385 protein-coding genes, 40 tRNA genes, 1 rRNA gene, 2 pseudogenes, 3 riboswitches and 5 other annotated features (2 of these 436 cut by a window edge) are annotated in these 461,373 nt (G+C 38.2%); of the genes and pseudogenes, 356 read left to right on the forward strand and 72 right to left on the reverse strand.

Annotated elements, in window-relative coordinates; genetic code table 11:
• The 37 genes from NAG76_12165 to NAG76_12345 form a co-directional block, all read left to right on the forward strand.
• A 23S ribosomal RNA gene (locus NAG76_12165) occupies positions 1–2,131 on the forward strand; it begins 800 nt to the left of the window's first position.
• Positions 2,132–2,322: 191 nt separating this feature from the next.
• Positions 2,323–2,398 (forward strand) — tRNA-Asn (locus NAG76_12170).
• Between the two features lie 4 nt (positions 2,399–2,402).
• Positions 2,403–2,493, forward strand: a tRNA-Ser gene (locus NAG76_12175).
• A 17-nt stretch (positions 2,494–2,510) separates the two neighbouring features.
• Positions 2,511–2,585 (forward strand) — tRNA-Glu (locus tag NAG76_12180).
• 5 nt (positions 2,586–2,590) lie between these two features.
• A tRNA-Val gene (locus NAG76_12185) sits at positions 2,591–2,666 on the forward strand.
• Between the two features lie 13 nt (positions 2,667–2,679).
• A tRNA-Met gene (locus tag NAG76_12190) sits at positions 2,680–2,755 on the forward strand.
• Positions 2,756–2,786: 31 nt separating this feature from the next.
• A tRNA-Asp gene (locus NAG76_12195) sits at positions 2,787–2,863 on the forward strand.
• A gap of 15 nt (positions 2,864–2,878) precedes the next feature.
• Positions 2,879–2,954, forward strand: a tRNA-Phe gene (locus tag NAG76_12200).
• Between the two features lie 12 nt (positions 2,955–2,966).
• Positions 2,967–3,042: transfer RNA gene (locus NAG76_12205), tRNA-Thr, on the forward strand.
• 8 nt (positions 3,043–3,050) lie between these two features.
• A tRNA-Tyr gene (locus NAG76_12210) sits at positions 3,051–3,135 on the forward strand.
• Between the two features lie 3 nt (positions 3,136–3,138).
• A tRNA-Trp gene (locus NAG76_12215) sits at positions 3,139–3,212 on the forward strand.
• A 25-nt stretch (positions 3,213–3,237) separates the two neighbouring features.
• Positions 3,238–3,313: transfer RNA gene (locus NAG76_12220), tRNA-His, on the forward strand.
• Positions 3,314–3,437: 124 nt separating this feature from the next.
• A tRNA-His gene (locus NAG76_12225) sits at positions 3,438–3,513 on the forward strand.
• Positions 3,514–3,545: 32 nt separating this feature from the next.
• Positions 3,546–3,619, forward strand: a tRNA-Gln gene (locus NAG76_12230).
• A gap of 10 nt (positions 3,620–3,629) precedes the next feature.
• A tRNA-Gly gene (locus NAG76_12235) sits at positions 3,630–3,704 on the forward strand.
• 6 nt (positions 3,705–3,710) lie between these two features.
• Positions 3,711–3,784: transfer RNA gene (locus tag NAG76_12240), tRNA-Cys, on the forward strand.
• Between the two features lie 18 nt (positions 3,785–3,802).
• Positions 3,803–3,879 (forward strand) — tRNA-Arg (locus tag NAG76_12245).
• A gap of 17 nt (positions 3,880–3,896) precedes the next feature.
• Positions 3,897–3,978, forward strand: a tRNA-Leu gene (locus tag NAG76_12250).
• Between the two features lie 236 nt (positions 3,979–4,214).
• Positions 4,215–4,958: a hypothetical protein gene (locus tag NAG76_12255; protein ID URN92646.1), complete on the forward strand. Its 744-nt coding sequence runs from the start codon at positions 4,215–4,217 to the stop codon at positions 4,956–4,958.
• A 168-nt stretch (positions 4,959–5,126) separates the two neighbouring features.
• Positions 5,127–5,202 (forward strand) — tRNA-Val (locus tag NAG76_12260).
• A 22-nt stretch (positions 5,203–5,224) separates the two neighbouring features.
• Positions 5,225–5,300 (forward strand) — tRNA-Met (locus NAG76_12265).
• Positions 5,301–5,328: 28 nt separating this feature from the next.
• Positions 5,329–5,405, forward strand: a tRNA-Asp gene (locus NAG76_12270).
• A gap of 29 nt (positions 5,406–5,434) precedes the next feature.
• Positions 5,435–5,510 (forward strand) — tRNA-Thr (locus NAG76_12275).
• An 8-nt stretch (positions 5,511–5,518) separates the two neighbouring features.
• A tRNA-Tyr gene (locus NAG76_12280) sits at positions 5,519–5,603 on the forward strand.
• A 10-nt stretch (positions 5,604–5,613) separates the two neighbouring features.
• Positions 5,614–5,688, forward strand: a tRNA-Gly gene (locus NAG76_12285).
• A gap of 7 nt (positions 5,689–5,695) precedes the next feature.
• Positions 5,696–5,769, forward strand: a tRNA-Cys gene (locus NAG76_12290).
• Positions 5,770–5,787: 18 nt separating this feature from the next.
• Positions 5,788–5,864, forward strand: a tRNA-Arg gene (locus tag NAG76_12295).
• An 18-nt stretch (positions 5,865–5,882) separates the two neighbouring features.
• Positions 5,883–5,964, forward strand: a tRNA-Leu gene (locus NAG76_12300).
• A 495-nt stretch (positions 5,965–6,459) separates the two neighbouring features.
• Entirely contained in the window at positions 6,460–7,239 is a 780-nt protein-coding gene (locus NAG76_12305) for an ABC transporter ATP-binding protein (GenBank protein URN92647.1), read from the forward strand.
• The gene (locus NAG76_12310) at positions 7,233–9,755 is read left to right on the forward strand and encodes an ABC transporter permease (GenBank protein ID URN92648.1); all 2,523 of its coding nucleotides are present in this window, start codon (positions 7,233–7,235) and stop codon (positions 9,753–9,755) included. Before NAG76_12305 ends, NAG76_12310 begins: the two co-directional genes overlap by 7 nt.
• A 575-nt stretch (positions 9,756–10,330) precedes the next feature.
• Entirely contained in the window at positions 10,331–11,686 is a 1,356-nt protein-coding gene (locus NAG76_12315) for an extracellular solute-binding protein (GenBank protein ID URN92649.1), read from the forward strand.
• A 141-nt stretch (positions 11,687–11,827) separates the two neighbouring features.
• Entirely contained in the window at positions 11,828–12,730 is a 903-nt protein-coding gene (locus NAG76_12320; GenBank protein URN92650.1) for a sugar ABC transporter permease, read from the forward strand.
• 3 nt (positions 12,731–12,733) lie between these two features.
• A complete protein-coding gene (locus NAG76_12325) occupies positions 12,734–13,585 on the forward strand; it encodes a carbohydrate ABC transporter permease (GenBank protein URN92651.1) in 852 nt (283 codons plus the stop codon).
• A 31-nt stretch (positions 13,586–13,616) separates the two neighbouring features.
• Positions 13,617–15,590: a glycoside hydrolase family 127 protein gene (locus NAG76_12330; protein URN92652.1), complete on the forward strand. Its 1,974-nt coding sequence runs from the start codon at positions 13,617–13,619 to the stop codon at positions 15,588–15,590.
• 133 nt (positions 15,591–15,723) lie between these two features.
• A complete protein-coding gene (locus tag NAG76_12335; GenBank protein ID URN92653.1) occupies positions 15,724–16,761 on the forward strand; it encodes a LacI family transcriptional regulator in 1,038 nt (345 codons plus the stop codon).
• A 212-nt stretch (positions 16,762–16,973) separates the two neighbouring features.
• A complete protein-coding gene (locus NAG76_12340) occupies positions 16,974–18,482 on the forward strand; it encodes an alpha-N-arabinofuranosidase (GenBank protein URN92654.1) in 1,509 nt (502 codons plus the stop codon).
• Between the two features lie 235 nt (positions 18,483–18,717).
• Positions 18,718–21,147: a hypothetical protein gene (locus NAG76_12345; GenBank protein URN92655.1), complete on the forward strand. Its 2,430-nt coding sequence runs from the start codon at positions 18,718–18,720 to the stop codon at positions 21,145–21,147.
• A 102-nt stretch (positions 21,148–21,249) separates the two neighbouring features.
• Here the strand turns inward: NAG76_12345 and NAG76_12350 are convergent, their stop codons facing one another.
• Positions 21,250–22,149, reverse strand: a complete 900-nt coding sequence (locus tag NAG76_12350) for a helix-turn-helix transcriptional regulator (GenBank protein ID URN92656.1) — start codon at positions 22,147–22,149, stop codon at positions 21,250–21,252.
• 482 nt (positions 22,150–22,631) lie between these two features.
• Here NAG76_12350 and NAG76_12355 point away from each other — a divergent pair, with 482 nt between their 5' ends.
• The 46 genes from NAG76_12355 to NAG76_12580 all read left to right on the forward strand — a co-directional run bounded on the left by NAG76_12355 (position 22,632) and on the right by NAG76_12580 (position 73,840).
• Entirely contained in the window at positions 22,632–24,029 is a 1,398-nt protein-coding gene (locus NAG76_12355) for a sugar ABC transporter substrate-binding protein (GenBank protein URN92657.1), read from the forward strand.
• Between the two features lie 130 nt (positions 24,030–24,159).
• A complete protein-coding gene (locus NAG76_12360) occupies positions 24,160–25,083 on the forward strand; it encodes a sugar ABC transporter permease (protein URN92658.1) in 924 nt (307 codons plus the stop codon).
• Positions 25,080–25,949, forward strand: a complete 870-nt coding sequence (locus NAG76_12365) for a carbohydrate ABC transporter permease (GenBank protein URN92659.1) — start codon at positions 25,080–25,082, stop codon at positions 25,947–25,949. The genes NAG76_12360 and NAG76_12365 overlap by 4 nt, the downstream gene beginning before the upstream one ends.
• Before the next feature lie 72 nt (positions 25,950–26,021).
• Positions 26,022–33,299 carry a DUF5695 domain-containing protein gene (locus NAG76_12370; GenBank protein URN92660.1) on the forward strand — a complete coding sequence of 2,426 codons (7,278 nt, stop codon included), beginning with the start codon at positions 26,022–26,024 and terminating at the stop codon, positions 33,297–33,299.
• 282 nt (positions 33,300–33,581) lie between these two features.
• Positions 33,582–33,657, forward strand: a tRNA-Val gene (locus NAG76_12375).
• A gap of 72 nt (positions 33,658–33,729) precedes the next feature.
• Positions 33,730–33,805, forward strand: a tRNA-Met gene (locus NAG76_12380).
• Positions 33,806–33,836: 31 nt separating this feature from the next.
• Positions 33,837–33,913, forward strand: a tRNA-Asp gene (locus tag NAG76_12385).
• Between the two features lie 15 nt (positions 33,914–33,928).
• A tRNA-Phe gene (locus NAG76_12390) sits at positions 33,929–34,004 on the forward strand.
• Between the two features lie 12 nt (positions 34,005–34,016).
• A tRNA-Thr gene (locus NAG76_12395) sits at positions 34,017–34,092 on the forward strand.
• A gap of 8 nt (positions 34,093–34,100) precedes the next feature.
• Positions 34,101–34,185 (forward strand) — tRNA-Tyr (locus NAG76_12400).
• Between the two features lie 3 nt (positions 34,186–34,188).
• Positions 34,189–34,262, forward strand: a tRNA-Trp gene (locus NAG76_12405).
• A gap of 24 nt (positions 34,263–34,286) precedes the next feature.
• Positions 34,287–34,362: transfer RNA gene (locus NAG76_12410), tRNA-His, on the forward strand.
• A gap of 32 nt (positions 34,363–34,394) precedes the next feature.
• Positions 34,395–34,468 (forward strand) — tRNA-Gln (locus tag NAG76_12415).
• 7 nt (positions 34,469–34,475) lie between these two features.
• Positions 34,476–34,550, forward strand: a tRNA-Gly gene (locus NAG76_12420).
• Positions 34,551–34,557: 7 nt separating this feature from the next.
• Positions 34,558–34,631 (forward strand) — tRNA-Cys (locus tag NAG76_12425).
• Between the two features lie 19 nt (positions 34,632–34,650).
• A tRNA-Arg gene (locus NAG76_12430) sits at positions 34,651–34,727 on the forward strand.
• Positions 34,728–34,734: 7 nt separating this feature from the next.
• Positions 34,735–34,816, forward strand: a tRNA-Leu gene (locus NAG76_12435).
• A gap of 208 nt (positions 34,817–35,024) precedes the next feature.
• Complete coding sequence (locus NAG76_12440) at positions 35,025–35,384, forward strand: GIY-YIG nuclease family protein (GenBank protein URN92661.1); 360 nt, start codon at positions 35,025–35,027, stop codon at positions 35,382–35,384.
• A gap of 224 nt (positions 35,385–35,608) precedes the next feature.
• Entirely contained in the window at positions 35,609–37,396 is a 1,788-nt protein-coding gene (locus tag NAG76_12445; GenBank protein URN92662.1) for a histidine kinase, read from the forward strand.
• Positions 37,371–38,984 (forward strand): response regulator, encoded by a 1,614-nt coding sequence (locus tag NAG76_12450; GenBank protein ID URN92663.1) that lies wholly within the window; start codon positions 37,371–37,373, stop codon positions 38,982–38,984. The genes NAG76_12445 and NAG76_12450 overlap by 26 nt, the downstream gene beginning before the upstream one ends.
• Before the next feature lie 105 nt (positions 38,985–39,089).
• Complete coding sequence (locus NAG76_12455) at positions 39,090–40,799, forward strand: extracellular solute-binding protein (protein URN92664.1); 1,710 nt, start codon at positions 39,090–39,092, stop codon at positions 40,797–40,799.
• A gap of 370 nt (positions 40,800–41,169) precedes the next feature.
• A complete protein-coding gene (locus tag NAG76_12460) occupies positions 41,170–42,063 on the forward strand; it encodes an ABC transporter permease subunit (GenBank protein ID URN92665.1) in 894 nt (297 codons plus the stop codon).
• 22 nt (positions 42,064–42,085) lie between these two features.
• Positions 42,086–42,964 carry a carbohydrate ABC transporter permease gene (locus tag NAG76_12465; protein ID URN92666.1) on the forward strand — a complete coding sequence of 293 codons (879 nt, stop codon included), beginning with the start codon at positions 42,086–42,088 and terminating at the stop codon, positions 42,962–42,964.
• Positions 42,965–43,227: 263 nt separating this feature from the next.
• Entirely contained in the window at positions 43,228–47,019 is a 3,792-nt protein-coding gene (locus tag NAG76_12470) for a glycosyl hydrolase 53 family protein (protein URN92667.1), read from the forward strand.
• A 170-nt stretch (positions 47,020–47,189) separates the two neighbouring features.
• Complete coding sequence (locus NAG76_12475; GenBank protein URN92668.1) at positions 47,190–48,905, forward strand: histidine kinase; 1,716 nt, start codon at positions 47,190–47,192, stop codon at positions 48,903–48,905.
• Position 48,906: 1 nt separating this feature from the next.
• Entirely contained in the window at positions 48,907–50,514 is a 1,608-nt protein-coding gene (locus NAG76_12480; GenBank protein URN92669.1) for a helix-turn-helix domain-containing protein, read from the forward strand.
• A 122-nt stretch (positions 50,515–50,636) separates the two neighbouring features.
• On the forward strand, positions 50,637–51,602 hold the full coding sequence (locus tag NAG76_12485) for an ABC transporter permease subunit (protein URN92670.1): 966 nt from the start codon (positions 50,637–50,639) through the stop codon (positions 51,600–51,602).
• Positions 51,603–51,614: 12 nt separating this feature from the next.
• Positions 51,615–52,550 (forward strand): carbohydrate ABC transporter permease, encoded by a 936-nt coding sequence (locus NAG76_12490; protein ID URN92671.1) that lies wholly within the window; start codon positions 51,615–51,617, stop codon positions 52,548–52,550.
• Positions 52,551–52,707: 157 nt separating this feature from the next.
• Positions 52,708–54,255 carry an ABC transporter substrate-binding protein gene (locus NAG76_12495; GenBank protein URN92672.1) on the forward strand — a complete coding sequence of 516 codons (1,548 nt, stop codon included), beginning with the start codon at positions 52,708–52,710 and terminating at the stop codon, positions 54,253–54,255.
• A gap of 152 nt (positions 54,256–54,407) precedes the next feature.
• Positions 54,408–55,994: an ABC transporter substrate-binding protein gene (locus NAG76_12500; GenBank protein ID URN92673.1), complete on the forward strand. Its 1,587-nt coding sequence runs from the start codon at positions 54,408–54,410 to the stop codon at positions 55,992–55,994.
• 243 nt (positions 55,995–56,237) lie between these two features.
• Positions 56,238–56,534, forward strand: coding sequence for a hypothetical protein (locus NAG76_12505; GenBank protein URN92674.1), 297 nt, complete (start codon positions 56,238–56,240; stop codon positions 56,532–56,534).
• A gap of 43 nt (positions 56,535–56,577) precedes the next feature.
• A complete protein-coding gene (locus tag NAG76_12510) occupies positions 56,578–57,261 on the forward strand; it encodes a PspA/IM30 family protein (GenBank protein URN92675.1) in 684 nt (227 codons plus the stop codon).
• Entirely contained in the window at positions 57,249–57,704 is a 456-nt protein-coding gene (locus NAG76_12515; GenBank protein ID URN92676.1) for a PspC domain-containing protein, read from the forward strand. Before NAG76_12510 ends, NAG76_12515 begins: the two co-directional genes overlap by 13 nt.
• Before the next feature lie 4 nt (positions 57,705–57,708).
• Positions 57,709–58,410 (forward strand): PspA/IM30 family protein, encoded by a 702-nt coding sequence (locus NAG76_12520; protein URN92677.1) that lies wholly within the window; start codon positions 57,709–57,711, stop codon positions 58,408–58,410.
• Positions 58,411–58,498: 88 nt separating this feature from the next.
• Complete coding sequence (locus NAG76_12525; protein ID URN92678.1) at positions 58,499–59,503, forward strand: sensor histidine kinase; 1,005 nt, start codon at positions 58,499–58,501, stop codon at positions 59,501–59,503.
• Between the two features lie 14 nt (positions 59,504–59,517).
• Entirely contained in the window at positions 59,518–60,168 is a 651-nt protein-coding gene (locus NAG76_12530) for a response regulator transcription factor (GenBank protein ID URN92679.1), read from the forward strand.
• A 621-nt stretch (positions 60,169–60,789) separates the two neighbouring features.
• Positions 60,790–61,590, forward strand: coding sequence for a YwmB family TATA-box binding protein (locus NAG76_12535; GenBank protein ID URN92680.1), 801 nt, complete (start codon positions 60,790–60,792; stop codon positions 61,588–61,590).
• A 128-nt stretch (positions 61,591–61,718) separates the two neighbouring features.
• Positions 61,719–63,272, forward strand: coding sequence for a glucose-6-phosphate dehydrogenase (gene zwf / locus NAG76_12540; GenBank protein URN92681.1), 1,554 nt, complete (start codon positions 61,719–61,721; stop codon positions 63,270–63,272).
• Positions 63,273–63,345: 73 nt separating this feature from the next.
• Complete coding sequence (locus NAG76_12545) at positions 63,346–64,926, forward strand: peptide chain release factor 3 (protein ID URN92682.1); 1,581 nt, start codon at positions 63,346–63,348, stop codon at positions 64,924–64,926.
• Positions 64,927–65,231: 305 nt separating this feature from the next.
• Complete coding sequence (locus tag NAG76_12550; protein URN92683.1) at positions 65,232–66,242, forward strand: LacI family transcriptional regulator; 1,011 nt, start codon at positions 65,232–65,234, stop codon at positions 66,240–66,242.
• Between the two features lie 30 nt (positions 66,243–66,272).
• On the forward strand, positions 66,273–67,436 hold the full coding sequence (locus NAG76_12555) for a Gfo/Idh/MocA family oxidoreductase (protein URN92684.1): 1,164 nt from the start codon (positions 66,273–66,275) through the stop codon (positions 67,434–67,436).
• 193 nt (positions 67,437–67,629) lie between these two features.
• The gene (locus NAG76_12560; GenBank protein URN92685.1) at positions 67,630–68,352 is read left to right on the forward strand and encodes a ThuA domain-containing protein; all 723 of its coding nucleotides are present in this window, start codon (positions 67,630–67,632) and stop codon (positions 68,350–68,352) included.
• A gap of 113 nt (positions 68,353–68,465) precedes the next feature.
• Complete coding sequence (locus NAG76_12565) at positions 68,466–69,566, forward strand: Gfo/Idh/MocA family oxidoreductase (GenBank protein URN92686.1); 1,101 nt, start codon at positions 68,466–68,468, stop codon at positions 69,564–69,566.
• Positions 69,567–69,898: 332 nt separating this feature from the next.
• Entirely contained in the window at positions 69,899–71,092 is a 1,194-nt protein-coding gene (locus tag NAG76_12570) for an amino acid deaminase/aldolase (protein ID URN92687.1), read from the forward strand.
• Complete coding sequence (locus NAG76_12575) at positions 71,089–72,402, forward strand: FAD-binding protein (GenBank protein ID URN92688.1); 1,314 nt, start codon at positions 71,089–71,091, stop codon at positions 72,400–72,402. Before NAG76_12570 ends, NAG76_12575 begins: the two co-directional genes overlap by 4 nt.
• A gap of 178 nt (positions 72,403–72,580) precedes the next feature.
• Positions 72,581–73,840: an alpha-D-ribose 1-methylphosphonate 5-triphosphate diphosphatase gene (locus NAG76_12580; protein URN92689.1), complete on the forward strand. Its 1,260-nt coding sequence runs from the start codon at positions 72,581–72,583 to the stop codon at positions 73,838–73,840.
• On the opposite strand, the gene sspI is transcribed toward NAG76_12580, so the two are convergent.
• Complete coding sequence (sspI, locus tag NAG76_12585) at positions 73,807–74,049, reverse strand: small acid-soluble spore protein SspI (protein ID URN92690.1); 243 nt, start codon at positions 74,047–74,049, stop codon at positions 73,807–73,809. The two genes, NAG76_12580 and sspI, sit on opposite strands and share 34 nt — an antisense overlap.
• 170 nt (positions 74,050–74,219) lie before the next feature.
• Here sspI and NAG76_12590 point away from each other — a divergent pair, with 170 nt between their 5' ends.
• The gene (locus NAG76_12590) at positions 74,220–75,026 is read left to right on the forward strand and encodes an RNA methyltransferase (protein URN92691.1); all 807 of its coding nucleotides are present in this window, start codon (positions 74,220–74,222) and stop codon (positions 75,024–75,026) included.
• Between the two features lie 364 nt (positions 75,027–75,390).
• Positions 75,391–76,410, forward strand: a complete 1,020-nt coding sequence (locus NAG76_12595) for an HD-GYP domain-containing protein (GenBank protein URN92692.1) — start codon at positions 75,391–75,393, stop codon at positions 76,408–76,410.
• 107 nt (positions 76,411–76,517) lie between these two features.
• Here the strand turns inward: NAG76_12595 and NAG76_12600 are convergent, their stop codons facing one another.
• Positions 76,518–77,315 carry an AraC family transcriptional regulator gene (locus NAG76_12600; GenBank protein URN92693.1) on the reverse strand — a complete coding sequence of 266 codons (798 nt, stop codon included), beginning with the start codon at positions 77,313–77,315 and terminating at the stop codon, positions 76,518–76,520.
• 119 nt (positions 77,316–77,434) lie between these two features.
• Here NAG76_12600 and bglX point away from each other — a divergent pair, with 119 nt between their 5' ends.
• Positions 77,435–79,609, forward strand: coding sequence for a beta-glucosidase BglX (gene bglX / locus NAG76_12605; GenBank protein ID URN92694.1), 2,175 nt, complete (start codon positions 77,435–77,437; stop codon positions 79,607–79,609).
• Positions 79,610–79,976: 367 nt separating this feature from the next.
• The gene (locus NAG76_12610) at positions 79,977–80,744 is read left to right on the forward strand and encodes a class I SAM-dependent methyltransferase (GenBank protein ID URN92695.1); all 768 of its coding nucleotides are present in this window, start codon (positions 79,977–79,979) and stop codon (positions 80,742–80,744) included.
• A 29-nt stretch (positions 80,745–80,773) separates the two neighbouring features.
• Here NAG76_12610 and NAG76_12615 read toward each other — a convergent pair whose 3' ends face one another.
• Positions 80,774–81,307 carry an AAA family ATPase gene (locus NAG76_12615; GenBank protein URN92696.1) on the reverse strand — a complete coding sequence of 178 codons (534 nt, stop codon included), beginning with the start codon at positions 81,305–81,307 and terminating at the stop codon, positions 80,774–80,776.
• A 169-nt stretch (positions 81,308–81,476) separates the two neighbouring features.
• On the opposite strand from NAG76_12615, the gene NAG76_12620 reads away from it, so the two are divergent.
• On the forward strand, positions 81,477–81,983 hold the full coding sequence (locus NAG76_12620; GenBank protein URN92697.1) for an RNA polymerase sigma factor: 507 nt from the start codon (positions 81,477–81,479) through the stop codon (positions 81,981–81,983).
• Between the two features lie 334 nt (positions 81,984–82,317).
• Positions 82,318–84,006, forward strand: coding sequence for a DNA cytosine methyltransferase (locus tag NAG76_12625; protein ID URN92698.1), 1,689 nt, complete (start codon positions 82,318–82,320; stop codon positions 84,004–84,006).
• 736 nt (positions 84,007–84,742) lie between these two features.
• Here the strand turns inward: NAG76_12625 and NAG76_12630 are convergent.
• The 4 genes from NAG76_12630 to NAG76_12645 form a co-directional block, all read right to left on the reverse strand.
• On the reverse strand, positions 84,743–85,786 hold the full coding sequence (locus NAG76_12630) for an HNH endonuclease (GenBank protein ID URN92699.1): 1,044 nt from the start codon (positions 85,784–85,786) through the stop codon (positions 84,743–84,745).
• 78 nt (positions 85,787–85,864) lie between these two features.
• Positions 85,865–87,073, reverse strand: coding sequence for a DNA cytosine methyltransferase (locus NAG76_12635; protein URN92700.1), 1,209 nt, complete (start codon positions 87,071–87,073; stop codon positions 85,865–85,867).
• Between the two features lie 13 nt (positions 87,074–87,086).
• Complete coding sequence (locus NAG76_12640) at positions 87,087–88,145, reverse strand: DNA cytosine methyltransferase (protein ID URN92701.1); 1,059 nt, start codon at positions 88,143–88,145, stop codon at positions 87,087–87,089.
• Positions 88,146–88,167: 22 nt separating this feature from the next.
• Positions 88,168–88,395, reverse strand: a complete 228-nt coding sequence (locus NAG76_12645; protein URN92702.1) for a single-stranded DNA-binding protein — start codon at positions 88,393–88,395, stop codon at positions 88,168–88,170.
• A 327-nt stretch (positions 88,396–88,722) separates the two neighbouring features.
• On the opposite strand from NAG76_12645, the gene NAG76_12650 reads away from it, so the two are divergent.
• The 8 genes from NAG76_12650 (at position 88,723) to NAG76_12685 (ending at position 103,122) form a co-directional block, all read left to right on the forward strand.
• The gene (locus NAG76_12650; protein ID URN92703.1) at positions 88,723–90,192 is read left to right on the forward strand and encodes an ATP-binding protein; all 1,470 of its coding nucleotides are present in this window, start codon (positions 88,723–88,725) and stop codon (positions 90,190–90,192) included.
• The gene (locus tag NAG76_12655; protein URN92704.1) at positions 90,185–93,031 is read left to right on the forward strand and encodes a Z1 domain-containing protein; all 2,847 of its coding nucleotides are present in this window, start codon (positions 90,185–90,187) and stop codon (positions 93,029–93,031) included. Before NAG76_12650 ends, NAG76_12655 begins: the two co-directional genes overlap by 8 nt.
• 14 nt (positions 93,032–93,045) lie before the next feature.
• On the forward strand, positions 93,046–93,942 hold the full coding sequence (locus tag NAG76_12660) for a PD-(D/E)XK motif protein (GenBank protein URN92705.1): 897 nt from the start codon (positions 93,046–93,048) through the stop codon (positions 93,940–93,942).
• Between the two features lie 3 nt (positions 93,943–93,945).
• The gene (locus tag NAG76_12665; GenBank protein ID URN92706.1) at positions 93,946–96,015 is read left to right on the forward strand and encodes an AIPR family protein; all 2,070 of its coding nucleotides are present in this window, start codon (positions 93,946–93,948) and stop codon (positions 96,013–96,015) included.
• A gap of 897 nt (positions 96,016–96,912) precedes the next feature.
• Positions 96,913–99,438, forward strand: a complete 2,526-nt coding sequence (locus tag NAG76_12670; protein ID URN92707.1) for an AAA family ATPase — start codon at positions 96,913–96,915, stop codon at positions 99,436–99,438.
• A 124-nt stretch (positions 99,439–99,562) separates the two neighbouring features.
• Positions 99,563–101,968, forward strand: a complete 2,406-nt coding sequence (gene nirB / locus NAG76_12675; GenBank protein URN92708.1) for a nitrite reductase large subunit NirB — start codon at positions 99,563–99,565, stop codon at positions 101,966–101,968.
• Between the two features lie 2 nt (positions 101,969–101,970).
• Complete coding sequence (gene nirD / locus NAG76_12680) at positions 101,971–102,288, forward strand: nitrite reductase small subunit NirD (GenBank protein URN92709.1); 318 nt, start codon at positions 101,971–101,973, stop codon at positions 102,286–102,288.
• Between the two features lie 54 nt (positions 102,289–102,342).
• Entirely contained in the window at positions 102,343–103,122 is a 780-nt protein-coding gene (locus tag NAG76_12685) for a formate/nitrite transporter family protein (protein ID URN92710.1), read from the forward strand.
• A gap of 81 nt (positions 103,123–103,203) precedes the next feature.
• On the opposite strand, the gene NAG76_12690 is transcribed toward NAG76_12685, so the two are convergent.
• Together NAG76_12690 and NAG76_12695 are read right to left on the reverse strand one after the other, a co-directional pair.
• On the reverse strand, positions 103,204–104,340 hold the full coding sequence (locus NAG76_12690; GenBank protein URN96827.1) for an ABC transporter permease: 1,137 nt from the start codon (positions 104,338–104,340) through the stop codon (positions 103,204–103,206).
• A 2-nt stretch (positions 104,341–104,342) separates the two neighbouring features.
• On the reverse strand, positions 104,343–105,086 hold the full coding sequence (locus tag NAG76_12695) for an ABC transporter ATP-binding protein (GenBank protein ID URN92711.1): 744 nt from the start codon (positions 105,084–105,086) through the stop codon (positions 104,343–104,345).
• A gap of 322 nt (positions 105,087–105,408) precedes the next feature.
• On the opposite strand from NAG76_12695, the gene metE reads away from it, so the two are divergent.
• Entirely contained in the window at positions 105,409–107,703 is a 2,295-nt protein-coding gene (metE, locus tag NAG76_12700) for a 5-methyltetrahydropteroyltriglutamate--homocysteine S-methyltransferase (protein ID URN92712.1), read from the forward strand.
• Positions 107,704–107,757: 54 nt separating this feature from the next.
• Here metE and NAG76_12705 read toward each other — a convergent pair whose 3' ends face one another.
• Complete coding sequence (locus NAG76_12705) at positions 107,758–109,353, reverse strand: PucR family transcriptional regulator ligand-binding domain-containing protein (protein URN92713.1); 1,596 nt, start codon at positions 109,351–109,353, stop codon at positions 107,758–107,760.
• Between the two features lie 364 nt (positions 109,354–109,717).
• Between NAG76_12705 and NAG76_12710 the strand changes: the two genes are divergently transcribed.
• From NAG76_12710 to NAG76_12720, 3 genes are read left to right on the forward strand one after another with little or no spacing between them, the layout of a single operon-like run.
• The gene (locus NAG76_12710; GenBank protein ID URN92714.1) at positions 109,718–110,200 is read left to right on the forward strand and encodes an Lrp/AsnC family transcriptional regulator; all 483 of its coding nucleotides are present in this window, start codon (positions 109,718–109,720) and stop codon (positions 110,198–110,200) included.
• 3 nt (positions 110,201–110,203) lie between these two features.
• Entirely contained in the window at positions 110,204–110,800 is a 597-nt protein-coding gene (locus tag NAG76_12715; GenBank protein ID URN92715.1) for a chromate transporter, read from the forward strand.
• Between the two features lies 1 nt (position 110,801).
• Positions 110,802–111,347 carry a chromate transporter gene (locus NAG76_12720; GenBank protein ID URN92716.1) on the forward strand — a complete coding sequence of 182 codons (546 nt, stop codon included), beginning with the start codon at positions 110,802–110,804 and terminating at the stop codon, positions 111,345–111,347.
• A 55-nt stretch (positions 111,348–111,402) separates the two neighbouring features.
• Here the strand turns inward: NAG76_12720 and NAG76_12725 are convergent, their stop codons facing one another.
• Positions 111,403–112,041, reverse strand: coding sequence for a hypothetical protein (locus NAG76_12725; GenBank protein ID URN92717.1), 639 nt, complete (start codon positions 112,039–112,041; stop codon positions 111,403–111,405).
• A gap of 226 nt (positions 112,042–112,267) precedes the next feature.
• On the opposite strand from NAG76_12725, the gene NAG76_12730 reads away from it, so the two are divergent.
• The 5 genes and pseudogenes from NAG76_12730 to fetB all read left to right on the forward strand — a co-directional run bounded on the left by NAG76_12730 (position 112,268) and on the right by fetB (position 117,464).
• A complete protein-coding gene (locus tag NAG76_12730; protein ID URN92718.1) occupies positions 112,268–112,759 on the forward strand; it encodes an N-acetyltransferase family protein in 492 nt (163 codons plus the stop codon).
• 93 nt (positions 112,760–112,852) lie between these two features.
• The gene (gene map, locus NAG76_12735; GenBank protein ID URN92719.1) at positions 112,853–113,605 is read left to right on the forward strand and encodes a type I methionyl aminopeptidase; all 753 of its coding nucleotides are present in this window, start codon (positions 112,853–112,855) and stop codon (positions 113,603–113,605) included.
• Positions 113,606–113,717: 112 nt separating this feature from the next.
• On the forward strand, positions 113,718–115,973 hold the full coding sequence (locus NAG76_12740; GenBank protein URN92720.1) for an ATP-dependent helicase: 2,256 nt from the start codon (positions 113,718–113,720) through the stop codon (positions 115,971–115,973).
• A 70-nt stretch (positions 115,974–116,043) separates the two neighbouring features.
• Positions 116,044–116,715 (forward strand): annotated as a pseudogene (locus tag NAG76_12745) (ATP-binding cassette domain-containing protein).
• On the forward strand, positions 116,712–117,464 hold the full coding sequence (gene fetB, locus NAG76_12750) for an iron export ABC transporter permease subunit FetB (GenBank protein URN92721.1): 753 nt from the start codon (positions 116,712–116,714) through the stop codon (positions 117,462–117,464). Before NAG76_12745 ends, fetB begins: the two are co-directional and overlap by 4 nt.
• Positions 117,465–117,855: 391 nt before the next feature.
• Here fetB and NAG76_12755 read toward each other — a convergent pair whose 3' ends face one another.
• Positions 117,856–118,074: a hypothetical protein gene (locus tag NAG76_12755; protein ID URN96828.1), complete on the reverse strand. Its 219-nt coding sequence runs from the start codon at positions 118,072–118,074 to the stop codon at positions 117,856–117,858.
• Between the two features lie 425 nt (positions 118,075–118,499).
• On the opposite strand from NAG76_12755, the gene NAG76_12760 reads away from it, so the two are divergent.
• Complete coding sequence (locus NAG76_12760; protein ID URN92722.1) at positions 118,500–119,348, forward strand: sugar phosphate isomerase/epimerase; 849 nt, start codon at positions 118,500–118,502, stop codon at positions 119,346–119,348.
• A gap of 133 nt (positions 119,349–119,481) precedes the next feature.
• The gene (yunB, locus tag NAG76_12765) at positions 119,482–120,480 is read left to right on the forward strand and encodes a sporulation protein YunB (GenBank protein ID URN92723.1); all 999 of its coding nucleotides are present in this window, start codon (positions 119,482–119,484) and stop codon (positions 120,478–120,480) included.
• A gap of 108 nt (positions 120,481–120,588) precedes the next feature.
• Here the strand turns inward: yunB and NAG76_12770 are convergent, their stop codons facing one another.
• Positions 120,589–121,548 carry a M23 family metallopeptidase gene (locus tag NAG76_12770; GenBank protein ID URN96829.1) on the reverse strand — a complete coding sequence of 320 codons (960 nt, stop codon included), beginning with the start codon at positions 121,546–121,548 and terminating at the stop codon, positions 120,589–120,591.
• A 228-nt stretch (positions 121,549–121,776) separates the two neighbouring features.
• Between NAG76_12770 and lipA the strand changes: the two genes are divergently transcribed.
• Together lipA and NAG76_12780 are read left to right on the forward strand one after the other, a co-directional pair.
• Entirely contained in the window at positions 121,777–122,742 is a 966-nt protein-coding gene (lipA, locus tag NAG76_12775) for a lipoyl synthase (protein URN92724.1), read from the forward strand.
• A 20-nt stretch (positions 122,743–122,762) separates the two neighbouring features.
• Positions 122,763–123,455 carry a YutD family protein gene (locus NAG76_12780; protein URN92725.1) on the forward strand — a complete coding sequence of 231 codons (693 nt, stop codon included), beginning with the start codon at positions 122,763–122,765 and terminating at the stop codon, positions 123,453–123,455.
• 188 nt (positions 123,456–123,643) lie between these two features.
• Here NAG76_12780 and NAG76_12785 read toward each other — a convergent pair whose 3' ends face one another.
• Complete coding sequence (locus tag NAG76_12785; protein ID URN92726.1) at positions 123,644–124,444, reverse strand: NAD kinase; 801 nt, start codon at positions 124,442–124,444, stop codon at positions 123,644–123,646.
• A 190-nt stretch (positions 124,445–124,634) separates the two neighbouring features.
• Positions 124,635–125,720 carry a sporulation integral membrane protein YlbJ gene (gene ylbJ / locus NAG76_12790; GenBank protein ID URN92727.1) on the reverse strand — a complete coding sequence of 362 codons (1,086 nt, stop codon included), beginning with the start codon at positions 125,718–125,720 and terminating at the stop codon, positions 124,635–124,637.
• Positions 125,721–126,111: 391 nt separating this feature from the next.
• Here ylbJ and NAG76_12795 point away from each other — a divergent pair, with 391 nt between their 5' ends.
• Together NAG76_12795 and NAG76_12800 are read left to right on the forward strand one after the other, a co-directional pair.
• A complete protein-coding gene (locus tag NAG76_12795; GenBank protein URN92728.1) occupies positions 126,112–126,489 on the forward strand; it encodes a globin in 378 nt (125 codons plus the stop codon).
• A 143-nt stretch (positions 126,490–126,632) separates the two neighbouring features.
• Complete coding sequence (locus NAG76_12800; protein URN92729.1) at positions 126,633–127,316, forward strand: DUF2225 domain-containing protein; 684 nt, start codon at positions 126,633–126,635, stop codon at positions 127,314–127,316.
• A gap of 105 nt (positions 127,317–127,421) precedes the next feature.
• Here NAG76_12800 and NAG76_12805 read toward each other — a convergent pair whose 3' ends face one another.
• Positions 127,422–127,661 carry a hypothetical protein gene (locus NAG76_12805; protein ID URN92730.1) on the reverse strand — a complete coding sequence of 80 codons (240 nt, stop codon included), beginning with the start codon at positions 127,659–127,661 and terminating at the stop codon, positions 127,422–127,424.
• Positions 127,661–127,831 (reverse strand): YycC family protein, encoded by a 171-nt coding sequence (locus NAG76_12810; GenBank protein URN92731.1) that lies wholly within the window; start codon positions 127,829–127,831, stop codon positions 127,661–127,663. The genes NAG76_12805 and NAG76_12810 overlap by 1 nt, the downstream gene beginning before the upstream one ends.
• A 158-nt stretch (positions 127,832–127,989) precedes the next feature.
• Between NAG76_12810 and NAG76_12815 the strand changes: the two genes are divergently transcribed.
• The 13 genes from NAG76_12815 (at position 127,990) to NAG76_12875 (ending at position 143,514) form a co-directional block, all read left to right on the forward strand.
• Positions 127,990–129,762 (forward strand): M3 family oligoendopeptidase, encoded by a 1,773-nt coding sequence (locus NAG76_12815; protein ID URN92732.1) that lies wholly within the window; start codon positions 127,990–127,992, stop codon positions 129,760–129,762.
• Between the two features lie 242 nt (positions 129,763–130,004).
• Complete coding sequence (gene ndk / locus NAG76_12820; protein ID URN92733.1) at positions 130,005–130,403, forward strand: nucleoside-diphosphate kinase; 399 nt, start codon at positions 130,005–130,007, stop codon at positions 130,401–130,403.
• 224 nt (positions 130,404–130,627) lie between these two features.
• Entirely contained in the window at positions 130,628–132,640 is a 2,013-nt protein-coding gene (locus NAG76_12825) for a stalk domain-containing protein (GenBank protein URN92734.1), read from the forward strand.
• A gap of 574 nt (positions 132,641–133,214) precedes the next feature.
• The gene (locus NAG76_12830; GenBank protein URN92735.1) at positions 133,215–134,375 is read left to right on the forward strand and encodes a hypothetical protein; all 1,161 of its coding nucleotides are present in this window, start codon (positions 133,215–133,217) and stop codon (positions 134,373–134,375) included.
• On the forward strand, positions 134,372–135,610 hold the full coding sequence (locus NAG76_12835; protein URN92736.1) for a CpaF family protein: 1,239 nt from the start codon (positions 134,372–134,374) through the stop codon (positions 135,608–135,610). The genes NAG76_12830 and NAG76_12835 overlap by 4 nt, the downstream gene beginning before the upstream one ends.
• Positions 135,594–136,361 carry a type II secretion system F family protein gene (locus tag NAG76_12840; protein ID URN92737.1) on the forward strand — a complete coding sequence of 256 codons (768 nt, stop codon included), beginning with the start codon at positions 135,594–135,596 and terminating at the stop codon, positions 136,359–136,361. Before NAG76_12835 ends, NAG76_12840 begins: the two co-directional genes overlap by 17 nt.
• Before the next feature lie 15 nt (positions 136,362–136,376).
• Positions 136,377–137,249, forward strand: a complete 873-nt coding sequence (locus NAG76_12845) for a type II secretion system F family protein (GenBank protein URN96830.1) — start codon at positions 136,377–136,379, stop codon at positions 137,247–137,249.
• 70 nt (positions 137,250–137,319) lie between these two features.
• Positions 137,320–137,523, forward strand: coding sequence for a multidrug transporter (locus NAG76_12850; GenBank protein URN92738.1), 204 nt, complete (start codon positions 137,320–137,322; stop codon positions 137,521–137,523).
• Positions 137,524–137,560: 37 nt separating this feature from the next.
• Positions 137,561–138,226 (forward strand): hypothetical protein, encoded by a 666-nt coding sequence (locus tag NAG76_12855; protein ID URN92739.1) that lies wholly within the window; start codon positions 137,561–137,563, stop codon positions 138,224–138,226.
• A 14-nt stretch (positions 138,227–138,240) separates the two neighbouring features.
• Complete coding sequence (locus tag NAG76_12860; GenBank protein URN92740.1) at positions 138,241–140,457, forward strand: hypothetical protein; 2,217 nt, start codon at positions 138,241–138,243, stop codon at positions 140,455–140,457.
• On the forward strand, positions 140,423–141,406 hold the full coding sequence (locus NAG76_12865; GenBank protein URN92741.1) for a hypothetical protein: 984 nt from the start codon (positions 140,423–140,425) through the stop codon (positions 141,404–141,406). The genes NAG76_12860 and NAG76_12865 overlap by 35 nt, the downstream gene beginning before the upstream one ends.
• A 21-nt stretch (positions 141,407–141,427) precedes the next feature.
• Positions 141,428–141,934, forward strand: a complete 507-nt coding sequence (locus NAG76_12870) for an A24 family peptidase (protein URN92742.1) — start codon at positions 141,428–141,430, stop codon at positions 141,932–141,934.
• A gap of 119 nt (positions 141,935–142,053) precedes the next feature.
• Positions 142,054–143,514, forward strand: a complete 1,461-nt coding sequence (locus NAG76_12875; protein ID URN92743.1) for an FHA domain-containing protein — start codon at positions 142,054–142,056, stop codon at positions 143,512–143,514.
• A 105-nt stretch (positions 143,515–143,619) separates the two neighbouring features.
• Here the strand turns inward: NAG76_12875 and NAG76_12880 are convergent, their stop codons facing one another.
• A complete protein-coding gene (locus tag NAG76_12880) occupies positions 143,620–144,144 on the reverse strand; it encodes a hypothetical protein (protein URN92744.1) in 525 nt (174 codons plus the stop codon).
• Between the two features lie 58 nt (positions 144,145–144,202).
• A complete protein-coding gene (locus tag NAG76_12885) occupies positions 144,203–144,631 on the reverse strand; it encodes a DUF2621 domain-containing protein (GenBank protein ID URN92745.1) in 429 nt (142 codons plus the stop codon).
• A gap of 291 nt (positions 144,632–144,922) precedes the next feature.
• Here NAG76_12885 and NAG76_12890 point away from each other — a divergent pair, with 291 nt between their 5' ends.
• The 7 genes from NAG76_12890 to NAG76_12920 all read left to right on the forward strand — a co-directional run bounded on the left by NAG76_12890 (position 144,923) and on the right by NAG76_12920 (position 151,430).
• Positions 144,923–146,044: a deoxyribonuclease IV gene (locus NAG76_12890; GenBank protein URN92746.1), complete on the forward strand. Its 1,122-nt coding sequence runs from the start codon at positions 144,923–144,925 to the stop codon at positions 146,042–146,044.
• Between the two features lie 214 nt (positions 146,045–146,258).
• Positions 146,259–147,146, forward strand: coding sequence for a formyltetrahydrofolate deformylase (gene purU, locus NAG76_12895; GenBank protein ID URN92747.1), 888 nt, complete (start codon positions 146,259–146,261; stop codon positions 147,144–147,146).
• 75 nt (positions 147,147–147,221) lie between these two features.
• The gene (gene tkt, locus NAG76_12900) at positions 147,222–149,240 is read left to right on the forward strand and encodes a transketolase (protein URN92748.1); all 2,019 of its coding nucleotides are present in this window, start codon (positions 147,222–147,224) and stop codon (positions 149,238–149,240) included.
• A gap of 247 nt (positions 149,241–149,487) precedes the next feature.
• Entirely contained in the window at positions 149,488–149,799 is a 312-nt protein-coding gene (locus tag NAG76_12905) for a pyrimidine/purine nucleoside phosphorylase (GenBank protein URN92749.1), read from the forward strand.
• A 248-nt stretch (positions 149,800–150,047) separates the two neighbouring features.
• On the forward strand, positions 150,048–150,254 hold the full coding sequence (locus NAG76_12910; GenBank protein ID URN92750.1) for a helix-turn-helix transcriptional regulator: 207 nt from the start codon (positions 150,048–150,050) through the stop codon (positions 150,252–150,254).
• Positions 150,254–150,502 carry a hypothetical protein gene (locus NAG76_12915; GenBank protein ID URN92751.1) on the forward strand — a complete coding sequence of 83 codons (249 nt, stop codon included), beginning with the start codon at positions 150,254–150,256 and terminating at the stop codon, positions 150,500–150,502. Before NAG76_12910 ends, NAG76_12915 begins: the two co-directional genes overlap by 1 nt.
• A 406-nt stretch (positions 150,503–150,908) precedes the next feature.
• The gene (locus NAG76_12920; protein ID URN92752.1) at positions 150,909–151,430 is read left to right on the forward strand and encodes a DUF420 domain-containing protein; all 522 of its coding nucleotides are present in this window, start codon (positions 150,909–150,911) and stop codon (positions 151,428–151,430) included.
• Positions 151,431–151,443: 13 nt separating this feature from the next.
• Here the strand turns inward: NAG76_12920 and NAG76_12925 are convergent, their stop codons facing one another.
• Complete coding sequence (locus NAG76_12925) at positions 151,444–151,734, reverse strand: hypothetical protein (protein URN92753.1); 291 nt, start codon at positions 151,732–151,734, stop codon at positions 151,444–151,446.
• Between the two features lie 344 nt (positions 151,735–152,078).
• Here NAG76_12925 and NAG76_12930 point away from each other — a divergent pair, with 344 nt between their 5' ends.
• The 7 genes from NAG76_12930 to NAG76_12960 all read left to right on the forward strand — a co-directional run bounded on the left by NAG76_12930 (position 152,079) and on the right by NAG76_12960 (position 159,523).
• Positions 152,079–153,428 carry a glucose-6-phosphate isomerase gene (locus NAG76_12930; protein ID URN92754.1) on the forward strand — a complete coding sequence of 450 codons (1,350 nt, stop codon included), beginning with the start codon at positions 152,079–152,081 and terminating at the stop codon, positions 153,426–153,428.
• 414 nt (positions 153,429–153,842) lie between these two features.
• On the forward strand, positions 153,843–154,475 hold the full coding sequence (locus NAG76_12935) for a YigZ family protein (GenBank protein URN92755.1): 633 nt from the start codon (positions 153,843–153,845) through the stop codon (positions 154,473–154,475).
• A 339-nt stretch (positions 154,476–154,814) separates the two neighbouring features.
• The gene (gene cysT, locus NAG76_12940; GenBank protein URN92756.1) at positions 154,815–155,621 is read left to right on the forward strand and encodes a sulfate ABC transporter permease subunit CysT; all 807 of its coding nucleotides are present in this window, start codon (positions 154,815–154,817) and stop codon (positions 155,619–155,621) included.
• Positions 155,618–156,415, forward strand: a complete 798-nt coding sequence (locus tag NAG76_12945) for a sulfate ABC transporter permease subunit (GenBank protein ID URN92757.1) — start codon at positions 155,618–155,620, stop codon at positions 156,413–156,415. Before cysT ends, NAG76_12945 begins: the two co-directional genes overlap by 4 nt.
• Before the next feature lie 3 nt (positions 156,416–156,418).
• Positions 156,419–157,483: an ABC transporter ATP-binding protein gene (locus NAG76_12950; GenBank protein URN92758.1), complete on the forward strand. Its 1,065-nt coding sequence runs from the start codon at positions 156,419–156,421 to the stop codon at positions 157,481–157,483.
• A 64-nt stretch (positions 157,484–157,547) separates the two neighbouring features.
• A complete protein-coding gene (locus NAG76_12955) occupies positions 157,548–158,615 on the forward strand; it encodes a sulfate ABC transporter substrate-binding protein (protein URN96831.1) in 1,068 nt (355 codons plus the stop codon).
• 446 nt (positions 158,616–159,061) lie between these two features.
• Complete coding sequence (locus NAG76_12960) at positions 159,062–159,523, forward strand: transcriptional repressor (protein ID URN96832.1); 462 nt, start codon at positions 159,062–159,064, stop codon at positions 159,521–159,523.
• 152 nt (positions 159,524–159,675) lie between these two features.
• On the opposite strand, the gene NAG76_12965 is transcribed toward NAG76_12960, so the two are convergent.
• Positions 159,676–160,473: a Cof-type HAD-IIB family hydrolase gene (locus tag NAG76_12965; protein ID URN92759.1), complete on the reverse strand. Its 798-nt coding sequence runs from the start codon at positions 160,471–160,473 to the stop codon at positions 159,676–159,678.
• Positions 160,474–160,559: 86 nt separating this feature from the next.
• Between NAG76_12965 and NAG76_12970 the strand changes: the two genes are divergently transcribed.
• The 5 genes from NAG76_12970 (at position 160,560) to NAG76_12990 (ending at position 165,489) form a co-directional block, all read left to right on the forward strand.
• Positions 160,560–161,963: a S41 family peptidase gene (locus tag NAG76_12970; GenBank protein URN92760.1), complete on the forward strand. Its 1,404-nt coding sequence runs from the start codon at positions 160,560–160,562 to the stop codon at positions 161,961–161,963.
• 181 nt (positions 161,964–162,144) lie between these two features.
• Positions 162,145–162,345, forward strand: coding sequence for a cold-shock protein (locus NAG76_12975; GenBank protein URN92761.1), 201 nt, complete (start codon positions 162,145–162,147; stop codon positions 162,343–162,345).
• A gap of 222 nt (positions 162,346–162,567) precedes the next feature.
• On the forward strand, positions 162,568–162,786 hold the full coding sequence (locus NAG76_12980) for a DUF1450 domain-containing protein (protein URN92762.1): 219 nt from the start codon (positions 162,568–162,570) through the stop codon (positions 162,784–162,786).
• A gap of 152 nt (positions 162,787–162,938) precedes the next feature.
• Positions 162,939–163,445, forward strand: a complete 507-nt coding sequence (locus NAG76_12985; protein URN92763.1) for a ferritin — start codon at positions 162,939–162,941, stop codon at positions 163,443–163,445.
• Between the two features lie 244 nt (positions 163,446–163,689).
• Positions 163,690–165,489 carry a B12-binding domain-containing radical SAM protein gene (locus NAG76_12990; GenBank protein ID URN92764.1) on the forward strand — a complete coding sequence of 600 codons (1,800 nt, stop codon included), beginning with the start codon at positions 163,690–163,692 and terminating at the stop codon, positions 165,487–165,489.
• Positions 165,490–165,664: 175 nt separating this feature from the next.
• Here NAG76_12990 and NAG76_12995 read toward each other — a convergent pair whose 3' ends face one another.
• The 4 genes and pseudogenes from NAG76_12995 to NAG76_13010 all read right to left on the reverse strand — a co-directional run bounded on the left by NAG76_12995 (position 165,665) and on the right by NAG76_13010 (position 168,608).
• On the reverse strand, positions 165,665–166,636 hold the full coding sequence (locus NAG76_12995) for a class I mannose-6-phosphate isomerase (GenBank protein URN96833.1): 972 nt from the start codon (positions 166,634–166,636) through the stop codon (positions 165,665–165,667).
• A 78-nt stretch (positions 166,637–166,714) separates the two neighbouring features.
• Positions 166,715–166,993 (reverse strand): annotated as a pseudogene (locus NAG76_13000) (VOC family protein).
• A 74-nt stretch (positions 166,994–167,067) separates the two neighbouring features.
• Positions 167,068–167,643: a 16S rRNA (cytosine(1402)-N(4))-methyltransferase gene (gene mraW, locus NAG76_13005; GenBank protein ID URN92765.1), complete on the reverse strand. Its 576-nt coding sequence runs from the start codon at positions 167,641–167,643 to the stop codon at positions 167,068–167,070.
• Positions 167,644–167,645: 2 nt separating this feature from the next.
• A complete protein-coding gene (locus tag NAG76_13010; GenBank protein ID URN92766.1) occupies positions 167,646–168,608 on the reverse strand; it encodes a TIGR01212 family radical SAM protein in 963 nt (320 codons plus the stop codon).
• Positions 168,609–168,873: 265 nt separating this feature from the next.
• Here NAG76_13010 and NAG76_13015 point away from each other — a divergent pair, with 265 nt between their 5' ends.
• Both NAG76_13015 and trmB read left to right on the forward strand, forming a co-directional pair.
• The gene (locus tag NAG76_13015) at positions 168,874–169,068 is read left to right on the forward strand and encodes a hypothetical protein (protein URN92767.1); all 195 of its coding nucleotides are present in this window, start codon (positions 168,874–168,876) and stop codon (positions 169,066–169,068) included.
• Positions 169,069–169,346: 278 nt separating this feature from the next.
• Positions 169,347–170,060, forward strand: coding sequence for a tRNA (guanosine(46)-N7)-methyltransferase TrmB (gene trmB, locus NAG76_13020; GenBank protein URN92768.1), 714 nt, complete (start codon positions 169,347–169,349; stop codon positions 170,058–170,060).
• A 200-nt stretch (positions 170,061–170,260) separates the two neighbouring features.
• Here trmB and NAG76_13025 read toward each other — a convergent pair whose 3' ends face one another.
• Positions 170,261–170,827, reverse strand: a complete 567-nt coding sequence (locus NAG76_13025; GenBank protein ID URN92769.1) for a phosphatase PAP2 family protein — start codon at positions 170,825–170,827, stop codon at positions 170,261–170,263.
• A 391-nt stretch (positions 170,828–171,218) separates the two neighbouring features.
• Between NAG76_13025 and NAG76_13030 the strand changes: the two genes are divergently transcribed.
• The 14 genes from NAG76_13030 to NAG76_13095 all read left to right on the forward strand — a co-directional run bounded on the left by NAG76_13030 (position 171,219) and on the right by NAG76_13095 (position 188,975).
• The gene (locus tag NAG76_13030; GenBank protein ID URN96834.1) at positions 171,219–172,448 is read left to right on the forward strand and encodes a glycosyltransferase; all 1,230 of its coding nucleotides are present in this window, start codon (positions 171,219–171,221) and stop codon (positions 172,446–172,448) included.
• Positions 172,449–172,535: 87 nt separating this feature from the next.
• Positions 172,536–172,694 (forward strand) — a sequence feature (ribosomal protein L20 leader region).
• A gap of 47 nt (positions 172,695–172,741) precedes the next feature.
• The gene (gene infC / locus NAG76_13035; GenBank protein ID URN96835.1) at positions 172,742–173,239 is read left to right on the forward strand and encodes a translation initiation factor IF-3; all 498 of its coding nucleotides are present in this window, start codon (positions 172,742–172,744) and stop codon (positions 173,237–173,239) included.
• A 33-nt stretch (positions 173,240–173,272) separates the two neighbouring features.
• Positions 173,273–173,473 (forward strand): 50S ribosomal protein L35, encoded by a 201-nt coding sequence (gene rpmI, locus NAG76_13040; protein ID URN92770.1) that lies wholly within the window; start codon positions 173,273–173,275, stop codon positions 173,471–173,473.
• Between the two features lie 44 nt (positions 173,474–173,517).
• Entirely contained in the window at positions 173,518–173,877 is a 360-nt protein-coding gene (gene rplT, locus NAG76_13045; GenBank protein ID URN92771.1) for a 50S ribosomal protein L20, read from the forward strand.
• 144 nt (positions 173,878–174,021) lie between these two features.
• Positions 174,022–174,372: a hypothetical protein gene (locus NAG76_13050; GenBank protein URN92772.1), complete on the forward strand. Its 351-nt coding sequence runs from the start codon at positions 174,022–174,024 to the stop codon at positions 174,370–174,372.
• A 122-nt stretch (positions 174,373–174,494) separates the two neighbouring features.
• Positions 174,495–174,773 (forward strand) — a binding site (T-box leader).
• Positions 174,774–174,839: 66 nt separating this feature from the next.
• Positions 174,840–176,585: a biosynthetic-type acetolactate synthase large subunit gene (gene ilvB, locus NAG76_13055; GenBank protein ID URN92773.1), complete on the forward strand. Its 1,746-nt coding sequence runs from the start codon at positions 174,840–174,842 to the stop codon at positions 176,583–176,585.
• Positions 176,582–177,073, forward strand: coding sequence for an acetolactate synthase small subunit (gene ilvN / locus NAG76_13060; protein ID URN92774.1), 492 nt, complete (start codon positions 176,582–176,584; stop codon positions 177,071–177,073). Before ilvB ends, ilvN begins: the two co-directional genes overlap by 4 nt.
• A 520-nt stretch (positions 177,074–177,593) precedes the next feature.
• Positions 177,594–178,586: a ketol-acid reductoisomerase gene (gene ilvC, locus NAG76_13065; protein URN92775.1), complete on the forward strand. Its 993-nt coding sequence runs from the start codon at positions 177,594–177,596 to the stop codon at positions 178,584–178,586.
• Between the two features lie 287 nt (positions 178,587–178,873).
• Positions 178,874–179,953, forward strand: a complete 1,080-nt coding sequence (gene leuB, locus NAG76_13070; GenBank protein ID URN92776.1) for a 3-isopropylmalate dehydrogenase — start codon at positions 178,874–178,876, stop codon at positions 179,951–179,953.
• Positions 179,954–180,596: 643 nt separating this feature from the next.
• Positions 180,597–181,142, forward strand: a complete 546-nt coding sequence (locus NAG76_13075; protein URN92777.1) for a peroxiredoxin — start codon at positions 180,597–180,599, stop codon at positions 181,140–181,142.
• A 226-nt stretch (positions 181,143–181,368) separates the two neighbouring features.
• Positions 181,369–182,874 (forward strand): leucyl aminopeptidase, encoded by a 1,506-nt coding sequence (locus tag NAG76_13080; GenBank protein ID URN92778.1) that lies wholly within the window; start codon positions 181,369–181,371, stop codon positions 182,872–182,874.
• A 217-nt stretch (positions 182,875–183,091) separates the two neighbouring features.
• Positions 183,092–186,001: a 2-oxoglutarate dehydrogenase E1 component gene (locus NAG76_13085; GenBank protein URN92779.1), complete on the forward strand. Its 2,910-nt coding sequence runs from the start codon at positions 183,092–183,094 to the stop codon at positions 185,999–186,001.
• 6 nt (positions 186,002–186,007) lie between these two features.
• Positions 186,008–187,255, forward strand: a complete 1,248-nt coding sequence (odhB, locus tag NAG76_13090; GenBank protein ID URN92780.1) for a 2-oxoglutarate dehydrogenase complex dihydrolipoyllysine-residue succinyltransferase — start codon at positions 186,008–186,010, stop codon at positions 187,253–187,255.
• Positions 187,256–187,361: 106 nt separating this feature from the next.
• Positions 187,362–188,975 carry a PAS domain S-box protein gene (locus NAG76_13095; GenBank protein ID URN92781.1) on the forward strand — a complete coding sequence of 538 codons (1,614 nt, stop codon included), beginning with the start codon at positions 187,362–187,364 and terminating at the stop codon, positions 188,973–188,975.
• A 468-nt stretch (positions 188,976–189,443) separates the two neighbouring features.
• On the opposite strand, the gene NAG76_13100 is transcribed toward NAG76_13095, so the two are convergent.
• A complete protein-coding gene (locus NAG76_13100; GenBank protein URN92782.1) occupies positions 189,444–190,301 on the reverse strand; it encodes an AraC family transcriptional regulator in 858 nt (285 codons plus the stop codon).
• Between the two features lie 310 nt (positions 190,302–190,611).
• Between NAG76_13100 and NAG76_13105 the strand changes: the two genes are divergently transcribed.
• Together NAG76_13105 and NAG76_13110 are read left to right on the forward strand one after the other, a co-directional pair.
• Positions 190,612–191,733, forward strand: coding sequence for a Gfo/Idh/MocA family oxidoreductase (locus NAG76_13105; protein URN92783.1), 1,122 nt, complete (start codon positions 190,612–190,614; stop codon positions 191,731–191,733).
• 16 nt (positions 191,734–191,749) lie between these two features.
• On the forward strand, positions 191,750–192,823 hold the full coding sequence (locus NAG76_13110) for a Gfo/Idh/MocA family oxidoreductase (protein URN92784.1): 1,074 nt from the start codon (positions 191,750–191,752) through the stop codon (positions 192,821–192,823).
• A 72-nt stretch (positions 192,824–192,895) separates the two neighbouring features.
• Here the strand turns inward: NAG76_13110 and NAG76_13115 are convergent, their stop codons facing one another.
• Positions 192,896–193,111: a hypothetical protein gene (locus NAG76_13115; protein URN92785.1), complete on the reverse strand. Its 216-nt coding sequence runs from the start codon at positions 193,109–193,111 to the stop codon at positions 192,896–192,898.
• A gap of 587 nt (positions 193,112–193,698) precedes the next feature.
• Here NAG76_13115 and NAG76_13120 point away from each other — a divergent pair.
• Genes NAG76_13120 through NAG76_13130 form a run of 3 tightly spaced genes read left to right on the forward strand, consistent with a single transcriptional unit; the run spans position 193,699 to position 196,273 of the window.
• Positions 193,699–194,688: an ATP-binding cassette domain-containing protein gene (locus tag NAG76_13120; protein ID URN92786.1), complete on the forward strand. Its 990-nt coding sequence runs from the start codon at positions 193,699–193,701 to the stop codon at positions 194,686–194,688.
• Positions 194,685–195,488, forward strand: coding sequence for an ABC transporter permease (locus NAG76_13125; protein ID URN92787.1), 804 nt, complete (start codon positions 194,685–194,687; stop codon positions 195,486–195,488). Before NAG76_13120 ends, NAG76_13125 begins: the two co-directional genes overlap by 4 nt.
• Before the next feature lie 2 nt (positions 195,489–195,490).
• Positions 195,491–196,273: an ABC-2 family transporter protein gene (locus NAG76_13130; protein URN92788.1), complete on the forward strand. Its 783-nt coding sequence runs from the start codon at positions 195,491–195,493 to the stop codon at positions 196,271–196,273.
• 92 nt (positions 196,274–196,365) lie between these two features.
• Here NAG76_13130 and NAG76_13135 read toward each other — a convergent pair whose 3' ends face one another.
• Positions 196,366–197,280, reverse strand: coding sequence for a LysR family transcriptional regulator (locus NAG76_13135; GenBank protein URN92789.1), 915 nt, complete (start codon positions 197,278–197,280; stop codon positions 196,366–196,368).
• A gap of 129 nt (positions 197,281–197,409) precedes the next feature.
• Between NAG76_13135 and NAG76_13140 the strand changes: the two genes are divergently transcribed.
• Positions 197,410–198,483: a branched-chain amino acid aminotransferase gene (locus tag NAG76_13140; protein URN92790.1), complete on the forward strand. Its 1,074-nt coding sequence runs from the start codon at positions 197,410–197,412 to the stop codon at positions 198,481–198,483.
• Between the two features lie 88 nt (positions 198,484–198,571).
• Here the strand turns inward: NAG76_13140 and NAG76_13145 are convergent, their stop codons facing one another.
• Positions 198,572–199,006, reverse strand: a complete 435-nt coding sequence (locus tag NAG76_13145) for a hypothetical protein (GenBank protein URN92791.1) — start codon at positions 199,004–199,006, stop codon at positions 198,572–198,574.
• Positions 199,007–199,010: 4 nt separating this feature from the next.
• Positions 199,011–199,171, reverse strand: a riboswitch (cyclic di-AMP (ydaO/yuaA leader).
• Positions 199,172–199,338: 167 nt separating this feature from the next.
• On the opposite strand from NAG76_13145, the gene NAG76_13150 reads away from it, so the two are divergent.
• Positions 199,339–200,298 (forward strand): aldolase catalytic domain-containing protein, encoded by a 960-nt coding sequence (locus NAG76_13150; GenBank protein ID URN92792.1) that lies wholly within the window; start codon positions 199,339–199,341, stop codon positions 200,296–200,298.
• Between the two features lie 486 nt (positions 200,299–200,784).
• Here the strand turns inward: NAG76_13150 and NAG76_13155 are convergent, their stop codons facing one another.
• Positions 200,785–202,164, reverse strand: a complete 1,380-nt coding sequence (locus tag NAG76_13155) for a Glu/Leu/Phe/Val dehydrogenase (GenBank protein URN92793.1) — start codon at positions 202,162–202,164, stop codon at positions 200,785–200,787.
• Between the two features lie 212 nt (positions 202,165–202,376).
• Between NAG76_13155 and NAG76_13160 the strand changes: the two genes are divergently transcribed.
• From NAG76_13160 to zapA, 5 genes are all read left to right on the forward strand, one after another.
• Positions 202,377–203,555: a CopD family protein gene (locus NAG76_13160; GenBank protein ID URN92794.1), complete on the forward strand. Its 1,179-nt coding sequence runs from the start codon at positions 202,377–202,379 to the stop codon at positions 203,553–203,555.
• A gap of 374 nt (positions 203,556–203,929) precedes the next feature.
• Positions 203,930–204,121, forward strand: a complete 192-nt coding sequence (locus tag NAG76_13165; GenBank protein URN92795.1) for a hypothetical protein — start codon at positions 203,930–203,932, stop codon at positions 204,119–204,121.
• 591 nt (positions 204,122–204,712) lie between these two features.
• Positions 204,713–205,747, forward strand: a complete 1,035-nt coding sequence (gene pheS / locus NAG76_13170; protein URN92796.1) for a phenylalanine--tRNA ligase subunit alpha — start codon at positions 204,713–204,715, stop codon at positions 205,745–205,747.
• Between the two features lie 81 nt (positions 205,748–205,828).
• On the forward strand, positions 205,829–208,270 hold the full coding sequence (gene pheT / locus NAG76_13175) for a phenylalanine--tRNA ligase subunit beta (GenBank protein URN92797.1): 2,442 nt from the start codon (positions 205,829–205,831) through the stop codon (positions 208,268–208,270).
• A 106-nt stretch (positions 208,271–208,376) separates the two neighbouring features.
• Positions 208,377–211,292 carry a cell division protein ZapA gene (gene zapA, locus NAG76_13180; protein ID URN92798.1) on the forward strand — a complete coding sequence of 972 codons (2,916 nt, stop codon included), beginning with the start codon at positions 208,377–208,379 and terminating at the stop codon, positions 211,290–211,292.
• Positions 211,293–211,425: 133 nt separating this feature from the next.
• On the opposite strand, the gene NAG76_13185 is transcribed toward zapA, so the two are convergent.
• On the reverse strand, positions 211,426–211,821 hold the full coding sequence (locus NAG76_13185; GenBank protein ID URN92799.1) for a cytochrome C oxidase subunit II: 396 nt from the start codon (positions 211,819–211,821) through the stop codon (positions 211,426–211,428).
• A 158-nt stretch (positions 211,822–211,979) separates the two neighbouring features.
• A complete protein-coding gene (locus NAG76_13190; GenBank protein ID URN92800.1) occupies positions 211,980–212,339 on the reverse strand; it encodes a phage holin family protein in 360 nt (119 codons plus the stop codon).
• A gap of 210 nt (positions 212,340–212,549) precedes the next feature.
• On the opposite strand from NAG76_13190, the gene NAG76_13195 reads away from it, so the two are divergent.
• From NAG76_13195 to NAG76_13285, 19 genes are all read left to right on the forward strand, one after another.
• Positions 212,550–214,910: an endonuclease MutS2 gene (locus tag NAG76_13195; protein ID URN92801.1), complete on the forward strand. Its 2,361-nt coding sequence runs from the start codon at positions 212,550–212,552 to the stop codon at positions 214,908–214,910.
• Between the two features lie 765 nt (positions 214,911–215,675).
• Positions 215,676–216,098: a DUF350 domain-containing protein gene (locus NAG76_13200; protein URN92802.1), complete on the forward strand. Its 423-nt coding sequence runs from the start codon at positions 215,676–215,678 to the stop codon at positions 216,096–216,098.
• Between the two features lie 128 nt (positions 216,099–216,226).
• A complete protein-coding gene (locus tag NAG76_13205; protein ID URN92803.1) occupies positions 216,227–216,724 on the forward strand; it encodes a hypothetical protein in 498 nt (165 codons plus the stop codon).
• Positions 216,725–216,821: 97 nt separating this feature from the next.
• Positions 216,822–218,039 carry an MFS transporter gene (locus NAG76_13210; GenBank protein ID URN92804.1) on the forward strand — a complete coding sequence of 406 codons (1,218 nt, stop codon included), beginning with the start codon at positions 216,822–216,824 and terminating at the stop codon, positions 218,037–218,039.
• Positions 218,040–218,115: 76 nt separating this feature from the next.
• Positions 218,116–219,033, forward strand: a complete 918-nt coding sequence (gene cysK / locus NAG76_13215) for a cysteine synthase A (GenBank protein URN92805.1) — start codon at positions 218,116–218,118, stop codon at positions 219,031–219,033.
• 803 nt (positions 219,034–219,836) lie between these two features.
• Positions 219,837–220,055, forward strand: a complete 219-nt coding sequence (locus NAG76_13220) for a hypothetical protein (protein URN92806.1) — start codon at positions 219,837–219,839, stop codon at positions 220,053–220,055.
• 40 nt (positions 220,056–220,095) lie between these two features.
• Positions 220,096–220,455: a spore coat protein gene (locus NAG76_13225; GenBank protein ID URN92807.1), complete on the forward strand. Its 360-nt coding sequence runs from the start codon at positions 220,096–220,098 to the stop codon at positions 220,453–220,455.
• A 157-nt stretch (positions 220,456–220,612) separates the two neighbouring features.
• Positions 220,613–221,104 (forward strand): Lrp/AsnC family transcriptional regulator, encoded by a 492-nt coding sequence (locus NAG76_13230; GenBank protein URN96836.1) that lies wholly within the window; start codon positions 220,613–220,615, stop codon positions 221,102–221,104.
• Positions 221,105–221,169: 65 nt separating this feature from the next.
• The gene (locus NAG76_13235) at positions 221,170–222,330 is read left to right on the forward strand and encodes an aminotransferase class I/II-fold pyridoxal phosphate-dependent enzyme (GenBank protein URN96837.1); all 1,161 of its coding nucleotides are present in this window, start codon (positions 221,170–221,172) and stop codon (positions 222,328–222,330) included.
• A 457-nt stretch (positions 222,331–222,787) separates the two neighbouring features.
• Positions 222,788–223,360, forward strand: coding sequence for a cob(I)yrinic acid a,c-diamide adenosyltransferase (locus tag NAG76_13240; protein ID URN92808.1), 573 nt, complete (start codon positions 222,788–222,790; stop codon positions 223,358–223,360).
• Positions 223,360–224,451 (forward strand): RluA family pseudouridine synthase, encoded by a 1,092-nt coding sequence (locus tag NAG76_13245; protein URN92809.1) that lies wholly within the window; start codon positions 223,360–223,362, stop codon positions 224,449–224,451. Before NAG76_13240 ends, NAG76_13245 begins: the two co-directional genes overlap by 1 nt.
• The gene (locus tag NAG76_13250; GenBank protein URN92810.1) at positions 224,448–224,816 is read left to right on the forward strand and encodes an arsenate reductase family protein; all 369 of its coding nucleotides are present in this window, start codon (positions 224,448–224,450) and stop codon (positions 224,814–224,816) included. Before NAG76_13245 ends, NAG76_13250 begins: the two co-directional genes overlap by 4 nt.
• Positions 224,816–226,036 (forward strand): aminotransferase class I/II-fold pyridoxal phosphate-dependent enzyme, encoded by a 1,221-nt coding sequence (locus tag NAG76_13255; protein ID URN92811.1) that lies wholly within the window; start codon positions 224,816–224,818, stop codon positions 226,034–226,036. The genes NAG76_13250 and NAG76_13255 overlap by 1 nt, the downstream gene beginning before the upstream one ends.
• Before the next feature lie 202 nt (positions 226,037–226,238).
• Entirely contained in the window at positions 226,239–227,132 is an 894-nt protein-coding gene (locus NAG76_13260; GenBank protein URN92812.1) for a 5'-3' exonuclease, read from the forward strand.
• Between the two features lie 545 nt (positions 227,133–227,677).
• Positions 227,678–228,136, forward strand: a complete 459-nt coding sequence (locus NAG76_13265; GenBank protein ID URN92813.1) for a chemotaxis protein CheX — start codon at positions 227,678–227,680, stop codon at positions 228,134–228,136.
• 161 nt (positions 228,137–228,297) lie between these two features.
• Positions 228,298–229,071, forward strand: a complete 774-nt coding sequence (locus NAG76_13270) for an SDR family oxidoreductase (GenBank protein URN92814.1) — start codon at positions 228,298–228,300, stop codon at positions 229,069–229,071.
• 238 nt (positions 229,072–229,309) lie between these two features.
• A complete protein-coding gene (locus NAG76_13275; protein URN92815.1) occupies positions 229,310–230,824 on the forward strand; it encodes a DEAD/DEAH box helicase in 1,515 nt (504 codons plus the stop codon).
• A gap of 141 nt (positions 230,825–230,965) precedes the next feature.
• Positions 230,966–231,718: an ABC transporter ATP-binding protein gene (locus NAG76_13280; GenBank protein ID URN92816.1), complete on the forward strand. Its 753-nt coding sequence runs from the start codon at positions 230,966–230,968 to the stop codon at positions 231,716–231,718.
• Positions 231,718–232,953, forward strand: coding sequence for an ABC transporter permease (locus NAG76_13285; GenBank protein ID URN92817.1), 1,236 nt, complete (start codon positions 231,718–231,720; stop codon positions 232,951–232,953). Before NAG76_13280 ends, NAG76_13285 begins: the two co-directional genes overlap by 1 nt.
• A 77-nt stretch (positions 232,954–233,030) precedes the next feature.
• Here the strand turns inward: NAG76_13285 and NAG76_13290 are convergent, their stop codons facing one another.
• Positions 233,031–234,338: an aminotransferase class I/II-fold pyridoxal phosphate-dependent enzyme gene (locus NAG76_13290; protein ID URN92818.1), complete on the reverse strand. Its 1,308-nt coding sequence runs from the start codon at positions 234,336–234,338 to the stop codon at positions 233,031–233,033.
• A gap of 258 nt (positions 234,339–234,596) precedes the next feature.
• Here NAG76_13290 and NAG76_13295 point away from each other — a divergent pair, with 258 nt between their 5' ends.
• Positions 234,597–235,382, forward strand: a complete 786-nt coding sequence (locus NAG76_13295; GenBank protein URN92819.1) for an AraC family transcriptional regulator — start codon at positions 234,597–234,599, stop codon at positions 235,380–235,382.
• Between the two features lie 67 nt (positions 235,383–235,449).
• Here NAG76_13295 and asd read toward each other — a convergent pair whose 3' ends face one another.
• The 7 genes from asd to NAG76_13330 all read right to left on the reverse strand — a co-directional run bounded on the left by asd (position 235,450) and on the right by NAG76_13330 (position 243,128).
• Positions 235,450–236,238 (reverse strand): archaetidylserine decarboxylase, encoded by a 789-nt coding sequence (asd, locus tag NAG76_13300; GenBank protein ID URN92820.1) that lies wholly within the window; start codon positions 236,236–236,238, stop codon positions 235,450–235,452.
• A gap of 196 nt (positions 236,239–236,434) precedes the next feature.
• Positions 236,435–237,535, reverse strand: a complete 1,101-nt coding sequence (locus tag NAG76_13305) for a YheC/YheD family protein (protein ID URN92821.1) — start codon at positions 237,533–237,535, stop codon at positions 236,435–236,437.
• Positions 237,492–237,989 (reverse strand): GNAT family N-acetyltransferase, encoded by a 498-nt coding sequence (locus tag NAG76_13310; GenBank protein URN92822.1) that lies wholly within the window; start codon positions 237,987–237,989, stop codon positions 237,492–237,494. The genes NAG76_13305 and NAG76_13310 overlap by 44 nt, the downstream gene beginning before the upstream one ends.
• A 24-nt stretch (positions 237,990–238,013) precedes the next feature.
• Entirely contained in the window at positions 238,014–239,141 is a 1,128-nt protein-coding gene (locus NAG76_13315; protein ID URN92823.1) for a YheC/YheD family protein, read from the reverse strand.
• Entirely contained in the window at positions 239,138–240,514 is a 1,377-nt protein-coding gene (locus NAG76_13320; GenBank protein URN92824.1) for a YheC/YheD family protein, read from the reverse strand. Before NAG76_13320 ends, NAG76_13315 begins: the two co-directional genes overlap by 4 nt.
• Before the next feature lie 69 nt (positions 240,515–240,583).
• Positions 240,584–241,726 (reverse strand): YheC/YheD family protein, encoded by a 1,143-nt coding sequence (locus tag NAG76_13325; GenBank protein URN92825.1) that lies wholly within the window; start codon positions 241,724–241,726, stop codon positions 240,584–240,586.
• Positions 241,686–243,128 (reverse strand): YheC/YheD family protein, encoded by a 1,443-nt coding sequence (locus NAG76_13330; GenBank protein URN92826.1) that lies wholly within the window; start codon positions 243,126–243,128, stop codon positions 241,686–241,688. Before NAG76_13330 ends, NAG76_13325 begins: the two co-directional genes overlap by 41 nt.
• A gap of 181 nt (positions 243,129–243,309) precedes the next feature.
• Between NAG76_13330 and NAG76_13335 the strand changes: the two genes are divergently transcribed.
• Both NAG76_13335 and NAG76_13340 read left to right on the forward strand, forming a co-directional pair.
• Positions 243,310–243,618 carry a hypothetical protein gene (locus NAG76_13335; GenBank protein ID URN92827.1) on the forward strand — a complete coding sequence of 103 codons (309 nt, stop codon included), beginning with the start codon at positions 243,310–243,312 and terminating at the stop codon, positions 243,616–243,618.
• Between the two features lie 261 nt (positions 243,619–243,879).
• On the forward strand, positions 243,880–245,256 hold the full coding sequence (locus NAG76_13340) for a DRTGG domain-containing protein (protein URN92828.1): 1,377 nt from the start codon (positions 243,880–243,882) through the stop codon (positions 245,254–245,256).
• 9 nt (positions 245,257–245,265) lie between these two features.
• On the opposite strand, the gene NAG76_13345 is transcribed toward NAG76_13340, so the two are convergent.
• The 3 genes from NAG76_13345 to NAG76_13355 all read right to left on the reverse strand — a co-directional run bounded on the left by NAG76_13345 (position 245,266) and on the right by NAG76_13355 (position 247,275).
• Entirely contained in the window at positions 245,266–245,565 is a 300-nt protein-coding gene (locus NAG76_13345; protein URN92829.1) for a YtpI family protein, read from the reverse strand.
• Positions 245,566–246,433: 868 nt separating this feature from the next.
• Entirely contained in the window at positions 246,434–246,946 is a 513-nt protein-coding gene (locus tag NAG76_13350) for a hypothetical protein (GenBank protein URN92830.1), read from the reverse strand.
• Positions 246,946–247,275 carry a YtrH family sporulation protein gene (locus NAG76_13355; protein ID URN92831.1) on the reverse strand — a complete coding sequence of 110 codons (330 nt, stop codon included), beginning with the start codon at positions 247,273–247,275 and terminating at the stop codon, positions 246,946–246,948. Before NAG76_13355 ends, NAG76_13350 begins: the two co-directional genes overlap by 1 nt.
• A gap of 249 nt (positions 247,276–247,524) precedes the next feature.
• Between NAG76_13355 and NAG76_13360 the strand changes: the two genes are divergently transcribed.
• From NAG76_13360 to ppk1, 9 genes are all read left to right on the forward strand, one after another.
• On the forward strand, positions 247,525–251,082 hold the full coding sequence (locus tag NAG76_13360; protein URN92832.1) for a DNA polymerase III subunit alpha: 3,558 nt from the start codon (positions 247,525–247,527) through the stop codon (positions 251,080–251,082).
• 109 nt (positions 251,083–251,191) lie between these two features.
• A complete protein-coding gene (locus tag NAG76_13365) occupies positions 251,192–251,680 on the forward strand; it encodes a phosphatidylglycerophosphatase A (GenBank protein ID URN92833.1) in 489 nt (162 codons plus the stop codon).
• A gap of 98 nt (positions 251,681–251,778) precedes the next feature.
• On the forward strand, positions 251,779–251,967 hold the full coding sequence (locus tag NAG76_13370) for a glutamate decarboxylase (GenBank protein URN92834.1): 189 nt from the start codon (positions 251,779–251,781) through the stop codon (positions 251,965–251,967).
• Positions 251,968–252,005: 38 nt separating this feature from the next.
• Positions 252,006–252,872, forward strand: a complete 867-nt coding sequence (accD, locus tag NAG76_13375) for an acetyl-CoA carboxylase, carboxyltransferase subunit beta (GenBank protein URN92835.1) — start codon at positions 252,006–252,008, stop codon at positions 252,870–252,872.
• Positions 252,862–253,845: an acetyl-CoA carboxylase carboxyltransferase subunit alpha gene (locus NAG76_13380; GenBank protein ID URN96838.1), complete on the forward strand. Its 984-nt coding sequence runs from the start codon at positions 252,862–252,864 to the stop codon at positions 253,843–253,845. Before accD ends, NAG76_13380 begins: the two co-directional genes overlap by 11 nt.
• Before the next feature lie 187 nt (positions 253,846–254,032).
• Positions 254,033–255,787: a pyruvate kinase gene (gene pyk / locus NAG76_13385; protein ID URN92836.1), complete on the forward strand. Its 1,755-nt coding sequence runs from the start codon at positions 254,033–254,035 to the stop codon at positions 255,785–255,787.
• Between the two features lie 331 nt (positions 255,788–256,118).
• Entirely contained in the window at positions 256,119–256,580 is a 462-nt protein-coding gene (locus tag NAG76_13390; GenBank protein URN92837.1) for an acyl-CoA thioesterase, read from the forward strand.
• 14 nt (positions 256,581–256,594) lie between these two features.
• Positions 256,595–256,987, forward strand: coding sequence for an FxsA family protein (locus NAG76_13395; GenBank protein ID URN92838.1), 393 nt, complete (start codon positions 256,595–256,597; stop codon positions 256,985–256,987).
• A gap of 117 nt (positions 256,988–257,104) precedes the next feature.
• Entirely contained in the window at positions 257,105–259,171 is a 2,067-nt protein-coding gene (gene ppk1 / locus NAG76_13400; protein URN92839.1) for a polyphosphate kinase 1, read from the forward strand.
• A gap of 97 nt (positions 259,172–259,268) precedes the next feature.
• Here the strand turns inward: ppk1 and NAG76_13405 are convergent, their stop codons facing one another.
• Positions 259,269–260,795 carry a Ppx/GppA family phosphatase gene (locus tag NAG76_13405; GenBank protein ID URN92840.1) on the reverse strand — a complete coding sequence of 509 codons (1,527 nt, stop codon included), beginning with the start codon at positions 260,793–260,795 and terminating at the stop codon, positions 259,269–259,271.
• 296 nt (positions 260,796–261,091) lie between these two features.
• On the opposite strand from NAG76_13405, the gene citZ reads away from it, so the two are divergent.
• The 8 genes from citZ (at position 261,092) to fni (ending at position 270,262) form a co-directional block, all read left to right on the forward strand.
• Positions 261,092–262,204 (forward strand): citrate synthase, encoded by a 1,113-nt coding sequence (citZ, locus tag NAG76_13410; GenBank protein URN92841.1) that lies wholly within the window; start codon positions 261,092–261,094, stop codon positions 262,202–262,204.
• Between the two features lie 236 nt (positions 262,205–262,440).
• Positions 262,441–263,736: an NADP-dependent isocitrate dehydrogenase gene (gene icd, locus NAG76_13415; protein URN92842.1), complete on the forward strand. Its 1,296-nt coding sequence runs from the start codon at positions 262,441–262,443 to the stop codon at positions 263,734–263,736.
• Positions 263,737–263,964: 228 nt separating this feature from the next.
• Positions 263,965–264,918, forward strand: a complete 954-nt coding sequence (mdh, locus tag NAG76_13420; GenBank protein ID URN92843.1) for a malate dehydrogenase — start codon at positions 263,965–263,967, stop codon at positions 264,916–264,918.
• Positions 264,919–265,049: 131 nt separating this feature from the next.
• Positions 265,050–267,191: a DNA helicase RecQ gene (gene recQ, locus NAG76_13425; GenBank protein URN92844.1), complete on the forward strand. Its 2,142-nt coding sequence runs from the start codon at positions 265,050–265,052 to the stop codon at positions 267,189–267,191.
• Between the two features lie 582 nt (positions 267,192–267,773).
• Positions 267,774–268,010 carry a hypothetical protein gene (locus NAG76_13430; protein URN92845.1) on the forward strand — a complete coding sequence of 79 codons (237 nt, stop codon included), beginning with the start codon at positions 267,774–267,776 and terminating at the stop codon, positions 268,008–268,010.
• Positions 268,007–268,162 carry a hypothetical protein gene (locus NAG76_13435; protein URN92846.1) on the forward strand — a complete coding sequence of 52 codons (156 nt, stop codon included), beginning with the start codon at positions 268,007–268,009 and terminating at the stop codon, positions 268,160–268,162. Before NAG76_13430 ends, NAG76_13435 begins: the two co-directional genes overlap by 4 nt.
• Before the next feature lie 384 nt (positions 268,163–268,546).
• Positions 268,547–269,059, forward strand: coding sequence for a hypothetical protein (locus NAG76_13440; protein ID URN92847.1), 513 nt, complete (start codon positions 268,547–268,549; stop codon positions 269,057–269,059).
• A gap of 120 nt (positions 269,060–269,179) precedes the next feature.
• Positions 269,180–270,262, forward strand: coding sequence for a type 2 isopentenyl-diphosphate Delta-isomerase (gene fni / locus NAG76_13445; protein URN92848.1), 1,083 nt, complete (start codon positions 269,180–269,182; stop codon positions 270,260–270,262).
• Between the two features lie 20 nt (positions 270,263–270,282).
• Here fni and NAG76_13450 read toward each other — a convergent pair whose 3' ends face one another.
• Genes NAG76_13450 through NAG76_13460 form a run of 3 tightly spaced genes read right to left on the reverse strand, consistent with a single transcriptional unit; the run spans position 270,283 to position 273,810 of the window.
• The gene (locus tag NAG76_13450) at positions 270,283–271,380 is read right to left on the reverse strand and encodes a Ger(x)C family spore germination protein (protein URN92849.1); all 1,098 of its coding nucleotides are present in this window, start codon (positions 271,378–271,380) and stop codon (positions 270,283–270,285) included.
• The gene (locus tag NAG76_13455; protein ID URN92850.1) at positions 271,358–272,476 is read right to left on the reverse strand and encodes a spore germination protein; all 1,119 of its coding nucleotides are present in this window, start codon (positions 272,474–272,476) and stop codon (positions 271,358–271,360) included. The genes NAG76_13450 and NAG76_13455 overlap by 23 nt, the downstream gene beginning before the upstream one ends.
• Complete coding sequence (locus tag NAG76_13460; GenBank protein ID URN92851.1) at positions 272,473–273,810, reverse strand: spore germination protein; 1,338 nt, start codon at positions 273,808–273,810, stop codon at positions 272,473–272,475. Before NAG76_13460 ends, NAG76_13455 begins: the two co-directional genes overlap by 4 nt.
• A gap of 120 nt (positions 273,811–273,930) precedes the next feature.
• Between NAG76_13460 and NAG76_13465 the strand changes: the two genes are divergently transcribed.
• Positions 273,931–274,932, forward strand: a complete 1,002-nt coding sequence (locus tag NAG76_13465; GenBank protein ID URN92852.1) for an MBL fold metallo-hydrolase — start codon at positions 273,931–273,933, stop codon at positions 274,930–274,932.
• A gap of 148 nt (positions 274,933–275,080) precedes the next feature.
• Here the strand turns inward: NAG76_13465 and NAG76_13470 are convergent, their stop codons facing one another.
• Positions 275,081–275,620 carry a phosphatidylglycerophosphatase A gene (locus NAG76_13470; protein URN92853.1) on the reverse strand — a complete coding sequence of 180 codons (540 nt, stop codon included), beginning with the start codon at positions 275,618–275,620 and terminating at the stop codon, positions 275,081–275,083.
• Between the two features lie 244 nt (positions 275,621–275,864).
• On the opposite strand from NAG76_13470, the gene NAG76_13475 reads away from it, so the two are divergent.
• The 5 genes from NAG76_13475 (at position 275,865) to NAG76_13495 (ending at position 279,469) form a co-directional block, all read left to right on the forward strand.
• The gene (locus NAG76_13475; GenBank protein ID URN92854.1) at positions 275,865–276,917 is read left to right on the forward strand and encodes a GerMN domain-containing protein; all 1,053 of its coding nucleotides are present in this window, start codon (positions 275,865–275,867) and stop codon (positions 276,915–276,917) included.
• Between the two features lie 183 nt (positions 276,918–277,100).
• A complete protein-coding gene (locus NAG76_13480; protein URN92855.1) occupies positions 277,101–277,286 on the forward strand; it encodes a hypothetical protein in 186 nt (61 codons plus the stop codon).
• A 14-nt stretch (positions 277,287–277,300) separates the two neighbouring features.
• Complete coding sequence (locus NAG76_13485; GenBank protein ID URN92856.1) at positions 277,301–277,573, forward strand: hypothetical protein; 273 nt, start codon at positions 277,301–277,303, stop codon at positions 277,571–277,573.
• 504 nt (positions 277,574–278,077) lie between these two features.
• Positions 278,078–278,818 carry a ribonuclease PH gene (gene rph / locus NAG76_13490; protein ID URN92857.1) on the forward strand — a complete coding sequence of 247 codons (741 nt, stop codon included), beginning with the start codon at positions 278,078–278,080 and terminating at the stop codon, positions 278,816–278,818.
• On the forward strand, positions 278,819–279,469 hold the full coding sequence (locus tag NAG76_13495; protein ID URN92858.1) for an XTP/dITP diphosphatase: 651 nt from the start codon (positions 278,819–278,821) through the stop codon (positions 279,467–279,469).
• 71 nt (positions 279,470–279,540) lie between these two features.
• Here NAG76_13495 and asnB read toward each other — a convergent pair whose 3' ends face one another.
• Positions 279,541–281,385: an asparagine synthase (glutamine-hydrolyzing) gene (asnB, locus tag NAG76_13500; GenBank protein URN96839.1), complete on the reverse strand. Its 1,845-nt coding sequence runs from the start codon at positions 281,383–281,385 to the stop codon at positions 279,541–279,543.
• A gap of 229 nt (positions 281,386–281,614) precedes the next feature.
• Positions 281,615–281,802, forward strand: a riboswitch (Lysine riboswitch).
• Between the two features lie 152 nt (positions 281,803–281,954).
• Here asnB and NAG76_13505 point away from each other — a divergent pair.
• Positions 281,955–283,406, forward strand: a complete 1,452-nt coding sequence (locus tag NAG76_13505) for an amino acid permease (GenBank protein URN92859.1) — start codon at positions 281,955–281,957, stop codon at positions 283,404–283,406.
• A gap of 345 nt (positions 283,407–283,751) precedes the next feature.
• Positions 283,752–285,356 carry an FGGY-family carbohydrate kinase gene (locus NAG76_13510; protein URN92860.1) on the forward strand — a complete coding sequence of 535 codons (1,605 nt, stop codon included), beginning with the start codon at positions 283,752–283,754 and terminating at the stop codon, positions 285,354–285,356.
• A 141-nt stretch (positions 285,357–285,497) separates the two neighbouring features.
• On the opposite strand, the gene NAG76_13515 is transcribed toward NAG76_13510, so the two are convergent.
• A complete protein-coding gene (locus NAG76_13515) occupies positions 285,498–285,803 on the reverse strand; it encodes a monooxygenase (GenBank protein URN92861.1) in 306 nt (101 codons plus the stop codon).
• Between the two features lie 5 nt (positions 285,804–285,808).
• On the reverse strand, positions 285,809–286,732 hold the full coding sequence (locus tag NAG76_13520; protein ID URN96840.1) for a DsbA family protein: 924 nt from the start codon (positions 286,730–286,732) through the stop codon (positions 285,809–285,811).
• A 202-nt stretch (positions 286,733–286,934) separates the two neighbouring features.
• Between NAG76_13520 and NAG76_13525 the strand changes: the two genes are divergently transcribed.
• The 3 genes from NAG76_13525 to NAG76_13535 all read left to right on the forward strand — a co-directional run bounded on the left by NAG76_13525 (position 286,935) and on the right by NAG76_13535 (position 288,692).
• Positions 286,935–287,495, forward strand: a complete 561-nt coding sequence (locus tag NAG76_13525; protein ID URN92862.1) for a TetR/AcrR family transcriptional regulator — start codon at positions 286,935–286,937, stop codon at positions 287,493–287,495.
• 92 nt (positions 287,496–287,587) lie between these two features.
• A complete protein-coding gene (locus tag NAG76_13530; GenBank protein URN92863.1) occupies positions 287,588–287,923 on the forward strand; it encodes a hypothetical protein in 336 nt (111 codons plus the stop codon).
• A gap of 178 nt (positions 287,924–288,101) precedes the next feature.
• Complete coding sequence (locus NAG76_13535; GenBank protein URN92864.1) at positions 288,102–288,692, forward strand: ATP-binding protein; 591 nt, start codon at positions 288,102–288,104, stop codon at positions 288,690–288,692.
• A 266-nt stretch (positions 288,693–288,958) separates the two neighbouring features.
• On the opposite strand, the gene NAG76_13540 is transcribed toward NAG76_13535, so the two are convergent.
• A complete protein-coding gene (locus tag NAG76_13540; GenBank protein URN92865.1) occupies positions 288,959–289,591 on the reverse strand; it encodes a pyridoxamine 5'-phosphate oxidase family protein in 633 nt (210 codons plus the stop codon).
• A 110-nt stretch (positions 289,592–289,701) separates the two neighbouring features.
• On the opposite strand from NAG76_13540, the gene NAG76_13545 reads away from it, so the two are divergent.
• On the forward strand, positions 289,702–291,174 hold the full coding sequence (locus tag NAG76_13545; GenBank protein URN92866.1) for a PLP-dependent aminotransferase family protein: 1,473 nt from the start codon (positions 289,702–289,704) through the stop codon (positions 291,172–291,174).
• A 101-nt stretch (positions 291,175–291,275) separates the two neighbouring features.
• Here NAG76_13545 and NAG76_13550 read toward each other — a convergent pair whose 3' ends face one another.
• Positions 291,276–292,073 (reverse strand): DUF2935 domain-containing protein, encoded by a 798-nt coding sequence (locus NAG76_13550; protein ID URN92867.1) that lies wholly within the window; start codon positions 292,071–292,073, stop codon positions 291,276–291,278.
• A gap of 669 nt (positions 292,074–292,742) precedes the next feature.
• On the opposite strand from NAG76_13550, the gene NAG76_13555 reads away from it, so the two are divergent.
• Positions 292,743–293,312 (forward strand): hypothetical protein, encoded by a 570-nt coding sequence (locus NAG76_13555; protein ID URN92868.1) that lies wholly within the window; start codon positions 292,743–292,745, stop codon positions 293,310–293,312.
• A gap of 79 nt (positions 293,313–293,391) precedes the next feature.
• Here NAG76_13555 and NAG76_13560 read toward each other — a convergent pair.
• Positions 293,392–293,468, reverse strand: a tRNA-Arg gene (locus tag NAG76_13560).
• A gap of 103 nt (positions 293,469–293,571) precedes the next feature.
• Between NAG76_13560 and NAG76_13565 the strand changes: the two genes are divergently transcribed.
• The 63 genes from NAG76_13565 (at position 293,572) to yajC (ending at position 368,744) form a co-directional block, all read left to right on the forward strand.
• Positions 293,572–294,546 carry a hypothetical protein gene (locus NAG76_13565; GenBank protein ID URN92869.1) on the forward strand — a complete coding sequence of 325 codons (975 nt, stop codon included), beginning with the start codon at positions 293,572–293,574 and terminating at the stop codon, positions 294,544–294,546.
• 99 nt (positions 294,547–294,645) lie between these two features.
• A complete protein-coding gene (gene tig / locus NAG76_13570; protein URN92870.1) occupies positions 294,646–295,935 on the forward strand; it encodes a trigger factor in 1,290 nt (429 codons plus the stop codon).
• A 256-nt stretch (positions 295,936–296,191) separates the two neighbouring features.
• Entirely contained in the window at positions 296,192–296,779 is a 588-nt protein-coding gene (clpP, locus tag NAG76_13575; GenBank protein URN92871.1) for an ATP-dependent Clp endopeptidase proteolytic subunit ClpP, read from the forward strand.
• 23 nt (positions 296,780–296,802) lie between these two features.
• The gene (gene clpX / locus NAG76_13580) at positions 296,803–298,065 is read left to right on the forward strand and encodes an ATP-dependent protease ATP-binding subunit ClpX (protein URN92872.1); all 1,263 of its coding nucleotides are present in this window, start codon (positions 296,803–296,805) and stop codon (positions 298,063–298,065) included.
• A gap of 91 nt (positions 298,066–298,156) precedes the next feature.
• Entirely contained in the window at positions 298,157–299,266 is a 1,110-nt protein-coding gene (ispG, locus tag NAG76_13585) for a flavodoxin-dependent (E)-4-hydroxy-3-methylbut-2-enyl-diphosphate synthase (protein ID URN92873.1), read from the forward strand.
• 154 nt (positions 299,267–299,420) lie between these two features.
• Complete coding sequence (locus tag NAG76_13590; protein ID URN92874.1) at positions 299,421–299,858, forward strand: hypothetical protein; 438 nt, start codon at positions 299,421–299,423, stop codon at positions 299,856–299,858.
• A gap of 412 nt (positions 299,859–300,270) precedes the next feature.
• The gene (gene lonB, locus NAG76_13595; protein ID URN92875.1) at positions 300,271–301,977 is read left to right on the forward strand and encodes an ATP-dependent protease LonB; all 1,707 of its coding nucleotides are present in this window, start codon (positions 300,271–300,273) and stop codon (positions 301,975–301,977) included.
• 37 nt (positions 301,978–302,014) lie between these two features.
• Complete coding sequence (lon, locus tag NAG76_13600) at positions 302,015–304,357, forward strand: endopeptidase La (GenBank protein URN92876.1); 2,343 nt, start codon at positions 302,015–302,017, stop codon at positions 304,355–304,357.
• 1 nt (position 304,358) lies between these two features.
• Entirely contained in the window at positions 304,359–305,048 is a 690-nt protein-coding gene (gene yihA / locus NAG76_13605) for a ribosome biogenesis GTP-binding protein YihA/YsxC (protein URN92877.1), read from the forward strand.
• Positions 305,049–305,333: 285 nt separating this feature from the next.
• Complete coding sequence (locus NAG76_13610) at positions 305,334–305,927, forward strand: non-ribosomal peptide synthetase module (GenBank protein URN92878.1); 594 nt, start codon at positions 305,334–305,336, stop codon at positions 305,925–305,927.
• Positions 305,928–306,348: 421 nt separating this feature from the next.
• On the forward strand, positions 306,349–306,747 hold the full coding sequence (gene speD, locus NAG76_13615) for an adenosylmethionine decarboxylase (GenBank protein ID URN92879.1): 399 nt from the start codon (positions 306,349–306,351) through the stop codon (positions 306,745–306,747).
• Positions 306,748–307,002: 255 nt separating this feature from the next.
• Positions 307,003–308,376, forward strand: a complete 1,374-nt coding sequence (gene hemA, locus NAG76_13620) for a glutamyl-tRNA reductase (GenBank protein URN92880.1) — start codon at positions 307,003–307,005, stop codon at positions 308,374–308,376.
• Between the two features lie 63 nt (positions 308,377–308,439).
• Complete coding sequence (ccsA, locus tag NAG76_13625; GenBank protein ID URN92881.1) at positions 308,440–309,258, forward strand: cytochrome c biogenesis protein CcsA; 819 nt, start codon at positions 308,440–308,442, stop codon at positions 309,256–309,258.
• Positions 309,259–309,278: 20 nt separating this feature from the next.
• On the forward strand, positions 309,279–309,920 hold the full coding sequence (locus NAG76_13630) for a bifunctional precorrin-2 dehydrogenase/sirohydrochlorin ferrochelatase (GenBank protein ID URN92882.1): 642 nt from the start codon (positions 309,279–309,281) through the stop codon (positions 309,918–309,920).
• A 27-nt stretch (positions 309,921–309,947) separates the two neighbouring features.
• Positions 309,948–310,895: a hydroxymethylbilane synthase gene (gene hemC, locus NAG76_13635; protein ID URN92883.1), complete on the forward strand. Its 948-nt coding sequence runs from the start codon at positions 309,948–309,950 to the stop codon at positions 310,893–310,895.
• Between the two features lie 4 nt (positions 310,896–310,899).
• Positions 310,900–312,459: a uroporphyrinogen-III C-methyltransferase gene (gene cobA / locus NAG76_13640; GenBank protein URN92884.1), complete on the forward strand. Its 1,560-nt coding sequence runs from the start codon at positions 310,900–310,902 to the stop codon at positions 312,457–312,459.
• A 1-nt stretch (position 312,460) separates the two neighbouring features.
• On the forward strand, positions 312,461–313,456 hold the full coding sequence (gene hemB / locus NAG76_13645; GenBank protein URN92885.1) for a porphobilinogen synthase: 996 nt from the start codon (positions 312,461–312,463) through the stop codon (positions 313,454–313,456).
• 5 nt (positions 313,457–313,461) lie between these two features.
• Positions 313,462–314,757: a glutamate-1-semialdehyde 2,1-aminomutase gene (gene hemL / locus NAG76_13650; protein URN92886.1), complete on the forward strand. Its 1,296-nt coding sequence runs from the start codon at positions 313,462–313,464 to the stop codon at positions 314,755–314,757.
• Between the two features lie 253 nt (positions 314,758–315,010).
• On the forward strand, positions 315,011–315,976 hold the full coding sequence (locus NAG76_13655; protein URN92887.1) for an RluA family pseudouridine synthase: 966 nt from the start codon (positions 315,011–315,013) through the stop codon (positions 315,974–315,976).
• 85 nt (positions 315,977–316,061) lie between these two features.
• The gene (locus NAG76_13660) at positions 316,062–317,468 is read left to right on the forward strand and encodes a LysM peptidoglycan-binding domain-containing protein (GenBank protein ID URN92888.1); all 1,407 of its coding nucleotides are present in this window, start codon (positions 316,062–316,064) and stop codon (positions 317,466–317,468) included.
• Between the two features lie 263 nt (positions 317,469–317,731).
• Positions 317,732–319,474 carry a methyl-accepting chemotaxis protein gene (locus NAG76_13665; protein ID URN92889.1) on the forward strand — a complete coding sequence of 581 codons (1,743 nt, stop codon included), beginning with the start codon at positions 317,732–317,734 and terminating at the stop codon, positions 319,472–319,474.
• A 59-nt stretch (positions 319,475–319,533) separates the two neighbouring features.
• Positions 319,534–319,769: a binding site (T-box leader), on the forward strand.
• 314 nt (positions 319,770–320,083) lie between these two features.
• Complete coding sequence (locus NAG76_13670) at positions 320,084–322,729, forward strand: valine--tRNA ligase (protein URN92890.1); 2,646 nt, start codon at positions 320,084–320,086, stop codon at positions 322,727–322,729.
• A gap of 348 nt (positions 322,730–323,077) precedes the next feature.
• A complete protein-coding gene (locus NAG76_13675; GenBank protein URN92891.1) occupies positions 323,078–324,460 on the forward strand; it encodes a bifunctional folylpolyglutamate synthase/dihydrofolate synthase in 1,383 nt (460 codons plus the stop codon).
• Positions 324,461–324,467: 7 nt separating this feature from the next.
• Positions 324,468–325,859, forward strand: coding sequence for a UDP-N-acetylmuramate--L-alanine ligase (gene murC, locus NAG76_13680; protein ID URN92892.1), 1,392 nt, complete (start codon positions 324,468–324,470; stop codon positions 325,857–325,859).
• 331 nt (positions 325,860–326,190) lie between these two features.
• Positions 326,191–327,543: a hypothetical protein gene (locus NAG76_13685; GenBank protein ID URN92893.1), complete on the forward strand. Its 1,353-nt coding sequence runs from the start codon at positions 326,191–326,193 to the stop codon at positions 327,541–327,543.
• A 59-nt stretch (positions 327,544–327,602) separates the two neighbouring features.
• Positions 327,603–327,845, forward strand: coding sequence for a DUF4321 domain-containing protein (locus NAG76_13690; GenBank protein ID URN92894.1), 243 nt, complete (start codon positions 327,603–327,605; stop codon positions 327,843–327,845).
• 74 nt (positions 327,846–327,919) lie between these two features.
• Positions 327,920–328,573, forward strand: coding sequence for a Maf family protein (locus NAG76_13695; protein ID URN92895.1), 654 nt, complete (start codon positions 327,920–327,922; stop codon positions 328,571–328,573).
• A gap of 31 nt (positions 328,574–328,604) precedes the next feature.
• Positions 328,605–329,294 (forward strand): DNA repair protein RadC, encoded by a 690-nt coding sequence (radC, locus tag NAG76_13700; GenBank protein URN92896.1) that lies wholly within the window; start codon positions 328,605–328,607, stop codon positions 329,292–329,294.
• A 41-nt stretch (positions 329,295–329,335) separates the two neighbouring features.
• The gene (locus NAG76_13705; protein ID URN92897.1) at positions 329,336–330,361 is read left to right on the forward strand and encodes a rod shape-determining protein; all 1,026 of its coding nucleotides are present in this window, start codon (positions 329,336–329,338) and stop codon (positions 330,359–330,361) included.
• 39 nt (positions 330,362–330,400) lie between these two features.
• On the forward strand, positions 330,401–331,285 hold the full coding sequence (gene mreC, locus NAG76_13710; protein URN92898.1) for a rod shape-determining protein MreC: 885 nt from the start codon (positions 330,401–330,403) through the stop codon (positions 331,283–331,285).
• A complete protein-coding gene (gene mreD / locus NAG76_13715; GenBank protein ID URN92899.1) occupies positions 331,282–331,812 on the forward strand; it encodes a rod shape-determining protein MreD in 531 nt (176 codons plus the stop codon). Before mreC ends, mreD begins: the two co-directional genes overlap by 4 nt.
• Positions 331,813–331,870: 58 nt before the next feature.
• The gene (locus tag NAG76_13720; protein ID URN92900.1) at positions 331,871–332,533 is read left to right on the forward strand and encodes a septum site-determining protein MinC; all 663 of its coding nucleotides are present in this window, start codon (positions 331,871–331,873) and stop codon (positions 332,531–332,533) included.
• A 4-nt stretch (positions 332,534–332,537) separates the two neighbouring features.
• Positions 332,538–333,329: a septum site-determining protein MinD gene (minD, locus tag NAG76_13725; GenBank protein ID URN92901.1), complete on the forward strand. Its 792-nt coding sequence runs from the start codon at positions 332,538–332,540 to the stop codon at positions 333,327–333,329.
• A 5-nt stretch (positions 333,330–333,334) separates the two neighbouring features.
• Positions 333,335–334,486: a rod shape-determining protein RodA gene (locus tag NAG76_13730; protein ID URN92902.1), complete on the forward strand. Its 1,152-nt coding sequence runs from the start codon at positions 333,335–333,337 to the stop codon at positions 334,484–334,486.
• Between the two features lie 383 nt (positions 334,487–334,869).
• Positions 334,870–335,616, forward strand: coding sequence for a M23 family metallopeptidase (locus tag NAG76_13735; GenBank protein URN92903.1), 747 nt, complete (start codon positions 334,870–334,872; stop codon positions 335,614–335,616).
• A complete protein-coding gene (locus NAG76_13740) occupies positions 335,609–336,490 on the forward strand; it encodes a site-2 protease family protein (GenBank protein URN92904.1) in 882 nt (293 codons plus the stop codon). The genes NAG76_13735 and NAG76_13740 overlap by 8 nt, the downstream gene beginning before the upstream one ends.
• Positions 336,491–336,523: 33 nt before the next feature.
• A complete protein-coding gene (locus NAG76_13745) occupies positions 336,524–337,735 on the forward strand; it encodes an Rne/Rng family ribonuclease (protein URN92905.1) in 1,212 nt (403 codons plus the stop codon).
• A 44-nt stretch (positions 337,736–337,779) separates the two neighbouring features.
• Positions 337,780–337,861, forward strand: a sequence feature (ribosomal protein L21 leader region).
• Positions 337,862–337,877: 16 nt separating this feature from the next.
• A complete protein-coding gene (gene rplU / locus NAG76_13750) occupies positions 337,878–338,189 on the forward strand; it encodes a 50S ribosomal protein L21 (GenBank protein ID URN92906.1) in 312 nt (103 codons plus the stop codon).
• An 11-nt stretch (positions 338,190–338,200) separates the two neighbouring features.
• A complete protein-coding gene (locus NAG76_13755) occupies positions 338,201–338,545 on the forward strand; it encodes a ribosomal-processing cysteine protease Prp (GenBank protein URN92907.1) in 345 nt (114 codons plus the stop codon).
• Between the two features lie 16 nt (positions 338,546–338,561).
• The gene (gene rpmA, locus NAG76_13760; GenBank protein ID URN92908.1) at positions 338,562–338,873 is read left to right on the forward strand and encodes a 50S ribosomal protein L27; all 312 of its coding nucleotides are present in this window, start codon (positions 338,562–338,564) and stop codon (positions 338,871–338,873) included.
• A 334-nt stretch (positions 338,874–339,207) separates the two neighbouring features.
• Positions 339,208–339,942: a Spo0B domain-containing protein gene (locus NAG76_13765; protein URN92909.1), complete on the forward strand. Its 735-nt coding sequence runs from the start codon at positions 339,208–339,210 to the stop codon at positions 339,940–339,942.
• Between the two features lie 13 nt (positions 339,943–339,955).
• Positions 339,956–341,296, forward strand: a complete 1,341-nt coding sequence (gene obgE, locus NAG76_13770) for a GTPase ObgE (protein ID URN92910.1) — start codon at positions 339,956–339,958, stop codon at positions 341,294–341,296.
• A gap of 115 nt (positions 341,297–341,411) precedes the next feature.
• Complete coding sequence (locus NAG76_13775; GenBank protein URN92911.1) at positions 341,412–341,849, forward strand: ACT domain-containing protein; 438 nt, start codon at positions 341,412–341,414, stop codon at positions 341,847–341,849.
• 250 nt (positions 341,850–342,099) lie between these two features.
• Complete coding sequence (locus tag NAG76_13780) at positions 342,100–343,386, forward strand: homoserine dehydrogenase (GenBank protein ID URN92912.1); 1,287 nt, start codon at positions 342,100–342,102, stop codon at positions 343,384–343,386.
• Between the two features lie 4 nt (positions 343,387–343,390).
• Positions 343,391–344,374 (forward strand): homoserine kinase, encoded by a 984-nt coding sequence (thrB, locus tag NAG76_13785; GenBank protein URN92913.1) that lies wholly within the window; start codon positions 343,391–343,393, stop codon positions 344,372–344,374.
• The gene (pheA, locus tag NAG76_13790; GenBank protein URN92914.1) at positions 344,374–345,246 is read left to right on the forward strand and encodes a prephenate dehydratase; all 873 of its coding nucleotides are present in this window, start codon (positions 344,374–344,376) and stop codon (positions 345,244–345,246) included. Before thrB ends, pheA begins: the two co-directional genes overlap by 1 nt.
• Before the next feature lie 580 nt (positions 345,247–345,826).
• Positions 345,827–347,101: an ABC transporter substrate-binding protein gene (locus tag NAG76_13795; GenBank protein URN92915.1), complete on the forward strand. Its 1,275-nt coding sequence runs from the start codon at positions 345,827–345,829 to the stop codon at positions 347,099–347,101.
• Positions 347,102–347,204: 103 nt separating this feature from the next.
• Positions 347,205–348,104, forward strand: a complete 900-nt coding sequence (locus tag NAG76_13800) for a sugar ABC transporter permease (protein URN92916.1) — start codon at positions 347,205–347,207, stop codon at positions 348,102–348,104.
• The gene (locus NAG76_13805) at positions 348,105–348,935 is read left to right on the forward strand and encodes a carbohydrate ABC transporter permease (GenBank protein ID URN92917.1); all 831 of its coding nucleotides are present in this window, start codon (positions 348,105–348,107) and stop codon (positions 348,933–348,935) included.
• Positions 348,936–348,965: 30 nt separating this feature from the next.
• Entirely contained in the window at positions 348,966–350,711 is a 1,746-nt protein-coding gene (locus NAG76_13810; protein ID URN92918.1) for a family 43 glycosylhydrolase, read from the forward strand.
• Positions 350,712–350,736: 25 nt separating this feature from the next.
• Positions 350,737–352,032 carry an ABC transporter substrate-binding protein gene (locus tag NAG76_13815; GenBank protein ID URN92919.1) on the forward strand — a complete coding sequence of 432 codons (1,296 nt, stop codon included), beginning with the start codon at positions 350,737–350,739 and terminating at the stop codon, positions 352,030–352,032.
• Between the two features lie 7 nt (positions 352,033–352,039).
• Positions 352,040–353,845 carry a sensor histidine kinase gene (locus tag NAG76_13820; GenBank protein ID URN92920.1) on the forward strand — a complete coding sequence of 602 codons (1,806 nt, stop codon included), beginning with the start codon at positions 352,040–352,042 and terminating at the stop codon, positions 353,843–353,845.
• 10 nt (positions 353,846–353,855) lie between these two features.
• On the forward strand, positions 353,856–355,472 hold the full coding sequence (locus NAG76_13825; GenBank protein URN92921.1) for a response regulator: 1,617 nt from the start codon (positions 353,856–353,858) through the stop codon (positions 355,470–355,472).
• Between the two features lie 2 nt (positions 355,473–355,474).
• Positions 355,475–357,226 (forward strand): glycoside hydrolase family 2, encoded by a 1,752-nt coding sequence (locus tag NAG76_13830; protein URN92922.1) that lies wholly within the window; start codon positions 355,475–355,477, stop codon positions 357,224–357,226.
• A gap of 283 nt (positions 357,227–357,509) precedes the next feature.
• The gene (locus NAG76_13835; GenBank protein ID URN92923.1) at positions 357,510–360,143 is read left to right on the forward strand and encodes a LysM peptidoglycan-binding domain-containing protein; all 2,634 of its coding nucleotides are present in this window, start codon (positions 357,510–357,512) and stop codon (positions 360,141–360,143) included.
• Between the two features lie 220 nt (positions 360,144–360,363).
• On the forward strand, positions 360,364–361,044 hold the full coding sequence (locus NAG76_13840; GenBank protein URN92924.1) for a BofC C-terminal domain-containing protein: 681 nt from the start codon (positions 360,364–360,366) through the stop codon (positions 361,042–361,044).
• Between the two features lie 391 nt (positions 361,045–361,435).
• The gene (gene ruvC / locus NAG76_13845) at positions 361,436–361,939 is read left to right on the forward strand and encodes a crossover junction endodeoxyribonuclease RuvC (protein URN92925.1); all 504 of its coding nucleotides are present in this window, start codon (positions 361,436–361,438) and stop codon (positions 361,937–361,939) included.
• Positions 361,936–362,571: a Holliday junction branch migration protein RuvA gene (gene ruvA / locus NAG76_13850; protein ID URN92926.1), complete on the forward strand. Its 636-nt coding sequence runs from the start codon at positions 361,936–361,938 to the stop codon at positions 362,569–362,571. The genes ruvC and ruvA overlap by 4 nt, the downstream gene beginning before the upstream one ends.
• Positions 362,572–362,591: 20 nt before the next feature.
• Positions 362,592–363,593: a Holliday junction branch migration DNA helicase RuvB gene (gene ruvB, locus NAG76_13855; GenBank protein URN92927.1), complete on the forward strand. Its 1,002-nt coding sequence runs from the start codon at positions 362,592–362,594 to the stop codon at positions 363,591–363,593.
• Positions 363,594–363,890: 297 nt separating this feature from the next.
• Positions 363,891–366,002, forward strand: a complete 2,112-nt coding sequence (locus NAG76_13860) for a SpoIID/LytB domain-containing protein (protein URN92928.1) — start codon at positions 363,891–363,893, stop codon at positions 366,000–366,002.
• Between the two features lie 184 nt (positions 366,003–366,186).
• Positions 366,187–367,233, forward strand: a complete 1,047-nt coding sequence (gene queA, locus NAG76_13865; protein URN92929.1) for a tRNA preQ1(34) S-adenosylmethionine ribosyltransferase-isomerase QueA — start codon at positions 366,187–366,189, stop codon at positions 367,231–367,233.
• 38 nt (positions 367,234–367,271) lie between these two features.
• Positions 367,272–368,408 (forward strand): tRNA guanosine(34) transglycosylase Tgt, encoded by a 1,137-nt coding sequence (tgt, locus tag NAG76_13870; protein URN92930.1) that lies wholly within the window; start codon positions 367,272–367,274, stop codon positions 368,406–368,408.
• 27 nt (positions 368,409–368,435) lie between these two features.
• Positions 368,436–368,744, forward strand: a complete 309-nt coding sequence (yajC, locus tag NAG76_13875) for a preprotein translocase subunit YajC (protein URN92931.1) — start codon at positions 368,436–368,438, stop codon at positions 368,742–368,744.
• Positions 368,745–368,847: 103 nt separating this feature from the next.
• Here yajC and NAG76_13880 read toward each other — a convergent pair whose 3' ends face one another.
• The gene (locus NAG76_13880; protein URN92932.1) at positions 368,848–369,228 is read right to left on the reverse strand and encodes a TIGR04086 family membrane protein; all 381 of its coding nucleotides are present in this window, start codon (positions 369,226–369,228) and stop codon (positions 368,848–368,850) included.
• Positions 369,229–369,483: 255 nt separating this feature from the next.
• Between NAG76_13880 and NAG76_13885 the strand changes: the two genes are divergently transcribed.
• Positions 369,484–370,269 (forward strand): DUF421 domain-containing protein, encoded by a 786-nt coding sequence (locus tag NAG76_13885; protein URN96841.1) that lies wholly within the window; start codon positions 369,484–369,486, stop codon positions 370,267–370,269.
• Between the two features lie 6 nt (positions 370,270–370,275).
• On the opposite strand, the gene NAG76_13890 is transcribed toward NAG76_13885, so the two are convergent.
• Positions 370,276–371,916, reverse strand: coding sequence for a polysaccharide biosynthesis protein (locus NAG76_13890; GenBank protein ID URN92933.1), 1,641 nt, complete (start codon positions 371,914–371,916; stop codon positions 370,276–370,278).
• Positions 371,917–372,144: 228 nt separating this feature from the next.
• Here NAG76_13890 and NAG76_13895 point away from each other — a divergent pair, with 228 nt between their 5' ends.
• From NAG76_13895 to NAG76_13960, 14 genes are all read left to right on the forward strand, one after another.
• Complete coding sequence (locus NAG76_13895; protein URN92934.1) at positions 372,145–372,387, forward strand: post-transcriptional regulator; 243 nt, start codon at positions 372,145–372,147, stop codon at positions 372,385–372,387.
• Between the two features lie 81 nt (positions 372,388–372,468).
• Positions 372,469–373,722 carry a protein translocase subunit SecD gene (gene secD / locus NAG76_13900; GenBank protein URN92935.1) on the forward strand — a complete coding sequence of 418 codons (1,254 nt, stop codon included), beginning with the start codon at positions 372,469–372,471 and terminating at the stop codon, positions 373,720–373,722.
• On the forward strand, positions 373,712–374,647 hold the full coding sequence (secF, locus tag NAG76_13905; GenBank protein ID URN92936.1) for a protein translocase subunit SecF: 936 nt from the start codon (positions 373,712–373,714) through the stop codon (positions 374,645–374,647). The genes secD and secF overlap by 11 nt, the downstream gene beginning before the upstream one ends.
• Positions 374,648–374,879: 232 nt before the next feature.
• A complete protein-coding gene (locus tag NAG76_13910; GenBank protein ID URN92937.1) occupies positions 374,880–375,272 on the forward strand; it encodes a hypothetical protein in 393 nt (130 codons plus the stop codon).
• Between the two features lie 29 nt (positions 375,273–375,301).
• Positions 375,302–377,305, forward strand: a complete 2,004-nt coding sequence (gene recJ / locus NAG76_13915; GenBank protein ID URN92938.1) for a single-stranded-DNA-specific exonuclease RecJ — start codon at positions 375,302–375,304, stop codon at positions 377,303–377,305.
• A 53-nt stretch (positions 377,306–377,358) separates the two neighbouring features.
• Positions 377,359–377,871, forward strand: a complete 513-nt coding sequence (locus NAG76_13920; GenBank protein URN96842.1) for an adenine phosphoribosyltransferase — start codon at positions 377,359–377,361, stop codon at positions 377,869–377,871.
• Between the two features lie 170 nt (positions 377,872–378,041).
• Positions 378,042–380,246: a bifunctional (p)ppGpp synthetase/guanosine-3',5'-bis(diphosphate) 3'-pyrophosphohydrolase gene (locus tag NAG76_13925; GenBank protein ID URN92939.1), complete on the forward strand. Its 2,205-nt coding sequence runs from the start codon at positions 378,042–378,044 to the stop codon at positions 380,244–380,246.
• A gap of 38 nt (positions 380,247–380,284) precedes the next feature.
• Positions 380,285–380,731 carry a D-aminoacyl-tRNA deacylase gene (gene dtd, locus NAG76_13930; GenBank protein URN92940.1) on the forward strand — a complete coding sequence of 149 codons (447 nt, stop codon included), beginning with the start codon at positions 380,285–380,287 and terminating at the stop codon, positions 380,729–380,731.
• Positions 380,732–381,091: 360 nt separating this feature from the next.
• Positions 381,092–381,369: a binding site (T-box leader), on the forward strand.
• Positions 381,370–381,524: 155 nt separating this feature from the next.
• On the forward strand, positions 381,525–382,787 hold the full coding sequence (hisS, locus tag NAG76_13935; GenBank protein ID URN92941.1) for a histidine--tRNA ligase: 1,263 nt from the start codon (positions 381,525–381,527) through the stop codon (positions 382,785–382,787).
• A gap of 359 nt (positions 382,788–383,146) precedes the next feature.
• The gene (aspS, locus tag NAG76_13940; GenBank protein URN96843.1) at positions 383,147–384,952 is read left to right on the forward strand and encodes an aspartate--tRNA ligase; all 1,806 of its coding nucleotides are present in this window, start codon (positions 383,147–383,149) and stop codon (positions 384,950–384,952) included.
• 29 nt (positions 384,953–384,981) lie between these two features.
• The gene (locus NAG76_13945; GenBank protein ID URN92942.1) at positions 384,982–385,719 is read left to right on the forward strand and encodes a tRNA threonylcarbamoyladenosine dehydratase; all 738 of its coding nucleotides are present in this window, start codon (positions 384,982–384,984) and stop codon (positions 385,717–385,719) included.
• A 260-nt stretch (positions 385,720–385,979) separates the two neighbouring features.
• On the forward strand, positions 385,980–386,762 hold the full coding sequence (locus tag NAG76_13950) for a methyltransferase domain-containing protein (protein ID URN92943.1): 783 nt from the start codon (positions 385,980–385,982) through the stop codon (positions 386,760–386,762).
• 35 nt (positions 386,763–386,797) lie between these two features.
• Positions 386,798–388,111 (forward strand): replication-associated recombination protein A, encoded by a 1,314-nt coding sequence (locus NAG76_13955; GenBank protein URN92944.1) that lies wholly within the window; start codon positions 386,798–386,800, stop codon positions 388,109–388,111.
• A 46-nt stretch (positions 388,112–388,157) separates the two neighbouring features.
• Entirely contained in the window at positions 388,158–388,823 is a 666-nt protein-coding gene (locus NAG76_13960; GenBank protein ID URN92945.1) for a VTT domain-containing protein, read from the forward strand.
• 95 nt (positions 388,824–388,918) lie between these two features.
• On the opposite strand, the gene NAG76_13965 is transcribed toward NAG76_13960, so the two are convergent.
• Positions 388,919–390,007: a CopD family protein gene (locus NAG76_13965; protein URN92946.1), complete on the reverse strand. Its 1,089-nt coding sequence runs from the start codon at positions 390,005–390,007 to the stop codon at positions 388,919–388,921.
• Position 390,008: 1 nt separating this feature from the next.
• Positions 390,009–390,575, reverse strand: a complete 567-nt coding sequence (locus tag NAG76_13970; GenBank protein URN92947.1) for a copper resistance protein CopC — start codon at positions 390,573–390,575, stop codon at positions 390,009–390,011.
• A gap of 456 nt (positions 390,576–391,031) precedes the next feature.
• On the opposite strand from NAG76_13970, the gene NAG76_13975 reads away from it, so the two are divergent.
• Positions 391,032–392,183 carry a hemolysin family protein gene (locus NAG76_13975; protein URN92948.1) on the forward strand — a complete coding sequence of 384 codons (1,152 nt, stop codon included), beginning with the start codon at positions 391,032–391,034 and terminating at the stop codon, positions 392,181–392,183.
• A gap of 150 nt (positions 392,184–392,333) precedes the next feature.
• Here NAG76_13975 and mnmA read toward each other — a convergent pair whose 3' ends face one another.
• Positions 392,334–393,437 carry a tRNA 2-thiouridine(34) synthase MnmA gene (mnmA, locus tag NAG76_13980; protein ID URN92949.1) on the reverse strand — a complete coding sequence of 368 codons (1,104 nt, stop codon included), beginning with the start codon at positions 393,435–393,437 and terminating at the stop codon, positions 392,334–392,336.
• 157 nt (positions 393,438–393,594) lie between these two features.
• Between mnmA and NAG76_13985 the strand changes: the two genes are divergently transcribed.
• From NAG76_13985 to NAG76_14060, 16 genes are all read left to right on the forward strand, one after another.
• A complete protein-coding gene (locus tag NAG76_13985) occupies positions 393,595–394,023 on the forward strand; it encodes an Rrf2 family transcriptional regulator (protein URN92950.1) in 429 nt (142 codons plus the stop codon).
• 85 nt (positions 394,024–394,108) lie between these two features.
• The gene (locus tag NAG76_13990) at positions 394,109–395,260 is read left to right on the forward strand and encodes a cysteine desulfurase (GenBank protein ID URN92951.1); all 1,152 of its coding nucleotides are present in this window, start codon (positions 394,109–394,111) and stop codon (positions 395,258–395,260) included.
• 71 nt (positions 395,261–395,331) lie between these two features.
• Complete coding sequence (locus NAG76_13995) at positions 395,332–395,868, forward strand: PRC-barrel domain-containing protein (GenBank protein ID URN92952.1); 537 nt, start codon at positions 395,332–395,334, stop codon at positions 395,866–395,868.
• Between the two features lie 12 nt (positions 395,869–395,880).
• Entirely contained in the window at positions 395,881–396,084 is a 204-nt protein-coding gene (locus NAG76_14000; GenBank protein ID URN92953.1) for a hypothetical protein, read from the forward strand.
• 230 nt (positions 396,085–396,314) lie between these two features.
• Complete coding sequence (locus NAG76_14005; GenBank protein URN92954.1) at positions 396,315–397,385, forward strand: AI-2E family transporter; 1,071 nt, start codon at positions 396,315–396,317, stop codon at positions 397,383–397,385.
• Between the two features lie 601 nt (positions 397,386–397,986).
• The gene (gene alaS, locus NAG76_14010; protein URN92955.1) at positions 397,987–400,620 is read left to right on the forward strand and encodes an alanine--tRNA ligase; all 2,634 of its coding nucleotides are present in this window, start codon (positions 397,987–397,989) and stop codon (positions 400,618–400,620) included.
• A 47-nt stretch (positions 400,621–400,667) separates the two neighbouring features.
• Positions 400,668–400,928, forward strand: coding sequence for an IreB family regulatory phosphoprotein (locus NAG76_14015; GenBank protein ID URN92956.1), 261 nt, complete (start codon positions 400,668–400,670; stop codon positions 400,926–400,928).
• Positions 400,929–400,946: 18 nt separating this feature from the next.
• The gene (gene ruvX / locus NAG76_14020; protein URN92957.1) at positions 400,947–401,354 is read left to right on the forward strand and encodes a Holliday junction resolvase RuvX; all 408 of its coding nucleotides are present in this window, start codon (positions 400,947–400,949) and stop codon (positions 401,352–401,354) included.
• 16 nt (positions 401,355–401,370) lie between these two features.
• On the forward strand, positions 401,371–401,661 hold the full coding sequence (locus tag NAG76_14025; protein URN92958.1) for a DUF1292 domain-containing protein: 291 nt from the start codon (positions 401,371–401,373) through the stop codon (positions 401,659–401,661).
• 5 nt (positions 401,662–401,666) lie between these two features.
• Positions 401,667–401,981 (forward strand): DUF1292 domain-containing protein, encoded by a 315-nt coding sequence (locus tag NAG76_14030; protein ID URN92959.1) that lies wholly within the window; start codon positions 401,667–401,669, stop codon positions 401,979–401,981.
• 109 nt (positions 401,982–402,090) lie between these two features.
• Complete coding sequence (gene mltG / locus NAG76_14035) at positions 402,091–403,233, forward strand: endolytic transglycosylase MltG (protein URN92960.1); 1,143 nt, start codon at positions 402,091–402,093, stop codon at positions 403,231–403,233.
• A gap of 31 nt (positions 403,234–403,264) precedes the next feature.
• Complete coding sequence (locus NAG76_14040; GenBank protein ID URN92961.1) at positions 403,265–404,197, forward strand: U32 family peptidase; 933 nt, start codon at positions 403,265–403,267, stop codon at positions 404,195–404,197.
• A 411-nt stretch (positions 404,198–404,608) separates the two neighbouring features.
• Entirely contained in the window at positions 404,609–405,865 is a 1,257-nt protein-coding gene (locus NAG76_14045) for a U32 family peptidase (GenBank protein URN92962.1), read from the forward strand.
• 182 nt (positions 405,866–406,047) lie between these two features.
• Positions 406,048–408,150, forward strand: a complete 2,103-nt coding sequence (locus NAG76_14050) for a methyl-accepting chemotaxis protein (GenBank protein ID URN92963.1) — start codon at positions 406,048–406,050, stop codon at positions 408,148–408,150.
• Positions 408,151–408,397: 247 nt separating this feature from the next.
• Complete coding sequence (locus NAG76_14055; GenBank protein URN92964.1) at positions 408,398–410,602, forward strand: methyl-accepting chemotaxis protein; 2,205 nt, start codon at positions 408,398–408,400, stop codon at positions 410,600–410,602.
• Positions 410,603–410,736: 134 nt separating this feature from the next.
• Positions 410,737–412,548: a penicillin-binding transpeptidase domain-containing protein gene (locus NAG76_14060; protein ID URN92965.1), complete on the forward strand. Its 1,812-nt coding sequence runs from the start codon at positions 410,737–410,739 to the stop codon at positions 412,546–412,548.
• 96 nt (positions 412,549–412,644) lie between these two features.
• Here NAG76_14060 and ytvI read toward each other — a convergent pair whose 3' ends face one another.
• A complete protein-coding gene (gene ytvI / locus NAG76_14065; protein URN92966.1) occupies positions 412,645–413,772 on the reverse strand; it encodes a sporulation integral membrane protein YtvI in 1,128 nt (375 codons plus the stop codon).
• 178 nt (positions 413,773–413,950) lie between these two features.
• Here ytvI and NAG76_14070 point away from each other — a divergent pair, with 178 nt between their 5' ends.
• From NAG76_14070 to NAG76_14095, 6 genes are all read left to right on the forward strand, one after another.
• Entirely contained in the window at positions 413,951–415,318 is a 1,368-nt protein-coding gene (locus tag NAG76_14070) for a polysaccharide deacetylase family protein (protein URN92967.1), read from the forward strand.
• Between the two features lie 157 nt (positions 415,319–415,475).
• The gene (locus tag NAG76_14075) at positions 415,476–415,976 is read left to right on the forward strand and encodes a hypothetical protein (GenBank protein URN92968.1); all 501 of its coding nucleotides are present in this window, start codon (positions 415,476–415,478) and stop codon (positions 415,974–415,976) included.
• Between the two features lie 458 nt (positions 415,977–416,434).
• Positions 416,435–417,274 carry a hypothetical protein gene (locus NAG76_14080; GenBank protein URN92969.1) on the forward strand — a complete coding sequence of 280 codons (840 nt, stop codon included), beginning with the start codon at positions 416,435–416,437 and terminating at the stop codon, positions 417,272–417,274.
• Positions 417,271–417,846 carry a hypothetical protein gene (locus tag NAG76_14085; protein ID URN92970.1) on the forward strand — a complete coding sequence of 192 codons (576 nt, stop codon included), beginning with the start codon at positions 417,271–417,273 and terminating at the stop codon, positions 417,844–417,846. Before NAG76_14080 ends, NAG76_14085 begins: the two co-directional genes overlap by 4 nt.
• A gap of 119 nt (positions 417,847–417,965) precedes the next feature.
• Complete coding sequence (locus NAG76_14090) at positions 417,966–418,484, forward strand: hypothetical protein (protein URN92971.1); 519 nt, start codon at positions 417,966–417,968, stop codon at positions 418,482–418,484.
• A gap of 242 nt (positions 418,485–418,726) precedes the next feature.
• Complete coding sequence (locus NAG76_14095; protein URN96844.1) at positions 418,727–419,173, forward strand: GNAT family N-acetyltransferase; 447 nt, start codon at positions 418,727–418,729, stop codon at positions 419,171–419,173.
• 169 nt (positions 419,174–419,342) lie between these two features.
• Here the strand turns inward: NAG76_14095 and ilvD are convergent, their stop codons facing one another.
• Entirely contained in the window at positions 419,343–421,028 is a 1,686-nt protein-coding gene (gene ilvD / locus NAG76_14100) for a dihydroxy-acid dehydratase (GenBank protein ID URN92972.1), read from the reverse strand.
• 247 nt (positions 421,029–421,275) lie between these two features.
• On the opposite strand from ilvD, the gene NAG76_14105 reads away from it, so the two are divergent.
• From NAG76_14105 to NAG76_14135, 7 genes are all read left to right on the forward strand, one after another.
• Positions 421,276–421,740 carry a MarR family transcriptional regulator gene (locus NAG76_14105; GenBank protein ID URN92973.1) on the forward strand — a complete coding sequence of 155 codons (465 nt, stop codon included), beginning with the start codon at positions 421,276–421,278 and terminating at the stop codon, positions 421,738–421,740.
• A gap of 204 nt (positions 421,741–421,944) precedes the next feature.
• On the forward strand, positions 421,945–422,994 hold the full coding sequence (locus tag NAG76_14110) for a BMP family protein (GenBank protein ID URN92974.1): 1,050 nt from the start codon (positions 421,945–421,947) through the stop codon (positions 422,992–422,994).
• Positions 422,995–423,064: 70 nt separating this feature from the next.
• A complete protein-coding gene (locus NAG76_14115) occupies positions 423,065–424,564 on the forward strand; it encodes an ABC transporter ATP-binding protein (protein URN92975.1) in 1,500 nt (499 codons plus the stop codon).
• The gene (locus NAG76_14120; GenBank protein URN92976.1) at positions 424,557–425,624 is read left to right on the forward strand and encodes an ABC transporter permease; all 1,068 of its coding nucleotides are present in this window, start codon (positions 424,557–424,559) and stop codon (positions 425,622–425,624) included. The genes NAG76_14115 and NAG76_14120 overlap by 8 nt, the downstream gene beginning before the upstream one ends.
• The gene (locus tag NAG76_14125) at positions 425,608–426,531 is read left to right on the forward strand and encodes an ABC transporter permease (GenBank protein URN92977.1); all 924 of its coding nucleotides are present in this window, start codon (positions 425,608–425,610) and stop codon (positions 426,529–426,531) included. Before NAG76_14120 ends, NAG76_14125 begins: the two co-directional genes overlap by 17 nt.
• 84 nt (positions 426,532–426,615) lie before the next feature.
• Positions 426,616–427,290, forward strand: coding sequence for a sulfite oxidase-like oxidoreductase (locus NAG76_14130; GenBank protein ID URN92978.1), 675 nt, complete (start codon positions 426,616–426,618; stop codon positions 427,288–427,290).
• Positions 427,291–428,010: a nucleoside phosphorylase gene (locus NAG76_14135; GenBank protein URN92979.1), complete on the forward strand. Its 720-nt coding sequence runs from the start codon at positions 427,291–427,293 to the stop codon at positions 428,008–428,010. It begins immediately after the preceding gene.
• 154 nt (positions 428,011–428,164) lie between these two features.
• Here the strand turns inward: NAG76_14135 and NAG76_14140 are convergent, their stop codons facing one another.
• Positions 428,165–428,704 (reverse strand): hypothetical protein, encoded by a 540-nt coding sequence (locus NAG76_14140; protein URN92980.1) that lies wholly within the window; start codon positions 428,702–428,704, stop codon positions 428,165–428,167.
• Positions 428,705–428,993: 289 nt separating this feature from the next.
• On the opposite strand from NAG76_14140, the gene rbsK (NAG76_14145) reads away from it, so the two are divergent.
• The 10 genes from rbsK (NAG76_14145) (at position 428,994) to NAG76_14190 (ending at position 441,790) form a co-directional block, all read left to right on the forward strand.
• Positions 428,994–430,970: a ribokinase gene (gene rbsK / locus NAG76_14145; GenBank protein URN92981.1), complete on the forward strand. Its 1,977-nt coding sequence runs from the start codon at positions 428,994–428,996 to the stop codon at positions 430,968–430,970.
• 15 nt (positions 430,971–430,985) lie between these two features.
• Entirely contained in the window at positions 430,986–432,353 is a 1,368-nt protein-coding gene (locus tag NAG76_14150) for a DUF1446 domain-containing protein (protein ID URN92982.1), read from the forward strand.
• A complete protein-coding gene (locus NAG76_14155; GenBank protein URN96845.1) occupies positions 432,353–432,667 on the forward strand; it encodes a DUF4387 domain-containing protein in 315 nt (104 codons plus the stop codon). Before NAG76_14150 ends, NAG76_14155 begins: the two co-directional genes overlap by 1 nt.
• 19 nt (positions 432,668–432,686) lie before the next feature.
• Positions 432,687–433,583: an ABC transporter permease subunit gene (locus tag NAG76_14160; protein URN92983.1), complete on the forward strand. Its 897-nt coding sequence runs from the start codon at positions 432,687–432,689 to the stop codon at positions 433,581–433,583.
• A gap of 12 nt (positions 433,584–433,595) precedes the next feature.
• Positions 433,596–434,480 carry a carbohydrate ABC transporter permease gene (locus NAG76_14165; GenBank protein ID URN92984.1) on the forward strand — a complete coding sequence of 295 codons (885 nt, stop codon included), beginning with the start codon at positions 433,596–433,598 and terminating at the stop codon, positions 434,478–434,480.
• A 31-nt stretch (positions 434,481–434,511) separates the two neighbouring features.
• Positions 434,512–436,026, forward strand: coding sequence for an extracellular solute-binding protein (locus NAG76_14170; protein ID URN92985.1), 1,515 nt, complete (start codon positions 434,512–434,514; stop codon positions 436,024–436,026).
• Positions 436,027–436,102: 76 nt separating this feature from the next.
• On the forward strand, positions 436,103–437,281 hold the full coding sequence (locus tag NAG76_14175; protein URN92986.1) for an ADP-ribosylglycohydrolase family protein: 1,179 nt from the start codon (positions 436,103–436,105) through the stop codon (positions 437,279–437,281).
• A complete protein-coding gene (locus tag NAG76_14180; protein URN92987.1) occupies positions 437,278–439,383 on the forward strand; it encodes an ADP-ribosylglycohydrolase family protein in 2,106 nt (701 codons plus the stop codon). Before NAG76_14175 ends, NAG76_14180 begins: the two co-directional genes overlap by 4 nt.
• 24 nt (positions 439,384–439,407) lie before the next feature.
• The gene (gene rbsK / locus NAG76_14185; GenBank protein URN92988.1) at positions 439,408–440,301 is read left to right on the forward strand and encodes a ribokinase; all 894 of its coding nucleotides are present in this window, start codon (positions 439,408–439,410) and stop codon (positions 440,299–440,301) included.
• A 214-nt stretch (positions 440,302–440,515) separates the two neighbouring features.
• Entirely contained in the window at positions 440,516–441,790 is a 1,275-nt protein-coding gene (locus tag NAG76_14190) for an MFS transporter (GenBank protein URN92989.1), read from the forward strand.
• A 50-nt stretch (positions 441,791–441,840) separates the two neighbouring features.
• On the opposite strand, the gene NAG76_14195 is transcribed toward NAG76_14190, so the two are convergent.
• The 3 genes from NAG76_14195 to NAG76_14205 are packed head-to-tail and all read right to left on the reverse strand — an operon-like array spanning position 441,841 to position 445,219.
• Entirely contained in the window at positions 441,841–443,763 is a 1,923-nt protein-coding gene (locus tag NAG76_14195; protein URN92990.1) for a CotH kinase family protein, read from the reverse strand.
• A 14-nt stretch (positions 443,764–443,777) separates the two neighbouring features.
• A complete protein-coding gene (locus NAG76_14200) occupies positions 443,778–444,506 on the reverse strand; it encodes a DUF4956 domain-containing protein (GenBank protein URN92991.1) in 729 nt (242 codons plus the stop codon).
• Complete coding sequence (locus NAG76_14205; protein ID URN92992.1) at positions 444,506–445,219, reverse strand: polyphosphate polymerase domain-containing protein; 714 nt, start codon at positions 445,217–445,219, stop codon at positions 444,506–444,508. Before NAG76_14205 ends, NAG76_14200 begins: the two co-directional genes overlap by 1 nt.
• A gap of 157 nt (positions 445,220–445,376) precedes the next feature.
• Between NAG76_14205 and NAG76_14210 the strand changes: the two genes are divergently transcribed.
• On the forward strand, positions 445,377–446,597 hold the full coding sequence (locus tag NAG76_14210; GenBank protein URN92993.1) for a metallophosphoesterase family protein: 1,221 nt from the start codon (positions 445,377–445,379) through the stop codon (positions 446,595–446,597).
• Positions 446,598–447,291: 694 nt separating this feature from the next.
• Positions 447,292–448,776, forward strand: a complete 1,485-nt coding sequence (locus NAG76_14215; protein ID URN92994.1) for an amidase family protein — start codon at positions 447,292–447,294, stop codon at positions 448,774–448,776.
• A 179-nt stretch (positions 448,777–448,955) separates the two neighbouring features.
• Here NAG76_14215 and NAG76_14220 read toward each other — a convergent pair whose 3' ends face one another.
• Positions 448,956–450,155, reverse strand: coding sequence for a winged helix DNA-binding domain-containing protein (locus NAG76_14220; GenBank protein ID URN92995.1), 1,200 nt, complete (start codon positions 450,153–450,155; stop codon positions 448,956–448,958).
• Positions 450,156–450,561: 406 nt separating this feature from the next.
• Positions 450,562–450,640, forward strand: a riboswitch (ZMP/ZTP riboswitch).
• A gap of 59 nt (positions 450,641–450,699) precedes the next feature.
• Between NAG76_14220 and NAG76_14225 the strand changes: the two genes are divergently transcribed.
• Both NAG76_14225 and NAG76_14230 read left to right on the forward strand, forming a co-directional pair.
• A complete protein-coding gene (locus tag NAG76_14225; protein URN92996.1) occupies positions 450,700–451,314 on the forward strand; it encodes a DJ-1/PfpI family protein in 615 nt (204 codons plus the stop codon).
• Between the two features lie 65 nt (positions 451,315–451,379).
• Positions 451,380–451,856: a GNAT family N-acetyltransferase gene (locus tag NAG76_14230; GenBank protein URN92997.1), complete on the forward strand. Its 477-nt coding sequence runs from the start codon at positions 451,380–451,382 to the stop codon at positions 451,854–451,856.
• 341 nt (positions 451,857–452,197) lie between these two features.
• Here the strand turns inward: NAG76_14230 and NAG76_14235 are convergent, their stop codons facing one another.
• Positions 452,198–452,527 carry a hypothetical protein gene (locus NAG76_14235; protein URN92998.1) on the reverse strand — a complete coding sequence of 110 codons (330 nt, stop codon included), beginning with the start codon at positions 452,525–452,527 and terminating at the stop codon, positions 452,198–452,200.
• Positions 452,528–453,033: 506 nt separating this feature from the next.
• Here NAG76_14235 and NAG76_14240 point away from each other — a divergent pair.
• The 8 genes from NAG76_14240 to NAG76_14275 all read left to right on the forward strand — a co-directional run bounded on the left by NAG76_14240 (position 453,034) and on the right by NAG76_14275 (position 458,375).
• The gene (locus tag NAG76_14240) at positions 453,034–453,837 is read left to right on the forward strand and encodes an HAD family hydrolase (protein ID URN92999.1); all 804 of its coding nucleotides are present in this window, start codon (positions 453,034–453,036) and stop codon (positions 453,835–453,837) included.
• A 99-nt stretch (positions 453,838–453,936) separates the two neighbouring features.
• Positions 453,937–454,932: a phosphotransferase gene (locus NAG76_14245; GenBank protein ID URN93000.1), complete on the forward strand. Its 996-nt coding sequence runs from the start codon at positions 453,937–453,939 to the stop codon at positions 454,930–454,932.
• Between the two features lie 243 nt (positions 454,933–455,175).
• Positions 455,176–455,604 (forward strand): SRPBCC domain-containing protein, encoded by a 429-nt coding sequence (locus NAG76_14250; protein ID URN93001.1) that lies wholly within the window; start codon positions 455,176–455,178, stop codon positions 455,602–455,604.
• 182 nt (positions 455,605–455,786) lie between these two features.
• Entirely contained in the window at positions 455,787–456,386 is a 600-nt protein-coding gene (locus NAG76_14255) for a hypothetical protein (GenBank protein ID URN93002.1), read from the forward strand.
• 147 nt (positions 456,387–456,533) lie between these two features.
• A complete protein-coding gene (locus NAG76_14260) occupies positions 456,534–456,893 on the forward strand; it encodes an HIT domain-containing protein (GenBank protein URN93003.1) in 360 nt (119 codons plus the stop codon).
• Between the two features lie 197 nt (positions 456,894–457,090).
• The gene (locus NAG76_14265; GenBank protein URN93004.1) at positions 457,091–457,300 is read left to right on the forward strand and encodes a hypothetical protein; all 210 of its coding nucleotides are present in this window, start codon (positions 457,091–457,093) and stop codon (positions 457,298–457,300) included.
• Positions 457,301–457,469: 169 nt separating this feature from the next.
• Entirely contained in the window at positions 457,470–457,700 is a 231-nt protein-coding gene (locus tag NAG76_14270) for a hypothetical protein (GenBank protein URN93005.1), read from the forward strand.
• Between the two features lie 222 nt (positions 457,701–457,922).
• Positions 457,923–458,375, forward strand: coding sequence for a VOC family protein (locus NAG76_14275; GenBank protein URN93006.1), 453 nt, complete (start codon positions 457,923–457,925; stop codon positions 458,373–458,375).
• A 231-nt stretch (positions 458,376–458,606) separates the two neighbouring features.
• On the opposite strand, the gene NAG76_14280 is transcribed toward NAG76_14275, so the two are convergent.
• Positions 458,607–458,852 carry a hypothetical protein gene (locus NAG76_14280; GenBank protein URN93007.1) on the reverse strand — a complete coding sequence of 82 codons (246 nt, stop codon included), beginning with the start codon at positions 458,850–458,852 and terminating at the stop codon, positions 458,607–458,609.
• A gap of 99 nt (positions 458,853–458,951) precedes the next feature.
• Here NAG76_14280 and NAG76_14285 point away from each other — a divergent pair, with 99 nt between their 5' ends.
• Positions 458,952–459,239 (forward strand): hypothetical protein, encoded by a 288-nt coding sequence (locus tag NAG76_14285; protein URN93008.1) that lies wholly within the window; start codon positions 458,952–458,954, stop codon positions 459,237–459,239.
• Between the two features lie 30 nt (positions 459,240–459,269).
• Positions 459,270–460,076, forward strand: coding sequence for a phosphotransferase (locus tag NAG76_14290; GenBank protein URN93009.1), 807 nt, complete (start codon positions 459,270–459,272; stop codon positions 460,074–460,076).
• A gap of 237 nt (positions 460,077–460,313) precedes the next feature.
• Here the strand turns inward: NAG76_14290 and NAG76_14295 are convergent, their stop codons facing one another.
• A complete protein-coding gene (locus NAG76_14295) occupies positions 460,314–461,060 on the reverse strand; it encodes an EcsC family protein (protein ID URN93010.1) in 747 nt (248 codons plus the stop codon).
• An 88-nt stretch (positions 461,061–461,148) separates the two neighbouring features.
• A protein-coding gene (locus NAG76_14300; protein URN93011.1) for a HAMP domain-containing histidine kinase crosses the window boundary here: on the reverse strand, positions 461,149–461,373 show its 3' end. Its footprint extends 1,266 nt past the window's final position; only the last 225 of its 1,491 coding nucleotides appear in the window; the start codon falls outside the window, past its right edge; it ends in the stop codon at positions 461,149–461,151.

Here is a 461,373-nt window from a genome sequence, read left to right on the forward strand (position 1 = left end):
AGTGCGGGGATGAGGTGGGGGTAGCGGAGAAATTCCAATCGAACTCGGAGATAGCTGGTTCTCCCCGAAATAGCTTTAGGGCTAGCCTCGGATTAGAGTGTCGTGGAGGTAGAGCACTGATTGGGTGCGGGGCCCGCCAAGGGTTACCAAGTCTAGTCAAACTCCGAATGCCACAGACATGTTATCCGGGAGTCAGACAGTGAGTGCTAAGATCCATTGTCAAGAGGGAAACAGCCCAGATCATCAGCTAAGGTCCCCAAGTGTGTGTTAAGTGGGAAAGGATGTGGAGTTGCACAGACAACCAGGATGTTGGCTTAGAAGCAGCCACCATTTAAAGAGTGCGTAATAGCTCACTGGTCGAGTGACTCTGCGCCGAAAATGTAACGGGGCTAAACACACCACCGAAGCTATGGCATGTACCATTTGGTACTTGGGTAGGGGAGCGTTGAATATAGGTTGAAGTCAGACCGTAAGGACTGGTGGACAGTATTCAAGTGAGAATGCCGGTATGAGTAACGAAAAGACAAGTGAGAATCTTGTCCGCCGTAAGCCTAAGGGTTCCTGAGGAAGGCTCGTCCTCTCAGGGTAAGTCGGGACCTAACGCGAGGCCGAAAGGCGTAGTGGAAGGACAACAGGTTGAAATTCCTGTACCACCGAAAACCGTTTGAGCAATGGGGTGACACAGAAGGGTAGTGACGCGGACTGATGGAATAGTCCGTCTAAGTAGTGAGGCTTGTCGATAGGAAAATCCGTCGGCTATAAGGCTGGGCTGCGATGGGGAGCGAAAATTATAGTAGCGAAGGTCATGAGCTCCGGCTGTCAAGAAAAGCCTCTAGTTAGGTATAGGTGCCCGTACCGCAAACCGACACAGGTAGGCGAGCAGAGCATGCTAAGGCGCGCGGAAGAACTCTCGTTAAGGAACTCGGCAAAATGACCCCGTAACTTAGGGAGAAGGGGTGCCCCGGTAGGGTTAATAGCCCGAGGGGGCCGCAGTGAAAAGGCCCAATCGACTGTTTAGCAAAAACACAGGTCTGTGCGAAGTCGTAAGACGAAGTATACGGGCTGACGCCTGCCCGGTGCTGGAAGGTTAAGGGGAGTGGTTAGGGGTAACCCGAAGCTATGAACCGAAGCCCCAGTAAACGGCGGCCGTAACTATAACGGTCCTAAGGTAGCGAAATTCCTTGTCAGGTAAATTCTGACCCGCACGAATGGCGTAACGAATTGGGCGCTGTCTCAACGAGAGATCCGGTGAAATTTTAATACCTGTGAAGATGCAGGTTACCCGCGACAAGACGGAAAGACCCCATGGAGCTTTACTGCAACTTGATATTGAACTTTGGTACGATCTGTACAGGATAGGTGGGAGCCTTTGAGTCATGAGCGCCAGCTTGTGAGGAGGCGACGTTGGGATACCACCCTGATCGTATCGGAGTTCTAACCTGCTACCCTGAATCGGGTAGAGGGACCGTGTCAGGTGGGCAGTTTGACTGGGGCGGTCGCCTCCTAAAGAGTAACGGAGGCGCCCAAAGGTTCCCTCAGAATGGTTGGAAATCATTCGAAGAGTGCAAAGGCAAAAGGGAGCTTGACTGCGAGACCTACAAGTCGAGCAGGGACGAAAGTCGGGCTTAGTGATCCGGTGGTACCGCATGGAAGGGCCATCGCTCAACGGATAAAAGCTACCCTGGGGATAACAGGCTTATCTCCCCCAAGAGTCCACATCGACGGGGAGGTTTGGCACCTCGATGTCGGCTCATCGCATCCTGGGGCTGAAGTAGGTCCCAAGGGTTGGGCTGTTCGCCCATTAAAGCGGTACGCGAGCTGGGTTCAGAACGTCGTGAGACAGTTCGGTCCCTATCTGTCGCGGGCGCAGGAAATTTGAGAAGAGCTGTCCTTAGTACGAGAGGACCGGGATGGACGTACCGCTGGTGTACCAGTTGTTTCGCCAGAAGCATAGCTGGGTAGCTAAGTACGGACGGGATAAACGCTGAAAGCATCTAAGCGTGAAGCCCCCTTCAAGATGAGATTTCCCAATTAGTAAGACCCCTTGAAGACGACGAGGTTGATAGGTTCGGGGTGTAAGTGTAGCAATACATGTAGCTGACGAATACTAATCGGTCGAGGGCTTATCCTAAAATCTTTTCTATGCGCAAGCAAGAAGAGTACATTGATACAAGCATCACTTTGGAGTTTTACCTTTCCTATCCAGTTTTGAGGGTGCAAACCCTATGATTGATATACAGTTCGAATCGACAGCAATGGAGAGAAGAATTAGCCAATATCAATCACATGTTCTGAATACATAAGTATTAGAACGTTCATTATTCCCTGATAGCTCAGTTGGTAGAGCACTCGACTGTTAATCGAGTTGTCACAGGTTCGAGTCCTGTTCGGGGAGCCATTATGGAGAGCTGTCCGAGTGGTCGAAGGAGCACGATTGGAAATCGTGTATACCCTTATCCGGTATCTAGGGTTCGAATCCCTAGCTCTCCGCCAGTTTCTTTACAAAGCAAGGCCCGTTGGTCAAGTGGTTAAGACACCTCCCTTTCACGGAGGTAACAGGGGTTCGAGTCCCCTACGGGTCACCATTTATGGAGGATTAGCTCAGCTGGGAGAGCATCTGCCTTACAAGCAGAGGGTCGGCGGTTCGATCCCGTCATCCTCCACCATAAATATCATTATCGCGGGGTGGAGCAGTTGGCAGCTCGTCGGGCTCATAACCCGAAGGTCACAGGTTCAAGTCCTGTCCCCGCAACCAAATTTACTAAATAGAATAATTTTATTAATACGGAGCTGTGGTGTAGAGGCCTAACATGCCTGCCTGTCACGCAGGAGACCGCGAGTTCGAATCTCGTCAGCTCCGCCATTTCTTCTTCTATTAGGCTCAGTAGCTCAGTCGGTAGAGCAAAGGACTGAAAATCCTTGTGTCGGCGGTTCGATTCCGTCCTGAGCCACCATTTTTATAATACGCCGTTGTAGCTCAACTGGTAGAGCAACTGACTTGTAATCAGTAGGTTGGGGGTTCAAGTCCTCTCGACGGCACCATGTTTTACGGGGGATTAGTGAAGTGGCTAAACACGGCAGACTGTAAATCTGCTCTCTTCGAGTTCGGTGGTTCGAATCCATCATCCCCCACCATATAGGGGCATAGTTTAAAGGTAGAACAAAGGTCTCCAAAACCTTTGGTGTGGGTTCAATTCCTGCTGCCCCTGCCAGATGAATTTTGTTGAATAACATATGGCGATCGTGGCGAAGGGGTTAACGCACCGGTTTGTGGATCCGGCATTCGTGGGTTCAAGTCCCATCGGTCGCCCCATTTATTCAATAATACATACTTAACTGTTGTAGTTCATCGAAACGTTAAGGAGATAGATCTTGATGTTATTTTTTTGATTTCATTTTCTAATATCCTAGCAAACGTAAGTTTTGAATAACATACGGCGATCGTGGCGAAGGGGTTAACGCACCGGTTTGTGGATCCGGCATTCGTGGGTTCAAGTCCCATCGGTCGCCCCATTTATTCAAAGACAACACACTCGGTTAATCGTTGGGGATTAGCCAAGCGGTAAGGCAACGGACTTTGACTCCGTCATCTCAGGTTCGAATCCTGAATCCCCAGCCATAATATATATGCGGAAGTGGCTCAGCGGTAGAGCATCGCCTTGCCAAGGCGAGGGTCGCGGGTTCGATTCCCGTCTTCCGCTCCATAAAGTGGCGCCATAGCCAAGTGGTAAGGCCAAGCTCTGCAAAAGCTTTATCCCCAGTTCAAATCTGGGTGGCGCCTCCATAATAATCTTATACATGTGCGGCCTTAGCTCAGCTGGATAGAGCGTTTGACTACGAATCAAAAGGCCAGGAGTTCGAATCTCTTAGGCCGCGCCATATTCTTTTTAAACTACGCCGGCGTGGCGGAATGGCAGACGCGCTCGACTCAAAATCGAGTGGGAAACCGTGGAGGTTCGAGTCCTCTCGCCGGTACCATAATTAATTATTCAAAGCACTTTAGAAGCTTACTTCTAAAGTGCTTTTTTGCATGTATAGATAACAGTTTATCAGTTTGAATGTATAGTTAACGTTCGGTGCAACGCCTAAGTAACGATTTGGTTTAAGAATGTTGCTATGCTATACTAAGAGCATTATTTTGTAATTTAACTAATGTATTAGAGGGAACTGTATTTTGCCTATACCTAGTTTCAAGTTAATAAGGAGCCATAGAAATGTCTTTCGTTGATGCGAACTATTTCAGCACACATTTAAAGGAGCTACCGATAAAATCAAGCTACAAAAAATCAGATTTACTGATTAATACCTTTAGATTGAAGTCAGACGGAGACATTGAAATATTTTACTCTCCACATAATGAATACATTAATGTATCTGCAAAAGTAATTCTGGTTGGAATTACTCCTGGATGGCAGCAGATGGAGATTGCTTATAGAACGGCAATTCACTCTTTACAGGAACATAAGTCGTATGAGGAAGCTTGTAAGCAGGCGAAGATGGCCGCGAGATTTGCAGGAACTACAAGGACCAACTTAATTGAAATGTTACAAGAGATAGGAATACACAGCCTGCTAGGAGTACAGAGTGCTAAACAATTATTTGATCCCCAATGTACGCTTCTACACACAACTTCCTTAATTCGATATCCCGTATTTGTCTCGAAGCAAAATTATAATGGGCATAAACCTTCTCTAATTAAAAATGCCTTTCTGAATGAAGCAGCAAAGAAATCTTTTCTTGCTGAATTTGCTATGTTAGAAAATCCGTTTATTATTCCTTTAGGTAAATCTGTAGAGAGTTATCTAATGGAACTAATAGAGAATGAAATGATCGAAAATTGCAACATTATGTGGGGGTTTCCTCATCCGTCAGGCGCTAATGGACATCGATTGCAGCAATTTGAATCAGCTAAAGATGGCATGAAACAAATAGTGTCCCGATTATTGAAGTTATACTGATGAATAATAAACGGAACCAATAATTAAATAAATTACCTAAAATAATTGGTTATAGATCAAATATTGTTATAATAAAAACATTATCCTTGAAGAACTTGAATAAAAACTTGACGGGACAGTTAATTATATGATATATTCATGTGGTTGCTTCGAAGGAAGTTTACATATGGAGGATTAGCTCAGCTGGGAGAGCATCTGCCTTACAAGCAGAGGGTCGGCGGTTCGATCCCGTCATCCTCCACCATACTATAGTTTCAAAACATTGCCGCGGGGTGGAGCAGTTGGCAGCTCGTCGGGCTCATAACCCGAAGGTCACAGGTTCAAGTCCTGTCCCCGCAACCAATTGTTTTCAAAACCGAATTGTTGTCACGGAGCTGTGGTGTAGAGGCCTAACATGCCTGCCTGTCACGCAGGAGACCGCGAGTTCGAATCTCGTCAGCTCCGCCATTACAACAATAATTCATCTAAACTAATATGCCGTTGTAGCTCAACTGGTAGAGCAACTGACTTGTAATCAGTAGGTTGGGGGTTCAAGTCCTCTCGACGGCACCATGTAACATGGAGGATTAGTGAAGTGGCTAAACACGGCAGACTGTAAATCTGCTCTCTTCGAGTTCGGTGGTTCGAATCCATCATCCTCCACCATAATAATTATGCGGAAGTGGCTCAGCGGTAGAGCATCGCCTTGCCAAGGCGAGGGTCGCGGGTTCGATTCCCGTCTTCCGCTCCATAAAGTTGGCGCCATAGCCAAGTGGTAAGGCAAAGCTCTGCAAAAGCTTTATCCCCAGTTCAAATCTGGGTGGCGCCTCCATAATAAATTCATACATGTGCGGCCTTAGCTCAGCTGGATAGAGCGTTTGACTACGAATCAAAAGGCCAGGAGTTCGAATCTCTTAGGCCGCGCCATATTCTTGCTTTACATACGCCGGCGTGGCGGAATGGCAGACGCGTTCGACTCAAAATCGAATGGGAGACCGTGGAGGTTCGAGTCCTCTCGCCGGTACCAAATTTAATACTCAAAGCTCATTAGGAGAAATCCTAATGAGCTTTTTTTGTATAATTACTTCTTTTATGCTGATTCCATTGCCTACTACTAGCGTAGCGAAACTATGTCGAAGCCGGTGAAAGCTAATACGTTAACGTAAATATAATGTATACAGTATCTACCATATGCATTCTAGCAGCTGACATTACAAACAAATATTTACTTAAATAAGGGATATATGGTAAAGTTTAATAAATTAATGATATATGTAACGAAAATTAGAACAACACTTATGATGAAAATCAGGATTTTCATCATAAGTGTTGTTCTTTTGCTTTTGCTATCAGTGGCTTCAGTTATAAATGCCTCCGATTCTATCAAAGCAATTTTATAACCAGCGACTTACGAGTTTATCGGTACCATAAAAGAATTAGAAAAAGGTACTCAGTATCGAGTGGGAAACCGTGGAGGTTCGAGTCCTCTCGCCGACATAACATAGAATAGGAGTTGGGATTAATGATCACGAATCTAATACTTAGGCTCATAGAAGTTGAAAAACGCTATAGGCAAGGTCAAAGTGAAGTGATAGCGCTTCACAAAAGCAAGCTTGAAATCGAAGAGGGAGAATTTGTTGTTATTATGGGAACCAGTGGTTCTGGTAAATCAACGTTGCTTAACATTATAGGAGGAATGATCGCTCCTACTGCTGGGGCTGTATATTTACGTGATAAGAAAATAAAGTATGATACCAAGCATAGTGAGCAGCTTTCCGAATATCGGAGGAAAGAAATTGGTGTTGTGTTTCAGGATTATAATTTGATTGAGGCGATGACCGTTAGTGAGAACGTTGCTATTCCATTGATTTTAGATGGAGAGGCTGCCTCTTTCATTATAGAAAAAACAGAATCGATGCTAAAGCAGGTAGGTCTTGAGAAAAGAGGCAGCTTTAGGCCATACGAGCTTTCTGGTGGGCAGCAGCAGAGAGTTGCTCTAGCTAGGGCACTAGTTAAACAGCCATCCATACTACTTGCAGATGAACCAACGGGTAATCTAGATTATAATACGTCTAAGGAAATATTAGAACTTCTTTTAGAAATAAAGAGCAATGCTAGGCAAACGATTGTTATGGTGACGCACGATCCAATGATAGCAGCATACGGTGAGCGCATTTTATTTATGCAAGATGGTCATGTTTATGAACAGCTGAAGTTATCTGAAGAAATGAGTTCAGAGCAAAAAATAGAGAAGATCGTAACTGCGTTTTATAGAATGAAGGGAATGTCATCGTCATGCTAACATCAATGCTTGGAATTGCATACCGTTTATCTGTCGCTAATCGATCTAGAATGATTGCTTCCATTGCAAGTGTTGCGGTTGCAATGAGTTTAATTGTTTCGATGTCTCTGCTCTTGTCAAATATGGAGAGATCTTATAAGCAGCAGCTAGCAGATGTCTTCGGGGACGTTGACATCATTGTTACACCTCCTAAGCATTCAGATAATCAAATCGTTTACTTTGATCAGCGGGAGCAACAACTCATAGCAGAAGCTAATGGGGTTAAGCAATCATCTTTCATATTGCTTAATCCGATTGAGGGAGAAGAATTGTTTCTTATTGGCTTGCAAAATGATGAGCTCGCCAAAGTAAGATATAAATATACAGAGGATTTGCTTGATGATGAGGTTGTGATAACAGATAGTTTGGCACAACGACTGGGCGCTGTACAAGGGGAAATTATTAATCTACCGCTTAATCATATTGAACGTAAGGAATGGAAGCTAAAAGAAATTATAGAAGATGTGAATGTTACATCATTTCCCGATCTTGTATATATGAATATAACGACATTACAGAAACTTAGCGGTCTTGGAAATTTTTCCTCCGGTGTCATGCTTGATATTGATGATAATGTAGAGGCTTTATCTTTAGTAAGGCTTTTAGAACGAACGATTCAAGCTCCTGTAGCCTATCAACTTGTTAAGGATAGTGATCTAGCTAAAAAAAATACGGAAAGCATGCGCTGGATTTCAAGTGTTGTAACGATAGCCACACTATTAGCTAGTTTGGCTATTGTGTTAAGTAATTTTCGTCTCATGTTACAAAGCATACTACATCCCCTTATTGTACTTCATACAAATGGAGCTAAAAAGAGAGGATTATTCTCGATTATTCTTTACCAGCTTGCAGGGGTAGTTGGACTTGGCACTATTCTAGGTGGATTGACTGCCGCAGTGTTCAGTGTATCAGGGGCAGCGTTATTGGAACGTATTTTTTCCATTCAGCATGCACAGGTTACATTCAGTTGGAGACATATTCTGCTCAGTATGTTTATATATGGGGTTGTTCTCTTTATTTTGCTTTTACCACTACTGGCAAGAGGCTTTTCTAAGTTGCCGTTAGAATTTCGTAATACGATAAAGTCTAAGGAAAGAGGCATATCTAAAGCGCGAAAGTATGTTGCATGCCTGTTGTTGTTTTTTTCGATAGCATTGATTATCCCTCCATTATATTTTTATGGCAGCGTCATTTTATATCCGGTTGCTGGTGTGATGTTCGCTTGTGCGATATGGCTGTCCATGCCCATAATGTTTCAACACTGGCTCAATTTTCGCATAAATCAAGGCTTGCGTAAAAAGCAAAAAGAAAAAATGATTGCAATGCAATATTTATCTATTTATTTTAAACAAAATGTGCTTATTATTTTGGCTATCTCTATTTCAATTAATGTACCTGTCATTGGCTTTACGGTACTACATTCGGCGAAAGAGGCAAATATACAAATATTTAATGAAGAGTTTGTGGCTGATATTCATATGTATAATAATAGTATCACGGTAGCTCTTCCAGAGAACGTTGTTTCAGAGGTGACAAACATTAAAGGTGTACAGGCTGTTATTCCGGTTAGTCAGGATGATTGGGCCACTGTAATTAATACTAAAGCTTTATCTGAAGATGAGCGTTATCATAATCTTTATTATAAAAAAAGTGACTTGCGGCAATTGGTTAATAAGGGACTCCTTCCAACATTGCCAAACGATTTGTCTAATGTTGTCGTACTAACTTCTGATTATGCCAAGGAGCTTGGGGTTACTGTCGGTGATGAGCTTTTATTGCGAGATCCTGAGCAGGAAGACTTGCCGCGTGGAAATCTTCTTATTGCTGCAATTGTAGATGGATATATGCCCGGTTCGATGAGCATAAATACGCTGGCTTATGTCGATGCAGAGCAATCCATCGTAGGAGCAGATAAAGAATCCTTAGTCGGTAGTAGGGCAAGAGAGTGGAATACGTTGTTGCTTTACATAGATGAAGAACAGAGAACAGCAATATACGAGGAACTTCATGCCTATGCATCATTCTACACAAGTATTCGGTATAGTGACAAGCAGCTTGCTCTGAGCTCGATGGAGGAGTTTGCACATCAACGTTTCATATTTTTATACGCTATTGTTGCGGTGACATTACTTGTCAGTGCGATTGGCATTTATTATACAATGCACGCGTTTGTTAATGGGCGACGCAGGGAATTTGCTGTTTTATTTAGTTTAGGTATGAATTTTAGGCAGCTGCGAACGATGCTTGTACTGCAACTATGCTGGTTTTGCTTAATAGCAGGGATAACGGGAATTACTACAAGTTTGGCTATTTCCAGCACGTTGCTGCTTGCAATGGAGAGTCCGCTGATTGCAGTGCCGTGGGCCTTCATTGGCAGCATTATATTTGGAATGCTCAGCTTTGGATATGGCCTAGCTCTAGTATTGGCTCAGACATTAAGGGATAAGAGTATACCTCAGTTAATGAAAGCAGATTAGAGGAGAATATTTCGATAAGCTTATAAAATTAGCTAAAAGTGTTCTATTTGCTAAGTGAGTACGGCATTCACTTTATACCACTATTTGCGGAACTGTTTAACATTTCAAAACCTTCTATATAATTAATGAGCATGCCAAATCGGGTGTGACATTAGGAATATAGGAGGTCTTTTATTTGTTTCCATACCAGAATCAATCCTTTCTGATTTGCTATTGTGATTACATTTGTTTGAGTCATTACATTTCTAGGGTTCGCTAACATTATCAAAAAAAGTGCTTGCACATAACTGTATTCATATGATATAAAATAATTAGATGACAATCTAAACGTTTAAATTTTGTATAGATTACATTGATTAGCCACTGAAACTAGTATGAATACTGACTCCTGAAAGTAAATAGCTCTAAATTTCGTGAAAGTATAAAGCGGGAATATAGTAACGATTTACATTTATGAATTTGAAAGCGTTATTTTAATGAGTAATATCTAAACGTTTAGATTTTGTTTTTATACTTAGCATTGGCTATTATCCGTCACAGGATTAAGCATATAAATTATATTGGGGGATGAATAAATGAGTAAGAAAGGGAATTTATTGTTATCGCTTATACTGGCAGTTTCTATGATTTTAACAGCTTGTGGCAGTAATAATGGAGGAGGAAATACACCTTCTACACCGACAGAAACATCAAATTCAAATACTGAGGGAGAAGGAAAAACAGAAGCAGAGCAAACAAACCTTACGCTATGGACATTTGTACAACAACATGCTGATTTTTACTTGTATATGGCGGATGAATGGAATCAGGCAAATCCTGATAAACCAATTAAACTAGTTACTGAAAATATTCCTTATGATGAAATGCATACTAGATTATTAATTGCGTTGCAAACAAAAGAAGGGGCACCGGATCTGGTAGATATTGAACAGAGTAAGTTCCCTAACTTCATGAAGGGGGAAGTTCAGTTAGTTGAGCTAAACGATGTAGTTGAACCTGAGCTATCGAACATTGTGAAATCTCGCGTTGATATTTATAGCCAGGATGGCAAGTATTATGGAGTTGACTTGCATGTCGGGGCAACAGTTATGTTTTACAACAAGGAAATTATGGATCAAGCAGGCGTAAATCCTGATGATATTAAGCTGTGGTCTGATGTTGAAAAGTACGGAAAGATCGTTGTTGAAAAGACAGGAAAACCGTTTATTACGTTTGAAGGCGCAGGCAATTGGAGCTGGTGGCCAGCTATAAACCAGCTGGAATCTGACCAGGTGAGCGTGGACGGAAAAGTGATGTTGGATGATGAGCGAAATATTCGTGCAATGACGTTCTTCAAAAAGCTAGTAGATGAAGGAATTGCAGCTATTGCTCCGGGCGCTGGTCATGATACGCCTGAATATAAGGCCTATATGAATGCTGAAGGTGCTGCATCGGTATTTATGCCATTCTGGTTTATGAATCGCTTTACAGACGAAATGCCGGATCTGAAAGGCAAAATTATTATTAAACCAATGCCAGCATGGGATGAAGGTGGCAATCGTTCAGCGGGTATGGGTGGAACAGGCTTATCAATTACTAATCAAACAAAGCATCTTGAACTGGCGAAGGAATTCCTCGCTTACTCTAAGCTATCTAAAGAAGGAAACATTCAAGTTTGGAAGCAGCTGGGCATGGATCCGATTCGCACAGAGGTTTGGACAGATCCTGCAATGTCAGAACCTAACAAGTTTACGGAGTACTTCGGAAACGATATTTTTGACACTTTACTTGAAGTAAAAGACGAAATTTATCCAGTCAATATTCGTGAAATATCTCCTCAAGTGTTCGATTCAGTACGTAACGAGATCATACCGAGAATATTCCAATTTGGTGAGGATCCGGAAACAGTGATAAAAGAAGAAGCAGATAAGCTACGTAAAAGTTTACCATAAGCTATCCAGCTTAAAAAATGCAAGATGAAATGTATTTGCAGTCACTAGCATAATCTACAGCAGCAGCTCAATTCTTGCACTGTGAACGGGCTATGCTAGTGACTCTGCTTAAATAGACAGAGTGGAGGAGGGAAGGATACTTTGCATCAGAAAAAATCACGATTTAGAATTGGTAATTCGCAGCTAATAGCACCATATATTTTTGTTGCACCATTTATTTTATCATTTATTATCTTTTTCTCTTATCCGCTGTTCCAAGCGATTTTAATGAGTTTCCAGTCTGTTTTACCAGATCAGGTTACATTTATCGGCTTAGATAATTTCAAAAAGTTGAACAATCCAAGTTTCTACAAAGCTTTATACAACAATTTTAGATATACGATCTATACGGTTATTGTGTTAATTCCTATTCCATTAATTTTGGCTGTTTTCTTAAATTCAAAAATGATGCGACTAAAAAATATGTTTCGCTCGGCATTATTTTTGCCGGCACTGACATCTGTTGCTGTTGCGGGAATTATATTCAAACTAGTATTCAGTGAGCTTGACGGTGCATTAATGAATACCTTTATTCAATGGCTAGGATTTGATAGTCAAAAGTGGCTTTATTATCCTGGGTTGAGTATGTTTGCTCTTGTTGTTATTGCAACATGGCGCTGGATTGGAATTAATATATTGTACTTTTTATCCGCGCTGCAAAACATTCCAAAGGAGCTATATGAGGCAGCTGATATTGATGGAGCAGGCTTGTTCAGTAAGTTTTACAAAATTACAGTTCCGCTGCTAAAACCGATTACGATATATGTGTTAACGATTACAATATATGGCGGATTTGCGATGTTCACAGAAAGCTATATGCTTTGGGGGAGCAGAGGATCACCGCAAGATATTGGTTTAACGATGGTTGGTTATATTTATCAACAGGGATTTCAATATTTTGATTTAGGATTTGGTTCAGCTATTGGTTTAGTGTTACTCGTAATTACACTTGGTGTCAGTATGATTCAATTGAAATTTATGGGCTTGTTCGGAAAGGAGGACTAGATCATGGCTGAAAAACAAAGATGGAACTTCTCAGCAGTTTTTCTGTTACTATTTTTTATCATCTTGGCGGTAATGGCACTTTTTCCATTGTATGCACTGTTTTTAGCATCGATAAAGCCTTCCTCCGAGCTATTTCGTTATGGTCTTAATGTGCGGCTTGATTTTGATGTAATGACGCTTGCGAATTACAAAGCAATCTTTGCTGGAAAAGGTGGATCAGCGCATTATTTTTCGTGGTATAAAAACTCGATTTTCATCACTTCTTTATTTACGGTGCTATGTTTATTTTTATCCTCGATGGTCGGTTACGGACTAGCGATGTACAATTTCAAAGGTCGAAATCTTATTTTTACTCTTGTGCTCGCTGTCATGATGATTCCTGTAGAAATTATATTGCTGCCATTGTATCGACTATCTATTGATCTTTCAATTATTAACAGCATTTGGGGAGTTATTTTACCATTTGTAGTTGCTCCTTTACCGATTTTCTTTTTCAGGCAATTCGCATCAGGTATCCCTAAAGATTTTATGGATGCTGGTAGAATAGACGGTTGTAGTGAAATGGGGATCTTTTTTAGAATTATGATTCCGATGCTCGTACCTGCTTTTGGGGCAATGACGATTTTACAAGCAATGTTTAGTTGGAACAATTTCTTATGGCCTGTAATTGTATTACGCTCAACAGAAAACTTTACGCTTCCAATCGGTCTTGCTTCTTTGTTATCTCCAGTTGGCAACAATTATGAGGTGCTGTTGTCAGGTGCAGTATTAAGTATACTGCCAATACTAGTGTTATTTTTAATGTTTCAACGATTTTTTATCGAAGGTCTTACAGTTGGCGGTGTAAAGGGATAGCTTAAAATAGGAGAGATAGGTGTGAAAAATCATGCATACAAACAAAGATTCATCTCATATACTGCCACTTAAAGAAGTTATCATTGAGGATGAGTTTTGGTCTGAATATATTAATCTTGTAAGAGAAGTTGTTGTTCCCTACCAATGGGAGGCACTTAATGATAGAATTCCGGAAGCAGAGCCAAGTTATGCGGTACAAAATTTTAAGATTGCCGCGGGACTTGAGCAAGGTGAGTTCGGAGGCATGGTATTTCAGGACAGCGATGTGGCGAAGTGGCTGGAAGCGGCAGGATATTTGCTACAAACAAAGCCTGATCAAGAACTAGAGAAAATTGCGGACGACATGATCGATATTATTGCCAAAGCACAGAGACCGGATGGTTACTTAAACACTTACTTTACATTAAAAGAACCTAATCATCGCTTTACTAATTTGGCAGAATGCCATGAGCTTTACTGTGCAGGGCATATGATTGAAGCGGCAGTTGCCTATTATGAAGCAACAGGGAAAAGAAAGATATTGGATGTTGTTTGCAAATTGGCTGATTATATCGAGACTGTGTTCGGCAATGAGCCGGGTAAACTTGCTGGATATGACGGGCATCAGGAAATTGAACTGGCACTTGTAAAACTGTATCGTACTACTAAAAATAAAAAGTATTTAAACCTCAGTCAATATTTTATTGATCAGCGTGGAGCAAAACCTCATTTCTATGATGCTGAGTTTAAAAAGCATGGGGGTCGGATTCATTTTTCAAATCTAGCTATGGCACATGATTTGTCCTACAGCCAAGCTCATCTCCCTGTGCGGGAGCAAGAGACTGCGGAAGGGCATGCTGTTCGTTTAGTGTATATGCTAGCGGCGATGGCTGATTTGGCAGCAGAAAATCATGATGAAGATCTGCTGGCTGCATGCCGCAAGCTATGGAATAACATTGTGCATAAGCGGATGTACATTACAGGTGCTATTGGCTCGATGGAGCAAGGGGAGTCTTTTACGGCTGATTTCGATTTGCCGAATGATACAGCATATGCCGAAACATGTGCATCAATTGGACTAATTTTCTTTGCTCATCGCATGCTACAGCTTGAAGCTGATAGCAAATATGCCGATGTACTGGAAAAAGCGCTTTACAATACGGTTGTAAGTGGGATGGCGCGAGATGGGAAAAGCTTCTTCTATGTAAATCCGCTAGAAGTAGAGCCGAATATTTACGGTAAAAATCATAATTATGACCACGTAAAGCCGGTGAGGCAAGGATGGTTTGGGTGTGCTTGCTGTCCACCTAATATTGCACGGCTTCTTGCGTCGCTAGGACAATATATTTATACCCGAAAAGATCAAACCATCTATACACATCTTTATATTGGAGGAAAAGCTGCTATCGAGTTTGAAGGACAGAAGATCTCTATTGAGCAGCACTCTCAATATACATGGAATGGTAAAGTACGCTTTGAACTTTCGTTAGAGCGCTCAGTTACTTTTACTTTAGCATTGCGTGTCCCTGAATGGAGCGGAAAGGCAACGGTTTCGTTAAACGGTAAGCTTTTGACTGAACGACAGCTTAAGCAGGAGAAGGGCTATTTGCTGCTAGAGCGTTCATGGCAGACGGGCGATATACTTGAACTTGTTTTTGACATGCCAATACGCCGCATGAAAGGGCATCCATCAATTCGTCATACCGCTGCCAAGACAGCTTTGCAGCGGGGCCCATTCATATATTGCTTGGAGGAAGCGGACAATAGTTCAGAGCTTTACCAGCTACTTCTTCCTCGTGAAAGTGAACTGCAAGCCAGCTTTGACTCTGGGCTGTTGGGAGGTATTACAGTTATTTGTGCGGATGGCAAAAGACTGGTTCCAGGTGATTGGCAGGACGAAGCATTGTACTATGATGAGAAAGAGGTTGGCTGGAATGAACAAATCACAAAGTTAACATTCATTCCTTACTTTGCATGGGCGAATCGCGGGCAAGGGGAAATGACAGTGTGGGTAAAAGAACGATAAGATACGAGACTATTCTAATTGACATTTAGACCGTCAGCAGGCTCGAATTCTTAAAGAGATCACTTGCACATTAATAGAGAAGTATGCTATAAACAACTTAAAATCTAAACGTTTATATTAGGATGTGTTTAATGTGTCTAGAATCGGAATTAAGGACATAGCCGAGAAAGCCAATGTTTCTACTGCAACGGTCTCATATGTAATAAATGGTACGAGAAATGTCAGTCCAAAAACAAAAGAACGTGTATTAAAGATAATTGAAGAGTTGAATTATACTCCCAATGACGTCGCTAAAAGTTTGAAATCTCAACGTACCAACATAATTGGTGTAATTGCTGAAGACGTAACAGTTTTCAATGTGCCAGAAATTATTGATGGTATCAATGAGTATGCTGATCGGCACGATATGCATATTCTGTTGACGAATTTAAGGTTGCATAAGCGAGTTGGCCATAATTTCGGAGATGTTGATGCATATAAGAAATATGCGTCAAATGCTGTATCGAATTTGCTGGCCAAACAAGTTGAAGGCATTATATATATTGGTGTGCATCCGCGTGATGTAACGGGGCTCATAGACACAAAAGGAAAACCGATTGTGTATACATACTGTTACACAGAATCGGATATTTCTATTCAATATAACGATGAGCAGGCTTCCTATGATGCGACAAAATATCTAATGGAGCATAGACATCAGCGAATTGCTATTATTAGTGGATTAATGGATTCCTTACCATCAAGACTTAGATTTAACGGTTACTATCGTGCTGTTACTGAATTTCAGTTGCCTTTTGATCCACAGTTGATCAAGGTTGGAGATTGGGGACTAGAATCTGGTTACCAAATGACGAAAGAGTTGCTGCAACTGCCACAGCGACCGACTGCAATATTAATTATGAACGATATCATGGTAATAGGAGCCATGAGAGCTTTGTATGAAGCGGGAGTCGCAATCCCCAAAGATATCTCTATTATTGGTTTTGACAATCGGGAGTTTAGCGATTATGTTAGTCCGCGAATTACTACAATGGATTTGCCATTGCATCAGATGGGTTATAGTGCGATGGAGGCCATCATATCTATCGTTAAAGAAGAGGCAGTGGAGTGTGAAAGCAGTCCAACCTGTACACTAATTGAAAGAGACTCTGTTGCCTTTCTAATGCCTTAACCTTGAAGTAATATTTAGCAGAAAAGCGTTCTACATAGCTGCGGCGCAATAGAACGCTTTTCATTTGTTTACAAAAGAGTGGATAGAAAATATATTAATTAATTTACAATAGCTATTATCTAAACGTTTAGACAATAGATCTATTACAATACTGTTCCTTCATAAAGAGAATGTTTTTCATAGCAGATAACTTATAAAAGGAGAGAGACATTATGGTATTGGCAGCAAAAATGATCGTTGATAAAGATTTTGTAATTAGTAAAATTGATGATCGAATTTACGGTTCTTTTATTGAGCATCTAGGAAGAGCGGTTTATGGCGGAATATTTGAGCCCGGCCATCCGACAGCTGATGCCAATGGAGTTCGTCACGATGTTTTAGAACTAATTAGAAAGCTGAATGTGCCAATTATTAGATATCCTGGAGGAAACTTTGTATCAGGTTATGACTGGAAGGATGGGGTTGGACCTGTAAGTGAGCGACCGCAAAGGTTGGATCTGGCTTGGCGCACAGTTGAGCCGAATTTATTTGGTATGAATGAGTTTGCTATGTGGGCTAAAGCAGCGGGATCAGAAGTGATGTGGGCGATTAATCTTGGAACGCAAGGGGTAGAGGACGCAAGACAAATTATCGAATATGCGAATCACCCTGGAGGTAGTTATTGGAGCGATCTTCGTATTAAGCATGGTTATGAGCAGCCTCATCGCATTAAAACATGGTGTTTGGGTAATGAAATGGATGGGCCGTGGCAAATCGGACAAAAAACTGCCGATGAATATGGTAGGGTTGCTAGTGAAGCTGCCAAGGCGATGCGCTTGGTAGATCCTGATATTGAATTAGTTGCCTGCGGTAGCTCATTCCTTGGGATGCCTACATTTGCACAATGGGAAGCAACCGTTTTAGATCATACCTATGAGCATGTTGATTACTTATCGCTTCATCAATACTATGGAAATGCAGAGCAGGATACCGCTACATTCCTTGCACGCTCCTTGCAAATGGATCAGTTTATTGATAGTGTTACTGCAATTTGCGATTATGTGAAGGCAAAAAAACGAAGCAAAAAAACAATGAAGCTTTCATTTGACGAATGGAATGTATGGTTTCACACCTTAAATTCGGATAAGCAGATTCAACCGTGGCAAACTGCGCCAGCACAGCTGGAGGATATTTATACAATGGAGGATGCACTTGTTGTTGGTTGCATGATTATTAGTCTGCTGAAGCATTCAGATCGTGTAGGCATGGCTTGCTTGGCTCAACTTGTTAACGTCATAGCTCCTATTATGACTGAAACAGGAGGAGCTGCATGGACTCAAACGATATTCTATCCGTTTATGCATGCCTCCTTGTATGGAAGAGGCAATGCACTGATTCCGCTTATTCAGTCGCCTAAATACGACACGAAAGAAATTACTGATGTTCCTTACTTAGAGGCGATTGCTGTTCATAATGAAACTAATAATGAAATTACAATATTTGCTGTAAATCGCAGTTTAACTGACAAATTATTGCTGCAAATGGATTTGCGGAGCTTTGGGGTGGTAGCTCTGATCGAGCATCTAGTGCTGGAGCATGATGATCTAAAGGCAGTTAATACAGCCAAGATGCAAGCTGTAACGCCGCATGCTGGAGGTAATGCACGAGTTGAAGATCGAAGTATTGCAGCAAGCTTAACAGCAGCTTCATGGAATGTCATTCGCTTAAAAGTATATTCATAAATTGGAGTCATTTATTAAACGAATTGTGAAATATCAAAGACTACCTATAGTGCACCAATGAAAAGACAATATTAAAAAGCAGACGGCACAACCATCAGGAGTATGTGATCGTGTCAAAATAAATGATGTTGAGAGAAGTGACTGTTTACTCTTATCAGACAGTCTCTTTTTTTCATACACTTTAATAGTCTAAATTCTTAGTTAAACGTTTAAATTATGATAAAGGAGTGAGAGCTTGAAACTGCTGCGAAATGATGCTTTTGAAATATACTTATCACCAGAAGGCACTGTTGAATCCTTAATATTGACAGACGATCCTGAAAAGATGAACTGGGTAATTGATTTACAGTATGTAAGGGAAGCGGGGTACTCTGATCAGGATAAACGATTTGGACAGTGGAGTGCTATTATTGATGATGAAGTAATTGAGAGTGTAAATCTGCAAACACAAATTGAAGTTGCGGATGAAAATGTAGCTATTGTTACTTTTTTACATGATAAATTTAATGTTAGATATGAATATCATCTAAATATTAGTGGTGAATGGACATGGAACATTCGTTGTTCAAATCTGACTAATTATCCTTTAACGGTAACCGGATTTCATAGCTGGTTTTCTCTAGCGTACATCATGTTTCGTGATACTGATGTATTGAGGAACATGAATCATTCATGTGCGGTATTCCCTCATGTGGGAGGGGACTTTGCCAAATTTGCTGCTATGCGTAGAAACAATGAGGCTCCTCATCTTGCCATATACAGTACTGGAGAGCCAGTTGCAGCCTTTGGTACGTATTGCAGTTATGTAAACCGTTTTTTGGAACAGGTCTCGCCATCATTGGATGGAATGCTTTACCATCGATTATCATTTGTTGAGGATGGAAGATCGATGGAGCAGTCAGCAGACAGTGATTGGATCTACGGCGGAGGGTACTCTTCTATTATCCTTGAACCTTCGGATGAAAGAGAATGGTCATTTGTTTTCACATCATTTAAAGAACAAGAAGAGTTTTATAAAAAGGCGCAAAAGTATGGACATCCACATTGGACATATTCGCCCGTTACTACTACTGAAGGGAAATTTTTTGCTGAAGTGAATTTGCCAGAAAAAGATACTTTGCATTCAGTTAAAATTTCAAGTGTAATAGATAAGATGGGTACTGTTAAGGAAACCGATATTTCAAATGAATTTAAGATTGTTTCTGATGAAAAATCTAAACGTTTACGTGCTGTCTTACCTCTGAGAACAGCTGGGGAAATTAAGCTAGTAGCTAAACTAAATAACGGAAAATGCGATGTATTAGTTGGTAATGTTCTTGAGCCCATTCATCATATACTCGAGGAAAGAGCCACATGGTTATGTGACAATAGTTTTAATACTACGCAAGAAGCTCGCCCATACGCATTTTTACCATTATCGAATCAAGGAGAATCGCTTGGTAAATTATCATTTATCTTGATGAAAAATCTTCTATCGACACCAGTGCCGACACAAATTAATAAAGTTGAAACATCTGCGGTTCTTGATATAAAACAGCATTGGTTTGAAGATGGAGATTTTATGACCCCCAAACCGCTATATGGTTCTTTTTACCGTATTTATGATTTTGATTATATTGGACACGTATATTATTTATTGTCTAAATTTGATAAAACTTATTTGAATTTTAACGATCCACAAGTCTATTTATCTTGGGCCGCTCAAGTGATGTGCATGAGGTTGGATCCAAATTGCCATCGAAATAAACGTGAGAAAGAAGAATCCCAGCTTGTAGGTGTATTTATTCTTTATATTAGTGACTTGTTAGAGGATCTTAAAAAGAATGAATCCGTTTATTGGTACGATAAGCTTAATAAGCTTTGGCTAGATTTCGTAAAAGGGTTAAAACAAGGTTCACAAGGGTACCAGGGAGCTATAACGGAACATTTTTATGATAATGCCGGATTTGGACTTACTTGTGAAGCATTAAGCCTCGCTAAGTTAACGGATGAGGCAAAATTGTATGCTCCGCTACTTATTGCGAATATAGGATTTAGTAATGATTATAGAGCTAATGCGCCGGATCGTTGGTGGGAAGCATTATCTTTTATGACACATTCGTTATGGGGGGGATTAGTAGCCGGTGCTGCACGATCCTCCTATGAAGCAATTGGAGACACACGGTTAATAGAAGCCGGTTATCGAGCAACAATGACTATGTTTAATTGTTATGATTGGAATGTCCAGTCGACAACTCGCAAACTAAAGCGAGGTGAGGCAGCTTCTACCTATAGTATCGCTGCTCCAAATTTAAATATGCCCGAACTTTCTAGAAACAGATTCGGACAATCTATTTTTAAGAAATCAAGCGACCCATTATTTAGCAGTCTCTTTTCTAATATCGAAGGTGACGATTGGGATATGGGAGAAGAGCTCGTTGCTTATATGCTTGGTTTTGGTTCAACAACATATCTGTATACAGATGACGTAGGGAATCTAAGATGTGTAAATGGTTTTATAGAGCCAATCGAAAAGGGTTGGGAGATTACTAGTTATGCTGCATATCCAACCAGATATGTAATGTTGGAAAGAGGAATCACATTCAAGGCGAAACCTGGAGAAAACGTCAAAAGTGTATGTTTTATAAATGGCAAATTTGAAAGTTCAGTATTGAAAATACAGTAATTAATATCTAAAAACAGTTATCTAGTATAAAAACACCCCCGTAAAAGTTAGTTGGATGTCTAACTTTTACGGGGCAGTTCAATTGCCAACTTTCGTTTTTTTCTAGCGTAGTTCAGGCTTTCGAAATTCTCTCTTTCGAAAGTTTGCTGGAGAAATACCTTGTTTATTGGTGAAGACCGAGGAGAAATATGCAGGAGTGCTAAATCCTAATTCATCAGCTATACGAGCAATCGACCAATCTGTTTGAATGAGTAGTTTTTTTGCTTGTTCGATCCGATATTGCAGTAAGTAATCCATTGGGGTCACAAGATAGACTTTTAACATGCATTTGGCTAAGTAGTTGGGATGATAGTTAAATTCGGCCTTTAGTACGGAATTCGTGATCTTTGAGGTATAGTTTTGACGAATAAACAACTCAATTTTTTCAGCAAGCTGAATTGCTGTTGAATTGATTGAAATCGCTGACTCATAGTTTATATTTTGCATAAAAGTCTGAAAAGCAGTTTGCTTCTTCCAATTGCGAAGTGAACGCGGATCATTATCCAAGGAATAAAATTCGGTAAGATCATTCATGGATTTGCTCGACAGCTTTAATTTCTTGGGGATAAAGATTGAGCTTACTTCACAATGGTTGAGATAAGCTTGCTGTTTATGTTTTTCAAATAAAGTAATTTGGTTTTCGTAGCACTCGTCGATGCTCTTCATTTCATCCCATGCTCCAAATGTTTGAAAATGGATCCATGTTATTTCCGTCTCTTCTTCACATGGGGTAGTACCATAATGATGTGCATCGGGTCTTAATATAATGGCTTCATTTTTGTGTAAAATCCACTCATTATCGTTTTCTCCTATGAACAACTTTCCTTTCGTGATGATAATAATATCAAATACATTAATAGAATAACGGCTTACATGTCGCTCTCCCGGCAAGAAAGTATGTTTCCCACTGTCAATAAAATAAGGAATAGGTGGAGTTACAAAGTGCATGATTAAATCAGACATTATTATCTCCTCACTTTGCGCTGTAATAGTCGCACATTCAATTTGGGTAGAGATCGTTTTCGATAGTACTAAAGTTAAAATGTCGAATGGTGAAAAAACATAAGATAGCAATAATATCTAAACGTTTCACTAAACTCAGTTCTTTATTTGTGAAATTATGTAACCTCAGGATGAATAAGAGACTTTGGTATCAAAATAACATATTTCAATATAACATTCAAACATAAAAATATAGGTTGAAATTACACAAATATAGGTTGGGATTTTAGTTTTTCAATGTAAAATAGAAGTGATACAATTAAGTAAGCGTTTCCACTTAGTTTTAAGTGAGTATTAATAATCCAATATACTTGGGCCAGAAGCTAAACGATTAACTTGACACTTGAATGCCCTAAAAGGGAGGAGTCAAACCAAATAATTTTTACTACATGCTTTAAGATTGGTTACAAACTAAAGCGAATTATGAAGGGAGATCGGGGTCAATGAAAAAAGGAAAGAAAATTGGGGTAGGCCTTATTTTAGCTACATTGTTAATGATTGCTGTTGGATGTGGAAACAACGGGGGGAACACAGTATCGCCAGAAGAAACTGTAAAACCATCTGAAACGTCTTCTTCCAAAACGGAAAAGGTGAAAATTATTTATTCGATGTGGGGTAGTGCTGAAGAAGGAAATACGACACAGACAGTTGCCGACAAGTTTAATGCTTCTCAAGATAGAATCGAAGTGGAAGTGCAAGCGATTCCTTGGGAGAACTATATGACAAAATTAAATACACTTGCAACAGCAGGTCAATTGCCAGATACAGGGATGATGCAGGAGGGCGGTGTCATTCAATGGTCGTCTGAAGGTATGTTGAATGATGTAAGCGCTATGTACGAGGGAAGCGATAGCAAGCCACTAGACAGCTTAGCCTACAAATATGAAGGCAACACCGTAGCATATGCTGCAGCCAATGAAATTCTGTTGCTCTATTATAACAAAGACATGTTCGATAAAGCTAACGTACCTTATCCTCCATCTTCACTTGATCAAGCATGGACATGGGACGAATTCGTAGCAACTGCAAAGAAACTGACGATCGACAAAAACGGTAAACATCCTGGTGAGGATGGCTTTGATTCACAGAGTATCGTTCAATTTGGTGCTTCTATTGAAAACCTTCCATGGCAGCTGGAAACATGGGCAGTAAGTAATGGCGGAGGTTTCTACAATGAGGAAGGTACAGAGGTTAGGGTAGGGGAAGAAGGTAGCATCGAGGCAATTCAGAAAGTCGCTGATCTATACTTGAAAGATCATGTTGCCCCGTTGTCCGTAGGACAGACTGATGACGGTATTCAGCGAACGATCATTGCAGGCACTGTCGCTATGGCAACGAACGGTCAATGGAACATAGGAACTAGCTTGAATACTGCAAAAGAAGAAGGGTTGAACTATGGCGTAGCCGTATTGCCTTATATGAAGGATAAAGTCACCCTCAATACAGGTGGAGCCAACGTCGTATTCTCTCAAACTAAGCATCCGGAAGAGGCGATGGAGTGGCTAAAATGGTACAATTCCGAAGAAAACAATTGGGCACTTATCTCATCTGGTATTTGGATGCCGACTCTAGATAAGTGGTATAAGGATGAGGAACTTACACGAAAATGGGTCGAAAATCCAAACTTCCCTCCATATGACGAATACAAGTCAGCAGTAGTCGACTACGCACAGTCCTCTGCCGCGAGACCTGCTTCGTGGTTCTTTACGAATAATACTACGGACTTTAACACTTTGCTCGGATCAATTTTGGGGGATGTATGGACAGGAAAAACTACCGCTAAGGACGCTATCACCAAAAATCTTGATGCTTTGAAAGCTGCTAACAAAGGCAACAAATAAAAGATAGGTTTAAGCTTCTGATGTAACTTTTCGTTACTAAGAAGCTATCAATAAACACAAGAAAAGTTTGAGGGATGACCGTTATTGTGAAGTAACGGTCATTCTTTACAAATGAGGTGGGGAGCGAAATATGGAAACCATTAATAAGCCACAGAAGCGCCGTTCCCGTATTTATTCCAGTGAGGCACGCGTTGCTTATATTTGTTTGATTCCTGCATTTTTAGGATTATTCTTACTGACGTATTTACCTCTTTTAGGGGTGTTAGGAATCAGTTTGACGAATTGGACTGGGTTGAAAAGTCCCGAGTTCGTAGGCTTAGATAATTATATTAAAATATTTACTACCGATCCTTATATTAAAGACTCTATTATCGCAACGATCTATTTTGCTATTTTATCCGTAGTCGGAAGCATGATATATTCGCTATTTATTGCGATGCTACTGAATCGTAAAATTCCCGCGAGAGGTTTTTTCAGAGCTGTATTTTATGTTCCTTATGTTTTACCATCCGTAGCGATCTACGTAGGATGGTCATGGCTCTACGAAGGGAATTTTGGGTTTTTTAACTATCTTCTCTCGGAAATGGGCTTGAAAAAAATTCTCTTTATAGCAGATTCCAGCTATGTCGTTCCTTCTCTTTCATTGATTTCTGTTTGGCTGGCGGGAAACTTGATCGTTATCTTTTTGGCTGGACTTCAGAACGTTCCGAGTGTATACCATGAAGCGGCCGAAATGGATGGTGCCAACGGATGGCAACGCTTCCGTCATATCACCTTGCCGTGCATGACACCAATCATTTTCTACAACTTATTATTGAGCTTAATTGCGAACCTTCAAGTTGTTACGCCGGCACTTGCATTAACAAATGGTGGCCCAGGTAATTCTACTAGATTCTTGACTTATCTGATGTATGATCAAGCATTTGTCAATTATAAGATAGGTTATGCTAGTGCAACTACTGTAATCATTTTTGCTATTCTAGCGGTCTTTGCTGTTGTGTTGTTTAAGACATCCAATCTATGGATTTACAATGAAGGAGGCGACGACAAATGAGTGTAGTCGTATACGGCAGATTAAGAAGCCAGAAACGCAAAAACATAACAATGAACATCATAACATTTGTCGCCGTCGTTATTTTTGCAATTCTAGCATTGTTCCCTATCTGGTGGATTTTTCGCACGTCTCTCATGAGTAACGCTGAGATTTACAGATATCCGCCATCTCTTATACCGGAAAATTGGTTGTTTTCAAATTATGAGAAAACGCTAGAGATATTCAAATTTTGGAAATACCTATGGAACACGATGTTGATTATCGTTCCCTCCTGTTTGGCAGGAACATTTACGGCTTCTTTATGTGGATATGCCTTTGCAAGATTACGTTTTCGGGGTAAAAATTTTATCTGGGCACTTTGCGTAGGTTCAATGCTTTTACCTGCTATGGTAACGCTTATACCGCTGTATATCGGTTGGACACGAGGCCTTGGATTCAATGATAGCTATTGGCCATTAATTCTACCGTATTTTTGCGGAGGGGGCGCATTTAATATCTTTTTGATTCGCCAGTTTATTATGTCCATTCCGAGAGAACTTGACCAAGCAGCAACGATCGATGGGGCTGGATACTTCCGCATTTTGTTCAGTATTATCATGCCAGCAATTCGTCCAGCGATGATCGTAGTAGCATTGTTTATTTTCATTGGATTATGGAATGATCTGCTCCAGCAGATGATTTACATTAACTCGAGCGATAAATATACAATTGCACTTGGATTAACGAACTTCAGAGGTCAATTAAAAAGTGACTGGTCGCTGACAATGGCAGCAACATGCTTATCTTTTGCTCCAGGAGTTATCTTTTACTTAATTGGTCAAAGGTATTTTGTAGAAGGAATTACTCTGACCGGATTAAAAAATTAGTTTAGTCGTCAGAGGAGAGTATTTAATTGATTTATAATAATAAACTTACGAATGTGTAAACAGGAGGTTATTATGAAAACGATTACAAAGAAATTGATTCCACTGATAATTGCACCATTGTTGCTTGTTCAAACGCTTCCACTAGGGATTGGTATAGCGTCTGTGGCAGCTGCGGCCAATGATGATATCTCTAATGCCAGTCTTTCTGCCAAGATTGGTGATTTAGGACAGATTGAAGAGCTGTATATCAATAATAATCCTACAAACAAAAAAGGTAATCCTATCAATTTTGTTCTACCTAACAATACGTCGCCGCAAAACAATGTCCAACATCAGTGGATGGGCGAAATGATTTTTTCTTACCGTACCGGTGACAATGAACAATTTCCTGACAACAGGGATGGTTTTGTAGAAGTTGATACCAATAAAACATTGGCTGCTGGAGGTTCAACTACCTATTCTAATATCAATCCTAATAACCCTTATATTGAGAAAACGACTTCAATGGACGGCAACAAAGTAGAGGTCAACTTTATCGGACAGGATCTGGACTCCACAACTCAGAGAGCGATGAAAGGTTTTGACGTGAATTCTGTGTTTGATATGGACACGGAAGATGGTTCGATGCTATGGGAAATTACCTTGAAAAACAAAAGTAGCAAATTTATTGAATTCGGTGATGTCGGCTTGCCGATGCCATGGAATAACAAATATTTAAATGTATCAGATACGTATGACAACCGTCTTACTGTACATAACTTTGCTGGTGCTGACAGCGGTTATTCTTATGCCATCCGGACGAGCGGTGAAGGAAACTTCATGATGTTCACCCCGGTGCCGGAAAGCGGCGCACGTATCGAATATGTTGATTATTGGTTGGGTGATACGGGTGAACTGCGTAATGGAAGTACTTACTCAAACTGGGTTGGTGACAGCGGCGGTTGGTTTCCGGGGCTAAATGTTCTATATATCCACTCCAAGGATATACAGAAGACCGGACGTGGATATTTTAGCGATGCCTCAAGCCTGATTTTGGGGCCAGAAGAGGAGAAAACGTATCAATTTAAATTTTCAGCGGTACGTGCAGGCGACAATGATCCGCAAATGAATGCTGCAAGTCCAAATAATGCTTCTAATTCTATGGAAGATCGTGAGGCAAACCTTCGCTCTATCCTATATAAATCAGGCATGATTGATGCAGTAGCACTTCCCGGTTTTCAGACTGCGATCAATATGCCTACCAAGCTGGCTCTGCACTATGATGATAGCAAAATTAATGTAAAAACGATAGACATTCAATCGGTTCACGAGAATGATCCTTTTGATGCAACACATATCCCAGTTATCAAGTCCGGCCAGACCAGAGAGAAAATGGTCAACAATACCCGTGGCGGTCGCGGACTTCCTGGTGGAAATCCGGGTTATTCAGAATCCGTACAGTTTGTAGAAACCAAAATCATAAATGGTGAACAGTATCATATCTATTCGCTTACTTTTGACAATATCGGAAATAACAGCGTTCGAGTGGAATATGAGCTAGACAACGGTAGCGAGATGATGGACAAATTTACCCAATTTGAATTCAATGTTCTGACTGAACTTGACGAAACGGTGCAAGCCCACTCCGAATTTATGGTGGACGTGACACAAGATAAGGACCCGAGTAGTCCTACCTTTGGCATCTACCGTGACCATTATCTTACAACCGGAATTGACATGGTCACTAGTCATTGGGGAGATGATTGGAGCCACGATAACATCAACTTCATGGCGATGAAGAATTATCTTGATCCAGATCCTGATGAAATTCGCTCAATTGAAAACTACCTGATCGACTTCATGTGGAATAATTACATGAAAAATACGCAGAAGACTTTTATGGTTGCGAACTACCTTAAAGATTCAGGTATTTACACAAATTCAGAAAAACCTTATGTACGGACTTTTTCTGAAGCGATGGAGGCAACTGGTTATTTCAACATGTATCGGGTCCAAAAAGCATATCCCAATCTGATAGAGTATCGCGAATCTCCGCAATACTATTTGGAAAAAGCCTATGGCATATACTATAACCGAGTCGATACTGGACCAACTGGATTCTACGGTGAACAGCAAATTCCGGATATGATTGAGGCACTGAAAGAAGAGGGAATGCTGACTGAGTATGAAAATCTGAAAAAGAAGTTTGCCAAAGACAAAGCAACGAGTGTGACCAACGCCTCGTATCCTTATGGATCAGAATTTGAATATGACAATACAGGAGAAGAAGGCGCCTATGCCGCAGCCAAGGCGATGCGCACATACTATCCTGAGGATCCAAAGGCAAGCGCTGCCTTGAAAAGTATGGAAATGGATGACTTGAAGACTCGTGCTATGCGGGGTATTCAGCCTACCTGGTACTTTTATTCCGTACCGGTATTCCGTGCCGGCGAAGGCTGGTGGAACTTCCAATATACGGCTTCCTTGGCAGGATCTATTATGGATGACTGGCTCCGTTACGATGGCAGCGATAGAACACCGGACCAGGCTGCTATCGCACAGCAGCGAAACTATGCAGCGAAAATTTCAAACTTTAACGCAGTCAATATGGGACAAATATCAGCACAGTCCATAGGAGGTATCGCTTGGAGATACAATGCTCAAAAGGGAGGAACTGGTACAAAAGACGTATACGATGGTGGTACGCGAGTTATGAACAACGGCTGGCAAGACTTTTCTGGCGAATCAGAGGAAGGGCTCTATGGCTCGCTATTGCGTATCAGTTCTGATATTGTCACCGATCCGGTATTTGGGCTTTTCGGGTATGGAGCTTTGGTCACTGATGAAAGTGGTGTTTACCATATTACACCAAAGGACGGTTTTGGTAAGCGTATCAACTTAATCGATGAAAAAATTTACCTAGTCTCGCAAAGCGATAAAATTGAACGCGCACAGATTCAAAAAGACGGCAGCGCATTTACGCTACAAATCTCGAATCTAGCTAAAAGTGAGCACGCTTCAAGGATTACTTTTGATGGAGCGGGAGTAGAAAATGGTTATTATACAATTAAGTTAGATGGTGTAGATGCAGGACAGTTCTATGCGCAGAACAATAAAGGTGTTGCTATGTTCCAAATGAGCAATGCGTTAACTGCTGAATTGACTATTGAGAAGTTAGATACGGGTGAAAACCAAGCCCCGCAGGTTACTGCAGAGGTGGCAACGGAAAACCCACAGGCAATGCTTCCATTTATGATAGACGGAATTGTGACCGACGACGGTGCACCGAATGGCGCGTTGACCTACCAATGGGAAGTTGTGAGCACTCCGGAAGGTGGTAGTCTGAGCATTACTAATCCTAAGTCAACTACTACAAAAGCAGTCGGTACTAAAGGAGGCTCATATACGGTCAAACTCATTGCGAATGATGGGCATTTGACTGGTTCTAACGAACTGACCTTTGTGTTAGCTGCACCGCCAGAAAAACAGCCGCCAGTCATTGGCGATTTGACTGTAGTTAGGGATGACTCGAATAATAGTATTCTTATGTTATCCGGCACAGCAACTCCGGATCCAATATACAGCGTGGTATTTGATCCCGAATTGACTTATAGTTGGACTGTCAAGCAACAACCGACTGGCTCTGGGGATATTACGATTATTAATAGCGACAAAGTAAATGCAGTCACCCGTATTAGTAAGGCCGGCACTTATGTGTTCACCTTTACAGCGGCTGATGAAGACAAGACAGCAAGCAAGGATATAACGATTGATATCGATGAAGATACGGATGGCTCATACCGGGCTATCAGCGTTGTGACGCAAAAGGGCACAGTCCCGACACTTCCTAGTCAGGTAGATGTTCTGACTGATGATGGATATGTGAAGAGTGAGATTGTATGGGATGCGGTTGATCCAGCTCAATATGCGAATGATGGGGTATTCGTAGTCCAGGGGAATATCACGGACAGTGAATTTAAGGTAAATGTCACTGTATATGTCGTGAAATCACAACCATTGAACAACGCACTGACTGCAACACCTTCTGCCATTATCAATACCGTTAATGACCTAGGTGGGGTAAAAGGTTTAAATGATGGATTCGATCCGATTAGATCGAGTGATACCAGCCACGGCGCTTGGCATAACTGGCAAGGAGATCAGGGTGGCCCTGCATGGATCAAGTATGAATGGAGTGAAGCCTTCTTAGCCACTTCGATGGATGTATATGTCTTCAGAGATGGCGGTGGAAGTTTCCAACCCACTGATATGAAGCTCCAGCTTCGTGATGAGAATGGAAAATGGTACACACCAAGAGCGATAAACGGACTTGGGAATGAATTGAATAAATACAACACAACTACTTTTGAGCCTGCCTATATAACAGGTGCTCGTATTGATATGAAACCTGTTACCGTGGGAAGCGGTATTCTAGAATGGAAGGTTAATGGATATACAGGGGGGACAGGGACAGACAAGACGGAGCTAGCAAAAATTTATAATTTTGCAAATTCATTAAAAGCTGCCAATTTTACTGGACAAGGTCTTACACCGATTGCTGATGCGAAGATGGCTGCTTCCGCTATGATAGCAAACAAGGATGCTACAGAAGAGGAAGTTGCACAGGTGATTGAAAAGCTGCTGACAGATATGCAGTTGCTCACTCCTCTCAATAATAATGCGGCGTTTTCAGCAATTGTCTCAGCAAGTTTCACTTCGACTTGGGAGAGTCTTCCCGCATTAAATGACGGGCTGAAAAATGCTTCAACCAACCCTCATTGGGGTACCTGGGGCAATGCAGGCTCTTCGGAATGGGTGCAATATGATTGGCCGCAAGGTGCAACAATCCAAAGCTCAAATTTGATGTTGTGGACTGATGGAGGCGGTATATCAGCGCCTACAAAGTTGGTGTATTCTTATATCCCGAAGGATAGCAGTACGAATGCATGGGTAACGTTAGATACCATTTCTACAGGCATTATAGCTTCAGCTACGCCAGTGGGTTCCTCAAATATATATGGAATTGACCCGGTTCTGGAAGTTAAAGCGCTACGAGTTACGATGACAAAGAAAGCAAATAATGGTGAGGGCGTTGGCTTATGGGAATGGGAAGTTATCCAACCGATGATCAAACAGGATCAGACGGCACCGACAACACCGACAGGAGTTGCACCGACAACTAGTATTGGAAATGACGGAAAGCTCATTGGTGTAACAGCGTTCATGGAGTATAAGAAGGAAGGTGCGGAACAATATTCTGCAATTACAGGAGTAGAGGTTACAAACCTTACTGCTGGCAAATATTTTGTCCGGTATATGAAAACTGATTCCCTGAATGCCAGCCCTGATAAGGAAGTTGTGATTCCAGAATGGCAGAAGCAAGATCAGGCAGCTCCAGATAAAAGCGGATGGACGATTACAAACGCTAATTCGGAGACCAATTCAAAAGGGAAGATAGAAGGCTTAAACAATACTATGGAATATCGACAGCTAGGCGAGGTAAGTTATTCGCCTGTAAGCGACACAAGCATAGAAAATCTGGAGCCAGGTAGCTATCAAATTCGCTATGCAGCGACAGAATTGTTAAATGCAAGTCAGTCAGTAACCGTGGTGATTCTTAATGAAGCTAAGGACGATAGGGATGCACCAAATGCGGATGATCTAGTCATTACGCCACCTACAATAGCGGGTGGAAACGATGGGAAGATTGAAAATGTAACTGTTGAGATGGAATACCGCAAGGTAGATGGTGGTGCCTACACGCCGATCAGCGGAAATAGTATCGAAAATTTGAAAGCAGGTAGCTATGAAATTAGATACGCAGAGACAGGCACGGAGAATCCAAGCTCAGCCATCGTAGTTGTAATACCTGATGGAGCAAAGCAGGAGCAAAATCCGCCGTCGAATGCAGAAGTCAGAGGTGTGAATGTTAGTGTGATCGGCGCTATGGATGGAAAGATAACAGGCGTAGTGTCCACGATGGAATACCAGAAACAAGGAGCTGATTCCGACGTTTGGATGGCTATCACAGGCGTAGAGATTGTAAATCTTGATATCGGAACCTATTATGTGAGATATAAGGAAACTGCAACTCACAAAGCGAGTGATTCTCTGACGGTCATCATAGGCAATTCGGATGTAGGCCCGACCAATCCACCAACGTTGCCACAGACACCAGATCCCGTGACCAACAAAGTTGAAGGAGATACGATTAAGGTTGTACAACCAAAGGTGGATAAAAAGACTGGTATAGCCACAGTGCCAATCAGTCAGGAAGACATCAATAAAGCTTTGAAAAATGCAAAAGAAAACAGCGACGGTGTACAGACTATAAGGGTGGAAATACCGCAAACAGAGGGAGCAAGTGCCTATTCTGTTGAACTTCCGCAACTTGTATTAACATCGAACCAAGCAAATATGAAGGTGGAAATTGTTACGGAATTCGGAACAATGGTTGTACCTGCAAATATGCTAAAAGCTGTAGAAACTGGTGAGAAAAGTGTTGAACTGACTATTAGTATGGCAGACACTTCAAAGCTTGATCCTAATCTAGTAGGTGTGATAGGTAACAGACCTGTAATAGAATTGGGTGTCAAAATAGAAGGAACGGCAGTAGCGGGGAACAGCTTGAAAACACCGATGGAGATAAAGATACCATATACGCCTACTTCTGAAGAACTGGCAAACTCTGAATATCTTGTTGTTTGGTATATTGATGAACACGGCAAGCATATTCAGATAAACAATGCTAAATACGACGCTGCTGAAAAAGCTATCGTATTTACAACGACTTATGTTGGTAAATATGCAGTTGCTTACACCAAGAAAAGTTTCAGTGACGTAACAAAGAATTCATGGTACGAAACAGCAGTTGAAACTATGGCATCTAAGGGCTTTATAGATGGAACAACGGATACAAGCTTCAGTCCTGACAACCAGATTACAAGAAGTGAATATCTGGCATGGCTTGTAAGGACATTGGGACTTACAGCCGAATTTAACACAAACTTCAGTGATGTGTTGGTAACCAACAAGTATTATGACGAAATAGGAATTGCCAAAGCACTTGGAATAACCGTAGGCTACAATGGAAAGTTCAATTATGAAGCGGAAATTACAAGGCAGGACATGGCTGTGATGACGATAAGAGCATTGCAGGCAGCAAATAAAGTATCAAAGATCGGTACTGCTGATGACCTTAACAAGTTTACCGATGCAGAAAAATTAGCAAAATACGCATCGGAAGATATGGCTACAATGATTAAGATGGGCTTTATAAACGGACAGGGCAATAACATTCTGAGTCCTACCGGTGCGACAACCAGAGCAGAAGCTGCACAGGTTCTGTACAATATTTATTTGCAGCAATGAAGATTAAATATAACTAAAGATGTAATGAGCTATTCAATAAGTCTCTAAAATGAAAATGGTATGGAAAACGCGATGTTGCGTTTTTCCATACCATTTTCTATAGTACTGCAGTCGATTCGAACATAGCGAAATGTCGCTATGTTGACTTATCTGCCGTCTGACGTGCTAGAACAATAGACCCTTATAGTAATAAATAATCAAAGATTATGAAGTGAATACTTGACATGATATATTTGGGCATGATACATTATTATGGTCACGCCAAAGAGAAGAGATACACATGGAGGATTAGCTCAGCTGGGAGAGCATCTGCCTTACAAGCAGAGGGTCGGCGGTTCGATCCCGTCATCCTCCACCATAATAATTTCCAAAAAAGCGAAGAAGAGTAAGGACAAAATTCTATTACTTTTATGGGATTACATAACAATGACGCGGGGTGGAGCAGTTGGCAGCTCGTCGGGCTCATAACCCGAAGGTCACAGGTTCAAGTCCTGTCCCCGCAACCAAATTTACTAAATAGAAGAATTTTATTAATACGGAGCTGTGGTGTAGAGGCCTAACATGCCTGCCTGTCACGCAGGAGACCGCGAGTTCGAATCTCGTCAGCTCCGCCATTTCTTCTTCTATTAGGCTCAGTAGCTCAGTCGGTAGAGCAAAGGACTGAAAATCCTTGTGTCGGCGGTTCGATTCCGTCCTGAGCCACCATTTTTATAATACGCCGTTGTAGCTCAACTGGTAGAGCAACTGACTTGTAATCAGTAGGTTGGGGGTTCAAGTCCTCTCGACGGCACCATGTTTTACGGGGGATTAGTGAAGTGGCTAAACACGGCAGACTGTAAATCTGCTCTCTTCGAGTTCGGTGGTTCGAATCCATCATCCCCCACCATATAGGGGCATAGTTTAAAGGTAGAACAAAGGTCTCCAAAACCTTTGGTGTGGGTTCAATTCCTGCTGCCCCTGCCAGATTAACTTTTTGAATAACATATGGCGGTCGTGGCGAAGGGGTTAACGCACCGGTTTGTGGATCCGGCATTCGTGGGTTCAAGTCCCATCGGTCGCCCCATTTATTCAATAATATTACACTCGGTTAATCGTTGGGGATTAGCCAAGCGGTAAGGCAACGGACTTTGACTCCGTCATCACAGGTTCGAATCCTGTATCCCCAGCCATCTATATGCGGAAGTGGCTCAGCGGTAGAGCATCGCCTTGCCAAGGCGAGGGTCGCGGGTTCGATTCCCGTCTTCCGCTCCATAAAGTTGGCGCCATAGCCAAGTGGTAAGGCAAAGCTCTGCAAAAGCTTTATCCCCAGTTCAAATCTGGGTGGCGCCTCCATATTACAATTTAAGCTGATGCGCCCTTAGCTCAGCTGGATAGAGCGTTTGACTACGAATCAAAAGGTCAGGAGTTCGAATCTCTTAGGGCGCGCCATATATATGCCGGCGTGGCGGAATGGCAGACGCGCTCGACTCAAAATCGAGTGGGAAACCGTGGAGGTTCGAGTCCTCTCGCCGGTACCACATTTAATACTCAAAGCTCATTAGGAGAAATCCTGATGAGCTTTTTTTGTTATTTTGATTATTGATACTACTGGGTTGACTTCTTATAAAAACCAAGATAATATGAACCAATGATTTCAGTAATTTAGTAAATTAGTAATTTACTAAATTACTGAAATATATTAAACTAATCATGATTCAAAATAACTAAAGATAAGGAGAATTAATTATGGATATGAGCAAACGCAAGGAGTTGCTTGAGGAATATAAGCTGATCAAGACTTATATGGGAGTCGCACAAATCAAAAACAAACAGAACGGAAAAATCTATATCGATAGCTATAACAACTTAAAAAATAAATGGCTCACCCTTCAGATGCAACTGGATGCAGGAAGATTTGCAAATGCCCAGTTGCAGAAGGATTGGAAAGAATTTGGATCCGATGCGTTCGAGTATGAGGTGTTGGAGCAGAAGGAAGCAGACAAGGTGACTGATATGCGATGGGAACTGAAAGTAATCTTGAAGCCTTGGCTTCAGAAGTTGCAGCCCTTTGAGGACAAAGGGTACAATAAGCCCCAAAAGAATTAATTGAATATATATTACAATAAGTTTAGAACCAGTGGATAAGTTCTCCGTTGGTTCTTTTATTTGTCTATATGTTTCATTTAATAATGTAAAGCCTATCATTTAGCTATCAAAATGCCATATATCTTGATAAAGTACCATATTTCTTGTGAAAATGTACTATTCATAGGCATAAGATTCATATAGCATGATTCTTGATAGCATTTTTAAAGTAGGAGCTGAACACTATGCCCAAGTTTAATTTATATAGAAAAATGCTTGGTGTTATTCTAATCATGTTAATCCCAATTATCGTGTTGTATGTATATTCTAACAAGACGAGTACGGAAGTATTACGTGCAGAGCTAGAGAAATCTAATCGAGATCAGCTAAAGTTTTTTCAACAACAGATGGATACTTCTATTCATTCGGTCAGTCAGTGGCCGAATCTCTTAATTAATGATCCTGATATATCTAATTTGAAAGATATCTTCGAAATGAAAAGTGATTATCTTGATTTGAATACGATCGAGTTAATTAAGAGAATACAGAAGAAACTGAGTATTCAAGAAAACTCAGTTAATTGGCAAAGTAAATTGAAGGTCTACTCGCCGGCATTAAAAAGGGTAATAACATCTAGTAACGTGTATACATATGACCCGCAAAATATGATCGATCAGATGGAAGCAGGTTGGAAAGTTAGCAGTCAACTTGATGAGAACAAAGAACAAGTTTATAGCTTTTCATTAATGATCGCTTCACCATATTCAAGTTTTTATGATCCTGGGCATGCTAATTTAATAATTGAAGTTGAATTTAATAGTAACAATATTGTTACTATGCTGAATGCATTTCGAGGTGATGGTAACCGAAGTCCATTCTATTATGTGAGAACTAACGAACTAATTTATCATAGTTATTCTGATCGTGCATTTATTGATGAACTATTACCCTACTTGAAATTAGATGAGATCGAGCAGTCTGATTATAAGGTCGTCGAATTGAATGGTGATTCCTATCTCGTTAATATGGAACGGTCTACGACAACAGGTTGGATATTAATTGATTACTTACCACTGTCAGAAATGCTTTCACCTATTAAGAAGACCAATATGCTTTTCTATGCATCGGTACTGACACTTTTATTGATGTCAATTGTAGTTGTCTACTTTCTGTATGTACAAGTTCAAGTTCCAATCAAACAGCTTGTAACAAGTTTTCAACGTCTGAAGAAAGAGGATTACTCTGTACGTTTACAGCCGAAAGGGAACACTGAATTCGCTTTTGTATTTACTCGATTTAATTCGATGGTTACACAAATTCAAGAATTATTCCAACGTTCATATTTAGAGCAGATTCATATCCGTGAAGCTAAGTTAAAGCAACTTCAAGCACAAATCAATCCGCATTTTTTCTATAATTGCTTCTCATTTATTTCAAGTATGGCGAAGTTACAAAACTATCAAGCGATTATTGCAATGTCACAAAATCTATCGGATTACTATCGATACACGACTAGACAAGAGAAAGAGTTTGTCCCTATGGGAGAAGAAGTTCATTTCGTGAAGAGTTATTTGGATATTTGTACAATGCGTATGAAGCGGCTTCAATATCAAATTCAAGTGCCGGCATGGTTACAGCAAGAACTTGTACCGCCACTTATCATTCAGCCGTTGGTAGAAAATGCAATTATACATGGAATCGAACCATCTATTGCAGCTAGTACGATAATAATAGAGGTAACGGAGCACAATGGAGAAATCATAATACGAGTAGAAGATGACGGAAAAGGGTTGAGCGATGAGGAGATGATCACTTTAGAACGCAGCTTAAATTATCCGATGACTGAGGAGATGGGCTGTGGGTTATGGAATGTGCATCAACGACTTTCCTTACGCTATGGTGAACATGCAGGAATTACATTATCTCGTTCGAAATTAGGCGGATTATGTGTGAGTATACGTTGGCAAACAGAGTTAAAACAACATGATGAATGGAGTGATCATGAAGATGATAGAAATTCTATTGGTGGATGATGAATCTTATGTTACAGAAAGTCTTGCACTAACGATACCTTGGATAGAAATAGGTGTTGAAGCTGTCTATCAAGCTTCATCTGCACTTGAAGCAATAGAAATAATGGAACGCCAACAAATTGATATTCTTGTTACTGATATTCGGATGCCAGAACAGACAGGCTTACAATTAATTGAACAAGTTCAATCTCGTTGGCCAAATATACGTGCAATTCTATTAACAGGATACTCAGACTTTGAATATGCGAAAAAAGCATTAAAGTTAAAAGCTGTAGATTATTTGTTGAAACCTGTGAACGATGAGCAGTTTATTACATGTATTACTGCACAAGTTGAATTACTAAGAAACGAATGGAAACGTGTTGAAGAAACTCTCCAGCAAATGTACTCTCGTAAAGGGGAACATTCTCTATTACAAAGACAATTTATGCATGATATTTTGTTGGGACGTACGTACAATGAACAAGCATTTGCCACGAAATTAGAACAATATGAAGTTAAATTACAATATGGACAGTCAGCAATACTGTTAACTGCACAATTAGCAGGAAGATTTATTAATATGGATCGTGATTCTTCACAATTGATTGAGTATGCTGTTGGTAACATAGCAGAGGAAATATTTCCAAGTCCATATCGCATATGGCATAGTAGTGCACCACATGAATGCGTAGTGATTGTAATAACACTACCAGAAGATGCAGACAGGAAATTATATGATAGAAGATATGTACAGCAATTATGTCTTGAATTTCAACAACAAGTATCGAAGCATTTGGATGGTGGCTTGTCAATTGTCATGTCGGATTGGTTCACTTTCCCAACGACGATTAGTCAATTATATAGAGAAGCACTTACTGCACTTTATCGCATTCAATTACATGAACCTGAGCTTGTACTACTTGATGCAGTAGCTAACAATATGCAACCGATGAATAATGCTCTTGAAGAGCTATACAAGCCGCCAACATTTATACATTTATTAGAATCTGCACAATGGCAGTCCGCTAAGCAGAAATTGGATGGTTTATTTCACAGTGACATTTTGCAAAATCAGACAAGAGAAAGCATATATGAGGCATTTATCGCGATTTCCAACGGAATTATTTATGTTGCTCACAAGAAAGGATTAGATATACGTAAAATTGACCCCCATGGTTTGAATTTGCTATTTGATCGAGGATTAATAAGTAGCGCAATGAATTTGAAAACATGGTCGTATGATCTTATCGATACACTTCAACTTCATTTCAGCGAAAGTGACAGTTATCAGAAAAAGCATATTATTAAGCAAGTACAAGAGTTAGTAAATCACGAGCTAGGTATCGATACATCTGTAAAGACGATAGCAGACCGTGTCTTTTTACATCCAGTGTATTTATCAAAATTATATAAGAGTGAGACAGGTGAAAGTTTAGGAGATTTCATAATTCGAATGAGAATGGAAAAGGCTGTATATATGCTGAAATATACTAATAAGAAGATTTATGAAATAACGACGGAGTTAGGTTATCAGAACCCGCAATATTTCAGTAAAATATTTAGAAAATACTATGGATGTACTCCGAATGAGTTTCGTGATCAGTAATACCTTTGCAAAGGTGCAGAAATGTTACGTTAATGTCATATGATGACAATCCTCCTCAATTTATAATTACGAAGTAGAGTACAAAATTTGTAAGGGGGAATAAAGATGAAGAAAAACATGAACAAAGGTATTTTTCTTGCTTTGGTAATCATCATGATAACTTCTGTTCTAGCTGCTTGTGGCAGTAATAATGGAAAAAACCCAGCTACAACTCCGAATAATAGTGGCAACACACCTAAGGATGGTAATTCAGCTACTGAAAATAAAGGTGCTTATCGTGATAAATATGATCCTCCAATTACGATATCTACTGCATGGGGCATTGACCCTGAATTAAAATTTAAAAACAACGAAACGATGGAAAATAACGTAGCTACAAAATGGGCGCTTGATACACTTGGAATCGAGATTAAATCATTATGGTCTGTAACGGACTCTAATAATGCATTCGAAACTAAAATGCGTCTATCGCTTAATTCAGCAAATGAAATTCCCGATGTTGTAACGATCGGTACTCCGCAACTAGCACATGAACTAATTGACTCTGGTCTATTTCGTGAAGCAGGTTCGTTGTTCGATGAGTATGCTAGCGATACATGGAAAAATGCAATGGCACTAGATGATAATGTATGGAATCCATATACTCGTGATGGTGATCGTATGGGTATTCCGGTTCTTGATTATGCTTATAATCACGACTATCTACTATGGATCAGACAGGATTGGTTGGATGCATTGAAACTGGAAGCTCCAAAAACAATTGCTGAGCTAGAAAATGTTATGGAACAATTCAAAAATAACAATCCAGATGGTCTTGCACCAGCTGACGTAACTCCTCTAAGTATGGGGACAAAAATGAAATTAAACACTTGGATGGGTGATCCATCATGGATCTTTGGTGCATTCGGTACGTTGCCTGAGCAATGGAATCAAGCTGAGGATGGTACATTAGCGTATGGTTCGATTCAACCAGGTATGAAGGAAGGTTTAGCTTTACTTCGTGATTGGCATTCAAAAGGTTATATTCCTAAAGAAATAGCACTATGGGATGAAAACCAAACTTCAGTGCCAGCTGTTGCTGGTACAGCCGGTATTATCGCTGGTCCTTATTGGATGAGTGGATGGCCATTATCTGACACAGCAGCTAACGCTCCAAATGCTGTATGGAAACCGCTTGGTATTCCTACAGGTGAAGACGGTACTGCGATGCGCCATGGTACACATTATACGAATGGTGTTACATTAATTAGTACGAAGATGAAAAACCCTGAAGCGTTCTTTACTTATCAGAACTATTTATTCGAAAACTTTGCTGATCCAAAAGTTGGTAGTGAGTTTGAGAATGGTCTATTCAAAAATTATGACTTCGATATTGCTGAGGATGGAACATTACTACGTTATGATGATATTCCAGGTGGTTATGTAAATTCTGTACGTTATCTATTAGTACGTGACGGAGCTCGTATTCCAGATGCGCAGATGAAGGCACTTATGAATCTAGCTAGTGGTGCTGAGCCTACAACACGTCTAGAGAAAGAAGTGAAAGCGGCTTATGGATTAGAAACTCCAGCTGCAGCAGTTGTTTTACTAGAACAAGAAGCTATTTCATTCAAAGATATGTTTACAGGTCCACCGACAGAAACAATGAATACTAAGCTTGATTATTTGAAAAAAATTGAGCTAACAACATTTAACGAAATTATTTATGGTAATAAAGACATCTCTGCTTTTGATGATTTTGTTGCACAATGGAAAGCTGAAGGTGGCGACCAAATTACGAAAGAAGTGAATGAATGGTACAATGGGATTAAATAACTTCATACATTAGAATAGCTCGATGGAAAGTAATTTATATTACTTTCCATCGAGTTTTTTTGTATAGCAATAATTAGTAATCAGTCAAATCTATTCACGAGCTAGAAATGTATATTCGGTACTATGAAGCATCTGTATAACATGTTGTAATCGTGCCATGAATATTGCTTTTGTAGGCTGTTGAGAGGATATGTATGCGGTCTATAATTTTAAGTATAGAGGTTATAGTTTAAGCTTCCGAGGCAACTTTTTGTTTTGCGCGGAAGAAACTCAAGGAGACACAAAAAGTTAGGTTTAAGCTTCCGATGCCACTTTTTGTTTTGCGCGGAAGAAACTCAAGAAGACACAAAATGTTTTAGGAGGGGTTGCTATGAGACGAATAAAAAATTGGCCGTTTCACCTTATGATTTTACCATCGTTATTATTTTTAATCGTATTCAATTATGTTCCAATGTTAGGAATTGTTATAGCTTTCCAAGATTTTAAGCCGTGGCTAGGTGTATTTGATTCCAAGTGGATCGGGCTAGATAACTTTAGATACTTGTTCTCGCGAGCAGATAGTGTTCAAGTTATTTGGAATACATTTATTATTGCCGGTTTGAAAGTCATATTTAACTTAATTGTTCCGTTCTTCTTTGCTATTTTGTTAAATGAAATTAGAAAAACATTTATTAGTCGTACGATTCAAACATTAGTATACCTACCACATTTCCTATCATGGGTTATTCTTGGAGGTATTCTAACAGATATCCTTTCAACAGATGGTGGGCTTATTAATAGGATGTTAGTTTCAGTCTTTAATATAGATCCGATTCCATTTCTATCTAGTGGTAATTGGTTCCGCTTTACGGTAGTCCTCTCTGAAGTTTGGAAGGAATTTGGTTACGGCACCATTGTCTTTATTGCTGCATTAGCTAATATTAACCCTTCATTGTATGAAGCGTCTGAGGTAGATGGAGCTTCTCGTTGGAAACAAACACTATATATAACAATTCCATCACTATTGCCAATGGCAGTTGTTGTCGGTACATTATCGCTTGGTAACATTTTGAATGCGGGCTTTGATCAAATATTTAATCTGTACAATTCCCTAGTTTATGCAAAGGGTGATATTATCGATACGTTTGTGTATCGAACAGCAATACTTGAAGGTAACTTTGGATTAGCAACTGCAGTTGGACTATTCAAATCTGTTGTTTCGATGATATTAATTGTCATCTCATATCGTCTTGCTTACAAGTTAGCTAATTATCGCGTTTTCTAATGAATACAAGGGAGTGATATAGATGTATCATAAAACATTGCCATATCGAATTTTCAATATAGGTAACACGATTTTCTTGCTTATTATAGCGCTATGCTGCATATTGCCAATATTTCATATATTAGCTGTATCATTCAGCGCGAAATCTGCTGCTGATGGCAACCTCGTTAGTTTCTGGCCGGTAGGTATTACGACGATTGCTTATGAGAAAACATTAAACAATCCGATATTTATAGGTTCAATATGGATAGCTGTAAAGCGAACGGTATTAGGAACAGTCTTAACGCTTGCATTAGCTTGCTTAGCTGCTTATCCATTATCGAAAGAAGTTCATGCTTTCAAAAGCCGTAATATCTATGCTTGGATATTTGTCTTTACGATGATATTTAACGGCGGATTAGTTCCATTCTATGTTGTAATTCAGAAGCTACAACTAATGAATTCATTCTGGGTACTTATAATACCAGGAGCAGTAAACGTTTGGCTAACTATTCTACTACTGAACTTTTTCCGTGGTGTGCCTAAAGAGTTAGAAGAAGCAGCATTAATTGATGGCGCAGGTCATTTCCGTACGTTGTTCAGCATCTACTTACCAGTTTCATTACCAGCACTAGCAACGTTAGGATTGTTCAGCATCGTGTTCCATTGGAACTCATGGTTTGATGGAATGCTATATTTGAATGATAAGACAGACTTTCCTCTTGCTACATTTCTTCAGACGGTCATCGTTCAGCGCGATATGAGTTCGATGAGTTTCAATCCGGTGGAAATGAAGATGTTGTCGCAAAAGACTGTAAGAGCATCTCAAATTTTTCTTGGAGCATTGCCTGTCATGATTATATACCCGTTATTGCAAAGGTTTTTTGTTAAAGGATTAGTAATAGGATCAGTGAAAGAATAACAAGAGAGCTTATTGTCTACTCCGAGTAAAAAGGAGGGGGGAATAAGCTTTTCTTTTTGAAGGGACAGTATTAGCAAGATATTTACAGTTACTAAGTGATACCTTGCGAAAAGTGCACATACCTTTCATTTCGGACATTGTGAGTACGATAGCCAATCCATATAATAAACTCAATAACATATCATATATGACTTTGATGCTATTTTGTAACTCTATAAGTACATCAATATGTCTATGTAAAATGACTAGGAGGTAGAAAGAATATGAAGAAACATTCTCTAATAAGCTTACTAATTGCGCTCTCATTAATAATAACGCTATGGCAGCCGGTAATTGGTACAGCTTCAGCTGAAACGCTGGACACAGTTACTTCGAGCACATTAACGATTAACGGTGAGGCAACGACTACTTGGGATGTTAAAGGTACACGACCAGCTACGTTAACAGATAAAGATAATCATCTTGATTTTTGGGATAAAAGTAGTTTAGATTTTGAAATCTCTAAGGAAATAACAGGCCTAACGCCAGGCAATTATAATTTATCCGTTCTTTTACATGGAGATAAACCATTAGATTCGGATTCCGTATTGTATGCCACCACTAGTGAGGGGATTTTTTCAACAGCGTTAATCTTTAATGGAAGTAGCTGGGGGAACCCAGTACCGTTAAATCTCAACAATATCGTCGTTGGTGCAGATGGTATAGTAACTATTGGTATTAAAGTGAAGTATAGCGGGGAGTTTTATGGACACTTCGAAAACGTACAATTTACACAAGGTACAGCGGTAACAAAAACAACGATTAAGCCTAATTCTGCTGAACTTCGTCCAAATGCTACTGTTCAATTAGCTACCGTACATAGTGCTGATGAAACGGTTGTATATAGCAGTAGCGATGAAGCAGTCGCTAATGTAGTGGCAACTGGTCTCGTAACGGCAATCGGAGATGGTACAGCTACGATTACTGCCGAAGTATTTAATTCCGGACAATTACTACGTAAAGGTACGAGTGCAATCTATGTATCTAGTACATTACAGGACTATACAGGAACACAAATATCAGTTGAGCCTATAGCGGAACTGGAAGGTAGCGCTCGTTCTGATTTTATGATGGGAGCAGATATATCTTCTTTATATGCTTTAGAGCAAGCAGGTCGTAAATATTATGATCTTGATGGTCAAGAGACATCCATGATTCAAGCTCTGAAAGATGGTGGAGTGAACTGGATTAGATTGCGGACATGGGTTGATCCGACCGATGGCAAAGGTAATTCATATGGAGCAGGTAATGTAGATGAATTAGTGATGATCGAAATGGCTCAAGATGCTAAAGCAGCAGATCTGAATGTATTGGTAGATTTACATTACAGCGATTTCTGGGCTGACCCAGGTCGTCAAAATACGCCAAAATCATGGGCTAATCTAACAGAAAGTGAACTAGAGCAAAAAGTATATGATTATACGTATGAAACTTTAGAAGCATTAAAAGCTAAAAATGTGTACCCAGATATGATTCAAATCGGGAATGAGATTAATGGTGGCTTATTATGGCCACTAGGAAATAGTGCAGCTAAAGCGAAAAAGTATATCAAGCAAGGAATTAAAGCGGTAAGAGATTTTGAATCAAATGTTGGTGATAACAAGCATATTGATATAGTTATTCATCGTGCAAATCCGAATGATGGCTTGGCAAAAGTTTCTAACTTTTATGCCACATATGATGATCTTGATTATGATGTAATAGGTTTGTCCTATTATCCATTCTGGCATGGTAGCTTGGATAATATTCAAGAAGTCATGGACGGATTAGCTTCACAATTCGGTCGAAAAGTTGCTATTGTAGAAACATCTTATGGCTATACACTTGAAGATCCGATTAACAACGGAGATACAGGTCATGTATTCGGCCTTGCTCAAGCAGATACAGCGGGTTACTTAGCCACTGTTCAAGGGCAGGCTTCAGCGATCCGTGATGTAATTAATGCAGTAGCGAAAGTTCCAAATGATCAAGGAGTTGGCGTATTCTATTGGGAGCCAGGTTGGTTACTAGGCACGGATACAGGCTGGGCAACGAAGTATGCAGCTTCTTATCAAGGGGAAAGTATTCCAACTGATGGTGGAGCAAGTTGGGCGAATCAAGCATTATTCAATTATTTTGGCGAAGCATTACCATCAATTGAAGTTTTCAATCTAGTTCGTCAAAGCTTAGAAGATTATGAGCAGCCGACATTGCTATCCGTAAAACATATCACAATAACAACTAGTCAAGGTGTATATGTTGAACTTCCTACAAAAGTTAAAGCATTATACTCTGACGATACGCACCGTGATGTTGCTGTTCATTCTTGGACACCCAGCGAATATGATGTCTCTCTTCCTGGAACTACACAATTAACAGGTACATTGATCACAGGGCAAGAGATTAAGGCAAACATTACCGTTACGCCATTCAATTACGTCATCAATCCCGGCATCGAAGATGCTGATATGTCAGCGTGGCAACTAACTGGTGCAGAACGTGGACAAGAGAATGCATTTTTGGGCAGTTACGCCATTCATTTCTGGAATCATGATGTCGTTAATGCTAAGCAACAAATATCGAATTTACCAGATGGAATTTATGAGTTATCTGTGCAATCACAAATTGGAATAGTTGGTGAGCCGATAGCAGCTCCAAGTCAGCTTTACGCAATTAGTGAAGCAGGTACATTCACTGAACCATTAGTTGTAACTGGTTGGGGAAATTGGCGGGAAATCGTAGTTAAAGACATCGTCGTTGAAAATGGAGAGTTAGAAATTGGCGTAACCGTCAACGATGCGATTGAGGATTATGGTGATTTTGATGACTGGCAGTTAATTCGTACAGGGGATTTGACTACAACACCAACACCAAGCCCAGAACCGACGTCAACTCCGATAACGACACCAAGTCCAGAAACGACACCAACACCGACACCAACAGAGATACAATTATCGCTTCAAACTGTAGGGGATGCTAATGTTTGGAAAGGCACGGTCAAAGCAGGTGCAACTTCTGCTAAGATCAAGCTTCCGACATCTAGCACAGTTGATCAAGTAATTATTCAATGGGGTGCAAATGAACTTCAATTCTCGCTAGCGGACTTAATTGAAGCAGGCATTGGAAATGAAAGTGGATTGTTTATTCAATGGAAAGATACAGCGCTCAATTCTGGGGCTCAGCTTATTGGTCAACAAGGCGCACATATCATTCCAATAGGTAAACCATTTCACATTACAGTGCAAGCAACTACTGCTTCAGGGACAGTATTAGCGCCGGTTATTAATCTACCATTGGCTTTAACATTTGCACTTGATGCAGACATCGATTTAGCTTCAGTTGCATTGTATCAGTTGAATGATAAAGGTCAATTAAGCTACGTTGGTGGAATAACGTCAGATGGTAGTACTCAAGCAATGATTAATGATGGAGCAACTTACGTTATTGCTAATGTAAGCAGAGCATATAGTGATGTAATGAATTCGAATGAACAACTCCGTAAATTAACGGCAATGGGTGTTATCGAGGGTGATCAACATGGTAGAGCTAATCTAGATCAATATGCATCAAGAGCTGAAATAAGCAAGATTATTACGAAACTATTTGGTTTAGATTCTGAGTTATTAGCAAGACAGTTGAATCAGCCATTACCTAGTGCGCCTAGCGATGCACAATCATTAACATTTACAGATGTACCGGTCAATCATTGGGCGAGTCCTTACATTGATTTACTTACTGAGCGTCAATGGCTAGTAGGAACAGGCCAAGATAAGTTTTCGCCAAACAAAGAGATGAGTTATGAAGAGATTTATACTTTAATAAGTCGTATCCTTCAGTTACCATTGTCTGAGCAGTCCACGGTATCAATTTATGAAGCAAGTAAATGGGCTCAACCTTATATTGAGAGTTTGATTCAAGCCGGTATGATCTCTACTGAACAAGCTTCCGCAATAGATTTCAAAGAGAAAGTAACGAGAGGTAGTATGATTGCAATTGCTTATGAATTACTACAATCGTTAGAAAAATTTAACAAATAATCTCTCTCGCCGCCTTCATTGTAGATAAATCTACTATGAAGGTGGCGTTTTTATGTGCACGATCAATAGATTGGCAAAGTTATTGCGAAATAGAAAAACTAGTAAAATTAAGTAAATAAGATATAATATTGATGACAGTCATTATAGAAGAGAATAGGTGAGGTTCATTTATGTTTCATCGTCAGTCTGTGAAATATAAGCTATTGGTAGGTTTTATATTAGTTATGATCCCTGTTGTAACCTATATGTTAATAAACAATTCGAATTCTCGCGATCTCGTACGAGTGAAAGTGTCTGAAACTTATAGTAATACGTTAACGATATTCACTGGTCAAATTGATCACTATTTACGACAAATTGATGATTATCTATATAAGATGGGTGTCTTAGACGCTGATATTGGATTGTTAACATCTTATCCTGTAAGTAGTAATGACTATACGCTAACAAAAGTTAGAATTGACGCCAAACTGAATCGAGATGTTGGAGTTTACAATCTTGTAGATACTGTATTTCTTTATCAAGAAGAAGATATTATTTTTGGCACTGAAAGCGTATACAACGATACTTATAAACTTATTACAGAACATATGGAAAAGTCACCATATAAAACTGAAATGTACCAATACGGTAAATCTAACTGGCAATTAGGAGAAAGCGATAGAATTGCAGGTAGATACTTTCTTATTAACTACATAAAAGTAACCGATGATCTGTTTTTTGGTGCAATCGTAACGATTCAAGATATTCATGACCTATTATTAATTCAGTGGAATGACGGGGATATTGGATTTACTGACATATTTAGTGTGGAAAATGATCAATTAACTGATGTGTTAACGGCTTATAGTAGTTTAGAAGGGGAATCAAGTTCTGAGATTATCGATGCGAATGCGAGCGAATATGTGTTACTTGAGCAACGGAGTGGTGTAGCCGATATGGCTTATCGCCTTGCTATACCGGAGAAAACCATCATGCGTGAGCTATTATTTTTCCGAAATGCAACGTTTGTTGCCCCAATCTTTTTCTTTGTAATATTAGCTCTCTATATTCTATATATGCAACGAATGTTATTCAAACCATTACATGAATTAATGCTTGGAATGAAGAAAGTTTCATTAGGAAATTTAGAGGTTCGCTTGCATCGAAATAACACTATTGAATTTGATTTTCTTGCCAACACATTTAACGATATGGCTGAGCAAGTGAAGAATTTAAAAATTGACGTATATGAGGAACAACTAAGAGTAAAACAAGGTGAGTTGAAACAACTGCAATCGCAGATCAATCCACATTTTTATATGAACTCTTTAAATATCATTTATAATTTTGCGGTACTTGAAGAAATGGATTCGGTGAAGAAGATGTCACTACATCTAGCAGATTATTTCCGGTTCATTATGACATCTAACAGAGATATGATTACTTTCAAAGAAGAATTGAAACATATTGAAAATTACATCACGATTCAACAACTACGATTTCCTAATCGATTGGAAATGACGATTGAAAATATTGATCCATTTTTGAACTACCCAATTGCTGCCTTAACGATACAACCATTTGTTGAAAATGCGATTATTCATGGATTCAAAAATCGTAAGCAAATTTTCAAAATTACAATTGCTGCACATCAAAAATCTGATCAAAGTTTTATTATTAAGATTTCAGATAATGGAACAGGATTCCCAGAAGATGTTCTTGCAAAGTTAAGAAGACATGAGTCGATTGAGGAAGGTCAGCGGACTAGTCTCGGGATCATGAATGTTAAAAATCGACTAGAACTACTTTATGGGAAGTTAGCTACGATACAATTCAGTAATCTTACTGAAGAGAGCGGTGCGGTTATTGAAATACATTTTCCTATTCAAGAGGAGTTGAAATAATGTGTCATACAATTTGTTAATTGTTGATGATGAAGAGATTGCAATACGAGGTATAATGAAAGGTATTCAGTGGGATAAGCTTCAATATAATGAGATATACACCGCTTTAGATGTAGAGGAAGCGCAAGAAATTTTACGGACACATCAAGTGCATGTCGTATTATCAGATATTGATATGCCCATTCAAAATGGGTTAGATTTATTGGAATGGATTAACGATAATGCAATGAATTGCGTAACATTATTTCTAACCGGTCATGCAGACTTCAAATACGCTCAACAAGCGGTACAATTATCTGGATTCAAATATTTATTAAAACCGATTGATCATAGTTTATTGCAAGAAGCATTGGAAGAAGCATATAAAAAAGCAGATGAGATTTCATCATTGGATTCTATTCGTTCGACGTATGATCAATTTTTTCAACAATGGCAACTAGAGAGGCCTTTATTAGTAGAGAGATTTTGGCATGATCTTATTCATTATAGGCAGTCACTTGCATCCGTATATTTGGATTCTGCGATGCGTAATTATAGTATTCCACTGCAGTCAGATAGTTTTATTCAAATTGTTTTCATAAGCATTGAGCAATGGAAAGAAGAATGGTCTGCACGAGATGAGGAAATAATGACGTACGCTATTAAAAATGTAGCAGAAGAATTTTACCTAGCAAATAGAAATGGGCATTGTATTCAGGATGGTCAAGGTGTGCTATATCTTATTTTATATGAACCCAATATCGACCAGCAATTGGAGCTTGAGAACATCTCGTATCAATTTATAGCGCATTGCCGAGAGCATTTACATTGTTATTTATCTTGTTATATTGGCGATATCATTCCATTAACGTCCATCCGTGAAGGCATTCGTAATTTGCTTTCTATTGAGAAGCAAAATGTTACCCAATCTTGCACTGTTAAAGTAGAAAAAAAGTTATCAATTAAACCCGAATCTAGCACTAAGGCTTCGGTTCATTTTCCAGACTGGATCTTATTAATTGAAACAGGCAAGATGACACAGTTAAACTATCAAATTGACGTCTATTTTGATAAGCTTCAACAAGATGAGGTTGGTTATCATGACCTAGCAACGTTTTATTTTGGATTTATGAATAGTTTGATGCAGTGGTTACAGATGAAAGGGATAAGCAGTCACGGTATATTAAGTCTTCAAGCATGGGAAATGAATGATGGTCTATTAAAATCATCAGCAAGGCTAAAGGCATGGACGATTCAAATTTGCCACCAAGTTAATGGAAGTGTTTTTGCTGAGGGGAAACAAGTTTCTAATGTAGTGGAAAAAGTGCAACAATATATGATCGCGCATATGGAAGAAGAGTTTAGTCGAGAACGATTAGCCGAACAAGTCTATTTGAACCCAGCTTACTTATCACGATTATTTCGTAGGGAGACTGGTCTATCGTTAACCGATTATCTTGTTAAATACCGAATAGCGAAGGCGAAAGAACAACTTGAGCATAGTAATCAAAGGGTAAGTGATATTGCGATGGAAGTTGGATATGCTAACTTCTCGCATTTTTCTAAATTATTTAAGAAAACAACAGGGCTGACGCCTCAAGAATATCGAAAAAAGCATCAAAAATTATAATAAATCAATCCAAGTAGTCATTATAGCGTTAATCAAGTCACGACACCGACAATGTTCGGTGTCTTTTTTTTATACAATTTGAATATAGCAACGAGACAATATAGAGATGAAAGGGTGGGGTTATGAGTACAGAAATCATAAATGTAAAAGTAAAAGCAGTGCCTAAGAAAAAGACACCTTTGTTAAAGACAATAAAAAAATACTGGATGTTCTACTTTATGATGCTTCCAGCAATTCTTATCTTACTGTTAAACAACTATATCCCAATGTTTGGGATTATCATTGCCTTCAAAAATATTAACTATGTAGATGGCATATTGGGAAGTCCTTGGAGCGGCTTTGAAAACTTTAAGTATTTGTTCATGACGAAGGATGCATTAATTATTACAAGGAACACTTTGTTATACAACAGTAGTTTCATTGTACTAAATCTAGTATTCCCGTTAATGTTTGCACTAATGTTGAATGAGATTAAAAACAGATTTTTGGCAAAACTTCATCAAACCGTAATGTTCTTACCTTACTTCTTATCCATGGTTGTTATAAGTTATCTTGCATACGCATTTCTAAGCGATACAAACGGATTTCTTAACAAATCATTATTACCAATGTTAGATATAGAAGGTGTTAAATGGTACTTTACGAAAGAGTTTTGGCCGTACATCTTATCGATGGTTAACACTTGGAAAAGTATGGGTTATTACACAGTAATCTACATGGCAGCGATCATTGGTATCGATGAAGAGTATTATGAAGCCGCTACAATAGATGGTGCTAGTAAGTTTAAGCAGATCTTTACAATTACAATCCCATTATTAACGCCAATTATTACAATTATGACATTGCTTCAAGTAGGTCGTATCTTCAATGCAGACTTCGGATTATTCTTCCAAGTACCAAGGGAATCAGGTGTGTTATTCCCTGTAACGAACGTAATTGATACGTATGTCTATCGAACCTTCTTAACGGTTGGTGATATCGGATTATCTTCTGCTGCTGGTCTAGTCCAATCCGTTGTAGGCTTCTCGCTTGTATTTTTAGCTAACTGGATTGTAAGACGAATTGATAGCGACAATGCATTATTCTAAGGAGGTGACAACATGAGTGCAGAAATAGAAAAAGCAAATAATTATTCGAATCCAAAAAATACATTACCGAAGTTAGCGACAGTTGGGATACATTCTTTGTTTAGTGTCTATTCACTTCTATGTATTATTCCTATTGTCCTCGTTGTTATGGTTTCCATATCCGATGAGAGTGCAATTGTTCGAGAGGGATATAGCTTCTGGCCTAGTGAATTTAGTTTTGCTGCTTACGATTTCCTATTCAAAGACGCAACATCCATTATCAATGCTTACACGGTCTCAATCATTGTAACCGTAATTGGAACAGCTTTAAGTATGATCATCATCGCATTGTATGCATATCCAATCTCACGTAAAGATTTCCCTCATGCCAAGTTCTTTACATTTTTCGTATTCTTCACAATGTTATTCAATGGTGGTCTAGTGCCTTGGTATTTAGTATATGTGCAAGTATTGGATATAAAAAATACAATGGCAGCACTTATCGTACCGCTCTTAGTAGCCGCATTTTTCGTATTAATTACACGAACGTTCTTCCAAACAACGATTCCAGCTGCAATCTTAGAATCAGCTAATATCGATGGTGCAGGTGAGATGAGAATATTTTTCAAAATTGTATTGCCATTGTCTTTGCCTGTACTAGCGACCGTAGCATTATTCCAAACGTTAACATATTGGAATGATTGGTTTCTAAGTCTGGTGTTCATAACGAAGGAAGACAATATATCGATACAATATTTGATGTATAAGACGATGTTGAATATTCAATATTTATCTACGAACAGTACGGCAGCTTCTGCAATTCAGGCTGCGGGTGGTACGTTCAAATTCCCAAGTGAAAGTGTTAGGATGGCAATGGTTATTATCGGAATAGGACCTATCATCTTTGCTTATCCGTTCTTCCAGAAATATTTCGTAAAAGGTTTAACGGTTGGCGCAGTTAAAGGTTAAGCAATCTAACGTAGATTGCTACAAGGTAGCTTAAACAGCAGACTTTAATAACGATGCTTTGCCTCGAATTTACTCGACGTTACTTTCATTACAATTATGATCAGCTATATCCAGCTTTGCTGGTTAGCATATAAAAAAATTTTGGGAGGTCGCAATAATGAGAAAAAGCAAAAAAACTGCTTCACTGTTAGTGGTTATGATTTTGGCAATATCCTTACTTGTTACAGCATGTGGTGGCAATAATAAGCCTGCACCATCGAATACTCCAGGTAACAACACTGACCCTACACCAACTCCGGTAGTTGATACTCCGAAAGAAGAAGATTTGAAACCAGTAAAATTAACTGTAGTATATCCTGGCCCTACTCAAAAGGATGAAAAGCTAATTGAGGAAGAATTAAACAAGTTGCTTACTGCAAAAATCAATGCAACAATTGATCTTACTCCAGTAGATTGGGGTCCATGGGATGATACAATCAACCTTATGATCGCTTCTCGTGAAAAAGTTGATGTTCTGTTTACTGCACAATGGAATGGTCATGCAAGTAACGTTGGTAAAGGTGCATTCCTTCCACTTAACGATCTAATTGCACAGTATGGTAAAGGTATAACTGATTCTCAAGATCCTGCATTCTTAGAAGGTGCAAAAATCGATGGTAAAAACTACGGTGTTCCTACAACGAAAGAGCTAGCAGGAGCAGGTGGTATTGTCTACAATAAAGAAGTTGCTGATGAGTTAGGAATCGATATGACAGCGGTAAAAACAATTCAAGACCTTGACGCTGTATATGCTGTAGTAAAAGAAAAAAGACCTGACCTAATTCCACTTTATATCTCTTCAACAGACAATACGTTTAACGCTCACTTCTTTGGTAACTATGATTTCCTAGGTGATGCTACGATTCCTGGTGCTATCTTCAAAGATGGTACTGATACTAAAGTAGCTCCAATCGAAGAATCAGCTCGTTATCTAGAAACAGTAAAAACTACTCGTGATTTCTTCAACAAAGGTTACATCAATGCTGACTCGGCAACAAGCAAAGTATCTTCAGCTGATGCTTGGAAAGCTGGACTTGTATTCTCATCCATCGAGTCATTAAAACCTGGTAAAGCTGAAGAAGTTGCAGGACCTGCTGGTCTTAGCGGTAAACTTGACCAAATTCAATTAACAAACAAAACAATTGCTACATCTGAAACTGCTGGTTCTATGTTAGGTATTCCAACAGCTTCAGAAAATCCAGAGCGTGCAATGATGTTCATTAACCTACTGCACTCTGACAAAGAGATTAATAACCTTATTAACTTTGGTATCAAAGATATTCACTACACGCTTAATGGAGAGATTATGTCAAAAACTGACCGTACTGGTGACTATAGTCCAGGTCATGGTTGGATGTTCGGTAACCAATTCTTGAATTACCTATGGGATTCTGAAGATCCAGAGAAATGGGCTAAATTCGAAGAATTCAATACAGGAGCAGTTGTATCACCAGGTCTAGGATTTGTATTTGATAGTTCGCCTGTTAAGAGCGAAGTTGGAGCTCTTGCGAATGTTATTAAACAATATCAAGTTGCTATCGATCGTGGTGCAGTAGATGTTGATACTGTCCTTCCAGAATATATTGCAGCACTTAAAGCAGCTGGTCTTGATACAGTTGTTGCTGAGAAACAAAAACAATTTGATGCATTCCTTGCTAACAAATAAAGAAATGAACGTAGCAGCTCCAATAGTGAAAACTATTGGAGCTGTTTTTTATGTACTTATAATAAAATGGTTAAAATTAAAACTATTGCGTTTTTATTCCAAAGATATAAAATGAATGTATATATTGGAGTGGGGAAGCGGGGAATGTCTTTATGTTACTTACGTTTCGTCGATTAGCAATTGTGAACATAATTATTACACTTTCTATTACTTTAGTAGGTTGTTCCCTATTTAATAAAAATGCTCCAGCTAATCATGAAAGCGATTTAATAGAGAGAGATTCAGTTGAGGATTTCATCGTAGATGGTAATGGTTATACATTGAAGCTTGTGTATATAGGTACTCCTCAAGTTGATGAGAAATTAATAGAAGATGAAATTAATAAGTATTTATTGAAAGTATTGAATGCAAATATTGATCTCATGGTACTGGATTGGGGATCATGGGATAACAAACAAAATATTATGATTGCATCACGTGAGGAACTTGATATCATATTTACTTCACAATGGAGCAAGCATTCTATGAATGTATCTCGAGGAGCATTCTTACCTTTGAATGACTTACTTAAACAGTATGGTCAAGGGATTATCGAAAACCTTAATCCAACTTTATTAAAAGGATCACAAATAGAAGGGATCAACTATGGTGTACCAACAAATAAAGAATTCGCTGCTCAAGGTGGAGTCATTTATCGTAAAGATATTGCCCATCAGCTTAGTTTAGATATGAGTAAAGTTCATAGTCTGCGAGATTTAGATGAGGTATACGCTATAATTAAAGAAAAGATGCCATCCGTAACTCCATTGTTTGTAAAGCACGGTGAAAATCTCAATTCACATTATATGGTGAATTACGATGGTTTAGGTGATACATCAATTCCAGGCTATATACTAAAAGATAGAAACTCTACGATAGTTAAGCCACTGTATGAGATTGATCGTTACATTGAAAACTTATATTTAGCTAGAGATTTTTTTCAGAAAGACTATACAAATAAGGATGCTGCGACTACACAGATGATGGTTAATGATGCACTATCATCCAATGAGTATTTCTCTATAGTGACGCCAATTAAACCAGGTAAAGCAGATGAATTAGGTGCGCAAACAGGATTATCAGGTAAGTTGGCCCAGATTGAGTTAAATCAAAAATCACTAGCAACTTCAGAGACGGCAGGTTCAATGCTTGCTATATCATCGACGACTAGCCATCCTGAACTGGCTATGGCCTTTATAAATTTATTACATACAGATGTATATTTGAACAACCTCATTAATTTTGGTATTGAAGGTGTTCATTATGAGAAGATTTCAGATAATGTTATACAACAGACTGAGTTAACTGCACGTTACAGTCCAGGATCTAACTGGATGTTAGGAAACCAATTTATCAATTATTTATGGGATACGGAAGACCCCGATAAATGGGAACAATTCAATGAATTTAATGAAGGGGCTGTGCAATCTCCAGGTCTTGGCTTTATATTTGATGGTGAGTCGGTTCGCTCTGAAGTGGCAGCAGTCGTTAATGTAGATAAGCAATATGTCGTGGCCTTAGAGTCTGGTTCAGTTGATCCTGCTGTTGTCTTGCCGGAGTATATTGAAAAGTTGAAAAGTGCAGGAATTGATAAAATCATTGCTGCAAAGCAAGAGCAGTTTGATGCTTTTTTAATGAAGCAGGGCAGATTAACCTCCGAAGACGGTGGTTCTGATACTACGGAAGTTATTGAACCTTAATTAGCTTTCATAATTAATGTAACCTAAGGGTTGAGTGAACATATAATTGTTCACTCAACCCTTTAATCATAGGCTAAAATAGCTACTCGGGCCTCAAGATGATAACTCTCCCCGTCTATAGTCTAGTATAAATACCGTCATAGGTCTGTTTTGAACTTTGCAGAAACCATCTATACTAAGTACATAAGCAAGAGAGCAACGCAAGACGCTGAACGAAAGAATAGAAAGAGGTGACTGTAAGGGATGAATAGCAAATCATTGCTAGGTATTATCTGTATCGTAATTGGTGGTATACTCGCACTAAAGTTTTTCAACATACTTCTAGGTCCGATCATCGCATTTTTGCTTCCATTCATTTTAATCGCATGTGGCGTTATTGGACTTAAGAATGGAAAGAAAATTATCGGTAGCTTGTTCTTAATAATCGGTTTTGTAATGTTACTTGGCGAACTAGGATCTATCCTTACCTTAGTATTAGCGATTGTATTAATCGTTGGTGGTATATCAGTTATTAAAGGGAAGTTTGGTTCACGTTACTAGAAGCTACATTATAATGACACAAAAAGTTTTAGGAGGTTAGAGGATGGGATTTGTTAAACGTATTCGCGACATTACAATGGCAACATTGAATGATCGACTTGAAAAAGCAGAAGATCCAGTGAAATTAATAGATCAGTTTCTATGGTCAACCCGCGATGAGATTATTCAGGCAGAACGTCTTCACCATCAATACTTAAATCACTCGCATCAATTGAAGTCACAATGGTTAAATGCAGAGCAACAAATTGAACGTAAAGAATATCAAGCGATGATAGCTTTGAAAGCTGGAGAGGAAATGATCGCAAGATCAGCGCTTTCCGAAAAAACAATGCTTGTTGAAAGTGCAAATTCCTACCGTGGACTATACGAGCAAAGTAGCGGTTCTTTACTTGAGCTAGAAGATCAACTTAGAGAGTTACGTCAAGAGTATCAGCTTGTATACGATAAACGCAGCTATTATGTATCACGTATGGAATCGCTTCGCTTACAACAAAGAATGAATGAGCGAATGAGCTTCAACAATAGTAATAACCCCGCTGAAGTGATGCGCAAAATGGATTCACGCTTGAATGAGATGGAAAATGAATCTCAAAGTTTGCGAGAAGTTCGTAAAAACAATGGCGGTATTTATGGAGATCCAACTGTTGCAAGCCGTCAAAGTCTCGCAGTTGACCGTGAGATGGAACAGCTTAAGAAAAAATTAAATGGGGAAGGATGGTCCTTGTGAAAAAACTATACCGCTCCAGAACGAATAAGATGCTTTCGGGAGTCTGTGGTGGACTATCTGAACTAACTAATATAGACGCAACCTTGTATCGTATTCTGCTAGTGGTACTTACGATATTAAGTAGTGGAATGCTAGTTCTAGTCTATATCATTGTAAGTATGATCGTCCCAAAAACACCGAATATTTATAATCCGTATGGTCCAACTAATGGTCACCATAACAATCCGTATGGATATCAAAATCCGATGAACGGTCATGATCCAATGAACCAACGTCCATCTTATAATCCGAATTGGAACTCAGCTAGACCAACAGACAACAATGCTTATCAAGCGCCTCCACAAAACAATGATCAGATGATGGCTGATCTTGAAAAAAAAGCATTACGTCGTGAAATAGAAGAATTGAAAACAAAATTATCTCGAATCGAGAAGGGAGAATAATATTATGAGTATTTTCAAAAGAATGAAAGATATGACAAAGGCAAATGTGAATGACTGGTTGGATAAATTAGAGGATCCTGTTGTAATGATTAATCAATATCTGCGTGACATGGAGGCTGAAATTCACCAAGCTGAGGTTACCGTAGCGAAACAAATGGCAGGCGAACGCAATATGCAACAACGTCTTGATGACAGCATTCGCAACTCTACTGATCGTGAATCTAAGGCAGAAGCTGCTCTTCGTGCAAATCAAGAAGAGTTAGCAAGAAAATTACTTGAAGAGAAAATCTATTTCGATCAAAAAATTGTAGAATATACTGAACTACATGCTAATGCGAAGCAACAAGCTGAAGCACTTATGCATCAATTGCACGAAATGAAAGATGAATTCTATCAATTGCGTAATAAACGTAATGAACTTGCATCAAGAGCACAGCTTGCAAAGGCTCAAAAAACAATGAGTTCAATTTCTTCAAATCATACGCTTGAAAATGGAACTGCTTCTCGTGGTTTCCAACGTATGGAAGAAAAAATTATGATGATGGAAGCAGAAGCTGATGTGCAACGTTCATCTTATGGCTACAGCTCAACAAGATCAGCAGCAACACCTACTCAAGCACCACTTACAGCTGCTGACATTGAGCGTCAAATGAAAGTGGAAGAGCAAATTCAAGCAATGAAGAATAAACTTAATCCTGTTGAGTAATCGTATATCACTATAGAATACAAGAAAAGCGGGCCGATTTTCGGTCTGCTCTTTCTTGCATAATGACGTTATGAGAGTGAGGAGCTTCGTGAAAAATTCGGAAGAGTTACCTAACGAAGAAAAAAAAATAAGGTCTAGAGTACTGCTTGAGACATTTATATGGTTATTGATCATTGGAAGCTTCTTGTTAATTATTATGCAAGGAGCAGGAATTCTTCATATTATGAGGTTACAAGGGACATGGTCGATTATCGGTTTAGGCCTACTAGGAGTAGGGCTTGCTGGTTCGGCTGCCTATCAATATTTTATTAATTCTCGATTAAAGGCTTCGATGCGGAAAATACTTGCACAACGCAAGAGCTATTCACCAATAACGTTGATTGGCAGCGAAGATCAAGATACTGGTGTTGAGCAGACAGAAGAAGATTCTCTAAGGGAAGAGCAGGTACGTTTCACTGCAGTCATTGAGGAACGTCAACGACTAGCTAGAGAGTTACATGATGCTGTAAGTCAGCAACTTTTCGCAATATCTATGACTGCTACAGCAGTTAGTAGAACAATTGAACGTGATTGGGAACGTGCAAAGCGACAAGTACAGCTTATTGAAGAGATGGCATCTGTGGCACAATCAGAGATGAGAGCGTTACTTCTTCATTTGCGTCCAGTCCATTTGGATGGTAAAAGTTTAGGGTTAGCATTGACAGCTTTAGTTAATGAGTTGCAACAAAAAATCCCTATGGAAATTGAATTAGTTGTCGATACAACTATCGTTATGCGTGTCGAGATCGAAGATCATCTATTTCGGATTGCTCAAGAAGCGTTATCGAACGCATTACGCCATTCTAAAGCAGAATATATGCTTGTGAAGCTGTATAAGCTTGATCATGATGTACATATGATTATTCAAGATAAAGGTGTAGGGTTCGAGATGGGAACTCGAAAACAAGGCTCCTACGGTCTGCTAACAATGGAAGAGAGAGTTATTGAGCTAGGCGGTCAATTCCGACTTTCTTCAGATGTTGGTGAAGGAACTACCGTATTTGTATCGATACCTTATGAGCCTCCGATCGTTACGAATGTAAGCAAAGGTTAGGAAGGGGTTAATGTATGGATAGACCGATTTCGGTATTATTAGTAGATGATCATGAAATGGTTAGAATAGGATTGGCTGCAGTATTAGATACAGAAGATGGAATTGAAGTCGTGGGTGAAGCTAGTAATGGCTACGATGGAATTCGAATGGCTACAAGCTATCGTCCTGATATTATATTAATGGATCTTGTGATGGAACCTATTGATGGGGTAGAGACGACAAGACAAATACTTGAAGTGCATCCCGATTGTAAAGTAATTGTGCTTACAAGCTTTATTGATGATAGTAAGCTATATCCGGTAATTGAAGCGGGAGCATTTAGTTATTTATTGAAAACATCGAGAGCAACGGAAATAGCAGATGCGATTCGTGCTGCAGCTAGAGGCCAATCGGTAATCGAGGCTCAAGTTGCAGCAAAAATGATGAATCGTCTACGTCAGCCAAAGAGTGAACAGAAGCAACAATTACATGATCTGTTGACTGAACGTGAGATGGATGTATTGAAAAGTGTAGCAAGAGGGTTGTCGAACCAAGAGATTGCTGACGAATTATTTATTGGGGTTAAGACAGTAAAGTTCCATATTACGAACATATTTAACAAATTAGAAGTAGAAGATCGCACTCAAGCAGCTATCTATGCTCATAAGCACGGAGTAGCTGAATAAATAATTGCTCTAATCGAATCACGCAATATTAATTATCGTAGAACGGTAGTTGATATTGCGTGATTTTTTGTGCTCTTATTCTGTCGAGGAACACGAAGAATTGTTACCTATTGGCATCATCGCTACAACGACAACATTAATGCTGTCGAATAGCTCCAAAGCCGCACGGTATAGCGGAATTTGCTTCAGAAATGTCGCACGAAAGTGGCCAAAGTTATGCAGGACATCGAAAGTTTTAAGCGTATTACTATAACTTACAAAGTTAAAAGAAAGTAAGACAGGACGCGAGCAAGCTTGCCTGTCAGTCCGAAGCAAAGCTCTAGAAGTAGGTTTAAAGGTAGTGAGGTTTTAAGGTAATAAGACAGGACGCGAGCAAGCTCGCCTGTCAGTCCGAAGCAAAGCTCAAGAAGAAGGTTTAAGGTAGTAAGGTTTTAAGGTAGTAAGGCAGCAGCGAGGGACTCGCCTGTCAGCACCCAGAAGATGACATGAAGCTAGTGCAATGAAGCGCAGAACGTACGTAGTTGGTACGTGAGCACTGGAATAAACGATGAATGCCATATTCGCAGTCGAATAAGCGACGAAGCAAGACATCGTGATCACAGGCGAGTCGGGGGGATAATGATGGTATATATGATGGCACCGAAGTCTAAACCACAAAAACAATCTCGGTGGAAGTTGATTTTAACAGTAACCATTGTAGTTGTATTAATGTTGTTTGCTTGGATGCAAGAAAAATCAACGGCTCAACAAACCAACCTACAGGCTGAGTTATCTGATTTATCGTTACTATGGAAATGGAGCGATGAGCTACTATTAGATGGTGCTACTGAAGGTGAATGGAATTTACGTTGGGATACATCATTATCTCAGGCAAGTTTTCAACAACTAACTGAGCAATTTTTCAAGGGGAATAAAGGTGAGCCTCTTCCAAAAAACATTAGACATAATGGAGCAACGATTGATGGACTTGGAGCATTACAAGGAAGTCATTTGCAATTAAGTCTAATTGAGCAGGCAAATGATATTAATACTTCAATAATTTTATTGCGAATTGAGCAAGGTAATATAGATAGATTAGAAAGCATGAAATCATATGTTCACCAATTGCATACTCTAATTACTGTTCAAGATCCTCAAGCACAATTAAGTATGAAAGTTTTTGGCACAGCTAAAAATGATGAGAGTTTAAAAACATTACAAAACCTGTCGATTAGTAAAATTGTGGAGCAGTATGAGGATACAGGAACAAAAAGTAGTACATTATTTACAAATAGTGTCCAAACATCTAGATGGGTTAATAATGGGAAAATGGCTAATTTACAATTATCAGAACACCACAGTAGTATAGACAATGAAGTAACAATTACTTTAGCAATTCCGCTTATTAGTGGGGAATTCGGTGAAATTATGGTCGAAAATTAAACTAATTAGAAGTACTTAACATGTTTATTAGTAATTTTTATGCAAACTTCATGGCGAATTGAGGATGAATATGCTAAACTACATTACATGTAAATATGTATAAATATTATAAAGAAAGAATGAGACAAATGACCTACAATACTTCAATTGAATCCGTTTCACCAGAAGGTGCTATCTACTATTTGTTTGGTGCAACTGGAGATTTGGCGCGACGTAAGCTATTCCCGGCATTGTTCAGTTTATATAAAGAAGGAAAATTGTCGGAAAACTTTGCAGTTGTTGGCTTAGCTCGTCGTCCACGTACTAATGAGCAGTTTCGCTCAGATCTATATGATTCCATCAATGAATTCTGTCGATATAAAGCTGATGATCTAAATATGTGGAATCGATTTGCAGAACATTTCGTATATATGTCTCTTGATATAAACGATGTGGAAGGCTTTAAAGCTTTAGATGCTCTTTCTTCTGAACTTGATGAACAATTCGATATACCTGGTAATCGTTTGTTCTATCTAGCATTAGCACCGTCGTTGTTTGGACCTGTGTCATTCAATATGCGTGATGGTGGTATGTTACAATCTAAAGGTTGGCATCGTCTAGTTATCGAAAAACCTTTTGGTTATGATCTACCGTCTGCACAAGAGTTGAACAAGCAATTGAACCAAGTGTTCAAGGAAGAAGAAATATTCCGTATTGACCACTATCTTGGTAAAGAAATGGTTCAAAATATTCAAGTGCTACGTTTCTCTAACTCATTCTTTGAGCCACTTTGGAATAATAAACATATTGCGAATGTACAGATAACTCTATCTGAAACGGTTGGAGTAGAAGATCGTGGTGGATACTATGATAAATCAGGTGCATTGCGTGATATGGGGCAAAACCATATGCTTCAAATGTTGTCCATGATTGCTATGGAACCGCCTAGTCGTCTTGTAGGTGAAGATGTTCGCGATGAGAAAGTAAAAGTACTACGCTCATTACGTAACTATACATCAAGCGATGATGTTCGTAATAATGTTATTCGTGGTCAATATTCAGCAGGTAAATTTGGTGACAAAGCGTTGCTAGGTTACCGTGAAGAGGATTCGGTTGATGATAGTTCTACAACTGAAACGTATTTCTCTGCAAAAGTAATGATCGATAACTTCCGTTGGGCAGGCGTTCCATTCTACATCCGTACAGGTAAACGTCTACCAGTTAAAACAACAGAAGTTGTAATTGAATTCAAACCCGTTGCAAATAACATACTATTTGGTACAAAGCATAATCTTGCACCAAACTTATTAGTTATTCGTGTTAACCCAATGGAAGGCATTTATATTAAACTAAATGCTAAGAAACCGGGGTCTGACAATGAAGTTCAGCCAGTAAATATGGAATTCTGCCAAAGCTGCTTAGTAGGTATTAATACACCAGAAGCGTACGAGCGTCTAATTAATGATGCTGCACATGGTGATTCTACGTACTTTACGCGCTGGGATGAAGTCTCACATGCATGGTCATTTGTTGATAAAATCGCTCAAGCTTGGCGTGAAGAATCTAGTGATCTACAATTCTATCCTGCAGGCTCTTGGGGTCCAACAGCTTCGGATGATTTGTTAGCCAAAGATAATTTCCACTGGTGGCCGGTAAATGGTCAAGATGAAGATAATGTTATTTGGATTACAAATAGCCGATAATAGAAGTTCGCCTTTATTGAAATAAGAAGAAGTCAGTTACTCCTGTACTACGAGTAATGAAGGGAAGGCAAGTATGAGTCTAAGTAAAGAAATAATACAAGAAGTTGACAAGCGACGCACATTTGCTATTATCGCCCATCCCGATGCAGGTAAGACAACATTAACAGAGAAGCTCCTCCTATTCGGAGGAGCCATTCGTCTTGCCGGGTCTGTTAAGGCTCGTAAGGCTAGTCGTCATGCTACATCAGACTGGATGGAAATTGAGAAGCAACGTGGTATCTCTGTTACATCTTCCGTTATGCAATTTGATTATTTGGGACATCGAGTTAACATATTGGATACACCTGGTCACCAAGATTTCTCTGAAGATACGTATCGTACGCTAACAGCTGCTGATAGTGCAGTAATGCTTATTGACGTAGCTAAAGGTGTCGAGGCACAGACTATTAAGTTGTTCCAAGTATGTCGTCAACGCGGTATTCCGATTTTTACGTTTATTAATAAATTAGACCGTGAAGGTAAATCTCCGTTCGATCTAATGGAAGAACTAGAGCAAGTGCTTGGTATTCGTTCCGTACCGATGAACTGGCCAATTGGTTCTGGTCGTGAGCTTTGTGGTGTGTATGATCGTATGAAAAACCAAGTTGAGCTATTCCAAGGGAAAGATCACAATACGATCGAAGTGAAAAAAGTCGATGATTATAACGATCCAATCATTCGCGAGATGGCTGGTGATTTTCTAACAGATCAATTGATATCTGATCTTGAACTATTAGATGTTGCTGGCGATGCTTTCGATTATGACAAAGTTCGTTCTGGTGAATTGACGCCAATCTTCTTCGGTAGTGCGGTTAATAATTTTGGTGTACAAACTTTCCTTGATAACTTCTTGGAACTTGCACCAAAACCAGGCCCGAAACTAAGTGAAGAAGGTCCAGTTGAACCCTCTGATGAGAAGTTCAGTGGATATGTGTTCAAAATTCAAGCGAATATGAATCCTGCTCACCGAGATCGTATTGCTTTCTTACGTATTTGTTCTGGTCGTTTCGAGCGTGGAATGTCAGTTAAACATGTACGTAATGGTAAGACGATTAAGCTTGCCCAACCACAGCAGTTTCTTGCTCAAGATCGTGATATTGTTGACGTTGCTTATCCAGGTGATATTATCGGTTTGTTCGATCCGGGTATTTTCCGTATTGGAGATTCTTTATCACAAGGTAAAGATATTGTATTTAATGAATTACCAACATTCTCACCAGAAATTTTTGCTAAAGTTACTGTGAAAAATGCCTTAAAACAAAAGCAGTATCAAAAAGGTATTGATCAATTAACTGAAGAGGGTACAATTCAAGTATTCTATTCCGTAGGTAGTTTTAGTGAAACGATTCTTGGGGTAGTTGGTCAATTGCAATTTGAAGTATTCCAACATCGAATGTTAGCTGAATATGGAGTCGAACTTCAACTTCATCGTATGACGTTCCAGTTTGCACGTTGGATTATTGATGAGAAAATTGATCCAAGTAAATTCCGTATCAATTCTACACTCGTTAAAGATAAGAAAGGCAATTATGTTGCTCTATTCGAAAATGAGTATGCGATGCGTACGGCTGTTGATAAAAATCCAAATACAAAATTTTTAGAGATCGCTCCTTAGAGCGATCTTTTTTTATAGCGAATATGTGGTAACTTGTAAAGATAAAAGACATTTTAATGTTATAGAAACGATTGACAAGAAAACGATTACATGAAATAATGAACGCGTGTACATTATGGATATTTTTTTATCATTCGCATAAATAGAAGTAATGAAAAGTTGTTGAGTATGCTTTCGAAGTACTTTTCATATGCGAGGTAGTAATAGTAAGAAGTGATGAAAAGTAGTAGTATATGCTTTCGAATTACTTTTCATTTCAGTGAAGTAGAATCAAGAAGTGATGAAAAGTTGGAGGAGGTTAATGAATGAGTAGGAAGGATGTTGCTAAGCTAGCAGGAGTATCGGAGGCGACCGTTTCACGCGTAATGAATAATGTAAGTCCAATTAAGCAAGAAACGCGTGATAAGGTCATGAAAGCAGCCGAACAGCTTGGCTATGAACTGAATGCGTTAGCTCAGCAACTAGCCCGTCAAAAAAGTGGGAATATTGGAGTGGTATTACCTTACGTTCCTAAAGTGCATTTGTTTTCCACTTACTACTTTTCTGAAATATTAAGTGGCATCGCCGAGGTAGCAAGGAGAGCGAATGTAGATCTTCTTATGCTATTCCAAGAGACATCGGATAAGAAGGATTATAGTAGATTGTTTCGCTCTAAAAAGATCGATAGTTGCATTATTTTAGGTGCAACTGACACAGAGGATGAACGAGATGCTTTACAAGATCTTGAAGATAATCATTTTCCCTTTGTGATTATTAATCAAAAATTCAATGAAAAACAATACGCATTTGTAGATGGGGATCATGAAAGAGGAAGTTATGAGGCTGTTAATCATCTTCTTGATCGTGGCAGTGAAAAAATAGCATTTTTGAATGGACCTACTCAATTTTCGAATAGTGTAGATAGGCACAATGGTTACATACGTGCACTGACTGAACGAGGTATAAGTATGGATCCTAGATGGCTATTTGAAGGTAATTATAGCCGGAAAAGTGGTATTGTTGCAGCGACTTCATTAGCTGTATTAATTAAAGAAGGTCATATAGATGGAATATTCGCGGCGAATGATCGAATGGCAATCGGCGTTATGGATGGATTAACGAACTACGGTCTTGAGGCAGGTAAAGATTATCGGATTATTGGTTATGATGATTCCGATGGATCGCGCATTGTTTCCCCAAAACTATCGTCTGTAGCAGTTCCTTTCTACGAGATGGGCGTTCAAGCTGCGAGTATGCTGCTAGAGCCAACTAATGATCAGGAACAATCAAATAGTCGCATTCTACCTGTAAAGCTAGTAGTTAGACAAAGCTCATAAAATAACTTGATATGAAGGGTGGACATCAATATGAAAAAAGTTCGCGTTGGTATGGTTGGTTATAAATTTATGGGGAAAGCACATAGTAATGCTTATCGTGTATTACCAATGTTCTTTCCACAATCCGTTGCACCTGAGATGAAAGCAATTTGTGGGCGCGATCCTGTAGCACTTGAGAAAGCAAGAGTACAATTTGGCTGGGAAGAGGCAGTGACAGATTGGAGAGAGTTATTACAACGAGATGAAATTGATGTAGTTGATATAAATGCACCTAGTGATGCTCACAAAGATATAGCGGTTGCTGCTGCCAGAGCGGGTAAGCATTTATTCTGCGAAAAACCACTTGCACTATCATTAGCAGATGCAAGAGAGATGCTAGAAGAAGCTGAGACAGCTGGCGTGAAACATATGGTAGGTTTCAATTATCGATTTGCTCCAGCTGTTCAGTTAGCTAAAAAGTTAATTGAAGAAGGTAGAATCGGTCAGATCTATCATTTCCGTGGTCAGTTTTTACAAGACTGGATTATGGATCCGCAATTCCCACTCGTATGGAGACTGCAAAAAGAAATTGCTGGATCAGGTTCATTGGGAGATCTTGGAGCTCATGTTATTGATACGGCTCGTTTCCTTGTTGGAGAATTCCAAGAAGTAATCGGTATGAGTGATACATTCATTAAGGAGCGTCCAATTGCTGAAGGTATGACCGGACTTAGTGCAACGGGGGGATCTAACTCTACTGAAATGGGACCAGTTACTGTTGACGATGCAACGCTTATAATGGCTCGTTTCGAAAATGGAGCATTAGGTAGCATTGAAGCTACTAGATTTGCAGGTGGACATCGTTGTACAAATGGTTTCGAGATTAATGGTAGTAAAGGAAGTATCCGCTTTGACTTTGAACGAATGAATGAGTTGGAAGTTTACTTTACCGATGATGCCGCTGATGTGCAAGGTTTCCGTCGTGTGTTAGCTACTGATTCTGTGCATGCTTATATGGATGCATGGTGGCCAGCAGGACATACGATCGGTTATGAGCATACGTTCACACACGAAGTCGTAGAGTTAATGAAAGCATTTGAGGAAGATAGACAACCAAGTCCAAACTTCGTAGACGGTGTAAAATGTCAAGAAGTTTTGGAAGCCGTCGAACGCTCGATAGAAGAACGCAGATGGGTAGCTATCAGTGAAGTTTAGATAATATTTTCGTTACAAGGAAGGTAAGAATATAACACTACGAAAAGTTTGGTATATGCTTTCGAAGTAACTTTTCGTTGCGAAGAAGCTATCAATATAATACTACGAAAAGTTTGGTATATGCTTTCGGAGTAACTTTTCGTTGCGAAGAAGCTATCAATATAATACTACGAAAAGTTTTAGGGGGATTTATATGCGGAAGGCTTTAATCGTTTGGGGTGGATGGGATGGTCATCAACCAGAGCAAGTAGCAGCACTATTCCAACAACAATTAGAAGAAGAAGGATTTCAGGTTGATGTTCAATCCTCATTAGAAGCATTTGCGGATGCTGAATATTTGAAAAGTTTGGATCTGATTGTACCGGTATGGACAATGGGTGAAATTGATCAGAAGCTAGTTGATAATGTTTCGCTAGCTGTGCAAAGTGGTGTTGGACTTGCAGGCTGTCATGGTGGTATGTGTGATTCTTTCCGCAAAAATGTTGATTGGCAGTTCATGACAGGTGGACAATGGGTTGCGCATCCTGGTAATGATGGTGTTCAATACACAGTGGAAATTAATAATAGCTCAAGCTCATTAGTCGATGGAATTAGAAATTTTGAAGTTTCTACTGAGCAATATTATATGCATGTTGATCCGGCAGTTGAGGTACTAGCAACGACTAGATTCCCAATTGTAGACGGTCCACATTCACTGAATAAAGCAGTAGATATGCCGGTTGCTTGGACAAAGCGTTGGGGTGTTGGTCGCGTATACTACAATTCTTTAGGTCATCAAGCGAACATTATGAAAATTGATGAAGTGAAAGAAATGATGCGCCGTGGATTCTTATGGTGTGCGGATGGGAAAACTTTAGCGCAATCTGTAGGGGCAGTGTCAGGTGCCTATACAGGGATGCAAGATAACCAACTTTAAGATGTAGTTCAAAAAGCGGATTTCGGTAACGAAGTGACGCAGGCAGGTTAATCGACATCGAATATGAACTCTAAAACATAAAATCGCATAAGAGGATAAAGGTGATTACGGGAATGGATAAAATTAAAGTTGGAATTATCGGAGCGGGAAACATAAGCGGCATTTATTTGGAAAATGGTAAAAAATTCGATTCTATGGAAGTTATCGCTGTTGCAGATTTAGATGTCGCGCGTGCAGTTGAAAAGGCAGAACAGCATGGAATTAAAGGTTATTCTGTAGATGAACTTATGGCAGATCCAGAAGTTCAAATGGTAATTAATCTAACAATTCCTCAAGCACACGCTAGTGTTAGTATTCGAGCTTTAGAAGCTGGTAAACATGTTTATGTAGAGAAGCCATTTACGGTAACCCGTGAAGAGGCAGAACAAGTAATTGCGATAGCAGAGCAAAAAGGACTTTATGTAGGTAGCGCACCGGATACGTTTTTAGGTGGTGGACTTCAAACTGCAATCAAAGTGATCGAGGATGGCTGGATTGGAACACCAATCGGTGCCACAGCATTTATGTTAACTGGTGGACATGAAAGCTGGCATCCAAATCCAGAATTCTTCTATCAAGTTGGCGGTGGACCAATGTTTGATATGGGACCTTACTACTTAACTGCGTTAGTTGCAATGCTTGGACCTATAACGAGAGTTACTGGTTCTGCTAACATTTCTTATCCTGAACGTACAATTACGAGTCAGCCTAAATATGGGGAGAAGATTAAAGTTGAAGTGCCTACACATATTGCTGGCGTATTGGATTTTGCTTGTGGAGCTATGGGGACGATACTTACAACATTTGATACACCTGGACACTCCACTTTACCGAGAATTGAAGTTTACGGTAGTCAAGGAACTTTACTTGTTCCAGATCCAAATACATTTGGTGGAGTAATAAAAATTAACCGAGCAGGTGCTTCAGAGTGGTCGACTATCCCACATTTATTCAAAAATACTGAAAATAGTCGTGGATTAGGAGCGGCTGATATGGCAGCGGCTATTCTTGAAGGACGTAATCATCGAGCGAGTGGTCAATTGGGTTATCACGTACTTGAGGTTATGCACGGTATTCACGATGCATCTGCTGAAGGAAAACATTACATGATGAAGAGTAGTTGTGAAAAGCCAGAATTACGTCCTCAAGGAAAAAGAGATTTTCAAATTATGTAACGATACTATTATAAATAAGTAATGCTAAATTATAACCTGCCTCACATATTTCTATGAAATATGTGAGGTAGGTTATTTTAATAAGAAGATATCTATTATTGAAGTAGTATATTTATACAGCAATATACATAGATACATACATATAAGAGACGAAAGGTATATCGTTGATTTCCTATCGTATTATTATTTAGTTAATGACTTATATTTGATTTTTTTCGATTATCATACTTTCGAATATTTAGCATTGAAAATGTAATATTAAAGGAAATTAGGGGATATCGAAGAATAATACAATATAAAGGAAAAGACATATATAGAAAGGGGGATGTTATATGCTTTCTCCTCAATATAAACAATATAAGCAGACGTTCAATAGTATTGAAATGCCGTTTGCTTATGTTAATCTTGATCTACTGGATGCAAATATGAAAGCGATTGCTTTAAAGGCAGCTAGTAAAAAAATACGTGTAGCAACAAAGTCTATTCGCTGTGTGGAAATACTAAAACGAATTATGAATGCTAATCAAATTTTCCAAGGACTGATGTGTTTTACAGTTAGAGAAGCTATATTTCTTTTGAAGCACGATTTTGATGATATATTACTTGGCTATCCGACGTGGAATGAGAAAGACATTTCTTCTTTAGTAATGCAAGCAGGTGATAAAAGATTAGTAACGTTCATGGTAGATTCTTTGTATCATGTAGAACAGTTGCAGAAAATTGCCGATCAATGTAAGTGTCAGGTTAGAATCTGTCTAGATATTGATATGTCTGTGACGTATCCTATTCTACATTTTGGAGTAAGACGCTCTCCGATTACATCTTGGGAGAAGACTAAGCCAATCGTTGAAAGAATTCTTCAATGTCAATCATTGACTTTAGTCGGAATTATGGGATATGAGGCACAAATTGCTGGTATAGGCGATCAGGTAGAAGGACAATGGATCAAAAATCAATTGATTAAAGGTCTAAAACGAAATGCTATTAGAGAAGTAGCTAGAAGACGTGCGGAAGTGCTTAAAGGAATTTCAGAATTAGGAGTGCAGCTTGAATTCGTCAATGCAGGTGGAACTGGTAGTATGGATAGCTCGAGTCTAGAAGAAGGGGTAACAGAGATTACGGTAGGATCGGGTTTCTTCTCACCAGCACTATTCGATAGTTACTCAAATTTCAAATACTTGCCTGCAGTAGGGTATGCTGTAGAAATTGTGAGAAAACCTACGGAACGTATAGTAACTTGCTTAGGTGGAGGTTATATAGGATCAGGAGCAGTGGGAATTGATAAGTTACCAACACCACATCTTCCATATGGATTAAAGTTACTTTCACAAGAAGGAGCAGGTGAAGTTCAAACCCCACTTCAATGCCCCGAGGACATAAGTCTAGAGATAGGTGATCCTATATTTTTCAGGCATGCTAAAGCAGGAGAATTATGTGAACGCTTTTCTAAGTTATATGCGGTAGAAGGTAATATCATTGTAGATGAATATTCAACCTACCGAGGAGAGGGAGAGTGTTTCTTATGAGTAACACTGCTGTCCATCTAAGAAAATGGAGAAACTGGTCAGGTACTGTAATTGCGGCCCCTGAGGAATTAGCCTATCCACGAACAATTGAAGAGGTAGCTTCTATTGTAGTGAAATGTTCAAAAGAAGGGAAATACATAAGAGTTGTTGGTTCAGGCCATTCATTTAGTGCTGTTGCAGCATCTGATCAGGTGCTAATGTCTTTAGATGAGATGCAAGGGATAGTTAATGTCAATAGGAGTGAAAATACAGCTACAGTGTGGGCAGGTACGAAGTTAAAACTGCTTGGGGAGCTTCTTCATGCTAAAGGACTTGCTCAAGTGAATTTGGGTGACATAGATGTACAATCTATTGCGGGTGCAATCAGTACAGGTACACATGGTACCGGTAAGCGGCTTGGTTCGATATCGACCCAAGTGATTGGACTAACTGTTGTAAACGGACTTGGAGAAATTATAGAGTGCACGGAAGAATCTCATCCTCAATTATTTAAAGCTTTGCAAATCTCTTTAGGGTCACTTGGTATTATTGTGCAAGTAAAACTAAAATTAAAAGCAACTTATTTATTGGGATATGAGAGCATGAGGATGCAACTTGATAAGTGCTTACCGCAAATGTCTCAATTGGCAGAGGAAAATCGACATTTTGAGATGTACTGGTTTCCTTATGCCAATACTTGCCAAGTGAAAATTATGAATGAAGTTAACTTTTCCACGCCTGAGACTCCTATAAGAGATTATTTTAATGAGCATATTATGGAAAACTCATTATTTGGTGCTATGTCGATGATTTGCAAAGCTATGCCATCGTTAACAAAGACGATAAGTCGTTTGAGTGCTTCTAATATCCCAGTAACGACGAAAGCAGCATATAGTCATAAAATATATGCAACAAAGCGAAAGGTTCGCTTCAATGAAATGGAATATAATGTGCCAGCAGAAACAATGGAAGATGTTATTCGTGATATGCGTAAAGCGATGGATAAACATAATTTTCGAGTTCATTTTCCAGTTGAATGTAGATATGTTGCAAGAGATAATATATGGCTTAGCCCATCATATGAACGAGATTCCGCATATATTGCAATTCATATGTACCGAGGCATGCCATATGAGCAATACTTTAATACGATGGAAGAGATTTTTTTGCATTACGATGGGAGACCACACTGGGGGAAAATGCACTCACTTAAAGGGGCTCAACTACAAAAACTATATAAGCGATGGGATGATTTCATCGCCATTCAATCTGAAATGGACCCGAAGAGGGTATTATTAAGTCCTTATATGCAACAACTATTGCATATATAGAGATACTGGACTATCCAAGTTATCGTGGGATAGTCTTTTTTGTGCTTTAAATCGAAATGTGAAACTTTATGTAGAATAAATTGTTAATTCAATGCAAATACTGGATAAAAATAATTTATTCCAATATAATAAAAATGTATATAAATTGTAAAAGTAGTAAATTAGTGCAGGAGGCTATATGAGAACACAATACACTGAGGAATCGACGATATCGCGAAATAATGACTATATCATTATTCATCAAGGCAGCGTAGTCACCGAGGTTGAGACTGTTCAAGCTTCTATAGTGATACATCAAGGATTAATCGAACAACTCATAACTAGTGAAGAACTTTTAGAAAAATGGTTATTAGAACATCCACAAGCTAGAATCATTGATGCTGCTGGACTCCATGTATTACCTGGCTTAATAGATATTCATTGTGATGCCATAGAAAAGGAAGTTCAACCAAGACCAAATACATTATTCCCATTAGAACTCTCGTTATTAGAATTTGAAAGAAAACTACCACTTCATGGTATTACGACGATGTATCATTCATTATCACTCGGAGTGGGACTGAGCTTACGAGGAGTCCATCTCATGACGGAGCTTGTCCAGCTTATTCACCGCTATAATACAGAGCGGGGGATTGTACGAAATCGTGTACATCTGCGGTTTGAAGTTTCCTATCATGCAGGGTTGCCTATTGTAGAACAGTATATTAAGGAAAACTATATTCACTATCTATCTTACATGGACCATTCACCTGGGCAAGGACAATACCGAGCACCGGGCTCATTTGAAAAATATGTAATGAAAAATCAAGGAGTAACTTCTGATGAAGTTAAAATGATCGTAGATGAATTAATGGAACGTAAAAACGAAGTAGATTGGAATTATCTAAAAGAACTTGCTTTACTAGCAAATATACGGAATATTGCTGTTGCTTCACATGATGATGATACGAATGAGAAAATCGATCAAGCGGTGCAAAGCGGAGTAAGTGTAAGTGAGTTTCCGATAACTTTAGAAGTAGCAAAGTATGCAACGAGTAGTGGAATGAAAGTGTGCGTAGGAGCTCCAAATGTCGTACGCGGAGCCTCGCATGATAATAATTTGAAGGCAGTAGAAGCAATACAACATGGAGCAGCTCATATTGTATGCTCTGATTATCACCCTTCATCCATCCTTCAAGCAATATTCAAATTAGCTAATGATCAAGTTCTACCACTTCATGAATCCACAAAACTAGCAACATTGTATCCTGCAGAGGCAATGAAAATATCACATCAATTTGGATCTATTGCAGTTGGCAAAGCGGCCGACATAATTATTGTCGACCACTTTCACCAGATTCCATTTGTACATACAACGCTTGTTAATGGCGTGACAGTATATCAATCAAAATCTTTTTTTGAGACTCAATATGATGGAGATGCAGTTGAAGAATTATGATCCGATTGCAGATGTTCAAATAGCGTATTCACCATAGAAGATTGTAGTGCTTCATTAGAATCTTTCCAGATAATTTCAAAAAGCACACCTAATCCTGGTAATGCTCGTTCATCAGCATTTACAGAGTCAGTAATCGTCTCATTTAATTCTGCTTTACTGTTGTCTTGAACACGTTGAATAATAGCTTGTCTTAGATCGAAATTTTGCATAAAATATTGCCTCCCATAAGTTTTTCATCATTTATCCGAGTCGAATTGATACCAACAAATACAAATTTGATGTTTATTGATAAATTTGACTGCAATAACTTTACTCTTCCCAGTTAAATGGGGTATCATTCAAGTTATTGATCAAATTTGTAGAAGGTATGTGACATTACATGACGAAAGAACATTTATTACTTTCATCCGTTGCGAATGAGCGAGTAAAACTATGGTCATCCTTGCTGGAGAAGAAGCATCGTGATCGCCAAAGTATGTTTATTATAGAGGGGATTCATCTCATTAAAGAAGCAGTGAAATCAGGCGTTGCAATAGAAGCCATTGTCTACGATGCTGATCGTGGATTACCTACAGAGATTTCCGCAATTACTGAACAAGTACCAAGCTATACGGAGTGGTATAAAGCTTCAAAGCAAGTGATGTCAAAATGCACGGGAACGGAGACTGCTCCGCCAATCTTTGCGGTATTAGGAAAATTCAAAATTTCGGAAGAAGCATTATACGATAAAAAAGGACTTGTCGTTGTATTAGATGGCGTGCGTGATCCGGGTAATGTAGGCACGATTATTCGTAGTAGCGATGCTATAGGGGCTAATGCTGTCATATTAGGCAAAGGTTGCGTTGATCTATATAATCCTAAGACAGTCCGTTCCACAATGGGGTCGTTATTCCATCTGCCAATTATTGAAGGTGATATAACATCGTATATTCAGAAGGCAAAGGAACAAGGTATTCACATTGTAGGGACAAGTCTTCAAGCAACAGATAATTGCTACAGTTATAACTGGCAAGATGGATCTTGGCTAGTTATGGGGAGTGAGGGAGATGGTCTTTCTAGCGAAGTAGAAGCGCTAGTGAATAAGACAATCATTATCCCGATGGAAGGTAATAGCGAATCGTTGAACGTAGCTATGGCAACAACAGTTTTATTATATGAGGCGTTAAGACAGCGTAAGTTTAGCTAACTAGTCGTTAGTATGATAAATCTGTAAATTGCTATCCACTAGCTTTGTTGTTGATTAAATAACTATATTAATAATATTACTGTAAGTAAATTCACTAAGACTAGAGCATGGTCGGGGGTAACCTCAACCATGCTCTAGTCTTTTTTTGTTTATAAAGCCCATCACAAGCTTATACAAGCCTTTCTTAGAATCTAGAACATAGGAATTATTATCTTATAGATTGAATTTAAACTTAACTTACCCCTCCTAATTACATAACTAATAATCATATTTGTGGAAATTATTAACGGTATTATGACATCTTTACAATAAAAATATGTTAATATAGTTAAATAATACTATTATAGTAGGGGGTAACGAGGCATTGGAACATCTTATAGGAAGAAAAGTAGAAAATGATATTATTAATTCTTTTGGGATTACAATTGTTCCTGCCGAAACTATTCTTAACCATGAAGCTATAAGGTTATTGAATAATCATAGAATAGACGTAAACTCTATTATCTTAGCAACTAAAGAATCTAACAAAAATAATAATGATAATGTTCAATTAAGTAATAGTTTTCAACAGACAGTTTCAAAATCGAAAGAGTTATTCGAATCCATATCAATATTTCGTAAAGTTCCTTTAATGGAAATTAGAAAAGAGATTCTTCCTAACATTCATGATATGACAAAACACCAAGATATTTTTGAGTTGTTTGAGGCAATCAAAGCGAAGGATGACTATACTTATCAACACAATATTGGGGTGGGTATATTATCAACGCTTATTGGTACTTGGATGAATTTAGACGAATCTGAACTTTCCATTTTATCACTAGCGGCGACGTTACATGATGTTGGGAAAGTTCATATCCCAATAGAGATTCTAAATAAGCCTGGGAAACTAACAGATAAAGAATTTAATATCGTGAAAAAGCACACGATCCTCGGATATGATTTGTTAAAAGCTACAACCGGATTAAATACTAAAGTTGCACGTGTTGCTTTACAACATCATGAGCGCGAAGATGGAAGGGGATATCCTCTAGGGTTGAAGAAAACAAATATCGAATTATTTAGCTCCATTGTCGCAGTAGCTGATGTTTTTCATGCGATGTCCTCTAAGCGTCCCTATCATGAACCGATACCTTTTCATGAAATTGTTAGTCAAATGGGACATGGGAGATTTGGCGAGCTGAATCCACAAATCGTATCGTTATTCCTTGAAAATATGATGAAAAGAACTGTAGGGAAACAAGTAGTGTTAACGGATGGAAGATTAGGAAAAGTAGTAATGTTAAACCCACATAGAATAGAAACGCCATTAATTAAAATAGATGATGTTTTCGTGGATTTAAGCCAGGAGGAAGGGTTACGTATTAGCTCCATTGTCGCATAGATCTAGTTATCGAGCCGAGCGATTTCAGGATTATCTCCTGATTATCTTTCGGCTCGTTTTTAATTTCTTGTATTCACTTATTCGTTACGCAAGTGTCGGCTCGATATCTAAACTTTATCTTCTTCTGCTCTTTGCTTGCGGTACGCACCAGGAGCTATTCCGTAATATCGCTGAAACACACGATGAAAGTAAGTATAGCTGCCGAACCCAGTTTCTTCTGCGATACGTTCGAGTGTAAGCGGACTTTTCCCCATTAACTCAAGAGCCATCGCAAGTCGCACCTTCTGCGCATACTGCATAATGGACATCCCGAACTCAGCTTTGAATAACTGAACTGATCGGGACACACTTAGCCCTGCATGTTTTGCCACATCGTCTAATGAGAAAGGAGTAGGTGCGTACTCCTCTATATAATGTTTGATTTTATAGGATAGTAGTTTCGGACCAGAAGTGTAAGATTTTGCTTCATCTAGTGCTCTATCTAGTAAATAACAGAGTGCTTTCATCAGAGTGTCTATTAGTGCTAGGTTTCCACCATCAAGTCTTCGTTGCTCGAGTATCAACTGTTGCCAAATAGCGGCTATTCTGCTATTCTCCCCAATTTTTGTTTTATGAGGTCTTCTCTGAAGTTTCCACCATTCATCTAGCCAATCTCCGCTGCAAACAACATAATAGTCCCCACTTGGACCAAGCTCGCCGATTTTAAGATCATATATATCACCCGGTCTGAATAGTAGAAGATCGCCAGGCTCTATAACCTCTGTTTGTCCCGAAATTAATGCATGGCAAAATCCTTCAGTCTGTAGTCGAATAATATAGGATTCAAGTCCAAATTTATAAGTGTTTCTAAAAGGGGTAGTATGGTACATATACGCACAGAACTTCAACTGTATTTGAGATTCCATATTATATTCTTCTCCTTTTCAGTAAGCAGATCGTATAGGTTTATCATTAGTTTGTTTCTACACTTACTCTCTCGTTTCCTTCATAATTATGTGTAAAAGATATAAAGGAGATGGTTCAGATGGTAGCAAAGAAAAATTTATTTTCGCTAGAAATCAAGGAGAAAGTACAATCGTTAATTTCTCAAATGACGATTGAAGAGAAAGTTGGTCAAATGTCGCAATTTGATTGGGGATTTCATGCAATAAATCCCGACGCCGGCGGTGAAATTAATGAAATCATGAAGGATCTTCTAAATAAAGGTATGTTAGGCTCTTTGTTTAATTTATCTGGCGTTGAACAATCCAATACAATACAACAGCAATCAATTGAAAGATCACGACTTGGAATTCCTATGATTGTCGGAAGAGACGTTATTCATGGTTATCGCAGCGTATTCCCAATTCCACTCGCTCAATCGGCAAGCTGGAATCCGGATCTAATAAGAAGAACTGCAGAAGTTGCTTCCAAGGAAGCGGCGTCAGATGGTATTTCATGGGTATTTGCTCCAATGATCGATATTACTAGAGATCCAAGATGGGGAAGAATCGCTGAAACCATGGGAGAAGATCCTCATCTAAGCGAGATTATGGCTGAAGCTTGGGTTGATGGTACCGAAGTGCAAGATTCCACAAATGAAAGCTTATCTGTTGCAAGCTGTCCGAAGCATTATGCTGGTTATGGCTTTGCTGAATCGGGTCGTGATTATAATACGGTAGACGTATCGGATAGAGTACTACGTGAAGTGATTCTGCCTCCTTTCCGTAAAGCTGTAGAAGCAGGAGCACTTAGTATTATGGCGTCCTTCAACGAGATGAATGGTATTCCTGCATGTGCTAATCGTTATTTGCTTACGACGATTTTACGTGAGGAGTGGGGTTTTGAAGGTGTTCTTGTTAGTGATTACAATGCACTAGGAGAGCTTATTACTCATGGAGTTGCCAAAGATGCCGAGGAAGCTTGTGAAATTGCAATTAAAGCGGGTACGGATATGGACATGCATTCAGGAATTTACTATAAATATTTACCGAAACTTGTCAAAGAAGGTCGTATTGAAGAAAGCTTGATCGACTCAGCTGTAGGACGAATATTGGCATTAAAAATGAAGCTTGGATTGTTCGACAACGCTCAAGTTAATCCGGCGCTGAACGAGAACATAATATTATCTGAGGAACATGTGTCATTAGCACGAGAAGCAGCAAGAGAGTCTATTGTATTGCTGAAAAATGATAATCGCACGCTTCCTTTGACGAAGCAATTAAAAACGCTAGCTGTTATTGGACCACTAGCAACGAATACGACAGATCCATTAGGTTGTTGGGCAGCTGATGGTAATCCAGACGATGTTGTTTCTCTACTTGACGGAATTAAAGCGAAAATATCTCCAGACACAGAGCTTCTATACGCGGAAGGTTGTGGTATAGAGAGTGAGGTTGAGAACGGCTTTGAACAGGCACTAGCTGCTGTTGCTAAAGCTGATGTAACTATCATTGCCGTAGGTGAAGGTAAAACGATGAGCGGTGAAGGGAATTCCAGATCTGAACTTGATTTGCCAGGAAAACAACGTAAACTAGTGGAAGAAGCTATTAAGCTTGGCAAGCCAGTTATCGTAGTATTATTTAACGGACGTCCGTTGACGACAGTTTGGCTAGATGAAACGGCTACAGCAATTGTAGAGGCTTGGCACTTAGGCATTCAAAGTGGAAATGCTATTGCAGACGTTCTGTTTGGAGATTATAATCCTAGCGGAAAACTGACAGCGACGTTCCCTCAAAGTGTAGGTCAAATCCCGCTTTACTATTATCGTAAAAATACTGGTCGTCCACCTGGTGGCGTGTATTCATCAAGATATATTGATGCTCCAGTACAGGCGCTATATCCATTCGGTTACGGTTTAAGTTATACAGATTTTGAATATAGCAATCTTGTTTTAAGCTCTACTCATATCAGTAACTCAGATTCTGTATCTGTTTCTGTAGATGTTAAGAATACTGGGAATTACTCTGGTGAAGAGGTTGTTCAGTTGTACATTCGGGATGTAGCTGCTAGCGTAACACAGCCTCTCAAGAAACTAAAAGGATTTACAAAAGTGAGTCTAGCTGTCGGAGAGATGAAGACTGTCACATTCACGGTATCACCTTCTGATCTTTCGATCATAGCGGCAGATAACAATCTAACTGTTGAAGCTGGTAGTTTCCAAGTTATAGTTGGACCAAATTCCGAAGCTGGATTGATCGGAGAAATCGTAGTTCAATAGGTATGGTCATGAAATACTAGATATTAACTGCATCTGTTAGTAACATACTGAAATATCTAAATATTAAACACTAAAATGGTCCCCCTATTAAATTCACTTTTTAAGTGTCTAATATAGGGGGACTGTTACTGTTCTATTATTTGTATAATGGTTTTGTCTTATTATGATCTTTTAGTTATTCATCCTATTAACGTTAGATCATTTATAGTTTATAACTATAAATAAGATAGGTATTATATATTTTACTTGCGGATCGAATTGTAACAAAATGTAATTAATAAACAAACGATTCGTTAGCTATAAACCTTAGTGGTAAGGATGCTTTAAAAACAGCTGTACATTATTAATTATAAGGAGCTGGTATGTTATGGATTCGAATCAAGTGTGGAAGTCGGACTTATATGACAAAAGATTAAGCTTTATTTCTGAATATGGTAAGGGCGTAGTTGAAATTCTTAACCCTCAGGAGGGTGAAAATATTCTTGATCTAGGTTGTGGAACGGGAGATTTGGCTTCTATTATTGCTAATTATGGAGTAAATGTAATTGGTATGGATTACTCCAAAGAGATGATTGAGAAAGCTCGCGAAAAGTATCCTCATATTAATTTTGAAATTGAAAACGGTGAAGATTTCACAGTTAAACAATCCTTCGATGCTGTCTTTTCTAACGCTGCTCTACATTGGATGAAAAATCCCGAGAAAGTGCTTGCTTGTGTATGGGATGCGTTATCCGATAGAGGAAGATTTGTTGCAGAATTCGGCGGATATGGTAATGTTGTAACAATTATTAAGTCGATTAATGAAGTTTTTACAGAAGAGTACGGAAAAGATGCTACAAAATATAATCCTTGGTACTTTCCAACGATAGGCGAGTATAGTACTTTGCTTGAAAAACAGGGTTTTCGGGTAACGTATGCGATCCATTTTGATCGACCAACCAAACTAGAAGATGGCGAGAATGGATTGACTGATTGGTTAACCTCATTTGCAGATAACTATTTCGCAGATTTTGAAGAAGAGGAGAAAAACATTATATTTGCCAAAGTAGCTAACAAAGCTAGAGCTGAGTTATTTCAAAATGGATCTTGGTATGCAGATTATAAACGGATAAGAGTTATGGCGGTTAAACAATAACTCCTTGTTATTCATCTATAAAAACTTACTCATTGCATTTTATTCATTATCTCCTTGTACAATTGTTCAACAGGTTGCGAGCTATCTAACTTGATAAAAGTACTTTTGGATAGCTCCATCTGGTACAATTGTTCTGCAAAAGTACCACCGATACTTTGATCTTCTTCCGTCCAGTATGTTTTACACCATTCTAAAAAATCATTCGTATATAAACCATTTTCATCAAGCCACATAGCATTCGAGCCGTTTCGCTTTATTTCTCTTGTGCGTAATCGTTCCAAACGATCCCTCTCATCAAGGGAAAGGAATACTAGTAGATCACGATCGACAAAACCTTCAGGACACCACGAAAAAACAGATCCAGAAACGATGTAGCTACTATTAGTTTCTATGTCCTCTTCATACATACTTCTACGTAATTCTATCGGGTTATTAACTGTAAAGGAATTGTCTTTCCACAGATAATAATCGGTATCTATCCACTTAATATTCTCTTGTTCACTAATGAATTTCGCTAAGGTGCTTTTGCCGGTGCCCGAGGCACCGATGATTTGTATTTTCACTCGAACTGACCTCCATTGTCTTAATAACATACTATCGAGTTATTCATTGTATCAAATTTCTATTGATGATTTCAAAAAAAATGAAATTTAGATCGTAATGAAATAAAGTGTCACATTTGCGAGACTTCAATTGTTACTTTAGTAGGTATACAAGAAAGGGGGGGAACAATTGACTAGTGAACAGATCGAACATCTTGTTAGTAAAGCACAGCATGGAGATCATCAAGCCTTTTCAGAACTAGTGAAGATGAGTCAACAAAAAGTATTTCGATACTGTTATCCGATGTTGACTAGTCGTCAGGATGGCGAGGATATTGTGCAGGAAACTTTTATTAACGCCTTTCAGCATTTGCACCAATATAAAGATGAAGGGAACTTTATTGGGTGGTTGATGACGATAGCTCACCGATTATGTCTCAATAAGTTGAAGAAGGACAAGCGGATGTTCGCCTTACTGCATAAGATGACAATTGAGCAACCAATAATCGAAACGCGTCAGGAAGAAGAAATCAATGAAGAGATCTTTAAGCTACTTAATCAACTTAAGCCCAAGTATCGAGCAATCGTCATACTTAAAGTACTTGAATCAACTGGTTGCGGTTTATTAGTATATAAGTTTTGTAATGGTTGTCGCAGATCTAATACTAAAGAATTCAGTAATTTATTAATTATTTAGTAACTCTAAAGATTGGTTACTGATCAATGTTATTTCGATTAGTAACCAGTCTTTTTCTTATTGAAGGAGCAGTTACTTTATATAAGAATAGTATTAGATTGATTGTTAATCCAAATGCGACATCTCTTCCATAATAGCTTTTTGAGAAGTTCTCCAATTCATACATATTTGTGGTCTATGATTGATCAGATATAATGAATCAACTATGTTTATATAGCTAGAAATAAAATTTTGTGATATCTTAATATCTTATATAAATTGCTTGAAAATCTTATTGAATAGTGATAAGTTGCTAGTATAAGGAACAATTGTTCGCATTTGAGGGGCGTAAATAATGAGTGAAAAAAAATTAAAAGCAGTAGATTTATTTTCTGGAGCTGGCGGTATGAGTCTTGGTTTTATGCAAACCGGTCTCATAGATGTCGTTGCTTCTGTGGAAAATAATGAGTCTGCTAAGAAAACTTATCAACATAATCATAAAACGTTTAATACAGATAATAAAATTAAATTATATTCGGATATTCGAAATTTGAATTTTAGACAAGAAATACTTGCTAGCTATCCTAAAATTGATATTGTATTTGGAGGACCTCCATGCCAAGGTTTTTCTAATGCTAATCGCCAAAAAACAAATTTAATCTCAATGAACAATCAATTAGTAAAAGAATACGTACGTGCGATAGAGGAACTTAATCCTAGTTCATTTGTAATGGAAAATGTGAAAGCCATGCAATCAAAAAAACATAAGTTCTTTTATTCTAAACAAGAACATAAAGAAATTGTAGAAATTTTAAAATTAGATCTATTTTCAGAAAAATTAATTTTAGGTAATAACTCGCTTGGAACATTCGAAATTATGGGATTCTTGCTTGAAAATCTGGAAGTTGAGTCATTAAGAGATTACATAATCAATGATAAATTATTGTATTCCAAATTAACTCAAATAGATAAAAAACCAAATGAAGCAAAAGAGTATATTAAAAGAAACGAGCGAATACTAACTCGAAGTATTAATAATTGGGAGGCAATGCACAACAAGTATTGGTCTATAACGTTTAAAAAACAGTGGTTGGAACTTGGCGATTTGCTGAATCAGAGTGATCGTAGTGATGAAACTCTTTTGAAAATAATTGATAAAATTAAAGAAATTGTTGAAATTGAAAAAATAATGATGCGTATGAATGAAATTCTTAATAATGGCATAGAAGTATCTGCAATAAGCATTAAAGATAGTTATCTAATTATTGATGTGAAATCTTATAACGTGATGGATTATTTGTTGGCAAAGTTCAATTATTTAGGGTATAGAATTAATAGTGAGTATATTCTTAATGCAGCTAGTTTTGGTGCACCTCAGATGCGAGAACGACTTGTACTAATAGGTGTAAAGATGAATATTATCGGAGATAGCCCTGTAGTCTTACCAACTCCTATTTTTAAAGAAAATCAATATTTTACTGTCAGGGATGCTATATATGATTTAGAACATATAACACCTTTTACATCGATTGAAGCGGAACGAGCTATTTCTAAAACAAAATATGTTAATGAGAATTTATTGTTACGGTATCTGAGTAGTGATACTAAAACAGTTAGAAATCATATGATGACGAATACTACAGATACTGCATTATCAAGGTTTAAAGCTTTACAACAAGGACAAAACTTTCATGACTTAGAAGAATCTTATAAATTATCTTATGCAGATCCAGATAGAACTCAAAATTCAGTGTATTTCAGACTGAGATATGATAGACCCTCTAATACTGTCATTAATGCTCGAAAATCAATGTGGATTCATCCGAGTAAAGATAGAGCAATTAGTATTCGAGAAGTGGCTCGGTTACAAACATTTCCTGATGATTTTGTTTTTGTTGGTTCAAAAGATTCTCAATATCAACAAATAGGAAATGCTGTTCCACCAATTCTAGGAAGAGCTATAGCAGAAAAAATATTATATTATTTAGGGATTAATGTAAGTCTAAAGTTAAGTGATATATTTAAAATGAAACACTTAATATAAAGAGGCTTTGACAAAACTAGCTTCTAAGAAACGAAAAATGATGAAATCTTTATCGATTTCATCATTTTTCATATATTATTCTTATTAAGCGTTGAAAACTTACGTTATTACTGCATATGTTTGTAAGTTTAAAGCCATTAAAGATAGACCGATGTCATGTTCCGCTTTAGATTTTCCTCGTAACGTAAAGTGAGTGAAACTTAAACTAGCCTTTAAGAAGGCATAACGGGCTCTACATCAATTTTACGTTGACGATAGATTTTGCTTGTTTTTTCTTCTGAAAGCATTGCTCTCACATATGCTTTTTGTTGTTCCTATGTTTCAGTTACCATGAGCGTACGGTTTGTACCCTTTTGTGCCTTCGTGCAGCTTGAGCGAAAAGAGAACCTTGTGTAACATTCACATTTATAGAGCTTACACTCACGTTTAAACCCAGAACGATCGTTGCGTGTAGTAAAACGTAAAAAAACAATTTACCATTTTCTTTCGTGTTTGACGTCGTAGCTACTTACGCTCCATGACATCCTCAAATTGCGAAATGAATGGCGTAATATCTTCTACCATTTCCCCCAGATTCTAAGCAATTTCATTCATTTCTTCTGTAGATAACTACTCATCATGTTCATGTGACATTTCTGTGATAATCTTGTTTTCAAGCAGTTCATTGTACAGTTGAGTGGATTTTTCGAAAAGAAGTGTTATTCATAATATTTTTCATATTATATTAATAAAGAAATCATATTCTCCCTCTATCTAAAAAACCTCCAAATATATTTTGTTGGTGATAATGCAAACTATTAATCGAAGGACTGAAAAATTCCTGTACAGGAACAAAAATTCTTTGACCATTTAAGTCCTGTAGCATTTCACTCCCTACATTTGGATGAACTCGAATAGTATAATTATCATTTATTGTAAAGCATCCCGTATCAAATGCCCAATGTAAATCTCTATTCATTAGAATCCCGTTATTAGGGTTAAAACTACCTCCATGACTACGAGGGTAAATATGAGCAGCTTGTAAGTTATTAAAGGTGCCACAATTGATTACTTGTCTGGTTATGGCACATAAGTTTTCATATCCGACAGAAACAAAATCTCGGAACATTACTTGATTTGAAAATAACGAATCAATATTAGTTTGACTAATATTGTTACGAGTTACGATATCATTTGATACTTGTATCAGACCTAGTTCATTAACTTCATTTCCATTAATGTAATCAGGTCTAGTCTGCATTATTTCTAAAATTCTGTCTTCTATAATTTCAATATCTTCATGTAATACTGCGTAATTTCCTCTAATTGAGGAATAATCTATTTCATTACTTAATCGATTGTATAAATGGCTAGTATGATCATTTTCCAAATATGCAAAATAGACAGTTTCATCAACTGTTTCTCCGTTATCATTTAGTTGTATTGTCTGAGGCTTTAAAACAATAATATCGTCTCTTCGGAATAACCATTCATTACCTTCTAGGAAGCGATTCGAATAGAGTCGGTATTCATCCCTTGGTTGCCCACCATTGCCACCCTCATGGTATCTATCGTTATTATAAACGAATGTGCAGTAATTTCGTTCAAAACGTTCTCTATACAAAGGGATTAAAGTAAGTATTCTGTAGTCGTTTAAAATTGTTTGTGAAAGGAATGGAAGAAATGATAAAAAATCTGAGTTTTTGGACATAAATAGATATCGCCCTCTAGAAGGATTATCATTGGGACCATTAACACTACCAAGTTCTTGATGCTGTAATCGTTTAATTAAATAAGTCATAAAATACCCCCAATGTAAACTTAAAATTTATTATACCAAAAACTACCTCTATTATGGAATGGTAGAGGTAGTTTTTGGTTAATTATTTATAAATTCTAATAGTGCAGATGCAAGCTTTTGAGCAAATAAAGGAGGAACAGCATTCCCTATCATTTTATAGTTAGCTCCCATACTTGAGATAAAATTATAATGATTTGGGAAAGTTTGTAGACGAGCTGCTTCTCGGACAGTTATACTTCTAGATTGTGATGAATCTGGATGAATATGTCTTAAACCATCTTTATAAAGATGTGCGGGGATTGTATTGCTTGGCTGATTCCAACGTAGTACATGATACTTATGAATATTTGAATTGCGTCCAGTCAATCGGGTATATAATTCCATTAAAGCATGACTTGTAATATACTGATATTTACCACTTTCGATATCTTCACACAAAATATTAAAAATATTAATATCTCTTCTGTTGTGAAGACGGGGGACATGGTTAGATATATTAATATCAAAAATATGAGAATACTTTCTCCCGTCTCTAATATAATCTAATTCAGCTGGTATAATAGGAGGCAAGTCACCAATTGCATCTCGAACTGTTCTTATGTTTTCACGATATTTTGGCAAAGTATCGAGATAAAATTGCTGTAAAGCGTGCTGAATGTTATTTATAAAACCATTTCTTACTCCGACTATTATGACTCGTTTTCTTTTTTGAGGTACACCATATTCAGATAAATCAAATTGAGCATATGTTTTTAAATCATCTACAATTTCGTAACCCGAGTTTTTAATTTCATTTCTAATTAAATCTGTTACCAAGGTTTCTCCATCAGGTTTAGCACTAAGAATACCTGGAACATTTTCAAAAACAAACAAATTAGGTTTGTAATGTCTAACCAATTGCATGTAACTTTCAAACAAGAAATTTCTATAGTCGTTTCGCATGCCATTTTCATCTCGTATACGTCCTGCAACTGAATATGCTTGGCAAGGGGGGCCACCAATAATTAAATCTACGTTTGAACCGCCTATTATGGCGTCTAGTCCAACATGAGAATCGTATTCTTCATCATTTTCCCAACCACTAATTAATTCTTCAGTACGTTGAATATCAAAGCGAATGACACGTTCATCTGAGTCAATCATATTATAGTTATTTTTCAAGTGATTTCTAAGATTCTCAACTTGAGGTTTTTCCCATTCTACAGCTGCTAGCATATTATAATTATGATTTTGTTTAAAACCTTCTGAAAAACCACCACAGCCTGCAAAAATATCAATAAAATTCATTATTGTATCTCCTTTATAAATAGTCTTTCAATTTGGTACCTAGGTGATAGCCTAATAAAGGAGGCACAGCATTTCCAACCTGTCTATATTGTTGAGTTTTATTTCCGGAAAATCGGAAGTCATCGGAAAACGATTGTAACCTAGCATTTTCACGTACAGTAGGTACACGATTAAACTCATAATGAAAGTGATTTCGATGCCCAGTATCAATTGTCTTTGAAGGTTTATTACGATGATAACGTGTCCACGCCTCATTAAATTTACGACTATCGCCTACACCAGAAGGTAAATCTTTATGGTTTCCTCCTTCGGGAACTTGCGAGATTACATCAATAACAAGATCAGAATGCTTTGTACCAACATGATTAAACAATTGAGTAGAATTTTTGCGCATCTTTTTTTGGTATTGACTTTTTGGAGGAAAATGATAATCGCTTACTTCTGTTCCAAGGTTAATTGTAAAGTCGTGTAAATCACTGATAGCATCTCCACATGTAATATATTTATCAGGACTTAAAATAGGTTTAGGAAACTCGAATTTTTCTTCACTTAAAAGACCGACGAAAAACAATCGCTTTCGAATTTGAGGTACGCCATAATCAGGTGCATATAGAATTTGATCATTTACTGTATAACCCAAATCGCTAAATTCTTTTATAATAGCTTCACGAGCTTTGCCATTATATAAAGTAGCGAGTCCGGGGACATTTTCTAAAACAAATGCCTTAGGTTGGAAGAATGCAACTGCATTTACCATAGCCTGAAATAGAGTGTTTCGTTTATCATCTTCTGCGCGTTTCCCAGTCAAAGAGAAGCCTTGGCAAGGAGGACCCCCAATAATCAAATCAATTTGTTTACCTTCGGTCAAACTAGCCATTTGTAAAATCGTGGAACTTTGGAATAAATCCCCGTCCATTGCAACTGCATTATCATGATTTGCTTTAAAGCTGATTAATGCATCATCATTGTTATCGACACCAAGCAGTACTTCAAAGCCAGCATCCATGAAACCTCGAGATAGACCTCCACAACCACAGAACATGTCAATGACTGTTGGTTTTTGTTTTTTCATAAATTCAACTCCAATTTTTCTCTTACAATTTAATATATATTTGCTGATTAGCACTACTTTTTTTTGCAACATTCACAATATCTTTTAAACGACCATTCTTTACTTCGTTAATAAATAATGAACCTAATATACGCCGCTCACCAATAGCGAGTCGATTCCACTCGTATCCTTTAAATAAATCTTTAATTAAAAATTCTTCACCTATTTGAAGGTTAGGAACTTCCTGAATAGCTTTTTTTAAACAATCCAATATTATTCCTCCATAACAATAAAGATAAGCATAAACATAAGCTTATATTATATTTTATTTAGAAAATAGTAAATTGTAAATAGTAGAAAGCGAATATTTGTTCTTATTAGGAGTGGGCTTTTATTTTTTTACGAAGATAATATATGTTTTCATATGTACAGTGTATTTTTATTAGGAAGGACTGTACATAATTATCTATTCCAATATTTTACTGATTCATAGTATACTAGAGAATAAGTTAAGACTTACAGGTCTTAGCTTATTCAATTTAATAAAATATACTTTTTAATGATAGATTAAAATGATAATAAACGGGATGGTAATGTAATGGATGATTTAATATTAATTCCTTTTGCGCCAAATTTAGTAGAGTCGACACGTTCAATTGGATACTCTTTTGAAACTGCAATGGCAGATATTATTGACAATTCAATCAGTAATTTTGCAAAGCGGGTGGACGTAAAGTTTTCAAATTCCGACATTCCCTATGTCGCAGTAATTGATAACGGAATTGGAATGGGAAATATTGAACTTGAAAAAGCAATGCGGTATGGAAGTAACAGTTCTTTAGTTGAACGAGGAGAAACTGATTTAGGACGATTCGGCTTAGGTTTGAAAATGGCTTCTATGTCGCAATGTAGGAAACTGACCGTAATCTCAAAACAACTAGGAAAACTTTCAGCTGTATGTTGGGATTTAGACTATATTCACAAAACACAAAATTGGTCTTTGATAAGATATACAGAAGAACAAATAGCTAATCTTAGATTTACATCTGATTTAGAAAGCTATGTTTCAGGAACAGTGGTGCTGTGGGAAAAAATAGATAGAATTTCTGAATCTCCTAATGAATTTGATAGAGAGTTCAATGAAAAGTTGAATTTCGCAGATAAACACATGTCACTTGTTTTTCATAGATTCTTAGATAATAAATTATCGAAACAATATTTTGAACTTTTTTTCAATAATAGAAAAGTTGAACCAATTGATCCATATATGTTGTCTAATCGGGCTACTCAGCAACTTGAAGAAGAAACTTTATTTATAGATAAGATACCGGTAAAAATAACTCCATTTATAACTCCATTTGTTAGTAAGTTATCTATAAAAGAGAGACAATTACTAAATGAATATAGAGAATTGAATTTAAAACAGGGGTTATATATTTATCGAAATAATCGACTAATTGTTTGGGGGAAATGGTACCGCTTATTAAGTGACGGGGAGCTTAAACGTCTTGCGAAAGTGCGTATTGATCTTCCAAACAATATTGATAATCATTGGAAAATAGATGTGAAAAAATCTTCTGCTCAAATACCTAGTATGATTAAAGAACAACTCAAACAAATTGTTCTTCGTGTGGTTGGAAGAAGTGAACGAGTTTATAGATATCGAGGAAGAAAAGTTTTTCAAGATAGTTACCAACACATTTGGAACAAAATCGAAAATCGCGAAAAAATGCAATACTTGGTAAATCGTGACATACCAATTTTTAAAGTACTGCAAGAATCTTTAAATGATGAGCAGTTTAAACTTTTGGACGGTTTTGTTAAGAGTATTGAAGATAGCTTTCCGTATTCAGCTGTCTATTACGACCTAGCCCAAGACGAACAGTTTGAGGATAAAATACTTGAAGTTCAACAAGTTTACGAATTAGCCAAAAATACAATTGACGGATTAGCTAGAAATAAGGATGAGCAAATTAAGTATTTAAAAAATTTGGCTTTAATTGATATGTTTCAGAAGTACCCTGAAGTTATTCGGATGTTGGAAAAGGAGTTTGAATATAATGAGTAATGAAATCGTTGTAACAATAGAAGATCTTGCGAGTATTATGTTGCCAAAAGACAATTTAGAAGAAATTACAGAGGAACAAATTAAGCAAACTGTACTGTCTATTATTCCAATAGCTCAAATGAAATTCGGTGGAATACATATAAGTCAAATGGATATTGATGCTGCTATAGTAAATTTAGAAGAAAGATACGCTATAACTATGGATACCGGGACTCTTCTTAAAGAAGATAATTATAAGAAATGGTATTACAATTCTAAAGCTGATCGAGGAACTGCATATTGGGATAGATATAGTCGATATCTTGTAAATGATGTGAACTTGCCACAAATAGTGATCAACAAGATTGATGAAGCTTCTGAAGATATTATGGATGTTCTTGGTGATCCGCTATCAGAAACAGGTTTTCAACGTAAGGGGCTAATTATTGGTTCTGTTCAATCTGGGAAAACTTCGAATTATACGGCGTTAATAAATAAAGCAGCTGATAGTGGATACAAAGTAATTATTTTGTTGACTGGTACAATCGAGAAATTACGAAAACAAACACAAGGACGTATAGATGAAGGTTTTGTAGGAATGCACAGTCGTAATTTGTACGAAATTAAGAAATTGAATAAGAGAAACGCTTATCTTGGCGCTGGGAAATACGACAATAAAATAAATGTGGCATCATTCACTACTACCGAGAAGGATTTTGACCTTAAAGGACTAAACATGAGACTGTCATCTGTAGCGGACCCAGTAATTTTTGTAATAAAGAAGAATAAGTCAATTTTAGAGAAACTTCATTATTGGCTAAAGGAAAAGAATGCAGACCAATCAACAGGTATGATCGATTTTCCAATGTTATTAATTGATGATGAGGCCGACAACGCATCAGTAAATACTAACGATCCCGATAAAGATCCGACAGCAATTAATAAAGAAATTCGTAATATGTTGAAATTGTTTAGAAAATATAGCTACGTGGGTTTTACAGCTACTCCATTTGCTAACATTTTTATTGATCCTCAGTTAGAGGATGAAACACATGACGATCTGTTTCCAAAAGATTTTATTTACTTACTAGAGCAACCTTCAAACTATATTGGTCCATTGGAAATGTATAGTGAGACTGGACAGTATCATTACATGATTCGCTACAATGATGACATGGAAAATATCTTGGAGTTGAAACACAAAAATGGTACTACAATCTCAACACTTCCGGAATCTCTTAAGACATCTATAAAGTTGTTCTTACTCGCAAATGCTATTCGAGATTTGCGTGGTCAAGAAAAGAAGCATCGTTCTATGCTAATTCATGTATCGAGATTTATTAGCGTTCAAAAAGTTGTTCAAGAGCAGGTAAAGAATTATTTCAACCTCGCAAAAGAACAGATTAAAAACTATGCGCTTTCTGAAACCGAAGAACCTTTCGTTAAAGAATTACACGCTCTTTTTGAAAAGGAGTATGGTCAAGAACGAAACGCTATTTACGGAGATGAGTCCTTTAATAAAATGGGGATTAATGAACAATGGGCTGACGTAAAACAAGTTCTTTATAAGGCCATTAGTCCAATCCAAGTTCATACGGTAAATAGTGGATCAGCATCTCAAAGAATGAATTATGACGAGTATGAAGAAGGACTGCGCTTAATTGCAATTGGTGGCTTAAGCCTTGCGCGTGGACTTACCCTTGAAGGGTTAACAATAAGTTATTTCTACCGAAATACAAAAATGTATGACACGTTAATGCAAATGGGAAGATGGTTCGGTTATCGCGATGGATATTCCGATTTGTGCAGACTTTGGACATCATGTGAGTCTGCTGGATGGTATGAGCATATTGCCGAAGCAACTGAAGAATTACGTCATGAAATTAAACGGATGTCAAGAGAAAATAAACGTCCAATAGAATTTGGACTACGTGTACGTTCTGCTGAAGATACTCCATTAATTGTAACTGCAAAAAATAAGTTGAGGCACTCTGAACAAATAAAACTTGTACGTCAATTGAATGGTCGAATGATTGAGACAGCGATTCTACCCTCGAAGAAAGAAGAAATAGAGGCGAATAACGATGTTATTGAGCGCTGGTTAGTCAATAATAAAAAATATTTTTATGAGGATGCATTAAAAATTGGTATTCAGAAACCAACGTTTAAAGATGTTCCGAAAGAAGCAATTATTGATTTGCTGACGTATATAGAATATCCATACATGAATGAATTTTCAAAAGACAGTATCCTTGTAAATGAAATTAAGAAGAGTACATCAAAAATCTTTGATAAATGGGACGTTGTAGTAGCTACTAATCTATCTAAAAAGGATGAAGAATCAAAAATGTTTGGAGAAATTACTATTTATCCAATTACTCGTTCGTTTGATTTCTTCGGAACTGGGGGCTACGTCAGAATATCTAAATCAAAGAAAAGATTAGGATCCACAGTTTACGCTTTGGGAGGCCTCATGAAAGAGGAAAAGGAGTTAATTGAAAATAGTGTGGATAATCTTTTGAATGGCCAAAAAAACAGGAGAGGTGGTCAAAAAGCTCCTACTCAAAATATGTATTTCAATACAGGAATTCCACGTAACCCACTTATAGTTATTTATCCTGTACAGTTATTGAGCTCAAAAGGTGTAGATTCTGAAGTAGATAGATATGTTAATTCATTGGACGATCAATTAATTACGGGGATAAGTATAGGTATCCCCGACATTCAAGGGATACAATCCGTAACCTACGAGTATGTGGTGAACAAGGTTTATCAAATGGAGCTTATAGAAGGTAGCTCTAATCAGTTCGATTGGGACGAGGGATATGACGAAGATGATGTTGATCTATTAGATGATTAGTGAGGAGTTTGAACATGAATGTCGAAGAAAATAAATATAAGCGAATACCTAAGACAGAGAACTTCGGGATATATCTAGGATTGGACAATGAAGGTAGGACGAGTATATTTGTTAAGCTGTCTAAAAAGCCAAATTTTAATATTAGTAGCAAGTATCTAATCTATTATTATAATAAAAGGCAGGACGGCTTGTGGGCATTGACAGTTTCGATTGCTGAACAACGGTACCTTGGAGTTTTTAATAAGCTTGTTTTTGACTTAGTTGATACTGTTAGTAACTCAAATATTACTATAGTTGCTGAAAGGATGTTTATCCAACGCTTTGTGGAATGGCAAACACTTTTTGAACAAGGTATTACGTCAAGTCTTGATTTTAGTAAATTAGTAGGCTTAGCAGGTGAATTATATTTTATTAGTACATTCATGATAAATAAATATGGAGTAAACGATAGTATAAATTCTTGGTGTGGTCCATTAGGGGCTAATAAGGATTTTAATGTACATAATACTTGGTTTGAGGTAAAGACGAAGTCTTTACATAAGGATACAATTCATATAAATAATATGTCGCAACTAGTTTCAAACAGTACTGGATATTTGACTGTTGTATCCTATGAAAAAAGCAGTTTAGCAAATTCAAAATCAACTAACATTTTAGAATTATATCAAAAAATTAGTAGCTTAATTGCAACCAAGAGTTTGCAAGCGGAGTTTGATAGAAAATTAGCTAATCTAGATTTTGTTCCTGATGAAAAGTATAAGGAGATAAATTTGGAGTTTCACGAAATTGTGTTCTATGAAGTTAATGGAACATTTCCTCAAATAACAAATATTGAATTTGGTGAGGTAATAACGAATATTGAGTATGATCTTTTTTTGCCTGGATTAATACAATATAAAGGTGATGTATAACCAATGGATTCTTATAGAGTAGAATTAGTACATGAATTAAAGGCAAAAGTTGCAACTGAAAACATGTCGGATCGAGAATCATTTTTTCAAATATATTGTGAGAAGCTTGAACAGTCTGAAATTATAGAGGATTTCCACTATCTTCAGTTTAAAGGTAAAGGAAGTCGCAACCGATCAATTCAGATTGATGGATATGTTTACAACGAGTTAGATAATAAATTAACACTCTTTATCATACCTTCATTGGCATACTATGAAGATAAGACATTAACTTTGAATGATGCCGATTCATTATTTAAACGGGCTAAATATTTTTATTTTGATGCGGATAAAATTATTTCAGAAGCGGAAGAGAGCTCAGAAGGTTATGGTTTGGCTTATGATATCTTAAACAAGAAAATTGAGATTAATGTTTTAGAAATAATCGTACTAACAGATTATATGAAATCAAATACAATTAATATCATTGATAGAACACTTGAAAATAACGTCCGAGTAAATTACTCAATTTATGATATTTCCCGAATGAAATTAATCGATGAATCTGAAAATGGTAAAGAACCATTAGTTATTGATCTTTGGGAGGATTTTCAAGCTGAGGGGATTCAGGTACTTCCAACTTCCAAAACTGATGATTACCAAGCGTATCTCTGTAATATTCCGGGAGAGTTATTGGCTAAAATGTATAATAAATATCAGTCAAGATTGCTAGAAGGAAATGTTCGTTCGTTCTTACAAACAAAAGGGAAAGTTAATAAAGGAATTAGGAATACTATTTTAAATAGTCCTGAAATGTTCTTTGCATATAACAATGGTATTGCTGCAACCGCAGAAGCAGTTGATATCTCGGAAAGAGCAGATGGGAAAGTTATTACAGGATTTAAATCATTACAGATCGTAAATGGTGGACAAACAACTGCTTCTCTTGCAAATGCATGGGAAAATGATAAAAGTTTGAATTCTCATAATCAGATAAAGAGGATTTTCGTTCCAATGAAAATCTCGGTTGTTTCTCAAAAATCAGCAGAAGAATTAATACCAAATATTTCAAGGTTTGCTAACAGCCAGAATAAAGTAAGTGACGCTGACCTAGCATCTAACCATCCATTCCATAGAAAAGTTGAAGAGCTTTCAAGAAGGATTCATGCGCCAGCGGTGGGAGGGAATCAATTTGGTAAATTTTGGTATTATGAACGTGCGAATGGTCAATACAGACAAGAAACTTATAAATCAACAGATTCCTTTAAAAAGAATTTTGAGTCGCGATATCCTAAGAGTCAACTGTTTAAAAAGGTTGATCTAGCAAAATACTATAACATATTTCTTCAAAAACCACATATCGCAAGTGCTGGAGCTCAAATGAGTTTTAACAAGTTCAGTGAGTGGATGATTAAACAGTGGGATAAGAATTCTGACTTTGTAAACGATGAATTCTATCGCAAAGTAATTGCATTAAGCATCCTGTTCAAAAAAGCAGATAATATCGTACGAAATCAAGATTGGTATGATAGCTATAAAGCAAATATTGTTGCTTATACACTATCAGTAATTATTCACAGAGTCGAAACGGACTTTTCTGAATCAACAATTGATTTTCAACAAATTTGGAAAGATCAAGATTTAACTCTTGGTTGGACGAAACAAATTCAAAAAGTTTCATATATAATGTATCAACACTTGACTCGTGAGGATCGAACAGTAGAAAATGTTACTGAATGGGCGAAACGTGAAACATCTTGGACGATGGCAAAAGAGATAGATTTTGAGTATGAAGAAGAATTTATTGCTCAGTTGATTAACAAAAAATACGTAATCACACAAGAATACAGTGCTATTAAGGAGCAAAAAAAAGCTAATGAAATGAATGGTTTACTTCAAGTTTATGAATATGGTTCTGCTTTTTGGAAGGAAGTTTACAATTGGGGTGACCAAGAAAAAATTTGGAATATTCAAGACGTTAGTTTCATGAAACTAGCAATGGGAATTGATGAAGGTAAAGTACCGTCAGATAGACAAGCGGCAAAAATTTTGCAGCTACTTGAAAAAGCCAGAATGGAAAGTTTTCCTAAGTAAGGAAAATTGGTGATAGATAAGTCATCCTTTTATATATTATATGAGATGAATTCGTCTTAGCGTAAATGAGACCACGTTGTATTGTGCAGAGAAGATTATTTATCTCGTGAACTCTCACAAAGATTTGTTCTAAACATTTACTACGATATTATTACCAGTTAGCTATAGTAGTTTCGTATGGCTTAAAAATCTAATTGATTTAGAAATGGCCATGATGTTCGTAATTAAGAGGTCGAAATAATACCTAATAAATCCCATAAGCTAGAGTGTTTCATGAGGGGTTAAATTTAGATGTTCTAGTACATGAAAAAAAATTGAATCTCAAAAAACAAATTAAATATCATTTGGGTTGTACCTGCTACTTACAATATTAACTAATCATGGGATACAAAAAGGATAAATTCCCCCACAACTTCTCAAAAGTACAGTGACATACATTCAGCACATATTGGGTCGGTAATATTGACGGTAAGAAAATAAAAGAATTAACCAAATATATTTGATTTACTGAGTTTAAACACCTTATTAGAATCAAAGTCGGAAAAACAACTTTGATTCTAATAAGGGAAGGGGAAATAAAGAGGGTTAAACCCTGCTATACTGACAATTAGAGTATCTTCCGCAAGCAGTTAATCATTTAACTATAAACTACAGCAAAACACTCACAAGAAGGTCTTTCAATAATTCAAAGAATTATTGAAAGACCTTCTGTGTATACGGCAGTGCATTCGACTAAGTAGAGAAAAACTCTAGTATAATACCGATCAAATGATTTTATTATTTCGGTCTAAGCGGTCTTCGTACGAATCACCTCCCCAAAATACAACTCCCCCTAGACATCCCCCACAAATTACCCGATAATTTACAAGGTAGTATAAGTTAAAGAAGGTGAACCTAATGTCATGGTCTGCGAGACCAAAGAAACAATCGCTTCCTGCATGGCTTGAAGAGTTGGAAGATAATCAGAAAATTAAGCGCAAGGTAACGATAGGCGGTGAAGTTTTCTTCGATGAAGAAACAAACTATGGAGCCTATATGTGCATCGAAGAGAAGAAAAAGACATTTACCATCTCAGGCGATATCCCTTTTGCTTTACAAGAAGGACAGTCTTATCTTATCGAAGGTAATGTTATCTTATATAAAAATAGTAAGCAAATAAAGATCCATTCTATTAAAATTGAAAAGCCAACAACTCCTGAAGGGATTATTGTTTTTCTACAAAGTCTCAAAGGATTGCAGAAGCGTGCACTACTTCTATATGAAACCTATGGAGTAGAGATCATTGATATTTTGGTGAACAATCCAGAGCGCATTGCCAACGAGGTTTCTGGTATAGGACAGAAACAGGTAGAGAGCTGGAGCAAGCAAATTAAAGTGCTAGATGGTGACTATGATTTACTAGCTAAGTTGATGAACTGGGGCATGACACTTAATCAAGCGAAGAAGCTGATCAAGGAGCTGGGGCATGAGGTAGATCAAGTTATTCAAAAAAATCCTTATATTCTCATTCGCTTAGTCAAGGGCTTTGGATTTCGCAAATGTGATCAGATCGCGAGAGAGCTAGGATTCGATCTTAAAGGTAACAGCCGTATGCTGGCAGCGATACGTTATGTACTTAGAGAAGCATCGCAAGAAGGTCATTGCTACTTAATACGGGATGAACTTTTACAACGAGTAAAAGTTACGTTAGATATTCGACTTACAGCATTAGAGATGGAGCAACTTCTTAAGCAATATGATGGGCAAGTTAATATCATTTATAAGTTAAGCTCATTATCGTATGAACTTAATTATAATGAGGTTGCTGCACATTATGCGAGCTATAAAGCTGGTGGATACCGCCTGATGAAGCTGGAACATCGATTCCCTGTGTTGTCATTTGAGATAGATCAGATTAATCAACATGTGCAACGATTAATTGATCGAATGAAGCTTGTCGAGTCTGATGGGCGAATTTACTTGCCAGAAGTGTATCAATCTGAACTGATCGTTGCAGCCAAAATATTAAGGATAATGCTTCATCCAACGATCAATTTTGACGGGGTAGAAGACGATATACAAACCTATCTTCTAGCTAATCAGTTACATCTGGAATCTAAGCAGGCAGAAGCGGTTAACCATTTTACGGAACAAACTGGCGGCATGTACATTTTGAATGGTAGTGCTGGTTGTGGTAAAACGTTTACGCTTAAAGTCATTCTCTCCTTAATCGAAAAGCAATATGAGAAGATGAATATGCCATTCAAAGTAAAGGTGTTTGCGCCTACTGGAAAGGCATCAAAAGTAGCAGCTAAGGCGACTGGGCGAGAATGTACGACGATTCATCGGGGTCTCAAATATAAACCAGATGGTGGATTTGAGCATAATGAGAAGCAACCACTTGATATTGATTGTTTAGTGTTAGATGAAAGCTCTATGCTCGATATCGTACTAGCAAAGCATCTATTCAGCGCCATTCCACCTCATTGTAAAGTGATCTTTATGGGAGATACGAAGCAATTACCGAGTGTGGGAGCGGGGAACGTGCTTCATGATCTCATTAGTAGCGATATGATCCCTGTCATTACTCTGGATGTAGTTAAGCGTCAAGCAGAGGATTCAGGAATAATTATTAATGCTAACAAAATCATTCAAGGTGAGATGATTGATACAAGTGCAGAAACATTAGATGCCTACGTTATCTACCAACATGAAGCTGAGCGAGTACAAGATACGATTATCCGTTCCATTAGTAGATTACTGCAAACTAGAGATCTATCATTAGAAGATATCCAGGTATTATGCCCGCAGCGTAAAGGCGAGGTAGGGACATATGTGATGAACTGGATGATTCAACAAGCTTTTAATGCAAGTGAGGAAACGTTGAAGGTTGAAAATAGAAGGATAGCAAAACAAGTAAGTGGCAGTGACGAGGTAGAAGAGATACCGTTGTATTTCAAGCCAGATGATAAAGTTATTCATATCGCTAACAACTATCAGATGAAATGGTATACAAAATCTGGTTCTAATAACTATGAGGAAAATAGTAAATTAGTTGGCATAACCAATGGTGAATGTGGAGTTATCGAAGAAATATATAAGATCAATCAGCAAAATGATGAAGAAGAATTTGTGATCGTCGTTCGGTATGAAGAAGGATATGTTAAGTATATGAACCAATTTGATGAACTCGATCATTGTTATGCTATGACCATTCATAAGTCTCAAGGCTCACAATGGCCTGCCGTCTTGATGGTAGTTATGATGGAAAACTACAATATGCTAGACAATAGTATATTCTATACTGGATACACTAGAGCAAAAGAATTCAGTTGTGTCATTGGTCAATCTAATGCCATCGCCCATGCGATAGCTACATTTCGTAATCAAAAACGTAATACAAGTCTTAATGAGAAATTTATCGTTAAGGAAGATGCGGAATAGATTTCAAAACGTATATTAGGGATTTCCCTAATATACGTTTTTTCTAATCGATGGTATTATCAACTTATAAAAGGTGAAACATTTCACAATATAAGTGAATTATTTCACAATTAGGAGGATCGCTATGGGGACTGAGAAATTGGTTTTAATCGGCAATGGTATGGCTGGCGTAAGAACGATTGAAGAAATCTTGGAACGCAACTCCACAAAATATGAAGTAACAATTATTGGCGAAGAGCCATATACGAACTACAATCGCATTATGTTATCCAATGTCTTACAGAAAAAGATGACGGTTGATGAAATTATTACTAACCCGATGCAGTGGTATATAGATAATGGCATCCGCCTTGTGCACCACGATCCTGCTGTGCGCCTTGATACAGAAAATAAACAAGTAACAACAGCAAGTGGAACATGTATAGCGTATGACAAATGTATTATTGCTACAGGTTCAAGAGCTTTTATTTTACCGATTGAGGGTGCACAGCTTCAAGGAGTAGTTGGCTTCCGAACCATTGATGATACGCTTCAAATGATCGAGCAAGCAAAAAATTGCAAACGAGCTGTAGTAATTGGCGGAGGATTGTTAGGGCTTGAAGCAGCGAAAGGTTTGATCGATCAAGGTATGGAAGTAACAGTCATTCATTTGGAAAAATGGTTGATGGAAACTCAGCTTAATGAGCAAGCAGGTCAATTGCTGAAGAAGGATTTGGAACAGCAAGGCATCAAATTTTTAATGGAGAAAAAAACAGCTAGAATACTAGGGACAACAAAAGTAGAAGCAATAGCATTTAGTGATGGTAGTATTCTTGAGGCAGATTTGGTTGTGATGTCTGTTGGTATTAGACCAGTAACGGGAATTGCCATAGAAGCTGGCCTTCATGTTGAACGTGGAATTGTTGTCGATGACTTTATGGCGACGAGTGCTGAGGGTGTCTACGCTGTAGGTGAATGCGCCCAGCATAATCATATGGTGTATGGACTTGTTGCACCTCTATATGAACAGGGTAAAGTACTGGCGGATGTTTTGACAGATGGTGAAACGGAGGGTTATAGAGGTAGCACTGTCTCTACCTCTCTAAAAGTATCAGGCTGTGATCTATTCTCTGCAGGGATTATTCATGAGCAAGATGATATTAAATCAATAGAAGCTTATAATGGCTTAGCTAACAGCTACAAGAAGTTATTTATACAAAACAATAAAGTCGTTGGAATCGTTCTATATGGCGATACTTCAGAGGAAAACCGATACTACAAAATGCTACGAGATGGTGTTGATATTACGACACTTAATGCTGTGACGCTGCTAGCTTCAGCAGGTGGTGAGGCAAGCATGAGTGTTGCAGAATGGGATGATGCTGATACAGTATGTGGCTGTAATGGAGTGACGAAGGGTACAATTGTTCAAGCCATTACAACTCAGAATTTAACATCTGTTGCGGAGGTTTCACGTTGCACTAAGGCAGGGAATTCTTGTGGCAAATGTAAATCAGACATTGGCGAGCTGTTGGCTCATGTAATCGGAGATAAGGTTACAACAGCACCTACTGGAATATGTGCTTGTACTCATTTATCAAGAGATGAAATCGTACTGCAAATTCATCAAAAAGGGTTAACGACAACGAAAGAGGTATTCCAGGAGCTCAACTTCCGTAACGCTGAGGGATGCTCTAAGTGTCGTCCAGCAATTAATTTCTACTTACATGTTACGTTCCCCAAAGAACATATTGATGAAAAAGAATCTCGCTTCGTTAATGAACGTATGCATGGCAATATTCAAAATGATGGTCGATTCTCTGTTATTCCAAGAATGCGAGGCGGAAAAACGACGCCTCAGCAATTACTGAAAATTGCACAAGTTGCTGACAAGTATCAAGTACCGCTTGTTAAAATAACAGGAAGTCAGCGTATTGGCTTATATGGAGTGAAGAAAGAAGATCTTCCTGATATTTGGGAGGAACTAGATATGACATCTGCTTCCGCATATGCTAAAGCCGTGCGCTCTGTCAAAACATGTGTAGGTGCCAATTTCTGTAGATTTGGTACACAAGATTCCATGGGACTCGGCATTAAGTTGGAGGAGCGTTTCGAGTATATTGACACACCGCATAAGTTCAAAATGGGCGTTTCTGCTTGTCCACGTAGTTGCGTAGAGAGTGGAGTGAAAGACTTTGGAGTCATTGGCCTAGAGAATGGCTTCCAAATTTATATCGGAGGAAATGGTGGAACTGAAGTAAAAGAGGCACAGCTACTAACTACCGTTGTGACAGAGCAAGAAGTTATTGACCTATGTGGTGCGATGCTACAATACTATCGCAAGACAGGAATCTATGCGGAACGTACTGCACCGTGGATTGAAAGACTTGGATTCGATCATGTGAAATCTGTCCTGTTAGACCCTGTACAGTGTAAATCTTTGCTAGAGGAACTAGATGAGGCAGTTGCTGGAAAACGCAATGATCCATGGACTGCTGTTCGCGTAAATGAAAACAAGGAAAAAGAGCTCTATACAGTGGGGAGAGGTTAACAATGACCCAAGTCAAAGAGAAAAGATTTGTAGCACATTTCGAAGATATGCCGCAACGAATTGGTCGTGAAATCGTTATAGATGGCAATAGAATTGCAGTTTTTCGCTTACTAGATGATCGTGTTAAGGCAATAGGCGGAGTTTGTCCTCATACGCATGGACCACTGGCTGAAGGTATTGTTTCTGGAGAGTTTGTGTACTGTCCACTTCATGAATTCAAGGTTTCCTTGCTAGATGGGAAGGTACAAGAACCCGATAATGGATGCGTAGCAACATATGACACTTTAGTTGAGGATGGCCAAGTATTCGTCATCGTGTAGTTATTACATTTGAGTAGATAGGTTATTTGCACCATTCGTGAAGGAGGGCTTCAATTGTACAAACAAAACGTTGAGACTATTGCTGAGGCAGGCGCAGTTAAGCGTGATTATATGAAGCAGCAGCCACTCGGATATTTTATTACAACCTTACTTGCTGGAGCATATGTAGGAATCGGAATTATTCTTATCTTTTCGCTTGGAGCACCGTTGGCACAAGCGGGGTCCCCTTACCAGTCGCTAATTATGGGAGCAACCTTTGGTATCGCGCTGACTTTAGTCATTATTGCTGGGGCAGAATTATTCACTGGAAACAATATGATTTTTACGATTAGTACTTTAGCTGGGAAAACAACGATAAAGGATACTTTGTCCAATTGGCTTATTGTATTTATCGGAAATTTACTAGGAGCGGTAATTCTTGCGTTACTTGTAAAAGCAACAGGACTATTTGATGCTGCACCTGCTGATCATTTGATTTTCAACTCTGCTAGCAAAAAGATGACAGCACCATTTAGTGAATTGTTTTTCCGAGGAATACTTTGTAATTGGCTAGTTTGTTTGGCGATTTGGATGAGTATGCGCTTGAAAAGTGAAGGGGCAAAAATGTTTGCGATATGGTGGTGCTTACTAGCTTTTATTGGTAGCGGATATGAGCACAGTGTTGCCAATATGACACTTCTAAGCGTTGCAATGTTACTGCCTAATCATCCTGAAGCAATTAATCTAGTAGGCTGGCTGCATAATATGATACCAGTCACTCTTGGAAATATGGTCGGAGGTATATTGTTTGTAGGTTTGGCTTATTGGAGAATTTCACCGGTACGAAAAATATAGATACTACTGCAAATGAACAAAAACACATGAGCTCCATCCCGCGGAGCACATGTGTTTTTGTTTTTCACCTGTTAATAACCCTTATAATAATTGCATACAAGTTGCTACGATCAACCATATAAGAATGAATAAAGTTATCAGCGGATTGCGTGCTGCACTTCTAGCTTTTAATGGCTGCTCTACAAGCTTCATATATAGAGATACGAAATCTTGTTTGCACCATAGTTCCCATTGAAGGTTGAAGAGATTGAATGCAATATAGGCAAGAAAGATAATGATAGCCAGTGGTGCATATCCCGGCACTTGTGTTACTGCAAAGCAGCTTACAGAAAGGAACATTAACCAAACTTTCAATTGATTAAAGTCTCTCATCAAAGATTTAATAAATATTTCTCCAATTATACTTCCAACGTCCTTACGTCTAGACAACCTTTGTGAATTTTTGAATAGTATAGGTTTTTTGCGTTTACTTGTTGATGTTAAATTCATTGATTGGCTTAGAATCGCCTGTGTGAACATAAGTTTACTCTCATTTGCAATAGTCAAATGCTGCTGAAAATTAAGTGGGGTCATTGCATAATTTCTAATCAGAATGAGGGCGATGATAAGAAAGCTAGTAATGCCGATCCAGTATGGCAACATATGTGCTAGATAAAGGAATATTGGTACGAATATGATGCAGCTATTTATTATGAAAATAAGCAGTTGTAGTAATAACTTCTTCCACCACGATGCTGCAATTGTTAAGCGATGATTCACGATCAGTGGAATGATACTGCTAATCGCAATGTAGGTTACAAGCATTAATATATGCTCTGCATTCCACTTGCTAACTTGAACCAGAAAAGGAAGTAGTACTAATGGTACAATCAAAGTAATAAGCTGAAGAACGAACCATGAATATGCTAAGCCAAAGCGCTTTAATGACAATAGCCATCGTGGTTTTTGGATCAATACGACTTGATCAGCATCTTCTACTAATATTTTGATTTGAACTATGCAGACGATAAATGTGATGCTAATTAAGCAAACAATATCCCACGGAATGTCTATTGCCCACTGAGGTAGTTCCATCCACCACTCACGATAAAATCCAATGAATATAACGATGGCAGGGATAATGATATAGAGCCATACAGACCAATCACAAATACTTTCTAATACTTTGTAAATCCGTATGTAATGTTGTTTCAGTCTAACTTTGAATAATTGCGCCATTGTCAGCAAGAGATCACATCCGTAGTTAACGTATGAAAACAATCAAATAAAGTAGCTTGTTGATCTAGATTTGCAACCTTAATTATTTCAGCTAAAGTTCCGCTAGCGACAACTTTTCCTTGATGAATTAGTACAAATGAGTCACATCTTCGTTCGGCAGTATCAAGCATATGGGTACTCATCAGTACACCAGCACCTTGAGCTCTTGCATCATCAAGCAGCGCCAAGAAATCAATCGTAGCTTGTGGATCGAGGCCGACAAATGGTTCATCTACAATATATAAATCTGGTTGTAATAGGAATGCGAGAATAAGCATAAGTTTCTGCTTCATTCCTTTGGAAAAGCTGCTTGGGTAATGATGTTTCTGATCTATAAGTTTGAATTTTATTAAAAGTTCTTCTGCACGTTGTTCAAAGTCAGTTTCTTCGATGCCATTAACAGATGCTACAAACCACAAATGCTCCCATAATGTGAAATATTCATAGTAGATTGGTTGTTCTGGGACGTATGCGTAAGTGCCAGATTGACCGCCAATATTAACATGTCCAAGGTGGTAAGGTGTAATATCCATGATGGTTTTAATCGTAGTGCTTTTCCCTGCGCCATTAGGACCGATTAAACCTACTAGTTCACCTGGGTGGATTTGAATTGAAACATTAGATATGGTTGCAACATCCGTTTCATATCCGGCCTCAGTGATATTAACATCTAATATAAGTTTAGTTTTACTTGAACTTGATTCCATACAAAACTCCTCCATTACGTATGATAATGTATATTGTCATAACTAAGATTAATAGGCATCGTACAACGCAATTGTAATTTCTATTAATGGTAAAATCTGTTTTGTAAGTCTGTATACGTAACTATCATCGATATGTTTCAGCTTTGCGAGACAGTAATAGATATTCGAGTCCATTGAACTTGCAAAAAGTGGATTAATTACTACACGTTTCGCAAAGTTTTGTTATAGGTAAAAGCTATATCTAAATATAGCTTTTCAGAATTATTTATAATATGAACAACATGATACTCTTAAATCAAATGAATTTAAGGGAGCGATTGTAATGGTGAAAAGTAGTATACTTGGTTATCCACGTATTGGGGAACAACGTCAATGGAAAAAGGCATTAGAAAGTTTTTGGAATGAACAAATTAATGAACAACAATTACTAAGTCAGTTACAAGAAATTCGTCTGCAACATCTTAGTAAACAGAAAGAGACGGGCATTGATCTTATTCCAGTAAATGATTTCAGTTTATATGACCAAGTGCTTGATACTTCAACTATGCTTGGTTTAATTCCACAGCGTTTCAACTATAAAGGCGGCGAAGTTTCAACACAGCTTTACTATGAAATCGCTCGTGGTTCGAAGGATGCTACTGCAAGTGAAATGACTAAATGGTTCAATACGAATTATCATTACATCGTACCTGAACTTGGAAATATAGAGCCGCAATTAACGGTAAACCGTCCACTAATTGCTTATCAAGAAGCAAAAAAACATTTGAATATAGAGAGTAAACCTGTGTTGTTAGGGTTATTTACATTCGTGAAGCTATCTAAGGGATATAAGGCTGATCAATTTAAGACGTGGATTGAAAAACTTCTTCCATTATATATACAAATCTTACAACAGCTTGAACAAGCTGGAGTACAGTGGGTTCAAGTTGATGAACCGGCATTTGTTCAACAACTATCTGACGAGGATCTTGCTACAATACAGAACATCTATAACGTATTAGCTCAAGCGGCACCGAAATTACAAATTATGCTGCAAACGTATTTTGAAAGTGTTGAACGTTATGAAGAGATTGTCCAATTGCCAGTAGCGGGTATCGGACTTGACTTTGTACATGGGGCAAAGCAAAATCTTCAACATATCAAACAGTTCGGATTCCCAGCAAATAAAGTATTAGGTGCAGGTGTTATTGACGGGCGAAATATTTGGAAGGCTAATCTATCAGAGCAGCACCAACTCCTTCAATTGTTGAAAGAGCAAGTGGGAGATGAACAATTATGGGTACAATCTTCATGCAGCCTATTACATGTCCCTGTGAGTCTAAATCGTGAAGATACATTACCAGAAGTTATTCGCAATGTAATGGCATATGCAGATGAGAAATTAGTAGAAATTGTTCAATTAACGCAAGCAATTAATTGTGTGGATATTGGATACTTGACTCAAATTGAACAAGACAAAGTTGCATTTGCATTATTCAATAATTTAGAGCAACGTAATCAACAACAAGTATACGCCACGATTGACGACTTGAAAAAAACTGGTCTACAACGTGCTGTTCCTTTTGTTAACCGTTACGATGAACAACAACAGAAATTAGAGCTTCCAATTCTACCAACAACGACAATCGGAAGTTTCCCACAATCGCTAGAAGTTCGTCAAGCTAGACAGTTATGGCGTAAAGGGGAATGGAACGAAGAACGTTACAACGCATTTATCGAGGCAGAAATTGATCGCTGGATTACGATTCAAGAGCAGCTTGGACTCGATGTGCTCGTTCATGGTGAATTTGAGCGTACGGATATGGTTGAGTTTTTCGGAGAGAAATTAGGTGGATTCGTATTTACGAAAAATGGCTGGGTACAGTCTTATGGTTCTCGTTGTGTTAAGCCTCCTGTAATCTACGGAGATGTAACATTTATTAAGCCGATGACATTGAAAGAAACGGTATATGCGCAAGAGCAAACAGAAAAACCTGTAAAAGGGATGCTGACAGGACCAATTACGATTATGAACTGGTCATTTGTTAGACAAGATATTGCCAGAGAAGAGATTGCTTATCAACTAGCTTATGCATTACGTCAAGAAGTTGAAGCTTTAGAAGCAGCAGGTATTCCAATTATTCAAGTAGATGAACCTGCAGTGAGAGAAGGGTTACCACTAAAATCTACAGAGCAACAAGCATATTTGGATTGGTCGATTAGAGCTTTCCGTATGACTACTTGTTCAGTGCAAGCAACGACACAAATTCATACTCATATGTGTTATTGTGATTTCCATGACATGATCGCTTCGATTGAGTCTATGGATGCCGATGTTATCTCTATCGAGACATCTCGTAGCCATGGTGAATTAATTGGTAGTTTTGAAGAGAATACGTATCCGCAAGGTATTGGACTTGGTGTATATGATATTCATAGTCCACGAGTACCAGCGGTAGCAGAAATGACAACGATGATTGACCGTGCGCTTCAAGTACTTAGTCCGAAAATTTTCTGGATTAACCCAGATTGTGGACTTAAGACACGTAAAGAAGTTGAAACAATTGATGCACTGCGTAATATGGTTACAGCTACAATAGAGGCGAGAGAAAAGCTACAATTGCAAACGATAAATTAAGTAAAATGCCGAGTGTAGGGAATATAGATGCCCTACACTCGGCATTTCCTATTTTTAATTAGAATCTTTCGCTAACTTTCTAAATAGTAAAGCTAATTTGAGTTGCATAAGATGACTAACTTTTTTCAAATCTATCTCTAATAATTCGCTTGCTTTATCAAGACGATACAATACAGTGTTACGATGGACATAGAGTGCTTGTGCTGTTTCAGTTACATTCGCTTCATGTTCTAGAAAGGTATCCAATGTTTTTATCATTTCTGTGGAATACTCAACATTTTTGTCCAATAAGGGACGAAGTAAATTTGTGCTGAATTGAGATAGTACAGTTGCAGGAATGTGTTGGAAAATATAGTTGAATTCTAAATTAGAAAAAAGGGTTATTTTACGGGATAAATTGAGTTTTTCGCTGAGGTGCTCAGCATGTTCACATTCATCTTTTGCAGCGAGTATATCAGCTAAATTATATTTTGGTTTACTAATGTAGCATCGAAGTTCAGCTGGGTCGTTATCATGTAGAAGTTCTTCGAATACCGAACTTATTTGATCTGAAAAGTCGATAATCGTAAGCTGTTTTCTTTCTTGTTCCGGCAAAGTAATTATCGAAATCATATGTTCATTGTGAAAAAGGTGATAGCATTTCTTATGTTGTAGATAAGGATGATAAATTAGCTCTCTCCTTAATTTGCGCAAATCCTTAGAGAGGGAATAGAGTTGATGTGAGCTAACGACAGTTTTAATGCAAATATAAGCAATTTCCTGAGTTTGAGCCTGCAAAGCGCGAGTTTGTTCTAAAAATTGTTCTGGTGATATTTTGCGTTGGAGATATCGATCGATGGCTAATGTCCAATGATAACTGTCAATAGACTGATAGTCGTCTTGAAAACGATCCATATGGAACGATAATATTTCAGCTGCTTGATGGAACAATACCTCTTCTTTTTGAATGGTATTTGAGTTGTCAGGCATAATGAGCAAGTAGCCAATGCAATTTTCCTCTTGCAGTAATGGAACTGCACAGATCCATCCGTTTGTAGCGCGCTTTTTAGTATACCGCGGGTTCCAAGGCCAATCCTTAAGTATCTCTTCTTCTGACCAACTGCAAGTATTGTAAAGTATTTGCCCTCTTGTACCAATGATAGCGATTGGATGAGATAGAATCTCACCAATACGTTCAAAATAGTGTTCTGAATCCCCAGGTTGTAATGCAAATCTAACGAGATTTTTCTGAATAGTTAGTGCATCTTGAAGTGGACGAGTATTTTTTTCGATTTCCATTTCTATTAGAGCACTCATTTGATCGGCAAATGTGAATTCGTAAGGTAATTCTAATAATGGAAAATGTAATCGATTAGCTTCATTGATAACAATTTGTGGGATTTCATTCCAATATCGACCCAATTTAATACCTAATCCCGCTGCATTACTATCATTGAGTTTTTGTAACAAATTTAAAAAGTCTTCAGGAGTATCTTTAATTGCAAATGCAGTAGTGAACACCATTTCCCCAGCTTTAATCCAATCCGTTACATCAGGAGCGTCCATCGTATTAACAGATTTAATCACTCGATTCAAGCCTTCCGCTCCTGCAACTATTCTCGCTCTAGATAATGGATAATTTTGGAGAGCTTCTTCTATGGTGAGATTCATAGGGGTATCCCTCCTTTAACTCTATATGTAATAAAATATAACATATTACATAAAAAGTCGATAATAATTTTATTCTCATTGTGTGTTTATACAAAAAGTAAGCCGATATTCATATATATATCTAAAATAGTGTTAGTTATATTAACAATAGAGGATAGGTTGGTTATAAGTAAATTAATTTCAGATAAAAATATTTATTCGCATAACAGCTTTTGCTTCCTTCGATAACATATTCGTAAACTAATTCTAAAATTATGTTGTAAAAAATAAAGATTTAGGTCTATATTTATACATATCGTAAGTGAAATGATAAAAGTTCAATCTATTTGTACATGTTATGAAGAAGGCGAGGAGGAGTTGGGAAATGAATAATCAACAAAAAAGTGAGCGTGGAAACATAAATATTGATGAAATAGATAGAAAAATCATCTCAGAGCTCAATCTGAACGGGAGAATATCTTACACAGAGCTAGCGAAGACGATAGGGTTATCTCGTGTTGCGGTGCAAGGCAGAGTCAATACACTAATAGAACAAGGAGTAATTGAACGATTTACTGCTGTCATTAATCCAGAGAAAGTAGGTATACAGGTCTCTGCATTTTTTAATGTAGAGGTAGAACCCAAACATTTACATGAAGTGGCGGATCAATTATCTGAGGAACCAGTTGTAACAAGTTTGTATCATATGACTGGTCCTAGTAAATTACATATGCATGGACTATTTCGAAATAATGAAGAAATGGATCGCTTTATGAAGGAGAAGCTGTATGTGTTGCCAGGAATTATGAGTGTAGACTGTCAACTACTTATTAATCGATACAAGAGTCGCATGGGAATGAGGTTATAATTAATGAAGGAAAAGCAAAAAAGTCGCCCTTATATACAGCTGATGTGGGGCATGATGAAGACAGGAATTGTCGGTTTCGGTGGAGGACCTTCTGTCATACCATTAATTCGGCATGAAGCAGTAAAGACATACCAATGGATTAATGATGATGAGTTCGGTGAGATATTAGCTATAGCTAATGCTTTGCCAGGTCCGATCGCTACTAAGATTGCTGCCTATTTGGGTTATCGTATAAAGGGTGTGAAGGGTGCAGTGGTTGCTGTACTTGGTCATATTCTCCCTTCTAGCTTAGCGATGATTCTATTAATGTCAGGCGTGTATTTCTTAAGTGCGTCACCTATCATTCAAGGGATGATTAGTGCAGTTATTCCAGTTGTAGCTGTTATGCTCGGTGTAATGATGTATGAATTCGGACAAAAAGCAGTTAAAGGGCTTGGGATTTATCTAGGTATAGTATCTTTCGTTCTGGCATTTTTATTATTACAAGTGATCGAAATTCATCCTGCTATCGTTATTATAGTATTTCTATCTTATGGTACTGTACATTTCCGTATAATGTCGAAGTGGAAGGCGAAACGACAACAGAGAGGAGATACATAGTGTGGATTGGTTAGAATTAGTTTGGTTATTTATTGGTTTTTTTGTTGCAAATGTGCTCGGGTACGGAGGAGGACCAGCATCAATTCCGTTAATGTATCGTGAAGTGGTTACGAATTATGCATGGTCAACTCCCACAGAGTTTTCTAATATACTAGCACTTGGTAATGCTCTACCAGGACCAATCGCTACGAAGATTGCTGCATTTGTTGGTTATGATGTAGGTGGTGTACTAGGGACGATTATTGCTTTAATGGCAACGATTGTTCCTTCTGCAGTTGCTCTTATATTATTGTTGAGAGTGCTACAAAAGCATCGCCAATCTAATGTAGTAAAGGGAATTGCACTACTTGTTCAACCTGTCATTGCGATTATGATGTTAGTTCTTACTTGGGAAATGGGTCAAAGCTCAATAGAGAGTATAGGTTGGATGCAATCTCTTATTATAGCTGCCATAGCCTTTTGGGCAATGCAGTTAAGGAAGATTCATCCAGCGATTGTTATTTTAGTAGCTTTTGCTTATGGTGGCATTATATTACCGTATTTCTAAGTAAAAGAGCCAAAGAACGATTGCAATCAACCGTTCTTTGGCTCTTTAGTTATGATTAAAGCGTATGTTTCTCAATAAATGCAGTGATCTCATTAAGTTGGGAGTTATTGCTAGATGGTACTGTGTGAGTAGCCCCCCAATATCCTGTTGGTGTTACCCCTTGAGCAGTGAAACCATATAGATCAATATCATGAAGAATACGATGCATATAGCGTAGTGCATCAAGACTTCGTTGCTTGGTAGCAATATTCAGTAAAGAGATCATATTGTTCATATCTTTAGTGAAGTCTGCTTCATCTAATAAATTGTCCCGAATACTTTCGTATTCAGATTGCTGGAGGAAGGCGGACTCTATAATTTTTGACCATAGCTCGTCAGCGTCGGAGGTGTAATGATCAAGTCGTCCACCCATGAGAAAGTAATCAGATTGAGAATGGAGTACCCTTAATTCCTTTATGGCGTTGTACCCTTTAGATCCTTGATCAATTAGATACTCCTGAGACGGGAATTTGATGGGCACATTATTTGTCTCATCAAGTTCTTCTGTCAAGCCATATAAATCAGCATAATAAGCAGTTTTTTGCTTTTCGTCTTCCAATACTTTATTGGCAAATACGATTGTTGCAATCAATAAGGTTAAAAATGCTGCTATACTAATAATACCGATGATTATTCCAATTTTGTTTTGTTTCACGTTTGTTAGCTCCTGTTGAATTGATGACTTCGAGTTTCTTTAAACACTCAAGCATACATTATACTGTAAAAGCTATACATAACACCTTGAAATTTTTGACTTTCAACTATAAAATTTGATTATTAGATGAAATTAATAAAAAGGTATATTATTAATTAGTAATTAGGTCACCACATCTAGCATTAATATGCCCGGAAATGAACAACATAATTAAGGAGTAATATAAGTGATCCAGTTTGAACCAATAACGATAAACCATCTTCAATATATACGTAACATTTATAATGAATATGTTAAAACTACAACAGTATCATTTGACTTAGAGCCCGCAACTATCGACAAAATAAAAAAATTAACGATGCATGACGATGAGCGATTCTGTTCATATGCCATTAAGGACAGTAATGATGTTATTGGATATGTACTTCTATCTCCATTTATCCAAAAACACGCTTGTTATCGCACGGCAGAAGTAACAATCTATCTTGATGTTCGTTACGGTAGACGTGGCATTGGTAGTCAAGCGCTTGAATTTATTGAAGAGCAAGCTCGAGCGAACGGTTTCCACACGTTAATTGCAGTCATTTGCACTGAAAATGAAAGCAGTATCGCTGCATTTACTAGGAAAGAGTATCAATTGAAAGGTATCATTTCGCAAGTTGCTTATAAATTCGATCGGTACTTGGATGTATGTTATTATCAGAAGTTATTATGGTGAATCAAGTGACAAAGTCGTTGCAAAGGCTCATCAATTACTGTAAATGTGATATAGTAAGAAGAGGACATAATAAGAAAGAAAAGTGGGATACAGATGATTGTCATTAAAACAATGGAAGAAATTATGAAGATGAAGCAAGCAGGAGAAATTCTAGCTGCTTGTCATAAAGAAATCGCAAAAATGATTAAACCAGGTATAAGTACGATGGAAATTGATAAATTTGCTGAAAAATTCATGTTAGATCATGGAGCTACACCAGAACAAAAGGGTTACCATGGATACCCTTTCGCAACATGTGCATCTGTTAACGATGTGATCTGTCACGGTTTTCCTAGTAAGGAAATGATCTTGAAAGATGGCGATATCGTAACGGTAGATATGGTAGTTAATCTTAATGGTTGGCTAGCAGATTCTGCATGGTCATACGGTGTAGGTGAAGTTGCACCACTAACGCAAAAATTACTAGATGTTACGAAAGAATCTATGTATAAAGGGATTGAGAAAGCAGTTATCGGTAATCGTATTGGTGATATTTCAAATGCGATACAAGTTTATGCTGAGGCTGAAGGTTTCTCAGTCGTACGTGACTTTATTGGTCACGGTATCGGATCTGAGATGCATGAAGAGCCACAAGTTCCTCATTATGGACCAGCGGGTAGAGGTACACGCTTGAAAGAGGGTATGGTTCTTACGATTGAACCGATGCTTAATATCGGTAAATACCATGCTAAAGTAGATTCTGATGGCTGGACGGCTAGAACGGTAGATGGTAGCTTATCGGCTCAATACGAGCATACACTTGCCATTACAGCAGATGGACCATTTCTAATTACAAAACAAACTTAATATAATGCCCGAGCATATCATGCCATTCAATTTGGGACTGATATGTTACGGGCATTATTCAGTTTTATGGAATGAATAAACTATAGTCTTAAAGAATAAATATGAGGTGCCTATGTTACACGCATTTTTGCAACAATATAAAGATTTGGTACAACTTAACGACGTTCAACAAAAAGCTGTTGAGCATTTTCAAGGTCCATTATTATTACTTGCATCACCTGGATCAGGAAAGACGACTACCATTATTATGCGAATCGGATATCTCGTTAGCTATCATAAAGTTCAAGCGCACCAAATAATTGCAGTTAGTTTCAGCAAAGCGTCTGCTCGTGATATGAGCTTACGCTATGAGCGGTTTTTCCCTGAACTACCTAAAGTGAAATTTTCTACGATCCATAGTCTTGCATTTGAAATTGTTATACAAGGATTACGGAAACAGGGGATATCTTATGAAGTGATCGATGGTTATGACAACAAAGCGGATGAAGAACTAGAAGAGCAAGAAACTAGACTTCATAAAAATATAATATTACGCCAATTGTATGAAAAGTTATTTCACGAAAAAATGAAAGACGAATTACTTGATGAATTGTTGACATATATAAGCTATGTGAAAAATAAAATGATCCCGCAGGAGCAATGGAATCATATACCTTGTAAAGTGAAACAGGCGGACGAGCTCTTACGTATGTATGAACAATTTAAGCAATCGCAACAAAAATTATTACTAGATTTTGATGATATGCTTGTCTACGCCGAGAAGACATTAAGAGAAGATCTTGCTATACGAAATATGTATAAACGAAGATATCGCTTTATGTTAACTGATGAAAGTCAAGATACTTCACTTATTCAACATCATATTATTGCATTACTTGTAGAGGATCATCATAATATTTGTGTCGTTGCCGATGATGATCAATCGATCTATAGCTGGAGGGGAGCAGAACCATCTTATCTGCTGTCGTTCAAGGAGCATTATCATTCAGCTGAAATTATGTATATGGAGCAAAACTATCGTTCTTCTCAAGAAATCGTAACAGTAGCGAATCAATTTATCCGGAAAAATCATAATCGATATGCTAAACATATGTTTACTAAAAATCCCGCCAGAGAACTCATTCATATTCATGATTTCCCAACTGTACAAGAAGAAATTAACTATATCGCCGATGCATTGCAGCGGTCTGATCAGTTACAAGAAGTTGCCGTATTATATCGTAATCATTATTCATCTATTATGCTTGTTAATGAACTCGATCGTAGAGGAATTCCATTCTATATGAAGGATGGAGATGATCGTTTCTTCTCTCATTGGGTAGTCGAAGATATTTTGAATTTTATGAGATTAAGCTATACCGATCGTAGAATGGATATTTTCGAGAAGTTGGCGATGAAAATGAACGTATACTTATCGAAACAACAAATACTACAATGCAAACAATTGCATGAGCAGGAATCTATTTTTGAATTGTTACTTGCCAAAGTGAAATTAAATGACTACCAACCTGAACTCATTATCCGTGCTCAGCAAACGGTACAATCACTTCGTGATGTAAATCCTGTAGAAGCGATTCGTCTTATTCGCAATGATCTAGGTTATGATAAAGCAATTGTTGGATTATGTGAACGATTAGGTTTTCGTAAGGAATACTTAATGAGTATTCTTAACAGCTTAGAAGGAATAGCAGAAGGGCAACAAACACTGGAACAGTTTGCGAATAGATTAAAGCAACTTGAGCAAGCTCAAAAACAAGCTAAAAATAAAAAACGAGAAGCTGTTGTAACATTGTCGACGCTACATAGCGCAAAGGGATTAGAATTCAACATCGTCTATATGATGGATCTAGTCCAACAAGTTATTCCATCACGCACAGATCAAGATAGTGCAGAATTAATGGAAGAAGCCACTCGATTATTCTATGTTGGAATGACGAGAGCAAGGCATAGCCTGCATTTAATGACTGTGCAAAAGTGGCAAAATGAGCGGGCAAAATCATCTGAGTTTGTCCAAGCGGTAAAAGGAATTCAAAATTTATTGCCGATGATGTTGGAGCAAACATTCTCTTCGCAGATTCAGCAGAAGCTGGATCATATTGTGAATCATCAATCGTCGACGATTACACAATTTAGCACTGTTAAAAGTGTTAAGAAGATAAATGTAAATGCAATTACAGACGCTAATGTGTTAGAAACGGGAATTGTCATTATTCATGAACAATTTGGTGAGGGTACGATAGAAGAAGTTCAAACACCAAAAATTAGAATTAATTTTGTAAAGCATGGTTTGAAAACACTGCAAGTAGAAATGTGCATTACTCAAGGACTATTAGAATTACCAAAAGAACAGAAGCTATTAAATGTTTAGCTACTAGAGTGGCTCCAATTATACAAGAGAACTGATAAAAGAGGATGGAGTAGGTGGATGAGTGACAGTAATGCTTGAACTAAGAAATATTAGTAAAAGCTTTCATGATGATGTCTCGGAGAAGCAATTATTTCAAAATGTTTGTGCCAATATTGCAGATGGGCATCGAATCTGTTGCACAGGCGAGTCCGGACAAGGGAAAACTAGCTTATTGAGAATAATAGCTCGATTAGATACTCCGAGCAGCGGACAGTTATTTTGGCATAATGTCGAAGCCTCTCAATGCGATGTTATGCAATGAAGACAACAGATTCATTATGTAGCACAGCATGCCGTTATGTTGCCAGGTACAGTTAAAGATAATTTACAGTTGCCAAGCTTACTTCATGGAAGAAATTTTCAACAGCAAAAAGCAGAACAATTGATGAACCAATGTGGACTTCATCATATGGATTGGCTAACTTCAGCTGAAAGTCTTTCGGGAGGAGAGAAGCAGCGACTTGCCCTCATTCGTGGATTACTGTTAGAACCAAAGGTATTATTGCTAGATGAAGTGACGGGCTCATTGGATACACATAATCGCAATCTAGTTGAGTCATTATTGCTCCAATGGGTTGAGGAAACAAATGGTTCATTCATTTGGATATCTCATGACCCTGATCAAGTGAAGCGGGTTAGCAGTGAGCAATGGTATTTTTCGCAGCATCAAGTGACGAGTTGTCAGGAGCAATCTTCCTCATGAGCATAATAAGTTTAAGTTTCACTCTACTATTCATTGCCGTAACGATACTTATTTCAATGAAGAAAAAACTGTTGCTAGAGAAAGATATATTTATTGGCACAATACGGGCAAGTATTCAGCTTATTGCTATTGGATATATTCTCAATTATGTATTTGCTACGGAAAATATATGGTTATTTTTTGCGATTATTAGCATTATGATTTTAGTAGCAGCTCATCATGGCGCCAAGCGAGGTAAAGAGTTTCGCGGAGCAATGTGGAAAATAGCTTTATGCATTTTTATTATAGAGATATTTGTTATGTTGATCTTACTTGGCATGAATATTATTGAGCCTACTGCGCAATATATTATTCCACTTAGCGGGATGACAATCGGTAATGCAATGGTTGTGTCTAGTTTATTTCTTACTCAATTGAAACGAGAGGTAGAAGCATCTCGCGGAGAAATAGAAACTTTACTCGCACTTGGAGCTAATGGCAAACAAGCACTTCAAAGCCTACTTGCTCGTTCTGTAAAATTCAGTATGATACCTACAATCGACAGTCTCAAAACTGTCGGCTTAGTTCAATTACCTGGAATGATGACCGGAATGATCATTGCCGGAGCAAGCCCAATCGAAGCAGTTAAGTATCAACTATTGATTCTATTCACACATACAGGTGCAGCTGCATTAATGAGTATTATATTAAGTATGTTATTTCATAAAAGCGTATTAACTAAAGACTTACGGCTACAAAAAAACATCTAGTGAAAGTACAGCTTACATGTTCTCCATAAGCTACAAATACGCATCGAAACTAAACACAAGATAGTCGATTCTGTTATTCTGTATCAATGTTTGTTCAAAATGAAAAATGCCTAGCTTAGAGGAAGGGTACTATTCCAATAAGCTAGGCATTTTTTATCCAATTCATTATTGCATTATAGTAGTGAAATACATCGAAGTAGCGGAGCAAACAGTCGGTGTGGAAAAGCGGTAGCGTTCGGCCTTATACAAGGATTTATACCTTAACAAAATCGATAAATCCTTGTATAAAAGCCGATTGGAGCAACGTACTGTTTGAGCAGCGTCCACCTACGATTGGAGCAACGTACTGTTTGAGCAGTGCCCGCCCCCAGATTGGAGCAACGTCCGCACACTACTTATTAGCTTTCAATAAGAAAAATTCACATGTTTGGCGAGGGTGATAAGTAATATCACCAACAGATGCCTGAGTAACAATCTTTTGTTCATCAAAGCGAACAATGATTGCTTTGTTATCAATAATTTGATTATCTAGAAAGACACGAATTTTTTTTTCTTTATCTAATGCTTCTTGAAAATCAGCATCAGTTATTAAACGGTATAGTAATGCCATATTTCCTCCATTTTCGAGCGTTAATAATTTCTTTATATAGTCAATTATAATCAATTGTAATGAAAAAGCGATCAATAAGAGAAAAGTATATGTATTTTCAAAGTGATATGCTATTACAAGTGGAGCTACTGCCAGCCCGCTCCAAGAACAAAGAACAAATGACTGTTCCAATCGGAGTCCGCTCCGAGAACAAATCACTGTTCCAATCGCCGTTGTCCTCGGATTTATCGTATCGGTCATAGTTGTATAAATCCGAGGACAAAAACGAACGCTATCGCTTTTCCACTAGTGATTAGTTCTCTCCGCTACAGTAGTGGGTAAAACGATGATTAGATCTCTCCGCTATAGTAATGGGTGAAACGATGTCACTTTTTATTCGAATGAAGTATATCTAGTAGATAATAAAAGTTTTAGGAGGAGATAGAATGAAGTTTTCAGTATTTACTGTAATGATGCCTGATTGTAATTTAGAGCAGACGGTGCAACTGCTTCGTGATAATCAATATGACGGGGTAGAGTGGCGTTTTATTGATCCTGATCAATCCAAATCGAGCGAAGCACCATCATTTTGGGGGAATAATTTCTCAACAGTGCCTGCTAGCTCAACGATTGAACACCTTGAGTATATAGGTAATTTGAGTAAGCAATTCGGACTTACACAACCTAATCTTGCTTCTTATATTAAATGTGGCGATTTGGCTGCAACTGAGCAAGCGATGAAGGCTGCTCAAATATTAGGGTCCCCTTCCATTCGCATTGGAGTCCCATCTTATGACGGCACAACATCGTATCAGCAATGTCTTGCTGATGGTAGAGCTTATCTAGATCAAGTGCAACAATTAGCTCAACAATATAAGGTCAAGGGCTCTATTGAGACACATCATGGCAATATTGCTTGCAGTGCATCAGCAGCTTATCGATTAGTTGAAGGGTTCGATCCTAATTATATCGGGATCATTTATGATCCAGGCAATATGGTACATGAGGGGTATGAAAATTACCAGATGGGGCTTGAAATCATCGGTAACTATTTAACACATGTCCATGTGAAAAATGCTACATATGCATTGTCAACTTCAGATGGTATTGATGCTTCCACATGGAAAGTAAATTGGAGTGCTATTGATAAAGGAGCAGCACATTGGCCTAATGTAATTAAGGCGTTGAAGGCGATCGGATACGATGGTTGGATGAGTATGGAGGATTTCAGTCTATCTCAAACAACGGAGTCATTACTACAACACAATATTTCTTATATTAAATCTTTACTTTAACAAAAAAATATAAATTAAGTAGGAGCATAGCTAATCAGCTATGCTCCTACTTAATTTTCCAGTAAACGATAATCTTCTTTTTTGCCTGGCCGAAGCATAAGAATAATAAGGCTAGTACAAAGGAGGTTCCGATGTGGCTAAATGGGGGAAAAGAGGGGTTCTATGGCATGTGACAGAATTACTAACAGCTATCAGTGATTCCTTACAAATAGGAAGTTCATCTCAGACTAAAGGATGGAAAAGGAAAAACTCTATAGGTGAATGGAATGCGTCGCCTCAATCAACGAAACAGATGAACTTCAAAACAGTGAAACCTGCGAAAAGATTGACGGGGTTTATGTCTCAACCAGTCAAAGTACATGCAACAAAACAGAAGAAAAAATGGGGATTCAAAAAAACGAGTATGGTAGTGCTTGTTATTATTTTAGTAATTACGATTCCGACCTTCGTTTTCGTAGAACGGAATTTAAGAGAACCACTTATGCATGTTGCGAAAATAAGGGTAAAGCAAATTGCAACGCAAGCCATTAATGAGGCGATTACTGAACAGGTTGCACAACAAGCGCAGACCGAGGAACTTATTGATTGGAAGATGGACAGCAATGGGAAAATTTCGGGGTTCATGCTAAATTACTCCGAGCATATGAAAATTACTTCAGCAACCATTGAGACGGTTCAAAATTCATTGTCTGATCTTCAAGAAATTCCCGAGCATATTCCAATTGGCCATGCATTTAATAGTGCATTAATCTCAAATTATGGACCTAAAATACCAGTTACATTTGAACCACTTGGTGCTGTAAAGGTTGAATTAAATACAAGAGAAAAAAATGCGGCTATAAATATGGTACTTGTAGAGGTATACATTAAGGTGATAACAGAGATCTCAATCATTATTCCATTTGATACTGACCCAGAATTAGTGGAAGCGGAAATACCCATTTCATATTTGCTCGTTGTAGGTGATGTACCTATGTATTATTACGATAGTACGGGTAAGCCAGTCGGCGATTCAGCCCCTCAAGCTCCAAATATTTCGGTTCCACTTTCAGAGGGTGCAGGAATCTCAAGTGGAACAAAAGAGGAACACCCGCAGACGCCATTAGACGGTAACATGATCGAGACTCCGTAACCGCTCTAAGAGCAAAACACTTTTCTAATCGCTTTTCCAATAATGATTAGTTTTTTCTGCTACAGCATAGGATGAAGAAAAACAAAGTAAAGCGTAAGAGACTTGACCTTATTGGCGAAGTCTCTTACGCTCTTCATTTTCCCATCGTTTTAAGCTCGGATATGGATCAAATGCCCATTCAATGTACCCACGATCTGAATAGATGCCGTAATGCAAATGCGGAGGGAATTTGCCCGAGGTGCCAGGTTTACCATATCCAGAGCTACCAACCCAACCAATGACCTGACCGGGAGTTACAACTTGACCTATCGTTAGATCTTTTGAGAACCCTTGTAGATGGGCGTAATAATGATAATGATTGTTAAGGTCGCGAATACCAATTCGCCAACCACCATAGCGATTCCAACCTTTAATCTCAACTATGCCATAACATGTGCTTTTCACATTTATTCCGTATCCCGCAAAAAGATCAGTACCTTCATGGATTCGTTTTCCACCCCAACCTCGACCAGCCCCCCATGTATCACGATAAGCATAGATTGAACCTAGAGGCAGAGGAAAGGCATGTTCGAACAAATCAAGCTTGTTATACTCGCTATAAATTCGTTCGAATTGTTGTATTCTTTGGACAGCTCTACTATTTTGATAGTAATCCCACAATCCAATAGATACTCCTTCGTCTGAAGTGCCTTTTTCACTTACAGCATAAAGCACGGAATATAACAGATCTGAATCATCGTATCTTGAGACGATGTTATCACTATTGCCATCTCTGCCAATCCCATCAAACCATTGTATGGAATTTGGATGTTGATCGTTTTGATCGGGATTAAGTGTTCCCACCCAATCAAGTTCATCAACATATATTCCAACTTCATTTCCAAGTTTAGGTCGAGCCTTAGGACGAGCTTTAGATATGGTTCGCTCATATTGATCGATCGCTGCAATCCATTGCCATCTTATATTTGTCTGCAAGGACATACTTTCGTATAGTTGCATTCGCTGTGTAAAGATATCCTCATCTGATTGCTTTCCAGGTTCAACGGCATATGTAGAATGTGACGGAATGGAAGCATAACTGAAAAGGAAGATGATTACAATAACTGTTAATCTGCGAATTTTGAACAATGTGATCATCCTTTCAAGGATTGGTTGCTATATATAGTTCTCGAAAATAATGAAAAATATCCGAGGGGAGAGTAGTTCTAATCGAATTGGGTCTTTTTATTTCAAAAAATATGATATAATAATGTCAATGTCGTCAACAGAAAAGTATTCGAAAGCAGGTACCCTTCGATGAAACAACGTGAAAAGCTCGAAAAGCCAGACTGGCTTCGCATTAAATTAACTACGGGTGGAAACTACTCAGAGATTAAGGATATGATGCGTACTAAAACGCTACATACCGTTTGTGAAGAAGCGCGTTGCCCTAATATATATGAATGTTGGACAAATCGTACGGCAACGTTTATGATTTTGGGAGATATTTGCACCCGTGCATGTCGTTTTTGTGCAGTTAATACCGGGATGCCAACTGAACTTGATCTACAAGAACCAGAACGTGTTGCTGAAGCTGCCGAGCAGATGGACTTGCGCCACTGTGTTGTTACTTCTGTAGCTCGTGATGATCTTGCTGATGGTGGAGCAATGATTTTTGCAGAGACAATTCGCGCTCTGCGCAAGAGATTACCATTCTGTCGTGTTGAGGTGCTTATACCAGACTTCATGGGGAATTGGGATGCTTTGCAGGTTGTAATGGATGCAGGTCCTGATATATTAAATCATAATATTGAAACAGTATCTCGTCTTTCTGATCGTGTTCGTGCGAAAGCGAAATATGAGCGTTCACTTGAACTTCTGCGTCGTGCCAAAGAAATGAAACCGAAAATTCCTACTAAATCAAGCATTATGCTTGGCGTAGGGGAACAGTGGGATGAAATTTTGGAAGCGATGGACGATTTACGAGCAGTAGATTGTAATATTTTGACTTTAGGTCAATATTTACAACCTACTCCAAAACATTTACAAATTGATCGATATGTTCACCCCGATGAATTTGCGAAATTGAAACAAGAAGGATTACGTCGTGGATTTAGGCATGTTGAGTCTGGACCGCTAGTTCGTAGTTCTTATCATGCACATGAGCAAACTGATTCTGCACATGCAGCAATTGAAGCAGAAACACAATTAAAATCTATGTCAGAATTAGCCGATCAGGTACAAACGCCTTCATCAGGCGCTTGCTCGAGTATGCTGGTCTAAAGCTAGGAAGAGGTGTTGCAATGGCTTTAATTCATATCACAGGCAAATCATATGAATTAATTATCGAAAATCGTAGCGGTTGGAATGTCGAAGCTTTTCGTAATCGATACAGTGAAGTATTAGAACGATATGATTATATCGTTGGAGATTGGGGCTATAATCAGCTTAGACTTAAAGGTTTTTTTCGAGATGGCCATCAAAAAGCAACGAAAGATTCTACATTCTCCTATGCTACGGATTACATCAATGAATATTGTAATTTCGGTTGTGCATATTTTGTTTTAGAGAAAAAAATAGATGTATCAACTGAGCGAAATGAAGAAGATATTTATATTGATGAATTAGAAATTATTACTGATGAACCTACAAATAATGAAGAGAAATCTGTAACAGTGTCTTCAACAGGTACGGAGGGTAAATCTTCTAACCAAGAACATAGAAGAAAACCATCTCATAAATCGAATGATACTGGTGTGGAGAAATATTTTGAGAAGTCGAGTGAAAAGAGTAAGCAACGTAATGGCAACCGACAAAACTTGAAAGTTCATGCTGAAGATAATTCAGGTGCTAAGACGGAAGGGAAGAAGGAAAGTAGACCTGACGGTAAACAAAAGCGTAAAGAGCATTACTACCGTAAAGGAAACCGTTCCCAAGATAAAAAAGTAAAAGCCAATAAATCGCAGTCGGAGCAACTATCGACTGTATCAGAATAACGAAAAGAGCTGTAATAACTAGTTAGGATTGTTTAACAGTCCTGGCTAATTGTTACAGCTCTTATTTGTTTCATTCTACAATAGTATTTATTAGTTTCCGAGGATACCGATGGACAAATTCTATTTGGCGATAAAACCTACCTTATAAACGCGGTCGCTCACCTTGGTTTGCCTCGATAGAGGTTTTCTCATGTAATGGAATCTATACCAATGAAAGCATTACGTACTCGATTCCAGAATGGAAATGGACGGTATCGTGCAAATTGAACTTTTTGGTCTGAAACGAAGCATTTGATTGATACAACATCATTAAACATCGTGCTGACATGATCAACACTTACTTGAACGCGCTGTTGCTTCATACTTATAATATCGCAATAATGATGTTTAGGTAATAATACGGAAGAGCCTAATGTGCGATAGACGAGATTATTGATCGATGCAAGTTCGGTAATTTGTAAAGATTCAATGGAAGGATGAACAATTGAACCACCTAAGCTCTTATTATATGCCGTACTGCCTGAAGGGGTAGAAATGACAATCCCATCACCACGAAACATTTCAAATTGTTCCCCATTAATGTTCACTTGAGCAACCATCGTATTATCAACACTTTTCAAGGTGAATTCATTTAGTGCAGAATAATGAAAGGTGCCAGACTTTGTAACAAGTTCAATATTGGCGATCGGGTATTTCACAATAGTAGGTTCAATGCTACACATTTTCTCTAATAACAGTTCAAGTTCATCGGCTTTCCAATCAGCATAAAAACCAAGATGTCCAGTATGAACGCCAACGAAAGAAATATGATCAATTTGTGAAATGTATTTATGGAAAGCTTTCAACAGAGTTCCATCTCCGCCGATAGATATCACTATATTAGGTTCTTGTTGATTGTGCTGAAGACCTTTACTGTTGGCGTGTTGGATGAATTGATTAGCTAGTTGCTTCGATAGTGAATCTCCACGGTCAATAACAGCGTATTTCAAAATGATAAACCCCTTTGCAAGTTCCTTATTCTACCACAATGTTATTTATTAATTTCTGAGCATAGCGAAGGACAAATTATATTTGGCGAAAAAGCTACCTTATAAACGCGGTCGCTTATCCTTGAATTGCCTCGGTAAAGATTTTCTCATATTGAGCATAGCCCAAAAATGAAGTTTGTTCAAGCGTTGATCATGCTGCTGGACCAAGCCAACCCCAAAGTATATATAGAAGTATTACTGACAGTATAGCATGAATGAGTCGCGATAATAAAAAGGGCATATAGCGAATGGGGGTATGGCTAAGTAAACTAGCAACTTGTGCATGAACAGATAAACCACCCCATGACAGAATGGCAACAGCAATGGCAGCTTGATGCTGCAAAGACAAGCTAATTAGGCTAGATTGTTGAGCGCCGAGCGTGACTTCAAATAATCCAGGGACAATGGCTTCTGCTGCACTGCTTGAAATTCCAAACCATTGAAAGATATGTTGAAGTGTAATAATCAACATATGTAGAATATGACCTTCAGTCAGTAGTCCAAGGACAACTGAAAAAAATACCACTAATCCACCCACGACAATCATGAGTCTAAGCGCAGATTGAATCGCTTGTTGCAAAATGACCGAAAATGGTCTTCCATCCATAAGTCTTGCTTGATGCATGGCTAGTAATGCAGTATATAGTTTAGATTGTCTATAATTGGAAATACTTGAAGTAGAAGCATGCGGTAGCTCCGATTGTTCAAGCTTCTCTGCCTTAATGTCATGAAATCTCATTAATAACCCAATGAGAAAAGCGCCACTATAATGAGACACCGCTAATATAAGTGCAAGCTCGCTATTATGGAAAAATCCAATGGATACAGCACCAATGAGAAAGATAGGGTCAGAAGAAGTTGTGAAAGCGACTAGACGTTCCCCTTCACGACGATTTAATAAACCTTGATCCCATAACTGAGCGGTTATACGCGCACCAACAGGATAGCCAGAAATATAGCCTAACGTAATAACGAATCCACCGATTCCTGGTAAGCGAAATAACGGACGCATAAATGGATCGAGTATTTTTCCGAAAAAGTGAACGAGGCCGAATCCGATCATCAATTCAGAAAATACAAAAAAGGGAAACAAAGCAGGAAATAACACTTCCCACCAAATGGCAACCCCTCGAAGTGCTGAGTCAAGAGTTACATTCGGGAAAATAATCATGAATGCTAATATTATTGTAGCCAAATAGGCTGTAATGGAAAGAGGATGAAGCATCGTTTTGATCATAAATTGTCATCCTAACACATTTTTTTTTGCTGCTACTTGAAGTATATGAAATGAGATGTACAAGCATAACAAAAAAAGAAATATAAATATCTAGCAAACGGTTACATTATTGGAACTATATCGCATACAATGTGATATAATAACAGTAAGAGAATAGTGAAATGATGGAGTGATGATTATGAGTTTTCTTGCAGGAATTCTTGTATGCGCCTTTGTGTATGTAATCAGAGAAGCAATATCCACACCAGCTAATTCGAAGGACTATGACTACAAATAGTGGATTTATATACGTGCCGCCAAATATATTGGGCGGTTTTTTTGTCTAATCTTCACAATGATAATCTATCTAATATGCTATAATGTATGTAATTCAATAATGGAGTTGATGAACATGGCCAATGAAAGTACCTACAATTTAATGGGTGGTTCGGATACCATTCGTAATTTGGTACAAGCATTTTATCTGAAAGTACTAGCCCATCCCGAGCTGAGCCCATTGTTCCCAACTGATATATTACCTGTGATGGAGAGGCAATATATGTTTTTGACTCAATTTTTTGGCGGGCCCTCTCTTTACACTGAAGAGGTTGGTCATCCAATGATGCGAGCAAGACATCTACCATTCGAAATCAATGAGGCTAGAGCTCAAGCTTGGTTACAATGTATGAAGGAAGCACTGACCGAAGTTAATATTTCTGTAGAATTACAGGCACACGTCCTTGAGAGATTATCTGGACCTGCATATCATTTTATTAACTCTTCTGACTAGTTGTTATGCTGATGAGAATTTTTGTTTTGTTGTAAATTACTTAGGGCACAACGAAATAATTTACTAATATGCTTCTGAAGTTTTTTTTCTTGACATGATTGTTACATCTAGAAATAAAGAAAAAGTTTTAGGAGGTAATTAAAGTGGATCCATTATATATTTCAAATACAGAATGCCCATGTTGTGCTACCATTTTCGAAATTACGAGAGTGAGACCGAGTTTCAAAAATCCGAATCGCTCAGACACTGATTTTTGTGGTTATTATAAAAGTGGTGTAAATCCTGATTTTTATGTAGTTCGTATTTGTCCTGCATGCGGATATTCATTTTCAGAAAACGGAGTCAAGCTATTATCTGATGAGGAAAAAGCAATTTACTTTGATCAAATCGGTAAGCATTGGGTTTCAGAATACTTCCATGGAGAGCGTACAATACAGGAGGCATTAATGGCATACAAACGGGCATTAATGATCGCTCAACTTATGAAAGCTGAACATCGCTTAATTGCCGGTTTGTTACATCATATTGCTTGGTTATATCGTTACTTGGAGCAAGAGCAAGATGAACAAAGATTTTTACAGTTTGCACTAGAGCAGTATATTGTTGTGTACGAGAATGAGGAAAATAGCGAGAAAAATGCTAGATTATTATACATTATCGGTGAATTGAATAAACGAACTGGGCAATATAACGAAGCCGTTAAATGGTTTTCACGCGTCGTTAACGATAAGTCAATAATGGATGCTGGTATGATTAGAGCAAGTCGTGAACAATGGAAAGATATCGGAGAAATATTAGCTCAGCAAAGAGCCAGTAACTTATCCTAACAAAAGGCACAGAGTAGGACTATGGGGAATGTCCCCCTTATACGCCTATTCTGTGCTTTTTATACATAGTTGAATGGAATGAAGAACATAATATAATGTGCAATATTAAAGATAATTTCTCACTTTACTATCCGCTAGTATATAATCATCGTCAATATCGATGATTTGTAGTTTGCCGTAGCAACATGGAAATACGAGATGTTTTTTCTTACCTGATTTAATCTCACCTATCTCACGTTGTTTTAGTGGAAGTAGAACTTGATTTGCATCACAAAAAGGGCAATGTTCTACATAGAAATCTTTCATGATACGTTCATAAGGCCAAGTATTTTCAAAAGGGATCATTATTCTGACTCCTTGGAAGCTTGTTGTTGTTCAGTTTTTTGTTCTTCCTGCGCAAGTTGAGCAAGCTTCTGTAAAACAATATGACGTGGTGTATGAACAAGTTGCTCAATTGGAATTCCAAGTTGTTGAGCAAGTTTCATTGCTGTTTCAGGGGATAGCTGTTTGAGCATGGTGCTGCACCTCCAGTTTAGTTATACTTATGTTATACACTTACATCTATATAGATGGCAAATACAAGTTATGGTCAACATAGTAAGTTGTTAATATTTTTGAAGCTACATTACCGAATTTAATGTACATTATTTTCATTATGATGGGGGTAAATGAGATGAAATATGCTGTGAAATGGGAATTGGATTCTATCTATGAAGGTGGTTCTCAATCCGAGCAGTTGAAGCAAGAAATATTGAGTACAGAGAATTTAATTAAGCAATTACATAAAGATCTAGCAAGCGATCAAGTTGATCAACTTGAAAATATAATCACTCAGACTGATATTGTTCAGCAAATATTGTTGAATGTACGTCAGTTAGACTCATTCGTATCATGTCTTATGGCACAGGATATGTTTGACAAGCAAGCAGTTATCTTATTAGACAAAGTGAAAAATTTAAGTGCAGCATTTACATCTGTTCTTACGAAGTTCGATAATAATCTTAGAAACATAAATGATGAGCAATGGGAGAGATATTTATCACATCCAGATCTACAACCCGTCGCTTATAATTTAAATGAGCGCAGGGAATTAGCAAAGCGCCAAATGTCTCCAGAGCTTGAAGCATTAGCTGCTGATCTAGCCATTGATGGCTATCATGGTTGGGGAGACTTCTATAACACTATCGTTTCTCGTACAAATTTCAAGGTGGATGAAGATACGTATTTATCTGCTGGTCAAATGGCCAATCGGTTATCTGAAGGTGATCGTACCATTCGTGCTACTGCTTTCGACGAATGGGAGAAAGTATGGGGAGAGCAAGCTGATCTATGTGTAGACACGATCAATCATCTCGCAGGATTTCGCTTGAAATGGTATAAAAATCGTGATTGGCAATCATTTCTTGATGAGCCTCTGCAGATGAATCGTATGAGTGAAGCTACGTTGCAAGCGATGTGGACTGCCGTAGAGAAGGGAAAGAAACAGCTAATCCCATACTTTGAACGCAAATCAAAACTGCTTTCAGTAGCTAAGCTTGACTGGCATGATGTGGAAGCCCCTTTAGCATCCGCGTCATCAACAATGAGTTTTGATGACGCCGCAACATTCATTATTGAACAGTTCGGAAACTTCAGTCCGAAAATGGCTCAGTTTGCACAATATGCATTCGAGAATCATTGGATTGAAGCGGAAGATCGTCCAGGAAAACGTCCAGGTGGATTCTGTACTTCATTGCCTAAAAGTGGTGAAACGAGAATATTTATGACGTATTCCGGTAGTGCATCTAATGTTTCTACACTTGCACATGAGTTAGGTCATGCATACCATCAGCATGTGATGAACGATATGCCTGCTTTAACACAAGAATATGCGATGAATGTCGCTGAGACAGCCTCTACATTTGCTGAGTTAATTGTGTCTGATCAAGCATTGAAAGCTGCTGAAACAGTAGAGGAGCAGTTAGCGCTAGTTGATGATAAAATCCAACGAGCAATTGCTTTCTATATGAATATTCATGCTCGCTTTATTTTCGAAACGAGATTCTATGAAGAGCGAGCACAAGGTCCTGTACCGACGACAAGAATGAATGAGTTAATGGTTGAGGCTCAAGAAGAAGCTTTTGATGGATTGCTTGGACAATACCACCCACATTTCTGGGTAGCCAAACTTCACTTCTATTTGACAGATGTACCGTTCTATAACTTCCCGTATACATTTGGATATTTGTTTAGCGCGGGAATATACAAGCGTGCATTAGAGCAAGGAGAAGGTTTTGCTCAGCAATATGATGCATTGCTTCAAGATACTGGTCGCTTAACTGTCGAGGAGTTGGCTCAAAAACATTTACAAGTTGATCTAACAAAAACTGATTTTTGGGAAGAGGCAGCAGAGCTTGTAGCTGAAGATGTCGACTTATTCTTGAAGCTTACCGATGTTACAAACTAGACATCCATATGACAATACTGTGGACAAAGTGGTTTGTTCCTGGCATATGTGCTAACGTATAAGTAGAATACATTTTCAAGATGTTGCCAAAAAAATAGTAAATGCTTTCGAAGTATTTTTTTGTTACGAAGAAGATTCTCTAGATGTTACCAAAAAATTTAAGTAAATGCTTTCGAAGTGTTTTTTGTTACGAAGAAGATTCTCTAGATGTTACCAAAAAATTTTAGAAGGGAGTTTTTACTATGGAAAGAACATTTGTTATGATTAAGCCTGATGGAGTTGCGAGAGGTCTAATTGGTCGAATTGTTACAAGATTCGAGGAGAAAGGGTTCGTTATTGCACAAGCTCAGTTGCTATACTTATCTGCGGAACAAGCAGGCGTTCACTATGCGCATTTAAAATCTAAACCATTCTTTGGTGAGTTAGTTGATTATATTACTTCTGGTCCAGTGTTTGCAATGATTTTGGAAGGTCATCAGGCGGTACAGAATGCTAGGACATTGATTGGTTTTACGAATCCAATCGAGGCGCAAGCAGGAACGATTCGTGGTGATTATGCACTGATCGTAGATAGTAATGTTATTCATGGTTCTGACTCTGTTGAAAATGCTGAAATAGAAATCAAACGATTTTTTAGATAAATTAGATACAGTGTAGTTGTTACTCAAATTAGAAAAACTCAAGATTTAGAATGTACTATACGTAAAAATTAATACTGCACCGCATAGTAAATGTCCTCCAGACGTTACTACGCGGTGTTTTTTGTTTATTAGAATGTATTGTTATTAAAATCAAATATATGAATAGTTAATACTATTATGTATACCAAATTTATACTATAATCTCATTTAGAGGGGGATGAATCATGATAATTTCATCAAAGAGAAATATTGTAATCTTATTAGTAGTGAGTTTGTTTATGGCATTAATAACTTATTCCGGTGGAGAGACTGCAGCGGCTGAAACACATCATTGGAAGCATTACGTAGAGGCTCAGAAACTCATGGGAAAAGGAAAATATAAAGAAGCAATCGTTCATCTAGTAGCTGCGAATAAGCAATCTAAGCAAGCAGGATATTTACGTCTTTTGGCAGAGGCTTATGAAAAAGATGGACAATTTCAAAATGCTGCTAATACATATTATGAAGAGGCAGAAATTCATCGAGTGTTAGGTGAAAAATCTGGTGATATGAATACTTATTTCGCAGTATTAGCGATGGCGGATGCCCTTAATACGGAAATAGAAATCTATATTCAAGATAATATTCCGATTCAGTCAAGTACTAAACTAGCGAAGTTTGAGCCGGAAAATGGGATGTACATTGGAGCGTTTATCGAGAAAGATAGTGGTGTTGAAGATAAAAAAGGATTGAAGTTCAAAGCATTTAATGAGCTATCTGGCAAACAGCATGCTGTATACTTTAATTATCATCGCTATGGTGCAGACTTCCCTCATATTTGGGCTAGTCAAGTTAAAGCGGAAGGTGGAGCAATTCATCTAGCGCTGCAGCCTGAATCAGGGTTAGCAAATGTCAAAGATGACGAATCCTTACGTAAATTCGCACGTGATGCTCAAGCGGCAGGAGTGCCAGTGTTTCTGCGATTTGCTTCTGAGATGAATGGAAGCTGGGTAACATGGAGTGGTAATCCGAAGCTCTATATTGAGAAATTCCGCCTAGTATCCAAAGTGATGAAAGAGGAAGCTCCTAATGTTGCAATGGTATGGTCGCCTGCTGCCAATCCAAAACGTAATATTAATGACTATTATCCCGGCGATGATTACGTTGATTGGATCGGTCTAAGTATTTATAGTGTGAAATACTTCAACGGTAATGTAAGTACGCCTGCTGACCAAGTTAATCCTCTGGATTCGTTAGATTACGTATATCAAGAGTACTCTGATCGTAAACCCATTATGATTAGTGAATATGGTGCAACTCATTTTAGTAAAGCGGGTAACACGACAACAACGAATTTTGCTATAACAAAAATGAATATGTTATATCATGGTGCAAAGCTGAAATATCCTCGCCTTAAAGGGATTAACTGGTTCAGTCTTAACACACTAACAGATTCGCATAGTGCAGACCGTAGTTTGAATAATTTCAGTTTAACAGAAAATAGTTCTGTACTAAGTGCATATAAGCAAATGATTAAAGACCCATATTATTTGAACTCTGTTGTAGGTATAGATAATACTGCTTCAAAAACTCCTTTGAAACAAAGCGTAACAGCTATCGAGGATCAAGCGATTAGAGGTTCTGTCACAGGAATTGCTTGGGTTAAAACGTACGATCCATATATCGGTAAAGTCGTATTTGCGATAGATGGCAAACAGGTTGCACAGCGTAATCAATATCCGTATAGCTTCCCGCTTGATACGGCTACATTAACAAAAGGTAGTCATAAGTTGCAAGTCACAGTATATGACTCCAAAGGCCGTGAAGCTTCTAAGAAAACAGTGAATTTTAAAGTTGGAAATGCTGTTGGAGATATCTCAGAAGGTCAAGTGAAAATGTACTTGAATGAGAAGTATGTTCATACAAACAAAGGTAAAACAGAACTACCAGTAGCACCGTTTGTACGAGATAATCGTACGTTAGTACCGCTTCGCTTTATTAGCGGGGTACTTGGAGCAGATGTAGCTTGGAATGGTAAAGCGAAGTCAATCACGATCAAAGGTGCATCAACGATTGTTTTAACTGAAGGTAGTAAAAAGGGACTTGTGAATGGTAAAGAAGTTAAGCTGGATGTAGCTCCGATTAACATTCAAGGAACTACATTTGTGCCACTTCGCTTTGTGAACGAGAATCTTGGTGGAAATATAAACTTTGATAGTAAAGAAGGTAGTATTCTAGTATCTGCAAAAGCAAAATAATAATGATATTGACAGTTATTGGAATGTTGTGCTATATTGTGCTTAACTATTAGCGGAAGCACCGCATATGGAGAGTCCTTGGACACTCTATATGCGGTGCTTTTCGTTTTAAAGGTAGTTCAAAAAGATCACTTGTGATCACGATGAGGAGCTAAGAAGTTTAGTCGACAGCGAAAATGCCATTCATCGTTCGCTCTGTTTCTCACGTACCAATTACGTACGTTGCGATACTCGCTTCTCTAGCTTCATGTCTTTTTCTTGGTGCTGACAAGTGATCTTTTTGAACTTAGATTGAAAGAGGTAGTTCAAAAAGATCACTTGTGATCACGATGAGGAGCTAAGAAGATTAGTCGACAGCGAAAATGCCATTCATCGTTCGCTCTGTTTCTCACGTACCAATTACGTACGTTGCGATACTCGCTTCTCTAGCTTCATGTCTTTTTCTTGGTGCTGACAAGTGATCTTTTTGAACTTAGATTGAAAGAGGTAGTTCAAAAAGATCACTTGTGATCACGGTGCGAAGCTACGAAGGTTAGTCGACAGCGAAAATGCCATTCAAAAGGGAGGGATTTTAATGACGATCACAGTTGCTTGTATTTCAGATGATATTGAATATGCAACAAGAATGGTTGGCTATATGAAAAGTAGTCCAATCTATCATAGCTGGCGGTTACAGTTATTCACCTCATTAGCAAAATTTCAACCACGTGAAGCTTACGGACAGCTTGATCTTATCCTCGTAGATGAAGTGATGTACGATCAATTTACATTACAGTTTCCACAATTAACTTTATCTCAAGACGAAAGACTAGTAGTAGAAGGCTCACATACTCAACCTATTATCGTGCAGCTTGTATCTCAACCAGCCCAAACTCGAGAGCATCATAAATTAGTGAAGTATCAACCGCTATCAACGCTACTTCATATGCTATATACGATCATTGAAGGGCAGCGACATGTGGCATCGAGACCAGTAATTAAGCGAACATCTGAGACAATTGTTGTTGGAGTTGGGTCTAGTATTGCTCAGTGTGGAAAAACTATATTCGCTTTACATCTTGCTCATGCATTAGCATCACGTAATGAGCGGGTATTCTATTTCAATCTTGAGCTATGGAACACTTCAGAGAGCTGGATGTCAGCAGAAGACCCATCAACTCCATCATTTTCCTATTCCGATCTGCTGTATGCCGTCAAAACTGATGCGGAAGAAGCTCAAAACTGGTTTGCTAAACATCGCCAGTTTGATCAACGACTACAATGCGATCGTCTGAAGCCATTTATTCATATTGAAGATCGACAACAATTAAGTAAAGAGGATGCACAATTAATGCTTAATATCATTCGAACGAGTGGTCACTACGACTATATTGTGCTTGATTTATCAGCTAATTATGATGAGTGGAATTTAACAATATTATCGGAATGTGATCTTCATTACATGATGATGATGGCAAGCGAAGAGTGGATAATGAAGCATCAAATGTCAATCCAATATGCTCGTATGAAATGGAAGGATCTAACGAATAAAATTGAAAGTAACGCAATCGTTATTTTGAATGAAAGCAGACAAATGAGATCACTTGATAAGACAGAATTACAAGTGCATTTCAAACTTCCTCATATTGAACAATGGGATGAGCAGTATGCATCATTGCTAAGTTCCTCGATCTATCGTGCTACAGTGGAACATTGTGCTCATAAGTTTCTTAACAAAGGATCGTATGCTTCATGATTGATGATAAGGTCATCTATCATATTCGCAATGAGTTAAGAGATAGTTATGCATTCTCACAAGCATTATCAGATCAAGAGTTACACAAATTAATTGAAGATGAGGTACTAAAGTATAGTAAGCAACAGATAATGTCTACTACTGATAAATTATTATTAGTTAAAGCAGTGTTTCATTCTTTTAGAGGGTTAGATATTTTACAGCCTTTACTAGATGATAATAGCATTACCGAAATAATGATCAATAGTGAGCATCAGATATTTGTAGAACGTCATGGTAATGTCGAACCTGCAGCTATTCAATTTGAAAATCGCGAGAGACTAGAAGATATTATTCAACAAATTGTATCTTCAGTTAATCGAGTGGTGAATGAAGCATCGCCAATTGTAGATGCAAGATTAGCTAATGGTTCACGTGTAAACATTGTACTTCCGCCTATTGCGTTACGTGGTCCTTGTGTAACGATTCGGAAATTTCCAGAGCAACCGTTAACAATGGATACACTAATGCGAATGGGAGCATTAAGTGAAGAGGCAGTGAATTGGTTAAGCTTTCTTGTGAAAGCGAAATATAATATTTTTATTGGTGGTGGTACTGGCTCAGGCAAAACAACATTTCTTAATGCGTTGACACAATTTATCCCTTCAGATGAACGCATTATTACGATAGAGGATGCTGCTGAGCTTCAAATTACGAGTATACCAAATCTCGTCTCATTGGAGACGAGAAATGTGAATACAGAAGGAAAAGGAGAAATCGCCATTCGTGATCTAATTAAAGCATCATTGCGAATGCGACCAAATCGAATAATTGTAGGCGAGGTTAGAGGTAAAGAAGCCCTTGATATGTTACAGGCGATGAACACCGGCCATGAAGGATCTATGTCTACTGGTCATGCGAATAACGTTAAGGACATGCTTTCACGCCTTGAGACAATGGTACTGAGTGCGCATGATCTTCCACTTACAGTCGTTAGAAGTCAAATATGTTCAGCAATAGATATTATGATTCACCTAACGAGATTTCATGATCGGAGCCGCGGTGTGCTTGAGATTAGTCAAATTATCGGAATGCAAGAGGGTGAAATAGTTATTGAGAAGCTATTTCAACATGATATATCAGGGCACATTCAGTCAGAACGATTAATACGTAGCACTAATCGTTTACATCGCGTAGATAAGCTACTACTAGCGGGCTACCGTGAAGAGGAGTTAATGTATGGAAGTAGTTCGTAAGCAGTCACATTTACAACACTATGATCAGTATGAACTTAGTAGAAATGAAGTGATTACATGCATTATGATATGGTGTGCTCTTATTGGCTTTGTTACATTTAGTTTCTATCAATCTCTCATACTAAGTATTCTACTTATGCCATGTTCGATCTATATGCTGAAATTTGAAAGAATTCGACTTATTACGAAACGTAAAGTTCGTATGAAACTTCAATTCAAGGATTTACTACTTTCCCTCCTCTCCTCACTTGCAGCTGGCCGTTCACTTGAAAATTGTTTTCAAGTTGCCCAAGAAGACATGTCGCTCCTATACCCGAATGTACAAGATGAACTGATGCTTGAACTTAGCATTATTAATCATAAGCTGAGTAATGGCGAAATATTAGAAAAGTGTTTAATAGATTTGGCAGAGAGGGTCAATATTCCGGAATTTTCGCAATTCGTAGAATCATTACAAACATGCAAACGATCAGGTGGTGATCTACTCACTGTTATGCGTAGAACTGCAAATATGCTTAGTGATCAAATAGAGATCGATAATGAAATAAGTGTAATTATTGCTCAAAAGAAAATGGAAGCAAGAATGATGATGGCAGCTCCGTTTATCTTTTTGCAGTTTTTAAATGCAACAGCTCAAGATTATATGCAATCCCTATATAGTGGGCTTGGCTATGCACTAATGACAGTTGTATTATGTTTGTTGATTTTGTGCTTCTGGTTCATGAACAAACTAACTCAAATTAAGTTGTAGGTGATGTTCGTGCTAATGGTTGTTACTGTTGTATATACTCTTCTGTGGTCATATCTACTTGTAAAATCTAACAAAACTAAGAGTAAGAAGCATAGTAAAAAACAGAAAAAGAAGAACAGTTCTTTGAATGACCATAAGCTTATTCTAGGTCCCGGTTCTTCATGTTATGATCTATTACAACTTGAGCGAAGGTCATCACAATTACTTCATCATCTGCACACTCATTTATTGCAACTTAACAGACAACAATGGGGGTTTGAACAAACGGTACAAGCATTTACGATAGTAATCGGACAAGCTTTATTGGTACTTTTGATTAGTTTATGGGTTGCTTTATTAAGTGAAGAACAAGCGGTGATTACAGTAGGTGTTCTTATAGCGATCATCGTTATTGTCAAATTGTTTCAAGATAGCAAGAAAAAAGTGCAGCAGAGAAAGCAAGCGATTTTGTTAGAACTGCCGATCATGCTGACAAGACTAACATTGCTAGTTGGTGCTGGAGAAACGGTACAACAAGCATTTATGAAGTCAATCGTAGGCAAAGAGGGTAGCAAAAATCCCTTGCATATTGAATGGAACAATACCGTTCATGAAATTCGTAATGGTGCATCATTTTTACAGAGTATTGAAAAGTTGAATCGTAATTGTGCTGTCCAGCAAATAGCGGTTTTTACAACAATTCTATTATTGAATTATCGGAGAGGGGGTGAGCAATTCGTTACAGCAGTGCAGGATATATCTTTGTCTCTATGGGAAACTAGAAAAAACATGGCAAGGGTAAGGGGAGAGGAGGCATCTGCCAAGCTCATATTCCCACTAGTTGGTGTACTGCTATTAGTGATGATATTGATCATCACACCGGCAATCTTATTTATGCAATTTTTATAATGCTAACTATGACACTTTCATTTACAGGTAGTTTTGTATGAAGACTAATTAATCTGAAGGAGGAGTTAAGATGAATGTGGGTAGTTTTACAAGAAATATGAAACCTCGTATTCAATCATTTTGGCGCAATGAGGATGGCATCGGTACACTGGAAGTTCTACTTATTATAGCTGTCATCGTCGTCATTTTCCTTTTATTCAAAGACTTTATTATGAGCTATGTCAGCAAGCTAATTTCGAATTCAGGTTCAAAAATGGACGAAGCATTGAAGTGACGCTATGAGATATTTTATTAGGGATGAACGCGGAAACATGAGTCTAGAAGCAACATTAGTGTTACCTATCATTATGTCGGTTATTGTCATTATGTTGGTTGCTGCTATATATGTGTTCCAAGTTGTTTTTTTACAATATGTTTCATTGTCGACTGTGGAGCGTGCAGCATTTATATGGGATGATGCAGATCGCCAAATAATTACTGGTCAAGTGAGAAGTGAAGAGCAATATGGTCTATATGAGAATGAGATCATGTTGCAATTGATTCGTAAGATCATTCCGCTTGATAATTCTCAGCTCACTACAAGTCTGGATATAACCTCAGATACGAATTCAGTGTCACAAGAAAATAATAGCCCTCCGTTAAATACTCTAGTTTCAGATAAATTAACTTTAGCCAAGCAACATATCGAGCAAATGAATCTTAATGTGAATGGTCAAGTAACCTATTCACACCCCGCTGTACTCCCACGAATCGAAGTCAAGATCACGCAACAGCTTTCCCCGCTTATATGGCAAAACCAACAAGTTTTTGCCTCCCCAGCTTACACAACATACCGCAGTCTCGTTAATCCAATCAGTTTCATAAGAAGTGTTGATCTTGTTATGTATTACACAGAGAAATTGAAGAAGAAGACTAGTTCTGAACAATCTGAGTGGAAGCAAAAAGGAGGGGAGGCTATTAAAGCTTTCTCTTCTTAGATAAGGATGATCATATGAGAAAAAATCAGTTATTGTTTCGCAAAGATGGTTCAGTTACGATTTTTTGTACGCTAATGATGACAGTATTAATACTGTTTTTTATGGTTTTATTAGACTATGCACGTATTCTACTGTTTCATAGGACGACAGAATCGGCAGCTATGCTGTCGATTCAATCCGTGCTTTCAGCATACGATGAGAAAATATATGAGCAGTATGGTTTATTTGGTAGAGGTGGTACAGACAATAACGATTTATTTAAGGAAATAGTTCAGGCTAATCATGGAAAATTGATGAGTCCATTTTCGTTAAAGCAAACATTTGATCTGGCTCCTTTAACGGTAGGTGAGATGGGTGTAACGACTGATCATTATCTTGGTGAATATGATGTTTTTAGAAGGCAAGTGTTAGAAGAAATGAAATATAAAGCTCCGATTGAATTTACTTTGGAATTGATGGATAAGTGGCTTACTCTATCAGATTCCGTTATGCAGGCTGAAAGTATGATGGATACGATGAATCGTCTTGAAGATTTATTTCTTGAAAGAGAAAAGAAACTTGAAAAAGCATTGGAATTGCAAAAATCATTAGGCGAACAATTGCCTAAGAGCAGTTACTATTTTTATGCCACTTCGAAATTAAGTGAAGTGGTGAGTGGCTATAGTAGTTATCACAGTTGGATTAATTATCAAGCGAATATTATGGTGCAATTACAAAACGAATCGTTAACTAAGAAGCAAAGAAAAAAACTTGAGGATGAAAGTAAAAAATATAATGAACAGATTAGTTCATACTTGAATTCATACAATCAGATGTCGAATTATTTGCAATTGTATTCAATTGAGTTGCAATCGACTAATGACCAAATTACCACTGAAATTGTTTCTAATATTGCAACAGCAAGTACACTTAATAATACAATCGAAATACAGTATGAACTATATATGAACTCAGGGCAAGAAGGGACATCTTCAACAGATAGTAATGATTTAGCCCAGCAACTTAGCTCGCTAACATTTGATGATGAAGGATTAATACGGCCAAATAAATTCTTTCAAGATTATAAAAAAGAAATTCAAACACAACAACAATTACTGAGTGACTATATTAATTACAATAATTCGCTTCTCAGTGAGCTTTCATCGGCTATTAATTCTCCGAATGTCTCCTTAGATGCTTCAGATAAACAATCCTATTTGAATCAGCTTATGACAAAAAGCACTTCTCTAAAACAACAGTATGAGACAGCGTACTATTCGCCTGCCTCAATATTATCGTTTTGGCAGAAGGAGGTTACTTCCACAATGTTCGTTAAAGATCAACTTAAGCAGAATGAAAAAGAATACACAGAGCAGTTATCGGGGCTTGCGAGTATAACGGAGTTATTGGGGAATAAGGAAAAGCTTGATCAATATAAAGAGCAATATAAAGAACTAGAGGAACGTTTCGACTTCAATTATCGGATTAATCAGGAGCAGGAATCAGAGCAAGAAAGTGAAAGCAAAGATAATGAAGATAATGGAAGAAAACAAGCTCAAGCAGCTACATTACAATTAAAATCAATGCTTCAATCAATGGGTGATATGGTGATAAATGCTAGAGATCATGTCTATTTGAATGAATACATCATGAATCGGTATACACATTTTCCTATGGGACAATCCTCTAATGAATCCAATAGTATTGACGCAGAATTACTAGATTATAGTAAGCAGGAAGTAGAGTACATAATATATGGTATACATGTGCCGCTTGAAAATGTACTTCTAGCATATGGTGAAATATTTGCATTTCGATTTGCGATTAGAACTATTGAAGGACTTATTGCTAATGGAGCATTAGCCAATCCCTTACTAGTATTTTCTGCTGCTGTTGTTCACGGTGTCCGAGCGACAATGGTGGACATGCAACAACTGTTAACTAAAGGATCAACAGAATTATCAAAATATGTTCCTATTCAAATTGATTATGCACAATATTTACGTTTGTTCTTAATAATGCATGCTGGAGGAAGGGACAAGAGACTTTCAAGAATGATTGCTGTCATTGAGCAAAAGTTATCTATTACATTATTATCGGTGCCGACTGCAATAACAGGCCAAGTAACAACGACAATGAGTCTTTGGTCTTTACCTGGCATAGCAGAAATGATAGGAGCTGTTACTCCACTCGGCAATAGAATACGGGGGAATATCTATGAGAAGACAGATATTGTCACGGTATCTTACTAAAATGAAACAAAAAAAAGCTCAACTCGCTTTAAAAACAACGAATGAAATGGGTTCAATTACGATAGAAGCAGCTCTAGTGATGCCGATATTTATCCTCTTTCTTTTCGTATTCTATCTTCTACTAATGACCATATCCGCTCAGATGGCTTTGCAAGCGACGGCTGCTTCATCGGTACAACAAATATCTGCACATATGCATCCTATAGCATTAATGGTGAATGAAGTGAAAGATCGAACAGGATCAAATACAACCATTCAATATGATAATGCCGATGAAGGCTGGAAGAAATCGGTTTATGATATCAGTGAAGTATTGCCTTCTCCTATGGATTCATTAGTTCAAGAAGGATTGAAAGGAAATTGGTGGCCTGCTGCTAATCTTGCTGGAACAATACTGGGAAAAGATATATTGGATACGATGATCCAAAGTCAGGTGACCTCACCTGTACTTCAAAAGGAGAAGGTAGAACTTGCCTACCTCCAATTACCGGATCTTATCAATTATACCGACCTTAATGTGACACTTGCACTTGCATATGAGTTGCCAATTAAAGTTCCCCTACTGAATGAAGTCATTACAATAAGGGAGCAAGCTGTACAACGGGTATGGATTCCTGATGTTAGACCTTCTTACTATGAAATTAATGAGGAAGAAGATGCCTATATCTATGTCTTATCACTTACCCCAAACCCAGTAAAACCAGGACATAAGGCAACACTAAAAGTCATGACGCTACCTAACACAAAAATAAGCTTGGAAGTCATTTATAAGAGTGGAAGTAGTGTTGCTAAGCATCTAGGAACAGTGACTTCTAATGATAAAGGAGAAGCAGAGTGGACTTGGCATGTCTCTGGAAATACGACGGTAGGCACATGGAATATGAATATAAAACTTCCTGAGAAATCATATTCAGTTGAACATATATTTAACGTTGCTAAGAGCAAATAGACAGTTGAAGGAGGAACTGAGTTGGAGAACTATTGGCTAGCAATACTAATTGTCATCATTTCATTTTATTATGATGTGACATCATTAAAAATACCGAATTGGATATGCTTAAGTTCTCTTATATGTGGTTACATCTACTGTATATATCAAGAGGGTTGGGCCGGGGTATGGTTGGCAACGATTGCTTTAATTGTCGGATTTGTTCCTATGTGGCTAATTTATCTTTTTAAAGGAATTGGAGCGGGAGATGTAAAGCTGTTCGCATCATTAGCAACGCTTATCGGTATAGGTTCTATTGTAGAGTTAATGGTTATTTCTTTCTTAATTGGTGGTATCATTTCTGTTCTATTCATCGGTTATCGAACACTATTAAAGATTAAACATAGAGTTCGATATTACTATAGTAAGTATACTGTTGAGGCAAACAGTAATCCAACTCTAATAGCATTAGGTATTAAGAAGGTGCATCATTTCCCATTTATGCTAGCTGTTACACCAGCTATGATCGTAGTCTATTTGCTAAGATAATGCATTCGAAGCTATTTTACATAAAAAATGTTGTTAAAAGTATTGTATATCCTTTCGAAGCAACTTATTGTCATAAGGAAGTAACTCAAGTAGCTACAAAAAGTTTTAGGAGGTTAACGATGAAACATTTGAAAATAGATTACACAATGAATAATGGTCACCAAATGACTATCGAACGAACTGTGCCATTCACTTCTCGCGATATGAATTCTTTAGAGATAAATATGCTAAGTGCCAATGCAGTTCATACTTTTCTCCCATTTGATTGGAATGAAATTGATAATGAAATTGTGTTTGTATATCAAATTCAACATTTTAAGTTGCTAACTCATTTTTACCAACCAAATAGTATTAAGATGATTGATTATTATAGTTTGTTGCTTTCTTTACTTGATGCTCTCGTCACCTGTTACGACTATATGTTACGGCCTCAATGTTGTCTTCTTGAGGAAAAACTAATTTACTTTGATCCTACAAATAATAGTATTCGATTAGTATATCTACCAGTACAAGAGCAATATCATAAAGAAGATCATCAATTATTATTGTTAGCCGTTAGATGGTCACAACTGGTGGACAGTTTGCATCATGAAGGGTATCAACAAATATTACAACTCATAGGTAGTCAACATTTTCCAATTATTCCGTTGCGTCAACTATTATTAGATCTTATTCACCAATTATCATCCAATCCACAAGAAGAACAACAACGCCCATACACAGAGAAAGTAAAGCCTGACTCAGTCTTGTATTATGTTCAAAATGAGTCTGAACCATCCTCTGCACAAGCAGCTATTGGATTTGTAAGGTCTGAACTTGATGAAGATCAGGATTATGATGATTGGGAAGATGAAGCGGAGCGAAAACCACTAGGCTGGAAGCATTACGTAATGATCTTGCTTATTGTTGCAATTGTTGGGTTGTCTTGGAAAAAGCTTTATTTCGAAGAAACTACGACAACAAATTTACTATTTAGTGCAGGAATCACGCTTATTATGTTGACTGGAATTATTATTATTCTTAAACAACATTGGAAAGTATTGAACTATAAAAAGAGTAGTAACCAACAAGACCATATTGCTTTTGATACTAATGCTAATCCCAAGCCATCCATTCAATCCTCTCAATCATCCTCAGTAGAACAACAAGTTAAGTCAAACTTAGACATAAATCCATCTAATAATATTGGACAAGCAAGAGTTGCACCACCACAGGCAACCGTTAAGCTTGACTTACAGCAGTCAACGACATTTATAGGGTCTAAAGGTAGTAATGGCAACCCCTCATTACTTAGGAAGCTATATGATGATGAGCAGCGAATTATTGTTAATGATAATCGATTTCTAATTGGGCGTGCTGAAGAAGGGGTTCATTATCAAGATGCGGCAGCAGGTGTATCTCGCGTTCACCTTGAAGTTGAAGTAGATAATGGAACGATACATATTAAAGATGTAGGATCACGCAACGGAAGTTATTTGAATGGGCAATTGATGATTGCTTACAAGGCCTATCCATTATATGAAGGGGATATTATTCAGTTAGTTAATCATGAAGGGCCAAAATATCAACTTGCAGTGTAGTCGCGTGGTTTAGTCCATGTCATGTTAGCATTATAAAGGGAAGAACTTAAAAGGAGCATTAACAATCATTATATTGATTGTTAATGCTCCTTTAGTAAGTTACGACTATTCTAATTTAATGCTTTTCAACCAATTCTGTGTAACTCCCAATTCCTTAGATGTCTTTTCAACATATTCGAAGGTAACAGGCTTATCACTTGGGAATTCATCAATAATGTATTGAAGATCCTCATCAACTTGAAGAGAGATATAAGTATTATCCATCTCAATTTCGATTGTATGGTTATCTGCAGCACCGATATATATGCCTTTAGCGCTAATAACATCACTTTCGGTAATTTTATCAGGAGCAGTTTGTCCATTATTTGATCCGGAGTTATTATCATTTGGCTTTTCGGTATCATTATCTCCGTTAGAATTACCTTCGCCAGAGATAGAACCAGGATCTAATTCTCCTGTTCCTTCAGGTAGGTTTGTTGATGGAACAGAACCTACATCTGTTTGTTCCTCTTGTGTGTTATTCTGTGGAAGCGTATTGTTATTTTGATCGCTGCAAGCAGTAAGCATAATAGCTAATAGAATAGCACTAGTCGTCGTGGCTGTTTTCTTTGCTTTGTTTTTCCATTTCATAATCTGAAGCCACCTCCTAAATGGTTATACGCAATAATACTGCAATAAGTTGCACTTTTTATTTGTTGAACAAATGGTTATATGGCGAATAATCGATATTTTTCTTATTCAGAAATGCCATTAAACTATTATAATCCCGCTTAGGGGTTGCCTTTATGTAGCCTTCAATACAGTGTCCACGAGTAACTGTTTTTTCACCACTTTCTATTGCTACTTGCCCGATACTTGCTGCAATAGAATGAGAAGCTATATCACGGAAAGGTGTAGGTACTGGTGAAACAAGCTCTGCGAGAAATTGTTTGGAATCGTCTGTCCACATCGGACGACTGCGATCGACCCAATAGTTTTGCCAATCAAGCTTAGATTTTCCATCAGCCTTAGGCATGATTTTAAGGAATTTGCGGAACATAAAGTAGCCACCTACTGTCATAGCGGCGAGCATAACCACTGCCCAGAAAACAATGAAATACATAAACCAATCATTCATCTGTAAATTCACCTCAAATTAATATAAAAGCTCAAATGATTTACTTGTCTGTACCAAGAAGTTGCCATGAAGCTAGGAAAGCGAGTTTAGAACATTTGAGTTCTCACCATGAATTATAGCTTATAATGAAAAGGTTTTCGAGCAGTATTATCGCAACTTTTCTTACTATTTTAATAATAATGCGGAAATATAGCTCATATGTAAGGCACATTACGGTTTTTCCCTTGCGAAATCGGCTATAATTGAACTACAATAAACTGTGATTAATCTCGAGAAGGAGAGTTAAAAATTATGTTGAAAATAGGTTCCCATGTTTCATTCTCAGATAAGGGATTATTAACTGCCACAAAAGAAGCAATCTCATATGATTCAAGCACATTTATGATATATACGGGGGCACCGCAAAATACGCGTCGCAAACCGATTGAATCTTTATACATTGAAGAGGGCAAAGAGTTAATGAACAAGGTAGGCATTAACGAAATTGTTGTACATGCCCCGTATATCGTTAATTTAGGCTCATACAAAGAAGACACGTTTGAATTAGGTGTTAACTTCTTGCAAGAAGAAATTCGCCGTACGAACTATATTGGTGTGCAGAACATCGTATTGCATCCAGGTGCTTATACAGATAAAGATGCTGCATTTGGTATTAACCGTATTGCAGAAGGTTTGAATCAAGTTTTATCAGGAACTTCAGAAACTAATGTCAACATCGCACTTGAGACGATGGCTGGCAAAGGTACGGAAATTGGACGTACCTTTGAAGAAATCGCTGCAATCATTGATAAAGTAGAGTTAAACAATCGTTTAACAGTATGTCTAGATACTTGCCATATCCACGATGCAGGCTATGACATTGTTAATGATCTAGATGGCGTATTACAGCAGTTTGACAAAATCGTTGGTCTTGATCGCATTGCCGTTGTTCATATTAATGATAGCAAAAATAATATTGGAGCACATAAAGATAGACACGCTACGCTAGGCTCAGGTTATGTTGGATTCCAAACCATTCACAATATTGTTCATCATGAAGCACTAGCGGGTAGACCATTTATACTTGAAACACCTTGGATTGGTAAGGATGCGAAAAAAACTTCGCCGATGTACGAAGTTGAAATTGCCTTACTTCGAGGTAATGTGAAGGAGCGCTTTGGTGCGTCGTTTGTGGAAGATGTTGAGAAAATATCTCATTTTTTTGCGCAGCAAGATATTAATCCGAAGCAGTTGGTTGAGCAAACATGGGAGCTATTAAAATCCGATGCCAAAGCTAAAAAAGCAGATCCGCGTGAACCACAAGAGCGTCTATATGATTTAGTTATGGAAGGCAATGTATTATCTGCTGATCTTTCCGAAGCAGAAGTGAATCAGCGTCTTACTGCAGTGTTGTCTGGTCAGGATCTAGTTTAAAATAAAAGTTCAAAACATTTGCTTGTCTCCCGTCAAGAAGATGCCATAAAGCTAGGAAACGAGTAGTGGAGTGTACGTTAATTGGTACACGAGCAACGCAGGCTTCCGATGAATGGCATCTTCGACGCCGAATCCACGACGAAGTCAATCATCGTAATCACAAGTAACTGTTTTGAACTACTTCTACATATAACCGTTGAAAAGGAAGGTAATCATGTCTAACGCATCAATCGTAACTAATCGCAACTTGGAGAATCGTGCAAGAATGCTCATCTCATGTCCAGACCGTCCAGGAATTGTAGCAACTGTATCTCAGTTTCTACATGAGCATGGTGCTAACATCGTGCAATCGGATCAATTTACAATGAACCCTGAGGGTGGAATGTTCTTTATTCGATTTGAGTTTGATCTCAATGATCTTGATAGAGAGTTACCTATTATAGTTGAAGACTTTAACCGTGTAGCGGATCGCTTTGAGATGAAATGGAGTACGTTCCGTGCTAGTCGCAAAAAGCGTCTTGCTGTCTTTGTCTCTAAAGAAGATCACTGTCTTATGGAAATATTATGGCAATGGAAATCTGGTGATTTGGATGCAGAAATTGCGATGGTCATTAGTAATCACCTTGATATGAAAGAACAAGTGGAATCGTTCGGTATTCCTTACTATCATATCCCAGTTACGCCTGATACGAAGGCTGAAGTAGAACGTAAACATATTGAATTAGTGTCTGGCAAAGCAGATCTCATTGTCCTAGCACGTTATATGCAAATTATTCCTGCGAAATTTATCGAAGAGTTTCCTAATCGAATCATTAATATCCACCATTCGTTCTTACCTGCATTTATTGGTGGTAGTCCATATGCCCAAGCGTACAAACGTGGCGTGAAAATTATAGGTGCAACAGCTCACTATGTTACGGAAGAATTAGATGGTGGACCGATCATTGAACAGGACGTTCAGCGAGTAACTCATCGTGATAGTGTAGATCATTTGAAACGCATTGGACGTACGATTGAGAAGGTAGTATTAGCTCGTGCAATCAAATGGCATCTGGAAGATCGCGTACTTGTTCATCAAAATAAGACGGTTGTGTTTAATTAGCATTGAATGGTACAATATGCAAAGAAATTACCGATATTTTTACACATAAACCAACAAAAGTAGGAGGATACTGCAATGACTGTTTCACAAAAATCTATCGAGCAGCGTTCAATTGATACTGTTCGTACACTAGCTATCGATGCAATTGAAAAAGCAAAATCTGGACACCCAGGTATGCCAATGGGTGCAGCACCAATGGGGTATCAATTGTTTGCAAAAACAATGAACCACAATCCATCTAACCCAACATGGATTAACCGTGATCGTTTCGTCCTTTCTGCAGGTCATGGTTCAATGCTTTTATATAGCTTGCTACATCTTTCTGGTTATGATCTTCCAATGGAAGAATTGAAACAATTCCGTCAATGGGGTTCTCTAACTCCAGGACATCCAGAGTTCGGTCACACTGCTGGTGTTGATGCAACGACTGGTCCACTTGGACAAGGTATTGCAATGGCAGTTGGTATGGCTATGGCTGAAGCTCAACTTGGTGCTACTTATAACAAAGAAAACTTCAAAGTTGTAGATCATTTCACATATGCAATCTGTGGCGATGGCGACTTGATGGAAGGTATTTCCCATGAAGCTGCTTCTCTAGCAGGTCACTTACAACTTGGTAAATTAGTTGTTCTTTACGATTCAAACGATATCACACTTGATGGTGTGCTTGGTCTTTCATATTCAGAGACAGTTCAAAGTCGTTTTGAAGGCTATGGCTGGCAAGTGCTTCGCGTTGAAGATGGTAACGATCTAGCTGCTATTGAGAAAGCAATTGCTGCTGCTCAAGTAGATACTACTAAACCAACACTTATCGAAGTGAAAACAGTTATCGGTTACGGTTCTCCGAACAAAGCTGGTAAAGGTGGTCATGGTGGTACTCATGGTTCTCCACTTGGCGCTGACGAAGCAAAACTTACAAAAGAAGCTTATGGCTGGGAAGCTGAAGAAGCATTCCACGTTCCTGCTGAAGTAACTTCTCATTTTGCTGAAGTTAAAGTAGCTGGTGAAAAAGCTAACGCAGCTTGGAATGAAATGTTTGCAGCTTACAAAGCAGCTAACCCTGAATTAGCACAACAATTTGAGACAGCTATTTCTAGCGCTCTACCAGAGAACTGGGATGCTGATCTTCCAACATATACAACTGCTGATTCTGCAGTATCTACTCGTATTGCGTCTGGTAAAGCAATTAACGGTCTTGCGAAAAACGTCCCTAACCTAGTTGGTGGTTCTGCTGACCTTGAAAGCTCTACAATGACTCATATGGATAACCAAGCTCAATTCGGACCTGCTGACTATGCTGGTCGCAACATCTACTTCGGTGTTCGTGAATTCGGTATGGCTGCCGCAATGAACGGTATTAGTCTTCACTCTGGTCTTAAAGTATACGGTGGTACATTCTTCGTATTCACTGACTACCTACGTCCAGCTGTTCGTCTGTCTGCTCTAATGAAATTACCAGTTGTGTATGTACTTACACATGATTCTATCGCTGTTGGTGAAGATGGTCCTACCCATGAACCTATCGAGCAACTTGCTTCAATCCGTATCATCCCTGGTCTAACAGTACTACGTCCAGCTGATGCTAACGAAACTTCTGCTGCATGGGCGTATGCTGTTGAGAACACATCTGCTCCAGTAGCTCTAGTTCTTACTCGTCAAAACTTACCGATTCTTGCAGGTACAGTTGAAGGCGTTCGTGAAAACTTGAAAAAAGGTGCTTATGTTGTATCTGATGCAGCAAACGGTACTCCAGTTGCTCAAATTATTGCAACAGGTTCTGAAGTACAACTTGCAGTTGCAGCTCAAAAAGCACTAGCTGAAGAAGGTATTCAAGTACGTGTTATCTCTATGCCGAGCTGGGATCTATTCGAAAAACAATCTAAAGAATATAAAGATTCTGTTATTCTTCCAGAAGTTAAAGCTCGTCTTGCAGTTGAGATGGCTCATCCAATGGGTTGGCACAAATACGTTGGTGACCAAGGAGATATCATTGCTATCGATACATTCGGTGCATCTGCTCCTGGCGACCGCGTTATTAAAGAGTATGGATTTACAGTGGAAAATGTAGTGAGCAAAGTTAAAGCAATGCTTTAAGGAAATTCGAAAAGCAGACTTTGATAACGAAGTGATACAGGAAGCTTACTCGACATCGAATATGAAGTGAACTTGGAAAGTACGGTTCGCGTGTACATCACACGTACACTTGCGCTTCCACCTTTCTCAAGTAGCACTCCATCTTCTCGGCTTTCGAAAGCCCACTTTTTGAACTTTTATTGGAAGAGGAAGTTCAAAATCTAAACAATCACTTAAATAGATTCATACAGCAAAGGGGAAATTTCCAATGTCTCAATTCGACAATGTCTCAGTAGTCAAAAAAGCAAATGTTTATTTTGAAGGTAAAGTTACAAGTCGCGTGATCGTATTTCCTGACGGGACCAAAAAAACATTAGGTATTATGCTTCCAGGTGAATATGAATTTGGAACTGATACCGTTGAGATTATGGAAATTTTGGCTGGTGATTTGAAAGTTCAACTTCCAGGTCAATCGGAATGGATTCACATTCAAGGCGAAGGTGAATTCAGAGTTGGAGCTAACGAGAGATTCAAGCTTCAAGTTACAGAAGTAGCGGATTACATCTGCTCATATCTGTAATATTTCAACGTTATTTAAACAAGCCATGTCGCTTTGCGACATGGCTTGTTTTATTGTGCGCTTTGCACAGCAACCGACTAAGGAGTGAAAAACTCCAGTATGCCGTGAGCTGGTGGAAGTACATATCTCAGCGTGCGATTCTTAAAATTGACTATGAAGTACTTTTTAATTTGCAAAGTTTACTTTACATTTTATGCAAAGCAAACTATACTAAAAATGCAAAGCATACTTTGCTAGGTGGTGGTTACTTGAAAACACGAATCCCAGAATTACGCAAGCAACACAAACTTTCTCAAGAAGAATTAGGTTTAGCTGTCGGCGTTACTAGGCAGACAATCACATCACTTGAAGTGGGAAAGTACACAGCGTCTCTTGTACTTGCCTACAAGATCGCTAAGTATTTCGGGCTGACGATTGAAGAGGTATTTGATTTCAGCGAAACGGAGGAATTGTAATGAATACGTATAAAGAAAAATTACGAAATCGAACAAACTTAGTGGCACTTGCTGCGGTAGTAACTGCTTTAATTTACACAATTTTGACATTTAACCGTGACAATCTGCCTACTCTTCCTAGCTTTATTAAAGGCTTTCACATTGGAACTTTTATCGGTCTTGAACTGTTTGCAGTATTTTATTTGGGTAAGTACATGAGAGCTAGAAACAATGAAAATGTGATGAAAATGATGAGCGAAGCGGACTAATCCTCCGGAATGCAAGCACGCTTGGTATGAGCGTCATCCTTATATGCTTTCTAGTAGCGGCAATCGTCTCTGGTTTCTTTAGCTACACTGTCTTCTTTACATTAATGGGCAGCTTGTTGTTTGTTTTATTTGTGTTCTTTGGTCTGTGGGTTTATTATGCTAAAAAGCTTTGAAATCGGTGGGTCGTAACGCCCCCCTTTTTTCTTGCATAACTGTCAATTAAAATTCTGTAATTAAGCGAAGTCCACTAGTGGACTTCGCTTTCTTTGGTTAGTTGTCGTATTTTTGTGACAAAACAGTCAAGAATGAGATGGTAAGTGTAGGTTGTTATAAGCTAAAGTATAATAGAGGTACCTGTCTCTTTATTATTCGACAGGTGAGAATAAGATCTGGAGGTTTCATTAGGATGAAGGATAAAAATTACACACCGCTCGTATTAACTTTGACAGTCGTCATCGTGGCACTGGTTGCCGTATTATTTTTCTTGCCAGCTTATGATGGTGAGCTTGGATTTGATGTAACAATTCTACCTATGCTAAATGCGATTTTTAACAGCTTTACATTTCTTGCATTAATTGTTGCATTAACAGCAATTAAGAAGAAAAACATTAAGATGCACAGAACATTTATTGGTGTAGCTTTCGCGTCGACTACATTATTTCTAATCTCATATGTGTCGTATCACTATTTGACGGAATCAACCTCTTATGGTGGTGAAGGAATACTACGCCCGATTTACTTCTTCATTTTAATTACTCATATTTTATTAGCGATTGTGGTCGTACCGTTAGCTCTGTTCTCGGCAGTCTTTGGATTGACGAATAAAATTGAGAAACATCGCAAAATTGCAAAATGGACAATGCCAATTTGGTTATATGTTAGTTTGACTGGGGTAATTGTTTATCTGATGATCTCACCATATTATTAATGTTAGATGTAGTTCAAAAAGCAAACTTTGATAACGATGATTGGCTTCGTAGTATAATCGGCATCGAATATGAAGCGAACTTGGGAAGTCCGGTACGCGTGTACCAATAACGTACACTTGCGTTTCCTCCTCCTACAAGTAGCGCTCCATCTTCTTGGTTCTTAAAGCCCGCTTTTCTAACCTTTATTGGAAGAGGTAGTTCAAAAAGCAAACTTTGATAACGATGATTAACTTCGTAGTATAATCGGCATCGAATATGAAGCGAACTTGGGAAGTCCGGTACGCGTGTACCAATAACGTACACTTGCGTTTCCTCCTCCTACAAGTAGCGCTCCATCTTCTTGGTTCTTAAAGCCCGCTTTTCTAACCTTTATTGGAAGAGGTAGTTCAAAAATCAGACTTTGATAACGATGTTTGGCTTCGCAGTATAATCGGCATCGAATATGAAGCAAACTTGGGAAGTTTAGCATACTCTTTCGATGAATGTTTCTTGCAGAAACATTTTAGGGTCGTTTGTACCAAATCTAATTAGTTATTATAGCCAATAGACTTGTGTTTACAGTGTAAATTAGATATTCTTAAACAAATGTCTTTAAATTTTTTAGAGAAGAAGCTTAGCTTCGTACAATTCAGGAGGTTATTGAAATCATGGGTAATACATTAAAGTTCGATTACAGCAAAGCCTTAACATTTGTAGGTCAACATGAGGTTGATTATTTGACGGATCAGGTTCGCCTTGCGCATGATCAGTTGCACAACGCTACTGGTGCAGGTTCTGACTATTTAGGTTGGATCAACCTACCTAATGAATATGATAAAGAAGAGTTTGCCCGCATTAAGCAAGCTGCTGCAAAAATCCAAAATGATTCTGAAGTGTTGATTGTTATCGGAATCGGTGGTTCATACCTAGGAGCTCGTGCTGCAATTGAAATGCTTTCTAACTCTTTCTATAATATTCAAACCAAAGAGCAACGTAAAACACCTCAAGTATTGTTTGCAGGTAACAATGTGAGTTCTACATATGTAACTCACTTGCTACAATTGATTGAAGGTCGCGACTGGTCTATTAACGTTATTTCCAAATCAGGAACAACTACAGAACCAGCCATCGCATTCCGTATTTTCCGTGCTGAACTTGAGAAGAAGTATGGTAAAGAAGAAGCTCGTAAACGTATCTACGCAACAACAGATAAAGCAAAAGGTGCATTAAAATCTTTAGCTACTGCTGAAGGTTATGAATCTTTCGTTATTGCTGATGATATTGGTGGTCGTTATTCTGTTCTAACTGCTGTAGGTCTATTACCAATTGCAGTAGCTGGAATCGACATCGATGCGATGATGCAAGGTGCATCTGATGCTGTTACTGAATATAGCAAACCTGAACTAGCAGAGAACGAAGCGTATCAATATGCAGCAGTTCGTAACTCTCTATACCGTAAAGGTAAAGCGATTGAAATTCTTGTTAACTATGAGCCTAATCTTCATTTCGTATCTGAATGGTGGAAACAACTATTCGGAGAGTCTGAAGGTAAAGACTTCAAAGGTATTTACCCAGCATCTGTGGACTTCACAACTGATTTACATTCTATGGGTCAATTTGTCCAAGAAGGTAGCCGTAATATCTTTGAAACAGTCATCCAAGTTGGTGAAGTTGCGGAACACATCACAATTGAAAGTGATGAAAATGACCTTGACGGTTTGAACTTCCTAGCTGGTAAAACAATGGACTTCGTTAACAAAAAAGCAGCTCAAGGTACATTGCTTGCACATACTGACGGACAAGTTCCTAACTTAATCGTTAATATTAAAGACATGACACCTTATACATTCGGTTACATGGTGTACTTCTTCGAAAAAGCTTGTGCGGTAAGTGGATACCTATTAGGAGTTAATCCATTTGACCAACCAGGTGTTGAAGCATACAAAACAAATATGTTTGCACTACTTGGTAAACCGGGCTACGAAAAAGAAAAAGCTGAGCTAGAAGCTCGCCTTTAAGAGGTAGTTCAAAAAGCGGACGTTGATAACGATGGGGATGCTGACGTAGGTTACTCGGCGTCGAATAGGAAGCGAACTTGGAAAGTGCGGTTCGCGTGTACGTATTAATGTACACTTGCGCTTCCGCCTTTCACAAGTAGCGCTCCATGTTCTCGGTTCTGAACGCCCGCTTTTTGAACCTTCATTGAATGGGAAAGTTCAAAATAGTTCAATAAAAACTCATTCCCATTCCAATCAAATGTCAGTACCAAGAAGATGCCATGAAGCTAGGGAAGTAAGTATCGCAGCGTACGTAAATGGTACGTGAGAAACGTAAGCGACCGATGAATGTCATATTCGCAGTTGACTAGGGTACTAAGCTATACATCGTAATCACAATTGATTGAATTGAATTACCTTCAAGGAGTGTTTGTATTGCTACAAAGATATCGCACGGTTCGCGAAGCAGCGAACCAGGAGGTTGTCATCAAACGCTCACGTTTCATCGGTTATGCGCAACCTGTCTCTTCGGAAGAAGAGGCAGTTGCTTTTATTGAGGAGATAAAGCGATTACATCGCACTGCTACTCATAATTGCTCAGCGTACATGATCGGTGAAAGAGATCAGTTTCAGAAGGCTTCAGATGACGGTGAGCCCAGCGGTACCGCTGGTAAGCCAATATTGGAAGTCATTAAAAATAAAGGTCTCAAAGATGTCGCTGTCGTCGTTACACGTTATTTTGGCGGGATTATGTTAGGTGCAGGCGGTTTGGTGAGAGCCTATACTGATGGTGCTGTTGCAGGTATTGAAGCTGCTCAAGAGATTGAGTATGTACTTCATCGTGAGGTATTTATTGAAGTAGACTATACTTGGTATGGAAAGCTTGAAAATGAACTTCATAGTCGGAAAACGCGTCTTGGCCAAGTTGATTTTACAGATAAAGTGACGGTATGTACGCTACCGGAAAGTGATCAGGCTGACGCATTTATTGCTTGGGCAGTTGATTTTACTCAAGGAAAGGCTACCATTATCGCAGGTGAAGATCGTTATTTCATTGATGGTGAATAATGAATAACGATATAAATTAATACTGGTTCAGATTAAAAGCTCATGGTGTGTAAACCCTACACACCATGAGCTTTTTGTGTTTCAAAAGAAAAAGTATACGAATCGTATTATTAACTTATTCACCGTAAAGCTGCCTCGAGCATAGCAATACGTTAACTGTGGCGACAAGACGGGAGAGGATTTTAATAGGCAAATAGCATGAAATAAGAAAATTTGCAGACGGTTTTACTATTATTCATAAAAAATACATTGACTTCCATAATGTGGCGATGCTACATTATTAATACCTAGTATTCAAGTGGGAATTATTACTTATCTAGATAATGGGGGCCGTGCACATTGAATTCACTATTTCGTAGCCGTACATGGAGCTACAGTTTTCGTAGTATTGTAATCATTTATTTTATTGGCTTAATTATTATTCCTATCATAAGCATTTATACACAATCGTTCTCATCTGGCCTATCAAACTTCTGGGATAATATTTCCGATCCACTCGCATGGAAGGCTGTATTTTTAACATTAAAACTAGCTGGCATAGCAACGATTATTAATATACTAATTGGCACGATGATTGGCTGGGTACTCGTACGTTATGAGTTTCCTGGTAAAAGTATTATTAATAGCTTGATTGACTTGCCATTCGCTCTACCTACCGCAGTCGCTGGTTTTATTATCTTACTATTGTTAGGTCCAAGTAGCATAATGTTCGAATGGTTTGGTCTAAGTCTTGTCTTTCATGAACCGGCGATCGTAGTAGCTATGGTCTTTGTAACCTTTCCCTTCGTAATACGAGGTTTGCAACCACTTTTAGAAGAACTTGATAAGTCAGAAGAGGAAGCAGCATACACACTTGGTTCATCTAAATTCAGAACGTTTTTCCAGATAATTATGCCTACAATGTTACCAGGTATTTTAAGTGGGGGGATGCTTGCATTTTCAAGAGGTTTAGCGGAATTTGGCGCTGTAGTATTAATTGCTGGGAATATTCCAGGTAAAACATTAGTGGCTTCCGTTTACATCTTTGGAGAAATTGAAAGTAATAATCCGCAAGGTGCAGCCGCAGTATCCGTATTACTTCTTACGATTTCCTTCATCATTCTATGGTTCATTAACAAGCTGAGTCGCGGAGGAAATACACTATGAGAAGACTATGGATTAGCTTAACTTATATCGTAATAACACTACTTTTAGTTGTTCCATTGTATAAGATTTTCACTGGTGCATGGGCTCAAGGGTTTGATGGATTTCTTGAAGCGATAGCTAGACCACAGTCGTTACATGCACTTAAGATGACTGGAATTATAGTTGTTACGGTAACCGTAATTAATACTATCTTTGGCGTGATGCTCTCTTTATATCTAGTACGAGCAACATGGCTTTCCTCAAGGGTTAAACGATTATGTAATAGCATTGTCGATTTACCGTTTGCAGTGTCGCCTGTAATTGGGGGATTGATGATCGTATTACTATTAGGACCCAATACAATAGTAGGTACGTTCTTCGACAGTATTGGAGTTAAAATCGTATACGCGTTGCCAGGTATGATACTAGCTACATTATTCGTTACATTCCCAATTATGATCCGTGAAGTGATGCCAGTCTTGCAAGAAATCGGCGATCAACAAGAGCAAGCTGCATCAACACTAGGGGCTTACTCATGGTACACATTTTGGAAAGTGACTTGGCCTAATATCCAGTTTGGCGTTATGTATGGAGTTGTTCTTACGGTAGCTAGATCGCTTGGAGAATTTGGAGCGGTGCTAGTAGTGTCCGGGAATATAATTAATAAAACACAGACTGCGACGACATTAGTTTATCAGGATGTAGAAAATTTCAATGTAGTAGCTGCTAATGCGATTGCGCTAGTGCTTGCTGCATTTTCAATTATGCTTTTGCTATTAATGGAGTGGACGAAGAAAAGAAAGGGAGTGCATTAGACGATGCATATACAAGTGAAAGATCTAAACAAATCGTTTGGTAATTTTCAAGCCGTCAATAATGTTAGCTTTGAGATTGAAAAAGGGAAGTTAATTGGGTTTCTAGGACCAAGCGGTGGTGGAAAAACATCTATCCTTCGCATGTTGGCTGGTCTTGAAACGCCAACTTCTGGTGATATTTACTTCCATGGCAAACGGGTTAATGATCTTCCGCCGCAAGAACGTGGGATTGGCTTCGTATTTCAAAATTACGCGCTATTCAAACATATGACAGTATTCGATAACATCGCTTTTGGCCTAAAGGTGAAAAAGCAAGATAAAGCTTATATTAAAGAACGTGTTCAATATTTAGTCGAGCTAACAGGATTGAAAGGGTTTGAACATCGTTATCCTCACCAATTATCTGGTGGACAACGTCAACGTGTTGCCTTTGCTAGAGCGTTAGCTCCTGAGCCGCAATTACTATTACTTGATGAGCCGTTTGCTGCAATAGATGCCAAGATTCGTACTGAATTACGTACTTGGCTCAAAGATATGATCTCTGAGCTTGGGATAACTTCAATATTTGTCACACATGACCAAGAAGAAGCAATAGAGGTTGCCGATGAGATTATGATCATATCTAAAGGTGAACTTGAACAAAAAGGTACGCCATGGGATATCTACAAAAACCCACAAACACCATTCGTCGCTAGTTTCATAGGAGAATCTTCGGTTATTGAAAACATTCAATTTATTCGTGGGTTTGAAGATGTTGCTGTAGATGAAGGTATTAAAGCTCTTATTCGTCCAGAATATATAGAAGTAGGCAGACCTGGGGAAATCGTACTTGCTTCGGCTACAGTTGATGCTTTGGTGAAACATCTTCATTTCCGTGGTAGTGAATGGATGGTGGAGCTAGAAGTAGGCGATCAAAAACTGATCACTTATCGTTCATTGGAAAAAGAGGTTTTACAACCAGGTGAACGTGTCAAAGTACTTGTGCATCGCGCATATCTGTTTAATGATGAGAAGAGCTGGATCATGGAAAATCCATTGAAGGTTGATCCACTTCCAGTCTTTATCTAAGTACGGTCAATATAGGCATAGAAGGCGTGGGTGGGTCGTGAGAAATAGCGTTCAACGTTCTAATATGAAGTCGATTTTTTTATTGTTTATTGGCATTATAGTGTTTACGTTTTTATTAAATGGTTGCAGTAGCGCAGTTTCAACGGTTACCACTATTGAAGGTGAAGAAGGGAATATCGAACATAGTAATACTGAAGAAGTTACTTTAGTAATTGGAGCTTATTCTGTAGCCAAAGATGCGATAGAGGAACTATTACCGTTATTCCAAGAGAAATGGTTAACTGAAACGGGTCAAAAGGTGATCTATCAACAATCGTATGAGGCATCTGGTACACAAGCTAGAGCCATTATTGGTGGATTCGATGCAGATATTGCGATTCTTGCAATGGAAGGCGATATCGATACGATAGAGGCAGCGGGGCTTATTACTCATGATTGGCGCAATAATGAGCACAAAGGAATGATTTCACGTTCAATCGTTGTGCTTGGCGCAAGAGAAGGTAATCCGCTTCAAATACAAGATTGGAGTGATCTTACTAGAGAAGATGTGAAAGTGTTATATCCCAATCCTAAAACTTCAGGTGGTGCACAGTGGGATATAAATGCGATCTTTGGAGCAGGTCTGAAGCTATCTGAGCAGGAACTCGGATATGCGGATGAGCAATATGCGAAAAACTTCTTAAAGCAAATACACGCTAATGTTGAGTCTCTAGACAAAAGCGGACGCGCTTCAATGGCGGCTTTTGAGTATGGTGTCGGAGATGTTATCGTTACTTACGAGAATGAATTGCGTGCTCGAATAAGTAAAGGTATACCTTACGAGATAATTATTCCAGAGCATACGTTATTAATTGAAAATCCGATAGCAATTGTAGATAAACATGTTGACGAGCATCAAAATCGTGAAGTTGCTCAAGCATTTTATAACTATATGATGTCAGAGGAAGCTCAAACGATTTTTGTGAAACATGGGTTTAGAGCAGTAAATGAGCAAGTAGCTGCTAATAGTAAAGATCAATTCGAGCAACCTGCTGATATATTTGACATTGAGTATTTAGGTGGATGGGATAAGGTGCGTGAGTTGTTGTACTCGAAGCGTGGGATATGGTACCAAGTTCTCGCCGACCTTTAGAGGATACTCAAATTGTTCACTTGTGATTACGATGTGAAGCTACGCAGTGGATTCGACATCGAAGCTTGCATTCATCGGAAGCTTGTGGTGCTCATGTACCAAAAACGTACATTCCGCTCCTCATTTCCTATCTTCATGCGATCTTCTTGGTACTAACAAGTGAACAATTTGAGCTTTTATTTGAAGAGGATACTCAAATCGTTCACTTGTGATTACGATGTGAAGCTACGCAGTGGATTCGACATCGAAGCTTGCATTCATCGGAAGCCTGAAAATCAAATAGAACTAAGTTAGCAGATATTCTTAAAATATTTGCTAGCTTAGTTCTATTTATGGTTGCTTTCTTCGGCAAAATAGCATACCATTATTTTAGAATCATTCTAAATTGAGAAATAATGATATAATAGTTGTATGTAAAGTTGTCTGTAGGAGGCGTAAGTATGAATATACAAGCTGAAGTTGAGAAAATTAAACACAGCTTAATGGAAAGTGGATATAAGCTAACTACACAGCGTGAAATTATAGTCCGTGTGCTTCTTGAGAATGAAGAAGATCATTTGAGTGCGGAAGATGTATATATGCTTGTCAAAGTGAAATTCCCTGAAATCGGTCTTGCGACGGTATATCGAACACTAGAGCTTCTCGCAGAATTGCAAATTGTAGCCAAAATGAACTTTGGTGACGGCGTTGCAAGATTTGATCTACGTGGACAGGACCATGAGCATATGCATCATCATCTGATCTGCCATACATGCGGCGCATTAGAAGAGATCAAGGATGACTGGTTATTAGAGTTGGAACTACGTCTTGAAGAGGAATATGGTTTTAAGGTTGTAGATCATCGTCTTGATTTTATCGGTAATTTCAAAGCTTGTGTAAATCCCAAATGTAAAAGTCATAGTAAATAATATGTATACACATATAAAGCCGTAGCAATCCATTCAATAATGGAGCTACGGCTTTTTCATATATATTTATTGTTTTGCCTTCAAAATAATTATAGATATTGTATGGGAAGTGCATAATATAAGCAAATGATACTTATATGGAGTCGCAAGTGCTATTTGTTGAAAACAAACTTATCTATAACATGACTTACACCATCTTCATTGTTAGATAAGGTGATGTAATCTGCAATCTCTTTGAGCATTGGAACGGCATTGCCCATTGCTACACCAAGGCCTGCTGCTAAAATCATTTCACGATCATTCCATGCATCACCGATTGCAATGGTTTCGTCCATAGAAGCACCAATATGTTGAGCCAAGTATTTGAGTGCATGACCTTTAGTACCTTCTTTGTGCATGAACTCAAGATAATGCGCTTTAGATTTTGTAATATGAAGTTGATCCCCCAGTAGATCTTGTAAAATTACAATATGATGATCTAACACCTCAGGTTCATCAATAATTAGCATTTTGTGATTCGGTTTGTCGATCAGTTTTGAGAAATCTGGTTCAATTTCATAGGGGATATTGACTAATTGAGAATAAGTTTGAATTCGAGCATTATCTTCAGTGCCATATAATATATCATCAACATATAATTGCAAATGTAAGTTATGTTCTTTCGCATACTGCAATAATTTGCGTGCTGCATCTACTGGAACACAACGTTCGTACAAAACCTGCTCATCAAGCAAAGTTTTGACTAGCGCACCTTGATAGGTGATAATTGGTACATTGAGTTGAATTTGGTCAGCAATTTTACGAGCCGATGAATACATGCGTCCCGTCGCTAAAGTAACCGTTACCCCTGCATCAATAGCTTGTGCTAGTGATTGTTTTGTACCTTCTGTAACAATAATATCATCGTTAAGTAATGTATCATCGATGTCAATTGCAATTAATTTGTACATAGTTGTAGAAAACTCCCTTCAGACTGCTGTTAATAAGCTAGTATGATTGTAACGAAAACAAACCAGACATACAAGGAGAAACGTTCATGGAACCATTTGAAAAGAAAGCAAGTAACACGAATAAATACGTCATCATTTTTGTAGTAATCGCATTAGTTGGAGGGTTTTGGGGCGGACAAGCATGGGCAAAACGTCAGTACTCAGTAATGGATGCTGAAGGTTTTAATTTGCTACAAGCATCGTATAGTAAAATTCAAGATAAATATTTGTATGGAGCGAATAGTGGGGAGCTGATCGACGGCGCAATCGCTGGGATGGTTAGCTCATTAGGGGATCAATATTCACAGTACTTAGCCGATGAAGCGGGAGAAAATTACGCGGATTCTTACAATAGTAACTTTTATGGTATAGGCACAGAAGTGCAACAAAAGGATGGTAAATTCTTCATTAGTGTATTAGTGAAAGATATGCCAGCTGAAAAAGTAGGCTTGAAACCTGGTGATGAGATAGTAACGATCGATCAGCAATCTGTTGAAGGATATACTTTCAATGAACTGCTAAGTAAAGTTCGTGGAAAGAAAGGAACTAGCGTAGTCATTGGGATAAAGCGCGGAGAGACTATTACAGATTTCAATATAGAACGTGCCGAAATTCCAGTTCATACCGTTAGCCTGAAGCAACTGGATAATAATATTGGAATGATCGCTATTTCTCGTTTTACTGAAGCTACGGATGTTGAATTCAAAGAGGCATTAGCTAGCTTAACGAAAGATGGAGATATGAAGGGTTTAATTATCGATCTACGTTCGAATCCAGGCGGATTGCTTAATCAGACGGTTGAGATAGCGAATGTACTAGTTCCAAACGGTAAAAAAATACTCGACGTGGTCTACAAGAATGAAGAGAAGACGATAAGCTTCCTTTCCAAGCAGGAAGAACCTTTTAATATCCCTATAGTAGTGCTTGTGAACCAATACTCCGCTAGCGCAAGTGAAGTACTTGCTGCAGCTCTAAAGGAATCAGCGGATGCGCGTGTTGTGGGCGTGAAGACATACGGTAAAGGTGTAGTTCAATCTTATGAGCAATTCCGCTCTGGCTCAGTACTTGTATTGACAGAAGCTGAATGGAAAACACCGAGCGGAAGTGGTATTCATAAAATAGGTGTTGAGCCAACTGATGTCGTAGAGCTACCTGAATATATGAATTTGAAACCTATTAGTAATGGTGTAGAGCTTCAACTGAATAGCTTTGGTGATGATGTGATCGCATTGCAGAAAATGCTATTAGCACTCGGTTACTCTCCTTCAGATAATGGATTATATGACGAGGCAACAGTGCAAGCAGTGAAACAATATGAGTCTGCAAAAGGTATAGATGTCGATGGTTTATATACAGATGAAGTAGGTAATTTACTTGTCGAAGACATTAGAAGTTTACTTCAAGCTAATGACTACCAGTTGCAAAAAGCAGAACAATTATTGAAAAAATAACGATGTAAATTTAATACATCTCTTGCTAGTTCATGCAAGGTGTGATAATATGATTTATATTGATATTAAGACCTTAGTCACAGCCAGTAATTAGGCTTTCGTTAATTCAATTGCCGTAAATTCGGTTGTGACTTTTTGTGAATACAGGGACTTAGTAAATACTTATAAGGTGGTAACGACTTTGGAACAAGGTATCGTTAAATGGTTTAATGCAGAAAAAGGTTTTGGCTTCATTTCAGTTGAAGGTGGAAGCGATGTATTCGTTCACTTCAGCGCTATCGTAAGCGAAGGCTTCAAATCTTTGGATGAAGGCGACCGTGTAGAATTCAATATTGTACAAGGTAACCGTGGTCCTCAAGCTGAAAACGTTGTAAAACTTTAATTTTACGCGTTAGCTTGAAAAAGGTGTCTGACTCATTCTTCGGAATGAATCAGGCACCTTTTTTTGTTGAATAAAATAAGAAACCTCTACGGAACCTGTAATTTGGTTCAAGAAAAATCGGCAAATATCCATCTAGCTCATAATAATCGTTGACATTGCTTCTGATAATCATTATCATCATAAGTGTTGAGATTGATTATCATTATGGGTGGTGGGTGCTACATGAAGATTAAGTATTGCAAGCGTAGCTTAGAACAAGGCTTGAAACCAGTATATAAGAGTTTGAAAAAAAAATATCCTGAATTGAAACAGAAGAAGACAGGATGTCTTGGGCAATGTAAGTCTTGTAGATCTGGATGCTTTGTAATGATTAAATCGCAGCCCATTATAGAAGCTAACCCTGATAAGTTGTATAAGCGACTGAAAAAGATCGTAGGCTAATATAGGTAGTTCAAAAAGTTTGACCGTGATCACGATGACTCGTTTAGAAGCGAAATCGATGAGAAAAGTTGGAAAAAAATGATGTCCACACTTTGCCTAGCGCCATTTGTATGTTAGAATGATTACAAATAAGAGATGCGAGGTGCACATTTATGAATGATAATTTAGCAACGGCACTTAATGACCAGATGAACTTTGAATTTTATTCCGCGCATGTGTATCTAGCTATGGCAGCGCATTGCTCGGCTGATAATCTTGATGGCTTCGCGAATTTTTTCCTTGTGCAAGCAGAAGAAGAACGTTTTCACGGTATGAAAATATATAAATTTTTGAATGATCGTGGACGTCGTGCAACGATTCAAGCATTGGCAGAGCCGAATAACACATATGAATCTGTACTTGAAGTATTCGAACAGGGTTACAAGCATGAAATGCAAAATACAAAACGTTTCTATGACCTTTCTGATATTGCAATGAACGACCGTGAACATGCTACAATTAACTTCTTGAAATGGTTCATTGATGAACAAGTTGAAGAAGAAGCATTATTCGATGGAATTATTACAAAGCTAAAACGTATTGATCAAGATAGCAATGCTTTCTATATGCTTGATGCGGAGTTTGCTACTCGTTCATTCGATCCTGCAGCGGAAGCTTAATAAGATAACGAATTAACATAAGTCGAACCGTCATGTTAGCAGGCAGCCTGCGAACATGGCGGTTTTTATTTGTATAGCTAGCAATGTTGCTGGGCAAAGATGAAGATAGTCTAATTTTCTAATCTAAGGGGTACATCCAATTATTAAATGTATGCTCTAGCCTTCTTATTTGCTGTGGAATTAGTTACAATAGTATAATACGGATTCATTTACAAAGAGTAGAACGAAAGCTGAGGGACAATACATGAAAGTCGTACTATCAACACTGAATGCGAAATTTATTCATACATCGCTTGCATTGCGCTGTCTAAAAGCATTTAGTGGTCATAAATTTGATATGGACATTGCAGAATATACAATCAAAGACCCTGCAATGAATATCGTATCTGATATATTTGCAAGAGAGCCTGATGTCGTAGGATTCTCATGTTACATTTGGAATATTGAAGAAACGATTACTGTCGTTAATATGTTACGAAAAATAAAACCAGAACTGAAAATTATTTTAGGTGGCCCTGAGGTAAGTTATGATACTGAGCAATGGATGGAACGACTTACTGATGTAGATTTTATCGTTATGGGTGAAGGGGAGGAAACTTTCGATCATCTATTAACAGAAATTGAAACAACGCAAAAATATCATATGGTATTTGGAATCGCTTATCGTAAACATTTAGCTGATAGCGTAGAGATTCGTATCAATCCAGGTCGTCCGAAGCTTGATCTAAATACACTTCCGTCACCATACCGGTTTGAGGAAGATCTTCCGCAGTTGGCTAACCGCATCGTCTATTTTGAGACAAGCCGTGGCTGTCCGTTCAGTTGTCAATTCTGTCTATCGAGTATTGAAGTAGGCGTACGTTATTTCGATATCGAGCGCACGAAAGCGGATATTATCTATCTTATTGATCAAGGTGCAAAGTTAATTAAATTCGTTGACCGTACCTTTAATATTAAACGTGATTATGCGCTTGAAATGTTCCAATTCTTAATCGAGAATCATCGTGGCTGTGTGTTCCAATTCGAGATTACGGCAGATATTATGCGTCCAGAGGTACTTGATTATTTGGCTGAGAATGCACCTCCAGGTGTATTCCGTTTTGAGATAGGTGTTCAATCTACGAATGATGTAACCAATCTAGCTGTTCAACGTCGTCAGAACTGGAGTAAGCTTGTTCGTACCGTTACGAAAGTACAGCAGTCTAGAAAGATAGATCAGCATCTGGATTTAATCGCAGGGTTACCACTTGAGAACTATGATACGTTCCGTGGCACGTTTAATGATGTATTTGCACTTCGTCCTGAGGAACTGCAACTTGGTTTCTTGAAAATGTTACGAGGTACTGGCTTACGTAATGAAGCGGATAAATGGGGCTACATCTACCAAGATCGTGCACCGTATGAAATGCTTGGTAATGATCTAATGCCATTTGCTGATATTGTTAGAATTAAACGAGTAGAGGATGTTCTAGAGAAATACTGGAATGACCATCGTATGGATAGTACATTGCTATATCTTGTTGATCATGTATTTGATTCGCCGTTTGATTTCTTCCAAAGTTTCGGTGATTATTGGGAAGGACAAGGTTGGCAGAAAATTGGTCATCAACTAGAGGATCTATTCTCACGCTTGTGGTCTTATCTTGTCTACGCACAAGAGGTTGAAGGGCATCAACTTGATCTTCCGGTATTACAAGGTTTGATGAAGCTAGATTATTATAGAAACCATCGCTATAAACCTCGTAAAGTGTGGTGGGATTCCATCATGGATAAATCTGAATGGTCAAGCTGGATGAAGAAACTAACTGAGCAACCAGAACAAGTCAATGAGCAGTTTGCAAACTATCGCTTCAATGAGCGTGATTTGCAGAAGCATATCGTCTTAGAAACAGTTCCATTCAATATGCCACATTATCTTGAGACAGGTGAGGTGGTAGCTGAAGGAGAATCATTGCTAATTGCGATGTATATTCAGGAGCAGGGTGAGAAACAATCCTCGGCTAACATATATAGTATTAATATTAGCCAAGTGGTACAACAATAGAATATATTTTTATTTAATGGAAACGAGTATATGAGTCAGTTCATCATCGAAAAAGATAATGGTGCTAAACCATTACTAAACACATATCAAAAAAATCAGCTTATATAAGTAAAAGCCAGTAGTATGGGAGAAGTTCTCCGCATTCTACTGGTTTTTTCGTTGCAACTATAATACGTTACTCACCTGGTACGATGCTTCGTAATACAACTAGATTACCATTAAGCGTATACGCTCCTAAAGTTGCAGGTATTAGGAAACACTGACCTGCTGCCAACTCTTGCTGCTCATTACCCCAGCTAATCGTTCCAGTACCTTCCGCAATAACAATAATCTCAAAACTATCAATGCTCGTTGTGAGAGTAGTAGAATCTGAGAGTACCCCTTTTTCGACAACGAAGTAAGGAGATGTAGCGATCGTTAGCCACTGACCAGCTTGCATAGCCGTTGTATCAACATAAGAAGCGCCTGCACCTTCATATGCAACTACAGCTAATGAATCTTCAATATGTAACTCGCGCAGTTGTCCGTCAAGCCCTAGTCGATTGTAATCATATAAGCGATAAGTTGTGTCGGAGTTTTGTTGGATTTCAGCAACTACGACGCCTGAACAGAGGGCATGTACTGTTCCTGAAGGGATATAGAATGCATCTCCTGCCTTAACGGATACTTCTTGCAGACTATCCATAATGTTGCCATCGGCAATAGCTTGTGCAAGCTGATCGCGAGAAACATCTTCCTTCAAACCATAAATAATCTTCGCATTAGGTTGTGCGGATAGAATATACCACATTTCTGTTTTGCCTAACTCTCCAGCTGGCAATTGATCATAATCATCAGTAGGATGGACTTGCACTGATAAATCATCATTGCAATCTAATAGTTTAATAAGTAGCGGGAACCGATCGCTCTTACTTGAGACACCATTTTTACCAAACCAAGCAGTACCGAATTGTTCACGAATAATATCTAACCCTGTACCAGCTAGCGTGCCGTTGATAACCTTTGTTATGCCGTTTGGATGGTCACTGATCATCCAACCTTCTCCAATCGCTCCTTCTGGAGGTGTTAGACAGAACTTCTCTAATCCACGACCGCCCCATATACGTTCCTTGAATTCTGGTTGGAATTGTAATGGGTATGGAGAGATATTACCTGGCTGGAATAACTCGAGAAACTCGCCGTCTGGGCCGTAGAAGAAGAAATATAAAGAGCCATCAGGTAAACGAACCAATTCTTCATCTTGAAGCTTAACCTCAGGTAATAGTTGCATACGTTCAAATTCCGCTTCTATATTTGTAACGGTAAATGCGATATGATGGACCTTACCTTCAGCAGGAAGGTTTTCATTATAGTTTTGAATAAGTTCAATTACGGTTTCATTAGAATTTGGATAACCAAGAAAAGCTAAAAGGATCAAACCGTTAGAGTGTGGCATTGTACGCAAATGTTTTAAGCCAAGTACCTTGGTGTAAAATTCGATAGAGGTTTCAATATCTTTTACCATAAGACCGACATGTTCAATTTTTTGAATAGGCATAGCTATACTCCTTTATCATTCGATTCTATTAAAGTGAGATATTACGAGCGTTTTTCAATCCCTATGAGATAAGGGGCATGTTGACGTTGGAGCTGTCGATACATTATACATTGAGCTCGCCGGGCGGGTAAATTACTTGCCCATTGCTGCACGACATCGGCTTCGGTATCTCCCCCAGCATGACCAGGGTAGAGCATACAAGTAATAATCCCACCAACTTTAAGCAAGTCAAGTGATTGTTCAAGCGCTTCGATCGTTGAGCTAGGTATCGTAATGATGCTCTCATCACCACCAGGGAAATATCCTAGATTGAACATAATTGCACCTACTGAACCTACTTGCTCAACATACTTATCCATATTAGAATGGCTATCGCAAATAAGCGAAACGGTAGCTAATGTAGATTGATCATGGCATTGCTGCAATCGCATAGCCGTCTTATCTAAAGCTTCCTGTTGAATATCAAATGCGAGTACGTTACCCTTTGCGCCGACAAGTTGAGCCAGTGCAAGTGTATCTACACCGCCTCCAGCAGTAGCGTCAATCACAAATCCACCAGTAGACACACGTTCAGCAATCCAGCGGTGAGCCATTGTTAAAGCAGATATAAAACCCATCGTTATTCCTCCAGTCCCCATAACTTGCCTTGCCATGTATTGCGAACTTTAAGCTCGCGATCAATGCCGTTAAGGACTTCCCATTTCCTCATGCTCCACATTGGCCCAATAATAAGATCTTTTGGTGCATCTCCTGTAAGACGATGAACAGTCATTTCAGGAGGCAATATTTCAAGCGTGTCGACAATTAGCTTTATATATTCATCCATTTCTAGAAATTGAAGTAGTCCTGCTTCATATTGTTTCACCATTGGTGTTTTTTTCATAAGATGTAGTAAATGAATTTTTATTCCTTGAACATCCATCTTGGCAACTTGTCTACCAGTTTCAAGCATCATTTCATGCGTTTCTCCAGGTAGACCATAAATAATATGGGTGCAGACACGGATATTGCGTTCACGCAGGCGTCGCACAGCATCAACGTAACATGCTGTATCATGTGCACGGTTAATTAATATAGATGTAGTCTCATGAACAGTTTGCAATCCCATTTCAACCCACAGGTAAGTACGCTCATTCAGCTCAGCCAAATAATCAACAACATCATCTGGCAAGCAATCGGGGCGAGTGGCAATAGATAGCCCCACAACTCCAGGCTGATCTAAAATCACTTCAAAGTATTCACGTAACGTCTCTACAGAAGCGTAAGTGTTTGTATAAGCTTGGAAATACCCGATATATTTGGCGTTAGGCCATTTTTGATGTTGGCGATCACGAATCTTATTGAATTGAGTAACAAGATCGTCGCGTCTACTTCCAGCGAAATCACCTGATCCGCGTGCACTGCAAAACGTACAACCACCTTTAGCGATCGATCCATCGCGGTTAGGACATGTGAATCCTGCATCTAGAGTGACTTTGAATACTTTAGAATCGAACTCATGTCGCATTTCGTAATTCCAAGTATGAAAATTTTTATCTGCCCAAAGCAGAGGTTGTTCTGAAGTGTTTTGTATATTAATCATTTTTAATCATCCTTTTCGCTACTTCATCATCAATTGTAACGAAAAACAAGTTGAAAAGCCATGTTTTCGATTGCATAACTTCTATAATGTTCGGAAATGAATAATAGTGTGGAAATGAAGGTGATGACTTGTTAAAAGTAACATCATGTGTTATATTAAAAGTGCGAGATAACAATAAAAAAACCTAACATTTACTTTTTGGAAACGGATTCAAATTCGCATAATTTTATCTTCATTTTCATAATATATGATGAGGTGATTAGAGATGAATATGACAAAAATTCCACAAGGCGATGAAGTATTGACTGTTGAGCTTACAGTAAAGGAGCTTATTGCTCTAACTGGAGTGCGTTTCAATGATAACAATTCTTTGAAAGTGTCGGCTCACAAAAAATTGAATAGTGCACTTGAACAAACGATGAACAAAGATAGCTCTCACGAGCGTGCGTATTATTTGTAACAGCTAACTAAATCGAAGAGCGACGGCTGTAGCATCAGTAACGTCGCCTACATAATAATATTAAAGACTGGTAGGAGGGATTCTTCCGTATCGGTCTTTTTTGTTGTCATCTGAAAAGTTGTTCTATTGTATCGAGCTGGAATTTTGATCTTTCCTTTTGCTGCACTTATCTGGTAATATGCATAATAAATCGGAAAGTTCTTTACAAGCAAGCAATTGTTAGGCACAATAATATCTGATAATACTATGGACTTGAACATAATGAAGGAGATATAACAATGCGTCTTAGAGGGAGAAAAGGAATTCTTGAAAGCATAGAGTCACAAACTGACTTATGTGTGCTTGATGCTTCTCAATATAAAGGGAAATGGCATGAATTTTTTGGTAACGATCGTCCGATCTATGTAGAGTTAGGGATGGGAAAAGGTCAATTCATTAGTCAAATGAGTGTACGCAATCCTGAAATTAATTATATCGGTGTTGATATGTATGATGAACTTATTCGTCGTGCTAGTGAGAAAGGCCGTATTGCTTGGGAGGAAAAAGGTGAAGAAACACCTCCAAACTTAGCGTTACTTCGTGCAAATATCGAAAATATCGACGAGATGTTTGAAGATAATGAACTAGAACGAATTTATCTTAACTTTAGTGATCCATGGCCAAAGAGCAAACATGCGCGTCGTCGTTTAACTCATCCTCGCTTTGTCGAAAAGTATATAAACAAACTTAATACTCGTGGGGAAATTCATTTCAAAACGGACTCGCAATCATTGTTTGATTTCTCATTGAATAGTTTTGCAGATATGGAATTAGTAATGCGCAACATTTCGCTTAATCTTCATAAGGACGAGCCCCGTGAAGATCTTGTATTTACTGAATACGAGACGAAGTTCTATCATCTAGGACAACCTATTCACCGAGTTGAAGTTGTTATTGGTGAAGATGTATTAAAAGAACATCGCGAACAAAAGAAAACAAAATACCGTATGTAGTTAATTAATCTTACGGTGAACGAGTATAAAAAGTTGCAAAAGACAACAAAGATTTTGTCTAGTCACTACAAATAATGTAGAAATTTTAATCTAAAAAAGCTATCAGTAGCATGTCCCAATGTGGAGACTATGCCATGATAGCTTTTTTTAATATGATTTCTTTCGCTATTATCGATCAATTACTACGTTGACAAGTGATGCTAGATCCCGGAAGAACTATGCCAGAAAAATTCAACAGCATAAGCAGTGATAGTGCCAATTACTCCGCCTGCTAAAATATCTGATGGATAATGTAATCCTAGATACATACGTGACCAAGCAACAGATAATGCGACAATTAATGCCAGTGGTACAACGATGAAAGGTAATAACGAAGCATTGAGTAAAATTGGAACAATCAGAGCAAATATGGCTGTTGTATGCCCAGAAGGGAATGAAGGATCTTCTAGTGGCTTTAAGCCAATGTTTACATCAGGCAAGGACTGATATGGTCGTAAACGTCTGAATTTATGTTTTAATAGGGCGACGGGAATATGGCTGATCGCCAAAGTAGTTAGGCATTTCCAACCAATTGCAGCTATTTCGCCTTTTGCGGCAATAGCTAACAATAAAGAAAAGCTAATGGTAAAAGTAGCTCCGCCAAGATGAGTGATAATGTTCATCCAATTATGCATAAAGCGAAATGCCATGTGGTGTGATAGTCTTCGATTGGCCCATATTAACAATCGTTCCTCATGGGTCCTCAACCGACTAATCCATTTTTTCATTCGATACATCCTTCCAAATATAAAACTCAGTATGACTCAAGTTGTAATCGAGTTCTTTTTTACATGTATACTATACCATTTTAGTTTTAAGTATGGGTAATAGAAACTTTTAATTATGGTAAACCTAACAAATAAACGGAATGATCCCTTTCCTTGAAGTCAAATATGTGAGAATGGGATGTTTTCGTAGCATTGTAAAGGAAAAGTGAAGATTGTTCACGATGCAAACGCTTTTATAGCCTAATGTGGCTATTATAGACCTTTTTTTCATTTTGACAAGAGTGATAGTTACCATGCACAATCAAAAGGTTATTAAAGTTTCATGAAGGATAATAAAAATTCTTCAAACACAGAGAGAAAGAGTATTAAAAGGGGGCGATACAACATGGTTATGACAGTAGCATTTCTTGTAGTTCAAGTTCTGCTGGCAATCATTGCGGTATACCAATTTTCTTTATCAATGTTTGGTTTCAAGAAAAATAAAAGTAGACCAAAACAGAAACCGCAAAAATCATTCGCTGTGCTTGTAGCGGCGCATAACGAAGAAAAAGTAGTAGGGGCGTTAATTGAAAATCTAAAAGCAATGGATTATCCAACTGAATTGTATGACGTTTTTGTAATCTGTGACAATTGTACGGACGGTACAGCAGATATCGTACGCCAACATGGTGTATATGCTTGCGAACGAACAAATTTAGAACAACGTGGTAAAGGATTCGCTATTGAATGGATGTTGAAGGAATTATGGGCTAAGCCTCGTCAATATGATGCAGTTGTCATGTTTGATGCGGATAACTTAGTTAACCACGATTTCTTAAGTTTAATGAATGATGATCTATGTGCAGATTACAAAGTAATTCAAGGTTACCTTGATACAAAAAATCCCGATGATTCTTGGGTAACAGCTGCTTATGCGATTACGTATTGGTATTGTAATCGTCTTTGGCAGTTATCTCGTACGAATTTGAAAATGAGTAATTTCTTAGGTGGTACAGGGATGTGCTTCGATACCAACTTGTTGAAAGAAATGGGTTGGGGTGCAACGAGCTTAGTTGAAGATTTAGAGTTCTCTATGCGTTGTGTGCAGCGTAACGTATACCCAGTCTTGAATTATGATGCAAAAGTTTACGATGAAAAACCGGTTACTTTTAAAGCATCAGCTCGTCAACGCTTACGCTGGATGCAAGGTCATTTCAACGTAGCTAAAAAATTCTTTTTCCCGCTATTATGGGCAGGGATTAAAGAACGTAATCTTACAAAAGTTGATGCTGCAGTTTATTCTTTCTCTGTATACAATACACTTATAGGTTTCTTATTAACGGTGATATTGTGGATTGATATAATTATTCCAGCAGACAATGTAATTTTCTCAATCTATGGTGCGATGCCACTTTGGATCCTTACCATTGTTATCGGTGCAGCAGTTTTACAATTCCCTGCAGCAATGATGATGGAAAAAGTGAAGTCGTGGAAAATGTTTGGCCATCTATTCACTTTACCTTTCTTCTTAATTTCATGGTTCCCAATTACTTTCTATGCGTTCTTCACACAGAACAACAAAGTATGGAGCCATACAGAACATACACGAGTTGTACGTATTGAAGAAGTTAGAAGTAAGTAATCAGAAGTATATGTTGTAATTATGGGCAAATGTTTGACATGTGATCCGAGTTATGATATATTATCTAAGGATTATTAATTGAATACATTGCACAAGTAGAAGCACCCGCTTCTCACCTGTTCGGTACGAACTGACTGGTAGCGATGAACGAATGCAGAATAATCGGATGGTTAAACATTCGATTTCGATGATACATTACGTTTATAGGATGCGGGTTCAATTGAACTCGCATCCTATATTTTTGTGCAGGTAATATAATTTGGAGGTGGAACATTATTAGCAGAGAACATCAAATCAACGACGAAATTCGCGCTCGTGAGGTTCGTTTAGTTGGTCCAGAGAGTGAACAAATTGGAATCAAGCCATTACGTGAAGCATTACAAATGGCGATTGAATTGAATCTTGATCTTGTTAACGTTGCTCCAACAGCGAAACCACCAGTATGTCGTATTATGGACTATGGTAAGTTCCGTTATGAACAACAGAAGAAAGAAAAAGAAGCACGCAAAAACCAAAAAGTTGTTGATATAAAAGAAGTTTGGTTCCGTGCAAACATTGATGAACATGATTATCAAACTAAATTCCGTAATGTTGTGAAATTCTTGAACGAAGGCGACAAAGTGAAAGCTTCTGTTCGTTTCCGTGGTCGTGAAATTGCACATGCTGATTTAGGGAAAAAGATTTTAGATCGTTTACAAAAAGAGGTTGCCGAAATATGCAATGTTGAGCGCGCTCCTAAGCTTGAAGGCCGGAGCATGATTATGATTTTGGCACCAAAAAGCAATGCCTAAACTTATGTATAACTTTTAAGGAGGATAATTACAATGCCCAAGATGAAAACGCATAGCAGTCTTAAAGACCGCTTCAAAATTACTGGTACAGGTAAAGTTAAACGTTACAAAGCTTACAGAAACCATTTGCTTTCTCACAAATCAGGACGTCAAAAACGTGTTCTTGCTGGTCAACCATTGATGGCAGCTGGCGACGTTCGTCGTATTCAGCAAGGTCTTTCTAATCTTAAATAATTATTGAACAATAAATCGATTATACCTTCAGGAGGTTACTATTCATGGCAAGAGTTAAAGGCGGATTTGTCCGTACACGTCGTCGTAAAAAAATTCTTAAATTAGCTAAAGGTTACTTTGGTTCGAAGCATCGCTTATTTAAATCGGCTAAGGAGCAAGTTGGTCACTCATTAATGTATGCTTACCGTGACCGTCGTAACAAAAAACGTGATTTCCGTAGACTTTGGATCGTTCGTATCAATGCTGCTGCACGTATGAACGGCATCTCTTATAGCAAATTAATGCATGGTTTGAAACTTGCAGGCGTTGAAGTTAACCGTAAAATGTTAGCTGAACTAGCTGTTAACGATATTGCATCTTTCAATTCTTTAGCAAAAGTTGCAAAAGAAAAAGTTGGCGCTTAGTCGTTAACTTCTAAATAGAGGCTCTAATTATCTTTTTGATGAGATAATTAGAGCCTTTTTTGTTGTGTAGACGGACATACATACAGTCCTGTCCGCGGTAAGATGCATATACTGTCCTATCGAATAGAGGAGGTGTCTTATCAAGTGAAAAACTTAGCAAAGAAAGACTTTGAACAGTATGTAGGTAAACATATATATATTGAAAAAGCTAATGGTAAAAAAGTAAAAGGAAAACTTGTTGCGGTAGACGGAAATCGTATATTTCTAGCGCCGCTTACAGCAGATAATAATAAAAAAGTAGAAACTAAATTTTTATTTTGTTTCTTTATTTTTGGTATCATTGCAGTTGGACTATTAGCATTTCTAGTTTGCTCATGCTGTGGAGCACGTCGTGGACGCTGTGGCTGTGGTTGCGGGTTTCAGCGTCGTCGACCTTGTGGATGTAACAGATGTAGACGTAGAAAAAGATTTCACAGAAGACGTAGATTTGCATAAAATAGAAATAAAATGTTAAACTTATAAAAGAATAACTATAGGTTATTGACGGATGTGTTTAATCGTCATATAATAATGAAAAGTAATATCCAATGTATATTTATACTATCTACGATATAAAGCAATCGGCAATGATGAGGAAAAAGTATTTAGGGCTCTACTGCTCAGAGAGTATTGGATTAGCTGAAACCAATACCAGAATCCCTATATTACGAAGTCGCCTCTGAGCTATTTCCCTGAAAAGTGTTTGATTAGGGGGATTCGCATGGCAAGCGTTAAAGTGCCTATGGTAGGAAGTTCCATGTTTATTTATGCATGACTCTTACCTGTTGAGGTTGTCTACTGAGAAGTGGATAACGAATTTGGGTGGTACCACGGAAGATAAACCTTTCGTCCCTGTACACTTTCATGAAAATGATTGTGGGCAGAGACGGAAGGTTTTTTTGTTTTCGAGAGGAGGAATATAAATGACAACAACAAACGTTACAACGAAATCAAGAGAAGAGCTAATCGAAAAATTTTCTAAACCAGAGGTAATTTCAGGTTCTGAAATACTACTAAGAAGCTTATTACTTGAGGGAGTAGATTGTGTATTCGGATATCCAGGTGGCGCAGTTCTTTATATATATGATGCAATGCACGGAAATCCAGATTTCAACCATCTACTAACAAGACATGAACAAGGCGCTATCCATGCAGCTGATGGATATGCCCGTGCTAGTGGTAAAGTAGGCGTATGTATAGCGACCTCTGGACCAGGAGCAACAAATCTTGTAACAGGTATCGCAACAGCATATATGGATTCCGTACCAATGGTTGTAATTACAGGAAACGTTATTAGTACATTAATCGGTACAGACGCTTTCCAAGAGGCTGATATTACAGGAATTACAATGCCAATTACGAAGCACAGTTATTTGGTTCGTGATGTTGAAGATTTACCAAGAGTTATTCACGAAGCATTCCATATTGCTAATAGTGGTCGTAAAGGTCCAGTATTAATTGATATTCCTAAAGATGTATCTGCTGCGAAAACATTGTTTAAGCCGGTTAACGAAGTTAGTATTCGTGGCTACAATCCAACGGTATCACCGAATAAGCTGCAAGTTGATAAAATGATTAAAGCAATTAAAGAAGCAAAACGCCCGATCATTCTTGCTGGTGGCGGTGTAGTCTACTCTGGTGCTCATGAACAACTTCTTGAGTTCGTTCTGAAAACAGAAATTCCGATTACAACTACGCTACTAGGTCTTGGTGGGTTCCCAAGTGGTAACGATTTATGGCTTGGAATGCCAGGAATGCATGGTACTTACACTGCAAACACGTCAATACAAAAAGCGGATTTATTAATCAACATTGGTGCTCGTTTTGATGATCGTGTAACAGGTAAGCTAAGTGGTTTTGCTCCACTTGCAAAAATTGTTCATATCGATATCGACCCAGCTGAAATTGGTAAAAACGTGCATGCAGACATTCCAATCGTTGGTGATGTTAAAACTGTACTTGAAGTTGCAAACCAAACGGCAACTCGTGCTAATCTTGCAGATGAGTGGAGACAGGAAGTGCTTGCTTCTAAGAAGCAACATCCATTCCAATACAAAGATTCAGATACAGAACTTAAGCCTCAATGGGTTGTTGAATTAATTCATGAAACAACTAATGGTGATGCTATTGTAACAACTGACGTTGGTCAACATCAGATGTGGGCAGCTCAGTATTATAAATTCAATAAACCACGTTCATGGGTTACTTCGGGTGGTCTAGGAACAATGGGCTTTGGATTCCCATCTGCAATTGGTGCTCAAATGGCCAATCCTGATCGTCTAGTTGTATCAATCAACGGTGACGGCGGTATGCAGATGTGTGCTCAAGAATTAGCGATCTGTGCAATTAATAACATCCCAGTAAAAGTTGTTATTCTGAATAACCAAGTGTTGGGTATGGTTCGTCAATGGCAAGAGCTTATTCACGAAAACAGATTTAGTCATATTGACTTAGCTGGTAGTCCTGATTTTGTTAAACTTGCTGAAGCATATGGAGTTAAAGGCTTCCGTGCAACGAACAAAGAAGAATCTCGCAAAGTTTGGGAAGAGGCTATGAATCATCCTGGACCTGCGGTAGTAGAATTTGTTGTTCGTCGTGACGAGAACGTATATCCGATGGTTGCTCAAGGAAGCACAATCGATCAAATGATCATGGGGGATGCAGAATGAAGAAACATACTGTAGCTGTAATTGTTAACGATCAGCCAGGCGTTCTGCAACGTGTATCTGGACTGTTCGGTCGTCGTGGATTCAATATTGAAAGTATTACGGTTGGTGCCTCTGAAGAGGTGGGTTTGTCTCGTATGGTTATCGTTTCTACTGGCGATGACCATACGCTTGAACAAATTATTAAGCAACTGTATAAATTAATTGATGTAATTAAAGTAATCGATTTAAGTGCTAATGCCATGGTTTCTCGCGAATTAGCATTAATTAAAGTTAATGCTGAGCCATCAGCACGTCCAGAAGTTCTTGGCGTTGTTGATACATTCAGAGCATCTGTAGTAGATATCGCTACAAATACGTTAATGGTACAAGTTGTTGGCGATACTGAAAAAATCGATGCGATGATTGAATTGCTTAAACCATACGGTATTCGTGAGGTTTCGAGGACTGGGGTAACCGCCCTCAACCGTGGAAATGTGTCAAAGCTTTGATCACGATGTAACTCAGGGGAGAGTATTCGGCATCGAATCTTGAACGCTACTGCAACTTTTCGGTGCGCACGTACCAATAACGTACGCTTACGCTCCTAAAAGTCTTGCATCGTCCAACCTTCTCGGTGCTGAAAGCTTTGACCGCTTCGAAGTCTTCTGTAGCGTATGCATTACCTCGCAATTGGGTTTCCCAATTTCTTGGTGGAGGCTTTAGAGATTGATAAACATAAGCATTACCTCGTAATTCGATTTCCAATTTCTTGGTGCAAGCTTCAAAGAATGCTGAGTTGAGTAGTCCTTGCAATTGGACTCTCCAATTTCTTGGATTGGATGTTTTGTTTGCTTTGGAGTATGATTAGCTTATTCAGGTTTATCATTGGACTTGTCCAATGGGTTGGTAGTTTATGAACTTATAAATATTAGTTTTTTACCCCAATTTGAACGGGGATGTGAGGGGAAGACCATTCTTCGTCTTACATACCCGTTCAAAAGGGTCACATTAAAGGAGGCAATTATACAAATGGCAGTTACATTGTACTATGAAAAAGATGCAAACTTTAGTATTTTAGATGGAAAAACAATCGCGGTTATCGGTTACGGTAGCCAAGGTCATGCACAAGCACAAAACCTTCGTGATAGCGGTGCGAAAGTTGTTATCGGTCTTCGTCCTGGTAAATCAGCTGACGTTGCTAAAAAAGATGGTTTTGAGGTACTTACAGTAGCAGAAGCTACTAAAATTGCTGATATCGTTCAAATTCTTCTTCCAGATGAGACTCAAGCTCGTGTATACAAAGAAGAAATCGAACCAAACCTTAAAGAGGGCGCTGCAATTATGTTCTCTCACGGTTTCAACGTTCACTACGCACAAATCAAACCATCTGCAGACAAAGACGTATTCCTAGTTGCTCCAAAATCTCCAGGTCATATGGTTCGTCGTACGTATGAAGAAGGTTTTGGTGTTCCGGGTCTAATCGCTATTCACCAAGATGCTACTGGTAATGCGAAAGAACTTGGCCTTGCTTATGCTAAAGGTATCGGTTGTACTCGTGCAGGCGTTATCGAAACTACTTTCAAAGAAGAAACAGAAACTGACCTATTCGGTGAGCAAGCTGTTCTTTGTGGTGGTGCTTCTGAGCTAGTTAAAGCTGGTTTTGAAACTCTAGTTGAAGCTGGTTATGCTCCAGAAATGGCATACTTCGAGTGTCTACATGAGCTTAAATTAATCGTAGACTTGATGTATGAAGGTGGACTTGCTACTATGCGTGATTCCATCTCTAATACAGCTGAATACGGTGACTATGTAAGTGGTCCTCGCGTTGTTACTAGCGAAACTAAAAAAGCTATGAAAGCTGTTCTTGAAGATATTCAATCAGGTCGCTTCGCACGTGATTTCATCCTTGAAAACCAATCTGGTTTTGCAATGATGAACGCTACTCGTCGTAACGAGAGCGAGCACCAACTTGAAACAACTGGTAAAGAACTTCGTAAACTTATGCACTGGATTAAAAAATAATCAATCTTCCGATTGATTTTGAATGATACGTCAGCTCTATATCCAACGATATAGAGCTAGATGTTTATTTTCATACTTTCGAGAATAAACATCTTTGATTACAGTCATCTAAAGCACAAACTGGGTATAACCAATTTGTGCTTTTTTTATTTATACAATTATAGATAAAACCTATAGAGTTGATAGATTTTATATCTTTGTCAAAGGAAATAATTTATGGTTAAATGAATGTATAATTATTAATGAATCTATTTCAATTAATACAAATAGTCTGGGGAGTGTTAATGATGTCTGAAGTTAAAAAAATCGCCGTACTTGGCGGAGATGGAATTGGTCCTGAAGTAGTTGGAGAAGCTTTGAAAGTATTGAAAAAAACAGAAGAACTTTTTGGTTATAAATTTGAAACTGAAGAAGCTCTTTTCGGTGGTATTGCAATCGACGAAAAAGGAACTCCACTTCCACAAGAAACATTGGATCTATGTCAAGCATCAGATGCAGTATTGTTAGGTGCTGTAGGTGGTCCTAAATGGGATAGTAACCCTGGCGATCTGCGTCCTGAAACTGGTCTTCTAGGTATCCGTAAAGCATTAGGTCTATTCTCTAATATTCGACCGGCAAATGTGTTTGACTGCTTAAAAGATGCATCAACTTTGAAACCAGAAGTACTTGAAGGTACTGATCTAATCGTAGTTCGTGAACTTACTGGCGGTATTTACTTCGGAGAGAAATTCCGTCGTGAAACTGAATTTGGTATCGAGGCAGTAGATACTTGTGCATATAATGAGATGGAAATTTCGCGTATTGTTCGTCAAGCGTTCGATATCGCAATGACTCGTGACAAACGTCTTGCATCTGTAGATAAAGCAAACGTTCTTGAATCTTCTCGTCTATGGCGTGAAGTTGTTATCAAAATTTCAGCTGAATATCCAGAAGTTGAACTAGAGCACGTACTTGTTGATAACTGTGCAATGCAGTTACTTCGTCGTCCTTCTAGCTTTGATGTTATCGTAACTGAAAATATGTTTGGTGATATTCTTTCTGATGAAGCAGCGATGCTTACTGGTTCAATTGGAATGCTTTCTTCCGCTTCATTAGGCGAAGGTAGCTTCGGTTTGTACGAGCCGGTACATGGTTCTGCACCTGATATTGCTGGACAAGGTATTTCTAACCCAATCGCAACAATTCTTTCTGTAGCACTTATGTTCCGTCTTACATTCGGTTATCATGAAGCTGCTCAAGCGATTGAGGATGCTGTAAAAGAAGTACTTGATGCTGGTCACCGTACTGGAGATATTGCAGTTGATAAGAGCCAAGCAATTGGAACAACAGCAATGGGCGATCTAATTATCGCTGCGATGAAAAAATAATATTTTCTATAGTTATCAAATAAGTAAATCAGCAATTATTTAATGCTAATTGTTGTATCGAGGAATCTGGAGATAGTTACTTCTCTAGATTCCTCTTTATTTTGTAATATAAATTGCATACCTTTTATGGCATATATAATGAAATTACTCCATTGGAAGATTGGCTGACTATAGTTTGTTCGTGCCCCAAAATAATAAAGTATCTAGGGGAGTAAGATTAATGTGAAAGGTAACGAATACACCATTTTTTGATAAAGACGATAAAGGCGACCCTGGAGAAATGGGTCCGAGAGGGCCTCAAGGACCAGCAGGTATACCCGGAAGTGTACCTTATGCTTATACAACAAGTAAACCATTTTCAGGTATTATAAATTCAAATGGAGTCCAAATAAATTGGTCTACGTTAACTGCTTATTCTAATTATTTTGATATTTCTAAAAGGTCATAAAAATTCTAATAAAAAGGTCATCATTATGTGAAAAAATGATGACCTTTTTTGTTTAATTATAATAATTACAAATAAATATTGTTTATAATCTTGACACTAATCTTTTGTAATGATAATATTTATCAGTGGTCATTTTTATGAATATCATAGATAACTACATGAACAAGATAGATAGCATACGAGGAGGAAATTATAATGGCTGAACGTTTGGTAGGTCGTCAAGCACCTAATTTTACAATGGAAACTGCACTTGGTGATGGTTCTGATTTCGGTACTGTTTCACTTTCTGATTACAAAGGTAAATGGTTAGTATTTTTCTTCTACCCACTCGATTTCACTTTTGTATGCCCAACTGAAATTACAGCACTTAGCCTAGCTGCTGATCAATTTAAAGCATTGAACACTGAAATTCTTGGTGTTTCTATCGATAGTAAGCATACTCATAAAGCTTGGATCACTACTCCAGTTGAGAGCAATGGTCTTGGTCAATTGAACTTCCCATTGGCTTCTGACATCACTAAGAGTGTTGCGGCTGACTATGGTGTTCTTATTGAAGAAGAAGGTATTGCTCTTCGTGGTCTATTTATTATCGATCCAGAAGGCGAAATCAAATATCAAGTGGTTAACCACAATGATGTAGGTCGTAGCGTTGATGAAACGCTTCGTGTACTTCAAGCTCTTCAATCTGGTGGTCTTTGCCCAATTAACTGGAAACCAGGACAAGCTAACCTTAACGTATAATTAGTACTGTTAATTAGTACAAAAGATCATTTATTGGATGTCAATATGACAACGATAAATGATCTTTTTCTTTTTGCATTAAATGACAGATTAGATGGGCTGAATTTATGAGCTGACTTAGCGTAAATTGCCTTTTACGATAGTAAAGTTTAGAATAAGAAAAAGGAATATTTCATACATTATAATTATTTGATATGAAGTAGAGAAAACTGTTGGAGGTTAATTTATGACAACATATACATATGGTAATACGAGTAAACCATCGGAGGCGTTATTGCTTCTCGTTAATGAACAACAATTACAACAATTGAAACAAGGTGCGCCTATCGTAGGTAATGCACTTGATCAGCATATTTTATCATTGTTCGAGAAGGAACAATTCAGAGCTAAAGCGAATCAAGTGGCGGTTATTGCTACATTAGGTTTAATAGATGAGAACTATCTCTTGTTAGCAGGTTACAATGAAGAAGATGGAATTAATGGTTTGCGCGAGCTATTTGCGTCTATCGCTAAACAAGTGAAATCATTAAAACTTGCTTCATTATCGCTATCTTTGAATAATGAGCAATTAGCGTCACAACTTGCAAATCAAGGTACACATCAAAGTGTGCAGGCTATGATTGAAGGTTTACAATTAGCGTTATATGAGCGCACTATCACGAAAAAAGAAGCACAGAAATTTTATAATCTTCAAACTTTGAACTTTGTACTTAATGATACTGGGCTTGCTAATACTGCAACCTATGAAGCTGCAGTTACTGAAGCAGAACATATGATACAAAGTGTAAAACTTGCTCGTGACTTGACAAACATGTCAGGCAATGAACTGACACCAGAGCGTCTTGCTTTTTTTGCTGAAGAATTAGCTAATGAATTGGAATTAGACATCGAAGTGCTAGATGAGTGGTCATTGGCTGAAGAGCAAATGGGAGCGCTACTAGGTGTTGGTCAAGGTAGTGTTAATCCACCTAGAATGATCGTTATACATTATGAAGGTGATCCTTCTTCAGATGAAAAATGGGGTCTAGTTGGTAAAGGGATTACCTTTGATACAGGTGGAATTTCCTTAAAGCCAGCTGCTAACATGGAAGATATGATATCTGATATGGGCGGAGCAGCGGCGGTACTAGGTGCTATTCGTGCCATTGCAACGATGAAGTTACCAGTGAATGTGGTTGTTGTTGTACCTACTGCGGAAAATATGCCAAGTGATCGTGCCTTGAAACCTGGTGATGTGATCACGACGATGAGTGGACATACTGTAGAAATTATTAATACAGATGCAGAAGGCAGATTAGTATTGGCCGATGGTATGACTACAGCTATTAAGCGTGGAGCAACGAAATTAATTGATGTAGCTACGTTAACTGGAGCTGTGCTAGTTGCTCTTGGAACAGAAGCAACAGGTGCGATCACGAATAATGAGCAGCTAATGCAACAAGTAATAGCTGCTTCTGCCAAGAGCGGAGAACGAGTTTGGCAGCTGCCTGCATATGCTGAATATAAGAAATTAATCCGAAGCGATATTGCTGATTTGAAAAATACTGGTGGTCGACATGGGGGTACCATTACTGGCGGATTGTTCGTAGGACATTTTGCTGAAGAAAAACCATGGGTACACCTAGATATAGCTGGAACAGCATTTTTGAACAGTTCTCGCAAATGGGAACCTAAAGGCGCAACAGGTGTAATGGTTAGAACTCTTTACCAATTAATATCTGAAAAAGATTGATAAACGGAAAGAAAGCTCGATTTTGGATGAATCCATATGGATAATCGATGAAACCGATGCCAAAATAGCTGTTGAAGCCTTTTCATTAATGTACTAGAATATAGAGAAGTTACGATACTGTGACAAACAGTATTGTGCTTCTCTTTTCAATATAGGTGTTACGGCACTTATAATAATATCAAGATCGAAAAGTATAGAGAGGGTGGAATAAACTGCAATGAGCATCCATGATGAGCGCAATTCTTCGCCTTGGAAGAGTTACTATGGTCCTAACTATGGTTATGTGCAGGAGCAATATGAGCTTTATTTGCAAGACCCGAATATGGTCGATCCTTCCGTTCGTGAATTATTTGTGCTTTGGGGGGAACCACCAAGTGATCTCGTTACACCTGCAACGCAATCTTCTGTAACGAATTCTGGAGTTAATGCTTCAAGAGCTTCACTCGTAAGTAATAACATCCCGTTAGACAGCAATTTATTACAAAAAGTTGTAGCTGCACACCAATTGATGTTGAATATTCGTCGTTATGGACATCTAGGAGCAGATATTAATCCTCTTGATTTAAGTCCAAAAGCTGATACAAAGCTATTGGAACCGAAAACTTTTGGCTTAACTAAGCATGATCTTGAAGCAATTCCTGCTAAATTAATTTGGAATAATGCCCCTGCTAATATTTCGAATGGCTGGGACGCTATTCTACGTTTACGTGAAATCTATGCTCGTTCAGCTGCATATGAGTTCACTCATATTCATGATGAACATGAACGTGATTGGCTATTTGAAAAAGCTGAATCTGGATCTTTCCCTGCTCCGCTTTCTGATCGTGAGAAGGAAGCATTGTTAGAAAGATTACTGCAAGTTGAGATGTTTGAGAATTTCATCCACAAAACATTCGTTGGTCAAAAACGATTTTCAATCGAAGGCCTAGATATGCTAGTGCCTGTACTAGATGAAATTGTTAGAGCTGTGGCACATGATGGTGCACAGCATATTTTGATGGGGATGGCACATCGTGGACGTCTAAATGTATTAGCACACATCCTTGGAAAGCCGTATGAACGTATTTTTGCGGAATTCCATCATTCTCCCAATAAAGCACTTGAAAGCGCTAAAAACCTAAATTATGGGTGGACTGGTGATGTTAAGTATCATCTTGGAGCTGATCGTGCAGTACGTGAGGGTGAAACGGTACGAGCTAATATTACTCTAGCTAATAATCCATCACATTTAGAATTTGTTAATCCAGTGGTTGAAGGTTATACAAGAGCTGCTCAAGAGGATCGTTCAAAACCAGGCTATCCGAAGCAGGATCTTCATGCTGCAGTAACGATTTGCGTTCATGGTGACGCTGCGTTTATCGGCGAAGGCATTGTAGCTGAAACACTTAACTTTAATAATCTTGACGGTTATCGTAATGGTGGTACTTTGCACATTATCGCTAACAATCGTCTAGGGTTTACTACAAATAGTCAAGATTCTAGATCTACTCATTATGCAAGTGACTTAGCAAAAGGCTTCGATCTTCCGATTGTACACGTAAATGCGGATGATCCAGAGGCTTGCCTTGCTGCGGTTAGATTAGCTTGTGAGTACCGTCTACGTTATAACAAAGGATTTGTTATTGATTTGATTGGCTACCGCCGTTATGGTCACAACGAGATGGATGATCCAGAAGGAACACAACCATTAATGTACAGTAAGATCAGAAATCACCCTACGGTTAGCACGATTTATGCGAACCAGTTGGTGGATCGTAATTCCATGACGAAGGAACAGGTTGCTGGGTTACGTACTCGTACATCAGATGTGTTACAAAATGCCTATTCAACGATGAAAGCTAATGAAGGACAGAAGAAAGAAAAACGTGAAAAGCCAGAAGGCTTTACAGTTCCAGAAGATGTGAAAACATCAGTATCAATGGAGCAATTACGTGAAATCAATCTTGAATTACTTAACCGTCCTGAAAGCTTTACAGAATATAATAAATTACAGAAGATTTTACAACGTCGTGCTGTAGGTTTGAACGATGGGGAGAAAGTGGATTGGGCACATGCTGAAGCATTAGCATTTGCAACTATCCTTGCTGACGGAACGCCTATTCGTATGAGTGGTCAAGATGTCGAGCGTGGAACATTCTCACATCGTCATATCGTGTTGAATGATAATGTCAACGCTAAGAAATTCTCGCCATTACATTACATTCCACAAGCTAAGGCATCTTTCTCTATTCATAATAGTCCACTTTCAGAAACTGCAGTTCTAGGTTTCGAATATGGTTACAATGTATTCTCACCAGAAACTTTTGTCATCTGGGAAGCACAATATGGTGACTTTGCCAACGTTGCCCAAGTTATTTTTGATCAGTTTATTGCTGCTGGTCGTGCAAAATGGTCTCAAAAATCTGGAATTACTATTCTGCTCCCTCATGGATATGAAGGTCAAGGTCCAGAACATTCTAGTGCACGTCTTGAGCGATTCTTGCAATTATCTGCTGATAATAACTGGACAGTTGCGAATCTAACAAGTGCATCACAATACTTCCACTTATTGCGTAAACAGGCGGCAATGTTAGGTAGTGAAAATGTTCGTCCATTGGTGTTAATTGCTCCAAAAAGTCTAATTCGTAATCCACGTGTCGCTGCACATGGTATTGAGTTTAGCGAAGGATCGTTTAAGCCAGTATTGCCACAGTTCAGCTTAACTGAAGCAAAAGCTGATCGTGATAAAGTTAAACGTATTGTATTTGGAACAGGTAAAGTTATGGTTGATATTGAAGAGGCACAATCGTCAGCTTCTCCTGCGGATTATGATTGGTTAAGAATTGCTCGTATCGAGCAACTATTCCCATTCCCTGAATCTGAAGTTGAACGAATCGTGAAGCTTTATCCGAAATTAGAGGAAATTGTATGGGTTCAAGAAGAACCTAAAAATATGGGATCATGGTTATTCATAGATCCAAGATTACGTGCAGTTGCACCGAAAAATGTTAAAGTGAGTTACATCGGACGTCCTGATCGAGCTAGTACAGCAAGTGGACATCAAGAAGTCCATGTGAGAGAGCAACAAGCAATCATTTCATCTACTTTGAATGGGCAGCCATTTGAATCGAATATCGTAAGGGGGTAGCTACTAATGGCAGATATTATTGTACCAGAATTAGGAGAATCGATTTCTGAAGGAACGATCTCGAAATGGTTCGTCAAGGTTGGCGATACTGTTAATCAAGGTGACGTACTACTGGAGCTAGAAACGGATAAAGTTAATATCGAAATTAGTGCTGAAAGTAGCGGCGCAGTAAATGCAATTGCAAAGCAAGATGGTGAGGTTGTACTAGTAGGTGAAGCTATTGGAACGATTGGTGGAGCATCTAGTGCACCAACTCCAGTGGCACCTGAACCCGTTGTAGAGGTTCCAACACCTGCTCCAGTAGTAACGTCTGCTGAACCTGTTGCTGTAAATGCAGGAGGTGTTAATGCTTCTCCAGCTGCTCGTAAACTTGCTCGTGAACAAGGTGTTGATCTAGCACAAGTTCAAGGCAAGGATGCGATTGGTCGTATCTACCCTGAAGATGTTCGTTCGCATCAAGTTCAACCGACAGCTGCTCAAACTTCCATTGCAGCTCCTATTGCCAAACCAGCGCCAGTCGCTGCTGCTGCAACTGCTGTATCAGTAGATGGTAAAACAGTAGAACGTAAACGTATGTCTCGTCGTAGAGCTACGATTGCGAAGCGTCTAGTTGAAGCTCAACAAACAGCAGCAATGCTAACAACATTTAATGAAATTGATATGACTGCTATTCTTGATCTTCGTAAACGTCGTAAACAATCGTTCTTCGACAAAAATGATGTTAATCTTGGATTTATGTCATTCTTCACAAAAGCTGTTGTTGGTGCTTTAAAAGCATATCCATTGTTGAATGCTGAAATTGATGGCGAAGATATTGTGATGAAAAAGTATTTCGACATTGGTATAGCTGTAGCTGCCAAGGAAGGTTTAGTTGTTCCAGTTGTTCGTGACGCAGATCGTTTGAGCTTTGCAGAAATTGAACGTAACATTGGTGAGCTTGCTAAAAAAGCACGTGCTAACACATTGACGTTGAATGAATTGCAAGGTGGTAGCTTCACAATCACGAATGGTGGAGTATTCGGATCATTGCTATCTACACCTATCTTGAATACACCTCAAGTTGGTATACTAGGTATGCACAAAATTCAACTTCGTCCAATTGCGATTGATGAAGAACGTATGGAAAATCGTCCAATGATGTATCTTGCATTATCTTACGATCACCGTATTGTTGATGGTAGTGAAGCGGTTCGTTTCCTAGTTACAATTAAAGAACTTCTTGAAGATCCGGAGCAACTACTTCTTCAAGGATAGTTGAATAATATAAACTCAAAAAAAACCTCTCGATGATGATGATTATCGAGAGGTTTTTTCAAATTTATGGCAAATATATACAAGTATGCGATAGAGGGGGGATAACATGAGTATTAAGTATGATCTATGGAAATCGAATCAATACAGTGAGCCATTTGAAAGAATTGATGATCAAAGTGAAATGGTTGAAATAAGTTCAACTCATATAGAAGAATCTGAAGAGACCAAAGGGCAAGTAGTTTATCGTAATTCAGAACAAGAAAGTATTAGTCAGTTTGAGGAAATGATTAAAGAGCAACCTAATTTTTATCAAAACTTAATGGATCATGTTGTCGCGGGTGTGTTCGTTGTGTACGATCATAGAATCATTTATGTTAACTCTTATTTCGCACAGTTACTTGGCTATACTATTCATGAAATGATAAATCATCCGATGGAACACTTTATTGAAGAAGAGGACTGGCTTTTACCTCATACTTTTGAGGATGCTTTAGACAAGGAATATACGAAACGTCAAATTATCAGATGGCATGGAAAACATAAAAACAGTTCCACAATATATTTAGAGGGTAAACGAACAAGAATTATTCACCAAGATCATTTCTATTTTCTGTCGACTGTTCAAGACGTTACGATTAAATATGAGAAAGAACGAGAACTTATTCGTAATGCGAAAATGTATCAGCGAATGTTAATGACTATTCCAGAGCCAATTTTTATTACAGTAGATAGTGCTATAATATTTGCAAATCGACATGGCCTTGACTTATTAGGAAAACGTCATGTCAGCGGGTTATCTGAACAAATATTCACTGATTATTTTATTGAAATTGAACGAGAAGAAGTAATAAGAGATTTTCAAAATGCACTCCTACTAGAGGAAGCAACGCCGTTTCGTAAACAACAAATGTGCATAAATGATCAGATAATAGAAGTCGAACTTTCAAGTGTGAAAATCGAAAATTACATAGGTCGAACAGCTATCTTGACGGTATTACGTGATCTAACAGAGCGAAGACAAGATGAGGAACGACTCATACGTTCTGAGAAATTGTCTGTTATTGGTCAACTTGCCGCTGGAGTTGCTCATGAAATTCGGAATCCACTTACAGCATTAAAGGGATTTACTCAGTTACTACGTAATAAATATTCAGAACAGAGCTATTACTTTGATATTATGGGTACTGAAATTGATCGTATTAATCTTATAGTGAATGAATTTATGACGTTAGCCAAACCTCACTATAATTCTTATCAATTTAACGATATAGAACGTATTCTGCAAAGTGTATTATCCATTCTTGATACTCAAGCAATGCTACTAGGTGTGGAAGTGAACTTCCAGAGAGAGAACGATATACCCAAACTATATTGCAACGAAAATCAATTAAAGCAAGTTTTCTTAAATGTTATAAAAAATGCTTTCGAAGCGATGCTTGAAGGCGGGACTGTAACGATTTCTGTGCGATTTGAACCATCAGATCAACTTATTCATGTAAAAATACAAGATCAGGGAGATGGAATGCCTGATGATGTAATGAAGCGGATTGGCGAACCATTCTTAACGACAAAGGAAAAAGGAACGGGGTTAGGGCTAATGGTAAGTTCACGCATTATCGAAGAGCATAAAGGTATGATGCTTATTTCTAGTCGACCAGGTCAGGGGACTTTGATTGATGTGCAGTTGCCACTGCATATGGAATACCAAGATCACCTGTGATCGTTTGTGATCACGATGATTATGCTGACGTAGCGAATTCGACGGCGAATATGCCATTCATCGTTTGCTGTGGTGCTCATTTACCAATAACGTACATTCCGCTCCGCGCTTCTCTAGCTTCATGTCATCTTCTTGGCGGGAGACAAGCGATCAAACCTTCGAAGTAGGTATGAAGGGCTGTAGGTTATGTTTCGAGGGAGAGCTCCTAGTTAACTTTCTTTCATGAAAGTTAACAGATTCGCTGATTTTAAGTCGTGCAACCTAAAGACTGTCGCCATGATCTGAGGGAGAGCTGCTATACAAATTACCTTTGGTAATTTGTAAGACTCGCTACTTATTTTAGGGTAATACTACATATTTAATTCAAGGGGACAATGTTAATCAGCGGTCGTTTCACTAGCTGATTAATAGTGTGTGATTGTTATAGATTATTCAATGATGAAAAAACCATTAAGCAGATTGATCTGCTTAATGGTTTTTTTCGTAAATGTTATGTTGTTTACGGTATTGTTCTGCTGTGACACCGGTGATTAGTTTGAAGGATCTTGAGAAGTGAGCAGGATGTTTGAAGCCTACTTCGTAACTAATATCTGTTATTTTATTACTACCGTTAATAAGTAAGACTTTGGCAGCATAAATGCGTCGCTCTAACATATATTGAAAGATCGTTGTCCCAGTTACTTCTTTGAAAGATTTACTAAGATAGAATTTATTAAGATGAAGTGCTTGCTGGATAGATTCAAGTGATACTTCCTGGTTATAGTGATCTTCAATATATGAAATGATATTTTGAACATGGTTTTCTTTTGTAGAAATATGTTGTGTTTGCTTAATTTTCTGTAACGGTTGTTGACACTGTGTGTAAATTAGGTGCATCAATTCCAGTAGTACGATATGACTTCGTTGCTCTGCAAATGGTTCAGCGCTTTTTCGTAATACCACTAATTTATGTAATAAACCTTCTATTTCCTGGCGAACGCTTTTATTGAATGATAATCGTATATTTTTAAATGTATTGAATGGGGTCAGAAGATCAGGAGCATAACTCGGTTGAATATATTCAGTGAAATAGAATGGGTCAAAATGAATGATAGTACGTTCATAACAATCCTTTTGTTCTAAATGAGGTTTATGTAAGGTCATGCCATGCATAAGAATCATGTCACCTGGTTCTAATTTATAAATGCGATCATTGATTAGATAATTAACTTTTCCTGCATGAAAATAATAGATCTCATAGGTTAAATGCGTATGGTAGAGCAATTGATTAGGGATATCGTTGTTAAAATTTATTGTGAATGGTATTAGCTTCGTTGTACTCGACATTTCCTATTCACCTCAATCATCTTAGTATAATAAATTATACACCAACTAGAGTTAATTGTATGGTGAAATCGATTAACGATGATGAAGCGCTTTAAAGTTTGCGATGCTAACATTAAAGCATATCAAGTAATAAGGAGGCTAATACTTCCGAAGCTCAAAGAAGTTTTAGCTTATGCTTTCGAAGTAACTTTTCTATATCAAGAAGTTGCTCTATGAAGTACAGAAAAGTTTTAGCTTATGCTTTCGAAGTAACTTTTCTATATCAAGAAGTTGCTCTATGAAGTACAGAAAAGTTTTAGGAGGGTTATTAATGTCAAAAGTGCGTGTTGGTATTATAGGTTTAGGTAATATGGGTAAAGGTCATATTTCATATATTCATAATGGTGTCATAACTGGGGTGGAAATTACTGCTGTCGCTGATGTTGATGAGAATAGTCGAATATGGGCAAGAGAGACATTAGGTGAAGCAGTTCATGTTTTTAGTGATCCATATGAATTAATTGCCTCTGATGTTGTAGATGGTGTAATTATTTGTACGCCTCACTTCTCACATCCAGAACTAGCAATTGCAAGCTTTAAACATAATAAGCATGTGATATTAGAAAAGCCTGCTGGCGTATATACGAAACAAGTCCGTCTAATGAACGAAGCTGCAGAGCAAAGTGATGTTGTGTTCAGTATGATGTACAATCAACGAACGAATCCTATTTATCAAAAGTTAAAGGAATTAGTTGATAGTGGTGAACTAGGCGAAGTAAGACGTACGAATTGGATAATTACGGATTGGTATAGATCACAAAGCTATTATGATTCAGGTACATGGCGTGCTACATGGGGTGGTGAAGGCGGGGGTGTATTGCTGAACCAAGATCCGCATCAGCTTGATCTTTGGCAATGGACGATAAGTATGATGCCGCAGCGTCTACGTGCATTTTGTTATTTTGGGAAAAATCGTAATATTGAAGTTGAAAATGATGTAACTGCTTTCGTGGAATATGAGAATGGCGCTACGGGTGTCTTCGTAACGACAACAGGAGAGACACCTGGAACGAATCGCTTTGAGGTTGTAGGTGATCGTGGTAAGGTTGTAATCGAAAATAGTAAGTTAACGTTCTACCGTTTGCGAGAGTCAGAGACTGAATTCAACGCTCGTTCGGAGGAGCCGTTTAGTCAGCCTGAATGTTGGCAAATCGATATACCGATTGAAGGCAGCAATCCGGGTCATGCTGGAATTACACAAAATTGGGCAAATGCGATTTTACATAATGAGCCACTTATTGCACCTGGAGTGGAAGGAATTAAAGGTCTCATGCTTGCTAATGCGATGTTATTGTCTACCTGGGAAGACGACTGGGTACAATTCCCGATTGATGAGGATAAATACTATGCTCATTTAAAAAATAAAATTGCTACATCACGATTCCAAGGGTGATGTAATGGAGGTTTCAATGAATAATAGTGATGGAATGAACTATGCCCCGATTGGTAAACAAGTAAATGTCGTGGAACAAGGTGAATTTCAATTTGCAGCTATTGCATTAGAGCATGGACACATATACGGGATGTGTAATGGTTTACGCGAAGCGGGCGCTACATTGAAATGGGTATACGACGAGGATCAAGAAAAAGTAGCACAATTTGTTGCTACTTACCCCGGTGTTCAAATAGCTGAATCGTTAGCAGAAATATTACATGACTCTACGATCCAGCTAGTGGCGGCAGCTGCTATTCCTAATGAGCGGGCAGAATTAGGAATTCGAGTGATGGAAGCCGGTAAACATTACTTTACTGATAAGGCTCCATTTACTACGTTTGAACAATTGGAGCAAGTTAAAGAAGTTGTAGCACGAACAAATTGTAAATATGCAGTATACTATAGTGAGCGAATTCATGTAGAAAGTGCTGTTTATGCAGAACAACTCATCGGGCAAGGAGCAATAGGTAGAGTTATTCAGATGATTGGTTTAGGTCCACATCGTCTTAATGAATCTAGTAGACCGAGTTGGTTTTTCAATAAAGAGCAGTACGGAGGTATATTATGCGACATTGCTTCGCATCAAATCGAGCAATTTCTTTATTTCTCGGGAAATAATGACGCTCGCATAACATCTAGTCAAGTTGCTAATTACAATAATAAGCATCGAGCTGAACTAGAGGATTTTGGAGATATACATTTAGTAGGGGAAAACGGAGCTACCGCGTATATTCGAGTCGATTGGTTAACCCCAGAGGGATTAAGTAGTTGGGGAGACGGACGGACGATTATTCTAGGAACTGATGGCTACATTGAACTGAGAAAGTATGTCGATATAACGAAGTCTGCTAGTGGCGATCATCTGTTTCTAGTGAATAAACAAGGGGAGCAATATTGGAACACACAAGGTAAAGTTGGTTTTCCTTTCTTCAGTCAGTTCATACTTGATTGTATGTATAATACTGAGAATGCTATGACCCAGAATCATATTTTCCGAGTTGCAGAACTGACGTTGTTAGCTCAACAACAGGCGATTGTTGTGGAATAGAGAAAAAATATACCTAATCAGTATGCCTATTTATTCGATCATTCGAATAGATAGGCATCTTTTTCGTAGGAATTAATTAGCGCTGACAGGAACGATGTATTTAAGCATTTGAGAGGCTACAATATTGCAACCAATAGAAAATAATTCGCTACCAAATATTATTCTCCCCAACATATAAAAAGCAAACCCACCTATAATATCAAGTGCAAAATAACGCTTAAATGAGCTCATATGAAAAACATAAACTTCAAACGTTGTATTTTGAGAGCGCGCTATCGATAAAGTCAATGAAAATCCTCCGATCGTTATCTTGCTTTTATCCATCTTCATTGTATGAATAATGGCTCGTTCAATATGAACAGTAATATTTTAAATTTATGTTGAAAGCGTATGACATTTAATATATAGTATTAAGTCCGGCCACCCGAGCGGATGTTCACAAAGCACAACTGTGATCACGATGATTAGCCTAACGTAGCATAGTCGACGGCGAAGATGCCCCAAATCGAAAGCCTGTGTGTGCTCACGTACACAAAACGTACGCTGTGCTACTCGTTTCCGCTGAGGGGCATCTTCTTGGTGCTGACAGCTGAACTTTTTGAACTTCTATTGGAAAGGATGTTCAAATTGCTAAGTTGTGATTACGATGAATCGCTTCGTAGTTGATACGGCTTAGAATATGCTCTCCATCGAAAACCACGCATAAGCACCGATGTTTGTATCTTGCGGGCATATTGTGGGTGTGAGTTCAAGTGACTCGCTTGTGGTTGCAGCAAGTTCGATGGCTTTCTGCCATCTACTTGATGTGAAGCTGTTTACATTTACAAATAAGCACAAAAAGTACGTATTACATGAAAAGTTTGAGGAGGGAAGAAATGGACAATCCTATCATTTCACTACAAGGGATTAGCAAATCCTATCAAGTTGCAGAGCGTAAAGGCGGGTTGAAAGAGGCGTTCAAAGCGTTGATTAAGAGGGACTATAAAGTAATTGAAGCGTTAAAGGATATTAGTTTTCAAGTGCAGCAAGGTGAGATTGTTGGTTATATCGGTCCTAATGGAGCGGGAAAATCTACGACGATCAAAATTATGAGTGGAGTATTGCTTCCGGATAGCGGCAACTGCTCTGTAATGAACATGACACCTTGGTTAGATCGACAAAAATATGTCTCAAACATAGGTGTAGTATTCGGTCAGCGTTCTCAGTTGTGGTGGGATGTGCCGGTTATAGATTCCTTCCAGCTCCTAAGAGATATATATCGAATACCTCAGCAACAATATGTGGAGACGTTAGAAGAATTAACTAAATTATTGAAACTTGCTGATATAATAAATACCCCTGTTAGACAGCTTAGCCTTGGTCAACGAATGCGCTGTGAGCTTGCGGCATCACTACTACATAAACCTTCCATATTATTTCTAGATGAACCTACAATCGGCCTAGATGCTGATAGTAAGATTGCAGTTAGATCCATTGTGAAAGAAATCAATGAGCGCTATGGTGTTACAGTAATTTTAACGACACATGATATGAACGATATCGAGGCGTTAGCACATCGGATAATGATGATCGGCAAAGGAACTCTTCTGTTCGATGGCACTTTACCACAATTGCAACAACGTTATGGTACGGGGAAAATTGTACAAGTGAGTTATAGTGGGAAGTTAGTAGACGAACTATTACCTGGTATTACTATGATCGAACAAAGTGAAGAAAAATTATCACTTGCTGTAAATACGGAAAAGTGTACTGTACCACAATGTATTCAATGGTTAACTTCCCGGATTGAGATGACAGACTTTACAGTCCAAGCTATACCAATTGAAGATCTAATTCTGTCACTTTATAAGGAGCATGCCGTATGAGAACGTACACTTCAGTATGGCGAATTCGCTTTTTGAACGGTTTGCAGTATCGTACTGCGGCTTATGCTGGAATAGCGACGCAATTATTTTTTGGATTCATATTTATTATGATTTACGTGGCCTTCTATAATCAAGCACCAGAACAACCTGATCTCTCGTTACAACAAGTTGTATCATATATATGGTTGCAGCAAATATGTCTATCCCTTGTGATGCTTTGGATACGTGATCCTGAAATCTTTGAATTAATAACAAGTGGTAATATTGCCTATGAATTATGTCGACCAAGTTCTATCTATCCTTTCTGGTATAGTAAGCTACTAGCCCAACGAGTAGCCAATATGACGTTGCGTTGTGCGCCTGTAACGATAATTGTATTATTTCTACCAGAGCCATATCGATTAACCATTCCAACTAGCTTGATTACCTTCCTAGCTTTTCTAATTACCTTATTACTTGCATTGCTATTAGTTGTAGCGATTTCGATGTTAATCTACATATCTGTCTTTTGGACAATGTCACCGACAGGTTCTATATTACTTATTGCAGTATTAGGTGAATTTTTAGCTGGCCTTGTTATTCCTATACCGCTTATGCCAAAGTGGATGCAACTCATTACATATGCATTTCCATTCCGTTGGACGGTTGATTTCCCATTCCGTGTTTTCAATGAACATGTGCAAGGAACTGAACTTATTGTTGGGATTTGCAATCAAGTAGGTTGGTTAGTCGTTATGTTAGGGGCAGGGTATTGGTTAATGAAAAAAGCTTTACGAGCAGTTGTTATTCAAGGAGGCTAGTGATGACATTATATTATAAATATTTATTGATGCATTTGCGTTCGCAACTTCAATACAAAGGCTCATTTCTGATGCTCACTTTCGGTCAATTTTTCATACCGTTTACCATGTTCGCAGGGTTATATTTTATGTTTGAGAAGTTCGGAAAACTGCAAGAATGGAGTTTTGTTGAGGTTGCCTTATGTTTTGCGATCATTCATCAATCATTTTCATTAAGTGAATGTTTTGCTAGAGGATTTGATAGTTTTTCTTCCCTCATTATTCGCGGAGATTTCGATCGACTATTGTTGCGCCCACGACATACAGTACTTCAAGTTCTCGGCTCAGCATTCGAATTTACGAAAATGGGGCGATTGTTACAAAGTTTGATCGTACTAATTTTTGCAATTAGCCAACTCCCACAACTATGGCATTGGCAGCATATCTTAATTATTTTATTTATGATTGCGAATGGCGTATTTATATTTGTAGGGATATTTATGTTGGCAGCAACACTATGCTTTTGGACGGTACAAGGACTAGAGGTTGCTAATGTATTTACTGATGGTGGACGAGAGATGGCTCAGTATCCACTTAATATTTATGAAAAGTGGGTCATGAAGTTATTTACTTTCATCATTCCTTTCGGACTGGTGAGTTATATTCCATTACGCATCATACTTGATAAAGTGGAAGCTCCATTATGGCAAGCGATGATCATCCCTTTCGGAGGATCACTATTTTTAATTCCATGTTATCTAGCGTGGCAATTTGGTGTAAAGCACTATCGTTCAACTGGTTCGTAGAAATAGAAAAGTCGCTGTAGAATCATAGAATTGTATGAAACAGTTCTATTACTCTATAACGACTTTTTTTTATATACTTATAAGTTCGATTCCTATTCGATGTCTACTGAATGATGATCAGCTTGAATCGATTCAATGAAGAAGCGAGCACTTTTCGGCAAGTAATGATCCCTATGCCAGATGATTCCGTTATCTGATTGGAGTTCTTCGTTCGATAATGGGATCATTTTAACTCGTGGGTCCATAAATGAATTCATAACCGAGCGTGGCAAAAGTGAAATGCCAATACCTTCTGCAATTAGGGCAATTGTAATCGCAACGGATGAACATTCGCATATAATATTTGGTTCAAAATTATACTTGCGACAAGCGGTAATAACCTGTTCATGCATATGTGTCGTTTGATCTGTTTTCAGTGTTAATAATGGTAGACCAGCAAGTTCCTCGATGCAAAAGAGTTCCGTATCGTGATACTGCTCCCATTTACTAGGTATAACAACGACGAAAGGGTCAGAAGGTAACGGCATAACAGCGAGTTGTTTGGGATCAGTAAGTGCTTCGAAAGGCAGACGGGCAAACACAATATCAATTGCACGTTTTTCCAACTGTTCGCCTAAGTAGTAATGATCGCCTTCTAATATTTTGAAATTAACATGTGGATAGAGTCTACGAAATCGTTCAATAGGTTGGGGGAGTAGTGAGATGCATGAAAATACTGCACCAATGGACAATACACCACGAACACCTTCTTCAAGCTCTTTCATCTCTTCTATGGTCTCATTAAATTGAGAGATAAGTGTTTCAGCTTTTTGTTTAAGTAGTGTGCCTGCATCTGTTAATTGCAAACCTTTGCCATGACGATCAAACAACCTGACACCTAGCTCATCTTCCATTTGTTTTAATTGACGACTTAAAGGTGGTTGTTCCATGTTTAGAATTTTTGCAGCACGTGTAACTTGTCCCTCACGGGCTATAGTCAAAAAGTATTTTAATTGACGCATATCCATGACAACGCTTCCTCTCGATACTTCCATACTTAAAAGGTATGCCAACATCATAATATAGATATTATAAATATACGTGAATTCATGTTATCATTCAAATAAGAAAATAATTTCTAAGGAGAGAAATTCACAATGGATCACACTATTCACATTGAACGTTCTACAAATCTTAAATCCAGACCGGACGAAAATAAACTTGGTTTTGGTCAATACTACACTGATCACATGTTTATACTAGAATATACAGAAGGTCAAGGCTGGCACTCAGGCCGAGTTGTACCTTATCAAAATATTTCAATGGATCCTGCGGCAAAAGTATTCCACTATGGTCAAACCGTATTTGAAGGTATGAAAGCATATCGTACAGAGCAGGGAATTAAGCTGTTCCGTCCTAAGAAAAACTTTGAGCGTCTTAATCGTTCTAATGCTCGCCTAAGTATTCCGCATATTGATGAAGATATTGCTTACAAAGGATTAATCGAATTGTTGAATGTTGATCGTGATTGGGTTCCAAGCGTTGAGGGAACTAGTCTCTACATTCGTCCATTTATTATTGCTACAGAAGCAGCACTTGGTGTAAATCCATCTCAAAACTACCTCTTCATGATCATTATGTCGCCGGTAGGAGCGTACTATGCTGAGGGTGTTAATCCTGTTAAGATTCATGTAGAATCTGAATTTGTACGTGCAGTTGCAGGTGGTGTTGGTGAAGCGAAAACAGCTGGTAACTATGCTGCTGGGCTAAATGCACAAGAGCAAGCTAAGGAACAAGGTTATTCTCAAGTATTGTGGCTTGATGGTGTACACAGACGTTATATTGAAGAAGTAGGTAGCATGAATGTGTTCTTTAAAATCAATGGTGTCGTTCATACGCCAATGTTAAATGGTAGCATACTAGATGGGATTACTCGTAATTCAGTAATTACATTGCTGAAATATTGGGGGGTTCCGGTTGAAGAACGCCGTATCTCTATTGAAGAGTTAGTCGAGGCGCATCAAAAAGGACAACTTGAGGAAGCTTTTGGTACAGGTACAGCTGCAGTTATTTCTCCAGTTGGTGAATTAAGTTATCATGGTGAGAAATTTGTTATAAACAATGGTGAAATCGGTGAAATTTCCGGTAAAGTGTATGATACCATTACTGGTATTCAAACTGGTAAAGTTGAAGATCCATTCGGTTGGGTAGTTGGATTAGACTCAAACTAAAGGTTATCACAAATAAAAAAATCCCCAGCTCTTTGGATTGTAATGATAAAAGTTCATTACAGTTATCCAAACAGCTGGGGATTTCTTGTTAATGCACAGACAAGTATGCGATAGCTCGTCGACGTAATATTAATTCTTCATCAACTTCGGAGTTGGTATCCGAATCAGGTAGAAAATTAACTTGATGTAATGCATTAGTGAACAAATAAACAGCTCGTTGATCATAAAAGGTTGATTGCTGTAAATGTGAGGAGATTAGCTCGGTAAGAGTAGGAATAGAGAAGGGACCGATAAATGGGGCTAATTGATGTTCCCAATCTTGTAAATCAAAGCTAATTTCGGAATCATCTACGAAGATCTCACTCCAACCATAGCCTCTACTACTAGAAATTCTCAGACATACACGATAACCATTTGCGTCTATGGCAAGTGCTGGAATGACGAAAATTTCAATTCGTTGAACTTGAAAAATTACTGAATCTGTCGGAAAATCCTGAAAATCATTAGATGGACAAATTGTCATTGAACATCTCTCCTTTTCACGCTGACGAGGTTAGCTGTCGGGTTCGGGCTAGAGAGTTGCCCTACAGTCTAATGATTCAGACTTGATTCACCCCAGGAAATCGATAAAACCGATTCTGATTGGTTCCCCCGCTTTTTCATACGAAAAATTAAGCGAAATATATTATTAGTTTACTTCGTTATAACTTATTTGTAAACGAAAGTAAGCTATCGATAAGGGAAAAGAATCAGTATTGGCACATGTGCACAAATATTTTTATTTTGCGTTATTTATTAAATTCAAGTATGATGATTAAAATACGAACTAAGTTCAGAATAAAAGGAGTATCAGATATGCAATCCAAAACTAATCATTGTAAAATTGTAGACTGTACGATTCGCGATGGCGGACTTGTAAACAATTGGGATTTCAGCGTTGAATTTGTTCAACATTTATATAAGAGTTTGAATGAAGCTGGCGTTGATTATATGGAAATTGGATACAAAAACTCTCCTAAATTGCTTAAAGGTGCTGACCAAGCTGGTCCATGGAGATTCCTTAATGATGATTTTCTTAGAACAGTAATTCCTAATAAAGGTCAAACTAAGCTTTCTGCACTTGTTGATATTGGCCGTGTTGATGAAAATGATATCTTGCCTCGTAGTGAGAGCATGATTGACCTAATTCGTGTTGCTTGTTACATCCAAGATGTGGACAAGGCTCTTGAATTAGTTCAAATTTTCCATGACCGTGGATATGAAACAACAATTAATATTATGGCATTGTCTAACGTGCTTGAAAATCAATTGCTAGAAGCATTCGAACTAATTAATGCTAGCGCTGTTGATTTTGTATATGTGGTTGACTCTTATGGAAGCATGAAGCCGAATGATATGAATTATTTGGTAGATAAATTCCAAGAACATCTTCCTAACAAACGTTTAGGTGTTCACGCTCATAATAACCTTCAGCTTGCTTTTGCAAACACGCTTCTTGCAGCTGGTAAAGGTGTTGAATTGCTTGATGCTTCTGTATACGGAATGGGTCGTGCTGCAGGTAACTGTAACACTGAACTTCTAGTATCAGAACTTCAAAACACAAAATACAATGTTCGTCCTGTGCTTGATATGATCGAGCAGCATATGGTTTCTATGCGTGAAAAAGTAGAATGGGGTTATAACATCCCGTACATGGTAACTGGTGTACTTGATGAGCATCCACGTTCTGCAATGGCGATAAGAAACTCTGAGGACAAAGATAAATACGTAGAATTCTACGATCAACTTACAACTCCAGAGATGTCAAGTAAATAAGTGTAATATTAAGGTTAGTTCAGAAATGAACTAACCTTTTTTGTTATGTTCAAAACTATCCGACGAATAATTCGAGGACAGCAGCAACACTGCCAAAGTAGTTGCCCGAAGCGTATGCCCACAAACCGACGAATACCAATTCGAGGTAAGCAGCAGCGCTGCCAAGGTAGTTGCCCCAAAGCATATACCCACAAACCGACGAATGCCAATTCGAGGTAAAGCAGCAGCGCTGCCAAAGTAGTTGCCCCCAAAGCATATACCCACAATCCGACGAATACCAATTCGAGGTAAGCAGCAGCGCTGCCAAAGTAGTTGCCCCGAAGCGTAGCTCCGACGTCAGCACCAAGAAGATGCCATGAAGCTAGGATTGTCGAGAAACGGAGCGTACGTTATTGGTACGTGAGTATCGCAGACTTCCGATGAATGGCATATTCGCAGTCGAGTAAACAACGAAGCTACACATCGTGATCACGTCGGAGCCCTGGGTTAGTAGAGCTTGCCTTGACGATAGAGAACAAGAGCCAACTTCATCACCGCATGATTGTAGCAAGTTTGGCGTAGTTGATGATTTTGACTGAAAAACAGCGGGAATACTTGATCTAATGTTTTTTGCATTTTATCATAGAGTAGCTCGTATACATGCTCCTCGCTATAAAACTGTGTATCTTTCCCTTGTAACCACTCAAAATAAGAGACGATTACCCCACCAGCGTTAGCAAGAATATCAGGAATTACGATCACGTTTTTAGCGGCTAATATGTCGTCAGCCTCACCAGTAATAGGTGCATTCGCTCCCTCAACAATCCACTTCGCCTTTACTTGATTCACATTACCCTGATGAATTTGTTCCTCCAAAGCAGCTAAAAACAAAACATCGACTTCTTGATATAATACAGCTTCACGGTTTTGAATTTGTGCATCGATATTGTATTCTGCACAAGCTTCAATTGTCGTCGGTAGTTCACCTGCATGTTCTGCACTATATTGTAATAGTTTATCGATAGGAAGACCTTTCTCGTGGAACAACGTAACGTTACGATCACTTACTGCAACAACAGTATGTTGATTAGAGTGATCATTGAAAATTTCTTGGGCGATAACAGCTCCTACATTACCAAATCCTTGGATAGCCATTGTAAGAGGTCGATTCAAATAACTTTTTGCAATAGGCAAGTATGGATTATTATATGTTTCAAGCGTAGATAGGTTACTACGAATGTATTGATCAAGCATATATTTGAAACTGAAATAGACACCTTTCCCAGTTGCTTCACGTCTACCAAGTGAGCCACCAGAAACAATACTTTTCCCCGTGAAACTACCCAGATAAGGTTTACCTGGATGGATGCTTTTGTACTCTGCTGTCATCCAGTCCATTTCACGCTCTCCTGTACCCATATCAGGAGCGGGTATGTCTTTGTCAGGACCAAGAATGTCGGTAAAGTACTGCACATACTTTTTGCAAATTAGATATAATTCTCGCTCGGAGTATTTACGTGGATTAATTCCTACTCCACCTTTACCACCGCCGAAAGGAACATCATGTAATGCATTTTTCAGTGTCATTAAAGCTGCAAGATTGCTTACTTCATCTTCATTGACTGATTCATGGAATCGTATGCCGCCTTTGTATGGACCAATAGCATCATTATGCTGGATACGATAGGCGGGAATTCGAACAACATTACCGTTGTCTAATGTAATTCTTAAATAAGCTTTATGAGTCTTATTCGGCGTAGAAAGAATGGCACCTATTGATTGAAAAATTTGCTCTCTAGAATTACCTTTTAGTAAAGGTAAAATTGCATGATCAGCCAACAGAATATCTAGCGCTTGTTGGACGATCGTGCCTGTTTGTCTTCCCATTTGTCTCAGCTCCTTAATCATATTGACGCTGTATCTTTATATGATGTACTACTGCAAGAGAATGATACAAACGCATTTTACATAACATATTGCAATTAGATGAATGTTAACAAAGTTGCAACACATTAATATTACTCCTATGTTACACTGAACTAGATCAATTAGGTATATTAAGATGTAAATATTTAACTACTTATTTAGGATGTGACATATTGGATACGCTTTTGTATATCAGTAACGTAATTTTGTATATGGCTTTATTAGCTACATCGGGGCTAATTATCGCAAATTCGTTACTTGGGACGAAGTGGGAACAGTTAACTTTAGCAATTATTCAGCTTCGTACTAAGCAACTTAGTAAAATTTTATTCATCGCAGTTTTATTTACATTATGTATTCAGTCAATGCAGTGGATAGAAATATTCGGTGTTGATTCGATTCAATGGAAGGAATTACTACTTAATACGTCTACAGGTAAAAGTTTAATTTATTTATTCGTGCTAACTCTTGTAGGTTTGTTTCTTAAGAGATTCGATAGCTTATTAAGCATCATTTGGGCATGGGTGATTCTCTTCGGAGAAGCAATGAATGGTCATATTGCAGCTCTAGAAAATGGTCAGTCAGGAATAATCTTTGATTATATCCATCTGGCATGCGCTGCGATATGGATAGGCGGCGTAATAATTTTGTGGGTACTATGGAGACATGAAAGATCTATTGTTGCCGAATTTATGATTAAATTCTCCAAAATATTATGGGTAACGATAGCACTTGTAGCGATAAGTGGTATTTTGCTTACAATCCTTATATTACCGAGCTGGATGTACTTACTGTACACGTCATGGGGCAAATGGCTTTTAATAAAAATTGTTGTAATTAGCTTGGCTATTGGGTTGGGCTATCTTGCTCGAATAAAAATTGTAAAACATCAAAATAATCCACAACGTGCTATGTTGACGGAAGCTATTTTATTAGTAGCTATTATTATGATTGCAGCGTTGATAAGTCAGATTAGTCCAATGCCTAATATGAACAATTCATTGAACGTTCATAAAATGGGTGAAGAACTTCATTATACAGTGAAGCTTACACCTAATGCCCCTGGTCCGAATAAATTAAGTGTAACGCTATGGACGCTGGAGGAAGAAGGAAAAGTGGCAACAGTTGATGTATTGGTAGTTGCAGAAGATAAACCAGCAAGGTCAGAACGTGTTTTCGAACTTGTACAGGCTGATCTTGAGGATGAATTTGCATTCGATAATTTCAATGAATCCAGATTTGTTATGAAGGATTTACAATTGCCATATCCAAGTGATTGGCAAGCAAAAGTAAAGATTACGTTTGAAGATGGACATGAGCGTAGTTTTGACTTTATGTTTAGCAATGATTAATTCTTTTGAACTCACTAAGGTTGTTTACTAAATTGATTAGAATCGATCTTTTTAATTGACTATCTTGCATGAGAAGAATATATTGTCTATAATATTAGCAAGTATGAAATAATGAAGGCTATGATAGAGATAAGTATGTTAATCATCTATACAGGGATGGAATGCCTTAGATTGAAAGCATTCCTATAGTTACTGATAACGGAAATTCACTCTTGAGCTTGTACTTGAACTTTGACGTTACGTCAATCAGTAGAGATACACGATGACCCGTCGTTACAGGGACTAAGAGATATGTCGCTTTCTTTACTAGCGATTTGTCTGAATTAGGGTGGTACCACGGTTCTTCCGTCCCTGTATAGGGAGGAAGGACCTTTTTGCGTTCATTCACTTGTGATCACGATGATTATGCTGACGCAGCGTACTCGGCATCGAATATGCCATTCATCGCTAGCTGTGTTGCTCGTGTACCAATAACGTACACTCCGCTACTCGCGTCACTAGCTTCATGTCATCTTCTCGGTGCTGACAAGCGAATGATGCTTCGAAGTAAGGATGAAAAGCTGTAGGTGATACTACGGGGTTGAGCTCCTAGTTAACTTTCTGCTTGAAAGTTAACAGATTCGCTTCATTGAGAAAATGTAAGTGATGCTTCGAAGGTAAGATGAAAAGCTTTAAGTGATGCTACGGGGTAGGGCTCCTAGTTAACTTTCTGTTTGAAAGTTAACAGATTCGCTTCATTGAGAAAATGTAAGTGATGCTTCGAAGTAAGGATGAAAAGCTGTAGGTGATACTACGGGGTTGAGCTCCTAGTTAACTTTCTGCTTGAAAGTTAACAGATTCGCTTCATTGAGAAAATGTAAGTGATGCTTCGAAGTAAGGATGAAAAGCTGTAGGTGATACTACGGGGTTGAGCTCATAGTTAACTTTCTGCTTGAAAGTTAACAGATTCGCTTCATTGAGAAAATGTAAGTGATGCTTCGAAGGTAAGATGAAAAGCTTTAAGTGATGCTACGGGGTAGGGCTCCTAGTTAACTTTCTGTTTGAAAGTTAACAGATTCGCATCCATGCGAATAAACACATCTCAAAACTTTTTACTCAAGTTATGTTATTTTAATGACTTTTATTATGTATTACGAAGAACAATGGAGGCGAATTCAATGAAGGAAAGATTAGAGGCATTGCGTGAAGAAGCGTTAGCATCTCTACAAAATGTTGAGCATGTAAATGCATTACAGGAACTACGTGTTAAGTATCTTGGGAAAAAAGGTGCACTTACAGAAGTATTGCGTGGAATGGGTAGTTTAAGTGCAGAAGAAAGACCGGTTATTGGTCAAGTTGCTAACGATGTTCGTGCAGCAATTGAAGCGGTAATTGATGAGAAACAAAACTTCTTCCAACAAGAAGAAACGAATAAGCGTCTTAATGAAGAAACGATTGATGTTTCACTGCCAGGTCGTAGTCTACCGACTGGATCGATTCACCCATTGAACAAAGTAGCCCAAGAGATTGAAGATATTTTCATTGGCTTAGGTTATTCAGTTGCTGAGGGACCAGAAGTAGAGACGGATTATTACAACTTTGAAGCTCTAAATCTTCCTAAGGATCATCCTGCACGTGATATGCAAGATACGTTCTATATTACTGAAGAAATTCTTATGCGTACTCAGACTTCTCCAGTACAAGTTCGTACGATGCAAGCAAGTCGTGGGGAAACTCCGATTCGTATCATTTGCCCAGGTAAAGTATACCGTCGTGATGATGACGATGCGACGCACTCCTTCCAATTTAACCAAATTGAAGGCTTAGTCGTTGGTAAAAACATTCGCATGAGTGATTTGAAAGGTACGTTGCTACAGTTTGCCAAGCAAATGTTTGGTGAGAATTCGCAAATTCGTTTGCGTCCAAGTTTCTTCCCATTCACTGAACCAAGTGCTGAAGTTGATGTAACATGTGCACAATGTGGTGGCTGTGGTTGTCGTATGTGTAAAGGAACTGGTTGGCTTGAAATTCTTGGATGCGGTATGGTTCATCCACGTGTACTTGAGATGGGTGGATATGATCCGAATGAAGTTACAGGTTTCGCTTTTGGTATGGGGGTCGAACGTATTGCACTATTGAAATATGGTATCGATGATATCCGTCATTTCTATACGAATGATACAAGATTCTTATCTCAATTTGCGCGGATGTAAATTAGAAGGTCATAGCTGTGCTTATGCAATTCCAATGAAACAAAAAAGATCGGTTGTCGGTGAAGGAAGGGACGGAAAATAATGAAAGTATCCTATAAATGGTTAGAGCAATATGTGGATCTATCGAATATAACGGCTGCTGAATTAGCAGAAATGATGACGCGCGGCGGTATTGAGATTGATATCGTTGAAGCTAGAAATCAAGGGGTTTCTGGTGTAGTAGTTGGTTATGTGAAATCAAAGGAAAAACATCCTGATGCAGATAAGTTAAATGTATGTAAAGTAGATGTAGGCTCAGGGGAAGAATTGCAAATCGTATGTGGTGCATCTAATGTAGATGCCGGTCAACATGTTCCTGTTGCAGTAGTTGGGGCGAAAATGCCTGGAGATTTCAAGATCAAACGTGCAAAACTACGTGGTGTTGAATCACAGGGGATGATTTGTTCTGCGAAAGAATTAGGCGTTAATGATAAACTACTTCCAAAAGAGCAACAAGAAGGAATTCTTGTCTTACCTTCTACTCTTGCACTTGGAACACCTATTGAGGATGTTCTAGATCTAAATGATCATGTTCTTGAACTTGATCTTACACCAAACCGTTCAGATGCGCTTAGTATGATTGGTGTTGCTTACGAAGTTGCAGCACTGACTGGCCGCGAAGTGAAACTTCCACAATCTAATATTATCGATACAGCTGATAAAGCTGCTGATCATATTAAAGTATCAATTGAAAATAGCGAGCTATGCTCTCACTATTCTGCACGATATATTAAAAGTGTCAAAGTAGCTTCTTCTCCATTATGGTTACAGAATAAATTGATTGCAGCTGGTGTTCGTCCAATTAACAATATCGTTGATATTACGAACTTTGTTATGTTGGAATATGGTCAACCACTTCATGCCTTTGATGCTGATAAAGTTCCAGGTGGCGAAATTGTTGTTCGTTTAGCGAAAGAGGGAGAAGTGCTAGTAACTCTTGATGATCAAGAACGTAAACTAGAGTCTCATATGCTGGTTATAGCTGATCGTTCAGAGCCAATTGGTCTTGCCGGAGTTATGGGTGGCGCTACAACAGAAGTTTCTACTGACACGGTAAATATTTTACTTGAGTCTGCTAAATTCGCAGGTAGCACAATTCGTAAAACATCGCGCGGACTTGGTCTTCGCTCAGAATCAAGCCTTCGTTTTGAAAAAGAAGTAGATCCAGCTCGGGTTATTCCAGCACTTGATCGTGCAGCAGCATTAATAGCTGAACTTGGTGAAGGATTAGTACTTGATGGAGTAGTTGAAGCGATAATTAAGGAAGCACAGCCACTTTCAATTGTGGTTACTCTGGATAAAGTCAATGCTTTCCTAGGAACTTCATTGTCTGGACTTGAAGTTAGAACGATTTTTAATCGTCTTGGCTTCCTTTATGAGGTTACAAATGAGGAGCAGTATACCGTTCAAGTGCCAACTCGTCGTGGTGATATTACATTAGATGTAGATCTAATTGAAGAAATTGCGCGTGTGTATGGATACGATAATATCCCAACAACACCAATTTACGGAGAAGTAATTCCTGGTTCACTGACGAAAGCACAATCTATTCGTCGTGAACTTCGTAAACGTCTTTCTGATTCCGGGTTGCTTGAAGTTGTTAGCTACTCCTTCACTAGCCCAGCTCACACTGAATTATTCCCAGAGTTAGCTCGTGATACGAAAGCTATAAAATTATTAATGCCTATGAGTGAAGATCGCAGCGTACTGCGTACTAGTCTAATTGCTCAATTAATTGATATTACAACGTATAACCGTAATCGTAAAAATGAGTCTGTAGCATTATTCGAAATCGGTAGTGTGTTCCATAGTGATGAAGAAGTATTAACGACGTTGCCAGAGGAAAAACAACGCTTTGGAGCATTATTAACAGGAAATCGTACGCTAGCTGGTTGGAATTCCAAAGCAGTCGCTTATGACTTCTATGATGCAAAAGGAATTGTTGAAACGATTACTGCAGCACTTGGCGTTAGTGAATTTATTAGCTATGAATCTGCACAACCAACTAACTTCCATCCAGGTAGAACTGCTGCCATTGTATTGAATACAACGGATGGTAAAGAAGTGCTTGGTTATGTTGGACAATTGCATCCAGAATTACAACGTAATTCTGATTTAGCTGATGCTTACGTTGTTGAGTTTGATCTAGCTCCGCTTTATAATCTTGCAAATTCAGACATCGTCTACAAAGTGCTACCTCGTTATCCAGCAATTAGTAGAGATATCGCTGTTGTCGTAGATCAGAATGTTGCTGTTGGAGATATGTTAACATCTATTTCTAGTACTGCAGGTGAATTATTAGAATCTGTTCAAGTATTTGATATCTTCACTGGTGAGCGTCTAGGAGTGAACAAGAAGAGTGTTGCTATCGCGTTAATATACCGTCATAAAGAGCGTACATTAACAGATGAAGAAGTAAGTACTGTTCATGAACAGGTTGTAGCTACATTAGAACAATCTTTTGAGGCAGAATTACGTAAGTAGGCAGGAAACTGCTTAAGCCGCATCGAATAAGTTCCAAGTGAGCTTAGATGCGGCTTTTTTGTCGTTCGTAGCCTTATTGCACTTCATGGATTAGGAGTTGATACACATGGAAAACGAAACAATCGTAGTACATGTTGATATATTTGGTAGTCAATATAAACTTAAAGGTCATTCAAGCGTAGAATATATGAAAATGGTAGCGACATCAATTGATGAGAGCATGCATAAGCTTGCCAAAAGCTACCCAGTTCTTGATACACATAAATTAGCTGTTTTGGCAGCTGTTCAAATTACAGAGGAAATTTTCCGAGTACGTCGTGAAAATAGTAGACTTCAAGCTGAGGAAGCACGTTTACTAATTACTGAGAAACAACTTCAATTAGAACAAGAGCGTATTGAACAATTGTTAGCGCAATACGAACAATATAAAGTTCAAGCAGATGAAGAACTCACTGTTTTGAAACAATTACATGCCCAGCAACTTTTAGAGCAACAAACCGCAAGCAATGAACAACAAACGCAATTAAAAGCAACGTTTGAACAAGAACAGGAACAAGTTCAACTTGCTCATTTAGCAGAATTAGAGTCAATTATCGCGACGTCAGAAGCAATTAAACTTGAGCTTGAACAAAATATTACATCCTTACAAGAACAACACGATAAGCAAATTCAGGAATTATCGGAAAATGCGGTACTTGAGCAGAAGTTGGCATTATTACAACAAAAAGGTCGATTCGAAACTGAATTAGCGAAATTAAAAGTTGATGCAGAACAACTTGTAGCTCAAAATAAACAACTAATCGATGAAAAAGAGACTGCTGTATCCAACTTTAATGAACAGCTAGCAGCTGCTGAAAAGTTGTTAATAGAGTCTGCCGAGCAGGCAAGTGTTGTTAAAGCTCAGCTTGAAGCAGAATTGGAGTCATTACGAACTGAGTTTGAGAGACGTAATCTAGAACTTCAATCGGAATGGGATAAAGATAGCAAGCAACTTTCAGAGAAGTTGAGTGAACTTCAAGCCACTAGTCAAGCAGAGAAAGAAGGTTTTGAGCTACGTCTTGCTCAAGCCGATGAGCAAATTCTACTTGCGATGGAGCAGGAAGAAGTTTTACGATCCGAATTGGATCAAGCAGAACGAGCTCGAGTAATTATTGAAGATGCTAAGCAATTGTTAGCAGAACAGTTATCCTCGGAGCAAGAGCTTGCTCAACTTGAAATGGCATCACTTGAGAGTCGATTAGAAGAGACGACTCAAAATTTTGAAACAATTGTCGCATCGGAAAAAGCTCAAGTTGAGACGCTTCAAAATGAAGTTGCTAGCTTAGAGAAATACTTAACTTCAAGTCATAATCAAACAGAAGAATATAAACGAAAAGCGCAACAGCTAGAAGAACAAAAAAATGCGCTACATAGTGATATTGAGCGATTAAACGAGCAACTACTTGAAGAAGGCTTAAAACAATTAGCACAAGAGGAGAAAATTGAATCCATTGTAGCGGAAAGAGATCAATTATCCGCTCAATTATTAGATAGCTCGTCTCAATCTATTCAATTGTCTACTCAGTTAGAGAATGCTACTGCTGAGCTAGTTCAATTAGGTTCGCTTAATGAACAATTACAGTTAGAACAAGAACAATTGAAGAAACAAAATATAGAGCAGATGAATGAGCAAGAACTAACGATATTATTAATTCAAGAACTAGAGCAAGATCTTGCAAGCATGAAGTCTGCGAGTAAGGAAGAAGTAGCGTACCGCAATGAGTTAGAACAAGAACTAGCAAGCTTGAAATCTGCGAATGAAGAAGAAATAGCGTGCCGCAATGAGCTAGAACAAGAACTAGCAAGCTTGAAATCTGCGAATACCGAAGAAGTAGCGTACCGCAATGAATTAGAACAAGAACTAGCGAGCCTGAAATCTGCGAATACGGAAGAAGTAGCGTACCGCAATGAATTAGAACAAGAACTAGCGAGCCTGAAATCTGCGAATGCAGAAGAAGTAGCGTACCGCAATGAACTAGAACAAGAACTAGCAAGCTTGAAATCTGCGAATAAAGAAGAAATAGCGTACCGCAATGAACTAGAACATGAACTAGCAAGCTTGAAATCTGCGAATGCAGAAGAAGTAGCGTACCGCAGTGAGCTAGAACAAGAACTAGAAAGTATGAAGTCTGCGAATGCAGAAGAAGTAGCGTACCTCAATGAGCTAGAACAAGAACTAGCAAGTATGAAGTCTGCGAATGCAGAAGAAGTAGCGTACCGCAGTGAGCTAGAACAAGAACTAGCAAGTATGAAGTCTGCGAATGCAGAAGAAGTAGCGTACCGCAGTGAGCTAGAACAAGAACTAGCAAGTATAAAGTCTGCGAATGCAGAAGAAGTAGCGTACCGTAGCGAACTAGAACAAGAACTAGCAAGGGTGAAGTCTGCGAATGCAGAAGAAGTAGCGTACCGCAGCGAACTAGAACAAGAACTAGCAAGCGTGAAGTCTGAAGAAGATGTGTTGCTTCCGAAAGTCAAACAGCTTGAGCAGCAATTAGTGGATCTGCAGTCCAATTATGATAAAGTAACTGAGAGATATGCTGAACTTGAACTTAAATATCAACAGGATACTGCTAAGTCTGAACAATTGCTGGAGTATTTGGAACTAGCAGCAACAAAAGAAAGACTAGCAACCAATAAAATGTCAATTACTGAGGAAAATGTAAAAGCACTAGAAAAACAATTAGCTAGTCAAAGTGAAGCGGAACGTCAATTACAACAACAATTAACTAAATTAGAGTCCGAACTCACCGAATTACGAATTCATGCGGATCAATTCCAAACTCAAGCAGCACGATATGAAGAACAACTTGAGTTACAAGAGGTGGCTGCCTCTCGAATGATAGAAGATCAATCATTAGAACAATTAGAGTTAGTTGAACAACAACTGGAGCAATTAACTGGTGTACATGAAAAATTAAAACGGGAATATTCTAAGCTACAAACTGAGTACAATGAATGGATTGAATTAATTGAACAAAGTTAATTTATGATATGATGTGGAAAAAGCCTAAGTAGCACAATTAAGTGCTACTTAGGCTTTTTCATGAAACAATTAGATGAAGAAAAGCCTCATTTTCACATAGAGGAAGATGAGGCTTCTACAGTAATCATTTAAACTACACTACAACAAGCTTTGTAGTCATCGTACGGTGACCACTACCGCAAGGAACAGAACAACGGATATTATAAGTTCCAGGTTCCGTAATTGTAACAGTCGTTGTTTTATTGTTGATAATGTTATTGTATTCTGTGTCTAAGATTTCAACACCGTGAACACCACTAATTGAATCAACAGTTAATTCTACGGACTCTCCTGCGCGAATGGCATAATACTCTTTATCAAATTTCCAGTCAGAAGCTGTAATAACAAGTGAGCCAGTTGCAATTTCATCTTCACTTACTTTTATTGGCGCAGCGGGAGCGGCTGATCCATTACTGTTTGAAGTGGAGCCGCAAGCCATCAATACAACCATTAATGCTGAAACCAATGCTAAAACTAACCATTTTTTCATGACGTTTACCCCTTTGAATGTAATAATTATATTGATTATATACCAATATTAGGATGCAATGTATTAGTTAACGTGACAACCTGATGACAATATAATAGTTCTTTTCGAATTAAACATACTATAGGTCCTTCATCTATGATGAAGGACCTATAGTAAAGTTATGATTTATGACGTTCGCCAGCTTCATAAGGATTACCGATCGGTATGAACAAGTCGACGATACCGATAACAAGCGCTGCAAGAAGAGCTCCCAGGATTGTAACGCTCACTCCACCGATAATAAATTGAGCTATCCAAATAACAAGCGCACTTATTAGAAAGCCAACAATACCTCTGCCAAATGGGGTAACTTTTTTTCCAAAAACTCCTTCTACAATCCAACCTAGTGCAGCAATGACGAGTGCTAATAACAATGCGCTCCAGAAACCGCCTACTGCAAATTGTGGGACGATCCAGCTAACCACCATTAACACTAAAGCAGAGACAATAAATCTTACAACATGTCCTAAAAAATTCATTTTCATTCCTCCATGTAGAGATTGTAAATGATGATGCATGTACTACGATTCACTATTAAGTGTTGCCATATTACAAAATAATATGTATGAGGTAGTACAAGAAATACAACTTTAAGCTATAATAAGTAATGCAAGAGAATGCCGTCGTTGTGCTTTTTATATTTGAGAAGCTAAATCGAAGGCTAATGACAAGTTTAGGGAGTGTTATCGTTGAACGCCAAAATTTTGACAACACTTGAGTATTCAAAAATTATTAATAAATTGAAGGAGCATGCTGCGACTTCTATTGGTAAAGAAATGGTTGAACAAATAGAACCATCTACTGATATAGAAATTGTTAAAGATTTACTCCAATTAACAGATGAAGCATTTGCTGCAGACCGTTTGAAAGGTTCTGCTCCATTTGGTGGTATTTTTAATATAAGCGCATCACTACATCGAGCTAGAATTAGCGGTACTTTGAACGCTGCGGAACTCATTGAGATTGCTTCAACTTCACGAGGAAGTCGTCGTGTAAAGAGGCATATTTCAACTGTTAATGAAGAATATTCAGTTCCTTCTTTAATGAACATCACGGAATTAATAAGTGAACATCGTGAGCTTGAAGAAGCAATTTGGACATGTATTAATGAACAAGGTGAAGTTCTTGATCAAGCTAGTTCTGAATTAGCAACTGCTCGGCGTGAAATTCGTCTAGGTGAAAGTAGAATTAGAGAAAAATTAGAAAATATGATTCGGTCTTCTTCCGTGCAGAAAATGTTGCAGGAAGCAATTATTACTTTGCGTAATGATCGTTTTGTTATTCCTGTAAAATCTGAATATCGTTCTAGTTTTGGTGGAATTGTGCATGATCAATCAGGATCGGGTGCAACTTTGTTTATTGAACCTGAAGTGATTGTAACGTTGAATAATAAACTTCGTGAGATGCGAGTACAAGAAATTAGAGAGATAGAGAAAATACTACAAAAACTTACCGCTCAAGTGGCGGACTGTGTAGAAGATTTTCTATATGATCAACAACTTATAGCTAAGCTTGATTTCACATTTGCGAAAGCAAGATATGCACATATATTGAAAGCTATTCGTCCCCGCATGAATGATCGTGGATATATTAAGCTTAAAAAGGGTCGCCATCCATTAATCGATCCTCGTCAAGTTGTACCTTTGGAAGTTGAGCTTGGTAATAACTACCATTCTATTATTGTGACAGGACCTAATACTGGTGGTAAAACCGTCGCGTTAAAAACTGTTGGTCTTCTAAGTTTGATGGCAATGTCAGGATTGTTTGTACCTGCGGAAGATGGAAGTCAACTTTGCGTATTTGATGCCATTTTTGCTGATATCGGTGATGAGCAAAGTATTGAACAAAGTTTGAGTACATTCTCTAGTCACATGACAAACATTATTCGGATCTTGCAAGAAATGACGTCCAAAAGCTTAGTATTACTAGATGAGCTTGGAGCGGGTACTGATCCGGCTGAAGGTTCAGCATTGGCAATAGCGATACTAGAACATATTCATGCTAAGGAATGTAGAGTAATTGCAACAACACATTACTCTGAACTGAAAGCTTACGCATTTAACAGAAAAGGTGTCATTAATGCAAGTATGGAATTCGATATTGCTACTTTAAGCCCTACATATCGTCTACTTGTAGGAGTTCCAGGTCGAAGTAATGCATTTGCAATTGCAGAACGATTAGGCTTGTCTTCGGCTATTATTGATGTGGCTAAAGGTGAAGTTAGCGATGAAGATATGAAAGTTGAAAATATGATTGCTTCATTGGAAGAAAATCGACTATCAGCTGAATCTGATCGTGATACTGCGCAAAAGTTGCGACTTGAGATGGAGCAGTTACGTATAAAACATGAGCAGGATAAATTGAAGTTTGAAGAACAGAAAGAAAACTTACTTGCAAAAGCGCAAATCGAAGCGAACGCTGCAATCGTGAAAGCTCGCAAAGAGGCTGAATTAATTATTTCTGATCTTCGTAAATTAGCGATGGAAGAAGGGGCGTCAATTAAGGAGCATAAGCTTATTGAAGCTCGCCGCCGTTTAGATCAAGCAGAACCAGAAATAAAAGTTAAGAAAAAGCCAGCGCGTGATGGCAAGAAACAAAAAATTCATGCTGGCGATGAAGTTAAAGTTTATAGTCTTAATTCTAAAGGGCATGTAGTTGAAATACATGGTCAAGAAGCTACTGTTCAACTTGGAATTATGAAGATGAAGGTTAAATTAGATGATCTGGAATTGTTACAGTCTCAATCTAATACGCCAGCTCAACCGCAAAAACAAGTAGCTACGCTAAAAAGAACAAAAGAGGATTCTGTTCGTATGGAGCTTGATTTGCGAGGTGAGTCTTTAGAGGAAGCTATTTTTGAAGTGGACAGATTCTTAGATGAATCTTTCCTTGCAGGTATGGGTCAAGTTTATATTATTCATGGAAAAGGCACTGGAGTGCTTCGTTCCGGAATTCAAGAATATTTACGCCGTCATAGCCATGTTAAAGCATATCGTAATGGGAATTATGGGGAAGGTGGCATCGGAGTCACCGTAGCAGAACTCAAGTAGAGGTAGTTCAAATCTCTCACTTGTGATTACGATGTTCAGCTAAGTTGATAATTCGACATCGAAGATGCCATTCATCGGAAGCCTGCGTGTGCTCGTGTACCAATAACGTACACTGTGCTACTCGTTTCCTAGCTTCATGTCATCTTCTTGGTACTGACAAGCAAGCGATTTGAACCTCTATTGGAAGTTAGTTCACAAAAATTATGTTTATGCTCTGAACGTTTTGAATGTGATTTCAGCAAGGATCGCTGGCTTTGCCATCTGCTTGATGTTAGGTTCTCAAGGATCGCTGGCTTTGCCATCTGCTTGATGTTAGGTTCTCAAGGATCGCTGGCTTTGCCATCTGCTTGATGTTAGGTTCTCAAGGATCGCTGGCTTTGCCATCTGCTTGATGTTAGGTTCTCAAGGATCGCTGGCTTTGCCATCTGCTTGATGTTAGGTTCTCAAGGATCGCTGGCTTTGCCATCTGCTTGATGTTAGGTTCTCAAGGATCGCTGGCTTTGCCATCTGCTTGATGTTAGGTTCTCAAGGATCGCTGGCTTTGCCATCTGCTTGATGTTAGGTTCTCAAGGATCGCTGGCTTTGCCATCTGCTTGATGTTAGGTTCTCAAGGATCGCTGGCTTTGCCATCTGCTTGATGTTAGGTTCTCAAGGATCGCTGACTTTGCCATCTGCTTGATGTTAGGTGCTCAAGAATTGCTGGCTTTGCCATTTGCTTGATTCTAGTTCGTTTATTGTAGAATGTTGTAAAGTGAGGAGAATAGGATGAATCCTAAGATTGATTGGTTATTAGAAAATGAATATCTAGCCTCAATTGTGTATGTTTCTGTGGCGATACTTACATTGATTGTATTTTTGTCACTGTTTGAGTTAGTAACGAAATATCGTTGCTGGCATGAAATTAAGCGAGGCAATGTTGCTGTTGCTATGGCAACAGGAGGGAAAATTTTTGGTATTTGTAACATTTTCCGATTTTCTATTTCAATGAATAGCTCAATCTATGAGAATTTAATTTGGGGAACCTATGGCTTTATCATTTTGCTTGTCGCTTATTTCCTATTTGAATTTTTGACTCCGGTATTTAGAATAGATGAGGAACTCGCTAATGATAATCGTGCGGTTGGATTGATAGCTATGATTATTTCTGTCTCGTTATCCTATGTAATCGGTGCGACTATTCTTATCTAAAGAAGGTGTTTCTTATGAAAATATTGTCTAGAATATTAGCAATAGTTGCAGTTTTGTTTTTTGTTATTGGTATTATATATGTAGCAAACATGTGATAACATCTCATGTATTTAGAAAGGAAGTTAATAATGGAATTACAAACAACATGTCCATGGTGTGAATCAGATATCATTTGGGATAAGGAGATCGGACCAGAAAAACATTGCCCACACTGTGAAAACGAACTTAGTGGTTACAGAACATTAGAAGTTGATATAGACGATGAAGAAGATGTTGATGATGAGCGTGCTGATCAAGATGACTCAGAATGGGAAGATGATGACCGCGGGATTTTGCGTACAACTCGTGAAATTGCTGCAAACAGTTCCTTGCAAAGTATTCTTAATGAGCAATTTGAGATGCCAGAATGTATTAATTGTCGTTCATATATGGTGGAAGCGGGTTTACAAGTTGTTGGTGAGAATGGACAATTTGAATCAAAAGTTTCACCAATTAACGGTATGCCTTTAGTGAACGAAACTTTTAAAGTAATCTGGTATGTATGTCCTTCTTGTTATCGTACGGATAGCTATCTTGATTTGCGTGATCGTAAGCAATTGCTTGACGCATTAACGCCAGAAGTTTAGTAGTTGGAAATATCGTGCTGGTATGTCGTCTTTAGCCTAAGGGTATGTTATCACAGAGCTAATTTAGCTTAATCCTGTTTCTAGGGGAAGTGATAAGATGGCAAAATTATTAGACAAGCAAGCAATGATATTACTTGCGATTTATGCTTCATTTGGCTTTGCTAATTTATTGTCAGGCACGTTTGTTCCTGTATATCTATGGAAAGCAAGTCAATCGTACTTTACCGTAGCACTTTATGCATTTGCACAGTACAGTGCGGGAGGGATAACGTTTTATCTCGCAGGTAAATGGGTAAAGGAAGGAAATAAATTAAATTGCCTGCGAGCAGGGTGTCTGCTCTCAGGCGTTTTTTATAGTATTGTGCTGTGGGTTAAGCAAGGGGCGAGCGATATTCCAATAGTACTTGGGCTTATTAGTGGTATGGGCTTAGGACTCTTTTGGATTGCCTATAATGTGGTCTATTTTGAAATTACGGAACCCAACACACGAGATCGATTTAATGGTTGGCAAGGATTATTAATCGCATTTGCAGGGATTGTTGCTCCGTGGTCTTCAGGAATTATAATTAGTATGTTATCAGATTTGAAAGGTTATCAGCTCATATTTACAAGTTCACTAATAATATTTGCTTGTTGTGGCGCATTAAGCTTTTTTATTAAGAGAAGACCAGCTTTAGGTAAATATGATTGGGCTCATCCAATGAAACAAATGAAAAGTTCAGATACGAGTTGGCGGAGAGCATTTGCTGCTATTGTCGCGCAAGGTGTTCGTGAAGGAGTATTTCTATTTTTAATTGGATTAGTTGTGTATATTGCGACTAGCGATGAAGCTAAAGTTGGGATGTATAGTTTATTGGCATCGGTTACAGCTTTAATAAGCTATTGGATTGTTGGGCGTTATATGAAGCCGAATTGGAGAATTTGGTCGATGTTCATTGGTGTGATATCATTAGCGGCAATCATTGTTCCGTTATTTGGTGGTATTCAATATCGTTCATTATTATGGTTTGGTATAGGGACAGCGATGATATTTCCTCTGTATATCATACCTATTACTTCTAGGATTTTTGATTTGATCGGGGCATCGCAACAATCAGTTGAAAAGCGGGAAGAGTTGATTGTATTTAGAGAGATCGCTTTAACATTAGGTCGAATCATTGGTTTGATTCCTTTCTTTATCTATTTGCAATGGAATAATACAGAACAAGGTTTGGTATGGATGTTATTAATTGTAGGTTCAATACCGATACTAGGTTGGTTTTGGATGCGGAAATTATTCCGTGATGATTACGGAAGAACTAGTGAAAAGGTTTAGAATAGGCTTTTGAAGATACTTTTCATAACCATGATGAAATCCAAGAACTAATGAAAAGTTTTAGGAGGAATTTAAGATGGCCAAAATAGTGAATAGTGTAATGGAATTAATCGGAGATACTCCAGCAGTTGTATTGAATCGAATAGCCGAGGCGGGTAGTGCAGAGGTCATCGTAAAGCTAGAATACTTTAATCCAAGTGGTAGTGTTAAAGATCGTGCTGCCTATAACTTAATTGCTCAAGCTGAACTTGCAGGAACACTACAGCCTGGAGCTACAATTATTGAACCGACCAGTGGAAATACAGGGATTGGTCTTGCGATGAACGCAGCAGCAAAAGGATATCGTATCATACTCGTTATGCCTGACAATATGACTAAAGAACGGATTGGGATGCTGAAAGCTTATGGAGCCGAAGTTGTGCTAACACCATCTGCTAATCGAATGTCTGGGGCACTTGCAAAAGCGTTAGATCTACAGAAAAGTATACCGAACTCTTTTATCCCTAATCAATTTGAAAATCAAGCAAATCCCGATATACACCGTAAAACGACGGCTCTAGAAATTATCGAGCAGACGCAAGGGGAATTAGATGCATTTGTAGCTTCTGCTGGAACAGGAGGTACAATTACTGGAACGAGTGAAGTACTTAAACAAAAATTACCACATATTCATATAGCTGTCGTGGAGCCTAAAGGTTCACCTGTTCTGTCAGGAGGTCAACCGGGATCGCATAAGCTGGTTGGAACAAGCCCTGGATTTATACCTGCTATTTTGAATACATCAATTTATGATGAGATTATTCAAGTTGCTGATGAAGACGCCATCCATACTATGAAGTTGCTTGCACAGCAAGAGGGTATTCTTGTAGGACCATCATCAGGTGCAACCGTATGGGCAGCTATGCAAATTGCACGAAAATTAGGAACCGGTAAACGAGTGTTGTGTATTGCGCCGGATACTGGTGAGCGTTACCTCAGTATGGATCTATTCTAACTTAGAGGTAGTTCAAAACATCCACTCGTGATCACGATGTACATGCTAACGTAGCATAGTCGGCATCGAATATGCCCCCATCGAAAGCCTGTGTGTGCTCGTGTACCAATAACGTACACTTTGCTACTCGTTTCCGTTGTGGGGCATCTTCTTGGTGTTGACTAGCGAATGTTTTAAACCTTCATTTTAAGAGGTAGTTCAAAAGGCGGACTTTGATAACGATGATTGTGCTAATGTAGCTTATTCGACATCGAATATGAAGCGAACTTTGGAAGTCCGGTCCGCGTGTACCAATAACCTACACTTGCGTTTCCTCCTCCCTAAAGTAACGCCTCATCTTCTCGATTCTGAAAGTTCGCTTATTGAACTTTTATTGGAAGAGGTAGTTCAAAAAGCTGACTTTGATAACGATGATTGTGCTAATGTAGCTTATTCGACATCGAATATGAAGCGAACTTTGGAAGTCCGGTCCGCGTGTACCAATAACGTACACTTGCGTTTCCTCCTCCCAAAAGTAGCGCCTCATCTTCTCGATTCTGAAAGTTCGCTTATTGAACTTTTATTGGAAGAGGTAGTTCAAAAGCTGACTTAGATAACGATGATTGTGCTAATGTAGCTTATTCGACATCGAATATGAAGCGAATTTTGGAAGTCCGGCACGCGTGTACCAATAACGTACACTTACGTTTCCTCCTCCCTAAAGTAACGCTCGATTTTCTCCAATTTTTAGATCGTATAGCAGACAGCATATTAGCTCATGCTAAGATTGCAGTTATTTGTGATTATGTTAGGAGGATGAACGAATGCAACCAATGTCAAGCAAAGAACTTGAGTATGTGATTGACTCTATCTCGAATGAGGATTTGTTGTTACGTCAATGTGCTGCAGTTGTTGCAGCTGCAACCCACCCGGCCTTAAAAAGTTGTTGTGAAGCGATGGTGCAAACTCATCAAGATAATTACAACACGTTGATGAAATCAATTGAGCAGCATCAGGCAGTAGCACCTATGGGTATGAATTAATTTTCATTTCAAACATTCATGATGTAACGGAGGGAATTCAATGACTACGAATACCAGTCAAAAATGTACGTTAACTGAGGAAGATCTGGCAGGAACAGTACTTGCTGATCTTAAGAGGGTAGTACGTGAATACGCTACTGCAGCAACGGAATCAAATTGTCCGACAATTAGACAGATGTTTACTGATCTCCTAAATAAGACACTAACGATGCAGGGTCAACTATACACTGTAATGTCTCAAGTAAATATGTATCAAGCGCCTTCAGTCGCTCCTAAAAAGGAATTAGACAAGCAGCTTCGATCATATGCTACTCAACAACAGCAAACACAAAGCTGGCTGCAACAGAATAACCTAGATAATCAACATCAGACGGCGCCATTGTACACTTCATTGCATTAATTGCACGAAAATGGCATCATAATACGATTTGCAGTAAAAAAGACCCTAATAGGGTCTTTTTTATCTTTGCAGAACGTATCTATTCGGTGTAAAATAACGTACATAGCTTTGTTGCTATACACCACAGGAAGTGGGAAGGAGTAAAGTCATGATAGGAATTAGTGAATTTCAATTAAAAGTGCTTGAGCTTTTGCAAGAGGACGCCAGAATTAAACCGGAATTAATCGCCACCATGCTTGGTGTCGCCGTAGAGGAAGTTCGTGACGCAGTCGCCACACTTGAACAAAATCATATCATCGTGAAGTATGCTACGATTGTAAATTGGAGTAAAATGCATGACGAGAAAGTTACGGCTTTAATCGAAGTGCAAATTACACCTGAGCGTGGACGTGGCTTTGATCGTATCGCAGAAACGATATACTTGTATCCTGAAGTTAAGTCGCTGTATCTTATGTCAGGCGCTTATGATTTACAAGTTGAGATTGAAGGAAATAGTTTGAAGGAAGTTGCTTCCTTCGTTTCTAATAAATTATCTACAATTGAAGCAGTCTTATCTACTAAAACATACTTTGTACTTAAAAAATATAAACAGGATGGCATTATCTTCGAAGAGCATGAAAGTGATCATCGTATGATGGTATCCCCATAAGAAGGGTGAATGTGATGACAAACGAAGCATCGCAAGTATCATCCCTACCAGTGCAAGCTCGATCAATGAAAGATTTCTTGAATCCAGCAGTAAGAGATATTAAACCTTCAGGTATTCGTCGATTTTTTGATCTTGTTAGTACTCGTAAGGATGTAATTACACTTGGTGTAGGAGAACCCGATTTTGTAACACCTTGGCATGTTCGTGAAGCAGCAGTGATGTCTTTAGAAAGAGGCAAAACTCAATATTCTTCAAATGCTGGTATGCCAGAGCTAAGAGATGCAATCGGCACTTATTTAGATAATAGTTTTCAAGTGGAATATAATCCAGCAGATGAGATTTTAGTTACTGTAGGTGGTAGTGAAGCTATCGATCTTGCGCTTCGTACATTGATTTCGCCTGGTGATGAGATTTTAATTCCTGAACCATGCTATATTTCATATTCTCCAATTACTGTTCTTAGCGGCGGAGTTTCCGTAGGAATCGAAACTTTTGCAAAGGATCAATTCAAATTGACAGCAGAGTCTTTGAGGAAATCAATTACTCCAAAATCAAAAGTTCTAATTCTTTGTTATCCAAGTAACCCAACGGGTGGAATTATGACTTATGAAGATTGGCTTCCAATTGCGAAAGTAGTTGAAGAGAACGATCTTATCGTTATAAGTGATGAAATTTACGCTGAATTAACATATGGTACGAAGCATGTCAGTTTTGCATCGATCCCTGGAATGAAGGATCGTACAATTCTTGTAAGTGGATTTGCTAAAGCATTTGCAATGACTGGCTGGCGAATTGGTTATGCTTGTGGTCATTCAGATATTATTTCCGCAATGCTAAAAATTCATCAGTATACTGTAATGTGTGCACCAGTAATGTCACAATTTGCTGCAATTGAAGCTTTAACTAATGGACTTGAAGAAAAAGATAAGATGATAGAGTCATACAATCAGCGTCGACGTCTTGTTGTGCAAGGATTCCGTGAAATTGGACTTCAATGTCATGAACCTCAAGGAGCGTTTTATGCATTCCCGTCCATCGCTTCAACAGGATTAACTAGTGAACAATTTGCACAACGGTTACTTGAAGAAGCAAATGTGGCTGCTGTTCCGGGTGATGTATTCGGTCTCGGTGGTGAAGGTCACCTTCGTTGTTCCTATGCAACTTCGGTTGCTTCGTTAACGGAAGCGATTGATCGCATTGGGAATTTTGTACACAAACTGAAGTAATAGCTAAATTCACAAGTAGGCTCGACATATATGTCGAGCCTATTATTTTGTGAGGGGATATTTTCAGTAGCAACTTTAATCTGTGGTAATATAACAAGAAGTATCATGAAAAGTTAAGTGAATGCTTTCGAAGTGACTTTTTACTTGCAGGACGTATAATAGGAAGTATCATGAAAAGTTAAGTGAATGCTTTCGAAGTGACTTTTCATTCGCAAGAAGTATAACAAGAAGTATCATGAAAAGTTAAGTGAATGCTTTCGAAGTCACTTTTCATTCGCAAGAAGTATAACAAGAAGTTATCATGAAAAGTTAAGTGAATGCTTTCGAAGTAACTTTTCATTCGCAAGAAGTATAACAAGAAGTTATCATGAAAAGTTAAGTGAATGCTTTCGAAGTAACTTTTCATTCGCAAGAAGTATAACAAGAAGTTATCATGAAAAGTTGTAGGAGGGGTCATATGAAGCTATACACTAGAGGTGGAGACAAAGGTATGACGAGCTTGATCGGTGGACGAGTGTCGAAAACCGATGCTAAGGTTGAAGCTTATGGTACCATTGATGAATTAAATAGTTTTGTAGGTTTAGCAGCTGCACAAGCTAAAATCTTCGAGCCTACACAAGCTTTAAGTATAGAACTATATGAGATTATGCAAGAATTATTTGATACGGGTTCTGATCTTGCTTATGCAGTAGATGGTCAAACATACAAGATGACCACTGAACCGATAGAACGACTAGAACAATGGATCGATGCTCATAGTGAAGCAGCTCCCGCATTAACGAAGTTCATCTTGCCAGGAGGCTCTGAGCTGTCAGCAACGTTACACATCTGTAGAACGGTATGTAGACGAGCAGAACGACGTGTTGTAGCATTAGCAGAGCGATGTGAGATTAATGAGCAAGCTCTTGCTTATCTGAATCGCTTGTCAGATTATTTCTTCGCTGCAGCAAGAATTGCTAATGTGCAATGTGGAGCTGAAGATACTGAATATATACGTAGCGCAAATGTATTTCAAGGGAAGAAAAAATAATGACAACACCTAGATGGTCAGGGCGTGTAGTAAAGCATCTTACTGACGATGCAGCCCCCTCAGTTGTTTATGGAACAACGGAAAATATGGAACTTTTAGAACAATATTATGCGCCTCTAACTGTTGTTGTTAGTGAGGAGGAAGCTGGTAAAACGGTTCGTGATGTACTGGGGAAATATTATAATGTCTCAGGAAAGTTACTTGGGCAAGCTAGACTCACGGAACATGGCTTAACCATTAATGAAGAAAGAGTCTATGTTTCGGCACCTGTCCAAAGAGGAGAAATCGTAAGGTTAAGAATGCTTCGTGAAGAATCTACTGATATTTTACCTCAGCAGATGCCATTGGGAATCATTTATGAAGATGATTACTTACTTATTGTCAATAAACCTGCTGGAATCGTTGTTCATCCGACGCATGGACATTATACGAATACATTAGCTAATGGAGTTGTTCATTATTGGAAAAGTAAAGGTGAACGTTATCGTTTTAGACCAATTCATCGATTAGATGAAGAGACATCGGGTATTGTCGCTATAGCGAAAAATGGGTATATTCATCAGCAACTTTCCGAACAAATGCAGCAAGATGACTTCGACAAACAATATATTGCCTTTGTTTATGGTAGACCTTCTCCAGAAACTGCCTTGATTGATGCGCCAATTGATCGTGATACAGAACAGCCTCATCTGAGGGTGGTTTGCAGCGATGGTTGCGGTTATCCATCTCAGACGCAATATACTGTCTTAGAAAGCTTTCAAATGCTTCCTGCGCTGTCGGGAAGTTTGGATGACGACAATAATCAGAGTGACGTAGTTTCACTTGTTCGATTGAAGCTGTTTACAGGTAGAACTCATCAAATCCGAGTTCATATGAGTAGCGTAGGACATCCACTAATTGGAGATAAATTTTATTACAACAGTAGTATGCAACAAGAGAAGATTGAACAACTCATAACTAGACATGCATTACATGCAGAAAAGTTAGCATTTACCCATCCGATAACGAAACAGTATATGGAATGGACGGCACCTATGCCGGCAGACTTTGAACCGTTCAATACTATGATGCGAAAAGGGGAAGTAATATGACTCAGCAATTAACGATTTATGAATATCCCAAATGCGGTACTTGCCGCAGCGCAGTGAAATCTTTGAAATCACTAGGTAGAGAACTAGAGCAACGACATATTGTAGAGTCTCCACCTACCGTAGCAGAATTGAAACAATTGCTTGAAATTAGTGGTGTCGAACTGAAGAAGTTTTTCAATACTTCTGGTGATGTATATCGTGAGCAAGGATTGAAAGACAAGCTACCATTGTTAAGTGAAGAAGAAAAACTATCTCTTCTAGCTTCAAACGGTATGCTAATTAAACGACCGATTGTCACAGATGGTCAAAAAGTTACAATTGGTTATAAAGAAGAGCAATATCAAGAAGTTTGGAGCACGAAATAATGGGCAAAGAAGTAACGAGTAGAAAAGCACCATTATTATCACAATTAGGTTCGTCTATTTTTGCAGAAGTAGCTGCCTGGAAGCGTGAGGCAGTAACTCAAGGAATTGATGTCATTGATCTTGGTATTGGTAGTCCTGATCGAGCTCCCTCACTGAAAGTTCGCGAAGCATTATCACAATTCGCATTGCAAGAGGATATGTATGCCTATCCAGCGTTAAAGACGGGATTACCTTTCCGCGAAAAAGCAGCAGAATGGATGAAGCATCGTTTTGGTGTAACGCTCGATGCAACAAATGAGATATGTACCATTGCAGGGTCACAAGATGGACTAGCTCATCTCGCGATGGCAATTGCACCAAGAGGTTCTATTGCTATCGTGCCAGATCCAGGATATCCGATATATACAGCTTCACTTGCTTTAGCTGGTGTAGAACCTTATTTCATTCCATTAGTTGAAGAACATCAGTATCTTCCACAGCTTGAGAGTATTCCGCAAGATGTTTTGGATCGTGCTTCCTTTATTTTATTGAATTACCCTAACAATCCCATTACAGCGGTAGCTAATCTTGCATTTTACGAATCATTAGTAACATTCGCTAAGAAACATAATGTACTCGTTGTTCATGATCTTGCTTACTCTGAAATGGGTTATGATGGCTTTATGGCTCCTAGTATTTTGCAAATAGATGGGGCTAAAGATATTGCTGTGGAATTCCACTCTTTATCGAAAAGTTTCAATATGGCAGGTTGTCGAATTGGATTTATGGTTGGAAATGCAGATGTTGTAGGTGCATTAACAGAATTGAAGTCTAATATTGATTATGGTGTATTCGATCCAGTGCAAGAAGCAGGAATTGTCGCGCTAGATGAAGCGATGTATAGTGATGACTTTGTTCGTTCAGGCGAAGTGTATCAACAAAGAAGAGATCAGTTTATAAGCGCTCTACATGTAGCGGGTTGGGAAGTAATTTCGCCTCAAGCTACGATGTTTGTGTGGGCAAAGTTACCACCTCTTGCTAATGGTGATCTTACGAAACAGAGCTGGAACTCACGTCGCTTTGCCAAGCAACTACTAGCAGAAACTGGAGTTGTCGTTATTCCAGGAGATGCCTTTGGCACTCAAGGTGAGGGCTATGTTAGAATTGCTTTAGTGGAGAATGAAGCGCGCTTAGTGGAAGCTGCAACTAGATTAGGTCAATTTATACAACAGAAAATGTAGTTCAAATCGTAGGCTTGTGATTACGATGCAAAGCTTCGTAGTGAATTCGACGTCGAAGATGCCATTCACGGTTGCTGTGTTTCTCACGTACCAATAACGTACGTTGCGATACTCACTTCCCTAGCTTCATGGCATCTTCTTGGTACTGACAAGCCAACGATTTGAACTTTTATTGAAATACACAATAGAAAGAGGTTGTACTATGCCACAGAAACAAAAATATTTGATTATTGATGGAATGGCTATATTATTTCGTGCCTATTTCGCAACATCATTTACAGGAAAAATAAGAAGAACAAGTCAAGGAGTGCCAGTTAACGGTGTTCATGGATTTGTTCGATATTTTCTAGATGCGATTCAAACTTATGAGCCAACACATGTAATATGTTGCTGGGATATGGGTTCAAAAACCTTCCGTAGTGAACAATATAGTGAATATAAAGGGAATCGTCCGTCAGCTCCTGAGGATCTAATTCCACAATTTGATCTTGTTAAAGAAGTTGTAAGTAGTTTTGACGTCCCTAACATCGGTATTCAAGGATATGAAGCTGATGATTGCATAGGTACATTAGCTAAAACGCTTGGACAAGAAAATGAAGTCATTATCGTTACTGGCGATCATGATATGTTGCAATTGATCGACGAGTCAGTTTATGTTGCGATAATGAAAAAAGGTATCGGTAATTATCAACTGTATACCGTTAATAGCTTGCTAGAAGAGAAGCAATTAACTCCTGCACAAATTATTGATGTTAAAGGATTAATGGGTGATACTGCAGATAATTATCCTGGGGTTAAAGGTATTGGTGAAAAGACCGCTCATAAGTTAATTCAGGAGTTTGGGTCTATTGATCAATTATTGCTTTCATTAGATAAAGTTTCTGCAACGATTAGTCGTAAAATAGAAGCGGATCTGGAAATGCTTCATTTGTCTCGTCAATTAGCAACAATTCACTGTGAGGCACCGCTTGAACCATTAGTGGAACAACAATGTGTTTGGTGTTTTGATAAGCAAAACGTCTACAACAAATTCGAAGAATTAGAGTTTGGTAGTCTAGCGAAATTGGTAGACGGCGTTACATTAGCTGTAGTGTAATGGTATTAAAATATAAGACAGTGATCACGAAGAGACGCTACGTAGCGTAATCGACAGCGAAAATGCCATTCATCGGTAGCTGCGATGCTCGTGTACCAACAACGTACACTGTGCTTCTCGCGTCTCTAGCTTCGTGGCATTTTCTTGGTGCTGACTGCCCAATATTTTAATTATCATTGAAAGATTGGGTGTTAAAATATAAGACAGTGATCACGAAGAAATAGTAATAGATTAAGCAATGGAGAAAATTGTCCATTGCTTTTTTTGTTAGTAAAAGATATTTCGATCGTAGGTATAATGGTATATCTTTTTTCGTGGGGAAACTGCGATAAAAAGCAGTAAATGTAGTTAATTGTATAACGTGTGACGAACATCACGTTACAAATTGAGTTAAATTAGGCACTTAGGTGTAAAGGCGTAGCGGTTAGGGAATGAACTCTAGTAGTAAAGTTGTGAAATTTTAGTATACTTGACCTAGATGATCTTGTATAATAAGCAATAGTTAACCACTTGAGATATTTCATACAGAGGGGAGCGACTTAATAGTGAAGGTAGAATATATTAACCCGTTTCTAGATTCAGCCAAAATGGTTATTGAACAAGTGATACAAGTACGCCCTTCAACTGGACAAGTATCTATTAAAGATATTAAGTTTGTAGAAGAGTATATTTGGATTCATATCGGACTAAATGGACAAATGAATGGTAATATTATATTTGGACTACAAGAAGATGTTGCCTTAAAGATGATCTCCGCAATGATGGGCGGCTACGCGATATCAGAACTTGATGAAATGGGAAGAAGTGCAATTTCAGAACTAAGTAATATGATTAGTGGAAATGCCAGTACTATTTTATCCAATCAGGGAATGTCAGTAGATATTACTCCTCCACGAATTGTTGAAATGGCACAAGCAGCTGGACTAGGTGGATCTAAAGCTTTAACGGTACCTTTAATCATTGAAGGTATTGGAGAATTGGATATTCAAGTTTTAGTACAATAATATATACTGGCTCCCTGAGAGGGAGCTTTTTTCATGCTCACGATGCTTTTAGCGCATAAAATATCTAATGCTACAAAAAGTCTATACGAAAATAGCAATCTAGTAGTTTTCTATTTTGCTTTATCAATTATTATGAAGTACACTGTTGTTGGGTGATATAGGTGTTTAATGATAAAGTAATTCTCATTACTGGTGCATCAAGTGGCATTGGTTCTCTTCTAGCGCAAGAAGTATCTGCACTAGGTGCAGTTACGATACTAACAGGAAGAAATGAGCAACGATTAACTCAAACGTTAGATAAAATAACAGGGGAAGCTGCAATCTATGTTATGGATGTACAGAATCTAGCGGATGTTGAGTCCACAGTAGAACAGATTGTTGCTACTTATGGCAAAATTGACATATTAATAAATAATGCAGGCTATGGAAAATTTGATTCAATTGAAAAGTTATCAGTTGAAGAGTATGAACAGATGATGGATACAAACTATATGGGTGTCGTTCGTTGCACAAAAGCTGTGCTTCCGATTATGGAACGAGCGGGTAGCGGGCATATTGTTAATATAGCATCATTAGCAGGTATGATTGGAAATGCCAAATCAACCTCCTATGCAGCAACTAAGCATGCGTTACTAGGTTTTACTAACTCATTACGAATGGAACTCCGAGGTAGACCAATCAAAGTTTCCGCAGTTAATCCTGGCCCAATTAATACTGAGTTTTTCCAAATTGCTGATCCAGATGGAAATTACGTTAAAAATATATCGTGGTTTATTATGCAACCTGAATATGTCGTTAAGCAAATAATTAAGCTTCTACTCACGCAACGTGCCGAGCTGAGCTTACCACGAACTGCTGCATTTGGATTGAAGTTGTATCAACTTTGTCCTAGGTGGATCGACAAAGTAGCAGGCAAGTGGTTAAACAAAAAGTAAAGGTAGTTCAAAAAGTGGGCTTTGATAACGATGAGGTTGCTAACGCAGCGTACTCGGCATCTCATTTGAAACGAACTTGGAAAGTACGGTTCGCGTGTACGTAATCATGTACACTTGCGCTTCCGCCTTTCTCAAGTAGCGTCTCAACTGCTCGGTTCTGAAATCCCACTTTTTGAACCTTCATTTTAAGTAACACCTAAACATCAAAGGGCCTTATTGGCAAAGAGAGGATTTTAATATGTCTAGTACGAAATGGGCGGAACTTGGAATTAATGATGTACTAAGTTCAGCATTAGTAAAGCAAGGAATTGTTGAACCAACTGAGGTGCAACAACAAGCCATTCAATTGTTAATAGAAGGAAAAGATATTTCAGTTAAATCACAAACGGGTAGTGGTAAGACGTTGGCGTTTTTACTACCTATTTTGCAAAACATTAATGTTGAGTCCAAGTCAATTCAAGCTGTAGTACTTGCACCTACGCAAGAGCTAGCTATGCAAATTGTTCGAGTTGCTGAAAGCTATGGAGAACTGCTTGGCGTTAGAGTTCAACAATTAATCGGAGGCGCTGCAGCAAAGCGTCAAATTGAAAAGTTAAAGCTCAATCCACATATCGTTATTGGAACTCCAGGTCGAATGAACGAATTGGTTAAGAGTAAACGTCTAAAGCTACATCAAGTTAAGTATCTTGTTATCGATGAAGCCGATCAAACCTTTGAGCTAGGCACACCTACTGATACTGAGAATTTACTATTTAATGTAAATAAATTGCGACAAACGGCATTTTTCTCCGCTACTTATCCAGAGACAACGATGTCTAGGTATGAAGGTCGCTGGATGAAACAACCTCATCATATTATGATTACGCCAGCAGAAAAAGTAGCAAGTACAATTGAACATTTCTATGTTGTATGCGATCAGCGCTCTAAGCTAGATACAGCTAGACGTTTGCTTCGTACACTTAATGCTTCCTCTGCATTGTTATTCGTCAATGATACGAACCAAATTTCCAATTGGGAAACTAAAATGAAATATGAAGGATTCAAAATTGAATCGTTATTTGGTGAGGCAGATAAACAACGTAGATCAGCAACATTAACAGCGTTCCGTGAGGGCAAACTTGATGCGATATTATCTACTGACGTTGCCGCTCGTGGTATTGATATAGTGGATCTACCTCTAGTTATTCAGATTGAGCCTGCGGTTGATGCCGATCATTATGTTCACCGAGCAGGTAGAACGGGTCGTATGGGGAAATCTGGTCTAGTGATTTCTATTATTACGCCACATGAAAAGTTTATTATGGACAAATTCATGAAGCAATTGCATATTAACATTGAAGAGAGAATATTGTTCCGTGGCAAATTGTTGAATGAAGCTCAAGTAGCTGAGGCTACGAAGTATAAGCCTGCAGAAAAGTCTATATCACGTAAGCCAGTAGAGGCATCTGATCGACTACAATCAAGTAGTAGCAAGGGAAAACAAGCGGAGTCAATTAAGTCTACTCCTGTACAAGGTAGTTCGACCGCTAACATAAACAGCAGAGCAATTAAAGCTCAAGAAATTTACAGATCGGGTGAAGAACGACAAATTTCCACTTCCAACAATTCTGATAGTAGTAATAATGGTAGTGTGAAAAAAGACAAAAAAACTGGCCCGATAGCAAAAGCTACATCAAAGAAAAAAGCCAATGGTGGGAAAAATAAAGGTGCTCCTAAGTGGTTGAAAGAAAAGAGACAAACTACTGATAACTAAATGTATAGGGTAGATGGACTCTATTATTAATTTACTTAGACATCTAATGCTAAAGAGTAAAAGCAAATTGCTTTTACTCTTTTTTTGATATTAATCTAGAAATTAGGTATGCTTATATGAAGAGAAAAAAGAGGTGAAATGATGAGTACAGTATTAAGTGTTGAACAATTAAGTGGAGGATATAGTCCTCGCAAAGCGATTATTCAAAACATTAATCTACATATCGAGTCAGGTGAAATGATCGGTCTTATCGGAGTCAATGGTGCAGGGAAAAGTACAACGATCAAACATATTCTTGGATTAATGACTCCACATAAAGGAACCATTATGATTAATGGAACGACATTAAAGGATGATGTTGAAAAATATAGAAGTGGTTATACTTACGTGCCTGAAACGCCAGTTCTTTTCGAAGAATTAACGGTTGAAGAACATTTACGATTAACTGCAATGGCATATAGTGTTCCTCAAAAACAATATGAACAACAGGTCGAACTATTACTTGAACGGTACCATATGGTGAAAAAGCGTAAATCAGTTACAGCTCATTTGTCAAAAGGTATGAAGCAAAAAGTAATGATTATGAGTGCATTATTAGCAAAACCAGCCTTGTTCATCATTGATGAGCCATTTCTCGGACTCGATCCGTTAGGCATTCGTTCTCTGTTACTAGAGCTTGAAGAAGTGAAAAAGAATGGGTCATCGATTTTGATGAGTTCTCATATTCTGGCTACGATTGAACATTATTGTGACAGATTTCTAATGTTAGATGGCGGCCAAGTTGTGGCGCACGGAACATTGCAACAGATGCTCGATCAAGCAAACAAAGGAGGAGGACAAGCGAAAAACCTTGAGGAAGCCTTCTATGAACTTTTAAATGGAGGGGAAGTCTAATGTCTTCTGATGTATTGCTGTTATGGCAGAAGCGAAAGAACGCTTTTATGATGGAAATTTTGCCATACATTAAGTATATGTCGCGTAGTGGATTTCCGGCTTTTCTCTCGTTAATTGGCATTGTTAGTATTATTCAATATATTAACTTAATCCAAAATGTACCAGAAAATTTCCCGCTTGAATTCATTGGTGCACTTGTACTTACACCGTTGATAAGTTATAACCCTTTGCGTACTTGGTTGAAAGAAGCGGATACGATCTTTCTAATGCCGATGGAACATCAACTAGGTACATATATGAAGAAATCTCATATTCGCTCGCTAAGAAATGGCTTCATATATCTGCTTATTGTTACATTGATATATTGGCCGCTATATCGTCAGACAGATGCGTATCAACCGATAATTTTTATAGCAGTACTCGTAATTTTGAAAGCTTTGAATCATGTTATGGCCTGGAAGGAACGTCAATTTATCTGGTCAATGAATCGAAATATTATGCGCTTATTCCGTTGGATATTAATGTTTATGTTACTATTCGGTTGGCTACTTTCAAGTCGTTGGGGGATGTTATGTTTAACCGTTATAGTGTTAGTAATGTTAGCTACGCTATACCGTGTGACGAATAAGCAATCGTTCCCATGGGAACGGTTAATCGCTGAAGAACGAATAACGATTCGTCGATTATATTCATTCTTTAGTTGGTTCATTGATGTACGTGTTGGACCACCAATAGTGAAACAAAGAAAATACTTAAGCTGGATTATTCCTTTCGTCCCATATAAGAAACAATATACATTTGTTTACTTACACCTCATTACGTTCGTACGTACTGAGATTGGAGGAATCTGTATGAGACTACTTATTCTCGGTGGACTAGTGAATTACATAGTTGCGTCTGAGAATGGTATGAATGGATGGGGGACCGTAATTAGTTATATGCTATTCGGATTAATCATTACATTACAAATTGGCTCATTACGCAAAGTACATCGTTACGCGATTTGGAAAGATATATTCCCGATGCAAGTAAAGCTACAACAACAGCAGATCATTACGATTGATCGATTATTAAGCTATATGATGCTAATAGTATTGTTATTGACAACGATTCCTATGTGGGGTGGACATAGTTCACAAGTTATAGTAATGATTTTGTTCGCATTACTATATCCGATTGTGCGTGCTTTCAATATAAAGCGTAAGCTTGTGAAAGAAGTAGATGATCTAGATTAATTGGCAAGTATAAAATGCAAAAGGGATTCAGAATGTTATCATTCTGAATCCCTTTTGTCATTAGTATAGAGATATTATTAAGCTTGTTCCGTAAGTTCCAAAACTGCTTTGTAGATGCAATCATATAGTTCTTCTAGGTGTTCTCCTTCAATACAAGAGAATGCAACACGTAAATCAGTTTCACCTAGAGCAATTGTTCCGATACCGTATTTGTCTAGAAGTAATAGACGAACGGAATCAGCACTTACATTTGAAAGTTTTAAGCACATAAAGTATCCAGAATTGAATGGATAGTATTGCAACGTATTTCCATATCGACCGCTATCCAGCAAATCTTTTACGATATTAGCGCGATTTTTCATAATCTCGAATTTTTCAGCTTTTTGAGCTTCAAATTCCGGAGAATTCAGGGCATGTAATACAAAAGTTTGAGATGGATGAGGCCCACTTGAAATTGTCGAGCGTATAATCCCCATTGTTTTTTGTTCAAGAGCTGCAAGTGCCGCTTTGGAAGAAGAAGCATAAGTGATAAATCCTACACGGAAGCCCCATACATATTCTTCTTTTGTTGCACCATCAACTTTAACAGCAAGAACATTAGGATGCAGATCAGCTAATTTGCCGAATAAAGATTCTTGCATGGAATCTTCAAAGAATAATCCGAAGTATGCATCATCTGTTACTGCAACAACTTTTACGCCTTCCTCTGCTGCAGTTTTAATTGCAGCAATGATTGCGTCTCCATCTTGATCATCTGGTGTATAACCAGTTGGGTTATTAGGGAAGTTAAGAATTACAATGGCTTTGCCCTTGCCCTTCTGAGCAAGCAATGCTTCACGTAAACCTTCACTGTTGAATCGTTGATCTTCATTATATAGTGGATACTCCACGATTTCTGCGTTACGACGAACACCGAAAGTTAATTCATAGTTTTCCCAGTTCTTATCTGGAATAATGACAGCGTCTCCTGTATCGGCGAATAGATCAGCAACAATGCTCAGACCATGCGTTAAAGCATTTGTCACGATTGGATTGCTAAGCTCAGCCTGTACAGAAGCTAATGAAGGATTATCTTTTACCATTTTTTCGCGCCAAGCAGTACGAAGTTCCGGCTTACCTGCAGGAGGAGCATATTCGTAAATATCTTTAGGATTATAAGCGCTTAAAGTATCTTGGATAACTTTAAGGTGCATTGGCTTGCCACCTTCAGTTGCAATACCAATTGTAGCATTATACTTTTTCGCTTTAGCCTTTGCTTCTGCAGATTGGCTAAGGATACCTTCTTTCGGGAAGTAAATAGCTTTCCCTAGATTAGATAACATGTCATAGACAGCTGGACTCTCTTGTTGCAAGGTCTCATTAAGTTGCTGAGCTAATGGGTTCATGGACTTCATTCCATCCTTCCGAAATCAATCATATTTATAGGTTAGTGCAGTCGCACATATTATAACATTATTACTTCAACTAGACCATGAACAACTAAAATATTTTTCAATCCTTCAATTTGCATTTATTTTCTGTTGAACCTTTCGCTAGATTAATTATAATGGAGTATAGGGATATTATTTTTTTGCACAATTTGTATAGTGACTCTAATAGATATAGTTTATTTACATTAATTGAAGTAGTAGGAGGGGTCAATTATGCTAGATATATCGCCGGATAAGCTATTACTAAAGCCTGCCTTTGCAAAAATTGTTTGCGAACCAGGTTGGAGATGGGCAAGACGAGAAAAACCTATGCCGAATTTTGATCTATTCTACGTTTGGAGTGGAGAAGGCGATGTTGAGGTTAATGGTGTACATCATGAAGTAGGTCCAGGAAGTTGTTTCTTATTCCGTCCTGGTGATTATACAAGTGCTACACATAATCCTCAAAAGCCATTAGTGCTAACATATATTCATTTCGCGACTGAAGAAGCTGTCGAAGTGATTCCAAAGCGTTATCGCTTACTTAAGGATACGATAGATTTTGAATTTTTATTATCTCGATATGTTAGACTGTTTCTTATTCAGACCTTTGCTGCTGAAGAGGAAGCTAAGCTTGTCTTAAAGCAAATTATGATTCATTTGCTTCGGGCAGATTTCCAAACACCAACAGAGAAAAAAGCAAGTAATCAGCTAACGGAATCGATTCATGAAGTGGCGAACTTCATTCGTCAAAATCCGAGTGTTGCACACCGAGTTGAAGATCTTGCGATGCGTGCTCAATTGTCACCTCGTTATTTCTCAATGAAATTTAGAGAAGTGCTTGGAATGTCCGTTCAAACCTATATGATCCGTACAAGAATAGATAGAGCTCAATACTTGTTAACTCATGCAGGAATGAATGTTACTGAAGTTGCAGATGCACTAGGCTACAGAGATATTTTCTTCTTTAGTAGACAATTTAAGCAATACACTGGAAAAAATCCATCTGAAATAAGATAAGACGAACGGGTCGCATTGCTGAAAGTGGAATTCAGCGACGCGACCCGTTTTTTTGAAAAGTTAATGATTATTTTGCGATCATAGTGCCAAGTTTTTGACCCATTGTTACTTTACTATTTATTTGAATGGTAGGATCAGCTTCATACGAGTTAGTCTCAGTTAGTAATACTACAGTTGAGCCGAATGCGAAATAAGCAAGCTCTTCTCCACGCTCTACTTGATCTTTATCATGTTGTACATAGTGAATACTACTTACATTCATGGCACCAACTTTTACGGCTGCTACAGTATGACCGTTGCTATTAAAGTATGTTATTAAACGTTCATTCCGACTTAGTACTCGTTTCATATGAGTCAGTCCAAAATTATTAACAGGATAGACTTTACCTGGAAGGTGTACACGCCCAACAATGGTTCCTTCGATTGGAGTATGAATACGATGGTAGTCAGTTGGGCTTAAGTATAATACATAATAATAACCGTTAAGAAACTTCTTGGAAAGCACTTCGTTTGCTAGTAATTCTGAAACGGAATAATCTTGTCCCTTTACATTAATAATCGTTCCGTTTTGAATTACCCCACATCCAGTGATAAGAGCATCGACAGGTGATACAAGAGCAGATGATGTTGCATCAATTTGACGAAGTCCATCCTTCAGTCGTCTCGTGAAAAACTCATTCAACGTCTCATACTGATCGATAGTTTTTTCAGCTTCGTCTACTTTTATGCCATATGCCGCAGCGAATTTTTTTATGAAGATGCGACTACCACGAGATTGTGCGAATGCACCTGTAATACGAGAAATCCATTTACGAGAGGTTAGTTCAGTCATAGAGCGTAATAACCACTTCAACATTAAATTATATCTCCTTTAGCCAAGCTTATTGCTTATTAATACAATGTGATCAAACTTTATACTATACGAGCATGTTGCAATGATGCAACTATAATCTGCTATTTTCTAAAGAAAAGATAAATGTCCATAAAAAACTACACCTCCAATTGTTAGTTCTTACCTAACAATTGGAGGTGCAGTTCAAACAAGTTCAATATTACTTATCTTTTTTCAAGTATTGATATTTAGCGTACTCAAGTGGCCTACGAATAGCTGTTTTGTATACTTCAAGATTGCCTATTTCTTTGAAAACTTCACGTGCAGGTTTAGGGTTTATTTCAATAATCCATATTTGACCTTCTCGATCGATCGCAATATCGATCGCTAATTCACATAAGGCAGAAATATAACTGTCAAGATATGAAGCTATTTGGATCGAAAGGTAATTAACTTCATCCTTAACAGCCGTAAGGTTAACATTACTATTAATAAAATTTCGCATTAACCTTTCCATTGGAACCGCTGAACCTCCACCATGAAGATTAGCTGTAATACTGCGCTTAGCCCCTATTCGTCCCGCACAACCAGTTACATTCCATTCCCCAGTTCCATCCTTTTGGATGAGTACGCGATAATCATGAACTCTGCCATCAGAAAGTTGTAATGGAATACCTTGCTGTACCAAGAAATTAGCTTTTAGTACATTCCATTTTTGTAAGAAGTCACTTAATGATGAGAGACTCATTTTTTGCGGAGAAATAATGTTACGATCATGATCTCTTCCCTCAATATAAAATATTTGATTGGAAGATTTTTCGATACGTAGAATGCCACGGCCACCTGTACCATTTACAGGCTTGAGATAGATTACTTTGTAAAGATTCAACATATGGGTAATGTCCGATATATTAGAATAGTAGATCGTATGAGGGAGGTAAGGTCGAATAGCATGATGCTCTTCTAGTTTTTGATGAACGTTCCATTTATGACCTATAGGTTTATTTAAATAATTAATGTGGGGATATTGCTCTTTGAAAGTTTGTAGTAATTTCATACGATGTGATTTTTGCAATCGACAACGGTCAAATATATATTTAGGAATAGGTCCCCATCTACGAGTCCAACGTTTCTGAGTAGAATCGTAACAGTGAGCTCTAACCTTCGCTTGATGCGTTGAGACGTCTTCAGGAGTAAAGACAATGACCTGAATACCGAGCTCGGCGCCAGCGATCGTCATTTGCTCATATATTTTTCTTTCTTCTAGTATTCTGCCGTCATTGAGATATAGTGTTAGTATTCCTAACAGTAGCCGCCCCATGAACTGAACTCCTTTCAAAACGTAAGGTTGCTTTACCAGTAGGGCCTTTAAACATGGATACAGCATGTAGGCCGTTTTTGAAACAAAGTGCCAAACTAGCAACGTTATCTATGGCAACCTGACATGAGAAATGGTCCAGCGAATTGATAAGTTCTTTCATGATTTGAAAGCCGACACCGTTTCTTCGAGCTTCTGGTCGCACAACAATAAGACAATGTCCACTACCGTCACCGATTGCGTATCCTACTCCCATTAATTTACCTTGATCACTGAAAGTAACAACAGAAGCTGGAACAATATCAGATGATGGTTGATAATTAAGTTGTTCATCAGAGAGTAAGCGTAGGCTATGAAGTGTTGCCAGTGTAATTCTTTTTTCTCCATAGTGACTAATAAAATTTAGAATTTTAGCTCTCTGCTTATTCCAAGTTCGAGAATTATGACGAAGTAGCATGAATGTTGCACCTCCTGTTTTCAACTATTGTTTGAGCAGATGCTGACTATATTGAAAAATGCGTTGTAATGATTTTTGGCGAATATGAGGTTCATCGAATTTCATCGGTTTTGAATTTGCTTCAAAAAACCAAATTCCACCTGATTCATCTACTCCAATATCCATAGACATTTCACCTAGACGATAATTCGCACTGCGCTCAATTTGAGTAGCTATTTTAATAGCAACTTTAGATGCTTTATCAATAATATTATGTGCTTCTTTAGTATTGAATGCATGGGTAAGCAATTTAAGAGGTTCATCTATACTGCCGCCACGAGGGACATGAGTTGTAATACTTGTACTTCCCGCGATTCGTGCGCCAAGACCTGTAATCTCCCAGTCTCCACTTCCGTTTTTCTGGATAAGTGTCCGTAAATCGAATTTGCGATTTTGAAAAGTTGCTAATGGAATTCCTTGCTGCACAATATATGGGACAGTACCACATTCTTGTTGTATACGTGCCCAAAGCTTTTTAAAGTTCGAGCAGTTGAAAGTAGTACTGTACGTTTTCTCTTGAATGTTCAAACGATAGGGTAAAGTATTATTGTCTTTTTTTACAATGGTCATAATACCTTTTCCGGCTTTTCCACTCTCCGGCTTCAAGTACAAATAAGCGTGTTGTTGTAATAAATTTTCAAGTGTAGAAGCACTGCCTAGTTTACGAGTCAATGGAATATAGGACTTCGTAACTTTTGAACGACGTAACCAACGATTCAGTTCCCATTTATTAAAAAACGTTGGATTAAATAAAATGAGATCTGAATTGTTCTGGCAAGCTGCTAGTTTCGTTTTCACTGCAGCTGTTTCCTCATCAGAACGTAAAGGGATTCGATTATAAATAATGTTAGGGAATGGCATCCATTTCTGTGTCCAACGTTTCGTACTCTTATGATACACATAGCCTCGTAATTGCTTGCGACTCAAAGCGAGATTCTCCACGGGGAGTACATAAACTTTAAATCCCATTTCCTGTCCCGCTTGAATAATATCAATAAAATTATTGCGATTTCCACGCATTTTACCTTGTTCATCGTTAGATGTTAATATCGCAAATATATTACTTTCATATTGGTTGAGATCAGCGGTTTCTTCTATCAAAGAACTAGTCAAGATACTCCGCCTCCTTGAAACTGACTAAGATATAAGCAATGTTCCACAATATGATTTAATGATTCTTTGCCTTCGAGCCGGAGTGCAGGATGTTTAAAAATAGATCTGCCTGGCTTTGCATTGGCCTCGAACATCCACACATCCCCACTTTGATCTATTCCAATATCTAATCCAAGCTCACCAAGTCGGTGTGAGTAGTTACGTTCAATGGCTTCAGAAATTTTAACAGAAACAAGCTTTGCTTTTTCTAGAATGTCAGGAGTACGATTACCGAACGTGTATTGAAGAGCTTGTTCTGGAGTAAGCAAAGTTCCTCCACTTTTCATATGAGTGGTTACACTACCACGACCTGCTTTTTTCGCTCCAATACCTACAGGTTGCCATTCGTTATTAATATCTTTATGCATATGAAATCTGAAATCGACAGGGCATTTATCTAATTCAATAAGACGAATACCTTGTTGAGCAACATAGTTTTTTAAGCCTTCGCCATGTTTTAATGATAGTGCCCGATACATTTTGTCAAAACTTGTGAATTTCAACAAAGTATTTGTGCCGTTGTTACGATACCGCACGAAGTAGCCGTTTTGTTTGTGATACGTAATTCTGTAGATACCATATCCTAGGCTGCCAGTACCAGGTTTAAAGTAAATAAATTGGTATTGATGAAGCATCTTTTTCATTTTTTCTTGCGAAGGGTTCGTCACAGATTCTGGCAGATGAAGTAGAGCTTCAGGATCATTGTCGAGAAATTCATATACATCAGCCTTGTTCAAGAAACTCCAATTGAAAAAAGGAATACCGATTTTGACAAAGCGCTCTCTTAATGCAGTCATTGAAGGTCCAATTTCAGTTTTACGATTGGGTAATCTATTGTAGATCACATCAGGAAAAGCTACCTCTCGACGATACCAATTACCTTGTGCATTGAGAAAGTAACCGTGTACGGTTTTATTCTGCCAATCTATATCAGCGGGGGTAAAGCCAAAAGTGTATGCTTTGTTATGACCTGCTTTAATCACTTGTTTTACAAATGAAGAGCGTGAGTTGAAGGGAGAGCCTTCACCAGGTTTTATTACGTCTGTTAATATGCCAATAAGAGGTCCTAACTGAATATCATTAGATCCACGTGGTAACAGATGAATGGTGCCACTGCTTGGTATTTTTATGCTTTGACGAATTCCAGTTGAAAGATAAAGATGCTTACCTGAACGTTTTAATGGTTTTATTAATGCTTTTATTTGCTCTTGCCCAAGTCGTATGACAATGGGTTTAGAAGTTTTAAGTTGCAGCTCTTGGATGAGCGATTTGGAAGCATATACGACCTGCTCAGGCTGCTGTGAGAAGTGTATGTTACAAACGGTAAGACTCATCAATGTACCTCCTGATTGTTAGAACAATGCGATTGCTACAACGTAGCTGCTTGCTCTTAAATACTTATCTTACATGACGGCATGTTGCCTATAACGATAATGTTGATACAAAAATTTTGCGTATTGGAGAGGGCGCTCTATTGCGAGTTGTGGATGAATACGTTCTAAGTCGTTAGTGAATGCTTGACGACCTGGTTTGCTATTACATTCTAATAACCATACGCGTCCTTGTGGAGTAACACCAAAGTCTAGTGCAAGCTCTCCAAATCGACCAAAATGTTGCTCTATTGCAATTACTGTTTGCCCACTTATCATATGGATTTCTTGTAGCAAACGTTCTGCTTTATAGCTGCCCAAATTTTGCGAGAGTAGCGGCAGGGGTAATCCAGTCTCACCACCACCATGTAAATTTGATGTTAATCCATCTTGTCTACCTACCCTTGCAACACTGCCTGTCTGTTGCCACTGACCATTATCATCTTTTTGCAAAAGTACTCTTATATCAAATGGTTGCCCCTTATCATTTCGCAAATAGAAATACGGTTGAACAACATACTGTAATTGTTTCTTAAATTTATATAGCCATTTCAGTAAAGAGAGTTCACGAGAAAAGCTAATTTCAAAACTATCGTTACGAAGATTGCGTCCACTAATCAGATAGAGTTTCAGGTCTGGATTGTAATAAATATGAATAACACCTTTACCGTGCATACCTGCAGCTGGTTTGAGAATGATGCCTTGAGGATAAAGTTCTAGCCAGTGGGATATCTCAGATATAGATTGTATAGAGTCAGTATGAGGTAAATAAGGTATCAATGGTTCTTCTGTATTAAGTTGATCATATACTTGTATTTTTGAAGGCAAATTATTATTTATGAGTTGGAACGGTTTTTGGCGACGAATAAATATGAGCGCGGACTCCATCTGAATTCTCTCTTTGGAACTTGCGTAAAAGCATCGATCAAATACAACATCTGGGAACGGTACATATTGTCGTTTCCAACCCTTGTCGGTGTAGCAAAAACCAAACAAGGACTTATTATTTTGATCTAATTCCTCCGCAGAAAAAACGAATACATGTATATTATGTTGCTTACCTAATATACTTAATTCTTTATAAAACTTAGGTTCAGGCAGTAACACATCAGATCTTTTGTTATCTTGAAAGTAATCAATTTTTGCGACGGCCACGCCTAATTCTACGACTTCCATGGGATTTTCTCCCTTCCTTAAAGCCTGTTAGATATTTCGCATAAGAAACAACCTTTCTGACGGAAGGTCGGATCTTATTTTCACGCAATGGGGTATTATCATTTTTAGAAGGTTTAGAATTAACTTCTATTAGCCATACTTTGCCTTGTACATCTATAGCCAAATCTACGCCTAACTCACCAAAATGAGCATCTATATTACGATCGATCGCTTCCGATATGGCAATGGCTGCACGCTTTAAGGCGAGCAACATATCTTCAGTATTTAAATGTTGTGGTAGATTTGTCCGAGGTAACGTATTGGTGACAGTATCAATGGATCCGCCACGTGCCAAATTAGCTACAAAACGTTCATTCCCTGCTGTTCTTGCTACGATAGAAGTTATACTCCAACCGCCTTTAGAATTTTTCTGGACAAGTGCTCTAAAATCAACGGGACTTCGACCTACTTGAATAACAGATAATCCCTGTTGAATTTGATATTGTTTGTGAGATAGATTTGATTTGAATGCTCGATATAAGTTTGTTAAAGTGGAGAATTTCAAGGGCTTTTGAGAAGGTGAACTTGCCTTCTCTAAAGTGAACTTTTTTTGGATATCTAGTGATGTAATGCGAAATATTCCTCTACCTAAGCTGCCTTGTACAGGCTTCACATAAACCACATTATATTTGTTGATCATATATTTCAAAGTTGAAAAATCTTCTAACAGCAAAGATTCAGGTAAATAGTGTTTGATGCTTTCATCATCTTGAAGGGTATGAAAGACATCATGTTTATCAAGAAATCGTTCGTTAAAAATAAATATATTGTGATTCTTTGCGGTTTGGGTAAAGAGTCGCTGTACAGGAGCTTGATTCTCAATCTGACGTGTGGGCAAACGATTGTAGATGATTTCAGCTAACGGCAAAGATTTTTTCTTCCATTCCCCGTCCAATATCCAGCCATTAATAAATGTTCCGTTCAAAGGTATGGAGGATGGTGTGAAAAAATAAACAATTGCACCTATGGCATAGCAAGCTTCGGACAATTCACGACAAAAAGAACTAATGACACCGAAAGGCTTATTCATATCCTCCGGTGTTTCTTTGTTAATGAGGACTGAAATTAATGGCCCTATTTTAATCGTAGTAAGCTTACTCATATACTGAATATTAAAATGCATTGGCTTACTGGAAAATAGTGGAATACCAAGGAGTTGAGCTAGCTTAGGATGAATAAAGAGCCCTTGGTTTTTCTGATTAGGCAATACTTTGACAGCATGGCTATGAACTCCAAATTGAATCGTAATAGGCTGTGCTTTTGGGATTTTCTGATCCTTCATAATCAGTTCACTAATATACACACTGTCTTGAGCAATATGATCGACAATATGAATTGGAACGATAAATTTGGATTTCAACATACTTGAGCTCCTTTCGGAATTCCTTGAGAACTTTACAACAATAACGACATATTTAAGTGAAAGGTTAGAGTATAGTATGTAGTCAAAGACTTGTTGGTGATTCGCAAAAGATAGCATACAAGCCGTATCTTTCTCATATGCTCTAGTAAGTGTTTAATTTTGAGAGAGAGGAAGATCATATATGAAGCAAAAATTATTTCCGTTTATAAATTTGGGACTGGCTGTCGTTATGTTATTTTTTGCATTGCCTAAGATGGGGATGTCCGCTGATCCTTTAGCAAACGCATTTTGGATCGTTTGGGTTGGATTTTCAGCGATTGTTATAGCAGCTAACGGCAATATCATTCTTATGAGTGAGGAAAAGCGAGATCGACTTAAGCAGATTAAACGACAACGTTCATTGCGTTTTGAGAAAAAATTGGCAGCCATGATGAAAAACAAAGTTGATAATGAAGCGAATAACAAAAAAGTAAAAGAAACGGCCTCATAACTTATCGTTTAAATTTACGTTAATCAAGATAGAGTATGACAAATCTACTAATTAGTGCAATATAAAATCCCCATTATTGAACTGCCTTTCAAATGTTAGATATAACATCTAAACATCTGATGGTGTAGATCATTACAATGAGTGGGGATTTTTTCTGTTTTTATAATCCAAATGACGGGAAATTTGATTTTGTAACATACCGAGTCACATGTAGCTTATTTGCGCAGAGATAGATACAATAGTATTGAAAGGGTGAAGATGATGACCACCAAACATTTTGGAATACCTGATGATCAGAACAATGAACAAGTCACAATGACAAAACATGAACTAATCATGAATTATATACAAAGTTTAGCAGTAGGCACACGCATCTCTGTCCGAGCGATTGCTAAAGAATTGAATGTAAGTGAAGGAACAGCATATAAAGCATTCAAAGATGCGGAGATGAATGGTCTAGTCTCTACAAAAGAAAGAATTGGAACTGTTCGTATAGACCGTAAGCGAAGAGAGGCTCTTGACCAATTAACGTTTCGTGAAGTAGCTGAAATCGTTGAGGGACGATTACATGGTGGATTTGAAGGTCTTGAAAAAACACTTCAGAAGTTTGTCATTGGTGCGATGGAGCTAGAAGCGATGCTACGATATATTAATGAGGCATCACTGCTTATTGTAGGTAACCGAAAAAATGTACATAGACGCGCATTAGAGCAAGGGGCAGGAATATTATTAACAGGTGGATTTGAACCTGAGCAAGAAGTAATTGATCTTGCTAATGAACTAGCTCTTCCAATTCTCTCTACCCGTCATGATACATTTACAGTGGCTTCTATGATTAATAGGGCGATGTATGACCGGTTAATTCGCAGAAAGATTATACTTCTAGAAGATATTGTGACATTTACTAAACCGGCAGATGTGATGCACATAGGACAGACTATAGCGCAATATCATGAACTATTCAAAACTACAGGCTCCGCGAGATTTCCTGTCCTAGATGATCGAGGAAGAGTTGTAGGAATGATGACAGCAAAAGATGCTGCTGGTGCAGAAGATAGTACACAACTAGACAAGGTGATGTCAAAGCATCCGATTACGGCAGCACCTAATATTACAGTAACTTCAGCTGTTCATACGATGGCATTAGAGGGAATCGATCTACTTCCAATTGTAGATCGGCATCGGAAATTATTAGCCGTTGTCACTAGACAAGAAGTGCTTGATGCGATGCGTTTTGCTGGGAAGCAACCTGTTACAGGAGAGACATTTGAGGATCTAATCTGGACGGGATTTGTGCTAGAATCAGATATTATTCATGAGGAAGCAAGTATGGTATTTAGAGGGAAGATCACACCTCAAATGTCAGGTGCACTTGGCATGGCTTCAGAAGGTTTGCTTAGTACGCTAATGGCACAAGCATCACGTAATATGATTCGAGAAACGAGCAAAAGGGATTTTCTATTAGATAGTGTTAATACGTATTTCTTTCGCCCATTACCAATTGAAACAGATATATCGATTTCAGCCAAACCATTAGAGCTTAGCCGTATGGTTACCAAAATAGAAATTACTATAGTAGATAAACAAGGCTTAGCCGCCAAAGCAATTTTGGCAGCTCAAATGATTGACCCTTATTAATATTGATTACTATTTTGCTGCTTTTCTTTTGAAATAGCTTAGATTACGTAATCCTGCAAAAAGGTTGAAAATACCAAGAACTAAGAAAATCGCACCAAGTACAATTCGTAATGTAGATTCATTCGATAGGAAAAGCTGAACGAATGAAATGAATATGAGCATAATACCCATGCTTATATTAAGTTTACCGCCAAGAATCCCTTTTTTAATTGGTTCTTTCGCTTGTCTAGCCTTCACGCTGTAGTAGATAGCGAATAACACACTTAGAAAGATGACTGGGGAGAGGAAGTACTGGATTAACTGAGTCACAATCATCAACTCCTTTCTTAAGATGTAGTTCAAAATCGTGGACTGTGATCACGCGGATTATACTGACGAAGAGTAGTCGGCGGCGAAGATGCCCCCCATCGAAAGCCTGCGTGTGCTCGTGTACCAATAACGTACACTGTGCTACTCGTTTCCGCTGAAGGTCATCTTCTTGGTGCTGACAGCCCACGATTTTGAACGTTCATATTAAACCTCGTTCTAAAGATTGACCGCTTGTGTACACAAGCGTACACGTTGCTGAGTGTTGTTTTAGAGAGGTTTGAAATACCTTTAAAGCCTCGTTCTAAAGATTGACCGCTTGTGTACACAAGTGTACACGTTGCTGAGTTGTTTTAGAGAGGTTTGAAATACGTTTAAAGCCTCGTTCTAAAGATTGACCGCTTGTGTACACAAGTGTACACGTTGCTGAGTGTTGTTTTAGAGCGGTTTGAAATACGTTTAAAGCCTCGTTCTAAAGATTGACCGCTTGAGTACACACGTGTACACGTTGCTGGGTGTTGTTTTAGAGCGGTTTGAAATAAGCTTAAAGTTACGTGCATAAAGATTGGACCGCTTGTGTACACAAGTGTACACGTTGCTGAGTGTTGTTTTAGAGCGGTTTGAAATACGTTTAAAGCCTCGTTCTAAAGATTGATTGCTTGTGTACGCAGGCGTACACGTTGCTGGGTGATGCAGGAACTTCTTTGGTGTCAAATATGTAATGCAATAAAAATGAGCTATCGGATGATAGCTCATTTTCCATATGTTGCTTATTGTATCATATTTAGTTCTAGTTTTCGCTAATAGTCGAAGTTCAAGAAGTGGATTTTTAAAGCTCATCTAATAGATCTTGAGTGAAGCTAACTTTTTGTTATGAAGGTGGGGGCGTGTATTTTCGGACGGTCATCCAAACTTGAAGTGTATTATCGACGAGCAGTACTGTTTTCATTTCAATTGTGTAACTATTATTTAATACGCCAGAGTACACTTTCTTTTCTAGTATTTTTCGTGCGAATTGGGCATTGGAATCGATATCGTATATGCTTTGTCCGATAAACATCGAGAGATCTTCACGTACTTGCTTGATGAGCTCGTTTTGTGTTAACGTATCTATCTTTGGCTTTTCAGAAGAGTTATTTTCATCCTCTATTCTTAGTTGCAATCTTTTGATTACGGTATGTTGTGACTTATATTGTGATAGATTGTGAATATCCTTTTCATATTGAATTAACTTTTCCTCTAGTTCAGATCTTGAGTTATAGAAGGCTTCAAATTGTGCAGTATGTAATGTATTCAATAGAATAGCCCCGACTAAACCGCCGATAATGAATACACCTACCAGCTGGAGTAAATGAAAGTAACGTTCAAAGGGCGGTAAACGCATTAGGTGATCGCCCCTTTACAGGCTAGTTTAATAAGTTCAGTAGCGGTATGTGCTCCGAGAAAAGCAAATAGGATAAAGCAAATTTGTTGAATAGCAGGTGAAATCTGTCCGGCACTAATATTACTCTCAATGACCCGTACAGGATCAATAGATCCTCCTATCGCTGCAACAATTGCCCATATTTTTAGTCGTGCAGCAGTATCTAGTATGACAGTCGCTGGAGGCATTAGCATAAACACTGCTCCGACACCTGCAATTAGTGATCCACCTAATACAACACCAAAAGCGACAAAGAAATCAAGTCCAGCTTTTGAAAGAAAATCATTCAATTAAAATACCTCCTAAAATTTTTTATTGGATACTTGATATACTACATTGCAAATAAAAAGTAACTTCGTAAGCATAAGCTACAACTTTTTGTTTGCTTCTCGAATCACTAAATGTAATCAATAGGTAGCTTCAGAAGCATAAACTTCGATAACGCAAATGACTATATATCATTGTATGGGCGTGTCCATAGGTAATATGATAAAATAAAAGGAATAAACATTTACTTGTAGTAGAGGGAGTGAGAATTAATGAGCACAACAATGGCAGAGCAATTTGTACATCTTCACGTTCATAGTGAATATAGCTTGTTAGATGGCGCAGCCAGAATTAAGGAGCTCGTTAAGGCTGCTGCAAGCAAAGGGATGAAAGCATTAGCACTAACTGACCATGGGGTTATGTATGGGGCTGTTGCCTTCTATAAGGCATGTCTTGAATATAATATTAAGCCGATTATTGGCTGTGAAATATATTTTACTGCGGGGTCTCGTTTTGAAAAGGGCAATCGCAAAGAGAATCCAATCTATCATCTCATTCTATTAGCTGCTAATGAACAAGGATATCGTAACTTGATGAAAATTGTTTCTACCGCACAAGTTGAAGGGATGCATTATAAACCTCGCGCAGACTATGAGCTGCTCAGTCAACATTCAGAGGGTATTATTTGTTTAAGTGCATGTCTTGGTGGAGAGGTTAATCAACATTTACTACATCAACGAATAGATGAAGCAAAAGCTGCAGCACTTCGCCACAAAGAAATATTTGGAGATCGATATTATCTTGAAATTCAAAATCATGGCATGTTGGAGCAGAAACAAGCAGAAACGCTTATGATTCAATTGGCTCAAGAACTAGATATACCGTTAGTTGCGACCAATGATGTGCATTACATTGATCCACGTGATGCAGCGATGCAAGAAGTGTTGATCTGTATTGGTACAGGAAAATCACTTCAAGACGAAGATCGACTCAAGATAGAAACAGATCAGTTGTATTTGAGGACTGGTGCTGAAATGCTTGAACGTTTTCAGCATGTTCCAGAAGCTATTCGTAATACTGCGGAAATTGCCGCGCGATGCAATGTAGAATTACAACTTGGGAGAGCGAATTTACCCCAATTTTGGCCAATTCCACCCCAACAAACATCGAATTCATTTCTACGTGAACTATGTCTTGATGGTATGAATTTAAGATTTGCCGATAGCGAGCAATGGCTTAATGATACAAAGATCCGTCAGACGGTAACAGATCGGCTTAATTACGAACTTGCAGTTATTGAGAAGATGGGGTATGAGGATTATTTTCTAATTGTGTGGGATTTCATTCGTTTTGCGAAAGAAAGACATATTGCTGTAGGTCCTGGTCGTGGATCTAGTGCTGGTAGTCTTGTTGCCTATACACTTCAAATTACTGATGTAGATCCTATTAAATATAAGTTACTATTTGAGCGTTTTCTTAATCCAGAACGGGTTAGCATGCCGGATATCGATATTGACTTTGATGATGAACGACGGGATGAAGTTATTCAATATGTAGCTGCAAAGTACGGGGATGAACATGTTGCTCAAATTATTACGTTCGGTACGATGGCTGCCAAAGCTGCGATCCGAGATGTTGGTAGAGCTATGAATATTTCATTCCAAGAGGTTGATCGAGCTGCCAAGCTTATTCCTAATCAGCTTGGGATTACACTTGAGCATGCATTAAATCAAAGTCAGGAACTACGTACTGCTTACGATGGTAGTGCAAACACTAGAAGACTCATCGATATGGCTATTAAAGTAGAAGGTATGCCAAGACACTCCTCTACGCATGCAGCAGGTGTTGTCATCGCGGCTTCACCATTAACGGAGTATACACCGCTCCAAGTGGGTAGTGAGGATATGTTGCTTACACAGTATTCTATGGAGCATCTCGAATCAATTGGGTTGTTGAAGATGGACTTTCTTGGACTTCGCACATTGTCGATTCTAGGGAGGGCACATCGCTGGGTTGAAGAGATTAATAAGAAACAGGTTAATTTCCATCAAATATCAGATGATGATCCCTTAACTTATGAAATGCTTGGTAAAGGGGAGACTACAGGGATATTTCAATTAGAGTCGCCTGGAGTAAGACGTGTACTACGTGATATGAAGCCATCTAATTTCGAAGATATTGTCTCTGTATTAGCGCTCTACCGACCAGGTCCGATGGAATTTATTCCAAAGTATATTGAAGGAAAGCATGGCAAAATTGTTGTCGAATATCCTCATGACTCACTTCGCCATATTTTGCAAGATACTTACGGTATAATTGTATATCAAGAACAAATCATGCAAATTGCATCTCATATGGCAGGATTTTCACTTGGCGAAGCAGATTTGCTAAGACGAGCTGTCTCTAAGAAGAAACGTGAGGTGCTTGATGAAGAGCGAGCGCATTTTGTTCAAGGAAGTATAACTATGGGGTACGATGAGCTAAGTGCCAATAGAGTATACGATATGATTGTTCGCTTTGCTGATTATGGTTTCCCACGAGCTCATGCGGTTGCATATGGCGTTTTAGCTTTTCGTACAGCTTGGTTCAAAGCACATCACCCTATTATATTTATGGCATCAATGCTGGCATCCGTTGCAGGTAATATGCGAAAGGCTGCACAATATGTGGACGAATGTTCTCGTATGGGTATTGCCGTACTACCACCATGTATCAATAATAGTGGACTGAACTTTGCACCAACGAAAGAAGGCATCCGTTTCGGTCTAGCTGCAATCAAAAATGTAGGGACGCAAGCTATTGAATCTATTGTGTCAGGTAGAAGAGAGAAACCTTATCTCACGCTGCTGGATTTTTGTAAACGAGTAGATCTGCGTGTTGTGAATAAGCGAGTGCTAGAATCACTAATTTTGGCAGGAGCTTTCGATCAATTTGAAGGGCATCGTGCACAATTATTAGCGGCACTAGACGATACTTTAGAAGCTGTAACGAAATGGAAGAAAGAACGAGATGACTTGCAAATTGAACTGTTTGGGTTTGAAGAAATTCAGAATTGGGACGTAGAACTACCGAACATAAGAAGTTTTACCATGACAGAGCAGCTAGAACATGAATACGAATTACTAGGTATGTATTTGTCTGGTCATCCGCTTGATGAATTGTTAAATGTACTACAAGGCCAAAATTTCGATTCTTTAATTGAACTTTATGATCGCGAAGAAGGTTACAAGGCTGTAGTTCCAGTACGTATTGCCTCCATTCGTCCTTATATGAGTAAAAATGGACAAGCTATGGCTTTCGCAGAAGTTGAGGATCGTATTGTACGTATCGAAGCAGTTGTATTCGCAAGTACATGGCGTAAATGTAGCACTACATTAGTGAAGGACAGCTTAGTACTTATGCTTGCTTCTGTGCAAAAACAAGAGGATGAGATTAAATTGATCGTGGATGATGTTGTCATTGTTGGTGATGAACCAATTGAAGAAATGGCGAAACATGTAGACCGATTAAGAGGACAAGCTGAAAGGTGGCAACGAAATAAAGGAGCGACCAAGTCTTCTCCACCACCGCGACGAGAAGTTAAGGATGCTAAACCTACACCAACCCAAAAAATATTTATTAAAATTAACGAAAAGCTTGAACAGCCAACTATATTAGCCATTCTTCAAAATAAAATATTGCAACATCAAGGTGATTTAGTTATTGTATTGTTCTATGAAAGAACCGGCCAAATTGTTGCGTTAAGTGAGCAATATCGTGCATCTCCTAATGAGAAGTTTATAGTAGAGGTAGAGCATTTACTTGGAAAAGGTTCCATTGTAATTAAGTAATAACATAGGATGTTCAAAAAGCAGACTTTTTGAACTTGTAATAATAGGCACATTTACGACTCTGAGCGCATATGCATATCGGTACAGCATAATGAGAGGAGTGAATTGTATGATTCCTATTGAAAAATTACTTTTACAACGAGGTGTTAAGGTTTCTGATATTGCGGAAATTGCATTTTTATTGCAGACACAATATAATCCTACTTTAACTATGGATGAATGTATCGTCAGTGTACGTGCAGTACTGTCAAAGCGGGAAGTACAATATGCTCTTTATACAGGCATTGCTTTGGATGAACTAGCAGAGAGAAAACTGTTGCCAGAGCCTCTGCAGTCCATTATGGAGAAAGATGAACCCCTTTTCGGAGTAGATGAAACTCTTGCACTTGGGATTACTAATGTATACGGAATGATCGGCTTAACAAGTTTTGGATACTTAGATAAAGTTAAGCCAGCGATCTTACAGAAGTTGAATAATAAAGCTAATGGTATTCATGTTTTTCTTGATGATCTTGTAGCGGGACTAGCCGCTGCAGCGTCTGCGAGAATAGCACATGGTGATGCCAAAGCGAATCAATATGATTTGCCCGATTGTTAGTAGTTATGTTATCATTGGTTCATCATACGGCCTTTGACGGGAATAGTAGCTGTATAGTGATATACACTAGCTAACGTGGAGTTGTAGGAGGTATTCCCATGTGGACGGTATTCTATATTGCACCTACTGAAAGATCAGCAGAAAATATTAAAAATAAACTTACACAAGAAGGATTTCTAGTTAAGATCCGTCCTGTCAATTTGTCCAAACAGCAATTTGAAATTCTTGTCCCATCTGGTGAAGTAGAAGAAATTCGTGAAGTTTTCGACACCATTATTCGCCCGTAAGATTAGTAGTTTCAATTGCCCCTAAAGAGGTGTGAAACGTGCAAATTAAAGATTTATTTTCGAAGAAAAAATATGCCACAATACCAACTGAGCGTCCTAAACGTGAGGTGCCAGAAGGATTAATGAACAAATGTTCAAAATGTGGAAACATTCAGTACAGTAAAGAATTAGAAAAGAATTTAAAGGTATGCTCAACTTGTGGTCATCATGGTCGATTAAATGCTAGAGAGCGTATTGCCATGACTTTAGATGAGGGCATTATCGTTGAATACGATGAAACAATGGAGTCTGTTGACCCGTTGAATTTCCCTGGTTACAAAGTTAAGTTAGAGCAGCAAAAAGCGAAATCTAACTTACATGATTCTGTAATTACAGGTGAAGGCACAATTGGTGGCTTCCCTGTTGTTGTTGCTGCAATGAGCTTTGACTTCTTTACAGGAAGTATGGGGTCAGTTGCTGGAGAGAAAATAACGAGAGCCATTGAAAGCGCACACTTGAAGAAGCTTCCGATTATTATCTTCTCTACTTCTAGTGGAGCAAGAATGCAAGAGAGCATTCTTAGCTTAATGCAGATGGCAAAAACAAGCGCTGCTCTTGCGAAATTCCAAGGTGATGGGGGCTTGTACATATCTGTGTTTACAGATCCTACAACTGGTGGCGTATCTGCCAGCTTTGCAAGCCTTGGAGATTATAATCTAGCTGAACCTGGAGCGTTAATTGGATTTGCAGGACGTATTGTTATTGAACAGACCATTCGTCAAAAGTTACCTGATAACTTCCAAACTGCTGAATTCAATTTGCAACATGGCCAATTAGATAAAGTTGTTCATCGTAAAGATATGCGTTCAATGATCACTAAGTTACTTGATATGCACTGTGTTAAGGAGGTTACTACTGGTGAGTGAGTTGCCTTTTGAGAAACCGTTAAACGATATGCGTAATAAAATTAAAGAATTGAAAAGTTTGAGTGATGGAAAAGGCATTGATTTCTCGGAAGAGATTGCAAGGCTAGAAGATCGTTGTAAGGAAATTGAAGATACAATGTATCGAGAGTTAACAGCTGCACAAAAAATGCAGCTTGCTCGTCATCATCAACGTCCTACTTCGCTTGATTTCATTCAAGCTATTTTTACTGATTTTATTGAGCTGCATGGTGATCGTCTATTTGCCGATGATCTAGCGATTGTTGGTGGACTAGCTAAGTTTAATGGAATACCAGTAACGGTTGTTGGTCATCAGCGTGGTAAAGATACTCGTGATAATATCGCAAGATTTTTCGGAAGTCCTCACCCTGAAGGTTTCCGAAAAGCACTTCGATTTATGCAACAGGCGAACAAGTTTAAACGTCCGATTATAACATTTATCGATACAAAGGGTGCCTATCCTGGTAATACTGCGGAAGAGCGTGGTCAATCCGAAGCTATCGCACGCAATCTAAGAGAAATGGCAAGTTTTGGCGTGCCAATTATTTGCGTCGTTATCGGAGAAGGCGGTAGTGGTGGTGCTCTTGCTCTAGGTGTAGGTAATCGTGTACTTATGCTTGAGAATGCAATTTACTCTGCGATTTCACCAAATGGTGCTGCATCTATCCTTTGGAAAGATGCCACTCGTGCAGATGAAGCTGCTGAAGCGATGAAAATTACTGCTAAAGACTTGTTGGAACTTGAGATTATTGAAGATATTATTAGTGAGCCGCAAGGTGGGGCTCATCGTGATATGGACGCTCAAGTAGAGTCTATTAGAATAGCACTCAACAAACATTTAACGGAGTTATTACAGATGACATCGGATGAACTAATTGAAGATCGTTATTTGAAATTCCGTAAAATTGGTTACTATACTATGGCTCAGCAAGAAGCTGATCAAGCTGCAGAATAACTACTATTGCAATAAACCAATATATGTGGGTTGCAAATAAAGTAGAAATTAGATAAGATAATACACCGTAAGTAAAAGATTAAGATATTATGTAGTATGAAAAGGTGTCATAATTTGTATTGGAATTATGGCACTTTGGTGATACTATTAATAATGAATTTCAGGCAATATATCGGAGGAACCTATCATGCGTAAAACTAAAATCGTTTGTACCATTGGACCATCCAGCGAATCGTTGGAAAATACTAAGAAACTAATTAAAGCAGGAATGAACGTAGGTCGTCTTAACTTCTCTCATGGAGATTTTGAAGAACATGGAAACCGTATTAAAAACATTCGTGCTGCGAATCTAGAACTTGGTACATCAGTAGCAATCTTGTTAGATACTAAAGGTCCAGAAATCCGTCTAGGTAAGCTTAAAGAAGAACCTATCGAGCTTATTCAAGGTGATGCAATTACACTAACAACAGAAGAAATACTTGGAGATATTAATCGTATTCCAGTAACATATGATAATCTTCCTAATGATTTGTCTGTTGGTTCAACAGTTCTAATCGATGATGGTTTGATTGGCTTGAAGGTTGAAAGCATTGAAGGAACAGAAGTACACTGTCGTATCGTTAACAGTGGTCCTATTAAAGGGAAAAAAGGTGTTAACGTTCCAGGCGTGAAAATTTCACTTCCAGGTATTACTGAGAAAGATAGAAATGATATTATTTTCGGTATTGAACAAGGTGTTGATTTCATCGCGGCTTCGTTCGTACGTAAAGCTAGTGATGTTCTAGAAATTCGTGAATTACTAGAACAACATAATGCAAGTCATATTCAAATCATTTCTAAAATTGAAAACCAAGAGGGCGTTGATAACCTAGATTCAATTCTAGAAGTATCTGACGGACTTATGGTTGCTCGTGGTGATCTTGGCGTAGAAATTCCAGCTGAAGAAGTACCACTAGTTCAAAAATTAATGATCAAAAAATGTAATGTAGCTGGTAAACCAGTTATTACAGCAACACAAATGCTTGATTCCATGCAACGTAATCCTCGTCCAACTCGCGCTGAAGCAAGTGACGTAGCGAATGCGATCTTTGATGGAACTGATGCAATTATGCTTTCTGGTGAAACAGCTGCTGGTAAATATCCAACAGAATCTGTTGAGACAATGTCTCGTATTGCTGAGCGCGCTGAGCAAGCTCTTGAATATCGTGAGATCTTCATGAAACAAGCAAGTGCTCAACAAAATTCAGTAACAGAAGCAATTAGCCAAGCAGTTGCTAACTCAGCGCTTGATCTTAATGCTAAAGCGATTGTAACTTCTACACAAAGTGGATTCACTGCTCGTGTAGTTTCTAAATATCGTCCTAAAGCTCTTATCATTGCAGTTACACCTACAGAACAAGTTATGTGTGGACTAGCTCTAAATTGGGGTGTATTCCCTGTTAGAGGTATCGAAGCTGATACAACGGATGAAATGTTCGAAAATGCTGTTAAAGGCGCAATGAACACTGGTCTATTGTCTGTTGGAGATACAGTAGTTATTACTGCTGGTGTTCCTGTTGGACGTGCTGGTACAACTAATTTGATGAAAATTCATCATATTGGCGAACTATTAGCAACTGGACAAGGCATCGGTAGTCAAAATGTAACAGGTAAAATCGTTGTTGCACGTACGCCTGCTGAAGCTAACGCTAAAATGCAAAAAGGTGATGTACTTGTAACCGTATCTACAGATAAAGATTTCATTCCTGCTTTTGAATTAGCTAGTGCAGTAATTACAGAGCAAGGCGGCATCACAAGTCATGCAGCAGTTTGCGGAATTAACTTGAGTACACCAGTAGTTCTAGGTGTTGCGAATGCTACTGAAATCTTGGAAGATGGAATGGAAGTTACGATTTATTCTGAAACAGGATATATCTACTCCGGACAATCAAAAGTACTTTAATTCAACAACATGATTAAAATTAAGAGCGATGGTGATTTTCACCGTCGCTTTTTGTCTACCATAATAGAATTTATAATTTTCCGAGCGTATCGCTGGGTAAATTATATTTGGCGATAAAAGCTACCTTATAAACGCGGTCACTCATCCTCGAATTTCCTCAGGTAAAGGTTTTATCATAAATAAATAGTAGCTATGCTTACGAAGTCACTTTTCAATTGTGCTAAAGTATTACAATTTAGTTATTGAAAAGTTTGGTTAATGCTTACGAAGTTACTTTTCAATAGCGATGATGTATGACAGGAAGTTATTGAAAAGTTTTAGGAGATGAAACATGAAGGATTACTGGTATACGCATCCAATTAGAGTAAGATATCAAGAAACGGATCAAATGAGTGTAGTTTTTCATGGGAATTATGTAACCTGGTTCGAAATTGGACGTACAGAATGGATAAGAAGTATGGGATATCATTATCGTGATATAGAAAATAAAGGTTTACTTCTGCCTGTTATTGATCTAGCCGTGAAATACGTTTCTCCTGCGAAATACGATGATATGGTCATTGTGTGTACGCGAATGAAAGAATGTACACCACTGCGAATAGAGTTCGAATCACAGGTACGTAAAGTGACTAACGATAATTTCTTCTCTGCTGAGTATGCTAATGAAATCGAACTTCCAGGAGATATGCTCGTTACCGGTGGTACTAAGCACGTCTGGGTTAATACGAACTTTCAACCTACTCGCGTATCTAAAGTAATGCCCGAATTATATGAAGTGATCACGAATAGTTAACGGAGGTGAGTCATATGAGAAAATGGATTTTGGCGCTAATTATTTTGTTACCTATTATTGAAATTTGGGGCATATTACAAGTAGGAGATTGGATAGGTGGTTGGAATACATTTTTGCTTCTATTGTGTATGAGTCTTTTTGGGGCGTTTGCCACTTTGATGGAAGGCAAGAAAGTATGGATGGAAGCGCAACGTCAGATGAGTTCGGGTCAAATTCCAGGTCGTTCATTTATTAATGGTGTATGTGTATTAATAGGAGGGCTTCTACTACTTATCCCAGGATTTTTGAGTGATATCGTTGGTCTGATTTTATTGTTGCCTTTTACACGACCAATTCTGGAAGGATTTATTTTGAAATGGATAGAAAAAAGTATGCGTAATGGTAAATTTACAATTAATAGGTTTTAATTTTAACAATAACTTTACAATTGTTTGCATTAATTTTAATGAATATGTCATATAGTTAAGCTATTGCGGTATTGCTGAATCATCAGTAACAAACATTACTGCATAGGGGGAAGACTCATGTCGAAGCAATTGTCAGCGTATCTCAATCGAGATCTTAGTTGGATTGAATTTAATCGTCGTGTACTACAAGAGGCACAAGATTCAACCAATCCATTATTAGAAAGAGCAAAATTTCTAGCTATTGTTACATCCAATTTAGATGAGTTTATGAGTGTACGTGTTGCAGGAATTCATGAGCAGATTCGAGCAGGATTAACGAAAATGGACTTTACAGGATATTCACCGTCTGGTTTATGGAAGAGATTACAAAAGCGAACGAAAGATATCGTACATGATCAGTATCGTACATATCGAGATATTGTGAAATGTTTGAATAAGGAAGGTATTTTCATTCGCGATATGGCGGATTTGAATAGTACGCAACAAAAGTTGGTGGAGGATTATTTCTACGATATCGTTTTTCCTGTTTTAACACCAATGGCGGTTGACCAGAGTAGGCCTTTCCCGCATGTTCACACGAAAGAATTGTATCTTGCAGTTTCTTTGAGACATGAAAATCAAGGGAATCAAGAAGAACCATTATTTGCTATTATCCAAGTTCCTAGTATTTTACCGCGTTTTGTAACGATTCCTAGTCGTGGCAATAGTAAAAAACAAGACTATATTTTACTAGAAGATTTATTGAAATCTTATATTCATACGTTGTTTAATGGGTACACACCATTTGCAGTAAGTACATTCCGATTAACACGTAATGCTGACCTAACGCTTGATGAAGAAGGCGCAGAGGATTTGTTAGAGGAAATTGAAAAAGAGCTTCGTCGTCGGAAATGGGGAGTTGCTGTTCGTCTTGAAATCGAACATGATATTGAACCATTTGCTTTAGAAATGCTAAAGGATGAACTTGAAATTAATGATGGTCTGTTTATGATAGATGGACCACTTGATCTTAGCTTCTTAATGAAATTTTCGAACTCTATTCCAGGGCGTGATCAACTTCGTAATGAGAAGTTTGAACCAGAATATGCTATGGAATTTGAAGATGCAGAAGATATAATGAGTGTTATCGCTCAAAGGGATGTTTTGTTGTATCATCCTTATGAATCATTTGAGCCGGTAAATGAATTTGTATGGCAAGCTGCCCGTGACCCAGAAGTATTAGCGATCAAAATGACGATGTATCGGGTTAACGGGCATTCCACGCTTGTAAAAGCATTGGAGTATGCGGCAGCAGAAGGTAAACAAGTTACTGTAGTTGTTGAATTAAAGGCAAGGTTTGATGAGGAACGAAATATAGCTTGGGCCAAGCAATTAGAACAAGCTGGATGTCATGTTGTATATGGACTGGTTGGCTTGAAAATTCATGCTAAGCTATTATTGGTCGTACGTCGAGAGCAACATGGATTGAAGCGATATGTTCATGTTGGAACAGGTAATTATAATGAAAATACAGCAAAACTATATACAGATATTGGGTTGATGACAAGTAACGATACGATAGGGGCAGATGCTTCGGCGCTCTTTAACGAGGTCACAGGATATTCTGTACCTCGTAACTGGGAAGCAATTGACGTTGCGCCTAGTGGTTTGAAACAAAAACTAATTAGATTAATTGATCGTGAAATTGAAAACGCTCATGCAGGTAAAGAAGCGAGAATCATTGCGAAAATGAATAGTTTATCGAATCAAGAGATGATAAATAAGTTGTATGAAGCTTCGATAGCAGGCGTCAAAATTGAATTAATTATTCGCGGTGTTTGTTGTTTAAAACCAGAAGTTCCTGGTCTAAGTGAAAACATTAAAGTGATAAGCATAGTCGATCGTTATCTTGAACATTCTAGGATTGTTTATTTCTATAACGATGGTGCTGAAGAAGTTTACTTATCTAGCGCGGATTGGATGACTAGAAATCTAGAGAAGCGCTTGGAGTTATTATGTCCTGTGTTTGACAATGAACTAAAAAATACTCTAATCGTTTTGCTGAATTTGAGTCTTAGCGATAATACGAAAGCTAGACAATTGAAAATGACTGGTCAATATGAAGCAGTTGAGCGAGATCATGAAGAACCATTCCGGAGTCAATATGTTGCTCAGAAAGTGGCAAGGTGGAAGGGCGTACAATAAAGTACGCATGGATTAAGTAACAAAAAAGCTGTACAAGTTCACCGCATACTAGGCGGTAAACTTGTACAGCTTTTGTTATATATGAGAGTTTCAATTGTCATGCAATAGGTGTAACCTTCAAAACAGGTTTCACGTTCCATTGCTTTTTAAAATCATTTGCTAGCTCTTTAATTTTAATTTGTTCGATGGATAACTCTGATTTATCAGCTTGTGCTTGAATGATCATTTTTTCATCCGTAATTGTGAGATTGACTTGGTTAATGCTCTGGGTTTCGCTATGGTCTAGTGCAGCTGCAAGTTGAAGGAGCATTCCTAATTTACAAATAACATCGATATCCTCCGTACTTATTAGCTCACTATAATCTTTCAGCTCATTACGTGTTTTGTTTTTGCTACGGTAAGATGCGATCGCCGCAACAAGCAATATCTCTTTATGAGATAAACCGTTCAAATGAGAATGAATGATTAGATAGAAGGTATGCTTACTGTAATCATAGTAATCAATTGTAGCACCGATACGATATAGATTTGCAGCAGTTTCGAGATACAATGACAATTGAGCTACATTCTCGTTACCATTGTACAGATGCTGTAATAATTGCACGGCTAGTTTACTCACATGTTCAACATGAGTACGAGGTACTGCTGTGTGTAAGGCAAGCAAGTTTTGCACACTATATTGTAGTGGATGTTGTAATAGTGGTTGTTCAGGAAAAAATAGTTTGTGGAATAGGCCATCTCTCAAGCCAGCACCGCAAATGATGTAATGTGTTCCTTGAATATATTGAAAGATCGTAGACATAACAGCAATCCCTGGAACAATGACATCGACACGATCCTTACTTAAACCAGCTTCCTTCTTACGTTTGTCTTGCGGAAGTTGGCTTAAATGTTGAAATAGCGTCCAAACTTGTTCTGATTGAATCGGATAATTATGAGTTTGTGTGAATGGATACTGAATAGCTGCTTGATGAATTTTACCTAATGAACGTGCCGTTCCACCAACTGCGATAAGTGGTAAATGTGCATATTGTGATATCCACTCGTGTTTATTCAATGCAGTAATAACATCTTGTTGTAATGAATGTAGTTGTTGATCAGTCAACCCTTGGTGACTATCATACTTTTTATTGAAGCTTACACAACCGAATGGAAAGGAGAATGAGTGAATGATTTTCCGATTAAGAAATAATGTGAGCTCGGAAGAACCACCTCCAATATCAAGTAGAAAGCCATCTTGAATGGATAGTGAATTGACCATGCCTAAAAAACCGAATTCAGCTTCTTCCCCGCCGGTAAGAACTCTAATCATCATCCCAGTAGCTTCGTATACACGTTCTATGATCGTCTGTTGATTTGTGGCATTACGAATTGCAGCAGTCGCAATGGGGACGAGTGTTACGAGTTTATGTTGTGAAGCAAATAAAGTGAATATTTGTAATGTTTCAATGAGATCATTGATTCCATCATCATTTAGTTCACCTTGTTCATTCACTTTACCGCTTAATCGTGCGGAACGCTTATTACCATCAACGACGCGATGAGCACCAGTTTCAGTTTTTTCATATATTACGAGTCGAATGGAATTCGATCCTATGTCAATAATGCCATAACGTTTCGTCATTATTTTCCTCCTGCTTGACTATCATTAATCCTTGATCATTAGTTTATCATAATGTGACAAAGCTTATCATATTTAACGTACAAATGTTCACAATTGTTTAAGATTAAATTCAAAATGTGATATAATATACAAGTTATATAAATACATACTGATTCAATATATCAATGACTGCGATAAAGCATTTTTATCCTCGTTATTGTTCACTTTTTTGACAAAATCCTATATCATTGAAATTAGTGGTAAAGGATAGTCCGATTTCAAGTACTCATTCATTCAATAATAAAGGAGAGGGAACGATGACAGCAACAAAAGGTCTTGAAGGTATTGTAGCAGCACAATCATCCATCAGTTCTATTATTGATGGAATTTTGACATACCGTGGAATTAATATCGATGATCTCGCTGAGCATGCATCATTTGAAGAAGTTGCATATTTACTATGGTACGGTAAATTGCCAGATCGTGCAGAACTTGCAGATTTGCAACAAAAATTTGATAAGTATGCAGTTATTCCATCGGAAGTCATTGAAGGGATTAAGTTATATCCTAAAGATACCAATTCAATGGCAGCACTTCGAACAGCAGTTTCAAGTCTTGCGCTTTATGATACGTCAAGTAATGAAATGTCACAGCCAGCGAATATACTGAAAGCGATTAAATTACAAGCGCAGCTACCTACGATTGTAGCGGCTTTTGCTCGTATTCGTGAAGGGAAAGAACCAATTGCTCCTAAACAAGGTGTTTCTATCGCTCACAATTTCTTGTATATGTTAACTGGTGAAGAGCCTGCTGATGTTGCCGTGAAAGCACTAGACCAAGCGCTAGTTCTTCATGCTGATCATGAATTGAATGCTTCTACCTTTGCTGCACGTGTAACTGTTGCGACTCTATCTGATATATATTCTGGTGTTACTTCTGCTATTGGAGCTTTGAAAGGCCCACTTCATGGTGGTGCAAACGAGGCTGTAATGGTTATGCTAGAGGAAATCGGTTCCAAAGAAAATGTGAATGCTTATATTGAAAAGGCATTAGCAAATAAAGTGAAAATTATGGGCTTTGGTCATCGTGTATATAAAAATGGTGATCCTCGTGCAAAACATTTGCAAAAAATGTCTCTTGAACTTGGTAAGCTTACAGGTAATATGGAACTGTATGAAATGTCAGTACAAATCGAAGATCTTGTTACAGGTCAAAAAGGCTTAAAGCCGAATGTAGACTTCTATTCTGCTTCCGTTTATACTGCATTAAAAATTCCTCGTGATTTGTTCACGCCAATATTTGCAATTAGCCGTGTTTCTGGGTGGAGTGCTCATATTCTTGAACAATACGAGAACAATCGTCTAATTCGTCCTCGTGCTGAATATGTTGGACCTGTAGGTGCATCATATATTGGTATCGATGAGAGGTAATTCAAAACATTTACTTGTGATCACGCAGTAATTCGTTGTAGCTTAATCGGCATCGAAGCTGCCATTCATCGGAAGCCTGCGATGCTCGTGTACTAAAAATGTACACTCTGCTTCTCGTTTCCTAGCTTCATTGCATCTTCTCGGTGCTGACAAGCAATTGTTTTGAAACCTCATTATAATAAGAGTTCAAAACAAACTAAATATAGATTTAACCAATTTAAGGAGGATTTTATTACATGTCATTATTCGAACAATTCGCAATGCCTACTGAAGGCGAGAAAATTACAATCCAGAACGGCACACTTCAAGTTCCAAACCAACCAATTATTCCATTCATCGAAGGTGACGGAACTGGTCGCGACATTTGGGCAGCTTCTAAACGTGTACTTGATGCAGCTGTTGAAAAAGCTTATAACGGCGACAAAAAAATCGCTTGGTATGAAGTTTTTGCTGGAGAAAAAGCATTCAATGGTTATGGCGAATGGTTGCCTGCTGATACACTAACTGCAATTCGTGAATATATCGTAGCAATTAAAGGTCCTCTTACTACTCCAATCGGTGGTGGTATTCGTTCATTAAACGTTGCACTTCGTCAAGAACTTGACCTGTATACTTGTATCCGTCCTGTTCGTTATTTTGATGGTGTTCCTTCACCAGTTAAACGTCCTGAACTAGTAGACATGGTTATCTTCCGTGAAAATACAGAAGATATTTATGCAGGAATCGAGTATCAAGAAGGTTCTGAAGCAGTTAAAAAAGTAATCGCATTCCTTCAAAATGAAATGAATGTTAACAAAATTCGTTTCCCTGAAACTTCTGGAATTGGTATTAAACCAGTTTCATCTGAAGGTTCAAAACGTCTTGTACGTGCTGCGATTGAATATGCAATCAAACATAACCGTAAAACAGTAACACTAGTTCATAAAGGTAATATCATGAAATTTACTGAGGGTGCTTTCAAAAACTGGGGCTACGAAGTGGCTGAACAAGAATTTGCTGAGCAAACTTTCACTTGGGATCAATATGATCGCATTAAAGAAGCTGAAGGTGTAGAGGCGGCTAACGCGGCTCAATCGGCAGCTGAAGCAGCTGGTAAAATTATCGTTAAAGATGCAATTGCTGATATTGCTCTTCAACAAGTTCTAACTCGTCCAACTGACTTTGATGTTATCGCAACACTTAACTTGAATGGTGACTACCTATCCGATGCACTTGCTGCACAAGTTGGTGGTATTGGTATCGCTCCAGGAGCGAACATCAACTACTTGACTGGTCATGCGATTTTCGAAGCTACTCATGGTACTGCTCCGAAATATGCTGATAAAGATGTAGTTAACCCAGGTTCTGTTATTCTTTCTGGCGTAATGCTTCTTGAGCACCTAGGCTGGCAAGAAGCTGCTGACCTTATCTACAAAGGTATGGAAACAGCAATTAACAACAAAACAGTAACGTATGACTTCGCGCGTCTAATGGAAGGCGCTACAGAAGTTAAATGTTCTGAATTCGCTAACCAAATCATTAGCAACCTATAATATATTGCTTGAATAGAATTCAAACAAAGAGAGCCGGTTCGGCTCTCTTTGTTTACATAAATGATTACATATGAAAAATTAAGTGTATGCTTACGAAGTGATTTTTCAATAACATAGAGGCACATCAAGAAGCATATGGAAAATTAAGTGTATGCTTAAGATGATATTTTTTAATTACATAGAGGCTCAATCAAGAAGTATATGAAAAATTGTAGGAGGTATAATTATATGGCAATTACACGTAAAAAAATCTCGATTGTTGGTGCTGGTTTCACTGGTGCGACTACAGCTTTGATGATTGCTCAAAAAGAGCTTGGAGATGTCGTATTAGTTGATATTGCTCCTCTTGAAAATCCAACAAAAGGTAAAGCTTTAGATATGCTTGAAGCGACTCCTGTAATGGGCGTGGATGCTAATATTATCGGTACTTCTAATTATGATGATACGAAAGATTCTGATATCGTTATTATTACTGCCGGTATTGCTCGTAAGCCAGGAATGAGCCGCGATGATCTTGTGAACACGAATGCGGGTATTGTGAAGTCTGTATGTGAAAACATTAGACATACTAGCCCTAATGCTTATGTCATTATTTTAAGTAACCCAGTTGATGCGATGACATATACAGCGTATGAAACACTTGGATTCCCTAAGAACCGTGTAATCGGTCAATCTGGTGTTCTTGATACCGCTCGTTATTGCACATTTATCGCACAGGAACTTAACGTATCTGTAGAAGATGTTCGTGGATTCGTGCTTGGTGGTCATGGTGATGATATGGTACCTCTAGTTCGTTACTCCAACGTTGCAGGCATTCCAATCGAGAAATTGATCCCTGCAGATCGTATCGAAGCAATCGTTCAACGTGCTCGTGTTGGTGGTGGAGAGATCGTAAGTCTTCTAGGTAACGGCAGTGCGTACTATGCGCCAGCAGCTTCGATCGTTCAGATGACGGAAGCTATACTGAAAGATAAGAAACGAATCATTCCTGTTATTGCTTACCTTGAGGGTGAATATGGTTATAATAACTTGTTCATCGGAGTTCCAGCTGTACTTGGAGGCGACGGGCTTGAAAGAATTATTGAGCTTGATCTTACAGAGGAAGAGCAAGCTGCACTTGATAAATCTGCAAGTTCTGTAACGAGTGTTATTGAAGTTGTTAAAGCAGGTCTAAGCATTTAGTCTTTGCATTAAATAAGGTCCTATCGATGGTATAGAAAACATAGAGAAAGAATCTCTATCATTTCTACATCGGCAGGACCTTTTGTTATGTTACTATAGATAAATAGTATTTAATTTGAGGTGAACGATTAATGAAGCAAGCACAAGCTATGCTTAAAAAAGTATACGGTTTTGATGAGTTTCGACCCGGACAAGAAGATATATTAAATAGCATATTGAGTGGTCAAGATACACTCGCTATCCTTCCGACAGGTGGAGGTAAATCAATTTGTTATCAAATACCTGCCATGATATTACCAGGGACAACGCTTGTTATATCCCCATTAATATCTTTAATGAAAGACCAAGTAGACGCACTGAAACGTCTAGGCGTACCAGCAGCTTATTTGAATAGTTCATTAAGTGCAGAGCAGTATCGCAACACATTACGCAACGCATTTGACGGGGAATATCAGTTGTTATATATCGCACCAGAGCGTTTTGATGCTCCGATGTTTCAACAATTAACGGAACATCTAACGATTCCATTAATCGCAATCGATGAAGCTCACTGTGTGTCACAGTGGGGGCATGATTTCCGGCCAAGCTATCGTCAATTAGCATTAGCGATTTCGAGTATGAAGGATCGACCAATTGTAGCTGGATTTACCGCAACTGCGACTAACGAAGTTGCGGAAGATATTGTTAATATGTTAGCCCTGCAAAATCCTGCACAATACGTTACAGGCTTTGCTAGACCCAATCTATCGTTATCTGTCGTTACAGGTGTGAATAAATATAGCTTTTTGAGCGAATTTCTGAAAGAACGAGAACAGCAATCAGGAATTGTATATACGGCAACACGTAAAGAAGCCGAGGCTGTACATGATCGACTTATAGAGATGGGTTTTAGTGCTGAGTTGTATCATGGAGGGTTATCTGACCAAGCTCGAATGCAAGCTCAAGAGAAATACCGTTTTGATGAAAGTAAGATTATCGTAGCTACGAACGCATTTGGGATGGGGATAGATAAACCGAATGTTCGGTTTGTACTACATTGGCAGATGCCAGGCGATGTTGAATCTTATTATCAAGAGGCTGGAAGAGCTGGGCGTGATGGGGAAGAGAGTGAGTGCATCTTACTCTTTGAAGCAAGTGATCTTCATATTCAACGTTTTCTCATTGAACAAGGTATGGGTGATGAATCAAGAAAAGCTGTTCAAGCAGCAAAGCTTCATACGATGATGAACTACTGTCGTACCGATCAATGTTTGCAACAATATATTGTTGATTATTTCGGCGAAAGATCAGTTACTCCTTGTGGTAAATGTAGTAGTTGTCTAGATACGAGCGAGAAAATTGATCGTTCATTAGATGCTAAAATGGCTTTGTCATGCGTTGGACGAATGAAAGGACGCTTTGGTGTGACGATGGCTGCGAAAGTGCTGAAAGGATCTCAAGATAAGCGACTACTTGCTTCAAGACTAGATCAACTATCAACCTATGGGTTAATGAGACAATATTCAGAGAAGGATATTGCGGATTGGTTGAATTGGCTAGTTGCTGAGCAATATCTCGTACTTAGTGACGGACAATATCCTGTCGTTAATGTAACAGAAAGAGCATTGCCTGTTCTTAATGGTTCAGAAGAGGTATGGCAGCGTCGTAGAGGCAAAGTGAAACAATTACTTGCAAACTCATCACAAGATGCCTCACCTATCTTTGAGAAGCTTAAGGCGTGGCGTAAAATTCAATCAACTACTGAGAATATTCCACCATTTATGATTTTCTCTGATGCGACACTACGTCTTATTGCAGAAGCTCAACCAAAGAATATCGAGCAATTGCTAGAAGTCAAAGGTATTGGACAAGCAAAAGCTGCGAAATATGGTGAAGCTGTAATGGCGGAGTATGCTAAGGAAGATGCAGAAGTAGTTGAGGAGCTTGATCTAGCTGAACTTGCTATGCAACATCAACGAGCATCCCGTCAATCATCTACAGAGTCAAGTCATCTAATTAGCTATGAAAATTATGTGGCTGGAAATTCGATAGAACAAATCGCGAGCGAACGACAGCTCTCGCAGCAGACGGTTGAGAAGCACATATTACGTGCTGCGGAGGAAGGACATCCATTGGATTGGGAGTCATTGCTTTCAGCGGAGGATGAAGCTTTAATAATGGCAGTTCTTCCTGAGGTAGATGCAAGTTTACTAAGAAACATTAAGGAAGCATTACCTGATCATATTAGTTATTTTCAAATCCAAGTAGCGTTGACGAAACGTAGTCTGCAATAGAAAGATTTTATAATCACTTCAAAGTGTTTCCGGAAATAATAATCGAGAAGATAAGATTCGGGGCACTGGTAGGATGCTCCATGAATTCAAACCAAATCGATTCTCTTATTTGTATTGTTTATCATACACGAGAGAGAAGAGATTTGGTTTTTTTGTAATTAGATGTAGATTGTCTTTTAGAGGCTTATGGGACATTTCAATACTAGGTGAATTTCGAAATGAAGGTAGTGGTAATATTTGTTAAATTATGATACAAGTTTGATAAGGGGAGCTGTAATATGGGTGTGAAATTCACAGTAATATTCAATAATAATATGATGATTTTTTAATAGCTTAAAAGGTTCCAAGAAGATGTGTTGAATGACTGGAATGAGTATACCGCTAATCAGACGACATTGGAATGGATTTTCATTTGGCAATTCGATTAACCCTGAAATAATAGGAGGAAACGATGAAAAGCTTCTGCTTATAATATTTTCAATCACTTTGTTAAGTATCTGCGTCTATTTTTTAGTTAAATTTAACGATGATGAAGTGGTCAAAATCAGATTTGAACGACATGGTGCCCATGGGGATGAAATAATGTTAATGGTATCTGAATCAGGTAAGTTAGACACATATGTGAGTCATAGTAAGATTGGAAGTGATGATGTTGATAAGTGGACACAGGCAGACGCTACACATAAAGAAACAACAATTACTTTGGATCAACTAAAAGAGATTAAAAAAATTGCAAGTGAGGTTTTTTGGCAGCAATGGTTTTTTATGATGGTCATATCATATGGGACGATATCGAAGGATATTGGTATCGTATCGTGAACATTCAGGGTAAAGAATATGATTTTTACAATTATCCTTATAGCGAAAATGGTCTTAATCAACTCGTTGAAATGGTAGTTAAGCTTTCACCAATTGAAATTGAATTAGATAATAAAGGAAATGTTATTTCAGTTGGAGGAGTAGTGCAGTAAGGATAATGTGGGGGCATAGCCGACTCGGTAATTAGAAATGACGAAAGGGGGAATGGTTTATGATTAATTGTTATTGTCCAGGTTGTAAAATAAAAATACCATTTAAGCATTATTACTTTGGAAAAATGTATGGTCCGTATATATGCAAGTACTGTAATAGATTGCTTAAATGGAATAGGTATCGCATTTATTCATATATTACCCCATTCTTTATTACTATTGGTTATGGATTTATATTAGGAGTGATCATTGAAATACAAAGCAAGAGTCTCTACTTTTATCGTTTAGGAGCAATCTCATATATTATTCTTGCCATAATGTCGTTTTTTTTAAGTCAATTACTTTATCCTAATTCTTTGTCAATAAAAGAAGAGGTGGTAGAAAGTGAATAACGATTGTGAAGTTAATGTTATAAGTCCAATATTACCGGGGGTAGGTATTGGAATTTTCACTTTGAAAAATCATATCAAAAATTATTACGACATACTAAAATATTACACAGTCGATAAGTTAGATCCATATTGTGAGGATGATCGAAAATATGCATTTCTTCGATCACCATTTCAAATGGTTTTTTGTATTGCTGATTGTGTGCATGTAGTCTTTCATACTATGAATGGAAAACTAATTGAAGTAACAGTGCTAAATGGGTATAAAGGATGTTTTAATAATAGAATTTATGTAGGTATGCCACTTTCAAAGTTTATTGAACTAGAACCAGAATTCTTTTGTGATGTAGCTGCAGGAATAGAATGTTATAAGCATCCACAAATTAAAGGTATCTCAATTAATCATGATCCCTATTTCAAAATTGTTGAATCTATCTCTGTTTATGTAGAAGAGATGTATGATGAAAACCTTGAACAAATTAGAAAATTTGAGAGAGGAGATTGGTAATAGGTTAGTTAACGCCTTTTAATCTTCAGCCGTTTCATATATAGTATAGTGTAGCTTATATGTAATGATTGTGAAGAAAATAACAAGCTGATCAGACAACTTTAAAGGAGGCGAAATCCCATGGGGAATGACCATACTAAGACATCGAAGAGAAAAGATGAGCATATATCGATCTGTCTTCAAGAAGATGTACAAGCAGATGGAATTAGTAATGGACTGGAGCAATGGAGATTCAAACACAATCCGCTTCCTAATATAGATTTTCAAGATATTGATCTCCCTACAATGATATTCAACAAAAAAGTCGCAACGCCGTTATTAATTAGTTCGATGACAGGAGGAACTGAACTTGCCTCTAGAATTAATCAACAGTTAGCAATTGCTGCAGAGGAGCGAGGTTGGTCTCTTGCTCTAGGTTCGATGCGTGCAGCGATTGAGAATGAGGAACTTGCATATAGCTTTCAAATGAGAAAATTTGCTCCGACGATTCCAATTATTGCAAATGTTGGTTTAGTTCAATTGAATTATGGGGTTACAAATGATCAGTGTCTACGCCTCGTAGAACTTTCTGAAGCAGATGCGCTAGTATTTCATATGAATAGTATGCAAGAAGTATTTCAACCTGAAGGAGATACGAATTTTGCTGATCTATTACGAAAGTTAGAGACAGTTATTAAGGAAACCGACATACCGATTGGTGTGAAAGAAGTGGGCTGGGGAATAGACGGCGAAACAGCTAAAGCATTGCAAAATATTGGCGTACAATTTATTGATGTAGCTGGAGCAGGTGGTACATCTTGGAGTCAAGTTGAGCGATATCGCACATCATCGAAAATCCAATATGCAGCGGCAAGTAGCTTTGCCGACTGGGGCTTAAGTACAGCAGATAGCATTAGAGAAGTATCTGCCGAGGCAAGTGAATGCCTTATTCTCGGTAGTGGTGGGTTACACACTGGTGTTGATGCTGCAAAGGCTATAGCTTTAGGTGCACATGTGGCAGGGTTTGGGCGAACTTTACTTCAGTATGCAGTTCAGTCCATTGACGATCAGTCATTATCAATACCACAATTAATGAGCCCGAAAGAACTGTCATTACTGCAACATATGGAGAAGATTGAGTATGAATTAAAGGTAGCGATGTTTGGTATTGGTGCTGAAACAATAACACAATTAAAAAAGCATGATCGACTTATTCGTCAATAAGTTGATCATGCTTTTTTGTGCTATCGTAACAATCCTGCTCCTTGTGTTATCATCTTCGTCTCAACTTTGAATATCATCCTCTTGTAAATGTCCGGCCAATTTTCATCAAAGTCCGCTAGATCATAGGTAGCTCTGTATCGTAACCCAAAACCTAAAGGATCTACACCTGATTCTTGAATTTTTACAAGTAACTGCTGACATTTTTCTGAATATGCATTTTGTAACTCCTTAAGCACTTTATGTTGATCTTCAGATTTTTCGTTAACAGGTTCTTCTTCAAAAGTCACAGCCTGTTTAATCTTCATAATAACAGTAGGCTGTTCTTCATTTGATATGGAATATTTAGTTTTTACGTTATTTAATGATACGACGTAAGGCGGACTTGGGAATGAACCGAAAACATTTGTAATCTTTAAATGCCCAGATATTTGATTAAATAGTTGCGTTTCTTCTGGGGTTAGAATAAGGTTGATTTTTTCTTTATTAAGTAAAGCGACACGATTTACAACATAGGTAGTATCGTTCTGAATTTCAACTATAGGTAGAATGGGATCGAGACCTTTTTCATTAACTCTTCGGAAAAGATCGGTCAAAAGCTCTACATAAGTAAATGATGATTCAGTGGCATCATTACTGAAAAATAGATTCAAGGAGTTGCCTGGGAAACGTTCAACGGTTGGTTGCTTGGCAATGACACCTTCAGCGCTAGGTGACCCAATGCCAAGGGCTGCGATGTTCTGGATATCTCTTCGTCTCGACATCCAATACACAACATCTTGAATATTACGATTAGCCATCTCTTCACCGATAAGAAATACATTGCAATGGCCGAAATCGATCTCTTTATCTACTTGTGCTTTCAGCATTCGCACACCTTCAGCAATAGTTGCACTGTTTATCGCTTCGATTTGAGTTTTTGAATTACCAGGATCAATGCTGACCGAGGGTACAGCTAGCTTTATCGTTATCCGAAATGGCTTCTCATCATCACCAGAATAGTCAATGCCAGTACCAACAACAAAGTAGCGTTTATCAATATCTTTGAATCCACATCCACTGAGAAGTAAGAAACAAATCATATAAAGAAAAATGGTACTAAGAAGCAGCTTCTTTCTCATACTTTCTCACCTTTTTCCTACTTAAAATAAAGATCCAAGTTGTTGTTAATGTTTCCGAAAACAATCTAAATATTAGAAAGTAAGATGAGAATTTTAACATTTGGCCATCCTTAACCCTTAACATTATGACAAATGTTATGATAATAATGCTTCCTGCAATAATATAGTTTCGAATAGGTGCCTTCTTCTCATCAGGATTTACAACATTGTTCGGAATAATTGTTCTAATATATTCAATAACCATATGCCATCCAACCATAGTAAACGTTAGTGAAAGGTTGATGAGCACAATGAGGAAAACGAATAACATTCGCTCAATAAAGCCATACATCATACGAGTGGAATCCGCAGTTGCACTCCATAGAAAAATATAATGAGCTACCGTTTCAGTTCCATGTATCCCAATCGGTACAAAAAATGTAATTAATAATACGACAAACGCAATGATTGGATATAACCATATGTATTTGAATTTGAAATTTGGTGGTAATATTCGGTTGAAAAGACCCATATTCAAATAGCCCGTAAATACAAAAGTGGCACAAGCAAATGAAAGTAACGTTGGCATGTGATCAACATGATTAGCAATGACATGTATAGCGTCCCAATCCATCAATGGGTTTTTAATTGTTTTGTACATAACGAAAGCGATAACTGGAAGGCTCAGCACCAATGATATTTCTAAGATGAAAGCAATACTGACGGTTGAGCGAGTCGCCGCATAAGCACAAATTAATAACAGTAACATAAGCATGACATATTGATTAGCATTAGGGTTCAAAAAGCTAGTAATGATCACCGCATAGGTAGAAATAACTAATGCTCCAGCTATACCAATAAGTATTGCTTTATAGACCATAACTATGTTTACTATCCACTTTGGGTAGAAAAGGCTGAATATTTCAGGTAAACCTTTACCTGGAAATTTCGATAAACTTGACGTGAACATATATAGAAATATATATCCGAAAATCGGACTTAGAGCAATCGAAATAACAGCACCACCGTATCGATCAGATGTCAAAAAGTAGGGGATAAGTAACATCAAATTTGTAAAGCAAACAATAAAGTAGTTGTAGAAAAAGTATCGATTCATCTTGCACCTGCCTGTCCAATATCTCCTTCTTGCGGAGTGAATTTACCACGTAATCGGAAATAATACTCACCAAAACTTCTCATATTACACAAATATACAATATAGAAGTATAACCCTACGCATACGCCAGATAAGCCGAAGAAAATGGCAATAATGATAATCGGATACTTCAAGAATCTAACTGCCAATGTCATTGAATATACTGGAAGCACAAAATTACTAATGGCCATAAGTGAAGTTACAATGATCATTACACTACTCACTAATCCAGCTTGTTGAATAGCACTACCAAGTATTAGACCGCCGACGGTTGTCGATGCTGGCCCGATAAATCTCGGAATACGGATACTTGATTCCAATAGCATTTCAATCATAACGAGCATAATGAATACTTCAATGAATGATGGATATGGAACAACAGATCGACTCGCGACGAGAGAGAAGGCGAGTTGAAGTCGGAAAATTTCCGGGTTATAGGATAAGACAGCAATATATAGCCCTGGCAAAGACACTGTAATGAACAGCGCGATATACCGCACCACAATAAGGAGTCTAGTCATCCAGAATGACTCGTAGTGATCCTCAACAGCATGGATAAAGTCAAAGAATGTAACAGGTAAAATAAGCGCGTATTGAGAACCTTTTAGGATAAGCACAATTTTCCCAAGTGACAATGCTCTCGAAATACGATCGACTCTTTCAGTCATAAGTAATGTAGGGAATAACTGATATTTTTTGCTGGAAAGTAATCGTTCAAGCTCTCCAGTTGAATTAATTAAATCCAAATGAATCGCCTCTATTTTATTCATTACAAGTTTCAATGTATCTTGATTTGCTTTTCTTTGGTCATATAAAATATAAAGACTAGTCTGCGATATTGTACCTACTTGTGTTTGATCAATTGTAAGTTCTGGTGACATATATGAGTTGCGAATTAGATTGAGGGCTATGATCGGATCCTCACTAATGGAATGTTGCGGACCGCGAATAGTGCTTTCAACTTGTGTTACAGGTGCGTCGTTATATTTATAATGCATCGCATCGAATGCGTAGATTACATTTTGATGTTCTATCAAAGCTTGTCCACGTAAGATTAGATCTACCCAACTAGCAGGGTCCTCGACGATATAAAAGTTAGAATTAGATTGAAACAAACTTGAAATAGGATATTCATTTTTAGAAAAAGGAACAGTAATAAATTTATGAACTTTCGCTTCATCAACCAACGGCAAGTAAAAAGCAAGTTCAATCGTTTGTTTGTTGATGGGATGTTTTAGTTCTTTTTGAATGAGGTCTTCCGATGGTGATAAGATAACTTTTAATCGTTCAAGCATTGTACCCACCCTTTTCCAAATAATTAAAGGTAGTATGCGCTATTTTTCCTAAACTATGCTAAAATGACCGTGATTATATATGACTGACCAAGACTATTGCAGAAGGTTGGGGAGAGTAAGATGGAACAGTTGTGGCAACGACAATTTGAAAATATTATTCAAGTAAAAGTACCTGTCCCATTTTCATTGAAATGGGTAAATAGTTATCTCATAATCGAACAATCTGGTTACACCATTATTGATCCTGGGTTAAAAACAGTGGAGAGTATTGACGTATGGGAGCAAGTTCTTTCAGAACTACAGCTAGAGTGGGAACAATGTGTACAAATCATCATAACCCATCAACATCCTGATCACTTTGGATTAGCAGGTTTTGTACAGCAACGAAGCGGATCGCCTGTCTATATGACAGAAGAAGCACATCGATATACGATTAATTTATGGGGTGAGGATAGAGGGGATTATGAGCATAATATGTCAGAGCTACTACATAGACATAACGTTCCTGTGGACGTTATTCAAGCCATATTACATAATCTTCAAGAGTTCCAATCTAGAGTTGAACCTTTTCCAAATGTTACATATATTAAAGCAGGTAATCCTATTGAAATAGGGAATTGCACATGGGAGATCATAGAAACAAAAGGTCATGCCTATGGGCAAGTGATGTTCTACCAACCTAAACAGCAAATCTTAATATGTGCTGATCAAGTATTACCACATATTACGCCACATGTAGGTGTCATTCCTGGTGAAGACAGAAACGTACTAGATGAGTTTATTATGAACTTGCGTCATCTTGCAGAACTAGAAGTAAAGCTTGCCCTACCAGGGCATCGTGAGCCATTTGAATATTTTTCGAAGCGGGCATATGAAATCATTGCTCATCATGAACGTCGTCTTGATAGAATCGAACAGTATGTTATAGAACATCATGAAGTAGATGCTTTTTCTTGTTGTGAGTGGATATTTGGCACTCATCTTCGTCTGAATGCTCATAATATACGTTTTGCGCTTACTGAAATTATTGCTCATTTGGAAGAGTTGGTTCGACAAGGTCGCATCAAATCTATGCGGAAAGATGGAGGAATAATATTTACGAGAGCAATATTCGATAAGTAATTCTATCCAATAAAACTTCGAAATCATATGCTGTATATAAAGTGAAATCCAATTTATATGCGCCATAACGACAAAAAGCAAGGGAATATTCCCTTGCTTTTTTCTTTTTATACGAGTTATATTAGGTGCTTTCATTAGTTATAGAGCATTAGTCTAGCGGAGGAGTTGTAACACCTTCACGCTCAGCTTGCCTACGATGAGCATAGCGACTAGCTGCAGAAGCTGCAATCGCCCCAACGATATCATCAAGGAAAGTATGTATATCTTTATCATTTTTTTCATTAAGCTTCATCAGAATTCCAGGTTTTAATTTATCCACATAGCCGAAGTTAGTGAATCCAATACTTCCATATACATTCACAATAGATAAGGCTAATATCTCATCACAACCATATAGACCTTCGTCGTTTTCAATCATTTCTTGAAGAGGAGCAATTAATTGACCTTGTTCAGCAAGAATGTCTAATTGAATTCCCGTTAAGATAGCATTTTGAACTTCACGTTTGGAAAGCACTGCTTCAACATGAACGATACAATCTTCTACTTTAAGATCAGTTGAATAATCTTTTTGGAGAAAATGAACAAGCTCAGCGATATGGGTTGTTGTTACCCCACGTTCTTCTAATAGTTTATATGTCGCTTGTGCAACAGCATTGCTATTCAAACTATATTTACCTGTGTGTGACATATCAAAACCTCCTTAAATTTTTCTGTGCCTAACATATTAACTTCCGGGTACAGAAAAATACTTCGGAAGCATTAGCTAAAACTTTCGTTTATTAATGGATTGACCTCACTTTAAAGAAAAATACTTGATCAGCAAATGTTTTTTTGGACAATATTGGTCTAAAAATTGGAAGGGCTCGTATACATATTACTACAAAAGACAAGTTGTACAAAGTTTTTGATGAAAATAGGGGAGGATTTATACAATGGAAATGAAAAAATGGTTGCGTTCAACAGCGCTAGTAAGTTTGATGGTGGTACCGATGTTAGTTACAGGATGTGGGTTATTCTCGAAATCTGCGTCTGAGGCGATAGATCCTCCACAGACAGAAGTTATCGAAGGTCAAGACGAACAGACAAGCAGTTGGTTCAGTGATGTTGAGGGAGCAACACAATACACGGTGTATTTGCAAGATAAGAATGGTTACCTTGCTCCAATCTCACTACCAATGGCATTAGCTGAAGACGAAGTTGTAGGTATCAAGTTACTTGAAGTAATGGTAGACCAAGGTGTTTACTCAACGGCTTTACCAGTAGATTTTCGTGCATTAGTTCCACAAGGTACTGAAGTGTTGTCCTATGAATTGAATGCAGAGACAGGTATCGCTACAGTTAACTTCTCTGAACCATTTGTGGATTATAACGCTGTAGACGAGCGTGCCATTGTCGAGGCAATTACTTGGACGCTAACATCTCTTGAAGGTGTAGAAGGTGTTACGATTCAAGTTAACGGTGAAGCACTAGGTGAAATGCCTATCGCACAATATCCACTTGCGAATGTAATCGATCGTTCTATCGGAATTAACATCGAAATCGCTGAAGGTGTGAATTACTCACAAGCATCGCCAGTAACAATCTACTTCTCAGGAGAAACTGTTAATGGCGAGCAGTATTTTGTTCCAGTTACGCGTATGATTAACCGTGAAGATTCTCAAGCGGTAGCAGCGATTGAACAACTTATTGAAGGTCCACAAAATACGAAAACGTTAACTTCAGTAATTCTTCCAGATGTAGAAGTAACTTCAATCGAGGAATATGATGGTGTTGTTCATATTGATCTACAAGATGATGCTTATGAACCAGGATTATTCGTACCTTCTCAATTGTTACAAGCAGTTATTCTGTCTGTTGCTGAAAACACTGGAGTAGCATCCGTTCAAGTGCGAATGAATGGCGACATAAATATTTTCGATGAAAACAATAATTCTTATAGTACTCCAGTAAGTATTCCAATGAATGTGAATGCTTTGAAAATGTAATTTGCTCGTGAAATCCTCTCTATTGAACATACTGTCATTATTCCATGAGAAATTGTGGATAATACATTATGATATAGAGAGGATTTTTATTTATTTACAATTTTTTCTTTATATGTAAAATTAATAAGATATAATGATGAGATGTTGTTAACTTTAAGAACTATTTATTAGGGGGCATTATGAATGGCTTTTATTATTGTGTTCATAACACCAATAGTTGCAATTATGTTTTTTGTTAATGTTGTATCATTAGCCAAAAAAATTAAAAAAGGTGATGAGAATACTGCGAACAATACAGGTTGGGGTGCACTTATGCTGGGCTATATTGTATTCTCTATCATAATATCGTCAGGACTATTTTCTAATTGAGAGGTGTATATCGTTTGAAAAAGAAACTTATCATTGCTACGGTTTCGATGAGTATTATTGTAACAGGGACAGCTATAATCTACACACAAACTTCAAGTGCTCCATCAACTTCGCATAAGGATTTAATAAGTGTGCACGAATTTGAACAAATGTCAGATCTAATTATTAAAGTGAATAAAGGTGAACTACCAGTTAGTGCTCTGAAAGATGCTAAGCGACTCATAGACAAAGATGGTTTACAACAATTATCTGCTACTGTTAGGGAGCAATATATCGAGCTACAGTAGTTTCATCAAGTAATAACAACATTAAACAATAATTGAAAGAAGCTAATCTACTGTCAATCGACGTGAGATTAGCTTCTTTCTTTGCACCATATTCTTTTTGGCTTATTAAAACCTTGTTAATTATTGGATACATAATAAGGGTTTCGGTTTTGAGGGTAATGGTTAACATAGCCTCAGACGTGTGCTAATTGCAGTAAAACAGGCTAAGTCATTGAATTAATGTCTGTTAAGATTGTTTGAGGGAGTAGGTTAAGGCAGCGAATAGTAGGCAAGTATGAATAGCTAGATACAATTTACTGGTGCATTTACATATGTGCTTTGTTACAATAAGTAAGGTTGTACATAAATATATTACAATTAGATAGAATTTTCTTATCCAATACTTTTCAACTATGAGATGTATTACGGGAGAAAATGAAAAGTTTTAGTCTATGCTTCCGAAGTGACTTTTTGTCATATAGAGGCTACCCAAGAAGCAACAAAAAGTTTAGGAGGCATATTAATATGAGAAATGACAGTCGTCAGCCTAATGAGCTTCGGCCCGTTACAATAACAACAAATGTTAACAAACATGCTGAAGGTTCAGTACTAATTCAATTTGGTGATACTAAGGTGCTTTGTACAGCATCCGTTGAAGAGCGCGTACCGCCATTTATGAAAGGTCAAGGCAAAGGCTGGGTAACAGCAGAATACTCAATGCTTCCAAGAGCAACGAATACGAGAAATCATCGTGAAGCGAATCGTGGTAAATTAACAGGACGTACGATGGAAATTCAACGTCTAATCGGACGAGCACTTCGTTCTGTTGTTAATTTACAGGCATTAGGCGAACGTACAATTACATTAGATTGTGATGTACTTCAAGCTGATGGTGGTACGAGAACAACATCAATTACGGGTGCTTTTGTTGCCCTTTGCTTAGCAATTGAACATCTAGCGAAACAGCATAACTTTGCTGTTTATCCGATTAATGATTTTCTTGCTTCAGTAAGTGTTGGCGTTATTAATGAAATTCCGATGCTTGACTTGAACTATGAAGAAGATTCAAAAGCAAAAGTAGATATGAATGTTGTTATGACTGGCAGTGGTAAATTCGTAGAAGTTCAAGGTACAGGTGAAGAAGCTCCTTTCACAAGACTTGAGCTTAATGAATTGTTAGCATTAGCAGAAGTAGGCATTGAAAGTCTAATCGAAAAGCAGAAAGAAGCCATTGGTGCTGCTGCTGATAAAATTAGAGGTGAGTAGATGAGCGCCATTACGACAATCGTCATTGCGACGAAAAATGAAGGTAAGGTGAAAGAATTTGCACATGCTTTTGCCAAATTAGGCATTGAAGTGAAAAGCTTATTTGATTATCCGTCTATTCCCGACATTGTCGAAGATGGAGATACGTTTATCGCTAATGCGAAGATAAAAGCAAAAGTTACTGGAGACGCGATTGGAGTACCGGTGCTAGCTGATGACTCAGGTCTTTCTGTAGATGCATTAGATGGTGCGCCAGGAGTTTACTCTGCACGTTATTCTGGGGAAGGTGCGACGGATGCAAGTAACAATGCAAAGCTTATTCAACAACTTAAGCAATTGGATTCGAAGGTAAATCTTGATCCACTTGCAGATGGTTCTAACTTATTAAGTCATGCACAGTTTCGTTGCGCTTTAGCATTGTATTTTCCAGATACGGAGCAATTCGTTGTAGCCGAAGGGCTTGCAGCTGGTATTATTACAGATACCCCTCATGGTGATGGTGGATTTGGTTATGATCCTCACTTCTACGTTCCAGAGTTAGAATGTAGCATGGCTCAGTTAAGCAAAGAGGAAAAAGGCAAGATCAGTCATAGAGGTGAAGCATTGAAGCAATTGATGCCACAACTTCATACAATGTTTAGTATTCAATAACTAACAATATGTAAATAAGGATGAATTATCTTACAGTACACTTCTGTAATGATGCATTCATCCTTATTTTTTTACACTATACTGACTTTGTTTTCCTTTAACCACACATTTATTTGATATAGATAAGCATAGAGTTGCGGACCAGACATTAATTGTCCAAACCAAGGTACAAGTGAAGCAGATTGATCGGATTTCAATAACTTATTAATAGTGTCTTTATTAATGAGTTTCAATATTGGTGAAGTATCGTCATTCATAATATCGTTCATTAATCCTGTAACTGCCGTTAAATAAGCAGGATTATGCGTCTTAGGATAAGGGCTTTTCTTCCTAGTAATAATCTCTTCAGGCAATATACCACGCAATGATTTACGTAAGATTCCTTTTTCACGATCTCCCGATGTTTTGAAATCCCATGGAATATTAAATACATAATCAACCAAGCGATGATCACAGAAAGGGACTCTCACTTCAAGTCCTGCTGCCATACTCATCCGATCTTTACGATCTAACAATGTTGGCATAAATCTAGAGATATTCATATATGACATTTGTCTGACTGCCCGTAGATGATCATTTTCGCCATGCAAGTGAGGAACTTCATAAGTTGCTTCTTCAAATCTTTGTGCGGCATACTGCTGCGGCTTAATCCAATCACTTAGTTCAGGTGAAATAATATTACTGCGGAATTCAGTTGCCAATGACCAAGGGAATTGTCTCGCATGTAACGTTTCTTCTTTATGAAACCATGGATAGCCTCCAAAAATTTCATCAGCTGCTTCACCAGAAATGGCAACCGTGGCGTTCTTTTTAATTTCGCGACAAAATAGTAATAGTGAAGAGTCGACATCAGCCATACCCGGTAAGTCTCTTGCGATCGTAGCGTCATGCAATGCGGAGATAAGATCAGGAGTATCAAACTGAACATAATGATGAACAGTAGATAGGTGAGAGGTCATGAGTTCGATAAATGGGGTGTCACTATTAGGTTGGAATGAATGTGCTTTGAAATGTTTATCATTGTCGACAAAATCAACAGAGTACGTATGAAGAGGACTGGCGTCCTTATCACGATAAAATTGTACTGCCATTGCGGTTAAAGCACTTGAATCTAGACCGCCTGATAACAAAGTGCAAATAGGTACATCGCTTATCATTTGCCGGTTCATAGTATCTAGTAATAACTCTTGTACATGATCTATCGTTTGTTCCATAGTGTGTTCATGCTCTCTGCTTTCAAGTTTCCAGTAGGTTTGCAACCTCGAACCAGACTTATTAATCGTCATACATTGTCCTGCTTTAAGTTCGGATATTCCTTCGTATACGCCATGACCAGGTGTTCGAGCCGGTCCTACGATAAATATTTCTGCTAATCCTTCACGGCTTACTTCCGGCTTTACTTCGGGATGCGTTAGTAATGCTTTTAATTCAGAGCCAAAAATAAAGCGAGAGCCTTGATCCGCGAAAAATAACGGTTTTACACCAAGTCTATCTCTAGCCAGAAACAATTCTTCTTGCTGAACATCCCACACAGCAAATGCAAATATACCGTTCAAATGTTCCAAGCAATCCTTGCCCCAATGCATATACGCTGTTAACAATACTTCAGTATCGCATGTTGTTGTAAATCGCCAGCCATAGGAAAGTAATTGTTCGGTAAGCTCTTGTGCATTGTATATTTCACCATTATATACGATGACAAATTGATCATTGTCACGATATCGCACCATAGGCTGAGCACCGTTACTTGGATCCATTACTGCAAGTCGTCGATGTCCGAATGCACAATGAACAGATAACCAAGTTCCAGCGGCATCTGGTCCTCTTGGTGTGAGAGTATCTGTCATTGCTTCAAGTGTTTCACTGCTATGCAGTAAGTTGTTCTGCCAGTCTATCCATCCTGTCATACCACACATAGGCTTCATTCCTCTCTATCTTCACACTAACCTCACGTACTATAACGTATATGTGCAAATAGAAATAAAATGTCTGTCCAATAAGACGGAAAAGCCTATAACTGTAGGAATTGTGGGGTAGTGGAGCGGTTGAAGATTATAATATACTTTTTATACCATTGTTTACCCTTTCAATGTTCGCTATAATGTTATAGTTAATTAAATTGAATACAACCCTCATCCGATCAAACGATGAGGTAGAGGTCGCGGTTGTTAGAAGTAAATCAGTGGAGACGCAGAGAACGTCATTGAAGCTGTTGAAAGGAACAACCGCCGAAGTTTGATTGCTGCTCTGGGCAATTGGGCTGGGACTGTTGCCGAAAGGTGCAGAACTGTCACAAATTTATGAAAAGTAATTTGTGATGAGCTATCTTCAAAGAAGATGAGATGGGAATGATATAAAACGTTCACCTCTGTGGGCGTTTTTTTGTTACCATAAGAAACGAATATTCTGAATGACAGAGTCACCGTTTCTTCTTGTTTCCCACTCCACAACAATGGATCGACATCATGATTAAGGAGTGTTTTTAATGGCATCAAAAAATTCGACTGAGTCACAGCAGTTGAAACGCGGGCTCAAGGCTCGTCACCTCACGATGATTGCACTTGGAGGCTCCATTGGTACAGGCTTGTTCCTTGCTAGTGGTAGTGCAATAGCAGAAGCTGGTCCTGGGGGGGCTCTTCTCGCTTATATAGCGGTGGGAATTATGGTGTACTTCCTGATGACTAGTTTGGGAGAACTCGCAACCTATATGCCAGAATCGGGATCTTTTAGCACATATGCGAGCCGCTTTGTGGATCCTTCTTTGGGATTCGCCCTTGGATGGAATTTCTGGTTTAACTGGGCGATTACGATTGCCTCTGAGCTTGCTGCAGCAACTCTTATTATTAAATATTGGTTTCCTGATAGTCCTTCTTATCTGTGGAGCATCCTGTTCCTTGCCATTATTTTCGGTTTGAATTTACTGTCTGTCAAAGGATATGGTGAATCGGAATACTGGTTTGCATTGATTAAAATTGCCGTTGTCATTATCTTCTTGATTGTTGGTGTACTTATGATATTTGGTATAATGGGCGGCTCGAAGCCAACTGGCTTCAGTAATTTTACACTAGACGGTGGACCGTTCCATGGTGGTTTTCTAGCGTTTCTTGGTATCTTTATGGCAGCGGGTTATTCGTTCCAAGGAACAGAGCTTGTCGGCATTGCAGCCGGTGAAAGTGAGAACCCACGTGAGAACGTACCGAAGGCCATTAAACAAATCTTCTGGCGTATTCTGCTTTTTTATATTTTTGCAATCTTTGTAATTGGCATGTTGATTCCTTTTACACATCCGAGCTTAATGCAAGCTGGTATTGAGAATATTGCAGTTAGCCCGTTCACCCTTGTTTTTGAAAAAGCGGGATTCGCCTTCGCGGCTGCTATTATGAATGCCGTCATTTTGACTTCAGTGCTGTCTGCTGGTAACTCGGGGATGTATGCATCTACACGTGTACTATGGGGACTTGCCAAAGAGGGCAAAGCACCTAAATTTCTAGAGAAATTAAACAAACGCGGTATCCCTATTAATGCGCTGCTAGTCACTTGTGCAATCGGGATGCTTGCGTTCCTAGCTTCCTTCTTCGGTGATGGGGTTGTGTATTTATGGCTACTGAATGCTTCTGGCATGTGTGGATTTATTACATGGCTTGGAATCGCAATTAGTCATTACCGTTTCCGTAGGGCATTCGTTGCTCAAGGTCGGGATTTAAGTGAACTTCCTTATAAAGCCAAGTGGTTCCCGTTAGGTCCACTCTTTGCCTTTGCATTATGCATAGTCGTTATTATCGGCCAGAACTTTAAAGCTTTCATTGGAGAAACGATCGATTGGTATGGCGTAATTGTTTCTTATATCGGTATTCCGTTATTCTTAATTGTATGGCTAGGCTACAAATTTGTGTACAAGACCAAAGTCATTTCTCTCAAAGATTGTAAATTTGACTAGAATGATGGGACGAACGAGCAAAGGTGAATCTTTCTAAAAGAAGGATTCACCTTTTTTTAAGATTTAAGTGTATATCGATGATAATATCAGATAATACATAACCTACAAATAACAGTTGTCTGTCCGTTCTCGAGGCCAACTGATAGTCAAGACGAGAAAATACACCAAAATCTGAAGAGGTACAATCATGTTATATATCATTATGAGTTAAATATTGTAAGATCATTAAATTTATGGTATCAAATAAATAAAGAGATTGTTAAACCATCTACATATCGCAAGCACATCAAATGGTAATAATATGGCACGAGATTTATTTCAAATTCAGAGAGGAGTTTCGCCATCATGGAGCAAACTATTAAACAAGCGATCATCAGGGGAGAAACCTCGCTTGGCATTGAGTTTGGATCGACACGAATCAAGGTTGTATTAATTGATTGCAATTTTGAAACAATTGGTTCCAGCAGCTATGAGTGGGAAAATCAATTACTTAACGGATATTGGACCTATGATCTCAATGAAGTGATTTACGGATTACAAGAAGCTTATCGCCAATTAAAGCAAGAAGTCGAGAGTAACTATGGTGTAACATTACAAAAAATCGGATCAATTGGATGTTCTGCCATGATGCAGGGGTATATTGCTCTTGATCAAGCAGGGGAGCTCTTGGTCCCATTCCGCACATGGCGCAATGCTACAACAGGTGTTGCTGCATCAGAGCTAACAGAGATATTCCAGTTTAAAATTCCAGAGCGTTGGAGCATAGCGCATTTATACCAAGCGATATTGAATGATGAAGAGCATGTCGCAAACATAGACTATATTACTACTTTGTCGGGTTACATTCATTGGCTGTTGACTGGAAGCAAGTCTCTTGGTTTAGGAGATGCCTCCGGTATGTTTCCAATCGATAAATCTGCTCAGCAATATAATGAAGATATGATCAAGCAGTTTACCAAATTAATAGCCGATAAAGGCTATCGGTGGAGCCTTAAAAATATATTACCTAAAGTTTATGCTTCAGGTGAGAATGCTGGTTATCTCACTGAAGCTGGCGCTCGGGTATTAGACCCATCAGGCAACCTGCAAGCAGGTATTCCGCTATGTCCTCCAGAAGGCGATGCAGGAACAGGCATGGTCGCTACGAATAGTGTAAAACAGCGTACTGGCAACATTTCCGTAGGTACATCGATTTTTGCCATGTTTGTATTGGAGGAGGATTTATCCACTATATACCCTGAGATTGATATCGTTACTACACCTGATGGCAGCCCTGTCGGTATGGTTCTTGCTAACAACTGCTCCAGCGATATTAATGCATGGCTGAGCTTGTTTCGTGAATTTTATGAAGCAATGGGGCTGAAACCCGATATGAACCAGTTATTCAGCGTCCTGTTCAATAAAGCGCTGGAAGCAGATGCTGATGGTGGCGGCTTGCTTAGCTACGGCTACTATTCAGGCGAGAACCTTACCGGGATTACAAAGGGGCGTCCGCTGTTCGTTCGTTCTCCCGAAAGCCGCTTTAATTTGGCAAACTTTATGAGAGTACATCTGTTTGCAGCATTTGCTGCACTGAGGCTTGGGATGGATATTTTGACACAGAAGGAGAATGTAAAGATTGACCGTATTTTGGCGCATGGTGGATTGTTCAAAACGCCGCTAGTTGCACAAAAAATGTGCGCCGCGGCATTGAATGTTCCTGTTTCAGTCATGTCTACGGCTGGTGAGGGAGGAGCATGGGGGATGGCAATTTTGGCATCGTATATGATAAGTAAGGAGCAGCACGAAACATTGGCCGATTACCTTACCACTAAAGTGTTCAATGATAAAGAAGGGCAAGAGGTTTATCCTAACAGCGAAGATGTGAATGGTTTTTCCTTGTTTATGGAACGATATACGGAAGGACTGGCAATTGAGCAGGCAGCGGTAGATCATTTTGTAGAAAATTAGCATTTTAATAGTCATATTCCCGCAAAATAAAGGCCCGAACGTATTCTACGCTCGGGCCTTTATTTTTAGAATAGAAAGAGTAGCTAACTAAGGAATAGGACTTCCTAGACAAATTGCGGATATAAGATGTGTTTGTTTTATTTACTTTACAAGCCCTCTATTGATTTCAGTAAGTTTGGAATTAATGGCAAAGATTTTTGCATTGATATCTGTTATACCAAAACTAGCTAATCTGCTTGTGTGCATAACGTTATATTTTTCAGCTGTTTCTTTTGTTTCGAACAAATAAATGCCACCGGCTTCTTTTCTTTCAGAACTTTCTGTCCAGATTTTCCACATGAATCCATCTTCTTCGTTAATACTCTTTGCTAAATCAGAAAACGCCTCTGCCATTTCATCACCGAAAGGTCCGTTCATTTTAAAATCCACTTGTAATACATATGACATAATGGTCACTCTCCATTGTTTATAGTAGTAGTTAAATACAATTCCCCTAAAATTTCGTTCACTTGATAACGCTCTTTTGAAAGTTCTTGTTCAATAAATGATTTAATATTTAATGGTTCAACATCATACAGTACTTCAATTTCTTTGGAGAAAAGAAGTTTTTCTCTCTCAAGTAAGTTAGAAAGAGAAGGTAGTGGATTAGTTTGCAAATCTTCGAGATTTAGAACTTTTTTCAAACCATCAATATAATACTCCAACGGACGGGCACCGACAATTTTTACGCCTTTGTTCTCCGCATTGGTCATAATAATGGTTGGGAAGCCTCTGACGCCCAAGCTTCTAACTTGATCAAAATCTTCATTCAACAATTGAAGACCGACCTGTTGTTCAGCTTCCATAATAATAGCTTCACCATCAAGACCGAGTTTATTTACGATGTCAATCATAACGGATTTTTCTGAAATATTTTGATTAAATGCGAACAATGCTTCTCTTGAACGGCGCAAATATTGTGCTGCTATTGTATCGTTATGATTTTTTTGAATGACCTTAAATACACGAGATGGTGGATAGGAAGATTGCACTGGATTATCAAGCATTAGAGTGCCATCAATTGGCATTCTTGAATATTCTCCTACTTCTCTCCAGTGAGGAGCCACGTCAGCTGGTTTATTAATTCCGTTTGCAGGATCAATGGGCCCTTCATGCCATTTTTCCAGTAAACCACCCATGACCGTATGAAAGTTAAAATACTCACCATACTGCTCTACAAAACGACGAAGAACAGGTTCAAGTGCCCAGCAATGAGAACAAATAGGATCGGTCACATAATAGAGATTAACCGCTTTTGAGGGTTGATTAAAATCTATTACTTCCATATCTTCATCTCCAGATACTCCGCATGTACCTGTTTGTAAATCACAAACCATATTATTATTGTTCGACAATATATTTTCCTCATTTCTATCTCAATTGTGTAACAAAATAGCTTATATTCCCTTTACTTTTCAATTTATTTGCTTACAATTGAATTTTAAATCATAATACAAATCATCAACACCAATAGTTCAGCGAATTTGTCGTTTATACAACATATTTAAGAACTTGTTTAAAAAGTAGGAGGTTAACATAATGACCGAATTAAAGACGGACCCCCGAGTTATACGTACCCGCAAATTAATTATGGATTCTTTCATTGAACTTTCAGGAAAAAAAGAATTTAAGGATATTACTATAAAGGATATAACTACAGAAGCCATGATTAATCGTGCAACTTTTTATTATCATTTTGAAGATATATATGACTTATTGGAAAAGGTACTGTCAGAAGTATTGTTAGTTAATTTGAATTATGATTACTATCAAAATGATGAACTAAATGAAGAAGTCTTTGTTAATATTTTTGAATCAATCACAAATTTCCAAAAGTCATTGTCTAGTCGCTGTCATAGAGGTTACGAAGATACTATTGCCCGAATTATTAAAGAACAGCTCGAAATTATTTTTCATAAAATGTTATTAAAGCAACATAATACCGAAAAGGATGAAGCTCTAAAACTTACAGCTACACTATTGAGTTGGGGAATTTACGGGGCTTCAGTAGAATGGAAAAGAGATAATCAGAAGACACCTCCGGATGAATTTATCAAATTAGCGATTCCTTATATACGGACCGGAATCGATAGAATATAAGGGAAATGATTTAGTAGGAATAAAATGTCTGTCCGTATGAGAAGCTAACGATAAGCTTTTATACCATACGATGATGGAGGATAATTAACGATATGAACGAGAATGGTTCTACAGAAGACATTCGTAAGGTCTATTATGTAAATGTACAATCAAAACAGCTTTACGAACAACCAGACATTGCTGATTACCATCTAGTTATTACAGCAAATACTAAAGAGTATGATCGAATCATTGAGCAGTTTCTAGAAGTGGATGATAGTGATGAATGGACACTTGAAACGATGTTCTTCCAATTGCGCAATAATAGCCCAGACATGAGCATGGTAAATGATGAGCATGATTATCGTCTGAAGCAACTGTATAAGGAATTGTACAAGTTAGGCACTGATGAGACGAGACGGCATATTGAACAAATGCGCATATTGTAATTCAAAAAGTTGGTGAGAGTGTACATAGACGAGCATGTCTAGTTAACTAATATGACGATATTATGAGACATCAATGTTAATTAATATATCGATTACTTAGTATTGCAGTTGACAATTTTCTATAATTTGTGAGAGATTAAGAATATCATGTTTTCACAACAAAATGGAGGATATCATCTTGCAAAAATTAGTTTTCTTCGTAGGGGTAGCAGGCACAGGAAAAACAACAGTAGCAAAAATTTTAAGTAAACATCTACCAGCAGCATTTCTTGATCGCGACACAGTAGGTGGTCGTTTTGTAGAAGCTTTTCTTGCAATGAAAGGTTTTGATATTAATGATCGCGATTCTCAGTTTTATAAAGAGAATCTGCGTGATCTTGAATATGATACAACAAAAGATATTTGTATCGAAAATTTAGCTGCAGGACAAAACGTTTTTATGATATCACCATTTACAGCAGAACTTCGTAACGAGCAATGGATTGAGGATGTTATCGTAGCAGCAGGATTGACCAAAGAGCAAGTAGATGTAAAAGTTATCGTCGTTACGCTTGCTGATATTGAGCTTCAACATCATCGGATTGTTGATCGTCAGACAGAACGTGATCGTTGGAAGTTAGATAACTGGAGTGCCTTTGAACAACGAGTTAATTTTGTACCGGAAATTAACTGGAAAATTCCACAACAATCGATATTAATATTCGATAACAGTGGAGAATTGACATTAGAAAAACAGCAACAAGTTATTGATTTTGTAATGAATGATTGAATGATACACACGACAAAGCTATAGCGCATTTAATACAGTACCCTTTAGAGTAGACAAGATAAAGTCTATCCTATAGGGTACTGTTTATTTCCACCGAACATTTTTGCTAGGGTACTATTATTACTCTGTAAGTTGTTCCCAGTCGATTTCGATATAGTCGATTTTTACATGGTTACGATCGGATTTGAATTTATTGACCCAGAATGGTTGATTTGGAAGGTCTTTCGAAGGTTCTGTTAGAAAAAGGGAATCAAAATAACGTTCGATCAAGTGGTCTGATCTTTCATATGCGGACAATATAGATTCATAAGTCTGACTGTTTCTTGATCGAGATTTTGATCTCTATCAACTAATTGAGCACTTACTTTTTTTATTTTTTTCTCAGACCAATTTTGTCCAAATTTAAACTTGCTCGTCATCTCTTCCACACGGATTTTAACAATGGCAGCAGCAGTTACCTGTTTGGCATATCCTTGATCAGAAGGAACAATTGCTTCATACCCGCCCTCTGGTTGTAACTTCTCCATAAATACTGTAAATACATCGCATTTTTCTTGAAGATCATGAACGATTTCTGCTTGACCTCTGAATAACACGGATTTGAAAAATGCGGTGGCAGGACATGCGTATTTTGGATCATTCATATAAGAAGGGATAATAGAATACTCTTTCGCAACTGAGAAACTGACTTTTGAGTTGTCAGCAAGAGAGGTCATCTTTTCTCCAATTTTACTTCCATGAAAATAAATATCTCCATTATAGTAGACATAATTAAGCGGAGTAATATTAGGATAACCATCTGCTCCGATCGTACCAAGGAATCCAAAAGTCATTTCATCGAGAAAGGCATTGACGTCCTCAATTTTATCTTCAGCTATTGCAAATTCTTTTCTTCTCATGAACAATCACCTCTACATTAGTAATGTAATTTATTGTATAAATAAGAGAGACAATTAAAAAGATCCAATTTGTGATTTTTTTAATGTACCACTTTAGTGGAGGGATTACGTTGGAATTATATATACCTTACGATAAATTTCTAGAAAAATATGGTCACAAAAGTGATGCTTTGTTTCTTGCACTTAAGGAAGGGATATTAAGCGGAGAGATTCAAGCGGGTACAAAACTTCCTTCTAGTAGGCAATTAGCATCGGCTTATCAATTATCACGTGGCACCGTTAACGCAGTCTATGAGCGGTTGCATTCACAAGGTTTTGTTCGGAGTGTTATGGGAAGTGGTACATTTGTTGCTCATATCGAATTTAATAAAGACGATAGTCCGATCAACTTGCCTGCCAATGAGGTGAATTTGTCGGATTGGGGCAAACGATTAGTAGAAATTGACCTTAACCAAGGACTAGCTTCAAATGTTCAAAGAGAAGGTATTGAGCTTATTTCATTCACTTTAGGAGAAGTAGACTTAGTACACTTTCCAGCGAAACAATGGAATCGGCTACTGTTTGAACAAGTGCGAGATCAATATAATAAAGAGAGTGTCGATTCTTATTCATCAGAAGGGCATACATCACTTAGAGAAAGCATTGCTCAACATTTACATACATTTAGAGGTATAAATGTGAAGGCGGACAATGTTGTTATTGTGAATGGATCTCAGCAAGCACTCACATTAATTATCCAATTGTTAATTAATGAAGGTGATATCGTAGCAATGGAAAATCCGCATTATGTGGGAGTACGTAATGCTGTACATTCTGCTGGAGGGAAAGTTCACGCTTTTCCTATCGATAACGAAGGAATTGTTTTTCCTGAAAATAAAGCCTGTCCTTATAAATTATTATTTGTCACACCAAGTCGTCAATTTCCAACTGGTGTAGTTCTTAGTATGGAAAGAAGACTACAACTATTGCAGTGGGCCGAGGAAAATAACGCCTATATTATTGAGGATGATTATGACAGTGAATTTCGTCATTATGGAAGAGCGAATGAACCTTTAAAGTCTTTAGACACAAAAGGAAGAGTAATCTACATTGGGACATTTTCGAAAACGATGATGCAAAATATTAGACTTGGATATGCGGTGCTCCCAGATTCATTGCTAAATTGGTTTACAATTGCTAAAAAGGTGTATGAAAGACATCCTAGTTCAATCATTGAGCAACGTGCAATGGCAGCCTTTATGAATAACGGTTTATATGATCGACATATTAGACGAATGAAGCGAATATATCGAAAAAAAGCAGAATTATTTTTAAGTCTTTTAACTAAGTATATGCAAACTGTTTTAGAACTTTATCCAATCGATGCCGGCTTACATATTTATACAAAGTGGAAAGGCACAGAAGCGGAATTTGAATTGTTTTTAACGCGTTGTGAACAATTGAATGTGTGGGTATCAGATGCTAGAGGGTATTATCTTGGGGAAAGTAAGCATGCTTTTTGTTTAGGTTTTGCTCATCTTAGTGAGCAACAAATTACAGATGGTGTAATGCGAATGGCAGAAGCTCAGAAAAATGTTAAATAGTAAAGAGGCACAACATACATGTTGTGCCTCTTTACTATGACCTAATAGATATTGTTAAGTATCGTTGCGTAGTAGCGTTTCATACTACTTCTACAAAAAAACTAAACATGATTACCACTCAAGCTAGTTTCAAATGCATCGATAATCACAAGGAAATGTTCTGCTTCTCGAAAAACATGATCAGCTAGTAGCGGATGAATAATGCTTTTTATTCGGCAGGCTTCGATTAAGTCGCGAGCTGTTTTCTTGAAGTCACGAAGAGACGTAACGGATACTCTATTCTGATCAAGGAATTGATCAAGAAGCGGCACCGTTTGCGCTTGCGGGCGCATTGAGCTTAAGTCCTGTGCTTGGAAAAGTAATTGATCAAATTCTTGGCTGAAGTTATTAGCTTGCTCTACGAGCTTACGCTCAGAAGGATCGAGTAAATGACTAATGAATTTAGCATGATCAGCCATAATTTTGAGGAAGAATACATTTTCATCGATGATTGCATCAGGTAGAGGCTCCAGATTACCAGTATTTAATTCTTCCAGACGGTTACGGAAGTAGTTTGCTTCTCTACTAACGTGATCAACGAGTAGTGGAAAGTTATTGGCACCAGGAAGCTGACACGTAACGATTAGACCTAGCACTTTTCTTTTGAATGCCCAAATATAAGAAACGGCAGTATGAACTTCTTCATTAAATCTTCGGATTACAATAGGATCTGTTGCAAATGTAAGAGCATTTGCTTTATTCTCGATAGCTTCAAAAGTAGAGTAGAAATGGTTCGCTTCATTAATTAGTTTAGTATCCTCGCATCTGAACCCTAATTTTAGAAAAAGCGAATGTTCTTTCATAATTCTTGACCAAAACCGTACTTCTTCCAAAGAACGAATGACAAACAGATCAGCCAATAACAACAGCTCCTTTGTAATAACAATCATTAAGAACTATATGAACGTATAAAACTAAATAGACTATGACCATATTTCTATCCGGATTTTGTGAATTCGATTTTAAATGTTTTTTCCCAACGAAAACCGACTTACTATATAAGAAAAATAACTTAAAACAAAGCCGATCAAAACGATTTGGAAGCATTGAAGATAGCAGAAGCTGCAGATCAGCGTCAGGAATCAAAGTCAAGTAAGACCAGCAATGAATTGGTGAATTTCAAAAGTCTCATGAAAACGAAAAAAAGCGCCTAAACCTTGAGAGGTTCAGGCGCTTTTTTGAATATATGTAAATCTTTCAGTGGAGTCTAAGCTCTGCTTCTGTTCCTCCGCAATCACAACAATACAGTATCTCTCAACGTCAGGATCTTGAACGTACACGCCTTATTCTCTAAAGTAAAAGTCAGTTAGTTAAGAAAAGTTGCTTAAACAAGATGATGAAAAAGGTAATCGTTGGAAAAAGTTGTAGTATGTCCTATACTATCTGTATAGATTTAGCAAAGGGGAGAATCGATTGAATAAATTAGCAATAGCGATTATTACAGTACTTATGCTATTAGCTGGTTGTAATAGTAACGATGATAGCCATTACTAAAGAAAATACAATTCAAACATAAAGGGGATGCAATAATGAAGAAGTTACTAATTGTAGCATTGATAGTTTGTATTAGTTTACTTGCAGGCTGCAGTAATAGTAATAATAATAGTGGTAGTGGATTGAAGGAAATAAAAACATCAGATTTATGTGTAACAAATATCAATTTAGACGCTAAAATTTGTTATGGAGATGAGAAAAAGAAAGTCGAAACTATAGTCGGCGAAGGTGAAGGGTCGTCTACGTTGATAACTTACGACAACGGCATCAGGGTCATGTATCGTGGTGATAAAGTTGCTGGAGTGATTTTGACGGAAGAATCGGATGGAGTGTTTGAATCAGTAATTGATGTAAGTATGGGAGATTCTAAGAAAGTCATAAAAGATAAACTTGGAAATGATAACGCTATCGATACTATTGCAAAGAATTTAGATTACTTTTATGACTCAGATGTAAAACATTTTATAAAGGAAACATCTTCTAACAAGAAAAGTACTAAAGAAGAGATGGAAAAAGTCTATGTAATATCATTCCTGTTTGACCCTGCAGGAAAAGCAGACACGATTATGTGGCTAGATTGGAGAATGGCGATGTATTTGCAATAACAAAAAACGCCTAAACCCTTGTGGTCACTAAGGTTTAGGCGTTTTTTATGTATATGGAAATCGTTAAATGGAATAGCAATGGCGTCCCAGGAGGGATTCGAACCCCCGACAACTCGCTTAGAAGGCGAGTGCTCTATCCGACTGAGCTACTGAGACGCGACATCAAATAATATATCATAACGGAGAGAGTGATGCAAGACCTTTTTTTGGAAATAATCAATTAATATCAATTTTTTTATTGATATGTTCGTGGTATAATTTGACGAAAGTAAAAAATAAGTCGTTTCTTAGCAAATGGTTAGGTGGTGTTAATATTTCCGATAACATTAATAAAGAGCAGAATTTTTCTGAAAATATATTTTTGTTCCCTTCTATGCTGGATCAATATCAAATTGAGTTGACCAAGTTACTTGAAAGGGAACAGTTTGAAGAAGCAAAGGATTTATTAAGATTTTTATTGCGATGTCAAGGTGATGAACGACAACATGCAATAGAATGGGAGCATCTTTTGAATTGGCTTGAAGAATCTTTTCCTACTGTCGATGAGGCAGATGGACTTGAGCATGAGGATTTAGAGGAGCAATTTAGAAGAGCGGCATTAAGTGACTATGGCTCAACTAATTCAACTGAGGCTGCCTCTAAGCTGATGGATACTTTAAAATCATCATTACCTATGGATCAGCAAATGCTAGCACTTGAGCGTGCAACTTATTTGGACGCTCCTGAATTAGATGAACAGTTGATTAATTGGCTTCAAGAGGCTACACTATCCTCTGCGGTACAATTTAAAGCATTACAATGTTTGAAAAAAAGAGGTTGCTCTGGTACGGTACAATTGACCCGCATGGATGAAACAGTGAATCTACTTATAGAAGAAACTCCATTATCAATGAATGAATTTCCGGATTCTGTCAATGCTATATTAGAAAAAGCTGTGTCAGCACTTGAACAAGTAGATGTGACAATGCCAATATTAGTCACTGAACTTTGGCTCGAATGTCTACAATGCATATATGGTACACGTAGCTACGGATGGATGTTGAATGAAGAAGAGTACATTGAAGATTGTTTTGCTGCCGGTTTACATCATACTATGCAGCTCATTGTATATGGGTACGCAGTGGACGATGATATCCGTGAAACATACGGAATTACTAATGAGTATCGATTCCGCTATGAGCAAGCAAGTCGAGTAATTCGTGAGGTTGCACTATATTTGCAAGATTCTGATTAATTATTACCTTGAAAAGAATCGATAACTTGTATATAATAGAGTGGTTTATTAGACGTGAAAACATGTAATGCATGAGCATTTTGGAGGGGAAAGCATAAAATGAAAGCAACTTGGGAAAAAATAGAATCGAACACTGTATCAATTAACGTAGAAGTGGATGCTGAGAAAGTATCAGAATCACTAGATCAAGCTTTCAAAAAAGTTGTAGCACAAGTAAACGTACCTGGTTTCCGTAAAGGTAAGGTACCTCGTTCAATTTTCGAAGCAAAATTCGGAATTGAAAGCTTGTACCAGGATGCAATTGATATCATTCTTCCTGGCGCATACTCTGCAGCTATTCAAGAAACTGGTATTCAGCCAGTTGATCGTCCAGAAATCGATGTAACTCAATTTGCAAAAGGACAAACATTCATCTTTACTGCAAAAGTTACAGTTAAACCTGAAGTAACTCTAGGCGCATACAATGGCGTAGAAGTTGCAAAAGTTTCTGCTGAAGTAACAGAAGAAGAAATCGCTGCTGAACTAGAGCGTCTACAACAACGTCATGCTGAGCTTAATGTTGTTGAAGAAGGCGCTGCTGAAAATGGCGACGTTACTGTAATCGACTTTGATGGTTATGTAGATGGCGTTGCATTTGAAGGTGGTAAAGCTGAGCGTTACTCTCTTGAACTAGGTTCAGGTTCATTCATTCCTGGATTCGAAGAGCAAGTAGTAGGCATGCAACTTGGAGATTTCAAAGATGTAGAAGTTACATTCCCAGAAGCTTACCAAGAAGCAAGTCTAGCTGGTAAAGCAGCAATTTTCAAAGTTAAATTGCATGAGCTTAAACGCAAAACGCTTCCAGCACTTGATGATGAGTTTGCAAAAGACGTAAGTGAATTTGATACTCTTGAAGAGTACAAAAAAGATCTTGCAAGCAAACTTCAAGAAAACAAAGTAAAAGAAGCTACACAAGCTCAAGAAGCAGAAGTTATCTCTAAAGTTGCTGAAGCAGCTACAGTAGAAATTCCTGCAGCTATGGTAGAAACTGAACAAAACTACATGCTACAAGATTTCGAAAACCGTCTACGTTCTCAAGGTATGACGCTTGATCTGTACTACCAATTCTCTGGTCAAAACGAGCAAGTGCTTCGTGACCAAATGAAGGGTGACGCAGAAAAACGCGTTCTTAACAACCTTGTACTAGAAGCAATTGCGAAAGCTGAATCTATTGAAGTATCTGAAGAAGATATCAACGAGGAACTAGCTAACCTTTCTACAGCATACAATCGTCCTGCTGAAGAAATTCGTGAAATCTTCACGCAAAATGGTAACCTAGAAAACTTGACTGAGGATCTATTGCTTCGTAAAGCAATCAAATTCCTAGTTAGCAATAGTGTAGCTGTTTAATTTGTTTAACACATATAGCAGAACATAAGATAAGGGATAAGGCACGTGTGCATACGTGCCTTATTTTTAAACTATGGACCTGCTCAATGAGATTTCTATCTACATAACATACATATAGCTTTTTGAGTGACCGTATACATATGAGTAATAAAGATTAAAAGTAGACATAGACTTGATCGAAAAAATGACATCACTTCTTCAACGTGATACAATAAAAGTGTTCATATTAAGTCCAAGATGAAAGAAGGTTGATCGCATGAACTTAGTTCCAGTCGTTGTAGAACAGACGAATCGTGGGGAAAGATCTTACGATATTTATTCTCGCTTGCTTAAAGATCGTATTATATTTCTTGGTAGTGCGATTGATGATGATGTTGCGAATGCAGTAATTGCTCAATTGCTATTCCTAGCTGCGGATGATCCTGATAAAGATATCCATCTCTATATCAATTCACCTGGTGGTTCAGTTACAGCAGGTATGGGTATATTTGATACTATGCAATACATCAAGCCTGAAGTAAGTACAATTTGTATGGGTATGGCCGCAAGTATGGGGTCACTACTTCTTACAGCAGGTGCCAAAGGCAAACGTTTTGCGCTTCCAAATGCGGAAGTGATGATTCACCAGCCGCTTGGTGGCATTAGTGGTCAAGCTACAGATATTAAGATTCATGCTGATTGGATACTTAAAACGAAGCAAAAGCTGAATCAAATCTACGTAGATCGTACTGGTCAAACATACGAGAAGATTGATCGTGATACAGATCGTGATAACTTCATGAGTGCGCAAGAAGCATTGGAATATGGCTTGATAGATAAGGTGATTACTTCACCGATACTGTAATATTGGAATGAAGGGGTGAAATAATGTTTAAATTCAATGATGAGAAAGCTCAATTGAAATGTTCTTTCTGTGGTAAATCGCAAGAGCAGGTACGTAAGTTAGTAGCTGGCCCTAGCGTTTATATATGTGATGAATGTATTGATCTTTGTTCTGAAATCGTAGAGGAAGAGCTAGGACAAGAGGAAGAAGTGGATCTGAAGAGTATTCCAAAACCAATGGAAATTCGTTCTACACTTGATTCTTATGTTATTGGCCAAGACTTTGCCAAAAAATCACTATCTGTAGCAGTTTATAATCACTATAAACGTATTAATACAGGTAGCAAAATTGAGGATGTTGAGTTGCAGAAGAGTAATATTTTACTTCTAGGGCCTACTGGTTCAGGTAAAACATTACTAGCGCAAACAATGGCTCGTATTTTGAATGTACCATTTGCTATTGCAGATGCTACGTCTTTAACAGAGGCTGGTTATGTTGGTGAGGATGTTGAAAACATTCTTCTGAAATTAATCCAAGCTGCTGATTATGATGTAGAAAAAGCTGAGCGCGGTATTATTTATATCGATGAGATCGATAAAGTAGCTCGTAAATCTGAAAATCCATCCATTACACGTGATGTGTCTGGTGAAGGTGTTCAGCAAGCGTTACTTAAAATTCTTGAAGGTACAGTAGCTTCTGTTCCTCCTCAAGGTGGTCGTAAACATCCACATCAAGAATTTATTCAAATTGATACTACTAACATTTTGTTTATCTGTGGTGGTGCATTTGACGGTCTTGAATCAATCATTAAACGTAGAATTGGTAAAAAGGTAATCGGTTTTAATTCTACTGGAGAAGTTCAGAAAGATCTAAAACCAGGGGAATACTTGTCAATGGTATTACCTGAAGATCTATTGAAATTCGGGTTAATTCCTGAGTTCGTTGGTCGTTTACCTGTTATTTCTACTCTAGAGCCTCTTGATGAGCCAGCACTAGTACGTATTCTTTCTGAACCGAAAAATGCGTTAGTGAAGCAATATCAAAAATTGCTTGAGCTTGACAATGTGAAGCTAGAATTCCAGGCTGATGCACTTGATGCGATTGCGAAAGAAGCAATTAAGCGTAATACAGGTGCTCGTGGTCTCCGTGCAATTATTGAAGGGATCATGCTTGATTTAATGTATGAAGTGCCATCTCGTGAAGATGTCACGACTTGTGTAATAACTGAAGATACAGTAACAAGCAAAATTGTTCCTGAACTTGCTCCTGCTGAGAAGAAGGATAGCAAGAAGGAAGAAAGTGCTTAACGTTACTTGAATACAGACAAAGAAGGAACCACCTCATGCTTTGAAAGCTCAGAGCAAGGGGTGGACTTTGCCGTTCATGGGAGAGATAACTATGTACTTACGTCAGAACACCGTACCTGTCAAAGTTGGTAATCTAACGATTGGTGGAAGTAATGAGGTTCTTATTCAAAGTATGTGTACAACGAAGACAGCTAATGTTGATGCTACTGTTGCAGAAATATTGCGTCTTGAGGAAGCTGGATGTCAATTAGTTCGCGTTACGGTTAACAATATGGAAGCTGCGGACGCGATCAAGGAAATTAAGAAACGAATTAATATTCCTCTAGTTGCGGATATACATTTTGATTATCGTCTTGCTTTACGTGCTATTGAAAATGGGATTGATAAAGTTCGTATTAATCCAGGTAATATTGGTCGCCGTGAAAAAGTCGAAGCAGTTGTTGCTGCGTGTAAAGAAAAAGGTATTCCTATTCGAATCGGTGTTAATGCTGGATCACTTGAAAATCATTTGCTAGAGAAGTATGGATATCCAACTCCTGAAGCTATGGTGGAAAGTGCGATGTATCATATCGGTATTCTAGAAGAATTAGATTTCCATGATATTATCGTATCTTTGAAAGCTTCAGATGTTCCGATGGCGATTCAAGCCTATACTATGGCTGCGGAAGTTATCAAATATCCACTTCACCTTGGTATTACCGAGGCTGGTACCTTGAATGCTGGAACGATCAAAAGTTCTGCAGGTATTGGCGCGTTATTAGCGCTAGGTATTGGTAATACTTTGCGTATTAGCTTATCAGCAGACCCTGTGGAAGAAGTTAAAGTTGCACGTGAGCTATTGAAAACATTTGGCTTGATTACGAATGCGGCAACGCTTGTATCTTGTCCTACATGTGGTCGTCTTGATATTGATCTGTTCTCTGTTGCGAATGAGGTAGAAGAGTATATTTCTAAGATCAAAGTACCGATCAAAGTATCCGTACTAGGTTGTGCTGTAAATGGTCCTGGTGAGGCGCGTGAAGCTGATATCGGCATTGCAGGTGCCCGTGGTGAAGGTATGTTGTTCCGCTACGGAGAGATGATTCGTAAAGTTCCTGAGGCGGAGTTGCTTTCAGAGCTGAAGAAAGAAATCGATGAAATTGTACGTGTGTATGAAGAGACAGGAGAAATCCCTGGTCGTAAAGCACATATTAAGCACTAATAATAAATATGAAGCCCTAACATCTTAAGATGTTAGGGCTTTTTTCGTGAAATAACTTTTGCGGGTAATTTGATGATTTCGTGTAAAGAGTTCTAACAGATGTAATATATAGAATAATATGGTAGTTATATGGGCATTAGAAAGGGGTTATGTGATGGATTTCGGAATGTCTATACTATGGTATAGTATAGTTTACGTCGTAGTTACTCTTGTTGGTATATTACATACTTGCTTCAATGGATATGTGCTCAAGATGGATAAAGATAATACTAAACCGATTAAGTCAATGTACGATATTAAATCTTATGCTGCAACAGTAAAGTATCATGCACTTTATAACATTATTCTCTGGCCGATTGCTGCTTATTATTATTTGATTAAAGTACAACCAGATAATCTATGGCTCGAAGCTTTAATTATCGGATTATCATGGATGCTACTGACCATCATCGTTGATTTAATTGGATGGGTCTTAATTCGTCATCCATGGGCAATGACATGGAAAGAGATGTATGTCGACTATCAACCACACATTACATTAATTTATGTAGCAATATTAGTGAGTGCATTTGTTGGCGCTTGGTTCGTATAAAGCAAGGAAATAATAAATACGAACTAGAATAATGAACATCATACATACAAATAGTTAATAGGGTGAGCGTTACTTAGTTGCATTATAAATGCAAACATAAGTAACGCTTTTTTGTTGATTCTCTTATCCACTAGCGGAGAGAACTAATCACTAGTGGAAAAGCGATAGCGGTCTTTTTTGTCCTCGGATTTATACCACTATTGTTTAATCCAATAAATCCGAGGCCAACGGCGATTGGAACAGTGATTAGTTCTCGTAGCGGTCTCGGAGTGTCCACAGATTAGTTCTCGTAGTGCCCTTCGATTATTTCTCTGTTCACCCAAGATTATTCCATCTACTAGAGGGTAATACTATAGAATACGAGAAAAATTTGTTTGCTAAAAGCACTAATTAAGAGGAGTGGAGTAAAGTAATGAATATGAGCGTATTGTTAATGGTAATTCAAGTGTTTTTTGCTGTCGTAATTGGATTATATTTTTTCAATCTACTACGCAATCAGAAGATGAATAAAGTTGCAGTAGATAAGGAATCGCGTAAGGAGATGGACAAACTACGCAAGCTTCGTTCAATTTCGTTAACGAAGCCTCTAGCAGAGAAAACAAGACCGCAATCACTACATGATATTGTAGGACAAAAAGACGGTTTAAAAGCTCTTAAGGCTGCCCTATGCAGTGCTAATCCACAACATGTCATCATCTATGGTCCTCCAGGAGTAGGTAAAACAGCTGCTGCGAGGGTAGTGCTTGAAGAAGCGAAGCGTAATCCGTCTTCTCCATTTTTACCAAGTGCCAAATTTACAGAGATAGATGCTACGACTGCGCGTTTTGATGAAAGAGGTATCGCAGACCCTTTAATCGGTTCAGTCCATGATCCCATATACCAAGGAGCTGGAGCGATGGGTGTAGCAGGTATTCCGCAGCCGAAAGCAGGAGCGGTAACAAAAGCACATGGCGGAATTCTATTTATTGATGAAATAGGTGAATTACATCCTGTCCAGATGAATAAGTTATTAAAGGTACTTGAGGATCGCAAAGTATTTCTTGAAAGTGCATACTACAATTCAGAAGATAGTCATATTCCTAGCTATATCCATGATATATTTCAAAATGGATTGCCTGCTGACTTCCGTTTAGTTGGAGCGACAACTCGTTCTCCTCAAGAAATTCCACCTGCAATTCGGTCTAGATGTATGGAGGTATATTTCCGTCCGTTGCTAGCTGATGAAGTAGCTGAAGTGGCAGAAAATGCAGTCTTGAAAATTGGTTTTTCACCTTGTCCAGAAGCGATCGATGTTGTAAAGCAATATGCAACAAACGGCCGGGAAGCGGTGAATATTATCCAACTTTCTGCTGGTCTAGCTTTGTCAGAGAAAAGAGATAAGATTACGGCGATGGATATTGAATGGGTTGTGAATAGTAGTCAAATTCCACCAAGACCAGAACGAAAAGTTCCATTAGTTCCACAAATCGGATATGTTAATGGGTTAGCAGTCTATGGACCGAGTATGGGTGCGCTGCTTGAAATTGAAGTAAGTGCTATTCCAGTTGTTAAGGGAAAAGGACAATATATTATTACAGGTGTTGTTGATGAAGAAGAACTCGGCGGTGGCTCTCGTACGTTAAGAAGAAAAAGTATGGCCAAAGGATCGATTGAGAATGTACTAACAGTGTTACGATTAAAAGGCCTTAATCCTCAAGACTATGACTTACATATCAATTTCCCAGGTGGTTCACCTGTAGATGGACCGTCAGCTGGTATTGCTATGGCAACGGCGATTACGTCGGCGATATTGAATGTACCTATCGATAATCGACTGGCCATGACGGGTGAGATTGGAATACATGGCAATGTGAAACCGGTGGGTGGTGTGCTTGCGAAAGTAGAAGCAGCCTTCCAAGCTGGAGCAGTTCGTGTTATTATTCCTAGAGAAAACTGGCAAGAAATATTTGCTGACCTGAACGGACTGCAAGTTATTCCAGTTTCGCGAATAGAAGAAGTACTTACTCATGTATTCCCAGAATTGGCCAAATGGAATGATGAAGATCAAACGGAGCAATGGAAGTTGAATTTATTCAGCTCACCAACATATCCATATTTGCAGGCTGAATCATTTGAGTGATAAGATGTTAGAGAATATATAGAATGGAGGTGCTGGAATGGGTACTAGCAAAACAAAAACACGCCGAATTCCTCTGCTCCCTCTTAGGGGCCTACTTGTCTATCCCAGCATGGTTCTCCACTTAGATGTGGGAAGGGATAAATCTATCCGCGCGCTTGAAAAGGCGATGCTTGATGATCAAAATATTTTACTAGTATCGCAAGCTGAGGTGAACATTGAGAACCCGCTTGAAGAAGATATTTTCAGAATAGGTACGATTGCTAAAGTGAAGCAAATGCTTAAACTTCCTAATGGAACGATTCGTGTTTTAGCGGAAGGGATAGTTCGTGCCGAAATTCAAGATTACCTTGATAATGAACAATATTACGAAGTTATCGTGCAGGAACTACCTGAACCAACAGAGCAATCTCCACAAGTAGATGCTTTAATGCGTACAGTACTAAGCCAGTTTGAGAATTATGTTTCACTTTCCAAGAAAGTAACACCTGAAACGTATGCGGCGGTATCTGATATCGAAGAGGCAGGTCGATTGGCAGATGTGATCACAAGCCATCTTGCTTTGAAAATTAAAGAGAAGCAACTTATTCTTGAAACGACAGATGTTGAAAAACGTCTTGAGGCATTACTTGATCTACTTAATAATGAACGCGAAGTGCTTGAGATGGAACGCCAAATCAATCAACGTGTGAAAAAACAGATGGAAAAAACGCAAAAGGAATACTATTTGCGTGAACAGATGAAGGCAATCCAGAAGGAACTAGGCGAGAAAGAAGGTCGCCTTGGAGAAGTGGAAGAACTTAGAAATCAGTTGGAGGAAGGTCAATTACCTGATGCGGTAGCAGAAAAAGTTAACAAAGAAATCGATCGACTCGAAAAAATGCCACAATCTTCAGCGGAAGGTGGAATTATTCGTAATTATATCGATTGGCTCCTGGCATTACCTTGGCACCAATTAACTGATGATGATCTTGACATAATAAATGCTGAACAAATTTTGAATGACGATCATTACGGTCTTGAAAAACCGAAAGAACGTGTGCTAGAGTATTTGGCTGTGCAAAAATTAGTCAAGAAGATGAAGGGGCCGATTCTATGTCTAGTAGGACCTCCCGGGGTTGGTAAAACATCTCTAGCGAAATCTATTGCTAAGTCATTAGGGCGTAAATTCGTACGGATATCACTAGGTGGCGTTCGAGATGAAGCAGAAATTCGCGGGCATCGTCGTACATATGTTGGGGCAATGCCAGGTAGAATTATGCAAGGAATGAAGTCAGCGGGAACGAAAAATCCAGTGTTCCTACTGGATGAAATTGATAAGATGGCATCTGATTTCCGAGGAGACCCATCTTCAGCATTGCTTGAGGTGCTAGATCCTGAACAGAACAGTACATTCAGCGATCATTTTGTAGAGGTGCCATTTGATCTGTCATCTGTTATGTTTGTAACGACTGCCAACTCTTTGCAGACTATTCCTCGTCCACTACTTGATCGTATGGAAATTCTGCAAGTTCCAGGTTATACCGAGTTAGAGAAGTTAGAAATTGCGAAGCGCTATCTATTCCGTAAGCAACGTGCTGACCATGGTTTACAAGATGAACAGCTTACGATTGATGATGAAGCAATTAGCTTTATTATTCGAGAGTATACTCGAGAAGCCGGTGTGCGTAATCTAGAACAACAGATTGCAGCGTTATCTCGTAAGGCAGCAAAAGCTTTTGTATCCGATGAACAGTTGCAAACGATTCATATTGATCGGCAGCAAGTGAAGAAATGGCTTGGACAACCGAGGTTCCGATATGGTATGGTTGATGCTCGCAATCAGATAGGTGCCGTTACTGGGCTAGCTTGGACGGAAGTCGGCGGAGATACACTAGTTATCGAAGTTTCAACTATGCCTGGTAGTGGTAAGCTTAATTTAACGGGTAAGCTTGGTGATGTGATGAAGGAATCTGCGCAAGCAGCATTCAGTTACATTAGAGCTCATGCTGATGAACTCGGAGTGTCGTCAGATTTCCATGAAAAGTTAGATATTCATATTCATATTCCAGAGGGTGCAATTCCTAAGGATGGACCTTCGGCAGGAATAACAATGGCAACAGCACTTATATCGGCACTTAGTGGTCGTTATGTATCCAAAGAAGTTGCAATGACAGGGGAAATAACGTTAAGAGGTAGAGTATTGCCGATCGGTGGTTTGAAAGAGAAATCTTTGGCTGCACATCGAGCTGGTATTAAAAAGGTACTTTTGCCTATTGATAACACTAGAGATCTTGATGAGATTCCTGAAAGTATTAAACAAGAGGTGGAATTTGTTCCTGTCGCTCATCTGGATGAAGTGCTCGCACATGCTTTAGTAGCAAAAGAGAATGAGGAGCAATAACATGATAAAAATTAAAGATACTCAATTTATAATTAGTGCCGTACGTCCTGATCAATACCCTGCAGATGGCTTGCCAGAAATTGCTCTGGCAGGTCGTTCTAATGTGGGGAAGTCATCCTTAATTAACAAGATGATTATGCGTAAAAACTTAGCTCGCACGAGTTCACAACCTGGTAAGACACAACAATTGAACTATTACCGTGTGAACGAAGATATTTATCTAGTCGATTTTCCAGGTTATGGTTATGCCAAAGTATCCAAGAAACAACGTGAAGAATTTGGCATTATGATCGAAAGATATTTGCAATCCCGTGATCCGCTAGTATTGCAACTACTTGTCATAGATATTCGTCATGAGCCGTCCAAAGATGATCAGTTAATGTATCAATGGCTGAATCATTATGAAATTCCTACATGCATTGTTGCAACGAAAGCAGATAAAATTCCTCGTTCCAAATGGGACAAGCATTTGAAAATGATTAAAACTACATTAGGTGCTAGCTCGAAGGATAGAGTTGTACTATTTTCTTCAGACACTGGACTTGGCCGCGATGAATTATGGGGGCATATCTTGCAAGCGATAGAAGATGCAGGGATGTCACTACCGAATGTTGATGGTGTAGTAGAACAAGTGGACACAGAAACAAATGGTTCACAACAATTAGACGAAGCTTTCCACGAGCAACAATAGTTAAGGATAGTCTTATTCTCAATTAATCGATAAATTTGTAGTTTTTGGTAAGCAGGGTAGGATACACAAGAACTTCTTAATAATTAGTAAGCATTGTGAGTAATAGTTCCAGATTTTTTGCGATAATTCCGATATTTCGTGAAATACGATGGATTTTCAAGTATGGAGAGCAGGAAAAAGGAAAGAAAATCTCGTATAATATAACATATGAGTATGTATTTTAGCCTTTCTAAGTTCTAAGATATTCTTCATCTACTTGGAAAGTGAAGAATTGAGGAGATTTTTATGGCTAAGCGGATAGCCACGGAGTATGTTAATGCAAGATTTGAGTTAAGTAGTTCTGAATTAGCATCGTTTATTGTTTTTATGGAGGAGCAGCAATTACGCCTTCAGGTACTTATTCTTGAAAATGGTAACCAATCACTTTTACTTGAAGATGTAGCAGGACATGAATCTATTCGTATGACGTTTGAAAGTCAATATGACGAATATGTGTGTGAACTTTCATGCCGAATTGTCCAACTTAAGCTGACTAATGCAATGCGAAAAGCGGTATCCGCATTCCGTGGCAATGCGATTGTCAATCGAATTTATAGTCATTATACGATGGTATATCAATATAAGAATGGTGGTGTTCACCGTATCATTGAAAAAAATGATCATGGTGAACGCACAGTGTTCGAAAAAAAGAATATTGTCCAAAAAATACAACGTGTATTTGATAGTTGTTTAATTGAAAGAGAAATCAAGCTTGTTCATCAGACGATTGATGAGTGGTTAGATCTTCGGAATCAAGCAAGCAATGATCTAGAGTTGGATAAGATTGATGAACATTTGAAGGCATTAAAGTTTAAGTTATTCACGTTGGAAGCGAATTGAACTTGTGCTAGTAAAAACGAACAGGTTGTTCCTGTTCGTTTTTTTGTTTTGTTTTGTTTTGTTTTGTTTTGTTATTAAAAGTATTAACTTCTTCTATCGTATTTAGTCAAAAACAAATTACAATTTTTTCGTAAATTATAGAGATATAAGTAGCAATAGCTAGCTATATTGAGTAATGTAAAGAGAGTCTTGAAATATTAGGAAATATTGCAGGAAATTCACAAAAAAACTATTGCATTTAACTCTATTAGATGTTATTTTAATTCTCGTTGAAAACAAATTGGTTGTTCAAAATTAGGAACCAGGATTCACTCAGGACATTGTAATGTTACGAGAGATTATACCCTCGAGAAGTGAATGACGTAGGTCCTAGCGGATGAAATTCTTAAACATTTTATTGCTAGGAAGGGGGAACCGAAGGATGGAATATTCTACTTTCGGAAGACACGTTGCTGTTGATGCATGGGGTGTTGATTTTGATTTGCTAAACAGTGCGGAGATATTACAATCTCACATGGTTGAGGCAGCGGAGGCTAGTGGAGCTACAGTGCTATCTGTTCAATCAAAACAATTTGAACCTCAAGGTGCAACGGTACTCGTACTGTTGTCAGAGAGTCATCTCTCGATTCATACGTATCCTGAAAGAGGATTTGCTGCACTGGATTGTTATACTTGTGGCGAAACGGTAGATCCACAAGTAGCTATCGATTATATGATGTCTGTGCTTAAGCCCCAAACAACACATGCTAAGAAATTAATACGTGGTGTGGGTGAATTCCAAATTGTTGAACCTGAGTTGAAACAAAGCGAGCTAGTATAAGATTGCAGATATAGGTAGGCCATGGATGAAAGTCCATGGCCCTTTTTCTTGGAGAGATTGTGATCTTATGAATGTTCACGGACTCTTTTGTGGGTAGTTCAGGGTGATTTACACTTTATTAACCTCATCTGAGAAGAAAAGGTATAATACTTTCTTATAATTCGAATAATAGTCAAATGTAGAGAAAATTACGAAATAGTATTATGATATAATTATTGTATATTATAGGTTACACACTTCGGAAAGGGGATCACCATGCATATTATTGTTGTTGGCTTAAACTATCGTACTGCTCCTGTCGAAGTTAGAGAACGCTTCGCATTAGGTGAAGAGCAACTAACAGAAGCACTTTTAAAGCTAAAAAGTACAACGAGCATTATGGAATGTGTGATCGTCGCAACCTGTAATCGTACTGAAATTTATGCAATCGTTGATCGTACACAAATCTGTGGACATTATGTAAGATTATTTATGGAACAATGGTTTGGACTGCCACGTGAGCAGTTTACAAACAGTTTATATATGTATGAGGATCATGAAGCGATTGAGCATTTATTCAAAGTTTCATGTGGTCTTGATTCGATGGTTATTGGTGAAACACAAATACTTGGACAAGTGAAGCAAGCATTTCTTGAAGCTCAGCATATGAAAACAACGGGTACTGTATTTAATATGCTATTCAAGCAAGCGATAACTTTAGCTAAGCGTGCTCATTCTGAGACTAGAATTGGTGATAGAGCTGTATCTATTAGTTATGCTGCTGTAGAACTTGGAAAACATATCTTTGGGAATTTCGCTAACAAACAGGTGATGATTTTTGGAGCTGGTGAGACTGGAGAATTAACAGCGAAACATTTGCATGCCAATGGCGCATCTCAGATTAATGTCGTCAATCGTACATTAGAGAAAGCAGAGCAAGTAGCTGCTCAATTCAATGGTGTTGCTTATAACTTTGAACAAGCTAATGAGCAAATGCATCATGTGGATATTATGATTAGTTCAACTGCCGCTAAGCAGTTTGTGCTTACGTTTGAAGATGTACAAGCTATTATGGCAAAACGTCGTTCCAAGCCATTATTTATGATCGATATCGCTGTACCTCGAGATTTTGATCCGAAAATTGCAACAATTGATAATGTATTTTTATACGATATAGATGATTTACATGGTATTGTAGAAAGTAATCTAGCACAACGCAATCAAGAAGCTACTAAGATTAATGTAATGATTCAAGAAGAGATTACCGCGTTCGATAGTTGGTACAAAACATTAGGTGTTGTTCCACTTATTCGTGGCTTACAAACGAAAGCTGCCAATGTGCATGAAGAAACAATGGTAAGCTTATCTAATAAGCTACCTAATCTTTCAGAGCAAGAATTGAAAGTCATTCGCAAGTTAACGAAGAGCATGGTCAATCAGATGATTCAAGATCCTGTACTTCGAGTCAAAGAATTAGCAGGAAGTAAAAAATCAGATGAAGCTATGGATCTATTCGTACAGTTATTTGATTTGAAAGAACAATTGCACGAGATGGAAAAAGCAGAGAAAAAGGTGCAAGAGACGGCTATACAAGAGCGCTCACAGTTTGTCCGTTCTGCTAAAAAACTCGCTGCGCTTGTACGCTCTTAATATCGGTTTTATGCCCTATCGTTTCGAAGAATACAAAGAAGTAGAACACAGGGTGGTGCAGTGATGAATATGGATTTATGGATATATGATATTTTTGTATATATCTACGCCCTGAGTCTGTTGTTTTATTTTTCTGATTTTGTTTCTGAGAATCGGAAAGCGAAGCAACTAGGCACAGGGCTACTTGTTTTTGTATGGTTAATTTCAGGAGCTTTTTTAATCTTTCGATTACTTACGGAATTACGTATGCCAGTATTTCAATTTACTACCTTTGATGTATTGCAATTATTCTCATGGATATTAATTACAGCATCATTTATTATTGGTAGATATTATAAAATCGATTTGATTGTGTTTTTTGTCAATGTTATTGGATTTTCGATTTTTGCGCTTAATATGTATAGCTCTCCGAAAGAAGGGCGATCACTTGAGTTATGGCAAGCTACTCGCGAACTACTATATGTACATATTAGTCTTGTTATTAGTGCCTATGCTGTTTTAACTATTGGTGCTTTGTTATCGATTATGTACCTCGTTGTACATCATAGCTTGAAACGAAAGAAATGGACAAAATGGTTGCGTAGATTTCCAAGTCTGGAAGTTATGGATCGTTCAATTGAAAGAATGGTCGTTATTGGCGTACCACTTTTAATTATGTCTTTGGCGATTGCTACAATTTCACTAGTTGTGGAAGGAAGAGCATATTTACTGTTAGATATTCAAATTGTGACGTCACTTTGTGCGCTTGGTATTTATGGTTACTTTATTTACCAACGGTCTGTAAATGAAAGATCAGGCCAGAAGATCGCCCAATTATATTTGCTAGCGTACGGCTTTCAATTAATTAATATGTTCTCCACTGAACTATCGGCATTTCACTAAATGTGCAGGAGGTGACTAGAATGGAACAAAACTCTCTGTACTATCCAATGATGGTGAATTTATACGATCACAAGTGTCTCGTTGTTGGTGGAGGTATCATTGCCACGCGCAAAATTACCGGACTACTTGCAGCGGGCGCAAGCTCCATTACTATCGTCGCACCGGTTATTAGTGAATCATTGCTAGAACTACTGCTACTACACGATTCGTTAACTTGGATTCAGTCTACCTATGAAGAAACACTGATGAAGCAGTTCACTATTGTCTTTGCAGCAACCGATGTCGTAGAACTTAATGCCACGATTACTAATGATGCATTAAACAAGGGTATACTAATATGTAATATCAGTGATGGTGAGCAAGGAAACTTTATAACTCCAGCGACAATAAGAGAAGGTCAACTTACATTAGCGATTTCAACATCAGGAAGTAGTCCTTCTTTGACGAAACATTTGAAACGTCAACTAGAGGTTCAATTCACAAAACCTTATGCTAATGCTTTGCAATTAATGTCACGCCTTAGAGTGGATCTAGAGCGGGATGATGTTGAGTTAACGATAAGTGCTCTAATTACTGAGCAGGCATTGCAAGAAGTACTTCAAGTTTTACCAGTAGATTATGAGATTTGGTATGAAAAATTGCGAAAGAACTTTACGACGTAAGTGCATAATGAAGGTGAGGAATTAGCGATGGAAGCTAGAGTCATTAAGGTTGGTACACGACAGAGTCAATTAGCATTAACGCAATCTGGACAAGTAATTAAGCAACTTGAAGATATTTGTGAGCAACATGGATTACCTTATACTTTTGAAATACATAAGATTATTACAAAAGGCGATCAAATACTCGATGTTACGTTATCTAAAGTAGGCGGTAAAGGATTGTTTGTAAAAGAAATCGAACAAGCACTACTTGATGGTGTGATCGATATGGCCATACACAGTATGAAAGATATGCCGTATGAGCTTCCAGAAGGGCTTATTAACGGAGCTGTACCGAAGCGCTTGTCTCCACAAGACTGCTTAGTTATGCGTAATGGAGATTCGTTTGCTGATTTACCTCAAGGTGCTAAAGTCGGTACGAGTAGTTTGCGCAGAAGTAGTCAGTTGAAGCATGTTAGACCAGATCTTGATTTGCAATGGATTAGAGGCAATATTGATTCTCGTATTCGCAAATTAGAAACTGAAAACTTTGACGCAATTGTACTTGCCGCGGCAGGATTATCACGAATGGGTTGGCAGGAAAAGATATCTACATTGCTTCCACTCGATGTATGTGTTCCTGCTGTTGGACAAGGCGCATTAGGTGTGCAATGCCGTCAGCAAGATGATGGAGTTGTACAGTTATTACAAATATTGAATGATGCAGATTCCGCGCTAGCTGTTGCAGCAGAACGTAGTTTTCTAGGAACACTTGAAGGTGGTTGCCAAGTACCATTAGGTGCACATTCTACTATTGTTGAACGTTCAGCAGATGGGGTGATTCTGGAATTAACAGGTATTGTCGGTTCTCCAGATGGTAAGATATTGTTAAAAGAAACTCGTCGTGGTAAGGATGCATTGCAGTTGGGAGCTGAAGTTGCCCAATTGCTGTTAGATGGTGGTGCACGTGAAATTTTAGCGGAAATTGAGGTTTAATTCGATGAATCAGGGGAAAGTATATTTGGTCGGAGCTGGGCCGGGAGACCCTAGACTCATTACCGTCCGTGGTATGCAATGTATTCAAGAATGTACAGCAATTGTGTATGATCGCTTAGCAAGTCCGAGATTGCTTAGATACGCACCCGATCATGTGAAGCGAGTGTATGTAGGTAAGTTGCCAGATCGACATACGATGAAACAAGAAGATATTAATCAATTATTAGTTGATCTTGCTCTTGAAGGTCATACCGTAACGAGATTGAAAGGCGGAGATCCTACCATTTTCGGTCGAGTGGGGGAAGAAGCCGGATTGCTACGCCAGCATAATATTCCTTACGAAATTATTCCGGGTATTACATCTGCCATCTCAGTTCCCGCTTATGCAGGAATTCCAGTTACACATCGGGACCATGCATCATCGTTATCGATTATTACAGGGCATGAAAGCCCTGATAAGTTAGATGTTTCAATCTATTGGGATAAAGTTACGAATGCAACAGGAACGTTATTATTCCTTATGGGTGTTGCCAAAATTGATTATATTGCTAATCAATTGATGAAGCATGGTCGTAGTTCCGATACACCAGTAGCATTAGTCCGCTGGGGAACAACACCTGAACAAGAGACTATCGTTGGCACACTAGGTACGATTGCGGAGCAAGTTATTACTACAGGGTTCAAATCACCAGCAATCATCATCGTAGGCGATGTTGTGAAGCAACGTGAGCAACTGCAATGGTATGAGCAGATGCCATTATTCGGCATGCGCATACTAGTTACTCGTGCTAGGTCGCAAGCGAGTGAATTTGCTTCACTTATTGAGGATCTTGGTGGTGAACCTTGCGAATTCCCTGTTATTCAAGTGAACAAAAGCTCACTTCCTGAACAAATTCAAGCTATTGAACACCACTTAATGCAAGCTGAGCAGTATGACTGGCTTGTATTTACAAGTGAAAATGGTGTTAATTATTTCTTCGATTGGTTGAAACAATATAAAGTTGATATCAGGCGCTTCAATGGTGCGAAGATAGCAGCAGTTGGACCTAAGACTAGCGAAGCGCTGATTGAACGCGGTTTGATTGTTGATCATCAAGCAACACGTTATGATGCTGAAGGATTATTGGAAACATTAGAACAGTTCGCTACTGAGGGACAAAGAATGTTGCTTCCAAGAGGAAATCTTGCACGCTCTGTTCTGCCTGTTCAGTTACGAACGAAAGGTATTATTGCTGATGAGATAAGCATATACGAGACTACAGTGGCAGTGCAGCAAGAACCTATTGTATTTGAATGGTTGAGAGAAAAGCATATTCATGTCATTACTTTCACAAGCTCGTCCACTGTGAAAAATTTAATAAAAGTGTTAGAGCAAGGTGGAATTGAAGATCCTATTGCTTTGCTTAAACAATATCCGCTTGCAAGTATAGGTCCTATTACATCAGATACTATTCGTGAATGTGGTCTTGAAGTTGCGATAGAAGCAGAAGAAGCAACAATTGAATCGTTAACAGCCGCACTTATACAGTATCGTGGAATACGCAACAATAATGGAGGCAAGTAAGATGACATTTCCAATAACAAGAAATCGTAGATTACGTCGCTCTACTGCATTACGTAGTATGGTACGAGAAAACAGACTGCATGTTGAAGATCTTATCTATCCTGTATTTGTAACACATGGTCACGATGTTCGTGAAGAAATTCCATCTATGCCAAGTGTTTATCATTTATCGATGGATCAGCTAAAAGTAGAAATAGAGGAAGTTGTAGCACTAGGAATCAAGTCTGTTTTAGTTTTTGGTGTTCCGAATTATAAAGATGCAGTTGGTAGTTCTGCTTATGATGACAACGAAATTGTGCAGCAAGCAATTAAAGCAATTAAGACTTGGGCGCCCGAGCTTGTTGTTGTAGCTGATACCTGTCTTTGCCAATTTACTGATCATGGTCATTGTGGTGTCGTTCATCTTGATCAAGCGACGCAAATAGCTACAATCGATAATGATCAATCACTTCAATTACTAGTAAAAACTGCGGTGTCGCAAGCGAAAGCTGGAGCTGATATTATTGCTCCTTCTAATATGATGGATGGTTTCGTTGCTGCAATTCGTCAAGGCCTTGATGAAGCGGGTTACGAAGATATCGCTATTATGTCATACTCTGTTAAATATGCTTCAGCATTCTATGGCCCGTTCCGTGATGCAGCTCATTCGGCGCCACAATTCGGGGATCGCAAAACTTATCAAATGGATCCTGCTAACGCATTGGAAGCATTGCGTGAAGCTGAAAGTGACGTTGCAGAAGGTGCTGATTTCCTTATGGTTAAGCCAGCATTAGCTTATCTTGATATCGTTCGTACATTACAGGATCAATTCGATCTACCTATTGTGGCTTACAACGTAAGTGCAGAATACTCTATGGTGAAAGCTGCATCTAGTAATGGCTGGGTAGATGAGAAATCGATTGTGTTAGAAACGTTGCTAAGCATGAAGCGTGCTGGAGCATCGATTATTATTACCTATCATGCCAAAGATGTAGCCAAGTGGTTGAAGGAGGAATAGAAGCGATGACGCAAAGAATAGATACTTTATCCAAAATAGCATTTGAACGTGCTAAAAAAGTTATTCCTGGTGGAGTGAATAGCCCTGTGCGTGCCTACAAATCAGTAGGATTAACACCTGTATATGTTGAGCGGGGTGCAGGTAGTCGTATATATGATATCGATGGAAATAACTATATTGACTACATACTCTCATGGGGTCCACTTATTGCTGGACATGCTCATCCAGAAGTTATTGAAGCTATTACTTCAACAGCAGCGAAAGGCACGAGTTTTGGTGCACCTACTGAAATCGAGACTTTGATGGCTGAATTAGTATGTGAACGCGTACCTTCTGTTGATATTGTGCGTATGGTTAACTCAGGGACTGAAGCAACAATGAGTGCTATTCGATTAGCTCGTGGTTATACTAACCGAACGAAGATATTGAAATTTGAAGGTTCATATCATGGGCATGCCGATAGTTTGCTAATTAAAGCAGGCTCAGGTGTTGCTACACTTGGTCTACCAGACTCTCCGGGTGTTCCTGAACAAGTTGCGGTTAATACGATTACCGTTCCTTACAACGATCTAGAGGGTGTTAAACTTGCATTTTCTCGATATGGAGAAGAACTTGCTTGTGTGATCGTTGAGCCAATTGCAGGAAATATGGGCGTTGTACCTCCACAACCAGGGTTTCTGGAAGGATTAAGAGAGTTAACATCGCAATATGGCAGTTTACTTATATTTGATGAAGTTATGACTGGCTTCCGAGTGGATTATCACTGTGCACAGGGGCGCTTTGGAGTAATCCCCGACTTAACTTGCTTTGGTAAAGTTATTGGTGGTGGCTTACCAGTTGGAGCATACGGTGGTCGTCGTGACATAATGGAGCAAATCGCACCAAGCGGACCAATCTATCAGGCGGGAACATTATCTGGTAATCCGCTTGCGATGGCAGCCGGTTACGCGACTTTGAAATTAATGACCAAAGATGCGTATGAGCAATTAGAAGTTAAAGCGGCAAGCTTGCAGGCAGGATTCGAAGCTAATGCGGTTAAGTATGGTATTCCGTTAACAGTTAATCGTATCGGTTCTATGGTATGTCCATTCTTCACGAATGAGGCTGTTATTAACTTCGAGACGGCTAAATCGTCTAATCTTGATCATTTCAAAGCTTATTTTGCCCAGATGCTGAATCAAGGTATAAGTGTTCCACCTTCTCAATTCGAAGGGCTATTCTTATCAATTGTACATACTGATGAGGACATAGCAAATACAATTGCTGCGCATGAGATTGCACTATCAACTTTAGCAAAATAAATATAATGAGGTAGTTCAAAACAGACACTTGTGATCACGATGCGATAGCTTCGATCGAAGTTAATTCGACGTCGAAGATGCCATTCATCGCTAGCTGAGGCATAAGCTTTCGAAGTATGTTTCTTGCAGAAACATTGTAGGTGCTCGTGTACCAATAACGTACACTCCACTCCTCGCGTCACTAGCTTCATGGCATCTTCTTGATGCTGACAAGCAACTGTTTTGAACTTCTATTGAAAATGAGGTGAATGCTGTGTTTCATCAGCTTATAACTCGTCAAGGATTAGATCTCGTATTGGACTGGAAACGGTTTGGAGAGATGTTAGACAACGAGCAAGCACATACACAGCCAAGGGCTGGTAGTCATCCGCATGAAGTGCGGCAGTGGCTACTAGCCCATTCCTTTTTCCCAACCAAATGGCTGAATCAGATATTTTCTGTTGGTGGGATTAAGTGGAATGGCGATCAGTTACATTTGTTAGCATACAATGAAATTGATATTTCACGTGACGATGTGTATCGAAGTGCTGGACAAAGATTGAACTCAGGTCAAGAAATGGTTCAAATACTTTACGAGGATGACCATTGCCTAGTCGTTTATAAAGTTGCTGGTATGCCAGTGCATGGTTCGAGTAAAGGTCAATTGAATACACTCGACGTTGCTGTAGCAGCATATATGCTAAACAAGAAAGATCCAATACTAGTTAGACATATCCATCGACTGGATGATGAGACATCAGGTCCTGTTCTATATGCGAAACATCAACTTGCACAACTCAAACTAGATGAGCAAATGCGTGATAAAGAAATTGATAGACAGTATATTGCAATTGTTCATGGTGAATTAACGCCCGAAGAAGGAACAGTGAATGCACCAATTGGAAAAGATAGACGTGAACCGAAGAGAAGAGTGGTTACATCTAGTGGAGACTCAGCAATAACACATTATAATGTACTTGCGAAATACGCTCGTTATACTGAAGTTGCATTGAAACTAGAGACGGGTAGAACGCATCAAATCAGGGTTCATATGACACATCTTGGTCATCCTCTAGTAGGTGATAAATTATATGGTGGAGAGACTAAATGGCTTAAACATCAAGCATTGCATGGGGCAAGTCTAACCTTCATTCATCCTTTATCATCTGACCAAGTATATGTACAAGCAACGATGCCATCATGGTATGCAGAAATAAAGCAACATATAACAAAAAGATAGTCATGCTAAAGCACCCTTCACCATATAGATAAATAGTGAAAGCTAGAATAAAACAAGCATTCATTATGTGAAGGGAGGCATTGAAATGTCTGAAGTAAATAATGGTCTGCGATTTGATATTTATGAACGTGTACATTTGCCAGACAATGTCGCGGCGATTGATGAACTTGAAGAAATTGAGCTTGTTCCACGCATTCAAGTGATAGAACAGGGAGATCAGGCAGTGTTGCAAGGTCAGCTTGTGTTGAACGGGATTTATCGTGCACAAGGAGCGGAGGACGAGCAAGTCGCGTTAGAGCATTGGATACCAGTAGAAATATCGCTACCAATGAATCGAGTGTCCAGATTAGAAGAAATTACAGTGGATATTGATACGTTTGATGTCGTATTGTTATCGTCTAGGGCTCTCAATATTACAGGTATCCTTTCATTACGCGGGATTACGCTTGAACATGAGGAAGAAGTCAGTGAATGGGAATCTGAAGTGTTTACCGTATCTCACGAACGTGGTGAAGCGGAAGAAGAAATTGATTGGAATATCGAAGTAACGGATGAAGAACTAAGTGAGCAGTCTGTTGAAGATGAGCAGCAGAGACAGTTTGCTCAAGAAGAAGTGGCTGAGAGTGAACCCTATTATGCTAGTTATTTGCAAGAAGAGCAATCAGCAGAGCAAGTTTTTGCTCAAACCCAAGAACAGTTGCGAACAGAGCAATATGAAGCAGTTGAAATCGACGAACAATTTGAAAGTGTTGAGAATGACGAACAATTTGAAAGTATAGAGCAAGAACAAGAGCAACCAGTCTTATATGAATACACAGAAGAAGATCTAATGAGGGAAATAGAAGCACAACAATATACTGCAGATGCCTACGTAGAGGAACCCGTCTATGTAGCTCGTGATGTTGCGACAAGTCATTGGGGGCAATTTGTTAGTGAAGTGCCGGTAGAGCAAGAAAGAGAGCAACAAGAAGAGTTTGAGTACGAAGAGGTACAAGAGGCACAATCAGACGGAGAGGCACAATTAGGCGAAGAGGCACAAGAGGCACAATCAGGCGAAGAGTTTGAAGAGGCTTCTGAGCGTCCATTAGAGGAAGAAGTTAGTGAGGAAACTACGCAAGAACGATCCGTTCATATCGCATTAAATAGCAGTACGAATCAGAATGAAACGTTAGGCATTCGTTCTATTCTTACTTCTAGCTTGCGGGAACAAGCGGCACATCAAGCCACGCTCTTACAACAAGAGACAGAGCGACAACAGGAAGAAGCGTCAAAGCCTCATGTTGTTGAAGAAGAAATTGAATGGCAAAACTTATTTTTAAGTAAACGCCCGGATCAGAACGAATTCCGTCGGATTCGTATGTGTATTGTGCAGAAAGAAGATACGCTAGAACAAATTGCTAGTCGCTATAGTATTAACCCGCGCGAGCTATTAGTACGGAATAATTTGCATGAGACAGCAATTTCCGAAGGGCAATTGTTATATCTTCCATAAAAATGTCAACCTAACTCGTCAATATAATGTCATTTTACAAGCAGTTCGAGCCTACCCTTTGGGGCTTGAACTGCTTATTTAGTTTTGGTATGACAACATTAATAATGAGTGCGACTAACAATAAAAACGGTGGAAATTTCAGATTTCAAAGTATCATTCGACATAATTTCCGTTTATTCTAAAAATTTTAACAGTTTTCTAACAACAAATGTTCAGTTATCCGATATAGTTGTGAGAAAAGAATTATGACGGAGGTATTTTCATTGGCTAAAAAATTATCAATACGCACACGGCTTATCTTGTTATTTGTAATTCCGACTCTAATGTATGCAGGGACGAGTGTGTATTTATTGGAGCAACAAAACACTAATATAGATGAGTTGACTTCATCTTTGTATGATACGACGGGGCAAGCTACCTCAATCATCCTGAATGCTGATCGCGATATGTATCAAGCGCTGACAGCTTACCAGTACATTACATCAGGTGTATTAAGTGCGGATGAGGAATCAGTTCAGATGAAAGTTTTTACAGAAAATATTGAACAAGCGAATGAAAGGGTTGGACAAGCTCTTGAGATTTTCACAAAGAAAGAGCTTTTACAAACTTCTCACGACGATACGAATGTAACGATTGAACAAAATTTATCGAATTTCCAGACCTCCTTTGATCAATGGGCCAAAGATACGAATGATATCATACAATCAGGTGTTGTTGGTGAAGGGGTTATTAATAACGCGCAAACACTAAGTACTTTTGAAGAGGGACGCTCCAGCTTGAATCAAGTCGGAGAGATTTTGGATACTTTCGCTAAGAGTAGTATTGAAAATATAAATAAAAGTAAAAGTGATAATGCTCGAGCGATTTATTCAGGTATTGTAGCTGCAATTGTAATTCTCGGTATTGCTGGTACCATAGTAATTAGAAGAATAATGAAAACCATAAAAAAAATCATTGTTATTACTGGTCAGGTTGCAGCTGGTGATTTACGCCACGAGATCCAGACTAATTATGATAATGACGAACTTGGTAAAATTACGGAATCCGTTGATACGATGATAGTCAACATAAAAGGGTTAATTGGTACAATTTCTTCCAATACCAAATTTGTTCTAGATGCCTCAGTTGAACTGTCAGATAGTTCTAGGGAATCTGCGAAAGCGGCAGAGCATGTGACATTGAATATTCAAGAGATGAACCAGAATGTGGAAGTCCAAGCAAGAGCGAGTGAAGAGAATAGTCGAGCAATCGAGGAGATGGCAATAGGAATTCAAAGAGTAGCTGAGAATTCAACAGTTATGGCGGATCATTCCTCGCTTACATCACGTAATGCGGAACTTGGCAATGAATTACTAATAAATCTTCAGCATCAAATTGTAAATATGATTGACTCGGTTGAAAAACTATCGGATACTGTTCAGTCTTTGACACATAAATCTGATGAAATCGGTAATATTGCAGAGAGCATTACAACTTTTGCAACTCAAACTAATCTACTTTCTTTGAACGCCTCTATTGAGGCTGCGAGGGCAGGAGAGCATGGCAAAGGATTTAATGTTGTTGCTAATGAAATTCGTAAGTTGGCTTCACAATCACTTGAATCAGCCGAAGGTATTAATAAGTTGATTCATGAGACGAGAGTTGAGATTACAAGTGTATCTGAATCAATGAATAGGACTAAGCAAGAAGCTTCCGCAGGTTCGAGTATGATGGAGGAAGTGAATCAAAGTTTTGCTACGATAATGGAGTCGGTTGCTCACGTTGTAACTCAAATTCATGAAACATCGGCGATTACAGAACAGATGTCTGCAAGCTCTGAGGAAATTTCTGCGACAATGGAACATTCTGCGGCTAGTTCGTCTCAAATTCTTATGAGATCTCAAACGGTCGCAGCAGCAACTGAAGAACAATTAGCGATGATGCAGAATATAGCTGCTTCATCTGAACAGTTAAGGTCCGTCGTGGATACATTGAATGAATCGGTGTCTTATTTCAAAATCAAATAACGCAATTGCTTTAAGAAATTGACTACAGAGTTATCTTAAGTTATTATATTGATATATGTGTAATAATGTTGATGAGGAATAATATACTTATGTTTCCTTCAGAGAGTAGAACTGTTCGCTGAAAGGTTCTGCAGGATAACAGGTATATGGGTCGCCTCTGAATTGCCTTACTGAACATAGCATAGCTATTATGTAAGTTAGGCCGGTCACAGCCGTTATCTGTTATGAGAGCCATGCTACGTTTTGTAGTGTGGAATTAAGGTGGTACCACGGAAGCTAGCCTTTCGTCCTTTTGTAGGATGAAAGGTTTTTTTGTTGCATAATTTTGGTAAAACCCATGCTTTCGATGTAACTTTTCACTACAGTGAAGTTATTCAGAGAAGCTAATGAAAAGTTGTAGCCCATGCTTTCGATGTAACTTTTCACTACAGTGAAGTTACTCAGAGAAGCTAATGAAAAGTTGTAGCCCATGCTTTCGATGTAACTTTTCACTACAGTGAAGTTATTCAGAGAAGCTAATGAAAAGTTGTAGCCTACGCTTTCGAAGTAACTTTCTTTACAATGAAGTTAAATCGAGTAGCTTACGAAAAATATTAGGAGGATGAACAAATGTCAGATAATCAGTCTAATTTAACGATGCCGACGACTTATGATCCGAAGGCAGCTGAACAGAAATGGTATGACTTCTGGGTAAAGGGGAATTACTTTCAAGCCGGTCAACGCCCCGAAGCGCAGCCATATACAATCGTAATACCACCCCCGAATGTAACGGGAATGTTGCATATAGGTCATGCACTAGATTTTACGCTTCAAGATATTCTTATTCGTGCGAAGCGTATGCAGGGGTATGATGCATTGTGGCTGCCTGGTACAGACCATGCTGGCATTGCAACACAAACGAAAGTAGAACAAAAACTTCGTGAACAAGGTATTTCTCGTCATGATCTTGGTCGTGAAAAATTCCTCGAGCAAGTATGGGAATGGAAAGATCAATATGCTGAGACAATTCACGATCAATGGGCGAAAATGGGTCTGTCTCTAGATTACTCTCGTGAACGATTTACACTAGATGATGGTTTAAATAAAGCTGTTCGCGAAGTGTTTGTTCGTCTATATGAAAAAGGACTAATCTATCGCGGTAAGAAGATTATTAACTGGGACCCTGTAGCTCGTACCGCTCTTTCTGATATAGAAGTAGAGCATAAAGAGATTAACGGTCACTTATATCATTTACGTTACCCACTGAAAGATGGTTCTGGCTTCATTACTGTAGCTACAACTCGTCCTGAGACAATGTTAGGTGATTCTGCGGTAGCTGTTCATCCAGAGGACGATCGCTATAAGCATTTAATTGGACAGATGATTGTACTTCCAATTGTTAATCGTGAAATTCCGATTATTGGTGACGAATATGTAGAGAAAGACTTTGGTTCAGGTGCTGTGAAAATTACACCTGCTCATGATCCGAATGACTTCGAGGTTGGCGAGCGTCATAGCCTACCGCAAATTATCGTTATGGATGAAACGGGTACGATGAACGAAGAGGCAGGTCCATATAACGGAATGGATCGTTTTGATTGCCGTAAGCAGTTAGTAAGCGATCTTCAAGAGCAAGGCGTATGTGTATTGATTGAAGATCACTTACACCAAGTTGGTCATAGCGAGCGTAGTGGTGCGGTTGTAGAGCCTTATCTATCTACTCAGTGGTTTGTAGCTATGAAACCACTTGCTGAAGCTGCTATAGCTGCTCAAAAGTCTGGCAAGGGCGTACGTTTTGTTCCAGATCGTTTCGAAAAGATTTATTTGAACTGGATCGAAAATGTTCGTGATTGGTGTATCTCTCGTCAATTATGGTGGGGACATCGTATTCCAGCGTTCTATAATGATGAAAATGGCGAAATTATCGTATCAACTGAGGACCAGACGGATCCAAATCTTCGTCAAGATAATGATGTGCTTGATACATGGTTCAGTTCTGCATTATGGCCGTTCTCAACACTAGGTTGGCCAGATAAGACGGATGATCTAGCTCGTTACTATCCAACTAATGTACTTGTAACTGGTTACGATATTATTTACTTCTGGGTATCGCGTATGATCTTTACTGCGCTTGAATTTACAGATGAAATGCCGTTCCAAGATGTTCTACTTCATGGACTTGTACGTGATAAAGATGGTCAAAAAATGTCTAAATCACTTGGTAATGGTGTTAATCCACTTGAAGTTATCGAGCAGTACGGTGCGGATGCAATGCGTTTTATGATCTCAACAGGTAGTACACCTGGTCAAGATTTACGCTTCCGATATGAGAAAGTAGAGCAAGCTCGTAACTTTGCTAATAAAATTTGGAATGCTTCACGATTTGCTTTAATGAATCTTGAAGGTTTCACTTATGATGATATTAATATAAAAGGTAATCTAGGAACTGCTGATCGTTGGATTTTACATCGCTTGAACGAAACAGTTCGAGATGTTACGCGTCTAATTGATAGTTATGAGTTCGGTGAGACTGGCCGAGTTCTTTATAACTTCATATGGGATGATCTATGTGACTGGTATATCGAATTCTCGAAATTAAGCTTGAATGGTGAAGATCCGGCAGCTAAAGCAGCTACACAATCTGTACTTGCTTATGTGCTTGATCGTACGCAACGTCTGATCCATCCATTTATGCCGTTCATTTCCGAAGAAATTTGGCAGCATCTACCACATGATGGCGAGACTATTACTCTTGCTGCATGGCCTGAGTACGAAGCTGAACTTGAAGCTCCAGAAGCTGTGAAAGAAATGGAATTACTTATGGAGATGATCCGTGCCATTCGTAACATTCGTGCAGAAGTAAACGTACCGATGAGTAAAAAAGTTGAACTTATTGTGAAACCAGCTTCCGATGCTGAGTATCGTATTTTAACTTCTAATGAAGAGTTCATTAAACGTTTCTGTGGAACATCTTCACTTGAAATTTCTACAGATATGTCAGCACCTGATAAAGCGATGTCTGCAATTATTACTGGAGCAGAACTATACTTGCCACTAGCTGGTCTACTTGATATTGGTCAAGAGATTGCTCGTCTTGAAAAAGAAGTCGATCATCTGAATAAAGAAGTAGAGCGTGTAGAGAAAAAACTTTCAAACGAAGGATTTGTAGCTAAAGCTCCTGCCAAAGTGATTGAAGAAGAACGTGCGAAGATGAATGACTACGCTGAGAAGCGTGATAAGGTAGTAGCTCGTATTGCTGAATTACGTGCAAATTAGTGATTAGAGTAAGGTCAAAAAGCGGGCTTTTAGAACCGAGAATATGGAGCGCTACTTTCCAAGTTCGCTCCATATTCGACGCGAATAGGCTACAATGAATTACATTGTTATCAAAGTCCGCTTTTTGACCAACTACTTCCAATAAAGGTTCAAAAAATGATCTTTCGAAAGCCGAGCAGGTGAGACGCTACTTGAGAAAGGCGGAAGCGCAAGTGTACATGATTACGTACACGCGAACCGTACTTTCCAAGTTCGTTTCAGATGCGATGCCGAATATGCTACGTTAGCATACTCATCGTTATCAAAGTCCATTTTTTGAACATCCTATTATAGAGAAGGGGTATCCTGATGAGCGTAGAAACGAAGCAACAACAAGTAAGCTCTATGGAATCTTATGTGGAGGCTGTCGATTGGATCAATTCTTTGATTCCTTTCGGCATTCGCCCTGGTCTTGAACGCATTGAACTATTGCTGGAGAGCCTAGGTAATCCTCATCGTCGACTGAAGTTTATTCATGTTGCAGGTACGAACGGTAAAGGTTCTGTATGTTCATATCTTACTCATGTGTTACATAAAAGTGGATATGACGTAGGTACATTCACATCACCTTATATTACGAAATTTACGAATCGTTTACAGTATAATGGTGAAGATATTGAAGAAGAAACACTTTTGCTTCTAGCAAACAAGGTTCGTCCTTTAGTTGAAGAAATGGCTGCAACTGAATTGGGTTCTCCAACAATGTTTGAAGTTACAACTACGATTGCTATTCTATTCTACGCAACTGTAACGTATCCTGACTATGTAGTGTGGGAAACTGGGCTTGGTGGTAGACTTGATGTAACTAATGTTGTTACACCGGTTTTGTCAATCATTACGAATATTGGTTATGATCATATGGACAAATTAGGAGATACTCTCGAAGCGATTGCCTTTGAAAAAGCTGGCATAATTAAAGCTGGTGTGCCTGTTATTGTCGGGGCAACGCAACCAGAAGCAATTAAAGTGATTTCGCAATATGCGCAAGAGAAAAAAAGTACGATCTATTTATATCAACAACAATTTGATCAAATGCCATTGTATGTAGATGAGTCTGAACAACAGTTCCGTTTTGAAGGTTTGTTCAGGAACATAGAAGATGTGACTATTACATTAAGTGGGGCACATCAACGTCAAAATGCTGCCGTTGCTATGATGGCTATTGAAATTTTGCGTCAATATCAAGCATTAATTGTAAGTGATGAAGATTTACTAGATGGAATGAAAATGACAACATGGCCAGGACGTCTTGAGATGATTGGACAGCAACCACGCTTACTTATTGATGGTGCACATAATCCAGAGGGTGCTGCTGCACTAGCAAGTGCATTACAAACAACTTATAAATACGAAAAATTGCATCTTGTTATGGGAATGATCGAGAATAAGAGTCACCATGACACGTTTAAGCATATATTACCTTTAGCGGATACTTTGATCTTAACAGAACCTAATTATCGTATGGCGAAAAATGCTGATGAATTAGCGACGCTCGTTCAAGATCTTATTCATGAACTTAAATTAACCAATCCTCCTCGCATTATTATTGAGAGAGAATGGAAAAAAGCAGTTCAGCTATTACTTGAGGAAACGAATGAATCTGATCTTGCAGTTGTTACTGGAACATTGTATTTGATAGGAGACGTACGCTCGTATATGCTACACAACAAGGATGCAGAAAAAGGCTGGTGAATTCTCTTTGAAAGCAAATGAACAAGTTCATTTCATTGGAATCGGTGGATACGGTATGAGTGCTATCGCTAAAGTCGTTTTGGAAATGGGCTATAAAGTAACAGGATCTGATGTTGCAGAATCAGCATTATCCAAAAAATTATCAGCGCAAGGTGCATCTATTGTTATTGGACACGATGTCTCTAACATGAAAGGGGCTTCTATCGTTGTATATTCTACTGCTATAAGTCAAGATGATATTGAGCTTGTAGCAGCAAAAGAAGCGGGAATTACCGTATTACATCGTTCAGAAATGTTAGCAAAATTACTTAATGCCACTTCGGGTATTGCTGTTGCTGGCGCTCATGGTAAGACGACAACTTCTTCAATGATTGCACTTGTAATGGAATTGACGAAGCAGGACCCTACTTATATTATTGGCGGTGAAATCGTCAATCTAGGGACTAATGCCAAAGCAGGCCAAGGATCATACCTTGTTGCTGAAGCAGATGAAAGTGATGGAACATTTCTTCATTACTTCCCTAAGATTGCAGTAGTTACAAATATTGAAGCTGACCATCTTGAAAACTATGATGGTGACTTTGAAAATATTAAAAAGGCTTACGTGCAATTTTTGAAACAAGTGAAGCCAGATGGTAAAGCAGTGGTATGTTTGGATGATCACAATGTAAGAGAATTATTACCTCGTGTATATAGTGACAATGCATTGCAAGATCAACAACTTATTACTTATAGTATTCATGAGCAAGCTGATTATATCGCAAGTAATATAGTTGAAGGTGACCGTACGGTTAGTTTTGAGCTATCTAATCATGGAACATCTTTAGGACAATTCGTGCTCTCAGTTCCAGGTATGCACAATGTATATAATGCAATGGCGACAATCGTTACATGTTTAGAAGCGGGTGTTGAACTTGAAGCACTACGAAAAGCGATCACATTATTCGTTGGTGCAAAGCGTCGATTCCAAGTTCTTGCAGATGTAAAAGACATTCTTGTTGTTGATGACTATGCTCACCATCCAACAGAAATTGTTGCAACAATTAATGCATCAAAAGCTACTGGTAAAAGAATTACAGCAGTATTCCAACCACAACGCTTTACACGTACGTTCTTCTTACTCGATGAATTCAGTAAAGCATTCCCAGAAGCGGATTCTGTAATCATTACAGATATTTATTCGCCTGCAGGTGAAGAGGCAATTGAAGGTGTATCATCGCAAAAATTAGTTGAACTTATTAAAGCCAATGGTCAACAAAATGTTCAATATATCGCAACGAACGAAGAAGTGCTTGAGCAATTGAAGGCGAATATTCAATCTGGTGATATGGTTATTACGATGGGAGCCGGAGATATTTGGAAAGTATCTCATGCACTGGGTGAACATATTAAATCGTAAATATTATTTTATACTGTAAAAAGCATCTAACTGTAGTCGTACATATGACTACAGTTAGATGCTTTTTTATTGGCTCAAAATAAATATCAGTGCTTGAATTTATCAATCAACGTTGAATTTGGTTTCCTCACTCGATAGCTAACGGACCAAAGATACCTTATTTGCTAGGAATGCCTCTCTCATCTATCCTTACGGACACAGATGCAATTATTCCACCCTACTATAGTTCAATAAATCTTTTTTTCTTTGAATCCATTAACTCTTTTCAACTATCATATTTTGTTTGAAAGTTTCATAGACTAATAGAGATAAAAGAAGGAGAGTGATAGAAATGCAACATCAAAACCGAATTACTTACCGATTTGATCGTAATGGTAATAAAATAGATTCTTCACAGCAACCAACAGTAGTCAGCGATTCTAATTCTACGCAAGAGTTAAATATTGAGCAGTTAGAGCAATTAATACGTGAAGCTGATGGAGTTATAGCTCATACTGAAGAAGGAAATGAAGTACCCTATATTACTGGACCAGCAAAGGAAGCGAATCATCGTACACGTTACGAGCTAGACCTAGAAGAACATGAGGAATGGCAACATGTTCGTGCTTCTTATGAAGCAAATATCGGGAAGATGAATACACATTCGTCAACAAGTAGAGTCGATGAACATTTTACTAGTCAATCATTATATGATGAGCAGCTTTCTTCGAAAGAGATGGAACATGATCATCGCATAGATATAGATCATTATAATTTGGAAGCAACACGCGCTACATATCCTTTGCAACAACCAGATTGGTCAGTACCCATTATTGATGATGGGAAAACAACAAAAAGTAAGCAAAGATTTAGTTGGACTCATGGATTAGTTGCTGTATTATGTGCGGTAATAACCGGTACATTGCTTGGTTATTTATTACTAGTTCAAGTATTTGGATCTACACTTTGGCCAAGTGACAAGTCAACTGAATCTGTAAATGCAGAAGAACAAGTAGTGGATCAGGTGGATGCTTTGCCATCTACAGAGGAAAATGTACCGACTGTATCTATAAGCATGTCTGAAGCTCTTTATAGTTACCAATTGTTACAAGCAGGTGTTTTCAGTAAGGAAAATACTAGGGATGAAGTTATTGCAGCGATGAAAAAAGCGGGTTACTCAGCTGTTTTTTCGCAAGCAAATAGTGGAAAATTTTTTGTGTATACGGCAATAGCTACTTCTGCAAATAATATAGAGCCACTCAAAAATAATGTATCAGGATTTGAATTATATCGTAAAGAATTAGCGTTACAACTACCAGAAAAATTGCAATACAATGGAGAAGCAGCGCAATTAGAATCGTTTATAAAAAGTAGTAATCAGCTCATTGGAATGTATGCTGATCTCGTAGCTGCACAGCTAGAGCAGCCTACACTTAGTGTTATAGGTTCATCTGCACAAAAAGCATCGCAAACGCAATACGATCAATGGGAAATAATCGCGCAAGAAACGATGGATGGATTCAAGGGTACTACGCACGAATCACAAGCGAAACAATTACAACAATCATTACAACTAGCACAACAACAGTTATTAAAATACCAAGAAAAACCAAACTCGAAAAACATTTGGAGTGTAGAAGAAGCCATTGTGAAAGCGGTTCTAGTACAAAAAGAATGGTTTGAGCAAGTTAACGGATTGTCATAGACTATATTGGTGCGTATAATAGAAATAGTACGATAACGTTCGAGAAAGGAAGTGAACTGTTGAAGAAAAGTAAGTGGTTATTGCTATTGCTAATTCTACTAGGTTTACTTGCAGGTTCACTCATAGGATACTGGCTTGATGCGGTACCTGGATTATCCTTTCTAACAAATGCAATTGAGACAGATTGGAAACCTTCCTTTGATCTTCATGTCATTGCCATTGACTTATCGATACATATTAACATTAGTCTATTAAGCATCATTGGGATGTTTGTAGCGATATGGTGGTATCGTAAATTGTAGATGAAATTCAAAATACTAATATTTTGAATCTTTATTGTAATTGAAGTGACAGTGAAGAAGGGGTAGTTAAGCAGATGAATGAGCGCATAATGCCATATGATAATAAATCGATTAGTCGGTTAATACTGGCTTCATCGTCACCGCGCCGGAAGGAACTGGTCGCAACACTTGACCTTTCCTTGCCGGTGTCTGTTTTTTCTTTGGATACGGACGAAACTATTCAAGCTGATTGGTCGCCAAGTGAAACTGTAGAACAGTTAAGCTTGGCTAAGGCAACTGCAGTCAGACAAGCCATACTTGATGGAGAAGCATCTGAAATTTCTTTTGATGAGAATTCACTAATATTAGCTGCAGATACGATTGTATTGTTGGATAATGATATATTAGGGAAGCCTAGTTCCATCGAGGACGCTGTTATGACACTGATGCGCATGCAAGGTCGAGAACATCAAGTGTTAACGGGCGTAACCTTACTTCATACACGTACTGGTGAGACGCTTGTACAACATCGAGTGACTAATGTAAAGATGCGACCTCTCACTGAGAAAACAATTCGTGCCTATGTTGCAACCGGAGAAAGCTCGGATAAAGCGGGTTCTTATGGAATTCAAGGGAAAGGTTCTATCCTCGTTGATTCCATTACCGGATGCTATTTTAACGTCGTAGGTTTACCGATTTCGCTTGTAGCAGAGATGCTACTTCATTTTGATGTGATGGTCTTACAATAACGATCTTTATATGGAATGGTGGGAATTGGACATGGCAGACAGTGGGTCTAGCTTGCATAATGTCCCCCATAATGAACGTCCTAGAGAGCGCATGATGGCATATGGGGCCGATGCATTAAGTCATGCAGAGTTATTAGCGATATTGCTTAGAACTGGTACGAAAAGTCAATCTGCTGTAGCATTAGCAACAACGGTACTACAGCATTGCGGAAGTTTAAGACAACTGGTAGATATGAGTGTAGATGAGCTTACCGCTATTAAAGGAATTGGACAAGCTAAAGCATTGCAATTACATGCTGGAATCGAGCTAGGAAAGCGCGTTGCACGTAGCAAACTTGGTGACACTGTAATTGTAAAAAGTCCTAATGATGCAGCAATGTATATTATGGAAGAACTGCGATATTTGAAGAAAGAACATTTTATATGTCTGTTTTTGAATACGAAGAACGGGATTATTGCGAAAGAAACATTATCTGTTGGTACACTGAATGCATCACTTGTTCATCCAAGAGAAGTATTTCGTTCAGCAATTCGGAACAGTAGTGCTTCTATAGTTTGTGCACATAATCATCCTAGCGGTGACCCTACACCTAGTCCAGAGGATATCAAGATTACGAAGAGACTGGTTGAAGCGGGCTCCCTAATTGGTATAGAAGTACTTGACCATATCATTATTGGCGATGGAAAATTCGTTAGTTTGAAGGAGCAGGGCTATCTATAATATAATGTATAGGGATTGACCGACTAGAAGGGAGTTACATCATGTTTGGAAGTTCGAAAGATTTAGGAATTGATTTAGGCACAGCTAATACTTTAGTTTATATTAAAGGAAAAGGTGTTGTCGTGCGCGAGCCGTCTGTAGTCGCGATTCGTAATGATACAAAGGAAATCGTAGAAGTAGGGGAACATGCAAAACTTATGATTGGACGTACACCGGGTAATATTAGTGCAATTCGTCCAATGAAAGATGGCGTTATTGCTGATTTCGACATCACTTCTGCAATGATTAAATATTTCATTAAAAAAGCTCAAAAGAGCCGCTCTTTATTTGGTAATCATCCAAATATTATGATCTGTGTACCTTCTGGTATTACAGCAGTTGAGAAACGTGCTGTTATAGATGCTGCGAAACAAGCAGGTGCTAGGGAAGCTGAAACAGTTGAAGAACCATTTGCAGCTGCAATTGGGGCAAATCTACCAGTATGGGAACCGACTGGTAGTATGGTCGTAGACATTGGTGGAGGAACAACTGAAGTTGCCGTTATATCACTTGGTGGTATTGTAACTAGTCGTTCTATTCGTGTTGCTGGCGATAATATGGATGAATCGATTATTCAGTTCATCAAAAAAACATATAATTTATTAATTGGTGAAAGAACTGCAGAACAACTTAAAATGGAAATTGGTTCAGCTACTAAGTTATCTACACCGAAGACGTTAGATATTCGTGGACGTGATATTTTGTCTGGATTACCGAAGACATTAACGATTTCATCAGATGAGATTACTGAAGCGTTAATGGATACCATTGCAGCTATTGTTGAAGCAGTGAAAATTACACTTGAAAAATGTCCTCCTGAATTATCAGCAGATATTATAGATCGTGGAATTGTATTAACAGGTGGTGGAGCACTACTTGAGAATTTGGATCAACTATTAAAAAAAGAGACGGGAATGCCGGTAATTGTAGCGGACAATGCTTTAGATTGTGTTGCGATTGGAACAGGACTTGCTTTAGAGCATCTTGATCTGTTCAGATCAAAAACTTCACTTAGATCTAAGCGCTAAGCTTATGCCTGTAATCTCACACATGGCAGGTGAAAACTATTGTTCAATTTATTAAAAAATAAGCGGCTTTTTATGCTTATGATCGGTTTTCTAATATTTATTGTCATGATTGGGTTGTCTATCGGTGGTAGACAATCCCTTTCTTGGCCTGAGAAATTTGTGAAAGATGCCATAGGTGGCATTCAACAAATGATTTATCGGCCCGCTGGTGCAATAGCGGGCTTCTTTCAAGATATGAAGAACCTTAATTCTATCTATGAGGAAAATGAGCAACTTCGTATGCTTGCTGCTCAGTATGCCAGGGATAAAGTTGAATATAATTTTGTGAAGAATGAGAATGAACGGTTACAAAATGAGCTTGATTTTACTGCACACCAGAAGGAAATGTATGATTATACATATATGATCGCGCAAGTTATTTCTGTCAGTAATGATGCGAATAATCGTACAATCAACATTAATGTGGGTTCCAAACAAGGCGTTCAAAAAGATATGGCGGTAGTAACTGTCGATGGTTTAGTCGGTTTAGTTAAAGCTGTAACACCGTTTACTGCTTCCGTAACGCCTTATACAGAACTTAATTCGTTATCTACGGCATTTAATGCTATATCAGCTACGATTATGGATAAAGAAAATCAGTCGTTTGGTATCCTAACAGAATATGATGCTGAACTTGAACGCATTATAATGACAAAAATTGGTGAAAATGACCCAATGGCCGAAGGAGATACCGTTATAACTTCTGGTTTTGGTAATATTTATCCACGAGGTTTGCAGATTGGCACAGTTGAATTTAAAACTGTGGGTGATGCAGTTCTGACCTACAAAGCGACAATTAAACCTTTTGTCGATTTGAATCAATTAACTGAAGTGTTCGTTGTGAAAATTCCGCAAATAAACGAAGATGAGGAGCTTACGCCATGAGCTTGAATCGGATCGTTCTGATCATACTTATTGTCTTCGTATTAGAGGGGGCTTTAATGCCTTGGCTAATACCTAACAGTTTTGGAGATCGAATTATTCCTCATTTCACTTTTGTAATGGTGATTTTTGCAGCGTTGTATGGTAGCCGACATCAAGCACTTGGATTAGGGATGGGCTTTGGACTTCTGCAAGATATTATGTATTATGGTCATGTTATGGGAGCGCATTTCTTCTTCATGGGCTTAATTGGATATTTAATTGGTATTCTACTAGAACGTAAGAAAGCTACTTTAATGCTTGCTATTTCTGCTATTGGTTTTGCAAGTATAGGGTACGATTCGGTATTATATTTTATTAATAAAGTATTTAAGCTTACGACGGGCTCTTACCCATGGGCACTAATTCAATTCATTTTACCTAGTTTATTTCTACAACTTGTATTTGCACTAATTATCTATGTACCAGTACGTAAGATGTTCGAGTCAAGAAGACAGTTCCATTCTTCAGATTCAGCTGAGGAAATGTAGCTACTAAGAAGGAAAAGCTTGAACATATCGAGAATACATTACGTTGGGAGGGACTTAGATGACTGAAAAACAGCATATTATGATAAAAGGTGTCAAGGATGGTCTGCTTTTCCTTCTCGACGATAAGTGTGAATTCGAGGTGCTCCTGTCCGAGCTAAAGAATAAGATTGAAAAAACTCATCAGCAATTATTATCGGGGCCATTAATTCATATTACTGTAAAGCTTGGTAAAAGAGTTATTACAGAAGAACAAACGAAGCTAATGTCAGATATCATTCGATCACAAGGTAATCTAATGATTCAAGCAATTGAGAGCGATATACCTCCTGAGGAGAAGAATAAGGCTCATGCGGAAATGAAAGTTATGGCAACAATTGTTCGATCTGGTCAAGTGATTGAATTTGACGGCGATTTATTGTTAATAGGAGATGTGCATCCAGGTGGCGTAGTTCGATGCAGTGGCGATATTTATATTTTAGGGTCTCTTAAAGGACAAGCATGTGCGGGTGCCAATGGACGAGAAGATGCTATTATTGTTGCCTCTTATCTTAAACCGACTCAATTAAAAATTCATGAAATCATAAGTAAACCACTTGAAGAGTGGGAAGAAACAGATGGTTTAATGGAATATGCATATATACAAGATGATGCGATGATTATACAGAAACTAACGCTACTACATCGAGAGAACAGATTACCAATTATGATGAGGGGAGTGTAAGAGAATGGGAGAAGCTATAGTTATTACATCTGGAAAAGGCGGAGTTGGTAAATCTACAACATCTGCTAACATTGGTACATCGCTTGCATTGTTAGGAAAGAAAGTTATTCTCGTGGATACCGATATCGGCCTTCGTAATCTAGATGTGATTATGGGATTAGAAAATCGAATTATTTACGATATTTGTGATGTTGCCGAAAATCGTTGTCGCTTAGAGCAAGCAATTATTAAAGACAAACGTTTCGACGAGTTGTACATGTTGCCAGCTGCTCAAACGAAAGACAAAGATGCTATTACACCAGCTCAAATAAATAAGATTGTCACTGAATTAAAGCAAACTCATGATTTCGTCATCATAGATTGTCCAGCTGGTATTGAACAAGGATTCCGTAATGCGATTGCAGGCGCAGAGCGTGCGATAATTGTGACTACACCAGAAGCTACCGCAGTTCGTGATGCTGACCGTGTTATTGGTTTGCTTGAACAGAACAAAATACCTTCAAAATTAATCGTTAATCGTATACGTCCTGGTATGTTGAAATCAGGAGATATCCTTGATGTTAACGATATTTGTCAGGTATTAGCTATTGATTTGTTAGGTATTGTTCCTGATGATGAAAAAGTAATTGCTAGTGCTAACCATGGTGAGCCAGTTGCTTTGAATCCTGCTTACAAATCAGCTATTGCTTACCGCAATATCGCAAGACGTATGCTTGGCGATATGGTTCCATTGATGGTGCTTGATGAAAAAATAGGCACTTTCAAAAAGATCAGAAAGCTCTTTGGAATGGGATGATGTAGTTGCTTAACAAGATTAAAAAAATTGACTGGATGATCTTAATTATTCTTGTAGGATTAATGGCGTTCAGTTATTTTGTAATACGTAGTGCTACTGAAAATACGATATTGTATCATGGTTTTGAAAATCAACAATTCCTGTATTATATTCTCGGGTTTGCAGTTGTCTTTTTGTTAGTATTTATCGATTACAGAATCATTTTGAAATCCTGGTGGATCATTTATATTATTGGCGTCGCCTCATTAATTCTTATATTCCCATTTGGAAGTAAAATTAATGGTGCCATTGGCTGGTTTTCTCTTTTTGATGGGAAATTATCAATTCAGCCTGCTGAAGTAGTGAAATTATTTCTAATTATTGGTATCGCATATCTCATGGGTAGACGACAAGGTGAACAGCTGGGATTCCGTAGAGATATTATTCCAATCGGAATTTTTTCGCTTATTCCATTTGGACTTGTTATGGCGCAACCGGATCTTGGTAATGCCATAATTTACTTTGTAATCGTTGTCGGCATGTTATGGATAGGTAATGTAAATCATTGGCATGTAATGATCGGTATTGGAGCTTGCGCAATCGCGATAGCGGGAGTGTTATTGCTATTCAATACATTCAATGAAGATATTGAAAAATATCTTATCGACCATGATAAAGAACATTGGTATCAAAGGATTAATACCTTCTTGAATCCTGATGAAGCTTCCAAAGATGCAAAGCATCAATCGGAGAATGCGATTCAAGCGGTCGGTTCTGGTGGATTGTCAGGGCAAGGTTATCTTAAAGGTGGGATGAAAAATGGTGGTTTCATACCGTATCCATATTCGGATTCTATCTTCGCAGTTATTGGAGAAGAATTTGGATTCCAAGGTGCAGCGGTGTTGCTACTATTTTACTTCCTACTTATTTATAGGATGATTATTATCTCTTTCAATTGCAAAGATAGGCGGGCCTCGTACATTATTATCGGGATTACCTCCATGTTCGTATTTCAGATTTTCCAAAACATAGGGATGATGATTGGTTTAATGCCTATTACAGGGATCACGTTACCGTTTATTAGCTACGGTGGTACTTCATTACTCATTAATATGTTTTGTATTGGATTAGTTTTGAGTATTAAATCGCATCAACATATGTATGAAATACCCGACTGATAGAGGAAGTTCAAAATTGCGGACTGTGATCACGATGATTATGCTAACGTAGTTTATTCGACGGCGAAGATGCCCTCCATCGAAAGCCTGTGTGTGCTCGTGTACCAATAATGTACACTGTGCTACTCGTTTTCGCTGAAGTGCATCTTCTTGGTGCTGACAGCCCACGATTTTGAAGCTTCATTTGAAGTCTCGTGCTAAGAATTGTTCGCTTGTGTTCGCAAGCGAACACGTTGCTTGGTTACACTGAGAGCAAAATAGTAGTACCTTAAAAGACCAACCGGTAATTACTGGTTGGTCTATTTTTGTTGTTGGTTATTGCATACTTGTCCGCTTGCAATCATACCTATTAGGAAAGATGATTGTAAATGGAGTTGATGCTAATGAGTAAATTGCCGACCAATTATGAGAATGATCCTGAGAAGTTTTGGAAGTTAAATTCGAATCCATGGGAATATGGAAGTAATCAAAGTAATAATCCAGAAGATCATGTCGTTCAAGATGATTTAGATACGAGAAAAAAGTATGGTTTTTTCAGTCATTTGAAAATCCAGACTATTATTGCGATGATAATGTTAGGCATAGTATTTATTGCAACGCAAATATCAAATCCTTATATTGAAAAAGGAAGAAGTTGGTTGGATCGAGAATTACAGTCCTCTTTTGATTTTGTAGCGATAGCCAACTGGTATGAAGACGTATTTTCGGGTTCTCCTTCTTTCATTCCTAGTTTTGGTAATAAAAGTGAATTAGCGTTGGCGAAACATAATCAAAATTCTGAAATCGTTGCCCCAATTGAAAAAGGGGTACTTCTTCATACATTTGCAGAATTGCTCAATGGCGTCGAAATTGCAGGTGAACCAAATGCTGTGGTACATGCTGTAGAGAAGGGAAGAGTTATTCTAGTAAGAGAACAACAAGATAGTGTCATCATTCAACATGCAGATAAACGTATCTCTATATATACAAGATTAAATGAAGTCAAAGTACAAGTAGGTGATTGGTTAGAGGCAGGAGCAAACATCGGGAAATTGGCTCCTGTTAAAGATGAAGATTACAGTGTGCTATTTCTAGCTATTAAACAGAATGACCAGTATATCGATCCGCTGGAAGTGATTTCTGTTGAATAAATGGCTACAAATAAAATGGAGTCTTCATCCTTTATTTATTATGATATTGTTAGCATCTACATTAACGGGATATTTCCTCGAGCTAATTATATTGTTTTTACTCGTTATTGTTCATGAATTAGGACATATTGTGATGGCTTTTTCCGTTGGCTGGCGTGTGAAATCGGTAAAATTATTACCATTTGGAGGCGTAGTTGAAGTTGACGAAGGAAATGGCGCATCAGCAAAAGATGAATGGCTTGTCGCGATTGCAGGGCCCATGCAAAATATATGGATGGCAGCATTTGCGTGGGTGATGGGCGACTTAGGATTGTGGTCATTAGAATGGACGAACTATCTCATCAAGGCTAATCTATGGTTAGCGGCATTCAATATGATGCCGATACTACCTCTTGATGGAGGGAAAATAGTACTAGCTATGTTAAGTTATCGTTTTCAGTTCTTCGATGTTTTATTATGGACTGCAAGAATGAGTATTGTATGTAGCGTTATTCTAATCGGCTATGCTATATTTCCAGTGTTTCAGAATTTCCAAGGTATAAAATTGAATGAATTAATGATCGGCATATTTTTGTTCTATTCTAATGTTACTTATCATCGCCATGTTCCATTTCTATTTTATAGATTTTTACTATTTCGTTCGAAGCGAGTAGAACAACTTGAAGTCGCAGGTGCACGAGTTGTTCCAATACTTGCACAATCACAACAAAGTTTATATGAGGTATTCAAAAGATTTAAACGTGAACAACTTCATCTTTTATGTGTCGTAGATGGTGTATCTCGAGGGGTAAAACTTTACTCTGAACAAGAGACGCTGCAATATAGTTCAGATGGAAGTAATCTTCATCGTGCAGTTGGTGAACTTTTCCGTTAAAATGAAAGAAACGGGTAAAGGTGGTGACGGGAAATGAAGCAATTGCTTATTCATATGAATCAAACTCATACTCAAGCAGCATTGTTAGTGGATGAACAACTGACAGAATTCTTCGTAGAGCAAACAACAGAACGTAGCTTAGTAGGTAATTTTTATAAAGGGATTGTGCAAAATGTGTTGCCTGGCATGCAGGCTGCATTTATTGATATTGGCATAATGAAAAACGCGTTTATTTATATCGACGATATGCTAGATCCTAATATGGATAAGCAACCTCAGCAGAAGCCAACCATATCTCAAGTTACCTATCCTGGTCAGGAACTTATTGTACAAGTTGTGAAAGATCCTTTTGGTAATAAAGGAGCTCGTGTAACAACTCATTACAATTTAGCGGGAAGATGGCTAGTATATATGCCGAAAGCCGATTATATCGGAATTTCAAAAAAAGTTGTTGATGAGCAAGAAAAAGAACGATTGAAGCAAATAGGGGCTAAGCTTATATCGGATGTTGAAGGAATCATCTTACGGACTGCCGCAATTGGCAAGACGATGGAATCGTTGCAGGCAGATGTAGATCATCTTCGCCATGTGTGGCAACATATAACCGATACAGCGAATAATACTCAAGCACCTTACTTACTCCATAGTGAAGAACAATTACTTAAACGCATATTTCGTGATCTCTATCAATCAGATGTGGATGAAATTTGGGTAAGCTCACCGGAACTTCATGATGAGGTTCAATTGATTATGAAACTTGTTGCTCCACAGGAATCGCCGGAAATACGGAGTTACGTGCAGCAACAACATGCGATCATTTCTCAGTATGGAGTTCATAAACAACTTGTGTCTGCTTTCGGACGAAAGATCCCTCTTAATAATGGGGGTTATATTATTTGGGAAGAAACCGAAGCTTTAACGGTCATAGATGTGAACACTGGAAAATTCGTTGGTCATAATAATTTGGAAGATACTTTGTACCAGACGAATGCTGAAGCTGCAGAGCTTATCGTTAGATTGCTCCGTTTACGTGATACCGGTGGCATTATAATCATTGATTTTATAGATATGGAACATGAAGAAAATCGTAATCGTATTTATAAAATATTACATGATTCCGTCAAATATGATGGGGCGAAATGTGTTGTATTTGGTTGGACAAGACTTGGTTTAATGGAATTAACACGTAAAAAAGCTCGGGATAGTTATACATCGAAATATTTGCAAGAAATTCAGTTGAAGTAATAGGCTACTTATGATACAATGTTTTGGTGTATTGTTCACTTTGGTGGATAATACAAGTACCGCACGAATCGGGTTTAAGTTCATTGGCAACAATGACACCTTGATTAGGCGAGTCTTCGACAAATAAGGAGGTGCACCAACTATGTTCGCAATTATCGTAACTGGTGGTAAGCAGTATAAAGTTCAAGAAGGCGATGTAATCTACATCGAAAAACTTGACGGTAACGAGGGAGAAAACATTGTTTTTGACCAAGTTCTAGCTGTATCAGGAAGCAACGGTTTTGTTGCAGGTACTCCAACTGTATCTGGCGCTAAAGTGTCAGGAAAAGTGGAGAAACACGGCAAAGGTCAAAAGATCATTGTTTACAAATACAAAGCGAAAAAGAACTACAGACGCAAGCAAGGTCATCGTCAACCGTACACTAAAGTAACTATCGAAAAAATCGAAGCTTAATAGGAGCTAAGATGATTACGATCACTATTGTACGAGAAAACGATAACAATCGTATTGTATCTTTTGCTGTTGAAGGACATGCTAATTATGCGAAACATGGTAAAGACATTGTCTGTGCTGGTGTTTCCGCTGTATCGGTTGGTACAGTGAATGCGATCGAAGCGTTAGCGGGAGTCGAGCTTCCTGTCAAGATGAAAAATGGCTGGCTATCTTCTCCTATTCCGCAAATTGCGGATCGATTAGTGGAAGACAAGATTCAGTTATTGCTTGAGTCTATGATTGTGATGCTTGATTCGATCGCTCAATCATATGGTGATCATGTATCGGTACATGATCGCAATTCAAATAATAGTTAAGAAGGAGGGACACTAGATGTTGAAATTAAATCTTCAGTTGTTCGCATCCAAAAAAGGTGTAGGTTCTACTAAGAACGGTCGTGATTCTCACTCTAAGCGTCTTGGCGCTAAACGTGCAGACGGTCAAGTCGTTTCTGGTGGTAGCATTTTGTACCGTCAACGTGGTACAAAAATTCACCCTGGAACTAACGTAGGTATCGGTAAAGATGATACGTTATATGCTATGATTGACGGCGTGGTTAAGTTTGAACGTTGGGGTCGTGAACGCAAAAAAGTGAGCGTATACCCAGTTGAACTAGCACCAGTTGCTGCAGCAGTAGAAGCTTAATAACGAACGTAAGTAGCCCCTTCCAGCATTGCTTGGTCGGGGCTATTTTTAGGTAAGGTAGTATAGGTAGTTCAAAATATGGACTTTGATAACGATGAGTATGCTAACGTAGCATATTCGACATCGCATCTGAAACGAACTTGGAAAGTACGGTTCGCATGTACGTAATGATGTACACTTGCTCTTCCGCCTTTCTCAAGTAGCGTTTCACCTGCTCGGTTCTGAAAGCCCATATTTTGAACCTTTATTGGAATAGGTAGTTCAAAATCGCTGACTTTGATAACGAACTTTCATTAGTAGTGATTAGTGTTAAGTAAAGAGGTGGATTTGCTAGATGGAGTATTGGTACATATGGCGACGTTGGCTATGGCTTACTGCTTTTATACCTGCAATTTTAATCTTCGTTTGGCCTAGTCACAGATGGATAAATCTACTTGCATTAATATGGGTAGCAGCTATTGGTGCTATCTATTATTATGTTGAGCAGAGAATTCATAAACAACAATTATCTTTAACAATTAGATCAACCCATAAACAATGGATTTCAACGATGAATCATCATCGTCATGATTGGATGAATGATCTACAAGTATTATTTGGTTATATACGTCTTGGGAAGCAAGAGCGAATAACTGAATATGTAGAACGAATAAAGGGGAAGATGTTAGCAGAGAGTGCAATCTCAAAGCTAGAAGAACCTTCGCTTGTTAGTTATCTTATTGGTTTTCGAACGATTCCAAGTAATTTCATCTTAGAAGTTAATTTCTTATCTAAGGAAGATCAACGATCGATTATTATTGAGGATGAGCAAGTTAGTGAGATCATAATTTCTATTATCTCTGCATATCGAATATATGCAGCTGTTGATATGACTTCTGATCCAATCCTCCAATTACAATTTGAAAACAATAAGGATCATTTGAATATACATTTTGCATTTAATGGTAGTGTGAACAATCAAGATTTATGGCAACAAAAAATAGAACAGCAGTTGAATGGCGCTAGATCTGTACAAATCATCGGAGCATTATCAGTCGATCAAATTGATTTGCAGATAACTAGAGCGTGAACGGAGGCAATTCATGTTTGTCGATAAAGCTAAGATATTTGTAAAAGGCGGCGACGGTGGTAACGGTCTGATCTCATTCCGACGTGAAAAATACGTTGAAAATGGTGGACCTTACGGTGGTGACGGTGGTAATGGCGGTAATTTGATCTTTCGTGTTGATGAAGGTTTAAGAACGCTAATGGATTTCCGTTATCAAAAACACTTTAAAGCTGACCGTGGGGAACGCGGTAAAGTAAAAGGAATGCACGGAGCAAGTGCAGAAGATACAATTGTACGCATTCCACCTGGAACAACCATCACTGATGATGATACAGGAGAAATAATTGCCGATCTTACAAGACATGGGCAACAAATTATCATTGCCAAAGGTGGACGTGGCGGTCGTGGTAATATGCGTTTTGCTACGCCAACTAATCCAGCTCCATATATTGCGGAGAATGGTGAAACTGGTGAAGAGCATTGGGTTGTTCTTGAGATGAAAGTAATGGCAGATATCGGCTTAGTTGGTTTCCCAAGCGTAGGTAAGTCAACATTGCTTTCAGTAGTTTCAGGAGCGAGACCGAAAATTGGTGCATATCACTTTACAACAATATCACCAAATCTAGGTGTTGTTGAAGTTGGTGATGGAAGAAGCTTTGTAATGGCTGATCTTCCTGGACTAATTGAAGGTGCACATGAAGGTATTGGACTAGGTCATGAATTTTTACGTCATGTAGAGCGTACACGTGTTATTATTCATGTTATTGATATATCAGGAACTGATGGTCGTGATCCATTTGATGATTGGATAAAAATTAATAACGAATTACGTCTTTATAATGAGAAATTAGCTGACAGACCACAAATTATTGCAGCTAATAAAATGGACATGCCACAATCTGCCGATAACTTGGAAATATTCCTAGAGCAATTGAAAGAGTATGATGGCGACAAAGAACATGTTATCGTACCTATTTCTTCATTAACAAGAGATGGTATTAATGAGCTTCTATACAAAGCTGCTGATGTACTGGATATCGTTGAGAAGCAATTGGCCGAAGAACAAGCACAAGATATCGTTCCTGAAGAAGGCGAGCAACGTAAAATATTCAAATATGAGCGTAAGAAAGAATCAAGCTTCAAAATTTCTCGTGATAATGAAGATTATGTGCTTGAAAGTGAAGACGTTGATCGCTTTATGAAACGCTTCAATATGACTAGTTATGATGCCGTAATGAAATTTGCAAAAATGCTACGTAGTATGGGTGTTGATGATGAACTTCGTAGACGTGGTGCAAAAGATGGCGATACGGTTCGTATTGGTGAATATACTTTTGAATTCTTTGAAGGTTCAGATTATGACCCGAATAATTAATAATGAAGAGACGACCAAGGTCGTCTTTTTTTTGTGTCGCCTATTGTAATTAATTAGATAATTCGATATAATGTCCACTATAAGAGAACATATGTCTTTGTTAGGAGGACAATTGATGACCGCTCGATTTTTTGTCGTCCGAGAGGATATATTACCCGAGGCGATCGTTAAGACTATTCAGGTGAAAGAAATATTGAAAAGTGGAAAAGCACATACGATTAATGAAGCTGTAGAACGAGTGGGGCTGAGTAGAAGTGCTTTCTATAAATATAAAGATGGTGTGTATGCACTAGCTGAAATTGCTAGAGAACATATTATCACTATTGCTATGGACTTAGAGCATCGTTCTGGTGTATTGTCTAGTGTACTAGGTGTAATTGCCGCACATGATGGTAATTTACTAACGATGAATCAAAGTATTCCGCTACAAGGTTATGCTAACGTAGTATTATCAGTAGATGTTTCTGGTTTATCAAAAGAAATTGAGCCATTTATAGAATTATTAAAGCAACAGGCGGGTGTGAGAAATGCCTTAGTAATAGGCCAAGGTTAAGGTAGTTCAAAAAGCGTGCTTTGATAACGATGAGTATGCTAACGTAGATTATTCGACGTCGAATATGAAGCTAATTTGGGAAGTCCGGTACGCATGTACCAATAACGTACATTTACGTTTCCTCCTTCCACAAATTAACTCCATCTTCTCGATTCTGAAAGCCCGCTTTTTGAACCTTGATTAAAAGAGGAAGTTCAATGCCCACTATTAAAACAATAATTCGAATAAATCAAACTCTGGAGGGATATAGATGAAACCTATTAAAGTAGGATTATTAGGGCTAGGTACTGTAGGTACTGGCGTAGTCCGTATAGTGGAGAATCATCAAGACGATTTGCATAATCAAGTAGGTAGTTCTATCGAAATTACAAAAATACTTGTTTCGAATGTGAACAAAGAGCGCAACATTGAAGTTGACCGCTCTAAGTTAACTGAAGATCCGTGGGAAGTCGTTCGTCATCCCGAAATTGATGTGATCATTGAAGTAATGGGCGGAACTACGGATACAAAAGATTATATAGTAGAAGCACTTAATCTTGGTAAAAACGTTGTTACAGCAAATAAAGATCTAATGGCGCTTTATGGAACGGAATTATTAGAAATTGCACAACGTAATAGTTGTGATGTGTATTATGAGGCGAGCGTAGCTGGTGGAATTCCAATTATCCGTACACTAATTGATGGTTTCTCATCGGATCGTGTTACTAAAATAATGGGTATAGTCAATGGTACAACTAACTTCATTTTAACTAAAATGACTCAAGAAGGTGCATCTTATGACGATGTACTTAAAGAAGCTCAAGCACTAGGATATGCAGAAGCGGATCCTACAAGTGATGTAGAAGGACTTGATGCTGCTCGTAAAATGACGATTTTAGCGCGTCTTGGTTTCCATACAGCTGTTTCTTTAGACGATGTATCAGTTAAAGGTATATCATCTGTTACGAAAGAAGATATTCAATACGCAAAACATCTTGGCTATCAATTGAAATTACTAGGAATCGCTGAATGTGATGAAAATCAAGTAAGTGTATCTGTGCAACCTACAATGGTGAAAAATTCGCATCCAATTGCTTCTGTTAACGGCGTATTCAATGCTGTACTAGTATATGGTGAAGCAGTAGGTGAAACGATGTTCTATGGCGCAGGTGCTGGCGAATTACCAACAGCAACTTCGGTAGTGGCTGACCTTGTCGCAGTAAGTAAAAATATTAAACTTGGCATCAGTGGTAAACGAGTTAACACTGCGTATAAACAGACAGTGCTTAAAACTGATGATCAAATCTCTTCTAAATACTTCTTATTGCTTGAAGTTGCTGATCGTGCGGGAGTACTTGCTCGCATTACACAGGAGTTTGCAAATCATGAAGTAAGCTTAGAATCTGTTCTACAACAACCTAATCAAAATCAAACTCATGCTGAGATTATCGTCATTACACATGATGCTAGCAAAGCCGCAATTCAAAATGTACTTTCATCATTCAATGCTCTTGATGTTATTCATGAAGTGAAGAGCGTATATCGAGTAGAAGGATAAGCACATGAACAAAATAGAAAAACAATCGGTAGTTGTTAAAATTCCTGCGAGTACTGCTAATTTGGGACCTGGTTTCGACGCACTAGGTATGGCCTTATCATTATATGCATGGCTAGAGCTTACAATAGCTGATGAAACAACGGTTCATCTATATGGCGATGGTATGGAAGGCATTCCGAAAGACCACAATAATTTAGTATATAAAGTAGCTCAAAAAGTGTTTGCTAAGGCAGGAATGCCAGAGCAAGCACTTAAAATAAGTATGTATAGTGAAATTCCTTTGACCCGTGGCTTGGGTAGTAGTGCGTCTGCCATAGTTGGAGCTCTAGTAGCTGCCAATGCGCTGATTGGACAGGCTTTGACTACTGATGAACTATTTCATATGGCTACAGAACTAGAAGGACATCCAGACAATGTAGGAGCGTCAATATTCGGTGGGATAGTTATTTCTTCATGGGATGAGAAAACAGCTCCATACGTGAAGATAACACCTCCTAACACGCTTGAAACATTAGTTATAGTACCAAATTTTCAATTATCAACAGAAAAAGCGAGACATGCATTGCCAAGTCAATATAGTAAAGCAGATGTAGTCTTTAATATTGGTCGCAGTTCGTTGCTTGTCGCAGCGCTCGCATCTGGTCAGCTTGAATTAATTCGTACCGCTATGCAAGATCGGGTACATCAACCGTATCGCGCGGCATTAATTCCCGGTATGGAATATATTTTAGAACATGCTACCGAAAAAGGTGCTCTTGGAGCAGCTCTAAGTGGTGCGGGACCAACATTAATTACATTTGTTGATTCGCAAAGTACGCAGCAAGAGGAACTTGAACAATTTTTACTTGAGTGCATGAAGAAGGAGGGCATTACAGCTACTACGATGTGGCTATCTCCAGATATTTATGGCGCGAGAGTCATTTACGAATCTATTACGCAAGGTGAATCAATCGCTTTTATGGATTTGGTTAAAGGAGACGGACACTAATGACAACAGTAGCTCTATTGCCAGCAGGATCAGTATCAGATGAAGCAGCAAAGTTATTTTTTTCAGATGAATCGGTTGAGTGGAAACATCATCGAATGATTTCAGATGTTTTTCTATCAACGGTAAATGAGATTAGCAATTATAGTGTTATTCCTATAGAGAACACGATCGATGGTTCAGTAAGTTTGCACTTAGATTGGCTTGTACATGAAGTAGATCTGCCAATTCAAGCGGAATGGGTATATCCCTCCATTCAGAATCTTATTGGTCGTCGTTCAGAATTGTTAAATGAATGGGGTCAATTGGATTTTACCAAAGTGAAAAAAGTAATTAGTCATCCTGTTGCGATGTCACAATGTCTTGAATTTATTCGTGAAAATATTCCATATGCAGAAACTGAACATGTAAGTAGTACAGCAGAATCAGTCAAGATCGTTGCAGATCATCCAGGTGAAGGTATAGTTGCTATCGGGACAAAGACCGCTTCGATTAATAATAAGTTAGATATATTAGCTGATTCGATCACTGATCACAATAATAACTACACACGTTTCTTCTTAGTAGGTGATAAGCCTTATACTGCTCGTGAGAATAGTAATATGAAGACAAGTATTCTTGTTACTCTACCTGAAGATTATGCTGGAGCATTACATCAAGTACTGTCTGCATTTGCGTGGAGAAGAATTAACTTATCCCGCATAGAATCTCGTCCGACGAAGAAGAAGTTAGGTAGTTATTATTTCTATATTGAAATTAAGTACTCGCTTGAAGAGTTTTTACTACAAGCAGCGCTCCAAGAAATTGAAGCGATTGGGTGTCAGGTGAGGGTGTTAGGTTGTTACCCAAGCTACAAATACGAACAACTTTTATAGGATGCTCAAAATCGCGGACTGTGATCACGATGAGTATGCTAGGTAGTTTAGTCGACATCGAATATGCCCTCCATCGAAAGCCTGCGTGTGCTCGTGTACCAATAACGTACACTGTGCGCCTCGTTTCCGCTGGAGGGCATATTCTTGGTGCTGACAGCCCACGATTTTGACCTTCCATTTTAAGTTTCGTGCTAGACAGTCTCCGCTTGTGTACTCGAACCGTACACGTTGCTGGGTTTCGTTTTATAGTACTTTCGGTATAGCATCAGTTTTAGCTTTGTGCTAGACAGTCTCCGCTCGTGTACTCGAACCGTACACGTTGCTGTGGCGCCATAAAAAAGACGATTTCTCATTCGGTTTTCGAATGAAGAGTCGTCTTTTTTTCGTGCCTAGGGGTACGTATCATCTAGTTGGTGTTATAAGATTTCGTAAAAATTAATGAGACGTAACAGATTTATAACAATCTAAAGATATGTCCATATCATCTATAAATGTGACGTTTGTAGCAGATCATCTTCCGTTTATGATAGTAGCAAGGTTGTAACAACTACCGAATTAAACAAATAGGGGGATTCGTATAATGAAGAAAAAAGGGATGAAATGGTCTAGCTTACTTCTACTTATTCTAGTTGTTGCTATGATCGCAGCAGGATGCAGCAGTAATTCAGGTGACAACAGTACAAAACAAAGCTCAGGAGGAACTGGTAAGAAAACAGAAATATTGTTTTGGTCACCGTTCTCTGGCTCAGATGGACCTTTCATGAAGAAAATTGTTGATAAGTACAATAGCTCACAGGATCAATACAAAGTAGATTTTGTCATTCATCCAAACGGTGAGTATTACAAGCAAGTAGATATTGCACTAAGTTCAGCAAAAGATAAGCCAAGTCTTATGATTATGCACGTAGATAAGGTGCCAACATACGCTAGCAAAAATCAATTGCAACCAATCGATGATTTAGCAACCGAGGCGGGAATTTCCAAAACAGATTTTGCAGTAGCTCCCGTTGAATACGGTACAATCGAGGATAAATGGTATACGATTCCTTTGGATATTCATCCGTTAGTTATGTACTATAACAAAGATTTGTTCGTGCAAGCAGGCGTAACGACTGTTCCGACAAATCGTGCAGAGTTTGATGAAGCGATTACGAAGCTGACAGATGCTAGTAAGGGTGTCTATGGTTATGTAGTACCAACGCTATGGCCACAACAATTTATTTTCCCAACATTAGTTTGGCAAAATGGTGGTCAGCTATGGGATGGCAATGATGTGGGCTTTAATTCACCTGAGGTAGTTGAAGTTGTTCAATATCTTCGCAATATGATTGAAGCAGGTACTTCTCCAGCTAACGTGCAACAAGATGGCGAAAACACATTGTTCCTTCAAGGTAAAAATGCTATCCAATTTAACGGCCCATGGATGAAATCACAATTTGATGAAGCAGGTTTAAATTATGGAGTTGCTACTGTTCCTCAATTAGGTAAAGCTAGGCAAGCTGTATACGCTGGTTCTCATGGATTCGTAGTTCCTCAAGGCATTACAGATGAAAAAGTTGTTGCTGGCGTAGGTGATTTCTTGAAATACGTTTCTTCTAACTCTATGGATTGGGCTGAATCGGGTCAAGCACTTGCTTCGATTCCGATGATTGAAAGTGACGAGTTTAAAGCTTTGGAGTTCCAAAGCACGATTGCTTCTTCTTTCGAATATGTACAATTTAGTCCTAACGTTGTTAATTGGGATACCATTTCAGAGCCAATCTGGAGTGAATTGAACAATGCATTGCTTGGCAATAAAAGTGTTCAAGAAGCTATGGATGACGCAGTCAATAAATCTCATCAAGCGATGAAATAGGTCTAATTGAAGAGAAGATGGGATAGTGCAATACATGTCTCATCTTCTTTTTACAACCGTATATGAAATGAACTTATGAGTCTGCAAGCGCAGGAGGGGTAATATGATGAAAAGTAGTGTGGGTTCCCGCTTTACTTCGTTTTTGTTCGTCATTCCGTATTTAATTGCTTTTAGTGTATTTTTACTATTTCCCATATTATATGGTGTGTACTTAAGTCTTCATAACTTTGAATTATTGTCCGTAGATCACGATTTTGTAGGATTGGCCAATTATATTGATATATTCACACCGGGAACGTATTCCAATAGTGTGTTTTTTAGAGGGCTTTGGGCAACTTTCCAGTTCGTAATTTACTCCGTGCCATTATTGATTTTTACAGGACTTGGGATGGCTATGCTAGTTAATGCATTACCTAGGAGAATTAGAGGGTTATTTAGAACGGTATATTTCTTGCCTTATGCATTATCCGCATCAGTTATGGCGGTCATATGGTTAATGATGTTTGATACGAATGCAGGATTTTTAAATAGCTTACTTCAAAAATTGGGAATTGTGGGAATTCCATGGCTAACAGCTACACCTTGGGCATGGATAGCCCTTATTATAACAACTTTATGGTGGACAATCGGATTTAACATGATTATTTTTATTAATGCACTTAATGAGGTGCCAGAAGATTACTATGAAGCAGCCTCGATTGATGGTGCGAATCAATGGCAGAAGTTTATTCATATCACGTTACCTACGATTAAGCCCGTTATGCTTTTTGTCATGATTACTTCGACGATTGCATCCTTTAATGTTTACGCACAGCCGTTCCTTCTAACGAGAGGTGGGCCTGGTGATTCGACTAAAGTATTGTTAATGAATGTACTTGATCAAGCATTTGCTCGTAAACAAATTGGTTCAGCTTCAGCAATGGCTATTATGATGGCGATACTAATCATAATAATTTCCCTCGTACAAATGAAACTAACGATGGCTAAGAAGGGGGAGAAATAGATGCTAGCACGAAAAATTGGTGTTATTTTAGTGGCAAGCATAATCGGTATTATTTTTATTATTCCTTTAATATGGATGCTATCTACTGCATTCAAAAATGATTTTGAGGCACTTTCAGGACAAATGAATTTGTTCCCGATTAATCCGACCATTGATAACTTTGTGCAAGGGATTCAAGGGGAATTCATGAATGTTCCTATCATGCGCTGGATCGGAAATTCATTGCTGGTTGGAGTTGTCGGAACTGTTATTGTGCTACTTATTGATTCCATGGCAGCATATGGATTGGCAAGGCTGAATGATATGCCTTTACGACGTATAATGCTACCTATCTTTATAGCATCGCTAATGATCCCTTCTGTACTTACGTTTTTGCCTATGTACATGGAATTCAATGCGTTAGGTCTACTTAATACTTATCCAGCTTTAGTTCTTCCGGCGACAGCAGGGGCATTCGGTGTATTTCTACTTTATCAATTTTTTGTATCGTTTCCTAAGGAAATTGAAGAAGCTGCTCGGATTGATGGTGCGAATAAGTGGCATATATATGCTCGTATATTGCTGCCATCAGCTATTTCAATTATGGTTACACTTGCGATCTTCACATTTATGGGGATTTATAATGATTTTGTGTGGCCACTATATGCAACATCTTCTCCAGAGATGCGAACCATTACGGCAGGTATTGCAATTATGGCAACAGGAAGCTACACACAAAGTTACGGCAAATTGATGGCAATGACAACGATTGCTGCTCTACCAGTTATTGTTATTTTTATCGTTGGTCAAAGATCGTTTGTTAAAGCAATTACACAATCTGCAGTGAAATAGGAAGCAAGATTATATTCATGGAGGATATGCATGAAAATTACTCAAAAACAAATGGTTATTGTAGTTGTAATTTTGCTAGCAGTACTAGGGGGATTGCTAATGATTCGGTCACAGATTAAGGACGTTCAAATAAATGTCCCGTATAATGGACATGGGGGTACTTACAAAAACTTGTTAGTAACTATGGACACCCCAGATCCAAGTGTTGTCTATCATCAAGGTTTTTACTATATGACGTTTACGCATGATGGTATTGATATTATGCTGCTTCGCTCAAAAACGTTAGATTTTAGAAATGCAGAGCAAAAAGTCGTATGGTATCCACCAGTTAATACGATGTATTCTGCTAATTTATGGGCACCTGAAATTCAGTTCATTCAAGGGAAATGGTACATATATTTTGCGGCGGATAATGGTCAAAATGAAAACCATCGTATGTACGCTCTTGAAGCAGTAACGGATGATCCAATGGGTGAATATAGCTTCATGGGGCAAGTTACTGACGCTAGCGATAAATGGGCAATTGATGGTTTAGTGTTGGAACAAGATGATCAATTATATTTTGTTTGGTCTGGTTGGGAAGGCGATGAAAATATCGCTCAAAATACATATATTGCTCCTATGAGTAATCCATATACCATTAATGGGCCAAGAGTTATGATCAGTAAACCTGATCTTGAATGGGAAAAAGCGGGAGGCCCGCCTTACATTAATGAGGGTCAAGCAATATTGAAAAAGGATGGTCAAATTCACATTGCTTATTCAGGTGCGGGTAGCTGGACACCTGATTATAGTATAGGTTTACTTACTTTAGAAAAAGGCGCTGACCCGTTAGACGCATCTAAGTGGAGTAAAGCGATAGAACCACTTATGACTCGGGATGATGAGGCTAACGTGTATGGCCCAGGACATAATTCATTTGTAACATCACCTGATGGAAGTGAAACTTTTATTGTTTATCACGCAACAACGGGCATTAATGATGGTTGGAGCAACCGCCGTGCTCGTGCGCAAAGAGTGAAATGGAATGAGGCAGGACATCCAAGCTTTGGTTCCCCGTTGTCGCTTATGACGGCTATAAATGTACCTGAAGGTTCAGGTATATACAGAAGTGTGGATGCAATTGAGGAAGTTGACGGTTACCGATATACAGGTATTGTTACTATGGTAGATACTGTAATCCCAATATTATTCCATTACAAAAATGTAACTGGTGAGACCCGTGCATTAACGGTAGCTTTAAACGGGCAGGAAGAGCAACAGCTTAAACTTGCTCCAACTTTAGCTGATGAACTAGGATATGTGTACTTGCAGGGGTCATTATTAGCGGGAGAGAACGGAATTACTTTGCAAGGAGCAGATGTTAAGGAACATATTTATGCTATTGAAATTCCAAGGTATGAGGCAGAATATACTACTATTTTTGGAGATTCTGAAACTCAAGATAATCCGTTCGCTTCTAACGGGAGTACTGTATTTATTGCTGAAAGCAAGCAGAAGGCAATCAGTTTCTCTAATATTAAGGTTCCATCAGCTGGCGAATATGAAATACATTTTGCAATAGCTAATACAAGTGGACAGGAGCAAGAAATAGATATTACAATCAATGAAAGCAAGAAGCAACGTCTTACAATATCTAGCACGGAGCGTAATCAGTTTATACCAAATAGTATGATTGTTAAGTTAGTCGAAGGTTCTAATGCCATTCATCTAACAAATGCAACGAGTCCATTAGAAATTGATTATATTGACATTAGTGCGGCAACTAAACATTAAAAAAATTTAAGTAGGGGGCTAAGTAATGGCCAGCGGAGTATGGATGAAAAAGGTTGTGCTATTAATTTGTCTTAGCATCCTATTATTAGTAATGAGCTGTTCTCCTTCGAATCGTTCCACCAATATGCCTGACGACAACTCGCAAGTTATTCAGCTGGAATTTTGGACGCCGTTTAGCGGTGGGGATAATCGATTTATGACTCAGCTTGTTAACTTGTTTAATGAAGAAAACAGTCAAATTCAGGTCATACAAGTAAATTCTCGATTAGATGATTATTACTCACGTTTGCGTACAACGATATTATCAGGCAATGCACCCGATGTTGCCATTTTACATCAGACAAGTTTACCTCAATTTGTCCAAAATGGTTATATTGAAAATTTAGAAGAGCCTGCTAAAGCGGTCAATTTAGAGTGGAATACTTTTAACGCTAATATTTTGGAGTCCACAGTCTATGATCAAGTTCCTTACGCTGTGCCTCTAGATACGCATACATTAGTACTTTATTATAATAAAGATACTTTAAAGCAGGCAGGGTTGTTAGATGCGCAAGGTGAGCCATTGCTGAATAGCGGACAATCCTTAGAAGATTTTTTACAAGTGTTAAAACAACAATTACCACCATCGATTGCTCCTTTGGCACAGCCAGGAACTAGAATTGATTCCGTATGGTTATGGTGGAGCTTATACAATCAAATAGATGGTGGGGGAGCGTTCTATAATGATGCACAAACCGAAGTTGTTATTAACAATGATAAAGCGCTAACAGCACTTCAATTCGTTCATCGACTTTATACTGAAGGCATTATTCCACCTAATATTAACGATGCTTTCAAAATGTTTTATGATGGGCAGGCTGCTGTTCTTATTACAGGAGTATGGGGGACAGGGGCGTTTGAAGAAGCGGAAAATTTGGATTTTGGAGTAATCCCACTCCCTGTTGTATTTGATCATGAAGCAGTCTGGGGAGATTCTCATACGTTAGTAATACCGACTAAACATGGCATGACGAATGAAAAAAGAAATGCTGCTTTGTACTTTATGAAGTGGCTTGTAGAACATGGTGCTAAGTGGGCGGAAGCGGGGCATGTACCAAGTAAGATCTCTGTTGTGGAAAGTCCGGAATATAAAGCTCTGCCTTTTCGTAGTGATTACGCTGCGACAGCAGACTATGTAGCATATTGGCCTAGACATGTGATGCAATGGCCGATTGTCGAAATTCTTATTCAAGAGTTTGAAAAGATGAACTACGGACTACAGACACCAGAAGAGACACTGAGACAAACGCAAATCAAAATAAATGATGAATTGAAGGAATAAATTGCCGATGAGAACGAGAATGAGAAAAGTAACTGAATGGATTAAAAATAAAGAGCTAGCCAAAAAACTAGTAATGATTTACTTTGTTCTCATTGTCGTTCCGCTGAGTATTATGATTTATTTCTCGCTTACCATTTTTTCCGATAAACTCGAGCAAAAGGTTGGAGATTATCAATTACAAACGTTGAAGCAACTTACATTACGTATGGATGCCTACATGGAAGAGTTAGATCGACTTACAATGATGCCTTACCAATATGAGAACATTATTACGTTTTTGAACAGTAAGCGTGAGCATGACCAGCCGTTAACTTTACAGGAAATTAAAGATCTAAATAGCTTTGTTACGCAAGTTTTTCTCAACGGAAGAATCGATATTGTGGGAGTGTCCTTGTTTGGGGAGAATGGCGCCTCGTATGTTGTATTGCCTGAAAGTCAGTATGTTACTAATTATAGTATGGATGATAAATTAACGTGGCTACAGCAAGAGAATTCGATGGACGGTCGCTCTATCTTCACCGCTACTCATAATATTGAGACGGTAAACGGTATCCAATATCCTGTATTTTCAATTGCGCGGGAGTTAAGAGTATTCGATTCAGGGAAAAAGCTAGGTTATATTGTTATTGATGTTAACCCCAAATTTTTACAACAAATATTGTCTGAAGTTACTCTGGGTGATCGTGAGGAGATATTTGTTACAACTGCAGAAGAAGAGTTAGTTGCAGTCAAGCAGAAGGATACAATGCGTGGGGAACTATCAGGGCTTTGGCAACATGAGGAATTAGAGGGCGTGACCCATGCCGATCTGGAGGGGGAGCGGCAGCAGATTGCGTATGTGACTTCGGAAATAACAAATTGGAAAACAGTAGGGATTGTTCCTGTAACGGAGTTGACGAAGGAAACGGTCTTAATTAGAAATACGCTGCTCATTATCGGTACAGCGTGTGTAGTTTTGGCAATTTTATTTTCTACATTTCTAGCTTATCGTATTACAGAGCCTTTGCGGAGCTTAACAAAACTTATGAGAAAAGTAGAACGTGGTGATCTGCTTGTAACATTTCCTGTTAAACAATGGGATGAGGTTGGTCATTTAGGTCATACCTTTAATATGATGGTTTCCAGGTTAAGTGAGCTTGGTTATTTGCTATATGAAACAGAGATTCGTGAAAAAGACGCCCAAATTACCGCTTTACAAAGTAAAATAAACCCTCATTTTTTGTACAATACTTTGGGCTCAATTAGTATGTATGCTGAGATTAAAGGTAATCGAGAAGTTGTTACGATGACCAACACATTGAGTAGGTTGTTACGGTACAGTCTCAACGGAAGAAAAGAAAGGGTAAGTTTGCAGGATGAATTGAATCATGTGAAGGGTTATATGACAATACAACAAATGAGATATGAGGATCGAATATCATTTCAGCTTCAGGTAGAAGACGAGCTTATGGATTGTGAAGTTATTCCATTAATTATCCAACCAATTGTAGAAAATGCACTTAATCATGGTATAGACCGTGGTATAGGATACGGAGCAATAGATCTAATATGTCGTAGAGATGACAATAAACTAGTTGTCACGGTTTCAGATGATGGAACTGGCATTTTGGAAGAGGAGCTTTCGAGACTGCAATGGAAGTTAAACCATTCTAAAGATATTGGCGGGAGCTTTGGCAATGGCTTACTGAATGTTCATCGTAGAATTGTACTGCATTATGGCGAAGCATACGGTTTAAGTTTACAAAATATAGAGCCATCAGGATTGAAAGTAACGATATCCTTACCTATTACAACTAAGAAAATATCACTGTAGGAGGGATTCAATGCCTAGTATTCTCATTGTAGATGATGAAACAATTTTTCGAACTGGTCTTAAAAAAATGATTCAGGAACTAGATGAAGATTGGGAAATCGTTGGAGAAGCAAGAGATGGCATCGAGGCGCTTGAACAAGTAGACAAACTGCAGCCTGATGCGATTTTAACAGACATTAGAATGCCTAGAATGGATGGCATACAACTGCAGCAACAAATGGCTAACCAATTTCCAACAATAATGTGTGTTGTAATAAGTGGCTATGATGATTTTATGTATGTGCAACAATCGATGCGTCAAGGTGCTAAAGATTATATTATGAAGCCTATTGAACGCGATGAACTCGGGAGAAGCTTACTTATTATGAAGGGGAAAATTCAACAGCAAGCAGATTCTTTTCAACAACTTCATATGAAAAAGAGAGAGCAAATAAAGAGAGCTAGAGAGCAGATTATAACGGGACTATTATGCAACAAGCTTCAAGAGAAGGATTTGGATCAGTTTGCGAGTGATGGCATTATATTTAAAGGGAAGTGGAATTCTTGTATCGTGCTGCAATTAGATAAGCCTTCAATAGCGGAGGAGAGATACAATCAAGCAGACCCGTCATTGTTTATCCTTTATTTGCAACAACTTGTGCAAGAAATACTAGATCGAAGGTTTACTGGTATTTGCTGTTCACCTAAAGCAACGGAGGTTGTTGTTATTGTTAACCATAAAGATCGTGAAAATGCTCAAAGAGAGATGAATGAGCTAGCAGAAAGTATCCGCAGACAAGTGAATAGTTTGTCTAATATGACCGTTACAATTGGAGTAGGAAGACCGTATGGTAAAGTCGAGGATATTCTGCAAAGTTATCAGGAAGCTCAACTAGCTTTTTTGCAGAGATTAATATTAGGTGACGATCAAGTTTATCAATATGAAGGTGAGACTCAAGTAAGTGAGGCTATTCATGAGTACAGTACTCTCTCCTTAGATAACATTGAAAAAGCATTTCTAGACGGGAATGTTGAAGGGCTTTTCACTCAGGTTGAGCATTTTGTACATAAGCTTTGTCAGGTTGCTAATTCACCGCAATATGTACAGCAACAAATATGCAAGATGATTATACATTATTGTGAATGGTCTAACCAGCTAAGACTAACAAAGCAATGGCTTGGAACCGATGATGTTCGTTCTATTTTGCTGCATATTTGTTCCATATCGACGAGAGAAGAATTATCAGATGAACTAGGAAGACTACTAGTCAAATTAATGCATACTGCAAATCTCAATCAAGCTCTGTTTGAGGCAGATCCTATTGAGAAAACTATTAAGTTTATTGAAAGTCATTTTTCGGAGCAGCTAACATTAAAAAATGTTGCAGACACCGTATTTTTAAATTCGGCTTATTTCAGCAGTTTGTTTAAACAACGTACAGGAATTTCATTCATAGATAAATTAAATGAGGTTAGAATTTTAGAGGCTAAGAAACGAATGGCCTATTCTGATCAAAAGTTGGTTGTCATTGCGACACAGACAGGATTTACGAATATTAGACACTTTAATCGTGTATTTCGAAATGAGACGGGTATGTCACCAACCGAATATCGCGAAAAACATATGAGACATGAGAAGGAGAAATGAAAATGACTACATACCGTATGGAATATCCTAGACCGCAATATGTAAGACAAGCATGGGTGAATTTGAATGGAGAATGGTCTTTCGAATTTGATGATGCGAATAAAGGGAGTCAGCAGCGATGGGAGTTGGGGAGGCATAAATTTACCCGAGTAATTCAAGTTCCGTTTGCATATCAAAGTCAATTAAGTGGTATCGCTGATCCAGATTTTCATGATATCGTATGGTACAGCCGTCCATTAGAAATTCCGAAAGAGTTTGCTAATAAACGAGTCATTCTTCATTTCGGTGCAGTGGATTATGAGGCAACAGTTTGGGTTAATGGTCATCAGGTGGCTTATCATGAAGGCGGTCACACGCCTTTTCATGCAGATATTACAGATGTTTTGCAAGAAAAAGATAATATAGTCGTAGTAAAGGTTATTGATTTCAGTCATGACGTGACACTGCCAAGAGGAAAGCAATATTGGTTATCTGATTCAGCAAGTATATTTTATACGCGCACTACGGGGATATGGCAGACTGTTTGGATGGAAGCAGTTTCTGAAGTTCATTTATCTAAAGTGAAATTTACGCCTCATATTGATTCAAACGAGATAGAAATGGATTTGTTTATCGATGGAATAGCAACATGGAGTCAATTAGAATTGCAGGTAGATATTTCTTTTAGTGGGGAAGCGATAGTATCGGATACATTTCAATTAAAACAGCAGCAATCCAAACGAAGAATTGGACTACATGATTTTAATGATCATGGACTAGGTCGTTGGTGGTCTCCGGAGAATCCTAATTTATATGATATTGCATTTACACTTGTGTTAGATGGCAAGGTAGTTGATCAGACGTCGAGCTATTTCGGAATGCGTAAAGTTTCTATCGACAATGGCTTATTGTGCATTAATAACAGACCATATCAAATGAAATTAGTACTTGATCAAGGTTATTTCCCAGATGGAAACTTAACACCTCCAAGTGACGATGCCATAAAGCGTGATATTGAATTGACAAAGGAAATGGGCTTTAATGGAGCACGTAAACACCAAAAAATTGAGGACCCTCGTTACTTGTATTGGTGTGACCGCATGGGGTTATTAGTATGGGGGGAGGCAGCAAATGCTTACCAATATTCTAATGAATATGTGCGGAAATTTACAAAGGAATGGCAGGAAGCGATAGATCGTGACTACAATCATCCTAGTTTAGTGGTTTGGGTACCTCTTAATGAGAGCTGGGGTGTGCCAAATATTAAAATAGATGTTTTACAACAGCAACATGCGATGTCCATGTATTATTTAACGAAATCACTTGATTCGACAAGACCTGTTATTTCTAATGATGGATGGGAAATGGTAGAAACTGATCTTTATAATATTCATGATTATGAATGGAGAGAAGAAGTGTTGCGAGCGCGTTATGCAACGGTTGATTCTACTATTACTGCTAGACCTGCAAATCGAGATTTATCAGTTGGAGGTCATACATATCGTAATCAACCGATACTAGTAACAGAGTTTGGTGGAATTGCATATAAGAAGAGTGAGTGGGAAGGCTGGGGTTATTCTGGCGCTAGTAACGAAGAAGACTTTATTCAGAAAGTAGAAGCAGTTATTAGGCCAATGCAAGATTCCAAAGTGGTTCAAGGTTATTGTTATACCCAATTAACTGATGTGGAACAGGAAATAAATGGTTTATTAACATATGATCGTCAACCTAAAGTTCCGCTTGAGATGATTCGTGCTATTAATGAAGGTAAATAAATTACTGTAAAAAGGGTACTCCCGCAACCGTCCGTTTGGGCTGCAGGAGTACCCTTTTTTATTTTCGTTCGATTATTGATTGAAAGTCGTCTATTATGTCAGCGAATCCCGAGATTTAATACTTTTAATTCATAGGGAAGTAGTGCTTTTTCATAGCTCTTAAATTTTATTAGTTTTTTTTGTGCGGAATTGTGGCGACTGCCTACTTTTTGCATAGGATGTATAGACTGCATACGGAATAATGCCGTATTAAGATTACAACTGTGTATAGGAGGAAATTTTAGTGAGGATACACATCGTTAAGCAAGATGATTCAATATTTCATCTTGCTCAAAAATATCATGTCACTGTTGATGAATTGCTGAAGCAAAATTCGAATATTATTGATCCTTATAATTTAGAAATAGGATCAAAGCTCAGGATACCATCTATGTCTTCAGCAATGGTTAGAAGTGATAGAAGTGGAGGGATGCAAATGGAAATTATACATCAACATGTCGTAACATCAGGCGATAGTATGTGGAAATTGTCACAAGAATGGGGAGTGTCACTGGCAGACCTAATTGCAGTTAACAAGCACATTCATAATCCAAACGTTTTGCAGATTGGTGATATCATTAATATTCCGAAAAAAGCGTCAATGGGAGCTTCGCAACAAGTTACTGCACAAGCAACATCAACAACACCAATTTCATCTACTCCTGAGGTTTCTGTAACATTGCCTTCAGTTCCATCTCTATTGCATCATTTATTGCCAGGGTTTCAATTGCATACAGTAGTTTCTGGTGATAGCCTGTATAAAATATCTAAAAAATACGGAGTTTCATTAGATGACATCCTTGCACTTAACCCAAATATTACTAACCCTAATCAATTATCGATCGGTATGAAAGTGTTAATTCCAAAAGGAGCAACGAGTCCGTCTGATATTCCTGTTGTTGATATTACTACTACGCAAAAATATATTGTACAATCAGGAGATACTTTATGGAAACTTGCTAATACTTGGAATATTCCGTTGAAAGAACTTGTTGCAGCTAATAAGCAACTTTCCAACCCGAATGCCTTACAAGTCGGAGACATTATTAATATTCCAAAATCTTATTCCGTAGATCTATCTGGTCAAATTCATGCTCAACAACTGAATGGAATGTCGGCAAATCAAAAAGCAGCTAATCAACAAATGATTAATTCGAAAAAAGCAAACAATCAAATAATGCCTACGCAAGCCGTACAACCGAAGCAACCAACTCCGATTCAAATATCGCCTACAATCAATGTTGCTCCAACAATTAACGTAACAAAAGCTGCCCCTATACAGAAAGTAGTGGCTGCACAAGTGAAACCTACGGTTACTGCGAAAACAGTAGCTCCGATTAAGACGAAAACAGAGCCTGTAGCGACTGCGAAAGTAGAACCGTTGTCCACGAAGGTATCGCCAGTTGCAAATGCCAATGCAAAAGTAGAATCAATGGTGACGAAGGTGTCTCCAGTTGCAAATGCCAATGCCAACGCAAAAGTAGAATCAGTGGTTCAGAAGGTATCACCAGTTGCAAATGCTAATGCCAACGCAAAAGTAGAATCAATGGTGACGAAAGTGTCACCAGTTGCAAATGCTAATGCCAATGCAAAAGTAGAATCAATGGTGACGAAAGTGTCTCCAGTTGCAAATGCTAATGCCAATGCAAAAGTAGAATCAATGGTGACGAAAGTGTCTCCAGTTGCAAATGCCAATGCTAATGCAAAAGTAGAATCGGTGGTTCAGAAAGTTTCACCGGTAGCAAATGCAAATGCCAATGCAAAAGTAGAATCGGTGGTTCAGAAGGTATCACCAGCTAATGCCAATGCCAATGCAAAAGTAGAATCGGTGATGACGAAAGTGTCTCCAGTTGCAAATGCAAACGCAAATGCAAAAGTAGAATCAGTGATGACGAAAGTGTCTCCAGTTGCAAATGCAAATGCCAATGCCAAAGTAGAATCAATGGCAACGAAGATGATGCCGATGGCTAATTCGAAAATCGAGCCAATGGCAACGAAAATGATGCCGATGGCTAATTCGAAAATCGAGCCGATGGCAACGAAGATGATGCCAGTTGCAAATTCAAAAATCGAGCCAATGGCAACGAAAATGATGCCGATGGCTAATTCGAAAATCGAGCCGATGGCAACGAAGATGATGCCAGTTGCAAATTCAAAAATCGAACCATATGCAACGAAAATGATGCCAACAGCAAATTCAAAAATCGAACCATATGCAACGAAGATGATGCCAGTGGCAAATTCAAAAATTGAACCATATGCAACAAAGATGATGCCAGTAGCTAATTCGAAAATTGAACCAATGGCAACGAAGATGATGCCTGTCGCAAACAAAGGTTATGCTGGATTTAAGCCGTTACCTGCTGACTTGGAACAACATCCTTATTTCCCTAATGCAGAAATGTTACATCAATACCAATCACCAAATTCAGGTAATCAAGCAAACATGGGTAAATTTAAGCCAATGATAAATTCAAATTATAAAGTACCTGTATCTCCATATTCAGCATATGCACCAATGCAGTATTACAATCCATGCGGATGCCCAACATACCCAAATCAGGGCAATTGGGGGGGATATACTCAACCTATGAATTATAGTAATAACATGAATCCAAGTGGAGGGACAATAATGGCCCAATCAGCAATGTATCCTCCAATGAGTTATGGGGCGAACGTGCAAGGTTATGCTAATCCTTGGAACACAGATTGTGGTTGCGGTGGCACTCCACAGCCTTATGCTGAAGGAGTGGCGAACAAAGCTAGTAAGTTAGGTCCAGTAACAAAAGTTAAGAAAGTAGGAAAAAGAGTTAATATTCAAGCTGCAAAAAAGACTCCAAAGAGACCTAAGGGTGGTAGACCTTGGTTGAATGTTTAATCCTTCCTTAGAGAGGTAATTTGATAAATTTCATAAACGTAGTTCACGATTACGAATCGTTGAACTACGTTTTTTGGTATTTGGGGAAAGTTAGAAATAGAAAGACTAAAAAAATATTTTATGCCAACACTATACAATATGAAAAAGCTTATGCTTCCGAAGTACTTTTCGCAATACAAAAGTAATACAGGAAGGACGAAAAGTTTTAGGAGGAGACAACATGAGATATACATCGATGTGGAAACGGTTAAAGCGAAAGTTAAAGCAAAACCGGGGCATGCGTAGAAAATTATTTCTGGCTTTGCAAATGAAGACTTTGCTAAGTGGTGTAGTGATTTTATATTTCATTTCAATGAGTGTAGGAACAGTTCATGCACAAGCGCACAATAACTATATATCTAATTATGAAATTGATGATTTGTCTACATGGCTGAATGGCGATAAGAAAATTCATACTATTTTGCATCGTGTCTATGTATGTGGAGAAGAAATAGAGCAGTTGGATGAACTTAATTATGAAGAAGTGGTTATCATGGCCGAACAAAATCCTAACTGGGAGTTGACGGTAGATCAATCTTATACATTAATTCGATTTGTAGAGCAAATCGATGATTTATCACCTTATTGCAAGAAAAATGCTTTTTTTGGAATGAATAGTGAGGGAGAATTTTCACTTTTCGATGGACAACCATCTCAAGAAAAGGTGATGAAAACATTTTTTCAATTGAATGTACCGTACTTAGAAAGCAGCTTGCCTGAACAAGAGTGGGAGCATTTAATGAATGGGATTAGAGTTAGTGATATAGAGGAATATGACAGTGTATTATCTACTTACAGTGAGTATAGTATGGATCGATATGAACCGAATATAAATGTGATGTCAGACTTAATAGGCAAATAGATAAAAATTAGCGGATACTTCTAGTATCCGCATTTTGTTGATCAAAGGGTATTATAAACCTTATTTAATTAGGTCGGTAATCATTGTTTTTAGATAATTAACATGGTATACATTCCTATCATTATCAAATTGAAGATGGACAGTGTCATCCTGCTCAGAAGAACTCCACTAATTGTAATTTACTTTGTAGCAAGGCATTACCTGAGGATTCTACCTAAGGTGGTTTTTTTTGGAATGTCTTTTTTGTTCTGCTTTCGCTTACAAACTGAAACATTTGTTCTCATAGTAACTAACATTTGCTATAATGTACGTTAGACAAGCTTTAAACAGAAATGATAGTATTAATATTTACTGGTATAGAATTGTCTAGCAGATTATTAGAGGTGATGGAATGCGCGTGCTAGGAATTGATCCAGGGATTGCAATCGTTGGTTTTGGATTTGTTGATAAAGAAGGTCATAAATTGACACCGGTTCAATATGGTGCTATTCAAACAGAGGCCCATACTCCACAAGAAGAACGATTATTACAAGTATATGAGTCTGCAGGCGCTTTGATGGATAAATATAAGCCTGATAGTGTTGCCATAGAGAAGCTATTTTTTAATCGAAATGTTACAACAGCTTTCGCGGTGGGCGAGGCTAGAGGTGTCATTATATTAGCAGCTGCACAACGAGGATTATCTATTGCTGAATACACCCCTTTGCAAGTTAAACAGGCTGTAGTTGGTTACGGTAAGGCTGAGAAGAGACAGGTGCAAGAAATGGTGAAAATGTTCTTGAAACTAAGTGCAATTCCAAAGCCAGATGATGTTGCAGATGCATTGGCTGTTGCAATATGCCATGCTCATTCAGCAGTATTATCACAAAAAATTAATGAGGTGAAGCACAAATGATTGATTATCTAAAAGGCCATGTTGCTTATATTGAAGCTGATTATGCGGTAATAGAAGTGAATGATATTGGCTATCGCGTGTTTTCACCAAATCCATATGCACTTCAAGCGATGCCACAACCAGTAACTGTACATATTCATTATCATACACGTGAAGATGCAACATTACTATTCGGTTTTGAGTCTAGACAACAAAAGGCTTTATTCCGTAAATTTCTTGATGTTTCAGGAATTGGGCCAAAGGTAGCGCTAGGCATGTTATCAGCTGGAAAGCCTGAGCAATTGGTAGCTGCTATTCAACAAGATAATCTTACATATCTTACGAAACTACCAGGAATCGGTAAGAAAACCGCACAACGAATTGTACTAGATTTGAAAGATAAATTAGATGGTATCGGAATTGATCTAAATGGTGGAGCGCTTAGTAGCTTTACTTTACAATACGAGGATGCTCCTAATGAACCAATTGCTGAAGGTAGAGCTTGGAAAGAAGCGAAGGATGGTTTGAAGGCTCTAGGTTATACTGAGACAGAACTTGACCGAGCGTGGCAAGTGTTACAGCATGAAGTTAATGCGGACGAACAAGTTGATCAGTTGATGAAGAAGGCGTTGCAACAGCTATTTAAAGGATAACGGAAAGGAGTCAAGCTGAAATGGATGATCGAATCATATCCGCTAATCTTATGATGGAAGAACAAGCGGTGGAGCTTAGCTTGCGTCCTCGTTATTTGAATGAATATATCGGACAATATAAAGCGAAAGAAACGTTAAGTATTTATATTGAAGCAGCTAAACTCCGTAAGGAAGCATTGGATCATGTTCTTCTGTATGGTCCACCAGGATTAGGTAAAACGACACTATCTAATATTATCGCCAATGAGCTAGGTGTTAGTTTACGTACAACTTCTGGTCCTGCCATTGAGCGTCCGGGAGATCTTGCAGCACTACTTACCAATTTACAAGAAGGTGATGTATTATTTATTGATGAAATTCATCGGTTACATCGTACTGTAGAAGAAGTATTGTATCCTGCAATGGAAGATTTTGCGCTAGATATTATGATTGGTAAAGGTCCAAGTGCACGTTCTGTTCGTCTAGATTTGCCGCCATTTACACTAATTGGGGCAACAACAAGAGCAGGACAGCTTTCTGCGCCATTAAGGGATCGCTTTGGTGTAGTGAGTCGTTTAGAATATTATAATGTAGATGATCTGGCGTTTATCGTATCGCGAGCTGCCGAAATTCTTAATGTAGATATAGTCGGTGAAGCATCTCATGAAATTGCACTACGTTCAAGAGGAACTCCTCGTATAGCGAATCGATTGTTAAAGCGCGTGCGTGATTTCGCGCAAGTGCGTGGTGATGGCATTATTACTCATGAAATTGCTAATTCAGCACTTGAGTTGTTACAAGTAGATCCTATGGGCTTAGATCATATCGATCATAAAATGCTACATGCGATGATTACTAATTTCTCAGGTCGACCTGTAGGATTAGATACCATTGCAGCTACGATTGGCGAAGAATCAATAACGATTGAAGATGTTTATGAGCCATACTTAATGCAGATTGGGTTTTTACAGCGTACTCCTAGGGGGAGGGTGGCGACTGATCGTGCGTACAGTCATCTGGGACTCCCCCTCCCTGAGAGGTAATTCAAATCGCGGACTGTGATCACGCGGTTACGCGTTGTCGCGTAGTCGGCGTCGAATAAGACCTCCATTGAAAGCCTGCGTGTGCTCACGTACACAAAACGTACGCTGTGCTACTCGTATCCGCTGAAGCTCATCTTCTTGGTGCTGACAGCCCACGATTTTGAACTTCCATTTTAAGCTTCGTGCTAGATCATCTCCGCTCGTGTACTTGAAACGTACACGTTGCTGGGTATTACGGTATTACTGGGAAGAAGAAATGATAATTAAACCTTCATTGTAAACTAAGGATGTGAATATATGTTGAAAATAGCTAAGCAGAGTTTAATAGTAAGTGTAGTAATCGCACTAATGCTATCTATATCGGTGTCAATACCAGCGAAGGCTGCTGTTCCGTCGCTTGATCAGATTCGGGTGGCATTATTTGTTGATATTCCGAAGAAATACTCAAGTATAACAAAGGTAGCAACTTTATCTTCTGAGAGTGCATTGAAATTATCGGTGAAAACAGCTTCCAATTCTACAGAATGGTTAAATTTCCCGGGGAATGATCAGTTGCGATTAGCTATGAATGATTATAAAGTTAATTTATTTGAATCTACCGATTTTGCTGCTGCACAACAAGTATCCAAGGCTGTGAAAACAGCAGGTGGTACGCCGTTTCTAACGTCTCTAAGTAAAAATGATAAAGTGACATTCCAAGTGTTTGAAGGTGGGTATGCAAGTAATAGTGATGCGACTACAGCAGCGACGAAGTGGAAAAGCAATGCGACTCTTTCTAAGCTTTTGAAGTCTGCACCAACAATATATGGCCCATTTGCACTTGAAAGTGGTAGCTATTCTGCAAAAGCAGATGCACAGGTCGCTGCAACGAGATTTGGCTCGCAAGGCTTGAATACTACAATTGGTATGAAATTAAATAGCGCTGGTAAACTTGAATATTCAGTAGTTGTAGGAATGGTTGGTACAGCTGCTGAACTTGGGTTAGTTAAGACTGCCGCTAGCAAAGTAAATAGTTCTTTGAAAGAGTTGAAAGGTAGCGAAGATATGCTACTTATGAGAGTCGATCATACTGTAACCGATCGTGGAACCTCATCTAATGAATTATATTTATATAATCCACATATGATTGTATCTTTAAAAGCGGATAAAGAAGGTCTAGTTAAAGTGACGGAGCGCAGCGACCGTTCTTATCGAGGTACTATAGAGTTAGGATCATTAAACAACGCTATGTATGTCGTTAATGAATTGCCATTTGAGCAATATTTATATTCAGTAGTAGCGATTGAAATGTATCCATCATGGCCACTAGAAGCTTTAAAATCTCAAGCAGTTGCTGCTCGTACGTATGCTCTGTATTCCGGTTCGTCGTTTGTCGTGGCAAATGTCGTTGACACTACAACGAGTCAAGCATACTATGGTGCTAACTCTGAATCTGCAAATACTACAAAAGCGGTTAATGAGACTAAAGGCGAAGTTATTACTTATAATGGTAAGCTAATTGAAACGTTATACTCTGCCAATGCAGGGGGAGTAACAGCTGATGCAAAAGAAATTTGGAATAATGAAGTTGCTTACTTGAAAAGTGTGTCTAGCCCAGATGCAATTTCCGAAAAAGGATTGTTTTATTGGTATCGTGTCGTGCTTCCCAATGGTAAAGTAGGATATATTCGCGAAGATTTGGCTAAAGATACTGGTAAGACTAACGAAGCGGGTAAACCAATTCTATTGTCTAATACAGATGCGACCAATATTCGTCGTAATCCAATTGTTCAATCGAATGTACCAGCAGTTGATCTAATTAATAGTGGAACCCAATTAATTGCGCTTGAGAAGGTCATTCAATCCAATTCTATGAATTGGCGGAGAGGACCTTATAGCAGCGATGAAATAGCAAAAACAATTAATGCTAAGTTACCGAGCACCATATCTGGCAATATTAACTCATTCAATGTTAGTAAAGTAGGAGTATCGGGTCGAGCTTTGGAAGTTTCAGTTAATGGTAAAGCATTGCCTGTTGCGAAACCTGTTGATTTGCGAGCAATACTTGGTGTAGATGGTTCATTGCAAAGTACATTATTTAGCATTGAAGAAACGGGGAAAATCGTTATTCTCGGTGCCAATCAATTAGATCGTACTAAAACAGATGGCGCCAAAACGTTGCAAGTTGTCGGAGCTAATGGTAACACAGCAACGGTTAACGGTGAATATATGTATGTACTTGATGGTAGTGGTAATGTTCGAGCTGCCACTGCAGATGCAGGGTATCAATACAATGGTAAAGGTAATGGACATGGAGTTGGGATGTCCCAGTACGGTGCTTATGGTCTTGCTGAACAAGGGTATGACTATCAATATATTTTGAAATACTATTATACAGGTACAGAGGTAGTTCAAAATCGAGGACTGTGATCACGCGGATTATGCTGACGTAGCGTAATCGGCTTCGAATATGCGCTCCATCGAAAGCCTGCGTGTGCTCACGTACCAAAAACGTACGTTGTGCTACTCGTTTTCGCTGAAGTGCATCTTCTTGGTGCTGACAGCCCGCGATTTTGAACCATTATTGGAAACTGTTACTAAGGATGAATAGACAATGAATGTAGACTTATTTGATTTTCATTTACCAGAAGAGCTAATTGCTCAAACACCATTATTAGAGCGTACATCATCTCGCCTTCTAATGCTTAGCAAAGAAAGTGGTCAAGTGGAACATGGTGTGTTCACTGACTTGGCAGACAAATTACAAGCAGGTGATGTACTAGTACTTAATGATACAAGAGTATTACCAGCAAGATTGCTTGGTAAAAAGCAAGACACAGGCGCAAAAGTTGAGTTATTATTACTTAATCAACTTGAGAGTGATCGTTGGGAAGTGCTAGCTAAGCCTGCCAAACGTATTAAGATAGGCACAGTACTTTGTTTTGGCGAAAATGAGCAAGGAGAGCCTTTATTAACAGCTACAGTTGAAGCAGAAGCAGATATGGGCGGTAGAACGGTAAAATTCAACTATAGTGGAATTTTCAATGAGTTGCTTGATCAATTAGGTGAAATGCCTTTACCACCTTATATTAAAGAAAAGTTAGATGAGAAAGAACGCTATCAGACCGTTTATTCTAAGCATGATGGTTCAGCAGCAGCTCCAACAGCGGGTCTGCATTTCACAACACAATTTCTTGAACAACTTCAAGCTAAAGGTGTACAATTAGCCTATATTACGTTACATGTAGGGCTTGGAACTTTTAGACCTATGTCTAGTGACACGATTGAAGAGCATGAAATGCATGCGGAATATTATGAATTGAATGAAGAAACTGCACAAATTCTGCAACGTGCAAGGGATGAGAAACGTAGAATAGTAGCAGTGGGTACAACTTCAGCGCGGACGCTTGAAACATTAGGACAACGATTTATGCAGGACAAGCTACAAGCTTGTAATGGATGGACATCTATTTTTATTTTTCCAGGTTATGAATTCCAACTCGTAAGTGCATTGTTAACGAATTTCCATCTACCGAAATCAACTTTAGTTATGTTGGTTAGTGCGCTTGCTAGCCGTGATCATATTATGCATGCTTATAATGAAGCGGTGCAGGAACAATATCGATTCTTCAGCTTCGGAGATGCAATGTTTATATATTAAGAGGTATTATTATTGAGAGAATAGGACGCGTGAACAACTTGGCGATTAGATATGAATTTATTAAGCAGTGCAAACAATCAGGAGCAAGATTAGGACGTTTACATACGCCGCATGGTATTATCGAAACTCCTACTTTTATGCCTGTAGGTACACAAGCAACAGTGAAAACAATGAGTCCAGAGGAATTAAAAGCAATGGATGCTCAAATCATATTGAGCAACACATATCATCTATTTCTTAGACCAGGACATGACATTGTGAAGAAAGCAGGTGGACTTCACAAGTTTATGAACTGGGATCGTCCAATTCTTACCGATAGCGGCGGTTTCCAAGTGTTCAGTCTTAGTGAACGCCGTAAAATTTCCGAAGAAGGTGTAGAGTTCCGTTCACATTTAAGTGGTGAGAAACTATTCCTTAGCCCTGAGAAGGCAATGGAAATTCAAAATGCTCTAGGGCCAGATATTATGATGGCATTTGATGAATGTCCACCATATCCTGCTACTTATGATTATGTTAAGCAATCAACAGAGCGTACATCAAGATGGGCAGAACGTTGTCTAGCAGCTCATGAGCGCAAGCATGATCAAGCATTGTTTGCAATTGTTCAAGGCGGTATGTTCGAGGATTTGCGCGTACAAAGCGCTAAGGATTTGACTTCCATGGATTTCCCGGGTTATGCTATAGGTGGTCTAAGTGTAGGCGAATCTAAGGAAATAATGTATGAAGTTCTAGACTATACCGTTCCTCATCTACCTTTTGATAAGCCTCGTTATCTTATGGGAGTTGGTTCACCTGATGCTTTAATCGAGGGTTCAATTCGAGGAATTGATATGTTTGACTGTGTATTACCAACTCGTATAGCTCGTAACGGTACATTAATGACTAGTCAAGGTCGCCTTGTGGTTCGTAATGCCAAGTTTGCGGAAGATTTTGGACCAATCGATCCAAATTGTGATTGCTACACTTGTAAAAATTATTCCAGAGCATATATAAGACATTTGTTAAAAGCAGATGAAACATTTGGTATTCGTTTGACAACAAATCACAACCTTCACTTCCTTGTTAACTTAATGAAAAATGTTAGAGAAGCAATAATGAATGATTCTCTACTTGATTTTAGAGATCAATTCTTTGAACAATATGGTCTTAACAATGAAAACACTAGAGGATTCTAAACTAGTAGATTGAAAGGGGTGAAAACTATGTCAATTTCTTTAGCAGCAGCAGCTGGATCAGGTAATATTTGGACTCTAATTGGTCCATTTATTCTTATGTTTGTGGTATTCTATTTCTTACTAATTCGTCCACAACAGAAGAAACAAAAAACTCGTAATTTGATGCTTAGTCAAGTTAAAAAAGGTGATAAAATCGTAACGATTGGTGGCCTTCATGGCACGATCGCTGAAATTACTGACGACGTTGTTGTATTACGTGTTAACGACACGACTAAACTTACGTTTGATCGTAGTGCAATTAGCACAGTATCACAATCTGCACCTTCTGCAGACTAGATACATAATGAAAAAGGGCATCTCAAAAGTAGAAATTTTCTACTTTGAGATGCCCTTTTTATTTGAGGGTTGGTGTATCAGCGATGACGCGCTCAAGCTTATGCTATTTGCGTAAATTAACGCCGACCATTCCTCCGAAAGCGCCTGTGCCAATCACAGTAAGTAAAAGTAGGAAACTATGTAAACTTAACGCGATATCGGAAGCTAAGAAGCTAACAATGATAATAATAATTCCATATAGAATACCTAGTGCACTACCGTAATACCAACCTCTTGAGTCCGCACGTTTACCAGAACTTAACCCTCCAATCAATGCTGCCGCACCATGAATGACATAAGCAATTGTTCCTAAACTACTTTCTTTCATCTCTGTAAAATGTAAGAATAGGGATGCGATCAGAGCTCCAGCAGCTAGCCATAATAAAGAGTATGTTATGCCTGCTAGCAATGGCATTGCAAATAGTTTTTTGGTTCCAGTATTCATATAATACCTCCTTTAATTTTATGTTTCTTTTGAAATTTGTGATGTGAAATTGTATAGCATACCAAGCGCTTGACTTCAAAACGTGGCTCATTTAACAATATGGGACAATGTGCAATTTTAGTACAAGTTCTATGTCAATAAATTTGATAGGAGCTATTCCCATTATCTATACGAATCATAGGTGCATGATCTAATGGCTAAGCGACCACAATAGTACATACATTGAACCTTGATTGATTGGAGGAGCTACAGATGATGGAATGGTATGCGTTAGCATTACGTACAGTCATGATGTATGTAATCATATTTCTTGTGTTACGTGTAATGGGAAAACGTGAAATTGGTAAACTCTCCGTATTAGATCTTGTTATTTCAGTCATGATTGCCGAGATTGCCGTCATTGAAATAGAACAAGTTGACGCTAATCTGATGCACGGAATAGTACCAATTGTTGTTCTGCTTATTATCCAAATCATCTCGGCATACCTTTCCATGAAAAGTCGAAAAGTAAGGTTGATTCTAGATGGAAAGCCTACAGTTGTTGTTGCTAATGGCGAGATATATCGTGATGAGCTCAAAAGACAACGATACAATTTAGATGATCTGATGCTCCAGCTAAGAGAAAATGGTGTCACTTCGATATCTGAAATTGACTTTGCCATTCTTGAAACAAGTGGAAAGTTATCCGTTATTCCGAAAAGTAACGATGATGTAAAAACAGGTGATACCCTAGCTTCAGAAAATTCTGAGGAAAATGATGTCTCTACTAGTGAGTCTAAAGATTTTGAAACTAATCAAGCATTGAATGATGAATCTTCCCAGCGCATTATACCACCTGGTTTTCGTTACGAGATGTTACCTATCCCGTTAATTATGGATGGAAAAGTACAGGATGAAAATTTAGAGAAAATCAATAAAACTCGATTTTGGCTCAAAAATATTATTCAAGAAAAAGAAATTAATCATTTTAAAGATGTGTTACTATGCACCATTGATCATAAAGATCGAATTTATATCGATGCTGGTAACAGGAAAAAGTAAACTGAATTAATAATCTGCTCCGAACCATTTTCCGATATACGGAATTCTAATGAGATCAGCTTTATCAATAATTTTCGTTAAGAACATTAAAAAAATATAGACGATCATGGCTACCAGGCAAGCGGCAGGTAAGCTGATTCCTAGTGGTTGATTGGCAAGTAACGACATCACATATTGAGCAAATGCACCTGTAATAATAATTGATGCACCCACTTTAATGAAGTCCATCGTATGCATCTTGAAACCAACGTATCGTTTCACGCTGTAACCATGTAGTAAAGTGACTAACACTGTATTAATTGCAATGGCAATCAATACACCTTTAATCCCTAATTGAGGATTCGAGCCTAAAATAATGATCAGTCCAATCTTAATGATGGCTCCGATAAAAGTATTCATTAACGCTACACCAGGTTTTTCTAATGCTTGAAGTGTTGCTTGTAACGGAGCTTGTAAATAAATAAAAATACCAATAGGTGCAATTAGTTGTAATAATGGTGCATATTCTCCATGAGCATATAATAGTTCACATATTGGAGCTGCAAATATAAACATAATTATTGTAAATGGAGCGCCTGCGACGAGTGAAATACGCATTGATTGATGCAAACGTTTATGAATAAGATGATATTGTTTCTGAGCAACAGCTTCTGAAAGTGATGGAACGAGCGAAACGGCAAGTGAATAGGTTAATGCGGTAGGTAGCAGAATAAGAGGCATAATCATTCCTTGCAGCGCACCATATTGAGCTGTTGCAACACCAGTAATAATACCTGCAGCAGCAAGGCTGCGAGCGGTAAATATTGATTCTAATAAATAACTAAGTGAACCAACTAATTTGCTACCTGTGACCGGTATTGAGAGTGTAAGTAGCTTTGAAAGTATCGATTTGCTACTGTTTTCTTTGGCAATAACTGCTTGATTAACTTCGTTTTCCAGCCCAATCGGCTGATTAGCAGATAGCTTTTCCGATGCAATAGGCATAGGCTGTGCATCTACAATAGAAGATCGTTTCTTCTTATCACGAACATGACTCAGTAACATAACAGCTAGTCCACCAATTTCTCCCATAACGACGCCTAACATTGCGCCAGCTGCGCCCCAAGCTAACCCGTAGGGTAGTAACCAGTAAGCTAGCACTAATGAAAATATAATTCTTATTATTGTTTCAATCGTTTGTGAAACGGCGCTCGGAATCATATTTTGTTTTCCTTGGAAATAACCACGATATACAGCTGAAACCCCTACAATAATCAATAACGGTGACATCATTAGAAATGATTGATATACCCTTGGATCTGGAATAACGTACTTAATAAAGACTGGTGCAAATAGCAGCATTATACTCGTTAGAAACAAAGCAATAGATACACTAAGAATCATCGCCGTTCTGAAAATTTGTTTGACTCTTCGTTCATCTCCTACAGATTGGGCTTCGGCAATCCATTTAGCGATGGCAAGTGGAATGCCTCCTGTTATAAATGTTAGTAACACAATGAGAAAAGGATAACTAAGTTGGTATATCCCAACACCCTCAGCTCCGATAATACGTGGTAATGTAATACGGGGAATAAATCCAAGAATACGATTCAAAACACCTGCAATAAGCAGTATCATAGCTCCCTTAATAAAGCTCTGCTTTGTCATCTACTACACCTCACTTCATTAACCCTACTTTACAGCCTATGCTTGACCTATACATTTACATGTCTGAAAATAATAGACACAAGCAGGAAAAATCTTAGTGGGCAGCGAAATGTACATAAGTACACTACAGATATGGAGATCTTAGGTGCAGCTTATGCTTCCGAAGTGCTTTTCATTTACGAGAAGTAATACTATGAAGCTTTTGAAAAGTTGTAGGAGGTGTAGCAATTGTCTAGTATAGAGTGGAATGATGATATTAAGGAGCTTTGCACAAGCAAGGCTGAGGAGCTACAACTACTTGGATATGAGCATGTTAAGGCTAAGGAAGTTTGGTCGTGTGTAAGTTCTCGTTATGCGAAAAGTGGACAACCCCAGCTTCATCAGCTTGTAAATGATATTTTATCTTTAAGAGCAACTCAATTTATGAACTATTTAATGTTAAGTGCATACAAAGGAGACTCTTTCGAATAGGGAAGGGTTTCTTTTTTTTTGACGTCGTATTTCGACATCTGTATAATAGGAATATTGAGATCTAAGGGGGATTATTGACGTATGGTTAAGAAAAGATTGCTTGCCTTTGTCGTAGTGGTTGTTGTGCTATTTGGCGTAATCGCTTGGACAAGCCCTTCAATACTAAAAGAGGTAAAGCTAGGACTTGATCTTAAGGGCGGCTTTGAAGTGCTTTATGAGGCAACACCTTTTGAAAATGCTAGTGCAGAGGGTGGCACTGGTGGTGGTAAAGTAACATCAGAAGCTTTGAAGGAAACTGCTAAAAGTTTAGAAAAACGAATTAATGCTTCAGGTGTAGCTGAACCAGAGGTTTTACCAGAAGGGACTAACCGTATTCGTGTTCGTCTAGCTGGGGTTACCAATGAAGAAGAGATAAGAGAACTATTAAAGAAACCGATTAATCTGACGTTCCGTGCTCCAGATGGGACGATTAAGTTAGATGGTACGGATTTCAAAGAAAATAGTGCTAAATTAGCTTTTGATGACCTTAATCGTCCTGTCGTAACGATCGAATTGAAAGATGCTCAGAAATTTACTGATGTAACGACAGCACTTGTAGGTTCATATTTAGCTATTTATTTAGATGATGAAGAAATTTCTCGTCCAAGTGTCAATTACCCAATTACAGGTGGCTCCGCGCAAATTTCTGTTGGTGATCGTGCTGAAGCTGAAAATCTACGTGATCTTATTAATATGGGCTCACTGCCATTGAAACTTACAGAGAAATATCAACAAAGTGTTGGTGCCAAATTAGGATTAGATTCCTTAAAGAGTACTGTAACTGCTGGTATTATTGGGTCGTTAATTGTTTTAGCATTTATGATTATTGTGTATCGAGTTCCAGGCTTTGTTGCTGGAATTTCAATTATTACGTATGCTTGGTTATTGATATTAGTTCATAATTGGATGGGTGCAACGTTGACACTTCCGGGTATCGCTGCGTTTGTACTTGGTGTCGGTATCGCGGTAGATGCCAATATTATTACAGCTGAACGGATTAAAGAAGAGATTCGGTCGGGTAAAAGTATGTTTTCAAGTTTGAAAGCTGGTTCTAAAAGTTCTTTCCGTACAATTATGGATGCGAACGTTACATCAATTATCGCGAGTGTAGCGTTATATGTAATTGGTGACGGTGCAATTAAAGGTTTTGCCTTAACGATGATTTTCAGTATTATCGTCAGTGTTCTAACGAATATTTACTTGTCAAGATTCCTTCTTACAATGTTAGTAAGCAGCAATGCATTTATGAAACCCAAATACTATGGTGTGAAGGAGGAAGATATCCGTGCACTTTGATTACAAAATTCACTATGATTTCATAAAAAATCGCAAGAAATTTTACACTGCTTCATCACTTCTGGTAATAATCGGATTAGTGTCGCTACTTATTTTCCAAATGAATCTAGGCATTGACTTTAAGTCCGGAACAACAATGGATGCGGTAGCTGATCATGGGGTAACTCAAGCTGAAGTTATCGAAGTTTTGACAGGCCTAGGCTATGATGAAACGCCTACAGTCGGTGGAGTAAATAGTGAACGTATTTCTGTTCGTTTTGGCGAAGAGTTAACAACAGATTCTATGAAAGCCATTCAAACGGCACTAATGACTAAGTTTGGTGATCAAATAGACTTTGAAGTTAATGTTGTATCAGCAGAATTAGCGAGAGAGCTTGCTGTTAAGACAATTTGGGCGATTCTTGCTGCTTCTCTATTGATTATGTTATATGTAATGGTTCGCTTTGAATGGAGATTTGCATTATCCGCTAATATTGCAATTTTGTATGACTGTTTTGTCGTAGTTGCAATATTCTCGTTATTCCGTCTAGAAGTCGATCTTCCGTTTATAGCAGCAGTACTTACTGTCCTTGGTTACTCTATCAACGATAAAATCGTAATATTTGACCGTATTCGTGAGAACTTACGCTTTAAACCTCATAAAAATGAAGAGCAACTTGCAGAAATTGTTAATGCAAGTATTTGGCAAACGATGGCTCGTAACTTGTACACTGTGTTAACTGTGTTTATTGTTACGTTATTAATATTCTTGTTCGGTAGTGAATCGATTCGTCTATTCTCACTAGCTATTCTAATTGGTCTTGTGAGTGGTGCATATTCAACATTATGTTTGGCGAGCCCACTTTGGTTTGATTTGAAGAAGAGAGAGAAATCTAAGAAACCGAGAGCAGCTGCTCCTTCTTCGAAGAAAGAGCCTGTTATCTAGTTGAAGAGGTATTCTTCCGCTTAAAGTATCCTCCAATTGTTAGTAAAGACTAACAATTGGAGGATTGTTTTTTGTGAAGAATATTTGCGAAGTTATGGTATAATAAGTTGTTGAATGATCATGAAACGTAGATAGTGGATGCGAGGCACGTTTCATGAAATGACTATGAAAATTAGAGTAAGCTTACGAAGTACTTTTCATGGATAACCCTGAAAAGTTTTAGGAGGATCAGATGTCTGTGGATGTTGAAAAACAAAAGAGCTTATTGAATAAGCTAATGATGTTCTTCTCTAAGTCTCACCTTTCACATAATTGTAACAACGATTCAGATAGTACGGAGCGTATTTTACAGGTTGTACAACGTATTAATGGCGTTGTTGCTATTGAAAGTTGTGAGGCCAAAGAACAAGGACATTATGTTGTTGCTTCATTAACGATTAATGTTAATCCCAAAATTACGGTGCAAGAAGGTCAAGATATTGCAAAACGTGTACGCATGTTATTAATGCATCGTTTTACACATCTTACCGATGTTGTTGTTCATGTAAAACCGTTTGCACCTGATTATCCATACAAATCAAACCACTCTGCTGCTCATGATGAAGTACCAACGATATTGCAGTAGATTGGATGAAATTGAAAGGAGTTGGCGAGATGATTCAACGAAGAAATCGTTGGAAGTTAGCTACTTGGTCACAAGAACAAGAAATGCTTGCGGCTCAATTAAGTAAGCAACTTACCATTCCCACTCTTGTAACAAAATTACTAATTCAGCGCGGATATGATAACGCTGACTCAATAGAATCTTTCTTATATGGTACACCAGCTAATATGCATGATCCATACTTACTAGCTGGGATGAATGAAGCGGTAGAACGAATATTGCTTGCAAAACAACAAGGTGAAAAGGTTCGGATTTATGGAGACTACGATGCAGATGGTGTATCCAGCACATCATTGCTATACTTCACATTTGCTGAACTTGAATTGAACTTTGACTATTATATTCCACATCGAATGCTGGAAGGCTATGGCCTGAATAAAGGGGCAATAGATAAGGCTAAGCAAGATGGTGTCGCACTCATTGTGACGGTTGATACCGGGATTAGTGCATATGAAGAAGTAGAATATGCCAAGCTACTTGGTATTGATGTTGTTATTACAGACCATCATGAACCTCCGGATCAATTGCCAGAAGCAGTGGCAGTCGTAAATCCAAAGCAACTCCATTGTCCTTATCCTTTCAAAGGATTAGCGGGTGTTGGTGTGGCGTTTAAGCTTGCTACAGCTTTATTAGATGGTGCTCCCATGCAATGGTCCGGTATTGTTGCACTTGGCACAATTGCCGATCTCATGCCACTACAAGATGAGAATCGTATTATTGTAAGTTATGGACTAGCGGAATTGCGTAAAGGTGAGCAGATCGGATTTAATGCTCTTGCTGATGCTTGTGGTATTAATATGGCTGAATTAAGCGCAATGAATATTGGCTTTGGTATTGCTCCGAGAATTAATGCTGCTGGAAGGCTGAAGCATGCGAAGCAAGCTGTGGAATTGATTACTTCTTCTAATGAGCAAGCAGCGATTCAACTTGCGACCGAGCTAGATCATCTGAATAAAGAACGTCAATTGATTGTTGAGACGATGATACAAGAAGCTGAAGCACAGTGGCAAAGTAAACTCAAAATAGTGAAGCAAGCAAACCAGCCTGAGCCTAATGTAATAGTTCTCGCCCAAGAGGGGTGGAATGTTGGGGTTATCGGAATTGTTGCTTCCAAAATGTTGGAACGATACTATAAGCCTGTTATTGTATTCGGGATTGATGCTGAGAAAGGAACTGCTAAAGGTTCAGCAAGATCAATTGAAGGTTATGATCTGCATGCAGCATTAACTGAATGCGATTCATTGCTCGAGCATTACGGTGGTCATCAGGCAGCAGCAGGTATGACTCTACTTATTGATAATTTGCCGAAGTTAGAGGCTGAACTTGATAATTTGGCGGTACAATGGTTAACGGAAGAGGATTGGATACCCAAGCTAAAGATTGATCTAGCTTGTGATTTGCGAGATATAACACTCGACACCATTAATCAATTAGCATTATTAGAACCGTTTGGGATGAGCAATCCTTCACCACGCGTACTCGTAAAGCATACTAATCTCGCGGAACGAAGAGCGATTGGTAAGGAAGGCAAACATCTTAAGTTGCTACTCAAAGATCAACAAATGACATTAGATGTTATAGGTTTTGGAATGGGCGACTATGCGAAGCAACTATCCGTTCCAGAGTCGATCGAAGTCGTTGGAGAGCTTTCTATTAATGAATGGAACTCGATCAGAAAGCCTCAACTTCAATTACAAGATTTACATGTACAAAAAGAAGTGTTAAAAGTATTCCCTTCAAGAGAACAATTTGGTATCATTTATCAGTATGTTCGTAAGCAGGGAATCGTACCCAAACGTGGAGTATACGAAAAACTTAACAAGCTTAGTGGATTAGCAAACGTAGAGATTGATTTGATATTGGGCGTATTTGAGGAACTCGGATTTATTAACATTAATTCTTATCAAATTCAAGCGGTACCTTCTCCACAGAAAAAAGATTTAGCGAGTTCAGCTCGTTATAATAGTGCTAAACTTCAATTCGAAGCGAAATGAATGCAAGTTTAAGCGGTCACAGAAAGGGTTGACGATTCGTGTCAAATTCAACTATTAACTTTAAAGATTATGTTCGTGTAATCGAAGATTTCCCTACACCAGGCATTCGTTTCAAAGATATTACAACTTTATTGAAAGATGGAGCAACTTATAAAGCAGCAATTGTTGAGCTTCGTAAATTAGTCGAGCATCTTGAAATTGATGTTATTGCTGGTCCTGAAGCTCGTGGGTTTGTTGTGGGTGCTCCACTAGCTCTTGAACTAGGAGTTGGTTTTGTTCCTATTCGTAAAAGCGGTAAATTACCAGGTGAAACGATTAGTGCTAGCTATTCGCTAGAATATGGTACTGATCAACTTGCTATGCATAAAGATGCTATTGAACCAGGTCAACGTGTACTTATTGCTGATGATTTATTAGCAACAGGTGGTACGATCGCGACAGTTATCGATCTCATTAAACAAGTTGGTGGCGAAGTAGTAGGAACAGCGTTTTTAATCGAGCTTTCATATCTTGATGGTAGAAACAAAATGGAAGGCGTTGAGGTTCAGTCCTTAATGACTTATTAGTAATAATACTTAGTATTTGGAGATAGACCGACTACCTTTGCAGAGCAATTAACTTGATCTTGCATAGGGTAGCGGTCTGTTTTTTATAATGGTACATTGACGTAATAGGTATATAACAGGCATAATAATTAGAAATAGAAGAAATTAGCTCGGACTTTAGACAGACTAGCTTGGGAAGGGATCTTATCATGGGCATAGAGCAATTAATTGAAAAAGCATCAATTTATATGAAAGAGCAAGATCTCAAGCTGATTAGAGAAGCCTATGATTTTGCAGATCAAGCCCATAGTGGGCAAGTACGTAAATCAGGTGAGGCTTATATATTACATCCTCTAACAGTTGCAGATATCGTCCTAGATATGGGTATGGACGTGCTGTCGATCGTGACTGCTCTTCTTCATGATGTCGTGGAAGACACAACAGTCGATCTTGAGACTGTTCGTGAGAAATTCGGCGAAACATGTGCGATGCTTGTAGATGGATTGACGAAACTAGAAAAAATTAGGTTTCAATCGCGTGAAGAACAGCAAAATGAAAATTACCGAAAAATGTTTGTTGCTATGGCACAAGACATTCGTGTTATTCTTATCAAATTAGCTGATCGTCTTCACAATATGCGTACGTTGAAATATCAATCTGAGGAATCTCAGCGTAGAATTGCCTATGAAACACTTGAAATATTCTGCCCTATCGCTCACCGTCTTGGTATTTCTGCAATTAAATGGGAAATGGAAGATATCGCGCTGCGGTACTTGAATCCACAGCAATACTATCGTATTGCTAATTTGATGAAGAAAAAACGCGTGGAACGTGAAGCGTTTATTGAAGATGTTGTTAGTCGTATTCGTGAAAAGTTAGCGGAGATGGGTATCGAAGGTGATATCTCAGGACGTCCGAAGCATTTATACAGCATTTATCAAAAAATGACAACACGCAATAAGCAATTTAGCGAAATTTATGATTTATTTGCTATTCGCGTCATTGTTGAAAATATTAAAGATTGTTATGCTACGTTAGGTATTATTCATACACTTTGGAAACCAATGCCTGGTCGCTTCAAAGACTATATTGCGATGCCTAAAGCCAATATGTACCAATCTCTTCATACAACAGTTATTGGTCCCAATGGTGAGCCGACGGAAGTGCAAATTCGTACTTGGGATATGCATCAAACTTCCGAGTATGGTATTGCTGCACACTGGGCTTATAAAGAAGGTAATGTAGTTCCAGACGGTAGTTTTGGCGATAAAATGACATGGTTCCGTGAAATTCTTGAATTACAAAATGAGACACAAGATGCGGCAGAGTTTATGGAATCGTTGAAAATGGACTTTTTCTCTGATCTTGTATTTGTGTTTACTCCTAATGGTGAGGTTATTGAATTACCAGCGGGTTCGGTACCTTTGGATTTTGCATTCCGCATTCATACGGAAGTTGGCAATCGTACAATTGGTGCTAAAGTGAATGGAAGAATTGTTCCGCTTGATCATAAACTAAAAACAGGCGATATCGTAGAAATATTGACGAGCAAACATTCCTATGGTCCTAGCTCCGATTGGCTAAAAATAGCTCAATCTTCCCATGCAAGAAGTAAGATAAAGCAATGGTTTAAGAAAGAGAAGCGCGAGGAGAATGTAGCTAAAGGTCGAGATTTAATTGAGCGAGAATTGAAGCGTCTAGGACTTGAGCCACATCTTTGGATGACAGATGATAAGCTGCAAGAAGTTGCGACGAAATTCACATTTAATGATGTCGAAGATATGATGGCTGCAATTGGATTCAGTGGTATAACAGCCGCACAAATCGTGACTAAGCTTACTGAAAAACTTCGCCGTGAACAAGAAGAAGCGAACCAGATAGAGTTAACGAAAGAAATTACTGAAATCAAAGGCAGTGCAGTTAACAAAAAGGTTAAAAACAACAATAATGGTGTCAAAGTTAAAGGGGTAGACAATTTACTTGTCCGCTTTGCTAGATGTTGTAATCCTGTTCCAGGTGATCTCATTATCGGATATATTACACGTGGCAGAGGTGTTTCTGTGCATCGTATGGATTGTTTGAACATTCCATTTGGTACAGATAATGAAGAAGCAGATCGTGTAATTGAAGTTGAATGGGTCGATTCAATAAATGCTAACTATAGTGTTGATATTGAAATTACAGGCAGTGATCGTCGTGGATTATTGAATGAAGTACTTCAAGCTGTATCTGAAGCCAAAACTAACATTAGTGCAGTATCTGGTCGAACAGGGAAAAATAAGATGGCTATTATGCATATGACAGTTCTTATTAGCCATACGGAGCATCTTACTAATGTCGTTGAGAAAATCAAAAAAATTAAAGATATTTATTCCGTACAACGGATTATGCAATAAAGGAAAGTTAGGATGATTTATTAAAGGAGTCGAACATTGTGAGAGTAGTTGTACAGCGCAGTAAAGCAGCCAATGTTACGATAGCTGGCGAGCAAGTTGGTGCCATTGATAAAGGACTTGTGCTACTCGTAGGCATTACTCATGAGGATACTGAACAAGACCTTAAATGGGTGGCGGACAAGCTCTCTGGACTTCGGATATTTGAAGATGAAGCTGGAAAGATGAACTTGGATATTACCGAGGCTGGTGGCAGTATTTTGTCTGTCTCACAATTTACGCTTTATGGAGATTGTAGAAAAGGGCGTCGTCCAAGTTTTATGAAGGCAGCAAGACCAGAACATGCAGAGCCAATGTATTTAATGTTTAATGATTTATTACGTAATAAAGGGATCCATGTTGAAACCGGACAATTCGGAGCGGAGATGGATGTAAGTCTTGTGAATGATGGGCCGATTACAATTATTATTGATACGGAAGATAAATAGGACTAGAATTTAAACGCTTTCTTTTTTGTAATCAACTTGTAACATAATGATAATGTCCCTTTAACATCATTAACCTATAATAAACCTCGACCCCCTTTTTAATAATATATTATTATAGCCTGCGGAGATGCCGCAGGTTTTTTTCTGTCTTTTTTCGGTTGTGTTGATGTAGTAAAACGTCTTGAATGCAAAACATCGTTAAGTTGTTATGGTTAAAATGATCGTGCAGATGTTGCTACAAAGTTTGAAATGGGCGTTTCCATAGTTTATTTATAAGGGTTTGGGAGATGCTATGTATTAGTTCTATCTTGACTTTAATCATTGGGACAAGTAAAATATGATATCAGTAACAACTTAATATTTCATTCCTTGACGGGAAGAAGTAACTCAACTCCACTATACCCAGAGATAGGTGTCCATTGGCTGAAAGCACCTTTATATGAATTGAGTGAATAACATCCCTGAGAACATAAGATGAACGGTACTTATTATGCTTAAGTACGACATTAGTTTTATGCGTGTTACGGACGATAATCGTATGGAGCGAATAGCTACAACTCAAACATTTATTATGTTGATAGTTGCTGGATATTCGAAATGTGGGTGGTACCACGGGAGATAATACTCTCGTCCCTTTTGGCTATTAGTCAGAAGGAGCGAGAGTTTTTTTGCGTGTTCTAACGTGATCACGATGGCACTCTGCATTAGTTTATGTATTTTTAGCTTTTCGTAGTGGCTTTTGTTACTCGAGGGTTTTGAAGATAGCTACAAATTGTTTAGGGAGGTTATCGCTATGTCATTCAAAAAGTCGCCAGGTACTCAAGATATTTTGCCAGGAAGCGTAGAAAAATGGCAGTTTGTCGAGCAGAAAGCTCGTGAAATTTGCAGCCGTTATAATTTTAGAGAAATACGTACTCCGATTTTTGAATCTACTGAACTGTTTCAGCGTGGTGTTGGTGAAACAACAGATATCGTTGAGAAAGAAATGTATACATTCATCGATCGTGGGGAGCGCAGCTTAACTCTTCGTCCCGAAGGTACTGCAGGCGTTGTACGCTCGTTTGTAGAGAATAAGTTGTTTGGAGAACCAGATCTAACTAAGTTGTACTACATGGGCCCGATGTTCCGCTACGAGCGTCCTCAAGCTGGTCGATACCGTCAATTCCATCAATTTGGGGTTGAAGCTATCGGAGCCGCAGATCCTGCACTTGATGCAGAAGTGATTGCATTAGGTTATACCTTCTATACAGAGGTTGGACTTAGAGGTGTTGGTGTTGAAATTAACTCAGTTGGAACACCTGCTGTTCGCGCAGCATTCCGTGAGAAGTTACTTGCTTATTTAGAGCCGAAACGTGAAATTCTTTGCAAAGATTGTCAGTCTCGTATCGATCGCAATCCTCTACGTGTATTGGATTGTAAAGTTGATCAGAAACACTTTACAGACGCTCCGTCGATTCTTGATAGCTTGGATGAAGAATGTCAAAATCACTTTGATAAAGTGAAGCAACTTTTAACGGATATGGAAATTCCATATGAGATCAATCACCGTCTCGTTCGTGGTCTTGATTACTATACACACACTGCGTTTGAGTTCAAAGCGGAAGGTATCGGGGCAATTGATACAGTTGGTGGTGGTGGTCGCTATAACGGACTTGTTGCTGATGTTGGTGGTCCAGATCACCCAGGCGTAGGCTTCGGTCTAGGGCTAGAACGCACTGTATTATTGCTTGAGCATCAAGAAACTGCAATTCCAAATCTTAACGAGCTTGATGTATATCTAATCGCTCTAGGTGATGAAGCAGATCGTCAAGTAACAAAGCTTGTTTATCAATTACGTAAAGCAGGAGTAAAAGCTGAACGTGATTATCAAGGTCGCAAGATGAAAGCTCAAATGAAATCAGCAGATCGCCTGCAGGCTCGTTACACTGCAATTCTTGGTGATGATGAACTTGCTAATGGGGAGATTACGCTGAAAGAGATGGCGACAGGACAACAAAGCAAAGTCTCCTTCTCCGAACTCTCGCATGTGATCACGGAGTCTAAGCTTCGTAGCTAACTCGACGTCGAATATGCCTTTCATCGGAATTCTGCGTGTGCTCGTGTACCAATAACGTACACTCCGCTACTCGAATCCCTAGCTTCAAGGCATCTTCTCGGTGCTGACAAGCGAGAGACTCTAGGGTGCCTCTTCTTGGGAATAGCTTGCGAAGGTTAAGAGCATCTGGGGCTGGAGATGAAGGGCAACGAGGCGCTTTGCTGTCGTTGCGGCTTTGCTTCATTGCTTCATGCAACGCTTGCTTGCTTTGCTTCATGTAAAGCTTACTTGATTGGTTGGTCTTAAAAACTGTAACTCCAACAAATTTGTTGTTGAAACATATAATAATAATTATTATGAAATGAGGATTAGACATGTCTATGCTAAAAACCGTAAACTGCGGTACTTTAACTAAAGCTGATGTAGGCACTGAAGTTACACTGAACGGCTGGGTACAACGTCGTCGTGACCTTGGTGGCGTTCTATTTATTGATTTACGTGACCGTACAGGTATCGTGCAAACCGTATTCAACCCAGATTTCTCTGGTCAAGCACTTGAAATCGCTGATCGTGCTCGTAACGAGTATGTTCTTGCTGTAAAAGGTACTGTTGTTGAACGTGATCCAGAAACTTTCAATGCAAACCTTGCAACTGGTGAAATTGAAGTTCGTGTTACTGAAATCGAAGTAATGAATGCTGCGAAAACTCCACCATTCCCAATCGAAGATGGTGTTGAGGTTGATGAGTCTATTCGTTTGAAATATCGTTATCTTGACCTTCGTCGTCCAGAAATGCAAAAAACTTTGTTGCTTCGTTCTAAAGCAGCGAAAATTTTCCGTGATTTCCTAGACGGCAATGGCTTCATCGATGTTGAAACACCAATTCTTACAAAGAGTACTCCAGAAGGTGCACGTGACTATCTAGTTCCATCTCGTGTACATGAAGGAGAATTCTTTGCACTACCACAATCTCCACAAATCTTTAAGCAATTGCTTATGGTTGGTGGTATCGAACGTTACTACCAAATCGCTCGTTGTTTCCGTGATGAAGATTTGCGTGCTGACCGTCAACCTGAGTTCACTCAAGTCGACATTGAGACTTCATTCTTGTCTCAAGATCAATTGCTAGGCATGATGGAAGATCTTATGGCGAAATTGCTTCGTGAAACTGTTGGTGTTGAGCTTCAACTTCCTTTCCAACGTATTACGTACAAAGACGCTATGAACAAATACGGTTCAGACAAACCAGATCTTCGTTTCGGTCTTGAAATCGAAGATATTACAGATATCGTTTCTACAAGTGACGTGAAAGTATTCGCATCAGTTGCTGCTGGTGGTGGCGTAGTTAAAGCACTTAACGCTAAAGGCTGTGCAAGCTGGAGTCGTAAAGAGCTTGACGATTTACAACCGTTTGCTGCTCGTTATGGTGGTAAAGGTCTTGCATGGATTCAAATTAAAGACGGCGAGTGGAAAGGTCCAATCGTTAAATTCTTGAAACCTGAAGAAATTGCTGCACTAACTGAACGCTTGAATGTTGAAGAAGGAGATTTACTAACATTCTCTGCTGACAAACCCAAAGTTGTTGCAGACGTACTTGGTAACCTTCGTCTTAAATTAGGTAAAGATTTGAACTTGATCGATGAGAAAGCATTTAAATTTGTATGGGTTGTTGACTTCCCATTGCTTGGATACGATGAAGATGCAAAACGCTATGTCGCAGAACATCATCCGTTCACTCGTCCTAATGAAGATGACGTTCATTACTTCGATACTGATCCAGGACAAATTCGTGCGCAAGCTTACGATATCGTCTTGAACGGCTATGAAGTTGGTGGCGGTTCTATGCGTATCTACAAACGTGATGTACAAGAGAAAATGTTCGCTGCACTTGGATTCTCTATGGAAGAAGCGCAAGAGAAATTCGGCTTCCTACTAGATGCATTTGAGTATGGTACACCTCCACATGGTGGTATTGCATTCGGTTTCGACCGTCTAGTAATGTTACTAACTGGTCGTACTAACCTTCGTGAAACCATTGCATTCCCGAAAACAGCTAGTGCAACAGATCTATTGTGTGATGCGCCTTCAGAAGTTGAATTGTCTCAACTTGAGCAACTTCATATTCGTACAGTTGTTAAGCCTAAGCCAGTTGCAGAAGCTGTAGCTAACGCAGGTAAAACTGAATAATCGGTCACTGTCGAAAGGAGATTAGCATTATGCTTCATCAATTTTCACGTACTGAGCTAGCAATTGGTCCTGAGGGTTTAGATAAACTTAAAGGTAGTACGATTGCAATTCTTGGTATCGGTGGCGTTGGTTCAATGGCTGCCGAAGCTTTAGCAAGAACTGGTGTAGGTAGACTGATTCTAATTGACAAAGATGTTGTAGACATTACAAACATTAACCGTCAAATTCATGCGCTAATTACAACAGTAGGACAGCCCAAAGCTGATCTAATGCGTGATCGTATTAAATTAATTAATCCAGACTGTGATGCGATCTCGCTTCGCATGTTCTATACAGAAGAGACATATGAGCAACTATTTGCGTATGATATTGATTATGTCGTTGACGCATCAGATACGATTATTTACAAAGTGCATCTTATTAAAGAGTGCTTAAATCGTAACATACCGATTATTTCAAGTATGGGTGCCGCGAATAAAATGGACCCTACTCGATTTAAGGTAGCTGATATTTCAAAAACTCACACCGATCCTATTGCACGCGTCGTAAGAACGAAGCTGCGCAAAGATGGTATCAAGAAAGGGGTTAAGGTGGTATTCTCTGATGAGGAGCCTCTAAAGCCTCGTGAAGACGTTACACAGCGTATCGTGCCTGATAACGCGCCTGAGATCCGTAAAGCACAACAACCGCCTTCTAGTAACGCTTTCGTTCCTAACGTAGCGGGACTTGTAATGGTTAGTGAAGTTGTGAAGGATTTGTTGAAATAGTTCTATTAATTTCATCAGAAATTAGTGAATATGCCATCGATATTGGCAAATAGAAAAAGGTTATCTTCATAAACGGAGATAACCTTTTTCCATTGTAATGTAAGTGCAAATATGAGTTGGGATTCCTTCCATGCACAGAAAAGAGTATTAAATTCATCGAGGAAGTGTAAAATTCCCTTTCGTACCGAAAGGAGCACTAACATAGACTCATCACAAGGACTCCTGTAAAATGGAAAATATCAGATGGAAGGGTGGTCGCAATGGATTCTACACAACGATTCTCCGGACGCTCGGAGCAATATGTCAAATATCGTCCAAGTTATTCCGAAGAGGTTATTCAGCATTTGCTTAACGTAGTAGGTATTACAAATAGTGATCTTGTAGCAGACATTGGAGCGGGCACTGGAATATTTACAGAGAAATTGTTAGAGCAGCACATTCCAATGGTGGCAGTTGAACCGAATGATGATATGCGTAACGCTCTAACTGAGCAGTTACAATATTATTTAACAAACAATCGACAAAGTGTTCATCAACTAAGCGTTAGTAGTGGAAGTGCGGAGCGAACGGAACTTGCTAACGAGAGTGTGGATCATGTTGTTTGTGCACAAGCTTTTCACTGGTTTGACGTTGAACTTACTCGAATAGAATTTAAGAGAATATTGAAGCGAGATGGACAGGTTGTTTTGCTCTGGAATCAACGAGATGTTGGTGCATCCGCATTTATGAATAATTATGATGAGCTATTTCTAAAGTATGGAAAGCAATATGATGAGGTTAAGCATAAGCATATTAACCAAACTTCACTTAAATCATTTTATGGTGGACAGGAACCTCAGCTCGCTAGTTATCAATATGTTCAACAGTTCGATCTCGATGGTTTATTTGGAAGAATTCAATCCTCTTCATTTTCATTAGTAGAGACTGATGCTCGTTATGATGAGTATATTGAGGACATCAAACAGTTATTTTCAAAGCATGAGCAAAATGGTGTTGTTTATATGCTTTATCGGACTGATATATATTGGGGACAAATGTTATAATCAAAGTATTAGATTATGAATTTGGAAGTGGGATAATGGATTTATTTACAATAGATGAAGATCAACCAACTACGCAGCATAAATTATTAGCAGATCGAATGCGTCCACAACAGTTAGATGAATATATAGGACAAGAACATATTGTCGGTGAAGGTAAACTGTTACGTAGAGCAATTGAAGGAGATCAGATTAGCTCGATCTTACTATATGGACCGCCCGGCTGTGGAAAAACGACTCTTGCTCATATTATATCGCAATCAACGCAGGCTCAATTCGTGCGGTTGAATGCAGTAGAAGCGTCTGTTAAAGATGTTCGAGAAGTTATTGAATCAGCGAAAACGAATAAAGTGTTATATGGTCGCAAGACAATTCTATTTCTGGATGAAGTACATCGTTTCAATACATCTCGTCAGGATGCACTCTTACCAGCTGTTGAACAAGGGATCATTATCTTTATTGGTGCTACAACAGAAAATCCTTTCCATCATGTTAACGGCGCACTATTGTCTCGCTCAACGTTATTCCAACTTGAGCCACTCTCTGCAAAACATGCAAAAATAGCGATGGAACGGGCGATCGTCAATGAACAACGAGGTCTCGGATTTATGAAACTCAACGTTGATGAAGAGGCATTAGAACATTTAGCAGAGATGGCTGGTGGAGATATTCGTCGTGCACTTAATGCACTTGAACTAGCTGCGTTGACGACTTCCTCTGCACCTGACGGGAGCGTCCATATTACATTGGATGTAGCACAAGAATCGATTCGCAAGCGTACTGTTCGAGCGGATACTTCTACGCAATATGATGTACTATCGGCATTTCACAAGAGTATAAGAGGCTCTAGTGATGCTGCACTATATTGGTTCTTATATGCGGTAGAGAAGCTAGGAATGGACCCGATGACATTTTTACGCAGGCTTATTGTGGCATGTAGTGAGGATATTGGACTTGCTAATCCGCAAGCGATGGTTCAAGCGGTTACGGCGATGGATGCGTATCATAAAATTGGTTTTCCAGAAGCGAAGTATAATATTGCACAAGCGATATTGTTTGCAGTAGAAAGTCCGAAGTCTAATGCCATTGCTGTTGCCTTAGGGAAAGCAACTTCACTAATCGATCAAGTAGGCATAACTGAAGTGCCGATGCATTTACGTGACACGCATTATAAAGGTGCGGACAAGCTTGGGCATAAAGGCTATCAATATCCGCATGATTACCCTAATCACTACGTGAAACAACAATATTTGCCCGATCAAATTGCAAATGCAACGATATATGAGGCAAGTGATCAAGGCATGGAAGATAAGATTCGTCAGAACCAAGATCGTAGAAAACGCAGTAAGTAATGAACGGGTAATTAAAGTGTAATAATCTAGCATAGGGAGTTTTTTGATGTCTATTATTGGAGATTTAATTAGTTTTATTTTGCATATTGATGCACATTTAACGACTTTAGTAAATGACTATGGATTACTTGTTTATATCATTTTATTTGCAATTGTATTTATTGAAACGGGGATTGTGATTTTTCCATTCCTCCCAGGTGATTCCTTACTTTTTGCTGCAGGGGCACTTAGTGCATTATCAGGTTCTACATTAAATTGGTTTTTACTAATTATTATTATGGGTGTAGCTGCGGTGCTTGGCGATAGTTTGAACTATTATTTAGGTAGTAAGCTAGGCAACAATATGTTAAAACATAAAAGGTTAAAGAAATTCATAGATGGAAAAAGGATGCGTCAAGCAGAACTGTTTTTTGAGAAAAACGGTGGTAAAGCAATTATGATCGGGCGCTTTATTCCATTCATTCGTACATTTATTCCGTTTATTGCTGGAATGAGTAAGATGAATTACACTCATTTCATTTTATATAATATTATTGGTGGTTTTATCTGGGTATTTATCGGGGTCGGGAGCGGGTATCTATTCGGGAATATTCCAATAATAAAAGAACATTTTTCACTTGTTGTACTACTTATAGTAGCTGTTTCCGTTGTTCCGATTATTGTTAGTTATTTTAAGAGCAGAAAAAGTGATTCAGGTGATAAAACTATCTAATTAAGTACATTCTCATTATAATTTAATACTAAGACAAAACAAAGGGCATCCCCTCGTTATTGTAGTATGACGAGGGGATGCCCTTTGTATATAAGCTAAATTGCAATAATTCCGAACATATAACCAAGATAACCAAGAATGATGAATAACAAGCATACAATGACCATAATCCAAATTTTACGCTGTTTAAAGGCGATATATGACACATAAAGCATCAATAGTGCAGCAATCCATAACATTACACTATTGAGATTGAACTGCCACGTAAGCTGAATATCGGGGCTGAATGAGCCTTGAAATAGTAATGAAAATAGTTTAGAAGGAGATTCTGTCTGAAGTGTTTCAAGTACATTATGTGGAGGCGCTTGTTGTCCCATAATAGCTGTAACAATAAGAACAACTAGTGCCAATATACTTTCAGCTCTTAGATATCCTTTTGGTGAAAGTTGTTCTTCTTTCATTCTTCGTGGATAAAGATAACCATTGCTGAAAGCCAGCCACAGTAACGGTAATATAGCGATGTGCTTAATTAACATGTACTGACCATAATTGAGCATTAATCCATTGTTATATTGTTCTGTAGTAAAAGTCATCAAGGTTATACCAGCAATTAATGACATGAGTACACAGACAATAGCAAGCGGTGAAAACCACTTAAGAAACTTCGCCCACTGACTATAATCGGTAGCGAACCAACTTACGATAAATAAAATACCCAACCAAACAGTAACAGATGTAAAATGACCAGTATGTACGACAAGTCCGCGGAATGAGCTTAATGAAGATGCATGACTAGCAAATCCGAACCAGACTGAAAGTAATAATGTAAGTAAAAGGCCGACTTTCGGCATATGTCTATCTTTAGCGAAGGCTGGAATACCAACCATGATCGCAAGTCCAATCGAACCTAATAGTGTCCATAACCATGCTTCACCAACTGGTAGGTCGAGTAGAATGCTACGAATCATAGGGATATAACCTAATTGAAATGCATCCGCATATTCCAGCACAATTAAATGCAAAGGTACATATGACATAACTGGAATAATGATCACGCACAATAATACCAACCATTGAGAAAATACAATGGTTGGCTTATGAGCTGCAGGAACTAACTGTAATATAAAGTAGCCTATAACTAACGAGAAGCAAATATATAATACACTCTCGGAAATATATGCCATATTATTTGCGTTTTTTCATTGCGAACGCAACCGCTGCAACGATAATTACTGCAATAATAATGAACGGCCATACTTTGTTTGTATCTGATTTTGTATCTGAATTTTGTTCTGTGTCCACGCTAGGAGTCGCTGTCGGTTCTACCGTAGGTTCTACTGTTGGTTCAACAGTTACTTCAGGTGTAGTATTAACTTCTTCAGTTGGAGTCGGCGTTGCTTCAGAAGCTGCTACCGTAAATGAATAGCTACCATCAATGGCATGACCATCCGCACCAATGATGTTGTATTGCACCTTGTATACTCCATTTGATAATGGAGCAGTAACATCACCAGTTAATTCATGTTCGTTAACGCTAATATTATTAACAACTTGTTCTTCGTTGTTTTCATTTAACAGTTTAAATGTACTCATTGTTGCGATGGTTGTATTAAATGCAATCGTAATTTTTTCTGGAGCTGAATCAACTGTTGCATCAGCTGCTGGTGATGATTCAGTCACCTTAGAGTGCGCAAATACTTGCGTTGGAACCAATAGTAGCAATAAACATAGTAACCAAATAGTCTTCTTCAAAATAAAATCCTCCTAAAACTTTTTATATACTTCTCGAAATGCTACTTTGTAATAAAAAGTAGCATCGAAAGCCAAAACAAAAAACTTTTTATATACTCTAAATGCTGCTTCGTAATAAAAAGTAGCATCGAAAGCAGATGAAAATAAACATTTCATATGCATTATATCAAATGAACAGCTGAAAAGTTATGCATTGACGTTCAAGAGTAAGAACAAGTTATGAACATTAAATAATAAAGTAACTAAGAAAAGTTAGAAAATGTACTAATCTAGTAATCTTTATCATTTTTCAGTAAGAAGTAATAAAAACTTGCTACATGCGAATATATATGCAATATCTATCATGAAAGTTAGCTTCTAGAAAATAATGAAGGGAGGTGTATGTCATCTGATTTTTACCAGATGGCATAAACTTACTTGGAGGATCCCGCGTCAATAGGATGGACGATTTTTCTAATGAGTATACTTTTCATTGTTTATAGTAGTTGCTTATTCATTAATAACAATTGGATTACTGAATGGAAAGAAAAGAAAAAGAATGAGAATGTAACGGAAAAAGTAGCTTCACGCATTATACCAATTGTCAGTTTTTGGAGCGTCAAGTACTTGCCAATATTTTGTCTTATTTGGCTAGGAATGCTCCTTCTTCAGTTACAACTGTTAATTGTAAGAGAGTTGGAGGCAAGTGGGACTTCATTACAAAGCAGTTCAGCGATCTGGATTGGAACAATGGCAGGCAGTGTATTAGTCGTATTACTGCTGTACATGCTTCATAGGAAGTGGCTTCCAAAAAAGAAACTTAATGCAGAAGATAGCTCAAATATCTTAACGTTTATTGATCCAAACTTTGAGGATAATGTTAATATCGTGAATGTTTCTAATATGGGAGGAAACTCAAAATACGACTTTGGTGAAAAAACAGCTCGAGAGGTGATGACTCCAAGACTGGATATGATTTGTTTAGAGTGGAACAAGTCATTATCAGTTAATATAGAAACAGCGATTACTCATATGAGAACTAGATATCCCATTGTTAATCAAGATAAAGATGACATTATCGGATTTGTGCATATTAAGGATCTGCTTGCAAAATATGATCATAAAACAACGGAATATCAATGGCAGCAATGGATTAGACCGATCATTACAGTTTCAGATACGATTGCTATTTCTACTTTATTAGCAATGATGCAAAAGAAAAAAACTCAAATTGCTTTGTTAATTGATGAATATGGTGGAACTTCGGGTATGGCAACACTTGAAGATATATTGGAAGAAATTGTTGGTGATATACAAGATGAATTTGATGAAGATGAGCATGAAATAGTACGAATCCAACAGGATCATTATATGCTCAGTGCAATGTTACTAGTTGAAGAAGTTAACGGTTATTTTAATATTGGACTTGAAGTAGACGATATGGATTCGATCGGAGGTTACATGTATGCGAACATTCAATTTCCTCCACATATCGGTCAATCAGTAGTATACAAAAGAGATGATGAAAAATACATTTTTACAATTGAACAAATGGACCAGCTTAGAATTACATCTATTAGCGTGAAAAGGATTCAAGCAACTATAAATTGCGAAGGAATATCGCGGTAAGCGTGTCATGATAATGAATATAGTTGGATCAAGAGGAGATGTAGCTTTAGCGTGGATGTGAAAGAAGCCCGTTTGAATGAGATAAAACTCTCAGCTTCAAACAGGCTTCTTTAATGTGTTTTCGAACGAATAAAGTATTAATTTGTTAAGTTAAATCTTGTTTACTTTATCAATCGTACCGCCACCAAGACATACATCGCCGTCATACAATACAACAGCTTGTCCAGGTGTTATTGCTTTTTGATTCTTTGCAAACGTAATTTTAGCTTCACCGTTAGGCATCTTTTGCACCGTTACTTGTTGATCAGGTTGACGATAACGGAATTTGGCAGTACATTCAAATGTCTCCGGCTGTCCATCTTCAACAATCCAGTTCATATTGGTAGCTAACAAGCTTTCGGAATATAAACTTTGATGAGTATCACCTTGAACGACATACAATACATTTTTTTCTAAGTCTTTTTCAGCAACGAACCATGGCTCGCCATTACCATTTCCACCAATACCAAGTCCTTGTCGTTGACCTAACGTGTAATACATTAATCCATCGTGACGACCTTTTTTCTCGCCAGTCAAAATATCAATCATATCACCAGGTTTGGCAGGCAAGTATTGACTTAAAAATTGTTTGAAATTACGTTCGCCGATGAAGCAAACGCCAGTACTATCTTTTTTCTTTGCAGTATAAAGTCCTGCAGCTTCAGCGATTTTACGAACTTCAGGCTTTGGCAGATGACCAATCGGAAACATAGCTTTGGCAAGTTGCTCTTGATTAAGTGCATTTAGGAAGTAAGTTTGATCCTTATTGGAATCAATACCACGCAGTAACTTTGTTACACCATTTGCATCTCGTACAACTTGGGCATAATGACCAGTAGCAAGAAAATCTGCATTCAGTTCTTCAGCCTTTTTCAAGAAATCACCAAATTTGATTTCGCGATTACACATCACATCAGGATTCGGCGTTCTTCCGCGTTTGTATTCATCTAAGAAATATGAGAAAACTTTATCGAAATATTGTTTCTCAAAATTTACTGTATAATATGGAATGCCGATCTGGTCGCAAACACGACGAACATCTTCAGCATCTTCTTCAGCTGTACAATGTCCAAATTCATCTGTATCATCCCAGTTTTTCATGAAAATACCGATTACTTCATAGCCTTGCTCTTTCAATAATAATGCAGCAACAGAAGAGTCAACGCCGCCTGACATACCGATAACGACTCTAGTGTTTTGATTAGGATTTGACATAATTACACCACCTTGTTCATTCAAGCATTTCATATTGTAACATATTCAATAAACTTTTTCATGAATAACTATTGTGAAAATGGAGACGATTGTAGATAGTTATGATACCATATAAGAATAATTGGAATACAATGAATTAAATGAGGTGTAATGAAATATGAAAATTTCTACTAAAGGTCGCTATGGATTAACGATAATGATGGAATTAGCTATGAAGTTTGGAGAAGGACCTATCTCCTTGAAAAGTATCGCAGAGAAAAATAATTTATCAGAACATTATTTAGAGCAACTAATTGCACCTTTGCGTAATGCAGGTTACGTAAAAAGTATTCGTGGGGCTTATGGCGGTTATGTGTTATCCAAAGAACCTTCAGATATTACGACGGGAGACATTATTCGGGTTCTTGAAGGTCCGATATCTCCAGTTGACTTCACTGAAGAAGATGATCCCGCAAAACGCAATCTATGGTTACGTATCCGTGACAGCATTGCAAACGTTATGGATTCTACAACATTGGAACATCTAATTAATTATTCAGAAGAACCGGACAAAGAGAATAGCGAAAGCTATATGTTCTACATTTAATAAGTGTATGCTTTCGAAGTGACTTTTTGTGTATAGATAAAGATGTTACATGAAGCTACAAAAAGTTTAGGAGTGAAGGAAGCATATGAAGTCATATTACTTTGATCATGCAGCAACAACTCCGTTAGATCCAGATGTTATTGCTGCAATGATTGCAACAATGCAACAAGGTCCCGGAAATGCTTCAAGCATTCATCGTTTTGGGAGAAACGCTAAACATAGCCTTAATCAATCCCGAGACAAAATAGCTTCGATTCTTGGATGCAAATCGAATGAATTCACTTTCACTTCAGGCGGAACTGAAAGTGATAATTTGGCTATTATTGGCGCTGCAAGAGCACAAGCTTTGAAGGGTAGAAAACATCTTATTACTTCTGCTATTGAACATCATGCTGTAATACATTCCATGGAATGGCTTGCTAAACATGAAGGATTCGATTTAACAATAATATCTGTTGACCAGCAAGGTTATGTGAATCTAACTGAGCTAAAAGATGCTTTAAGTGAACAGACTGCATTAGTAAGCATTATGCATGGCAATAACGAAGTAGGCACAATTCAGCCTATTGAGCAAATAGGTGAACTTGTTCATCAAGTAGGTGCGCTTTTTCATGTTGATGCTGTTCAAACACTCGGACGTGTCCCGTATTCTCTTCAACAATTACCGATTGATCTCATGAGTTTCTCCTCCCATAAAATAAATGGTCCTCAAGGCATTGGTGGTTTATATATAGCGACAGGAACTCCTATTGAAGCGTTACAACAGGGGGGCTCTCAAGAACGAAAACGTAGAGCTGGAACAGAAAATCTTGCCGGAATAGTTGGTTTTGCAACAGCTCTTGACATTTGTGTGAACAAGCGCGAAAAATGGCAACCTTTTGTGACGGATCTTCGTAATAGATGGGTAGAGCTGTTACAACAAGAATTAGAACAGTATCCGATCATCGTGAATAGTGATCTTGATCATGGATTATCTCATATCGTAAACATAAGCTTTGTTGGTGTTGATACCGAAAGCATGTTAATGAATTTGGATATGGCAGGAATTGCAGTTTCAAGCGGTTCGGCTTGTACTTCTGGATCGTTAGAACGTTCACATGTGTTGAAAGCAATGGGGCTAAGTGCTGATCGATTAAATAGTGCTGTAAGATTTAGCTTTGGAATGGGCAATACTATAGAGGAAATCGAAGAGGCTGCAACAATAGTTGCTAGTATCGTAAAACGAATCAACTCTTAAGAATATGCTACCGAGGCAACTTTTCATATTGTTAAGAGTAATTTGAAAAGTTTTAGGAGGCAGCTCATAATATGATCAGGCTTCAGCAATTAATTGGACTACCTGTCTTAACGATCAACAATGGTAAAAAAGTTGGTGTCGTTAAGGATGCATGGTTTGATGAGCATTGGAAGTTGAAAGGTCTAGTGCTTGAATATGCAAAATGGTTTGCTGTTAAGGTGCGTACAGTACAATGGAGCGCGGTGTTAACTTGTGGAGAAGATGCGGTTTTTATCGCGGATGAGTCACAAGTTGTAACAGGTAAGAAACAGTTACTACAGCGAGCTTATTGTATGGGAGATGTCCAATTGAAGGACATGCCTGTCATAACGGTGACGGGTTCGCAACTTGGTCGAGTGTCCGATGTATATTTTTACCCATTTCAGGATACACAGATAGTAGGTTATGAGCTTACAGATGGTTTTGTTTCGGATCTAATTGAAGGACGAAGATGGCTCAGAACACCAAGTGATCTTAATGAAGTATTACTTGGTAAAGATGCGATAATCGTTCCTGCTGTTAGTGAATCAGAATTGGAGCCAGTCGCAGCTTCCAATGTCAGAGGATAGGGAGTAGTATTTATGAGATGTCCGAACTGTAACTCGAAAGATATAGGTAAAATCGGATCACACCAATTCTATTGCTGGGGATGCTATATTGAATTAGCTGTCAACGGTGATAAAATGTCAGTGTATCAAGTTGAAGAAGATGGCACATTAAGTTCTTTGGATGATTTGTTTTTTGAAGATCAATCAGCAGAACAACCTGAAATACACTTAAATTAACATGCTGTTACATATGTGCATGTATCAACTATAGAAGGTCTGTAGCTTAGAATAACGACCCGTGAAACGGTCATTCTCTTATTCGCTGCATGACCTTCTTTTTTGTACGAAGTTATATAGGAGATTCATTACAACAACACTTAATCTCAAGAGTTGTTGTTTTTTGTGCTGAATAGGAATACTTGTACATATAATGGCAAAGAATAGTTTGAATGAAGGTGGTGTGTCGAATGGAGCGATTTACAAAAAATAGATTTTTTGTCATCTTAATTTATGCGATATTACTTTTAGTCGTTATTTATTTTATGCTATTGCTAAAGCCGATTCTTGCGACCATTTTTTCATTCTTAAAAGCTGTTCTCGGACCTTTTGTCGTTGCAATGATTATTTCTTACATACTTAATCCTATTGTCACAATGCTACATGAGCGGAAAGTTCCCCGAACGATGGCGGTATTATTAATTTATGCTGTATTTTGTACAATACTAACGGTAATCATAATAAATTTTATTCCTATGTTTATCGATCAAATGCAGGAATTGAACAAACATTTACCCGAACTCTCCATGCGAGCTCAAGGTTTAGTGACAGATTTTAATAATAATGCACTGCTACCAGAAAGTTTACGCGAAGGTGTCAACAAATCTTTAGTGTTAATGGAGCGTCGTGTCTCGGAAACATTACTTGCTTTTGTTAATAATATTGGTGAGATGGTTGGAACATTATTTGTAGTTTTTGTTGTGCCTTTTCTGGCGTTTTATATTTTGAAGGACTTTGATGTGTTTGAACGTGCGGTAATTAAGTATGTACCTAAGTCTCATCGTAAAAATACTGTAAGATTATTAAAGGATATTGACGATGCGCTAGGCAGTTACATACGAGGACAACTATTAGTTTGTGTTATCGTAGGAACATTAGCATATGTTGGTTACTTATTAGTGGGTATGCCATATGCATTATTACTAGCGAGCATTGTTGCAGTAACCAATGTCATTCCTTATGTCGGACCTTTTATTGGAGCTGCACCAGCCTTATTGATGGCATCAACAGTTTCTGTGAAAATGATGTTGCTAGTTGTTATCGTTAATACAATCTGTCAAATCCTTGAGGGGAATATTATATCTCCACAGGTGGTAGGGCGAACATTACATTTACATCCGCTATTGATTATCTTTGCACTCATTGTAGGTGGTCAAGTTGCAGGGATTATTGGAATGATTCTGGCTGTACCGATATTTGCTACATGTAAAGTGATTGTACAACATATGTTTGCTTACTATGTTCGAAGAAAGATTATTTGACAGGGGTATAGCCACTAGCTATAATTTGTACAGAGAAGAACCGCTTTTTGAACCTTCATTAGAAGAGTCGTTCAAAAAGCTTACTTATTAACAAGCAAAATCAACAAATCTACGACGAAAACAAGTATGTTATAGCCCATTGGCCAGAGATAGCGTTCCTATTCGTAATGAATTGGTTGGAAGAACGCTTCTAATGAAGGATAACAGAAAGCTATTTTCTGAGTGTGAGTGAAGCTCATCGGGTGGACCCGTTATCGTCCTTGAAGGCGATTGTGATGCTAATCTCACAATAACCAGGGTGGTACCGCGAAATAACATTCGTCCCTGTTCTAACAGGGACTTTTTTTGTTTTCATTTACAAAAAAATTGGATGTAATTTACAGTGTGTTGAGAAACATAGGTTAAGCTTTCGATGTAACTTTTCATTATAGAGAAGTATGTCGAGTAAAATATGAAAAGTTAGATTATGCTTACGTTGCAATTTTTCGTTACATAGTCGTATTAACTTTCAGTTACGAAAAATAGGTTAAGCTTTCGATGTAACTTTTCATTGCAGAGAAGTATGTCGAGTAAAATATGAAAAGTTTTGGGAGGCCATAAAATGAAAGCAAGTGAAATTCGCGCTAAATGGTTAGCTTTTTTTGAAAGTAAAGGACATGCTGTTGAACCAAGTGCTTCTCTAGTTCCACATAACGATCCATCTCTATTATGGATTAATGCAGGTATGGCTCCATTGAAATCATATTTCGATGGTCGTGAGATTCCAGCAAATCCACGTATTACTAACTCTCAAAAATGTATTCGTACTAATGATATTGAGAACGTTGGTAAAACTCGTCGTCACCATACATTTTTCGAAATGCTTGGTAACTTCTCGATTGGCGATTATTTCAAAGAAGAAGTTATTACTTGGGCATGGGAGTTCTTAACGGATAAGAAGTGGATTGGATTCGATCCTGAGCGTCTTTCTGTTACGGTATATCCAGAGGATGAGGAAGCGTATCGTTACTGGAACGAGAAAATCGGATTGCCAGCAGAGCGCATTTATAAGTTAGAAGAAAACTTCTGGGACATCGGTGAAGGTCCTTGTGGTCCATGTACAGAAATATTCTATGATCGTGGCGACAAATACGGAGATATTAATGATCCAGAATGTTGGCCAGGTGGAGAGAACGAGCGTTTCTTAGAAGTATGGAATCTTGTATTCTCACAATTCAATCATAATAAAGACGGTAGCTACACACCTCTTCCGAATAAAAACATCGATACTGGTGCTGGTCTAGAACGTATTACATCAATTCTACAAGATGCAGAATCAAACTTTGATACAGATCTATTTATGCCAATCATTAATCGCACATGTGAAATTGCAGGTGTGACTTACAAAGTGTCAGAAGATCAAGATGTTGCATTGAAAGTTATCGCTGACCATGTTCGTACTGTTGTATTTGCAGTAGGTGATGGTGTTATGCCTTCTAATGAAGGCCGTGGTTACATCATCCGCCGTTTGCTTCGTCGTGCTGTACGTTACGGTAAAGCACTAGGTGTAGACAAGCCATTCCTATATGGTCTTACTGGCATCGTTGGTGATGTAATGGGCGTTTATTACCCAGAAGTAGTGGAAAAACGTGAATTTATTGAAAAAGTGATTCGTACAGAGGAAGAGCGTTTCCATGAGACATTATCTGACGGTCTAGTATTGCTATCTAATCTCGTTGATCAAGCAATAGCAAGTAACATCACTGTCATTAATGGTGATGATGCTTTCAAATTGTATGACACGTATGGTTTCCCATTTGACTTAACAGAAGATTTTGCTATGGAGCAAGGAATGACTGTAGATCGTGAAGGTTTCGATGCTGCAATGGAAGCACAACGTGAACGTGCTCGTTCTGCACGTCAAGATACAGGATCAATGAAAGTTCAAGGTGGTCCGCTTGCTGATCTTACGATTAAAAGTCAATTTGTTGGCTATACTGAATTGGTAGTAAAATCCACTATTACAGCACTTGTAACAGAAGATCAACTGCTTGAAGAAGCGGGTGCTGGTACACAAGTATTACTATTACTTGATACGACTCCATTCTATGCAGAGAGCGGTGGTCAAATTGGTGATAGAGGTACAATTACTGGCGAAGGTTTTGTAATCGAAGTCGAAAACGTTACAAAAGCACCTCACGGTCAAACACTTCATCATGCAGTAGTCGTAGAAGGTGTAGCGAAAGTTAATGCGGAAGTAACAGCACAAGTGAACAAAACTGTTCGTGAAGATGTTGTCAAAAACCATACGGCTACACATTTACTACACAAAGCTTTGAAAGAAGTACTAGGTGATCATGTTAATCAAGCAGGTTCTTTAGTAGAAGGTGAACGTTTGCGCTTTGACTTCTCTCATTTCGGTTCTATTACAGCTGAAGAGCTCGTAGATATTGAAAGAAGAGTAAATGAGCAAATTTGGCTTGGTACTCCAGTAGTTATCCAGCAAAAGAAAATTGATGAAGCGAAAGCAATGGGTGCTATGGCATTGTTCGGTGAGAAATATGGGGATGTTGTGCGTGTCGTACAAGTCGGCCAATACTCAATTGAACTTTGCGGTGGTTGTCATGTTAACAACACTTCTGAAATCGGATTGTTCAAATTATTAAGCGAAAGTGGTATTGGTTCTGGTGTACGTCGTATTGAAGCCGTAACGGGAAAACAAGCTTATCTTTACTATGAATCTCAACTTGATTTATTGAAACAAGCAGCAACACAATTGAAAACTAACGTAGCAGATGTACCTAAACGTATTGATGCTTTGAACGGTCAAGTGAAAGAATTAATGCGTGATAATGAATCACTACAAAACAAATTAAGTCATATCGAAGCTGGTTCATTACTAGATGCCGTTGTTAAAGTAGGAGAGGTTTCTATTCTAACTGCAAAAGTAAATGCATCCAATATGGAAGCTTTACGTAGTATTGTAGATGAGTTGAAAACAAAACTTCCTACAAGTGTCATCGTTCTAGGTGCAGCAGCAGATGATAAAGTTAATTTGGCAGCAGCAGTTTCGCAAGATCTTGTGAAAAAAGGATTCCATGCTGGTAAAATTATTAAAGAAGCAGCTCAGCTATGTGGTGGTAACGGCGGAGGTCGTCCAGACATGGCGCAAGCTGGCGGTAAAGAAGTAGAAAAACTTGATGATGCATTGAAACTTGCACAGGAACTAGTTGTTAGTCAAGCAAATGTGATATAGTAGAACTAAGCCATACCGTATGGCATACGTATTAGGGGGTGTTGCTGATGAGTTCAATGGATCAGACGATGAAGTTTAACGTGAAAATTGAGGGTGATGATTCCTCAGAAGATGTTCTGCTTAAGGTTTATGATGCCTTACTTGAGAAAGACTATAATCCGATTAACCAGATCGTCGGCTATTTGTTGTCAGGAGACCCCGCTTACATCCCGCGTCATAATAATGCTAGAAGTATGATCGGCAAGAAAGAGCGTGATGAGCTTATTGAAGAGTTAGTTCGCTTTTATCTCTTGCATAAGAAAGAGTAATTGAGGGGCCGAACAAATATGAGAGTCATGGGTTTGGATTATGGTGATCGTCGCATTGGTGTTGCAATAAGCGATGCATTTCGATGGACGGCACAAGGACTAACCGTAGTTGAGACAAGACGAGACGGTGGAGAGCTCGACAGACTTGTGGAAATTGCACTTGAAAATGAGGTTTCTGAGGTCGTGGTTGGCCTTCCAAAGAACATGAACGGTACGATCGGTCCACGCGGTGAGATTTGTAAGGCATTTGCCCAGCAAATTGGGGAGAAGCTTGGATTACCTGTTCACCTTTGGGATGAAAGATTGACCACAGTAGCTGCGGAACGAACGTTAAAAGAAGCTGAGATCAGTCTAAAGAAGCGCAAACAAGTGATAGATAAGATGGCAGCTACACTTATTTTGCAAAATTATCTTGATTCTAAATGAAAAGGTGAGGGTAAAAATGGCTAATAACGAGCAAAACTATGAAGAACCAGAAATTATCTACATTCCAGACGAAGATGGCAACGAGGAAGAATTTGAAGTCATTATGAAATTTGAAGTAGATGATTCCGATAAAAAATATATGATGGTTGTTCCTCTTATTTCTGAAAATGAGGAAGAAGACGAAGTCTATGCTTTCCGTTATGAAGAAGAAGGCGATGATCTTCAATTATTTACGATTGATGATGAAGAAGAGTGGGCAATTGTCGAAGAAACATTCAATACATTGCTTGGCGAGTTGGAGGAATAATTGTAATGGCTTTTCAACAACCTAATACTGCTCCAATCATTCAAGACACACTTAAAGAACATTTTGGTCAAGAAATCGAACTTGTTACTGATGATGGAAGTGTTGAAGCTTTCTTTATTACACAAGAATTTGTTTGGGGAGACATTACATATGTTGTCCTACAAACTGAAGCGATGAAGGCTGAAGACGAAGTGGAATTTCTTCGAGTGTACAAACAAAACGATGAGGTTGAACTAGAGAGCATCGTAGATGAAGAGGAATGGGAAGCCATTTCAGAAGCTTATGATGATCTACAATTTGTTAGTGATGAGAGACCTTAATTGAAAATACTTATACAAAGAGAGCGGCATATCACCGCTCTTTTTGACGAGTACATTCAAAGATAATCATAATGTCCGAAGAACGGATAGATAATGAGGTGCTAAGCTCTTGGAAAATGAAGAAAAATCTATAGAAGAAAAGTCTACAGAAGAAAAGAAAAAGCAGCCAAAGAGGAAACGTATTAAACCCAAGAAGTGGGTTGTTTCATTCTGGGTATTTTTCGGATTGCTTTTCTTTATGGTGCTTGTTGCTGCCAGTGGACTATTCTATTTGTGGAGTCAACTTGAACCGACAAAATCGGGATCTGCCATTGAAGTGACGATTCCAAAAGGAAGTTCTGCTAATAGTGTAGCAAAGGTTCTCGAAGAGAATGGCATCATTAAAAATGGTTTTATATTTGGATATTACCTAGTGTTGAAAGACGAAGGTGATAACTTCAAAGCTGGGAAGTATGAATTAGCACCTGGTATGGACAAGGCAGAAGTCATTGCAAAATTAAATGCCGGTGATGTGATTGCACAAGAAACGGTTACATTTACCATTCCAGAAGGATTCACGATTGCCCAAATGGCGGACAAGCTTTCAACTGAAGGACTTGTAGATAAAGATAAGTTCATTTCGTTAACGAAGGAGTCTCATAGTTGGTCAGGTGCAGAAAATGTGCTTAACGTCCCACAGGAAACGACGGAGTTAATTAATCGCTTGGAAGGTTATCTTTTCCCTGATACGTACGAAGTCGTAAAAGGTAGTACGGAAGAGGACATCATTATGCGTATGCTGAAAGAGCAGGATCGTAAGCTTGCTACTTTACCAGAAGATTGGCCGGAAGAGTTAGAGAAGTTAGGACTATCCATGCATGAGTTATTAACGATAGCTTCATTAATTGAGCGTGAAGTCGTTGTTGACAGTGAACGTGCTACTGTTGCTGGCGTTATCTATAATCGTTTGAAGGAACCAATGCGTTTACAAATTGATGCAACAATTCAATATGCTTTAGGGGAACAAAAGGAATTATTATCAATAGAAGATACGAAGTTAGATAGTCCTTATAACACTTATGTTATTGATGGAATACCTCCTGGACCGATAGCTACGCCAAGTTTAGAATCTATTAAGGCAGCATTATATCCAGAAGAGCATAAATTCTATTATTATGTAACGAAAAAAGATGGAACACAGACACATTTATTTGCTGAGACTTATAATCAACATCTAAGAAATATTGATAAAAGTAAGGAGACGGCTCAGTAATGAGCCGTTTACTTTGGTGAGGTGAGCGTCAATGTCTTATAATCCAGAATTGTTGTGTACTGCTGCTAATTTAGATGAATGTACACAATTGTTAGATGCCGGAGCTACAGCAATAGTAGTAGGCGAAGCGAAGTTTGGTAGTAGATTAGCAGGCCAATTTGATCTAGAAATGATTAAAGAGGCTGTTTCAATAGCGCATGCAAGAAATGGTAAGCTGTACGTATCAATGAATAACCTAATTGATAATGCAACGGTAGAATTGTTACCAGCTTATTTAACGGCATTGGCAGAGTATGAAGTTGATGCAATCGTCTATGGAGATCCAGCTGTACTTGTAGCAGCTAAGGAGTACGCACCTACTGTAAGTCTTCATTGGAATGCGGAGATGACTTCTACGAACTATGCGACAGCTGAGTATTGGGCTCGCCGTGGTACATCACGTTATGTATTGGCGCGCGAACTGAATATGGAGCAAGTAGTAGATACAAAAGAGAAAAGTGTACTACCAATTCAAGTTCAGGTCCATGGTATGACGGCGATATATCATTCCAAAAGATCTCTTATTCAAAGTTATACTGAATATCATGGTGAGCAAGAAAGACATGCGAATATTCAAAAAGCTGCGGGCTTATATCTAATGGAAGACGATCGACCAGATGAACGATATCCGATTTTTGAAGATGAATATGGAACTCATATTATGAGTTCTGACGATATTTGTATGATAGAAAATTTGCATGAATTACTAGATTGTAAAGTAGATAGTTTTAAAATTGAAGGTATTTTAAAATCTACGGAATATAACGTTGCGATTGTTAAGGCATATCGAACGGCTATCGACCAATATTTAGCTGATCCTGAAAATTATGAATTTGATGAGCAATTGATGGATTCTATTAGAGAGATTCAAGATCCATTACGCGAATTAAGTTACGGTTTCTTCTTCAAAGAGCAAGTATATTAAAAGTTTTTGATATTAATGAAGGTTCAAAAAGCGAGCTTTAAGAACCGAGAAGATGGCGTGCTACTTGAGGAAGGAGGAAGCGCAAGTGTACGTTATGGGTACACGCGGCCCGGACTTACCAAGTTCGCTTCATATTCGATGTCGAATAAACGACGAAGCCAATCATCGATATCAAAGTCCGCTTTCTGAACTACCGCTTCAAATAAAAGTTCAAAAAGCGGGCTATCAGAACCGAGAAGATGAGGCGCTACTTGAGGAGGGAGGAAACGCAAGTGTACGTAATTGGTACACGCGTACCGGACCTCCCAAGTTCGCTTCATATTCGATGTCGAATAAACGACGAAGCCAATCATCGTTATCAAAGCCCGCTTTTTGAACTACCTTATTGAAAAGTTTTAGGAGGTGCATCACATGACTACAACTACAAAACATCAACGACGCTATTATGGCGAGCGTAATCGCTTAGAGCGACCAGAGCTATTAGCACCAGCGGGTAACTTAGAAAAATTGAAATTTGCTGTGCATTATGGAGCAGATGCGGTATATATTGGAGGTCAGTCCTACGGCTTACGTTCTAATGCTGATAACTTCACTTTCGAAGAGATGAAGGAAGGCGTAGAATTTGCTGCACGATATGGAGCTAAAGTATTTGTTGCAACTAACATTTATGCTCATAACGAAGATGTAGAGGGCATTGAACAATATTTACGTAACCTTGAAGAAGCAGGGATTGCAGCGATCATTGCTGCTGATCCTATTATTGTTGAAACAGCACAACGTGTTGCTCCAAAAATGGAAGTTCATTTGAGCACACAGCAATCGGTACTGAACTGGAAAACCGTTCAATTCTGGAAAGATGAAGGTCTTCCTCGAGTTGTGTTAGCTAGGGAGACAAGTTTTGAAGAAATAGAACAAATTAAGAAAAACGTAGATGTTGAAATAGAAGCGTTTATACATGGGGCGATGTGTTCGTCGTTCTCAGGTCGTTGTGTGCTATCTAATCACTTTACTGACCGAGATTCAAATCGTGGTGGTTGCTGTCAATCATGCCGCTGGAAATATGATTTATTTCTAGAAGGGGCACCGGTTAATGAAGGAGAAGAAGATCCTTTCACAATGGGTTCGAAAGACTTAGGGATGTTAGAATATATTCCTGATCTTATCGATGTCGGAATAGATAGCTTTAAAATTGAAGGACGTATGAAAAGTATTCATTATGTTGCAACAGTAGTTAATGCTTATCGCTTGGCAATTGATGCTTATATGGCTGATCCAGAGAATTATGAGGTTAAGCAAGAATGGATAGAGGAAATTCACAAAGCGGCTAATCGTCCGCTTAATACAGGTTTCTTCCTAGATGTTCCAGGAGCTGAGGACCATATTTACACTCCTGAAGATAAAGTAACACCATATGACTTTGCTGCCGTGGTCCATGACTATGATGCTACAACACAGTTCGCGATTATTGAACAACGCAACCATTTTAAAGTGGGTCAAGAAGTAGAGTTTGTTGGGCCAAAAGGTCGTTTCTTCAAGCAAACTGTTACTGAAATTACTGATCTCGAAGGAAACAAGCTAGATGTTGCTCGCCATCCACTACAAAAAATTCGTATTCGTACGTTGAAACCAGTGGAGCCGATGGACATGATGCGTAAAAAGATACGCTAATAAAACGGATAATACGACAAGACTCCCTTTATTTTGTATAATTGGGGGTCTTTTTCATATTAATGATTGACAATCAATAGCAGATAGAAAATAATAGGAATTAGTATACATAAAATTATTAGAAGAGATATCGCACTACATGAAAGCGCTTTTACAATGAGGTTGAAGGGCGGGGTAGTAAGATGAAAAATGCTAAAGAAGAAGAAATTAAGAAAGAAAAAGGGAAAACTAAAATTGTCTCCAAGCAGACAACAAATCCGCTTCAATCTGTAGGTATTAAGTTGTTTCTTTACATTATGGGAGGAATTCTTGCCTGCGTTATTACGATGGGAATTCTAGCTTATAATCAATCTAAAGGCATTATTGAAGGTAAAGCATCGGAGTCTAGTCAACAAATCGTTAATCAGCTTGGAGCTAACATCGATAATATAATAAAAACTTACGAAGATGTAACATTACAAATTCTAGTGGATAGCGATGTTCAAAAGAATATAGAGGTCGCAGCTTCGAGTGTGGATGAGTTTTCAAAATTTGAAGCGGTTAAAGTATTAACAACAAAGCTACAAAGTGTAATTCTTAGTAATGATAATATTACAGGTATAACTCTAATTCCACTTGATAGTAAACTTAGTATTGTTACTGCGGGAAGCTCTCAAAATTCTAAAATAGAAACGATAGCGAAAGAGCAATGGGTTCAAGAAGTTATCGATGCAGATGGAAAGACAGTTTGGTTACCATCTCGCCAAGAGGCATTAACGCATGCGGCAACCACTCCTAGTTTTGGTGCAGCAAGAGTTATTAATCAAACAACGATAAACAATGCATACTATATTTTATTAATAGATGTTTCGACAAAAGGGATACAAGAACAAATTAACAATGTGATATTGGGTGCTGAAAGTGGAATATCAATTGTAAATAGTAACTCCGAGTATATAACTAATTCTGATCCTAAGCTTGTTGCAAGCGTTGCTCCATTCCATTTAGATATTGCAAAAGATGAGAAGAGTACTCGTGAAACAGTTGATGGTCTAGGAGAAATATTACTAATACATAAGAAATTAGGTTTTTCAGATTGGTACTTAACAGGACAAATTCCTGTTAATGAACTAGTAAAAGATGCAGTTGTTATTCGTCAGTTGACGATTTCTGTATCAATAGCAGCTGCAATTATAGCGATCCTTATCTCAATAATTGTAATACTAACGATAAGCAGACCTCTTGTTCAGCTACGAGATCTTATGAATGAAGGTGCTAAAGGAGATTTAACCGTTCGTTCAAGAAATAACAAACGTAAAGATGAAATTGGTCAGTTAAGCAAAAGCTTTGATACTATGATGATACAGATTACATCGTTAGCAACACAAACTAAGAATTCTGCTGACGCAGTAATGGTAACAGCAAAGACTTTAACGAATGCATCTAACAAAACAGCAATCTCTGCTAAAGAGATCGCTGTAGCTACAGAAGAAATTGCTAACGGCTCAACAAGTCTCGCTGTTGAAGCAGAGCGAGGTAATGATCTGACCATAATGATTAATGACCAGATGAGACAAGTACTAAGTGCCAATCAAGAAATGGTACAATCTGCATACGATGTGGAAAGTGCGAGTGGCAAAGGGACTGCCTATATGGCCGAATTAATAGAGAAGACTGGAATGACCGAAGAAATGACTCGCGAAATGGTAGAAAAGGTCGATTCTTTGAAAGACAGTACACGTTCAATTGTGCAAATATTAGATGTACTTAATGCAGTAACCAAACAAACGAATATACTTTCATTGAATGCAACAATTGAGGCTGCGAGAGCTGGTACAGCAGGGCGTGGATTTATGGTGGTAGCTAATGAAATTCGTGGGCTTGCGGATCAATCAACTCAATCCATTGATGTCGTTGCACAAATTACTGATCGAATTCAATCCGAAATTGTGGAGACAGTTGATGTATTGTCTAAAGCATATCCAATGTTCCAAGAGCAGATTAACTCGGTCAAAGAAGCGAATAGTATTTTTGTAAGTGTACAAGCACAGATGAATCATCTTATCAGTCGACTTGAAGATGTAACACAATCGGTTAATAAGCTTGAAGCATCACAAAGTATCTTAAATGAAGCAATGACGAATGTAAGCGCAGTTGCAGAGGAGTCCTCTGCGACTTCAGAAGAAGTTGCAAGTTTAAGTAATGAGCAATTAAGTATTAGTGATAATCTAGTAACATTATCTTCCGAACTTAATGAAGTTTCTACTAAACTGAAAGATTCTTTAGCTCAGTTTAAGGTCGAATAATGTTAAAGTGAAAACTGTAAAGGATAACGTAAATACGGTATCTTTTACAGTTTTTTGTTTTTTTAAAAATAATAGTTCATTAATACTATTTTTGTTGATTGTAAGTATATTTATTACTACTTTTTACCTGCTTTAGCAAAATTCAAATATATGTATAGAATTAGTAGATTCTAAATGGTAAAATAGTTGTTATGTATTAAAAAAAATTAATAATGCTTTATAAAAAAATAAGGTGGTGCTAGTCAGCATGAAGAATTTTCTTAAAAAAGATAGTACTGTTAATGAGCAGGATACTAACAAAAAAGCTAATTCTTTGAAAAAAAGTCTAGAAATTTTAGGGAAGTCTGCAAAAAGTAAAATGCAAGATGTTAAGAGTAAAGAGAAAATTGGTATATTGAATAGTATTGGAATACAATTATTTGTTCTTATTTTTATTAGCATAGTTATTTGTGTTGTAACAGTTGGAACAATCTCTTATCAAAAATCAAAAGGATTAATTGAAAGCAATGTGTCCAGTGCAAGTGTACAGACGATTAAACAGGTTAGTAATAGTCTAGATACTGTATTGAAAAGTTATGCTGATATTTCGTTCCAACTTATGTTTGATAGTGTATTGCTTGAAAATATGAATACATTACAAACAACAGAAAGTACATACGAGCAAATTAGAACGACTCAAATGATAACTGAAAAGTTTTCTACCTTTACGGTAACCAACCAAACCATTAAAAACATAACAGTTATTCCGATTAGCGACAGAATAGAACCAATTTCTGCAGGCCAATCTGTAGAGACTAATAGTAACAAAAAAACTGCAGAAATGTATCGAAATACGGAATGGTATAAAGCAACCGAAGTGGAAAATGGTTCGATACATTGGATTGAGCCCCAAGCAGATGGTATTAGTCAGTCTACACCTTACTCATCCGTTGGACTTGCTCGTTTAGTCCGTAATATGAATTATCCAGACTTGTCTTTTATACTAGTAATAGAATTAGATGTGGATAGTTTCTTTGAAGTAGCAAAGAAAGTGGATTTGGGTAGTGGTAGTGAGATCGTCATATTAAACAGTAAAAATGACTATGTTTTGGCACCTAATGTCATAAAGTATGGTCAAACGCCTAATATTGAGATTCCAGAAGCAGAAGCAGGAGAAGAAGTTAAAACTTCAGATAGTTTAACGGTTACTGGTGCAAATAACGAAAAATATTTAGCGATATATGAAAATATATCAAGTAATAATGATTGGAAAGTAGTTGCAGCAATACCAACTGAGAATCTTATTGAACAAGCTGCTCCAATACGAAATATAACAATTATTACTTCAATCATTGCTGGATTAATAGCAATAGCAATCGGTATTCTTGTAATTCGAATGATAGGAAGACCGCTGAACTATGTAACAGAATTAATGCAAAAAGGTGCCAAGGGAGATTTAACAGTTCGTTCATCTCTTAAGAAGCGTAACGATGAAATAGGATTGCTATCCAATAACTTCAATGAGATGATGGAACAAATCGCAATTCTAGCTACACAAACAACGAATTCTGCTGCTGAAGTATTGAAAACTGCTGCGGAATTAACGGCTGCTTCGGAAAAAACTTCAATAGCAGCGAAGGAAATTGCAGTTGCTACTGACGAGATAGCAGGTGGAGCTTCAAGTCTTGCTATGGAAGCTGAAAAAGGTACAGATCATACGAATACGCTAAATGATCAAATGAAGCAAGTAAATGAATACAACGTACAAATGACTATTTCTGCCAATGAAGTTGAACATGCCAGTCTTCAAGGTATTAGTTATATGGGCGTCTTAATCGATAAGACAGGTACTACTGAACAAATGACTCGTGCGATGGTTGATAAAGTTAATGCGTTGAAAGTAAGTACTACATCAATTGTGAAAATTCTTGATGTATTGAATGCAGTAACGAAGCAAACAAACATTTTGTCATTAAACGCAACGATTGAAGCTGCCCGTGCAGGTGCTGCTGGAAAAGGCTTTATGGTTGTAGCAGATGAAATTAGACAACTTGCCGATCAATCTAAAAATTCTATTGAGGTTGTAGCCCAAATAACACGTACAATTACTGATGAGATTGATGAGACGGTAGCTGTACTATCTGAGGCATATCCATTGTTCCAAGAGCAAATTGGCTCTGTCAAAGAGGCAAATCAATTATTCTTAACCGTTCAAGCTCAAATGGAAACATTTAAGCAAAGTATGAATCAAGTAACGGATGCTTTTGTTGAATTAAATAAATCACAAGAAATCTTAAGTGATTCTATGAATAATGTTAGTGCAGTAGCGCAACAATCTTCTGCAACTTCTGAGGAAGTAGCTTCTCTAAGTACAGAACAATTAAATATTAGTCAAAATCTTGTTGATTTGTCAGGCAAACTTCAAACCGTTTCTACTGGTTTGAAAGATTCGCTTTCTAAATTCAAAATTTAATCAATTCGAAGAGCTACCGTTGTGTTATTCTCAACGGTAGCTCTTTTTTTGTTTTCTATGAATGCTGATCTCGTTTATTTTACTTAGGAAGTAGTCATACTAGAAAGTAATATGATGAATTTGGAGAGACAACAATGCAGCGAAGAGCTATCTGGATAGCAATCGTATTTACCAGTGTTATGTTTCTATATACATGTCGACTGATCTACTTACAAATAATTCCGACAACAACAATATTTCAGCAACATGGGAGTAAATATAAGTACTATGATTGGCGGCAAGGTGCGGTTAACCAACGAATGAAGAAATTGATGGTCGATGATGGTAGAGGTCATTTTGTAGATGAACATGGATTTGCGATTACAAGTGAAAAATATGATACGGTTGCTTTTTTTCCGGTTCATGCATGGAAAGAAATTGACGGGGTACGTTTTAATAAACTTGCTACAATTTTGGATAAATCTCCAGAACAACTTCAAGATTTTGTACGAGTATTAGACAGTGCTGCTTTCTTAGAAGATAAGTCCAAAGTACCGATCAGACTAACCGAGCAACAAGTCCATGACATACAAGCGTTACATTTATATGGTCTGGAAGTTGTCTCATATCGTGATCGTTATCCAGAGCAATATGAGCAGAAGCATTTTATTGGGGCCGTTGCTGAGTATCCTGAATGGACAGATAAAGTTTATAGCTCTGAGATAAAACAGCTAAATAATTGGAGTAGGAACAGTAAAGTAGGAATATTAGGTTTAGAATATTCTCTTGATCGATACCTACATGGACTAGGACCATCTTATCTATCATACACATTAGATGGAAGGTATGATTTGTTATCAGGTATAGGCATGAGACGAATCGAATCGAGTAATCCCTATTATCCACTTACCATTATTACTACAATTGATCTTGATCTTCAAAATAAGATAGAACGATACTTAGATGAGCAGAAGGTAATAGAAGGCGCCATCGTATTATTAGATGTTACCAATGGTGATGTGAAAGCCATGGTATCTAGGCCTCAATTATTACCTGGGCAATTAAGCGAAGGAAACGACAGTGTGCTTAGAAACCACGCACTTACTGCCTATACACCAGGATCAATATATAAAATTGTGACGGCAGCAGCAGCGTTGGAGTATGGGGTCGTAGAAGAAGACGAACATTTTTATTGCAATGGTGAATATGGTAGATATGGTCTATCGTGCTGGAAAGAAGGCGGACATGGCGATCAAACATTGGAAGAAGCTTTCGCTAACTCATGTAATGTTGTATTTGCAACATTATCAGAGCGTCTTACAGCAAATCAATTGTATGAAATAGCGAATGCACTTGGTGTAGTTCAAAAAGTAGGATGGCATCAAGATGAAGCGAAAGCACCAATTACATCGCCTATTCGATTATTAGCAGAGGAAGAGAATGGTCTTGTATTCCATGATTTGAACACGAAGGATGGAGGGGTTATTGCACAATCAAGTATTGGTCAACGTGATGTTCATCTAACACCGCTGCAAGCAGCCAATATGGTTGTGACTTTACTTAATCGTGGAAGACAGTATGAGAATAGAATTGTATCTCAAATAAATTATGCTGATGGTCAAGTATTAGCACAGTTGCCGGTACATCTTGGTCATGAGAATAAATTTAATATTCATCCAGCTACAGCAGGAAAAATCTTAAAATATATGCAATTAGTTGTTCAGCAAGGAACAGGTAAATCCATTAATGAAGGTAGATGGCATGTAGCTGGTAAGTCTGGTACGGCACAATTAAGCGGTAAACAAACAGGACACAATGATCAATGGTTTATTGGATATGGACCGACAGAGAAGCCCCAATACGCACTCTCGGTACTCGTACAAGAGCAAACAAGCGGAAAGAGAAATCAAGCTACCCAAATATTCAGAGGGATTATGGATATAGTAGCAGAGCACAAACAGCAGTGAAAGAGTAGATGAAGAAGATATAAAGAAGAGGCAGTATCAAAGATCATTGTTAGCGATGACTTTTGATACTGCCTCTATGTTTAGTTACAATACGATTTAATCTTCTTCTGCTTTTTCAACGCTTAGATCTGGTTTGTCATACTCCCCAATCGGTTTTCTAATCCATTTTGCAAAGTATCCCTGGTCTATTAGTGCTTTAATAAGAATAAGTAGAATTGGTGATAGAATTAATCCAGCTACACCAAATAATGATAAGGATATCATCATGAATGCTAACATTGTATATGCTGAAACGCCTAAGGAATCACCAGTAATTTTCGGTTCAAGCATTTGTCTAGCAAGTACGACTACAAGCCATAATACTGTAATCCAAATAGCTAAGTCATAATCACCAACTACAAACAAATATGTAATCCATGGAATGAAGATTGTACTTACACCAAGTAAAGGTAATACGTCAAATATGGCTGCAACTAATGAAATAACGAAAGCATGTTTAACACCTAATAATAATAAAGATATAAGGATAACAACAAAGGTAATGCTTATTAATTTACTTTGCGCCTTAATGTAGATCCAAATCCCTTTTAATACGTTATCTCTTAAAAAGAAAAAGGCAGTTTTGAATGTATTAGGCGTCTTATTAGTAGCTAATTTTTTCCAATCCACAATTTCAATACTTAAGAAGTAAGCTAAGATTAGACCGATTGCTGCATTTACTACGAATGATGTGAACGAAGTGATCGAACCGATAACAAAAGTAAATCCATTTACTAACCAACCTTGTATTGTTGTAGAAGCTTGCGCTAATGTATCTGTTAGTTGGTCAGTTAAACTGAAGTCGACTGGTAATTGATTCATCTTCAATTGGAAATAGTGTAGCCACTTATTAACCTCAGCAGTGAACTGTTCTTGATATTGAGGGAGTAAATTTACTAATTCAATACCTTGAATGGTTGCAATAATAATGAGTGCGCCAATTAATCCAAGAACAACAAGAACGAATAGGACCGCTGAAATGGCAGACGCTAAACTCTTTTTCAAACCTAGTTTGTGTAAACGTTTCGCGAGCGGTTCAATACAAATAAAAATAACAAAGGAGTAGAAAATTGGTTTCGCAATATTGTACACAATACTAAATAACCACATGATAAGAAGGACTGTAACAACGATAAGGGCAATATCAAAAACCGTTCTCCAATATTTTTTGTAGAAAGATAACAAGTAGTAATCATCCTCTCGAAACTTAATATAGCAAGTAAATTATGTATGCTTTACAAATTTTCTTACTGATCTTGCTAGTGAGAAATCAATACAATTATGATACAATAAAAGTTAGTGTGCTGGTACTTATTATGTATTATATATTGACTATATCATTATTTTAGTGAGGAAGACAATCATGGAGACTATATTAACTTTAGGATTTTATTTCATGACCTTCTACGCATTTATTCCTGGGATTTTAAGTAGAGTATTTGGATATCAAGTATTTAAAAAGGGAAAAGCAAATCATGAGATTGCACTAACATTTGATGATGGACCTGATCCTATCTATACTGAACAGTTACTAGACTTATTGCTAAGATATGACGCAAAAGCGACCTTCTTTGTCGTAGGGGTACATGCAAAGCAAAATCCCGATCTATTGAGAAGGATGAGAGATGAAGGTCACACGATAGGTGTTCATAATTACGAACATAAAACGAATTGGTTTATGGGACCTAAGACGGTTCGGAAACATATTGCCATGACGAATGATATTATTGAAGAGGTAACTGGACAACGTTCAATCTACTACCGACCGCCGTGGGGAATCGTTAATCTATTTGACTACGGTAATGTATCGCGCCTTAATATTATTTTATGGTCATCACTATTTGGTGATTGGAATAAAAAAATTAATGCAAAAATATTGGAATTGCGATTAATGAAGAAGCTCAATCCTGGTGAAGTATTATTACTACATGATTGTGGCAGAACTTTTGGCGCAGATGTAGATGCACCGAGTAAAATGCTTATAGCTTTAGAAGTATTTCTCGAAGAAGCAAAATTAAGAGAAATAAAAATGATAAACATAGAAAATATGATCAAAGTGACAGAACATAATAATAAGAAAAATTTATCTTTAGGTAAACGAGTGATGGTTTCCTTATGGTTAACTTGGGAGAAAATATTCCACCAAGTGATGAGAATGAAAGATATCCATTCAAGTAATGAATCAATGTTCCATTATCGTTTGATCAAATATAAAGGTAAACCACTACCTATGAATAATGGCGACACTCTTTCACCGGGTGATCGAATCGTGGAACTTCATTTTGATAATAAGAAATTATCAGAAATTGCATTTGCATCCAAAAATCCATTAGTCGTTGCTGTTAAGACGATTCGTGAAATTGAACGCTCGTTACCTGCGTTAGCAATGCAAATTACGGATGAAGCAAAGCATATACCGATTAAAGCAATTCAAGGTATTACGATGATTAATCGCGGTGCCGAAAAATTAGGTTTCTCCATTCATGATATGCCAAAAGGATTATTTCTATCTAGTACGAGGATTTATTTGAAGTGGTTAATGAAAGTATTAACGCCAACTCAATCTGTGACGGCGAATCGTCAAGTTCGGGAGCACGTTCAAGAAGAACCTAGAATATTACTGATGACGCTTGAGCGTCTTCAGCAATATATTCCACTGGATCATGGGTACACTTTGGTAAAACAACAAGAAATCATTACAACGAAGCAAGATGTAGTAACATCGAACTAAGTATTTATAGAATGAAAAAGAGGTAGCGAATAATTCGCTACCTCTTTTTAGTATTCGCTGAAATAAAGAAAGTGTAATGAATATTGTGTCGGAATAAACTACCAAAATTTCTCAATTTTAAATTAGTATGTTAAAATTGGTATTGGAGGTGGATGATATGAGGTTTTCAATAAAAGTATTACTTTCGATATTATTAGTAGCAATTGTTACTTTAGTCATTGGGATTATTTTCATTAAAAATAATTCACCGTTGGATGCTGCATATTTTGCTTCAACGTATGATAAAGACGTAATTCTAGTGGGGGTAGGAAATAAAGGTCGATTTGCTGATATTATGGTTGAAGATGTTTTTGTTAATAACAATAGTCAACCTTTAAGTGTTAAGATTCAGGTTAGTGATTCGTTTACTGGTTTTATCGTATCGAGCAATTTCGAAGGTGATGAAGAAAAAAAATATAATTTTCAAGATCTGAATTCAGTATCGATTCCAGCGAATACTGGACGACAGGAACATTTTGATAAACTAAGTAATGGAACTGCTTCAGAAAAAGATCCAATTTACGCAATTACAATAAAACACGATGAAAGTATACAAAAGATTAGAATTAATTATCGTTATCTTGGGTTTGCATATGAAAAGATTATCGAGATTCAATGAGTTCTGTATTAGCTAACGGGAGACGAGAGTTACTACAATGAGAATTATTTTAGAGATATTACGAATTATTTGTATTTTGTTAATCTTTGGTGGTTTATTAAGTGCCTTATTAAATTATATTTACTCTACATTGGGAATTAACATAAACAAAAATGAGTCCTCATGGCTAAGATGGATTGCAATTTACTTTTTACTTTTTGTTTTATATAGAAACAAATTACAGTTCTCGGGTTGGTATAAAGGGAAAGAACAAAGAAAACTTTCGAAGTCTATTTCTTTTAGTTTGATTTTTTGTGCCATTATTATGTTACTAATTATTCCTTTATTAGGTTGAAACGTTTAGCAAACTGGACACTATTGCTCAGTAAATAAGAAGAGACTCTTCCGTATTTCAACGTGGTCCAATTATAATCTGCATCTAGAAAAGTGGTGAGCTGGATTAATAAGGAGGGGAAGCATTGCATACAAACCCAAAGGTGAGGCTGGGCGGTAAATACCTATGGACAATTGTTGTACTGTTGATTATGGGAAGCTGGGGCGGCAATGTTTGGTATTACCATTCCATGCAGCTGGAGAAACCGATCTTTTTGAAGCATTATATGATATTAAACGGCAATGAAAACGATTGGATTCAATTGACCTATCTGGAGAACAAAATGAAAGGCAAGAAGGTAACGGGGATTCAGCTGGAGGAGCTTCCGATGCTCCGCTTTCAAATCGATCCTAATCCGATTTCTTACAGACATCAAGTGCTCGGTAAAGCTTATGGCGAATGGAATGTAGAGGAAGGCCAGCAAATGGAGAAGGTACCGGTTACGATCAAAGAAGCCACGGTATATTATAGCGAAGGTCTTTCAGAAAAGGTCCCGATCGGGGAAATTAATGTTTTTTGGGATCAAAGAGAGAATATACTGGAAACGTCATCAAGTAGTGCCTCTTCAGACGGTACTGGACAATACAGCGTAACCGTCAAGCAGCCCGTTACCTTAGTAAAAGTTGATTACAGTTTCAAGGACAGACTAAGTACTATGTTCGAACTGACAATGGAAGGTCTGGAAAAATCCATTCCACAGCTGCCTTTACGGCTAACCACCGGGGACCCGCTTACGTTCAAATATAAATGGTCTATGACGGATAATATCCCGGCAGCTTTCGAGGTGTATAAAACGTATATTTTGCTTTCCTTGGAGACAGAGGATGGAAGAATGATATACGATCGTATTCCTACCAATTTCAATCTTTATCTCAATGAGAAGCAAATCAAACGACTGGTACGCTCCGGAGGTGAGCTTTATTGAACCCTTCCATGCGAACTGCATTAAGGAGGCTCGGCTGGGGTCTTGTGTTTCCACTCGTTGATGTTCATTTCGGATACTTCGACGTTTTTCCGGATATGATCGGATATATTATGATTCTTATTGCATTAGGGAAAATCGGATGCGAAAATGTTGGCTTCAAACAGGCAAGCTTGCTGGCAGCTGTTCTCCTCTTCTTATCTTTACCGCAGCTCATAATTAAAACAAGCATTGACATCAACCAGTTAACCATCGTGCCGTTTGGCATGCATGCTTACGTGCAAGGAACGTCGCTACTACATGCTCTACTCGCCTATCTGATTTTTAGAGGACTGTATACGGTGGCAAAACCGATTGCATCACCGGAGTTGCTGAATGCCATTGTTAGCAGAAGGAAACTCTACATGTCTGTTTTTTCTTTACAACTTATCTTTTATCCATTTCTGTTTAATTTGGAAAAAAGCTGGGTAATCATGCTGTTTTTCATCGGGATATTCACTTTTGTTACAGAGATTCTCTTGATACGGATACCGTTTCGTTTATCGCATATAAAAAACACTCCTATAGATTGTTGAGATAATAGACTCTATTTTCATTAAGCCAAGAGGTAGGAAATGAAGGATAACTTATTTCTCCGCAACATTCTTACTCTGGAAACCGTCAGAAAATTTAGTAATAAGAGCGGAGGGATTATTTGAATAAAAATTTTACCGTGATCCTACTCATTTTAGTTACATTTATTTTATGGACGGCACCGCAAGTTGACGCCTTATCCTGTGCACCACCGCGCCCCGTTAATGAGGAGATGGACGTTAGTACCGTTGTTTTTAAAGGAAAAGCGGTCGCAATTAAAAAGAACGGACTTACTGTGTTCCAGATCGATGAGGCTTGGAAAGGCGTAACGACCTCGAGGCTTGAGATTTATGATAATGGTTGGGACCCTTTTATTAAAGATAAAGAGTATTTGGTATTTGGAAGCGTTCAGGAAGGAAAGCTTCGCATGAATTTGTGTGGGCGAACCGGACCTTGGGACAATGCTAGGGAAGATGCGATGAAGGATTCAGGTTTCAAATCCATATTACCTGGATCAACAATGGAGGCGGAGCAATTTAAACAACAGACGGCTTATGTTTTTCCGGCGCTCATAATAGCTATCGTTGTTTTCCTTTTGTTACTTTTCATCGTTTTGATTAGAAGAAAAAGGCAGCGGTGAAGTATAAAACAATTTCAAGGGAAGTTGTTAATCGGAAGAAAGTTATCCCAGCAATATATTGCGATTAACGGCAGTCGGATATTCGACTGCCGTTTTTTTGTTACCTTAACTAAATTGCAGGATAGTTAAATATGCTGGGTTGAATTATTTGGCGAATAATTATAGAGTTAATAAATTAAATATTTAGATATTTGGGGGATGAAATAATGCAAATTCGTGAAATTGAATAAAAAGACAATCAAATAATAGAGCGAATCATTAAAAGCTCATTAGAATCATTTAACCTAAATATTCCAGGGACAGCATATTATGACCCTCAACTGGGCAGTCTGGCACAATATTATAAGGAACAATTAAATTCAAAGTATTGGGTTGCAGTGAATAAACAAAATGAAGTGGTAGGCGGGGTGGGGATTACATCGTTGGGGCAGGAAAGAGGAATTTGCGAGTTACAAAAGTTATACATTACACCCGAAGCTCAAGGTAAGGGGCTAGCGAAAGATCTTATGAAAGTAGCACTCGAATTCGCCAAGGAACATTATACACACTGTTACTTAGAAACATTGAAGAAACTTCAAACAGCAAATCTTCTTTACATCAAATTAGGTTTTCAACAACTTGATAGACCACTAAATGGTTCAGAGCATAATGCCACCGACGCTTGGTTCCTAAAAGATCTATCTAATTAAAGTTAGTGCATTATTCTAGAAAAGTTGTTAACTTAACGATAGAGGTTAGCCAATAAGACAGGGGAATCGAGCACTTTATTTTCATCTCATAAATAGTAACTTAAGCATGCAAAAAAAGCTGCTGATCGATGAAGATCAGCAGCTTTTTGAGGTTCTTATTATGGTAAAACTACATTTTCATTACTGCACCAGTATTAGCGCTTGTAACTAGGTGTGCGTAACGAGCAAGGTAGCCACGTTTGATTTTTAATTCGAATCCAGGCCATGCAGCTTTACGAGCTTCAAACTCTTCATCGCTTATTAGTAGATTCATCGTACGATTATTCATATCGATTTCGATTTCATCACCATCGTTAACGAATGCGATTGGGCCGCCATCAGCAGCTTCCGGAGAAACGTGACCGATAGAAATACCACGAGAAGCACCAGAGAAGCGACCATCAGTAATTAGAGCAACCTTAGCGCCAAGACCCATACCAACAATAGCAGATGTAGGAGCTAGCATTTCAGGCATGCCTGGACCACCACGAGGTCCTTCGTAACGGATAACTACAACATGGCCTTCTTTAATTTTACCTTGAGCTAGAGCTTCAAGACACTCATCTTGTGAGTTAAAGCAAATAGCAGGACCTTTATGATAACCACCTACTGATTTGTCAACTGCACCAGTTTTAATAACTGAACCATTAGGAGCAATGTTACCGAATAGGATAGCTAGTCCACCACGAGCAGTATGTGGGTTGTCGATTGTGTGAATAACATCTGTATCTAGAATTTCACAGCCTTCAACGTTTTCACGAATCGTTTTACCTGATACAGATAAAGTATCTCCGTTGAATGCTCCTTCTTTTTTCAATAACTCATGAATGATTGCACTAACACCACCAGCATTGTGTACATCTTCAATATGATAATCAGATGCTGGAGCGATTTTTGCTAAGTGAGGAACACGTTCAGCAATTTCATTGATTTCTTCGATTGAATATTCAATACCTGCTTCATGTGCGATAGCAAGTGTATGAAGTACTGTATTTGTAGAACCACCCATTGCCATATCAAGCGCAAAAGCATTGTCAATTGCTGCTTTTGTAACGATATCACGAGGTTTACGGTCCATTTTAATAAGTTCCATTAATTGACGAGCGGCTTGTTTAACGAATTCTTTACGCTCTGGAGCAACAGCTAAAATTGTACCATTACCTGGAAGTGCAAGTCCAAGACCTTCAGCTAAACAGTTCATTGAGTTAGCTGTAAACATACCTGAACATGAACCACATGTAGGACAACCATATGCTTCTAACTCATAAAGTTGCTCATCATTGATGATACCAGATTGGTGAGCACCAACGCCCTCAAATACGCTTGTAAGTGAGATCGCACGACCGTCTGATGTTCTACCAGCTTTCATCGGTCCGCCGCTTACTAACATCGTTGGAATGTTTACGCGAAGTGCACCTAGGATCATACCAGGTGTGATTTTATCACAGTTAGGAATACAAATCATACCATCGAACCAGTGAGCATTTACAACTGTCTCTACGGAGTCAGCGATAATTTCACGGCTAGCAAGTGAATAACGCATACCGATATGGCCCATTGCGATACCATCATCTACACCAATTGTGTTAAATTCGAAAGGAACGCCGCCAGCTTCACGGATAGCTTCTTTAACTAATTTACCAAATTCCTGAAGATGAACATGGCCCGGAACAATATCAATATAAGAGTTACATACCGCTATAAATGGTTTGTCAAAATCTTCTTCCTTAACTCCAGCTGCACGTAGTAAGCTACGATGTGGTGCACGGTCAAAACCTTTTTTAATCATATCAGAACGCATTCTTGTTTTTGCCATGTGAAAGATCCTCCTTGTACGTATACACTATAATGAAATAGTTGAATGTTATTATTATGCTAAATGCTCATATTCGTAATTTTAGCATACTCAATAGTACTTGGCTACAAAGTAATGACTGTATTATGAACCGAATTGCCCGCAATTTACGTATATTTTGGTATACTAAGATGTGAAGTGAAATTCATAATGGATTACTAGCCTTTGCATCAACACACATAAATATGATTTCGAAAAGGGGATCGAAATGGATAAACATTTTGAAAATAATAAAGAGCTAATGAATAAGTTGGATGAATCTTTCCGTGAAATTAGAAGCATCATTAATACATACTGGGGAAAATATAGTATATCTGGCCTAGGGATTACACATGCTAGAATGATGACTCATCTTTCAGAAAATGGTCCAACGAAAGCATCACATATTGCAGACAAGCTTTATATAACATGTGGAGCGGTAACAGGTTTATCTGATCGCTTACTTGAATTGGGATTTGTTACTAGAGAGAAAGATACTAACGATCGACGTGTTGTATTATTGAAATTATCAGAATTAGGAGAAATGCATGTTGAGCAAATTAAAGCGGTGAGGAAAAATCTGATGATTCATTTATTTGCAGGACTTACTAGTGATGAAATGGAGAATGGGATGTATTTATTCGACAAAATGAAACAAAATATGGTAACTTTTAATGCGATTGAAAAAGAATGAAAATAGTTCATTTCGCACAAATTTCTAAGTAAATAGTTGCAATTAGCTGTATTACGACTGTTTCTGTTATATTTTGGTAATGTAATCGCTATTTTATTTGTCATTTTTGTGACATTTATTAATTAATACTTAAATTAATGCTGTAATTGTGTAAGATGAAGTAGTATTTTGTCGAATTTCTAAGGATGAGGAGAGAAACACACAGTGAAAAAGAGACTTTCATTACTATTGTCAATGATTCTAGTTATCGGATTGTTGGCTGCATGTGGTAACAATGCAAATCAAGGGTCAAACGGTACTAACAACGGTACTACCTCAGAGGGAACAGCGAATGGCAAAAAAGATGTTAAAATTGCTCTAGTTCTTCCTGAACAAATTGGTGTTAACCCATTCTTTGAACTAATGGATAAAGGTTTCAAAAAAGCTGGTGAAGACTTCGGAGTTACTATTAAGACTATGGAATCTTCAGATGCTAATGCATTTGAACAAAACTTCCGTGCTGCTGTCGCGGATGGATATGACATGATTATTACTGCTACTTATCAAGCTGAAGATGCACTTAGAAAAATCGCAGCTGAAAACCCAGATCTTCCAATTGCAATTATAGACCACGTAATTGAAGATGTACCTAATGTAAGAAGTGCTGCTTTTATTGAAAACCAAGCATCATTCCTTCTTGGAGCTGCTGCAGGTCTTGTAACAGAATCTAACGTTGTTGGTAACGTTGTTGCTGTTGAAGGCGCGCAAATGGACAAGTATACAATTGGTTTTGCTAAAGGTCTTGCATACACAAATCCTGACGCGAAAGTTCTAACTTCCTATGTAGGTAGCTATGTGGATTCTGCAAAATCTAAAGAGCTTGCACTTCAACAAAACGCTCAAGGTGCTGACTTTATCGCTGGTTTAGCTGCAGTTGGTGACTTCGGTATTTTTGAAGCTGCAAAAGAAAAAGGTTTCTATGCTTCAGGTCAAGACGTTGACCGTACTGTAATCGATCCTGAGCACGTAATTCTATCTCAACTGAAAGAAGTAGATACTGTTACTTATGATACAGTTAAGCTTTTCGTTGAAGATAAATTCGAGTTTGGAACTACATTCTATGGTTTAACTGAAGGCGGCGTAGGTCTTACTTTTGTAACAACTGATAGTGAATCTCCGCGTAGTGAAAAGCTTACTGATGAAGATATCGCGCAATTAAAAGAAATTGCTGAAGGTATCAAAGACGGTTCAATCGACACTTCTATTACAAAATAATAATTTTTTATAAGTAGTTTGCCGGCTGCAGTAACTGCAGCCGGCTTAATTGTTTGAAAGGAGCTTCTGTATGCTGCTTGAGATGGACAGTATAACAAAGTCATATGGCTCTGTAACTGCTAATCATAATGTTAATTTTAATTTGCGCAAAGGTGAAGTTCATGCGCTTATAGGTGAAAATGGTGCAGGTAAGACGACGTTGATGCGTATTTTGTATGGCATGGAGCGTCCGACAAGTGGTGAGATTAGAATTGATGGGAAAGCAGTAGAGTTCCATAATCCGACAGACGCTATCGGGCATAATATCGGAATGGTCCATCAGCATTTTATGTTGTTCTCGGCATTTACGATTGCAGAGAACATCGTTATTGGTCGTGAACCAACAAAAGGTGTGAAGTTTGATCGTAAAACAGCAATTGAAGAAACACTGAAATTATCTGAGCAATACGGAATGCCAGTTAATCCTAAGCACAAGGTTGCAGATTGTTCACTTGGAATGCAACAACGAGTAGAAATATTGAAAGTATTGTATCAAGGTGCTGAAATTATTATTCTTGATGAACCAACAGGTGTTTTAACACCTATAGAAGTAAAAGAGTTATTAATTTCGATAAAAAAACTTGCTGCTAGCGGTAAAAGTTTTATTATTATAAGTCATAAACTCAGTGAAATCATGGAAGTAGCTGATCGAATTACAGTACTCCGAGACGGCCATATTACTGGCACGGTGAATGCTGCTGATACTAATGAAGAAGAGTTATCCAAAATGATGGTTGGACGTGATCTTGTAAAGCTTGAACGTCGAAAACTTGAATATGGAGATCCAGTCATTAATGTACAATCACTTTCTATTAAAGGTAATAAAACTAAGCCGTTATTAGACAATATTAATTTTAACGTGCGTGAAGGTGAGATCGTAGGTATTGCTGGAATATCTGGAAATGGACAGTCAGAGCTACTGCAAGCAATTTCTGGATTAATGCCTTATAGTCAAGGAACTATCACAATTCAAGGTATGAATGTAACCGGTGCTTCCGTTAAGCAAATTCGTGAAAGTGGACTTGCGCACATTCCTGAGGATCGATACCTTTGGGGTGTGTCCAAAGATGCAACCGTTTCAGATAATGGAATAATGGGTCATTTGGATTCAACGAGTAAATACGGAGTTCTTCAAGGTAAATTAATTCGTGATCTTGTATCTGAATGGGTTCAAAGATTTGGAATAAAAACAGGGTCATTGAGCACTAAAGCTCAATATTTATCAGGTGGTAATTTGCAAAAGCTAATTGTTGCACGTGAGCTTGCAAAACAAACAGCTTTTCTAATTGCAGCTGAGCCAACTCGAGGCGTAGATGTTGGTGCAATGGAGATTATTCACGGAGAGTTATTGAAACGTCGTGATGAAAAAGCTGGAATTTTGCTTGTATCAAGCGAATTAACAGAAATTATGAAGCTTTCAGATCGTATTTTAGTTATGTATGAAGGTAAAATTGCTGGTGAATTAGATGCTGCTGTAGCTACTGAAGAGCAAATTAGTCTACTAATGGCGGGAGGGAAAGCTGTTGGATAAGATAAAAAGTAGTTTACAGTCCCTATTACAGCCTTTCATTGCAATAGTTGCAGGTCTATTAGTTGGTGCAATCGCAATTGTAATCGTAGATGGGAATATTGTGGATACATACCGCGAAATGTGGAATGGCGCATTCGGTAATTTTTATTTCTTTACGAGTACTTTAGCTCGTGCTACTCCAATTATTTTGGTTGGTCTAGGTGCATCATTGGCATTCAAAGCAGGATTTTTCAATATGGGTTCAGAGGGTCAGATGGTCCTAGGAGCATTAACTGCTGCAATTACAGCACTTTACGTACCTGGTCCTGGCTGGTTTAAAGCGATCGCAGCAATTATGGCAGCTATGATAGTAGCTGGTCTTTGGTCTGCCCTTGCAGGCTGGCTCGACTCCAGGTTTGGCATGAACTTATTAATTACAACGTTATTACTTAATTATATCGCATCATTATTTGCAGGGTATATGGTTGCATATCCATTCAAAGATAGTACAACTAACTCGGCACTGTCGCAGACGCAAATGATCGATAAATCAGTATTTTTCCCGAAATTATTTTCAGGTATGACCTTGCATATTGGGTTTATTATCGCAATCGTTGCGACAATTGGATTATTTTTATTCATTAAGTATACGAAAAAAGGATATGAAATTCGTATGCTAGGTGGGAATCCACTATTTGCAAGCTATGGCGGCGTTAATCGTGGTCGTTTGATGGTAGTAAGTATGCTGATCAGTGGTGCGTTTGCTGGTCTTGCTGGTGCATCCGATGTGCTAGGTACTTCATACCGTTATCTTGATGGTTCACTAGTCTCAGCTAATTATGCTTGGACTGGCATCATGGCGACATTGCTAGCTAATTCAAATCCGATTGGTACAGCAATTGCAGCTATTTTCCTCGCTGCTCTGCAGACTGGTGGTATGGGTATGGAACGTAATACCGACGTTCCGCTAGAAGTGTCAAGTATTATCCAAGCTGTATTAATTCTGTTTATTACAGCCAAATTTACAATGTCATTCATTAAACGCAAGAAAGCGGGGGCGAAAGATGGATCAGCTAATTGATGTTTCCTTATTCGCTGCAGCTTTACGTATGATTACACCGATTTTGCTTGCAGCTTTAGGTGGAGCAATATGCGCACGAGTTGGACTATTTAATGTTGGTTTGGAAGGTCTAATCTTAGTAGGTGCATTTTCCGCTATTCTTGGTAATTACTTAACAGGAAGTATTACAATGGCTATCTTATTCGCTATTGGTTGTTCACTGTTATTCGCGCTACTCTTTGCCTACATGAGTATTAATTTACAATCAAATGTAATTGTTGTAGGTATTGCTATTAACTTCTTAGCTGCTGGACTTACTACGTTCGCTCTACGTGCTATTTTCAATGTAAAGGGAGCATATTACGACAAAGACATGCAAGGACTACCTAAGATTGATATTCCATTAATTAAGGATATCCCATGGATTGGCGATGTTATTTCAGGTCAATCTATACTTGTATATGTATCCATTATTATCGTGATTTTATTGCAAATTTACTTATATAAAACGGTATCAGGTTTTCGTCTGCTTGCAGCTGGAGAGAATCCAACGGCAGCTCGTAGTATTGGCTTACCGGTTCGTAGAATTCAATACCTTGCAGTATTAATTTGTGGTGCACTTTGTGGACTTGCTGGTGCACAATTGTCACTTGGTAATGTAACGATGTTTACTGAAGGTATGACTAGTGGTCGTGGATTTATTGCGCTTGTAGCAACGATGTTAGGTCAATCGAATCCGATTGGTGTAGCGGGAGCAAGTGTATTGTTTGGTTTTATGGAGGCTTTGAGTTATCGACTGCAAAACTTCTCAATTCCATCTAATCTTTCAGCTATGCTTCCATTTGTTGTTACCATCATTGCGATGATTTTCTTCAAAAACAATGGTTATAAAGACGAAGCTAAAAAATCTAACGGAAGCTCACGCTAACGTTTGAGTTTTAGTTACCTAACTAATTTTCTTTACGAAGAAGTTGAACTAGAATGACCAGAAAAGTTGAAGGAGGGCGTCGATATGCATAAGAAAGCGGAACGTCTGAAAAAAGTAAAGGCGCCACTAGCTGCTAAAGTTCCACCGGAACTTCAGCATCGTGTACCTCCTGGGCAAACAGTTACAGATCGTTTTCCGATTCTTCACGAGGGTGAAGTGCCGCATTATGATATGTCCACATGGAGTATCAAAACATTTGGCGAAGTAAACTCGATTCGTAGTTTTAGCTTTGATGAGTTGATGAAATTACCTCAAACGGAGATCACTTGTGATATTCATTGTGTAACACGTTGGTCTAAACTTGATACAACTTGGGTTGGTGTTAAGTTCACAGATTTTTTAGAACTACTTGGTGTTAAATCCGAAGCAAAATACGTGATGATTCATGGTGAAAATGATTATACAGCGAATGTTCCTTTAGAAGATTTGATGCGTGACAATATATTGTTAGCTCATACTTTTGATGGTGAGCCACTTACTGAAAAGCATGGTGGGCCATTGCGTATGGTCATTCCACATCTCTATTTCTGGAAGAGTGTGAAATGGATTACTGGATTTGAATTTATGGTTGAAGATCACCCAGGTTTCTGGGAACAAAATGGGTTTCATAATTATGCAGAACCATTTGCCGAACAACGTTTCTCTGGAGATGGTTTTGATCTGCCAGAAGATGAGTGGCATGGGAAGGAGTTTGACTAAATGTTTTTATCTATTCTTGAAGTTAATTCAGAGCAACTGCCAGGTCTTGCTATCGTATGTGGAGATCCACGTCGCGCTAAGAAAATTGCAGACATGCTAACTGACTCTGTTGAACTATCATATGCTCGTGAGTATCGTACATTTGTTGGTTCGTATAAAGGGGTACAATTAGCTGTAGTAAGTCATGGTGTAGGTTGCCCTGGTGCTGCAGTATGTTTCGAAGAACTAATTAAAGGTGGCGTCCATACGATTATTCGTGTAGGTACAGCAGGTTCTTACTCCGCTGATCACCCTGCAGGAAGTTTGATCGTAAGTACTGGTACGATTCGTACAGATGGACTAACTAAACAATTAGTACCAGATGGTTTCCCTGCGATTGGAGATAGCGAAGTTGTTAATGCGCTATTTGCTTCTGCACAAGAACAAGGTGGTATTGTTAAAAAGGGTATTACTGTAACCCTTGATGTATTCTTCAATGGTCCAGTAGAAATACCTCATAAGTTATACAAAGCTTCTGGTGCACTAGCAGTAGAGATGGAAATCTCATCTTTGTACGTTATTGCTTCTCTACGTGGTATTCGTGCTGGAGCAATTGTAGCACTTGATGGTTATGCAGATTCCGATCTAGCTGAGGGTTATGACCCACATACAAACGTAGTAAGTGATGCTGTTGAACGCGAAATTAAAGCAGCACTTGAAGCTATGGTGAAACTAGCTTAATTAGACAATTGTCAGTTATCTAATTCATATCTTGTTTGATAAAACAAATAGGGAACTTCATGAAAGATTATGAAGTTCCCTATTTGTTTTAAAAGATTACAATACAAATATAGCGATAACTAATACTCCGATTATAAGTAATAGATAGTCGAAATTATCTGTCCTGTACATATGTAATAGCTAACATACTGGTATCATCAAATTTACGAAGAGAAACAACGATGGTTGCTCCAGTGGCTAGCTCTAAAAAATATCCGCTTCTATCTTTTTGACCACGAACCCCTTCCTCAACGAAATAGTAATTTTGAATAAGACCTAAAGTTTCTAGTCTAGTTAACTCCATTTCATAGAAAGATTGAAATTCATTTTTACTAACATAAGAAATATAAAAAGGTGAACAAACATCTTCTTTTGCTTGGGATACTGTTCGATTAGGCAGAAGAATAATAAAATCTTTTAGTTCGTCCTCAAATTCACAACTGTAACTTTCAACGGGGAAAAGATAACTCTTCACATAACTATTGAATGTAAAATTCCAAAGGTATGTTTGACACAGGATGAAGGTAGGAATAGAAACAATGAGGGAAACTACCATTATGGGTTTAGCTTTAATCAGTTTTATTAAGAGTAGTAAAATACTTAGGACGATTATTAAACCTATTGAAAAAACAATGTAATATACATTTCCAACCACCGATTAATCCCCTTAGATTTATTCGTTGATACGTAATAAATGACTTATATCATCCGTTCTATCTTCTGGTATATCCGCTTCCATAAGTTAGGGTGTTATATCAATTTACCATATAATATAACCTTTGTAACCGGACAAGCTCTCAATAGTGGTGACATTAATAAAATTGTTTACGCTTACATTTACAGTATTGACAGTGATTAAAACCTGTGATAAATTGTAAAAAAGTAAAACACTTTACTAAAATGTTTTCGTAAAAAGTAGAAACGTTGAAGAAGGAGGTACTTCATTGAAGGAAAGTGATACTTCAAAGAACAAACCTGCAAGAAAAACTGGTTCTAAATCTTTAACAATTAATGATATTGCTAAGCTTGCAGGCGTTTCTATTGCAACGGTTTCTAAGATTTTGAATCAGAAAGACCAAGACATCGGCGAAGAAACAAAGAAAAAGATTAATAAAATTATTAGCGATAATAATTACGTACCATACCAGAAGATGATGAAACGTATATCAGCAAAATCTTCAACCATTGGCTTGGTAATGGGTAATCATATATCGAATGACTTTTATACAGCTTTTACAAAAGGTGTGGAAGAATGCGCATATCAAGAGAAGATGAGCATAATTATTGCTCACATCAATGCAAGTGAAGTTGAAGACAAGAAAGACGATAAAATTCCTCATGAAAGAAACGTAGAAGGTATTATACTTGTTCCTGGATCCGGAATGGAGAAACAAGAAGCAGAAGCGTTTTCCTCAAAAGATACTCCAGTAGTAGTGGTAAGTCAACAGGCACTAGATGAGCAGTTTCATCAGTTGAATTTCGATCACTTCCTCGGTGCATATAAAGCAACAACATACATAATAGAACATCAGCATGAGCTTATTGGCTTTATTACAGGACCATTGTCTGATCCAGTAGCAGAAAGGCGCTTGGATGGTTATAAGAAAGCATTATACGATCATAATATTTCTTTTGAAAGAAGTTTACTATTCGAAGGCGCTCAATGTGAGAATAGGCAGTTAGGTATTGACGGGACGAAGTTACTTCTAGCTAAAGGAGTAACAGCTATTGTAGCGGCAAATGATGAGATTGCTTCTGGTGTATATGGGGCAATAAACGAAGCATTACTGAAAATACCAGCTCATTTATCAGTTGTAGCGTTGAGCGATTCTAATATAAGTGAGCTTATTCTTCCTAGTCTGACCGCAATTCGCTATCCAACGTACCAAGTGGGCTATGATGCATGTTCACAATTAATTAAGCTAATTCGAGGAGAAGAAGTAGATCGTAGAATTGTGTATGGACCAGAGTTAATGATTAGAAAAAGCGTAGCTAAGCCTTCAGGACCTGACTATTCCTATAAAGAAAAAATTGCCATTGTAGGAAGTCTTAACATGGATATTATTATGAAAGTTCCACATATTCCGAAAGTAGGGGAAACCATTCTAGCTAACGACATTAAACATGCTGCAGGTGGTAAAGGGGCTAACCAAGCTGTCGGGGCTGGGAAACTGAACGGTAAAGTGTACATGATCGGTCGTGTAGGAAATGATCTATATGGTCGAGAGCTATATCATAGTTTGATCAAATATGGTGTAGACGCTAGCGGTGTTATCCATGATGATCTGTTACCGACAGGTAATGCTTACATCTATGTTTCCGATAACGGTGATAACAACATCGTTGTAAATCCAGGAGCCAATTCTCGGTTAAGTATTGAGCAGGTACAAGAGTTCGAATGGATCTTCGATAAAGTATCTTATTGCCTCGTGCAGATGGAAATTCCGATGAATACGATCGAATATGTAGCAACATTATGTAGACAGAAAAATGTAAAGCTCATACTAAATCCGGCTCCTGCTAGAGAAATAAATTATTCGTTGTTTGAGAACTGTTTTCTTGTTATCCCTAATGAGACAGAGCTTGATCGTATGATTCCAGGTGAAGCATCGATCGAAGAAAAAGCAATAAAACTATTGGAGAAAAGTTTTCAGAATGTAATTGTTACTCTTGGTGAGAAGGGCTGCCTCCTAGTGAATGCCACCACTAAAAAGTATTTCCCAGCAGCTAGCTTTAAGGCAGTAGATACAACGGGAGCAGGTGACTCGTTCATAAGTTCACTAACTGTAGCTCTATCGGAAGGGAAAGATTTTGAACAATCTATAGCATTTGCTAGTCTAGCCGCAGGTATTACTGTAAGTAGAGAAGGAGCTCAACCATCTCTTCCAGACAAAGAAACAATAAGAATGTACTTGCAATAAGGAGGAAGCGATCAGATGACAACAAGAGAATTAAAAATACTTGCCCCTTGTGGCATGCTTGGTTATGGGTTTCCGAAATCATCCTTTCAAAGAGGGATGGAATTGTTACCTGATGCCATTGTAGTAGATGCTGGATCTACAGACGGCGGACCACATAAACTTGGAGCTGGTTCAGCAATTGTTAGTAAACAAGCTTGTAAAAAAGATTTAGAGATTATGCTTACTGCAGGAGCGTCAGCACGCATTCCAGTTATAATCGGTTCGGCGGGCGGAAGTGGAGCGAAGGTCCATGTAGAATGGACGCGCTCCATCATTATGGAAATTCTACAAGAACAAAATCTAAGTAGTCTGAAGATTGCGACAATATGGGCAGATATTCCGAATGATGTTATTGAAGCTAAGTTGGTCAAAGGACAATGTCTACCACTTGGCTTGTCGGTGAAACCGTTAACGAAGGAGAGATTAGAAGCAACGAATGGTGTAGTTGCACAAATGGGGCATGAGCCTATTGTAGCTGCTTTAGAAGAAGGTGCAGATATAATAATCTGCGGTCGAGCTTATGATCCATCTCCGTTCGCTGCGGTTGCTATTCACAAAGGGTATGATGCAGCACTTGCGTATCACATGGGGAAAATATTAGAATGTGCGGCACTATGTGCAGAGCCAGGTACGACAAAAGATAGTATGTTAGGAATTTTGAAAGAAGACTCCTTCATTCTGAAAGCGCTTAATGATACGCGTAAATGTACAGCAATTTCTGTAGCAGCTCATACATTCTATGAAAAAGATCATCCTTACTTATTGCATGGACCTGGATATATTTTGAATCTTGAGCATTGTAAATTTACCGAACTACCAGATCACAGTGTCGAGGTTAGTGGAAGTAGAATGATAGAAACGCCAGTATACAAAATTAAGTTAGAAGGTGCAATGCAAGTAGCCTATCGTACTTTTGTCATTGCGGGCATAAGAGACCCATTGCTAATTAATAAAATTGAAGAAGTTGAAGAATTAGTAAAACAGCAAGTTTACGATTACTATACTGAGATTCCAAGAGAAGACTATGCGATTAACTTTGTGAATTACGGAATGAATGGTGTATTGGGGGCATTAGAACCAACACCGAATGCAGGTCATGAATTAGGTGTAATGTTTGAAGTTATTGCTGTGTCGCAAGAACTGGCAAACGCGGTCTGTGGATCAGTTCGTTCAACGTTCTTGCATTATGGATATGAGGGAAGAAAATCTACAGCAGGAAATCTAGCATTCCCGTTCGCACCAAGCGATATACCGTTTGGACCTGTTTATGAGTTCTCAGTGTATCACCTAATGGAAGTATCGGATGGATTAGAAATGTTCCATTGCGATTATGAAGAGGTGTAATAATGAAATTAAGTGAAGCAGCGGTAGTATTACGTAGTAAAAACAGTGGACCATTCGAAATTACATTAGATGCTTTGTTTGCAGATCGGGAAATTTACAATGCTTTAAAGCAATCAGACATAATTAATAAGTCTTTGATTGCAAAGTTATACAACATTGCGGAAGAGAATATTACACATATTGTGTTTTTTGATCAGGCACTTGGATTCAAAGTTACTTTCTCCCGCAGCGTATCATCAGGAACTTTCTTGGATCGTGATGTGTATGGCGCACAGCAACACGCTCCATTAATGGATTTGGAATTTGACTTCTAAGTGAATAGGAGGGGAAGCAATGAGTTCTCGTTTAATGCAAATGTGGAAAGACAAAATGTTGTACATTATGCTCGTTCCGGCTTTTGCTTACTTTATCATTTTTCATATTTGGCCTATTTTTGGGATGAAGCTCGCATTTTATGAATACCGCATCATAGGCGACAACGTATTCGTAGGAATGAAGTACTTTACAGCATTGTTTAACACACCAGTATTTACAAACGTATTGATGAACACCTTAATTGTCAGTGCAATGAAAATAGTTATCATATTCCCACTTCCGGTTATCTTTGCATTATTACTCAACGAATTTAGAAATGGACGTTTCCGGAAGAGTATCCAAGTCATATCCTACCTGCCTCACTTTCTTTCATGGGTTGTTATTGCAGGGATATGGTTTGAATTTATGTCTCCTTCAACTGGAATTGTAAACGGTATCATTCAATTATTTGGTTTTCCGGCACATGATTTCTTAACAGATAAATCTGCGATACGTTGGATTTTGGTGCTCAGTGAAGCATGGCGTAGTATCGGCTGGGATTCAATCATATTTCTAGCAGCAATTATTGGAATAAGTCCTAGTCTGTACGAAGCAGCTTATGTCGATGGAGCAAATCGTTGGCATATTGTTACCAAAATTGTAATCCCACATCTTTACATTCCAATGGTCACAATATTTATTTTGAATATAGGTTTCCTAATGAATGCAGGACTTGATCAGATACTTAACTTTACCAATGATGCAGTTAACAGCAAGATAGATATTATCGACACTTATGTGTACCGCATTGGTTTATTGAACTTTGAATACTCATTTGCAACAGCAGCTAGTTTATTCAAGAGCGTAATAGGTGTAATTCTCGTACTATCTACTCATTTTATTTCCAAAAAATTGACTTCAAAAGGCGCATGGTAAGGAGGCCCGAATATGATAGGAAACAAAATTACCTTGTCCAAGTTGTTTATAGGAGTGATTCTTTCCCTACTCACATTAACGATGTTCGTTCCTATTGTGAATATGTTCGCTCGGGCTTTTTCTAGTCCAGATCGAGTTCACTTGTTGCAAGGTTATGAAATACTACCAAGAGGCTTTTCGCTTATTCATTTTCAGGTCGTACTTCAAAATCCAATTGTTAGTCAAGCGCTATTCAATTCCTTATTCATAACAATAGTAGGGACAGTATCTAGTATCTTTCTTACGACGGTTACAGCTTATGTATTAACTAGAAAAAATCTTGTTGGAAAAACTCCAATCATGGTATTTCTAATCATAATTATGATATTTGAACCAGGAATTATTCAAGAATATATGGTTATGAAGGATATCGCACTTCTAGATAACTTATGGGCAATGGTCGTATACCGACTTGTTAATGTGTATTACCTTATTATCATGATGAGGTTTATTGAAGAAATTCCAGAATCATTGATTGAGGCAGCAAAAATAGATGGTGCAGGACATATGAAGCTCTTTATGAGAATTGTTCTTCCACTAGCACGAGTACCATTAATGACTATCGGTATGTTCTATGCTGTAGTGAAATGGAATGAATTTTTCAAATCAAGTATTTTTCTTTCAAGTAAAGATAATACGGTCCTTCAAGTTATGTTAAGGCAATTCATTGTAGAGCGAGATACTTCGACATTAGTAGGAGCAGCAGAATTACTCAAAAATTCGGGTGTTGCTCAACTAGATTTTTCAGCATTGAAAGCGGCTACAATAGTAATTGCTATCGTTCCGATTCTCATGCTCTACCCTATTATTCTGAAGCATTACACTGGCGGAGTAATGGAAGGCGGAGTTAAAGAATAAATGCGTTTTACAAAAAGGGAGGAAATACAAAATGAACAGAAAAAAGATGAATATCATGCTAATCCTTATGGTCGCGATCGCAATGTTGGTTACAGCTTGTGGCGGAAAAACTGGTAACAATGGTACGAATAATGGTTCAAACACTCCTGCAACTACTAACAATGGAACGAATACACCAGCTGATCAAGAGCCAGTTACGCTAACTTTCGTAAACAAGGATTTCCCATTGGACGATCCGAACACAGCTAAGTTAATTACGAAAATTGAAGAGGGTATGAAAGCGCAAGGTACTCCAGTGAAAATAGAAGTTGTTCCAGTTCAAAGTGGAACCTATTCTGAAAAGCTTGGCTTGTTACTACAAAGTGGTACGATTCCAGACTTGATTTATTTCCAAGGTGGAGACTATCAGTTTGCAATTACACAAGGGATATTGGAAGATTTGACGCCATACATTAAGAAATCAACACATTTGAAAGCATCTCTTTCAGAATACAATATAGAGAGAATGAAAGAGTATCCATACCTTGTATATGCTGCTCCAACAACAACTTCAGTTTCTGTTGTACGTAAAGATTGGTTCGATCAAACGGCATCAGGAAAAACATTACTAGAGAATCCTACAATTGATAACTACGTTACATTCTTCAAAGAGCTAAAAGAAGTTAGTGGTGCTAAATATGTCTATACGACAGCAGGAACTTTAGATGAGATTGATCCACTATTTGCACAAGCATTTGGTATGACATCTACTTGGGTAAAAGATGATAGTGGTAGCTATGTGTATGGCGCTGTATCTAAATACGGTAAAGATAAGTTAGACTTCTATGCAAAACTATATCAAGAGGGTTTACTTGATCCAGAATATCTAACGAAGAAATGGGATACGAAGGAACAAGCATTCTATGATGGCGATGCAGCTGTGATAGCTGGTCGTCAAGGTAAAGTAATCAACATTTATAATACTAAAATGATGGAACAAAACGGTGTAGAAGTAATGCCATTAGTTCCAGCTAAAGGAGTAGGTCAAGGATTTGTTCCAATCAATGTAAGTAAAGAGGATCGTGGATTTGCAATCTCTAAATTATCTAAAAATAAAGATGCAGCATTTGCATTACTAGAGTATATGGCAAGTCCTGAAGGCTTAATGTTAGATCAACTTGGTGTTGAAGGTGATGAATATACGATTACTGACAACCAAATTACATTGACAGATAAATTCCCAGCTTGGTATGCACACTTCATTGACAACACGATGAACTTCAAGCCAGAACAAACATTTAATCCTGAAACACCATTCCTATCTCCAGCAGCATTAGAGTCACTTGAACTAGTGCAAACATATTCAACTAAAGATAATGCTTTTGTTATTCCTGCTGAACAGTCTGCCGCTTGGGATGCTGCAATTGCTATCTACAAAGAATATGCAGCTAACGTTGTTACTGGTAAAGCTTCAATTAATGACTTCGACAAAATGGTAGAAAGCTTCAATGCAGCTGGTGGTAAAGCGATGACTGAATATGCAAATCAAACTTTAAATAAGCTATAAACTTGAAGCTAGTAAACAGATGATAAAGTACGGGGCTTGGATGCCCCGTACCCCTTAAGGGAGGAGTGGATTATTAATGGTTACGTTTTCCGATAGAGTTAAGGGTGTAGTTTTCGGGACAGCATACGGCGACGCAATGGGCGCAGTCGTGGAAAAAATGACCTATGAGCAAATTAAAGAGAAATATGGTCGGGTAGAAACAACGCAAACGAAGTGGTGGAAAGCAGATTGGCCGGAGTCAGCCCGTCTTTCAAGAATGAGAGGGATGGGAATAATAACTGATGATACGCTAATGACATTAGCGCTTATGAATGTTTATTGTACAGAAAATCGTCATTTGGATGCTTATGATATTGCTAATGAATTTGTAAAAGAAATAGCGTATCGCCCTAGATATATTCCGGAATTCGGTAGAGAGGCATTAATACTAGATCGACTATTTTATCCGGAAAAACATATTTTCAATCGACATGTACTAGCGAATTGTGAGCCACGCGAAGGCGGCTATGGTAACATGGTCAATTGTGGCGCGGCTATGTATATCTCTCCGATTGGTATTATCAATGCATGTAATCCAAGAGGAGCATATGACGAAGCGATATTATTTGCTTCTGGTCATCAACTTAGCTATGGCTTAGAAGCTGCAGGAGTTATGGCTTGTAGTGTAGCTAAAGCATTTGAGCCAGGTGTATCGGTAGAGCAAGTGATTGAGACAGCACTGCACTATGCCAAAGATGGGACAAAACGAGCCATTCATGATGTGTGCGACGCGGCGATAACGCTTAAATATATTAGGGAAGATCGTGATGAGGTTGTACGAAAGTTTCATGAAGTAATTGGTCAATATTCTCCAATGGGTAATGATGTGAATAGAGGAGTGCATAAGCTGGGTATTCCATCGAATCATTACACTCCTAGTAGACTATTTTCCATAGAGGAACTACCGCTTGCTATGGGGTTCATGATGTTACATGAAGGGAATTTAACAGAGGCAGTAAAAGATGGTGTAAGCTCAGGGCGAGATACAGATTCTATCGGGGTTATGATTGGAGCTATTCTTGGAGCTATGCATGGCGTCTCAGCAATTCCGCTTGACGAACGAATTGCTTTAGAAAATGTAAGTAAGCAAAATATTGACCAAAGTTGTGATCGTTTTATTGAAGTAGCGGAAGCCATTATAATGGAAGATTTCAATCAAAATAATACAAGGCAACAACATATTCTAACATCACTAAGAGGCGGTGCATCAGCATGATAGCAACTAATTATTTGGAAAAGATTTATGCAGGCTATTTGGGAATGAACATTGGTATTCGTCTAGGAGCCCCTGTTGAACCAACGATTTGGTCTTATGAGCGAATTCTAAATACGTACGGAGATATTACTGATTATGTGAAGCCTTTCAAAAACTTTGCGGCAGATGACGATGCTAATGGTCCTTTCTATTTCTTACGTGCATTGTATGACGATGCTAAGGATAGAGATATCGTACCTCAAGACGTTGCTAGAGCGTGGATGAACTATGCACGTGAAGGGGTAGGCATGTTCTGGTGGGGCGGGTATGGTATAAGCACTGAACATACTGCATTTATCAATTTGAAAAATGGAATCGAAGCACCGCAATCTGGATCTATTGCCCAAAATGGTACGACAATAGCTGAACAAATTGGCGGGCAAATTTTCATCGATACATGGGGGCTGGTTAATCCAGGTAATCCGCAGAAAGCTGCTGATTTTGGTGAAGCTGCTGCTAGAGTATCACATGACGGTGAAGGAGTATATGGTGCAAGATTCTTCTGTGCAGCTATTGCAAAAGCATTTGACACTAGTGATGTTAGTGAAATTATTGAGGCGGGATTAGCTCAGATTCCTACCACATCACTTTATTATCAAGTAGCAAGAGCGGTTATCGCTTTCCATAAGAAGCATCCTGCTAATTTCCGTGATTGTCGTGATATGCTAGAAAGAGATTGGGGTTATGATAAATATCCAGGGGTATGCCATATGATTCCTAATGCTGGTGTTTGTATTCTAGCAATGGTATATGGAGAAGGCGACTTTAATCGTACCGTTGAAATTGCAACAATGTGCGGTTGGGATACAGATTGTAATGCTGGTAACGTAGGTACTGTATTAGGTGTTGCTTGTGGACTTGAAGGAATTGCAGATAAATACCGTAAACCTATTAATGATTCTATCGTTATGTCAGGTATTTCAGGATATCTTAACATTCTAGACATTCCAACTTATGCGAAAGAATTAGCGATTCTAGGTTATCGTCTGGCTAATGAACCTTGTCCCGTAGAATTGCTTGAAAGCTTTAAAGAAGATGAAGTTTACTTTGATTTTGAATTGCCCGGTTCTACTCATAATATGCGTCTATCCAATTCCTTCTTCTGTGAAGCGAAACACTCTACGGAATATTCTTATAAAGGCACGGGTTCGTTACAGGTTTTATTTGATCGCATGTTACGCGGTGAGCAGTGTAAAATATATTATAAACCATTCTATACAAGAGACGAATTTAACGACGAAAGATATTCACCTACGTTTGCGCCAAAAGCATATTCGGGCCAAACGGTATCTATGAAAATTTACTTAGATCAATGGGAAGGTAACGAAACACCAGGTGTTGCACCATATGTTCGCCTTGCGTCAAGTAAAAAAGAACTATTGCAAGGTTATGTGAAACTAGTGGGGGAGCAATGGATTGAATTAGAATTTACTATCCCTGATTCAAAAGGTGATTTGATTGATGAGGTCGGTATCGTATTTGAAGCATATACACCGAAGAAGCCGAAAAGTTTAGGACGTATTTTCATTGATGAATTTAGAATATTCGGGAAAGCAAATTATGCCATTGATTTTGCCAAGCAACGCGTTGATTTTGGCTGCATTACACCATTTGCACACAATCATGGTGCATGGAGAATTGAAGATGGAGCCATGCATTTAATGACTGCTGAACCTAGTGAAGCGTATACTGGAGCTTACTTTGCTAAAGATTATAAAGTTTCAATGGTATTGAATGCACAAAGTGGACAATCACATCTTGTAGCAGTGCGAGCACAAGGTGCGATGCGTGGATACCATGTTGGATTTGACGGTGAAGGTCAAGTATCATTATATGTGAATGATTTTGGTCATAAGAAGTTAGCTTCAGCAGAGTTTACTTGGTCACACAATCAAGATTATCATTTTGACGTAACCGTTAATGGAAACTTAATATCATTAAGCATTGGTGGGACAGTCGTATTACAACATGAGGACGACACCTTTAGTTATGGAATGTACGGTGTTAGTACGAATACAGCAGCAAGAACAAGCTATCGCGATATTCGTGTGACAGAATTATAGTCCTAAGGTGAATTGGAGAAGAGTATGAAGATAATTGTAATAGGCAGCATGAATATGGATATGGTCATGCAGACTAGCCGAATTCCAGAAGTGGGAGAGACGATTAATGGAGAGGGATTCTTTCTATCAGGCGGCGGAAAAGGTGCTAATCAGGCAGTTGCTTGCGCAAAAATGGGCGCTAATACATGGATGATGGCAAAGGTCGGCGATGATATCTTTGGTCAATCTCTTCTCGATGATCTATCACATTATGGTGTGCGAACAGATTTTATAAGTAAGGAAGCGGGTATTTCAACAGGCGTTGCCTCAATAACAGTAAAAGATGGTAACAACTCTATTATATTGGCAAGTGGGGCGAACAGTTGTCTATTGCCAGAGGATATTCGTAAATTAAAATCTGAGCTATTGTCTGCATCAGCAATAATGCTACAATTGGAAATTCCACTTAAAACGGTTTACGAAGTTATTTCTGTCGTCAAAGGTAAAGTTCCTATTTTCTTGAATCCAGCACCGGCACTTCCGCTAGATGATGACATTCTCCAAGGAATTCATTACTTTACACCTAATGAAATAGAATGCAGAATGTACACTGGCGTAGAAATTCAAACGATTGATGATGCCTTTGCTGCGTTAGACATATTGCGTAACAAAGGAATCTTATATCCACTAATTACGTTAGGTGAGCAAGGGGTTGCTTACTATAATGGAAGCAATAATGTTCATAAATCAGGGCATAAAGTCATGGCAATTGATACTACGGCAGCTGGTGATACGTTCTCGGGAACATTAGCTGCGATGATTGTAGCAGGTAGAACGATGGATGAAGCAATTTCGATGGCTATTCAAGCTTCAGCACTCTCTGTTACTAGATTAGGTGCCCAACAATCAATTCCGTTACTAACGGAATTGGCTACCTAGATTATTGATATTCTTATCAAGTAGAAGTAACTCGAGAATTGTTGAGTTACTTCTACTTTTTTTAGATGCAAGAATTGTTCTCATCAAGGTATTACTTATCGTCAGATTTAGCCAAATAATATATCGTTGCAAGATTTATTTTCCGGCTCGTAAAACTGTTTCTATGATACACTGTAATGGTTGGAAAGTTGTACATACAAGGGAGAGAAACTGCATGCGACAAAGGAGCCTCATTGCTAGAATAGGGCAGTACTTTACGAATAATTCGCTATCACCAGACCTTAGGCTTAGCAAGGATGCGGTTGTATCACTTACTATTCATGCTTTTTTTCAATTCGGAGCATCGATGTCAGGGTTATTCCTCAATTTATACTTATGGAGGTTGACGGGAGATTTTACAATCAATGCAGTGTATAATATGATCAACTTTGCGATTACACCCATTGCATTTGCTGTCGGGGGGTTAATTGCCAAGAGACATGATCGGATGGTAGTATATCGTCTCGGGATATCATTTTTTGCAGTCTTCTATTTGCTAGTTATATTGACTGGAGAGGCAGTACCACATTACTATATTGTATTTGCTTTGTTGAATGGTATTGCAGGTGGATTTTACTGGACGGGATACTTGGTTCTACAATATGATGTTTCAACCGAACGTAACCGTATCCGCTATCTAGCAATTAATACGATAACGTTTAATTTAGCTGGCTTGGCTGGACCTGCATTAGCTGGATTAATTATTCAACAGATGAATGGGTTGCAAGGATATATACTTATATTTGTTTTTGCTTTTATTATGTTTGTGTTAGCAGCTATTATTAGTTTGAAAATAAAAGCAACAGTTAATCATCATCGTACTTATTATTTGAAATATGTAGGTATAGTAATGAAGAAACATCTTAACTGGACAGCAGGTTTATTCAGCTTCTTGTTTTTAGGGTTATTTCAAGGGGTAATGTTATTCCTGCCGAATATCATGTTGTTTAGAGCTTTAGATCGAGAGGATTGGGTAGGATATTTTCTAGTTTTGTTCTCAGCGATTACTGTATTGATGGGTTATATCATTTCCAAAACTGCAAAAGAAGAATACATTAGAAAATATATTTTCTATTCAACTTGCGGAGTTGTTATTGGAGCATTCTTACTATTAATAGAAGTTAAATTATGGTCAGTCGTTATTTTTATGATTATCTACTCCATATGTACACCATTAATTACTAACTCTTTGACATCACATTTCTACAGATCAATTAATACTTTGCCGTTAAAAGGGCAATTGAAAGTAGAAGCTGTCGTTATGAGGGAATTATTCCTTAACGTAGGCCGGGTATGTGCAATCATATTGTTAATTATTTTTGCAAGCGATCTTGATTCGATGTGGTTACCAATCATAATAATACTAATGGCATCAGCACAGTTCTTAATACTAGTATGTATTCGAAAAGAACGTAAAGAGGTATCTAATATTAAAGCTGAATGTAGCTAAGCAAGGCTGGATTTCACCAGATACATTACTTTTACATTCAGCTTTCTTATTTATAGACGTTTTCTACGGAATAATACAATAATACATGAACCAATTAATATCGCAATAATACTGAATAATGTTGTTAGGGCATGATCTTGTTTCGCTTCTGTTGAAATCGTAGGGACTACAGATGAGGGGATAAAATTCATGCCCCCTCCCATCTGAACTTGACCCATATTTCCTTGACCACGACCGCCTCCTTGACCGCCGAAGTTCATACCACCAGTATTCTCATTATTTGCCATACGCTCAAGCATAACAAGAGCGTCATCGACAGATATACCATCAGGGAGTGGGAAGTCAGTTGCATTTGCTGTTCCATCTTTTATACTTTCAAGCACAGTTTTTGCTTCCTCAACAGTCATTCCATTAAGGAGATCTAACGCACCGCCGCCGAAGTTCATGCCATCGGGAGGAGCCATTGCACCATCAGCGTTGTCTCCGGGACCGCCAAAGTTCATGCCATCAGGAGGAGCCACTGCACCATCAGCATTGCCACCTTGCCCGCCAAAGTTCATGCCATTAGGAGGAGCCATCGCACCATCAGCATTGCCGCCTTGCCCGTCAAAGTTCATGCCATCGGGAGGAGCCATCGCGCCATCAGCATTGTCACCGCGACCGCCAAAGTTCATCATTCCGCCGCCGCCACCATTGCCTGGACCAGAAGAGACAGAACCTGAACCATCACCAGCAGATTCAATTTCACCACTTAATTGTTTCGAAATCGAATCTATTTGAGTGTCCACGAAAGTTAATAGTGATGTTACACCTTTTTCATACTCTTCATAAGTAACAAAAGCAGTAGGATCATCAGCAACGGAATCACTTATTAAAGCTTGAATTTCTTGCACTCTCTTTGCAAATTGCCCACTAGTGAATTCGGTCTCTATTAATTCGCTAATTATCGTATGATATTGCTCACGATAGGAGTCGCTTGCTATAAGATTAGCTATTAATGGTCTAGTATTAAGAGCAACACCTGTAGGTTCATCAATTAGAATACCAGAACCACCAAAGCCACCAAATGCCATATTCAGATCCCAAGGAATTAAGTTAAATATGCCATTTGTCTCATATAAATAATAATTATGCTTAAAGTTACCTGCATAGCTATCCAGATTAGCGATGACCGTATTGAGTGCTATAAATTTCAATGCAGATGTAACATCAAGCACCTCTTCATAAACTTCACCATTGTTCAGCACATCCGTCATATGAAGGAGCGCCTCTTCGTTAGCTTTGCCATACTTCACATCAAGACCGGTGTATTCAGCAAACGTCGCAAGATTAGTCAAATCTGCGCCAGTACCACCATTAGACTTATACAATGTACCAGAACTATCCTCAAACTCTCGCTCAATAAATGCGCTATTCATTTGTTCGACTGCTGTATATAACCCCCAAAGTTCTCCGTTAATATACACATTTACGAAAGAGTACTTAGGAGTTGGGATGCCCATGTTTTCCGCGATTTCATAAGCTAGAAATTCTCGCATATACGAAGCATCACTGAAATTATTATTGAGATTAATCGTTGTAATTCCTTCAATATTTTGTGATACGTATTCATCAAGTGATAACTTGAAACTATAGCGCTCTGAATCTGTCATCCTAGCTACGGATGATAAACTTGAATTACCTTTCGTCCGGAATCCAACATTGTCTAACTGTTTTCCGTTATACGTAACATTGGCAGAATGATATGCTTCCGCTGTTGGATCATCAAGTATTTCTTGAAATGCAGTTTCATCAATTGAAATTTCAACGGATACGATTTCGTTTTTAGGAAAGTAGATCGAGTCTAATTTACTAGTTGATGCAGTTCCAGTAACTTTATTAGAGGTGCTAGAATTAGAGCACCCGCTAATTAGTCCAAGCAGAAGAATTAGACTGACACTGATTAACATTGATTTTGTTGATGTTAATTTCATATCGTCCTCCTAGATTAAGATACGTAATCGCCATTGTAGCTAATTAATACTGCTGTTTGTACACCTGGAATAGCTGCTAAATTGTTAATGAACGAACCAGTTTTTTCTTTGAGACGTATTTCAAACGTAACTTCGATATTACCAGGAGTAACTGTTTTTTGTTTAACATTGAATTTTTTGACTTCAGCTGAAATTTTAGCTTGAGCTTGTTGTTCTGCCGTATCGTGATCACAATTAACAACAAGTAAATAAGGAGTTTCTGTAGATCCACCTTTAATAAAGAAGAACAAGATTAATCCAATAACGAGTGAGCCGATAATTGCTAGAGTATAGAAACCAGCACCTGTGACGATACCTGCTACTGCTGCCCAGAATAAGAAGATAAGGTCTGTAGGGTCTTTAATTGGCGTTCTAAAACGTACAATGGACAAGGCTCCAACCATACCAAGAGATAACACTAGATTAGAGTTAATAGCAATAATTACTGTCGCTGTAATCATTGTCATTCCGATTAGTGCTACGTTGAAACTTTTAGAATACAAAATGCCACTAAATATACGGCGATATAAAAAATAAATAAATAGTCCAACAATGAAAGAAATAGCTAGTGAAATAATGATCTGACCAATTGCAATATCTGTACCAAAGCTATCTAGCACCGAGTTTTTAATAATATCTGTAAATGTGGTGCTTGTTGTGTCAGTAGCTGCTGCTGCTGAAGTTACTGTGTTCGTTGTTTCCATTAATAATCCTCCCAATTGTTTGCTTTATTGTACTTGCGGCAAATAACATATTTTGATGCTGACGTTCGATTAACGCCTTCAAGCTGTAATACTGCTTGTATCGCTTGCGGTAAATATTCGTCATATTTAACTTCTAAAATGATTCTTTCTTCATCTAGCGCAGGAATTGGTTTTAGGTTAGGATCAAAAATATCAATATTGTTTAATCCTGTTCGTAATTGCTTGTCGAATGTAATGCGAACATTCCCATGCCGAGAAACATAAGGTTCACGGACATAATCAACAATGATAATCGGGCGAAGTAATTGATTTTTCATCTGACCATAGATCTCTAGTAGTAGTGGCTTATTCCCTTCTTTTAATACTTCATAATTTCCGTCAATAATCTGATCGTACATTGCTCTTGTGATAGGTTCTTTTACTTTGGCAATATAATCACGACATTTTATTTTTTTTTCAAAATGAATCAGGTTATCACTTTTGTTGTATATCCGAATTCGATATTTGGCGCGATCGCGAATGCCGCCTAACTTTTCGTGCAATGCTGTATTTTGTATGTCATCAAAGTACAAACTGCGAATATGATATTCTCCTTCTTCAGACACATACTGGTCTAATTGTAAAATGCCTTTTAACTTCTGAGTAATAATGAAACGTTGATGAGGACTAATATAATATTTGAACTCATTGCGATATTTTAACGATTTGCTCATGTTACACCTCATTTCTATTTCGTAGTTATCAATGTATATTTTTATTGTAAAGTTGAATGCTTATACGAAAATGAATAGCAACTGAAAGAAGGCTGAATGCTTGTCAATAGTGTTTTGTGTTAAACTTTTGTAAAAGTAATGAAAGTAGGTGATAGTTATGAAAAAAGAAAAAATTATTATAGTGATCATAATCGCTATAATGTTGGTTGGCATTGTTATCGCAGAATATATGAAGAATAGTGAAAGTCAAAGGCCTTATGGAGTAACCATCTCCATTGTAGATAATACAACGCGTATTATAAGTTGGAGTTCCCCCCAACTAGAAGTTCAACCTTATATTGAATGGATTGATGCTACCGAATACAACAAATGGGACGCTGAAAATGTGAAAGTAACAACTGCAACTGTGAAAGAACATATAAATAGTAATAATGAGATTTATTATCGTTATTCCGTTAAACTGGATAGTCTCGAAGAGGATAAGAGCTATACATATCGTGTTGGTGGAGCGGACAAGAAGTTACGAAGTGACAATGCTGTGTTCAACATCTATCATGCTGATCAGGAGCAGTTTTCCTTCATTCATGTCACAGATTCTCAAGGAGAGACTGAAAATGATTTTAAGATATGGGGACAAACATTAGACAAAGCAATAAAAACATTGCCAGAAGCTCAATTTATTGTGCATAGCGGTGATTTGACAGAAGATCCTAATGTCGAGCAGCAGTGGAAATGGTTCTTTCAATTTAGTAAGTCTATGATGGGTCTACCTTTCATGCCAACAACAGGCAATCATGAACAATTGAATGAAGAGCCAACTAGCTATCATTCTCATTTTACGTTACCTTTGAATGGTGCTGATAAGCTAATTGCTGAAACGAGTTACTATTTTGAATATAGTAATTTGCTCTATATTAGTATGAATACTGAGGCGGACATCGATGAACAAACGAGTTGGTTAGAACAAGTGTTAGAGGAACATCCACAGAAGTGGATTGTGGTATCTATGCATAGAGGTGTATACGGTGGCAGTCGATTTAAAGAGGCTGATGATTGGGTGAAATTATTTGATAAGTATGGTGTAGAGCTTGTGTTACAAGGACATAACCATGAGTATTCGAGAAGTTTTCCTCTAATCGACGGTGAGGCAGTTGAAGGTCAATCGGATGATATTACTGAAGGTACGGTGTATGTAACAATGAACGCTTCTGGTACGAAGTTTAATGAGAAGAAAAAGGATAAGAAATATCAAGCTGTTCATTTCCAGAATGATTTACAAATGTTTGGTACTGTATCTGTCTCGTCAACTGAACTAATTTACAACGCCTATGATATTAATGGAGACTTACTCGATACATTTACAATTAAGCAAAAGTAAGTGAAAAGCGTAAGATGGTCTATGACTTACATAGACATCTTACGCTTTTCGTTATTTATACCGGCTTTCACTTACACTCAAATGACTTAATTATTATTAGAATAGGAGCTAATGGGGGTTAAGGTGAGTGAGGTCCACAGATTATTCTAAAAACGTTCTTGGAGTTTAGTAGAGGATATATCAATTATTGATCTTGGAGAATCCGATGCTAGCGTTGGTGAATGGCGGGGAATTAAAGCATTACACATAAAAATGGAGGTACGGCTGCTTTTATAAACCATAAGTTTCAATCGGAATCTTTCCGTCTCCAAGCACCAGTAGCGATACCAGAAGCCGTTGGTTTTATAGGTTTAGTTTTCGGAGCTAGTGATTCAACTAAAATGGAACCTTAAATCTTAACAGACTATCTAAATCAGAAAAAGAAAAGATAGTTCGAATTAAGAGTTTCCTCACCCTATTAAAGGAAACAGAATCTTATTTGGAGAAAAATGCTTAAATATTATTCAAGTAGAGTTAAAAAGTAAATAAACTGTTTTTTATTGGGGAGTATGTCTCTAGAAATCGATCGTTAAGCTAACGGGCAGCATAGTTTAAACCACAAATAATACATAGTAAATTATTTCTGTTGGTTATATACTATTGATATCAAAAAATACTAAAATATAGAAATTTAGAATTGGAGTGCCTCTCTAAAATGGATAAAACGATAAACGAAATGTTATTCGAGATAGACATTGCTTCGTTACAAGCGGCGATGGAGTTAGGCACGTTAACGGCAGTGGATTGCGTTCGCTGGTATTTAGAGCGAATTGAACGATTTAACCCAATTCTGAAAGCGGTGCTGGAAGTAAATCCGGACGCGATTGCTGTCGCAGAGTCGCTAGACGAAGAACGACAACAAGGTAGATCTCGCGGACCGCTTCACGGCATTCCTATCGTGCTCAAGGACAATATCGATACAGGTGACCGTATGCATACTAGTGCCGGATCGGTCGCACTGGCGAACCATTTCGCCCCGAAGGATTCGTACTTAGCCGCACAATTAAGGGCTGCAGGAACAGTATTTTTGGGCAAGGCTAATATGACGGAATGGGCGAATTTCATGTCGCCTACGATGTGGGCAGGGTATAGCTCAAGAGGTGGCTTGACACTAAATCCTTATGGTCCCGGTGAATTGTTCGTAGGTGGATCGAGCTCTGGATCCGGTGTATCGGTTGCCGCTAATTTGTGTACCGCTGCGATCGGAACAGAAACTTCAGGTTCAATCATCAGCCCGTCCTCTCAGAACTATCTCGTCGGCCTGAAGCCCACAATCGGGCTCGTCAGTCGTTCGGGCATTATCCCGATTACTCAAAGCCAAGATTCAGCCGGCCCAATGACTCGGACAGTCAGGGACGCAGCAATCTTACTGAGTGCTATGACAGACACGGACCTGGAAGATGCATCCATGTTATCTAATAAACGAATAGCACACAAGGACTATACACGGTTTTTGGACCTTAACGGTTTAAGTGCTGCGAGAATCGGTGTTCCGCGTCAATATTATCGAGGACTGGACCAATCCCGGTTAGCGATTATTGAACGAGCAATCGCCTTATGCAAGGAATGCGGGGCCATTATCATCGACCCAATATCGTTGCCTTGCGAGAGTGCTAAGTGGGACTGGGACGTGATGCGTTTCGAGTTCAAGAAAGGACTGAACGATTACCTCGCCAAAGCAGGTACTGGTACTTCGGTTAGAACGTTAGATGAACTCATAGCCTATAACGAAACGAATCGAGACTCCGCACTTAAATACGGTCAAGATACGCTAATCTGGTCTAACGAAACGAGTGGAATGTTAACCGAAACGGAGTACATCGAGAGTTTACTCCTAAACCAAGAGGTAGCCCGAGGCCAGGGAATCGACCATGCGATTCGCGAGTATCGATTGGACGCACTGCTGTTTCTTGGTAACGAAGATGGTCTCGATTTGTCCGCACGTGCGGGGTATCCTGCTATTACAGTACCGGGAGGATATGCTGAGACAGGAATCATCGCTGAAGGAGGCTATACGACCAAGGGGCCGCAGGGGATAACCTTTGTCGGAACCGCATACAGTGAACCTTCGCTATTCAGACTTGCCTATGCTTACGAGCAAGCAAGCAATAACCGTTTTGCACCGCCCGATCCGATTTAGTCGAGAACTCAAAACAAAGAACAGAGAATCACTCTCATCGCTAACTGAGCTAACGGAAAATGATAGTTTTTATGACAACAGTGGCAGTCTAAGATTTTAATTATCAAGTCTTGGTCTGCCAATGCTTTATATTAATGTTTGAGTCTAAACACAATACGCTATTGCAAATAAAACTAAACTTATTTGGTTTTTCTATAATCATGTTTTATTAAGTTACAATCATTAAAAATAGAAAACCTCTTTAAACACCCATCTAAATCCGCTTGAAATTCAGAAGTATTGTTAGTTTCCTGCTCAAACCATATTTTTTTTACTATTAGAGTACGTGTCTCTTTCTCAATACGTATCTCTGTCCTACCAATAAATTTATCTCCATGTAGAATTGGTAATATATAATAACCATATTTCCGTTTTGACTCAGGTGTGTATATTTCCCATTTATAGTCGAAATTAAAGAGTTTGTATATAAGTTTTCTATCCCACATAAGATTATCTAGAGGGGCAATTAATTCACAACGTTCATCCCATTCTTGTTTTCTTTTAATTACTTCAATGAGTGGAATATCTTCTACCAAACAATACAAAGCCTCGTTGAATTTTTCTACATAAATAGGAATAATCTTTTTTTCTGATATTAATTGTTGAAAGACTTCTTTTCGCTGCTCTGCTTTAAAATTCCATATGTTTAACCATGCATCTGATGCTCGATTCCACAATAGACCCACTGCCCCGATACGACGAAGCACACGCCATTTTAAATGTTCTAAATCATGTTTAAGAGGATCTTCTGTAATTAATATTTCGGAATCTATATGATTAGTCGAAAAATCATAATACTTACGAGTACCTTTTTTATGATGTATAACTAACTCCCCCGTCGTATACATCTGCTCTAAAACTGATCGAGCTGCATTATTCCCTCCGCTCCAATGAATATTTGATTGCCAGTTAAAATGATCGCTGAATTTAATATCATCTGAACTTAATGCTCCATACTGCTTAATTTTTTCACGTATTTTATCTGATAGGATCTCTATTTGTTCATACTTCATAGCATTTTCTCGAGCTGCTTCTCTATATCTTTCAAAATAAGGCCATTGAGTAACAGATATTATAGATAGATTCTTATCAGGATAATCAATTAGTACTCTCTCTTCATATAATAAATCATAGAGCATTTTTTTACTGAATCCTCGTACACGAGATTGTAATACTAGTTCTGCATTTTTTCCACAAGTATCTATTGGATCATACTGAATACATCCACCCTGACTTATATATTCCATAACTCCCTTTTTTTCTATAAATCTATACGTACCTAATAGCCCCTGTTTAAGAAGGATAAATTGTCTAGCTTGTCTATTGGATAAATGTATCACTCTCACTCCTTACTATGTAGTTTAATCTTGTGACCCTCCACAATACTCTGATCCAATTTCTCATCCGTAATTACCTGCAACACTTGCAGTGTTCCCTTCATAGATACTAACCAATCTAGGATAAAATCATCAATTTTTCTATATATAATATTCCTTCTTATCATTAAACACTATCTTAGTATACAAAAAATAAATAAAAATGCAAACAAGTGTTCTTGTTTTAAAGGGGGTCCAGATAAAATTTTGGAATCGGAAAATAAAGTAGCAACATTCACTAAGATCTGAGCGTATTCTTTTAGAGCTTAAATGAATAGTATTAGTGCTGAACATTTATTGAACTAACGGGCAGAAAACCGTAATAATTAACTTGATGTATTATATATTTCAGAATATAATAAAGTAAATATTTGGTATGTGTGACTGGCGAAACGTGGAGAACCACGAGGAAGCACATATTTCATACGCCGTTCGCCTGGGCAAAGTATTTGATCTAAGATCAGATGCTTTTTTGTGTTTTTATCCATGAAAGGGACGGTGTTATGGAATGAAAGTAGCTTATATTCTTTTTGACAAGATGACAACATTGGATTTTGTCGGCTTTTATGAAGCGGTGTCTTGGCTTAAAATTCTAAATGTTATGGAAAATGTGTCATGGGATCTCTGTGCAAAATATGAGAAAATTACAGACGACCGTGGTATGACAATACAGATAGAACATATTAGCCCAGATCTGTCTAAGTATGATTTGATATTTATTCCCGGAGGAATGTCTACTAGAGATTTGAGATACGATACAGAGTTTATATCTTGGATACAAACTGCTCGAGATGTGCAATACAAAGTGTCTGTTTGCACGGGAGCTTTGCTTTTAGGTGCCGCAGGGTTCTTAACTGATAAAATGGCGACAACTAATCCAACTGCTTACGAATTATTGATTCCTTATTGCAAAGAGGTTGTTAAGGCTCGGATTGTACGTGATGGAAATATTTTAACCGGCGGAGGAGTTTCAGCTTCTATTGATTTAGGGTTGTACCTTGTTGAATCACTAACGAATAAGGATGTGGTGAAAAAGGTCCAAAAGATGATGGATTACCCTTACTATCAAGCGGGGAAATTGTCTAATATTTTCATGCCTCACACGAGTGAAGAATACTGTTAAACTTAAGGATTTCGACTGGGAGTTATACTTATCAATAGCTCCCAGTAATTCAGGGGGGTGAAGGATTGATTATACGTTTATTGGAAGATAATGATCGAAGTCAAGTTGAAAATATTATGGCAAGTCACCCTCTTCAATTTCCAAAATTCATCATAGAAAAATATCCATTGCGTTGGTCTGATTTCCTGGAGAAGCAGGATCATAAGATTTGCGGTTATTACGTGGCACATACCGATATCGTTCACGGTCATGCTGGATATATATTCGATGCTGAAAAAGGACTTTATGAAATAGTGGGGGTGGCAGTTCATAAGGAAAGTCAACGTAAAGGAATCGGAAAAGAACTTCTTGATACCATATGTAATCAAGTTCATTTACTTGGTGGGAAAGAGGTGATTCTACATACTTTGGGGCATGTTAGCAATGAAAATACTTTAATTTTCTACCGAAATATCGGTTATGAGCAAGTTGATTTTGAAAAGGATTTCTTCATACAAGACTATCATAGAGTTACTTTTGTAAAAAGGTTAGTTACCGGGTAGGATAGTTTAATGATACGGGCTATGAGGCTGTAATAGATAGAACAGAGTATAGTATACTGTTGAGCTATAGTTGACCATAACAAAACCACCTTTTCGAAGGTGGTTTTGTTATGGTCAAATACTAGTATAAAAATTTAATATAGCCTAGATTTTAAATATTGCACCCACATTCCGTGTAGCTCAGTTTCCGATACTTGAAAAGCGTTTTGAAAATAAGTGGCATCGCGTATGAATTTGTTGAGCGCATCTAAACTATATGAATGAATGAGATATTCTACGATCAAGTGCGAGAATCCATATCCCCCTATCTTCTCGAAATCCCAAGTATCATTAGTTAATGCTTAAAAGCTAGGGACAGCGTTATTTTGTATTGCTTCGGAGGTGCTATACTGGATATATTCTTGTGACATTTGTTTGGCTTCATGTCCGCCGAGCCCGTGTGTAAGCCATTTAGGTGCCAATGGCTCGTTTATTGCTTGATGAAAAGTGGGCAGATCCGGATAGATCTCAATAGTGATTTTCTGAGAAGGTCGATGACGATAGGTTGTAATAATTCGATCTAAATTGCTTTTCAACTCTTCAAATAAGTCATGGTATACCTTATTCATACCATCATTCTTGGAGGGAGCCTCGCTTTTATCCACAATTGATATCAATTCTTTAATAGACATAATTGTAATGTCACCCCATTCTTTTAATTCTTTTTTAGTTTGTTTAAGGCACGGTAGAGTCTTTTCTTAACTGCGCTTTCAGGCATTCCGATGAATGTCGTGATCTCGTACGATACTCGTTTTTCACAATATTTTGCGCGATTTTGAATAGCCAAGTAAATATACTGGAGTTACACTTAAACAAGTGAAAGTTTTCCATTGCTTTTAAAAAACTTATTGCGTTAAGTCATCGGCAGTTGCCGAATTTGTCTTTACTGCAATATAATTTCGAATTCTATCTCGATATTGATTATAAATGGCTTCGAAATGTTGAATGTGCTCCTGTTCCTCCGGAAGAACAGGGATTTTCTTCCATAGAAAATCGGATGGGGCGTTAACGAATTTAGGGCAACGGATATTGATGATGTGATCTTAACCATAATGGATTGATTAATTCAAATATGTACTACCGTTTGCACAGTCATTTGTGTATAATTGGAAAAAGTAAACTATGGGAGGAAATGTAAGTGGCTGAAATACAGGCAATTGTATTAGACTTGGACGGAACATTACTTGATAGTGATAAATTCATATCTCCTCGAAATTATAGTGCTGTTAAAAGGTGTTTTGATTTAGGGATTCATATTATTGTTGCCACGGCACGACCGCCTAGAGCTGCTGAACAATTTGTAAAGGATATTCCTTTTGTAGACTTCATGGTTTTCTACAATGGTGCTCTAATAAAATGCAAATCCAAGCAGACTCAGCAGCACATTAGTATCCCTATAGAGGTTAGCCAACAAATTAGCGAATTCATTAGGTTGAATGAGCCTCAGTCGACAATCACATATGAAGTTAATGACTTATGGTATACGTGCTCACCAGTTCCCGACACAGAGAGTGCACAGTTCGGTGCCCGTTCGAATGAGCCTAAACCGCAGGCAGTCGATTACGATTTTATCAGTTCAATCTCCCCGACAAAAATACTAGCTCTCGGTTATAGGACATGGAGTGATGCTGTCCAGAAATTTGGTAACCAGGTTAACATAATCGCAACCGATGAAGGTGTATTGGTTCAAATCATGCATAAATCAGCATCAAAAGAAAATGCAGTGAAGTCGGTATTAAATGATATCGGAATAAATTCGGAACATGTAATGGTATTCGGAGACGATTTTAACGATTTGGGGCTTTTCCATATGTGCGGATTTCCAATTGCAATGGGTAATGGAATAATAGAACTAAAAGATTGTGCGAAGTATATTACTGAATCAAATGATAATGATGGTGTTGCTATAGCACTTGAGAAATTTGTACTACGAATGGCGTAATTATTGAACTAACGGCACACGATAGCTTGATCGTTTCGTGTATTCTTTGTTGTGATACTCTGTAAAGAATAATAGGTTCGATAAAGAAGGGGGATTTTGATGCAACAGAAAGTTGAAGAAATCGTGCGTAATTATTTTGAGAATCCTGAATACGAGATTGAATCGGTCCCCTTCGGTCTTACTAATCTCACAAAAATTATTAAGTTGAATGGCCAAAAATATGTCGTCCGTATCTACAATCAACATACTAAAACTGTAGAGAGTATTAAATTCGAAGCAACAATAACTTCGTTTTTAAGTAAAAAGAAACTTTCATTTGTTGTGCCTGTTTTTCTAAATACGAGAGTAGGTGAACGTTACGTACAGTTGTCTGACGGAACACTAGGTTCGATCGTTACATTCGTGGAAGGAACCGTTCCGGAGTTATTAAATGTGCAGCAAGCGTTGGAGTTTGGTCATGTTGTCGGAGAAATTACTTTTGCACTAAGTGAATACAAAGAAGAGATAAAATATGAAGGGGTGCCCTTTACTAAAATTTATGATCTGCATCCATTAGCTGACAATCAAGCCGTAACATCTTTTTTTGAATCGCCCCCCTTTGAAATTCCTAATACGACGATTAATTTTTATAAGGAAATGTTCTCAACCGTGGAGCTCAATAAACATGAGTTAAAGGAATTGCCCAAGCAGCTTGTGCACCATGACTTATTAATTTACAACTTACTCTCTAAAGACAACAAAATCCAAGGTGTATTAGATTTTGATTTTACGTCATTTGATTTGAGATTTATGGAATTTACAATCTCCTTAAATCACATTCTCCAGTTGACAAACGGTTCTTGGCATATGACTGAGGCATTTATTAAAGGGTATTCTCAATTTAGTAAAATTTCATATCTAGAAATAAAACATTTACAGCTATTAACTCAAATTTATCATATTGCTGTACTTCATATTTACATAGGTCAGTATTATTCTGGTAAAAATATTGAGCAAAACTTCAATTATATCCTAAATCAATTTTTAACTAGAAATGAATGGCTCAATAAGCATCATTCCTCAATGAAACAGCTTTTAGAGAAGTACTTAATTTAATCAATGTTTATCCATATAAAAGTTTATCTTCACCTATGTATTTAGCAATGCTTTCGACTGTTTGATATGCTCGTTTGTAAGGACTGGAAATTACATGGTCAATATTCGCTTTTTGTAATATATCATTGACTTTTTTAGCATCACTAAAACCACGTTCTGACAGTGGCCTTGTTAATTCTTCAGGGGTATATACGGAGTAATCATTGAAGAGGAAACGCTAGTTCAAAAAGGGGGATAGGTAATATGGCAAATATCGAGCACTTACAGACCGTGAATGTTCCAGCTTCAACGGTATATGAAGCATTAACCACTGCAAAAGGACTTTCAGAAATATGGACAAATGAACTAATAGTCAATGATCAGATCGGTTGTATAAATGAGTTCCGATTTGGCGGAAAAGGCTTAACAAAGATGCGAGTTGATGAACTTGTTACCGATAAAAAGATCTTGTGGGAGTGTATTGATTCGGATCCAGAATGGATAGGTACGAAAATTTCTTTTGATTTAGAGGAAAAAAACGGGAAGACTTCAATTGTTTTTCGTCAGATAGATTGGAAGGAAGTCAGCTCATTTTATCGCGTATGTAATTATAATTGGGCTATTTTTTTGTACAGTCTTAAACAGTATTGTGAAGAGGGCGAGGGTCTTCCGTATCATAAACGGAAGTTTTAAAACCATTGAAAACACACATGGGTGGACTAAAGTACATGATCCAGAGAAATGATTTTGGAACTAGAGTTGAATAATATTCATAGGTGAGCAGGCTTAGTGGTGGCCTGCTTATTTTATTAAGCTAATGGGTAGGAAAGTTCCAATTTGTGATAATCGGAAAAAATATTTGTTTGGGGGATTATATGAATAAGGAGAATTTGAAAAAGAATATAACCAAACTTCTTGTTTTATTTGTTGGGATTTTTATTATTTACAGTATTTATATTCACTTAGAGTACAGACAATATATTAATCAGAGTAAAGATAGAAATTATCAATATTTATCTCATATATCCGCGACAGGTGATAATTTGGCAAATAAGCTTAAGGAATTTATTAAATTGCCTATTGAACAAGAAGAAAATAGTGAATTAAAAAGAGAGTTCTACGACAATTGGAGGATTGTTAATGGAGAAAGCAAAAGTATTTATTCCTATATATCTACCATTTCAACTCTGCATATGGGAGACGAAGCAGCTGATTGGGATTTGCTACAATACAGCTTAATTCGTGTTGATAGCTTTATATATGGTTTGACTAATAAGTTTCTTGAACACTATTCTTATGCTACAAGTAGTGAAGAAAATGAGAAGATGGAAGCAGTTATTACAATTTATAGAACAATTCGTGCGGAAACGGAAAATGAGTCAGTTGACTTAGAAATCATCTTACAATCTATCAAGGAACCAATGCTAGTTATAGACGATAATTACCCAGGTATACTCGAGCGAATGGATAGGTAAACAATAAAATGATTTTGATAAGCAAAATCGTTGCTGGAACGTGTATGATAACTTAGTTAACTGCCTTATTACATAAAGTAATTTTCTTTTGGGGTAAAAAAATTAAGATTTTACATAGCCTAAATAAAAAGGGAGTTGTATTTACGAATGACAAATGGTGCTCAAGATTTTTATTGTGACGAAGTATTAAGTGGTAAAACAGAAGTGAAAAAAGTTTTGGAAACTAACAATTCTTTGGCTTTTTATCATAGCCGTCCTTATTATGAAGTACATATCGTGGTGATTCCTAAGAAACACATCGCTTCGCTAATCGACGTTTCAGATCAAGATATAGCCTTACTGAACGATTTATTGTCGGTAATTCAGCAAGTGTCAAAACAGATAAACGAACAACATGGTGGATGTACAGTATCAACCAATATTGGAGAATATCAAAGCAATAAACATCTTCATTGGCATGTTCATTACGGAAAAAGAATAAGAGATACGGATGGTACTTGGTGCTAGAGAACATTCAGCTCAGAATGAAAAGAAAGAGGACTTAGACTAAAGAGTTTGTAGTAGACTTCTCCTTTTTCTTTTGTTGAAGTAACTGATAGGTTTCGTTAATAATCACATGACAGGAAGGACTTGCTAGTCATCAGTTTGGTTGCAACGTACATTTCATATCGATGCATTTTCAATTATTTAGCGGAGGTGAGTGTATGTCAAAAAAAGTAATAAAACGTATCGTTGATATCATTACGGTAAGTACAATAGTGTATGTTTTTTATTTGGGTTACTTTATATTTTTTGAAAAACCTATGACTTCGCATGAAATCACCTCACTATATGTAAAAATCGGGTATGCTTTTCTAGCACTATTTATAATATTGCTTATAAGAATTTTAGTTAACAAAAATAGAGGAGCTTAATAATCGAGTACGAGAGGAGGGTAGCCATCGTACTCTTACTCCACTGTATATATGGTTAATATTTGACTGTGTTTGAATTTGTTTTTACTGTTGAACTAACGGAGAACGATAGTTGAATAACACATAAAGTTAATGACAGTGATACTTCTATAAAAGTACGGATGGGGGCGTGAGTAATATTAAACAAAGAAAAATTGTTGGATTGTTCGCATCAATATTTCTTATTTTCTATGGTATCTGGAAACTAAATAGATTTTTCGAACCAAAAGTTGGTCCAGTTGGCAACGGTCCTAGTGATACACTTGTAGGAATAGTATGGCTATTGTTTGGTACATCAATGATTCTAGGCGTTGGTGGAGTGATATATTTTTCTTATTCAATTAATAAAAGAAATAATTAATTAAGCTATCGGGCAGTAATAAACTATCAATTGTTTTTACTTCATGATTTTGGGTAGAACAGAGAAAAAATACCCATTAATCTTTTTTTTACATGATGTTAAAAAACTTTGAGAGGATATTAGCCTGTTAAATAATTATGGACTTACTTGGATAGCTCATTTTATTATGCTAACTGGCAGAATAGTTTAATGATAAATTTGTACTCATAAGGAGATAAAACTATGGAAAAAAACAAATTACTAAGAATGGATAATGTTGGCATCGTTGTAGAATTCCTTGATGACGCAATTTCTTTCTTTGAGGAGATTGGCTTAAAGCTCGAAGGGCGAGCTACTGTCGAAGGTGAATGGGCTGGTCGAGTAACCGGGCTTGGTTCACAGTGTGTAGAGATTGCTATGATGGTTACCCCAGATGGACACAGCCGACTTGAACTTTCGCGATTTCTCACCCCACCTACTATATCAGATCATCGAAATGCTCCTGTAAATGCCCTCGGTTATCTACGCGTCATGTTCACCGTTGAAGACATTGACGAAATGGTATCCAGACTCACTAAGCTTGGTGCTCAGCTCGTTGGCGAAATAGTTCAGTACGAGGACTCGTATCGGCTCTGCTACATTCGTGGACATGAAGGACTTCTAATCGGTTTGGCGGAACAACTCGGTAATAAATAAACCAGGGGTTATGTGCTATTTCTTTTTCATAATATCCTTTCAAATAGAATCGATTTACTAGTTAACCCCCTTGGATCCCCTATGAATGAGGGTTGTGTGGGGAACAGTTGCATCCCACAGGGTTATGAAGTATTCTACTTCAGTCGCTGTCGTACCTTTCATATTAAAAAAAAACCTACAAGCTTTGAAGTGTATTGAAAAGAAACAATATATACGAAAAGAGCAGTTGTATTACATCTCTTTATAGTACTTTACACGGTAATAAATGTTATATCCAAGAATAAATGCATAGACAAAAACCAATATCAATACCGCTATTAAATCTATACCCATTAAAGCAAATACCAATATTAAGGCTCCAAGCACAAAAACCATCATGTCATATGCTTTGGCTTTTGCCCGATTAGCGATTACCAAATTACGCTCATCTTTCTTGTCAATCTCCAACTGCTTTGCTGCGTCAGGATGATTCTTCATAATTAAAAAAAGGCTCTGTTAAAAGTAAAATTGTTGTTTGATAACTGTTCGAAATCTTGACATAAGCAACATAAAAAAAGTATTCGGAGGAGGGGTAATTTGCAAAAATGTGAAAAATGCAACTCACAATTTAGCTGGAATAAAATCTTTAATTCGTTTTGGTTGGCATATAAACCAATTGAATGTGACAAGTGTGGTACTAAACATAAGATTACTTTTTTGAGTAGATTTAAAGTTGTAGGCATGACATTTTTGCCGATGTGGATTTTTTTGCTTTTTCGTTCTCCTTACGTTAACTTCTTTGCATCCATTGGTATAGGAATTTCTATAGCAATTATAGGGTTTTTGCTCACACCATTTGTTGTTCGATACAAAGAGGCATTGTGAGGAATACCTTTGTGAAATGGGGGGCTTATTATGAGTGAAATAGAAGAAGTGCTACCAGGTGGGAATGTCAACAAGGTTGTACGAATAGGCGATACTATACGCCGTAGTGCTAACAACAATCCGTATGTAAATGATCTTTTGCTTTATTTGGAAAAAAGCGGATTCTACAATGCCCCACGTTTTCTCGGCGTGGATGAACAGGGACGAGAAATGTTTACTTTTATTCAAGGTGAGGTTCCTGGAAATGACTATCCGGATATAGCACCTTACATATGGTCGGATGCTTCGCTTATAGAAATAGCGAAATTACAGAGGAATTTTCACGATGCAACACGAGGGTTTACTTCCAAAGAAATCCCAAAAAACGCTTATCCAGATCTAGCAATAAATGAAGTCGTTTGTCATAACGACGCGGCGCCGTATAATATCGTCTTTAGAGACCAACACCCAATGGCACTCATCGATTTTGACATGGCAAGTCCAGGCCCTCGTATTTGGGATATAGCGTATACGCTGTACACAACCGTTCCGCTTGCAAGTTTTGAGCCAGCTGTACCCGAAACGGCGACGGTACCATATAGTCCCGTTCTACATGCTAGTAATCGGCGTCGTCGAATAGCTCTGTTTTTCGAAAGTTATGGTATGGAAGCCCCAGATAACCTAAAGAAGTGGGTTATTGAGCGTCTTCAAGCTTTGTGTGCAACCCTTTCGCAAGGCGCAGCTAATGGGGAGGAAGCTTTTGTGAAGATGGTTGAAGAAGGTCATTTGTCGCATTATGAGGAAGAAATTAAGTTTTTGACTTTGCATTTCGACGATTGGATTACATATTCAGGTTAATATACATTGATCTATTATTGAGCTAACGGGTACAGTTTGAGAAGCTAGGCTCCAGGCTAGCCCCGTACTACGAGAAGATAAGCGAACCCTCCAAACCGTAAGGAAATGAAAATGGGACCCATCTGATCTGGATTGGGTCCCATTTCTCGATCACGGGTAGTACTTGAGAAGTTGTTATGTATGTCGGATAAGAGGAATTAAAAGATTCGTACTAAGTTCTTAGTTGTGGCTATATTCTCATATTAGAACTTCGAAATCATCGTGTAATCTCCGCAGACGATAAGCGTTCATAGCAAATTCGCGTAATTCCTCAAGAATGGTATAATTCGCCCATGCACCTGCGACAGCGCCGATCCCAGGCACCATCTGTAGCATTTTTCGAAAATCAATAGAGTTGCGATATTCGATCTGAAATGTCTCCCAGTCCATATTTTGTGAGTATTCGGCTTCGGAGATCCATTGTTCCTTTTCAATATGCCAATGCTTGATAGAATCCAACAACCTAACACGGTTTTCCGGGCCTGAAAATGTCATTTGAAATACCCTAAGAATGAAAACACGTTCAGAGAAATGTTTGGTGTCATAACCGTAAACGTGCGCAAGCTCGAACAGAAATTTCATCTTAATCGCAATTAAAGCTGGAAAGTCTACCGCGCTAAACATAATACCGCCCGCTCCCGTTCCTGCGCCTTCGGCAACCGCGATTTTTTGGTACAGGGCAAACAACTCTTTTGCTTCTTGATCTGCATTCTCAAGTTCCACATTATAATTTACCGAACGTCTAGGTGTATATTCCGCTCCGAACAGTGCCGTACGCACGATTGATTTTATAGTAGTCGTAATGATGATGTGCACCTTCGGGGGAATCAAATGATTTATTCGATTGCCGATTGTTTTCGATGTTTTTTCCAGCCATCCCGGCGGTTTGAACATTTTTTGTTCCCAGTCGGCAACTTCTCTCTGTACTTTATGTTCGTAATTCATGATCAATCGCTCCTCAAAAAGACTTTGTTATATTATAACGAATATCTCTGTGAATCAGAACAGACTGCGGGCAGGTAACTGTCCACGACTAAAGTCCAGCAGTACCTTCTAACTTAGGGAGCAAAATAATAAAGCTCGTACCTATTCCTATTTCACTTATTACATCAACTGTTCCTTTGTGTCCATCAATAATAGACTTAGAAATCGAAAGACCGAGACCAGCACCGCCAGAAGCACGTGACCTAGCTTGATCAACACGGAAAAACCGCTCGAATAATTGAGGTAGATGCTCTTTAGCAATTCCGACACCATT

It is taken from the genome of Candidatus Pristimantibacillus lignocellulolyticus (assembly GCA_023639215.1).
In the GTDB taxonomy this organism is placed as follows: Bacteria; Bacillota; Bacilli; order Paenibacillales; family Paenibacillaceae; genus Pristimantibacillus; species Pristimantibacillus lignocellulolyticus.

Bases quoted from the DNA above. Each gene is read 5' to 3' on its own strand.
- NAG76_12255 (URN92646.1), top strand. From the start codon at position 4,215: ATGTCTTTCGTTGATGCGAACTATTTCAGCACACATTTAAAGGAGCTA.
- NAG76_12305 (URN92647.1), top strand. From the start codon at position 6,460: ATGATCACGAATCTAATACTTAGGCTCATAGAAGTTGAAAAACGCTAT.
- NAG76_12310 (URN92648.1), top strand. From the start codon at position 7,233: ATGCTAACATCAATGCTTGGAATTGCATACCGTTTATCTGTCGCTAAT.
- NAG76_12315 (URN92649.1), top strand. From the start codon at position 10,331: ATGAGTAAGAAAGGGAATTTATTGTTATCGCTTATACTGGCAGTTTCT.
- NAG76_12325 (URN92651.1), top strand. From the start codon at position 12,734: ATGGCTGAAAAACAAAGATGGAACTTCTCAGCAGTTTTTCTGTTACTA.
- NAG76_12330 (URN92652.1), top strand. From the start codon at position 13,617: ATGCATACAAACAAAGATTCATCTCATATACTGCCACTTAAAGAAGTT.
- NAG76_12340 (URN92654.1), top strand. From the start codon at position 16,974: ATGGTATTGGCAGCAAAAATGATCGTTGATAAAGATTTTGTAATTAGT.
- NAG76_12350 (URN92656.1), bottom strand. From the start codon at position 22,149: ATGTCTGATTTAATCATGCACTTTGTAACTCCACCTATTCCTTATTTT.
- NAG76_12355 (URN92657.1), top strand. From the start codon at position 22,632: ATGAAAAAAGGAAAGAAAATTGGGGTAGGCCTTATTTTAGCTACATTG.
- NAG76_12360 (URN92658.1), top strand. From the start codon at position 24,160: ATGGAAACCATTAATAAGCCACAGAAGCGCCGTTCCCGTATTTATTCC.
- NAG76_12365 (URN92659.1), top strand. From the start codon at position 25,080: ATGAGTGTAGTCGTATACGGCAGATTAAGAAGCCAGAAACGCAAAAAC.
- NAG76_12370 (URN92660.1), top strand. From the start codon at position 26,022: ATGAAAACGATTACAAAGAAATTGATTCCACTGATAATTGCACCATTG.
- NAG76_12440 (URN92661.1), top strand. From the start codon at position 35,025: ATGGATATGAGCAAACGCAAGGAGTTGCTTGAGGAATATAAGCTGATC.
- NAG76_12445 (URN92662.1), top strand. From the start codon at position 35,609: ATGCCCAAGTTTAATTTATATAGAAAAATGCTTGGTGTTATTCTAATC.
- NAG76_12450 (URN92663.1), top strand. From the start codon at position 37,371: ATGATAGAAATTCTATTGGTGGATGATGAATCTTATGTTACAGAAAGT.
- NAG76_12455 (URN92664.1), top strand. From the start codon at position 39,090: ATGAAGAAAAACATGAACAAAGGTATTTTTCTTGCTTTGGTAATCATC.
- NAG76_12460 (URN92665.1), top strand. From the start codon at position 41,170: ATGAGACGAATAAAAAATTGGCCGTTTCACCTTATGATTTTACCATCG.
- NAG76_12465 (URN92666.1), top strand. From the start codon at position 42,086: ATGTATCATAAAACATTGCCATATCGAATTTTCAATATAGGTAACACG.
- NAG76_12470 (URN92667.1), top strand. From the start codon at position 43,228: ATGAAGAAACATTCTCTAATAAGCTTACTAATTGCGCTCTCATTAATA.
- NAG76_12475 (URN92668.1), top strand. From the start codon at position 47,190: ATGTTTCATCGTCAGTCTGTGAAATATAAGCTATTGGTAGGTTTTATA.
- NAG76_12485 (URN92670.1), top strand. From the start codon at position 50,637: ATGAGTACAGAAATCATAAATGTAAAAGTAAAAGCAGTGCCTAAGAAA.
- NAG76_12490 (URN92671.1), top strand. From the start codon at position 51,615: ATGAGTGCAGAAATAGAAAAAGCAAATAATTATTCGAATCCAAAAAAT.
- NAG76_12495 (URN92672.1), top strand. From the start codon at position 52,708: ATGAGAAAAAGCAAAAAAACTGCTTCACTGTTAGTGGTTATGATTTTG.
- NAG76_12500 (URN92673.1), top strand. From the start codon at position 54,408: ATGTTACTTACGTTTCGTCGATTAGCAATTGTGAACATAATTATTACA.
- NAG76_12505 (URN92674.1), top strand. From the start codon at position 56,238: ATGAATAGCAAATCATTGCTAGGTATTATCTGTATCGTAATTGGTGGT.
- NAG76_12510 (URN92675.1), top strand. From the start codon at position 56,578: ATGGGATTTGTTAAACGTATTCGCGACATTACAATGGCAACATTGAAT.
- NAG76_12515 (URN92676.1), top strand. From the start codon at position 57,249: ATGGTCCTTGTGAAAAAACTATACCGCTCCAGAACGAATAAGATGCTT.
- NAG76_12520 (URN92677.1), top strand. From the start codon at position 57,709: ATGAGTATTTTCAAAAGAATGAAAGATATGACAAAGGCAAATGTGAAT.
- NAG76_12530 (URN92679.1), top strand. From the start codon at position 59,518: ATGGATAGACCGATTTCGGTATTATTAGTAGATGATCATGAAATGGTT.
- NAG76_12535 (URN92680.1), top strand. From the start codon at position 60,790: ATGGTATATATGATGGCACCGAAGTCTAAACCACAAAAACAATCTCGG.
- zwf (URN92681.1), top strand. From the start codon at position 61,719: ATGACCTACAATACTTCAATTGAATCCGTTTCACCAGAAGGTGCTATC.
- NAG76_12545 (URN92682.1), top strand. From the start codon at position 63,346: ATGAGTCTAAGTAAAGAAATAATACAAGAAGTTGACAAGCGACGCACA.
- NAG76_12550 (URN92683.1), top strand. From the start codon at position 65,232: ATGAGTAGGAAGGATGTTGCTAAGCTAGCAGGAGTATCGGAGGCGACC.
- NAG76_12555 (URN92684.1), top strand. From the start codon at position 66,273: ATGAAAAAAGTTCGCGTTGGTATGGTTGGTTATAAATTTATGGGGAAA.
- NAG76_12560 (URN92685.1), top strand. From the start codon at position 67,630: ATGCGGAAGGCTTTAATCGTTTGGGGTGGATGGGATGGTCATCAACCA.
- NAG76_12565 (URN92686.1), top strand. From the start codon at position 68,466: ATGGATAAAATTAAAGTTGGAATTATCGGAGCGGGAAACATAAGCGGC.
- NAG76_12570 (URN92687.1), top strand. From the start codon at position 69,899: ATGCTTTCTCCTCAATATAAACAATATAAGCAGACGTTCAATAGTATT.
- NAG76_12575 (URN92688.1), top strand. From the start codon at position 71,089: ATGAGTAACACTGCTGTCCATCTAAGAAAATGGAGAAACTGGTCAGGT.
- NAG76_12580 (URN92689.1), top strand. From the start codon at position 72,581: ATGAGAACACAATACACTGAGGAATCGACGATATCGCGAAATAATGAC.
- sspI (URN92690.1), bottom strand. From the start codon at position 74,049: ATGCAAAATTTCGATCTAAGACAAGCTATTATTCAACGTGTTCAAGAC.
- NAG76_12590 (URN92691.1), top strand. From the start codon at position 74,220: ATGACGAAAGAACATTTATTACTTTCATCCGTTGCGAATGAGCGAGTA.
- NAG76_12600 (URN92693.1), bottom strand. From the start codon at position 77,315: ATGGAATCTCAAATACAGTTGAAGTTCTGTGCGTATATGTACCATACT.
- bglX (URN92694.1), top strand. From the start codon at position 77,435: ATGGTAGCAAAGAAAAATTTATTTTCGCTAGAAATCAAGGAGAAAGTA.
- NAG76_12610 (URN92695.1), top strand. From the start codon at position 79,977: ATGGATTCGAATCAAGTGTGGAAGTCGGACTTATATGACAAAAGATTA.
- NAG76_12625 (URN92698.1), top strand. From the start codon at position 82,318: ATGAGTGAAAAAAAATTAAAAGCAGTAGATTTATTTTCTGGAGCTGGC.
- NAG76_12630 (URN92699.1), bottom strand. From the start codon at position 85,786: ATGACTTATTTAATTAAACGATTACAGCATCAAGAACTTGGTAGTGTT.
- NAG76_12635 (URN92700.1), bottom strand. From the start codon at position 87,073: ATGAATTTTATTGATATTTTTGCAGGCTGTGGTGGTTTTTCAGAAGGT.
- NAG76_12640 (URN92701.1), bottom strand. From the start codon at position 88,145: ATGAAAAAACAAAAACCAACAGTCATTGACATGTTCTGTGGTTGTGGA.
- NAG76_12650 (URN92703.1), top strand. From the start codon at position 88,723: ATGGATGATTTAATATTAATTCCTTTTGCGCCAAATTTAGTAGAGTCG.
- NAG76_12655 (URN92704.1), top strand. From the start codon at position 90,185: ATGAGTAATGAAATCGTTGTAACAATAGAAGATCTTGCGAGTATTATG.
- NAG76_12660 (URN92705.1), top strand. From the start codon at position 93,046: ATGAATGTCGAAGAAAATAAATATAAGCGAATACCTAAGACAGAGAAC.
- NAG76_12665 (URN92706.1), top strand. From the start codon at position 93,946: ATGGATTCTTATAGAGTAGAATTAGTACATGAATTAAAGGCAAAAGTT.
- NAG76_12670 (URN92707.1), top strand. From the start codon at position 96,913: ATGTCATGGTCTGCGAGACCAAAGAAACAATCGCTTCCTGCATGGCTT.
- nirB (URN92708.1), top strand. From the start codon at position 99,563: ATGGGGACTGAGAAATTGGTTTTAATCGGCAATGGTATGGCTGGCGTA.
- nirD (URN92709.1), top strand. From the start codon at position 101,971: ATGACCCAAGTCAAAGAGAAAAGATTTGTAGCACATTTCGAAGATATG.
- NAG76_12690 (URN96827.1), bottom strand. From the start codon at position 104,340: ATGGCGCAATTATTCAAAGTTAGACTGAAACAACATTACATACGGATT.
- NAG76_12695 (URN92711.1), bottom strand. From the start codon at position 105,086: ATGGAATCAAGTTCAAGTAAAACTAAACTTATATTAGATGTTAATATC.
- metE (URN92712.1), top strand. From the start codon at position 105,409: ATGGTGAAAAGTAGTATACTTGGTTATCCACGTATTGGGGAACAACGT.
- NAG76_12705 (URN92713.1), bottom strand. From the start codon at position 109,353: ATGAATCTCACCATAGAAGAAGCTCTCCAAAATTATCCATTATCTAGA.
- NAG76_12710 (URN92714.1), top strand. From the start codon at position 109,718: ATGAATAATCAACAAAAAAGTGAGCGTGGAAACATAAATATTGATGAA.
- NAG76_12715 (URN92715.1), top strand. From the start codon at position 110,204: ATGAAGGAAAAGCAAAAAAGTCGCCCTTATATACAGCTGATGTGGGGC.
- map (URN92719.1), top strand. From the start codon at position 112,853: ATGATTGTCATTAAAACAATGGAAGAAATTATGAAGATGAAGCAAGCA.
- NAG76_12740 (URN92720.1), top strand. From the start codon at position 113,718: ATGTTACACGCATTTTTGCAACAATATAAAGATTTGGTACAACTTAAC.
- fetB (URN92721.1), top strand. From the start codon at position 116,712: ATGAGCATAATAAGTTTAAGTTTCACTCTACTATTCATTGCCGTAACG.
- NAG76_12755 (URN96828.1), bottom strand. From the start codon at position 118,074: ATGGCATTACTATACCGTTTAATAACTGATGCTGATTTTCAAGAAGCA.
- NAG76_12760 (URN92722.1), top strand. From the start codon at position 118,500: ATGAAGTTTTCAGTATTTACTGTAATGATGCCTGATTGTAATTTAGAG.
- lipA (URN92724.1), top strand. From the start codon at position 121,777: ATGAAACAACGTGAAAAGCTCGAAAAGCCAGACTGGCTTCGCATTAAA.
- NAG76_12780 (URN92725.1), top strand. From the start codon at position 122,763: ATGGCTTTAATTCATATCACAGGCAAATCATATGAATTAATTATCGAA.
- ylbJ (URN92727.1), bottom strand. From the start codon at position 125,720: ATGATCAAAACGATGCTTCATCCTCTTTCCATTACAGCCTATTTGGCT.
- NAG76_12795 (URN92728.1), top strand. From the start codon at position 126,112: ATGGCCAATGAAAGTACCTACAATTTAATGGGTGGTTCGGATACCATT.
- NAG76_12805 (URN92730.1), bottom strand. From the start codon at position 127,661: ATGATCCCTTTTGAAAATACTTGGCCTTATGAACGTATCATGAAAGAT.
- NAG76_12810 (URN92731.1), bottom strand. From the start codon at position 127,831: ATGCTCAAACAGCTATCCCCTGAAACAGCAATGAAACTTGCTCAACAA.
- NAG76_12815 (URN92732.1), top strand. From the start codon at position 127,990: ATGAAATATGCTGTGAAATGGGAATTGGATTCTATCTATGAAGGTGGT.
- ndk (URN92733.1), top strand. From the start codon at position 130,005: ATGGAAAGAACATTTGTTATGATTAAGCCTGATGGAGTTGCGAGAGGT.
- NAG76_12825 (URN92734.1), top strand. From the start codon at position 130,628: ATGATAATTTCATCAAAGAGAAATATTGTAATCTTATTAGTAGTGAGT.
- NAG76_12830 (URN92735.1), top strand. From the start codon at position 133,215: ATGACGATCACAGTTGCTTGTATTTCAGATGATATTGAATATGCAACA.
- NAG76_12835 (URN92736.1), top strand. From the start codon at position 134,372: ATGATTGATGATAAGGTCATCTATCATATTCGCAATGAGTTAAGAGAT.
- NAG76_12840 (URN92737.1), top strand. From the start codon at position 135,594: ATGGAAGTAGTTCGTAAGCAGTCACATTTACAACACTATGATCAGTAT.
- NAG76_12845 (URN96830.1), top strand. From the start codon at position 136,377: ATGGTTGTTACTGTTGTATATACTCTTCTGTGGTCATATCTACTTGTA.
- NAG76_12850 (URN92738.1), top strand. From the start codon at position 137,320: ATGAATGTGGGTAGTTTTACAAGAAATATGAAACCTCGTATTCAATCA.
- NAG76_12855 (URN92739.1), top strand. From the start codon at position 137,561: ATGAGTCTAGAAGCAACATTAGTGTTACCTATCATTATGTCGGTTATT.
- NAG76_12860 (URN92740.1), top strand. From the start codon at position 138,241: ATGAGAAAAAATCAGTTATTGTTTCGCAAAGATGGTTCAGTTACGATT.
- NAG76_12865 (URN92741.1), top strand. From the start codon at position 140,423: ATGAGAAGACAGATATTGTCACGGTATCTTACTAAAATGAAACAAAAA.
- NAG76_12875 (URN92743.1), top strand. From the start codon at position 142,054: ATGAAACATTTGAAAATAGATTACACAATGAATAATGGTCACCAAATG.
- NAG76_12880 (URN92744.1), bottom strand. From the start codon at position 144,144: ATGAAATGGAAAAACAAAGCAAAGAAAACAGCCACGACGACTAGTGCT.
- NAG76_12885 (URN92745.1), bottom strand. From the start codon at position 144,631: ATGAATGATTGGTTTATGTATTTCATTGTTTTCTGGGCAGTGGTTATG.
- NAG76_12890 (URN92746.1), top strand. From the start codon at position 144,923: ATGTTGAAAATAGGTTCCCATGTTTCATTCTCAGATAAGGGATTATTA.
- purU (URN92747.1), top strand. From the start codon at position 146,259: ATGTCTAACGCATCAATCGTAACTAATCGCAACTTGGAGAATCGTGCA.
- tkt (URN92748.1), top strand. From the start codon at position 147,222: ATGACTGTTTCACAAAAATCTATCGAGCAGCGTTCAATTGATACTGTT.
- NAG76_12905 (URN92749.1), top strand. From the start codon at position 149,488: ATGTCTCAATTCGACAATGTCTCAGTAGTCAAAAAAGCAAATGTTTAT.
- NAG76_12915 (URN92751.1), top strand. From the start codon at position 150,254: ATGAATACGTATAAAGAAAAATTACGAAATCGAACAAACTTAGTGGCA.
- NAG76_12920 (URN92752.1), top strand. From the start codon at position 150,909: ATGAAGGATAAAAATTACACACCGCTCGTATTAACTTTGACAGTCGTC.
- NAG76_12930 (URN92754.1), top strand. From the start codon at position 152,079: ATGGGTAATACATTAAAGTTCGATTACAGCAAAGCCTTAACATTTGTA.
- NAG76_12945 (URN92757.1), top strand. From the start codon at position 155,618: ATGAGAAGACTATGGATTAGCTTAACTTATATCGTAATAACACTACTT.
- NAG76_12950 (URN92758.1), top strand. From the start codon at position 156,419: ATGCATATACAAGTGAAAGATCTAAACAAATCGTTTGGTAATTTTCAA.
- NAG76_12955 (URN96831.1), top strand. From the start codon at position 157,548: ATGAAGTCGATTTTTTTATTGTTTATTGGCATTATAGTGTTTACGTTT.
- NAG76_12965 (URN92759.1), bottom strand. From the start codon at position 160,473: ATGTACAAATTAATTGCAATTGACATCGATGATACATTACTTAACGAT.
- NAG76_12970 (URN92760.1), top strand. From the start codon at position 160,560: ATGGAACCATTTGAAAAGAAAGCAAGTAACACGAATAAATACGTCATC.
- NAG76_12980 (URN92762.1), top strand. From the start codon at position 162,568: ATGAAGATTAAGTATTGCAAGCGTAGCTTAGAACAAGGCTTGAAACCA.
- NAG76_12985 (URN92763.1), top strand. From the start codon at position 162,939: ATGAATGATAATTTAGCAACGGCACTTAATGACCAGATGAACTTTGAA.
- NAG76_12990 (URN92764.1), top strand. From the start codon at position 163,690: ATGAAAGTCGTACTATCAACACTGAATGCGAAATTTATTCATACATCG.
- mraW (URN92765.1), bottom strand. From the start codon at position 167,643: ATGGGTTTTATATCTGCTTTAACAATGGCTCACCGCTGGATTGCTGAA.
- NAG76_13010 (URN92766.1), bottom strand. From the start codon at position 168,608: ATGATTAATATACAAAACACTTCAGAACAACCTCTGCTTTGGGCAGAT.
- NAG76_13015 (URN92767.1), top strand. From the start codon at position 168,874: ATGAATATGACAAAAATTCCACAAGGCGATGAAGTATTGACTGTTGAG.
- trmB (URN92768.1), top strand. From the start codon at position 169,347: ATGCGTCTTAGAGGGAGAAAAGGAATTCTTGAAAGCATAGAGTCACAA.
- NAG76_13025 (URN92769.1), bottom strand. From the start codon at position 170,827: ATGAAAAAATGGATTAGTCGGTTGAGGACCCATGAGGAACGATTGTTA.
- NAG76_13030 (URN96834.1), top strand. From the start codon at position 171,219: ATGACAGTAGCATTTCTTGTAGTTCAAGTTCTGCTGGCAATCATTGCG.
- rpmI (URN92770.1), top strand. From the start codon at position 173,273: ATGCCCAAGATGAAAACGCATAGCAGTCTTAAAGACCGCTTCAAAATT.
- rplT (URN92771.1), top strand. From the start codon at position 173,518: ATGGCAAGAGTTAAAGGCGGATTTGTCCGTACACGTCGTCGTAAAAAA.
- ilvB (URN92773.1), top strand. From the start codon at position 174,840: ATGACAACAACAAACGTTACAACGAAATCAAGAGAAGAGCTAATCGAA.
- ilvN (URN92774.1), top strand. From the start codon at position 176,582: ATGAAGAAACATACTGTAGCTGTAATTGTTAACGATCAGCCAGGCGTT.
- ilvC (URN92775.1), top strand. From the start codon at position 177,594: ATGGCAGTTACATTGTACTATGAAAAAGATGCAAACTTTAGTATTTTA.
- leuB (URN92776.1), top strand. From the start codon at position 178,874: ATGTCTGAAGTTAAAAAAATCGCCGTACTTGGCGGAGATGGAATTGGT.
- NAG76_13075 (URN92777.1), top strand. From the start codon at position 180,597: ATGGCTGAACGTTTGGTAGGTCGTCAAGCACCTAATTTTACAATGGAA.
- NAG76_13080 (URN92778.1), top strand. From the start codon at position 181,369: ATGACAACATATACATATGGTAATACGAGTAAACCATCGGAGGCGTTA.
- NAG76_13085 (URN92779.1), top strand. From the start codon at position 183,092: ATGAGCATCCATGATGAGCGCAATTCTTCGCCTTGGAAGAGTTACTAT.
- odhB (URN92780.1), top strand. From the start codon at position 186,008: ATGGCAGATATTATTGTACCAGAATTAGGAGAATCGATTTCTGAAGGA.
- NAG76_13095 (URN92781.1), top strand. From the start codon at position 187,362: ATGAGTATTAAGTATGATCTATGGAAATCGAATCAATACAGTGAGCCA.
- NAG76_13100 (URN92782.1), bottom strand. From the start codon at position 190,301: ATGTCGAGTACAACGAAGCTAATACCATTCACAATAAATTTTAACAAC.
- NAG76_13105 (URN92783.1), top strand. From the start codon at position 190,612: ATGTCAAAAGTGCGTGTTGGTATTATAGGTTTAGGTAATATGGGTAAA.
- NAG76_13110 (URN92784.1), top strand. From the start codon at position 191,750: ATGAATAATAGTGATGGAATGAACTATGCCCCGATTGGTAAACAAGTA.
- NAG76_13120 (URN92786.1), top strand. From the start codon at position 193,699: ATGGACAATCCTATCATTTCACTACAAGGGATTAGCAAATCCTATCAA.
- NAG76_13125 (URN92787.1), top strand. From the start codon at position 194,685: ATGAGAACGTACACTTCAGTATGGCGAATTCGCTTTTTGAACGGTTTG.
- NAG76_13130 (URN92788.1), top strand. From the start codon at position 195,491: ATGACATTATATTATAAATATTTATTGATGCATTTGCGTTCGCAACTT.
- NAG76_13135 (URN92789.1), bottom strand. From the start codon at position 197,280: ATGGATATGCGTCAATTAAAATACTTTTTGACTATAGCCCGTGAGGGA.
- NAG76_13140 (URN92790.1), top strand. From the start codon at position 197,410: ATGGATCACACTATTCACATTGAACGTTCTACAAATCTTAAATCCAGA.
- NAG76_13145 (URN92791.1), bottom strand. From the start codon at position 199,006: ATGACAATTTGTCCATCTAATGATTTTCAGGATTTTCCGACAGATTCA.
- NAG76_13150 (URN92792.1), top strand. From the start codon at position 199,339: ATGCAATCCAAAACTAATCATTGTAAAATTGTAGACTGTACGATTCGC.
- NAG76_13155 (URN92793.1), bottom strand. From the start codon at position 202,164: ATGGGAAGACAAACAGGCACGATCGTCCAACAAGCGCTAGATATTCTG.
- pheS (URN92796.1), top strand. From the start codon at position 204,713: ATGAAGGAAAGATTAGAGGCATTGCGTGAAGAAGCGTTAGCATCTCTA.
- pheT (URN92797.1), top strand. From the start codon at position 205,829: ATGAAAGTATCCTATAAATGGTTAGAGCAATATGTGGATCTATCGAAT.
- zapA (URN92798.1), top strand. From the start codon at position 208,377: ATGGAAAACGAAACAATCGTAGTACATGTTGATATATTTGGTAGTCAA.
- NAG76_13185 (URN92799.1), bottom strand. From the start codon at position 211,821: ATGAAAAAATGGTTAGTTTTAGCATTGGTTTCAGCATTAATGGTTGTA.
- NAG76_13190 (URN92800.1), bottom strand. From the start codon at position 212,339: ATGAATTTTTTAGGACATGTTGTAAGATTTATTGTCTCTGCTTTAGTG.
- NAG76_13200 (URN92802.1), top strand. From the start codon at position 215,676: ATGAATCCTAAGATTGATTGGTTATTAGAAAATGAATATCTAGCCTCA.
- NAG76_13205 (URN92803.1), top strand. From the start codon at position 216,227: ATGGAATTACAAACAACATGTCCATGGTGTGAATCAGATATCATTTGG.
- NAG76_13210 (URN92804.1), top strand. From the start codon at position 216,822: ATGGCAAAATTATTAGACAAGCAAGCAATGATATTACTTGCGATTTAT.
- cysK (URN92805.1), top strand. From the start codon at position 218,116: ATGGCCAAAATAGTGAATAGTGTAATGGAATTAATCGGAGATACTCCA.
- NAG76_13220 (URN92806.1), top strand. From the start codon at position 219,837: ATGCAACCAATGTCAAGCAAAGAACTTGAGTATGTGATTGACTCTATC.
- NAG76_13225 (URN92807.1), top strand. From the start codon at position 220,096: ATGACTACGAATACCAGTCAAAAATGTACGTTAACTGAGGAAGATCTG.
- NAG76_13235 (URN96837.1), top strand. From the start codon at position 221,170: ATGAAAGATTTCTTGAATCCAGCAGTAAGAGATATTAAACCTTCAGGT.
- NAG76_13240 (URN92808.1), top strand. From the start codon at position 222,788: ATGAAGCTATACACTAGAGGTGGAGACAAAGGTATGACGAGCTTGATC.
- NAG76_13245 (URN92809.1), top strand. From the start codon at position 223,360: ATGACAACACCTAGATGGTCAGGGCGTGTAGTAAAGCATCTTACTGAC.
- NAG76_13250 (URN92810.1), top strand. From the start codon at position 224,448: ATGACTCAGCAATTAACGATTTATGAATATCCCAAATGCGGTACTTGC.
- NAG76_13255 (URN92811.1), top strand. From the start codon at position 224,816: ATGGGCAAAGAAGTAACGAGTAGAAAAGCACCATTATTATCACAATTA.
- NAG76_13260 (URN92812.1), top strand. From the start codon at position 226,239: ATGCCACAGAAACAAAAATATTTGATTATTGATGGAATGGCTATATTA.
- NAG76_13275 (URN92815.1), top strand. From the start codon at position 229,310: ATGTCTAGTACGAAATGGGCGGAACTTGGAATTAATGATGTACTAAGT.
- NAG76_13280 (URN92816.1), top strand. From the start codon at position 230,966: ATGAGTACAGTATTAAGTGTTGAACAATTAAGTGGAGGATATAGTCCT.
- NAG76_13285 (URN92817.1), top strand. From the start codon at position 231,718: ATGTCTTCTGATGTATTGCTGTTATGGCAGAAGCGAAAGAACGCTTTT.
- NAG76_13290 (URN92818.1), bottom strand. From the start codon at position 234,338: ATGAACCCATTAGCTCAGCAACTTAATGAGACCTTGCAACAAGAGAGT.
- NAG76_13295 (URN92819.1), top strand. From the start codon at position 234,597: ATGCTAGATATATCGCCGGATAAGCTATTACTAAAGCCTGCCTTTGCA.
- asd (URN92820.1), bottom strand. From the start codon at position 236,238: ATGTTGAAGTGGTTATTACGCTCTATGACTGAACTAACCTCTCGTAAA.
- NAG76_13305 (URN92821.1), bottom strand. From the start codon at position 237,535: ATGGGGCGGCTACTGTTAGGAATACTAACACTATATCTCAATGACGGC.
- NAG76_13310 (URN92822.1), bottom strand. From the start codon at position 237,989: ATGCTACTTCGTCATAATTCTCGAACTTGGAATAAGCAGAGAGCTAAA.
- NAG76_13320 (URN92824.1), bottom strand. From the start codon at position 240,514: ATGAGTCTTACCGTTTGTAACATACACTTCTCACAGCAGCCTGAGCAG.
- NAG76_13325 (URN92825.1), bottom strand. From the start codon at position 241,726: ATGGAAGTCGTAGAATTAGGCGTGGCCGTCGCAAAAATTGATTACTTT.
- NAG76_13330 (URN92826.1), bottom strand. From the start codon at position 243,128: ATGTTGAAATCCAAATTTATCGTTCCAATTCATATTGTCGATCATATT.
- NAG76_13335 (URN92827.1), top strand. From the start codon at position 243,310: ATGAAGCAAAAATTATTTCCGTTTATAAATTTGGGACTGGCTGTCGTT.
- NAG76_13340 (URN92828.1), top strand. From the start codon at position 243,880: ATGACCACCAAACATTTTGGAATACCTGATGATCAGAACAATGAACAA.
- NAG76_13350 (URN92830.1), bottom strand. From the start codon at position 246,946: ATGCGTTTACCGCCCTTTGAACGTTACTTTCATTTACTCCAGCTGGTA.
- NAG76_13360 (URN92832.1), top strand. From the start codon at position 247,525: ATGAGCACAACAATGGCAGAGCAATTTGTACATCTTCACGTTCATAGT.
- NAG76_13365 (URN92833.1), top strand. From the start codon at position 251,192: ATGATTCCTATTGAAAAATTACTTTTACAACGAGGTGTTAAGGTTTCT.
- NAG76_13370 (URN92834.1), top strand. From the start codon at position 251,779: ATGTGGACGGTATTCTATATTGCACCTACTGAAAGATCAGCAGAAAAT.
- pyk (URN92836.1), top strand. From the start codon at position 254,033: ATGCGTAAAACTAAAATCGTTTGTACCATTGGACCATCCAGCGAATCG.
- NAG76_13390 (URN92837.1), top strand. From the start codon at position 256,119: ATGAAGGATTACTGGTATACGCATCCAATTAGAGTAAGATATCAAGAA.
- NAG76_13395 (URN92838.1), top strand. From the start codon at position 256,595: ATGAGAAAATGGATTTTGGCGCTAATTATTTTGTTACCTATTATTGAA.
- ppk1 (URN92839.1), top strand. From the start codon at position 257,105: ATGTCGAAGCAATTGTCAGCGTATCTCAATCGAGATCTTAGTTGGATT.
- NAG76_13405 (URN92840.1), bottom strand. From the start codon at position 260,795: ATGACGAAACGTTATGGCATTATTGACATAGGATCGAATTCCATTCGA.
- citZ (URN92841.1), top strand. From the start codon at position 261,092: ATGACAGCAACAAAAGGTCTTGAAGGTATTGTAGCAGCACAATCATCC.
- icd (URN92842.1), top strand. From the start codon at position 262,441: ATGTCATTATTCGAACAATTCGCAATGCCTACTGAAGGCGAGAAAATT.
- mdh (URN92843.1), top strand. From the start codon at position 263,965: ATGGCAATTACACGTAAAAAAATCTCGATTGTTGGTGCTGGTTTCACT.
- recQ (URN92844.1), top strand. From the start codon at position 265,050: ATGAAGCAAGCACAAGCTATGCTTAAAAAAGTATACGGTTTTGATGAG.
- NAG76_13430 (URN92845.1), top strand. From the start codon at position 267,774: ATGTTAATGGTATCTGAATCAGGTAAGTTAGACACATATGTGAGTCAT.
- fni (URN92848.1), top strand. From the start codon at position 269,180: ATGGGGAATGACCATACTAAGACATCGAAGAGAAAAGATGAGCATATA.
- NAG76_13450 (URN92849.1), bottom strand. From the start codon at position 271,380: ATGAGAAAGAAGCTGCTTCTTAGTACCATTTTTCTTTATATGATTTGT.
- NAG76_13455 (URN92850.1), bottom strand. From the start codon at position 272,476: ATGAATCGATACTTTTTCTACAACTACTTTATTGTTTGCTTTACAAAT.
- NAG76_13460 (URN92851.1), bottom strand. From the start codon at position 273,810: ATGCTTGAACGATTAAAAGTTATCTTATCACCATCGGAAGACCTCATT.
- NAG76_13465 (URN92852.1), top strand. From the start codon at position 273,931: ATGGAACAGTTGTGGCAACGACAATTTGAAAATATTATTCAAGTAAAA.
- NAG76_13470 (URN92853.1), bottom strand. From the start codon at position 275,620: ATGTCACACACAGGTAAATATAGTTTGAATAGCAATGCTGTTGCACAA.
- NAG76_13475 (URN92854.1), top strand. From the start codon at position 275,865: ATGGAAATGAAAAAATGGTTGCGTTCAACAGCGCTAGTAAGTTTGATG.
- NAG76_13480 (URN92855.1), top strand. From the start codon at position 277,101: ATGGCTTTTATTATTGTGTTCATAACACCAATAGTTGCAATTATGTTT.
- rph (URN92857.1), top strand. From the start codon at position 278,078: ATGAGAAATGACAGTCGTCAGCCTAATGAGCTTCGGCCCGTTACAATA.
- NAG76_13495 (URN92858.1), top strand. From the start codon at position 278,819: ATGAGCGCCATTACGACAATCGTCATTGCGACGAAAAATGAAGGTAAG.
- asnB (URN96839.1), bottom strand. From the start codon at position 281,385: ATGTGTGGTATGACAGGATGGATAGACTGGCAGAACAACTTACTGCAT.
- NAG76_13505 (URN92859.1), top strand. From the start codon at position 281,955: ATGGCATCAAAAAATTCGACTGAGTCACAGCAGTTGAAACGCGGGCTC.
- NAG76_13510 (URN92860.1), top strand. From the start codon at position 283,752: ATGGAGCAAACTATTAAACAAGCGATCATCAGGGGAGAAACCTCGCTT.
- NAG76_13515 (URN92861.1), bottom strand. From the start codon at position 285,803: ATGTCATATGTATTACAAGTGGATTTTAAAATGAACGGACCTTTCGGT.
- NAG76_13520 (URN96840.1), bottom strand. From the start codon at position 286,732: ATGGTTTGTGATTTACAAACAGGTACATGCGGAGTATCTGGAGATGAA.
- NAG76_13525 (URN92862.1), top strand. From the start codon at position 286,935: ATGACCGAATTAAAGACGGACCCCCGAGTTATACGTACCCGCAAATTA.
- NAG76_13530 (URN92863.1), top strand. From the start codon at position 287,588: ATGAACGAGAATGGTTCTACAGAAGACATTCGTAAGGTCTATTATGTA.
- NAG76_13540 (URN92865.1), bottom strand. From the start codon at position 289,591: ATGAGAAGAAAAGAATTTGCAATAGCTGAAGATAAAATTGAGGACGTC.
- NAG76_13555 (URN92868.1), top strand. From the start codon at position 292,743: ATGAAGAAGTTACTAATTGTAGCATTGATAGTTTGTATTAGTTTACTT.
- tig (URN92870.1), top strand. From the start codon at position 294,646: ATGAAAGCAACTTGGGAAAAAATAGAATCGAACACTGTATCAATTAAC.
- clpP (URN92871.1), top strand. From the start codon at position 296,192: ATGAACTTAGTTCCAGTCGTTGTAGAACAGACGAATCGTGGGGAAAGA.
- clpX (URN92872.1), top strand. From the start codon at position 296,803: ATGTTTAAATTCAATGATGAGAAAGCTCAATTGAAATGTTCTTTCTGT.
- ispG (URN92873.1), top strand. From the start codon at position 298,157: ATGTACTTACGTCAGAACACCGTACCTGTCAAAGTTGGTAATCTAACG.
- NAG76_13590 (URN92874.1), top strand. From the start codon at position 299,421: ATGGATTTCGGAATGTCTATACTATGGTATAGTATAGTTTACGTCGTA.
- lonB (URN92875.1), top strand. From the start codon at position 300,271: ATGAATATGAGCGTATTGTTAATGGTAATTCAAGTGTTTTTTGCTGTC.
- lon (URN92876.1), top strand. From the start codon at position 302,015: ATGGGTACTAGCAAAACAAAAACACGCCGAATTCCTCTGCTCCCTCTT.
- yihA (URN92877.1), top strand. From the start codon at position 304,359: ATGATAAAAATTAAAGATACTCAATTTATAATTAGTGCCGTACGTCCT.
- NAG76_13610 (URN92878.1), top strand. From the start codon at position 305,334: ATGGCTAAGCGGATAGCCACGGAGTATGTTAATGCAAGATTTGAGTTA.
- speD (URN92879.1), top strand. From the start codon at position 306,349: ATGGAATATTCTACTTTCGGAAGACACGTTGCTGTTGATGCATGGGGT.
- hemA (URN92880.1), top strand. From the start codon at position 307,003: ATGCATATTATTGTTGTTGGCTTAAACTATCGTACTGCTCCTGTCGAA.
- ccsA (URN92881.1), top strand. From the start codon at position 308,440: ATGAATATGGATTTATGGATATATGATATTTTTGTATATATCTACGCC.
- NAG76_13630 (URN92882.1), top strand. From the start codon at position 309,279: ATGGAACAAAACTCTCTGTACTATCCAATGATGGTGAATTTATACGAT.
- hemC (URN92883.1), top strand. From the start codon at position 309,948: ATGGAAGCTAGAGTCATTAAGGTTGGTACACGACAGAGTCAATTAGCA.
- cobA (URN92884.1), top strand. From the start codon at position 310,900: ATGAATCAGGGGAAAGTATATTTGGTCGGAGCTGGGCCGGGAGACCCT.
- hemB (URN92885.1), top strand. From the start codon at position 312,461: ATGACATTTCCAATAACAAGAAATCGTAGATTACGTCGCTCTACTGCA.
- hemL (URN92886.1), top strand. From the start codon at position 313,462: ATGACGCAAAGAATAGATACTTTATCCAAAATAGCATTTGAACGTGCT.
- NAG76_13660 (URN92888.1), top strand. From the start codon at position 316,062: ATGTCTGAAGTAAATAATGGTCTGCGATTTGATATTTATGAACGTGTA.
- NAG76_13670 (URN92890.1), top strand. From the start codon at position 320,084: ATGTCAGATAATCAGTCTAATTTAACGATGCCGACGACTTATGATCCG.
- NAG76_13675 (URN92891.1), top strand. From the start codon at position 323,078: ATGAGCGTAGAAACGAAGCAACAACAAGTAAGCTCTATGGAATCTTAT.
- NAG76_13685 (URN92893.1), top strand. From the start codon at position 326,191: ATGCAACATCAAAACCGAATTACTTACCGATTTGATCGTAATGGTAAT.
- NAG76_13695 (URN92895.1), top strand. From the start codon at position 327,920: ATGAATGAGCGCATAATGCCATATGATAATAAATCGATTAGTCGGTTA.
- radC (URN92896.1), top strand. From the start codon at position 328,605: ATGGCAGACAGTGGGTCTAGCTTGCATAATGTCCCCCATAATGAACGT.
- NAG76_13705 (URN92897.1), top strand. From the start codon at position 329,336: ATGTTTGGAAGTTCGAAAGATTTAGGAATTGATTTAGGCACAGCTAAT.
- mreD (URN92899.1), top strand. From the start codon at position 331,282: ATGAGCTTGAATCGGATCGTTCTGATCATACTTATTGTCTTCGTATTA.
- NAG76_13720 (URN92900.1), top strand. From the start codon at position 331,871: ATGACTGAAAAACAGCATATTATGATAAAAGGTGTCAAGGATGGTCTG.
- minD (URN92901.1), top strand. From the start codon at position 332,538: ATGGGAGAAGCTATAGTTATTACATCTGGAAAAGGCGGAGTTGGTAAA.
- NAG76_13735 (URN92903.1), top strand. From the start codon at position 334,870: ATGAGTAAATTGCCGACCAATTATGAGAATGATCCTGAGAAGTTTTGG.
- NAG76_13745 (URN92905.1), top strand. From the start codon at position 336,524: ATGAAGCAATTGCTTATTCATATGAATCAAACTCATACTCAAGCAGCA.
- rplU (URN92906.1), top strand. From the start codon at position 337,878: ATGTTCGCAATTATCGTAACTGGTGGTAAGCAGTATAAAGTTCAAGAA.
- NAG76_13755 (URN92907.1), top strand. From the start codon at position 338,201: ATGATTACGATCACTATTGTACGAGAAAACGATAACAATCGTATTGTA.
- rpmA (URN92908.1), top strand. From the start codon at position 338,562: ATGTTGAAATTAAATCTTCAGTTGTTCGCATCCAAAAAAGGTGTAGGT.
- NAG76_13765 (URN92909.1), top strand. From the start codon at position 339,208: ATGGAGTATTGGTACATATGGCGACGTTGGCTATGGCTTACTGCTTTT.
- obgE (URN92910.1), top strand. From the start codon at position 339,956: ATGTTTGTCGATAAAGCTAAGATATTTGTAAAAGGCGGCGACGGTGGT.
- NAG76_13775 (URN92911.1), top strand. From the start codon at position 341,412: ATGACCGCTCGATTTTTTGTCGTCCGAGAGGATATATTACCCGAGGCG.
- NAG76_13780 (URN92912.1), top strand. From the start codon at position 342,100: ATGAAACCTATTAAAGTAGGATTATTAGGGCTAGGTACTGTAGGTACT.
- thrB (URN92913.1), top strand. From the start codon at position 343,391: ATGAACAAAATAGAAAAACAATCGGTAGTTGTTAAAATTCCTGCGAGT.
- pheA (URN92914.1), top strand. From the start codon at position 344,374: ATGACAACAGTAGCTCTATTGCCAGCAGGATCAGTATCAGATGAAGCA.
- NAG76_13795 (URN92915.1), top strand. From the start codon at position 345,827: ATGAAGAAAAAAGGGATGAAATGGTCTAGCTTACTTCTACTTATTCTA.
- NAG76_13800 (URN92916.1), top strand. From the start codon at position 347,205: ATGATGAAAAGTAGTGTGGGTTCCCGCTTTACTTCGTTTTTGTTCGTC.
- NAG76_13805 (URN92917.1), top strand. From the start codon at position 348,105: ATGCTAGCACGAAAAATTGGTGTTATTTTAGTGGCAAGCATAATCGGT.
- NAG76_13810 (URN92918.1), top strand. From the start codon at position 348,966: ATGAAAATTACTCAAAAACAAATGGTTATTGTAGTTGTAATTTTGCTA.
- NAG76_13815 (URN92919.1), top strand. From the start codon at position 350,737: ATGGCCAGCGGAGTATGGATGAAAAAGGTTGTGCTATTAATTTGTCTT.
- NAG76_13820 (URN92920.1), top strand. From the start codon at position 352,040: ATGAGAACGAGAATGAGAAAAGTAACTGAATGGATTAAAAATAAAGAG.
- NAG76_13825 (URN92921.1), top strand. From the start codon at position 353,856: ATGCCTAGTATTCTCATTGTAGATGATGAAACAATTTTTCGAACTGGT.
- NAG76_13830 (URN92922.1), top strand. From the start codon at position 355,475: ATGACTACATACCGTATGGAATATCCTAGACCGCAATATGTAAGACAA.
- NAG76_13840 (URN92924.1), top strand. From the start codon at position 360,364: ATGAGATATACATCGATGTGGAAACGGTTAAAGCGAAAGTTAAAGCAA.
- ruvC (URN92925.1), top strand. From the start codon at position 361,436: ATGCGCGTGCTAGGAATTGATCCAGGGATTGCAATCGTTGGTTTTGGA.
- ruvA (URN92926.1), top strand. From the start codon at position 361,936: ATGATTGATTATCTAAAAGGCCATGTTGCTTATATTGAAGCTGATTAT.
- ruvB (URN92927.1), top strand. From the start codon at position 362,592: ATGGATGATCGAATCATATCCGCTAATCTTATGATGGAAGAACAAGCG.
- NAG76_13860 (URN92928.1), top strand. From the start codon at position 363,891: ATGTTGAAAATAGCTAAGCAGAGTTTAATAGTAAGTGTAGTAATCGCA.
- queA (URN92929.1), top strand. From the start codon at position 366,187: ATGAATGTAGACTTATTTGATTTTCATTTACCAGAAGAGCTAATTGCT.
- yajC (URN92931.1), top strand. From the start codon at position 368,436: ATGTCAATTTCTTTAGCAGCAGCAGCTGGATCAGGTAATATTTGGACT.
- NAG76_13880 (URN92932.1), bottom strand. From the start codon at position 369,228: ATGAATACTGGAACCAAAAAACTATTTGCAATGCCATTGCTAGCAGGC.
- NAG76_13885 (URN96841.1), top strand. From the start codon at position 369,484: ATGGAATGGTATGCGTTAGCATTACGTACAGTCATGATGTATGTAATC.
- NAG76_13890 (URN92933.1), bottom strand. From the start codon at position 371,916: ATGACAAAGCAGAGCTTTATTAAGGGAGCTATGATACTGCTTATTGCA.
- secD (URN92935.1), top strand. From the start codon at position 372,469: ATGGTTAAGAAAAGATTGCTTGCCTTTGTCGTAGTGGTTGTTGTGCTA.
- NAG76_13910 (URN92937.1), top strand. From the start codon at position 374,880: ATGTCTGTGGATGTTGAAAAACAAAAGAGCTTATTGAATAAGCTAATG.
- recJ (URN92938.1), top strand. From the start codon at position 375,302: ATGATTCAACGAAGAAATCGTTGGAAGTTAGCTACTTGGTCACAAGAA.
- hisS (URN92941.1), top strand. From the start codon at position 381,525: ATGTCATTCAAAAAGTCGCCAGGTACTCAAGATATTTTGCCAGGAAGC.
- aspS (URN96843.1), top strand. From the start codon at position 383,147: ATGCTAAAAACCGTAAACTGCGGTACTTTAACTAAAGCTGATGTAGGC.
- NAG76_13945 (URN92942.1), top strand. From the start codon at position 384,982: ATGCTTCATCAATTTTCACGTACTGAGCTAGCAATTGGTCCTGAGGGT.
- NAG76_13950 (URN92943.1), top strand. From the start codon at position 385,980: ATGGATTCTACACAACGATTCTCCGGACGCTCGGAGCAATATGTCAAA.
- NAG76_13955 (URN92944.1), top strand. From the start codon at position 386,798: ATGGATTTATTTACAATAGATGAAGATCAACCAACTACGCAGCATAAA.
- NAG76_13960 (URN92945.1), top strand. From the start codon at position 388,158: ATGTCTATTATTGGAGATTTAATTAGTTTTATTTTGCATATTGATGCA.
- NAG76_13965 (URN92946.1), bottom strand. From the start codon at position 390,007: ATGGCATATATTTCCGAGAGTGTATTATATATTTGCTTCTCGTTAGTT.
- NAG76_13975 (URN92948.1), top strand. From the start codon at position 391,032: ATGAGTATACTTTTCATTGTTTATAGTAGTTGCTTATTCATTAATAAC.
- mnmA (URN92949.1), bottom strand. From the start codon at position 393,437: ATGTCAAATCCTAATCAAAACACTAGAGTCGTTATCGGTATGTCAGGC.
- NAG76_13985 (URN92950.1), top strand. From the start codon at position 393,595: ATGAAAATTTCTACTAAAGGTCGCTATGGATTAACGATAATGATGGAA.
- NAG76_13990 (URN92951.1), top strand. From the start codon at position 394,109: ATGAAGTCATATTACTTTGATCATGCAGCAACAACTCCGTTAGATCCA.
- NAG76_13995 (URN92952.1), top strand. From the start codon at position 395,332: ATGATCAGGCTTCAGCAATTAATTGGACTACCTGTCTTAACGATCAAC.
- NAG76_14000 (URN92953.1), top strand. From the start codon at position 395,881: ATGAGATGTCCGAACTGTAACTCGAAAGATATAGGTAAAATCGGATCA.
- NAG76_14005 (URN92954.1), top strand. From the start codon at position 396,315: ATGGAGCGATTTACAAAAAATAGATTTTTTGTCATCTTAATTTATGCG.
- alaS (URN92955.1), top strand. From the start codon at position 397,987: ATGAAAGCAAGTGAAATTCGCGCTAAATGGTTAGCTTTTTTTGAAAGT.
- NAG76_14015 (URN92956.1), top strand. From the start codon at position 400,668: ATGAGTTCAATGGATCAGACGATGAAGTTTAACGTGAAAATTGAGGGT.
- ruvX (URN92957.1), top strand. From the start codon at position 400,947: ATGAGAGTCATGGGTTTGGATTATGGTGATCGTCGCATTGGTGTTGCA.
- NAG76_14025 (URN92958.1), top strand. From the start codon at position 401,371: ATGGCTAATAACGAGCAAAACTATGAAGAACCAGAAATTATCTACATT.
- NAG76_14030 (URN92959.1), top strand. From the start codon at position 401,667: ATGGCTTTTCAACAACCTAATACTGCTCCAATCATTCAAGACACACTT.
- NAG76_14040 (URN92961.1), top strand. From the start codon at position 403,265: ATGTCTTATAATCCAGAATTGTTGTGTACTGCTGCTAATTTAGATGAA.
- NAG76_14045 (URN92962.1), top strand. From the start codon at position 404,609: ATGACTACAACTACAAAACATCAACGACGCTATTATGGCGAGCGTAAT.
- NAG76_14050 (URN92963.1), top strand. From the start codon at position 406,048: ATGAAAAATGCTAAAGAAGAAGAAATTAAGAAAGAAAAAGGGAAAACT.
- NAG76_14055 (URN92964.1), top strand. From the start codon at position 408,398: ATGAAGAATTTTCTTAAAAAAGATAGTACTGTTAATGAGCAGGATACT.
- NAG76_14060 (URN92965.1), top strand. From the start codon at position 410,737: ATGCAGCGAAGAGCTATCTGGATAGCAATCGTATTTACCAGTGTTATG.
- NAG76_14070 (URN92967.1), top strand. From the start codon at position 413,951: ATGGAGACTATATTAACTTTAGGATTTTATTTCATGACCTTCTACGCA.
- NAG76_14075 (URN92968.1), top strand. From the start codon at position 415,476: ATGAGGTTTTCAATAAAAGTATTACTTTCGATATTATTAGTAGCAATT.
- ilvD (URN92972.1), bottom strand. From the start codon at position 421,028: ATGGCAAAAACAAGAATGCGTTCTGATATGATTAAAAAAGGTTTTGAC.
- NAG76_14105 (URN92973.1), top strand. From the start codon at position 421,276: ATGGATAAACATTTTGAAAATAATAAAGAGCTAATGAATAAGTTGGAT.
- NAG76_14115 (URN92975.1), top strand. From the start codon at position 423,065: ATGCTGCTTGAGATGGACAGTATAACAAAGTCATATGGCTCTGTAACT.
- NAG76_14125 (URN92977.1), top strand. From the start codon at position 425,608: ATGGATCAGCTAATTGATGTTTCCTTATTCGCTGCAGCTTTACGTATG.
- NAG76_14130 (URN92978.1), top strand. From the start codon at position 426,616: ATGCATAAGAAAGCGGAACGTCTGAAAAAAGTAAAGGCGCCACTAGCT.
- NAG76_14135 (URN92979.1), top strand. From the start codon at position 427,291: ATGTTTTTATCTATTCTTGAAGTTAATTCAGAGCAACTGCCAGGTCTT.
- NAG76_14150 (URN92982.1), top strand. From the start codon at position 430,986: ATGACAACAAGAGAATTAAAAATACTTGCCCCTTGTGGCATGCTTGGT.
- NAG76_14160 (URN92983.1), top strand. From the start codon at position 432,687: ATGAGTTCTCGTTTAATGCAAATGTGGAAAGACAAAATGTTGTACATT.
- NAG76_14165 (URN92984.1), top strand. From the start codon at position 433,596: ATGATAGGAAACAAAATTACCTTGTCCAAGTTGTTTATAGGAGTGATT.
- NAG76_14170 (URN92985.1), top strand. From the start codon at position 434,512: ATGAACAGAAAAAAGATGAATATCATGCTAATCCTTATGGTCGCGATC.
- NAG76_14175 (URN92986.1), top strand. From the start codon at position 436,103: ATGGTTACGTTTTCCGATAGAGTTAAGGGTGTAGTTTTCGGGACAGCA.
- NAG76_14180 (URN92987.1), top strand. From the start codon at position 437,278: ATGATAGCAACTAATTATTTGGAAAAGATTTATGCAGGCTATTTGGGA.
- rbsK (URN92988.1), top strand. From the start codon at position 439,408: ATGAAGATAATTGTAATAGGCAGCATGAATATGGATATGGTCATGCAG.
- NAG76_14190 (URN92989.1), top strand. From the start codon at position 440,516: ATGCGACAAAGGAGCCTCATTGCTAGAATAGGGCAGTACTTTACGAAT.
- NAG76_14195 (URN92990.1), bottom strand. From the start codon at position 443,763: ATGAAATTAACATCAACAAAATCAATGTTAATCAGTGTCAGTCTAATT.
- NAG76_14200 (URN92991.1), bottom strand. From the start codon at position 444,506: ATGGAAACAACGAACACAGTAACTTCAGCAGCAGCAGCTACTGACACA.
- NAG76_14205 (URN92992.1), bottom strand. From the start codon at position 445,219: ATGAGCAAATCGTTAAAATATCGCAATGAGTTCAAATATTATATTAGT.
- NAG76_14210 (URN92993.1), top strand. From the start codon at position 445,377: ATGAAAAAAGAAAAAATTATTATAGTGATCATAATCGCTATAATGTTG.
- NAG76_14215 (URN92994.1), top strand. From the start codon at position 447,292: ATGGATAAAACGATAAACGAAATGTTATTCGAGATAGACATTGCTTCG.
- NAG76_14225 (URN92996.1), top strand. From the start codon at position 450,700: ATGAAAGTAGCTTATATTCTTTTTGACAAGATGACAACATTGGATTTT.
- NAG76_14235 (URN92998.1), bottom strand. From the start codon at position 452,527: ATGTCTATTAAAGAATTGATATCAATTGTGGATAAAAGCGAGGCTCCC.
- NAG76_14245 (URN93000.1), top strand. From the start codon at position 453,937: ATGCAACAGAAAGTTGAAGAAATCGTGCGTAATTATTTTGAGAATCCT.
- NAG76_14250 (URN93001.1), top strand. From the start codon at position 455,176: ATGGCAAATATCGAGCACTTACAGACCGTGAATGTTCCAGCTTCAACG.
- NAG76_14255 (URN93002.1), top strand. From the start codon at position 455,787: ATGAATAAGGAGAATTTGAAAAAGAATATAACCAAACTTCTTGTTTTA.
- NAG76_14260 (URN93003.1), top strand. From the start codon at position 456,534: ATGACAAATGGTGCTCAAGATTTTTATTGTGACGAAGTATTAAGTGGT.
- NAG76_14265 (URN93004.1), top strand. From the start codon at position 457,091: ATGTCAAAAAAAGTAATAAAACGTATCGTTGATATCATTACGGTAAGT.
- NAG76_14275 (URN93006.1), top strand. From the start codon at position 457,923: ATGGAAAAAAACAAATTACTAAGAATGGATAATGTTGGCATCGTTGTA.
- NAG76_14280 (URN93007.1), bottom strand. From the start codon at position 458,852: ATGAAGAATCATCCTGACGCAGCAAAGCAGTTGGAGATTGACAAGAAA.
- NAG76_14290 (URN93009.1), top strand. From the start codon at position 459,270: ATGAGTGAAATAGAAGAAGTGCTACCAGGTGGGAATGTCAACAAGGTT.
- NAG76_14295 (URN93010.1), bottom strand. From the start codon at position 461,060: ATGAATTACGAACATAAAGTACAGAGAGAAGTTGCCGACTGGGAACAA.